The organism is Massilia eurypsychrophila (assembly GCF_002760655.1).
Classification (GTDB): domain Bacteria; phylum Pseudomonadota; class Gammaproteobacteria; order Burkholderiales; family Burkholderiaceae_D; genus JAFCUW01.
Window position 1 is genome coordinate 224853 of the sequence record NZ_PDOC01000002.1, and the last position, 366711, is coordinate 591563.

Here is a 366711-nt window from a genome sequence, read left to right on the forward strand (position 1 = left end):
GCGTAGACCACCGCTTCATCGAAATCGATTTTTTCGGCGTGGGTATGGTAAATCAGGTTGCTGTTGATCGCGCTGCGCAGCGGCATGTGCGGTTCGGCGCCGAGCCAGCGGCCGCCGATCAGGCTTTGCAAGGTGGAGATGTCGTTCATGTGGGTGTCCTTCGGGTCTGAATCTGATTACTGTTTTGGCGAGTGCATGTCGGGTCCGAAGTCGATGCGCTTGCGGTCCGTTTCTATCTCATCCCTGGAGTCGACCTCGCGCATCGTCTGCATCGAGCGCACGTTCAGGTCGTGATACTGCTTGGTGCCGAATTTTTTCCAGGCGATTTCCTTGTCGAGCAGCTCGCGCACGACCTTCGCCGGCATCCCCATCACCATGCTGCGCGGCGGGATGATCATGCCGGCCTTGACGAAGCTCATCGCCGCGACGATCGAGTCTTCGCCGACCACCGCCTTGTCCATCACCACCGCGTTCATGCCGACCATGCCATTGCGCTTGACGCGGCAGCCGTGCAGCACCGCGCCGTGGCCGATGTGGCCATCGACTTCGACCACGGTGTCGTCCTCGGGAAAGCCGTGCATCACGCAGGTGTCCTGCAGGTTGGCGCCTTCTTCGAGGATCAGCCGGCCGAAGTCGCCGCGCAGCGATGCCAGCGGGCCGATGTAGCAGCGCGGGCCGACGATGACGTCGCCGATCAGCACCGCGCTCGGATGCACGTACGCCGACGGATGCACCACCGGGGTAACGCCGTTGATTTCATATACCTTGACCATGCGCTTGGCTCCTTACATTCCGAGGTAGGCGCTTTGCACCTGCTCGTTGTCCAGCAATTCGGGGCCGGGACCGGACAGCACGATGCCGCCGGTCTCGATGACGTAACCGATATCGGCGATCGCCAGCGCGGCGTGCGCGTTCTGCTCGACCAGGAAGATGGTGATGCCCTGGTCGCGCAGGCTTTCGACGATGCGGAAGATCTCCTTGATGAGCAAGGGCGCGAGGCCCATGCTCGGCTCGTCGAGCAGCAGCAGCTTCGGGTGGCCCATCAGCGCGCGCGCCATCGCCAGCATCTGCTGCTGGCCGCCGGACAGCATGCCGGCGGTGAGCAGCCGCTTTTCCTTCAGTACCGGGAACAGCGCGAACACGCGATCGAGGTCGCCGGCCAGTTCCGACTTGGGGCGGGTGTAGGCGCCGAGGCGCAGGTTGTCTTCGACCGACATCGGGCCGAATACCTGGCGCCCTTCCGGCACCTGGCAGATGCCGGAGCGTACGCGCTGGTCGGCGCTGGCGCGGGTGATGTCGACGCCGCCGAAGCGGATGGCGCCGGCGCTGACCGGCTGCACGCCGGAGATCGCGCGTAGCAAGGTGGTCTTGCCGGCGCCGTTGGCGCCGACCAGCGCCACCAGCTGGCCTTCGCGCACTTCGATGTCGATGCCGTGCAGCGCCTGGATCGGACCGTAGTGGCTGTGCAGCCCATGGATTTGCAGCACCGGCGGCGCGTTCGAAAAATCTCGCATCTTGATTCCTTTATGCTGCGGCGCCGAGATAGGCGGCGATGACGTCCGGGTTGGCGCGCACTTCGGCGGCGGTGCCTTCGGCCAGCGTCTTGCCGTAGTCGAGAACGAGGATATGGTCCGACAGGTTCATCACCAGCTTCATGTCGTGCTCGACGAGCAGCACCGTCACGCCGGACTGCGCGACCTTGCGGATCAGGTCCTCGATTTCGCCCGTTTCGGTGTGGTTCAGGCCCGCCGCCGGTTCGTCGAGCAGCAGCAGCTTGGGACTGGCGGCCAGCGCGCGGGCGATTTCGAGGCGTTTCAGGGCGCCGTACGGCATCTGGTTGGCGTCGGCGCCTTCGTACTTGCCGACGCCGACAAACTGCATCAGGCGCGCCGCTTCCGCGCGGCACTCCTCGTCGGCGCGGCGCACCGCCGGCAGGCGCAGCATCGAGGCGAACAGGTTCTGGTTCAGCCGCAGGTGCGAGCCGACCATGACGTTGTCGATCGCCGTCATGTTCATGCACACCTGGAGGTTCTGGAAGGTGCGCGACACGCCACGGCGCGCCAGCGCGTCGGGCGACATGCCGGCAACGTCCTCGCCGTTGAACATGATCTTGCCGCTGGTCGGCGTGTAGATGCCGCTGACCAGGTTGAACAGCGTGGTCTTGCCGGCGCCGTTGGGGCCGATCACCGAGTGGATCGCCCCTTCGCGCACGGCGAAGGTGACGTCCTGCACCGCGTGGACGCCGCCGAAGCTCTTGCTGAGGTGTTCGATCACCAGCATCAGTTGTTCCCCTTGCGGCGCGAACGCAGGCGCTGCGCAATGCTCGGCACCAGGCCTTTCGGCATGAAGATCATCGTCGCCATCAGGATCACGCCGAACACCACCACTTCCCAGCCTTCGAAAGTTTGCAGCAGCTGCGGCAGGATGGTCAGCAGCGCGGCGCCGATGATCGAGCCAAATACCGACGCCATGCCGCCCACCACCACCATCGTCACCAGCTCGATGGAGTGGAAGAAGCCGGCCATGCCAGGCGTGATGAAGCCGATGTAGTGGGCCGAGATGGAACCGGCGATACTGGCCACCACCGCCGACAGTACGAACACGCGCACCTTGAATTTGGTGGTGTCGACGCCGGCCACGCGGGCGGCGATCTCGGAGCCGTGGATGGCCTGCAGCGCGCGCCCAACCGGCGAATCGATCAGGTTCAGCGCCAGCCACGTCATCAAGAGCAGCAGCACCGCGGCCACCACGTACCAGCTGGTTTCGCCGGCGATGGTCATGCCGGCCAGCGTGAAGGCCGGCACCGACATGCCATCGGGGCCACCGGTCCATTGCGACTCATTGTTGATGACGATCGAGATGATGATGCCAAGGCCGAGTGTGGCCATCGCCAGCGTATGGCCCTTGAGTTTCAGGATCGGGCGCGCCATCAGCCATGCCAGCAGGCCGGTGGCGGCAGCGCCCGCGGCCAGGGCCGCCAGCGGCGGCCAGTTGAAGTGAGTGGTCAAGGCGGCCGACGCATATGCCCCGAGGCCATAGAAGCCGGCGTGGCCGATGCTGATTTGGCCGGTGTAGCCCATCAACAGGTTGAGCGCAATGACGACGATGGCGTTGAGGGCGATGCGAATCGCCACGTCGACGTAGAACGCGTTCGGCAGCACCAGCGGCAGCACCGCCAGCACCAGCGCGAGCAGCAGCAGGCCGCGGTGGCGCATGTGCAAAAACTTCATACGCGCTCCGAGATCTTGGCGCCGAACAGGCCGCGCGGCATGAAGAACAAGATGAGCAGGATCAGCACGAACGGTACCGCATCCTTGTACGACGACGAGATGTAACCGGCCGTCATGGCTTCGGCGATGCCGAGGATCAGGCCACCTGCCACCGCGCCGACGCCGCCACCAAGGCCACCGAGCACCGCGGCGACGAAGCCTTTCAGGCCCAGCATGATGCCGGCGTCGTACGAGGTATAGGTGATCGGCGCGACCAGGATGCCGCCCAGGGCGCCGAGCAGCGCCGCCAGGCCGAACGACAGCAGCAGCACGCGGCGCGTGTTGATGCCGACCAGCTGCGCGGCGAGCTTGTTGTGCGAAGTCGCCAGCATCGCCTTGCCGAGCAAGGTGCGGCCGAAGAACCACGCCAGCACCGCAACGATGGCAAGCGTGACGCCCAGCACCCACAGGCTTTGCGGCAGCAGGCTGGCGCCCAGCAGCATGATCGGCGTGTCGCCCGAAAACGCCGGCAGCGAATGCGTGCCCTTTCCCAGCCAGATCTGCACCAGCCCGCGCACCGTCAGCGACGCCCCGATCGTGATGATGATCAGGGTGACCACTTCGGCGTTCTGGGCCGGTTCGATGACGGCTTTTTCCATCACCAGGCCGACGATGGCGGTGGCGGCGACGGCGACGATGATCGCCAGCGGCAGCGGCACGCCGGCGCCGGCCATGATGGCCGCCAGCATCCCGCCGAGCATGATGAATTCACCCTGCGCGAAGTTGATCACGCCGCTGGTGTTGTAGATGATCGTGAAGCCCAGCGCCGCAAGCGCATAGGCCGAACCGACCGTCATTCCCGAATACAGGAACTGGAGGAATTGAGCGAGCATCGAATGACCTTATTTCAGCAGCTGCCAGTCGCCGTTCTTGACTTCGACCATGCGGAACGCGGAAAGGTCCAGTCCCATGTGGTCAAGCGGCGACATGTTGAAGACACCAGTGGTGGCGACGAAGCCCTTGGTGGTTTCGAGCGCCGCGCGCACTTTCTCGCGGTCGGTGCCGCCGGCGCGCTTGATGGCATCGATCGACAGGTTCAGCGCGTCGAGCGCGTAGCCGCCGAAGGTGGACGGCTCCATCTTGTAGCGCTCCTTGTACAACTTGTCGTAGCTGGTGACGATCGCTTTCTGCGGGTCGCCGGCCGGCAGCGCGGCGGCAATCAGCAGCGCCGGCGACGGCAGGCGCACGCCTTCGGCGGCCTTGCCGGACAACTTCAGGTATTCGTCCGAGGCGACGCCGTGCGACTGGTACATCGGCAGCGCGGTCATGCCGAGCTGGCCGTAGTTCTTGGTGACGACCGCCGGGCCCTGTCCAAGGCCGAACACGAACACGGCCTGCACGCCCGCCGTGCCCTTGATGCGGGTCAGCTGCGCGGTGATGTCGGTGTCTTTCGGGCCGTAGGTTTCGTCGGCGACCAGCGTGATGCCGTATTTGGCGGCGACGGTCTGGGTCTCCTTGCGACCGGACGCGCCAAAACCACTGGTTTCGGACAGCAGGCCGACCTTGGTGATGCCGCGCTTCTTCATGTCTTCGAACACCTTCTCGGCCGCCATGCGGTCGGTGTGCGGCGTCTTGAAGACCCATTTCTTGACCGGGTCGATGACGACGACGGCGCCGGCGAGCGAGATGAAAGGCAGGCTGGCGGTGGCCACCAGCGGGGCCATCGCCATGGTGGCGCCGGTGGTGGTGCCGCCGATCAGGACGTCGACCTTGTCGGACTCGATCAGGCGCTTGGTGAAGCTGTTGGCCTTGGCCGCATCGCTGCCGTCGTCGTAGTGCACCAGCTCGAGCTTGCGTCCGAGAACGCCGCCTTCGGCGTTGATCTTCTCGACGTACAGCTGCAGCGTTTTCAGTTCAGGGTCGCCGAGGAAGGCGGCCGGACCGGACACCGACAACACCGAACCGATGCGGATCGGATCGGCGGCGGATGCGCTGGCGGCTGCGACGGCCATGGCTGCCAACAGGACGGATTTTTTAAGTATAGTTTTAAACATGGTGTCTCCTGGGGTGGGTGGTACTGGTACTAAACGCGTTCGATAATCATGGCAATGCCCTGGCCGACGCCGATGCACATGGTGCACAGCGCGAAGCGCCCGCCGGTACGGTGCAGCTGGTTGACGGCGGTGGTGACCAGCCGCGCGCCGGAAGCGCCGAGCGGGTGGCCGAGGGCGATGGCGCCGCCGTTGGCGTTGACGTGGGCGGCGTCGTCGGCCAGGCCGAGGTCGCGCGTGACGGCCAGGCCCTGGGCGGCGAAGGCTTCGTTCAGTTCGATGACGTCCATCTGGCCGATCGTCAGGCCGGTAAGCGCGAGTACCTTTTTCGATGCGGGCGACGGGCCGAAGCCCATGATGCGCGGCGCCAGGCCGGCGGTGGCCATGCCGACGATGCGGGCGCGCGGCGTCAGGCCGAAGCGCTGGGCGGCGCTGCCGGATGCGATCAGCACGGCGCAGGCGCCGTCGTTGACGCCGGACGCATTGCCGGCGGTGACGCTGCCGTCCGGCGTGACGACGCCTTTCAGCTTGGCCAGCATCTCGATGGTGGTGTCCGGGCGCGGATGCTCGTCAGTGTCGAACATGCGGGTCTCGCCTTTTTTCAGCGCTACCTGGACCGCCACGATTTCATCCTTGAAGAAGCCGGCCGCATGCGCCGCGGCCCAGCGCTGCTGGCTGCGGATCGCGAATGCATCCTGGTCGGCGCGGCTGACGTTGAACTCGCGGGCGACGTTTTCGGCCGTCTCGGGCATCGAGTCGATGCCGTACATTTTCTTCATCAGTGGATTGACGAAGCGCCAGCCGATGGTGGTGTCTTCGATTTTTGCAGCGCGCGAGAAGGCGCTTTCGGCCTTGGCCATGACAAACGGCGCGCGCGTCATGCTCTCGACGCCGCCGGCGATGATCAGGTGCGCTTCGCCGGCCTTGATGGCGCGCGCGCCGATGCCGACCGCGTCGAGGCTGGAGCCGCACAGGCGGTTGATGGTGCTGCCCGGGACATCGACCGGCAGGCCGGCCAGCAGGCTCGCCATGTGGGCGACGTTACGGTTGTCTTCACCGGCCTGGTTGGCGCAGCCGTAGTAGACATCGTCGACCATCGACCAGTCGACGCCCGGGTTGCGGGCCATGAGTGCTGCGATCGGCAGCGCTGCCAGGTCATCGGCGCGGACGGTGGCGAGGGCGCCGCCGAAACGGGCGAACGGCGTACGGATGGCGTCGCAAATGAATGCGTCGGAAAATTGGCTCACTGCGTGCTCCTTGAAATTAGGTTTTCGGGCGCTGGTCGATCACGCGCCGCGCCTTGCCGGTCATGGTGCGTTCGATGCCGGCGCTTGCCATCAGCGTCACTTTGGTCGACACGCCGACGTGGGTCTTGATCTGGTGTTCGAGGTCGCGGCTTAACAATACCACCGCTTCCTCGGTCATGGTGATGCGCAGTTCGCCGAGCACCTCGAGCTTGTCGAGGTGGCCGTCGCGCGAGACCACCAGCTGGTAGTGGGGCGCGAGCGACGGCATCTTCAGGATCAGCTCTTCGATCTGGGTCGGGAACACGTTGACGCCGCGGATGATCAGCATGTCGTCGGAGCGGCCGGTGATCTTGCCCATGCGGCGCATCGAGCGCGAGGTCGGCGGCAGCAGGCGCGTCAGGTCGCGGGTGCGGTAGCGGATGACCGGCAGCGCTTCCTTGGTGAGCGAGGTGAATACCAGCTCGCCCTCTTCGCCGTCGGGCAGCACTTCGCCGGTTTCCGGATCGATCACCTCGGGATAGAAGTGGTCTTCCCAGATCACCGGGCCGTCCTTGCTCTCGATGCATTCGCTGGCCACGCCTGGTCCCATCACTTCGGACAGGCCGTAGATGTCGACCGCGTCGATGCCGGCGCGCGCTTCGATTTCGGCCCGCATCGCCTCGGTCCACGGCTCGGCGCCGAAGATGCCGACCTTCAGCGACGAGTCGGCCGCGTCCATGCCCTGGCGCGAGAATTCCTCGATGATGTTGAGCATGTACGACGGCGTCACCATGATGATGTCGGGCTTGAAGTCGCAGATCAGCTGGACCTGCTTTTCGGTCTGGCCGCCCGACATCGGGATCACGGTGCAGCCAAGACGCTCGGCGCCGTAGTGCGCGCCAAGGCCGCCGGTGAACAGGCCGTAGCCGTAGGAGACGTGCACCATGTCGCCCGGCCGCCCGCCGGCGGCGCGGATCGAGCGCGCCACCACGCCGGCCCAGGTGTCGATGTCGTTCTGGGTGTAGCCGACCACGGTGGCCTTGCCGGTGGTGCCGCTGGACGCGTGGATGCGCACCACTTTTTCGCGCGGCACGGCGAACAGGCCGAACGGATAGTTATCGCGCAGCGTCTTTTTCTCGGTGAACGGAAACTTGGCCAGGTCGGCGAGCGACTTGAGGTCGTCCGGATGGACGCCGGCGGCGTCGAACGCGGCGCGGTAGTGCGGCACGTTGTCGTAGGCGTGCCTGAGCGTCCACTTCATGCGCTCGAGCTGCAGCGATTGCAGTTCGTCGCGGCTGGCGCGTTCGATCGGCTCCAGGTCGCCTGGTGCGGGGGTGCGTTGGACCATACTTGTCTCCTTCTTTGAATTCGTGTCAGGCGGCGGCGACTTCGGCCACCATGCCGGCGACCCGGTGCGACTTACCGCGGAACAGCGCGATGGTGCGGCCGTCCTGGTTGAGCACCTTGATGTCGTAGACGCCGGTCTTGCCGGCGAGTGCCTGCTCGGTCGCTTCGGCGGTCAAGAGGTCGCCCTCGCGGCCCGGCGCCAGGTAGTCGATGGTGCAGCCGGCGCCCACCGTGTTGTGGTTGTGCGAGTTACAGGCGAAGGCGAAGGCGCTGTCTGCCAGCATGAAGATGTAGCCGCCGTGGCAGGTCTGGTGGCCGTTGAGCATATCGGCGCGCACCGCCATCGTCATGCGCGCGTAGCCGGGCCGGATTTCGGCCAGCAGCATGCCGAGCGCCTGGCTGGCGGGATCGCGGTCGAACATGGTCTTGCCGGCCAGTTCAGCCAACTGTTGAGCTTCGAAGCGGGAATTGCTATGCATGAAAAAGTGCTCCTGCCGGCGCGCCGGCGAGTTTGCGGCGCAGCAGCGGCGAGACGCGGTAGCGGTCCTCGCCGTAACTGGCGGCCAGGTTGGTGAGGACGGTGACCACTTGCGCGACGCCGATGGCGTCGGTCCAGGCCAGCGGGCCGCGCGGGTAGTTGACGCCCTTTTGCATCGCGATGTCGACCGCGGCGGCGCTGCAGACGCCCTGGTTGACGGCGTCGGCCGCCTCGTTGGCGAGCATGGCGACGGTGCGCATGACAACCATGCCGGGCACGTCGTCGATGCGGGTGACGGCAAAGCCGGCCGCCTGGAACAGCCCGACCACAGACAGCCAGGCAGCTTCGCCGCACTGGTCGGCCCTGGCCAGCGCGATGCGGCCGGCGCCGGCGTAGTCGAACGCCAGGTCGAACAGCACCGTGTCCGGATGCTTGTTGGCGGCCGCGCGCTCGGTGGCGCTGCGCCCGTCAGTGAGGAACACGGCCGCGCCGTTGCAGTGGAAAGCCGGCGCCTCGTGCTCGGCGGCCCCGGGCAGCGGCTTGCGATGCGCGACGGTGAAGCCGGCGTCCGCGAAGCGCTGCTCCATCTGGTTGGTGACGACGTTGACGGTACCCGGATCGATGCTGACGCTGAGCGTTTCAGGGCGCGGCTGCGGCGTTTCGGTTTGCGGCGCCGGTTTGGCGTGGTCGTCGCCGTACTGGTAAAAGCCGCGGCCCGATTTGCGGCCGAAGAAACCGGCATTGACCATCTCCTGCTGCAGCACCGAGGGCGCAAAGCGCGGGTCGCCGAAGTAGGCCTGGTGCACCGACTGGGTGACCGAAAAGTTGACGTCGTAGCCGATCAGGTCCATCAGTTCGAAGGGGCCCATGCGGAAGGCGCCGGCTTCGCGCATCACCGCGTCGAGCGTGGCGGCGTCGGCGGCCTGCTCTGACAGCAGGCGCAGCGCTTCGCCGTAGAACGGGCGGGCGACGCGGTTGACGATGAAGCCGGGGGTCGACTTGGCGTGCACCGGGTTCTTGCCCCAGGTGGCGGCGGTGGCGTAGACGGCATCGGCGACGGCCGGATCGGTGGCCAGGCCGCTGATCACTTCGACCAGCGCCATCAGCGGCACCGGGTTAAAGAAGTGCATGCCGACTACTTGCTGCGGGCGGCGCAATTCGGCCGCAATGGCGGTGACGGAAATGGAAGACGTATTGGTGGCGAGGATGCAGTCGTCGGCGACGATGGTTTCGAGGTCGGCGAACAGCGTGCGCTTGGCTTGCAGGTTCTCGACGATCGCCTCGACGACGATGGCGGCGTCGCGCATGTCGGCCAGGCTGGCGGCGACGTGCAGGCGGCCTTTCGCCGCGGCGGCGTCGGCAGCCGTCATGCGGCCTTTTTCCAGCAGCCGGTCATAGACCTTGCCGATGGCGTCGATCGCCTTGGCGGCGGCGTCGATCCGGGTATCGAACAGCAGCACGCGGTGGCCGGCACTGGCGGCTACCTGCGCGATGCCGGAACCCATGGCGCCGCTGCCTACGACCGCGACGACACTGCCTTTTTCGAGAGCTGTCATGTCACTCTCCGCGGAAGTTGGCGGGACGCTTGGCGATGAAGGCGGCGACGCCCTCCTTGTAGTCATGGCTGTAACCGAGTTCGCGCATCATCTCGCCTTCAAGCTTGAGCTGCTCGGGCAGCGTGTTGGCGTAGCTGGCCTGCAGCGCTTTCTTGGTGAACGCGAGGCCCTTGGTCGGCGCCACCGCAAACTGCTCGGCCATCGCCATCGCTTCTTCCATCAGCTTGGCGTCGTCGACGCACTTCCAGATCAGGCCCCACTGCTCGGCTTTTTCGGCGCTCAGCTTTTCGCCCAGCATGGCCAGACCCGTGGCGCGCGCCTGGCCGATCAACCGCGGCAGGTGCCAGGTGCCGCCGGTGTCGGGGATCAGCCCGAGCTTGCAGAACGATTCGATGAAGCTGGCCGACCTGGCGGCGAGCACGATGTCGCAGGCCAGCGCCAGGTTGGCGCCGGCACCGGCGGCGACGCCGTTGACGGCGCAGATCACCGGCATCGGCAGCGCGCGCAGCGACAGCACCAGCGGCGCGTAGTACTGCTCGACCGAGGCGCCGAGGTCGACGCCGTCCTTGCCCGGTTCGACCGCGCGGTCGCCCAGGTCCTGGCCGGCGCAAAAACCACGACCGGCGCCGGTCAGCACCAGCACGCGCACGCTCGGATCGGTGGCGGTCAGCGCCAGCGCATGGCGCACTTCGATGTGCATCGCCTGGGTGAAGCTGTTGAGCTTATCGGGGCGGTTCAGCGTCAGTTTGGCGACGCCATTCTCAATCTGGAACAGGATGCTGGCGTAGTTCATGCGGTCTCCAACTATTGTTGTTGTGGGTTACTCGGCCTGGTCGAAGTCGACCACCACCTTGTCGGTCACGGGGAAGCTCTGGCACGACAGGATGAAGCCGCGCGCGATTTCGTAATCCTCGAGCGCGTAGTTGACGTCCATGTCGACCTTGCCGTCGATTAGCTTGCAGCGGCAGGTCGAGCAGACGCCGCCCTTGCACGAGTAGCGCATGTCGATGCCGGCGCGCAGACCGGCGTCGAGGATCGATTCCTTGTCCTTGTCCATCGCGAACGTGGTGTGGTTGCCGTCCATGATGACGGTGACCTCGGTCTCGTGCGGCACGTCGGCGCTGTGCGCGCGCGGCTTGTGCTGGTGCTTCGGGATGCTGGCGGCGAACAGCTCGATCTTGATGTCGTGCTTGGGCATGCCGGCTTCCTGCAGCGCGGCCGAGACACCCAGCATCATGTCTTCCGGCCCGCAGATGAAGGCGGTGTCGATGTCCTCGACGCGGATCCAGTGGCGCAGCAGCTGCTCGGTTTTTTCCTTGGTGATGCGGCCGTTGAACAGGTCGATGTCCTGCTGTTCGCGGCTCATCACGTAGGCCAGCTGCAGGCGGCCCATGTACATGTCCTTCAGGTCGGTCAGCTCTTCCTTGAAGATGACGGACGACGACGCGCGGTTGCCGTAGAAGAGCGTGAAGCGGCTGTTCGGTTCAGCCAGCAGCGTGGTCTTGATGATCGACAGGATCGGCGTGATGCCGCTGCCGGCGGCGAAGGCGACGTAGTTGCGCGTGCTATCGGCCGACAGCGCTGTGTTGAAGTGGCCCATCGGCGGCATCACTTCGATGACGGTGCCAGGTCTGAGCGTATCGTTGGCCCAGGTCGAGAACAGGCCGCCGGTGGTGCGCTTGATGGCCACGCGCAGCAGGTCGTCCTGCACCGACGAACAGATCGAGTAGGAGCGGCGCACGTCTTCGTCGTTGATCTGGGCGCGCAAGGTCAGGTGCTGGCCCTGCTGGTAGCGGAAGCTGCCGGCCAGTTCGGGCGGCACATTGAAGGTGACGGCGATGGTGTCGCGCGTTTCGTTGCGCACCGCCGCAACCGTCAGGGGATGAAATTTGCTCATGGTGGGCCTTAGTGGCACTTGAAATAATCGAACGGCTCGCGGCAGTCGAGGCACTTGTAGAGCGCCTTGCAGGGCGTCGAGCCGAATTGGCTGGTCAGCTCCGAGTGGGTCGAGCCGCAGTTGGGGCAGGCGACGATCAGCTTGGGCGGCGCCGCGCCGCGCTTGACGCCGGTGTGCAGGCCGCTGATGTCGATGACCTGCTGCGCGGGCGGGGCGATGCCGTAGCCTTTCAGCGCGGCCTTGCCCGCTTCGCTCATCCAGTCGGTAGTCCAGGCGGGAGAGAGCTGGTTCACCAGCCGCACCTTCGGCACGCCGTGGCTGTGCAGCGCTTCGGTGACCGCTTCGGCGATCACCTGCATCGCCGGGCAGCCCGAATAGGTGGGCGTGATGGTGACGACGCATTCGTCGCCATCCCAGTCGACCGCGCGCACGATGCCCAGGTCGACCACCGAGATGACGGGTATCTCGGGATCGGCGACCTGGCCGAGCCAGTCCCAGACTTGTGCGCTTTCGACTGCCTGCTGCGTCATTACCATTGTGCTCCCGGGTAGGCGCGCTGCAGGAACTGCATCTCGGCGAGGATGAAGCCGAGGTGCTCGCTGTGCACGCCCTTCTTGCCGCCGCGCTGCATCCAGGCGTCCGCCGCCGGCATGGCGATGGTCGCTTCGGCGAAGATTTCGGCGACGTGTTCGAGGAAGGCGGCGCGCAGGCCGGCGGCATCTGGCGCCACGCCCTGCTCGGCCATGGCGTTGTCGATGGCGTCGTAGGTGAACATCTCGCCCGTGTACATCCACAGCTGGTCGGCCGCGGCCTGGGTCCTGGCGTGGCTTTCGGCGCTGCCGTCGCCGAGGCGCACGACCAGGTCGCCGCTGCGGCGCAGGTGGTAGGTCACTTCCTTGATCGACTTTTCGGCGATTTCGGCGATGCGCGCATCGGTCGACTTGAGCAGGCCAAGCATCAGGAAGTAGTGCCAGGTGTCGAAGTAGAACTGGCGCACCATGGTGTCGGCGTAGTTACCGTTCGGCTGCTCGACGAGCAGGCAGCAGCGCAGCGCCGGCGCGTCGCGCATGAAGGCGAGGTCGTCTTCGCTGCGGCCCTGGCCTTCGAGTTCGGTGGCGTAGCCGTACCACATGCGGGTCTGGCCGAGCAGGTCGAGCGCGACGTTGGTCAGCGCCATGTCTTCTTCCAGCGCCGGGCCTTTGCCGCACAGCTGCGAGAGCTGCTGCGACAGGATCAGCGCGTTGTCGCCCTGGCGCAGCAAGTAATCAAGCTTGTCGTGCGCGTTCACAGGTTTTTCACTCCTTCGGGCATCGGGAAAAAGGTCGGGTGGCGATACACCTTGCTGTTGGCCGGCTCGAACAGGGCGCCCTTGTCGGACGGGCTGGAGGCGACGATGTCGGTGGCGCGCACGACCCAGATCGAGACGCCCTCGTTGCGGCGGGTGTAGACGTCGCGTGCGTTATTGACCGCCATCTCGGCGTCGGGTGCGTGCAGGCTGCCGACATGCTTGTGCGCCAGGCCATGCTGGCTGCGGATGAAGACTTCCCACAGGGGCCATTCTTTGCTCATGCTGTACTCCGTAGTTTTTATTCAAGCGGCGGCGCGAGCCGATTTCTTGTCGGCGTAGGCGACCAGCGCTTCGCGGAACCAGGCGCCGTCGTCCCAAGCCTTGACGCGGGTCTTGAGGCGCTCCTTGTTGCACGGGCCGTTGCCCTTGAGGACGTTGTGAAACTCGCTCCAGTCGATCTCGCCGAATTCGTAGTGGCCGGTGTCGGCGTTGAACTTGAGGTCCGGGTCCGGCACGGTCAGGCCGAGGAATTCGGCTTGCGGCACGGTCTGGTCGACCATGCGCTGGCGCAGTTCGTCGTTGGAGAACAGCTTGATGCGCCACTGCGCCGACTGCGCGCTGTTGACCGATTCGGCGTCGGACGGGCCGAACATCATCAAGGAAGGCCACCACCAGCGGTTCAGGGCGTCCTGCGCCATGGCTTTCTGTTCGGGGGTGCCGTTGGCGAGGCTGAGCATGATGTCGTAGCCCTGGCGCGCGTGGAACGATTCTTCCTTGCAGACGCGGATCATGGCGCGGGCGTACGGACCGTACGAGCAGCGGCACAGCGGGATCTGGTTGATGATGGCCGAGCCGTCGACCAGCCAGCCAATAGCGCCCATGTCGGCCCACGACAAGGTCGGGTAGTTGAAGATGCTGGAGTACTTGGCCTTGCCCGAATGGAGGGCGGCGAGCAGCTCGTCGCGCGAGACGCCGAGCGTTTCGGCGGCGCTGTACAGGTACAGGCCGTGGCCGGCTTCGTCCTGGATCTTGGCCAGCAAGATGGACTTGCGCTTGAGCGTGGGCGCGCGGGTGACCCAGTTGCCTTCGGGGAGCTGGCCGACGATCTCCGAGTGGGCGTGCTGGGAAATCTGGCGGATCAGCGTCTTGCGGTAGGCGTCCGGCATCCAGTCCTTGGCCTCGATCTTGACGCCGGCGTCGATGCGATCCTGGAACGCGCGCTCTTCTTCGCCCATCTCCGAAATCGACTGGACTTTTTTCAGGCCCGTTTCTACCAGTTGTGCGTACATGCTGATCTCCGTTTGCAAAAGCTGAATTGCATAGTACGATACAAAAAATGATCTGCATACAGAAAAATCGAATCAAATCGGTTTTTCTGTATCTTATTCGCATCGTCATGATGTTGAAAAATTAATCGTGCGCCGATCCGGCGACAAAGTAAACTGCAGTTTTGCTTGCTCGCCGCCCACTACATCGACCTATGAAACAATGGAACAGCACTGAATGGATCGCCCACTTCCTGGCCAGCGATCCGCCCCGTTCGAAGTCGCTGGTGATGACCATTTTCGGCGACGCCATCGCGCCGCACGGCGGCACCGTATGGCTGGGCAGCCTGATCGAGCTGCTGGCGCCGTTCGGCGTTAACGACCGGCTGCTGCGCACCAGCGTGTTCCGGCTGGCGCAGGAGGGCTGGCTGGTGGCCAGCCGCGACCGCCGGCGCAGCGCCTACGCGATCCTGCCGCAGGCGCAGCCGCGCTTCGAGCGCGCCAACCGGCGCATCTACGCGCCGCTGGAGGTGCACTGGGATGGCCACTGGACGCTGCTGCTGGCGTCGGGCGGGCAGCTCGAGGCGCCGCTGCGCGCGGCGCTGCGCAAGGAGCTGCTGTGGGAAGGCTACGCGCTGGTGACGCCGGGCGTGTTCGGCCATCCGGCGGCGGACATCGACGTGTTGCGCGACATCCTCGAGCGACTGGGCGCCGGCGGCAAGCTGTTCGCCTGCCGCGCGACCGAATTGCCGGGCGTGGCGGGGCGGCCGCTGCCGGAACTGGTCGGCGACGGCTGGGACCTGTCGGGCGTGTCCGCGGGCTATCAGCAGTTCATCGACCGGTTCGAGCCGCTATTGGGGTTGCCCGCGCCGATGGCGCCGCAGCAGGCGTTCGTCATCCGCACCCTGCTGATACACGCCTACCGCCGGGTGCAGCTGCACGACCCGATGCTGCCGGTCGAGCTGCTGCCCGATCCGTGGCCGGGCGCGCGGGCGTACGAACTGGCGCGCGCGCTGTACCGGCAGATCTGCGCCGCGGCCGAGGAGCACGTGATGGCGGCGATGCTGCGCGAGGATGACGGGGCGGCGCCGGCGGACGCCGGCTTCTTCGAGCGCTTTGGCGGGCTCCAGTAAATCGACGGGCAGCAGCGGATCCGGCGTCGATCGATCGCGGCGTCAGGCGCCCGGCTGGTACAGCCGTACCGAATTCCTGCCGCCCTGCTTGGCTTGATACATCGCCTTGTCGGCCCATCGCAGGATCTCGTCCTCGCTGGCGTCCTGGCCAACGAACAGCGCCACGCCGACACTGACGGTGCAGTAGTGCTCGACCGTAGCGCCGCCGTCGGCTGCCGCGAGCGTGAGCCGGTAGGGCGCGCCCAGGCTGGCGCGGATCTTGTCGGCCACCGCGCCGGCGTGGGCCGCCGAGGCGGCATGGTCGGCATGCAAATGGCTCAGCATCACGACGAATTCATCGCCGCCGAAGCGCGCCACCGTGTCCATCTGCCGCACGCACCGCTTCAGCCGGGCGGCCGCTTCGGTGAGCAGCATGTCGCCGACCGCGTGCCCCTGGGTGTCATTGAGCGACTTGAAATTGTCCAGGTCGAGGAACATCACGGCGCCATGGCAACCGCTGCGCGCGCTGGCGGCGATCGCCTGACTGAGGCGATCGATCAGCAGGCGGCGATTCGGCAGTCCAGTGAGTGCGTCATAGAAGGCCAGTTGCCGCACCTGGTCCTCGGTGCGCTTGCGCTCGGTGATGTCGAACTGGGCGCCGACGTAATGGGTGACGGCGCCGTCATTGTCCATCACCGCCGTGATGGTCAGCCAGTTTGGATAGACCTCGCCATTGCGGCGCTGGCCCCACAGCTCGCCCTGCCAGCCGCCGGTGCGGTGAATCGTGTCCCACATGGCGCGATAGAAGTCGGCGCCATGGCGGCCCGACCGAAGCATCCGCGGCGTCTGGCCGACCGCCTGGGCGGACGTGTAGCCGGTAATGGTCGTAAAAGCATGGTTGACCCGAAGAATCACGCTGTTGGCGTCGGTGATCATCATGCCCTGCTGGGATTCGAAGGCGGTGGCGGCGATGCGAAGTTCCGCCTCGGCCGCCTTGCGAAAGCTGATGTCGATGACACTGCCGATGAATAATTTGCTGTCGTTTAAGACCGCTTCGTAGACGCCCAGTTCGAGCGGAAACGTCGAGCCATCCTTGCGCTGCCCCATCACTTCGCGCCTTCGGCCGATGATCTTCCGGATGCCGGTGCGCTGGTAGTTGCCAAGGTAGCCATCATGGCCGGCGCGGTACGGCTCCGGCATGAGCATCTTGATATTGTTGCCCACCACTTCGTGCGCGTCGTAGCCGAACATGCGCACGGCGGACTGGTTGAACGATTCGACCAGGCCGCGTTCGGTGATGGTGACGACGCCGCTCTGCACGCCGTCGAGCACCGCGGCGAGGCGCTGCTCGCTGGCCAGCAGGTCCAGTTCGATCCGCTTGCGCTCGGTAATGTCCGAACCGATACCCCGGTAGCCCTTGAACGCGCCGGCGCCGTCGAACAGCGGATCGCCGCTGACGGCGACATGGTGCACGCTGCCATTAGGCCGCAGGCGGGCAATGTCGAAATGGCGGAACGGCAGGTGGGCGTCGAGCATGGCACGGTGCGCCTGCCAGCCGGCTTCGTCCGGCGCAACGGACGGCAGCTCCCAGCGGCGCGCGCCGAGCGACGAGGCCTGGAGGAACACCAGCTCGTCGACCTCGCGCTTGCTTTCGGTGCGCTGGGTAAGCCGGTGCGCGACGTCGCTCTCCCAGTAAAAGTCGGCGGACATGTCGGACAGGCAGCGAAAACGCTCTTCGCTCGCCGTCAGCGCGTCCTGCCGCTGGCGCAGCATGGCGTGCGAACGGTTGACCGCGGCGATCAAGCGGCCGATTTCGTCGTCGCGCCCGACCGGCAGCGGGCGCATCGGCAGGTCGGCGTCCGTATCGGCGGCCAGCATGCCGGCCGCCGCCAGCATCGGCGCGAGCTGGCGACGCAGCACCAGCCAGGTCAGCGCGGCCCCCAGAAGGCTGAGCAAAAGTGCGGCCAGCAGGATGCGCGCGCGGGCGGAATGAAAAGGGCCAAAGGTGGCTTCGGTGGGAAGGGAGAGGACGACCCGCCAGCCGGCCAGCGGAATGCCTTTGGCCGACGCCAGCATGGCCACGCCGGCTGGATCGACCAGCGCCCAGTAACCCTCGGCGCCGTCGATCAGGCGGTCGGCCAGCCGGTCCGCTCCGCGCGCCGGCAGCGTCTCCATGATGCGGTTGCGGTCGGTGGCGTTGAGCACCAGCCGGTGCTGCGGCGCGATCAGCAGATAGCTCCCCGCTTCGCGGTAATTGTTGTCTGCAAGCTGGCCCCAGAAATTCGACTTGCCCAGGTCCAGTACCGCGCCCAGGGCGCCGATCACGCTGCCCTGGGCGTCGCGGATGGGCACCGCGATGCCCACCATTGGCGCCGATGACTTGATGCGCACGAACGGCCGGCCGATCGCCGCGTTGCCCTTGAGGGCGGCGCCGACCAGCGCGGCGTCGGCAAATCCAGGCTCGCCATTGTCGGCGCGCAGCACCGCCGAGGTGGTAACGGCGCCATCGGTGCCGGCGAAAAATGTGCGGCCGTCGAACTGCGCCTGCAGCGCCGGACGCTGTTGCAGCATTGCACCGAGCGCGGCCGGATCGGCCAGAATGGCCGGGGTAATGGTGCGCGCGATGCCGCCCAGGGCCTGCAGCCGGTCGTCGAGCTCGTGGCTGATACTTGAGGCAATGAACGAGGCGGTGGAGAACTGTTGGGTTCCGAGCGAACGCTGCATCGTCTGGCGCAAAACTTCTCGGCTGTATAGCGCCAGCAGCGACATGCAGATCAAGAAGATCGCCAGGGTGAAAAGGGTCACCCTTGTCTTGAGCGAGCGCCCTGTAAACGTTTTCAATTTCATCTGCATGGTACCGTGGTGAATTCTTCAATTGGGAGCGCAGGCCGGCTGCCTGCCTGGTGCGCCATGCGCCGCCGGTGCAGTCGCTAGCGCCGGTTGTAGCGGGCGACAAACGACGCCACTTGCTCGGCGGGCATGGGCCGGGCAATGTGGTATCCCTGCAGCTCGTCACATCCATCGGCGCGCAGAAACTCGTATTGGCCGGGCGTCTCGACCCCTTCGGCGATGACGATCAGGCGCAATGCCCTGGCCATGGCGATCACCGCCCTGACGAGGCTGGCATCACTGACGTCGGTCAGGAGGTCGTGCACGAACGACTGGTCAATCTTCAGTTTGTCGATCGGGAAACGCTTCAAGTAGCTCAATGACGAGTATCCGGTGCCGAAATCGTCGAGCGAGATCAGGATCCCGGCACGCTTGAAGTCGTGCAAGACGGCGTTGACCGAGTCCAGCCCGTCCATCAGGGTGCTTTCCGTAATCTCCAGTTCGAGAAACTGGCCATCGAGTCCGGTTTCGCGCAAAATTTCCAGCACGCGCCGGGCAAATTGCGGATCCTTGAACTGGCGCGCCGACAAATTGACGGCGGTGCGCATCGGCGCAAGGCCTTGCCGCTGCCACGCTATCGCCTGCAGACAGGCCGTGCGCAGCACCCATTCGCCGATCGGCACGATCAAGCCGGTTTCTTCGGCCACCGGAATGAACTGGGCGGGCGAAATCATGCCTTCGTCCGGATGGCGCCAGCGCAGCAGCGCTTCGACACCGACGATGCGGCCAGTGCGGCAGTCGACCTGCGGCTGGTAGTGCAGCAGCAGCTCGCCATTGTCGAGCGCGGCGCGCAGGCCGGTCTGCAGGGCCAACTGGCGGGTTGCCCGTTCCGTCATCGCAGCGCTGTAGAACTGGTAGTTGTTGCGGCCGACCCCCTTGGCTGAATACATGGCGGAATTGGCATTGCGCAAGATGGTGTCGACGTCGGCGGCGTCGACCGGGTACAGCGCGATGCCCATGCCGAAGGTCACAAACAATCCGCGTCCACGAATGACGATCGCTTCCTTGAACTTGTCGACGATGTGCTGCGCCACCCGGGTGACATCGTCGACGTGGGCCACCTCGGCGAGGATGACGGCGAACTCGTCGGCGCCGAAGCGCGCCACCGTGTCGGTCGAGCGGAAGCAGCCCTGCAGGCGCCTGGCCGTCGCTTGCAGCAACAGGTTTCCCGCCTCGTGGCCGAGCGTCTCGTTGATGTCCTGGAATCGATCGATATTGAGAAACAGCACGGCCGCCTGTTGCGCCTTGCGGTCCGCCTCCAGGAACGCCTGCGACAGGCGATCCTTGAACAGGGTCCGGTTCGGCAATCCGGTCAGGTCGTCGAAGCAGGCCAGATAACTGAGGCGCTCGGCAGCGATCTTTTGCTCGGTGGCGTCTTGTGCAAGCGAGGTCACGCCGATGACGCGGCCGTCCGAATCGACCAGCTGGGTGTTGTACCAGGCGCAGTAAATGACCCTGCCATCGCGAGTCAGATTTTCGTGCGTGGTGCGGGCGCCATCGCGCCCCGACAGCAGGCTGGCCCAGGCTGGCGCCGCATGCTGCTTTGCGCTCTTGGGCATCAGGTCGGTGGCGTGAAGCGCCAATGCCTCGCTCTTGGCGTAACCGAAAATGCGTTCGGCCGCCGGGTTCCAGTCGAGCACGTAACCGTTGGTGTCCCATTCGATCACCGCGAGCGGCGTCAGCTGGAAATGCAGGGCCAGCCGCTGGGTGGAATCGCGAATTTCCTTGAGCGCCATCTGGCGCTCGCTCAAGTCGCGGATATAGGCGATCGCGTGGCGCGCGCCGTCGTCTTCCCAATGTCCCAGCGAGATGTCGACCGGCAGCAAGCGGCCATCGCGGCGCAGCAGCGTCAGTTCGACCGCGTCCATGGCGCGCACACGCGGCGCCGCAAAATAGCCGCGCATCGACCGCGCATGGGTGTCGCGCAAGTGCGCGGGCAAGAACATGTCGACGTTGCGCCCGACCAGCTCGTCCGCGCGATAGCCGGTCAATGTTGCCATCGCCGGGTTGGCCATCAGGATGGTTCCGCCTTCATCGACCCATATCACGCCATCGGGGGCGGAACTGAGCACCAGCTTCTCGCGCAGATGCTGGATCTCCATACGCGCGAGCGGCCGGCGCAGCGCCTCGTTGAAAGTAGCATGGAACAGATACAGATAGGCAGCCACTTTATACAAATGCCCGATCGCATTGGCGGCGTCCGTGTCGACTACCCCCAGCATGGTGAAAAACATGCCGGAGCACGCCGACAGGGCGGCGGCAAAACCGAGCGCGACGACGCATTCATCCCGCAATTGCATGCGCCGCAGCCACAGCACCACCAGCGATGCCAGGTTGACCAGCACGATCAGCCATTCGAGGCCGATCTTCATTGGCGTCAAGCCGTGACCGTCGACAAACAGCGCCGGCACGCGTTCGGGCCAGCGCAGCCCGACCAGCGCGACCGCGCCGACCAGCGCCAGCATCAGCATCAGCGCCAGACGTTTGGCGCGCACGGTGACGCGCGGCACCGGCGGCAGCGCGACATACGCCAGCGACGCGACGGCGGCGAGCATGCGCGCGGCCAGCCAGAAGAAAATCGATTTGTGCGGCGTGTTCGGCGTGATGGCGTCGGGCATGCCGGAATAACTCATGACGTGCAGAAAATCGAGCAGGCCGACACCGCAAAAGGCAATGCCGAGCAACACGACGGCGCCCTTGCGCGTCGACAGCATGGCGCGAAATCCGGTGACAAACACGAGGAAGGCCACCACCACGGCGAACAATTCCACTACGCTATGCCAGAACACGAAAGTCATCGGCTCGATAGCGATACGACGGGCCGGGTTCCAGACCCACCACAGCAGGGGAACGAACAGCGCCAACCAGATCCAGCCGGCGCCACTTTGATACGGGTGCTTCTGTCTGGTGTCCATTGATGAAACCTGGTTCCTGATTGCGATACGATGGGCGCCGCCGGACGATGGGGCCGTCGACTTGGCCCGGAGGCGACCGGCACGCGATGCGATGGATGCGCTGCACTGTCTGACCTGGTGCGGCGAGGGACGGCGACGAGGCGGCAAGACCGGCGCGGCGAGCTGGCGCGGCGGCCGCATGGGCGGCGCTGCTAGCGCATGGTGAACTGACGAGGCCGCCTCGACCATCGGGCATTGCCTGTTCTGCCTTCAGGAAAAGATGATGCCGGGTAGGGCATGCCCTACCCCAGGCGCGCGGCAGGGCGCGCGCGTCAGCCCGTGACGTTGTATTCGATGGCGTAACGCAGCAGATCGGCCATGTTCGACAGGTTCATTTTTTCCATCAGGCGCACCTTGTGGGTGCTGACCGTCTTGTTGCTGATGGCTAGCTGGGCGGCGATCTGATTGACGCTCTTGCCGCTGCTGAGCAGGCCAAACACTTCGAATTCGCGGTTCGACAACAAGCTGTGCGGGGGCCGCGGCGCCGTCGAGATGACATCGAACACCATCTGCTCGGCCAGCTCGGGCGCGATGAAGCGACCGTTGGCGGCGACCTTGCGGATCGCCGCCAGCAAAATGTCCGGCTCGCAGTCCTTGGTAATGTAGCCATTTGCGCCGGCGCGCAGCATGCGCGCGGCGACCGGGGGTTCGTTGTGCATGCTCAGCACGAGCAGCGGCAAGTCGCTGCGGTGGGCCTTGACACGCCGGATCAGATCGGCGCCGCTGATGCCGGGCATGTTCAGGTCCAGCAGCAGCAGGTCGAACTGTTGAAGACGGACGCAATCGAGCACTTCGCTGCCGTTGACCGCCTCGCCGACTACGTCCAGATCGGCTACCAGCGCAAAAATCTGCTTCAAGCCACCGCGCACGATGGCGTGATCGTCGGCAATTACAAGGCGAATCACAGGCGTTCCTTTCGGGTTTCGCAGTCGATCGGAATCGCTACCCCGATCACGGTTCCGATGCCGGGCGCGCTGGCAATGTCGACCTGGCCGCCGAGGGCCAGCGCCCGTTCGCGCATGCCGAGCAGGCCAAACGTCTTGCGCCTGGCCGCAACAGCCTGGTCGAACCCGCAGCCGTTGTCTCTGACTTCCAGGCGCAGCAGCGAGGCCTCTTGAGCGAGGATGATCCCGACCTTGCTGGCGCGCGCATAGCGCATGACGTTGGTCAGCGACTCTTGCACGATGCGAAATATCACCACGGCGCGCTTTTCGTCGAGGTCGATGTGTTCGGCGCCGGCATCGAGCACGCAGGCGATCCGCGTTTGCCGGGTGAAGTCGGCGCACAGCCATTCGATTGCCGGCACCAGCCCCATGTCGAGCGCCGGCGGGCGCAGATTGACGGCGACGTTGCGCACCCCGAGGATGGCACGGTCGACCAGGCCTTTCATCTCCAGCACTTTGTCATTGACGGCCGGATCGAGCGCGCCGAAACGCATCGCCAGCACCGACAGGTCCATGCGCAACGCGGTCAGAACCTGGCCCAGTTCGTCGTGCACTTCGCGGGCGATGTGCTTTCTCTCGCCTTCGAGCCGGGTCTCGTTTTGGGCGGCAAGTGCGCGCACGCGCTGGCGCGACTCGCTCAGGTCGCGGTTCAGTTCCAGCATCGCCGTTTCTGCATTCTTTCGTTCGGTGATGTCCGCGTGCGTACCGACATAATGGCTGACGGCGCCGGTGTCGTCCTTTACCGCCGAGATGGTGAGCCAGACCGGACACAGTTCGCCGTTCTTGTGGCGGTCCCAGATTTCCCCCTGCCAGCCGCCGGTATCGAGAATCGATTGCCACATCCGTTGATAGAAGAGCGTGTCGTGAAGACCGGACTGGAGCAGACGCGGTGTCTGGCCGACCACTTCCTCGGCGCTGTAGCCGGTAATGTCGGTGAACACCCGGTTCACGCGCAGGATCACGCCGTTGCGGTCGGTCACCATCATTCCTTCTCTCGACTGGAACGCGGTCGCGGCGATGCGCAGCTCGGTCTCGGCGTGCTTGCGTTCGGTGACGTCGAACATCGTCGTGACGACCGAATCGGCCACTGTCTTGTCTTGTCCAAAGATGGGATTCGAGTTAATGCTCATCCAGCGCAATCCGCGGCCAGGCGCAACAATTCCCAGCACCTGATTTCGCACCGACTGGCCCGTCCGCAACGCCACCATGGCCGGATGCTGGTCATCGCCCAGCGCGGTGTGGTCTTCGCCGATGGTCTGCCAGCCCTGTTGCGTGCACGTTCCGCCCAACAGCTGCTCCCGGCTGAGGCCGAGCAGTTGTTCCGCGGCCGGGTTGGCCTCGACGATGACACCGTCCTTGTCCTGGAAAATCAAGCCTTTCGAAATAGCGCGGAATATGTTCGCCAGGCGCGCTTCGTTGCTGCGGTGCGCCAGCGCGCTCCTGTCGCGCTGCGACTCGGCGCGTGCGAGCCGGGTAAACATCGCCGCCAAGACGGCAAGAAACAGCGTCGCAGCGAGCAGCGTGGTGCCCGCATTGCGGCGCCACTCGGCCAGGTAGGCGCGCTTTGAAATGCCGACGGCGACAAAAAAAGGAAAACTGCCGACGGTCCGGTAGCCGTACACCCGGCGCACGCCATCGATGGGCGATGCGAATTCGATGACGCCCTGCGTTCCATCCTTAAGAATGGCGTGGCGTAGCGGAATATCCGGATAGGGCGCGTTGTCGGCGCGCACCGGGCCGGGAAAGTTGACGACCAGCGCCCCGTTTTCAATGCGGCGCAGCACCACGGTGCCTTCCGCACCGAGCTCAATGTGGCTGAAATCGTCATGCAGTGCGTGCAGGTCGATCGCGGTGGTCGCGGTACCGAGGAAGGTGCCGTCCTTGTCGCGGATTGCCTCGGCCATCACTATCGACGCACGGTTGTCGTCCGGGCCGGCGATCACGTCGGAAAAAATCACCGGGTGAGCCGGGATGTCTCGCGACTGGCGGAAATAGCTTCGATCGGCGATGCTAAAAAACGGATCGTTATCGACACTGGAATAGAGCAGGTCGCCTTCGGCATCGAAAAAGCGCAATGCCGACACCGACCGGATACTTCGTAGTTGCGATTTCAGCGCTCGGGTGATGCGGCCCGGATCGGCGCTTGCCATGGCCTGGCGCATCGGATCGCCGTCAATTTCGGCCACCATCGCGGAGATGGCATGATGCGCAGCGGCGAAGTCGCCGGCGAGCTTCGATTCAAGTATCCGCACCAGATTGCCGGCACTGGTTGTCGCACGGTTGCGCGCATCCAGATACGACCCGTACAGCTGCCAGGTGATGAGGGCGAGAAACAGCACGGACAGTGCCGCGAAGGCAAATCCGAACTTGTTGACGTACTGAGAGGAAAGCGGTTGGCCCGGCATCTGCTATCGTATGAATTCGTCCACGGCCAGGAAATAACGGGTAATCAGCGCCTGGCAAACCGCCACGCGACCTGTTTTCCCGTCGGCGACGTTCTTGCGAACATTCCGCCCTGAGGTTGCCGAGGTAACAAAGTGTAATAAAATATCACTTATTCCTGTGAGCAACTTGTGGTCCATCGTAACATACCGACCAACAGTGTCGTCATTGGCGGTGCTGGCTCCTCCTCGACGGCGGCCGAATCGACTTGCGGCACCTCTTGCACGGACGGCGCAACGCCTCCCATTCCTGCTGATTTACCGCGTCCGCAGGAGGCTGACCCCTGCTGCTAGCAGCCGTAGCTGGCGCGGTGGTAGTCGCGGGCGAGCGGATTGCGGATCGTGTCGAGCGCCAGGTCGAGATCGAGCTCGGGCCAGTAGACGCGGCTCGAGCTGACGCTGACGACGTGGGTGATCTGGCTGATGGTGACGTGCTCGAACATGGGGAACTCGACGAACGACAGGTAGAGCTCTTCGGCGCCGAACTGCAGCCAGAAGCCGAGCTTACCGATACTGGTGACCTCGGCGTACGAAAAACGGATGGCGCTCATTGCTCTCTCCACGTGGCTGCGGGCGCGCTGGGTGCGCGGCCAACTTCGAACGGTAGCAAGACGGCGTATTAAGTTTTTGACAGCGCACAGGAGATGCGGAGGTTCAGTTCTAGTATCATCGCGGGTTCACGCCCCTTTCCAATACAGGACTTACCATGTCTATCAAAATCAGCAGCCAGTTCGACGCTGGTGCCATCGACGTCGTCAGCGCCACAAGCGCCGGCAGCATCGATCTGAACATCCGCAAGGATTCACACGCCGACATCACCCAGTGGTTCTACTTCCGCCTGCAGGGCGCGCAGGGCGAGGCGTGCACGATCCGCTTCCTCAACGCCGGCCAGAGCGCCTATCCGGACGGCTGGAACGACTACCAGGCGATGGCCAGCTACGACCGCGTCAACTGGTTTCGCGTGCCGACCAGCTTCGACGGCCAGGTCATGACGATCAGCCACACGCCGGGCATGGACAGCGTCTACTACGCCTACTTCGAGCCGTATTCGTGGGAGCGCCACCTCGAACTGCTGGACCGCGCGCAGATGTCCGAGCAGGTGCGCATGCAGGACCTGGGCAGCACCATCGAGGGCCGCGACATGAATGTGCTGGTCATCGGCGATCCTGCGGCGCCGAAAAAAGTGTGGGTGATCGCGCGCCAGCATCCGGGCGAGACGATGGCCGAGTGGCTGGTCGAAGGCATGCTCGATGCGCTGCTCGATCCGTCCGACGCGTTCGGCCGCCAGCTGCTCAAGGAAGCGGTGTTCTACGTGGTGCCGAACATGAATCCGGATGGCTCGGTGCACGGCAACCTGCGCACCAACGCGGCCGGCGCGAACCTGAACCGCGAATGGAATACGCCGACGATGGAGCGCAGTCCTGAAGTTTTGCTGGTCAAGCAGAAGATGAAGGAAACCGGCTGCGACCTGTTCCTCGACGTGCATGGCGACGAAGGCCTGCCTTACGTGTTCGTGGCAGGCAGCAGCGCGCTGCCGACCTTTACGCCCGAGCAGGCGGCAGCCGAGAAGCAGTTCGCCGACGACTTCAAGGTCGCCAGTCCGGACTTCCAGACCGAACACGGTTATGGCGACTCGCCGTACACGCCCGAGGTGCTGACGATGGGATCGCCGCATATCACGCACGCGTTCGGGTGCCTGGCGCTGACGCTGGAGCTGCCGTTCAAGGACAACGCCAACGATCCGGATGCGGAGACGGGCTGGGATGGGGCGCGCAGCGCGCGACTGGGCGCGGCGGTGCTGCAGCCGATTCTGCGGGCGATTCGCCGCTGACTCCATGAATCAAAAAAGCCCCGGACTTCGGGGCTTTTTTTATGTGCTGGCGGCAGGTGAAAGGGTCAGACCCGGAATCACCGCATCAGAGCTTGATTTCGAGCATGGCGCGCACCACCACCGTGGTCGGCGTGATCACGGTGCTGCTGGAGCGGCCGCGCTCGTCGATGTAGCTCGACTGCACGATGTTGTCCTGCGCCAGGACATTGGCGACCGACACGCGCAGCTGGTTCTTCGGGTTGAATTTCCACAGGCCGTACATGTCCAGCGAACGCTTCGGCACCGTGTAGGCGTACTGGTTGAACGAGATGCGCACCGGGCCGCCATTCTGGAAGCTGTAGCTGGCGCCCAAGGTCATCGGCAGCTTGTCGAGCTTCCAGTCGGCGCCGACCGTGCCGCTGAACGGTGTCTGCTGATCGAGGCGGTTGCTCGGGCCCGGCACGCTGTCGAGGTCGGACCAGTTGCGCGAAAAATTGGCGCGCATGTCGACGTTCGGCCCGGCCTTGTAAACCGAACGCAGCGGCAGCTTCGCTTCGAGTTCGATGCCGCGGGTGTTGGCCACGCCGGCGTTGACCGGCATCGACAGCCACAGGCCGTCGACCAGCGACGTCTGCTGGCGCGTGATGTCTTCGATGCGGCGCACGTAGGTGCTGGCCGTCAGCAGGCCACCAGCTTCGAGGTAATGTTCGTACGCCAGGTCGAGGCCCCACGCCAGTTCAGGACGCAGGTTCGGATTGCCCTGCTGATCGGGGCTGACCTCGCTGTTGTTGTTGGAGGCGAAGCGGCGCGGGATCAGGCTGTTGACGCCCGGCGCCTTGTAGGTGCGCGTCACGCCCAGGCGCACCTGGTCGGCCTTGCTGCCGGGGATTTTCCACAGGGTCTGGAACAGCGGGCTCCACACGCTCGACTTGTTGTCGACGGCGGCGTAGCTGTTGCCCTCGCTGCGGGTACGGATGCCTTCCCAGCGCAGGCCGAAGTACACCGACCAGCGCGGCGTGACGGTCCATTCGTCCTGGGCGAACATCGCCAGGCGCGAGACATTGGCCTCGAATACCTGATCGAGGTTGCTCGGGGTCAGGCAGTCGCCGCTCGGGGTGCGCACCAGGCAGGCGGCGGTTGGCGAACTTTCGCGCTGGATGCGGTCTTCGTTGCGCTTGCTGTAGGCGGCGTCCCAGCCGGCCGCGAGCGCGTGGCCTTCGAAGATCGGCGTCGAATACTTGCCGCTGGCGGTGACGCCCTTGTCGCTCGAGTCGGATGTGACCAGGCGGTTCAGGATCAGGCGGTCGGAAGCGTCGTAGTTGAGCGACGGCGCGCGCGATTCGCGCTTGTTCCAGTTGGCGCCGGCCTTCATGTCGAGCTTGGCGCCTTCGGCAAGCTTGCGCGTCCAGCTCAGATCGCTGCGCAGCTGCGCGACGTCCGATTCGATATCGACGCGGGTGCCGCTGTACAGCGGGGCCGGGCCGAGCAAGGTGGCGACGCGTTCGGTGCTGTCACCGCGGAAACGGTTGACGTTGATGAAGCTTTGCGAGGTGATGACGTCGCCCGGACCGAGCGTCCAGTTGATGCGCGGCGACAGGCCGATTGCCTCGAAGTGGCCGCTGTTGCCTTGTTCGGCGCGGCGCAGCACGGTCGGCGTGCCGGCGGCGTTGCTGCCTTCGGTGACGGTCTCCTGCGGGCGCTCGAAACGGGCCCAGGTGACGTTGCCGCCGATGGCGTACGACAGCGCGCCTTTTTTGTCGGCGACCTGGAAGTTGGTGTTGGTGCCGATGTTGCCGTTGTCGAGTTGCAAGCCTGCCTTGATCTCGCGCTGGGCCGTGACGATGGCGCGCTTGAGGACGATGTTGATGGCGCCGGCGACCGCCTGGGTGCTGTATTCGGCGGTGGCGGCACGCATGATTTCGATGCGCTCGATCATGTCGGGCGAAATCGAATCGAGCGAGAAGCCCGGCGGGCTAGGCTCGCCGTTGAGCAGGACCTGGGTGTAGCCGCTGCCGAGGCCGCGCATGCGCACGTCGCCGCCGCGGCCTTGCACGCCGCCGACCGTCACGCCGGGCAGGCGCTTGAGCACTTCGCCGATGGTGGTGTCGCCGTTGCGCAGGATTTCTTCCTGGCCGATGACAATCTTGGTGGCGGTGTCGTTGCGGCGCGCATCGTACGACGCGGCGGCGCCCTTGATCTCGACCTTCTGCAGCGGCTGCCCGGTGGTGACCGGCGCCGGCGCCGGCGGGACGGCGCCGTCCTGGCCGGCGGCCTGGGCGGCGATCATGCCGAACACGGCGGGCGCGGCGAGCAACAGGCGCAGATGAGGGGAGTGCGGCGACTTGGATTTCGTATGCATGAGTATAAAAAGCTTAGTGAAGGATGAGGTGCGCCATCATTGCATGGCGGACTCGACAATAAATGGCTTGTGCGACAGAACGCAAAAATCGGGGCCCGACTTGCAACAGGGACCGATGTACTCGTTTCGGGAGGGTGCGCGGCGCGTGTAGAACGAAAAAATGCTGCGTGGCAGAGCACGCAGCATTCAGTCAACATTTCAACTCTTTACTTATTTGCCGGCGCGGTTGGCGGCAATCAGGTAGTTCTGCATGCTCGCTTCGGCCACCGATGCCCAGGTGTTCTGCTCGCGGCGGAACAGTTTCCACGGCTCGTAGATCTTCTTGAACTTCGGATTCTTGGCCGACTCTTCTTCCATCATTTCGTTGGCCGCCTTGTAGCCGGCGTCCATGATGTCTTTCGAGAAGAAACGCACCTTGGCGCCGTTCTTGGCCAGGCGCGCCAGGGCGGCCGGGTTCTTGGCGTCGTAGGCTGCCTGCATGTAGACGTGCGCTTCGAAGGTTGCCGCTTCTACGGCCGACTGGTATTCCTTCGGCAGCTTGGCCCACTCGGCCATGTTGATGTAGAACGACAGCTGCGGGCCTGGCTCCCACCAGCCCGGTGCGTAGTAGAACGGCGCCACTTTATAGATGCCGATCTTTTCGTCGTCGTACGGTCCAACCCATTCGGCCGCGTCGATCGTGCCTTTTTCCAGCGACGGGTAGATGTCGGCGGCAGGCAGCTGCTGCGTGACAACGCCCAGCTTGGCCATCGTCTTGCCGGCCAGGCCGCTGATGCGCATCTTCAGGCCCTTCAGGTCGGCGACGGTTTTGATTTCCTTGCGGAACCAACCGCCCATCTGGGTGCCGGTGTTGCCGCCCATGAAGTTGATGATGTTGTAGCCTTTGTAGAACTCGCGCATCAGTTCCATGCCGCCGCCAACTTGCATCCACGCCGATTGCTGGCGCGAGGTCAGGCCGAAAGGAACGCAGCAGTCGAAGGCGAACGCAGGATCTTTGCCGACATAGTAATAAGAAGCGGTGTGGCCCATCTCGACGGTGCCGGCGCGCACGGCGTCCATCACTTCGAGCGGCGGCACGATTTCGCCCGCGGCAAAGGCGCGGATGCTGAATTTGCCGCCCGTCAGCTCGGAGACGCGCTTGCAGAACAGTTCGGAGGCGCCGAAGATGGTGTCCAGGTTTTTCGGGAAGCTGCTGGCAAGGCGCCATTTGATGGTGGGCAGATCGGCCGCCTGTGCGGCGATCGGTGCTGCAACGGCGGCGCCAACGGCCGCCTTTTTAAGGAATGAACGGCGTTCCATGTGTGTTGTCTCCTGAAGGTGTCATCGCGGGGGAAGTCCGCGCCATTTTTTTGCTTGGGCTAGTGTATTAGCGCAGTTGAAACCTTGCAATGAAAATGTGAAATTTGAGCGGAGACCGATCCGCCACCTCGTCGTCCTGGCGAACGCGAGGGCGACGGGCGACGGGCGACGGGCGACGGACTAGCTGCCGGCGACGACCATGTTCTCGATCAGGATCGAGCCGGTCGACTTGTTGCCGCGCGTGAGCGTATCGTTGCCGATGGCGACGATCTGCTGGAACATGTCTTTCATGTTGCCGGCAATGGTGATTTCCTCGACCGGGTACTGGATCTCGCCGTTCTCGACCCAGAAGCCGGAGGCGCCGCGCGAATAGTCGCCGGTGACGTAGTTGGTGCCCTGCCCCATCAGCTCGGTCACCAGCAGGCCGCGGCCCATCTTGCGGATCATGCCGGCAAAATCGTCGGTGCGGCCGGTAGCGGTGGACGTCATCGACAGGTTATGCGAGCCGCCGGCGTTGCCGGTCGTTTGCATGCCCAGCTTGCGCGCCGAGTAGGTCGACAGGAAGTAGCCCTGCACGACGCCGTTCTTGACGACGTGGCGGCGCACGGTGCGCACGCCCTCTTCGTCGAACGGGGCCGAGCCGACGCCGCCGATCAGGTGCGGGTCTTCGAGGATCTGGATATGCGCCGGGAAGGCCGACTGGCCGAGCGAATCGAGCAGGAAGGTCGACTTGCGGTACAGCGCACCGCCCGACGTGGCCTGGACGAAGGCGCCGAGCAGGCCGGCCGCCAGCGGCGCCTCGAACAGCACCGGGCAGGTGCGGGTATCCATCTTGCGCGCGTTCAGGCGCGCCAGCGCGCGCTCGGCGGCGTAGCGGCCGACCGCTTCCGGGGACGCCATCTTGGACGCGTCGCGCACCGAGGTGTACCAGTCGTCGCGCTGCATCTTGGCGCCTTTGCCGGCGATCGGCGCGACCGACAAGGTGTGGCGCGAAAACGGGTAGCCACCGGAGAAGCCGCGCGAATTGGCGGCGACGAAATGCGACTGCTGCACGTGCACGCTGCCGCCTTCGCTGTTGGTGATGCGCGGGTCGACTTCGAACGCGGCGCCTTCGGCGCGCTGCGCCAGGGCCACCGCTTCTTCGGTCGTTATGCGCCACGGGTAGCACAGGCGCAGGTCGCGCGGCGCCATTTCGAGCAGTTCTGCCTCCGGCAGGCCGGCGCAGTCGTCTTCGCCGGTGAAGCGGGCGATGTTGTAGGCCGCGTCGACCGTGGCGCGCAGGGCGGCGGCCGAAAAGTCGGAGGTGCTGGCGTTGCCGCGCTTCTGGCCGATATACACCGTCACGCCCATGCCCTTGTCCTTGTTTTGCTCGATCGTCTCGATCTTGCCGCGCCGGACCGACACCGCCAGCCCGCTGCCCTCGCTGATCTCGACCGCGGCATCGGTGCCGCCCTTCTCGCGCGCGAACGCCAAAACGTCGGCTGCAAGCTGTTTGAGCTGGTCCTGGGTATGGATAAAGACGGAGTCGTTCATATCGTGTTTTCTTGGCTGGCCGGTAAAACGGTTATCATAGCAGTCGTTTACTGTTTTTACTGGCTGGCCTTGCGCCACCCGGATCCATATCATGCCTAATCCAAACCGCGGTGCCTGCGGGTTCCAATCCTCCGAGTTCGAGCAAGAATACGAGCGTCCTTCCAAGTCCGAGGCCAAGCGCCAGAGCCTTGAAGTCCAGAAGCTGGGAGAGGAACTCGTCAACGAAGCGCGCGACCGCGTCAAGCGGGTACCGATGCCGGAAGACGTGCGCGACGCCATCTTGATGTGCCAGACCATCACCAATCACGAAGGCCGGCGCCGCCAGATGCAGTTCGTCGGCAAGAAGATGCGCACCCTCGACGAAGAGGAAATCGCCGTCATCCAGCGCACCATCGACAGCTGGAAAGGCATGTCGAAGGCCGATACGGCCGCGCTGCACGCGCTCGAGCGGCGCCGCGAGAAGCTGCTGGCCGACGACAAGGCGCTGACGGTGCTGTCGACCGAGTATCCGGAACTGGACGTGCAGCACCTGCGCACCTTGATCCGCAACGCCCGCAAGGAACAGGCCGAGAACAAGCCGCCGAAGGCGTACCGCGAGATCTTCCAGATCCTCAAGGACCTGAACAAAAAAGGCAAGGCTGCCAAAGCCGACGGCGACGACGAAGAGCTCGACCTGGAACCGGCCGACGATGAGTCCAACGACGAATAACGACGTGCTGGTCATCGGCCTGGTGTCGGTGTCCGACCGCGCCAGCGGCGGCGTGTACGAGGACAAGGGCATTCCGGCGCTGTCGGAATGGCTGGCCTCGGCCTTGACCACGCCCTACCGCGTCGAGACGCGCCTGATCGCCGACGAGCGCGCGCAGATCGAAGCGACGCTGGTCGAGCTGGTGGACCGGCATCGTTGCCACCTGGTGCTCACCACCGGCGGCACCGGACCGGCGCGGCGCGACGTCACGCCCGAGGCGACGCTGGCGGTGGCCACCAAGGAGATGCCGGGCTTTGGCGAGCAGATGCGCCAGATCAGCCTGCACTTCGTGCCGACCGCGATCCTGTCGCGCCAGCTGGCGGTGATCCGCGAGACGCCTGACCACGCGGCGCTGATCATGAACCTGCCCGGCCAGCCGAAGGCCATCAAGGAAACGCTGGAGGGCCTGAAGGATGCCGACGGCAAGCAGCTCGTCGGCGGCATCTTCGCCGCGGTGCCGTATTGCGTGGACCTGATCGGCGGGCCGTACATGGAAACCGATCCTGCCGTCTGCAAGGCGTTCCGGCCGAAATCGGCGCTGCGCCCACAACCCTGATTGGAAACCGCATGACCCAACTTCTTGAAAATATCGAAATCGAAACCGCGCCCAATCCGGAAGTGGCGATCATCTGGATGCACGGCCTGGGCGCCGACGGCAACGACTTCGTGCCGCTGGTGCGCGAGCTTGACCTGACCGGCCTGCCGGGCATCCGTTTCGTCTTTCCGCACGCGGACCAGATTCCGGTGACCGTCAACGGCGGCTACGTGATGCGCGCCTGGTACGACATCAGCAACGCCGACCTGGTGCGGCGCGAAGACGACGCCGGCCTGCGCCGCTCGCAGCAGCAGATCGAGGCGCTGATCGCGCGCGAAAAAGCGCGCGGCATCAAGGCTGGCCGCATCATCCTGGCCGGCTTCTCACAAGGCTGTGCGATGACGTTGCAGACCGGCGTGCGCCATCCTGAAAAGCTGGCCGGCCTGCTATGCCTGTCGGGCTACCTGCCGGTGGCCGCCACCGTCGCCGCCGAGCGCACCGAAGAAAGCCTGGACACGCCGATCTTCATGGCGCACGGCCGCAGCGACGGCGTGGTCCCAATCGTGCGCGCCGAACAGTCGCGCGACGCCCTCAAGGCGATGGGCTACCAGATCGAATGGCACGAATATCCGATGCAGCACTCGCTGTGCCAGGAAGAAGTCGACGATATCGGCGCCTGGCTGAAAAAAGTGCTGGCCTAAGCTTTAACACCTGACCGCAAAGACCGTCATTTCCGCGCAGGCGGGAATGACGGTTTTTAGTTTAGCCATTGTAAGAAGCGCCGCCATTTCGAGAGCGGCGTAAAATCCTCCAACTACATCCACTGAAAGCACCACATGAAAAAAACCGGCATGGCAAAGAGCGACGCCAAGAAATTGATGGGCCAGATGGTCGCCCCTGGCGCCGGCAGTTTCGGCAGCAGCGCCGCCGTGACCATCGACCGCCGCGAGCAGCGTAAGCTCGATCAGGCGGCCGGCCTGGTGCCGTTCGCCGTCAAGCTCAATAGCGACCTGGTGCTGCAGCTGCAAACACAGGCAAAGGAACGCAACGTCGACCTGAACCAGCTAGTCGCCGACCTGCTGACCAAAAGCCTCGCGGCCTGAATTACGATAGCAGGAGAATGACGATGACAAAGAAAGAAGAACTCGACGAAGAGACGATGGCACTGATTAACTGGTGCATCGAAGTCGAAAAATTCCTGGTTGCCGGCGGCGCGACCCAGGCCCAGGCGCAGGAACACATCGAGGACGAAGTCGAGTGGTTCACCGACCAGTTTTACGACGGCCTGACGCCGGAAGAAGCAGCAAAAGAGGCGCTCGCCTGAGCGCCTGATCGGCTAACGACTTAAAACTCTTCCCATTCATCCTGGGTCGCCGCGGCCTTCCGGGTCGCGATGCGGGCCTGGGCCGGCGCCGGCTGGCGCGCCGGCGGCGCGCTGACCGCGCGTACCGCTGCAGGCTTAGCTGCGCGATGCGTCACCGGCACTGCCGGCGTATCGAGCTTGAACACGCTGACAGCCTGTGCCAGGTTGCCGGCCTGCTCGCGCAGCGATCCGGCCGCTGCCGCCGCTTCTTCCACCAGCGCCGCGTTCTGCTGCGTCACCGCATCCATCTCGCCGATGGCCTGGTTGATCTGCTCGATGCCGGCTTCCTGCTCGTGGCTGGCCGCGGTAATCTCGCTCATGATGTCGGTCACCCGCGCGACGCTGGCGACGATGTCGTCCATCGTGGCGCCGGCCTGGTTGACCAGTTTGGAGCCGGTATCGACGGCGGCGACCGAGTCGCCGATCAGCACCTTGATTTCTTTCGCCGCCGCGGCCGAGCGCTGCGCCAGGTTGCGCACTTCGCTAGCCACCACGGCGAAGCCGCGTCCCTGTTCGCCGGCGCGCGCAGCTTCGACCGCCGCGTTCAGCGCCAGGATGTTGGTCTGGAAGGCGATGCCGTCGATGACGCCGATGATGTCGACGATCTTGCGCGCCGATTCATTGATCTTGCCCATCGTGCTGACCACTTGCGATACCACCTGGCCGCCCTTGACGGCGACCTCGGACGCCGAGCCGGCCAGCACGTTGGCCTGGCGCGCGTTGTCGGCATTCTGCTTGACGGTGGAGGTCAGCTCTTCCATCGAGGACGCCGTCTCTTCCAGCGCGCTGGCCTGCTGCTCGGTGCGCGACGACAGGTCGAGATTGCCGCTGGCGATCTCGCCCGACGCGGTGGCGATGGCGTCGGTACCGCTGCGCACTTCGCCGACGATGGTGTTGAGGCTATCGTTCATCGCCTTCAGTGCCGTCATCAGCTGGCCGGTTTCGTCGCCTCTGTTGACGACCACGACGCTGCTCAGGTCACCGCCGGCAACCCGTTCGGCCAGCGCCACCGCGGTGCGGATCGGGCCTGTGATCGAGCGGCTGATGAACCATGCGACGGCGGCGCCGGTCAGCATCGCCAGGGCGCCGATGACCAGCATGATGGTGTGGGCGGTGGCGTATTCGGCTTCGGCCTCGGCGGCGGCGGCGGCGGCGAGCTTTTTCTCGAACATCACGATCTCGTCGATGACGGCAATGGCGGCGGCGGTGGCCGGGCCGGACTGGTTCAACATGTTCTCGGTCGCTTCTTCGCGCGAGCCGGCCATGCCAAGTTCGACCGTCTTGTCGACCTTCGGCTTGGCGAACAGGATCGACTGGTCCAGCTTTGCCAGCAGCTGCTTCTCGGCGTCGCTGAGCTTTGTCGCCAGCAGTACCTTCTTGGCGGCGCCGTAACGCGCGCGCGCCTCACCGAGCTTGGTCACCTGGTCCTTGACGTCGCCCGGGTCGGTCACCAGCACGATGCTGGCCACGGCCAGCGAGATGTCGCGGAAGTTCTCGCCCATCGTGCCGGCGGCGAAAATCTTGACGTCGTGGTCGTGGACGATCTTCGTCATGTTGGCATCGATGCGGCCCATCGAGACGATCGACAGCGCCACAACGGCGGCCAGCAGCATCAGCACCAGCGCGAAGCCAGCACCGAGGCGAGCGCCGATTTTAAGGTTTGATAACGACATGGCGGCTCCTTGAATGGATGAAGAAAAAATGGACGCAAGTCCGCGTTCCGCTCCGGGTCGAGGAGGGGCTTGCACACACCCGTGGGAACTGTGATTCGGTTGGGGGGCCGCTGACGACTGCTTTACTTACGCACCAATATACGTTGCTGTATTGCTTAATGGCAAGAGGTAAGCGGATGCGGCCGACAATCGGGTGGCTGCCGTGGCGAGGGCGCAACGCTCCGGCATGGCCGGCGGCGTTGCGAAAAAAGCTTGTTTACCGTACTGCCACTTTTGCGCGCGCCGCGTTTGGCGCGCGCTTGGTGGTCACGGGAGTTGCAACGACCTGCTGTTGTTGTTCGCCGAGGCCGGCGATGCCGAGACGCAGCGTGTCGCCCGGCTTCAGGAAGCGCGGCGGCGTGCGGCCGATGCCAACCCCAGGCGGCGTGCCGGTGGCGATGATGTCGCCCGGTTCGAGCGTCATGAAGCGCGACAGGTAGCTCACCAGCTGCGCCACGGTAAACACCATCGTCTCGGTGCAGCCGGTCTGCATCCGCTTGCCGTTCAGTTCAAGGTACAGGTCGAGGCGCTGCGGGTCCATTACTTCGTCGCGCGTGACCAGCCATGGGCCGACCGGGCCGAAGGTGTCGCAGCCCTTGCCCTTGTCCCACTGCGAACTCTGGAATTGGAAGGCGCGTTCGGAGACGTCGTTGACGACGCAAAAACCGGCCACGTAATCGAGCGCGTCGGCTTCGTCGACGTACTGCGCGCGGGTGCCGATCACCACGCCGAGCTCGACTTCCCAGTCGGTTTTTTTCGAGCCAGGCGGCAGGCGCAGCGGGTCGTCGGGTCCCGACAGGCACGACAACGCCTTCATGAAGACGATCGGTTCAAGCGGAATCGGCATGTTCGTTTCGGCGGCGTGGTCGGCGTAATTGAGGCCGATGCCGATGAATTTGCCGATGCCTGCCAGCGGCACGCCGAAGCGTGGCGTGCCGCGCACCAGTGGCAGGCTGGCCGGATCGATCCTGGCGAGCTTGCGCAGCGCCTTGTCCGACAGCGTCTCGGGACCGATGTCGTCAAGTTCGCCGGCCAGGCTGCGCAGCCTGCCCTCGTCGTCGATCAGGCCAGGTTTTTCCTTGCCGGGACGGCCGTATCGGACCAGTTTCATATTCTGCTTTCGGGAGTAGATGCCAAGGCGGCATTCTAACCGGTCGCGCCGCCGGCGCGCACCGGTCCTCCGTTCAGGCCCGCAGCATTTGCCGCGCGTCGCGCTGGCGCAGCAGCGCAATGGTGCCGATGCCCAGCGCGGAGATGGCCAGTGCGCTGCTGCTGATGACGAACAGCAGCGCGTACGACTGGCGAGCGCCCATGATCCACACCATCGCGCTGGCGGCGCCGGCCTGCGTCAGCGAGAAGCCGAAGTTCATCGCCGTCCAATAGCGCCGGTGATGCTCGGCGCCGCCGATTTCGAGCGCGTAGCCCGATGCGGCGCCGACGATACCGGGCGAGAAGAAGCCGACCAGCACCGACGACACCAACAGCGCCGCGGCGCCGTCGGCAAACAGCGGCAGCGCTACCCCGGCCGCCTTCAGCGAGAACGCGATGAACAGCGTGGCGGTCAGGCCAATGCGGTCGGCGATGGCGCCGGTCAGGTACGGCCCGCAGGCCGCGCCGGCGCCGAAGCAGGCCCAGAAAAAGCCCGCTTCGGCCAACGGGCGATGCAATTCGCCGGTGATGTAGTCGGCCCAGAACAGCGTGTGCGGCAGATAGCCGACGGCGTTTAACGCATACGCGGCCAGCAGCAGCGCGACCGGCGCCGGGAAGCGCGGCCAGGCCAGGCGCCACGGCCCGCCCGCGGCGCCCTGCTGCGCCGGCGCCTGCTGCCAGTAGCGCCAGGTGAGGATGGTGAGCAGCAGGCAGATGCCGCCGAGCGTGAGCCAGGTCGCCGCCAGGCCATGCTGCACCAGCGACGGCACCACGGTGGCGGCGGCGACGATGCCAAGGCCGACGCCGGAGAAGATCACGCCGCCGACGCGCCCGCGCCGCGCCGCGTCGGTGCGCGGCAGGATCAGCACCGGCGCCTGCACCATCAGGATGGCGCCGCAGGCGCCGGCGACGGTGCGCCAGCACAGGAACCAGGCCAGCCCGCCGCCTTGCCAGGCGCAGCCGAAAAAGCTCAGCGCGCACAGCAGCATCGACGCCTGCACCATGCGCCCGGCGCTGCACCTGCGCGACAGCCACGCGGCGATGCCGATACCGAGGAAGTAGCCGGCCAGGTTGGCAGCACCAAGGTAGCCGGCGGCGGTGCGGCTGCACCAGGCCTGCTGCACCAGCAGCGGCAGGATCGCCACGTACGCGAAGCGGCCGATGCCCACGCCGGTCAGCGTGGCCGCCATGCCGCACAGGCCGGGCCACGCCTGGCGCAGGTGCGCTGCGCCGCCGGCCATCAGGACTGCACGTCGTCGAAGGCCTGCGCCTGATCGGCTAGCTGCCGGCGCGGCTCGTCGAGCGGCAAGTGAAACGGCAGGTGATCGGCCGCGCCGTGCGCCATCCGCGATGCTTCGAAGCGCATGCCGTCTTCATACTCGCTGTCGCGCCGGGCGTGCAGGCCGGCTGCCTTGCGCGCGGCGATGGTGTCCATCATGTGGCCGACCGCGCGGCCGGCGTCGACCATGGTGGTGGAGTTGGCGCCGGGGCGCGGCAGCACGAACGTGTAGAACTTGCAGCCTTCGACCAGCGTGCCCAGCGCCCACAGGGTGGTCTGCGCGGCGCCGTCATGCGCCACCACGTTCATGTTGCGGTCGACCGTGATGCCGCCCGGGTGGAACTGGCCGTTCATGAACGGGCGCACGATCCCGCGCTGCACCAGCTTGCGCATCAGCGGCGACTTGTCTTCCAGCGGCCCTGGCAGCGAGGCGCGCCCGCGCACCAGCACGTTGGCGCTGGCCATTTCGCCCGGCCAGTGGCTCTGCACCACGAACGACGCACGGCTTTCGTCAAGCTCGCACCTGGCGCCCGGTCCGAAATCGGCGCGCACGGTGCCGGCGTCCATCAGCGCCAGCAGCTGAGCAATGCGCTCCTTCGGCGGGCCGACCGCCAGCCGGTTCATGATGGGCAAAAATTCGGACAGCACCCAGCGGTGCGAATGCTCGTACAGGCCGCCGAAGTCGATCGCGCTGCGCACCACGTCGCGCACGTCGCGCAGGACGTCGCAGGCAGACTTCAGCGGGCCGTCGAGGTTGCCCAGGCAGGCGTGCTCGTAGTCGCGCCACATGTGGCCGCGCAGCCAGTCGTCGTACTGGCGCCGGCTCTTGCGCGCCAGCACCGGGATCGGGTCGACCAGCTTTTCCCACGACAGCTGTTCGCGCTTGTCGATATGGCGGTCGATCAGCGCCTGGCGCGCGCCGATGCCGTCGCAGGCCATGAACTCGTTGCTGAACATGAGGGCGGCGATCTTGTCGCGCCGCTTGTGCAGGTAGGCGAAGTAATAGGCGAACTGCATGTCGCACCACAGCAGCGGGATGATCTGCTTTTCGAAATCGAGCTGGCCGCCGTCGGCCTCCAGGCGCAGCGCCTCGACCTTGGCGAAGGTGAGAAATTTCGGCTTGTACTGGCCGAACACGCCTTTCTGGTTGACCGCGCGCGCCGTCAGCGGCAGGCCCGAGCGCGAGTACAGCAGGATCTGCGGCTCGTTGCCGGACGGCCGGTAGCGCAGCCGGCCGGCCGCCTCCATTTTTCCGCACGCCTCGAATTTGCCGCCGCGGCCCTGGGTCAGCTGCGCGATCAGGTCGAAGCTGGTCAGGCCCATGCCCTCGATGGCGATGGTGTCGGTGGCGGTCACGCTCGATACGGCGTTGCGGATCGGGTAAGGCTCGAGCACCAGCTGCAGGCGCGGATTGCGGCTGCGCGCGGCGTCGACCTTCTGCGTCAGCGTGCGTTCCGATTCGGTCAGCACCTTGCGCGCGTGACCGGTGGTCAGGTAGACGAAATCGGCCAGGAAGGCGCAGCCGTCGTACGACACGTGCCACTGGTCGTCCTGCCACGACAGGTCGTCGACGCCGGCATAGTTGTGCAGGAAGATCGTCATGTGCGGCGGCGCCAGCTTCTTGAGGTACTCGAAGCCCCAGCGCAGGTAGTCGCCGAACAGGGCGCGCGAATAGTAGCCGTTGCGGTCGATCTCGGCGCGCGCGCCGCTGGCGTCGCGGTTGCTGCTGAGCCAGTCGGCGAACGATGGCCCGTACAGCAGCGGGCCGGCGCCGCGCACGGTGTCGTCGGAAAACTGGGTCATCTGGCAGGCGACGGTATTGACCAGCAGATGGTCGGCCTGGTCGGTGGTGTGACAGCCCGGGCCGAACTCCTTGCTATCGAACAGGTACAAATCAAGCGGCGTGGCGGACGAGTCGTTGCGGGCATACGCGATGATGCGGTCGAATACCGATAGGCCGCGCGGCCCCAGGCCGATGATTGCAATCTTGTACATGTGCGCCTCGTGTGGTGGGAGTTGGGTGTCAGGCAAACGGATCGGGAATAGGACACTTTCTGTTACAAATTATTTCCGATGGGGAATCATACGAGCAGATATCGCGGCACAAATTGCGGGACCTCAATGGGACAAACGCGCGCACCTGTTCCATTCGCAGTGCCGGTGGCAGCAGCGGTGTGGCGTGCACTTGCGCGTGCGCAAATGCCGGCCGATTCCGCGGCGGTAGAGTAGATACCGTTAATCAATTTCCCGGAGGAAATAATGAAACTTGCCAGTGCCATCCTGCTAGCCGCCATCAGCTGCGCCCCATTCGCCATGGCCGCCGAACCGACCGAAAAGGACGCCATCTCGATGGTGGAAAAAGGCGCCGCCTTCATGAAGGCCAACAGCCAGGCCGAGATGATCAAGCGCATCAACGCCAAGGATGCCGACTACGTCCAGGGCCCGCTGTACCTGACGATGCGCGACAGCAAGGGCGTGATCCTGGCCAATCCGGTCAACGCGGCCATGATCGGCAAGGACCTGGTCGACGTGCCCGATGCCGACGGCAAGCTGTTCCGCCGCGCGATTCTCGAGCTGGCCAAGGCAAAAGGCAAAGGCTGGGTCGACTACAAGTTCAAGAATCCCACCAGCGGCAAGGTCGAAGACAAGACCACCTATATCTACAAGGTCGGCGAGGTCACGCTCGAGGCCGGCATTTACAAGAAATAAACTGCGGCGGCGCCTGGCGCCGCCGTTTTCCTTTTGTCACAGGCGGGAGTTGGCATGCTGAAAAAATTGCGCATTGGCCCTAAATTGTTGCTGGCGCCAGGGCTGGTGCTGATCCTGCTGCTGTTTACGGCCGGCAGCGCCTATTACGGCATGGTGCGGCAGAACGCCTCGCTGGAAAACCTGGTGCAGGTGCGCGCGGCGCGCCTGAAGGCCGCCGCCGACGTGTCGGGCGACGCCAAGTACGTGCACGGCAGCGTCTACCAGCTGCTGGCCTGGATCAACGGCAGCTTCGCCCAGGCGCGGCTCGACGGCCTGACCGCCGACATCGGCAAGAAGCAGGCCGCCATCGCGGCGCAGCTGGCGGCGCTGGCGGCGGTGGCCGATCCGGCCGAACGCAAGATCATCGACGCCTGCAGCGCCGCGCTGGTGGCCTACCGCAAGAGCGTGCAGCAGACGATCGAACTGGCCCAGGTCGACCAGTCGACCGCGACCGCCTCGATGAGCAAGGCGGAAAAGGAGTTCGGCCTGCTCAACAACCAGCTGGGCGCATTGTCCGCGCTCGAGCGCACCCTCAGCGAAAGCGCCTTCAGCGCCGCCAAGGCCGATTTCCGCGTGCAGGTGGCGACCATGGCCGGCCTGGTCATGCTGTCGATCGCGCTGTCGCTGCTGGCCACCGTGATGGTGCGGCGCGCGATGCTGGGCGATATCCGCGCCATGGCCGACGTCATGGGCGAACTGGCCGAAGGCCGGCTGGCGGTCGGCGCCGGCAACGATGGGCGCGACGAGATCGCCGCCACCTCGCGCGCGCTCGATCACACCATCGCCAAGCTGACGACGACCTTGCGCCGCATCCTGGCGTCGGTGCGTTCGATCGACACCGCGTCGCAGGAAATCGCCACCGGCAACCTGGACCTGTCGACCCGCACCGAGATGCAGGCCGGTTCGCTCGAGCAGACCGCCAGCGCGATGGAGACGCTGACGGTGGCGGTCAAGGAAAACGCCAACAACGCGCGGCTCGCCACCGAGCTTGCCGCCAGCGCGGCGACCTTGGCGGCCAACGGCGGCAAGGCGGTCGACCGAGCGGTCAACACGATGGAGTCGATCAAGGCCAGTTCGCGCAAGATCGTCGAGATCATCGGCGTCATCGACGGCATCTCGTTCCAGACCAATATCCTGGCGCTCAACGCCGCGGTCGAAGCGGCGCGCGCCGGCGAGCAGGGTCGCGGCTTTGCGGTGGTGGCGTCGGAAGTGCGCACGCTGGCGCAGCGTTCGGCGGCGGCGGCGAAGGAGATCAAGTCGCTGATCGCCGCCTCGGTCGCCATCATCGACGGCGGCAGCGCGTCGGTCAACGAGGCCGGCAGCAGCATGGGCAATATCGTCGCCTCGGTCCAGCAGGTCAACGACATCATCGCGCGCATCAGCGTGGCCAGCTCCGAGCAGGCCGACGGCATCGCCGAAGTCAATCACGCGGTCGGCCAGATGGACGACATGACGCAGCAGAACGCGGCGCTGGTGGAACAGGCGGCGGCGGCGGCGGCCAGCCTGCACGAGCAGACCATTAACCTGGCCGAAGCGGTGTCGATCTTCAAGATCGAAGGCGAGGATACGGCGGCGGCCGAAGCGCCCGCCGGCGCCGAGCCGGACGCCGGCTTCCACGATCGGTCCGAGCGCCGTTCAGCGCACAGCGGCATGCGCGGCGCCGCACGCGCACTGACGGGACGCGCCGCGCAGGCCGCGCGCAAGAAAGTCTAGAACGGCCGGCTGACGAAGCGCGATCCGGCCAGCCCGAAGCGCCACGGCACATCCATCGCCTTCGAGATGCCGATGCGCGGGCCGGCCACCACCTGCACCGGCTGCGGCGCCGCCCACAGCGCGAACGGCGGCAGCGCCAGCGCCATCGCGTTGTGATCGCGCGACACGCCCAGCGCCTGGCACAATTTGCCGGGCCCGGAACACAGCAGCAGTTCCGCCTCCAGTGCACGCCGTTCGCGCATGCGCTCGAGCCCTTCGAGCGGCTCGATGGCGCGGATCAGCACCCCGGCGCCATGCCCGCTTTCGCGGCAGACGAAATTGAGGCACCAGTGGATCCCATACGAGCGATACACATAGGCGTGGGCAGGGTCGCCGAACATGGCGCCATTGCGCTCGGTCGGCCCGGAAAAGGCGTGCGATGCCGGATCCTCCCGATCGTACGCTTCGGTTTCGACGATGCGCCCGCCGACGCCGTCGACCAGCAGCACGGTGCCGATCAGCTGGCGCGCCACCAGGTCCGACGGCGCATGGAAGTCGATACCGGCCAGTATGAAATTCTTTGTCATGCAGGAATTCTAGCGCGGCTGCGGCGATGGGCCGCGCCCGATTCGGCGCCCAGCATCCGTTTCCTGGCCGCCACAGATTGCGCAGAACGAGTGCGACCCGGCCTGCAGTGGTTTATAGTGTGGGGTATTGCCTAAATGCATCATTCGACAGAAATAACAGATGAATAACCTTGCAGTTCCCCGCGACGCCGACCCGGTCGACGCTTTGATCAGGTCGATCCGGATCCCGCCGCGTCCCAGTTTGCTGGCCGACCTGCAGCGCGAGCTCTCAGCCGCCGATCCGTCGCCTGCGGCGATCGGGCGCATCATCGCCAGCGACGTCGGCATGTCCGGCGCGCTGCTCAAGCTGGCCAATTCGCCGTTCTATGGCAGCACCCGCAAGGCCAAGTCGATCGACCAGGCGATCCTCTTCCTCGGCATTAATCAGGTGGCAGCCCTGATGACCGGCCTGCTGGCGCGCCAGGCGATACCGTCCGACAGCGCCGCGCTGGCCGCGTTCTGGGACCTGTCGACCCGGCGCGCGCAGGCGATGGTATTTCTGTCGCGCCGCCTGCGTATCGGCGCGCCTGATGTCGCCCACACCTTCGGCCTGTTTTGCGACACCGGCGTGGCGCTGCTGCTGAACCGCTTTCCGGGCTACGCCGCCACGTTTGAAGCTGCCTGCCTCGAGCCGCAGTGCCGCGTCACCGACATCGAGGACGAGCGTCACAGCACCAACCACGCAGCGGTTGGCTGCCTGCTGGCGCGTAACTGGGGCTTGTCGAGCGACGTATCGGTGGCGATCCTGCACCACCACGATTACAGCGTGATCGACGACGCCGCTACCGACGACGCGGTCCGTTCACTGGTGGCTCTGGCACTGCTGGCCGAGCGCTCGCTGCAGGCGTACCAGGGCCACGCCGTCTCGCTCGAATGGGAAAAGGGCGGCGAGCGCGCCTGCGCCTACCTCGGCCTGTCCGACGACGAGATCACCGACCTGCTCGACAACCTGCACGACTGCTTCAGCCACTAGCGCAGCCGGCGGCCGCCGGCGCTGATATACAATCGGCGCATGCCCCGCCTCCCTCTTCTGGATACGATTTTCTGGTCCGCGCTGACCGGCCCGCACGCGCAGTATGCCAGCGGCGCCGGCGGCGCGCGCCGCTACGCCCGCGGCTTCTCGCCGATCCTCGGCTTCGCCGATCCGCAGCAGCCCGACTTCGCCGCGCTGGCGCCGTTTTGCGACGTGGGCGAACACTTCTACTGCGACAGCTGGACGGGCGCCGCGCCCGACGGCTGGCAGATCGAGGCCGAATCGACCATGTTCCGCATGCTGTGGAACGCGCCGGCGCCGTCGGCCGACGCGGCGCCCGACGCCATTGCCCTCGGCCCCGAGCACGCCGCGCAGGCGCTGGAGCTGGCGACGCTGTGCAAACCCGGTCCGTTCGGTCCGCGCACCATCGAGCTGGGTGACTACTTCGGCTACTTCGATGGCGGGAAGCTCGTGGCGATGGCCGGCGAGCGGGCGCACGTGGTCGGCCTGCGCGAAATCAGCGGCGTGTGCACGCATCCCGATTACCAGGGCCGCGGCTACGCACGCAAGCTGATGATGAAGCTGGTGTACCTGCAGATGGCGCGTGGCGAGTCGCCGTTCTTGCACGTCATGCGCGCCAACGATGGCGCGCATCAGCTCTACCTGCGCATGGGGTTTGGCAATTACCTCGAGTCGGTGGTTCGGGTGGTGTCGCAAACCCGCTAACGCGGAGCGCAAGTCGGATTGGGGCGGCCTTCGAGACGAGCTGTCACCTATGCAGAATCAATCAATACGCGCTGGCCAGCGTGTGTGATTCTGGACGCTTTCTGCAACTGATGGGCCCAACATCGGCGCCTTGCAGATATTCGCTTATAAGCTAATATGTACAGCATAGTTCATTACTTGGACACAAAAAGGCAAAGACTTCTATCAGGAATGGCTCGATTCCCTACGAGACCGGCAGGCGAAGATTGCAATCGTTCGTAGGGTCGCGCGCTTGGAAATTGGGTTGCCCGGCGACAGCAAATCCGTACGCGGAGGCATCCAGGAACTACGAATCGATATCGGCGCCGGCTACCGAGTCTATTTCGGATTCGTTGCAAATACCGTCATTCTGCTGACGTGCGGCGGAAACAAGCAGTCACAGCACCGCGATGTCGAATTGGCGATCAAACTGTTAAAAGACTGGAAGGCCAGACATGGATCGAACGCACCGTTCGCATGAAGACGCGACCACCGAAATGTTTCTGGCGGATCCTGCATTGGCGGCCGAATACCTGTCGGAAGTGCTGGCAAATGGCGACGAAGCAGATGTAATGCTGGCGCTGCGCGCTCTCAGCGCCGCGTTCGGTGGCGTGCAGGACATCGCCCGTCGCGCCGAAGCGAATCCCAATACGATGTATCGCACTCTCTCGAAGCAAGGAAATCCATCTCTCAAATCCTTGCGCGCGATACTTGGCGCGATGGGATTGCGATTGGCCGTTCATCCGATCAATTGAGTGCAGGGCATCAGCGCTGCTTGAGCCGTGGTGCACTCAAACATACTCTCCATTGCTCCAGCTTTTGCACCAAGGTGAGCGAGGCATGCGCCGGAGACGTCGACGGAAGCACTAGTGTTCGGTAGCCGGCAGCGGCGAACTCGGGCGCGAACTTTCCCGACGTCTGCCCATTGAAGCCGACCGTCTGCAGCGCCGGGCACAATTCGCGCAGGCGCGCAAAATCATTGGCGGCCGGATTGCGGATCGCCGAGTCGAGGCTGCCCCTGCGCTCGCACGCGCCGAGCACGTCCCACAGCCCGAACCCATGCGCCAGCAGGCGCGGCAGCCGATCGGCATATGGCAACGCGGCCAGGTCCTCGCCCGTCAGCAACGACAAGATCGGCCACAGCTGGTTGCGTGGATGCGCGTAATACTGCTGCGCGGCGAGCGAGGCGGCGCCGGGAAAGCTGCCGAGGATGAGGATGCGCGTGTTGGCGGCGATCACCGGCGCCAACCCGGTCAGGCCGTCGCCCGCGATGGGAGTCGAATGAGGCATGCCGCGATTCTATCCGATGGCCCGGCGGCGCCGGTGTAGAATCGAACGGCATTTCCACGACAACAAAAACCATTCGGAGACAATCCATGCGACAGACCGGACAAGCGCGCACCATCGACGTCCTGCTGCCGAAATACAGCGAGAGCCACCTCAACCACACCAACGAGCTGATCCATTTCGTCTGCGTGCCGGTCATCGTGTTCACGCTGCTGGGAATCTTCTGGTGGATCCATCCGCTGGCAGCGGTGGCCGTCAGCGCGGCGGCGCTGTGGTACTACTTTCAGCTGTCGCGTCCGTTTGCGATCGGCATGCTGGTGATGACGGTGCTGATGCTCGGCCTGCTGCGCCTGATGCCGCCGCAAACCGTGCTGCCGCTGTCGATCGCCATTTTCGTGCTGGCCTGGATCGGCCAGTTCGTCGGCCACAAGATCGAGGGCAAGAAGCCGTCGTTCCTGGAAGACCTGCGCTTCCTGCTGATCGGCCCGCTGTTCGTGCTCAGCTTCCTGTACCGCCGCCTCAACGTGCGCTACTGAACCGAACTGTCGTAACCGGTCTGGACATGCGGAGTGACCGGTTCGGCCGGCTGCTCGCCCTGCATCAGCAATGACGTGCACAGCACGACGTAGCCAATCAGAATCAGTATCTTGACGCGCAGCGATGGTTTCATGGTCCGTCCTCTCGAAGTAAAAATGATACCGTCACCATAGGGCGGCCACGGACCAATGCCGGCTTCCTTGCGGCGACTCAAGCAAGAGCGAGCCAACCGTCGTTTTGTGGCCATGGCTGACGGAAAACGGCGAAAGCTCGTATACTTTCCTAATGTCATCACCTCTCCTCTTCATCATCGCCTCGCTCATCTGGGGCTCCACCTTCTGGGCCATCACCTTGCAACTGGGCGAAGTGCCGCCGGCCGTGTCGGTGGCGTATCGCTTCGGCATCGCCGCGGCGACCCTGTTCGCCTGGTGCCTGCTGCGCGGCGATAAGCTGTGCCTGCCGTGGCGCACCCAGCGCTGGCTGATGCTGCAAGGCTTGCTGACGTTCTGCCTGTCCTACATCTGCACCTATAACGCCGAGCAATACCTGGTCTCGGCCCTGGTGGCGGTGCTGTTCGCGCTGATGGTGTTCTGGACGCCGATCTGCAGCCGCATCGCCTTCGGCACGGCGATCGGCTGGCGCACCTGGGCTGCCGGCGCGGTGGCGATGGCCGGCGTCGGCCTGCTGTTCTACCGCTCGATCGGCCTGGCCTGGCGCGATATCATGCAAGGCGGCAGCGGCCACTTCCTGCTCGGCCTGGGCCTGGCGCTGATCGCCACCATCGCCAGCTCGGCCGGCAGCGTGATCGTCACCAAGATCCGCGACCGTTCGTCGAACCTGCTGCTGACGATGGCCTGGTCGATGTTCTGGGGCACCGCGATGGTGCTGGCCTGGGTCGCTGCCAGCGGCCAGCAACTGGTGTTGCCGTCCGCCCCGCGCTACTGGATGGGCCTGTTCTACCTGTCGATCTTCGGCTCGGTGATCGCTTTCATGGCCTACTTCACGCTGATCAACCGGATCGGCTCGCAGAAAGCGGTGTACATCGGCGTCGTCACCCCGGTCATCTCGGTGCTGCTGTCGATCCGCCTCGAACACTACCGGCCCGGCCCGCTCGAATGGTGCGGCATGATATTGTGCCTCGCCAGCGTGGCGTGGGCCGTGCGCACGCCGTCGTCGCAGCCACTGGTCAAGACCCTCGGCCCGCTCCCATCAACCCCTGCCCTAGAGATTCCATGACTTCTTCCACCGTATTCGCAGTGCGTCCCGCCCAGCCGTCCGACGTCGCCCACATCCACGCCATGATCGTCGAACTGGCCGTGTTCGAAAAACTCGAACACCTGGTGGTGGCGACCGAAGCACAGCTGCACGACGGCCTGTTCGGCCAGCGCCCGTCGTGCGAAGCGATCGTCGGCGAGGAAAACGGCGAGGTGGTCACCTTCGCGCTGTTCTTCCATAACTTCTCCACCTTCCTCACGCGCAAGGGCCTGTACCTGGAAGACCTGTACGTCAAGCAGGCACACCGCGGCAAGGGCTTCGGCCGGCAGATGCTGGCCAGGCTGGCGCAGATCGCCGTCGAGCGCGACTGCGGCCGCTTCGAATGGTCGGTGCTCGACTGGAACGAGCCGGCGATTCAGTTCTACAAAGGCGTCGGCGCCGATGTGATGCCCGAATGGCGCATCTGCCGCGTCGCCGGCGACGCCCTGACGCAGCTGGCCGGCGGCGCGCGCACCTGATTTTTCTTCCGCACAGAAAAAACCCACGGGATAGAAACTTCACCGTGGGTTAACCCATTTTTTGACGATGGGGAGGGGAGACTGGTATCGCGCCGTGCAGCGTATTGTTGTGCAACCGTTAGAGCAATCATTACTCAGATGGAAGATTGCAGGTTGATTTAAGTCAAATGATGCACTTCGCTAGCGCCCGATTGAGTTAGCACAAATGCAATAAGCATGGCAACCGCAGAATGGGTCTCTTTTCGCAGGCGGCCCCATGAAATCCACATTCAAATCCCTTATTCTGCGGCTCCAGAAAGCCTGGCTGCGCTCACAAATCAACATGCATGCGCGCAGCCTGCAGACCATCGCCGAGCAGCGTGAAAACGACTTCCAGGCCGAATGCATCTTGCACCGCGAGGTCACCGCGATGCGCTCGAAACTGCAGTCGCTATAGCTTTCTGCGCCCGGCCAGCAGCCACTCGAGCGCCTCGAATGCGCCCTGGGTCAGCAGCGCCAGCACCGCCGCCGGAATCGCGCCGGCCAGCAGCATGTCGTTGTCGTTGAGCGCCAGCCCGATCGTGATCCGTTCGCCGTAGCCGCCGGCGCCGATGAAGGCGGCGATGGTGGCGGTGCCCACGCTCATGACCGCCGCCGTTTTCACGCCCGCCAGCATCACCGGCAGCGCCAGCGGCAGGTCGACATGCAGCAGGCGGTCGCGCCGCCCCAGGCCCAGCGCCAGCGCCGCCATGCGCAGGCCGTGCGGCACCTGCAGGATGCCGGTGCAGGTGTTGCGCACGATCGGCAGCAGCGCATAGACGAACAGCGCTACCAGCGCCGGCACCGTGCCGATGGTGCCGAGCAGCGGGATCAGCATCGCCAGCAGCGCCAGCGAGGGAACCGTCTGCAGCACGCCGGTCAGCGCCAGCACGGCGTGGCGCAGGCGCGGCACGTAGGCAGCGAGCACGCCGAGCGGAATGCCGGCCAGGCAGGCCAGCGCCACCGACAGCAGCACCAGCGTCACGTGTTCGCGCGTGAGCTTCCACAGGCTGCGGTCGAACAACTTGGCCATCAGGGCACTGCGCTCGCCTGGCGTGCCGGCCTTGGCGCCGCCGGCAAGCCAGTCGGCGGCGACCACCGCGAAGCTTTTCCCTTGCAGTTCGACCGCGCCGTTCATGGCGATCATCGCCTCGGGCGTGATGCGCCCTTCGAGTTGTTCGATGGCGCGCCAGGCTGCCGGGAAGCGCGCCGGCGCATCGAGCCGGTACAGCAGCACGGCGTCGTAGCGCGGGAAGTAGCCCAGGTCGTCGGTGAGCAGGCGCAGGCCGAACTGGCCAATCTTGGCGTCGGTCGAGTAGATGTCGATCAGGTCGACCTGGCGCTGCGCCAGCGCCTCGTAGGCGATGCCGTGATCGAGTCCGCGCGGCTGCTGCGGCAGGCCGTAACGCTGCGCCAGGCCCGGCCAGCCGTCGGCGCGGCCGAGGAATTCGTGCGACAGCCCGAGCTTGAATTCCGGATGGGCCGCCAGTTCGGACAGCTTGCTGACGCCGCGGTTGTCGCCGCGCATCGCCAGCGCATAGGTATTGTTAAAGCCGAGCGGCACGGCCACGCCGAGGCCGATGCGCGCCAGCGCCGTGCGCATCTCGGCCAGCGTGGTCGGCCTGGCGTTCTTGAGGATCTCGAGGTCGATGGTGCCGAGGTATTCGGGATAGACGTCGATGCTGCCGGCCTGCAGCGCGGCGAGCACGATGGCGGTGTTGCCGAGGCCCTGGCGGTGTTCGGCCTTGGCGTGCTTCGCTGCGATCTGGGTCAGCACCTCGCCGAGAATATACGATTCGGTGAAGCGTTTCGAGCCGACGCGCAGTACAGCGTCGGCGGCCATCGAGGTAGAAGCAAAAATGAATACTGCGAACCAGAGAATGGCCGCGACAAGTCTGGTGCGCACGCACTCTCCAGGAAGAATCAGTCGCGCCAGCTTACCACCGGCGCGCGCAGCACGCCTGCATTGACCACCCCGCGGCAGGGATTGAGGCCCATTGCGTACGACAGGTCGGCGGGCCGGGCGATGTCCCACAGCGCGAAATCGGCGCGCTTGCCCACTTCGATGGTGCCGATGTCGACCTGGCGTCCCAGCGCGCGCGCCGCGTTGACGGTGCAGCCGGCCAGCACCTCCTGCGGCGTCAGGCGCCACAAGGTGCAGGCCATGTTCATCGCCAGCAGGATCGACGTCAGTGGCGACGTGCCGGGATTGCAGTCGGTCGCCACAGCCATCGCCACGCCGGCCTCGCGCAGCAGCGCCACCGGCGGCGGCGTGGTGTCGCGCAAGAAGTAGTAGGCGCCAGGCAGCAGCACAGCGACCGTGCCGGCGGCGGCCATGGCGGCGACGCCCTCCGCGCCCAGGTGCTCCAGGTGGTCGGCCGACAGGCCGTTGTAGCGCGCCACCAGCTCGGCGCCGCGCTGGTCGGACAGCTGTTCGGCGTGCAGCTTGACCGGCAGCGCGAGCTGGCGCGCGGCGTCGAACACGCGTTCGGTCTGCGCATTGGTAAAGCCGATCCGCTCGCAGAATGCGTCGACCGCGTCGACCAGGCCTTCGGCCGCCAGCTGCGGCAACATCGCGCAGACGGCGCCGATGTAGTCGTCGGGCCGGCCGCTAAACTCCGGCGGCAGCGCATGGGCGCCGAGGAAGGTGGTGGCAACACTGACCGGCAGCTCGCTTGCAACCCGGCGCGCCACGCGCAGCATCCTGGCCTCCGATTCCAGGTCGAGGCCATAGCCGGACTTGATCTCGATGGTGGTGACGCCCTCGGCCAGCAGGCTGGCCACGCGCGGCACGCTTTGGCGCAGCAGTTCGTCTTCGGTGGCGGCGCGGGTGGCGCGCACGGTCGACATGATGCCGCCGCCGGCGCGGGCGATGTCCTCGTAGCTGGCGCCGTTCAGGCGCGCTTCGAATTCGTCGCTGCGGTTGCCGGCGTGGACGATGTGCGTGTGGCAGTCGATCAGGCCGGGCGTAAGCCAGCAGCCGCCGCCGTCGACCAGCCGGGCGCCGTCCACCGGCGCATCCGCGCGCGGCCCGACCCAGGCGATGCGGCCGTCGTGTACCCGTACCGCGCCGTCGCGCTGCTCTCCGTAACCGTCGGCCATCGTCGCCAGGTGCAGGTTGATGAAGACGGTGTCGCCAGGCTCCATCATGGAGTCTCGGCGCCGAGGAAGATGTCGACAATGAATACCGTCGCTTCGCTGGACTCCAGCGTCCAGAGGGTGTCGGTGTCGAACATGACGGCGTCGAAACGCACCATGCCGATGCGCTCGTCGTCGCTGCTGATCGACAGGCTCTCGCCTTCAGCCAGGAACAGCAGCGAGCGGTCGCCGCGCGGCGCGAACACCGAACTGCCCGTCAGGCGCCGGATGCCGAACTTGTGATGGCAGACCGTGCGCCGCGTCATGACGTTGAAGTCGATGGTGGGCGCGCCGGCGAGCGTGGCCTGGATCACCGATTCGCCGGCGAACTCGATGATGACGTCGTCCTCGCCGAGCACGAAGCGCCCGCTGTTGTCGACATCGAGCACCATGCCGGGACCTTCCACCAGCACCAACGTGCGGTCGACCCCGGGAAACAGCGAGAACGGTCCGTTCTGCGAAATCGTCGCCAGGCTGACGCGCCAGTCGAAGTCGGACAACAGCGCGCCGGGCGGCTCGATGGCGATCTCGGTGGTGCTGCCGCCGCCGTTTTTCCACGGCACCGGCGCCAGGCTGGCGAACGCAATCAGCATGGTCATGAGCGAACCTCCCGCAGTTGAGCGATAGCCTGTTTGTAGCGGCCGGCGATGGCGTCCTGATCGGCGTGGCGCCCTGCTTGCACCACCCAGCGCCCGCCCGCCAGCACGTCGCGCACCAGGTTGTCGTTGCCGGCAAAAACGAAGATGCCGAGCACGTCGTCGGACGAGGCGCCGGCCAGGTTGGGATGTTCGCTGTCGAGCACCAGCAGGTCGGCGCGCATGCCGGCCGCCAGCGCGCCGACCTTGCGCCCGCTCGCCTGCGCCCCGCCCTGCAAGGCGCCCTGCCACAAAAATTCGCCGACCTTGCGCTGCGCCGGCGACACCGCGACGTTGCGGCGCTGGTGCTGCAGGCGCTGGCCGTATTCGAGCCAGCGCAGTTCTTCGACCGGGCTTTGCGAGACGTGGCTGTCGCTGCCGATGCCGAAGCGCCCGCCGGCAGCGCTGAACTGCGCCAGCGGGAACAGGCCGTCGCCCAGGTTCGCCTCGGTGGTCGGGCACAGGCCGGCGACCGCGCCGCTGGCGGCGATGCGCTCGACTTCATCGGCGTCGATGTGGGTCGCGTGCACCAGGCACCAGCGCGCATCGAGCGCGACGTGCTCGGACAAGTAGCGCAGCGGGCGCATGCCGGTGGCAGCTTGGCACTGCAGCACCTCGCCCTGCTGCTCGGCGATGTGGATGTGCAGCGGGCGGCCAGCCGGCATAGCCCGCGCCAGCTGCTGTATCTGCGTGATGGACGCGGCGCGCAGCGAATGCGGCGCCGCGCCAACCTCGAGCTGGCCGCCGCGCATCGGTTCGAGCGCCTCGACCATCTGCAGCACCTGCTCCGGGTAGGTGCGAAAGCGCTGCTGGTCGGCGCCGAGCGGCAGCTCGCCAAAGCCGGCGTAGCTGTACAGGACCGGCAGCATGGTCAGGCCGATACCGGCGGCGCGCGAAGCGGCGACCACCCGCTCGGCCGTTTCGGCCGGCCGCGGGTACAGCGCGCCGCCGGGCGCGCGCTGCACGTAATGGAATTCGCACACCGCCGTGTAGCCGTGGCGCAGGCACTCGACGAACAGCTGGGCGGCGATGGCTTCGATCTGCTCGGGCGTGATTTGGCGCGCGAAGCGGTACATCAGCTCGCGCCAGGTCCAGAAGCTGTCCGGATTGTCGCCGGCCGTTTCGGTCAGGCCGGCCAGCGCGCGCTGGAATGCGTGCGAATGCAGGTTCACCATGCCGGGCACCACCAGCTGCGCAATCTCGATCCCTCCGACTGGAATCGCACCGGGAGTGACCGCCACCAGCGTGCCGCCGGCGTCCCACTCGATCAGCACGTCCGCCGCCCAGCCATGCGGCAGCAAGGCGTGGCGGGCGAACAGCCGCGCGTTCACTGGCGTGCCCAATCGGCGGCGGCGGCCACCATCTGGCGCAGCGCCGGCTGGATCCGGCGCGCCACGTCAGGCCGGTAGGCAAACGGCGCGCTTTCGTCCATGTACAGGCACTGGCACATTTCGAGCTGGATCGCATGCACGTTGGCGGCGGGCCGGCCGTACTGGCGGGTGATGTAGCCACCCTTGAAGCGGCCGTTGACGGCGATGCTGAACTGACTCGCTTCGCGCGCCGTGGCCACCACGGCGTCGGCCAGCGCCTGGTCGCACGAGGCGCCGTCGGCGGTGCCGAAGTTCAGGTCGGGCAGGCGGCCGTCGAAAAAGCGCGGCACCATCGAGGCAATCGAATGGGCATCCCACAGCACCACCTTGCCGTGCAGCGCCAGAAGGCGATCGAGCTCGGCGCGCAGCTGCTGGTGGTACGGGCGCCAGTAGCGCTCCAGCCGCTGCCGCACGTCCGCTTCGGTCGGCTCCTGGCCGGCGCGGTACAAGCGCTCGCGGCCGAAGGTGTCGACCGGGCAAAGGCCGGTGGTGTCCATGCCGGGATACAGGTTGGTGTCCTCCGGCGGGCGGTTCAGGTCGATGACGTAGCGCGACCAGCGCGCGGCAATGGTCGAGGCGCCCATCTCGCCGAGGAAATCGTACAGCTGCGGCAGGTGCCAGTCGGTGTCGGCCTTGGAAAGCGCGCACGGCGCCATGCGCGCGGCGATGTCGTCCGGGATGTCGGCGCCGGCATGCGGCATCGACACCAGGATCGGGATACTGCCGGCGTTGAACTCGAAATCCATCGTCACTCCTGGCTTTACTTATTGGTACAGCGCGGCGAATACTTCCTTGCACGAGGCGCTCAGCGTTCCGTCAATGACCATCTGCTTGGCCGCCTCGATGTCGGGCGCAAAAAAGCGGTCGGCATCAAAAAACGGCACCTGGCGCCTGAGCTGCTCGTGCACGTGCTCGAGGTGGGCGGAGCTCGTCAGCGGCCGGTGGAAGTCGATGCCCTGCGCGGCCGCCAGCAGCTCGATGCCGACGATGACAGCTGTATTGTGCGCCATATCGTCGAGCCGGCGCGCCGCGAAGGTGGCCATGCTGACATGGTCTTCCTGGTTGGCCGACGTCGGCAGGCTGTCGACGCTGGCCGGATGGGCCAGCGACTTGTTCTCGGACGCCAGCGCGGCGGCGGTGACGTGGGCGATCATGAAGCCGGAATTGACGCCGGGATCCTTGACGAGGAATGGCGGCAGGCCGGACAAGGTGGCGTCGATCAGCAGCGCGATGCGGCGCTCGGCCAGCGCGCCGATTTCGGCGATCGCCAGCGCCAGCGTGTCGGCGGCGAAGGCGACCGGCTCGGCGTGGAAATTCCCGCCCGAGATGATCGTGCCATCGAATATCAGCGGATTGTCGGTCACCGCGTTGGCTTCGATGAGCAAGGTGCGGGCGGCGTTGATGATGATGTCCATGACTGCTCCCATGACCTGCGGCTGGCAGCGCAGGCTGTACGGATCCTGTACCCGCTCGTCGCCGACCAGGTGCGAGGCGCGAATGGCGCTGCCGGCCATCAGCTCGCGGTAGATGGCGGCGGTGGCGATCTGGCCAGGCTGGCCGCGCACCGCGTGCACGCGCGCGTCGAACGGCGCGTCGCTGCCCTTGGCGGCATCCAACGACAGCGAGCCGGCGACGATGGCCGCCTCCAGCAGCCGCTCGGCCATGAACAGGCCGTGCAGCGCCAGCGCGGTCGACACCTGGGTGCCGTTGATCAGCGCCAGCCCTTCCTTGGCGGCCAGCACCACCGGGGCGATGCCGGCTGCGGCCAGCGCCGCGGTGGCATCAAGGAGCTCGCCGTTGACGCGCACCTGGCCGACGCCGAGCATCGCCAAGGTCATGTGCGCCAGCGGCGCCAGGTCGCCCGAGGCGCCGACCGACCCCTTGGCCGGAATGGCCGGCATGATGCCGGCGTTGTACAGCGCGACAAGGGTTTCGACGATGACCGGGCGCACGCCCGAATAGCCGCGCGCCAGACTGCCGATCTTCATCAGCATCACCAGCCGCACCACGGCGTCGGACAGCAGCGCGCCGGTGCCGACCGAATGCGACAAAATGAGGTTGCGCTGCAGCTGCTCGAGCTGCTGGTCGGGGATGCGCTGCTTGGCCAGGATGCCGAAGCCGGTGTTGATGCCATAGGCGGCGTCGCCCTTGGCGACGATGGCGCGCACCGCGGCGGCCGACGCTTCGATGGCCGGCCAAGCGCGGTCGGCCAGCATCACCGGCGCGGTCGACGTCCACACCGCGCGCAGGTCGGCCAGGGTCATGGCGCCGGGGGTCAGGGTCCAGCTGCTGGTTGAATTAGTCATCATTATTTGATCATCGGGAGGTCAAGGTGGTTCCGTTCGGCGCAGGCAATTGCGGTCTCGTAGCCGGCGTCGGCGTGGCGCATTACGCCTGAGCCGCTGTCATTTACGAGCACCCGGGCCAGCCGTTTGGCGGCGGCCTCGCTGCCGTCGGCGACGATGACCATGCCGGCGTGCTGCGAATAGCCCATGCCGACGCCGCCGCCGTGGTGCAGCGAAACCCAGGTGGCGCCGCCGGCTGTGTTGAGCAAGGCGTTGAGCAGCGGCCAGTCCGACACCGCGTCGGTACCGTCGCGCATGCTCTCGGTTTCACGGTTCGGGCTGGCGACCGAGCCAGTGTCGAGGTGGTCGCGCCCGATCACGATCGGCGCCTTCAGTTCGCCGGTGCGCACCATCTCGTTGAAGGCGAGGCCGGCGATGTGACGCTCGCCCAGGCCCAGCCAGCAGATTCGCGCCGGCAGGCCCTGGAAGGCGATCCGCTCGCGCGCCATGTCGAGCCAGTGGTGCACCTGTTTATGGTGCGGGAACAGCTCCTTGATCTTGGCGTCGGTCTTGTAGATGTCTTCCGGGTCGCCCGACAGCGCGACCCAACGGAACGGCCCGCGCCCTTCGCAAAACTGCGGCCTGATATACGCCGGCACAAAGCCGGGGAAGGAGAAGGCGTCGGCCACGCCCTGGTCGAACGCGACCTGACGGATGTTGTTGCCGTAGTCGACGGCGCGCACGCCCATCGCGTGGAAGTCGAGGATCGCTTGCACATGGACGGCGCACGATTCGGATGCCGCCGCTTTCAGGCGCGCGTGCTGGGCCGGGTTCTTCTGCGCGGCCTTCCATTCGGCGACGCTCCAGCGGAGCGGCAGGTAGCCGTTGATCAGGTCATGCGCCGAGGTCTGGTCGGTGACCAGGTCGGGGATGATGCCGCCGGCTTTGGCGCGTCGCACCAGTTCGGGCAGCACCTCGGCGGCGTTGCCGAGCAGGCCAATCGATACCGCTTCGCGCGCGGCGGTGTGCTGCTGGATCAGCGCAATGGCGTCGTCGATGCTGGCGGCCTGCTTGTCGAGGTAGCCGGTGCGCAGGCGGAAGTCGATGCTGCTCTGCTGGCACTCGATGTTGAGCGAGACGGCGCCGGCGAAGCTGGCCGCCAGCGGCTGCGCGCCGCCCATGCCGCCAAGGCCGGCGGTGAGGATCCAGCGCCCGCCCCAGTCGCCGCCGAAGTGCTGGCGGCCCGCTTCGGCGAACGTTTCATACGTGCCCTGGACGATGCCCTGGGTGCCGATGTAGATCCAGCTGCCGGCCGTCATCTGGCCGTACATGAACAGGCCCTTGCGGTCGAGTTCATTGAAGTGCTCCCAGGTGGACCACTTCGGCACCAGGTTCGAATTGGCGATCAACACGCGCGGCGCGTCGGTGTGGGTCTGGAAGACACCCACCGGTTTGCCGGACTGGATCAGCAAGGTCTGGTCGTCTTCGAGCGTGCGCAGGGACGCCAGGATCTGGTCGAAGCAGGCCCAGTTGCGCGCCGCGCGGCCGATGCCGCCATACACCACCAGGTGCTGCGGGTTCTCCGCCACTTCGGGGTCGAGGTTATTTTGCAGCATGCGGTAGGCAGCTTCGGTCAGCCAGCTCTTGCAGGCCAGCTCGGTGCCGCGCGGGGCGCGGACGACGCGGCTCGAATCGAAGCGCGGGTCGGCGTCGTGACTTGGATCGGTGCTCATGGCAGCTCCTGGAATTGGGTAGGCGCTTAAAGTCTAGGTTGTCTATACAAGTTCGTCAACACTTTTCGGCGGCCTGCCCCGCCCCATTCACTTGCGCTGGTAAACCTTGCGGCCGGCGACCCAGGTTTCCAGCACGCCGGTCTTGTGAATGGCGCTGGCCGGCATGGTGAACAAGTCCTGGTCGATGACGATGAAGTCGGCCCACTTGCCCGGCTCGAGCGAGCCGAGTGTGTCTTCCTGGTGGCCGGCGTAGGCGGCGTCGAGCGTGAAGCAGCGGAACGCCTCCTTCAGCGTCATCGCCTGGCCGGCATACCAGCCGGCGGCCGGCTTGCCTTGCGCATCCTGGCGCGTGACGGCGGCATGGATGCCGAAGAAGGGGTTGGGCGACTCGACCGGGAAGTCGGAGCCGCAGGCGATGCGCGAACCCTGCTTGAGGAAGGTGCGCCAGGCGTAGGCGCCCTTGATGCGCTCGGCGCCGACGCGCTGCTCGGCCATGTTCATGTCGGACGTGGCGTGGGTCGGCTGCATCGACGGGATGATGCCGATGCTCTTGAAGCGGGCGATGTCGCCGAGGGCGACGACCTGCGCGTGCTCGATGCGGTGGCGCTGGCCGGCGCTGGCGGTGCTGGTCACCAGCGCCTTGTAGCCGTCGAGGATCTGGCGGTTGCCGGCGTCGCCGATGGCATGGACGTTGACCTGATAGCCCTTCTTCATCGCCTTTTCCATCGTCGCGCGCATCGCCGCGGCGCTACTGAACAGCAGGCCGCGCGAGGACGGCTCGTCGCTGTAGGGCGCGATCAGCGCCGCGCCGCGGCTGCCGAGGGCGCCGTCGGAATACAGCTTGACAGCGCGCAGCGCATACATGTCGCTGGCGTAGTTCTTCAGCGGTCCATTGGCGGCGAGGCGGTCGAAGTCCTGTTCGACGCCGCCGATCATGCCGTACACGCGCACGGTCAGCTTGCCGCTGTCGGCGTAGTCGCGGTAGAGGCGGTCGTTGCCCGAGTCGACACCGGCGTCGTGCACGCTGGTGATGCCGACGCGGGCGATTTCGGCCAGCGCGCGGTCGAGCACCACGCGGGCCTGCGCCTCGGTCTGGTCCGGCATGACCTTCTGCACCAGGGACTGGGCGGCGTCGATCAAGATGCCGGTGGCGTTGCCGGCAGCGTCGCGCATGATCTTGCCGCCGGCCGGATCGGGCGTGGTGCTGGTGATGCCGGCCAGCTGCAGGGCGCGGCTGTTGGCCCAGCCGGCGTGGCCGTCGACCCGCTCGAGCAAGATCGGGCGGTCCGCCACAGCGCCGTCGAGTTCCGCGGCGGTGGGGAAGCGGCCCAGCTTCCAGATCTCCTGGTTCCAGCCGCGCCCGCGCAGCCAGAGCTGCTTCGGATTAGCGCCGGCGTAGGCGCTGACGGCCTTGAGCGCGTCGGCCAGCGTGGCCGTCGTCGACAGGTCGAGCTGGGTGAGCATCTCGCCGAGGCCGAACACGTGGCCGTGGGCGTCGATCAGCCCCGGCAGAACGGTGCGGCCCTGCATGTCGATGTGGCGCGCCTTCGGCGCCTTGGCCGCTACCGCGGCGGCGCTGCCGACGGCGATCACCTTGCCCTTGTCGTCGAACGCCAGCGAGGCGAATCGCACCAGCTCGTTCTTGCTGTTGAGGGTGTAGCCGTTGGCGCGATCGAGCACCGTATCGGCGTGGGCGGCGCCCAGCGCCCCCATGGAAGCGAGGACAAACAGGGAACTGTGCAGCAGGGCCAGGCGCATGGATTTCTCTCCGTTGGGTTGAACTGGAGAGTGTATAGACATTTGTGAAATGGTCAATCCGGCATGCATGCCGCCGCTCAGAGGGCGTCGTGGAAGATGATGCCGAGGGTGTGGCGCAGGCCCGCGCGCAGGCGGCTGACGCCGTGCCGCATGTTGACGCGGTGCGGCCCGCGCGCGCCGTTCACCGGACGCAGGCTGACCGGGAAGATGACGGCGTCACCCTGCAAGAGCGGCACCACCTCGACGCGCGACTGCATGCGCGGGCGCTGCTCGGTGAGCACGAATTCGCCGCCGGCGAAGTCCTCGCCGGGGCGCGACAGAAGCACCGCCACCTGCAGCGGGAACACGTGTTCACCGTACAGGTCCTGGTGCAGGCAGTTGTAGTCGCCTTCGCCGTAACGCAGCACCAGCGGCGTGGGCCGCAGCTGGCCGGCGGCGTGGCAGCGCGCGATGAATTCGGCGTGATCGGGCGGGAAGCGGGTGTCGATGCCGAGCGCGCCGTACCAGCGATTGGCGATGGCGGCCAGCTGCGGATACAGCGCGGCGCGCAGTTCGGCCAGCGCCGGCGGCAAGGGATAAGCGAAGTATTGGTATTCGCCGCGGCCGAAACCGTGGCGCTCCATCACGACACGGCTGCGATACAGCTGCGCGGAGTCGTAAGAAGCCGCATAGGAGGCGCATTCGGCCGCCGTCAGCAAGCCTGGCACGACGGCGCAGCCATGTTCATCGAGGTCGGCGGCGATGCGCTGCCACTGATCGGCCGTCATGCCTTGCCCTCGCGTTCGAGCAGCGCCGCCTTGCGCGCGACGCCCCAGCGGTAGCCGGACAGGGTGCCGTCCTGCCTGACCACGCGGTGACACGGAATGGCGACGGCGACCGGATTGGCGGCGCAGGCGCCGGCGATGGCGCGCGCGCCGGAAGGCAGGCCGACCCGCTCGGCCAGTTCGGCGTAGCTGACGGTGGCGCCGGACGGTATGGCGCGCAGCGCCTGCCAGACGCGCTGCTGGAACGCGGTGCCGCGCACATCGAGCGGCAGGTCAAGGCCGATGGCGGGCGACTCGACCAGGCCGACGACCTTGGCGACGGTCGCCTCGAAGTCGGGTTCGGCGCCGCGCAGCTCGGCGCGCGGAAAGCGGTCCTGCAGGTCGCGCGCCAGCAGCTCGGGGTCGTCGCCCATCAGGATGGCGCAGATGCCCTTGTCGGTGGCCGCCACCAGGATGGCGCCGAGCGAGCAGGCGCCGATGGCAAAGCGGATCGAGGCGCCGCTGCCGCCGGCGCGGTACGTTGTGGCGCTCATGCCGAGCACCTGGCTTGAGGCAGCGTAGAAGCGCCCGCTGGAGTTGAAGCCGGCGGCGTAGATCGCATCGGTCACGGTGGGCGCGCCGGCCAGGCCTTCTTGCAGGCGGCGCGCGCGGCCGGCGGCGCTGTAGGCTTTCGGCGTGATGCCGGTGTGGGCCTTGAAGACGCGGTGAAAGTGGAAGCGGCTCATGCCGGACGCCCGCGCCAGGCTGTCCAGGTCGGGCGCCTCTGCGGCGGCGTCGATCAGGCGGCAGGCCTGAGCCACCGCCGCGGCATGGCGCTCGGCCAGCGGCGGCTGGTTTGGTTTACAGCGCAGGCATGCGCGAAAGCCGGCCAGCTCGGCCTCGGCGCAGCTGTCGTGGAAGCGCACATTGCGGCGCAGCGCCGGGCGCGCGCCGCACGAGGGCCGGCAGTACACGCCGGTGCTGCTGACCGAATAGTAGAACTGGCCGTCGGCGTGGGCGTCGCGGTTCTGCACCGCTTGCCAGCGCTCGGCGTCGCCGCGGTAGCCGGCCGATTGGATTGCTGCGTTCATGATTTGCCTCTGTGGATGGGAGCCGAACCAGCATCGTGCGCCCTGCGGCGGCGAAAGAAACCCCGGGTCTTGCTTTTGAATTGAAGTGCTAGAATCGGATTATCGCCCGCCCCTCGGAGAGTAGTTTGGAAGAACAGATCGCGCAAGACAGCACGCCTATTTTCCAGCGCATCAAGGACTACCTGGTCAGCGAAATCGCGGCCGGCCGCTGGAAAGAAGGAGAAGTGGTGCCGTCCGAGCAGGCGCTGGTGCGCCAGTTCGGCGTCTCGCGCATGACCGTCAACCGCGCCGTGCGCGAACTGACGGCCGAACAGGTGCTCACGCGCCGGCAAGGCTCGGGCACGTTCGTGGCGCCGAAAAAATACCAGGCGACGCTGGTCGAGATCAAGAGCATCGCCGACGAGATCCGAGCGCGCGGCCACGTCCACCGCAGCAGCCTGCGCAAGCTCGAGGCGGGCCGCGCCAGCGACGTCCTGGCGCAGCAGTTCGCGCTGGCCGCCGGCAGCGCGCTGTTCCATTCGGTGATCGTCCACTTCGAAAACGACGCGCCGATCCAGGTCGAGGACCGCTGGGTCAACCCGGCCTGCGCGCCGCGCTACCTGGAGCAGGACTTCACGGTGGTCACGCCGAACGAGCACCTGATGGTGGCAGCGCCGCTGCAGGGCGCCACCTACAGCATTGAAGCGCTGCAGGCGCCGCGCGAAGTGGCCGAGATGCTGGCGATCGATGTGCGCGAAAGCTGCCTGGTGCTGCGGCGGCGCACGACGTCGTCGGGGCAGGTGGCGTCGGTGGTGACGATGTGGCATCCGGGCGCGCTGTACCAGTTCACCGGCAGCGTCGGATAGTTCCGTCGAACCGGCGCCGGCAAGGACGGAAAGGCACGAGCTTGCGCATTGCTCAACATTTCGTACGAACCTACGCCCCTTTTTTGGAAAATAGGTTATTATTTCGTCTAATCCCCCGCCTGACGCCCCCTTTGACGCCCCTCCACTTATTGAATTTGCGGACTCCGTCGCCACCATAAGTGTTGCAACAAAAGGAAGCTGGCCGGCGTGCCGTCGCAGGATCCGACGAACGCCTGATCGGCAGTTGGCGGCGTAATTTGATCCCTACCCTCAATTGAGGAAAAAAACATGAGCGAAAATATTAAACACATCACCGACGCATCTTTCGAAGCCGACGTCCTCAAGTCGGAGCGTCCGGTGCTGGTCGATTTCTGGGCTGAATGGTGCGGTCCCTGCAAGGCCATCGGCCCGATCCTCGAAGAGGTGGCGAAGGAATACGACGGCAAGATCCTGATCGCCAAGATGGACGTCGACGCCAACCAGGCGGTGCCGGCCAAGTTCGGCATCCGCGGCATCCCGACCCTGATCCTGTTCAAAAACGGCGTTGCCGCCGCCCAGAAAGTTGGCGCAATGGCCAAGGGCCAGTTGACTTCATTCATCGACAGTAACATCTGATATGATGCGACGGCAGCGCGCCCGCGCTGTCGTCAAAATCCGGCCGGGAAGCGAAGCAGCCTCGTCTGAATCCTCCCCAATGATTAACCCACGCAATCCCCTCCCCTACCTTTACTTTCCCGTCACGGGACTCAACTCATGCACTTATCTGAACTGAAGGCAATGCACGTCTCGGCACTCCTCGAGATGGCAATTGGCCTCGATATCGACAATGCGGCCCGCCTGCGCAAACAAGAACTGATGTTCGCGATCCTGAAAAAGCGCGCGAAGTCAGGCGAACAAATTTTTGGCGACGGCGCCCTCGAAGTGCTGCCGGACGGCTTCGGCTTTCTGCGCTCGCCGGACGCCTCGTACATGGCCTCGACCGACGACATCTACATCTCGCCGTCGCAGATCCGCCGCTTCAACCTGCACACCGGCGACTCGATCGAAGGCGAAGTGCGCACCCCGAAAGACGGCGAGCGCTACTTCGCGCTGGTCAAGGTCGACAAGGTCAACGGCGAATCGCCGGAAGCGTCGAAGCACCGCATCCTGTTCGAGAACCTGACCCCGCTGCACCCGAACGAGCCACTGCGCCTCGAGCGCGAGATGATGGGCCAGGAAAACATCACCGGCCGCATCATCGACCTGATCGCGCCGATCGGCAAAGGCCAGCGCGGCCTGCTGGTGGCGTCGCCGAAGTCGGGCAAATCGGTCATCCTGCAGCACATGGCGCACGCGATCACCGCGAACCATCCTGACTGCACCCTGATCGTGCTGCTGATCGACGAGCGCCCGGAAGAAGTGACCGAGATGCAGCGTTCGGTCCGCGGCGAAGTGGTCGCATCGACCTTCGACGAGCCAGCCACGCGCCACGTCCAGGTCGCCGAGATGGTGCTGGAAAAAGCCAAGCGCCTGGTCGAAATGAAAAAAGACGTGGTAATTTTGCTCGACTCGATCACCCGCCTGGCGCGCGCCTACAACACCGTCATCCCTGCCTCGGGCAAGGTACTGACCGGTGGTGTCGACGCCAACGCGCTGCAGCGCCCGAAGCGTTTCTTCGGCGCCGCGCGTAACATCGAAGAAGGCGGCTCGCTGACCATCATCGCCACCGCGCTGATCGAAACTGGCTCGCGCATGGACGACGTGATTTTCGAGGAGTTCAAGGGTACCGGCAACATGGAAGTGCACCTCGAGCGCCGCCTGGCCGAGAAGCGCGTCTACCCGGCGATCAACCTGAACAAGTCGGGCACCCGCCGCGAAGAGCTCTTGATCAAGCCGGACCAGCTGCAGAAAATCTGGATCCTGCGCAAGCTGCTGTACTCGATGGACGAGATCGAAGCGATGGAGTTCATCCTCGACAAGATGAAGGCCACGAAGAACAATAATGAGTTCTTCGACCTGATGAGGCGAGGCGGCTAACGCCCTGCAGCATCACAAAAGGGGACGCTACGGCGTTCCCTTTTTTCGTTTACGGACGATAGAGGCAGGTCAATCGGACGGCATGCCGGCGCGGGACAATGAAGGACTGACACGGGAAACCATCATGGCGCCCAATTCCGGAACCGACGAAGCTGACCTTGCCAACGGGGATCTTGGCGCCTATATTCGGAAGATGGACAGGCGACTGATCGTACTGGAAACGAGATTCGACACAATTCTGCCAACGCTAGCCACGAAAGCAGATCTCATCGAGTTGCGCGCCGAACTCAAGGCAGACATGAGCAAGCTTGGTTCGGATCTTCGCACTGAAATGCGAGACTCGACTGGTTCGTTGCGCAACGACATCCTGACATTTAAGGCCGACATCTTCAAATGGATGGTAGCAACGCTGCTCACCACTTTCCTTGGCTTCAGCGGCATGATCATCACCCTGTTCACGCTGTTGCGCCCCGGCTGAGCCGTTTATTGCCTTCCACCCCGGAACCCCTGTATAATCGCCGGTTGCAGTATTTAAACCCTGGCAAGTGATCAGCAACCGGGTCAAGAGGCAAGCAGACCGACGAAGTGCAGATTGGCTACCAAAATTAACCGAGGCAAGACCATGCGTAAAGATATTCACCCAGATTACCGCGATGTCGTTTTCCACGACGTGTCGTGCGACTTCAAATTCGTTTCCCGTTCGACCATCCAGACCCGTGACAAAATCACCCACGAAGGTCAAGAGTACCCACTGGTCAAGATCGAGGTTTCGGCTGAATCGCACCCGTTCTACACCGGCAAGCACAAGATCGTCGACACCGCTGGCCGCGTTGAGAAATTCCGCCAGAAATTCGGCGCAGTCGGTTCGAAGACCGCCGTCGCAAACGGCTAAGTTTCCGGCCGCTATTGAAAAAAGCAGCTACGGCTGCTTTTTTTTCGCGGATACTACGCACTATTTCCGACTTTCAGGGCTGCGCCCGTGACCAAACAGTTATCGATGAAGCCTGTCCGCCTAGCCGCCGCCGCCACCCTCGCCTTGCCACGCTGGGCCATCTTCGGGCTCGGCCTGTTATATATCCTGCCCGGCCTGATCGGACGGGACCTGTGGAAGGACGACGCGGCCAGCTTCGGAATCATGTGGACGATGGCGCACGGCAGTGTCAGCGACTGGCTGCTGCCGAACGTCGCCGGTCTGCCGCTCGCCGACGAAGGGCCGCTGGCGTTCTGGCTTGGTGCCATCTGCATCAAGCTGTTCGGCTGGTTGCTGGGCGACGTCATGGCCGCGCGCGTGTCGACCATCGGCATTTTCGTGCTCGGCGCTCTGTCGGTCTGGTACACCGCCTTCCACCTGGGCCGGCGCCCCGACGCCCAGCCGCTGCGGCTGGCCTTCGGCGGCCAGCCCGAGCCGGACGATTACGGCCGCACGCTGGCCGACACCGCCCTGCTGATCTACCTCGGCTGCCTTGGCCTGCTGCTCAACAGCCACGAAACGCTGGCAGTGACGCTGCAAGGATCGCTGCTGGCCTTCTTCCTGTACCGCTCGGTGCGCTACGTCGAGGCCCCAAGCCTTGGCAATGCCGGGCTGATCGGCCTGGCGCTGGGCGCGCTGACCCTCACGCGTGGCTGGCTGCCGCCATGCACCTTGGCGCTGGCGCTGTTCCTGTGCACCCGTTTCCTCGACTTGCCGGCCGCGCGCACGCTGCGCGACCTGGGCTGCGCCGCGCTGGTGGCATTGCTGATCGCGCTGCTGTGGATCGTGCCGGCGGCGACTCTGCGGCCCTACGGGCTGTCGCCGGTCGACAGCTGGATGGCCTGGAACGTGAGCCAGATCGGCCTGCCGAGCCTGCATTCGCTGAAAGCGTTCTTCAAGGTCGGCATCTGGTTCTTCTGGCCGGCCTGGCCGTTTGCGATCTGGGCAATCTATGCCTGGCGGCGCCAGCGTCGGCTGCTGCACATCGTGCTGCCGCTCAGCTTTGCCGGCGCACTGACCCTGCTGATCCTGTGCGATCCGGCGCCGGAAAGCGGCGACCTGCTCAAGCTGCTGCCGCCGCTGGCGATCATGGCCGCGTTCGGGCTGCCGGCGATGAAACGCGGCACCATCAACGCGATCGACTGGTTCTCGGTGATGGTGCTGACCATGATTGCCTGCGGCCTCTGGCTGTGGTGGTGGGCCACGCTGACCGGCTGGCCGGCGCAACTGGCCAAGAACGCGGCGCGGCAGTCGCCCGGCTTCGACGCCGAGTTCGGCGTCATCGCGTTCCTGGTGGCCGCCGCAGCCACCATCGGCTGGTTCGTGCTGGTGCACTGGCGCATCTCGCGCCAGCCGGCGGTGCTGTGGCGCGCCGTGGTGCTGTCGTCGGGCGGGCTGATCCTGTTCTGGATTCTGTTGATGACGCTGCTGCTGCCGCAATTTAATTACAGCAAGAGCTACAACCACGTGGCGCAGCAAATCGCCGCCAAGCTGCCCGAAGGCGGCGCCTGCATCCTGACCAATGTCGGACCGGCCCAGCGCGCATCGTTTGCCTTCTACGGCGGACTGACTTTCGCCGGCTTCGGCGCCGAGCAATGCAACTTGCTGCTGCTGCAGGACAGCATGGACCTGCGAGACGACGGCGAAATCGCGCAAGCCTTCCGCGGCAAGCAGTGGGCGCTGCTATGGGAAGGACGGCGCCCGTCCGACCCTGACGAACGGTTCCGGCTGTACCGCCGCGTCAAGTAAAGCCAAGTAGCAGATTCGCCGCTGGCGGCAGCGGCGCGCACCTCGATTTGGCTTGAGAAATCTCAATTCGCTACGGAAATTGACGCCGAGAATATAGGACTGGTCAACGGTTCCATCTCGGGGAGCTCATCATGAAAAGCGTATCGATGTCTCAAGTGGTCAGGGCGCACGATGCATTCCGTTTCCTGTGGCCGATCCAGTCGTGGGGCCAGCTGACGTCGCTTGGAGTCGCGCTGGCGGTCGGCCTGACCTTCATCGCGCTGCTGTGCGCGGCGATCGATCCGACCGCGCCGATGGCCTACATCGTGATTCCCGTCTTGCTGGGCGGCCTGGCGCCAGTGTTCGCTGCGCTGCCTGGCCGCTTCCAGGTACACACCCGCTTCCATGCCCAGCACTTCGTCAAGACGCTCGATGAAGCGATCCGGGCGATGGGCTACAACCGCGCCGAGTCGATCGACGGCCACACCTGCTACCAGCCGCAGGCCCGGATGGTCCGCTGGAAGGAAAATACGATCACCGTCAAGGTCAGCGATCACGCCATCGTCGTCGTCGGCCCGGTGTTCGTTCTGCGCATGCTGCAGCAGCGGCTGGCGGGCTAAGGCGCGGCGGCGAGCGCTCCCGGCCAAAACAGTTGCCGCATCCTGCTAAATCAGCCATAATGCGGCTCGCGTTGCCGGGAGTGTAGCTTCCGCCAGAATGCGTCGCGATATGATCGCACGGTATAATGTTGAAATCGTCGCCCGAGTGATGGAATTGGTAGACGTAGCGGACTCAAAATCCGCCGCCGCAAGGCGTGCCGGTTCAAGTCCGGCCTCGGGCACCAAAATTAAAGCAAAAAAGCACCAACTTCGGTCGGTGCTTTTTTCATTTCCGCTCTACTGTTTCGCTGGATTTTCTGCTGCGCCCAAATTTCCGCTACCCAAGGTCTTGCCTGGTGCGGTAGATCAATGGGCACCGTGCTATTGCGCCAGCGCCGCCGCGCGGCCATTTTTCGTACTTCTCGTCGATGCGTTTGACGGTGCCGTCGCCACCATCGCTTCCATTGCCGCGTTGATCTTGTCGACCAGCGCGGCTGGCACGGCAAGGTTGCACGCAAGGTAGACCTCGACCCGGTTAAAGGTCAGCACCGGGACGATCTTCGTCTGCCAACCGCTTTGGCCATTACCGATCGCGGCGCGCCTGCCGCTGATCCTCAACGAACTGCGCCTCCCAACGATCAAGCGCCTGCGGGCCGGCTTGGCAGAGCCAGAACATCGCATCTAGACCATGTGTGCATCGGCGGAGCAGAGTGGCGAGATGCTCGCTGAAATAGATCGGCTCAATGGCACCATCGAAACCCTGCACGCAGCAAGAGGCGGGGCGCTAATGGATGAGGCTGCAGTTATCGCGGCGCGCAGCCCGCCATCGCGGGCTAACACGGTACCGCAAGCGGCCGACGCGATCGCAGCAGCATTGCCGACCTCTCGGCGAACTACTGCTGGCGGCTACGTTCAATGCGTCAACAAAGTGCCGTGCAAAGTGCAGCAAGTCGCCAAACCTACTGCTAGCAGCACAGGCGATCTGTCAGCCGTCGACCAGGCCGCCGTCGACATTCACTTGAGCGCACTACTGCTCGCTTCCGGTTCGGCTCTGCGCCACTACAGCCTGCCGAACACGCTGGCCAATATGCGCGCCGCCATGCTGAACGCGATGAAAGGCGGTGCGTGATGGGCGATGCAGCATCGATCGAACAACTTGCGGCCGCCGTCGCCCAGCTGGTGCGACCCGATCCCTCGACATCGACCTTTGGGACATCGCAATGATCCCACGTACCTCAAGCGTGACGCCCAGGTAGTGCGCGAGCGGATGGCCTGCCTGCCGGGATTCCCAAAAGCGATCCGGTTGCCTACGATGACCGCAGGCAAGGCGCGGCGTAGCCAGCCACTCTATCAGGCGAAGGAGGTGATAGCCCGGGCGCGCAGCTTTCAGGAGAAACACTAATGGCGTCAGCGTATGGCAAGATGTGCTTTCAAAGATTCCCGTTCATGCAATTCGAAAACCGCCTTTTTGGCGGTTTATTTTTACGTAGTATATTGATTCCGCTTTGGGGCCACCTTTCAGACAGATGCCTCATTTGAAAAGCACACTTCTCCTGAGAAGGCGGGAACTAAGATGACATATATATTTCAAGGTCCAGTTCGTAGAATTCAAGACATTGGAACGCTGTATAGTATTGCTGAAACTTTGCGTGGCGCCTGCCTCCGCTCGATAGACAGCCAAAATCTGTTTCAAAGGATGGAGAGCTTTCTGATCGGGTACCACGCAATTCTGGCCGCGATTGGGCCCGAGATGATATGGGTGCGCGCACGGCTCTGCGATGCCTATAACGCTCCGATATTCAACAATGTAAATGACTTGTTGTATATTCAAGACTGGACAAAAGTACAGTTTGGCCGGGCGAACCTTGCACGGAATGCTGCTCCGTATGCAAGCTCCACTGAATCCGTCGCCGCTGAAGAGATAGGCATTGAGACGGGACAGCGTGTTCAGTTCGTTTACGTCCGACCTCGCCAGGGCGTTGTTGTCCCATGTGGGGTGATCGGCTTGTACGAATCGCACTTTGCCTCAGGAAAGTCGTACATGGGTAGTGAACAGCACATAGAATTGTTGAACCATCAGAGCCGCAACGACAAACACCACTACGGCTCATCCGTTTTTATCGATTCCTTTATGACAAAAGAGTTTCGGAAAATTTGCGGAACTCACCACGACTATAAGCTTACAGCGATCTACACGAACTCAATGTATGGAGGCGGCGCTAACGGCTTTATTTACCCAAGTGTGCAGAGCCCTTGGAGCTTAAACTTAGCAGTTGCTGCCCAACTCTTCGATCGCTTTTTCGAAGTAACGCATACTACAGTAATGAGGGTAAGAGCGAGTGCGGGTTTCGGCCTCTTCAAACTCCAACTCGAAGCGCAGGCGCATGACTTCTTAGAAGACGGCACAATCCAGTGGGACTCGCTGCGGCGAAGGAGGCTTGAGATCAGGGAGCATCGCCTGACAGAACCGAACTACGCGCCAGGTTGGCGGAAAACTATGGCAACTGGCGACGATCCCACTACTTAGGATCACATTTGCGTACGGATATTTTATCAATATTGATCGTAACCGGTTGATTTACAAGGTAACCGATTCCGGCTCCCGGCACCACGCACCACGAACACGAAGCACCACTAAAGGACATATCCCCTTGCGTATCAAGGGCTTATGTCCTTTTTTATGCCCGGCCAGTCCGCGCAATATACGGAATTCGATCCTGTGGCGTCTGTTTCCGCTATTGAACGCCAGCGCCGCCGCGCGGCCATTTTTCGTACTTCTCGTCGATGCGCTTGACCGTGCCGTCGCGCACCATCGCTTCCATCGCCGCGTTCATCTTGTCGATCAGGGCGGCGGGCACGGCGCGGTTGCAGGCCAGGTACACCTCGACCCGCTTAAACGCCAGCACCGGCACGATCTTTGATTGCCAGCCATTCCTGACGATCACGGCCGACCCGCGTTTGAAGCTGGCCGCCCACAGGTCGATCCGGTTGAGCATCAGCTTGCGCGGATTGAGCATGTCGTGGGGCGCCGAATCGACCTGGAAGCCGCGCGCGCGCAGGTATTCCTCGCGCGCGTCGCCGTTGTAGGTGCCGATGCGCAGCCTGCGCGCGTCTTCCAGCGTCTCGAGCTTGTAGTCGCGGTCGGCGCGCCCGAGTAGTACCCAGTTGGCGTAGTCGGTCGGTCCAATCCATTGAAACAGGTGCTCGCGCTCGGGGGTGCGGGTGGTGGAGAACAGGCAGGCGTCGTCGTATTGCTGGGTGAAAATGTAGGCGCGCCGCCAGGGCAGCAACTCGATGGTGTAGCTGGTACCGGTGCGCGCCATGATTTCGCGCACTTTTTCCGTGCCGCTGCCGATGACTCGCTCGCCTTCTTTCATGCTGGTCGGCAGCGACGCTTCGGTGTAGACCCGCAAGTGAGCAGGCGCAGCCAGGGTGGGGGCCGACGCTGCCAGCAACAGAACCGCAACAACCGTTTGAGTGAACTTCATACGACAACCTCTTGATGCCGCCGGCAATATTGCCCGGCTACTTAGCCGGCATAACATGGCTGGCCGCTGATGCGACAAGCATTAATACAACGACGCCAGGCCTAGGCGCCGGCGCGGCGCGCCACCAGCTCCTGGTATAGCGCGAGGTAACTCGACGCCATCCGTTCGGCGGTAAACAGCTGCTGGTAGCGTTCCTCGGCGCGCTTGCCCATCGCCTCGGCCAGCGCCGGGTTGTCCCACAAGGTGCGCATCGCCGCGCCGAATGCCTGCGGGTCGCTCGGCGGCACCACCAGCCCGGTTTCGTCGTGGATGTTGATGTACGAGGTGCCGGTGCCGATTTCGCTCGAAATCATCGGCTTGCCGTACATCGCCCCTTCCAGCAGAGAAATGCCGAACGCTTCCGAGCGCAGGTGCGACGGGAAAGCGACCGCATAGCACAAGGTCAGCAGGGCAACCTTGTCGGCATCGTCGAGCTTGCCGACGAACATGACGTGCTTCAGGCCAAGCCGGGCCGCGTGCGCCTTGAGCTCTTCCTCGATTGGCCCGGCGCCGACGATGACGACCGGATAGTCGCTGCCGGCAACGGCGTCAAGCAGGATGTGCAGGCCCTTGTAGTAGCGCAGCACGCCGACGAACAGGAAGAATTTCTCGCCCACGGCGGCGCGCCACTTGTCGAGCCGCGCCGGCTCGGCGGGCGGATAGATGCTCTTGTCGAGGCCGTACGTGATGGTGCGGGTCTTGTCGCGGTAGCGGTCCAGCACCGCCGACGACGCCAGGTAATTGGGCGACGTGGCGACGATGGTGTCGACGCTGCGCAGGAACTTGTGCTTGAGCGGCTGGTACAGGCGCAGCAGCGCCTTCTGGCGCACGATGTCGGAGTGGTAGGTCACCAGGGTCGGCTTGTCGATGCCGGCGACGAAATGGGCCAGGTCCATGAACGGCCACGGAAAGTGGTAGTGCACCACGTCGCATTCGGCGGCGCGGCGGCGCAGTTCGCCGAAGGCGGCAAACGAAATGCCGTTCGAGGCAATATTCAGGTCGAGCGGCACCCGGCGCACCGTGTGGCCTTCGAATTCGAACGGGCGCAAGTCCTTGCTGCGCGTGAGCGTCAGCACTTCGTTGCGCACGCCGAGGCGGCCGGTGCCGACGCACATCTGGCGGATCACCTGCTCGACGCCGCCCATGGTGTCGGGAAAATAATCTTTGTAAAAATGGAGGACGCGCATAAATCTCAGTTCAAGTAATACAAAGACAAGGGATTCAGCGGCTTAACACCGCATGGTACACGGCTGCAGTCTGCCGCGCCGTTTCGCGCCAGGTCAGCACTGCGGCGCGGCGCCGGCCGGCGTCGGTGCAGCGCGCGCGCAGTGCGTCGTCGCGCAGCAACGCCAGCATCGCTGCGCCGATCGCGCCGGCGTCGAGCGGGTCGACCTCGAGCGCGGCGCCCTGGCTCACTTCCGGCAGCGACGTCGTGTTCGACGCCACCACCGGCACGCCGGCAGCGAAAGCCTCGACGACGGGAATGCCGAACCCCTCGTACAGGGAAGGAAAGACGAACACGCCGGCGCCGGCGTACACATGGCGCAGCGCCGCGCCGTCGGTCAGCGCGTCGAGCCAGACGACATGCTCGCCGTTCTGGCGCGCCGCCACCAGTTCGCTGACCAGCTGTTCGCAGCGCCAGCCGGCAGCGCCGACGATGACGAGCTGGCGTTCGGCGCGCACCGCGGCCGGCAGTTGCAGATACGCTTGCAGCAGGCGGCCGACGTTCTTGCGCGGCTGCAACGTGCCGACAAACAGGAAATAGCCGGGACGCAATCCATTGGCCTGCAGCGTGGCCGCTACCGCCGCCGCGTCCGGCGCCTGCAGCCATTCGTCGTCGACGCCGCACGGTACCACGCTGACGCGCTGCGGGTCGATGCCGAAGCACGACACCAGCTCGTCGATGGCGAAGTGCGACAGCGCGATCACGTGGTCGGCCTTGCGCGTGGCCTTTTGTTGCAGCCAGTTCTTGACGCCGCGCAGGCGCGTGCTGCACCACTCCGGATGGCTGACCGGCAACGCGTCGTGCAAGGTGGCCACCAGCGGGCAGTCCATCCGCACGATGCGGTAATCGGTGACATGGAAGATATCGGCCGGCATGTGCACGCGGTGCACGCCAGGGGTGGCCAGGTCGCGCAGCGAGGCCGCTTCGAACGACTGCGGCATCGGCAGGCCAACGCTGATGGCGGCGGCGCCGGCGCCGACCGGCGGATACGAATAGCCGGTGACGTCGCAGCCGGCGCCGGGCAGGTGGCGCAGCAAGGCGTCGGTGTAGACGCCGATGCCGTCGAGCCGACCGCCGGTCAGCCCGGGTTCGATCATGGTCGTCCCGAGGCCGACGCGCAGCCGGTTCACTGCTGGTACATCCAGCGCAGCGTTTCGACCAGCGGAATCGGTTCGAGGGCGCCGACCACGCTGGTCAGCTTGTCATTGTTGCCGGCCAGGCTCAGCACGTCGTTCGAGCGCACAAAGGCCGGATTGACTTCGACGTCGATGCGGTAGCCGGCAATGCTGGCGACGGTGTCGATCACGGTGCCGAGCGAATATGACTGGCCCGAGCAGATATTGAAGGCCTGGCCGCTCGGCGCTGCCGCCAGCAGCCGGCGGTAAGCGATGGCGACGGTGCGCACGTCGGAAAAATCGCGCGCGATGGCCAGGTTGCCCAGTTCGATCTTGCGCTCGCCGCGGCGGAAGTGGCTGACGATTTTCGGCAGCAGGAAGTTTTCCGCCTGGCCGCGCCCGCTGTAATTGAACGGCCGCGCGATGATGATCGGCAGCCGGTCCATCCACAGCCGGGCCATGTATTCCATCGCCAGCTTCGATACCGCGTAGTCGTTGGCCGGCGCCGGCGGCACGTTCTCGTCGATCAGCTTGACGTCGGCGTTGCCATAGATATTTGCCGACGACGCCAGCAGCACCGCCGAACTCTGGTGACGCGCGGCGGCCAGCGCCTCGAGCAGGTTGCGGCTGCCGGCGACGTTGACCCGGTACATCAGTTCAGCGTCGGAGTGCGCGACGAACGCGATCGCCGCCAGGTGCACGACAACGTCCGGCTGCACCTGCTCGACCATCGCGGCGACCGCCTTGCGGTCGCACAGGTCGACTTCGAAGATGTCGGGACCGGTCTGTTCGCCCGGCAGCACCGTGCCGAACACGCGGTAGCCGGCCGCGGTCAGCTCGGCGGCAACGTAATAGCCCGTGAAACCGCGCAGGCCGGTGATCAGGGCGCGCTTGCCCTCGCCTTCGCCGTGCTGCACGTGGGCCGGATAGGCGTCGGTGGCAAGGCGATTCATGTCAGAACGATACGCCGAGTTTGTTGCGGCGCAGGTCAGCCTCGACCATCATGGCGCACAGCTGCTCGAGCGTGGTGGTCGCCGTCCAGCCCAGCACCCGCTGCGCCTTCGACGCGTCGCCGATCAGCAGCTCGACTTCGGCCGGGCGGTAGAATTTCGGGCTGATGCGCACCAGCAGCTTGCCGCTGCGGCTGCAGTGGCCGGTTTCCTGTTCACCGGCGCCGCTCCACTCGACGCCAACGCCGGCCGCCTTGAAGGCCATCGTGACGAAGTCGCGCACCGTTTCGGTGCGGTTGGTGGCGAGGATGAAGGTGTCGGGCTCATCGGCCTGGAGGATGCGCCACATGCCTTCGACATAGTCCTTGGCGTAGCCCCAGTCGCGCTTGGCGTCGAGATTGCCCAGTTCGAGCACGTCGAGCTTGCCCAGTTCGATCTTGGCGACCGAGTCGGTAATCTTGCGGGTGACGAACTCACGCCCGCGCAGCGGCGACTCGTGGTTGAACAGGATACCGCTGGAGCCGAAGATGTTGTACGACTCGCGGTAGTTGACCGTCATCCAGTGGGCGTACAGTTTTGCCACGCCGTACGGGCTGCGCGGGTAGAACGGGGTATCTTCCACCTGCGGAATGGCCTGCACCTTGCCGAACATCTCGGACGTCGAGGCCTGGTAAAAGCGCGCCGACGGCTTGACGATGCGGATTGCCTCGAGCATGTTGACGGCGCCCAGGCCGGTGATCGACGCGGTAGCCACCGGTTGCTCGAACGAGACGCCGACGAAACTCTGGGCCGCCAGGTTGTAGACCTCGTCCGGATCGGACGACTCGATCAGCCGGATGCCCGACGACAGGTCGGTCAGGTCGTATTCCACCAGGGTCAGATTCGGATGGTTCTCGATGCCAAGTTCTTCGATCCGCCAAAAATTGACGGAACTGGAACGGCGATAGGTACCGGTAACGGCATAGCCCTTATCGAGCAACAGTTGTGCGAGGTAGGCGCCATCCTGGCCGGTGATCCCGGTTATGAGGGCCTTTTTTCTTGTTTGCATGTTCATGGTGTGTTCGGTGGAGACGGGCTGCGCAAAAATCAAACGGCATTTTCAGGCAGAGGCAATTGTAACAGAGACACCAGTCCCAATCAGTTGCAATCGGGAAACTTGTGCCATATACATAAGGTGCGTGATTATCGCTTGAAAGCTCAACTGGGAGGCGCAGCATTACTTTGTTTTACTATTTATTACAAAGTTATGACGGAACTTACCCGCCCCGCCGTTGCCACCTTGGCACTGCTACCGCTGCGAAACGGCGTCCACCACGCACAACGCAGTCATGTTAACGATCCGGCGCACCGTTGCGGACGGCGTCAGGATATGCACCGGTTTGGCGCAGCCGAGCAGCACCGGGCCGATCGCGATGCCGCTGCCGGCCGCCGTTTTCAGCAAGTTATAGGCAATGTTGGCGGCGTCGATGTTCGGCATCACCAGCAAGTTGGCGTCGCCCTTGAGCGTCGAGTTCGGCATATTCTTGTCGCGCAGCGCCGAGTCGAGCGCGGCGTCGCCGTGCATTTCGCCGTCGACCTCCAGCTCCGGCGCGCGCTGCTGGATCAGCGCCAGCGCCGCGCGCATCTTGCGCGCCGACTCGGTGTTGGCCGAGCCGAAGTTCGAGTGCGACAGCAGGGCCGCGCGCGGCAGGATGCCGAAGCGATTCATTTCCTCGGCCGCCATCAGCGTGATCTCGGCGATCTGCTCGGCGTCGGGATTTTCGTTGACGTGGGTGTCGACGATGGCCAGCTGGCGCTCCGGCAGAATCAGGATGTTCATCGCCGCATAGACGTTGGCGCCGGCGCGCTTGCCGAGCACCTGGTCAATGTAGTGCAAGTGCAGCCAGGTGGTGCCGAAGGTGCCGCAGATCATGCCGTCGGCGTGGCCCTTGTGGATCATCATCGCGCCGATCAGGCTGTGGCGACGGCGCATTTCCAGCTTGGCCCAGTCCTGCGTCACGCCCTTGCGCACCGCCATCTGGTAATACGTCTGCCAGTAGTCGCGATAGCGCTCTTCATGGTCCGGGTTGATGATGTCGAAATGCTCGCCGACCTTCAGGCGCAGGCCGAACTTCAAGATGCGCTGCTCGAGCACGGCCGGACGGCCGATCAGGATCGGGCGCGCCAGGTTTTCGTCGACCACCACCTGCACCGCGCGCAGCACGCGCTCTTCTTCGCCTTCGGCGTAGACGATGCGCTTGAGCTCGATGGGGGTGCTCTTGGCAGTCTGGAACAGCGGCTTCATGAAGGTGCCGCTGCGGTAGACGAACTGCTGCAGGCTTTGGGCGTATGCCTGCAGGTCGGCGATCGGCCGGGTGGCGACGCCCGATTCGGCCGCCGCGCGCGCCACCGCCGGCGCGATGTGGGTCAGCAGGCGCGGATCGAACGGCATCGGAATCAGGTATTCCGGCCCGAACGACAGATTGTTGATGCCGTAGGTGGAGGCGACGATGTCGGACTGCTCGGCGTGCGCCAGGTCGGCAATCGCATACACGACAGCAATTTCCATCTCGCGCGTGATGGTCGTGGCGCCGCAGTCGAGCGCGCCGCGGAAGATGTACGGAAAGCACAGCACGTTGTTGACCTGGTTCGGATAGTCCGACCGGCCAGTCGCCATGACGGCGTCGTCGCGCACGGCCTTGACTTCTTCCGGCAGGATTTCCGGCGTCGGGTTGGCCAGCGCGAGGATCAGCGGCCTGGCCGCCATCTGGCGCACCATGTCCGGCTTGAGCACGCGGCCGGCCGACAGGCCGAGGAAGATGTCGGCGCCGGCGATGACTTCAGCGAGCGTGCGCGCCGAAGTCTCCTGGGCAAAGCGCGCCTTGTCCGGGTCCATCAGCTCGGTGCGGCCCTTGTAGACCACGCCGGCCAGGTCGGTGACGGTGATGTTCTCGATTGGGAAGCCGAGGTCGACCAGCAGCTCGAGGCAGGCCAGCGCCGCCGCGCCGGCGCCCGACACCACCAGCTTGCATTCCTTCAGGTCCTTGCCGCAGACCTTGACGCCGTTGATGATGGCGGCGCAGACGATGATCGCGGTGCCATGCTGGTCGTCGTGGAACACCGGGATGTTCATCCGCTCGCGCAGTTGGCGCTCGATGTAGAAACACTCGGGCGCCTTGATGTCTTCGAGGTTGATGCCGCCGAAGGTCGGCTCGAGCGAGGCGATGATGTCGACCAGCTTGTCAGGATCGTTTTCGTTGATCTCGATGTCGAACACGTCGATGCCGGCAAATTTCTTGAACAGCACGCCCTTGCCTTCCATCACCGGCTTCGACGCCAGCGGGCCGATATTGCCCAGGCCAAGCACGGCGGTGCCGTTGGTGATGACCGCAACCAGGTTGCCGCGCGCCGTATACTTATAGGCATTCGCAGGGTCGGCGACGATTTCTTCGCACGGCGCCGCTACCCCCGGCGTATAGGCCAGCGCGAGGTCGCGCTGGTTGAGCAGTTGCTTGGTCGGCGCGATGCTGATCTTTCCCGGCCGTGGCGTCTCGTGGTACTCGAGTGCGGCAATCCGAAGTTGTTGACGCAGTTCTTCTTTTTTCTCAGATGACGAATCCATGCTTGCTGCCTTCCTGTTGGTACGCGGGGACTAACGATTTTATCAGAATGACTGTTTCAACAAGCCATCGCCCTTTTATATATCCCCGAAATGGCAAAAACTATCGCTGCGATGGTAACGATCAATTTCACGCATGATCGGTTTAACGCTATCATTTATTACATACCGATTGAATTAATCAATGATCACCCAGGAGAGCTACATGTCCAACCAGCCAAAATCCGTCACCATCGAAAATCTCGAAGCCGCCTTTGCCGGCGAATCGATGGCGCACATCAAGTACCGCTACTTCGCCAAGCTGGCGCGCGCCGCCGGCGCGATCGAAGTCGCTGAAGCGTTCGAAGCGACTGCCGACCAGGAAGTTCAGCATGCCTTCGGCCACCTCGATTTGCTGTACCCGAAGGACAAGATGACGCCGGCGCGCTCGCTGGAAATTGCCATCGAGGGCGAAACGTACGAGTACACCGAGATGTACCCGAAGTTCCGCCATCTGGCGATCGAAGAAGGCAACAGCGCCGCCGTGGCCGAATACGACGAGCAGATCGAGGAGTCCAAAGTGCACGCCGCGCAATTCAAGCGCACGCTCGAAATTGCCGCCAAGCGCTTCGCCGCGCTGGCCAATGTCGAAGAACGCCATGCGAACCATTACAAGGCCGCCCTCGACAAGCTCAACGCCGCTGCCGAACCAGCCACTACAATTTAATCCATTACGACAACAAGGACTACCCATGAAAACCTACCAGTGCATCGTTTGCGGCTTCATCTACGACGAAAGCGTCGGCATGCCGGCCGAAGGCATTGCCGCCGGCACCCGCTGGAGCGACATTCCGGACGACTGGGCCTGCCCGGATTGCGGCGTGGCCAAGTCCGACTTCGAGATGGTGGAACTGTAAGATGACGGCGCCGCTTCCTGTTGTGATCGTCGGCGCCGGCATGGCCGCCTATGCCGTCGCGCGCGAGTTCCGCAAGCTCGACAAGGCTACCCCGCTGCTGATCGTCGCCGGCGACGGCGGCGGCTCCTACGCCAAGCCGATGCTGTCGAACGCCTTCGCCCTCGGCAAGGCGGCCGCGCAGCTGCTGTCGCACAGCGCCGAACAGATGGCCGCCACGCTCGACGCCCGCATTCTCACGCGCACCGCCGTCACCGCGATCGACAGCGCGGCGGCCGTGATCGAGACGGCGCAGGGCGAGCGCATCGGCTACCGCCAGCTGGTGCTGGCGCTCGGCGCGCAGCCGATCCGGCTGGCGATCGACGGCGACGCCGCCGCCGACATCCTGTCGGTCAACCACCTGGACGACTACGCCCTGATGCGCGAGCGCCTGGCGGCGCTGGGCCGGCCGGCGCGGGTCGCCATCCTTGGCGCCGGCCTGATCGGCTGCGAATTTGCCGACGACCTGGTTGCCGGCGGCCACCAGGTCACCTTGATCGATCCGAACGCGCGTCCACTGGCGATGCTGGCCGCACCGGCGCTGTCGGCGGCGCTGGAACAGGCATGGGCGGCGCTGCCGATCGCGCTCAGGCTGGGCACCACCGCCACCGGCGTGCGGCGCGGCGCTGAAGGCCTGGTCGTCAGCCTGGCCGATGGATCGAGCGTCGACGCCGACCTGGTGCTGTCGGCGGTCGGATTGCGGCCGTCGATCGCGCTGGCGCAGGCGGCAGGCCTGGCGACGGCGCGCGGCATCGTCATCGACAGTTTCGGCGCCACCAGCGCCCCGGGCGTCTATGCGCTGGGCGACTGCGCCGAATACAACACCGCCAGTGGCGGCGCGGTGATGCCGTACATTGCGCCGATGCTGGCGGCGGCGCGCGCGATCGGCGCCACGCTGGCCGGCACGCCGACACCGATCGACCTGAAGGCCGACGCGGTGCTGGTCAAGACGCCAAGCTGCAAGCTGGCGCTGGCGCCGCCGCCGCACGGCAGCCGCGGCGAATGGGTCAGCGCGCTGGACGGCGAGCGCACGATCGCCCGCTTTGTCGACGAGCATGGTCTGGTGCGCGGGTTCGGCCTGTCGCTGCATACGCCGGCGCTGCGCCAGTCGCTGCTGGCCGAGGTAGGGGCCAGACCCGGGGGCAGACCGGGGGGCAGCCCCTGAGGCACGGGCTTCGCGGTGCAAGGTACAATTGCCCATGCTCTCCGAATTTGACCTGATCAAGCAGTACTTCGCGCGCGCGCGGCCATCGCGCGCCACCCTCGGCATCGGCGACGACTGCGCACTGCTCACGCCCGGCGTCGGCGCCCAGATGGCAATTTCGTCCGACATGCTGGTCGAGGGCCGCCACTTTTTCGCCGGCGCCGACGCGTGCATGCTGGGCCACAAATGCCTGGCGGTGAACCTGTCGGACCTGGCGGCAATGGGCGCCAGGCCGGTGGCCTTCACGCTGGCGCTGGCGCTGCCTGAAGCCAACCCTGCCTGGTTGGAAGGTTTTTCGCGCGGGCTGTTCGCGCTGGCCGACGCCTTCGACTGCGAACTGATCGGCGGCGACACCACCAAGGGCCCGCTGACCATCTGCATCACCATCTTCGGCGAACTGATGCCCGGGCAGGCCTTGCGGCGCGACGCCGCCAAAGTGGGCGACGATGTCTGGATCTCCGGCACGCTGGGCGACGCCCGGCTGGCGCTGGCCGGCTACCGCGGCGAATGCGCGCTCGATCCCGCCAGCTTGCAGCTTGCCAGCGCGCGCATGCACGCGCCGACGCCGCGTGTGGCGCTCGGCCGCGCGCTGGCCAGCGGCGCGCTGGCGCACGCCGCGCTCGACATCTCGGACGGGCTGGTGGGCGACCTCGGACACATCCTGGCCGCATCGAATGTCGGCGCCACGCTCGACGCCGATGCGCTGCCGGCCGGCCCGGTGCTGGCGGGCCAGGACCGGGCGCTGCGGCGCCGCTTCAGCGCCGCCGGCGGCGACGACTACGAACTGTGCTTCACGGCGGCGCCCGAACAGCGCGCCGCCATCGCGGCCGCGGCGGCCCGATGCGGCACCGCCGTCACCCGCGTCGGCATCATCGACGCTGGCCGCGGCCTGCGCTTCGTCGATGCCGCCGGCGCACCACTGAACCTGCAACTGGCCGGTTTCGACCATTTCGCCAGCGACTAGAAAAGGACACGCCGTGACGAACGACATCATCGATCTTGCCGCGCGCGTCGGCCGGGCCCTGCAGGCGAAGCAGCTGACGCTGTGCACGGCCGAATCGTGCACCGGCGGCGGCGTGGCGCAGGCCATCACCGAAGTGGCCGGCTCCAGCGCCTGGTTCGACCGCGGCTTCGTTACCTACTCGAACGCGGCGAAGGAGCAGATGCTGGGTGTGGCGCCGGCGCTGCTGGAGCAACATGGCGCCGTCAGCGAGGAAGTGGCGGCGGCGATGGCCAGCGGCGCACTGGCCAACAGCGGCGTGCAGGTGGCGCTGTCGACCACCGGCATTGCCGGCCCCGGCGGCGCGGTGCCCGGCAAGCCGGTCGGCACCGTCTGTTTCGGCTGGGCCATCGGCAACAACGTGCACACCGAACGCCTGGTGTTTGGCGGCGACCGCGGCGCGGTGCGCGCGCAGACCGTCGTGCATTCGCTGCAGCGTCTGCTTGAGTTGCTTGAATAAGGTGCGCGTCCTCGCCCGCTTCGCCGCGGCCTGGCTGCTGCTGCCGGCCGCCGTTGCGGCAGAGCCGGCGTCTAGCGTCACCGTCTACGCCGCCGGCGACATCGCCCGTTGCGCCGAGGGCGACCCGGCGCGCTCGGGCGCGGCCGCCACCGCCGACCTGATCGTCAGCGGCCTGATCGCCGATCCGAAGGCGGCCGTGCTGATGCTGGGCGACGCCACCTACCCGGTCGGCGCGCCGGCCGAATTTACCGACTGCTACGCGCCAACCTGGGGCCGCTTCAAGAGCCGCACCTGGCCCACGCCCGGCAACCACGAGTACGCCACCAAGGGCGCGGCCGGCTATTTCGGCTACTTCGGCGCTGCCGCCGGGCCAGGCTACTACAGTTTTCAGCTCGGCCACTGGCGCGTGTATTCACTCAACAGCAACCTCGGCAAGACCGAACACGCGGCCCAGCTGGCGTGGTTGCGCGGCGAGCTGGCGCGTCGGCCGACACGCTGCACCCTCGCGTACTGGCACCACCCGCTGTATAGTTCCGGGATGCATGGCAGTTTTGCGCGCATGAAGGACGCCTGGCAGGTGCTGTATCAGGCCGGCGCCGAGCTGGTGCTGGGCGGCCACGACCACACCTACGAACGCTTCGCGTCACAGGACGCCGATGGCCGGCGCAAAGACGCAAGCGGCATCCGCCAGTTCGTGGTCGGTACCGGCGGCGCGTTTGCCACGCCGCTGAAGTGGCCGCTCCCCAACAGCCAGGCGAGCGACGCCAACCGTTACGGCGTGCTGAAGCTGGTGCTGGGCGCCGACAGCTACGCGTGGGAATTTCTCGACGCGGCGGCGGATGGTCCGCGGCTCGACCGCGGCACGGCGCGCTGCCACTGAAGCAAACAGACTACTCATTGGAGCATTGATGCAAAACACGGTTCACTTCATCCTGCAGGGCAAGGGCGGCATCGGCAAGACGCTGGTGTCGACAATCCTCGCGCAGTGGCTTGCCGGCCAGGACGAGCTGCCGCTGCGCTGCTACGACACCGACCAGGAAAACGCCACCTTCTCGCGCTACAAGGCGATGAACGTGAAGCACGTGCCGGTGATGACCGATACCCGCAACATCGACCCGAAGCGCTTCGACGCGCTGATGATCGACTTGTTAGAGACTGACGGCAACTGCGTCGTCGACAACGGCGCCAACACCTTTTCGCCGCTGATGGGCTACCTGCTGGAGAACGACTGCTTCGCGATGCTGCAGGAATCGGGCCGCAAGGTCTACATCCACACCATCGTCGGCGGCGGCGACACCCTGCACGACACGGCGATGGGCTTCGTGTCGACCGCGAAGTCGACCAACGTGCCGCTGGTGCTGTGGGAGAACGAGCACTTCGGCCTGCTGCAGTCGGCCAGCGGCAAGATCTTCACCGAGTCGCACACCTATGAAGACAATGCCGCGCGCGTCGTCGGGCGCGTGGTGCTGTCGCAGCGCAATGCCGATACCTTCGGCGCCGACATCAAGAAGATGAACATCGCCCGCATGACGGTCGAGGAAGTGCGCGCCAGCGACAAGTTCAACGTGATGGAAAAGCAGCGCATCAAGGTCGTGTTCCGCGACCTGTTCGAGCAGCTCGACAAGGTCACCTGGTAAGCGGCCATGGACCAGCAAAAACTGCGCACCCTGGTGTTTGAAAAGACCGGCGTCAAGATCGATGTCGACGACCCGGTGTTCGCGCTGGTGGCGCTCAACGAGGCGGTGCTGGCCGAAGCGGTCGAGCGTCACGTCGCGCTGCTCGACGACGCCACCGCCGAACTGGCCGGGCGGCTGCGCGACAGCGGCATCAGCGTATCATCGGCATCATCGGCATCACTATCAACACCGGCGGCGGCGGCTGCCGCGCCCGTCACCGCCGAAAAGCGCACGATCGCGATCGCCGGCGCCGCGGCCTTGCTGGGCGCCGTGCTGGTGCTGCTGGGCCAGGCGCTCTTGTTCCGGCCGGCGCCGGCGCCGATCGTGCAGACGAAGGAACTGAGCGACGAGCAAGCAAGCGCGCTGCGCAACGGCGAAAAGCTGGCCAGGATCGTCCAGAAGCTCGACGCCAAGACGCGCGACAAGATCCAGGCCGAACTGCAAAAGCCCTGAACACTGAACGGAACAAAGCACGCATGAGCAACAACCACGATCACGACCACGATCACGATCACGATCATCATGACCACGGCCAGGCCACCAAGAGCGCGCCGAAGCATGATCACGATCACGACCACGGCCATGGCGGCCACGGCCACCACCACCAGATCGATCCGGACGGCAACCAGCGTGCATTCGCGCTGGCCATCAGCCTGAACATCGTGTTCGTCGCCGTCGAATTCAGCTACGGCTTCATCGCCAATTCGACCGCGCTGATGGCTGACGCCGGCCACAACCTGTCCGACGTGCTCGGCCTGGCGCTGGCGTGGGGCGCGGCGATCCTGGCCAAGCGCGCGCCGAACCGCAACTTCACCTACGGCCTGCGCAGCTCGTCGATCCTGGCCGCGCTCGGCAACTCGCTGCTGTTGATGCTGGCGTGCGGCGCGATCGGCTGGGAAGCAGTGCAGCGCTTCAGCGCGCCGGCGCCGGTGGCCGGCTGGACGGTGACGATCGTCGCGCTGGTCGGGGTGGTGATCAATGGTGTCTCGGCCTGGCTGTTCATGGCCGGCAGCAAGCACGACCTGAACATTCGCGCCGCCTACCAGCACATGGCGGCCGATGCCGCCATCTCGCTCGGCGTGGCGGTGGCCGGCGTGGCCATCATGTACAGCGGCTGGAGCTGGATCGATCCGGCCGTCAGTATCGCCATCGTCGTGCTGATCGCGTTGTCGACCTGGTCGCTGCTGCGCGAATCGCTGCGCATGGTGCTGGCCGGCGTGCCGGCCAATGTCGATCCGCACAAGGTGAGGGAATTTTTGCAGCAGCAGCCGGGCGTGTCGGAAACGCACGACCTGCACATCTGGGCGATGAGCACCACCGAAACGGCGCTAACGGCGCACCTGGTCATGCCCGACGGCTATCCGGGTGACCAGCACATCGACGACATCGTCGCCCACCTGAAAGCAGAGTTCAAGATTCATCACTGCACCTTGCAGATCGAACAGGGAACCACCACCCACGGCTGTTCCCTGCACGGCCAGGCGGCGCACTAGCCAGCCAGATTGGCGAACAGTGCCGTGCTGAGGTAGCGCTCGCCGAACGACGGGATGATCGTGACGATCAGCTTGCCGGCATTTTCCGGCCGGCGCGCCACTTCGATTGCCGCCCACAAGGCCGCGCCGGAGGAAATTCCCACCAGCAAGCCCTCGTCGCGCGCCGCCGCCCGCGCGGTGGCGAAGGCGTCGTCGTTCTTGACGGTGACGATCTCGTCGTAGATTTTCGTGTTGAGCACGTCGGGCACGAAGCCGGCGCCGATGCCCTGGATCGGGTGCGGGCCCTTGGTGCCTTTGCTGAGGATCGGCGACGCTTCCGGCTCCACGCCGATGACCTGGAAGCCAGGTTTGCGCGCCTTGAACACTTCGCCCACGCCGGTGATGGTGCCGCCGGTGCCGATGCCGGCCACCAGGATGTCGGCGGCGCCATCGGTGTCGCGCCAGATTTCCTCGGCGGTCGTGCGGCGGTGCACTTCCGGGTTGGCCGGATTGTTAAATTGCTGCGGCATCAACCAGCCCGGGTTGGCCTGCACCAGTTCCTCGGCCTTGCGGATGGCGCCGAGCATGCCTTCGGAGCCGGGCGTGAGCACCAGCTCGGCGCCGTAGGCGCGCAGCAAGGTGCGCCGCTCGGTGCTCATGGTATCGGGCATGACCAGCATGCATTTGTAGCCGCGCGCGGCGCACACCATCGCCAGCGCGATGCCGGTGTTGCCGCTGGTGGGCTCGACGATGACGGTATCGGGACCGATCCGTCCGGCGGCCTCGGCCGCTTCGACCATCGCCAGGCCGATGCGGTCCTTGACGCTGTGCGCCGGATTGTAAAATTCGAGCTTGGCGACGATCTCGGCGCCGGCGCCCTGAGCCAGGCGCCGGATCCGTACCAACGGGGTGTTGCCGATCAACTCAGTGACATCGTTTGCAATTCTCATGCTGTGCCTCCCGCTGGTTTAGTTGTCGAGCTTACTTAACGTCGAGCAGTTCCACATCGAAAATCAAATCGGAATCGGCCGGAATCGAACCGCCGCCGGCGCCCTTCTTGCCGTACGCCAGTTCGCTCGGGATGATCAGGGTGCGCTTGCCGCCCACCTTCATGCCGGCCACGCCCTGGTCCCAGCCCTTGATGACGCGTCCTGCGCCGAGCTGGAACACCAGCGGGTCGCCGCGGTCGAGCGAGGAATCGAACTTGCGGCCGCGCTGCTTCGGCGCCAGCGGCTTGTAGAACCAGCCGGTGTAGTGGACCACCACGTTGGCGCCGGCGGACGCTTCCTTGCCGGTGCCGACGACGTTGTCGATCTTGACCAGCGGATTGGCTTCCGCTGCGGGCGCGGCGGCGGCACTGGTAGCGGCGCCAGCCTGGCCGGCGGCGTGCGACATCGAAGCTGCGGCTGCGCACAGCATGGCGAGGATGAGGGAACGACGAATCATGGTGGTTTCTTTCTTCATTAAGGGAAGGTCAAACTGGGTAATTCTGCAACCTTATCATAGCAAGGGCGCAGTCGGCTGCCCAGCCCCACTCTCGACGGCGATGTCACAGGTTATTCGGCGAGCTTGGTCAGCAGGTGCGCCGCGGCCACCATGCCGAAGCTGGCGGTCACCACCACGCTCGAGCCGAAGCCGGCGCAGTTGATGCCGGTCACGCCGCGCTGGTCGGCGTCGAGCGAGCAATTGGCCTCGTCGGCCGGAAAGCGCAGCGGCTCCATCGAGAACACGGCGTCGACGTTGAACTTGTTTTTCTCGCCGCGCGGAAAGCCATGGTTGGTGCGCATCAGCTTGCGCACTTTCTTGAGCAAGGGCTCCTGCTCGGTCTTCGACAAGTCGCGCACCGCGATCCTGGTCGGATCGGTCTGGCCGCCGGCGCCGCCGATGGTGATCACCGGCATGTCGTGGGCGCGGCACCAGGCCAGCAGCGCAGCCTTCGACTTGGCGCTGTCGATGGCGTCGACCACGTAGTCGTAATGGCCGGCGCCGATCATCTGCTCGATATTGTCGGGCGTGATGAAGTCTTCCACCAAGGTCACCTTGCAGTACGGATTGATCTGGGCGATGCGTTCGGCCAGCGCGTCGATCTTGGCCTGGCCGACGGTGCCCGACAGCGCCTGGATCTGGCGGTTGATGTTCGATTCGGCCACGTTGTCGAGGTCGATCAGGGTCAGCGCGCCGATCGCGCTGCGCGCCAGCGCCTCGACGATCCACGAGCCGACGCCGCCAACACCGATCACGCAGACGTGCGCCGCCTGAAAGCGTTCCAGCGCAGGCTGGCCATACAGCCGCGCGATGCCGCCGAAACGGCGCGCGAAATCGATGTCGTGCGCGACTTGTCCGGCCACGTCCGGGACTACAGAATTGTTGAGGGATTTCATCCGTGCATTTTAACGGACGTTGCCGCGTGGACTGCTCTAAAATGTTCCTTAGTCAACGAAAAAACCATGAAAGACCCATGACCATGAACCCCCTGCCAGACACCGCGCCCGGATTCGACCAGCCGGTCGCCGTTCTCAAACACTGCCACGACCGCATCCGCAAGCAACTGGCGACCTTGCAAAAGCTGCTCGATCACTTGCCGCGGCACGGCGCCGACGAGCAGGCGCGCGACGCCGCCCGCGCCGTGATGAAGTATTTCGACCAGGCCGCGCCGCTGCACCACGCCGACGAGGAGGAAAACCTGGTGCCGATGCTGCAGGCGGTGGCGCAGGGCGAGGACGCGGCAACGCTGGCGGTGCTGGTGCCGAGCATCCTGCAGGATCACGACGCCATGGATGCGATGTGGCAAACCTTGCATGAGGAGCTGGCCCTGATCGCCGCCGGCAGCGCCGCGACCTTGTCGGCGCCGGTGGTGCTGGCCTTTGCCGAGCGCTACCTCGGCCACATGGAGCGCGAAGAAGTCCATATCGCGCCGATGGCCAAGCGGCTGTTCAGCGCCGCGCAGATGGCGCAACTGGGCGCGGCGATGCAGGCACGGCGCGGGATTGCGGCGGCGCCGGCCGCGGAAGCGTCGGGCGAGGCGGTGTCCGCGCTGCGCAAGGATTATGGCCAGGCAACCCTGAACGAGGCCGATGTCGCGGCCGACCCGATCGACCAGTTCACCGCCTGGTTCGACCAGGCGCTGGCGGCCGAAGTGCACGAACCGAACGCGATGAGCGTGTCGACCGTCGGCGCCGGCGGCCAGCCGAGCTCGCGCATCGTGCTGATCAAGCAGTTCGACCGCCGCGGCTTTACCTGGTACACCAACTACGACAGCCAGAAGGGCCAGGAACTGGCCGCCAATCCACACGCCGCAATACTCTTCTTTTGGAGCGAACTTGAACGCCAGATTCGCATCCAAGGAAGAGTAGAACGCACTTCAGCGGAAGAAAGCGACAAGTATTTCCACAGCCGGCCATTGAAAAGCCGGCTGGCGGCGATCGCATCGGTGCAAAGCGCGCCGATCGACAACCGCGCGGCGCTGGAAGAGAACTACGAAGCGGTGGCGCGCCAATACGGCGAGGCGCCACCGCGGCCTGACAACTGGGGCGGCTTCCGACTGGTGCCGGAGCGAATCGAATTCTGGCAGGGCCGGCGTTCGCGTTTTCATGACCGCATTGTGTACACGCTGCAGCCGGATGGCAGCTGGGCGCGGCAACGACTGCAGCCGTAGACGGCAGTCGCAGCGCGCCGGCCGTCCGGCGCGCCGACCATCTGGCGCCGGGAGTGGGAGGTGAAGCATGTTCAACCAGATTCGACTGAGCCACTGGAACGAAGCCATGCGCAGCCAGCTCGCGCTGCCCTTGCGCATCGTACTGTGGAATGGCCAGCAGCTCGACTTTTCGCAGGAAGTGCCGCGCGTGACGATCCGGGTACCGTCGCCGTCGGCGCTGCGCTACCTGCTGTCGCCGTCGCTGTATAACCTTGGCAGCGCCTACGTCGAGGGGGCGATCGAAGTGAGCGGGCGCGCCAACGACATGATTGCCGTGGTCAACGCGCTGGCGCGCGCCGGCATGCACCGCCAGCGCGGCCTTGCCGCCCGCATCATCAGGCTGCTCGGCAGCCGCCACACGCGCAAGCAGGATGCCGAGGCCATCCAGTACCACTACGACGTGTCGAACGACTTCTACCGCGCCTGGCTCGATCCGTCGATGGTGTATTCGTGCGCCTACTTCGAAACCGGCGCCGAAGACCTGGCCACGGCGCAGCGTAAAAAAATCGACCACATCCTCGCCAAGATCGACCTGCGGCCCGGCCAGACGCTGCTCGACATCGGCTGCGGCTGGGGCGCGCTCGTCATCCGCGCCGCCGAGCGCTTCGGCGCCCGCTGCGTCGGCGTCACGCTGTCCGAAAACCAGGCGCTGCTGGCGCGCGAGCGGGTCGAGCGCGCCGGCCTGTCGCACCTGGTGGAAATCCGCCTGCAGGATTACCGCGACGTGGCCGGCCACTTCGACCGCATCACCAGCGTCGGCATGTTCGAGCATGTCGGCGTGGCCCAGCTGCCGGCGTATTTCAGGCGCATCAACGAGTTGCTGGCGCCAAACGGCGTGGCGATGAACCACGGCCTGACCAGCACCGACGTGCAGCACCGCGGCACGCCCTACGGCGGCGGCCGCTTCATCCACCGCTACGTGTTCCCGCACGGCGAGCTGGCGCACCTGGGCACGGTGATCCGTTGCATGCAGGAAGGCGGGCTGGAGGTGCGCGACGTCGAAAACCTGCGCCGCCACTACGCGCGCACCTGCGCCATCTGGACCGAAAATTTCGAGGCCAACGCCGAGCGCATCCGCCAGCTGACCGATCCGAAGCGCTTCCGCATCTGGCACGTCTACCTGGCCGGCTGCACCTATGCGTTCGAGCACGACTGGATCAGCGTGTACCAGGTCGTGTGCGGCAAGGCCGGTCTGGATCCGGCGACAATTCCGTGGTCGCGCCGCTACATGTACGCCGCGCCGGCGGGCCGGCTCACTTCAGCCGATTTGCAAACGTCTTCCTGAATTTGCTCACTTTGGGCGCCACCACGAAGGCGCAGTAACCCTGCAGCGGATGCTGGCGAAAGTAATCCTGGTGATACGCTTCGGCCTTGTACCAGGTCGTCGCCGGCGTGACTTCAGTGACGATCGGCGCGTCCCAGACGTTGGCCATTGCGGCCACCACCTGGCGTGCCACCGCCTCCTGCTGCGGCGACGTAAAGAAAATGGCCGAGCGGTACTGGGTGCCGACGTCGTTGCCCTGGCGGTTCAAGGTGGTCGGATCGTGGATGGTAAAGAACACTTCGAGGATGTCGCGGTAGCTGATCTGCGCCGGGTCGAATTCGAGCCGCACCACTTCGGCGTGGCCGGTGCTGCCGGCGCAGACCTGCTCGTAGGTCGGATCGGCCTGGTGCCCGCCCATGTAGCCCGATTCGACGCCGGTGACGCCGCGCACCTCGAGATACACCGCCTCCAGGCACCAGAAACACCCGCCGCCGAGAATTGCCACTTCCGCTTGGTTCGTCATCTCACACCCCAGGTATAAGCTGTTTCACAAGGTTAACTGTAACGCAAAGCGCGCAGCCGCGCAGCCTGCGCTTGCGCGAATAACATCTCGGCCGGCAAATTTGGCATAATGGCTTAAATACACAGGGCACCAATGAACACAAGCTCCCCCCGCGATGGCTCGCGCGAAGTCGATCCGGTCCAGTTCCGCCTGGCGCTGTCGCAATTTGCGACTGGCGTCACCGTCATCACGACGCGGCTGGCCGACGGCAGCTTCCGCGGCCTGACCGCCAGTTCCTTCAATTCAGTGTCGCTCAAGCCGCCGCTGGTGTTGTGGAGCCTGGGCGAAGGCGCCAACAGCATGCCGGTTTTCAGCGGCAACTCGCACTACGTCATCAACGTGCTCGCCGCCGGCCAGGCCGAGCTGGCCGAGCGCTTTTCGCGGCGCAGCGCCAACCCGTTCGCAGATACCGACTACGAGCTCTCGCGCACCGGCCAGCCGATCCTGAAAGGGGTCGCCGCGTGGTTCGAGTGCCACAACCGCAGCCGCTACCCGGAAGGCGACCATGTCATCTTCGTCGGCGAAGTCGAAGAGTGCGCCGTGCATCCGCAGCCGGCGCTGATTTTCCACCACGGCCGTTTCGGCAGCACGCAAGAGTGCTAGCCGGCCGGCCATCCAGACCAGGACTCCCATGAACCGACCAGAAGCAATCCCCAAAGCCCAGTTCCATTGGGATGACCCGCTGTTGCTGAACAACCAGCTCAGCGACGACGAGCGGATGGTACGCGACGCCGCCCACGCGTACAGCCAGGACAAGCTGCGCCCGCGCGTGCTCGAGGCGTTTCGCCACGAACGGATGGACACCTCGATCTTCCGCGAGATGGGCGAACTGGGCCTGCTGGGGCCGACGATCCCGACCGAATACGGCGGCTCCGGCCTCAACTACGTCAGCTACGGCCTGATCGCGCGCGAAGTCGAGCGGGTCGACTCCGGCTACCGCTCGATGATGAGCGTGCAGTCCTCGCTGGTGATGGTGCCGATCTTCGAATTCGGCACCGAAGCGCAGCGCCAGAAATACCTGCCCAAGCTGGCCTCCGGCGAATGGATCGGCTGCTTCGGCCTGACCGAACCGAACCACGGCTCCGATCCCGGCTCGATGATCACCCGCGCCAAGAAAGTCGACGGCGGCTACGCGCTGACCGGCGCCAAGATGTGGATCACCAATTCGCCGGTGGCCGACGTGTTTGTCGTGTGGGCCAAGGACGACGAAGGCGCGATCCGCGGCTTCGTGCTGGAAAAAGGCATGGCCGGCCTGTCGGCGCCGGCAATCCACGGCAAGTTCGGCCTGCGCGCCTCCGTCACCGGCGAGATCGTGATGGACAACGTGTTCTGCCCGGAAGAAAACGCCTTTCCCGACGTGCGCGGCCTGAAGGGTCCTTTCACCTGCCTCAATTCGGCCCGTTACGGCATTGCCTGGGGCGCGCTCGGCGCGGCGGAAGACTGCTGGCACATTGCGCGCCAGTATACGATGGACCGCCACCAGTTCGGCCGGCCGCTGGCGGCCAACCAGCTGGTGCAGAAAAAGCTGGCCGACATGCAGACCGAAATCACGCTCGGCCTGCAGGGCTGCCTGCAGCTGGGCCGCATGAAGGACGCCGGCACCGCCGCCGTCGAGATCACATCGATGATGAAGCGCAACTCGTGCGGCAAGTCGCTCGACATTGCCCGCGTCGCGCGCGACATGTTGGGCGGCAACGGCATCTCCGACGAATTCGGCGTGATCCGCCACATGGTCAACCTCGAGGTGGTCAACACCTACGAAGGCACGCACGACATCCATGCGCTGATCCTCGGGCGCGCGCAGACCGGCATCCAGGCGTTTTGCTGATGCCCGCATGGCAGGCGCCTGCAGGCGTGCAGCAATAAGCCAGAAGCCTGGAGTTTCAGGCAAGCCGCAGCGACGGCGCACTTTTACCATGCTCTCCACCTGTTCACACCTTCGAACAACTTGATGGAGATGACAATGAGTAAAGTCTGGTTTATTACCGGTGCCGCCCGAGGCATCGGCGCCCGCGTCGCACAAGCGGCGATCGATGCCGGCGAGCGCGTGGTCGCCACCGGCCGCGACATGGCGCAGCTGCGCAATACCTTCGGCAACGCCGATGCCGAACGTATCGCCCTGGTCCATCTCGACGTGGCCGATGCCGGCAGCGCCGTCGACGCGGTCAAGCGTGCGCTCGAGCGCTTCGGCCGGATCGATGTCCTCGTCAACAACGCCGCCTACGGCTTGCTCGGCAATTTCGAAGAGCTGGCGCCAGCACAGATCGAGCAGCAGTTTGCCGTCAATGTGTATGGCGTCATGCATGTCATGCGCGCCGTGCTGCCGACCATGCGGGCGCAGCGCGCGGGCCACATCATCAACATTTCCTCGATCGCGGGCGTCACCGGATTCGACGGCGCCTCGGTCTACTGCGCGTCCAAATATGCGATCGAAGGACTGTCGGCCTCGCTGTCGCTAGAGCTCGACAAATTCGGCATCCAGGTCAGCGTCGTCGAGCCGGGCTTTTTCCGCACCGATTTTCTCGACGCCTCGTCGGTTCGCTATGGCGCCGCGTCGATCGACGCGTATGCCGCTCACGGCAAAGTGGAAGACGCCTACGGCGCTTACCACGGCAAGCAGCTGGGCGATCCGGTCAAGCTTGGACGCGCAATCGTCCAGCTCGCATCGCTGCCGGCGCCGCCGCGCCAGCTGCTGGCCGGCAGCGACGCGCTGGCCATGGCGACCGCCACCGTCGACGCGCGGCGCGCCACGATGCTGGCCGATGCGGCGCTGTCGGCCTCGACCGACCACGTCGATTGATCGGCAGCGGCCCGCCCGTGTATGCTGCGTCAATGAAAGCCGATACGACGATCAACGCAGGCCTGCAGCGGCTTGCCGGCCTGCTGCTGCGGGCGGCGCCCCACGACGGCAGTTTTGCGGTGGGGGTCGGCGGCGCGCACGCGGTGCGCACGTCGACGACCAGCGCCGAGCTGGTGCACGGACTGCATCGCCCTGCCCTGTGCATCGTGGCCCAGGGCGCAAAAACGGTCATGCTGGGCGACGAGTCCTACGATTACGATCCTGCCCGCATGCTGATTTTTTCGCTGGACCTGCCAATTGCGGCAATGATTCGCCAGGCGACAATGGCAGCGCCATACCTGTCGCTGCGGCTCGATTTCGACCTGGCCCGCCTGGCCGAGTTGATCGTGCAGGTGTACCCGGACGGCGTGCCGCTGCTGCCGGCCAGGCGCGCAATCTGCGTCGCCGATGCCACCGAGGCGATCCTCGATGCGGCGGCGCGCCTGGTGGCCTTGGCGCACCAGCCGGACGATGCGCAATTGCTGGCGCCGCTGATCGTCGACGAGATGCTGATCCGCCTGCTGCGCGGCCCTTTCGGCGCGCGCCTGGCGCAACTGGGGCATGCCGAATCGCATCGCGTGACCAGGGTCGTCGCGTGGCTGCGCAACCATTTCGATGAGCCGATGCGGATCGACGACCTGGCCGACATGGCGCACATGAGCGCCTCGTCGCTGCACCAGCATTTCAAGAATCTGACGTCGATGAGTCCACTGCAGTTTCAAAAGACATTGCGTCTGCAGCAAGCCCGGCGGCTGATGCTGTCAAACGGCATGACCGCCAGCAGCGCCGGGCAACAAGTCGGCTACCTGAGCGCGTCGCAGTTCAGCCGCGAATATGCGCGCCATTTCGGCAGCTCGCCGAGCGGGGATATGGTGCGGCTGCGCGACCATCGGCTGGCCGACGTGGCGTGCTCCCAATCGGCGCCTGGCTGTTCTATGCACCGGCCTGGCTGACGGCGCGCTGGTAGAAACGATAGCGGTTGCGTCCGTCCGCCTTCGACGCATACATCGCCTTGTCGGCATTGCGCAGCAGCTCGTCCGGCGTGACCGCATCGTTGGGAAACAGCGTAATGCCGATGCTGCACGAGATGGACCGCACGTCGTCGAACAGCTGAAACGGCCTGGCAAGCTCATCGACAATTTCCTGCGCCAGGATTTCGACGTGCGTCACGTCGTTGACCTCGGTGAGGATGACGGTAAATTCATCGCCGCTGAGGCGCGCCACCGTGTCGGTGCGCCGCACGCACGACGCGATGCGCTGCGCCGCCTGCTCCAGCAGCCTGTCGCCGGCAACGTGACCGAGCTGATCGTTGACTGACTTGAAGCGGTCGAGGTCGACAAACATCAGCGCCACCGGAATGCCGGTGCGCTCCGCATGGCGCAGGTCCTGCTCGAGCCGGTCGCAAAACAGGCGCCGGTTCGGCAAGCCGGTCAGCACGTCGAAATTGGCCCATCGCCAGCTCTTTTCTTCCGCCGCCTTGCGCTCGGTGATGTTGCGCGCCGTGCCGGCGATGGCGACGATCTTGCCGCCGTTGTCGATCGCCGGGGCAAGAATGTATTCGTATTGCTGCACGCAGTCGCTGCCGCACGCGTACGAAAGCTCGCCGCGGCAGCTCTGCCTGCTGGCAATGACGTGCACCAGCTGCTGCTGCAGCTCGAGCGCATGCGGCTGGCCAAGGTCGACGAAGGTCTTGCCGACAATGTCGTCCGGCGCGATCCGGTAGAGCTTGCACAGCGCCTGGTTCGCATACATGAAGCGGCCGTCGGTACCGAGCACGAAGACATGATCGGGCGAGGCCGTCATCACCGTCTGGAACAATCGCTCGTGCTTTTCTTTCTCGGCCGTGTAGCCGGCCAGCGATGCGCTCAGCGATTCGTCGATGGCCTCGTTGAACCTGAGCAGGTCGTCGAAATCGGTCGGCTGGATGGTGGTGTCGGCCTTGGTCCAGAAGGCGATCACGCTGGCGCGCAGGGCGCGGTACTCGGAGACCGTCTCGTTGATGTCGAAGCCGGCCGTCCAGCGGCCGATGCCGTGCGCCTCGGCGGCGTCTTCCTCACTGCGCGCGACCAGCGGCTGGCCGCGGTTCGCACGATCGAGCTCGGCAGCAATGGTCAGCAGCATCTCGCGGGCATGATCGCGGATCGCCGCCTTTCCCATCCCGCGCGCCGAGCGGATGACCGTTTCGGCGAACTCGTCCCACTTCTGCAAGATGGGCTCAATGTTTGCCCGAATGAAGTCCGCCAGCCGCATCGCCAAGTTGTCTCTGGTTGAAATTTTCTGTTAGACCGCGCTTGCCGGCGGCAGTTCCGCCGGACTGAGCGGGCATAAGCAGGCGGAAAAAAACCCGCCGCAGCGGGTTGCGTGGTCCGCTTCAGTCCGCTCAGAACTTGTAGCCGACCGCCACCACGACGGCCAGCGGATCGAGCTTGATCTGCTGCGTCTGCCCGGTCGAAAACTTGGTATCGATTTCCAGGAATGTTTTTACCACGCACACGTCGACAAACCATTTCGGATTGATGTTGAACGCCAGCCCTGCCTGCAGCGATGGCGCCACTTTCGACTTGATCTCGAACGTGGTTGCCGGTCCGCCCGTGTTGAGCAACGCGGTCAGCTGCCCCGAACCGGTTTCCTTTTGGAAGTACGCGTACGTCACGCCAACGCCGACGAACGGGCGCAGCATCGCCTCCGGGCGGAACATGCGGTACTGGATGAACGCGCTCGGCGGCAATGCCTCGACCGTGCCGATCTGGCCGGTGCCGGCGATGGCGCCGGCGCCGTACAGCTTGTGCTTGTACGGCACACCGAGCGCCAGCTCGGCCGAGATATTGTCGGTCAGGCCGTAGGCGAAGATGAACAACGGCTGCGTATCGGCGCCGACGTCGACCTTGCTGCCCGGCAGCGCCGGCGCGGAGACGTCGCCGCTGTCGACTTTTGGCGTGATCTTGCCGGCGCCAATCTTGGCGGTGAACTGGCCAGCGCTTTGCGCCGAGGCGCCACCAGCGACGGCCAGGGCGCAGGCCGCGGCCAGAAGTGTTACCGCGTTTTTCAAACTTGCGTTCATTTGAACTCCCGATTCTTATTGTAGGTTGGAGGCCCGCCCCGACCGGGGCGGGCACGCGGCGTGGCTTACAGCCAGCCTTTGATGATCATCTGCGCCGACACGTAGCGCGCCAGCAGCATGTGGCCGAACGGCGTCGGGTGCACGCCGTCGGCATACAGGTAGTGGCTGATGTCGCCGGCGATCAGGGTCTTGCCGGTGCACGTCAGTGCCGACGTGCCGGTCACCGCGTTGGCGCCGCAGGCAGCGGTGGTGACGTTGGTCAGGCCGTAGGGTCCGGGGTTCTTGACCTGGTCCTGGCCGACGGCGTAGACATCGACATACAGGATCTTCGCTTCGCCGGCCACGCCGGTGCGCAGCGCGTCGTTGAAGGCATTGACCATCGCCTTCACCAGCGCCTGGTTGCTGGCCGACTGCGACAGCGACGACGGCGTCAGCGACACATCCGGCAAGTTGGCGACGACCACGTAGTTGGCGCCCTTGCCGACCACCTGGGTCTTGGTCAAAGCCGCCAGTTCGGTGCCGGCAACGGCCATCGCTGCCACCTGCTTCGGTCCGTTGGCGGCGGCGAACTCGGCGCCGGCCTTGGCGCCGGCGGCGTTGCCGGCCACCAGCGCGTCGGCCTGGGCCTTGGCCACCATCGGCAGGTGCACCGCCGGATTGATCGCGGCGACATTGCCCAACTGCGCGGCGGCGGTGACGCCGGCGCCGATCAAGGTGCTGCTGGTGCTGCCGGGACGCGCCGCTTCGGTCTGCATGGCCAGGCCGATCTGCGGCGCGGCGGTGGCCGGGTTGGTGGCGCCGGCGGCCAGTTGCATCGTCAGGCTGGTGACGAAGGCGGTGTTGCCCGCGGCGGCGCCGGCAGCGGCGCCGGCGGCGGTGGCGTCGGCGGTCAGCGTGTCGAGCAGGCCGAGCACGTCATTGCCGCCGGCCATGACGAGCACCAGCTCGTCGCCCTTGAACTTGCCGCCGCTGACGGCCAGGTGGTTGGTGATCTGGCGCGTTACCGGATAGGTCAGCGCGCCGAAATGCGGCTCGATCGACTTGTGGTGCGGACCGACCGGATTGGTCACGCGCGAGCCGCCCTGGGCGTAGCTGAAGCAGCCGGCGTTGGCCACCACCGGCACCGAGAAGCCGGCAATGTCGCCTTCGAGGCCCGTGACCGCCGGGCAAGGGGCCGGCGCGCCGATCTGGCGCGCAATCAGTTCGGTCCAGCCGAGGCCGGTCAAGGTCGGGTTGATCGCGACGTTGTCGCCGTTGATCGTGAAGCGGCCGCCGCCGGCGGCCTTGATGGCGCCGACATTGTAGGTGCCGACGTCGGACAGGCTGTCGCCGAACGACACCTGGCCGCTGAACTTGTTCTTGAGGCTCTGGTCGCCGCCGGTACTTTCGTTACCGCCGCAAGCTGCCAGCGCTGCCGCCGTCAGTAGCGCGAGCGCGAGATGGGAATGACGCATTGTGTCTCCTAATTTTTTTTTGACAGGTCTTATCGCACGAACGTGCTATTCGCCTGCTGATAATATGCCAGAGCCCGTTTCTCTTGTGTTGAAAACATTGTTATTTGTTAGATCAATGCGACAACGACGCAGCACGCCGCGCCGCTTGAAAAGCGGCGCGGCAAAGACTGCGGGTTATTAAACGAGGTCGTGGTTCAGCAGGCCGTGGACGATGCCGCTCGAGCCGTGCGCGGCGCGGCGCAGGCGGTCGTTGACGCCGAGCCAGGCGCCGCCGACCGGTGGCGCTTCCACCAGGATCAGCTCGGCGCCGGTGGCGTCCATCGCCCGTAGCGACGCGTACAGCGCGTACGCAAAGCCATCGGGACTGTCGGGCAGCCTGGCCTGCGCATGGACGGCCGGCAAATCGGAATAGTGGATCAGCGCGACCTTGCGGCCACTGCGCTGCAACTGGTGCAAGGTGCGTTGCAAGGTGGCGGTGTCTTGCATCGCCACCGGCGTGTGCGGCGCGTAATGCGATTCGAGCGTGCCGGAAGCGCGCGGCGCGGCAACGTCGGGCGCGGCCGGCAGCCGGTCGATCACGGCGGCGATCGCTTCCGCGCTGACCTGGCCGGGGCGCAGCAGCACCGGGCCGTGGCTGGCCAGCCGCGACAGGTCGACGATGGTCGACTCGATGCCGACCTGGCTGGCGCCGCCGTCGAGCACGGCAGCGAGCGGCCCGGCGGCGCCGAATTCGTCGCGCACGTGCTGCGCGGTGGTCGGGCTGACGTTGCCGAACTTGTTGGCCGACGGCGCCGCGATGCCGCCGCGCCCGCCCTTGAACTGCTGCAGCAGCGCAATCGCCACCGGATGCGCCGGGCAGCGCAGCCCGACCGTATCCTGGCCGCCGGAGACGGCCGGCGGAATGTGGGCGGCGCGCTTGAGGATCATCGTCAGCGGGCCCGGCCAGAAGGCGGCGGCCAGCTGGCGCGCTTCGTCGGGGATGTCGGCCGCCCAGTAATCGAGGTCGGCGCCGGGCGCCAGGTGGACGATGACGGGATGGTCCTGCGGGCGGCCCTTGGCGGCGTAGATCGCCGCCACCGCGGCCGGGTTCTCGGCGTCGGCGCCGAGGCCGTACACGGTCTCGGTCGGGAACGCCACCAGCGAACCGCTTTCAAGCGCGCGCGCGGCGGCGGCGATCTGCGCCGGGTCGACAGGCACGCTCATTACAGGGCGATGCCCAGGATGGCGCAGGCGGCGCGCAGCTGCTGTTGCGCTTCGGCCAAGGTCGGCGCGACAAACGTCGCGTGGCCCATCTTGCGGCCCGCGCGCGCTTCTTCCTTGCCGTACAGGTGCAGAAAGGCGCCAGGCAGCGCCAGCAGCTGGTCCCAGGCCGGTTCGCGCAGCGTACCGCCGTCGAACCACAGGTCGCCGAGGATGTTGAGCATGACGGCCGGCGAATGCTGGCGGCAGTCGCCCAGCGGCAGGCGCGCCATCGCCCGCACCTGCTGGGCGAACTGGCTGGTGACGCAGGCGTCGATCGTGTAGTGGCCGCTGTTGTGCGGGCGCGGCGCCATTTCGTTGACCACCAGGCTGCCGTCGTCGAGCACGAAAAACTCGATGCACAGCACGCCGACATAGCCGAGCCTGGCGACGATGGCGCGGGCGGCGTCCTGCGCGCGCTGCGCGCAGGCGGGGTCGACGTTCGGGCCCGGTACGGTGGTGGTAAACAGGATGCCGTCGCGATGGACGTTTTCGGCGATCGGGTAGACCACCGAGGCGCCATCGTCGCCACGCGCGGTCAGCACCGACACTTCGTAGGCGAGCGGCAGCATTTTTTCCAGCAGGCAGGTCACGCCCTTCATCGCGGCAAATGCGGCCTCGACGTCGGCGCGGCTGTCGACGCGCACCTGGCCCTTGCCGTCGTAGCCCATGCGCACGGTCTTGAGGATGCCGGGCAGCAGCGCGTCCGGAATGGCGGCGATGTCTTGCAGCGACGCGATGACCTGGTGCGGCGCCGGCAGCACGCCGGACGCGGCGGCGCAGTCGACGAAGAAGCGCTTCTCGGCGATGCGATCCTGGGCGATCGAGACGCAGTCGGCGGACGGCGCCACGAAGCTGTGCTGCGCCAGCAGCGCCATGCTGTCGGCCGGCACGTTCTCAAATTCGGTGGTGACCGCCGCGCACAGCGCCGACAGTTCGGCCAGCGCCGCCGCGTCGCTGTAGCCGGCCGTGATCAGGCGCTCGGCCACCTGGCCGGCGGGACAGTCGGTGGCAGGCTCGAGCACGGCAACCTTGTAGCCCATGGCCTGGGCGGCGTGGGCGAACATGCGGCCGAGCTGGCCGCCGCCCATGACGCCGAGCCAGGTCGACGGCGACGCTTGCGGCAGGAAAGGTGAATTCTGTTTCATACCACTGGTTCCAAAAAATATTGCTAACTCGTCGTCCCTGCCATTGGCAGGACCGACTCCTCGCGACAGCGAGGACGACGTGACTTCGCCGCCTTCATACCGGCGGCAGAGTCATCGACTTGGCGGCGGCGGTCTGGGTGCGGCGAAACTCTTCGAGCTTGGCGGCCAGTGCGTCGTCGGTCGCGGCCAGCATCGCCACCGCGGTCAGTGCCGCGTTGGCGGCGCCGGCTTCACCGATGGCGAAGGTGGCCACCGGCACGCCTTTGGGCATTTGCACGATCGACAGCAGCGAGTCTTCGCCGCGCAAGTAGCGCGACGGCACCGGCACGCCGAGCACCGGCACGATGGTCTTGGCCGCCAGCATGCCCGGCAGGTGGGCGGCGCCGCCGGCGCCGGCGATGATCGCGCGCAGGCCGCGCGCGCGCGCGCTGCTGGCATAGGCGAACATCTCGTCGGGCATGCGGTGCGCCGAAATGACCTGCGCTTCATGGGCGATGCCGAACTGCTCGAGCATCGCGACGGCGTGCTGCATCACTTCCCAGTCGGACGAGGACCCCATCACGACCCCGACGAGCACCTTGCTGGTTTGCTCCATGTCAGGCCTTCAGCTTTTCGCCGGTGAGGCGTTCGATCGCCTCGAAGTACTTGGCCTGGGTGCGCGAGATGACATCCATCGGCAGGTTCGGCGCCGGCGCGCTCTTGTTCCACTCGGTCAGCGTTTCGAGGTAGTCGCGCACGAACTGCTTGTCGAACGACGGCGGCGAACTGCCCGGCTGGTACGAGTCGGCCGGCCAGAAGCGCGACGAATCGGCCGTCAGCACTTCGTCCATCAGGTGCAGCACGCCGTGCTCATCGAGACCGAATTCGAACTTGGTGTCGGCGATGATGATGCCGCGCGTGGCGGCGTAGTCGGCGGCGGCGCCGTACAGCTCGATGCTGATGTCGCGGATCGTGGCGGCCAGTTCGCTGCCGATGCGGCGCTCCATGTCGTCGAAGCTGATGTTCTCGTCGTGCTCGCCCAGGTCGGCCTTGGCCGCCGGCGTGAAGATCGGCTCGGGCAGCTTGTCGGCCTGCACCAGTCCGGCCGGCAAGGTGATGCCGCACACGGCGCCCGTGGCCTGGTAATCCTTCCAGCCGGAACCGATGAGGTAGCCGCGCACCACCGCCTCGACCATGATCGGCTCGAGCCGCTTGGCGACGACGGCGCGTCCGCGCACCTGCTCGGCTTCTTCCGGCGCGACCACGCTTTCCGGATCGATGCCGGTCAGGTGGTTCGGCACGATGCCTTCGAGTTTGTCGAACCAGAAATCGGTCATCTGGTTCAGCACCAGGCCCTTGCCGGGGATCGGTTCGTTCATGACGACGTCGAACGCCGACAGGCGGTCGGTGGTGACGATGAGGATCTTGTCGTCGCCGACGGCGTAGTTGTCGCGGACCTTGCCGCGGCCGAGCAGCGGCAGCGAGGCGATGGTGGATTGATAGAGGCTGTTCATAGGATGGGATACCGGAGAAGCTGGGCCGGCGCGAAGGCCGGCGGAAGAAGTCAGGCCGCGCAACGCGGCCTGTTCGAAACGAATTTTACTCCAACAACGTTACTTGACGATCTGCGACAGTTCGCCCTTGGCATAGCGCTCGGCCATTTTCTCGAGCGGGATCGGGCGGATCTTGGCAGCCTGTCCTTCGCAGCCGAACGAGACGAAGCGCGATTTGCAGATCAGGGTGGCCGCTTCGCGTGCCGGCTTGAGCCAGTCGCGGGCGTCGAACTTGGACGGGTTCTCGAACATGTACTTGCGCACCGCCGCCGTCATCGCCAGGCGGATGTCGGTGTCGATGTTGATCTTGCGAACGCCGTGGCGGATGCCTTCCTGGATCTCTTCGACCGGCACGCCGTAGGTCTCCTTCATGTCGCCGCCGAATTCGCGGATGATCGCCAGCAATTCCTGCGGCACCGACGACGAGCCGTGCATGACCAGGTGGGTGTTCGGAATGCGCGCGTGGATTTCCTTGATGCGGTCGATGGCCAGGATGTCGCCGGTCGGCTTGCGCGAGAACTTGTAGGCGCCGTGCGAGGTGCCGATGGCAATGGCCAGCGCGTCGCATTGCGTGCGGGCGACGAAGTCGGCCGCTTGCGAGGCGTCGGTGAGCAGCTGCTCGCGCGTCATGGCGCCGTCGGCGCCGTGGCCGTCTTCCTTGTCGCCCATCATCGTCTCGAGCGAACCGAGCACGCCCAGTTCGGCTTCGACCGATACGCCGATCGCGTGCGAGAACTTGACCACTTCGCGCGACACTTCGCAGTTGTATTCGTAGCTGGCAACGCTCTTGCCGTCGGCCTCGAGCGAGCCGTCCATCATCACCGAGGTGAAGCCGGAACGGATCGCGGTCATGCACACCGCCGGCGACTGGCCGTGATCCTGGTGCATGACGACCGGGATGTGCGGATACGCTTCGACGGCGGCGTCGATCAGGTGGCGCAGGAACGCTTCGCCGGCATACTTGCGCGCGCCGGCCGAGGCCTGCATGATCACCGGGCTGCCGGTGGCGTCGGCGGCGGCCATGATGGCCTGCACCTGTTCGAGGTTGTTGACGTTAAACGCCGGCAGGCCATAACCGTTTTCGGCGGCATGGTCGAGAAGTTGACGCAGGGATACGAGTGCCATGGTAATACTCCAAACAATAGTAGAAATCGGGGCCTGTGCGCAGCGCCAGGCGGGTTGTTCCGTTAGTCGAACTCGCCGACGCGCACGATTTTCAGTGCGTTGGTGCCGCCGACCTGTCCCATCGGCTCGCCCCAGGTGCAAACGATCATGTCACCTTTCTTGACGATTCCTTTGGCGACCATCAAATCCTCGGCCTGCCTCAGCACCGCGCTGCTGTCGCCTTGCTGCGTCAGGTGGTAGGCGTGCACGTTGCGGTACAGCGAGACCTTGCGCTGGGTGCTGACGATCGGCGTGAGCGCGAAGATCGGCGTGTCGACCCGGTGCCGGCTCATCCACAGCGCGGTCGAGCCGGACTCGGTCAGCGCGGCGATCGCCTTCACGCCCAGGTGGTGCGCGGTAAACAGCGTGCCGTAGGCGATCGACTGGTCGATGCGGGTAAATTTGACGTTGAGGAAATCGGCGTCGAGCGTGTTGTACTCGGACAGCTCGGCTTCGACGCAGATCGCCGCCATCATCTCGACCGTCTCGATCGGGTACTTGCCCGACGCCGTCTCGGCCGACGTCATCACCGCGTCGGTGCCGTCGAGCACCGCGTTGGCCACGTCCGACACCTCGGCGCGGGTCGGCACGGCGTTGAAGATCATCGACTCCATCATCTGGGTCGCGGTGATGGCCAGCTTGTTCGACGCGCGCGCCATCTTGATCATCCGCTTCTGCAGCGCCGGCACGGCGGCATTGCCCACTTCGACGGCCAGGTCGCCGCGCGCGACCATGATGCCGTCGGAGGCGTCGAGGATTTCCTGCAGCACCGGAATGGCTTCGGCGCGCTCGATCTTGGCGATCATCATCGGCTTGTGGTGGTACTGCTCGCCGGCGATGTTGGCCAGCTGGCGCGCCATTTCCATGTCGGTCGCGCTTTTCGGGAACGAGATGGCCAGGTAGTCGGCCTGGAAGCTCATCGCCGTCTTGATGTCTTCCATGTCCTTGGCAGTCAGCGCCGGCGCGGTCAGGCCGCCGCCCTGGCGGTTGATGCCCTTGTTGTTCGACAGCTCGCCGCCGACCTTGACGGTGGTGCAGATTTCGTGGCCGACGACCTTGTCGACCACCAGCACGATCAGGCCGTCGTTGAGCAAAAGCTTGTCGCCCGGCTTGACGTCGCGCGGCAGTGCCTTGTAGTCCAGGCCCACGCGTTCCTGGTTGCCCTTCTCGCCGTTCTCGCCCCACTTGGCGTCAAGAATGAACTTGTCGCCTTGCTCGAGCATGATCTTGCCCTCTTCGAACTTGCCGACCCGGATCTTCGGCCCCTGCATGTCGGCCATGATCGCCACTTCGCGGCCGCACTCGGCGGCGGCGGCGCGCACCGCGTTGGCGCGCGCGATGTGGTCGGCCGCGGTGCCGTGCGAGAAGTTCAGGCGCACGACATCGACCCCTGCGCGAATCATGCGTACCAGCATATCGGGTTCGGACGATGCCGGGCCGATGGTTGCAACGATCTTAGTGCCACGGAACATAGAGTGCCTTCAGGGTAAGAGCAGCCGGTCTGCGCTGCAAGGGACGACGTACTTCAGGTCGCGCTGCGCTGTAACAGGATCTCCACGGCCGGCAAGGTTTTACCTTCAAGAAACTCCAGGAAGGCGCCGCCGCCGGTCGAGATATAACCGATTCTATCGGTAATGTTGTATTTTGCAATGGCCGCCAGCGTGTCGCCGCCGCCGGCGATTGAAAACGCCGCCGAATCGGCGATCGCCAGCGCCAGCGTCTTGGTGCCTTCGCCGAACTGGTCGAACTCGAACACGCCGACCGGGCCGTTCCACACGATAGTGCCGGCCTGGGCGATCTGCGCGGCCAGCGTGGCCGCCGTGACCGGGCCGATGTCGAGGATCATGTCGTCGTCCTGCACGTCGGCGACGTTCTTGACGGTGGCGGCGGCGGTCGGCAAAAACTCCTTGGCGCAGACGACGTCAACCGGAATCGGCACCTGCGCGCCGCGCGCGGCCATCATGTCGATGATGGTCTTGGCTTCGGCCACCAGGTCCGCTTCGACCAGCGACTTGCCGATGTTCAGGCCGACGGCCTTCATGAAGGTATTGGCGATGCCGCCGCCGACGATCAGCGCGTCGACCTTGTCGGCCAGCGCTTTGAGGATCGACAGCTTGGACGACACCTTCGAGCCGGCGACGATCGCCAGCAGCGGGCGCTTCGGCGCGCCGAGCGCCTTGCCGAGCGCATCGAGTTCGGCCGCCAGCAGCGGGCCGGCGCACACTACCGGCGCAAACTTGGCGATGCCGTGGGTGGTCGCTTCGGCGCGGTGCGCGGTGCCGAACGCGTCGTTGACGTAGATGTCGCACAGCTTGGCCATCTTCTGGGCCAGCGCGTCGTCGTTCTTCTTTTCGCCCTGGTTGACGCGGCAATTCTCCAGCAGCACGACCTGGCCCGGTGCGACGTCGACGCCGTCGACCCAGTTTTGCTTGAGCTCGACCGATTGTCCCAGCAGCTCGGCCAGGCGCGCGGCGACCGGCGCCAGGCTGTCTTCCGGCTTGAAGGCGCCCTCGGTCGGGCGGCCCAGGTGCGACGTCACCATCACGGCGGCGCCGGCGTCGAGGGCGGCGCGAATCGCCGGCACGGAGGCGCGGATGCGGGTGTCTTCGGTAATGTTGCCGGCGTCATCCTGCGGCACGTTGAGGTCGGCGCGGATAAAGACGCGCTTGGCGCGCAGTGCGCCCTGGTCGATCAAGTCTTGCAGGCGGGTGAAATTGAGGACGGCGTGCATGGCTTCCCGGGAGTAAAAGTAGAAAGATCGCTATTTTACCTGATGAACATGTGCTTAGGACCACTCGCCGGCGCGCCCGCGCGCCCGCCGGCGTGCGACCACCTAAGCGGCTGTCCCGAACACCGGAAACAAGCGCAGCGCCGTAAACATCAGCATGCCAAACACGATCGTATGCAGCATATTGCGCCGCACCGCATAAAACAGCACCGCCGCCGCGCCAGCCAGCAGCTTCGGGTTGGTCACCGCCAGCTGCAGCTCCCCCTGGCTGCCCAGCAGCACATCCGGCGCGATAATCGCCGCCAGCGCGCAGGCCGGCGCATAGCGCAGCACTTCCTGCACCCGCTTCGGAATCGTGATGTGATGGCCAACCAGCCAGAACGAACTGCGCGTGGCAGCGGTGGCGACGGCCAGCGCGCCGATGACAGCCCAGATTTCAAGGTCGCTCATGGCCGTCCTTTCAGTTTTTCCAGCGTTTCCTCGACCACCATGGCGGTGATCATGCCGATCACGACCGCCGCCAGCAGGCCCAGCTTGTAAGGCAGGCCGGCCGCCAGCACCGCCACCGTGCCGGCCACCAGCACGCCGCACAGCGCCGCCTTGTTGACGATCAGCGGCACCGTGATGCAGATGATCGCCAGGGTGCCGGCAAAGCCGAGCCCCCACTGCGGCGGCACCGCGCTGCCGAGGAAAATGCCGGCGATCGAGCCGACCTGCCAGGCCACCCAGTTCGGATACATCAGCCCTTTCAGGTACGACAGCTTGCCGGGCGCCGGCCGCTCGTCCGGAAAACGCTGCAGGAACAAGGCCACCGTCATGTCGCCCGACACGTAGCCGAGGGCGAAACGCTGGCGCCACGGCAGGTGGGCAAAATGCGGCGCCAGCAGGGCCGAAAAGATGACGAAGCGCAGGTTGACGACCAGCGCGGTGGCGAAGATCACCCACACCGGTGCACTGGCGACGATCAGCGGCAATGACGCCAATTGGGCAGAACCGGCGAACACCAGCAAGGTCATACCTAATGCCTGGGGTATCGAGAGGCCCGCCTTGACCATGGCGATGCCGACCACCAGGCCCCAGGCAGCGATGCCAAACAGGGTCGGCAAGCCGGTCTTGAATCCTTCGCGCCAGGCGACATCGTCGTGGTCGTCGGGCCGCGTAGCCTGGTCCGCTGGCGCAGGCTGGGTGCTCATGTGGTTTTCCCACCACAGCGGCAGCGCGCGGGAGGAACGGGAAAGGGGGAACAAGGGGGCATGAAACGCACGAAGAAGTGTGGCGCGCAGCCCGGATTTGAATCGAGCAGGAGCGTATCGCCATTTTTTGTCAGAGCGCTATTTTACCGATCATTCCGGCCAAGCGCGTGAATCGTCTAAAATCGTGGTTTTGCCTCGGCCCAATTGGCCCGCCTCACGGAGAAATCATGAACGACACCAAAATGCCCGCCGCGGTCACCCTCGACGCCAAGGACCTGCCCGCCTATTGCCCGAATCCGGCAATGCCGCTGTGGTCCTCCCATCCGCGGGTATTCCTCGATTTCGGCCATGACGGCCTGGCCAAGTGCCCGTATTGCGGCACCGAATACCGCCTCAAGCCGGGCACGGTGTTGTCGCATCACTGATCGGTCGCCGTGAAAACCGCCAAGCAACAGGCCGGCAGCGCGGCCGAGATCGAGGCAGCGTTCTACGAGGCGCTCAACCGCGCCGATGTCGAGGCGCTGATGGCGCTGTGGGCCGACGACGAGGAGATTATTTGCATCCACCCGGGCGGCCCGCGGCTGCACGGCCACGCCGCCATCCAGGCGTCATGGGAAGCGATCCTGGCGCAGGGCGGCCTGCAGATCCGGCCGTCGCAGTTGCACGAGACGCATAACCTGATGAGCGCGGTGCACACCGTGATCGAAGGCGTCACCTCCTCCGCCACCAGCGAGCCGGCCCACCTGGTCGCCACCAACGCCTACATGAAGACGCCGCGCGGCTGGCGCATGGTGCTGCACCATGTGTCGGTGGCGCCGGGGCCGGTTCCGGCCGCCCAGCACGCGCCGTCGACCAGTTTGCATTGACGAGCGCCATGGTCTACCCCGCCCCAGCCTGGCTGCCCGGCGGCCACCTGCAGACGATCTACCCGGCCGTGGCGATCGCTGCGCCGGCGGTGACGTACCGGCGCGAACGGTGGGACGCGCACGACGGCGACTTCGTCGATGTCGACTTCGTCGACGGCCAGCCCGGCAAGCCGCTGGTGGTGCTGTTCCACGGGCTGGAAGGCTCGTCGAACAGCCACTACGCGCGCGCCATGATGGCTGAGGTGGCCGCGCGCGGCTGGTCCGGCGCGGTGCCGCATTTTCGCGGCTGCTCGGGCGAAGCGAACCGCGCGCCGCGCTTTTACCACTCGGGCGACGCCGGCGAGATTGACTGGATCTTGCGGCGCCTGCGCGTGCGTCACGCAGGCCCGCTGTACGCCACCGGCGTCTCGCTCGGCGGCAACGCCTTGCTGCGCTGGCTTGGCGAATCGCAGCACCAGGCCGACATCGTCGATGCCGCCTGCGCCGTCTCGGCGCCGCTCGACCTGACGCGTGGCGGCGCGGCGCTGTCGTCCGGTTTCAACCGCATCTACACGCGCATGTTCCTGCGCACCCTGAAGCCCAAGTGCCTGGCCAAGCTGGCCCATTTTCCCGGCCTGTTCGACCGCGACGCGCTGCTCGCGGCGCGCGACCTGTACGCGTTCGACAACGTCGTGACAGCGCCGCTGCACGGCTACCGCGACACCGACGACTACTGGGACCGCGCCAGCGCCAAGCACGTGCTGGGCGACATCACGGTGCCGACCCTGGTGCTGAACGCCCGCAATGATCCTTTTTTGCCCGGCATCTACCTGCCGACCAGCGCGGCGCCGAGCGTCACGCTCGAGTTCCCCGAGCGCGGCGGCCACGTCGGCTTTGCCGCCGGCGCCATGCCTGGCCGGCTCGACTGGCTGCCGCGCCGCCTGCTCCATTTCCTCGAAGGCGCGCCATCCGTCGGCAAAATATGCGAAGCTGACGGCCATGGATGACATCGTCAAGCAGGCAATGGCCAAGTGGCCGAACGTACCCGATTGCTACGGCTGGCTCGGACTCGACGCGCGCGGCGCCTGGCGCATGCGCGACGAGCGCGCCCAGCACCTGAACCTGGCCGGCGACAAGGTCAAGCAGGCCGCGCTGCTCGGCTTCATCAACCGCAACTATGGCGCCGACGAACGGGGCCGCTGGTATTTCCAGAACGGCCCGCAGCGGGTCTACCTGAACCTGGAAGCGACGCCGTACATTGCCCGCACCGACCCGCAATTGGGACTGGTGGTGCAGACCGGCGAAGCGTTCGGCGTGCCGGAGCGCGCGTTCATGACCGAGGCGGGGGAATTGATTCTGGACGGCGGCGGCAAAGTGGCCCAGGTGGACGACCGCGACGTGGCGCAGTTGCTCGAGCGGCTAGAGTTGGACGGCGAGGCGGCATCCGACGAAGCGCTGATGGCGTGGCTGGAAGGTGGCACCGGCGGCCTGACGCTGCGCATCGACGGCATGCTGGCGCCGGTAGAACGGATCGCCGCAGCGGAGGTGCCGTCGCGCTTCGGCTTTGAGCGCACGCCCGGCCCGAACGTTGGCTAGCTGGGGTCAGGTCTGACATTCGGACATTTGCGTTCTTGCAATGTCCGAATGTCAGACCTGACCCCAGCGTTTGCTACCGCTCCTTATTTTCCTTCTTCTCTTCCTTGACGCGCTCTTGCAGTTCACGCTCGCGCGCGTCGATCGTCGCCAGGTCGTAGAACGACGCGTCGGGCGCCTTGCGCGCGATGGTCAGCTGGTCGACCGCCGCCGGCACCGCTCCGCTGAGCACGTACGATTCGGCCAGCGCGATATGCTGCAAGCTCAGCTTGCCCTGCGCCGCGTAGGTCTGCGCCAGCAACTCGTACAGCTTCGGTTCTTCGCGGTAAAGCCGCACCTGCTCGCGCAGGAATACCGCCGCCTTGTCGAGCTGGCCACTGGCGATCAACGCCTTGGCGTACTGCCGCGCGATGCCGCGCGACAGCGGAAACTGCTGGTAGGCCTGCTCGGCTTCCTTGACCGTCAGCGGCGCCATCGACGCCGGCTGGCCTGGCGCCAGCTTGATCTCGAGCGACATGCTGGCGAACATCGATGCCGCATCCGAGGTGCTCTGCCCGGTCGAGAACACCGCCCCGGCCGCTGGCTTCATCGTCGCGCGCGCTTTGGCCAGCAAGTCGCCCGCCTTCGTCAGCTCGCCGCGTTTAAGCGCCACCAGCGCCAGGCCGTACTGCGCCGCCGCCTGCTGCTGGCGGCTCTGATTGGTCAACTGGAACTCGAACACCTTGGTCGCATCGATCAGGCCTTGCGTGCTGACATCCTGCAACACCCGCGCCCGCGCCCGCACCAGGTGAAATTCCAGGCCGTCGACGCGCTGACGGAACGGCGTCTCGCGGATGCGCGCCTGGATGTCGGCGATCCGCTCGGACGTCAGCGGGTGACTCATCAGCCACGGCGGGGTCAGGTCCGAATACACCTTGGTCGCCGTCTGCAGGCGCTGGAAGAACCCCACCATGCCGGACGTGTCGTAGCCGCCCGAGCCCATGATCTGAAAGCCGACGCGGTCGGCCTCGCGTTCGGCATCGCGGCTGAAATTGAGCTGGCGCTGGATCTGCAGGCCCTGGCCGCCCATCATCACGCCGACCGCCGCGTCCGGTCCTGCCTTCGACGCCAGCGCCGCGAGAATCAGCGCCGCCAGCGGCATCAGCGCATCCTGCTTTTGCTGGCCGATCATGCGGGCGATGTGGCGCTGGGTGACGTGGCCGATTTCGTGCGACATCACCGACGCCAGTTCCGACTCGTTCTGCGCCGCCAGCAACAGCCCGGTATGGGCCGCGATGAACCCGCCCGGCAGCGCAAACGCGTTGAGCATCGGATCGCGCATGGCGAAGAAATAGAAGTCGGCGCCGGTTTCGCCGCGCGCGCCGGGATAGGCGGCCACCAGAGCGCTGCCGAAATTGTTCAGGTATTCGAGGATCGGGTCGTCGTCGAGAAAGGCGGGGTCGCGCCGCACGTCGCGCATGATCTCCTCGCCAAGCTTGCGCTCGATCAACGGCGACAGGTCGCCGCGGGCGCTGTCGCCCAGGGTCGGCAGGACGGTATTGTTCGGCCTGAGCTGGGCCAGGCCGCTTGGCGGTGCGCTGGCCAACGCCGCGAACGCCGACAGGCAAACGGCCGCCAGCAGGCGGCGCGTGCGGGGCGCAGGGAGCCCGACGGGAGGATCGTTTTTCGATTTCACGGTGCTATCATACCTGCAACCGCCGCGCGGGCACCGCAGGCACGCGCGCCGAAACAGTTTGTTACCTCAACCGACCCAGCCTCCATGACCATTGACACCACCCTGACCCATTTCGACAGCGCCGGCCAGGCCCACATGGTCGACGTCGGCGCCAAGGCCGACACGCAGCGCGTCGCCGTCGCCGCCGGCACCATCCGCATGAAGGCGGCAACGCTGGCGCTGATCGTCTCTGGCAGCGCCAAGAAAGGCGACGTGCTCGGCATCGCGCGCATCGCCGCGATCATGGGCGCCAAGCGCACCAGCGACCTGGTGCCGCTGTGCCACCCGCTGGCGCTGACCCGCGTGACGGTCGATTTCGAAATTGACCAGCCTGCCAACAGCGTGCACTGCCGCGCGCAAGTGGAGACCTTCGGCAAGACCGGCGTCGAGATGGAAGCGCTGACCGCGGTGCAGATTGGCTTGCTGACCATTTACGACATGTGCAAGGCGGTCGACCGCGGCATGGTGATGACCGATGTGCGCGTGCTGGAAAAGCACGGCGGCAAGAGCGGGGATTGGCACGCCGAGGTATAGGCCACACTGCGCGTGAGGTGGCGACGATGAACTTCTCGCGCTGGCACTGATCTGATCACTGACTGACTCAACTTTCCCACCGCGCGTTCAAAAACGCGAAGGGAAAATTCGTTCGCACCATTCTTTCACGAGTGAGGTCATGATGAAATCCACTGCCTGGCTGCTTGCAGCCGCACTCTCCGCCGCCGGCGCCGCGCTGGCGCAAACCGAACCGCAAAGCACCGTCAGGGAGACCACCGATCCGGCCAGGATCGCCGACATCGAGCGGCGCGCGCAAGAGCTGGTGTCGCGCGGCCAGTCGTCTTCGAGAACGGCGACGAACGGCGAGCAAGCCGGGGGCGACAAGCAACGAGCGCGCTCCCACAAATACAAAGGCAAGCACAAGCGGGCGATGAAAGACAAAGCCGCGTCCGATCAGGCAGGGTCGACCGAAGGCAAGTAACGCCTGCACTGAGCAGACATCACCTTCCCGGCAGCAATTCAATGCACCAGGCTGCGCGCGGCCATGCGAGTGAGGGTCGGCATACCGACGCGTACCACCGATTCACTGCCGAATGCGGCGCCAGTCAACAGTTTGCTGGTGAACCTTAGTGTTCACCTACGGCGTGCAGTCCGTCAATCTCGATTCGTCGCATCATATGCTGCTGCAGAACATGACGTACGAAGCGCTGATCGCCGACCGCCAAAAAATCGTCTGATCGACGGTCATAGAAAAATCCCTGCTGGCGTTGCCGCAAGCAGGGATTTTTTTGCGCCGGCGCCGTAGCGCCGGTCATGCTGCATTAGCCTGGTGTTGCTGGTGGCGTCGCTGGAGCCGCTGCAGTGGCGCAGACGCTTGCTGGGCCGACCAGTTTCTGCTCAACCGTGGTAGCGCAGCTCCACTTGCCGTCCGTTGCATTGCGGGACAGGGTGATGGTCTTGTCCTTGACTTGCGACGAACCGCCCACGATGGTCGCAGTGACAACGCCAGCCGTGGTAGCGGTGGTGATGGCGATCGTCGTATTGGCGTTTGCTGCCTGTACGCCGACTGCTGCTTCGGTAGCTGCTGGCGCGGTGCCGGCGGTTGGGATGACCGGAGTCAGGCCGTCGTTCAGCGCGACTTCGAAACCGGTCTTCGCAGGAGCTACTTCCGCCAGTGCAGCGGCGAACTTCGACTTGGCGACGTAGTCCTGGTATGCAGGAATTGCGACAGCTGCCAGGATACCGATAATTGCGACAACGATCATCAGTTCGATCAGGGTGAAACCAGCTTGTGCCTTCTTAACCATTTTCATCGATTTCATTATGTTGCTCCTTGTGGGGTTGTATGTTTAGTGCTGCTACTTTACATAGAGCAATAGCCGTGCCAGCGGGGAAACATGGTGTTTCGTTAGCGCGGAGGTAGCAATCTGCCCGTCCACTGGCACTTTGCGTCATACCCGTTGACAAACTTCGTCAGCTATCTGGCACGAAGTGTCAGTCGGACAGCGCGGCTGTACAGCAACTTCGCGCGTCAGAATAAAAAATCCCTGCTGGCGTTGCCGCGAGCAGGGTTTTTTTGTTACGCCGGCGCCGTAGCGCCGGTCATGCTGCATTAACCTGGTGTTGCTGGTGGCGTCGCTGGAGCTGCTGCAGTGGCGCAGACGCTTGCTGGGCCAACCAGTTTCTGCTCAACCGTGGTAGCGCAGCTCCACTTGCCGTCCGTTGCATTGCGGGACAGGGTGATGGTCTTGTCCTTGACCTGCGACGAACCGCCGACGATGGTCGCGGTAACAACGCCAGCCGTGGTAGCGGTGGTGATCGCGATCGTGGTGTTGGCGTTTGCTGCCTGTACGCCGACTGCTGCTTCGGTTGCTGCTGGCGCGGTGCCGGCGGTTGGGATGACCGGAGTCAGGCCGTCGTTCAGGGCGACTTCGAAACCGGTCTTCGCAGGAGCTACTTCAGCCAGCGCAGCGGCGAACTTCGACTTGGCGACGTAGTCTTGGTATGCAGGAATTGCAACAGCTGCCAGGATACCGATAATCGCAACGACGATCATCAGTTCGATCAGGGTGAAACCCGCTTGTGCCTTCTTAACCATTTTCATCGATTTCATTTTGTTGCTCCTGTGGGGTTGTATGTTTGGTGCTGCTACTTAACGTAGAGCAATAGCCGTGCCAGCCAGGAAATATGCGGTTCGGTTGTAATTAGATTATTAAATGCGGGTTGGTTCGACGATTTTTGTCCGCTTGCTGACAAATATTGTCAGTCCAAGCGCCTCAAATTGTCATTTCGCTTGTCATTTGCGTCGCTCAGCCACTTCTGGCCGTAAAGCGCATGCGCGTGCCGGTCAGCTCGAGTTCGTCGCCGTGGCGCAGTTGCCGCGGCGCTTTGCCTACCTGCTCGCCATTGACCATCGCGTCGACGACGCCTTGCATCTGCGCTATATAGTAGCCGTCCGCCTGACGGGTGACCACCACCACCAGCACGCCGGGACTGCCCAGCGTCGTCAGCGGTTTCGTCAGCGACAAGGTTTTGCCGGCGCTGGCGCCGTTGAGCACTTCGATGCCGCCAATGGCCGCCGCCGCCACAACCGCCGCCGCACAATACTCGAGCTGGTAATTAGCGATCGCCACGCGGTCGCCGTCAGCGAGCACAGCCCGTTCTATGCGCTGGCCATTGAGGAAGGTGCCGTTGCTGCTGTCGAGGTCTTCCAGCATGATGACGCCGTCAATGCGCGTCACCGCGGCATGCCGAGCGCTGACCGCCTGGTGGCCGATGACGATGTCGTTGTGCGGATGGCGGCCGATGGTGGTCCTGCCGGCGCCCAGTTCAGCCTCCTGCACTACGATCGCATCGCGCGATATGATCAATCTCGCCACTGCACGCCTCCACGCTGGTAAACGCTAACGGGGAGCTTGCGCTCCCCGTCAATTGTACCTCTGCTGCCCAGTATTGTTTAGCTGGGCATCGGCCGCCTTACAGCATGGCTTTCAGCAAACGCGCCATTTCCGACGGGTTCTTGGTGGCCTTGATACCGCAGGCTTCCATGATGTCGAGCTTGGCTTGCGCGGTATCGGCGCCGCCCGAGATCAGCGCGCCGGCATGGCCCATGCGCTTGCCCGGTGGCGCGGTGACGCCGGCGATGAAGCAGACCACTGGCTTCTTCATGTTGTCCTTGATCCAGTAGGCAGCGTTCGCCTCATCCGGTCCGCCGATCTCGCCGATCATGATGACCGCGTCGGTCTCAGGATCGTCATTGAACATCTGCATGATGTCGATGTGCTTCAGACCGTTGATCGGGTCGCCGCCGATGCCCACGGCCGACGACTGGCCCAGGCCCAGCGCGGTCAACTGGCCGACCGCTTCGTACGTCAAGGTGCCCGAACGCGACACGACGCCGATGCGGCCCTTCTTGTGGATGTGACCCGGCATGATGCCGATCTTGATTTCGTCAGGCGTGATCAGGCCAGGGCAGTTTGGACCGAGCAGCAGGGTCTTCGAGCCGGCTTTCGCCATGCGGTCTTTCAGCGCCATCATGTCGCGCACTGGAATGCCTTCGGTGATGCAGATGGCCAGGTCGAGTTCGGCTTCGACGGCTTCCCAGATCGCGGCGGCAGCGCCCGCTGGCGGCACGTAGATGACCGACACGTTGGCGCCGGTTTCTTTTTTCGCTTCGGCGACGCTGGCGAAAATCGGAATGCCTTCGAAATCTTCGCCGGCTTTCTTCGGGTTCACGCCGGCGACGAACGCCTCTTTGCCATTCGCGTAGTCGCGGCACATGCGGGTGTGGAACTGACCGGTCTTGCCGGTAATTCCCTGGGTGACTACTTTGGTATCTTTATTGATCAGAATCGACATGTTGTTTCCTTCGGATTAGGCTTTACCAGCAGCGGCGGCAACGACGGCCTTGGCTGCGTCTTCCATCGTATCGGCGGCGATGATCGGCAGGCCGGAGTCGGCCAGCATCTTCTTGCCGATCTCTTCGTTGGTGCCCTTCATGCGCACGACCAGCGGCACTTGCAGCGAGACTGCCTTCGATGCGGTGATCACGCCTTCGGCGATGACGTCGCAGCGCATGATGCCACCGAAGATGTTGACCAGGATCGCCTTCAGGCCCGGGTTCTTCAGCATGATCTTGAACGCTTCGGTGACCTTTTCAGCAGTAGCGCCGCCGCCGACGTCGAGGAAGTTGGCCGGCTCGCCGCCGAACAGCTTGATCGTGTCCATGGTCGCCATCGCCAGGCCGGCGCCGTTGACCAGGCAGCCGATGTTGCCGTCGAGCGAAATGTAGGCGAGGTCGAACTTCGATGCTTCAACTTCGGCCGGATCTTCTTCGTCCAGGTCGCGGAAGGCGACGATCTCAGGGTGGCGGTACAGCGCGTTCGAATCGAAATTGAATTTCGCGTCGAGCGCAATGACGCGGCCGGCGCCGTCGACGATCAGCGGATTGATTTCGGCCAGCGATGCGTCGGTATCCCAGTACGCCTTGTACAGGCCCATCAGCTGGGTGCGCGCGTCGGCGATCGAAGCGGCAGGCACGCCGATCTTGGTCGAGATGTCATCGGCTTCGGCGGCGGTCAGGCCGACCGACGGGTCGATGGCGATGGTGTGGATTTTTTCCGGGTTCGAGTGTGCAACTTCCTCGATGTCCATGCCGCCTTCGGACGAGGCCATCAGCACGACGCGCTGGCTGACGCGGTCGGTGACCATCGACACGTACAGTTCCTGCTTGATGTCGGCGCCTTCTTCGATCAGCAGACGGCGTACCTTCTGGCCGGCTTCGCCGGTCTGGTGGGTGACGAGCTGCATGCCCATGATCTGGTCGGCATATTCCTTGACCTGCTCGAGCGACTTGGCGACCTTGACGCCGCCGCCTTTACCGCGGCCGCCGGCGTGAATTTGCGCCTTGACGACCCATACCTTGCCGCCCAGCGTCTCGGCTGCCTTGACAGCCTCTTCCACGGACATGCACGGGATACCGCGCGGTACCGTCACTCCGAACTGCCGGAGGATTTCTTTGCCTTGATACTCATGGATTTTCATGCTGGCTTTCCCTTCTTATGATACTGAATGTAGAAATACGGTTGAAATACGGATGATTGGAATTGCGGCACTGCGACTGCTAACCGGTCACGCTCCTGGCGTACCAGCGCGGGTAATACTTCGCCACCGCCGCGCCGTCGACGCGCAAGGCGTGGCAACGGTCGAGCTGGAACGGCTGCTCGGTCGAGGCGTCGTCGCCATCGCCGTCGCGCGTCTTGATGACGTCGTTGGCGAACGCCTGGATCGCCGCGGTCGGCAGCACCAGCGACAATTCGGTCAGGTGGGTGCAGCCGAGGACGCCGGCGAGCCGGTCCTTCAGGCGCAGCCGAAAATGGTTCGTCAGCGACAGGCCTATCAGGCTCTTGTAGGCCGGCGCGATGGTGTCGCAGTAACCGGGATACGGCACGGCATCGGACGACGCTTCGGCGTCGACAATGATCAGGTCGATGTTGATGGTAATCCGCAGCCACAGGTCGTGCACCGGAGCGCCGCCAGCGCGCAGACCGGAAGCGAGGAGGATGTCGCGCATCTTGACGTCGCTGATGCGCGCGTCGAGGTCCCACAGGCCATCATCGCGCGCGAACGCGTCGACCTGGATGGCACGGGTGTGCCGCAAAGCGCGGGGGACAGGAGAAGACAGGGGCATAGACACCAATGCCGAAAATGCGGCGGTAAAAAGTATGCAGCCATGTGCTGATGCACGCCACCGCAGCTTCTACGGCGACAACCGCTCATGCGGCGCTGCTTAAACCACAAAAGTTTAGCACATGCGCAGGGTCAGTTGCACTGCAACATAAATTTAGCAGTTCAATCTGCCCCACCCATTGCAACCGCGACAATCTTTCCGAACTGAGCATGCGCCGGAGGAATCTGGCATGAATTTGCTCCAGAGTAGCCGTCGTCGCCATTTCAGACATGGATGAGCGGCTTGGTGATACTGACTAGCTTAAGTATGTCGTCGGACAACTGGGAAATTACGTGCAGTTCACCGTGAAGAAAATGCAAGCGCAGCACCACGTAAGCACCATCGAACGCGGCTTCAAAGATTTGAGGACGAGTTATGTCTGTAAAGTCGTTCCACGGCATTCCAGCGCAGTCTTCCAACGCGTTGGAAAATTCGTCAAATAACCTGGGGGAAATGGATTCTAGCTGCGCGAGTTGCAACAAGAACTGAGCGTCACTCAGGTCGAACTCAACCTTGGCAGGACGATCGATCAAGAACGATCCCGGATCTTTTTAAAAACCTCCGCAATCTCACGCTTGGAAAAAGCGCGAGCCGGCACTACCTTGAGTCTCTCAGCCGAGTGCTTTAACGCGGCAATTGTTTCTTTGCTAAACCCCGCGGACTCTATTGGTGCAGGTCGCTCATCTTCAGTGTTTGCACCTGACTTTAGTTTCTTGAGAGGCATGGCAGACTCCGCGAAGTGAACACGACGTTATTCGTGTATCTTACTCCGAAAGCGAACGGCAATTTCAATGCGCAGCAGTTTTGCGGCAATCAGGGGGAAAAGCGCGGCACCTCCCGCCGGTGAGGAGTATGCGTCCGCAGCACGGGGCTGCTACGCACACGGCGGAAGGCGCCTTGCTTAATCGTTCAAACGGTCAAAAATCATCGTCATCAGGACACGTGCCGCGCATCGCCGCGCGCACCGCGCGCTGCGAAAAACCGCGCTGCATCAAAAACCGCATCTGCTTGCCCCGCCCTTCGGCGTCGGTCGCAACCGCGCCGAACTTGCGGCTCCATACTTCGCACGCGCGCGCCACTTCGCTGTCCGCCAGCGAAGTCTTCAGTTCCTGCAGCGCCTCGCCATTGATGCCATGGCTTTGCAGTTCGGCGACGATGCGGCTGTTGCCGTAGCGCGCCTCGCGGCGGTGAATCAGCGACTCGGAGAAGCGCTCCTGCGACAGCCAGTTGTTCTTCTCGAGGAAATCGAGCAGGGCGTCGACGTCGTCGCCCTCCTCGGCATACTTCGACAGCTTGCGCCGCAGCTCGAGCCGGCTGTGCTCGCGCATCGACAGGAAGCGCAAGGCACGGCCTTTCAGGCTCAGTTGCGGCCTGGGCACGGACCGCCTTTACTCGGCCACGGCCTTCAGCTTGGCAACCGGCTTGACCGGCTCCTCGCCGACGACCGGCGGCAGCTCGCGCACGCCGAGGGCCGCGCGAACCTTGTTTTCGATCTCGCGCGCCAGCGCCGGACGCTCGACCAGGAAGGTACGGGCATTGTCCTTGCCCTGGCCGATACGCTCGCCGTTATAGCTGTACCACGAACCGGACTTCTCGACGATCTTGTTGTCGGAACCCAGGTCGAGGATTTCGCCCTCGCGCGAGGTGCCGGAGCCGTACAGGATGTCGAAGTGGGCTTCCTTGAACGGCGGCGCGATCTTGTTCTTGACGACCTTGACCTTCGTTTCGTTGCCGATCACTTCGTCGCCCGACTTGATCGAGCCGGTGCGGCGAATGTCCAGGCGGACCGACGCGTAAAACTTCAGCGCATTGCCGCCGGTGGTCGTTTCAGGGCTGCCGAACATGACGCCGATCTTCATGCGGATCTGGTTGATGAAGATGACCAGCGTGTTGGTGCGGTTGATCGAGCCGGTCAGCTTGCGCAGCGCCTGCGACATCAGGCGCGCCTGCAGACCAGGCAGCGAGTCGCCCATGTCGCCTTCGATCTCGGCGCGCGGCGTGAGCGCGGCCACCGAGTCGATGACGATCAGGTCGACGCTGCCCGAACGCACCAGCGCGTCGCAGATTTCGAGCGCCTGTTCACCCGTGTCAGGCTGCGAAATGAGCAGCTCGGACAGGTTGATGCCCAGCTTTTGCGCATAGCCGACGTCGAGCGCGTGCTCGGCGTCGATAAAGGCGCAGGTGCCGCCCAGCTTTTGCATTTGCGCGATGGTCTGCAAGGTCAGCGTCGTTTTACCCGACGATTCAGGACCGTAGATTTCGACCACGCGCCCGCGCGGCAGGCCGCCGACGCCGAGCGCGATGTCCAGACCGAGCGAACCGGTCGAGACGACCTGCACTTCTTCGACCGGGGCGTTGCCGTCCATGCGCATGACCGAGCCCTTGCCGAACTGCTTTTCGATTTGCGCCAGCGCGGCGGCGAGCGCCTTGCCTTTTTCAGCTGCGTTTAAATTCGTTTTCTTGTCGTCCATAATTTTCTTTCAATCTGGGAAAAGGCCGGGTTCGGAGGGTCCAGCATGCAGCTCAGCCAATACTGTACAAGCATACAGTAGTCTTTGCAAGCGCTACGTGCTTCCTGTGCGAATAAGTTTAAAAAGGGTCAATCCGTGCCAAACGCTCGCCATGCGCCATTAAATGCCACACAATGGCCGTTTCGATATCACGGGTTTGTGCCATGCGTATTTTACTTGCCGAAGACGATAGCGTGCTGGCGGACGGCTTGACGCGCTCGCTGCGCCAGTCCGGCTACGCCATCGACTGCGTCAAGAACGGCCAGGAAGCCGACACCGCGTTGTCGACCCAGGAATTCGACCTCCTGATCCTCGACCTTGGCCTGCCGAAGATGTCGGGCCTGGAAGTGCTGCGCCGCCTGCGCGCGCGCTCCTCCTTGCTGCCGGTGCTGATCCTGACCGCCGCCGACTCGATCGAGCAGCGCGTCAATGGCCTCGACCTCGGCGCCGACGACTACATGGCCAAGCCGTTTGCGCTGTCGGAACTGGAGGCGCGGGTGCGCGCGCTGACGCGCCGCGGCGCCGGCGGCGGCCCCACCGTGATCCGCCACGGCCCGCTGGCGTACGACCAGGTCGGGCGCAGCGCCTACATCAACGACCAGATGCTCGAGCTGTCGGCGCGCGAACTGGGCCTGCTCGAGATCCTGCTGGCGCGCACCGGCCGGCTGGTGTCAAAGGAGCAGCTGGTCGACCATCTGTGCGAATGGGGCGAGGAAGTGTCGAACAACGCCATCGAAGTCTACGTGCACCGGCTGCGCAAGAAGCTTGAAGTGGGCGGCATCCGCATCGCCACCGTGCGCGGGCTGGGCTACTGCCTCGAGCGCGCCACCGGCGCCGCCGCGGCCACGCCAGGGGCCGTCGACCCGGGCGCCGGATCGAAGTGAAACTGCGCGACACTGTCCAGGGCGCGCATGGCCCAACCGGCCAGCACGGCCCGGAGCTGCCGGCGCTGTACGAGCCGGCCAACCCGGAGCCGGACGAAAACATCCAGCACTCGCTGTTCGGCGAGATCCTCGACTGGATGCTGGCGCCACTGCTGCTGCTGTGGCCAATGAGCATCGCCATCACCTACCTGGTCGCCAAGTCGATCGCCAACCAGCCGTTCGACCATGCGCTCGAAGACAGCGTCACCGTGCTGGCGCAGCAGATCCGCGAAGTCGACGGCAAGACCGTGTCGCTGCTGCCGGGCAGCGCGCGCGACATCGTGCGCGCCGACGACATCGACAACGTCTACTTCCAGATCAGCGGGCCGGGCGCCGAATTCGTCGACGGCGACCGCGACCTGCCGCCGCCCGGCGACGACGCCAGCGCGCCCAACAGCGCCAGCGTACGCTTTCGCAACGACGTCATGCGCGGCGCCCAGGTGCGCGTGGCCTACTCGTACGTCAACCTGCGGCCGATGGCCTCGCGCGGCGAGGAACCGCGCGCCGCGCTGGTGCAGGTGGCCGAGACGCTCGACAAGCGCGCCCAGCTGGCCAACGAGATCATCAAGGGAGTGATCCTGCCGCAGTTCATCATCCTGCCGATCGTGCTGGCGCTGGTGTGGTTCGCGCTGGCGCGCGGGCTGTCGCCGCTGGCCCAGCTGCAGGAGCGCATCCGCGCGCGCCGCCCGGACGACCTGTCGCCGATCGATTCGCGCCAGGTGCCGGAAGAGATTTCGCCGCTGGTCGGCTCGCTCAACGACATGCTGGCGCGCTTGTCGCAGACGATCGACATGCAAAAGCGCTTCATCGCCGACGCCGCCCACCAGATGAAAACGCCGCTGGCCGGCATGCGCATGCAGTCCGAACTGGCGCTGCGCCAGCTCGACCCGGACGAGATCCACCGCTCGCTCGAACAGCTGGCCAAGAGCTCGGAGTCGGCCACCCGGCTGGTTAATCAGCTGCTGGCGCTGGCGCGCGCCGAGAACCAGCTGCAGGCCGGCGTCGCTTTCGAGGTGGTCGACCTGGCGGTGCTGGCGCGCGCCGCGGTGCAGGACTGGGTGCAGGCCTCGTTCATCAGCCACATCGACCTCGGCTTCGAGCAGCCCGAGCACGCCGTCGACATCGTCGGCAACCCCTTGATGCTGCGCGAGCTGCTGTCGAACCTGATCGATAACGCCCTGAGCTACACGCCGGCCGGCGGCAGCGTCACCGTGCGGGTGCGCCGCCAGGGCGACCAGGCCATCGTCGAAGTCGAGGACACCGGCCCCGGCATCGCCCCGGCCGAACGCACGCGCGTGTTCGAGCGCTTCTACCGCATCCTCGGCAACGGCGCGCCCGGCAGTGGCCTGGGCCTGGCGATCGTGCGCGAGATCGCCCACCAGCACGGCGCCGAAGTGGACGTCTTCAACAATCCGCGCGCCACCCTCAAGAAGTCGCCCGGCTGCCTGTTCCGCCTCACCTTCCCGCCTCCCGCCGCCGCCCATGACGATGGCGACTGACCTGCCCACGCCGCCCCTTGGCGACCCCGATGCCGGCGCCGCCGCCCAGCGCCAGCTGTCGCTGCTGGCCGCGCGCAGCCTGCACTGGCAGCGCACCCGCCGCCTCACCGCCGTGCTGCTGGCGCTGTGGCTCGTCACCACGTTCTGCACCGTGTTCTTCGCCCGCGAGCTGGCCACCTTGTCGGTGTTCGGCTGGCCGCTGTCGTTCTACCTGGCCGCGCAGGGCGCCTCGCTGATCTACCTGGCCATCCTCGGCGTCTACGCGTTCGGCATGGGCCGCTTCGACCAGCGCTTCAGGCGCCGCCTGGGCGAGACGGCCGGCGCTGCGGGAGAGGCGCCTTGAGCGGCGGCCGGCGTTTTCGCCGCCTGTCGCGCTACTACCTGTACTTTTCCGCCTGCTTCGCCGTCTTCCTGATCGCGCTGACGATGCTGGAAAGGGAAGGCATGCCGCGCATCTGGATCGGCTACCTGTTCATGTTCGCCACCATCGTGCTGTACGCCGGCATCGGCGTGTTCAGCCGCACCTCGAACGTCACCGAATACTACGTCGCCGGGCGCCGCGTGCCGGCCATGTTTAACGGCATGGCCACCGCCGCCGACTGGATATCGGCGGCCAGCTTCATCAGCCTGGCCGGCGGGCTGTACCTGCACGGCTTCGACGGCCTGGCCTACATCCTGGGCTGGACCGGCGGCTACTGCCTGGTGGCGCTTCTCATCGCGCCCTACCTTCGCAAGTTCGCCCAGTACACCATCCCCGACTTCCTGGCGGCGCGCTACGGCGGCGGCGGCGCGCGCGGCAACCCGGTGCGCCTGATGGCCGTCGGCGCCACCATCATCGTCTCGTTTACCTACGTGGTGGCGCAGATCTACGCGGTCGGGCTGATCGCCTCGCGCTTTACCGGCGTCGATTTCTCGGTCGGCATTTTCCTCGGGCTGGCGTCGATCCTGGTGTGCTCCTTCCTCGGCGGCATGCGCGCCATCACCTGGACCCAGGTGGCGCAGTACATCATCATCCTGGTGGCGTTTCTGATTCCGACCATGTGGCTGTCGGTCAAGCACGCCGACAACCCGCTGCCGCAGGTGGCCTACGGCGCGGTGCTGCCCAAGCTGGCCGCGCGCGAAGCGCAGCTCGCGTTCGATCCGAAGGAGCTGCAGGTGCGCGCCATCTTCCGCCAGCGCGCCGACGATTACGCCGCCCGCATCAAGGCGCTGCCGGCGTCGTGGGAAGAAGGCAAGCTCGATGCCCAGCGCCGGCTCGACGCGGTGCGCCTGCGCAAAGGCTCGCTGATCGACATCCGCGCCACCGAGCGCGAACTGATGGCGTATCCGAAATCGGCCGACGAGGCGGCGCGCCGCTGGGCCGAGATGCAGGCGGCCAACGAAGCGCGCGCCCAGCCGCCCGAGCCGCACGCGACGCCCTTCCCCGGCGCGGACGCCGGCCAGTCCGACATCCGCCGCAACAACTTCCTGGCGCTGGTGTTCTGCCTGATGCTCGGCACCGCCGCGCTGCCGCACATCCTGATGCGCTCCTACACCACGCCGTCGGTGCGTGAGACGCGCGTGTCGGTGTTCTGGACGCTGTTCTTCATCCTGCTGGTGTACCTGACCATTCCGGCGCTGGCGGTGCTGGTCAAGTACGACATCTACAGCCACCTGGTGGGCAGCAATTTCGCCAACCTGCCGACCTGGATTTCGTACTGGGCCAACGTCGACAAGCTCAATCCGCTGATCGCCATTGCCGACATCAACCGCGACGGCATCGTGCAGCTGGCCGAAATCGCCATCGACGGCGACGTGCTGGTGCTGGCCACGCCCGAAATCGGCGGCCTGCCGTACGTCATCTCCGGCCTGGTGGCGGCCGGCGGCCTGGCCGCGGCGCTGTCGACCGCCGACGGCCTGCTGCTGGCCATTTCCAACGCGCTGTCGCACGACGTCTATTACAAGGTGGTCGACCCGGCCGCCTCGACCCAGAAGCGGGTCACCATTTCCAAGCTGCTGCTGCTGGCGGTGGCCTTCATCGCCGCCTACGCCGCCTCGCAAAAGCCGGGCGACATCCTGTCGCTGGTCGGCGCGGCCTTCTCGCTGGCCGGCTCGGCGCTGTTCCCGGCGCTGGTGCTGGGCGTGTTCTGGAAGCGCGCCAACCGCGCCGGCGCGCTGGCCGGCATTGTGTCGGGCTTTGCCGTCTGCGTCTACTACATGCTGCACACCAACCCGATCCTTGGCGGCGCCGTGGCCGGCCAGTGGTTCCACATCGCGCCCATCTCGGCCGGCGTGTTCGGCGTGCCGGCCGGCATGGCGGTGCTGGTGCTGGTCAGCCTGCTGACGCGCGCGCCCGATCCGCTCAACACCAGTTTCATCGACCACATCCGGGCGCCGGAATAGCTTGTGGGCAACGCAGCATTGCTGCTAATCCTGGCGTGATGATCTTTGTGCCATATTTATTGAAAGTACATACGATGCTGCTGCGCCGCTCCCGCCTTGCTTGTTCGATGCTCACCCTGCTCGTGTCGAGCCTGCCCGTGGCCGGCCTTGTCCACGCCGCCGACAATGGCGGCGCCGGCGCGCCGCCGATCGAGCGCTTCTTTGCCAATGCGGCGTTCGCCGGCGCCACCCTGTCGCCCAACGCTAGGTACCTGGCCGCGCGCGTGGCCCGGCCTGGCAAGGGCGCCGCCCTGGCGGTGGTCGACATTGCCGACAACTCGGTCAAGGTGGTGGCCGGCCTGGCCGACTCCGACGTCGGCAAGTTCTACTGGATCAGCAACGACCGGCTGGTGTTCGACGCCGCCGACCCCGACGTTGCAGACGGCGACCGCACCATGGGCGCCGGCCTGTTCGCGGTCAACCGCGACGGCGGCGAGATGCGCGAACTGATCGAACGCAGCGCGCGGCCGACCGGGCGCGCGCTGCCGTCGAGCACCTTCCTGCTGCCGCAGCTGGGCGCCCAGGATTCCGAATACATCTACGTCACCAGCTCCAAACTGAACAGGAATGGCGACTTCGACTACAGCAACCTGTTGCGCTTGAACACCCTGACCGGTCGTGCCAGCGTGATGGCGCGTCCCGGCAACGTGACCCGCTGGATGCTCGACCACAAGGGCGAGCCTCGGCTGGCGATAACCCGCGACCAGAAGGTGTCGGCGCTGCTCTACGCCGACCCGGCGCTGGGCAAGTGGCGCAAGCTGAGCGAATACGACACCTACCTCGGCGGCAAGGGCGCGGTCACGCCGGTGGCGTTCGCGCCCGACGGCACGCTGTATGTCAGTTCCTACGACGGACGTGACAAGGCGGCCCTGTTCCGCTACGACCTGGCCAGCGGCCGGCGCGACGCGGCGCCGACGGTCGAGCTGGAGGATTACGACTTTACCGGCAGCCTCGTCACCGCCAACGGCAAGCTGCTTGGCGTGCAGGTGCTGACCGACGCCCGCGCCGTGGTCTGGATCGACGCCGGCATGAAAGCGCTGCAGCAGCGTGTCGATGCGCTGCTGCCGGGCACCATAAACCTGCTGTCGGTGGCGGCGCGCGCGGAGACGCCGTGGATACTGGTGGAATCGTTTTCCGACATCCAGCCGCGCCGCTGGAAGCTGTTCAATACCGAAACGGGCAAACTCAACAACGTGGGCGACGCCTTCCCGGCCATCCAGCCTGCGCAGATGGGCCGGCAGGAAGCGGTGCGCTACAAGTCGCGCGACGGCCTGGTCATTCCGGCCTACCTGACCCTGCCGCCCGGCGGCCAGCGCAAGAACCTGCCGCTGGTGGTGCTGGTGCACGGCGGGCCTTACGTGCGCGGCGCCGAATGGGGCTGGCGTCCCGATGTCCAGTTCCTCGCCTCCCGCGGCTATGCGGTGCTGCAGCCGGAGTTTCGCGGCAGCCGCGGCTTCGGCATCCGCCACTACATTGCCGGCTGGAAGCAATGGGGCCTGGCCATGCAGCACGACATCGCCGACGGCGCCAAGTGGGCCATCGCCGAGGGCATTGTCGATCCGCAGCGCATCTGCATCGCCGGCGGCAGTTATGGCGGCTATGCCGCCCTGATGGGTCTGATCAACGATCCTGCGCTGTTCAAGTGCGGCATCAATGCCTACGGCGTGACCGACATCGGCTTGCTGGCCACCGGCGACTGGAGCAAGCGCTCCGACATCACCGAGGTCTACCGGGAGCACGGCATGCCGGTGCTGGTTGGCGACATCGTCAAGGACGCCGAGCAGTTGAAGGCGACATCGCCGCTGCAGCAGGCGGCGCGCCTGAAGCAGCCGCTGCTGATGGCTTACGGCGGCGCCGACGTCCGCGTGCCCGTCTACCACGGCAGAAAGCTGTACGACGCCATCAAAGTAAGCAATCCGTACGTCGAGCTGGTGGTGTACGAAGAAGAAGGCCACGGCTGGGTATTACCGAAGAACCGCATCGACTACTGGAGCCGGGTCGAAAAGTTCCTCGACCAGCACATTGGCAAGCGCCAGACGAATTAGCCAGCCGCGCTATTCCAAAACCGCGGTCAGACCCTAATGGCGTTAAGTTAAGGCGTTGACGTCGAATTCTTCCTTGTAAACAAGTGTCCGAAGTGTTAACTTTCGGGCACGATGCTTTCCGATGCCCTTTCACTTGTTACCGACTTACCAGGGTCACCGCCAGACTGGCGGCGACTTGGTGAGCACTTGCCGTACGATTGGATCGAAGCTGCCTTGGAATACAAGGGCAAGGCCAGTATTCGAGTGCGCCGTTTGCCGGCCCAGCAGGTGGTCTGGCTAGTCATCGGTTTGGCGCTGTATCGGCATCTGTCTATCAAGGAAGTGCTCGACGACCTCGATCTTGCCCTTCCCGAACTCGAAGGCCGGTGCGTGACGGCCAGCGCTGCTTGCCAAGCTCGCCAACGGGTAGGCGCTGAACCGCTCCGCTGGCTGTTCCAGACCTCGGCCAAAGCATGGCATGACGAGAACCGCGCTGCGCATCAGTTTCACGGTATGGACCTGCTGGCAATGGACGGCACCACGCTAAGGCTGGCCGACACTGGCGCCAATCGTGAACACTTCGGTGCGCAGGCCTACGCCAAATCGAAGGTGGCCAATTTTCCGCAATCGCGAGGCGTTACGTTGATGACGGTGGCAACCCATCGTTCTGGACGCGCGCTTCGGCGCTTACAAACCTAGCGAAATGACGTATGCGAGGGAGCTTCTTCCGGGCATACCGGACAATTCGCTCACCATCTTCGACCGAGGTTTCCTATCGGCAGAATTGCTCTGCAATTTGGTCGCCCGAGGTACTCAGCGCAATTTCCTAATCCCCGCCAAGAGCAACACTACATGGCGGCTGATTGATGGGACTGACGAGGATGGGACGGTTGAAATGGAAGTGTCCGACGCGGCGATGCGTCTCGATGAGACCCTGCCCGCAACTTGGCGAGCCCGCGCCGTTCGCCTTGTGGACGGCAAGGGCGGCATCGAGTATCTGCTGACCTCGCTGATAGATAGAAAGCTTTTCAAGCCCAAGCAACTCGTCGAGTGCTACTGGCGGCGGTGGGAAATCGAGACTAGCTATCGCGAGTTGAAGCACTCGATGCTGGGATCGGCGCACACATTGCGCAGCATGACCGTTGAAGGCGTTAAACAAGAAATATGGGGCGCGCTGATTGCCTGCAACTTGGTGCGGGTCGAAATCGCCAAAGCAGCATTGGAAGCGAAATGTCAGCCGACCGACATCAGCTTCATGTTGGCATTTCGCACGATTCAATACGAACTGTTCATCGCTGCAGCCACGCAGGCTCAGGGAAAACTTCCAGCTGGACTGAAACGACTACGGGAAAGGCTGGTGCTTGATCTGAAGGAGTACCGACCCGATCGGAAATTTGATCGGGTCGTAAAAGGAAAAGCGCAGCGCTACCCCCTCAAGAAACTAAAAACAAGGGCTTAACTTAACGCCATTAGGGTCTGACCCCGGTTTTGCAACGGAACACCGAATCTTGAGCGTGCCGCGTCGCATTTGATCGGCCACAGGCCGGCGCCGGATCGCCATTCGTGCCGCCGGCGGCGCTGCTATCCTCGCTCTTTTCCAATCGTCGAGAAGCGAGAGAACATGCGCCGGCTGTTGCGGTTGATACTGTGGATGATGGCGGCAGCCGGTCCCTGCCACGCCGCCGAGGCGGCGCGCGCGCCGCCGCCGCCGATCGAACATTTCTTCGAGAACGCGGCGTTCTCCGGCGCCATGCTGTCGCCCGACGCGCGCTCGCTGGCGGCCAAGATCGGCCGCGCCGGCCGGCGCGACGCGCTGGCGGTGATCGACCTGGCCACCCGCCGCGCCCGCGTGGTCGCCGAATTCAGCGATGCCGACATCGGCGACTTTCAATGGGTCAACGACGAGCGCTTGCTGTATGCCGTCGGCGAAAAACATCTCGCCCGCGCCGACCTCGAGCACGGCGGCGGCCTGTACGCGGTGAACCGCGACGGCGAAGGCTTTCGCCAGCTGGCCAAGCGCTCCCTGAGCCGCGTCAGCGAGCGCACGGTCGGCAACCTGCTCGACTGGACCACCGAGATGCTCGACCAGCCTGGCGCGCAGGATTCGCAGTTCGTCTACGTTACCAGCGCCAAATACGAGCGCGGACAGTTCCGCCACGTCGACCTGCTGCGCCTCGACACCGTCAGCGGGCGCGCCACCACGGTGCAGCGCCCGGCCGGCGCGGCCGACTGGCTGCTCGACCAGCACGGCGAGCCGCGCATCGTCACCGCCCTCGAACGCGAGCAGGCGGTGCTGTACCACCGCGACGCCGACCAGTGGCGCAAGCTGGCCGCCGCGAATGCCTACACCGGCGCCGGCGACGACATCGACCCGCGCGGCTTCGCGCCCGACGGCACGCTGTACGTGGCCTCGCGCGCCGGCGGCGACAAGGCGGCGCTGTACCGCTTCGACCTGGCCACCGCCAAACGCGACGCGGAACCGCTCGTCGAACTGAAGGATTACGACTTCCAGGGCGGCCTCGTGATTGGCAACAACAAGTTGCTCGGCGTGCACGTGCTCACCGATGCGCGCGCCACCGTGTGGTTCGACGGCGCCATGAAAGCGCTGCAGCAGCACATCGACGCGCTGCTGCCGGCCACCGTCAATCTGGTGACGCCGGCCCCGCGCGCGCAGAAGCCGTGGGTGCTGGTGGAATCGTATTCGGACCTGCAGCCGCGCACCCGGAACCTGTTCAATACCGAGACCGGCGTGCTCGACAAGGTCGGCACCGCGTTCGCCAGCATCCGGCCGTCGCAGATGGGCATCCAGGAAGCGCTGCGCTACAAGGTGCTGGTGCATGGCGGACCGTGGGTGCGCGGCACCGAATGGGGCTGGCATCCGGAATCGCAGTTCCTCGCCTCGCGCGGCTACGCCGTACTGGAGCCGGAGTATCGCGGCAGCACCGGCTTCGGCGACAAGCATTTTCGCGCCGGCCTCAAGCAGTGGGGCCTGAAAATGCAGGACGACATCGCCGACGGCGCCAAGTGGGCCATTGCCGAAGGCATCGCCGACCCGAAACGCATCTGCATCGCCGGCGCCAGCTATGGCGGTTACGCCGCGCTGATGGGACTGGTCAACGATCCGGCGCTATATAAATTCGGCATCAACTGGGTCGGCGTCACCGACATCGGCCTGATGTACACCGGCGCCTGGGGCGCGCGCTCGGATTTTCCCGACGCATACAAGCAGTACGGCATTCCGGAACTGATCGGCGACCTGACCAAGGACGCGGCGCAACTGACGGCCACCTCGCCGCTGGCGCAAGCCGGCCGCATCCGCCAGCCGCTGCTGATGGCGTACGGCGGCGCCGACCAGCGCGTGCCGTTCTACCACGGCTCAAAGTTCCACGCCGCCGTCAAGGCCACCAATGCGCATGCCGAGATGGTGGTCTACGACGCCGAAGGCCACGGCTGGGCACTGCCGAAGAACCGCGTCGATTTCTGGAGCCGGGTCGAAAAATTTTTCGACAGGCATATCGGCGGCCAGCGTCCGGCCGGGCAATAGGCATTGCGCGGCATTGTCTTGACGGAAATACTGCTGGTGGCCTAATATTGTTTTTTGATATCGCACGAGGAACCATATGCCGTCTCGCCGCCGCCGCGTCTCCTGGGCCATGGCGCTGCTGCTGGCGGTCATCGGCGCCGCCCACGGCGCGCACGCCGCCGAGCCGGCCGCGCCCTTGCCGGCGATCGAAAGCTTCTTCGAAAACCCGGCCTTCACGGCCGCCCTGCTGGCGCCTGACGCCCGCCACCTGGCAGTGCGGATTGGCGGCGCCGGCAAGCGCGACCTGCTCGCCGTGGTCGACCTGGAAACGCGCGCCGTCAAGGCCGTCGCCAGTTTCGACGACGTCGACGTCGGCGACTTCGAGTGGGTCAACAACGACCGGCTGATCCTCAACACGATCGATAAACGGCTCGGTGTCGGCGAGCGCCAGTTCGCGCCAGGGCTGTATGCGGTCAATCGCGACGGCGCGCAATTCAGGCAGCTGGCCAGCCGCAGCGGCGAGCCGTCCGCGCGCGGTTCGCTCGTCAGGGCGCTGCTGCCATGGCACACCTACCTGGTGCGCCAGAAAGGCGCGCAGGATTCCGAGTTCGTGTATGTCACCAGCCAGTTGCCGCAAGAGCGCGGCCAGGTCGCGCGCGTCGACCTGCTGCGCCTGAACACCCTTAACGGCCGCACCACGGCGGTGCAGGGACCGGCCAACACGCGCCGCTGGATGCTCGACCACACGGGCGAGCCGCGCCTGGCCGCCACGCTCGACGCGCGCACCGAATCGATCTGGTACCGCGATCCGGCCACCGACCAGTGGCGCAAGCTGGCCCAGTTCGATCTCTACCAGCGCGGGCCGGACGCGTTCGCGCCGCTCGCCTTCGGGCCGGACGGCAGCTTGTACGTCACCACCGAAGGCGCCACCGACAAGCGCGCCGTGCACCGCTTCGATTTTGCCGCCAACCGCGTTGCCCCGCAGCCGCTGGTGACGGTGCGCGACTTCGACTTCAGCGGCAGCCTGGTGACCACGCGCGACAAGCTGCTCGGCGTGCGCGTGCTGACCGATGCCGACGGCGTCGAGTGGTTCGACGCCGAAATGAAGGCAGTCCAGCAGCGCGTCGATGCGCTGCTGCCGGGCACCGTGAACCTGTTGTCGGTGGCCGCCCGCGCTGCAACGCCATGGGTGCTGGTGCAGTCGTATGCGGATATCCAGCCGCGCTTCAGCACCCTGTTCAACACCGCCACCGGCAAACTCGTCCAGGTAGGCGGCACGTACACGAAAATCGATCCGGCCGCGATGGGCAGGCAGGAGCTGGTGCGCTACAAGGCGCGCGACGGCCTCGAGATCCCGGCCTGGCTGACGCTGCCCAATGGCAGCAGCGGCAAGAACCTGCCGCTGGTGGTGCTGGTGCATGGCGGCCCGTACGTGCGCGGCGGCCAATGGGGCTGGCACCCTCAGGCGCAGTTCCTCGCCTCGCGCGGCTACGCGGTGCTCGAGCCGGAGTATCGCGGCAGCACCGGCTACGGTTTCAGACACTACCGCGCCGGCTGGAAGCAATGGGGGCGGGCGATGCAGGACGACATCGCCGACGGCGCCACATGGGCCATCGCCGAAGGCATCGTCGATCCGCGCCGCATCTGCATCGCCGGCGCCAGCTACGGCGGCTATGCGGCACTGATGGGACTGATCAACGATCCGGCCCTGTACAAATGCGGCATCAACTGGGTCGGCGTGACCGACATCAAGCTGCTGGCCACCGGCCACTGGAGCTTCACCTCGGACATGTCGGACACCTACAAGCAATATGGCATGCCGGAACTGGTCGGCGACCTGGTCGCCGATGCGGCGCAACTGACGGCGACGTCGCCGCTGGCGCAGGCGGCGCGCATCAAGCAGCCGCTGCTGCTGGCCTACGGCGCCGCCGACCGGCGCGTGCCGCTGTATCACGGCACCCAGTTCTACGAGGCGGTCAAGCGCACCAACGCCGACGTCGAGTGGGTGGTCTACGCCGATGAAGGCCACGGCTGGACCGTGCCGAAAAACCGCATCGATTTCTGGTCGCGGGTGGAAAAATTCCTCGACAAGAATATCGGCAGCGGCCGCCAGGTGGAGTAATCTAGAGCCTGTTCACCACGCCAAGGAGCTGCGCATGCCGTCGGGAAAAATTCTGGTCGCCCAGGGAGGCGGGCCGACCGCCGTCATCAACCAGTCGCTGGTCGGCGTCACCCTCGAAGCGCGCCGCTTTTCGCAGGTCACGCGCGTGTACGGCGCGCTGCACGGCGTGCGCGGCATCGTCGACGAGCAGTTCGTCGACCTCACGCAAGAGACCGTCGCCAACCTCGAACTGGTCGCCGCCACGCCGTCGTCGGCGCTCGGCTCGACCCGCGACAAGCCGGACATCGCCTACTGCCAGAAGATCTTCGAGGTGCTGCGCGCCCACGAGATCGAACACTTCTTCTACATCGGCGGCAATGACTCGTCCGACACGGTGCGCATCGTCAGCCTCGAAGCCCAAAAGGCCGGCTATCCGCTGCGCTGCATCCACATCCCGAAAACCATCGACAACGACCTGGTCGGCAATGACCACACCCCCGGCTTCCCGTCGGCGGCGCGCTTCGTCGCCCAGGCCTTCGCCGGCGCCAACCTCGACAACGCCGCGCTGCCGGGCGTGTATGTCGGCGTCGTCATGGGCCGCCACGCCGGCTTTCTCACCGCCGCCGCCGCGCTGGCCAAGAAATTCCCCGACGACGGCCCGCACCTGATCTACCTGCCCGAGCGCACCTTTGTGCTGGAGAACTTCCTCACCGACGTCAAGGCCACCTACGCCCGGTATGGCCGCTGCGTCATCGCCGTGTCCGAAGGTATCCACGACGCCTCCGGCGAAGCGATCGCCAGCCTGCTGTCGAAGGAAGTCGAGCGCGACGCCCACGGCAACGTGCAGCTGTCGGGCACCGGCGCGCTGGCCGACCTGCTGTGCGACGAGATCAAGGCCAAGCTCGGCATCAAGCGGGTGCGCGGCGACACCTTCGGTTACCTGCAGCGCTCCTTCATCGGCTGCGTCTCCGACGTCGACCAGCGCGAGGCGCGCGAAGTGGGCGAAAAAGCGGTGCAGTTCGCGATGTGGGGCGAGCAGGACGGCTCGGTGGCAATCCGCCGTTGCGGCGACTACTCGGTCGAGTACGCGCTGGTGCCACTCGAATCGGTGGCCGGCAAGACGCGCGTGATGGAAGATGAATTCATCAGCGCCAGCGGCACCGACGTGACCGACGCATTTCGCCAGTACCTGCGCCCACTGCTCGGCGCCGGCATGCCCGACGCGCACCGGCTGCGCGCCGCGCCGGTGGCGAAAATTCTCAACAAGTAAGCCGGCACCGGCTCGAGGATCGGCAACAAAAAGCGCACGGCACAGCGGCTGCACAAACGCAAACGGCGACTCTCGGGTCGCCGCATTTTTGTCACTCGCTCTCAAAATGACTATGTCATTTTGACCTCGCGCGGGCCGATATGGTTCGGCTTCAACGCCCATTTCAGCCTAATCCTAGGCAGGACCGTCCGCATCGCCGTCGTCGTCGCCATCCGCGCCGGCCATCCATTCCATGATGTCGCCGGGCTGGCAGTCGAGCCGTTCGCAGATCTTGCCCAGCGTGGCAAAGCGGATCCCCTTGACCTTGCCGGATTTGAGCAGCGACAGGTTCTGCTCGGTGATGCCGACATAGGCCGCCAGGTCCTTCGACTTGACTTTGCGCCTGGCCAGCATCACGTCCAGGTGAATGATGATCGGCATCTAGACGAAGCCCTCGTTCTCTTCGGCCAGGCGGCGTCCTTCGTGCATCAGGTTGGTGATCAGGAAGAACAGCGCGCACACCAGCACCAGCAGCAATTCCTCGGAACTGACGCCGACCGAGAACGTCGGCGCCGGCGCACCAAAGCCGAAGCGCAGCACGACGGCGCGCAGCGGCGGCTCGGCGATCGACAGCAAGGTCGACAGCAAGGTGGCGCCGGCGAAGGCGCGCAGGTGGCCGATGGTGGCGCGGTCAAAGGTCGCGCCGCGGCCCACGTTGGCCAGCAGGCGCGCCAGCCGCGCCATGCCGTAGCACAACGCCAGCAGCGCCGGCAATCCCAGCGCGATGGCGGCCGCGCGCTGCGGCAGGTCGAGCGTGCGCATCTGGGCCGTGCTCATTCCTTTGGCGCTGATTTGCACGACGCCGTCGGCCGGCAGGGAGCCGCTCCAGGACAGCACGAAGAACGCCACCTGTACGCTGACGCACAGCGCCAGCAGGGCCCGGATGAGAGTGCATTGTATATTCATGTTATTATCGTTAAACAGTAATTAATTACTGTATTACAGTAATTTATGATTGCGTTACATCTATTCTAACAGTCTACGAAGAGGCACCGACATGCGTGTGATACCGATCCTGCTGGCAGCGCTGTATCTATCCGGCTGCACTACAATGGAAATAGGCGAAAGAAATTTCATCCGGCCCAACAAGGACGCCGTGGCGCGGCTCGACGCTCAGGCGCTACTGCCCGGGCTGCGCGTCAGCGATGAAGAAATCGTCACTGAAGACGGCGCCGCGTTGCGCGGTGTGATGGCACAACGCGAAGGCGCCGGCGTCACCGTGCTCTACTTCGGCGGCAACGCGTTCCAGCTCGACCGGCATGGCGCGGCGTTGCTGCCGCTGCTGGCGTCGTGCGGCGCCGGCGTCGCCGTGTTCGACTATCGTGGATACGGGCGCAGCAGCGGCGCGCCGACGGTGGCGACGATGGCCGCCGACGCGGTGCGCGCCTACGATCACGTCAGCGCGCGCAGTGCCGGCCGGGTGATCGTGCATGGGCAGTCGCTGGGCAGCTTCATGGCGGCGCACGTGGTCAGGCAGCGCCCGCAGGCGAGTGGCCTGGTGCTGGAAGCGACCAGTACAAATGTGCAGGATTGGGCCGAGGCCAACGTGCCGTGGTACGCACGGCCGTTTTTGCGCATCGAGATCGAGAAGTCGCTGCGCGATGCCGACAACGTCGTCGCAGTATCGGGCTACCGCGGCCCCAGCCTGGTGCTGGCAGGCGAGCACGACCGGATCACACCGCCTGCGCTCGGCCAGCAGGTGTATGCGGCGCTGCCCGGCCCGGCCAAGCAGTGGCTGGTCGCGCCAGGCGCCGGCCACAACACCATCTTCGGGCACAAGGATGTGATGCCCGCGTACTGCAAGCTCACCGGGGTTTTGATGCGAGCTTAAACGACGATGGTCTGATGCTCTTCGCCGGCGCGCGCGCGGATGGCGCCGACCCGGAAAACAGTTTCGCCGGCCGCCTGCAGCTGCGCCATTGCGGCATCGGCATTGTCTTGCGAGACGATGACGACCATGCCGATGCCGCAGTTGAACACGCGGTGCATCTCGTCGTCGGCGACGCCGCCGTGCTGCTGCAGCCACTGGAACAGCGGCGGCATGGTCCATGCCTTCGAGTCGAGCTCGGCCGTCAGGTGCGGCTGCAGCACGCGCGGGATGTTTTCCACCAGGCCGCCGCCGGTGATGTGCACCATGCCCTTGACGTCGAGGCTGTCCATCAGCGCCAGCAGCGGCTTGACGTAGATGCGGGTCGGCTCCATCAGCACGTCAGCGAGCTTGCGGCCGTGGAAGTCGCCGTCCAGGTCCGGCTTGGCCACTTCGATGATCTTGCGCACCAGCGAGTAGCCGTTCGAATGCACGCCGGACGAGGCCAGACCGAGGATGACGTCGCCGGCGGCGATCGTGGTGCCGTCGATGATCTTCGATTTTTCGACCGCGCCGACGGCAAAGCCGGCCAGGTCGTATTCGCCGGCCGGATACATGCTCGGCATTTCCGCCGTCTCGCCGCCGATCAGCGCGCAGCCGGCCTGTTCGCAGCCGCGGGCGATGCCGCCGACCACCGCGGTGGCGGTCGGCACGTCGAGCTTGCCGCAGGCGAAGTAGTCGAGGAAGAACAGCGGCTCGGCGCCTTGCACCAGGATGTCGTTGACGCTCATGGCGACCAGGTCGATGCCGACCGTGTCGTGGCGGTTCAGCTCGAACGCGAGCTTGAGCTTGGTGCCGACGCCGTCGGTGCCGGACACCAGCACCGGCTCCTTGTACTTCTTGCTGATCTCGAACAGGGCGCCGAAACCGCCGATACCCTTGAGCACGCCTTCGCGCATGGTGCGCTTGGCAAGCGGCTTGATCGCCTCGACCAGGGCGTCGCCGGCATCGATATCGACACCGGCATCGCGGTAGGAAAGTGAAACATTTGAAGGTTGGCTCATGGTGTATTTGGCAGCGGAGGCGGTAAAATAGAAAGGCGACGGAACAATTGCAAGTAGATAACGCCAGCAAGTGCTCAATCCACCATTTTATCAAACCGGCCCGCTTTCAGCCCGATTTCGGCCCACTTACCATTCCAGCGGCCATCCCGATGCCATTTTCGTTCACCCCGGATCAGAAGCAGTCGGCCTTTTGGCTCGGACTCGGGGTCGCGTTCGTGCTGCTGCTGTACGCGCTCGGACCGGTGCTGACGCCCTTCATCGCCGCCGCCATTTTGGCCTATGCGCTCAATGGCGGCGTCGACTACCTCGATGCTCGCCGTGTCGGCCGCTGGCCGCTGCCGCGCGCGCTGGCGGTGGTGGTGGTGATGCTGCTGTTCCTGTCGGCCGTCACCGCGCTGGTGCTGATCGTGATCCCGGTGCTGCAGGTCGAAATCCCGCTGCTGATGGCGCAGATTCCGGCGTTCTTGGTGCGCATCGACGCCGTGCTGGCGCCGCGGCTGCACGAGATGGGCATCAAGTTCCGCCTCGACGGCAGCGGCATCCGCGCCATCCTCAGCCAGCAGTTCGAAAGCGGCGGCGACGAGATCTGGACCACCGTGCTGTCATCGGCGCGCATCGGCGGCACCCGTGTACTCGGCTGGCTGGTGACCCTGGTGCTCATACCGGTGGCGCTGTTCTACCTGCTGCTCGACTGGCACAAGATCCTCGGCCGCATCAGCGGCGCGGTGCCGCGCCGCTGGGTGGTGCAGACGGTCGGCATGGCGCACGAAGTGAACGTGCTGCTGGCGCAGTACCTGCGCGGGCAGCTGCTGGTGATGCTGGTGCTGGCGGCGTATTACTCGATGGCGCTGACGATCGCCGGCTTCGAAGTGGCGCTGCCGGTCGGCATCCTCACGGGCCTGCTGGTATTCATCCCCTATCTCGGATTCGGGCTCGGCCTGATCCTGGCCTTCATCGCCGCGGTGCTGCAGTTTGCCGACTGGAGCGGCGTGATCGCGGTGGCCATCATCTACGGCGCCGGCCAGGTGGTGGAAGGCTTTTTCCTGACCCCGCGGCTGGTCGGCGAACGGATTGGCCTCAATCCGCTGGCGGTGATCTTCGCCCTGCTCGCCTTCGGCCAGCTGTTCGGTTTCGTCGGCGTGCTGCTGGCGCTGCCCGCTTCGGCCGTGCTGATGGTGGCATTTCGCCACTTGCGCCACCACTATCTGCGCAGCAGCTTCTATAATGCGTGATGCACACGCCGAGCCTATCCACCATCCTCGTATGAGACGAACGCCATGAAACAGCTGGTGCTCGACCTGGGCGCCGACCAGGCGCAGAGCCTCGACACGTTCGAGGTGGGGCAGAATGCCGAGCTGGCGCATCTGATGCACCAGTTCGCGTCGCGCACCTCGCGCGAGCATTTCGCCTACCTGTGGGGCGAGACGGCCGCCGGCAAGACCCACCTGCTGCACGCCCTGGGCGCCACGCCCGGCTCGCGCTACATCGGCGCGGGCGCCGCCGAATCGGACTTCGTCTATGCGGGCGACGTTAGCCTGTACCTGCTCGACGACTGCAATTTGCTGTCGGCCGACGCCCAGATCGACGCCTTTGCGCTGTTCAACCAGATCCGCGAACACGGCGCCTACATGGTCTCGACCGGGCCGGTGCCGCCGGCGGTGCTGCCGGTGCGCGAGGACCTGCGCACGCGCATGGGCTGGGGACTGGTGTACCAGATCCATGGCTTGACCGACGACGAGAAGATCGCCGCGCTGACCCATGCGGCCGACGCCCGCGGTTTGACGCTGTCGGCCAGCGTGTTACCCTACCTGCTGTCCCACTTTCGGCGCGACATGCGCTCCCTGTCGACGATGCTAGACGCACTCGATCAGTATTCACTCGAAACCCAGCGCCCGGTAACCTTGCCGCTGCTGCGCGACCTGCTTTCGCAGGCCAATCAAGAAGGCGACCCCAAAGCATGAACAAGCTCGCCCTGTTCGACCTCGATCACACCTTGCTGCCGCTCGACTCCGACTATGAGTGGGGCCAGTTTTTGGTGCGCACCGGCGCCGTCGACGCAGAAGCGTTCAAGCGCGCCAACGACGACTTCTTCGCCCAGTACCAGGCCGGCACGCTCGACCCGGTCGAATACCTCGAATTCTCGCTCGGCACGCTGGCGCAATTTACCCGCCCGCAGCTGGACGCCATGCACCGCCAGTTCATGGCGGAGGTGATCGAGCCGGCGATTATGCCGGCCGCGCGCGCGCTGCTGCGAAAGCACCTGGACGGCGGCGACCTGGTGGCGATCGTCACCGCCACCAACCGCTTCGTCACCGCGCCGATCGCCGCCGCGCTCGGCGTCGAGCACCTGATCGCCGCGATCCCCGAAGAAGACGAGCATGGCAACCTGACCGGCAAGCTGGTGGGCGTGCCCACCTCCGGCGCCGGCAAGGTGACGCATACGCACGCCTGGCTGGAAACGATCGGCAAGCCGCTCGGCGCGTTCGAGAGCAGCCACTTCTACAGCGATTCGCACAACGATATTCCCCTTCTGTCCGTCGTCACCCACCCTGTTGCGACCAATCCCAACGCCGCGCTGGCAACGCACGCAACGGGCCTTGGCTGGCCCTCACTTTATCTATTCAATGATTAAAAAATTCATCCGCAAGATCCTCGGCGTCAAAGACAAGCCAGCGCGCGACCTGACCGAACCCATCGTCCTCGGCCCGGAAGAACACGGCATCGATCCCAAGCTGGTGTCGTCGAACGCGATCCGGGTGACGTCGTCGCTGCAGGAGGCCGGCTTCAAGGCGTTCGTCGTCGGCGGCGCGGTGCGCGACCTGCTGCTGGGGGTGAAACCGAAAGACTTCGACATCGCCACCGACGCCACGCCCGAGCAGGTCAAGCGGCTGTTCCGGCGTGCCTTCATCATCGGCAAGCGCTTCCAGATCGTCCACGTGATGTTCGGCCAGGACCTGCTGGAGGTGACCACTTTCCGCGGCGCCGGCGAAGTGAACGCGCCGAAGGATGAACATGGCCGCGTCCTGCGCGACAACAGCTTCGGCCCGCAGCACGAGGACGCGATGCGGCGCGACTTCACCATCAACGCCATGTACTACGATCCGGCGACGCAGCAGGTGCTCGACTACCACGGCGGCATCCAAGATATCCGCGACAAGACGCTGCGCATCATCGGCGTGCCGGAAGCGCGCTACCGCGAAGACCCGGTGCGCATGCTGCGCGTGGTGCGCTTCGCGGCGCGCCTGGGCTTTGGCATCGAGCATTCGACGCAGGCGCCGATCGCCGTGATGGCGCCGTTGATCAACAACGTGCCGGCCGCGCGCGTGTTCGACGAAATGCTCAAGCTTCTGATGAGCGGGCACGCGCTGGCCTGCCTGCAGCAGCTGCGCAAGGAAGGCCTGCACCATGGCCTGTTGCCGCTGCTCGACGTCGTGCTCGAGCAGCCGATCGGCATGAAGTTCGTCACCCTGGCGCTCGAGTCGACCGACAACCGGGTCAAGGCCGGCAAGGGCGTCTCGCCCGGCTTCCTGTTTGCCTCGTTGCTGTGGCACCAGGTGGTGGAGAAGTGGACCGCGTACCGCGCCGCCGGCGAGTCGCCGATTCCGGCGCTGCACCTGGCCGCCGACGACGTGCTCGACTCGCAGACCGAACAGCTGGCGCTGCAACGCAAGATCGCCTCCGACATGCGCGACATCTGGTCGATGCAGCCGCGCTTCGAGCGGCGCAGCGGCAAGTCGCCCTACAAGCTGCTCGAGCACGTGCGCTTTCGCGCCGGCTACGACTTCCTGCTGCTACGCTGCGAGTCGGGTGAAATCGACATGGAACTGGGCGAATGGTGGACCGCGTTCTACGAAGGCGACGCCAGCGAGCGCGAAAGCCTGCTTACCAGCGAACGCGCCGCCCCTGCCGGCGCCAAGCGCAAGCGCGCGCCGCGGCGCGGTCCGCGCAAGGGCGCCGGCGCCGAAGCGACGGCTGGCGGCAACAGCGAAGAATGATCGCCTACATCGGCGTCGGCGCCAACCTGGGCGACGCCCGCGCCAATGTCGAGGATGCGCTGGCGCGCCTCGGCGTACTGCCGGCCACCGCGCTGCTGCGCCGCTCGTCGGCCTGGCGCAGCGCGCCGATCGACTCGTCCGGCGACGACTACGTCAACGCGGTCGCCTGCATCGACACCACCTTGCCGGCGGCCGACCTGCTGGCCGCGCTGCAGGCAATCGAGCTGGCGCATGGCCGCGAGCGGCCCTACCGCAATGCACCGCGCACGCTCGACCTCGACCTGCTGCTGTACGGCGACGAGGTCATCGACACGCCGACGCTGCATGTGCCGCATCCACGCATGCACCAGCGCGCGTTCGTGCTGGCGCCGCTGCTGGAGATTGCGCCGGCCGTGGCGATACCCGTGTACGGACCGGCCGGGCCCTTGCTCGCCGCCGTGGCAGACCAGGTCATCAGCAAGATCGACTGACTTCCGGCAGCTTTGGCAGCATGGCATTACACTACTGAAAAACCGGTGCGCGTCGCCGGCTGAAAAGCTGGGGTCAGGTCTGACATTCGGACATTTGAAGATGCCCAAATGTCCGAATGTCAGACCTGACCCCTACCAAACCTCGAGGACAAACAATGAGCTCATATTTGCAGGGTAAAGAGATGACGGGGGGCGATGCTCCAGTTGCGGCGCCGACCAAGGCGGTGGCCAACAAGGCCGTGACGATTCCATCGCTGAACGCGATGCGCGCGTCGCGCACGCCGATCGTCATGCTGACCTGCTACGACGCCAGCTTCGCTGCGCTGATGGACCGCTGCGGCGTGCATGTGCTGCTGATCGGCGACTCGCTCGGCATGGTCTGCAACGGCCACAACTCGACCTTGCCGGTGACGGTGGCCGAGGTGGCGTACCACACCGCGGCGGTGGCGCGCGGCAGCAAGAGCGCGACGATCGTCGCCGACCTGCCGTTCGGCGCCTACGCCACAAAAGAGGCAGCGTTCGACAACGCGGTCAAGCTGATCCAGGCCGGCGCCCACATGGTCAAGCTCGAAGGCGGCGCGTGGCTGGCCGACACCGTCAAGTTCCTCACCGAACGCGCGGTGCCGGTGTGCGCCCACCTGGGCCTGACGCCGCAGTCGGTGCACCAACTGGGCGGCTACAAGGTGCAGGGCAAGACGATCGAAAGCGCCGACCAGCTCAAGTCCGACGCGCTGCTGCTGCAGCAGGCCGGCGCCTCGCTGCTGGTGCTCGAAGCGATTCCCACGGGCCTCGGCAAGGAAGTGACAGAGATGCTGGCGATGCCGACCATCGGCATCGGCGCCGGGCCCGATTGCTCCGGCCAGGTGCTGGTGATGCACGACATGCTGGGCGTTTTCCCGGGCCGCAAAGCGCGCTTCGTGAAGAACTTCATGGACGGCCAGGGCAGCGTCGAAGGCGCGGTCACGGCCTACGTCAACGCGGTGACGGACCGTAGCTTCCCTGGCCCGGAGCACTGCTTCTGACTTTTTTCCAGCGCAAGACCCGATCGTGGACCAGATGAAAAATCCAGTCTGTTTGCTGTTGCTATTGTTGTGGAGTCAGACGATCGCGGCGCAACCGATCCCGGTCGACGTCGCCAACCTCGGTTTCGATCAGTGGAAAAACGGCGCGCCGTCCGGCTGGGTCGGCACGGCCGCCGGCTTCAAGGCCAGCCGGGACTGCGCGGCCGACCAGGACGGCCGCTGCGTGCTGCGGATCGACAGCACCGATGGGTACACCGCCGGCAGCTTCCTTCCGCTTGCCCAGCGCATCGGGCTCGGCGCCGCCGCCGGCCGCCGGCTCACCCTGTCGGGCTTGATCCGCACTGAAAACGTCGCCGGCGGGGCCGCCGCGCTGTGGTTGCGCGCCGACGCGCCGTACGGCACCACCGGCTGGTCGCCCTTCAGCGTTACCATTCCGGTGCCGCGCAACGCGTCCGGCATCGTGCTCGGCGTGATGCTGACCGGGAAAGGCACCGCCTGGTTCGACCAGTTGAAGCTGTCGGCCGACCCATCCGCCGATGTCGCCGACGCCGTCCTGCCGGCGGTGAAAGCAATTGAGCGCCCGACGCCATCGCAGGAACTGCTGTCCGACGCGGCGCTGCGCCTGGCGCCAGCCGACATCGCGCCGGCCAGCGCGGCCTGGCGCGCCGATGTCGCCAGCCGCGTCCATCCCATCCGCTCGCTCTACAGCGATGACTTCAGCGACCTGCAGTTCCTCAAGCCGGTGTTGGCGGCCAAGCGCGTCGTGCAACTCGGCGAAAGCGGCCATGGCGTCGCCGAATTCAACCTCGTCAAAGTCAGGCTGATCCAGTTCCTGCACCAGCAGATGGGTTACGACGTCATCGCCTTTGAAAGCTCGCTGCCGCAGTGCTACCTGGCCGACCAGGCGATCGGCTCGGCGATGCCGATCGAGGTGATGAAGCGGTGCCTGTTCCCGATCTGGCACAGCAATGAGACGCTGCCGCTGTTCGACTACCTCGACGCCAGTCGCAAGAGCGGCAAGCGGCTCACCCTGGCCGGCTTCGATACCCAGGACAGTTCGGGCGGCGCCGGCGCGCCCGCACTGCTGGCACCCATGCTCGGCCTGAGCGCCTGGGCACGCGCGCCGGAACTTGACTCGAGCGAGAGCGCGCTGCACAAGGGTGCTTCGAACGAACGGTTGGCGCCCGATGCGGTGATGAGCAACGCCGGCGCCCGCTATGCCTTCGTCGATTTTTCGACCGCCAAACCAGCGCCGGCAACGAGCTGGATGTTTGCCCCCATCGTGATGCGCGACTGGGGCGTCCGGCCCGTCACGCTGATCCCTGCCAGCGGCTACGACGGCGTCCTGTACATCGACACCGTCACGCCGCCCGACTATCGCTAGCGCCATGAGCGACGACGCCGCCCGCATGTTCATCGCCTTGTGGCCTGACGACGCCGTGCGCGCGGCGCTGAGCCAGTGGCGCGACGGCGTGGCGTGGCGCGCGGCAGCCGCGCCGGTGCGCAGCGAGCAGCTGCACGTCACGCTGCACTTCCTCGGCAGCGTGGCGCGCGCGCGGATGGCGGAACTGGCGCACGGAATCGATGTGCCATTCGAGCCATTTGAACTGGAGTTTGGCCATCGCGAGCTGTGGCACGGCAGCGTCGCCGTGCTGGCGCCCGAGCTGGTGCCGGCGCCGCTGCTGGCGCTGCACGCGTCGCTCGCCGAAGCGCTCGAGCGGCTGGGGATGACGCCGGAGGCGCGGCCGTATCGGCCGCACGTCACGCTGGCGCGACGTGCCAGCCCACTGACAGAAACCACTCAGGGGCCGCCGATTCGCTGGCGGGTCGAAGGCTACGCGCTCATGCAATCAAAGGCCGGCGCCGGCTCGGGATATAGCATCGTGCAGGCTTACGGCAGCTAGAACATTGCGGCGCCGATGCGGATCAAGAAGCTTTGCCGGCGCGGCGGCGCGCGAAGGCACCTGCCGCAACGGCCAGGCCGAACAGCGCCAGCGACGACGGCTCAGGCACGCTGGCGGCATTGACGACGAAGTTGTCCATGGCGAAATGTCCGATGTAATTGTGCGTGATCGTCACGGAGCTCAGGTTATCGAAACCGACCAGCGAGTAGTTGGTGAAGTCATTGCCGGTGAGGTTGCTGAAGTTCGCCAGAGGGTTCAGGTCAACCGTCTGCGTCACAAAGCCGCCGCCTACCTTGGCACCGGTGAGGGTTGCGGTCCGACCGGCGCCGTAGTTACCCCACATAGCCACGTCGATGCTGTTTAATTTGAAGGCAGATGCGGTCGCGCTGGCAAGCGTCGTCGCAGCATACGTCAAGTAAAAATCGGTGCCATTGTAGGGGCTGAAGCCTCGGTCGTTGTTGCCGTTGTAGTCGGAGCCGATCACGTAGGACGAGGACGTACCTTTGAAAGTAAACCCGTCCGTTGTCAGTGTCTGCGTCCCGTAAGCTCGGATAGTATCGGGGCCGGTCATATCGTTGAAGTTGATAACGGATGCTTGCGCAGCCGGCGCCAGCGAAGCGGCAGCGAGCAACAGAGAAGCGACGAGGGACTTGGCTGCGTTCATGTAAGACTCCTGAAATTGATTTTATGAAAGATATAATTACAGTAAGCAATAAGTATGCCTACAGGAAATTAATGTTTCAAATCAGGAAGTTATCGTTTTTGCCTCCAAGCGCCCCTATCGATGTGTCAGATTTATCGACAGATTATTAGCCAATCTGGATCCAGGTCGTCTTCAGCTCGGTGTACTTGTCGATCGCGTGCAGCGACTTGTCGCGGCCGTTGCCGGACTGCTTGACGCCACCGAACGGCACCGTGATGTCATCGTTGTCGTACTGGTTGACGTGCACGGTGCCGGCGCGCAGAGCGCGGGCGGTCTGGATCGCCTTCGTCATGTCGCGCGTCCACACCGCCGCCTGCAGGCCGTACGGCGTTGAATTGGCCTGGCGGATTGCCTCCTTGATGTCGGTGAAACCGAGCACCGACAGCACCGGCCCGAAGATCTCTTCGCGCGCGATGCGCATGGTGCTGTCGACCTGGTCGAACAAGGTTGGCGTGATGTAGAAGCCGCCGGTGTCCAGGCGCGCCGCCTCGCCGCCCGACAGCAGTTTGGCGCCCTCCGCCTTGCCCGCCTCGATGTAGCCCATCACCGTCTTCATCTGGGCGGCATCGACGATGGCGCCCATCACCGTGTCTTCGTCGAGGGGATCGCCCGGCTGAAAGCGCGGCATCATCGCCATCGCCTTTTCCAGGAAGGCTTCCTTGATCGATTCTTCGACGAACAGGCGCGACGGCGCATTGCAGCTCTCGCCCTGGTTGAAGTAGATCGAGCCGATCGCCGCTTTCACCGCTGCGTCCAGGTCCGGACAATCGGCGCAGACGATGTTGGCCGACTTGCCGCCCAGTTCAGTCCACGCGCGCTTCAGGTTCGACTCGCCGGCCATCTGCATGATCTTCTTGCCGACCGGGGTCGAGCCGGTAAAGGCGATGCAGTCGACGTCCATGTGCAGCGCCAGCGCGGCGCCGGCTTCGTGGCCATAGCCCGGCACGACGTTGAACACGCCGGCCGGGATGCCCGCTTCGAGCGCGATCTCGGCCAGCTTGAGCGCTGACAGCGGCGACTTTTCGGACGGTTTCAGCACGACGCTGTTGCCGGCGGCGAGTGCCGGCGCGATCTTCCAGGCGGTCATGATCAGCGGGTAGTTCCACGGTACGATGGCGCCAACGACGCCGACCGGTTCGCGCGTGATCAGCGCCAGGCTGCTGTCGTTGGTCGGCGCGATCTCGTCGTAGATCTTGTCGATCGCTTCGCCGTACCAGCGGATGCAGTTGGCGCACGACGGCACGTCGACGCTCTGGCTGTACTTGATCGGTTTGCCCATGTCGAGCGTTTCGAGCAGCGCCAGCTCGGCGGTGTTCTTCAGCACCAGGTCGGCGAACTTGATCAAGGTGCGCTTGCGCTGCGCCGGCGACTTGCCGGCCCAGCGGCGGTCGTCGAAGGCGGCGCGCGCGGCCACGACGGCGGCGTCGATGTCGGCGGCGTCGCCGCGCGCCACCTTGGTCAGCAGCCGGCCGTCGATCGGCGAATGGTTGTCGAAGGTCTGCTCGGATACGGCCCAGACGCGCTGGCCGTTGATGAAAGCGCGGCCGTCGATGTCGAGCGCTGCAGCGCGTTCATGCCAATTATTAGCTTGCATTGTCCATCTCCTAAAATTTTTGTGATTACATATGGAAGAGGACTATCGCCATTCAGCGCGTACCTCACGCTGGTACGCTACCCCATCCTGTGGCTTGTCCGGATCGCCTTTCCAAATTCCCTGCATGGGCATGAGCGCTTCGAGGCGCCTGGCGCGGGCTGGCATCTTCGTTTCTTGCGTATCTGGCGGCGCCGCCTCTGCGTTCGCTTTTCGCTTCCCAGAAGCATTGCCCAACAATTGCAGAAGCTGCGTCTTGGTCCTGCGAGCTGGATCGATCCCGCAGGCTCGCGCATCCGCCTCGAGCTGCGCCGCTTCCTCGTCGTCGAATTCAATCGTCAGTTGTCGCACGGCGGCTCCCTGGTGGGTTGTCTCAATAGCTAGTGTAGAACATTTGGACAGTGCCTCCCCGCGCGTTCACCTGCGGTGATGGGGATTTACCGCAGGCCGGGATAGGAAATAGCTCCTCCAAAATTCGCGCTAGAGCGATGCATGGCGCTATAATCGCCCAAATTTTCCTGACTGAAAAACCAATAAAATTGGGCAGAAATCGATGAATACCACCCTGATTACTTCCGTCGTGCTGTACCTGCTCGGCACGCTGGCGCTGGGGGTATGGGCCGGCTCGCGCATCAAGAACACCAGCGACTTCGCGGTGGCCGGGCGCAGCCTGCCGCTGATCATGGTGGTGACCACGACGTTTGCCACCTGGTTCGGCGCCGAGACGGTGATGGGCATTCCCGCCCGCTTCGTCCAGGGCGGCCTGAACGCGGTGGTGGAAGATCCGTTCGGCGCCGGCACCTGCCTGATCCTCGTCGGCGTGTTCTTCGCCGCCAAACTGTACAAGCTGAACCTGCTGACGATCGGCGACTACTACCGGGTGCGCTACGGCAAAGGCGTCGAAATATTCTGTTCGACGGCCATCATCCTCAGCTATCTCGGCTGGGTCGCCGCGCAGATCACCGCGCTCGGGCTGGTGTTCTCGGTGCTGACCGGCGGCGCCATGTCGGAGACGGCCGGCATGATCGTCGGCACGCTGTCGGTGCTGATCTACGTCGTCGTCGGCGGCTTCCTCGCCGTCGCGCTCACCGATTTCATCCAGATGATCGTGCTGGTGATTGGCATGTCGATCATTGCCTACTTTGCCGCCGACCTGGCCGGCGGTGCGGCGCCGGTGATGGCGCTGGCGTCGAATGGCGACCTGTGGCGATTCTGGCCGGCGCCGACTTTTACCGATATCGCCTTCTTCATTGCCGCCGCCGTGACCATGATGTTCGGCTCGATTCCGCAGCAGGACGTGTACCAGCGCGTGATGTCGGCCAAGAACGCGCCGACCGCGCGCACCGGCGCCATCATCGGCGGCGCCAGCTACATCCTGTTTGCGTTCGTGCCGATGTTTATCGTTGCCTGCGCCGTCATCGTCCTAGGCGACAGCGGCATGGAGATGGCCAAGAACGACTACCAGCGCCTGCTGCCGACCTTCGTGCTGACCAAGATGCCGCTGCTGATGCAGATTATCTTCTTCGGCGCACTGCTGTCGGCCATCAAGAGCACCTCGTCGGCGACCCTGCTGGCGCCGTCGACCAGTTTTGTCGAGAACATCCTCAAGCACCTGCGCCCGGGGATGACCGACCGCCAGCAGCTGTTCGCGATGCGCTGCTCGATCGTCGTGTTCGCCGCGCTGGTGCTGAGCTACGCAATCGCCATGAAGGGCACCTCGATCTACGAGCTGGTGTCGTCGGCGTACCAGGTCACGCTGGTCGGCGCGTTCGTGCCGCTGGTGATGGGGCTGTACTGGAAGCGCGCGACGACCCAGGGCGCGGTGCTGTCGATTGCGGCGGGTATCATCACCTGGCTGCTGTTCTTCCCGCAGTTGAGCGGCTTGGGCGCGGTGTTTCCGGGCCAGCTGGCGGGCCTGCTGGCGGCGTTCGCCGGCATGTTCATCGGTTCGCTGATGCCGCAGCTGCTGACGAACCGGCACGATCGGGTCAGGACCCAGACTGCATGATCGCTGTCCGTGACGCGTTTGAGCACATCACGCGCGTTCGCACGAGCTGCCCAAGACTTCGGCCTTTGCGAAAGGTAGTTGTGTCGAATCAAGTGCCAATATAACTGTTCTGCCAGTCTACGGTTTCCCTTAGGAATCATTGATAGGAGATCCGATGACGAAGCTTAAGCGACTCAAGCAGCTAACAATCCTTGCCGTCCTGGCCAGTGCAGCGACTCTGGCAAATGCAGAATCAACCAGTAATAAAGCCCAAAAAATCGCAGGCGTTTACAGTTTGCAGGGCCAACGGGAGATGGCTGCGACGCTCGTGCTCCATCCAGACAAGCGCTTCGAATTCGGCGCCATTTACGGCGGCGCAGACCCGAGGGCGAATGGCAAGTGGTCGGTGGAAGACGATATCGTGCATCTGGTCGCCGATCACAGCCCAGCAAAATACGTCAAGGTCGAACAGAGCATGGCGCCGCTTCCGGATATCCGTGATTCCAGCGGAATTTTGCCGGTTCTAGCTGTAGAAATAGGATCGCCCTCCTTGCGGATGACCTGGAGCGGATTAAATGTCACGTTTAAATTCGCTAACGGCCGCGAACGCACTGGCACCACCAGCCGAAGCGGCATGGTGTACGCAGGGGCGCGACAAGATCCCGAGTGGAAGGACGTGCCGGTCATCGAGGTTGGCCTTCCCGCGCTTGAAGAAGGCGGTGAAGTTACGTGGATAAAGCTGAAGGATCCTACCATTACCAAGATTGCAGTGGAACTCGATCCGGGCGGGACGACGCAAGCATTCCGCGAAGGTTTTCTCGAGATCGAGAAAGGCAAGCCGAGGCGCCTCGTTGCGGGGAGATTAATGGGCGAACTGCGTGGAACTTACGTGTGGAATCGTCCTGTGAAATCCCAGTGAACCCGGTAGGTGCTCAATGCCGAGCGACCGCGAATATCAAGGCGCAGTAAGGAAACCGTAAGCATGGAACATGCTAAAACGTCATCCTCGCGAAGCGGGGATGACGTTATTTTTTTACCGATGCAATCGCGTCGTGCGGTTTCTGCTCATTAGAGCATCCCGCGGCGCTTCAGCTCCGCCAGCGTGTCGTCCAGGGCGGCGCGGATGCGGCCAACCATCTCGTCGATCTCATCGCGCGTCATCACCAGCGGCGGCGCGATGATCATGCGGTCGCCCACAGCGCGCATGATGATCCCGTTGGCGAACATGTAGCCGCGGCAGATCATGCCGACGCCATCGTCGCCGTCGAACACGATGTTGTCGAACACCGTCGCGCCCTTCGTGTGCACCAGGTTCAGGCCGGCGACAAAGCCGCAGCTGTCGGCGTGTCCCACCAGCGCATGCTCGCGCAGCGCGCCAAACTTCTCCTTCAGGTACGGCCCCGTATCGCGCGCCACCTTGCCAACCAGGTCCTCGTCGATGAGGATGCGGATATTTTCCAGCGCCGCGGCGCACGCCACCGGGTGGCCCGAGTAGGTGAAGCCGTGATTGAAGTCGCCGCCCTTTTCGGTCAGCACGGTAGCCACACGGTCGCCCACCAGCACGCCGCCGAGCGGGATGTAGCCGGAGGTGACGCCCTTGGCAAACGCGATCAGGTCCGGCTTGATGCCCATCAGCTCCGAGCCGAACCAGCTGCCCAGGCGCCCGAAGCCGCAAATGACTTCATCGGCCACCAGCAGGATGCCGTACTTGTCGCAGATGCGCTGGATCTCCGGCCAGTAGGTCTTCGGCGGGATGATCACGCCGCCGGCGCCTTGCACTGGCTCGCCGATGAAGGCGGCGACGTTGTCGGGACCGAGTTCGCGGATGCGCTCATCGAGCCAGCCGGCGGCGGCGATGCCGAATTCGTCCTCGCTCATGCCGGCGCCGCCTTCGAGATAGCTTGGCTGGCCGATGTGGACGATGCCTGGCACGCCAGGTCCGCCCTGCGCGTGCATGCCGGCCATGCCGCCGAGCGAGGCGCCGGCGATGGTGCTGCCGTGGTAGGCGTTCTTGCGGCTGATGATGATGTGGCGCTCGGGCTGCGCCTGCAGCTCCCAGTAGCGGCGCACCATGCGCACGATGGTGTCGTTCGCTTCCGAGCCCGAACCGGTGAAGAACACGTGGTTGAACTGCGGCGGCGACACCTGCACCAGCAGCGCGGCCAGCTGCACGGCCGGCACGTTGGTGGTATTGAAGAAGCTGTTATAGAACGGCAGCTGCTGCATCTGGCGGTACACCGCGTCGGACATGCTGGTGCGCCCGTAGCCGATGTTCACGCACCACAGGCCCGACATGCCGTCGAGGATCTTGTTGCCCTCCGAATCCCACAGGTAGATGCCCTCGCCCTTGACCATCACGCGCGCGCCATGTTCGGCAAGCGCCTTGTGGTCGGTGAACGGATGCAGGAAGTGCGCCGAATCGAGCCGCTGGATGGTGCGGGTGTCTGTCATTGACTGGTCCATGTTCGCAGCCTTAAACGTGCAGCAGCAGGTGCTCGCGCTCCCACGGACTGATGACGGTCATGAATTCCTGGTGCTCGAGGTCCTTGATGGCGGCGTAGACGTCGATGAAGCGGTCGCCCAGCACGGTGCGCAGCTTGTCCTCGGCGCGCAGCAGGTGCAGCGCTTCCGGCAGGCTGTGGGGCAGTTCGAACGGCATGTCGTAGGCGCTGCCCGACATCATCGGCGTCGGCTCGAGCTGCTCGGTCATGCCGAGGTAGCCGCACGCCAGCGTCACCGCCAGCGCCAGGTAAGGGTTGGCGTCGGCGCCGATGATGCGGTTCTCCACGCGCCGATCCTGCACGCCCGACTCGGGCACGCGAAAGCCCACCGTGCGGTTGTCGATGCCCCATTGGATGTTGATCGGCGCGGCGGTGTGGCGCACGATGCGGCGGTACGAATTGACGTACGGCGCGACGATCGCCATCGCCGACGGCATGTAGCGCTGCAGCCCGCCGATGTAGTGCTTGAAGATCGGCGCGGCCGAGCCGTCGTCCGAGCTGAAGATGTTCATGCCGGTCTTGATGTCGACCACGCTCTGGTGAACGTGCATCGCCGAACCGGGTTCGCCGGCCATCGGCTTGGCCATGAAAGTGGCGTACATGTCGTGCTTGAGCGCCGCTTCGCGCAAGGTGCGCTTGAAGAAGAACACCTTGTCGGCCAGTCCCATCGGATCGCCGTGCAGGAAGTTGATCTCCATCTGACCGGCGCCGATCTCGTGGATCAGGGTGTCGACGTCGAGGTTCATCATCTCGCAGTAGTCGTAGATGTCTTCGAACAGCGGGTCGAACTCGTTGACGGCGTCGATGCTGTAGACCTGGCGGCTGGTTTCGGCGCGCCCGCTGCGCCCGACCGGCGCGCGCAGCGGCAGGTCGGGGTCGATGTTCTTGGCCGTCAGGTAGAACTCGAGTTCGGGGGCGACGACCGGCTTCCAGCCCTTGTCGGCGTACAGCTTGAGCACGCGCCGCAGCACCGTGCGCGGCGCGAAGTCGACCAGCGCGCCGTCGGAAAAGTAGCAGTCGTGGATGACCTGCGCGGTCGGGTCGACCGCCCAAGGCACCATCGTGATGGTGGTCGGGTCGGCCTTCAGGATCATGTCGCGGTCGGTGGTGGAAATGGCGCGGTCATACGGCGCGTCGCCGACCGGGTAGTTGCCGGTGACCGTCATGCCGAGCACCGCTTCGGGGATGCGCATGCCGCGCTCCTGGGTGAATTTCGCGCGCGGCATGATCTTGCCGCGGGCGACACCGGTCAGGTCGGGAATCAGGCATTCAATTTCGGTGACTCGTTTTTCGTTGAGCCACAAGTCCATGTCGGTATAGGTAAAATTTTCGCGGATTGCCATCGTTTTCTCTCTGTTGTCTAATTCGGCCCGCGGCGCCTGGCGCCTGCGGGTGGGGTGCGGATCGATGGCGGCGCTACGGCACGCCGGAGGCGGCCCATTGGTTGCAGAACATGCGGCAGAACATGCGGCAAATCATGCGCCTCTCCCGCGCGCGGCGAGGTAGTCGCGGCAGGCCTGGCCGAAGGCGCCGAACAGCTTCATCGACACCGGGTTTTCGGCCAGGCGCCATTCGGGGTGCCACTGCAGCGCGAGCGTGAAGCCGGGCGCGCCGGCCACCGAGAACGCTTCGACCACCCCATCGGCGGCGCGCGCTTCGATCGCCAGGCCCTCGGCCAGTTGGTTGACGCCCTGGCCATGCAGCGAGTTGACCTCGATGTCGCCGGGGCCGAGGATGCTGGCCATGGTGCCGAGCGGCGTGAGCGCCACCGTGTGGGCCGGGCCGTACTGCTGCTCGAGCGGCAGGTCGGGATTTTCGCGGTGGTCCATCAGGCCGTCGACGCCGTGCAGCGCCTGGTGCAGGCTGCCGCCGAGGGCGACGTTCATCTCCTGGAAGCCGCGGCAGATGGCCAGGATCGGGATGCCGCGCCGGATCGCCGCGCGAATCAGCGGCAAGGTGGTCTGGTCGCGCGCCTGGTCTTGCGGCAGGCTCGGGTCGAGCACGTCCTCGGAATAGTAGCTGGGGTGGACGTTCGAGGCCGAGCCGGTCAGCATGATGCCGTCGCAGGCCGACAGCATGGTTTCGAGTTCGAGCGCGTCGCCAAGCGCCGGCAGGATCAGCGGCGCGCAGGCGGCGCCAGCGACGACGGCGTCGACATACTTGAGTTGCACTGCATGGTACGGATGAGAACCGATGTCGCAGGTGCAGGCGGGAACGAGAACGATGGGACGGCGCATGCGGGTAACCCTGTGTGTGCTCTTACGCTCGGTCCATCATAAAGGCAAATTGGCCCGAGTGCGAGGGGCGGTTGATTCGGATCAAAGTTTTACTTGCCAAAATCATACTGTCAAACGGCGCTTCATGGCAACACGCTAGGTCTGAGCTTAGGTCTGACCTCGAAGCGACGTCGAGCGATCCGAGGAAAAAGCGGCTAACATGGTGCGGTTGCCAAAATTGATAGCGAGAACACCATGCTGAACCTGAAAGACCCTTCCCTGCTGCGCCAGCAAGCTTTCCTCGACGGCGAATGGTGCGATGCCGACGACGGCACCACCATCACGGTGACCAACCCGGCCACCGGCGAGACGGTCGGCACGGCGCCGCACATGGGCGCGGCCGAAACGAAGCGGGCGATCGACGCGGCCAACGCCGCGTGGCCGGCCTGGCGCAAGAAGCCGGCCAAGGAGCGCGCCGCGGTGCTGCGCAAATGGAACGACCTGATGCTGGAAAACGCGGACGACCTGGCGCTGATCATGACTGCCGAACAGGGCAAACCGCTGCCGGAAGCGAAGGGCGAAGTGGTCTACGCGGCCTCGTTCCTCGAGTGGTTCGGCGAGGAAGCCAAGCGCATCGAGGGCGACACGCTGCAGTCGCCGTGGGCGGACCGCCGCCTGGTGGTCACGCGCGAGCCGATCGGTGTGTGCGCGGCGATCACGCCGTGGAATTTCCCGGCGGCGATGATCACCCGCAAAGTCGGCCCGGCGCTAGCGGCCGGCTGCCCGATCGTCGTCAAGCCGGCCGAGCTGACGCCGTTCTCGGCGTTTGCGATGGCCGTGCTGGCCGAGCGCGCCGGCGTGCCGAAGGGCGTGTTCTCCGTCATCACCGGCGACTCGAAATCGATCGGCCTGGAAATGACGAGCAACCCGATCGTGCGCAAGGTCAGCTTTACCGGCTCGACCCAGGTTGGCCGCATCTTGATGGCACAATCGGCGCCGACCATCAAGAAGCTGTCGCTGGAACTGGGCGGCAACGCGCCGTTCATCGTGTTCGACGACGCCGACATCGATGCCGCCGTCGAGGGCGCCATCGCGTCGAAATACCGCAATGCCGGCCAGACCTGCGTCTGCGCCAACCGGCTGTATGTGCAGGACGGCATCTATGACAAGTTTGCGGCCAAGCTGGTCGAAGCGGTCGGCAAGCTGAAGGTCGGCAACGGCCAGGAAAACGGCGTCACGCAAGGCCCGCTGATCGAGGAAAAGGCGGTGCTGAAGGTGGAGCAGCATATCGCCGATGCGCTGTCGAAAGGCGCGCGCCTGATGGTCGGCGGCAAGCGCCATGAACTGGGCCACAGTTTCTTCCAGCCGACCGTGCTGGCCGACGTGACGACCAACATGCAGGTGGCGACCGAGGAGACGTTTGGGCCGCTGGCGCCGCTGTTCCGCTTCAAGACCGAGGATGAAGTCATCGCGATGGCCAACGATACCGAATTCGGTTTGGCCGCCTATTTCTACTCGCGCGATATTGGCCGGGTGTGGCGTGTGGCCGAGGCGCTGGAGTCGGGCATGGTTGGCGTCAACACCGGCTTGATCTCGAACGAGATCGCGCCATTTGGCGGCGTCAAGCAATCGGGCCTGGGCCGTGAAGGCTCGAAGTACGGCATGGATGATTACCTGGTCATCAAGTACATCTGCATGGGCGGGATTTGAACCTGCCACCAACCGCAAGAGCGTCGCCCTCTCGAAGGCGGGTACCCATGCTGAGCATCCCTCTCCGCCAGAGCACGCTCAGTATGGATCCCCGCTTTCGCGAGGATGACGCCTCTTGATTTGGCGACTAAATAGCGATTAGTCTTGCGGGTATTCGTCGTACTTGCGGGCGTCGCCGCGGACCTTGTCGGCCGGGTACTTGGCGCGGTTGAGCACCATCTTCTCCAGCACCGCCGCGTGCAGGTCGACATCGAGCTTGTCGGCCAGCCGGATCAGGTAGACCAGCACATCGGCCATTTCGTGGCGCACCTGTTCCAGCTTGGCGTCGCCCAGCTCGGCAGCGTCGCCGCGGGCGAGCCACTGGAAATGCTCCAGCAGCTCGGCCGCCTCGACCATCAGCGCGGCCGACAGATTCTTTGGCGTGTGAAACTGGTCCCAGTCGCGCTCCTCGACGAACTGGCGCACGGTGTCGCGCAGGCTGGTCAGTTCGCCCATCGGGTCAGGCCTCGTAGCTCGCCAGGCGCGCTTCGAGCTTCGGCGCCAGGTGCTCGACCTTCGACACCGTCATCCCCAGGTCGCGCAACAAGCCGTCATGCAAGCCATACACCCAGCCGTGCACGCTGAGGTCCTGGCCGCGCTCCCAGGCGTCGCGCACGATCGTCGTCTGCGCCACGTTGACCACCTGCTCGGTCACGTTCAGTTCGCACAGCCGGTTGGCACGGTCGCGCTCGGGCAGCACTTCGCCGAGATACTTCTCGTGTTTCTGGTGTACGTCCTGCACATGGCGCAGCCAGTTGTCGGCCAGGCCGACCCGGCGTTTTGTCATCGCTGCGTGCACGCCGGAGCAGCCGTAGTGGCCGCACACGATGATGTGCTTGACCTTCAGCACGTCGATGGCGAACTGCAGCACCGTCAGGCAGTTCAGGTCGGAATGCACGACCACGTTGGCGATGTTGCGGTGGACGAACAGCTCGCCCGGCGCCAGGCCGAGCAGCTCGTTGGCCGGCACCCGGCTGTCGGAGCAGCCGATCCACAAGTACTCGGGCGACTGCTGCGACGCCAGCGACTTGAAGTAGGTCGGATCTTCGGCGACGCGCGCCGCGGCCCAGTCTTTGTTGCGCTGGAACAGCTCGTCGGTGGTGAGGCCACTGCCTGTAACTAATGTCATCAAATTTCCTTCGCAAAAAAAACGCTGAGGGGCGGATGCCATCTCAGCGGTTCATGGGGTCTTTATTCGAAAAAATCCTTGACCTTGTCCATCCAGCCCTTGCTCTGCGGGCTATGCTTGGCGCCGCCTTCGACCGTCAGGCGCTCGAATTCCTTCAGCAATTCCTTCTGCTTGTCGGTCAGCTTGACCGGCGTTTCCACCGCAACGTGGCAGAACAGGTCGCCGGCGTAGCCGGAACGCACGCCCTTGATGCCCTTCGCCTTCAGGCGGAACGTCTTGCCGGACTGGGTGCCTTCGGGAATCGTGAACGACACCTTGCCCGACAGCGTAGGCACTTCGATCTCGCCACCGAGGGTCGCCTTGACGAACGAGATCGGCATTTCGCAATGCAGGTCGTCGCCTTCGCGCTGGAATACCGCGTGCGGCTTGATGTGAATTTCCACGTACAGGTCGCCCGGCGGCCCGCCGTTGGTGCCCGGCTCGCCGTTGCCCGACGAGCGGATCCGCATGCCGTTGTCGATGCCGACCGGGATCTTCACTTCCAGCGTCTTGTTGCGCTTGATGCGCCCCTGCCCGCCGCACGGTGCGCACGGGTCGGTGATGACCTTGCCGCTGCCATGGCATTTCGGGCACGTTTGCTGGATGCTGAAGAAACCTTGCTGCATGCGCACCTGGCCGTGGCCGGCGCAGGTGGTGCAGGTGGTCGGCGACGTGCCCGGCTTGGCGCCGCTGCCGTGGCAGGTGTCGCACTTGTCCCAGCTCGGCACGCGAATCGTCGTGTCGAAGCCGTGCGCAGCTTGCTCGAGGGTGATTTCGAGGTTGTAGCGCAGGTCGGCGCCGCGGTAGACCTGCGGGCCTGAACCGCGACCGCGACCGGCGCCGCCGCCAAAGATATCGCCGAAGATGTCGCCGAAACTGTCGGCAAAGCCGCCCTGGCCGCCGCCGAAGCCGCCGCCTCCCATGTTCGGATCGACGCCGGCGTGACCATAGCGGTCATACGCCTCGCGCTTTTCCGGATTGGTCAGCATCTCGTACGCTTCTTTGACTTCCTTGAACTTCTCCTCGGATTCCTTACTGTCCGGATTGCGGTCCGGATGGTATTTCATCGCGAGCTTGCGGTAAGCCTTCTTGATTTCTTCTTCCGAAGAATTTTTGGCGACCCCGAGGATCTCGTAAAAATCACGCTTTGCCATAATTAGGGCACCTTGCTGTCTGTCTGACTACTTGAACTCAATATGCAAAAAAACCGAGCCGGGTAAGCGGCTCGGCATTATATGCTACAACGTTGCTGCGGTTTTGCTGAGCGCTTACTTGGCGTCTTTGACTTCCTTGAAGTCGGCGTCGACGACGTCGTCCTGCTTGGCGTTCGATTCGCCGCCGCCGGCTTGCTGGCCGCCTTCGCCGCCGCCTGCCTGCTGCTGCGCCTGCTGGTCGGCGTACATCTTCTCGCCCAGGGTCTGCGCAGCGGTCGACAGCGCCGCCATCTTGCTGTCGATTTCCGACTTGTCGGACGATTTCAAGGCGCCTTCCAGGTCGGTGATCGCGCTTTCGATCTTTTCTTTCTCGGCAGCGTCAAGCTTGGAACCGAATTCGGTCAGCGACTTCTTGGTCGAGTGCACCAATGCGTCAGCCTGGTTGCGCGATTCGGCCAGTTCCTTCAGCTTGTGGTCTTCTTCGGCGTTGAGTTCGGCGTCCTTCACCATCTTCTGGATTTCCGCCTCGGTCAGGCCGGAGTTCGCCTTGATCGTGATCTTGTTCTCCTTGCCGGTGGCCTTGTCCTTGGCGCCGACGTGCAGAATGCCGTTGGCGTCAATGTCGAAGGTCACTTCAATCTGCGGCGTGCCGCGCGATGCCGGCGGGATGCCTTCGAGGTTGAATTCGCCCAGGCCCTTGTTGCCGGCCGCGATTTCGCGCTCGCCCTGATAAACCTTGATCGTCACTGCCGGCTGGTTGTCGTCGGCGGTGGAGAACACTTGCGAGAACTTGGTAGGAATCGTCGTGTTCTTGTGGATCATCTTGGTCATCACGCCGCCCAGCGTTTCGATACCGAGCGACAGCGGGGTGACGTCGAGCAGCAGCAAGTCCTTGCGCTCGCCCGACAGCACCGAGCCCTGGATCGCCGCGCCGACCGCAACCGCTTCATCCGGGTTGACGTCCTTGCGTGGATCCTTGCCAAAGAATTCCTTCACTTTTTCCTGCACCTTCGGCATACGGGTCATGCCGCCGACCAGGATGATGTCGTCGATGTCGGAGACCTTGACGCCGGCATCCTTGATGGCCATCTTGCACGGCTCGATGGTGGCGTTGATCAGTTCTTCGACCAGCGACTCGAGCTTCGAGCGCGTCATCTTGAGCGTCAGGTGGACCGGCGCGCCGTTCGCCATGGCGATGTACGGCTCGTTGATTTCGGTCTGCGCGGCCGACGACAGTTCGATCTTGGCGCGCTCGGCCGATGCCTTGATGCGCTGCAGCGCGATCGGGTCCTTCTTCAGGTCCAGGCCGTTGATCTTCTTGAACTCGTCGATGATGTAATCGATGATGCGCTGGTCGAAGTCTTCGCCGCCGAGGAAGGTGTCGCCGTTGGTCGACAGCACTTCGAACTGCTTTTCGCCGTCGACGTTGGCGATCTCGATGATCGAGATATCGAACGTACCGCCGCCGAGGTCATACACGGCGATCTTGCGGTCGCCCTTGTCGGTGCGGTCCAGGCCGAACGCCAGCGCGGCCGCGGTCGGCTCGTTGATGATGCGCTTGACGTCGAGGCCGGCGATACGGCCGGCATCCTTGGTGGCCTGGCGCTGCGAGTCGTTGAAGTAAGCCGGCACGGTGATGACCGCTTCGGTGACTTCTTCGCCGAGGTAGTCTTCAGCGGTCTTCTTCATTTTGCGCAGGATTTCCGCCGACACTTGCTGGGCTGCCAGCTTTTTGCCGCGCACGCCAATCCACGCATCGCCGTTTTCGGCTTTGACGATCTCGTACGGCATCAGGCCGATGTCCTTCTGGACTTCTTTTTCATCGAACTTACGGCCGATCAGGCGCTTGACCGCGAACAGCGTGTTCTTCGGGTTGGTGACCGCCTGGCGTTTTGCCGGCGCGCCAACCAGGATCTCGCCGTCTTCCTGATACGCAATGATCGACGGCGTCGTTCGCGCGCCTTCGGCGTTCTCGATGACCTTCGGCGTACCGTTTTCCATGATCGCGACGCAGGAGTTGGTGGTTCCCAGGTCAATACCGATAATTCTGCCCATGATTGTTGTCCTTTTAGTTACTAAGTTTCAGATATATCAAATATGCGGAAGAACTGCGCGCTTTCAAGAGCTTGCGCCGCAGCACCGCTGTCTTTATTTTGCTTGCGCTGCCGTGACGATCGCCGGGCGCAACAGCCGGTCGGCGATCATGTAGCCCTTTTGCAGCACGCTGACGACCGTATTGGCTTCCTGGTCGGCCGGCACGACTGCCACTGCCTGGTGTTTCATCGGGTCGAGCTTGTCGCCCTGCGCCGGCATCACTTCGACCAGGCGGTTCTTCTCGAATGCCGAGGTCATCTGCTTGAGCGTCATCTCGACGCCTTCCTTGAGCGACTCGACCGACGGCGTATCGACCTTCAGCGCCATTTCCAGGCTGTCGCGCACCGGCAGCATTGCTTCTGCGAAACTTTCGACGGCAAACTTATGTGCCTTGCTGACGTCTTCCTGGGCGCGGCGGCGGATGTTTTCGGTTTCTGCCTTGGCGCGCATGAATGCATCGTGCATTTCGGCGAGCTTCGCTTCGGTCGCACTCAGCTGCTGCTCGAGGTCGTTTTCTGCCGGCATGGCCGACACCTGTACAGTTTCGCCATCGTTCAAAGGCTGGGGCACTTCTTGCTTTTCTTGGTCTTGCATCGAAAACACTCCTAAAAACAATAACTTAGCGATTGGCCAATGTGTCTGTATCACCACACTGCGCCCCAGATGGGGCTATACCCGACATTTTCAAGGGGAATAGCGCGCGGCCTCGACAGTTCTGCCAATGTAACTGTTGTTACAACTTTTACCGGTTGAGGGATTCAAAAAAACGCCGGGCGCACTACTATGAATTCGCAAGGCAATGCCCGCGATTGCGCGCCGGCCCCCTTTGCCCGGGAGTTCCTCATGAAGCTGCGATTGATTTCGGCAACGGTAGTCGCTTATGCGATCGGCACCATCGCGTTGATCTGCTACGCCGAGCTGGCGCTGCCCTAACGCGTCTTTTAGCGTCAGTTTGCGCCGAGCGCCACTGCGTGCTCGCGGCCAACCTCAGCATCCTTTTTTTCGGCGTCGCGCTGGGCGGCCGTCATCATGGTCGGCCAGCCGATCAGGTGCTGCTCGGCGATCTCGGCCAGGCCGGCGATCCACGCCGGATCTTCGTTCAGGCACGGGATGTAGTGGAATTGCTTGCCGCCGGCGGCGAGGAAATCGTGCTTCGCTTCCATCGCGATCTCTTCCAGCGTCTCGAGGCAGTCGCTGGTGAAGCCCGGGCAAATCACATCGACCCGCTCGAGGCCGTCGCGCGCGAGCTGCTGCAAGGTCGGCGCCGTGTACGGCTGCAGCCACTCGGCCTTGCCAAAGCGCGACTGGAACGTCACCAAATATTGATCGGGCTGCAGGCGCAACTTGGCCGCCAGCAGGCGCGCCGTCTTGTAGCACTCGCAGTGGTACGGGTCGCCCAGCAACAGGGTGCGCTTGGGCACGCCGTGAAAACTCATCACCAGCTTCTGGCCGCGGCCGTTCGTTTCCCAGAACGCCAGCACGCTGTCGTGGAGCGCCTCGATGTAGCTGTCGTGGTCGTGGTAATGCTTGACCATGCGCAGCTCGGGAATGTTGCGCGCCTTGCCGAAGTAGGCGAACACGGCGTCGAAGATGGACGCTGTGGTGGTTCCGGAATATTGCGGGTAGGCAGGCAGGATGACGATGCGCTCGCAATGTTCGGCCTTGAGCTTGTCGAGCACTTCAGGCAGCGACGGCGAGCCGTAGCGCATCGCCATCACCACGCGCAGCGCGTCGTGGCCGCGTTCGCCGAGGGCGCCGCGCAGCAGCATCGCCTGCTTTTGCGTGTGCACCTTCAGCGGCGAGCCGTCGCGCGTCCAGATGCTGCGGTATTTCGCGGCCGACTTTCCCGACCGAAACGGCAGGATGATCAGGTTGAGGATGAACCACCAGACCGCGCGCGGGATTTCCACCACGCGCGGATCCGACAGGAACTCCTTCAGGTAGCGTCGAACGGCGCCGCGGGTAGGCTCATCCGGCGTGCCAAGATTGACGAGCACGACTGCGCTGCGCGCCACGGTGCCGTGGGTGAAGGGAGGTTCTTTACGGAAAGACATGAGTGAAATTCTGAATTAGCGGCAAGGCCGCTATTATAGTTTTTCCACCCGATGCAAAATACATATTTTTTCCACCCCCGGGGTCAGTGCCGGCAATCGCACACGAGCTCGACCGAATTCATACCTCCGGGGTCAATGCCGGCAATCGAACACAAACTCGACCGAACTAGCACTGAAGAGCCCGTGTACGATTGCCGGCACTGACCCCGCGGGAGTGAAGAGCCTATCCAGCGCGCTTGAGCGCTGGCGGTCAGACGCCGGCGAGCAGCTCGCGGGCGTGCTTGCGGGTCGTCGCGGTGATCTCGAGTCCGCCAAGCATGCGCGCCACTTCTTCCACGCGCGCCTTGTTGTCGAGAACGTCGATGTGGGAGACGGTCTTGCCGGCGTCGGTCGTGCCTTTGGCGACCTGGAAATGCTGGTTGGCCTGGCTGGCCACCTGCGGCAAGTGGGTCACGCACAGCACCTGGCGCTCTTGCCCCAGCCGCTTGAGCAGCCGGCCGACCACTTCGGCCACCGCGCCGCCAATGCCGCTGTCGACCTCGTCGAAGATCAAGGTCGGCGTGGTCGTGGCGTTCGACGTGATGACGGAAATGGCCAGCGCGATGCGCGCCAGCTCGCCACCCGACGCGACCTTGGCCAGCGGCCGCGGCGCCACGCCGGCGTGGCCGGCGACCAGGAACTCGACCTGCTCGAGACCGTTTGAACTCGGCTCGCTCGAGTTCAGGCCGACCGCGAAGCTGCCGCCCGTCATGTTCAGTTCCTGCATGGCCGCCGTCACCTGGATGCCCAGCTGCCTGGCCGCCGCCGCCCGAATCTTCGACAGCCTGGCCGCCGCGGCCATGTAACGCGTCTCGACCAGCTGCTCCTGCTTGCGCAAGCCGTCCATGTCGCTGGCGTCGGCCAGCTGCCGCAGCTTTTCCGCCAGCGCGGCGTGTTCGGCCGGCAAATCTTCCGGCGCCACGCGGTAGTTGCGCGCCGCGCCGTGCAGCGCTTCGAGGCGCGCGTCGACCTGGCGCAGCCGCTCCGGATCGAGCTCGACCTTGTCAAGGTAATCGTTGAGCGCGTACACCGCTTCCTGCAACTGGATGCGGGCCGGCTCCATGCAATCGAGCACGCCTTGCAGGCCGGCATCGACATCGACCAGCTTGCCCAGCTTGGCGTTCAGCGACGACAGCTGCGACAGGATCGGGTGGTCCGATTCGGAAATGGCGGCGAGCGCTTCCTGCGCCCCTTCGAGCAGGCTGGCGGCGTGCGACAGGCGGCTGTGTTCGTTGCTGACCTCGGTCCACTCGCCCGGCTTGACCGCCAGCTTGTCGAGTTCGCCCACCTGCCATTCAAGGCGCTCGCGCTCGATCAGCACGTTCTTGGCGTCATGCTCGAATTCCTCGCGCTGGCGCACCAGCGCGCGCCACTGCTTGTGGGCGGCGGCAACTTCCTGCGCGATCGAGGCAGCGCCAGCATCTTTGAAGCCGGCCTGGTTGTCGAGCAACGCGCGCTGGGCGTCGCCCTTGAGCAGCGACTGGTGCGCGTGCTGGCCGTGGATGTCGACCAGCATGTCGCCGAGGTCGCGCAGCTGGGTGGCGGTGGCGGCGATGCCGTTGATGTAGGCCTTCGAGCGGCCGGCGTTGTCGATCACCCGGCGCAGCAGCGCGCCGCCGTCGTCGATGGCAAATTCGTTGTGCGCCAGCCAGGCGGCGGCCGCTTCGCTGACGGTGAAATCGGCCGTGATGTCGGCCTTGGCGGCGCCCTCGCGCACCACCGACGCATCGCCGCGCCCGCCGAGCGCGAGCTGCAGCGCGTCGATCAGGATCGACTTGCCGGCGCCGGTCTCGCCGGTGAAAACTGAAAAGCCGCTGGCGAACTCGAGTTCGATGGCGTCGACGATCACGAAATCGCGAATGGTAAGTGTACGCAGCATGTATGAGGTAATGTGTGTTGGTCGGGCGGCGCGCTACTTGAGCTTGCCCTCGCCCGACGGATATTCGTTCCAGTGCAGCTTTTCGCGCAGCGTGTCGTAGTAGCTCCAGCCTTCCGGATGCAGGAAGGTGATGCAGTTCGGCGAGCGCGAAATGATGATCTGGTCGCCGTGCACCAGGCTGGCGAACGTTTGCATGTCGAAATTGACGCTGACGTCGCGCCCGCTGACGATCTCGATGACGATCTCGCTCGAATCGGGCACCACGATCGGCCGGTTCGACAATGCGTGCGGCGCGATCGGCACCAGCACGGTGCCCGACAAGCTGGGATGAAGCAGTGGCCCGCCGGCCGACAGCGCGTACGCGGTCGAGCCGGTCGGCGTCGAGATGATCAGGCCGTCCGAGCGCTGGTTGTACATGAAGCGGCCGTCGACGGTGACTTTGAGCTCGACCATGCCGGCGCCGGCGCCGCGCGCCACCACCACGTCGTTGACCGCCAGGCCGCAGGTGATCATGGCGCCGCCGCGCATCACGCGCCCTTCGAGCAAGGTGCGCCGTTCGGCGTCGGACTTGCCGTTGAGGATGTCGTCGAGCACCGGGATCATGCGCTCGCTCGGGATGTCGGTCATGAAGCCAAGCCGGCCCAGGTTGATGCCGATCAGCGGCACCGTGTACGGCGCCAGCTGGCGCGCGATGCCAAGCATGGTGCCGTCGCCGCCCATGACGATCGCCGCGCTGGCCGTCTCGCCAATCTGCGCCACGCTCATCGCCTCGATGCCGGGCATGCGCAGGTGCGCCGCGGTCTCGGCCTCGAACACGACACGGTAGCCGGCGCCTTGCAAGTGGTCGATCACGCCGCCGACCGGCTTTTCGATGCCGGCCGTGTTGGGCCGGACCACGAGCGCGATGGTTTTTTGCGGTGCTGGCGTAACGGGCATGAAGGTCTCGGCAGTTGTAAGGGCGACACGCAGCAGATTAACCCAAAAGGGCGACTCTGGTATACGCGGCATGGCGCACTCGTGCGCCGCGGGCACTGTATGCATCCACAGTATAGAGGCCGGCGCCGCTTTTCGGCAAGGCGGCGCGGCGGATCGTCAGAAAACCACGGATGCGGCAAACAGCGTGCCGGTAATCACCGCCGCGGCAGTGATCACATAGATAGACATCAGTACTGCCCAGCGCACGCCGGTGGCGAGCTTGCGGCCGCCATACACGCGCTGCATCGCCACCGGCAGGTAGGCCAGCAGCCACAGCATCAGCGCAGTGTTCAGCCACGTCCATGGCACCGACTGGATCAGCCCCAGCATCAGGAAAGCGAATGCGTTGCTGTGCAGCGCGAACAGCATGTGTTCGCCGTAATGGCGTCCCGAGCCAAGGTACAGCAGCTTCAGGTACAGCGCGAACACCGGCATCAGCAGGAACATTACATACGGCACGTAGGAGAAGAAGATCGACTTGAACAGCCCGATCGACTGTGACTTCGGCATGGCGGCAATCTGATGCACTCTCGCTTCCCATGCCGGGTTGATGGTGCCGAGGTTGGTCGTCACGCGTACCTTGCCCGGCTCGCTCGCGGTCGTCGTCTGGCTGGCGAGCGCGTCTTTTTCGATCAGCTGGTGCGGGCCAAACTTGAGCAAGGCGAAAAACAGGATGCTGAAGGTCAGATAGATGCGCAGCGGCTGCACGTAGCGGGCGCGGCGGCCGGCAATGTACTCGGTTGTCAGCCTGCCCGGGCGAAACAGCAGCAGCGCGAGCGACTGCCACAGCTTGCCCTCGAGCGCGATGTAGTGGCCGATGAATTCGTGCAGGAATTCGCGCGCGCTGGCCACGTGCAACGTTGTCCCCTGCCCGCAGGCAGCGCAGAAGTTGCCGCTGACGATAGCGCCGCAATTGTGGCAATTAGCGCCTTCGGAAAGATGTGGTTTCAAAACGCCGGTTCCTTAAAAATCACGCACCGCAACATAGTAAATCATTCCATTGCAAAAATGCATTATTGCCCACTTTCAAGGGCGCGACTTCATTTCCGGCCAGGCGTTAGGATTGCAGCAACAGATGACAGGAGAAGCACATGGACAGCAAATTACGCGAGAAGCACGTCGACACGACCAAGAAAATTGAGAACGACGGCGGCAAGCGCATGCCGCACGAACGCGACGAGTCGCCCGATGGACAAGACGCGGAGCCACGCGGCGTGATAAAGCAGGCCGCGTCCGACCTGGCGCAAGGCCTGGTCGACACCGACCTGCGCGGCACGCCAGGCATCGACCAGGTGGTACCGAAAAGCGGCGCTTCCGGCCAGGCCAAGCCGCAGCCGGACGCCGCCGACGGCATGCGCCTGACCACGCCGGTGCGCGGCAAAGACAACGAACAATAGTTTTAATGACCAACCAGGAGTCCACAACATGACCATCAAGAAAAGCGGTAGTGCAATCTGGAGCGGCGGCATCAAGGACGGTATCGGCAGCGTGTCGACCGAAAGCGGCGTGCTCGACAAGGCACCGTACGGCTTCAACGCGCGCTTCGAAGGCGGCAAGGGCAGCAATCCCGAGGAACTGATCGCCGCCGCCCACGCCAGTTGCTTCACGATGGCGGTGTCCGGCACCTTGGGCGAAGCGGGCATGACGGCCAAGCAGATGAACACGACGGCGACCGTGTCGCTGGAAAAGGTCGAAGGCGGCTTTGCGATCACTGCGGTCCACCTGAACCTGGTGGCGCAGATTCCTGGCGCCAACGAAGAAGCATTCCAGGCTGCCGCGCTGAAGGCAAAGCAGAACTGCCCGGTGTCGAAACTGTTCAACGCCACCATCACGCTCGACGCCAAGCTCGAAGGCTAGGCGCGATTAAGCACAAACGTGGCGGAGCGCATAAAATCATGCCTTCCAGATTACAACTGAAGGGCTATTTCGATGCGCATCCTCCACACCATGTTACGGGTCGGCGACCTGCAGCGCTCGATCGATTTCTACACCAAGGTGCTTGGCATGAAACTGCTGCGCACCAGCGACAATCCTGAGTATAAGTACACGCTGGCGTTCGTCGGCTACGGCAACAATCCCGAGCACGCGGAGCTGGAGCTGACGTACAACTACGGTGTCGACAAGTATGAGATGGGGACGGCGTACGGCCACATCGCCATTTCGGCCGACGATATTGTCGCCGCCTGCGAATCGGCGCGCGCGAATGGCGGCAATGTCACGCGCGAGCCGGGCCCGGTCAAGGGCGGCAGCACGGTGATCGCATTCGTGACCGATCCCGATGGCTACAAGGTCGAGCTCATCGAGCGCAAGAACGGCGAGCGCGGCGCAGGGCTGGACGCCGGCTAGACCGCACACAACCGTCGTCCTCGCGAACGCGGGATGACGGTCGGCTTGTGCTTCGGCTTCGGCTTCGGCGACGAGATTGCATCGTCACCCAGCCGAGCCGATTACTTCACCAGCAGATTATTTACCGGCACCAGATCTTCTTCGCGCAGCGAACCCGACGCTGCCTTCAGGCGCAGGCCATTCATGATCGTGTCATAACGCGCGCGCGACAAATCGCGGCGGGTCGAATACAACTGGCGCTGTGCATTGAGCACGTCGATATTGATCCGCACGCCCACCTGATAGCCGAGCTTGTTCGAATCGAGCGCAGACTGGCTCGACACTTCCGCCGCTTCCAGCGCCCGCACCTGGGCCAGGCCGCTGTTTACGCCCAGATACGATTGGCGCGCGAGCTGAGCCGCATTGCGGCGCGTCGATTCCAGGTCGTTACGGGCCTTGTCTTCCAGTGCGATCGATTCGCGTACCCGGCTCGTCACGGCGAAGCCGTTGAAGATAGGAATTGCCCACTGCACGCCGATGGCATTGTCGCTGCGCGTACCCGATCCGCCCGTCACCTGCCCGCTGGTCTTGACGCGGCTTGAACTGGCCACCAGGTCGAGCGTCGGCAAGTGTCCCGCACGGTTGCGCTGAATGTCGCGCTTGGCCAGCTCGAGCGACAGTTGCGACACCTGCACGCCATAGTTCTGGTTCTCGGCCGATGTCACCCACGGGTCGATCAGTGCCGGCTGCGGCGATGCCAGCGCAACGCCCGGCTTCAACGGCGCCAGCGCGGCCGGCGCAGTGCCGATGATCGCCTGCAGCGCGCTCTTCTTGTTTTCCAGGTCGTTCAGTGCCGCAAATTCCTGCGCCACGACCAGGTCATACGCCGCCTGTGCTTCGTGCGTATCGGTAATGGTCTGCGTGCCGACCTCGAAATTGCGCTTGGCCGACGCCAGCTGCTCGGTGGTCGCGCTCTTTTGCGCCCGTGTCGACTCCAGCGTATCTTGCGCAGCCAGCACGTCGAAGTACGCTTGAGAAACGCGCGTGATCAAGTCCTGTTGCGCCTGCGCGAACTGCGCTTCGGTAACGGCTTGCTGCAGCTTGCTCTGCTCGTAAGTCTGCCAGCGGTCCCAGCGAAACAGCGGCTGCGACAGCGCCAAGGTCATCTGGTTGCTGTTGACCGGCACACCGGTGCGGCCGACCACCGTGGTCACGCCGGTAGGCGACGTGATGGTGTTGCCTTCGTTGAACGGAGAGAACGTGTTGTCGTTGCGCGCGAAGCTGCCGGTCAGGCCGACCGACGGCAGCAGCGCTGCTCGCCCTTGCGGAACCCGTTCGCGACCTGCCGCCAGCGATGCACGCGCGCTGGCGTACACGGCATCGTTCGCCAGCGCCTGCTGGTAGACCTGGATCAGGTCGGCCGCCTGGGCGTTCAGCGAAACAAAAGCGCTGGCAATCAGCGCGGCGATCAGGGGTTTCTGCATTGCTTTCTCCGTTGGAGTCATCGAAAAGTTAATAAAAAAGTCGCTCAGTACTTCGGCATCGCACTGTCGACCTGCGCAGCCCAGGCGTGGACACCGCCCGTCAAATTGGTAATTTTCTCAAACCCGTTGCGCTCGAGGAAGGCCGCGACCGACATGCTGCGCGCGCCGTGATGGCAGATGCAGACGATCTCGGCATCCTCATCGAGCTCCTCGATGCGCGCCGGAATCGTGTTCATCGGAATATGCGTCGAGCCGTCGATATGGCCCAGCGCGTATTCCCAGTTCTCGCGCACGTCCAGCAGCAGCGGGCGCGGCCGTGCGGGATCGGCCAGCCAGGCAGCCAGTTCGGGGGCGGTCATCTGTTGCATCGCGCGCTCCGCTTAAAACGTGAAGTTCGAAGACGCCACCGCCCCCGACAGGTACTTGACGTTGGTCTCGAACACTTTGGTCGTTTCGAACGCCGTTTCCGACACGCGCGTAACGATATTGCACGACATTACCGGCGCGCGGCCGACCAGCGCGGCGATCCGTCCGCCAACCTTGACTTGCTTGAGGAACGCGTCCGGCAGCACTTCCAGGCCGCCCGAGATGACGATGACGTCGAACGGCGCGCCCTGCGTCCAGCCCTGCGCGCCATTGCCCAGCGCAACGGTGACGTTGGTGATGCCGGCCTTGGCCAGGTTTGTTTCCGCCATCGTCTTCAGTTCCGGCAGGATTTCCACGGTCGTCACGTGGCGCGCCTTGTGCGCCAGCAGTGCCGCCATGTAGCCCGAGCCGGCGCCGATTTCCAGCACCGTCTCGTGTTTTTTCAGTTGCAGTTCCTGCAGCAGGCGCGCTTCGAGCTTCGGCGTAAACATCGATTCACCTGCGCCGAGCGGGATTTCGGTGTCGACGAAGGCCAGGCTCTTGTAGTCGGCCGGGACGAAATCTTCGCGCTTGACGATCAGCAGCAGATCAAGCACGTCCTGGTCCAGCACGTTCCACGGGCGGATCTGCTGTTCAATCATGTTAAAACGGGCTTGTTCAATATTCATGTAAGACTCGGTGAGTAAAAATAATAATCCGATATTTTATCGTTGAACGGCCTCAATCAGGACATCTTAACGACATGGCTGCTCAGATCGCGTGAAATTGCGACAGTCTGCAGTTTGGAGGGGTTGAACGAACATTAACGCCGACATGGCGGATTTGCCACGTCGGCCGAGCTTCACGCCGGCGGCGCCGGCGGCAGCAGCAGGCCGTGCAGCGCCATGTCGAGGAAGGCATCGAGGAAGGCGATCGGGTCGAGCTGGCTCTTCTCGCACGGGCCAACGGAATGCTTCCAGGTCATCAGCATCATCATCGGGGCGATCAATACCTGCGTCACGGTGGTGACGTCCATCGGGCGGAACTCGCCGCGCGCGACGGCGCGGTTGAGCATGCTGGCGATCATGTTGGTGCCGCGCGTGATCACTTCGTCCTGGTAAAAGCACGCAATGTCGGGGAAGTTTCCTGCTTCGGCCATGATCAGCTTCGAGATGCCGGACGCCTCGCTCTCGCCCATCATCTGCCACCACTCGATGATTACCTTGCGCAGCAGGTCGGCGCTGTGGCCGTCGAAACCGGCGATGATTTCCTCGGCGGCGCCGATGACGGGCACGATGTTGTCCCGCACCACCGCCTTGAAGAGCTCTTCCTTGTTGGTGAAATACAGGTACAAGGTGCCCTTCGACACACCGGCGCGCTTGGCGACATCCTCAAGCCGGGTGGAGGCAAAACCTCGTTCGACGAACAGGTCGAGCGCAGCGGCAAGCAACTCCTGGGGGCGTGCATCCTTGCGGCGCTCCCAGCGGGGCTTGATATCATCGAGGGGGTGCATGCTTCTGTCCGGTAACTTACTTCTGAGTCATTAATATAGACCCGTGTTGTTTGCCAGTCAAGGGCGGCTGGTGTTTCCCTCCTCTAACGGGCAGGTGGGCAAGGGCTGCATAAAAGCTCGTCATTGGGCGCGGACTATCCTTGTCGTCGTGATGCATGCGGTTGATTAGTCCATAACGCATCTCGCCCTTATAGCCAACACGTTCGGGAATACCGGCAAGCCAGGGAATCAAGGCGAACTTGAGTGTGTTGGGCAGTACGTAAGCTGTTTGGTAGGCGCGGTGCTTTAGTAGCTTCGAAAATTTTCGGCGCTACGCCTTTGCAAGGCACCGTGCTTGAACGGTGTTTCGATGAAGGTGTCGACCTCGGCGATGGCGCGCCAGACCGGCGCCACCCAGGTGGGTGCTAGGACATCGATCGGTCGTTGCGGATCCTGCTGCTTTAGTGCGCTCAGCAAGGGCTGCCCCATGACCGCATCACCGATCCAGTTCGGAGAAATTACCAAAGTGCGCAGTTCAGAACTGTTAGTTCGCGTCATTGTTTTTCGCTTGATGCTTGCGCTCGTCCGAAGTGGAAAGGATGGCGTACATGTTGTCGCTCAGTGGATTTCGATCAAGCATGGTCATGCGTGAGACGAAGAGCGCCGCCTTGTTAGCCATCGCAGAAAGCGTGACCGGCGTGAAGTAATTGACGTGGTCTGGCCACCGGAATCCACACCAGCGCGGCCCGCGCAGCATGCGATTGAAACAGTCATAGTTGGGGACCTTGACGACAACGCTGCCACCATGCTTCAGGCGTAAGCGGCATTGTTCAAGTACCTGCAGCGGATTGGTTTCGTGCTCCAGGTAGGAAGCCATCACGATAAGGTCGAAGTAGCCCCGTTCAAACTGGGTGATACCCTCCAGGGAAGGAGCATGGATGCATCGCCCCCCCCGGGCCATGAGTTTAGTATCGGAGATGCGCGACAGCTCCTGTGAAATTTCAATGCCATGAGGGACGCAACGTTCTTTAAGTGCCTGCGGCATCGAATCGAACATCTCGTCCAGCAGCGAGCCCCAGCCGCACCCTACATCGAGTACATTGATGCGTTTCGACGAGGACTGGGCAACCAAGCTTTGGACGATGGCAAGTATCTTGTTTCGCTTCAGCACCTGGCTACGAAAGCGCTTCAAGCCTGCACTGAAGGCATACCTCAGCGGCTCAGCTGCCCTTCTTGCTTCTGTTTCCTTTTCAAACGTAAGCTCATAGGCGAACTCTTGATTCAATTCCGCATACGCCGGCGGATTGGCAAGAAAGACGATGCCAGTTTGTTGGCATTGTTTCAGTCGCCAAGGGGCCGGCGCAAATGGCAAGTCGATTTCCTCCCCTTGCTGCGTTAAGAGCGGGGAATGCCTGGTAGGTTTCATTTACATCTCCTGCGGCTGGGCTGTGCCGTCAACCACAGTTCGGGATCATGGGTTAGCGCAGCAGGAGTACTGGAATCGGTGACGTACGGATGACAGCCGTAGTGGTACTGCCCACCAGCAGTTGACGAATCCGCGAATGGCCATACGCACCCATCACAATAAGATCAACCTTCTGGGCCACGGCATAGCCAGGCAAAATTTTGTCGGCGTCTCCTTCAATTAGAGCCGTGCTTGTCATCAGGCCCTCTTTCTCGAGAATAGCCCGGGCCCATCGAAGTTGAGCGACGGCCGCTGGGCTATCGGCGCCAGCCATGACGACATGAATTTCGAGGCTCGTGAACAGGGCGCTGCCTGCCAGCCACTCGACGCCTTTTCTTGTAGTCATGCTGCCATCGAACGCAAGCATGACTCGCGCGGGGACCGTAAACGTGGTGGGAACTACCAGTAGAGGCTTGTGCAATGCCCGGACAGCACGTTCCAGGTTAGTGCCAAGGTGGGCCGGCGCTCGCTCCCCCTCCTCACCGCGCTTTCCTACGACGAATAGACTAGTTTCGTTCTGCAGCTCTGTCAGATTCTCGATCAGTTCGCCATGTCGCTGGCGCAGCAGCGGTTCTGCAATGCCGCTCTCACGAGCGCGCTGTTTGGCCGCGGCTAACAGCAAGCGCCCCCGTTCCAGGTCGATTGTGGCACGTCGTTCGTCAAGCGCCGCAAGGTCGTTGAGCAAGTTCTCCTGAGCGCCCAGCCCAATACTGCCGCTAAGATCGAGCCGTTGCGCTGCCTCGGGATGGTGATCGAGCACATGGAGAAATTCTAGTTGCAGTTTGAGCCGGATTGCGACCCACGAGGCGTAGTCGCACACGCTGCTGCTGAAACGTGAATGGTCCAGGCACGCCAATATCTTTTCGGTCATTGTCATCTTCCTCAATGCTTCATTAGTTGTTCGAGCGCGTCTGGCTTATCGTGGACGCCAAACCGATCGACGAGTGTTGTGCTGGCCTCGTTTAAGCCGAGAATGTCCACTCGCGTGCCTTCACGCTTGAATTTGAGTACGACCTTGTCGAGTGCGCTCACGGCGGTTATATCCCAGAAGTGGGACTGGGAAACGTCGATTTCCACATGCTCGATTGCCTCGCGGAAGTCGAAGGCCGCATTGAACTGGTCGGCTGATGCAAAGAAGACCTGGCCGATGACCGTGTAGCGCCGGCTACGCCCATCGTTGGCTGACGTCGAATTGATTGCAAGCAGCCGGCCAACCTTGGTCGCGAAGAACAAGGCGCTCAGGAGCACACCAACAAACACGCCCTTGGCAAGATCATGAGTAGCCACTACCACGAAAACGGTGGCAAGCATGACGACACTGGAACTCTTGGGGTGGGTACGCAAGTTGCGTAGTGACTCCCAACTGAAAATGCCAATAGAAACCATGATCATCACGGCGACGAGCGCCGCCATCGGAATAATCTTTACCCACGGCGACAGGAAGACAACCATGATCAGCAAAACGACGCCTGAAGTAAGAGTCGATAGCCTGCCCCGCCCGCCTGACTTCACGTTGATGACCGACTGGCCGATCATTGCGCACCCGGCCATACCACCGAGAAAACCGGATGCGATATTGGCTACACCCTGGCCGATACTTTCTTTGTTCTTGTCGCTGCTCGTGTCTGTCAGTTCGTCGACGATCGTTGCTGTCATCATCGACTCGAGCAGACCGACGATGGCTAACGTCACCGCATAGGGGAAGATAATGCGCAGTGTTTCGACATTCAACGGAACGTCTGGAAAGAGGAAAATGGGAAGGCTGTCAGGCAGCTGCCCCATATCGCCGACCGTTCGAATATTCAAGCCGAACACGGTAGCCAGTGCGGTCAATACAACGATACAAACCAAGGGTGACGGAATGGTCCTGTTCACATATGGGAACAGGTAGATGATGGCGAGCCCGCCGGCGACCATCGCATACACAGTCCAGGGCATGTTCGTCAGTTCAGGTAGCTGTGCGAGGAGAATCAAAATGGCGAGGGCGTTGACGAAACCTGTGACGACGGAACGGGACACGAACCGCATCAACGAGGCCAGCTTGACGAATCCGGCCAGAATCTGCAGCACGCCGGTCAGTAGGGTTGCTGCCAAAAGATACTGAAGGCCATGTTCCTTGACGAGCGTAACCATGAGGAGTGCCATTGCACCCGTAGCCGCAGAAATCATCCCCGGCCGCCCGCCCGCAAATGCGATGACGACGGCGATGCAGAATGAAGCGTACAGTCCGACTTTGGGATCGACGCCCGCAATGATGGAAAATGCGATCGCCTCAGGAATGAGCGCGAGTGCGACGACGATGCCGGCGAGGATATCGCCGCGGATGTTCGAGAACCAGGCGTGACGTATTGTTGTTAACTTCATAGAACCCTGACGTATATAGATGTAGTCAAAAGCTGGGCGACAAGGCACAGCCGAGGATCGGAAAAGGCAAGCGTGAAACGACACAGGCGAGGGGAATTGCACATTGAATGCAACCGCACGCACAAAGTCGTTAGATGAACTTAGTCCGAAGCAAAGGTAAAGAGCAAGATGTGTCGCAGCGATACCGTCATCGATACCTCAGCTGGGAGGTATTGGATCGGTGACCAGTATGCGGAAGGCTCCGCGTGCGATTAGATGACTACATCGGTAGATGGTTTGGGGGTGCAGGGACTGACTGTTGATTTCGTTCGGAGTATAGCAGCGTTAATGGGCAGCGTCAAAAAGGCGCGTTAGCAAGCGGCGCGACTGTGACGTTTGGACCGAGCGGCCGCCCCATAAGTTCCCGCGCAATGTAATGCAGCAGCCAGGTTTCGCGTTCAACCGAAAGGCCCATCGTCGCGGGTCTGTTGAAGAGTATCTGCTCATTGTGTTGAATGGCGGTGGCGATGTCGATCCACACGGGCACCATGCCGTTGGCGACCTCGTAGTTCTCGGGCGCAGTTTTACCGAGCGCCGTAGCCGCGTCACACAAGTAGCAATGCGAACGCATGAAGAGCACATCGTAGCCTGCCTTTCTTGGAGGCCTGTGCTCGTCGATGTACCCGACAAATCGCCCTATCGACACATCGTGGGCGCCGGTCTCTTCGCCCAGTTCGCGCCGCAGCGCTTCCTCGATTGATTCGTTCGCATCCACGCCGCCACCCGGCAGGCTGTAGTCGTCATACCGACGAGTGTAGAGAAGCAGGACCTCGCGGCCCGACAGAACGATAGCCCGAGCGGCTTGCCGTTCAAGTACTTGGCCCTGACCTGGAACTACTTCAGGGTGTATGAAAGTTTGTAACAGCGGCATCTTATAACTTGGACCGAAATCGAGTGAGAGTTGAGTTGAGGTTTTGGGGTTATCCGGTGAGAAAGCTATCCAGCTCCACTGTACGACAATTGAGTTCGGTAAGTGCTACAAAATTGCTACGGCGGCGTCAGCCGAACACCGCGCCAGATTGCGCACTTCGGAGGCAACTATGCCAAACCGCGTCCTTGCTCGCTCGCGAGAACCGCCTCCAGCGGCGCGTTCAGCGCCAGCATATTGGCCTGGGCGGCGTCGAGGGCGCCCCGCCTTCGATCAAGCCTCGACAGAAATCAAAGGCATCCTTACGATTTCAAAGGAGAAGTTTGAGCCCTCGCGCGAGTGTAAGCCGCCCCGCCTATAGCGTTTTCGAAGCCAACGATCGAAGTTCGGCGTATCTGGGCAGCAAGTCCTGATCCACTATGCGGATTCGATTTCATTGGCGATCTTCACATGCTCAGGATTCTCAAAAGAGCCCATCCGTGACGCTAACGACGATCGGCGAAACTTGAGGAAGTCAGCTAGCCAAGGTAAGGCATACGCTGGCGGCCGCAGCCTCGATCCCGCCCTCGGTCGGAATCGCCATTTCAGATTATATTATTACCGGACGTCTGAAATGGCGCGTATTGCAGTCTGTTTCAGAATTTAGCCCTAACCAAAACGCGACGTCCCGCAGCTAAGTTCTTGTTTTCTGAAGGCGTACGTTTCAGATTATATTAAGACGTAACATGGGCCGAAGCCGCTTTCTCTCCGCGCACAAGTGCTTGGGTTCCCGCCTCTCCCCCATGGATCATTGCGCTGCAAATCAGAAGTAGTAGCGCACCAGCACCTGCAACGAACGCCGCTGCGGATACGCCCCAAACTCGCTGGCCGGCGTGCCCTGCTGCTGCTGCCACTGCACCGCCAGGTCAGTACGCTTCCAGTGATAGCGCGCCTCGATCCAGCCAAGCCGGCTGCTGTCGTCGATGTTTTGCCGCAGCATCGCGTTGAAGTCGAGGTTGCTCATCAGCCCGTCCTGCCAGCTGGCATACGCAAACACCGACTTTTTGCTGACCATTTCCAGGCGGTTCTGCACCCACAGCCGGTAGGCAAGCCGATCCATCGGCAGCAGCGCATCCCAGCTGTCCTTGGCGAGCGCGTCGCCGTTGTAGTGGTATTCCAGGGTCAGCGACAATTTGTTCGGCGCGTTGTACGTACCGCCAGCGGCCATGCGCGAGCGGAACGACGAATCCTGCGGCCGGCGCGTCGCCTGCCCCAGCTGCGAGTCCGACTTCCCGCCCGAATATTCGAAGTAGACGACCCCAGCCTGCCCGACGACCGACGTCAGGTTCACCCCAAGCTGGGGCGATTGCGCGCCTTCCTTGAACAGCAATACTTGCGGCGTGAAATTGCCGCCGATGCGCTGGCTGTAGGCGACCAGCCAGCGGTCGTCGAAGTTGGTGGCGCCAAAGTCGAGGTTGAACGGGCCATCTTTCGCCTCGCTTTCGATCTTGGGAGCAAACAGCGCCGTCAGCGATCCGTCTTCCCACACGCGCTGGCCGCGCAGCATGACGCTGCCTTGCCGGCGCGTCTTCAGGCTGGCCGGGTCGATCGCGACGATCGATCGATTGGCGCCGGTGCGGAAATAATCGGTCGGGTTGTAGCCGAGGGCAACGCCGTAGCGCGCGTTGACGCGGCCCATGTCGACGGCCAGGCCGTCGTCCGGCTGCCAGCTGAGGTACGCTTCCTTGACGGTGTTGAGCGAGGTGCTCTCGCCCGGCTGCGGCTGGCGCCGCAAGTCGAGCTGGTCGGCAAACAGCACGCGCCAACCCTTGCCCAGGGTTTTGTCGACCGTCAGATCGAGCGACAAGCGCTGCCCATTGACGCGCTCGCCGTTGCGCAGCACCGAGTTGGTGGTGGCGATCTCGCTCGACAGGTGCCAGTCGCGCGTGGCCACCGTCTCGGCCGGCGCCTTGTCGGCCAGCGTCAGCGCCGACAAGTCATCCGGCTCAGCCGGCTTTTGCTGCGCCGCCGCGGGATTATTGACCAGCGCCAGGGCGGCAGCCAGCGTCGCGGCGAGGCGATGGGAGTTCGATATTTTCATTCTGGTTTGAACCGAGGTAAGTAGTCACGCTGCAACCAGGCCTCTGGAACTTCGCGCCAGGCCCAGTCCGAATAGCGCATCACAGTGACCCACTTCGGGTCCAGGCCGTCGATGATGACGGTCTCAGTGGGGCGTTCCGTCCCCAGCTGTTTTTCATACTTGCGGTAATACGCCGTCTTCAGCAGTCGCCCGCTTTCGGCGTAGAACTTGCCCTTGATCGGACGCTTGTTGGCGGTGTCGACCCACAGCTCGATCTTGTGATACGTCACGTCCGGCGTCGAGGCAGCCAGCGCCAGCTTGTAGCTCTTGCGCGTCTGCCGGTCGCCGTCCTGCACATCCTCTTGCGCGTCGAGCTTGGCGCGGTAATCCTTGGCCAGGTTGACGGTGACGACGTCGCCGTTGGCCGCCTGCCCGAGCAATCGCTGCTGCGGCGACATGCGGATGCTGGCCTTGCTCGACGGATCGAAAAACCACAGGTCGTTGCCGGTCTTGAGCATCAGCTTGTTGACGTCGCGCGCCGGCGCAATGAAGCGCACCAGGTTGCGGTACTGGCCGCCGCTCGGTTCGGACTTGGCATAAATCGACAGGCTCATCTCGCCGACCTGCTTGCCGTCGCGGAATTCGGTTAGGTTCGTCACCAGGCTGAATGGCTTGTCCGGATTGCGCACGGCGTCGCTGGCGGCCAGGATCTCCTGTGGATCGGGCGTCCCTTGCGCCATGCACGCGGCGCTCGCCAGCAACAGGCCCGACATCATCATTTTCGTTTTCAGCATAAGTTTCCTATACGTGACGCAGCGCATCGACGATGGCCAGCCTGGCGGCGCGGTTGGCCGGCCACCAAGCCGAAATCACGGCCACCACCATCAAACCGATCGAGCTGCCGATGACCAGGTGCGGGCTGCCCCACACCCGCACCATCAGCGGATATTCGTAGACGTAACCGGGCGGGGTCCAGGTGATGCCGCTGTGATTGATCAGGTAAGCGATCAGCAATGCCACCAGCACGCCCATCAGGGCGCCGATCGAGCCGAGCAGCACGCCTTCGCAGACGAACAGGCGCCGGATGCCGCTGCGGCGCAGGCCGATGGCGCGCAAGGTGCCGATCTCGGACGTGCGCTCGACGACCGCCATGCTCATCGTGTTACCGACGGTGAACAGCACGATCACGCCAATCAGCACGGAAATAAAGCCGAACACCGAATCGAAGAACTGCACCGTCTGCCCGTAGATCGGGCTCAGCGTCTCGTAATCCTGGATTTCAAGCGGCGCGCCCTTGAGCGACGACAGCAGCTGTTCGAGCCGCGCGCGCGCCGCCGGCATTTGCGCCGTGTGCTTGAGCTGCACCTGGATGGCCGTCACCTTCGGTGCAGTGTCGCCAAAGATCAAGCGCTGCGCCTGCGCCAAGTGCATGACCATGAAGATGTCGTCGAATTCCTTCAGCCCCTGGTTCTCGGCCTTGACGACATTGAGCGCCGTCACGTTCGGCACGCCATGGTCGCTGGCGGCCAGCATCTCGATGCGTGTTTCGCTGGCGGCCGGGGCGCTGGTGGCTTCCAGCGCCGACAGGGCCTGGATATCGTCCGGCGCCGACTTTGCGCCGGCCACGGTTTTGGGAGCGAACTCGCGGCAATTCGGCACCTTCAGCGGGCCGCACAGTTGCAGCGTGCGGGCCACCCCGGTGCCGATCACTGCCGCATCGGGACGGCTGCCGGTCAGCGCCAGCGGGTTCGAGTAGCTCACGCCGTAGTCGTCCCACAGCAGCATGGTGTTCTGCTCGTCGACGACGACACCGCCGGCGATAACGGTTTTTGACACGCCCGCGGCGAAATTGCCGGCGATGCCCCCCAGGCTCAGCTTCGGTGTCACCACTGCCAGCATGGGCTTGAGCACCGCATCATTCCTGACCACGTCGACAATGCGCTGGTAATCGGCGATGCCGTAGGCGGCCGGGTCGCCGCTACCGTAGAGAAAATAATCCTTGGCCTGGATCTGGAAGTGGCCGCTGCGCTGCACGTAGGCAGTCTGCATCGCAAAGATGACGTTGCCGCTGAATCCGCCGAACAGCAGGATCGCGTTCATGCCGATGATCATCGCGAGCAAGGTCGCCAGCGAGCGGCGCCGGTTTCGCAACAGGTTGCGCAGCGCGATCGAGAATGTCCTCATCGCTTCTCGGTCCCCGGCTCGTCGCGCCGCTGGATCGACGTGATGCGGCCGTCGCGCAGAAAGACGGCGTCGTCGGCCTCGGCGTGCACCTGCGGATCGTGCGAGGAGAAAACGAAGGACACATCATGGTCATGCTGCATCTTGCGCATCAGCGCGATGATGGCGGCGCCGGTGTGGCTGTCGAGGTTGGCGGTGGGCTCGTCGGCCAGCACCAGCATCGGCGCCGGCGCCAGGGCGCGCGCGATCGCCACGCGCTGGCGCTGTCCGCCGGACAACTGGCCGGGCCGGTTGTTGCCCTTGTCGGCCAGGCCAACCGCATCGAGCAACCCAAGCACCCGCTCGCGCCGCTGCTTGGCCGGCACGCCGGTGAGCAGCAGCGGATATTCGACATTCTCGTACGCGCTCAGCACCGGCAGCAAATTGAAGTTCTGGAAAATGAAGCCCAGATGGCGCGCGCGGAAGTCCGACAAGGCGTCGTCACTCAGCAGATGCACCGGCTGGTTGTCGACTATCACTTCGCCCTGGTCGGGGCGGTCGATGCAACCCATCAGGTTCAGCAAGGTGGTCTTGCCGCTGCCGGACGGGCCGGAGATGACGGTGAATCGCCGCGGCAAAATTTCAAGGTTGATATCGACGAGCGCAGGCACCTCGACCGAATCGAGGTGGTACACCTTGCCGACGTGCTTCAGAATGATCGAATGCATTGCTATTTCTTTGGCCTGCGAGTTGGAAAGATAAGCTTTTATTAATGCTTTTCAGCGAGAAAGCATTATAGCAATGCAACATCTGCCACACGGTTCAGGTAAGGAAAGAAAAGCGAACTGTTACCAATTAGCCCTCGGCGGGCGCGGGAAGATGCGGCAAGCCGGGTAAAATGTCGGTCTGTCCGGGGCTTTCCCGGCCGTGCACCCTACCGCCTGATGAACACTCCAGAAACTGCGCTCGCTTGCCGCACCGGTTGTGGCGCCTGCTGCATAGCACCTTCGATTACCAGTCCGATTCCCGGGATGCCCCATGGGAAGCCGGCCGGCGTGCGGTGCATTCAGCTTGGCGACGACAATCTGTGCCTCATCTTCGGCAAGCCGGAACGCCCTGCATTCTGTGGCGGGCTGCAACCATCGCAAGAGATGTGCGGACCGAGCCGCGAGCATGCGATGTTGTGGCTCGATACCCTGGAGCGGGCGACCGCGCCCATGCTGCGAGTCTGAATTAGATCCTGGAAGTCGTTCAATCCTCAGCGTCGTCGGGTGTGCCGGGCACGATGCCTGGGAACCTGGTGCGCTTGCGGCGTTTCTTCACCGTTTCGGATTGCTCCTGAGTGGCCTTGATGGCGGGCGGCGGCGCAATCGGCAGAGGAAAGCCGAGGAAGACCATGATCAGAAAAATGGGCAATAGCAAATAGAAAAGCGGCCTCTTCCAATTCAGCTTTTGTTTCATCATTGCTAACATGTGGGGAACTTGCGATTGTTTTCAAGTAGGCTGTTTTGCCGTTCGAGCTCCGCGGCGCCAAAACAACGCCATCATTGAGGCCGCCCCGCCGTCGCCAGCCGTGCTCGTGGTAAGCTTCGACCCCGCGTGGTGTGCCTGCCGAACTCCTGCATCCTTCAACCTATCAAACAACAATTCATGGACATATTTCTCGCCCTCAAAGCCATCATCATGGGCCTGGTGGAAGGTTTCACCGAGTTTCTGCCGATTTCGTCGACTGGACACCTGATTCTGGCGGCAAGCCTGCTCAATTTCACCGGCGAGAAAGTCAAGGTGTTCGAGATCGCCATCCAGGCCGGCGCCATGTTGTCCGTGATCTGGGAATTCCGCGTGCGAATCGGCGCCGTCTTTGCCGGCATCACCAGCGACCCGAAGCAGCAGAAATTCGTCGTCAACCTGATCGTCGCCTTCCTGCCGGCCGCCTTCCTCGGTCTTCTGTTCAGCAAAATGATCAAGCAGTATCTGTTCGCGCCGGTGCCGGTCGCGATGGCCTTCATCGTCGGCGGCCTGATCATTCTGTGGGTCGAGAACCGCAACCGCAATCGCCCGGAAAAGCCGCGCGTCGATTCGGTCGACGACATGACCCTGCTCGACGCCTTCAAGGTCGGCTGCGCGCAGGCGTTCGCGCTGATCCCCGGCACCAGCCGTTCGGGCGCCACCATCATCGGCGGCATGCTGTTTGGCCTGTCGCGCAAGGCGTCCACCGAATTCTCGTTCTTCCTCGCCATCCCCACGCTGCTGGGGGCCACCGTCTACTCGGTGTACAAGGAGCGCGCGCTGCTGTCGATCGCCGACCTGCCGCTGTTTGGCCTCGGCGGCCTGTCCGCCTTTATCTCCGCTTTCCTGTGCGTGCGCTGGCTGCTGCGCTATATCAGCACGCACGACTTCACCATCTTCGCCTGGTACCGCATTGTGTTCGGCATCGTCATCCTGGCGACCGCCCACTACGAGTGGGTGAAGTGGATCGACTGACATCATGAGTACCGACCTCGGCGCGCGCGCCCTCGAACAACTGGAGACCGTGTTCGGCTACCCGGCCTTCCGCGGACAGCAGGGCGACATCGTCGAACACGTCGCTGGCGGCGGCGACGCGCTGGTGCTGATGCCGACCGGCGGCGGCAAGTCGCTGTGCTACCAGATCCCTGCGCTGCTGCGCGACGGCGTCGGCGTGGTGGTCTCGCCGCTGATCGCGCTGATGCAGGACCAGGTCGACGCGCTGGCCGAAGTCGGCGTGCGCGCCGCCTTCCTCAACTCGACCCAGACGTATGAAGAGTCGATGCGCATCGAGCGCCTTGTGCGCACCGGCGAAATCGACCTGGTGTACGTCGCACCCGAGCGCCTGATGACGCCGCGTTGCCTGGAGCTGCTCGAAGCGTCGAAGATTGCGCTGTTCGCCATCGACGAGGCGCACTGCGTGTCGCAATGGGGCCACGACTTCCGGCCCGAATACATCAAGCTGTCGATCCTGCACGAGCGCTTCCCGTCGGTGCCGCGCATCGCGCTGACGGCCACCGCCGACCACCAGACGCGTGCCGAGATCGCGCTGCGCCTGCAGCTCGACGACGCGCGCCAGTTCGTCTCGTCGTTCGACCGTCCCAACATCCGCTACCAGATCGTCGAGAAGGCCAACGGCCGCAACCAGCTGCTCGAGTTCATCACCACCGAACATGGCGGCGACGCCGGCATCGTCTACTGCCTGTCGCGCAAGAAGGTCGAAGAGACCGCCGAATTCCTGAACCAGAACGGCATTCGCGCGCTGCCCTACCACGCCGGCATGGAGTACGAAAAGCGCAGTGCCAACCAGTCGCGCTTCCTGCGCGAGGAAAGCATCGTCATGGTCGCCACGATCGCCTTCGGCATGGGCATCGACAAGCCGGACGTGCGCTTCGTCTGCCACCTCGATCTGCCGAAAAGTATCGAAGGCTACTACCAGGAGACCGGCCGCGCCGGCCGCGATGGCCTGCCGGCCAGTGCCTGGATGGCGTACGGCTTGCAGGACGTGGTGCAGCAGCGCCGCATGATCGACGAGTCGCAGGCCGACGAAACCTTCAAGCGGGTGCTCGGCGTAAAACTCGACGCCATGCTGGGACTGTGCGAGACCCTCAGCTGCCGCCGCACGCGCCTGCTCGAATACTTCGGCGAGCGTTCGACGCCATGCGGCAATTGCGATACCTGCCTGATTCCGCCGGTGTCGTTCGACGGCACGGTGCCGGTGCAAAAGCTGCTGTCGGCGATCTACCGGGTCGACCAGCGCTTCGCTGCCGGCCACGTCATCGACGTGCTGCGCGGTGTGTCGTCCGAGCGCATCACCCAGTGGCATCACGATTCGCTGTCGGTGTATGGCATCGGCAGCGAGCGCACCGAAGCGGAGTGGCGCGCGATCCTGCGCCAGGCCATCGCCATCGGCCTGGTGACGGTCGACCACGAGGTCTACAGCTCGCTGAAACTTACCGACGCCGCGCGGCCGGTGCTCAAGGGCGGCCAGAAGGTGCAGCTGCGCCAGTACCAGAAGCCGGTCAAGCCGAAGCGCGCCACGTCGAGCTCCAAGAGTCACGTGGAACTGGACCTGTCGAAGTCGGAGCAGGAGATTTTCGAGAAGCTGCGCTGGTGGCGCGTCGAGACCGCGCGCGCGCACGGCGTGCCGGCGTACGTGATTTTTGTCGACGCCACGCTGCGCGAGATCGCCAAGGTCAAGCCGACGTCGCTGAACGATCTGCGCGGCGTGTCGGGTGTCGGCGAGAAGAAGCTGGTGTCGTACGGCGACGAGATTGTCGCGCTGATCAGCGAGATGCTGTAACGCGACGCACCCTCAGCATGGATAGACAACTCGCGTTAGCCTTCAATCCCTGAACAGATGCGCAAACGTGCGGCTCACCGGCAGCTTCTCGTCGCTACCGCGCAGCAGCACCTCGAGCCGCTCCGCGTCCACCCGTTCCGCCGCCACGATCGCATTCACGTTGACCATCGTGCCGCGGTGGATCTGCCAGAATCGCGCCGGATCGAGCCCGGACAGCAGATCCTTCAGCGGAATGCGCACCAGCGCTTCCGAATCAGCCAGCACCACCCGCGTGTACTTCGTATCGGACTGGAAGAACAGCACCTGGTCGACGTCGATGAGCCGTATCTGCTTGCCCACGCTCGCCTTGATCCACTTCATGTGCTCACGCGGCGCGCCCGGCAGCGCAGCCTTCAGGTGCCGCACAATGTCCGACAGGTCGGCCGGCCGCGCGCTGAGCTTTTCGCGTATGCGCCCCACGGCCTTGGCCAGCCGGTCCGCTTCCACCGGTTTAAGCAGATAGTCGACCGCACCGGCATCGAACGCATCGACCGCGTACTGGTCGTAAGCGGTGACGAAGACGATGTGCGCCAGCTTGCCGATCCGCTCGGCCACCTCGAGCCCGGACAGCCCCGGCATGCGGATATCGAGGAACACGATTTCTGGCTCATGTTCGAGAAAGCCATCCCACGCGTCGTTGCCGTTTTCCGCCACGAGCACCACCTGCGCTTCGGGCCACGACGTCTGAAGCATCGCCAGCAGGCGCTCGCGCATCAACGGCTCGTCTTCCGCTACCAGTACTCGCGTCATTTTGGTTCTCCGATCGGTACGATGATGTCGGCGATGGCGCCCTGCTCCGCTTCGCGCAACGTCAGGCTGGCGGCGGCGCCATAGGCCAGCTGCAGCCGGCGCCGCACATTCTCCAGGCCCATGCCGTCGCCCGGCTGCACACTGATGCCAACGCCGCTATCCTCGACCCGGATCCGCGCCACGCCGTTTTCCATCAGCGCGCTCACCGCCACCACGCCGCCACGCAGCGACGGCTCGATGCCATGCTTGATCGCGTTTTCCACCAGCGTCAGCACCAGCATGCCCGGCATCTTCAGCTGCGCCAGCGCGTCGGACAGCTCGAGCGTGAAGCGCAGCCGTTCACCGAGCCGCGCCTTCATAACCTTCAGGTAAGCCTCGACCAGCGCGAACTCCTGCCGCAGCGTGACTTGTTCACTGCGCATTTCGGCCAAGCTGGCGCGCAGGAAGGTGATCAGGTTGGCCGTCAGCTCGGCGGCGCGCGGCGCACCCTGCTGGGCCAGCTGCTGCACGGCGCCCAGGGTGTTGAAGAGGAAGTGCGGTTCGATCTGCGCCCGCAGCAGCAACAGCTGCGACTCGGACAGTTCGCGCGCCAGGCGCTCGCGCTCCGCCTCGTGCTGCAGCTGCGCCGTCAGCGTCGCGTACTGGCGGTTGCGCAGCGTGCCGACGATCACCAGCGGCAGCAGCACGATGAGTATGCCCAGTCCAAACCCATAGGCGTACGCGCCGGCGGGGATACCGCGCAAGATCTCGTCGACCGACCGTCCTGTAGCAAGGCCAAACACGACGACGACGACCAACCCGGTCACGATGCCAGTGGCGAGTCGAAGCATGGCCTTGCGCTTCTTGTCGACCAGCCAGCGGTAGTTGAACCAGGCCGCCATCGTCGCCCAAACGAGCGCGAATCCCAGCACGTTGGCCGTCACGACCCCTCTGACCCACCCGTAATCGGACAGCAGAAAATGCGCTGCGGTGCCGATCAGGGTAAACAGCAGCAGCAATTTGGCGATGGGCACCAGCAGGCGCGCACCGCGGTATTTGATCGAGAATTCACGCAGCTGATGGCGCTCGATCGGCGACAGCTCAGTCAGCTTTTTGTAGACCGCCTTGCGCCAGCCAGCCGGCAGCTGCTCGACCAGACTCGGGTCCTGCAGTACGTTAATCTGCTCGTCCTCCCACTGGCGGTACCAATTCAACACGCTGCGAAACATGGCAATCCTCCTCAGACCCGTAATGTAAAGCACACACGCAGTCTAAGGAAGCTGCCCGGTTTCAGGTAGCGGGAAGTGACGAACGACGGCGCTTGAGGGACGAACGACGATTCAGGCAGGCTTCTTCGTAAACACCAGGTCCCACACGCCGTGACCGAGCTTGATGCCGCGGTTTTCGAATTTGGTGAGCGGGCGGTAAGCCGGCTGCGGCGCATAGTCTTCGGCGCTATTTTGCAGCAGCGGCTCGGTGCCCAGCACTTCAAGCATCTGCACCGCGTAGTCTTCCCAGTCGGTGGCGCAGTGCAGGTAGCCGCCTGGCGCCAGCTTCTCGGCCAGCAGCTTGACGAACGGCGTTTGCAGCAGGCGGCGCTTGTTATGGCGCGCCTTGTGCCACGGGTCCGGGAAGAACACGTGCACGCCGGCCAGCGTCGCATCCGGGATCATCTGGTTCAGCACTTCGACCGCATCGTGCTGGATCAGGCGCAGGTTGGCGATGTCCTGTTCGCCGATCTGCTTGAGCAGGCTGCCCACGCCGGGCGTGTGCACCTCGACGCCGATGAAGTCCTTCTCCGGCATGCCCTTGGCGATGTGCGCGGTGGTGTCGCCCATGCCGAAGCCGATCTCCAGGATCACCGGCGCCTTGCGGCCGAACGCCTGTTCGAAGTCGAGCGGCGCCTTGGCGTACTCGATCAGGAACTTCGGCCCCAGTTCTTCCAGCGCCCGCGCCTGCGCGATCGACAGCCGGCCGGCACGGGTGACGAAGCTGCGGATGCGGTGCTCGCTGGGGTCGTACAGCATCGGGCGGCCGCTGCCGCTTGGAGGGGTATCTGAAGACATGGGAGGCGATGAGGAGAATTAGGGTCGGGCGACATTATATCGCACAGATTTTGGACCGAACGGGAACGATCGCTGCCCGGCTCAGTCTAATTGTTATGGAAGATGCGCGTATCGATCGGTTGGAAGTGCGGTTCGACGAACTCGCCGCAGAAATGCGCCGTAGCTTGGCGGGCATTGATACACGACTGTGCAAAATTGAAGCTCGTGTTGAACAATGCGCGACGAAAGTCGAAGTCGGCGAGCTGCGCTCGGAGATGTACAAGATGAGCTCAGAATTAAAGACCTGGATGCTGGCTACGATGGTGACGATCATCGCCACTTCCCTCGCCGCCACGTTTGGTCTGCATCACTGGGGCTCGTAGATTACGCCGCAACACTCAGCGCGGCGCGCAACTGGTCCAACGTGAACGGTTTAGGCAGTACGCGCGCGGCGAAGCCGGGCGGATCGATGCTGCGGCCGGACGCAAACACCACCCGCAGTCCCGTGAACTGACCCATCGCCTGGCGCGCCAGGTCGATGCCGGACATGCCCGGCAGTGTCACATCGGTAAGGAGGATGTCGTCATCATGCAGCGCAGCGAGCACGCCATCGGCCGAGCCGAAGCAGACCGGGTCGTAATCGAGGATCAGCAGCAGTTCGCGCAGCATGTCGCGCGCATCGTCGTTGTCTTCGACGACCACGATGCGCTGGCGCCGCGGTTCTGTGGCGCGACGCTCGGCGCCGGCTGCGTCGAACACCTGGCGCACCTTGGCGGCGAGTTCACTGCGCCGGTACGGCTTGCTGAGCAGCTCCACGCCTTCATCGAGCCGGCCCGCATGGACGATGGCGTTCTGCGTATAGCCCGACGTGAACAGCACCGCGATCCCCGGCAGCAGGCGCCGCGCATGACGCGCCAGTTCCGGACTGCGCAGCGTGCCCGGCATGACCACGTCGGTAAACAGCATATCGGGCGCGGCGCCGCTTTCGATCATCGCCAGCGCGCGCTGGGCGTCGGGCGCCTTCAGCACCGTGTAGCCAAGGCCGGCGAGCATGTCGCCAACCGCCGTGCGCACGGCGTCGTCGTCCTCCACCAGCAGCACGGTCTCGGTGCCGAGAGGGATGGCGCCGCCTGCGCGCGGCGTCAGTTCATGCTCCGCCTCATGGGTACGCGGCAGGAAGATGCGCACCGTGGTGCCTTCGCCTGGCTCGCTGTAGATGCCGATGTGTCCTCCGCTCTGCTTGACGAAGCCGTACGCCATCGACAGGCCCAGCCCCGTGCCTTCGCCTTCCGGCTTGGTGGTGAAGAACGGCTCGAACGCGCGCTCGATCACGTCGCGGCTCATGCCGGCGCCGTTGTCCGACACCGCCAGCACCACGTACTCGCCAGCCGGCAGGTCGGGCCGGCGCGCGACGTATCCGTGGTCGAGCACCGCGTTGCCAAGCTCGATCGTCAGCTTGCCGGCGCCGTCCATTGCGTCGCGCGCATTGATCGCCAGGTTGAGGATGACATTTTCCAGCTGGTTGCGGTCGACCATCGTGTTCCATGCACCGTCGCCGACCGCCAGCTCGATGTCGACCGCCTCGCCCAGCGCGCGCCGCATCAGTTCCTCCATGTCCCGCAGAATGTGGCCGACGCTGGTCGGCACCGGCTGCAGCGGCTGGCGCCGCGCATAGGCCAGCAGCTGCGACGACAACTTGGCGCCGCGCTCGACCGCGCCCATGCTGCCGGCCAGCCGCCGCCGCAGGGTGTCGGACAGATCCGGCTCGAGCCCCATCAGCTCGAGGTTACTGCCGACCACCTGCAGGATGTTGTTGAAGTCGTGCGCCACGCCGCCGGTCAGCTTGCCGATCGCTTCGAGCTTCTGCGCCTGGTGCAGCGCCAGGTGCGCCTGCTCCAGGTCGTGCGTGCGCAGCGCCACCAGCGCTTCGAGCTCGGCCTGGTTCATCAGCAGGCCGTCCTGCATCTGCTTTTGCTCGGTCGCGTCGTGGCCCTGGCAGAAGATGCCGCTGACGTTGCCGGCGCTGTCGCGCAGCGGCTGGTAGATGAAGTCGAGGTAGCGCTGGTGCGTGCGGCCATCGGCATCGCGCAGCGACACCGGCACCGCCTTGCCGACATACGGTTCGCCGGTGGCGTACACCTGGTCGCGCAAGGCGACGAAGCGCTGGCCGACCAGTTCGGGGAACGTCGCCGCCACCGACCCGTGCGTGCGCGCACGCCGGCCGAACAGCGCGAGGTAGGCGCGGTTGGTCATCTCCAACACGTGCGAGGGTCCGCGCGTGACCGACATGAAGCCGGGCGCCAGGTCGAACATTTCCGACAACTGGCGGCGTTTCTCTTCCAGCGACCTGGCCAGTTCGGCGCCGAGCGCGCGTTCCTGTTCGAGCCGCGCGTGGCGGTCGCTGACGTCGCGGATCACCAGCGAGACGCCGATCAGGTGGCCGCCATCGTCGCGCACCGCCGACACCGCGATGTCCATGTGGGCACGCTGCTGGCCGAAGGCGTAGACCTGCTCGGTGGTGATGGCGGCGGCGCCGTCGAGCACGCGCGCGACCGTGCCGGCGATGTCAGGATTCCAGAACGGCAGCGCCGGCCCGTCCAGCGCCAGCGCCGCGGCGCCGGCAAGGCGCCACTGCCGCGCGGCGCTGTCGTTCCACTGGATCACCCGCAGGTTCGTGTCGAGACCGACGATGCCGTCCTTGGTCTGCGCCAGCACGTTGACCATGTAGTGGCCGGCGATCCGCAGGTGGCGGTAGGCCGCTTCGTCGACCGGCCTGGGCGCGGCGATGCGCTCGTTGGCGCGCTCGAGCGTGGTGCGCAGCCTGGCGCGCCGCGCCGCCGTCTTCGCCCCTTCCGCCACCACCTGGCCGAGCGCCGGGTCGCCTTCGCGCAGCACGCTCCAGTGCTGGCCGATCATCGGCGCGCGCGCCAGCTGGCGGCGCAACTCGTCGTAGTGGCTGGCACCGGCGACGAACACCAGCTCGCACAGCTGCCACTTTGCGCGCAGCGCGCGCGCCAGTTGCAGCGGCTGCGCCAGGTCCGGCGCCAGGATCACCACCGCCGGCTCGGCGCCGGCCAGCCGCGCCGGCAGCGCATCCTGGGCGAGCGCGGCGTAGCCTTCGCGCCAGCCCGCGCCAGGCGCTGCGTGCTGCGCCGCCGTCGCGGCGACGAACAGGATCGCGTCGTCCATGGCGGCCTACAGCAGCGGCAGGCCGAGCAGGCTGCGGCCGGTCCACAGCTTGAGCAGGTCGGTGGTGGGCGACATCACGTGGCTGGCGCGGGCGTCGCGCAGCATCTGCGCCACGCGGCTGTTGTCGCGGTAGGCGGCGCCGCCGCAGATCGTCATCGCATCGTTGGCCAGCTGCACCGCAGTGTCGCCGGCATCTGCCTTGCAGGCCAGGATGAACGGCAGCGCGTGCGGATCGGCGGCGTCGCCGCGCGCGGCCGCTTCATAGATCAGCGCGCGGGTTTTCTCGACCGCCGTCCACATGCCGGCGTAGCGCGTCTGCAGCACTTCGACGTCGCGCAGCGCGGCGCCCGAGTGCGCATAGCGGCGGTTGCGCAGGTGCTCGCCGGCGGCATCGAGCGCGCTCTGCGCCACGCCCAGATAGGTGCCGGCCATCGCCATCAGGAAGTAAGGCGCGACCACTTCGAAAACGTACCAGACCTGGTCGCCGTCTTCGCCGAGCAGGTGGGTGATCGGCACCGGCGCATCGTCGAGGCGCAGCCCGCGCGACGAATTGCCGCGCATGCCGAAGCCGTCCCACTGCGCCAGCCATTCGGTGCGCGGGGTGTCGGCGTCGACGATCAGGCAGCTGAAGTCGCCCGCCTCGGCATCGGGCGAACTGGCGCGCGTCGACAACACGTACGAGTCGGCGTGGCTGCCGTTGGTGATGAACTGCTTGGTGCCGTTGACGAGGTAGCGGTCGCCGGCGGCGGTGAGGTTCGTCTCCGGCAGATAGAAGTGGGCGCCGGTGCCCGACTCCGACAGCGCCAGCGTAGTGAGGTGGCGCCCCTGCGCGATCGGGCGCAGGTAGCGCTCCTCCTGCAGCGGCGTCGCCTTGGCGGCGATGACGGCGGTGCCGACGCAGTGCATGCCGAAGCACAGCGCGGACGAGGGGCAGACGCGGGCGATCGCCTCGGTCAGGGTCGCCAGCGCCAGCAAGCCCTGGCCGTGGCCGCCGAGGCGCTGCGGCACCTGCAGGCCGGTCAGCCCGGCGCGCGCGAAGGCCTGCATCGAATGCGCCGGCCAGCGCGCTTCGCGGTCGACCTCGCCGGCCATCGGCGCGACGACGGCGTCGACCAGCTCGGTCGTTTTGGCCAGCAAGGCCTGCAAGGCCGGCGACGGATTGCGCTTCATGTCACTCCCGAAATTCATTCTTTGTGACAATAATTATAGGGGAAATTATCGGCGCGACGGCGCCCGCTTGGCGCCGCTCCGCCCCTTGCGGGCGATCAAGGCCTGGGGTCAGTGCCGGCAAACGGACACGGCCTCATCGTTGCACGCGCTTGCGACGTTGCCGGACGGTCGGGTTCGTGTCCGAATGTCGGCACTGACCCCGCAGGAGGCACTGACCCCGCAGGAGAAGGTGGCGCTAGCGCGTGGTCAGCAGGTACGCCGCCATGTCGCGTGCATCGGTTTCGCTGACACCGAGCACCGGCATCGCCGTCATCGGATCGACCGCTTTCGGGTTGCGGATCCACTTCACCAGGTTCTCCTGGGTATTCGGCAGCGAGCCGGCGATGAAGGAACGCCTGGCGAGGCCGCCGAGCGGCCGGCCGACGTACACCTCCGACCCTGTCACGCCGGGGATCATGTGACACGCCCGGCACGCATACTGGGTCAGCGCGACCCGGCCGCGTTCCGGATTGCCCTGCACGCCGGCCGGCAGCGGGCGCTCGCCGCAGCCGGCCAGAGCCAGCATCAACAGCAGCATTGAGGCGCGCGTCATCGCGCCACCTCGCCGGCGGTGATGTCGGCGTAGGCCTTTGGCGTGAGCGCCGGCAGCTGCTGCAAGAACGCGACGACGGCCCACAGCTCGGCGTCGGCCATGCGGTATTCCCATGCCGGCATGCCGCTCATCTTGATACCGTGCTTGGTGATCCAGTACAGCTCACCGGCATTCCAGTGGCGCGAGGCGTCGACCAGCGGTCCGGGCAGCGGCTGCATGCTCTTGCCCCAGTCGGATTGCGCAGACCCGGGCCCGCCGTGGCACTGGGCGCAGTTGTCGCGGTATAGCACCGCGCCGCGCCTGACCTGCTGCGCCGACGTCAGGTCGGGCGCCAGCACCTTGCGCGCGTGGTGGCGCACCGAGTCGCGCATGCCCTGTTCGAGCACCGTGTGGACGACCTGGAAATGCTGCTGCGTGGCGCCGATGTTGTACCAGCCGCCGCGCAGCACCAGAGCGCCGACCAGGCCGGCGCCGACCGCGCCGAGCAGCACGGTGGCGGCGGCGGTTTTGAGCATCAGGCGGGTGCGGTTGGCCAGCATTCAGAGCTTTCGATAGGCGTGTTCTATTGAAAAAAAGCCAGTATTATTTTCTTGTATTATATCTATCCAATCAGTCTTGGCAGGATCCTAACGTGCGCGTGTTTTCAATTCTGGCCGCCGGCCCGGGCGCCATCGCGGCGACCTTGTGCGCCCTGACGCTGGCCGCCTGCGGCAAGCCGCACGCACCAATGCGGGTCGACGGCGGCGACGCCAAACTGGGCAAGCGCCTGATGGAGCAGTACCAGTGCGGCGCCTGCCACGCGATCCCCGAAGTGGCGGCCGCGCGCGGCACGCTCGGCCCGCCGCTCGAACACTTTGGCCGGCGCAGCTACATCGCCGGCGCCATCCCCAACCTGCCGGAACCGCTCACGCAGTGGCTGGTCAACCCGCCCGCCATGAAGCCCGGCACGACGATGCCGAACCTGGGCGTGTCGCCGGCCGAAGCGCGCCACATGGCGGCCTACTTGTACCAGCTGCGATGAGCGGCCCGCTGCAGTCGGTGCTGCATCCGGCCGGTCCCGACGCGGTCATCATCGGCCAGTTCGCGTGGGTGATGTTCGTCGCCGGCGCGGTGATCCTGGTTGCGGTGATGGCGCTGCTGGCGCTTGGCCTGCGCGGCGAAGCTCGCCCAGTGCGGCCGATGCGCTGGATCGCCGGCCTTGGCGTGGCTTTTCCGGTGCTGGTGCTGACGGCGCTGCTGGGCTGGAGCACCTGGCAAAGCGCGAAGCTGACGGCGCAGTCGTCGCAGCAGTCGCTGGCCATCGCCGTCACCGCCAAGATGTGGTGGTGGGAGGTGCGCTACACCGACAAGGCGAGCGGTCGCGAGATCGTCACCGCCAACGAAATTCACATCCCCACCGGCCGCCCGGTGTACCTGGGCCTGACCACCAGCGACGTGATCCACAGCTTCTGGGTGCCGGCGCTGGGCGGCAAGAAGGACATGGTGCCTGGCCACGTCACCGGCCTGACGCTGCACGCCGACAAACCCGGCATCTACCGCGGCCAGTGCGCCGAATACTGCGGCGAACAGCACGCGCGCATGGCGCTGCACGTGGTGGCCGAAACGCCGGCGCAGTTCGAGGCCTGGCTGGCGCGCCAGCTGCCGCCGGCCGCGGCGCCGACCGGCGCGGTGCTCGCGCGCGGCCGCCAGGCCTTCCTCGACCAGCGCTGCAGCGCGTGCCACACGATCCGCGGCGTCAGCGGCAGCGACGGCGTCAACGCGCTCGGCCCCGACCTCACCCACGTCGGCAGCCGCATGCACATCGCCGCCGGCACGCTGCGCAATCATCGCGCCAGCCTGGCCGACTGGATCGCCGACCCGCAGCGCATCAAGCCGGGGGCGCGCATGCCGGCCGCCGCCGACATCGACGCCGAAACGCTGCGCGCCCTCGCCACTTATCTCGAGCACCTGAAATGATTGAAGCCGATCCCGTATTTTTACCCAGTTCCCTGCCGCGTCCCGCCGGCGAACTGGCCGGCCTGGCAGCGCCGTGGAAGACGCCGACCGGCTGGCGCTTCTTCAAGAGCGTGAACAACACCAGCATCGGCCTCTTGTACATCGGCACCGCGCTGCTGTTCTTCATCCTGGCCGGCATCCTTGGCCTGCTGATGCGCGCGCAGCTGGCCGTGCCGGACAACACGCTGCTCAGCGCCGCCACCTACAACCAGGTGTTCACCATGCACGGCACGGTGATGATGTTCCTGTTCGCCATTCCGGTCGTCGAAGCGATCGCCGTCTACCTGCTGCCGAACATGCTGGGCGCGCGCGACCTGCCGTTTCCGCGCCTGTCGGCTTACGCCTTCTGGGCCTATGCGATCGGCGGCCTGGCGTTTTTCTGCACGCTGTTCGCCGGGCTGGCGCCGGACGGCGGCTGGTTCATGTATCCGCCGCTGACGGGCAAGGAGTACTCGCCAGGGCTGAACGCCGACTTCTGGCTGCTGGGGATCGGCTTCATCGAGATTTCGGCGATTGCCGGCGCCATCGAGCTGATCGTCGGCATCCTGTTTACCCGCGCGCCCGGCATGACGCTTGGCCGCATGCCGGTGTACGCCTGGGCCATGCTGGTGGTGGCGGTGATGATCGTGTTCGCCTTCCCGGCCATCATCGCCGGCACCGCGCTGCTGGAACTGGAGCGCGCCTACGACTGGCCGTTCTTCATCGCCGAGCGCGGCGGCGACCCGCTGCTGTGGCAGCACCTGTTCTGGTTCTTCGGCCATCCGGAGGTGTACATCATCTTCCTGCCGGCGGCCGGCATGGTGTCGACCATGATCCCGACGATTGCCGGCACGCCGTTGATCGGGCGCCGGCCGATCATCGTCGCGCTGGTGGCGGTCGGCTTTTTCAGTTTTGCGCTGTGGGCGCACCACATGTTCACCGCCGGCTTGGGCGTGCTGGAAATGAGCTTCGTGTCGGCCGCCAGCATGGCCGTCGCGGTGCCGACCGCGATCCAGGTATTCGCCTGGATCGCCACGCTCTGGCGCGGCAAGGTGACGATCACCGGACCGACGCTGTTCCTGCTCGGCTTCATGTTCATCTTCGTGCTCGGCGGGCTGACCGGCGTGATGGTGGCGGTGCTGCCGTTCGACTGGCAGGTGCACGACACCTACTTCATTGTCGCCCACCTGCATTACGTCCTCATCGGCGGCATGGTGTTCCCGGTGTTCGCGGCGATGTACTACTGGATCCCGCTCATCAACGGCAACCGGCTGTCCGAATCGCTGGCGCGCTGGGTGTTCGGCCTGATGTTCGGCGGCTTCAACCTGGCGTTCTTCCCGATGCATATCACGGGCCTGCTCGGCATGCCGCGCCGCGTCTACACCTACGCGCCCGACCTGGGGTGGAATGCGCTGAACATGCTGTCGACGGTGGGCGCCTTCATCTTTGCCGCCGGTGTGCTGCTGTTTATCGTCGACGCGGTGCGCGCCTTCCGCAAGCCTGAAAAAGAAGTCGGCAATCCATGGAATGCGGCCACGCTCGAATGGCTGCCGTCGGAAGACTACGGCAACCGCAGCATCCCGCACATCGTGTCGATGGAACCGCTGTGGGACCAGCCGGCGCTGGCCGAGGAAGTCGAAGCGGGCCGCCACTACCTGCCGGGCAGCGCCACCGGCAAGCGCGAGACAATCGTCACCAGCCCGGTCAGCGGCGAGCCGCGCTACCTGCTGATCCTGCCGACCGACAGCTGGTGGCCGCTGATCGCCGCGGCGGGCACCGCCGGCTTCTTCCTGCTGCTGACGGTGAAGATGACGTTGACAGCGTGGGCCTGCGCGATCATGGCGGTAGTCGGCATCATCGCCTGGCTGTGGCAGTCGGACCGTCCGCCGCCTGCGGCCACCGCGAAGGTGTCGGACACATTGACGCTGCCGATCGGCGCCAGCGGCACCGCCTCGATGTCGTGGTGGGCGACGATCATCATGCTGGTGGTCGATGCCACCATCTTCACCTCGTTCGTGTTCGCCTACATCCACATCTCGATGCGGCTGACGGTGTGCCCGCCGCCGAACGCCGCGCTGGCCGATCCGCTGTGGCCCCTGCTGTCGGGCGGCCTGCTGCTGGCCGGGTCGGCCCTGATCGTGCTGTCGAAGCGCGCGCTCGGCAAGCCGATGCTGCCATGGCTGGTGCTCGCCGCGATGGCGTGCATGGTGGCCGCGTTTGCGTGCGACTTCAACGGCCAGCGCCTGGCCGGGCTGGAGCCGACGCGCCAGGCCTGGAGCGCGACGGTCGCCGCGATGCTGGCCTACCAGGGACTGCACGTGATCGGCATGGTGATCACGGGGCTGTATTTGTGCGCGCGCGCCTGGAACGGCCATGTACGCCAGAGCAGCCGCGCCACGCTCGACAACACTGCGCTGATGTGGCACTACACGACGCTGCAGGGGATCGCCGCGTCGGTGGCGATCCATCTCGTGCCGAAGCTGATGGGATGACAATGCGCGACCATTTCTGGAGTCGGCTGCTGCGCGGCACTTTGCCGCTGATCGTGTGGGCGGCGCACTGGTTCGCCGCGTACGCGCTGGTGGCGGCGCAATGCAGCCCGGCGGCGATTTCGCCGGAGTCGCCGCGGCGCTGGATGCTGTGGGTGCTGTCTGCGCTGGCGCTGGGTGCGTGCGCGCTGATGCTGTGGCGCGCCAGGAAGACGCTGGCCCACGCCGGCGGCGACATCAGCTTGCTCGACTGGGCAGCGGCCGGCAGCGCGGTGCTGGCGACGATGGGCATCGTGTGGACGACGCTGCCGATGCTGATGATCGACGGCTGCAGGTGACAGCCGCCTGCCATGCTGGTAGTGCGCCAGCGTTACAGCGTCACTGCGCCGGCTTGACGCGCCAGATCACGTTGCCCACATCGTCGGCGACCAGCAGAGCGCCGGCCTTGTCGACCGCGACACCGACCGGGCGGCCGTACGCGTCGCCGTCCTTGTTGACGAAACCGGTCAGCACTTCGATCGGCTTGCCATTCGGTTTGCCGTTCGCGAACGGGACGAAGACGACGTTGTAGCCGCTGAGCGGCTTGCGGTTCCACGAACCGTGCTGGCCAATAAAGGCGCCGCCGGCGTACGTCGCCGGGAACAGGCTGGCTTCGTAGAACACCATGCCGAGCGGCGCGACATGGCTGCCAAGCGCGTAATCCGGCTTGATGGCCTTGGCCACCAGGTCAGGCCGCGGCGGCTCGACACGCTTGTCGACGTGGCTGCCGTAGTAGCTGTACGGCCAGCCGTAGAAGCCGCCGTCCTTGACCGACGTCAGGTAGTCGGGCACCAGGTCGCTGCCCAGCTCGTCGCGCTCGTTCACGACGGTCCACAACTCCCCGCTTTGCGGCTGCCAGCCCATGCCGTTCGGGTTGCGCAGGCCCGACGCGAACAGCCGCGTGGCCGAGGTCTTCAGGTCGATCTCGAGGATCGCCGCGCGGTTCACTTCTTTATCCATGCCGTTTTCGGCGACATTGCTGTTGGAGCCGACCGTCGCGTACAACTTGCTGCCGTCCTTGCTGGCGATGATGTTCTTGGTCCAGTGGTGGTTCAGCGGACCGCCGGGAAGCGCCGCAACCGTGACCGGCGCCGCGGTGATCGCCGTGTCGCCGGCCTTGTACGGGAAGCGCACCACCGCGTCGGTGTTGGCAACGTACAGCATGTCGCCGATCAGCGCGATGCCGAACGGCGAATTGAGATTTTTAAGAAATTCGGTGCGCGTCTCGGCCACGCCATCGCCGTCGGCGTCGCGCAGCAGGGTGATCCGGTTCGGGCTTGGTACCGCGGCGCCGGCCTTGGCCATCACCTTCTTCATGACGAAGCCCTTGATGCCCTTGCCGGCGTCCGGCCGCGCCGGCGCGTTGGACTCGACGACCAGCACGTCGCCGTTGGGCAGCACGTGCAGCCAGCGCGGGTGCACCAGGCCAGTGGCGAGCGCGTTGACCGTCATTCCAGCCGCCGCGCTCGGCATCACGCCGGCCGGCCAGCCTTTCGCCGGCGCGATGTCGACGGTCGGGATCAGGCTCTTGACCGGCTCCGGAATGACCGGTGCCGGGCCGACGCCCGCGGTCGATGGCAGCAGGGCTTTTTCGCTGCAGGCTGCAAGGCTCAGCATTAGGCTGGCAGCAATCAGGCGCACAGGGACGGCGTCACGCATGGGTTTCTCCTTGGATGGTAGGGCAATTGTCGAACTCGTCCGATTTTATACAATTTGGACAACATTGCTCGCCCAATAGGACGCAGTGCGCCCTATCCCCACGAACCACCAGAAGATGCTCGTGCGGCCGGCCTGACGCAGGCTATAGATTGATCGGCGTGATTTTCGTGCCTTCCAGACTCAGGTTAGCCATCAGCCCCGCGTTGGTCATCACGATCACCTGCACCGGCTGGGTCGCGGTGGTGGTGTCGATCTGACCGTTGGCGCCAACTCGCACCAGCGCCACCGACGCGTCGGCGCCGAGGTTCCAGCCGCCGCGGCTGCCCGCCTGGAATTTGTCCAGCGAGTCGCGCGTCATGAACAGAATCACCATGGCTTTCGACTGGGCGCCGGCCTGGAATCCGACCGACAGCGATGCCAGGTTGTAGTAGCCGCTGTGTCTGGATCTGACGCGCAGTTCGCCTCTGCCATATTCGCCGCCGACGACGAAACCGGCCGCGAGCACGCGGGGGAACACCAGCACACCCTCGGCCTTCGACACCAGTTCACGCGAACCGGCCGCCTGGGCGTAAAGGCGCGTAAGCGTCGTGTCGACGCCGTTGCGGATTTCGGTACGAATGGCGGCATTGTCGGCCTGGCCCGTGGTGGCGGACGTATCCCTCGTCGTGCTGCAACCACTGAGGGCCAAGGCTGAGAAGGCGAGCACCGCCGTGGTGTTGCGCAGGAAGGTACGCTTTTGCATGAGATCCTCCGGTCGTTGATACATCAAATTCCGAGATCGAACACCCGCTGACGCATACCTGATTTTACGCTTTGGGCCTGCACGCGCAGCACGCACGCGCACTTTCCAGCGGCCGCGTTGCGTCAACGTCACGACGGACAGGACCGGTCAACTGGTAGCAAGAATATATTGTTGCCAGACGTTCGCGAAATGATCTTTCCGCCGATTTTTCAGGCAACATGGGGCTTCAATTCTTGATGGAATTCCCGATGAAAAGTGCAGCGATCCTGGTCGCCACCGTCGCCACCCTCGCCGTTTCGCTCAGCGCTTTCGCGGCGCCCCGCTCGGAAGCCGACATCCGGCGCGGCGTCGCCAGTGCCGTCGAGCGTTACGCGAATGCCGTCTCCTGCGGCGGCGTGTCCGTAAAGCCCGAGGATGTGCTGACGCTGAGCGCCTACAGGGACGGCGAAGCGGCACTGCCAAAATACGCGGTGTTGTGGACTGGCGACCTGGGTTGTTTTGGCGGCTCCGGAACGGAAATGACGCGCCTGTCGATCGCCACCATTAATACGGGCCAGTACGTCGTCCAGCCGGAGCTGTCTTCGCCGGTGGCCGCCTTTGAAAGTCCGGTCCGATTCGTCAGCCGGGTTGTCAGCAGCGGCCCCGATACGCTGGTCATGGAGGGCATGGAATATACGCCGCATGACCCACGCAGCAAGCCGTCGAAAGCGGTGCGATTTACATTGCGGTTGGATGCGAAAGGCGGCTGGCGGCAGGTCGACAAGATCGGGATAGCCGCGGTCAGGCCTTGAAACGAGCCCGTCATAATCGCGGCGTATCCTGCAAGGAACGGCGGCGGAAAAATTTCCTGGTCAGCCGTTGCAATCAAGGGAGAACGTTATGATCCAAACTCAATTGCCCGAGCCGACGCCTGTCGACGAATTCCGCACCGCCCACAAGATCTGGAAGGAAGCGAACGACAGCTTCCATGACCGGTTTCAGGAGATTGTCACGCGGGGCAAGGGGCAGGATCTTGATGCCCTGGCCGAGGATTTGGCCGGCAAATTCGATCACTTCATGCGCTGTTCGAAGGTTCTGGTCAATCGCCAGGGGCATGTATAACCAATAGAAAAGGAGAGTCGGTGCTGTCACATGTGTTCTTGGGGGTGAATGACTTCGACCGGGCGTTTGCGTTCTATGCCGGTGTGATGAAGGAACTCGGCCTGGTAATGAAATTTACCGATGCCAAACGACCGTGGGCAGCCTGGCACGCGGCCGAATCCGCGCGGCCGCTGTTTATCATCGGCCGGCCATTCGATCATCAGCCGGCTGCAACCGGCAATGGACAGATGGTGGCGCTGCTGGCAGCGTCGGCGGAAATGGTCGACCGCAGCCATTCGACGGCGCTGTCGTTGGGCGCCCGATGCGAAGGCCGGCCGGGATTGCGGCCCGAGTATCACGCGAACTATTACGGCGCGTATTTCCGCGACCCGGACGGCAACAAGATCTGCATTTGCTTCCACGGCTAATGCCGAGAACCCATTCTCCATGCAGACCCTGCCTGGAAAAGTTCATCTTCACCAACGATTTACGGGATAAATTTTTCAATTCAGATAAATACTCAACACCGTGCTTTGGCGGTGTTTTTTATGAGTAGAATGGACAATCTTTAGCCTGGGAGTGGACTGTGACCAATTTTCTTTCGGAAATGTTTGGCCAGAAGCGCACATGGCGCATCGTCTGCAACTCCGTCCTGGCGTTGTCGCTGACGACGACGATTGGCGCCGCTCACGCAGGCAAACCACCGCCGTACACCTATACCTCAGTTGGCACCCCCGCTACCGCACCCGCCGTCGGCGCCGTGCAACCGTATCCATCGTACGTGTTGATGGGCGGCGGCCCCGATGTGGACGAAGCGTTTCGCTGGATGATCAAGCAGGCGGGCGTGCGGCCTGGCACGGGCGGGCGCCTGGTAGTAATTCGCGTCACCGGCGATGGCGCCTATAACCCGTATATCTATTACAGCAGCCCTGCTTCGTCGACCGCTTCGGCCGACATCGTCGATGGCTGGGTCGGTGGCGCGTCGCTGGGGCTGACCTCGGTCGAAACGCTTGTCATCCCGAGCATCGCCGCGGCGAACGACGCGTTCGTCAATGCAACCGTCGGTCGCGCCAACGCGGTGTGGATCGCCGGCGGCGACCAGAGCGATTACATCAAGCTGTGGAAAGGCCAGGCGCTCGAGCGCACCTTGAACACGCTGATGAGGAACAACATCCCGGTCGGCGGTACCAGCGCGGGACTGGCTGTGCTGGGTCAGTTCGACTACGCCGCGTTAAGCGGCACGGTCACTTCAGCGCAGGCCATGAGCAACCCGTACAACAAGTACATGACGCTCGATCCGGCGCCGCTGAGTACGTCCGGTGGCTTCCTTGCGCCGCCGGCTTTGGCCAACACCATCTTCGACTCGCACCTCGATGCGCGCGACCGCATGGGGCGCCTGGTGACGTTCGTATCGCGCCTGGTGGCCAGTTATCCGGGGTCGGGCTCCCAACAGTTCGGCTGCACCGGCGGCGTGCTCGCCAATAACGCCGCCAGGGGAATTGGCGTGAGCGTGGAATCGGCGTTGCTGGTGAATTGGGATCCGGTGAATGGCCACTACGCCGGCCGCCGCGTGACCAACACCCCGGCTCCGACCACCGAAGCTGCCGTGTATTTCGTCAACGTGACGCAGGGCCCGACCTTGTGCGCGTCCGGCAAGCCGCTGACGATAGGCGCATCGGCGGTACAGATTCGCAAATTGGCTGACTCAAACACGGTGATTAATATGTCGGACTGGTCAAGCTTTCCGATTCACCGGTCCGTCGGCGTGACCGCTGGTGTGCTGTCGCCAGATCCGTATTGAGGTGCACGCGAGGAATTGAACTGTTGCTTAGCTGAGTCCGCTTTCGCTGCCAAGTCTTGCTCGACCGCTTCGGTCAACGCTCGCGTCTGCGCGTGCCAGCCGGTCGGGTGTGACGATGCGGGGCCATGGCGAAGTTTGACGAACCGGTGCACTCTTCGGGGTGCGAACATGATCTGTTGGACCGCATGGGAGGCGCTAAGACCTGGCGGCGGCGATGCGGCAGTTGAAGGCAATCGAAGCGGCGCATCGCCGGCGCTGATGGTACGGCGAGCTGCGCCGCATTATTGATCCGATCACTGAAAGCGCCAGGCGTCGGCCAACCCAAAATCTTCATCCTGGGAGACGACGATGACCTCAGACTTCTTGAGCAATTTGGCCCAGATCCGCAAGCTCAACGCGGAGCCGTCAAGCCCGCGTGAATTCGACGGCTTGCTGCGCTCGGCCGTCGAGCGCGCCACCGACGCGCGCCATACCGGCCTGTCGCTGGCGAGCCGCTTCACGCTGGCCTACGACGCCTCCCACGCGCTCGCGCTCGCCGCGCTGCGCGCGCACGGCTATCGCAGCGAGGACCACTACTTAGTGTTGCAGTGTCCGACCCACACGCTGGGCTGGCCGCCCGACCAGTGGCGCCGGACCGCCAACCTCGAATGAGTTGCCCGGCTAGTCAATTCCGTCGAAATCCGCGAGCGCAACGATGAAAACGATTCCCCAATTCGGCACACCCGGCGTGGACGACGCCACCCAGCACGCCGTGTACGCCAACAGTCCGCGATCGACCGATCGACGCCCTAAAGCCGACAAAGGCGTGCCGGCAAGCCACTCCAGCTAGCCGCAGTGCATCCACAGCGCCAGGATATATTTCGATCCGTGGCGCTGAGGCCCGAGTTGAGTCAGGAGGCTACTGCTTTCCTATTTGCAAGAATACGCCACGGCGAGTTGCGCACGCGACTTGGCGATTGCGGATGTTGGAGGCTCATCCACGGTCATCGTGTTGTCGGTAAACTTGCAGCCATACTTTGGGTCCGCTACGGTCGCCGCAGTAACCACGTCGTCTCCCTGCGGCTTCGGGCCGCCACTTTCCCAGCTCACCATGTCCTGGAATGCCTTCACCTGCTCAGTGACCGTGAAATCGCAGTGCGCCACGCCACGGATCGCGCGCTGCACCAGCAGCCCGGATGTACCTTGGGCGTCGGCCCGCTTCTTGAAGATCTGCTCCATGCTGAAGGGCACATACATGTCGCCCAGCGTATGGAGCGTAACGACCGGGATAGTGAAGCGCGCGTTGGTCTTGGGCACCCAGCGCAGTCCATCCCTGCGTAGGCGGTTCGCGTCCGGCGTCGCCTGGACCCGGTAGATCGTATTGTTGAAGGCGGCTTCTTCCGCCGACAGCGCAGGCAAATTGTCCAGTTGATAGACGATATCCTTGGTCGACACCACATCCTCGTTCAGGATGCCCAGCACCTTGCCGTCGCGCCCGAACGTGCCCCAGGCCGTATCGGTGTAAGGGCCGGCAAAGCCAACCTCGAACATCGGGCGCTGGCCGCCGGTGAGGTTCTGCACAATGGTCTTGAGCTTGTTGCCCAGCTGTGTCGTGACGCCGGTGGCCGAGGTGCTGGGGAAAGTTGTGAACATTGCGCTCTTGACCGTGGGCTGCAACGTTTCCCAGTTTGTCACCGGCCAGGTAGTAGCGGGCACGCCGGCAAGCTGCATGGCCGCGGTCTGGTAGGCAGCGAGGAAGTCATACAGCTCGGTGTCGCCCAGCACGCCGCACATGGGCACCGCGCCGTCGTATTTCACCTTGTGATTGGCGTATTCGGCCGCCTCGGCATCAATGGCTGCGGCCGTCACGTGACCGCCCATGGAAACGCCAATAATATAAGTCTTGCTGGGCGCTGACAGTGCGCGGCCATTGGCGGCGGCGATCCGGTTGAACGCGAGCGCCAGTGCATTGGTATCTTCTACGCCGGCGCGGACATCATAGTAGTTCTTGGAATAGCTCGAGGCCGCCCAGGCATAGCCCTGTTCGATCAGGTAGCGACGGATGGCCGGATTACTGACCGAGAGGGTGGAACCGGTACCGGCATAACCGTGGGCGTACATGACCAGCTTGCCATTCCAGTTCTTGGGCACTTCGATACGATAACCTGAGCCTTCCAGAAGGCCCGACCACCGGTCGGTGTCAGGCGCGCCGGCCAGCGCAGTGAATGGCAGGCTGGACGCGACCGCTGCAAAGGTTCGGGTGTCCTGCGGACGCTGGGGTTCTGGTACGACCTCGTTGTTACTGCCGCCACAAGCGGACAGGGCAAGCGTGAGGGCAGCGAGCGTAAGTGTGCAGCGTGCTGGTTGTTTCATTTGAGCTGTCTCCTTATGGATTGGAATATTTTTTAAGGTAACCGGTAAAAGGATCTGTTTCGCACAGCGAAACGTCGTTCCAAATCCCTCAAAGCATGTTAAGCCTCAGCGGAAAGGTTGTAAAGAAACAAATTGAACGCAGCTCGACGCCTGCAATGGCAGCTTCAGCGCCGGACGTGCGCCGTTTCAGGAAATCCCTGACAGGGCGGTATCTTGGCAGTGCGTGACGTGATGCTGGTGCGGAGAGAACTCAGGAAGGGCTGGGTCGGTCAGATTCAACCCGGTTGTCATTAACCACGCGCACGATTTGAGCGTTCGCCGTCCACCGTCTGCGTGCGCACCACGCGCGAGCGGCCCGGCAGCCGGCCCCAGATCGGCAGCACGATGCCGGTCAGCAGGTGGGTCTAGCTCCGGATCAACGAAACCGGCAAGCCGGTGGTGTCCCGCACGGCGATAGAAGGGCGCAAAGAAGCGCCCAAGCCGAAGACTTGGACGATGCCGGATTAGGCTATGGGCCGCAAGAATAACCGCAACCTGAACATGCCGCCTAGCATGATCCCGCGCACCCAGCGCAGCAGGAAGGTCTGCTATTACCTGCGCCTCCCCGGCACTCAACGGCGCGAAATCCCGCTGGATGACGACTTCGTGCTGGCGCTGCGTCAATACGCCGAGCTGGACACCTTCGACGCGCCCAGCCACGGCGCCACGTTCGGCGATGTCGCCAAGAAACACCTGGTCGATGCCCTCCCCCTGCTCAAGCCGAACACCATCAAGATGCACCTCTCCGACCTCAAGCACCTGCTCGCCTCGTTCGCCGACGCGCCGCTCGACCAGGTGAAGCCGATGCACATCAAGAAATTGCTCACCAAGCACAAGGACACGCCCACCACGGCGAACCGCTGCAAGCGCCTGTTCTTTGAAAGGAAAACTCTCCAATACGCTGAACGCGTATCACATTGCCCTTGGCTTCTGCTTGGAAACGCTTTTTGATTTTCTATGCGAGAAAGGGCAAGAGCATCTGCTGACTCACGTAATCGTTGAACGCCGCGGCAGTAAAGAGGACGACGAACTGGAGCTTGAGTTCTGCAGGATGTGTGATAGGGCGAACAAGTTCCGCTCGCCGCTACCATTTGACATCATCTTCGGTGACAAAAAGGTAAACTCGAATGGTCTGCAACTAGCTGATCCGGTTGCCCGGCCCGTCGGGATGAGTCTAGTGAAACGAGGACAGGAAAATCGCGCGTTTGACGCCTTGAAGCGAAAGTTCTACTGCAGCGGAGAAGGGAGAACGTCGGGTCAGGGTTCGAAAACTGGGGGCTTAAAATTTATCCGTCACCAGAAAGCGAAAAGCCCCGATGAAAGAACGCTCTGAAAAATCGCTATTTTACCTATGGAGCGGGTGAAGGGAATCGAACCCTCGTCGTAAGCTTGGGAAGCTTCTGCTCTACCATTGAGCTACACCCGCGTTGAGCGCATTTTACGCGCGTTCTGGCATCTTTGACAAATTTCAGCCAAGTCGCCGCCACCACATTTTGAGATCGGTGGATCAACAGCCCAGCCGCTGGCGCGCCGCGCGATATTCGTCCTGCAGCCGCGCCACCACTTGCGCCGCCGGGATCACCTGCTTGACCGCGCCGATACCCTGCCCCGCGCCCCAGATATCCTTCCACGCCTTTGGCCTTGAGCTGCCGGCGCTGAAGTCCATTTTCGACGGATCGGCGATCGCCATGTTGTCGGGATCGAGGCCGCCGTTGACCAGGCTGTCGCGCAAATAATTGCCGTGCACTCCGGTGATGAAATTTGTCAGCACGATCTGCGACGCGCCGCTATCGACCACCATTTGCTTGTAGGCCGGAGCAGCGTTGGCTTCTTCCGTGGCGATGAACGCCGAGCCGATGTAGGCCAAGTCCGCGCCTGCGGCCTGTGCGGCCAGGATCGCGTTGCCATTCGCGATGGCGCCGGACAGCAGCAGCGGCCCGTCGAACCATTCGCGAATCTCCTGGATCAGCGCAAACGGCGATTGCGCCCCAGTGTGCCCGCCGGCGCCGGCCGCTACCGCGATGAGTCCGTCGGCGCCCTTCTCGATCGCCTTGCGCGCGAACTTGTTGTTGATGACATCGTGCAGGACGATGCCACCGTAAGAATGGATCGCCTGATTGACGTCTTCGCGCGCGCCAAGGGAAGTGATCACGATCGGCACCTTGTGTTCGACGCATACCGCCAGGTCGTGATCGAGCCGCACATTGGAGCGATGCGCAATCAGGTTGACGGCAAAAGGCGCCGACGGCTGATCAGGGTGTAGACGGTCGTGTTCGGCCAATTCAGCCGCAATGCGTGTGAGCCATTCGCCGAATGCGGCTTCGGGCCGCGCATTCAGGGATGGAAACGAACCGACGACACCGGCCTTACACTGCGCAATCACCAGCTCCAGACTGGAGACGATGAACATTGGCGAGCAAACGACCGGCAGTCGGAGGCCCTGAAGAATAGCTGGCACTGGCATGTAAATCCTTTGTTAATTGAAGAAACTACCTTTGTCCGTGGCCCACATCGGCGAGATTGGCGCCGATGATCGCCGCCTCACGTTTCAGCGCGGTCGCCAGTTGCTTCTCGCGCCCGGTCACGCGTTCGGACAGGGCAACGATCGACAACGCGGCGACCGGCCGGCCGTCGCGGTCCTTCACCGCCACCGCGGTTCCGCCGATGCGGTCCACCACCACGTCGATCAGCATCGCGTGGCCGTCCCGTCGCGCCGCGTCGATACGCTCGCTTAATAACTCCGCGCTAATCCGGGGGAAGCCTGCCAGCCGCGGTGGAATCTGCGACAGCGCCGCCTCGCGTTCGGCATCGCTCATCGCCGCAAGCAGCGCGATGCCGCCGGAGCCAACGCCCAGCGTGCGCCGGCTACCCAGTTGCTGGTAATTGGCCTGGATCGGATAACTACCCATCTGCACGTCGACGCAGACAGTTTCAACGCCGCTCAGCACCGACAAGATCACCGTGTCCTCGAATTCGCCAGCGAGGCGCACCATGCTGGCGCGGCCGGCCAGGCGCCAATCGAAGCGCTCCTGTCCGTAGGAGCCAATGCGTGCGATCTCCGGCCCGAAGGTATAGCGCTTGCTCAGCGGATCGCGCACCACCATCTCTTCGCGCATCAGGGCGTCGAGCACGCGCATCGCAGTCGATTTTTCCATGCCGCAGTAGGTAGCGATATCGGTCAAGCGCGCATTGCGCGGATCTGTCATCGCCTTCAGGATGCGGCACGCTTTTTCGATCGAGCCGGCTACGCCATTGCCGCCGCGCTCAGTCACTTGCCCCTTGTCGTCGCTAGTCATGTGGATACCTGTCGCTTCACCGTACACCTGTCGAACGAGAATCATGCCATCCAATTGCGATTGCACCAAGCGCTACGCTAAATTTCTTTGCTAATTGCGTACAGCGCAACCTAGAAATTCAACTGCGCCGGTTTAACTCCAAGGCAACAATACCAAATCCGATGATTCGATTGCAATCAGCGGAATTACTCGCTACTATAAAACCATCAAGTCGATTCACTCGTTTGCGTAGAGCGCAACTCGATAGATCCCGATTGCCAAACCCTAGGTGCCTGCAATGTCGATTTTAGAAACGAAGATTTCCCCGTCCGGCGCCGCGTTCCAGTGCAACAAGGAAGCGATGCTCGCCTTGCTGGCGCGGCTGCACCAGGTCGAATCGGATACCCGCGCGGTATCGGCCGCAGCCAAACCGCGCTTTGACAAGCGCAAGCAGCTGTTGCCGGTCGACCGCATCGCGTTGCTGCTCGATCGCGGCGCACCGTTCCTCGAACTGGCCTCGCTGGCCGGCTACGCGATGAAACCCGCGGGCGCCGACGGCCGGCTCACCGCCGGCGGCGGACTGCTCGCCGGCATTGGTTTCGTCTCGGGCGTACGCTGCATGGTCGTCGTCTCCGACTCCGGCATCGATGCCGGCGCGTTCCAGCCGAAGGGCCTCGAGAAGCTGCTGCGCGCCCAGGAAATCGCACTGCAAAACAAACTGCCGTTCGTGCAGCTGATCGAAAGCGCCGGCGGCAACTTGCTGAACTATCGCGTCGAGAACTTTGTCGATGGCGGCGAAAAATACCGCAACCTCGCCTTGCTGTCGGCAGCCGGCCTGCCGGTGGTGACCGTCACCCACGGTCCGTCCACCGCCGGCGGCGCCTACCAGACCGGCCTGTCCGACTACGTCATCCTGGTGCGCGGCCGCTCGAAAGCGTTCCTGGCCGGACCGTCATTGCTGAAAGCGGCCACCGGCGAAATCGCCACCGAAGAAGAACTCGGCGGCGCCGAAATGCACTCGTCGATATCTGGCCTGGGCGACTATTTGGCCGAGGACGACCGCGACGCGATCCGCATCGCGCGCGAAATCATGGACTCGCTGCAGTGGGACGCCGACCGCGCGCCCGTATCGCGCCCGGCCGTCAAGCCGCCGCGCTTCGCTGGCGAAGACCTGCTCGGCGTGATGCCGCTCGATTACAAGACGCCGGTCGACATGAAAGAGGTCATCGCACGCCTCGTCGACGATTCGGACTTTCGCGAGTTCGGCGCGCAGTACGGATCGGCGACCGTGTGCGGTCACGCCCGCATCGATGGCCACGCAGTCGGCATTATCACCAACAACGGCCCGATCGACCCTGCCGGCGCGTCGAAGACCACGCACTTCATCCAGGCCTGCTGCCAGTCCGGCACGCCCCTGCTCTACCTGAACAACACGACCGGCTTCATGGTCGGTCGTGCGTTCGAGGAAGCCGGCAGCATCAAGCACGGCTCGAAGATGATCCAGGCGATCACCAATGCCAACGTGCCGCAGCTGACGGTGTTTTGCGGTGCATCCTTCGGCGCCGGCCACTACGCCATGTGCGGCCGCGCCTTCAAGCCGCGCCTGTGCTTTTCCTGGCCGAATGCGAAGACCGCGGTGATGGGCCCGGAACAGGCGGCCGAGACGATGGTCACCGTCGCCCGCGCCAAACTCGAACGCGCCGGCAAAGCCGTCGACGAGGCGCGCATGGATGCGCTGCGCAAGCAGATCATCGATAACTTCGAACAGCAGATGGACGTCTTCGCTACCAGCGCGCGCCTGCTCGACGACGGCGTGATCGACCCGCGCGACACGCGCGCCGTACTGGCGCTAGCCTTGGCCGTGTGCGCGGAGGAGCGCCGACGCACGCCGCGCCCGATGCAGTTCTCGGTCGCGCGGCCATAAGCGCCCCATCCTTAAAGCCACAACGGACAAACACTATGCCGACAATCCGCAAAATCCTGGTTGCCAATCGTGGCGAAGTGGCGCTGCGCGTCATGAAGACTGCCCGCGCCCTCGGCATCCAGACCGTCGCCGTGTACTCCAGCGCCGACGCGGCGTCGGCGCACGTGCGCGCCGCCGACCTGGCCGTCCATATCGGCGACGCCGCGCCGTCGGCCTCCTACCTGAATGTCGCCGCTGTGCTGAGCGCGGCAAAAGCGAGCGGCGCCGACGCGGTCCATCCGGGCTACGGCTTCCTCGCTGAAAACGCCGACTTCGCCCAGGCATGCCGCGATGCCGGCCTGACCTTCATCGGGCCGTCGGCGGCAGCGATCAACGCGATGGGCGACAAGGCCAACGCCAAGGTGCTGATGCGCCGCGCCGGCGTGCCGTGCGTGCCGGGCGACGATGGCGCCGACCAGAATCCGGCGGTGCTGCACGCGGCGGCGGCGCGGGTCGGCTACCCGGTGATGATCAAGGCGACCGCCGGCGGCGGCGGACGCGGCATGCGCATCGTGAACGCGGCATCCGAATTCGACGCCGCGCTGGCGTCGGCCAAGTCGGAGGCGGCCAACGCCTTCGGCAGCGATCGCGTCATCCTCGAGCGCGTCATCCACAATCCGCGCCACATCGAGATCCAGGTCGTCGCCGACAGCGCCGGCAATGCCATCCACCTGGGCGAACGTGACTGCTCGGTGCAGCGCCGCCACCAGAAAGTGATCGAGGAAGCGCCTGGCGTGGGCATCAGCGAAGCGCTGCGCGAGCGGATGGGGGCGGCGGCGGTAACGGCCGCCCTGGCCATCGGTTACGAAGGCGTCGGCACGCTCGAATTCCTGCTCGACGAAAGCGGCGAGTTCTACTTCATGGAGATGAACACGCGGCTGCAGGTCGAGCACCCGGTCACCGAAGCGATCACCGGCCTCGATCTGGTCGAGCTGCAGATCACGGTCGCGCAAGGACAGCCGCTGCCGCTGGCGCAGCACGAGGTGCGCCTCACCGGGCACGCCATCGAAGTGCGCCTGTGCGCCGAGGACGAACACAATAACTTCATGCCGCAAAGCGGCTTGTTCACCCGCTGGAGCGCCGCCGATGGCGTGCGCGTCGAAACGGCCGTGTCGTCGGGCAGCGAAATGTCGCCGTACTACGATTCGATGTTCGCCAAGATCATCGCGTATGGCCGCGACCGCGAAGAAGCGCGCGCGCAGCTGGTCGCCGCATTGACCAACACGGTGGTGTTCGGCGTCAAGACGAACAAGGAGCTGCTCACGCGCTGCCTGGAGCATCCGCTGTTTGTCCGCGGCGGCATGGGCACCGGCTTCCTGGAAGCGGGCCGCGACCAGATCTTCCGCCAGGCGACCGATGCTGCACCGTCCGTGGTGGCGCTGGCCGCCGCCGCGCTCTGCGCCCACGACGGCAACCATCGGCTCGCGGCGCCGCTCGGTCGCCCATCGGCGATGATCCACTTGCGCGACGCCTTGTCCGGCAGCGTGACGGTGGCGCGCGTGACGCACACCGCAGCCAATAGCTACCAGGTTGCGCTGCCGCTGCAGGTCATCGACATCGCACTTGCGCGCAGCGACGACGACGAGCTGCGCTGCACCGTCGACGGCGTGTCGTCGGTGGTGCCGTATCTGCGCCACGACGGCGGCATCGACCTGCAGATTGCCGGCCAGGTCTACTCGTTCGACGACGTCACCTACGCGCCGGCATCGGCCGCCGTCGACGGCGCCGCCGACGGCCGCGTGCGCGCAGCGATGAACGGGCGCGTCGCCGCGGTGTTCGTCGCGCCTGGCGCCGCCGTCAAGGCTGGCGACCCGCTGCTCACGCTCGAAGCGATGAAGATGGAATACCGGCACTGCGCGCCGGCCGACGGCATCGTCAGCGGCCTGACGGTCGCCGCCGGCGACCAGGTCACCACCGGCAAACTGCTGGTCGAGCTTACGCTGGCGCTGGCCGCCGCGACCTGAGATGCCACACATGAAATCAACAGGAGAACCAATGCCACCCAACCTGACAGGCAGCCTGGCCGGAATCAAGGTGATCGACATATCGCGCGTGCTGGCCGGTCCATCGTGCACGCAGATCCTGGCCGACCACGGCGCCGAAGTGATCAAGGTCGAGCCGCCGGTCGGCGACGACACGCGCAAGTGGGGTCCGCCGTTCGCCGACGGCGCCGCATCGTATTACATGGGCGTGAACCGCAACAAGCGCGCCATCGTGCTGGACCTGTCGGTGCCGGCGGGGCGCGAGGTACTGCTCGACATGCTGGCCGACGCCGATGTCCTGGTCGAGAACTTCAAGACCGGCACGATGGAACGCTGGGGCCTCGATTTCGACGAAGTGCTGTCGCAGCGCTTCCCGCGCCTGGTCCATTGCCGCATCACCGGCTTCGGCGCCGACGGCCCGCTGGGCGGCCTTCCCGGCTACGACGCGGTGGTGCAGGCCATGTCCGGGCTGATGAGCATCAACGGCGCGCCGGAAGGCGGCGCCACCCGCATCGGCGTGCCGATCGTCGACATGGCCACCGGCCTGAATGCCACGCTCGGCATCGCGATGGCGCTGTTCGAGCGCTCGCGCTCCGGGCGCGGGCAATTCATCGAAACGGCGCTGTACGATGTCGCCATCTCGCTGCTGCACCCGCAGGGCGCCAACTGGTTCATGTCGGGCAAGCCGCAACGCCTGCTCGGCAATGGGCATCCAAATATCGTCCCTTACGATAAATTCCCGACGCGTACCGTCGACATCTTCATCGGCGTCGGCAACGACGGCCAGTTCTGCGCGCTGGCCAAGGCGCTTGGCCTCGACGACGTCGCCGCCGATCCGCGCTACGCCACCAATGCCGCGCGCGGCGCCAACCGGCCGGCGCTGCGCGAGACGCTGCTGCAGGCCCTGGCGCTGCATGACGGCGAGGCCTTGTGCGAACAGCTGGCCCGTTCCGGCGTGCCGGCCGGCCCGGTGCGCGACGTCGGCACTGCGCTGTCGCACCCGCACACCCTGCACCGCGAGATGGCGGTCGAGCTGGACGGCTACCGCGGCACCGGCGTGCCGGTCAAGATGTCGCGCACCCCCGGCTCGGTGCGCATGCGGCCGCCCCGCTTTGGCGAGCACAATCGGGAGGTGCTGGGCGAGCTGGGTTATTCGGAGGAGCGCATCGCCGCCCTCATCGATCAACACATCGTGGTGGACAAACAATGACGCTGCCTTACGCAGGATTGCGCGTGCTCGACCTGTCGCAGGGGATTGCCGGCCCGTCGTGCGGCGGCATCCTGGCGCGCCAGGGCGCTGAAGTGATCAAGGTCGAACCGTTTGCCGGCGACTGGGCGCGCCTGATGGGCGGCGGCAGCGACGGCATCACGCCGATGTCGGTCACGCCCAATTTCGGCAAGCGGGCCGTGTGCATCGACGCCAGCCAAGCCGAGGGCGCGGCGCTGATCCTGCGCCTGGCGCGCGATGTCGACATCGTCATCGAGAGCTTTCGTCCGGGCGTCATGGAAAAGCTCGGCCTCGACTACGCCACCATCCGCGCCATCAACCCGGCCGTGCTGTACCTGTCGGTGACCGGTTTCGGCCAGGATGGACCGGCGCGCGACCTGCCCGGGGCCGACTCGGTCGTACAGGCGATGAGCGGCATGATGGTGATGAACCGCGATGCCGAAGGCAACCCGCGGCGCGTCGGCATGCTGCTGGTCGATGCGGCGGCCGGCGTCTACGCGGCGCAGCGCGTGGGCGCGGCGCTGTTCGCCCGCCAGCGCAGCGGCCAGGGCGAACGCATCGACGTCACCTTGCTGGCGGTGAGCGCCGCGCTGCAGGCGCTGCCGATCATCGACGACCATGCGCATGCCGGCATTCCGAAGACGCCGGTGACGGTGCCGTCCGGGACGTTTCGCACGCGCGACGGCATGATTAACCTGACCGCGCTGCGCGACAAGATGTTTTTCGCGATGGCGCGCGTGCTGGGGCGCCCGGAGTGGACCGACGAACCGGCCTACGCCACCAACCAGCTGCGCCTGGAGCGCGCGGCCGAGATCAACGCCGGCATCCAGGCAGCGCTTCTGCACCAGGACAACGCGTACTGGGTCGAGCGCTTCCAGGACCAGGATGTGCTGTGCGCGCCGGTGTTCGACTACACGCAGTTCCGCGCCCATCCGCAAGTGATCCACCAGCAGTTGTTCCACGAACTTCACCAGCCCGGCATGGGCACGATTCCGGTCGCGGTACTGCCCGGGCTCGACGCGCCACCGCCGCACTGCCTGGCGCCTTACCTCGGCCAGCATACCGTCGAGGTGCTGCGCGGCTGCGGCCTGGTCGACAGCCATATCGCGGCGCTGGAGGCGGCGCGCGTGGTCTACGCGCGCCCGCAGCCAGGTTCCCCGCCAACACCGCCACCATGAATTACCCGCCACCCCCGCACCACCACAGCACTACCAACCAAGAAAGATAGAGGAGACAAGATCATGAGAATCGCTACCACCACCCTGTCCAAAATCGCCGTTGCGACCGCCCTGCTGGCGGCCCCGGTACTGGCGCTTGCGCAAGCGTATCCGACCAAGGCGGTCCGGGTCATCATCCCGTACCCGCCGGGCGGGCCGACCGACATCATGGGCCGCATCGTCGCGCAAGGGCTGGCCGTCAGGTTCGGCCAGCCGTTCGTGGTCGAAAACAAGCCCGGCGCCAGCGGCATGATCGGCGCCGACCAGGTGGCCAAGGCGCCGGCCGACGGCTACACGATCCTGATCAACGCGTCGCTGCACGTGATTAACCCAAGCCTGTATGTCAAGATGACGCATGATCCGATCAAGGATTTTGCCGCCGTGTCGCAGATTGCCGATGTGCCGATGGTGCTGGTGGTGGCCGCGCAAAATCCCGCCAAGACGGTCAAGGAGGTGATCGCGCAGGCCAAGGCCAAGCCGATGACGTTCGCCTCGTCCGGCAACGGCGCCGCGCCGCACCTGGCCGGCGAAGCGTTCAACATGGCCGCCGGACTGAAGCTGCAGCACGTCCCGTACAAGGGCAGTTCGCCGGCACTGACCGACGTCATGGGCGGTCACGTCGACCTGATGTTCGACCCGCTGCCGTCGAGCACTCCGTTCATCAGCAGCGGATCGCTGCGCCCGATCGCGGTGACCACCGCCAAGCGCGTCGCAGCTTTGCCGAATGTGCCGACCGTGGCCGAAGCCGGCCTGCCTGGCTACGAAATCAGTACCTGGTACGGGGTCTGGGCGCCGGCCAACACGCCGGCCGATATCGTGAAAAAGCTCTCCACCGAAATTCACCGCATCGTGCACGATCCGGAAACGGCGAAGCGCATCGCCGGCATGGGCTCGATCCCGGTCGGCAGCACGCCGGCCGAATTCGAAGCGTACAACCGCTCCGAACAGATCAAGTTCAACAAGATCGTCAAGGCGTCCGGCGCGAAGCTCGACTGACCGGTCGGGGCGCCACGCCGTTGGTGGCGCCCTGCCCCATACTATCTGCTGGCGAACTTACATCGGGATCCACCATGACTTGCTTGCTTGTCGAAGACCGTGACGGAGTGCGCATCCTCACGATGAACCGCCCTGAAAAACACAATGCGCTCAACACCGACCTGACCACTCGCCTGCTGCAGGCGCTGCGCGATGCCGACACCGATGGCGCCGTGCGCAGCGTCGTGCTGACCGGCAGCGGCAAGTCGTTTTGCGCCGGCGCCGACACGTCCGAATTCGACGCGCTGGCGCCGGACGACCCGTCGGCGGTCACTCAGCGGGCCGACCTGACCACCGCTTTGCATGCGGCCTTTTCGCGCCTCTCCAAGCCGGTGGTGGCCGCGGTGCGCGGCAATGCGCTCGGCGGCGGCGCCGGGCTGGCACTGGCCTGCGACATGACCGTGATGGCCGACGACGTGCGCTTCGGCTACCCGGAGCTCAAGCACGGCATCCTGCCGGCGATCGTGATGTCGAACCTGGTGCGCCAGCTCGGGCGCAAGGACGCGTTCGAGCTGGTCGCGCTTGGCGAGCCGCTCGACGGCGCCGGCGCACGGGAAATGCGGCTGGCCAACCGCGTCTGCGCCGCCGCCGACGTGCTCGACACCGCGATTGCGCTGGCGGCCAGGATGGCGGCATGGAATCCGCTGGCGATGAGCGCCACCAAACGGCTGTTGCATCGCGTCGCCGACGTGCCGCTGGAAACGGGCCTGGCGATCGGGCGCGATGCGAATGTGATGATGCGCGGCTTTCGCGGCGCTAAATGAACCGCCGGCCGAACACCCCACTTTTTCAGGACCACCAGCACCATGACCAATCTCGAACTTGACACAGTGACCGTCACCCAGCAAGGCGCGGTCGCCACGCTGACACTCAATCGTCCCGACGCGCGCAACGCGTGCAATGCGCAGATGTGCCGCGACCTGCTCACCGCAACCGACCAGCTGGGCCGCGACGACAGCGTGCACGTGGTGCTGGTGCGCGGCGCCGGCAAGGCGTTTTGCGCCGGCATGGATATCAAGGAGAACAAGAGCCTGTCGTCGTCCGACATGCTGGGACGGCGGGCGCTCGGCTTTAGCGCGTATGCGGCGATCGAGCGCTTGCCGCAGGCAGTGATCGCGGTGGTGCACGGCCCGTCGTTCGGCGGCGGCTGCGAGATCGCCGCGGCGTGCGACTTTGTGCTGGCCAGCGCCGAGGCGACGTTCTGCTACCCGGAAGTCGGCTGGGGCACGGTCGGCGCGACCCAGCGGCTGCCGCGGCTGGCCGGCACGCGGATGGCCAAGGAACTGCTGTTTACCGGCCGCGTCTTCGATGCCGCCGAAGCGAAGGAGATCGGCCTGGTCAACCATGTGTACCAGCCGGACATGCTCGACGCCGCCGTCGCCGGGATGGCGCAGAAGATCGCCGCCGCGCAGCCGCTGACGGTGCGGCTGACCAAGCGCTGCCTCGACCAGGGCGTCGAAACGACGCGCGAGGGCGCCATGGCGATCGAATTGCTGGCGATCGACGAGAACCTGCGCCAGACCAATTGGAAGGACGCGCTGGCCGGCTTCGGCAACGCGGGTGCACCCAAGGGTGCGCCAACTACAGGGAGTCAGTCATGAACGATGTCGTCATCTGTGAATGCTTTGCGCGCGACGGCCTGCAGCACGAGCCCGATTTTGTGCCGACCGACGCCAAGGTGGCGCTGATCGACCAGTTCGGCGCCATCGGCTTCGAGCGGGTCGAAGCGACGTCGTATTCGAATCCGGCCGTGGTGCCGCAGTTCGGCGATGCGTCGGACCTGCTGCGCCGCATCGCGCGCCGGCCGGGCGTGTTCTACAAGGCCACCTGCGCCAATGTGCGCGCCGTCGAGCGGGCGCTGGTTGACGAGGCGGCTGGCTTTGGCGCCAATGAAATCAGCCTGCTGGCATCGGCCAGCGACAGCCATTCCGAACGCAACCTGCGCCGCTCGCGCCAGGACCAATGGCAGAACATCGCCGACATGGTGGCCGCTGCCGGCCAGTCGTTCCGCAAGGTCGGCACCCTGTCGGTCGCTTTCGGCTGTCCGTTCGAAGGCGAGGTCTCGACCGCGTCGGTGCTGCAGGACGTCGAACGCTTCGCCGCGCTGGGCGTGCGCCTTGTGACGCTGGGCGACACCACCGGCATGGCGACGCCGAAAACGGTGAAGGCCCTGTTCGGCGACGCGATCGCCGGCTTCCCCGACGTGACCTTCATCTCGCACTTCCACGACACGCGCGGCACCGGACTGGTCAATTGCATGGCCGCGTTCGACGCCGGCGTGCGCTACTTCGACAGCGCCATCGGCGGCGTCGGCGGCCACCCGGCCAAAGTCAAATACGGCGGTGGTCATACCGGCAACGTCAGCACCGAGGACCTGGTCAACCTGCTCGAATCGGAAGGCATCCGTACCGGCGTCGACCTGGCCACCATGCTGGAAGTGGGCCGCGCCTGCGAGCAACTGCTGGGACGCCAACTGCACAGCCGGGTGATCCAGTCCGGCCTGCATCCGGCGCTCGCCGCCGCATAGCGCCCTGGGGCGCGGCCCGCTGCGGCTGCGCCCGACACCATCAACTGGCCCGCTCGGGCCGCCTCCACGGTCCATCCATCGGTCCGGCTACCGCTGCGCGCCGATAGCATTTTCAATCGGAGCGATTGATACAACCAATCAGGCGCACCCCGGAGTTGGGGTATGATGAATGCAATGAGTTCTTCTCATTCGATAGTTTTTATTAACCGGCCAACGAGGATTCCTATGTCACTGATCAATACCCAAGTACCTGCTTTCAAAACGCAAGCTTTCCACAACGGCAAATTCATTGAAGTCACCAATGAAAGCCTCAAAGGCAAGTGGTCCGTCATCATTTTCATGCCGGCAGCGTTCACCTTCAACTGCCCGACCGAAGTTGAAGATGCGGCCGACAACTACGCCGAGTTCCAGAAAGCTGGCGCCGAGGTGTACATCGTCACAACCGACACGCATTTTTCGCACAAGGTGTGGCACGAGACCTCGCCAGCCGTTGGCAAGGCGCAGTTCCCACTGGTCGGCGACCCGACCCATGCGCTGACGCGCGGCTTCGGCGTGCACATCGAAGAAGAAGGCCTGGCACTGCGCGGCACCTTCATCGTCAACCCGGACGGCGTCATCAAGACGCTGGAAATCCATGACAACGCGATCGCACGCGACGTCAAGGAAACGCTGCGCAAGCTCAAAGCTGCCCAGTTCGTCGCCGCCCACCCTGGCCAGGTCTGCCCGGCAAAATGGAACGAAGGCGCCGCAACGCTGACCCCATCGCTGGACCTGGTCGGCAAGATCTAACTAGCAGTGATAAAGAAGGGCGTGCTGCCTTGCCGCCCTTCTTGCCGCGGAGCCAGCTGAACCGGCTCTCGCAGTTTCAAATCAAGGCACTTTTTTTACGGATACTGACATGCTCGACGCCACCTTAAAGACTCAATTGCAGGGCTATTTGCAGAACTTGCGCGCCCCGATCACGCTCATCGCGACGCTCGACGACGGCGCCAAGAGCACGGAACTGCGTGAGCTGTTGGCTGACATCGCCAGCCTGTCCGACAAGGTCACGGTCGACGAATCGGGCAGCGACAGCCGCGCGCCGTCGTTCCTCATCGCCAAGCAAGGCGAAACGCGCGGCGTGCGCTTTGCCGCCATCCCGCTCGGCCACGAATTTACGTCGCTGGTGCTGGCCCTGCTGTGGACCGGCGGCCATCCGCCGAAAGTGAACGCGGAAATACTTGACCAGATCAAGGCGCTCGACGGCGGCAACTTCGAGGTGTACATGTCCCTCTCCTGCCACAACTGCCCTGACGTGGTGCAGGCCGCCGCCCTGATGGCAATCTACAACCCGAATATCAATACCGTCGTCATCGACGGCGGCATGTACCAGGCCGAAGTCGACGAGCGCCAGGTGATGGGCGTGCCGATGGTGTTCAAGGACGCCACCCTGTTCGGCTCCGGCCGCATGACGCTGGAAGAAATCGTCGGCAAGCTCGACGTCACTTCGGCCGACCGCGATGCGACCAGGCTGAACGAAAAAGCGCCGTTCGACGTGCTGATCGTCGGCGGCGGCCCGGCCGGCGCCGCAGCTGCCGTGTACGCCGCACGCAAAGGCATCCGCGTCGGCGTCGCGGCCGAGCGCTTCGGCGGCCAGACCAACGACACCATGGCGATTGAAAACTACATCTCCGTGCTGGAGACGGACGGCCCGAAGTTTGCCCTCGCGCTCGAAGCGCAAGTGCGCCACTACGATGTCGACATCATGAACCTGCAGCGCGCCGACCGCATCGTGCCGGCCGCCACCCCGGGCGGGCTGGTCGCCGTGCACATGGAAAACGGCGCCGTGCTGCATTCGCGCAGCGTGATCGTGTCGACCGGCGCGCGCTGGCGCAATGTGAACGTGCCAGGCGAACAGGAATACAAGAACAAGGGCGTGGCGTATTGCCCGCACTGCGACGGCCCGCTGTTCAAGGGCAAGCGCGTCGCCGTGATTGGCGGCGGCAACTCCGGCATCGAAGCGGCGATCGACCTGGCCGGCCTGGTGCAGCACGTGACGGTGATCGAATTTGCCGATGCGCTGAAAGCCGACGCGGTGCTGGTGAACAAGCTGAAAAGCCTGAACAACGTCACCATCCACGTCAACGCCCAGACCACGGAAATCACCGGCGACGGCCAGAAGGTCAACGGCATCAGCTACAAGGACCGGGTCAGCAACGAGATCCACCATGTCGAACTGGCCGGCGTGTTCGTGCAGATTGGCCTGGTGCCGAATACCGAGTTCCTGAAAGGGACGCTGGAGCTGAGCAAATTTGGCGAAATCGTCGTCGATGCCAAGTGCCATACCAGCCTGCCCGGCGTGTTCGCCGCCGGCGACGTGACGACGGTGCCGTACAAGCAGATCGTCATCGCCGCCGGCGAAGGCTCGAAGGCCGCGCTGAGCGCCTTCGATTTCCTGATCCGCCAGCCGGTCGACGTGCCGGCCGAGTCGGAAGCGGAAGCCGTCCCGGCCTGACCGTTTTTCGCTTCGTTTCAATCGCCGCCCCTGTCCCCAGGGTCGGCGCATTTCACAGTCTCCCCCAGTTGTGGCAAAATACAGACGCTCTGTCGCAACTGACGCCCTGCCGTGTCTGGCATCTCCCGACGGCCCAGTTTCCCGGAGTTAATTTCACTTACCTTTCGCGACGTCCGAGGGTATGATCTGCAAGCATCCGCTGGCACCGCGCCAAGCGACGCATTCTGCAGGACCTTGCGCTGGCGGGCCGCGACAGGTTGGCGAAAGATACTCGAAATGTCACAAGAAAACTCCAAGCCAAAGCTCGTCGCGCCCTTGCCGGCAGCCGGCAGCCCTTCGGACACACAGTGCGACGACGTTGACGCGGGCCTGTGGTCGCGCGTGTGCGAAACGGCTGCGACGCGCGTCGTCCTGAAATCGCCCGTGTTGGCCAATGTGGTGGTGCTGGCGCTGTGGGTGCTGGTGTGGCAGCTGGGCCGGCTGGTCGAATATACCGAGCACGCCAGCGTATGGTTCCCGGTGGCCGGACTGACTTTTGCGGTGTTGCTGCTGGAAGGCGCCTACCTGTTGCCGGGATTGTTCGGCGGCTGCGTGCTGATGACGATCTGGGTCGGACGCAAGTACGGCGTGGCGCTGACCGACCTGCAGCTGGCGTACGCCGGCATGCTGTTCGCGCTGGCGCACATCGGCTCGTATGCGCTCGGCGCGCGCGCGCTGCGCTTGCTGGTCATGCGCGGCACGCGTGAACTGCCGTTGCTGGTGATCGGTTTTCTGCTGATCGCCGCCGCCGGCTCGCTGCTGGCCACGGCAACGGGCGTGGCCGCGCTGGTGTTTGGCGGCATGATGCCGGCTGCCGATGCCGCTACCGTCTGGCTGCCCTACTGGATCGGCGACATGGCCGGCGTGATCGTCCTCGCGCCGTTCTTCGGCGCCGCGCTGGTGACGTTAAATCCGCATAAAACAGCTTCGCTGCGGGCATCGTTCAACCTGAACCATCAGCGCGCCACCTCGCAATTCAAGTACAAGCTGCTGTTGACCTTGACCTTGCTGGCCGCATCGATGTGGCTGGCGCATGCAACCCGCTCGCCCAACAGCGCGTTTGCCGTCTTCTTCCTGGTCATCCCCTACATGTGGATCGCCAGCACTGAATCGGCCTTCTGCAACGTTGTCAGCGTGGCGCTGGGCAGCGTCGCCATCGCGCTGCTGGTGCACGTGTTCGAGCTGAAGGAATTTTCCATGGTGTATCAGTTCGCCATCAACGTGATCGCCGCCAATTCGCTGTTTGCCCTGGCGCTGCCGACGCTGTTGGCCGACAACATCGCGCTGCGCCGGATCGCCGACACCGATTCGCTGACCCAGGCCGCCTCGCGCGCTCACCTCGAGCAGCGCGTGCGGCTCGACATGCTGCGCTGCCGCATGCAGGGTGAGGCGCTGACGATGATCCTGTTCGATATCGACAACTTCAAGCGCATCAACGATGGCTTCGGCCACGCCGTGGGCGACCGCGCGCTCAAGCACGCTTGCAACATTGCCCAGCACGCGCTGCGGCCGACCGATCTGCTCGGGCGCCTCGGCGGCGACGAATTCGTCGCCGTGTTGCCTGGCATCGATCGCGTTGCCGCCCGCGCCATTGCCGAACGGATCCGGATCCAGCTGGCCACCAGCACGCTCGAGGGCGGCCCGGCGCTGACGGCCAGTTTCGGCATCGCCGAGATGGGCGTTGGCGATACCTGCGAGTCGCTGATGGAAAGCGCCGACAAGGCGCTGTACAAGGCGAAGCAGGACGGACGCAACCGCGTCGCCTGACGAGGCAAGCGCCCGGCAGCACGCCGCGGCGTTGCCAGCATCGCGACAAGTTTATCTATGGAAACCACCATGGTAATATCGGTTTTTCATTGCGAAAACGATCACATGGCATCTTGCACATTTCTTCGCCTGGCAATGGTCGCCGCGCTTGCCTTGCCGGCAGCCGCTACCGCCGGCGGCGTGACCGTCCAGATCAGCCTGGCTGGCGCGGATGCGCTCGATGTCAGTTACGAGCTGCCCGAGCATTGCCCCACGCTGGCATTCAAGAAGACCGACGGCGCCAGCCGGGCTTTCCGCGCCGGCTGGCGCAGTGAGGATGCGTGCGGAAAACTTGACGGCGATGCGATCAGCGCCAGCTGCCGCACCCCGCGTTTCCGGGTGCAGGCCAGCAGCACCAACCACGGCGGTTTCCCCGGCGCCTTCCCGATGGGGGAAGGGGTCTACGTCCACACGTCCAAATACGCGCCGGCGGAAACGTGCGGCAAGGTGAGCTACCGGTTCGTCGCGCCTGGCAGCATCGCGCTGGCCGGTAAGGTTCAGCCGGCACCGGTGACGACCGCCGATCCGTCCGCGGCCGACACGTCCGTGCTGCTGCTGTCGAAGCAGCTTTCTGCCGGCGGCGAACCGGCCATGTATTTCAGTCCGTCGGTCGGCGCCGACCTGGCGGCGCGCATCGCGGACGTGGCGCGCGGCACGTTCGAGTTTTACAGCGCGGCATTGCCCAACGCGCGCTTTCGTCCGATTGTGCTGGCGGCCAATGCGATGGCCGCGCCAGGCGGATTTGGCTATGAGGGCGACGCCGACCACGTATTGCGGCTCGCTTTCTTCAACTGGCCGAGCGTGATGGACCGGCGCGGCGAGCAGATTGTGACCAGCTTCGTGTCGCACGAGATGAGCCACCGCTTCCAGTTGCGCGACGAGATCGACGGCTATGCGCACGCGCGCCTGATCCACGAAGGGGGTGCCGAGTTCCTGCGCTGGTGGCTGGCGGTGCGCAAGGGCTGGGTAACCAAGGCCGAGGCCGCCGCGCAGCTCGACGATGCGCTGGCCGACTGCATGCTCGGCGCAGGGACCAGCAGCTGGGCAGGCCTGACGCCACAACAGATCGGCTCGCGCCGGCTGGAATACCGCTGCGGCCTGCCTGCGTACGTGTTCAGCCTTGCGGCGCGCCAGGGCAAGGGCACGGCGCTGGCGCGAATCGACCTGTTCTACCAGCAGGTGCGATCAGGAAAGTCGCCCGATTTTGCCCAGGTGCTCGAATGCGCCGGCAACCCCGGATGCCAGCCGCACTGGTTGCCTGCCCTGCTCGGCGGAACCGCGCCACTGCGCGATGAATGGGCCCGCCTGCTCGCCGATAGCGCTCTGGCGCAACCGGTCGCGCCAAGCACAGCGCAACGTGATGCCATGATGCTGCAGGCGATTGGCCAGTTGATGAAGCACGACCGTGGCTCAAGCAGCCTGTTCCCGACGCGCGAGGGCGTGATTGTCGATGACGTCACGACGTGCAAGACCTTGCGCGCGAAGATGCATATCGTGCAGGTCGAAGCGCACCCGATGCTGGGCAATGCCGACGCGCTGCCGGCGCTGGTCACCGCATGCGCGGCGCGCGGCGAACTCAGGCTCGGCACCAAGGATGGCCAGGCGTTCTCGATCGGTTGCAGCCAGCCGGCGTACCGGCCGGCGCAAAGCTTCCACGCGGCCGACATCGAGCGGGTGCTCGCGAACCTGGCCGAGGACAAGTAAGCAAGGCGACGTAGCGCGCCGTGCGGCGGCGCGCGGCGCCACCTTGGATGCGGGTGCTACAGGCCCAGCAGCGTGACGGTTACCCCAGCGCCGCCTGCCTGGCCCATCGTCTGCCGCGGCAACGCCATCAGCAGTTCGCCTTTTACCAGCCCATCGACGTTCCTGTTGAGCGTCATTTTCAGTTGCTCATCGACCGAGACAAATTCGTTGCGCGCGGCAGGAACGATCTCGGTGCGCGGACCGTCGCCAATTTCGGCGAACAGTTTGCGGCCGTATTGGCGTAGCACCATCGTGTCGCCGTTCGACATGTCGTAGGCGCCTTTGAAGTCGTTGAAGTCGCCCGGCATCAGGCGGTAGGGTTGCTCCGGCAGCTGGATCTGGTAGCCGGGAATGCGCACCGATGTGTCGTCCGGCGCAGTTTGCGCTGTTCCCGCGAGCGCAAGTGTGGTGAGGAATGTGGCAAGCAAAATCGTTTCATATGAACCTCCATCGCGATTGATTAGACTTAACAATTGAGTCCACTGTGCGGCTCAGAAGCGGGACGCCGGTATGGGGTCCCACTCCCTCAATATAGTCACAATCACGGGGAGCGCGGAAGTTTCTGTTGCTGCGTTTAGCGGGCGGAAAGCCCGCGGCGCCCGGGCTCGCTGGCCCGGGAATTGTCAAATCCGTGCCACTTTTTCGACGCCCGTGGACGAGCTTGCCAGCTTGGCTGCGGCGCCTGGCGCCGCCAGCGATCACGGCGCGGGGGGCGCCGGTCCCTGTCCGGCGGCCAATTGCTGGGCCAGCTTCAAGCCGTCGACCATTACCGCCATCGCGTTCTTCTTTGCCGCATCGTCCGGCACGCGCAGGATGAACGACGGGTGGTACACCGTCACGACCCAGCGGCCGTTATGGCGGATCGGCTGGCCGAGCGTATCCTTCAGCACCGCGTGGCTGGTGCCGAGCACCGCCTTGAGCGCCGTGCTGCCGAGCGCCACGATGACATCGGGCCGCACCTGCGCCAGCTCCTGGTCGAGCCAGTAAGCGCAGGCCTCGACCTCGCGCTGCGCCGGCGTCTTGTGCAGACGCCGCTTGCCGCGCGGCTCCCACTTGAAATGCTTGACGGCGTTGGTCAGGTAGACCGTGCGCCGGTCGAGCCCGGCGTCGGCCAGCGCGGCGTCGAGCAGCTGGCCGGCCGGGCCGACGAACGGCTGGCCGGCGAGGTCTTCCTGGTCGCCCGGCTGCTCGCCGACGAGCATGATGCGGGCCTGCTTCGGGCCTTCGCCGCCGACCGCCTGCGTGGCGTGCTGCCACAGCTCGCAGCGGCGGCACTGGTCGAGCGTGGACGGCGCTTCGCGCTGCGGCTGGGCCTGCGCCGGCGTGATGGCAATCGTGGTGCCGCGCCGCTGCCCCACCGCCTCGGCCTGGCCGGTGCGGCGCGCGCCGTTGGCGGCCTGCGAAATCATTTCAGGCACCACCGCGCCTTCGGGCAGGTTCTTCCAGAAGCGCGACGGGATGTGGCTTTGCAGCAGTTGCGCATTCAGGCGGGCCGGGTTGAAGATGCTGCGGTAGTAGGTCAGCCACAGCGCTTCGCCCGGGTCGTCGAGGTCGGCCGAGCTGCTCATCAACGGGCCGGTATTGTGCAAGGTGGCGCCGTCCCACAGCACGCTGGCGTCCGGCGTGGCGATCATCCAGCTGATGCGGCCCATGCGGCTGACGAAGTGCTGGGCCACCTGCGGCAGCACGTCGTGGGACGGCTCGAACCAGGCAACAAAGCGCGGCGCGCCGGCTTCTTCGGGACGCTCGCGAAAACGGATGTAGGCGTGCATGTCGTGCTCCTCGCGATGCACCGCCTTGACCATCGCGTGCAATCGGCTGCCGTCCTCGTCGGCGGCCGACATCACCACCTGGTCGCCGTGTTGCCAGCGCCACACCACGCGGTACAGGAAAGCCCAGCGATCGGCCACGCGGCAGCAGGCGGCGCTTTGTAGCATGTCCATCAGCTTGCGCGGCAGGTGCAGTGTGGGATTGGCCTTGCGTGGGTTGAGGACGGGAATGGCGTCGGCGGTACCAATTGCAGGCGCAGTGGCGGACGCAACAGCGGGCGCAGGCTGCGGCTGAGGCGCCGCCGAAAACAGGTCGCCACCGCCCTCGTGCGTGATCCACTTGACCGTGTGCGGCGCGATCTCGAACGCCAGCAGTTCGCGCGCCGCCTCGCGCCATTCGGCGAAGCTTTGCACCAGCAGCGGCTGGCCGGCAGCGGCCGCCACCGCCGCGTTTATGCGACCTGCAGTTCCGTCCATAGATTCATTTGCTGCGGCGAGTCGGCCAGCGAACGCCGCAACAACTCCGAAGTGGCCGCCCCGTTGACCGGCGAATAATCGGCGGTGACGATGAAGGGCGCAATTTTTTTCATGCTGCAGCGCAGCCGAGTCAGGTCGACATAGCGAATCCGCCGCAGCCGCCGCAGTTCGACCAGCCGCTTGGCGTTGCGCAGGCCGATGCCGGGCACCCGCGCGATCATGCTGGCGTCGGCCAGGTTCAGGTCCATCGGGAAATGCTCGCGGTGCGCCAGCGCCCACGACAGCTTGGGATCGATGTCGAGCGCCAGGTTGCCGCCGGACGCAGGCAGCAGTTCGCTGGCGGCAAAGCCGTAGCTGCGCAGCAGGAAATCGGCCTGGTACAGCCGGTGCTCGCGCAGCATCGGCGGCGGCGCCAGCGGCACGCTGTCCGGACTTTGCGGAATCGGGCTGAAGGCCGAATAGTAGACGCGCTTGAGCTTGTAGCTGTTGTACAGCGTTTCAGCCGTGTTGAGGATGGTCTGGTCGTCGCTGCTGTCGGCGCCGACGATCATCTGGGTGCTCTGCCCGGCCGGCGCGAACCGGGGCGACTTCGGCTCTTCCGCCTTTTCGTCGAGCTTGCGGCGGATCGAGCCCATCGCCAGCTTGATGGTGTGGATGCTCTTTTCGGGCGCCAGCCGGTCGACGCTGGCCTCGGTCGGCAGCTCGATGTTGACGCTGAGGCGGTCGGCGTATTTGCCGGCCAGCGCGATCAGCGCCGGATCGGCGTCCGGTATGGTCTTGAGGTGGATGTAGCCGCGGAACTGGTGCACTTCGCGCAGCTGGCGCGCCACCTCGACCAGCTGCTCCATCGTGTAGTCGGCCGAACGGATGATGCCGGAACTGAGGAACAGGCCGTCGATGTAATTGCGCAGGTAAAAGTCGACCGTCAGCTTGACCACTTCGGCCACCGAAAAGCGCGCGCGCGGCACGTTGGACGTGCGCCGGTTGACGCAGTACTGGCAGTCGTAGATGCAGAAGTTGGTCAGCAAGATCTTGAGCAGCGAGACGCAGCGCCCGTCCGGCGTATAGCTGTGGCAGATGCCCATGCCGCTGGTGGCGCCGATGCCGTCCTTGCCTTCGGATGAACGCTTCGGCGCGCCGCTGCTGGCGCAGGACGCGTCGTATTTGGCGGCGTCGGCCAGGATTTCGAGCTTGTCGGTCAGTTCCATCGTCACGTCTTTACTGTATGCTTATACAGTATATTACACCAACGACGACGGGGCGGCGCCCGCCTGGAAGGCGGCGCGGCCCCTGAACAACAAGATTAGCGGGTCAACGGATTGCCTTCCGGGTCAAGCACGACGACGTCGCCCCAGCCGAGCGAACGCACGCCTTTTTCGATCTTGCGCAGGTCGCCGATCACCAGCCAGGTGACGTCGTCAGGACGGATGAACTTGCGCGACGCCGCCGCCAGCTGCGGCTCGGACAGGCCGCGGATGTTGGCGGCGTAGTCGGGCCAGTAATTGTCGGGCAGCTTGAAGTTGAGCGAGGTGAGCGCGGCCGCTTCGAGCGCGGCAATGGTTTCGAACCGGCCGGCCAGCCGCGACGTCATGTTGCGCATGATGCTGGCGTATTCCTCGCCGACCAGCGGCCGCTCGCCGGCGACGCCGCGAATTTCCTTGGCCACTTCCAGCATCGATTCGCGCGTCTTGTCGGTCTGCACCGGCGCCATCACCATCAGGGCGCGCTCGCCGCGCTGGCTGGTCAGGCTGGCGGAAGTGCCGTAGCTCCAGTGCTTGTCCAGGCGCAGGTTGCGGTTCATGCGCGAAGTGGCCATGCCGCCGAAGTTCTGCATCACCGGCTCCATCGCCAAGTCCTCGGGCTGGCCCTGCGGCTGCGAGATGTGGGCGGCGACGATGACCGATTGCGGCGCGTCCGGCTTGTCGACCAGGTAGACCTTGGCGCCCGTGGTGCGCGCGGCGAGCGCACTGTTTTTCGTCGGCGCGCTTCCGGCGCGCCAGGCGCCGAAGCTAGCCTCGAGCGCCGGCATCACTTTCTCGAGCGTGGTGTCGCCGGTGACGATGATGGTGGCGCTGCCCGGCCGGAACCACGCGGCATGCCAGGCGGCCAGGTCGTCGCGGCGAATGGCGCCGACGCTCTTCTCGGTGCCGATGGCCGAACGGCCGTAGGCGTGCTCCGCGCCGTACAGCAAGGTCGGCATCATGCGTGTGGCCAGGCCGGTCGGGCTGGCGCGCTCCTGCGCGATCTGCGCCAGGCGGCGCTGCTTTTGCAAGGTGAACTGGTCGGCGCTAAAGGCCGGGTTGAGGGCGGCATCGGCCATCACCGCCAGCGATGGGGCCAAATTGGCAGTGGTGGCCTGCAGGCGCACCAGCGACAGGTCGGTGTTGGTGCCGGTCGACAGGCGCGCGCCGAGCGACTCGAGCGCGTCCGACATCTGGAAGGCGTTGCGCGTCTTGCTGCCCTTGTCGAGCAGGTCGAGCGCCAGCGAGGCGGTGCCGGCCTTGGCCTGGGCGTCGGAGGCGGCGCCGGCGTCGAGCGCCAGCGCGACGTTGACGATCGGCGCCGAGTGGCGTTCCATCAGCATCACCTTGACGCCGTTCTTCAGCTGCGCGCGGGCGATGGCCGGGAACTTGACGTCGGGCGCGGCGCCCAGCGCCGGCAGCACCTTGCGGTCGATGACCGGCTTGGCTGCGGCCAGCCTGGCGAACGGCTTGACCGTCATCGTGTAGTGGTTTGCGCGCAGCCACTTGTTGGCGGCGGCCTTTACGTCGGCCGGCGTGGCACTGTTCATCTGCTCGAGCTGGGTCAGGTAGGCGTCCGGCGTGCCGCCATAGGTCATGCTTTCGGCGAGGACGTCGGAGCGCCCGCCAAAGCCGCCGAGGCGTTCGATACGGCGCGAGAAGTCGGCCAGGTTGCTCGTCTTGATGCGCGCCAGTTCAGCGGCGGTGGGGCCCTTGTCGAGCAGTTCGGCGAGCACCAGGTCGATCTCGCGTTCGACGGCGAGCGGATCGACGCCCGGCTTGACCATCACGCTGATGGTAAACATGCCGGCCAGCTCGCCGTCGTTGACCGACGCGCTGACCGAGGTCGCCATGCCTTTTTCGTACACCAGGCGGCGATCGAGCCGCGCGCTCTTGGAGCCGGCCAGCGCGTTGGCGAACAGGTCGAGGCGGCGGATCTCGACGTCCTTCCACGACGGTGCATGGTAGCTGCGCGAGATGCGCACCTGCGGCACCTGGTCTTCCATCTCGTCGCGGATGCTGCGCTCGAGCGCAGGGATCCAGGTCTGGGTGCGCGGCAGCGGCGGACCCGGCGGAATCGCGCCGAAGTATTTGTTCACCAGTTCGAGCGCGCGTTCCGGCGCGATGTCGCCGGCCAGCGAAATGACGGCGTTATTCGGGCCGTAGTAGGTGCGGTACCATTCCTTGATGTCGTCGAGCGAAGCGGCGTTGAGGTCGTCCATGCTGCCGATGACGGACCACGAGTACGGGTGCGAATACGGATACATCTTGGCGCTCACTTCGTTGCGCACGCGCCCGTAAGGCTGGTTCTCGCCCTGGCGTTTCTCGTTCTGTACCACGCCGCGCTCGCGTTCGAGCATGTCCTTCGAAATGTAGTTGGCCAAAAAGCCCATGCGGTCCGACTCGAGGAACAAGGTGCGCTCGAGCGCCGACACCGGCACGTCTTCGAAGAAGTTGGTGCGGTCGGTGCTGGTGGTGCCGTTGCGGTTGTTGGCGCCGAGGTCGTCCATCGCTTCGCGAAAGCCATGCGGATAATTTTCCGAGCCGTTGAAGAAGAAGTGCTCGAACAGGTGGGCGAAGCCGGTCTTGCCGCGCTTCTCGTTGCGCGAACCGACGTGGTACCACATGTTCACGCCCACCACCGGCACGCTGTGGTCCTCGTGCACCAGCAAGGTCAGGCCGTTCGGCAGCACGAACTGCTTGTGGGCGATGGTATAGGCGGCGCGGTCGAACGGCGCCAGGGTGCTGTGTACCGGGGCGGCGGCATGCGCGGCCACCGAGAAGCCAAAGGCGAGGCAGACCAGGAGCTTGATTTTCATGTTTTGTGTAATTGGTGGGAATCGAAAACGAGTGGGCGCAGGGCGCGCCATGCTAGACCGCGCGCTGCTCTTCGGCCAGGCGCTCGAACTGGGCGCGCTGCGCCGCATCCATGCGCGCGGCGGCCTGCCTGGCGTAGCGGCCGGCCGCTTCGACGCCGGCCTGCGCGGCGCGCTGCAGCCACAGCGCCGCCGTCAGCGCGTCGGGCGCGGCGCCCTGTCCGCTCAGGTACATCAGACCGAGGTTGAACTGGGCGCGCGCGTGGCCCTGGCGGGCGGCGCTCTCGTACCAGAACAGCGCCGCCTGGTAGTCGCGCGGCACGCCCTGGCCGCAATCGTGGCGCAGCGCCAGCGCGAACTGGGCCTGGGCGTGGCCGCGGTCGGCCGCCTTCAGGTACCAGCCGTACGCCTGGCCGGCATCGGCCACCAGGTCGCCCTCGTCGAACATGACGCCCACCTTGTACTGGGCGGCGACGTAGTCCTGTTCGGCCGCGCGCAGGTACCAGGCCATCGCGGCGGTGTAATCCTGCGCCACGCCGATGCCGCTTTCAAAGCGCAGCGCCAGGTCGAACTGCGCGCGCAGGTGGCCCTGCTCGGCCGCCTTGCGATACCACTCCACTGCCTGCTGCGGGTCCGCTTCGACGCCGTAGCCGCCGTCGACCAGCTGCGCGAGGTGATACTGGGCGCTGGCAAAGCCCTGCAGCGCGGCCTTGCGGTACCACTCGGCGGCCAGCGCGTAATCCTGGTCGACGCCCTGGCCGAATTCGTGGCGCAGGCCGATGTTGTCCTGGGCGCCGGCGTGACCCTGGCCGGCCGCCTTGCGAAACCAGCCAAGCGCCTGCGCCTCGTCGCGCACCACGCCCTGGCCGTTGTCGTAGATGAGGCCGAGGTTGAACTGCGAACTGGCGTGGCCCTGTTCGGCGGCGCGGCGGTACCAGCCGACCGCCTTCTGGCTGTCGGCGGCGACATCCTGGCCGTTTTCGTAGCGCAGCGCCAGGTTGAACTGGGCCGGTGCGTGGCCCTGCTCGGCGGCCTTGCGGAACCACGACAGCGCCTGCACCGGATCGTGCTGCACGCCCTGGCCATTATCGTAGCGCAGCCCGAGATTGAACTGGGCGCGCGGGTAGCCCTGGTCGGCGGCGCGGCGGTACCAGGCGATCGCCTGGCGGAAGTCCTGCGGCACGCCCTTGCCGCTTTCGTACATCATGCCCAGGTTGTTCTGCGCGCCGGGATCGCCCTGTTCGGCGGCCTGGCTGAACCAGTGCATGGCGCGCTGCGCGTCCTGCGCCACGCCCTGGCCCTTGGCGTACAGCCAGCCCAGGTTGTACTGGGCGGCGGCGTAGCCCTGTTCGGCGGCGCGCTGGTACCAGTAGACCGCCTGCTGGTAGTCCTGGCCGACGCCCTGGCCCTTCTGGTACATCACGCCGAGGTTGTACTGCGCCTGTTCCAGGCCGGAGGTGGCCGCCATGCGGTACCAGGCCACCGCCATCTCGTAATTTTGCGGCACGCCCTGGCCGTTGACGTACATGAAGCCCAGGCTGTGCTGGGCGTTGGCGACGCCGCGCTCGGCCAGTGCCTTGACGCGCAAGAATTCAGCCGTGTGGGCCGCTGGTGCGCGCGCGGAGACCGGTTGCGGATGCATGCCTGGCGATCAGCCGTGCAGCGCGCGCACGCCCGGCGCGCCATCGGCGGCGTCCTGCTCGCGCAGCAGCGCGATGAAGGTCGACAGCGCGATCGGGCGGTGGTACAGGTAGCCCTGCATGGTCAGGCAGCCGTTCGACTTCAGGTAGCGCGCCTGGACGTCGGTCTCGACCCCTTCGGCGATCAGGTGCAGGCCGAGGCCGCGCGCGATCGAGATGATCGCCAGGATCACCGGATAGTGGCCATGCTCGTCGTGGATCTCCTTGACGAACGACTGGTCGATCTTGATGGTGTGGATCGGGAAGCGGTGCAGGTACGACAGCGACGAGTAGCCGGTGCCGAAGTCGTCGATCGCCACCGACACGCCGAGCTGGCACAGCTTGTTGAGCTGTTCGATCGCGTACTGCGGATTGCGGATGCAGATGTTCTCGGTGATCTCGACTTCGATCTGGGCCGGCGAAATCCCGTAGCGCACCAGCGCGCCGCGCATTTTTTCGAAAAAGTCGCCGCGGTCGAGGTATTGCGGCGACAGGTTCAGCGACAGGCGGATCGATTCGCTGCCCAGCGCGTTCCACTGCAGCATGTCGCGGCACAGCGCGCCGATCATCCAGTCGGAGATCGGCAGCATCAGGCCGTTGTCTTCGGCGAACGGCAGGAATTCGCCGGCGGTGAGCAGGCCGCGCTGCGGATGGTTCCAGCGCATCAGGCCTTCGGCGCCGATGATGCGGCCGGTGATGACGTCCATCTGCGGCTGGTAGTACATCTCCAGCTCGTTCTGCTCGAGCGCCTTGCGCAAGCTCTGCTCGAGCGCGATCTTCTGGTGCGACACGTCGAGCATCGAGTTGTGATAGAAGCTGTGGCCGTTCTTGCCGAGCGCCTTGACCTGGTACATGGCGATGTCGGCGTGGCGCAGCAATTCATCGATCGACTCGCCATCGCCCGGGTAGATGGCGATGCCGATCGAGGCCGAGATGTGCACTTCGTGGCCATCGAGGTCGAACGGCTTGTGCAGGCATTCGAGAAATTTGTCGGCGATCAGCTTGGCGTCTTCGCGGTCGCGCAGCTCCGGCAGCACGATGGTGAACTCGTCGCCGCCCTGGCGCGCCAAGGTATCGCCGCGGCGCAGGCAGTCCTTCAGGCGCACCGCCACCTGCTGCAGCAGCTCGTCGCCCTTGACGTGGCCGAGCGTGTCGTTGACCAGCTTGAAGCGGTCCAGGTCGATGAACATCACGGCCAGTTCGGTCAGCTTGCGCTTGGCCTGGATCACGGCCAGGCCCAGGCGGTCCTTGAACAGCATCCGGTTCGGCAGGTCGGTCAGGATGTCGTGGTAGGCCTGGTACGAGATGACTTCCTCGGCGCGCTTGCGGTCGGTGATGTCGCGCGCGACGCCGTAGGTGCCGAAGAACTCGAGCTTTTTCACTTCGTAGTCGGGCACGTGCATGCCGATCGAATTGAGCGAGATCGTCATCAAGGTGTTGTTGAAGGTGCGGTCCTGGCTGCCGCCGGCGTGGCACTTCAGGCGCAGTTCGACATTGCGCGAGGCGCGTTCGTCGACGCGGCGCTCGTTGAACACGTAGCGCGCGCGCTCGAGGTCTTCTTCGTGCACCAGGATCGAGTAGTGCTTGCCGATCAGGTCGTCGCGGGCGAAGCCGAGCAACTGGTAGGCGCGGTCATTGACGAACGTGAAGCGGCCCTCGTGATTGAGGGTGTAGATGATGTCGGGCGAGCTGTCGACCAGGTAACGGTACAGCTTTTCGGAGTTTTCCAGCTGCGAGGCGATGCGCAGGTTGGCCGACTCGAGGCGGCGCTGCTGCAGCGCGTTGGCCACCGTCTTGAGCAGCTCTTCGCGGCTGTAGGGCTTGCGCAGGTAATCGTAGGCGCCGCGCTTGAGGGCGCCGATGGCGGCATCGATACCCACTTCGCCGCTCATGACGATGACATCGGCTTCGATGCCCTTGTCGTTGATGAAGTCCATGATCTGGTGCCCGCTCATGTCGGGCAGGCGCAGATCGAGCAGCACCAGGTCGAAGCGCACGCGCGACAGGTGCGCCAGCGCTTCGCTGCCGCACGAGGCGGTCACCAGGTGATAGTCGCGGTCGCGCAGCAGTTCGTACAGCGACGACAGCAGGCGCGGTTCGTCGTCGACCAGCAGGATGCGCGGCAGGTTTTCGGGATCTGACTGAAGCGCCTGGATAGGGGCCGGGTTGGATACATGCACCGGCGCGTCGACATCGGCAATGTCCTCGGCCAGGTTGATTGCCAGGGCAGCGCCGGCAGCTGTCGGGTTCATTGTCACCTTAAACTGAGTCCATTGCGCGCGGCTGGACGCCGGCGACCATGCTGGCGCCACTACGGGCCGGCAGCAGGATTTCGAATGTGGTGCCGGCGCGGCCGCTGCGGCAGGCGATCATGCCGCCCATCTTCTTGACCAGGCCGTGCACGATCGACAGGCCGAGGCCATGGTGGGCGCCGTCCTTGGTGCTGCGCACGGCCGAGAACAGATTGGCCAGCACGTCGGCCGACAGGCCCGGGCCGTTGTCGCTGACCACCAGCTCGACGTACAGCGTGCGGTCGCGGTTGACGTGGCCGCGGTTGGCGATCTCGATGCGGCCGCTGGTGCCGAGCGCCTCGACGGCGTTCTTGACCAGGTTGACCAAAATCTGTTTGAGGATGTCGGCATCGCCGTCGATCTCGCCGGCGTCGGCCGGCATGTTGACGGCGATCTGCACGCCGGCCGGCACGAACTCGGAGGCGCGGAACAAGCGCAGCACGTCGTCGACGACGCGCGCGACGTTGGTGGCGCGGCTCGATTCGGTCGGCTGCAGGTCGGCCAGGCCGTTGATCAACTGGCCGACGCGGTCGATCTCTTCGTTCAGGATCGACATCTCGCCGACCACCGGCTCGCGCTTGGCCAGCTTGCCGTCAAGGACGGACAGGTAGTTCTTGATGATCGACAGCGGGTTGTTCACTTCGTGCACCACGCGGCGCGACGCTTCGCGGTATTCCTCGGCGACGTGGGCCAGCTGGCGGTGCGCCTGGCCGCGCTCGGACAGCGCCGCTTCCAGCGCGCCGGCCGCCTGCGCGCCGAACGCCTGCATGAAGCGCTCGCGCTTCTGGCAGTGCGGCACCTGCCACGAGGCCAGGCCGCCGATCATCACGCCGAGGCAGCGCCCGCCCGACACCAGCGGCAGGCACACCAGGCTGTCGGTGCCGAGCATGCGGAACAGCTGTTCTTCGGCCAGGCCAAGCGATTCGGCGTCGCGCTTGACGAAGGCGAGTTTGCGCGCAAGCGCCGCTTCGGCGACGACGCCGCCGCGCTGCAGCGGAATCGAAAACTCGGCGATGCGCTGCTGCTCGCCGGTGGGCATGCCGACCAGCGCGTGGCCGGTCGGGTTTTCCAGCAAGATGACGGTATTGTCGAAGTCGAACAGGATGCGCGCCGAGCGCGTCATCGATTCGAGCAGGCCGTCCTCGCCCTGCTGGCGGGCGAAGGTCTGGCCCACTTCCGACACCAGCACCAGGTTGCGCACTTCGTCGGACAGGCGCTGGCGCACCGGGTCGAGCATGGCCGGCGCGTACGCCGGCGGGGCCGCGATATCGTCGGCGCCGGACAGGTCGATGCCGAGCTGGGTGGCCGATTTGGCGACCTGGCGCACGGCGGCGGCGCCGATTGCGTCGACCACGTCCGGATCGAGGCCGCACAGGTGCGCGGCGCCGGCGATCGCCTCGTCGTCCGGCTGGTGGGTCGACATCAGATGCGCCAGGCGGACGATGCGGATCAAGGGATGGGCCGACTGCAATCGCTCGCTCGGCTCGTGGTGGTACAGCACCGAGTCGGCCAGGAAGGAATCGAGATGCCAGCGTTCGATCAGCCAGGCGCCCGCTTCGGCGTGGGTGATCTGCAAGGTGCGCTGCTCGACGGCGCAGAGGTCTTCGTCGTCGCGGGCGGTGAAATTGAAGGCGTATTCTTTCGGCGCGGTGGCCAGCAGCGCCAGGCGTCCGACGTTGTGCAGCAGGCCGGCCAGGTAGGCTTCTTCCGGGTGGCCGTACTCCATGCGCTGCGCCACTTCGCGCGCGATCACCGCGGCGCTGAGCGAATTTTTCCAGAAGCCGCGCAAGTCGGTGCTGCCGGAATGGGGGAAGTTGTTAAAGGTCTGGAATACCGATTCGCTGATCACGATCGTCTTGATCATGTCGGTGCCAAGCGCCATCAACGACGGCTCGAGGGCGACCGCGCGGGTGGAGCGATGGTAGGCCGAGCTGTTGGCGACGGCGAGGATCTTGCTGGTCATGCCGGCGTCGCTGGAAATCAGCGCCGCCAGTTCGGCCATGCCAAGGTCGTCGGCCTGCAAGTGCTCGATCAACTTGATGAGTATCTGCGGCATTGCCGGCAGACGGGCAATCAGCAGTCGATTGCGAATATCATGGTCTGATTGATGCATTGTCTCAGGCACAGCCGCCAAATGTCGAAGGTTTGCAAGTGGCGCTCAACGGCGAAGCAGCCACGACGATTTTTGTTTTAAGCCATGGACAAGGCAGTGATCTAGGCCTTGTTCAAGCATTTAATACAATGATCTTAGCATATATACACGAACTTTCTCGCTGGGAATAATAATTTCCAGAAAAATGTTCACAATTTCCACGGTCACGTGGAAATGCCCTACTCCACTGCTTGGCTGGAGAGCATGCGCCGGTAGTGCCTTGACGTCAACCATAATGCAAGGGCAACAAGGACGAAACCGAGTTGGCCGAGGGCCAGCCACAGGACCGAATGCGACAGGAACGGCGCGATGACGCCGGCCACCACGGCGCCGAGCAAGGTCATGGCGAACGACTGGCACGAGGCGACCGTGCCGCGGATGTGCGGGAACAGGTCGAGCGTGAGCAAGGTGGCCACCGGCGCCACCACCGACATGCCAAAGGTGTAGAAGAACATCGGCAGCACCGACCACGGCACGCTGGGCGCAAACGCCAGGTGATAGCCGACGTTGCAGATCGCCGCCGCCAGCATGAAGCAGAAGCCAACGCCGATCTGGCGTCCGAACGAGATGCGCCCGGCGAGCCGGTTGGCCGCCAGCGCGCCCAGGAAGATGCCCGACACCGCGGGCACGAACAGCCACGCGAATTCGTCGGGGCCGAGGTGCAGGTGCACCGGCAGCATGACCGGCGCGGCGGTAATGAACAGGAACAGGCCGGCGAAATTGCAGGCGACGATGCCGGCCTTCATGTGAAACAGCGGCGAGCGGAAGATGGCCCCGTAGTTGGTGGCCAGGTAGCCCGGATTGAACGGCTGGCGGTGTTCGCGCGCCAGCGTCTCGGGCAGGTAGCGCCAGCACACGACGAACAGCACAACCGTGTACACGAGCAGGAACAGGAAGATGGTGCGCCAGTCGAACAGCTTGACGATCCAGCCGCCCAGCACCGGCGCGATGGCCGGCGCGATCGAGAAGATCATCGTCACCATCGACAGCAGGCGCGCCGCCGGCGCCCCCGCATACAAGTCGCGGATAATGGCGCGCCCGACCACGGTGCCGACGCCGGCCGAGACGCCCTGCATGATGCGGAAGATCCACAGGTAGTGCACCGAATGCGAGGCCGCGCAGCCGAAGGTGCCGATGGCGAACACCACCAGCGACACAAGCACGATGTTACGGCGCCCGAAGGCATCCGACAGCGCACCGTGCCACAGCACCATGCCGGCAAAGGCGAGCATGTAGGCCGTCAGCGTTTGCTGCACTTCGATCGCGCTGGCGCCCAGGTCGGCCTGGATGTTGGGAAAAGCCGGCAGGTAGGCGTCGATCGAAAAAGGCCCCAGCATCGACAGCGAGGCAAGCAGCGCCGCCAGCGCCCCGGCGCCGAGCAGCGCGATGCGGTGCACCGGCGGCAGCGGCAGCGGCACCACCGGATCGGGCGGCACGTTTGGCGGCGGCGGCTGCGGGAACATCGCTATGCCTGTTTCGGCTTGGCTTCTTCGCGGCGGTTGTAGCCGGCGACCATGTCGAAGCGGAACAGGCGGCATTCGAGGGCGCCGTTGAAGAACGGCGTCTTGCGCGCTTCTTTCAGGCGCAGCAGCTTGGGCAGCGACAGGTCGGCGGTAAACAGGAACACGGTCCAGCCGGCGAAGCGCTGCTTGAGCGTGGTGCCGAGCGCGGCGTAGAACGACACGCTCATCTCGTCGGCCGGCATGGTGCTGTCGCCGCGCACGCCGATCCGCTCGCCGTACGGCGGGTTGGTCAGCAGGATACCGGGCTGCTCGGTCGGCGGTTTGACTTCCTGCGCCTCGATCTGCTTGAGCGGGACGTCGAACATGATGCCGGCGATTTTCAGGTTATGGCGCGTCATTTCGATCATGTCGCCGGAGATGTCGCTGCCGAAAATGGTGGGTTCCGCCGGCAGCGCGTTCGGCTTGATCGCCGCCTTCATCGCCTGCCACGGGGCGGCGACGAAGTTGTTGAATTTTTCGAACGCGAAGCTGCGCCGCGCGCCAGGGGGAATCCCCTGCAGCATCTGGGCCGCTTCGATCAGGATGGTACCCGAGCCGCACATCGGGTCGAACAGCACGGTGCCCGGCTTCCAGCCCGACACGCGCAGCATGCCGGCGGCGAGGTTCTCGCGCAGCGGCGCATCGCCCGTTTCCTCGCGCCAGCCGCGCTTGAACAGCGCCTCGCCCGAGGTATCGAGATAGATGGTGAAGTTGCGGTTGTCGAGAAAGCCGACGATGCGCACGTCCGGCTCGGCCGTGTTGACCGACGGGCGCTTGCCGACCAGGTCGCGGAAGCGGTCGCAGACGGCGTCCTTGATCTTGAGGGTGGTGAATTCGAGGCTGCGCAGCGGCGATTTGATGGCGGTGACGTCGACGCGGATCGTGTGGTCGACGCCGAACCAGTCTTCCCACGGCTGCGCCAGTACCAGGTCGTAGATGTCGTTCTCGTTGGCATAGCTGGAGTGAGCCATGCGCATCAGCACGCGCGAGGCGATGCGCGAGTGCAGGTTGATCAGGTACGAGTCGAGCAGGTGGCCGGAGCAATGCACGCCGCCGGGAACCTGGTTGTGCACCTTCATGGTGGTGCTTTGCAGCGCGATTTCGCCGAGTTCTTCGGCCAGCGCCGCTTCCATGCCGCGCGGGCAAGGACAGAAAAATGAAGCCATGGGAGTACCCTTTATCCGTTAAAAAATGAATGAATGGATGGGCGCCTCCGCCCATCCTGGTTTGCTGCAACTACGGCGCTACTATGCTTTTGCGAGCGCGCGTTCGACGAAGTCGAGGCGGTCCTGGCCCCAGAAGCTTTCGCCATCGACGACATACCACGGCGCGCCGAATACGCTGGCGGCCATCGCCTCGTCGGTGTTGCGCTCGTATTGCTCCTGCACGCCGGCCGTCTGCGACGACTTGACCAGCATGCGCCCGTCGAAGCCGCACATGGTGGCGATCTGCGCCAGCGCGTCCTCGTCGGAGATGTTCTTGTCTTCGGCCCACAGCGCGCGCATGACGGCGCCGGCTACTTGCAGCGCGGCGTCGCCGCCCAGGCTGGTGCGGGCGGCGATGATCAGCTTGGCCGCCGCATCGGCCGGCACCGGAAAGAAGGCCGGCTGCGGCTTGAGCGGCACCTGCAGCAGCTCGGACCAGCGCGCCAGTTCGGCCAGGCGGTACGCCTGGCGCTGCGGCGCGCGCTTGGCCAGCGGCAGGCCGCCGGACACGCCGAACACCTTGGCCAGGTCGAATGGCTTGAGCTCGACGTGGGCGCCGGCCGCCTTGGCCATGTCGACGAAGCGCTGGTGGCCGAGGTAGGTCCAGGGAGAGTTCGGGGCCAGGTAATACTGGATGGTCTTGCTCATCGAAGCTCCGTCAGAAAGGTTTGACGACGACGAGGATCGTGATCGCCACCAGCAGCAGTACCGGCACCTCGTTGAACCAGCGGTACCAGGTGTGCGCACGGCGGTTGGCGCCGTTTTCGAACTTCCGAAGCAGCGAGCCGCATGCATGATGATAGCCGATCGCCAGCATCACCAGCGCCAGCTTGGCATGCAGCCAGCCGCCCTTGAAGCCGTAGCCGAGCCACAGCCAGACGCCCAGCACGACGGCCGGAATCATCAGCATCGAAGTGAAGCGGTACAGCTTGCGCGCCATCAGCAGCAGGCGCGCGGTGGCGACCGTTTCGGTCTCCTGCGCGAGGTTGACGAAGATGCGCGGCAGGTAGAACAGGCCGGCAAACCACGAGGCGACGAAGACGATGTGAAACGCTTTAATCCAGAGCATAGGGTTCCAGGTTGATTAACTACGTACTTCGCCGTGGCCGAAGACGATGTACTTGAGCGACGTGAGGCCTTCGAGGCCGACCGGGCCGCGCGCGTGCAGCTTGTCGTTGGAGATGCCGATCTCGGCGCCGAGGCCGTATTCGAAGCCGTCGGCAAAGCGCGTCGACGCGTTCACCATCACCGACGCCGAATCGACTTCGCGCAGGAAGCGCAGCGCGTCGCTGTAGTCCTCGGTGATGATCGCGTCGGTGTGGTGCGACGACCAGGTGTTGATATGCTCGATCGCCTCGTCGATGCCGGCCATCACCTTCACCGCCAGGATCGGCGCCAGGTATTCGGCGCTCCAGTCCTCCTCAAGCGCGGCGGCCAGGTGCGGATAGTCGGCCGCGGCCAGGATCGCGAACGCTTCCGGGTCGGCGCGCAGCTCGACCTGTTTTTCCAGGTACAGCGCGGCCAGCCGCGGCAGCACGGCGGCGGCGATGGCGCGGTCGACCAGCAAGGTCTCCATCGTGTTGCAGGTGCCGTAGCGGTGGCACTTGGCGTTGAACGCGATCGGCAGCGCCTTGGCGATATCGGCCTTGGCGTCGATGTAGACGTGGCAGATGCCGTCGAGGTGCTTGATCATCGGCACCGTGCTTTCCTTCATCAGGCGCGCGATCAGGCCCTTGCCGCCGCGCGGCACGATGACGTCGACATACTGCGGCATGGTGATCATTGCGCCGACCGCGGCGCGGTCGATGGTGTCGACGATCTGCACGCCATGGGCCGGCAGGCCGGCGCCGGCCAGGCCCTCGGCGACGATGGCCGCCAGCGCGCGGTTGCAGTTGATCGCTTCGGAGCCGCCGCGCAGGATGGTGGCGTTGCCGCTCTTGATGCACAGGCCGGCGGCATCGACGGTCACGTTCGGGCGCGCTTCGTAGATGATGCCGATGACGCCGAGCGGCACGCGCATCTGGCCGACCTGGATGCCGCTGGGGCGGAATTTCATGTTGGAAATTTCGCCGATCGGATCGGGCAGCGCGACCATCTGGCGCAGGCCTTCGACCATGGTGGCGATGGCCGCTTCGGACAGCTCGAGGCGATCGACCATGGCCGGCGCCAGGCCGGCGACGCGCGCGGCTTTCAGGTCGAGCTGGTTGGCCGCGCGCAGCAGCGCGCTGTCGCGATTGACCGCATCGGCGATCAACAGCAGCGCGCGGTTGCGGGTGGCGCTGTCGGCGCGCGCCATCGCGCGCGATGCGGCGCGAGCCTGGCGGCCTACCTGTTCCATGTATTCGGGGATGTTCATCGTTGTGCTCTTAAAGTAAATTCTGGCCTAGCGCGCCACCTTCAGCGCCAGCTGCAGCATCGCGTCCCACGCGTCGCCGGCAAATGCCTTGGCGCGCAAGCCCTTGATCATCTTGTCGACCTGCGCGGCGTCCTGCAGCGCCTGTTCCAGCACGGCCAGCGACAGACGCCGCAGCGCCGGCTCCATCATGCGCTCCTTCGGGCCCCAGATGCGCAATTCCTTGAGCAGCACGCCGAGCGGGCGGCCCTGCGCCATCGCCGCCTTCAGCTTGAGCAGCGTGCGAATTTCGTCGGCCACCGCCCACAGCACCAGCGGCAGCGCCTCGCCCTCGCCCTTCAAGCCCTCGAGCATGCGCACCAGGCGCGCCGCGTCGCCCGCCAGCATCGCCTCGGACAGCTTGAACACGTCGTAGCGGGCGACGTTGAGAACGGCGTCGTGGACCTGCTCGAACGTCAGCTTGCCGGGCTCGTGCAACAGGCCCAGTTTCTGGATCTCCTGGTGCGCCGCCAGCAGATTGCCTTCGACCCGGTCGGCGATGAAGTCGAGGCCCTGGCGGTCGACGCTCTGGCCCTGGCCGGCCAGGCGGGTGCCGATCCAGCCCGGCAGCGCGGCGCGCTCGACGATCGGGATCTCGATGTACACCGCGGCCTGCTGCAAGGCGCCGACCCAGGCCGCCTTGGCGGTCTGCCAGTCCAGCTTGGGCAAGGTGATCAGGGTCAGGTTGTCGGGACTGAGGCTCTTGGCGTAGCTTTGCAGCGCGGCGCCGCCATCCTTGCCGGGCTTGCCGGTGGGGATGCGCAGCTCGATCAGCTTCTTGTCGCCGAACAGCGACATCTCGTTGTTGGCGGCAAGCAGTTCGCCCCACTTGAAGGTGCGCTCGACGGTGAGCACATCGCGTTCCGAATAGCCGTTGGCGCGCGCGGCGCGGCGGATCTTGTCGGCCGCTTCCAGCGCCAGCAGGTGCTCGTCGCTGCTGATCACGTACAGCGGCGCGATCGCCCTGGCGAGGTGTGCTTCGAGTCCGTCAACGCGCAGCTGCATCGGCAATCCTTACGCGCGCTTGATGGCCGCGAGGCGGCGCAGGATCTGCTGCACCAGGTCGGTCTGCATGTCGCGGTACAGCAGCGCTTCTTCCGATTCCTTGGCCAGCACCTGCGATTCGTTAAAGGCGATGCTGCGCTTGAGGGTGATCTCGGTCGGGCCGAGCAGCTCGGCGTCCTTGGTGTCGCGCACGCGAAACACCAGCGTGTAGGTCAGCAGGTATTCGCGCACGCGGCCCTGGCTGTTGAGCGACAGGATCGATTTGCCGCGCGTCTCGGACAGCACGTCGAGCTTCGCTTCGGCCTTGGCGGCATCATCGACGACGATGACGGCGTCGCCGCCGCGCAGGTTGCGGCGCAGCTCGATGCCGAGCGGCGAGGTTTCGGCGAAGCCGAGGTAGATGCTGTTGAACGGCATCTGGTACTGGCCGTTGGAGCCGCGCAGCTGGAAGCCGCAGCTTGATAACGCCACCGCCAGCAGCAGCACGGCGCCGGCGCGCAGGGAGATCGATCGCAGGGCATTCATCGCTTACACCACGATGCTGATCAACTTGCCGGGGACGACGATCACCTTTTTCGGCGGCGTCTCGATGTACTTCTGCACCGCTTCGCAAGCGAGCGCCTGCGCTTCGATCGACGCCTTGTCGGCGTCCTTGGCCACCATGATGGAGCCGCGCAGCTTGCCGTTCACCTGGATCATCATCTCGATTTCAGCCTGTTCGAGCGCTTGCGGGTCGACCTGCGGCCATGGCGCGTTGAGGATGTCGCCATGGACTTTCGCGTAGCCCAGCTCTTCCCACAGCACGTGGGTGATGTGCGGCGCGACCGGATTGAGCACGCGCAGGAAGATCGACAGGCCTTCGGCGACGACCGCGTCGGACGCGGCGCCATCGGCCAGCTTGGCCGACTCCATCGTGTTGAGCATCTTCATGCAGGCCGAGACGACGGTGTTGTACTGGATGCGCTTGAGGTCATAGTCGGCCTGCTGCAAGATCTTGTGCAGCTCGCGGCGCAGCGTTTTTTGCGCGTTGTCGTAGCCATCCTTGGACGGCTTTGCGAGTTCGGCGGCGATGCGCGGCGACTGCGCGTAAGCGAACGCCCACACGCGGCGCAGGAAGCGGCTGGCGCCTTCGACGCCGCTGTCGGACCACTCGAGCGTCTGCTCGGGCGGCGAAGCGAACATGGTGAACAGGCGCGCGGTGTCGGCGCCGTACTGGCCGATCTGCGCCTGCGGGTCGATGCCGTTGTTCTTCGACTTCGACATCTTTTCGGTGCCGCCGATTTCGACTTTCTGGCCATCGGACTTGAGCAGCGCGCCTTGCGGGCGGCCCTTGTCGTCCAGATCGAGGTCGATGTCGGCCGGGTTGAACCAGGTCTTCTTGCCGGCGCCGTCTTCGCGGTAGTAGGTCTCATTGAGGACCATGCCTTGCGTGAGCAGGTTGACGAACGGCTCGTCGAACTTGACCAGGTCCATGTCGCGCATCACCTTGGTCCAGAAGCGCGCGTACAGCAGGTGCATGACGGCGTGCTCGATGCCGCCGATGTACTGGTCCATCGGCATCCAGTAGTCGTTGCGCGCGTCGACCATGCCGGCCGCGCCAGGCGAGGTGTAACGCATGTAGTACCACGACGAGTCGACGAAGGTGTCCATCGTGTCGGTCTCGCGGCGCGCCGGCTTGCCGCACTGCGGACAGTCGCACTTGAGGAAGGCTTCGTCCTTGTTCAGCGGGTTGCCGCTGCCGTCCGGCACCAGGTGTTCGGGCAGCACCACCGGCAGGTCTTTTTCAGGCACCGGCACGACGCCGCAATCGGCGCAGTGGATCATCGGGATCGGCGTGCCCCAGTAGCGCTGGCGCGAGATGCCCCAATCGCGCAGGCGGAAGGTGGTCTTCTTTTCGCCCAGGCCTTGCAGCGCGAGGTCGCCGGCGATGGCGTTGACCGCGGCAATGTAGTCGAGGCCATCGTACTTGCCGGAGTTGACCAGCACGCCGTGCTCCTTGTCGCCGTACCATTCCTGCCAGCCGGCCAGCGAGTACTGCTTGCCTTCGACGGCGACCACCTGGGTGATCGGCAGCTGGTACTTGGTGGCGAACAGGAAGTCGCGTTCGTCGTGCGCCGGCACGCCCATCACGGCGCCGTCGCCGTAGGTGATCAGGACGTAGTTGCCGACCCAGACCTCGACCTGGTCGCCGGTCAGCGGATGGGTGACGAACAGGCCGGTCGGCATGCCCTTCTTTTCCATCGTCGCCATGTCCGCCTCGATCACGCTGCCCAGTTTGCACTCGGCGATGAAGGCGGCCAGCTGCGGGTTCGATTGCGCCGCGTGCGCGGCCAGCGCGTGCTCCGGCGCGACGGCGCAGAAGGTGACGCCCATGATGGTGTCGGCGCGGGTGGTGAAGACGTGCATCTTGCCGCCGCCGATCAGTTCACCGCCGGCATCCTTGATCGTGTGCGGGAAGGCGAAGCGCACGCCGGTCGACTTGCCGATCCAGTTGGCCTGCATCACGCGCACGCGCTCGGGCCAGCCCGGCAGCTTGTTGTCGACGTAGTCGAGCAGCTCTTCGGCGTAGTCGGTGATGCGCGCGTAGTACATCGGGATCTCGCGCTTTTCGATCAGCGCGCCGGAGCGCCAGCCGCGGCCGTCGACGACCTGCTCGTTGGCCAGCACGGTCTGGTCGATCGGGTCCCAGTTGACGGTGCCGGTCTTCTTGTAGATGATGCCCTTTTCGAGCATCTTGAGGAACATCCACTGGTTCCACTTGTAGTATTCCGGCTTGCAGGCGGTCATCTCGCGCGACCAGTCGATTGCCAGGCCCATCGACTCCATCTGCTCGCGCATGTGGGCGATGTTCGAATAGGTCCACTCGGCCGGCGGCACCTGGTTGGCCATCGCGGCGTTTTCGGCCGGCATGCCGAACGCGTCCCAGCCCATCGGCATCAGCACGTTGTAGCCGTTCATTCGCAGGTAGCGGTACATCACGTCATTGATCGTATAGTTGCGCACGTGTCCCATGTGCAGCTTGCCCGACGGGTAAGGCAGCATCGAGCAAGCGTAGTACTTGCCCTTTGGGAAACGCGGGTCGTTTTCGACCGCCTTGTAGGCATCGATGGCCTTCCAGTGCGATTGGGCGGCTTGCTCGACGTCGGCGGGACTATATTTATCTTGCATGATGATCAAAAGGCCAGGAAAGTGGAGTTGAACCGAACATTATACTGGTTCATGTTATTTCCGGGCGGCGCCGGGGTGGCGGGAGGGGCAAAACTGCCGCCCGGCAGGTGAACGATATCGTCGTTATTTGGTCCAACATGCATGAACAGCCAATTTAACGCCATCGATCATTCGCAGCAGCTTCAAGCTGTCGGGGTTACACAAACCCAGGCTGAAATGCATGCCAAATTGCTGTCGCAAGCATTGACCAATTGTGCTGCATCGCGTGCCGATCTGAATCAACTCGGCGAGACTCTCACTGCGCGGATGTCTGCTTTCGAAGAGCGGGTCACTGCCAGGCTGAATACTTTCGAAGCAAGGATGGATGCCTCCGCGACAAGGATGACAGCGCGCGTGGACGCGTTGGAAGCTCATATGGTGATGGAGCTAACAGAGGTGCGCGGTGAGCAGAAACTGCTGCGGTGGATGTGTGCAACAAATACGGCAATGCTCATTGCCGTCATTGTCAAGGTCTACTTCCCGTAGGTCAGCGCAGCACCAACGCCAGCGCAGGCTTTTCGCCATAGTCGTCATAACGCTCGTTGATGCCAGCGACGCAAAAGGTCAACTCCTCAAGCAGGTCGGGCGCCTTCTCGCGCATGGCCGCGGCGTCCTTGATGACGATTTCCAGCACCTCGTTCGGCTTCAGGCGGAACTTGCTCATGCCGTCGGCGTCGCGCAGGTAGCTCATGCAATCGACCCAGGCGTCCATCGTATTGCTATAGGAATCGGGAAAGCCGAACGCCTGCTTGCATTCGGCGTGAAACGCGGCGGCGCCGTCGATTGCGGCGCCGTTCAGTTCTGCAGTAGCCATTGTTTTCTCCTTAGCGCCCCAGCGCCAGCACGTCCTGCATGTCGTACAGGCCGGTCTGCTTGTCGGCCAGGAAGCGCGCCGCGCGCAAGGCGCCGTGGGCGTAGGTGACGCGGCTGCTCGACTTGTGGCTGATCTCGATGCGCTCGCCGTCGCCGGCAAACAGCACCGTATGGTCGCCGACGATGTCGCCGCCGCGGATGGTGGCAAAGCCGATGGTGGACGGGTCGCGCTCGCCGGTGACGCCTTCGCGGCCGTACACGGCGCATTCCTTGAGGTCGCGGCCGAGCGCGTCGGCGATGACTTCGCCCATCTTCAGCGCGGTGCCGGACGGCGCATCGACCTTATGGCGGTGGTGCGCCTCGATGATTTCGATGTCGTAACCTTCGGCCAGAGCTTTTGCGGCCATTTCCAGCAGCTTCAACGTCAGGTTGACGCCGACGCTCATGTTCGGCGCGAACACGATGGCGATCTTGTCGGCGGCAGCGCGGATGGCGGCCTTGCCGGCATCATCGAAGCCGGTGGTGCCGATGACCATCGCGATGCCGTGCTCGGCGCAATAGGCCAGGTGCTTGAGCGTGCCTTCCGGGCGGGTGAAGTCGATCAGGCAGCGCGCGCCGGCCAGGCCGGTGGCCAGGTCGGCGACGATGGCCACCGAGCCGGACTGGCCGAGAAAGGCGGCCGCCTCGGTACCGATTTTCGGCGAACCGGCCACGCCGAGCGCGCCGGTCAGTTCGGCGTCAGGCGCCTTGGCGATCGCCTCGATCAGCATCTTGCCCATGCGCCCGCCGGCGCCGGCCACCGCAATCTTCATTGAAGTCATGGTCGTGCGCCGCTTATTGCTTGATCTTGATCTGGACCGCGCCGGCCTCTTCCTTCTTCGGCGCTTCTTTCGCGGCGGCCTTGGTCGGGCCGGCGATGCGGGCGATGTACTCGCGCTCGGTCGGCAGATTGCCGCCGTCGAAACGCTCGACCTTGTCGTCCTTGAAAAAGACGGTCACGCGCGCCTTGGTCAGCTCGCCGTTGCCGCGCGCCAAGTAGAACGGATAATCCCAGCGGTCGATGTGGAAAGCGTCGGTCAGCAGCGGCGTGCCGAGGATGAACTTGACCTGCTCGCGGGTCTGGCCCACTTTCAGCTGGGCCAGCATTTCCTGCGAGACGAAGTTGCCTTGCTGAATGTCGGGCCGGTACGGCTTGAACACCCACAGGAATTTTTGCAGCGACGTCGCGCTGGTGGTCTGGGCGCCGGCGTTGGCCGCTGCGGCGGACTGGTCGGCGTCGGCGGCAGCTTGCGCCGGCGTGGCCGGCTGCGACACCGAAGGCGACAGCGCATTGCGCCACGAAGCGCAGCCGGACAAGGTCAACGCGGCGCAGACGGCAGCTGCCAGCAGTGGTGTCCGGGAGTAAAAACGGTGCAAAACAGCATTCTTGACGCGCATAAGTGACCTCAAAACGTTTGAGCGCTAGCTCGGAGGGTAGGAAGGGCCTGTTACCAGAACCCCTCCCCCCTAAGAACCGTGCTTGCGACTTTCGCCGCACACGGCTCAAGCACAACAAAAGTTCCTATACAGGAACCGGCTTAACAACTTGCAAATTTTGGCCATGCACTCGCGCATGGCAATTCGGGTGCAATAATACGCGATTTCCAAGGGCATCGGAGCCTCCCGCCACACGATACTCGATGTGGTGGTCATGCCATCCGGTCTCCATGTCCATCTCATATCCACACAATGCGCACAAGCCGCGTTGATCGCCGTACAGCCTGGCCCACTCCTTCCGGTAACGCATGTGCTTCAACATGCGCTCCTGACGTAGGGTTTCGCCGTACGCTTCCCATTGCGGATCGTAGGGGTTGAATCCCCCTTTGATCTTCTTGTGTCGCTCGATGGACGTACCCGCAAGCGAGTACAGCTCCATTACACCTTTGTTGCCATCCTTTGGTACGAAGTCCACCGCAAACACCCAATTCCGGTTACCAACTGACCGCCAATATTTCCGACGAATCCATTTGGCACTTTTCTTCGGATGCCTGCGCTTGGCCCACCGCATGAGGCGCCAGAACAGCAGCGACTCCATGCGCGAGAACGCTTGCTTGGCTACTACGGGGCTGTGATACTGCGCCCAGCCTCGTAGCATCGGGTTCAGCAGTCGGATCAAGTCCTCCTGTCTAACCATCATATGTTCGCCAATGATTTTCCTAAGCTTTTCATAGAACGTTTTTACGTTTTTCTTACTCGGCTTAATGAGCAGTTTTCCCTTGTACTTACGAAAATTCCACCCGAGAAAATCGAAGCCTTGGTCGATGTGAACGATCTTGGTCTTGGCTGTGGACAGCCGCAGTCCCCGCTTTGCAAGGAATGCTTCAATCCATGGCCGGATTTCTGTTTCCAGCAGCTCTTTTGAAGCGCCGGTCACCACAAAATCATCCGCATATCGTACGACCCCAACTTTCAGCTTCTCGATTTTTGACTTGCCGAACCTCGCACCGAGATGCTTGGTCAGCTCCGCTTCCAATCCGTTTAGCGTCCAATTTGCCAATGCAGGGCTGATGATGCCGCCCTGTGGCGTTCCCGCTGTGGTTTTCAGCAACTGCGCCCGGTCGACTACCCCGGATTTCAGCCACTTCCGAAGGATCGTCTTGTCCATACGGACGTGCTCGATCAGCCAGTCATGGTTGATGTTGTCGAAGAATCCCTCAATGTCCGCATCCAACACCCATTGTGCCGAAACCTTTCGGCATGTCTGGAGAAAGATTTGGGACATAGCGTCCGCCGTTGAGCGATTTTTCCGAAACCCGTAGGAGTTCCGGTCGCTCACCGTTTCCAGTACCGGATCGAGTGCCAGCAGATGCAGCGCTTGCATGGCTCGATCCTTCATGGTCGGAATACCCAGAGGGCGTTCTTTTCCATTGGCCTTGGGAATATAGACCCTCCGTAGTGGCAGGGGCCGATACCGACGTTTCACCAACTGCGCAATCGCCGCAAACTTCCGTAGCGGCGTGTTCCATAATTGCTGGTCCACACCGGCGGTACGCTTGCCTTGATTTTCAGTCACTCGTTTAACTGCCAGCGCTTTCGCGCTGAACGAGCGGGTCAGCCATCGTTGCAGGGATTTCACCCTGCGCCAATCGCCTTCCAGTGTTGCCTTCGTTAGACGAATCTGCATGACTCTCACGTTCTTCTGGACACGCCGCCAGTTGATGGCAGCCCATTCTGTGGGAACGTGCGAGGACGCAGAATCGAAGTTGCTTTCGATTACTTTCATTGCTGAACCTCGACGTAGTGATGATGCCCGTCGAGGACGCAACTCTCCCCCGAAGGGAAGAACTGCATCCCTTCGGGGCCATTGATAGTAAAACTACTTTGTCTATGTGGTCGCTGAACGACTATTGCACCAGATGGAAGTCTGCACGCTTTCACGTCGGGACAAATTTTGAATCCCTATCCAACCGATTACAGGCTGGCATTCGCTTTTTCCATCGTCCCATACCCGCCCCGCCAAGGGCGCCCCTTCAGGTTTTCCCCTTCGAGTTGCTTGCCTGTCTTGGCATTCCGAGACAGGCGGCGAATCGGGCTTGCCACGTTCCCTGCGATACCCGCACGACATTCCTGCGTCGTACATGACTGTTTAGGGTCCGACTATCCCCCGGTGGTTTGATGACGACGTGTCTCCCGTTTCAACGGAGAAAACCAACCACCTACCTTTTGGTTCAGGCCAGCAGCAGCTTAGGCCTGTTGATATTTACGAGGGTTCAATCATCGGTTCACATTACGTTACCCATGCAGCCTCACCTAGCCCCTCAACCGCCTCGCTGCTGGCAGTCTCCGCCCCCCCATTCACATGAAGACGCGCCGCTCGCGCGGTGAACGTTCTCCTCAGAGCTCCATACCCCTCCGTTACCGGAGACGCATGTCCGAGTAGGTGACAAGTGGTCGCACACCTGGTCCCAGCCGCACTCGCCCAAGACGGGTAAATGAGGTGTGACAAGGCATCGCAGAACTTGCACGATCTTTGTTATCCATCCCGTGTTGGTATGACCAGCTACGGCCAACCTTGCTTATCCCTGGGGATAGGGAATCCTTTGCGTTGAATTCGTTTAGAATTTTGCCTTGGATTTTGTCGCCGAAGAGCAACACACTATCCGATATTTTCTATCGGGAAATTCAGAGAAGCGGTGCGGACCTCGCAAATTGCTTGCGATTTGGACGTGCTTACCCGATTTTGCTACAGTGTGATCGTCTGATTTTTCACCATAGAATGCGGACGCAGCTATGGAGCCCACGGCTTTTAGGTGTCAGTCAAAAGAGATTTAACTAGTTAAATCAATGACTTGCCGCGTGACTTGCAGGATGGATACAGCTTAAAATAAGTGCCGCAAAGGCGGCGATCGCGACAACGTGTCGCACCAAAACGCTATATCATAAAGCACTATGCCAATATACGAGCAACAAACATGAGTAACAATCCAAGCGATCTCAAGGCCAGCGGCCTGAAAGCGACCCTTCCGCGCCTGAAAATTCTCGAGATTTTTCAAAACAGCGAAGTGCGCCATCTGACAGCGGAAGACGTCTACAAGATCCTGCTGACCGAAAACATGGACGTCGGCCTGGCCACCGTCTACCGGGTGCTGACCCAGTTCGAACAGGCCGGCCTGCTCAACCGCAACCATTTCGAGACGGGCAAGGCGATTTTCGAGCTGAATGCCGGTTCGCACCACGACCACCTGGTGTGTCTCGACTGCGGACGCGTGGAAGAGTTCTTCGACGAGGAAATCGAGTCGCGCCAGCACAAGGTTGCCGCCGAGCGCGGATTCAACATTGCCGAGCATGCGCTGGCGATTTACGGCAACTGCATCAAGCCGGCCTGCCCGCACCGGCATTAAGCGCTCAGATAGCGCGGACGCCTGTGAATTCGGCGATCTGACCCCAACGACGGAGTTGTTGGCAGCGCCTAGTTGTGGCTCAGCGCGTTCGACAGCAGCTTGGCGGTGATGTCGACGATCGGGATCACGCGCTCGTAGGCCATGCGGGTCGGGCCGATCACGCCTAGGGTGCCGACAATCTTGCCATTGACTTCGTAGGGCGCCGTCACCACGCTCATTTCGTCCATCGGCACCAGGTTCGATTCGCCGCCAATGAAGATCTGCACGCCGGTCGCCTTGCTCGACACGTCGAGCAGCTGCATCAGCCCGGTCTTTTGCTCGAACATGTCGAACATCTGACGCAGCGACGTCATGTTCGACGACAGGTCCGATACGCTCAGCAGGTTGCGCTCGCCGGAAATGACCATGTCAGCGGAATGGTCGGCCATCGCTTCGCTGCCGGCTTCGACGGCGGCCTGCATCAGCCGGCTCATGTCGTCGCTCAGTTTCTTGAGTTCGTCCGTCACGCGCTGGCGCACCTGGTCGAACGAGAGCCCGCCGTAATTCTGGTTGATGTAGTTGGCCGACTGGATCAGCTGGCTCGGGGTGTAGTCGGCGTCGGTCAGCAGCAGGCGGTTCTGGACGTCGCCGCGCGGGTCGACAATGACGAGCAGGATGCGTTTTTCGGACAGGCGCAAGAATTCGATCTGCTGGAACACCGACTCGCGCCGCGGGCTGAGCACCACGCCGGCGAACTGCGACAGCGACGACAGCATCTGCGCGGCGTTGGAGATGATCTTTTGCGGCTGCTGGTTGGGCATGCGCATGCGTGACTCGACGGCGTGCTCGTCGATGTGCTGCACGGTGAGCAAGGTGTCGACGAAGATGCGGTAGCCGCGCGGCGTGGGGATGCGGCCGGCCGACGTGTGCGGACTGGCGACGTAGCCCATTTCCTCGAGGTCGGCCATGATGTTGCGAATCGTTGCCGGCGACAGGTCGAGCCCGGAGATCTTCGACAGCGCGCGCGAGCCGACCGGCTGACCGTCGGCGATGTAGCGCTCGACGAGAGCCTTGAGCAAAGTTTGTGCGCGGGTATCGAGTTGCATGATTGTATGGGGGCGCAAAGACGGACACCCTTATTATGCACGTTCGCAGCGCCGCTGTGCAGTTCCCGGCACTAGCCGTGGCTGCGCTCGAGCCAGTCGAGCAGCTCGGTGAAATCGGTGCAGATGGCGTCCGGCACCACGCCGTGCTCGAGGTGGCGGCTGCTGCCGGTGCGGTTCAGCCACACCGCGCGCAGGCCTGCCTGCTGGGCGCCGCGCACGTCGAGCAGCATGTCGTCGCCGACATATACGGCCTCATGCGGGGCGACGCCGAGCTGTTCGCAGGCGGCCAGGAAAATGGCGGCGTCCGGTTTGGCGCAGCCGAGCTGGTGCGCCGCGACCGACACCTTGAAATGGTGCGACATGCCGATCGCGCGCAGGTCGGCGTTGCCGTTCGAGATCGAGCCGACCAGCACCATCTGGCTGAGCTTCTCGAGGCCGGGCAGCACGTCGTCGTACAGCGCGACGGCGTTGCGGGCGGCGAAGAAATGCTCCATCGCGTGCTCGACCTTGGCGCTGTCCTCGCCGGCATGGGCGAACGCCGCGAGCAGGCCGGCGCGGCGCAGCGCGCCGAGGTCGAGGTGGAACTCGGGCTGGCGTTCGAGCAGGCCGAGCCGCGCCTGGCGCAGCGCATCGATCGAAAAGCCTGCCGCCACGCGCGGCGCGTGCTGCTGCAGCCAGGCGTACAGCGACAACTCGGCCTGGGCGATGACGGGCGCGATCGGCCACAAGGTATCGTCGAGATCGAACAGGACGGCCTTCGGCCAGGCGGGGCGATGGGTGCTCATGATAGCGGTCATTGCGGCAAACGGTCGTGGAGGCGGCTCCAGCATAGCGAGTCGGGCGGTGAAGTGCAAATCGGCGCCCTACGGCCGAACTCGTGTGCGATTGCCGGCACTGACCCCGCCGGGCTGGACGGTGGTTACACCGCGATACAAGAGGAAAGACGCTCCAGCTTGCCAAATGCTCTAAAATGACGGCCAAACCGTCTGTCCCGCGGCGCGGCGTCAGCCCTCCCCCGCCCCACCCTGTTTGTTTTTGGAGAACACATGAAAAGATTGACCCTGCGTTCGAGCGTGGCGCTCGCGTGCGCACTGAGCCTTGCCGCCTGCGGCGGCAACGACGGCAACCTGCAGCTGGCCGGCGCGGTATATGGCGTGACCAAGACCGGTCTGGTGCTGATCAACAAGAACAATGGCGAGAAATTGCCGGTCGAACCGGGACAGTCCATCTTCGCGTTTACCAAGCTGCTGAGCAATGACGAGAATTTCGAAGTCGACATTTTCTCCTCGCCCGACAACGCCGTCTGCTCGGTGGCCAACGGCAAGGGCGCGACCGGCTCGTTCAGCATCAACTCGGTCGTGGTGAACTGCATCATCAATACCCATGCGCTGGGCGGCACCGTCAGCGGTCTCGATACCAACGGCCTGGTGCTGGTCAACGGCGCCGACAAGATCGAAGTCAAGGCCGGCGCAACGAGCTTCAGCCTGACCAAGGTCGCCGAGGGCTCGCCGTACGGCGTGACGATCCTGACCCAGCCGGCTTCGCGCACCTGCCGCATCGTCGACGGCGTCGGCACGGTCGGCAAGACCGATATCACGAACATCCAGGTCATCTGCAGCTGACCCGCGCCATCTACTTTCTGGAGAACACATGACCAAATCTTTCCTGCGCCCGGCCATCGCGCTGGCGCTCGCGCTCAGCCTGGCCGCTTGCGGCGGCGGCAAAGCGACCTTCCCGATCACCGGCACCATCAGCGGCCTGGTCTACGACGACCTGGTGCTGAGCACCAACGGGATGGACCTGAAGGTTCCCGCCAAGGCGACCACCTTCACGTTCCCGAACACGCTCGACTATGGCGAAGTCTACGCCGTGGTCCAGACAAAGCCGCCGGCGCACCAGAACTGCGAGGTAGTGCGCGGCACCGAGACGGCCGGGCGGCTGGCAACGATCAGTATCGAGGTGTACTGCACCATTAACACGGCGATTGTCGGCGGTACCATTACCGGACTGAAGTCGGCCGGCTTGCAGCTGACCAATGGCAGCGACCCAGCCGTTTTGACGGCGCTCGCCGCCGACACCGCCTTCCTCATGCCGAACAAGGTGCCGTATGGCAGCACGTACGGCATCACGGTGCTGACCCAGCCTGCGACCGAAACGTGCAGCGTTGCAAATGGCACCGGCGTGACGGGCGACGTGGCGGTGACGAATATCGTCGTCACCTGCGTGCCGAAATAAGCAGATATTACCCGCAAGAATATCTGATATTCGAAAGATAAATTGGAGTTATATGCTGTAACGCAGCATAATTCACTTGTCTCCTCCAACTCCTTAAAAAGAATTGGATTTCAAGCCCGCTCAACAGCGGGCTTTTTTTTCGCCTGCGCCCGACTCGCACGCGCCACCCAGCGCCGCGCCGCCTCGCGGCCAATACTGGCATGATCGACATCTACCTAACTGCCGGGGACGCGCCGTGCCAACAGAACAACTGGGAGATTACGAGATCGATTACTCCGGTGTCCGGATGACGGACGTCGACGGCTGGGCCGCGTTCGTGACCGTCTACGGCCCGTCCGCCAACCCGATGCACCGCAACAGCATCGTGCCGGCGCAGCGGGTGGCGGTCGAGCGCGTGTTCGCCACCGAGGCAGAAGCCGAAGCCGAAGCGCGCAAGGCCGCGGTGGCGATGGTGAAAGAAAAAACGATTACGCCGCTGCCGATCACGCCGGCGGCGTGAGCGCCGGCTTCAACAGGTTGGCCAGCGCGACGTACTGGACCAGGCCGACCGTTTCCGGGCGCACCGTCGGATCGATGCCGGCCTCGACGATCTGCGCCTCGGTAAACATGCCGGCCAGGCAGTTGCGAATGACCTTGCGGCGCTGCGAGAATGCCTTCAGCACCACCGCCTCAAGGGTCGGGCCGTCGCACGCAAGGCGCTCGGCCACCGGCACCATCCGCACAATGGCCGACTCGACCTGCGGCGGTGGCTCGAACGCGGTCGGCGGCACGATGAACATCAGCTTCATGTCGTAGCGCCACTGCAGCATCACCGACAGCCGGCCATAGACCTTGCTGCCCGGCTCGGCCACCATCCGCTCGACCACTTCCTTTTGCAGCATGAAATGCTGGTCTTCGATCAGCGGGGCAAAGTCGGCCAGGTGGAACAGCAGCGGGCTGGAAATGTTGTACGGCAGGTTGCCGACCACGCGCAGCTTCTGCCCCGGCGGCACCGAGATCTGGCCGAAGTCAAACTTCAGGGCATCGCCGGAATGAATCGTCAGCTTGTCGCGCGGGAACGATTTTTCCAGGCGCGCGACCAGGTCGCGGTCAAGTTCGACGACATGCATGTGGTTCAGGTGCTTGAGCAGCAACGCCGTCATCGCGGCCAGGCCGGGCCCGATCTCGACCATCGTCTGGTCCGGCTGCGGACCGATCGCGTCGATGATGTCGGCAAGGACGAATTTGTCGGTCAAGAAATTCTGGCCGAAGCGTTTGCGGGCTACGTGTTTCATATTTTTTACTTTATGTGGAGATGTCAGGTGCGGTCAGATGCGCAGGCGCGGCGCTGGGCGGCAACCATCTGCAGCGCGCTGCGGATGGCCTGCTGCATGCTGGCGCCGTCGGCGTGCCCCAGTCCGCGCGCCGCCAGGTCGAGCGCGGTGCCGTGGTCGACCGAGGTGCGAATCAGCGGCAGCCCGAGCGTGATGTTGACGCCGCGCCCGAAGGTGGCGTGCTTGAGCACCGGCAGCCCCTGGTCGTGGTACATCGCCAGCACGCAGTCGGCGTCGCGCAGGTATTTCGGCTGGAACAGCGTGTCGGCCGGATACGGCCCGCGCGCGTCGATGCCGCGCGCGCGCGCCGCCTCTATGGCCGGCGCGATGGTGTCGATTTCTTCCCGGCCGAGGTAGCCGTTTTCGCCCGCATGCGGATTAACGCCGGCCACCAGGATGCGCGGCGCGGCGATGCCGAACTTGCCCTTCAGGTCGGCGTCGATGATGTCGAGCACGCGCGCCAGGCCATCGCGGGTGATGGCGTCCGGCACGGCGCGCAGCGGCAGATGGGTGGTGGCCAGCGCGACGCGCAGCGGGGCGTCGCCAGACTGCGCCGCAGCGGCCGTGTCGCCGGCCAGCATCATCACCACCAGTGGCGTGCCAGTCTTGTCGGCCAGGTATTCGGTGTGGCCGGAAAATGCCACGCCGGCGTCGTTGATGGTGCTTTTCTGCAGCGGCGCGGTGACCATCGCGGCGAACCAGCCGGCCGCGATGCCCTCGACCGCCAGGTCGAGCGTGGCGAGCACGGCGCGGCCGTTGGCGGGGTCGAGCGTGCCGGGAACAACGTGCGCGTCGAGCGGCACGTCGATGATGGCAATGCGGCCAGGGCCGAACTGCGGCAGGCCGCCGTTGCGCAGCGCCTGCACCGACAGGGCGGCCACCTGGATGTCAGGATCGAGTTCGCTGGCGGTCAGCGCCAGGAAGGCGGCGTCGCCCAGCAGCACGCAGTTGACCTCGTGCCGCATGGCCCAGGCCGCGCGCAGCGATATTTCCGGCCCGATACCGGCCGGCTCGCCGGTGGTGATGGCGATCGCCGGACGGGGGGCACTCATCGCTTACTTCTCGTCGCGGAACTCGACGTAGGCGCGGTCGCGCACCTGGCGCGCCCAGTCTTCGGACGCTTCCTGCATCTTGCGCTCGCGGATCACCTGGCGCGCCGCATTGCGCTTGCGCTCTTTCGAGGCGTCATCGGTCTTGCGCGCCAGCACCTGGATCAGGTGGAAACCGAACGGCGTTTCGACCACGTCGCTGACTTCGCCCGGCTTCAGCGTATTGATGACCGCTTCCATTTCCGGCAAGGTGTCGCCCGGATACAGCCAGCCGAGGTCGCCGCCCTTGGAGGCCGAACCGTCGTTCGAGAACAGGCGCGCCAGTTCCTCGAACTTGGCGGCGTTGTTGTCGAGCCGCTCCTTGAGCTCGGCCAGCTTGCGCTTGGCGTCGGCCGCGCTCATCGTCGGCGTGACCTTCAGCAGGATGTGGCGCACCTGCGTCTGCTGCTGCTCGGCGCTCTTGTCCTTGGTCGATTCGGCGACGCTGCGCTTGCCCACCAGCTTGAGCAGGTGAAAGCCGGTGTTGCTGCGGATGACAGGCGTGACCTGGCCCGGGGTCAACTTTCCGAGCGCCTCGGCAAACACCGGCGGCAGGCGGTTGGCGTCGCGCCAGCCCACTTCGCCGCCCTTGAGCGCGTCCGGCGCGTCCGAGTAGGTGGCGGCGATCTTGGCGAAATCGGCGCCGGTACGCAGCTGGCGCGCCACTTCGTCGGCGCGCGCCTTGCGTGCGGCGATCTGCTCGGGCGAGGCGTTTTGCGGAATGCTGACGAGAATCTGCGAGACGTTCACTTCGAACTGCTCGGCGGCGGCGGCCTGCTCGGCGGCCAGGTAGGTGTCGACTTCGGCGTCGGAAATCTGGATCTTGTTGTCGACTTCATGCTCGCGCAGGCGCTGCAGCATGATTTCGTTGCGGATCTCTTCGCGGAAGGCTGGGTACGTCATGCCTTCCTTTTCCATCTGGTTGCGCATTTCCTGCAGGCTCATCTTCTGGCCTTCGGCGATGCGGCCGATGGCGCGGTCGAGTTCCTGGTCGGATACCCGAACGCCCATTTCCTTGGCCAGCTGGTTCTGCGCGCGTTCGACGATCATCGCTTCGACCACCTGGCGCTGCAGATCGGCCGCGTCCGGCATCGGCGCGCCGCTTGCCTTCATGCGCGTGACGATGGCGCGTACCCGCGCGGCGATTTCATTGCGCGTGATGACGTCGTCGTTGACCACCACCGCGATCGAGTCGATCACATTGGCCGAGCTCGACGCCGGCGGCAGGAAGCCGCCCGTCTTGGCGGCGGGCGCGGCGGGCGCAGCCGGCGCGACCGGTCCCTGCGCGGCGGCCTGGCCGGCCAGCGCGCACAGCAGGACAGCTGCGAGTTTCAGTTGGTGCATACGGATATTACGCATAATCTGGGGGCACTCATATTCAGGTAAATGAAAAAAACGTTTCCAACTTGCCACTTGGTTGCCGATCAGCGGCCGAGCCGGGAATAGCCGGGAATGCTCTTGTAAAACGTGTCCAGCGGGTTGCTGCCAAGGCCAAGTTTGGACAGACCGTTCAGCTCGAGCTGGAACAACAGCGACGACGAGGTGGTCTGGGCGGCGGTGACGAAACGCTGCGCACCCATCCGCAACACCCAGCAGTCGGCCTGGTACTCGAGTCCGATGAGGCTCTCGAGCACCTTCTTGTCGCGCAACGAATAGCTGACCCGGCCGACGCCGAACCAGCGCAAGGATAGCGGCCACTGGCTCGACAGGTCGACGTTCTTGAAACTGTCGCGTTGATAACGGTATTCCGCATTCACCACTTTTTTCGCGCCGGCCAGCCACTGCACGCCGTAGTTCGAACTGAACACGCTGCGTGCACTGGCATTGTATTGTATCGCGCTGTCGAAGCTCCAGTTATCGGCGACGCGCCCGGAGGCGGCCAGCAGCACGTCCGAGCGGCTCACGTTGAGCTGGGTGCTCGGGTCGAGCCGCACGCGCTGCTGGCTGAAGTAGAAGCGCTGCCCCAGCGCCAGGCGCAGCCGTTCGGCGCCGTTGCTTTCGATGTAGCGCGACACCAGCGCCGCGGTGACCTGGTTGGCGTCGGAAATGCGGTCGGCGCCGATGAAACGGTTTTCGGTGAAGATCTGGGCGAAGTTAAAGCCTGCCTCGGCGGTGTCGAAATTGGGGAACTGGCTCTGGTCCTTGTAGGGCGTGCGCACATAGAACAGGCGCGGTTCGAGCGTCTGGGTGACGGCGCGGCCGAACAGCTTGCTTTCGCGCTCGAACACCAGCCCGCTGTCGAGCGAGAACGTGGGCAGCACGCGCGTCAGGCTGGCGCCGGGCATGGCGACCAGGTTGCTGCCGTCGCGGTCGAGCTGGTATTTGCTGGCATGCACCATCACCTTCGGGGTGATGAAGTAGCCCGGCCGGATGATCGGATACGACAGCTGCGGCACGGCCACCGCGCGGCTGCCGTGGATCAGGTCGGGATGCCAGAAGCGGGTCACCTCGGCGTCGAGCGCCCAGTCGAAGCCGGCAACGTCGTAGCGGCCGGCGTGGAAATTGATCTGCGGCAGGCGATCGTACGGGCGCGGCACCGCCAGGCTCGGGTTGGCCGCCGCGGCCGGATCCTGCAGCACCTGGTAGTTTTGCGCGCGCGCCGTCAGGCTCCAGTATTTGCTCTGGTAATCGGTGCGCAGTTCGCGCAACAGCTGGCGTTCGGCGCTGTTGGCCACCGACTTCGAAAAGTCGCTCGGGTATTCGTTGTCGGACGCCGCCCGCAGCACCCAGCCGTACGACCAGCCCGGCGCGATCGCCTGCGAGTGCAGCGAGTTGATCAGCCAGCGGTTGGTGTCGGTGACCTGGTCGTTAATCAGCAATTCGGCGTGCGTTTCGCCCGAATACGAGCCGGAGTCGGTGTGGCCGATGTAGCGGCCGGTAGCGCCCATCTGCAGGCCGCGCGTCAGGATCACGCGCGGAAACACGGTCAGGTCGCGGTTCGGCGCGAGGTTGAAGTAATACGGCATCATCACTTCGGTCGAGCCCTTCGAGCCGGGGCTGAAGGTCGGCGGCAGCCAGCCCGAGCGGCGCGCGCCGGACAGCGAAAACGACATCGCCGGGGTACCGATGATCGGCACGCCCTTGAAGTAGACCACCGTCTTGCCGGCGGTGCCGACGTCGCGCCCGCTGTCGAGGCGCAAGGTATCGGCCTTCAGGTACCAGTCTGGACTCGGACCTTCGCAGGTGCTGTAGGTGCCGTCGGTAATGACGGCGACGTCTTCGTTGACGAAGTCGATGCGGTTGGCCTTGCCCTGCGCGTTGTTGAGCTGCATGCGGTATTCGGGATGCAGCACCCAGCCCTGCCCGGAATCGAGATTGAGTTCGAGCTCATCGCCCTTGTAGCGGTTGCCAAAGCGCCACATGTTGATGTCGCCCTTGGCCTTGACGACGTCGTCGACCACCTTGTAGCAGGCCGACCTGGCCGTCATGCGCGTGGCGCCCTTGATCAGCTCGACATCGCGCTCGAGATTGATCTCGCGGTCGGGCCGTCCGGTGATTTCCTCGGCGCGCAGGATGACCGGCGCGTCGGGGTCGTCGACCTCGGCCCCTATCTGCGCACTCTGCGCATTCTGGGCATGCAGCGGCCCCGAGGTGACGGTGACGATCGCGGTCAGGGCATACGCCCAGCGCGGCGAAGAGGGAGGGGAGGAGAACCAACTCATGAAACGGGCGCAAACACCATTGAAGGGCGATTTTTTGGGGCTAATCCCTTATTATATGGGAATCTACACATTCTTCCGGATTCTCTACAGGTCGCTTCATGTCTCTATTGTCACACCCTCCCGCAACACCGACCTCGGCCGACGCGCGCCTGGCCCAACTTACCACCTGGCTGGGCACGCTCGGCCTGGTCGACGTCGCCAGCGGCCGCCCCGCCTCGTCCGACGCCAGCTTTCGCCGCTATTTCCGGCTCGACGTGCTGCCGGCGCTGCAGGACAAGCTCGGCCCGAGCCTGATCGCGATGGACGCCCCGCCCGAGCGCGAGAACGTGCCGGCCTTTATCCACGTCGCCGGCCTGCTGCAAGAGGCCGGCGTGAACGTGCCGGCAATCGTCGCGCGCGACGTGCCGAACGGCTTTTTGCTGCTGTCCGACCTCGGCACCACGACCTACCTGGCGCGGCTCGACGCCGACAACGCTGGCTTCATGTACTCGGACGCGGTCGATGCGCTGATCAAGTTCCAGCTCAGCAGCGTGCCCGGCGTGCTGGTCGAGTTCGACCGCGCGTTCGCGCTGCGAGAGATGAATTTGTTCCCCGAATGGTTCGTCGGCAAGCATCTCGGCGTGACGATGAGCGATACCCAGCAGGCCCAGCTCGACAAGGTGTTCGAGGCGATCACCGCCAACGTGCTGGCCCAGCAGCAGGTGTTCATGCACCGCGATTTCCACTCGCGCAACCTGATGTTCATGGACCAGAACAATCCCGGCGTGCTCGACTTCCAGGACGCCGTGTTCGGCCCGGTCACCTACGACCTCGCCTCGCTGCTGCGCGACGCCTACATCCAGTGGGATGAAGAGATCGTGCTCGACTGGGTGATCCGCTACTGGCAGGCGGCCAAGAAGGTCGGCCTGCCGGTCAACCCGGACATCGACGCGTTTTACCGCGACTTCGAATTCATGGCCCTGCAGCGCCACCTGAAGATCCTCGGCATCTTCTGCCGGCTGCACTACCGCGACGGCAAGAGCATCTACATGGGCGACCTGCCGACCGTGCTCGACTACGTGCGCAAGACCGCGAACCGCTACATCGAGCTCAAGCCGCTGGCGCGATTGCTCGACGCGTTCGAGGACAAGGCGCCGGTTGTCGGCTACACCTTCTGATGGCGGAGTCTTGATGAAAGCGATGATTTTTGCCGCCGGCCGCGGCGAGCGCATGCGCCCGCTGACCGATGTCTGCCCGAAGCCGCTGCTGAAAGTGCGCGGCCGCCCCCTGATCACCTGGCACGTGCTGAACCTGGTGCGCGCCGGCCTGACCGAGATCGTCATCAACACGGCCCACCTGGGCCACATGATCGAAGAGGAACTGGGCGACGGCAGCAAGTACGGCGCCAGCATCCGGTACTCGCACGAAAAGGTCGCGCTCGAAACGTTCGGCGGCATCGCCAACGCGCTGCACCTGCTCGGCGCCGAACCGTTCGTGGCCGTGTCGGGCGACATCTACTGCCCGTATTTCGACTTCGCCCAGGTCAAGGACGTCTTGCACGACAAGGATATCTGGGGCAACCCGCACGCCGCGGACAAGCGCGACGTCGCGTGGCTGTACCTGACGCCAAATCCCTTTCACAACCTCAAGGGCGACTTCGCGCTCGACATGTATACCTTGTCGAACACGGGCTCGCCGAAATGGAACTTCGCCGGCATCGGCGTCTACCGTCCCGAGATGTTCGCCGAGCTGACGCCCGGCCAGCACGCCAAGTTCAGCCCGCTGATGCGCAAGTACATCGACCTCGGCCTGGTGGGCGGCGAAATCTATACCGGCGAGTGGGTCAACGTCGGCACCGTCGCCCAGCTCGACGAGCTCAACGCGCCGCTGGCAAACAAGGCCGCTTCATGACGTCACTGGCGGCGTCGGCCCACGCCGAACGGCGCGCGCGGCTGTGCGCGCAGATGGCTCCTGGCGCGGTGGCGGTTCTGCCGACGGCGCCCGAAGCGATGCGCAACAGCGACACCGAATACCCGTACCGCCACGACAGCTACTTTTACTACCTGACCGGCTTCACCGAGCCCGACAGCGTGCTGGTGCTGGTCGCCGCCAACGGCGCCAGGCCGGCGCAGGCGATCCTGTTCTGCCGCCAGAAAAACCTCGAGCGCGAAATCTGGGACGGCTTTCGCCACGGCCCCGACGGCGCGCGCGCCGCCTTCGGCTTTGACGCGGCGTTTCCGATCGAAGACCTGGACGGCGAGATGGTGAAGCTGCTGGCCAACGCGCCGGCAGCCTACTACGCGCTCGGCCACAGCGCCGCGCTCGACCTGCAGATGAAGACGTGGCTGCAGGCGGTGCGGCGCCAGGCCCGCAGCGGCGTCACCGCGCCGGCCGTCGCGCACGACCTGCTGGCCATGCTCGACGAAATGCGCCTGTTCAAGGACGACGGCGAAGTGGCGCTGATGCAGCGCGCCGCCCGCATCTCCGGGCGCGCCCACGAACGCGCGATGCGCGCCTCGCGCCCCGGCATGTTCGAGTACGAGATCGAGGCCGAACTGCTGCACGAGTTCCGCAAGAGCGGCGCGCAGTACCCGGCTTACACGCCGATCGTCGCCGCCGGCGCGAATGCCTGCGTGCTGCACTACAACGCCAACAGCGCGCAAAGCCGCGACGGCGACCTGGTCCTGATCGACGCCGGCTGCGAGCTTGACAGCTACGCCGCCGACATCACCCGCACCTATCCGGTCAACGGCCGCTTCAGCGCGCCGCAAAAACTGCTGTACGAACTGGTACTGGCGGCGCACAGCGCGGCGCTGGCGGCGGTGCGGCCCGGGCGGCGCTACAGCGACATCCACGACAGCGCGGTGGGTGTGCTGGCGCAGGGGATGCTCGACGCCGGCCTGCTCGACAAGGCGGTGTACGGCAATGCCGAAAACGCCATCGCCGAGCGCGCCCACCTGCAGTTCTACATGCACGGCACCGGCCACTGGCTGGGCCTGGACGTGCACGACGTCGGCGCCTACCGCGACGTGCGCGCCGACGACAAACCGTCGCGCCGGCTCGAGCCGGGCATGGTGCTGACGGTTGAACCGGGCATCTACGTGCGCCCGGCTGCCGGCGTGCCCGAGCAGTTCTGGAATATCGGCATCCGCATCGAGGACGACGTCGTCGTCACGACCGACAGCCACGCGATCCTGTCGGACAATGCGCCAAGGCTGGCGGCGGAGATCGAAGAAGTGATGGGCCAGCGATGAGCGAGATCGCCGTCACCACCTCGTTCGACGTCGCCATCTGCGGCGCCGGGCCGGCCGGCATGGCATTGGCGGCGATGCTGGCGCGGCGCGGCATGGCACCGCGGCGCATCGCGCTCGTCGACGGCAAGTCGCTCGGCCAGGCGATCACCGATCCGCGTTCGATCGCGCTGTCGCACGGCAGCCGACTGCTGCTCGAGGAAGTCGGCGCCTGGCCGCTGCCGTCGACGCCGATCCACCAGATCCACGTATCGCGGCGCGGCCGTTTCGGGCGCAGCCTGATGGACCGCGACGACCACGACCTGCCGGCGCTTGGCTACGTCACCCGCTACGGCGAACTGGTGTCGGCGCTGGCAGCCGCGTGTGAACGCGCCGGCGTGGCCATCATCCGGCCGGCGCGCGTCGCCGGCATCGACGAGACCGACGTTGGCGTGACGCTGCAGCTTGACGACGGCCGCGTGCTGGCCGCCGCGGTCGCGGTGCAGGCCGAGGGCGGCGTGTTCGGCCAGCAGCAACAGCGCGCACGGCAACGCGATTACCGCCAAAGCGCGGTGATCGCGCGCGTGGCCGCCAGCGCGCCGATCGCGCACCGCGCCTATGAACGCTTCACCGACGAAGGTCCGCTGGCGCTGCTGCCGCAGGAAGGCGCCGACGGCCTGCAGTATGCGCTGGTGTGGTGCGTGCGGCAGGCGAGCGCCGCCGCCCTGCTGGAGCTGGGCGACGATGCGTTCCTGGCGCACCTTGGCGACGCCTTCGGCACCAGGCTGGGACGCTTCACCCGCACATCGAGCCGCACCGCCTATCCGCTTGGACTGAACGCCGAGCCGCGCGCCACTGCCCGCACGGTGGCGATCGGCAACGCCGCGCAAACGCTGCATCCGGTCGCGGGCCAGGGCCTCAATCTCGGGCTGCGCGACGCCGCCGTGCTGGCGCGCCTGCTCGGCCGCGGCGCCGCGCCGGAACAGCTGCTCGCGTTCGGCGCCGGCCGCCAGGCCGACCGCAAGGTCACCATCGGCCTGACCGATGCGATGGCGCGCGTGTTCGCCAACACCGGCCCGGCGCAGGCCCTGCTTGGGCTGTCGCTCGGCGCGCTCGATGCGGTGGCGCCGGCGCGCATGCTGCTGGCCGAGCTGATGATGTTCGGACGCCGCTGACCGCGTCAAGCGTCGCCATGAAAAACGCCCGCTCGCGGCGGGCGTCAAGGGTGCTGCAGGCAGCTTATTTCGCTGCTTGCTTGCGGCGGCTCAGACCCACGCCGAGCAGGCCCATGCCGAGCAACGCGAGCGAGGCTGGCTCGGGTACGGCTGCGGCGGTGTTCGGCAGCGAGATGCTGCCCATGTGCTGCGCGTTGGTGGCATCGAGCACTGCGCTGTAGAGCAGCGTGCCGGTTACGCCGTAGAAGCTGACGTTGTAACGATCGCGAAACCCGCAGCAGTCCGAGCGGCCAAACATCGTCACGCTGTCGAGTTCCATGACGCTGCTGAACGCGATATTGAGCCAATCGTTGGCGTTGCCACCGCTATGGAACATGTTTGGAAAGTCTTTGTTCAGGTACTGGCCGTCGATGGCCTTGCCAGGATTAGGGTTGTTCGCATAATAGACCGACGAGGCAGTCGCCACCGTACCGAGCGACGACAGGGCGACGTTGTTTCCCGTGAGGCTCTGGAAGGCCTGCAGCTCGACGACCTGAAGGTTGTAGTCGCCCGACGCCTGCGTCACGCGAATGTCCTTGACGCCGACCAGGCCAGCGTTGGCAGCACCGGCGAATGTGGCGCTGGCGAGGATGAGGGCAGAAATAACCGATTGCTTGAACATTTTGTTCTCCAGAGATAGATGTTTTATCTATAAGCAATAAATGGGCCAGGGAAATATTGTTGTTTATATTCAATAGGTTGCGCAATCTACAACTGGCGCCGGTAATCGCCATGTAAGATTTTCCGACGCCTCGCGCACGATATGGCATTCGACATTTGCCCTGAGGGTCGGCCGCCGAGTCCCCACCAGGTTCACGCCTTACTTCAGATTTGCATCCAGCGTTGCCGCCACATCAACCAGCAGATTCGCCACGCTCGTGAAGAAGGCCGGCTCGATGCGCGCGAAGGTGTCGCCCGGGCCGTGGTAATCGGCGTGGTCTTCGACGCCGAAATACAGGAATGGCACGCCGGCCTGGTGGAACGGACCGTGGTCGGAGCTGTGGGTCCAGTCGTCGGTGGTGCCCTTTTGCTGCGGCAGGTCGTGTCCGAGCTTGACGCCGACCGTGCTGCGCGCGGCGGCCTCGGCCACCAGCGGGATCAACGACGGATTGTAGCGGGTGCCGGCGACGAAAATCTCGTTGCGCTCGTTGCGGCTGACCATGTCGAGATTGAGATTGAGCGCCAGCTGCGCTTTCGGAAACGGCAGCGCGGCGAGGAAGGCGCGCGCGCCTTGCAGGCCCTGCTCCTCGCCGTCGAAGGCGGCGAACACGATGGTGTGGCGCGGCGGATGGGCCTTGAACCACTGGGCGATCGCCAGCATCGCCGCCACGCCGGATGCGTTGTCGTCGGCGCCCGGATGCAGCTTGCCGCCCTTGTCGCCGAGGTGGTCGTAGTGCGCCGAGACGACGATGAAGCGCTGCGGCAGGGCGCTGCCGGCGATGTAGCCGACATAGTTGACGGCCGACGGATACGCCGTCTTGTTGGCGGTGAACGCGAACGGCTGGGCGTGGGCGGCGCCGAACGGCTTCAGACCGAGCGCTTCGAAGCGGCGCTGCAGGAAGGCCTGCGCCTTCTGGCTGCCGGCCGTGCCGGTGCGGCGGCCGCCGAATTCGTCGGCGGCGAGCGTGCGCACGTCGTCGAGCAGGCGGGCGCCATCGACAACCGACGCTGCCGCCACGGTGGCCGCCTGCAGTGGCGTTGCCAGATCCGATTTCTCGGCCGTGCCGCCGGTAACGACGTAGCCGGCGACTGCGCCAAGCAGCACGCCAAGGACCAGCAGGCGGGGAAATTTCATCGGTATGTCCAGTAAGTGAAGATCGCAGAATGGTAAAACAATTGTGGCCGTGCCACAATGGCAACTACAGATTCACCAGCCCAAGCCACCATGACCACAGAATTACCCGCGGAGTTGTTCCAACGGCTGCTCGACGAGTCGTCCGACACGGCCATCATCATCGACCAGCAAGGAACGATTCGTTACCTGAACGCCGCCTCGCAAGCGTTGACGGGATTTCCGCCGGCCGAGGCAATCGGCAAGCCGATCGACGGCCTGCTGCCCGAAGGGCTGGCCGAAAGGCACAACGGTTACCTGCTCAATTACGTCAGCGGTGGGCTCGGGTCGAGCGTGCTCGGCCATGTACGCGACTTCGCCATCCGCCACCGCACCGGCGACATGATTCCGATCCAGTTGAAAGCGGTCGACCTCGGCGTTGTCGATGGCGTGCGCTATTTTGGCGCCTTCACGGTGGACATGCGCGAACGGCGCGCCGAAGAAGCGCGCAACGCCGCACTGCTGGCGCAGCTCGAACAGCAGGCCATGACCGACGCGCTGACGGCGCTGCCGAACCGCCGTGCGTTCGACGCCGAACTGGCGCGCATCGCCGCGCGCGCCCGCCGCAACCAGTCGCCCATCTCGGCCGGCATGGCCGACATCGACCACTTCAAGCAGGTCAACGACCGCTACGGCCATCCGGTCGGCGACCTGGTGTTGTGCGAAGTGGCCAAGGCGATCGAGCGTGCCGCGCGCGGCACCGATTTTGTCGCGCGCATGGGCGGCGAGGAATTCGGCATGCTGTTCCCCGACACCTCGACCGAGATGGCGCGCCTGGTGGCCGAACGGATGCGCAAGGCGGTGGCCGCGGCTAGCGTGACGACGCCGGACGGCGACATCATCCGCGTGACCATCAGCATCGGGTTGGCGGCGCTGGCGCCGGGCAGTGCGCCCGAGCCGGCACTGGCCAGCGCCGACGCGGCGCTGTACCAGGCCAAGGAACAAGGCCGCGACCGGGTGATCACGGCGGACTGACTACTCGACCGCCTTGACCATCGCCTCGATCACCTTCTTGGCGTCGCCGAACACCATCATCGTGTTCGGCTGGTAGAACAGGTCGTTGTCCAGGCCCGCATAGCCGGACGCCATCGAGCGCTTGTTGACGATGATGCTCTTGGCCTTGTAGGCCTCGAGGATCGGCATGCCGGCGATCGGCGACTTCGGATCCTTGGCAGCCGGGTTGACGACGTCGTTGGCGCCCAATACCAGCACCACGTCGGTCTGGCCGAATTCGCCGTTGATGTCCTCCATCTCGAACACCTGGTCGTACGGCACCTCGGCTTCGGCCAGCAGCACGTTCATGTGGCCCGGCATGCGCCCCGCCACCGGGTGGATCGCGTACTTGACGATGACGCCCTTGTGGGTCAGCTTCTCGACCAGTTCCTTGAGCGCGTGCTGCGCGCGCGCCACCGCCAGGCCGTAGCCCGGCACGATGATGACGGTCTCGGCGTTGCTCATGATGAAGGCGGCATCCTCGGCCGAACCGGCCTTGTGCGGACGCTGCTCCTGCGCGCCGGCGGCGGCTTCCGCCGGTGCGCCGCCGAAGCCGCCGAGGATCACGTTGAAAAACGAGCGGTTCATCGCCTTGCACATGATGTACGACAGGATCGCGCCTGACGAACCAACCAACGAGCCGGCGATGATGAGCATAGAGTTATTCAGCGAAAAACCGATGCCTGCCGCCGCCCAGCCCGAGTACGAGTTCAGCATCGACACCACTACCGGCATGTCGGCGCCGCCGATTGGAATGATGATCAAAACGCCCAGCACGAACGCCAGCACCGTCATGATGATGAACGGCGTCCACGCCGGTTCGGCGCCGTCGGCGAAGCAGAACACCAGTCCCAGCGCGATGATGGCGATCGCCACCGCCAGGTTGATCATGTGCTGGCCGGGGAAGCTGACCGGCGCGCCCTGGAACAGGCGGAACTTGTATTTGCCGGCCAGTTTGCCGAACGCGATCACCGAACCGGAGAACGTCACCGCGCCGACAAAGGTGCCGATGAACAGTTCGAGGCGGTTACCGAATGGCAGCGGCAGGCCGCGGTCGGTGATGCCGAACGCCCACGGCTCCGACACCGCGGCAATCGCGATGCACACAGCGGCCAGGCCGATCAGCGAGTGCATCGCCGCCACCAGTTCCGGCATCTTGGTCATCTCGACTTTTTTCGCCGCATAGGCGCCGATGGCGCCGCCGACGACCACGCCGAGCAGCACCAGCGGAAAGCCCATGCCGCCGGTCGGCGCCATCGACTTCAGCTTGAAGATCAGGGCGATGGTGGTGACGACCGCGATCGCCATGCCGATCATGCCGAACGCATTGCCGGTGCGCGCAGTCGACGGCGACGACAGGCCCTTGAGCGCCTGGATGAAGCACACCGAGGCGATCAGGTACATCATCGTGACGAGGTTCATGCTGACATAGGCCATCATGCCTGCTCTCCCGCCGCCGGCGCTGGCTTGGCCTTCGGTTCCTTTTTCCTGAACATTTCGAGCATGCGCTGGGTGACCAGGAAGCCGCCGAACACGTTGACGGCCGCCAGCGCCACCGCCAGCGTGCCGGCCACCTGGCCGACCATGCCTTCGGTCAGGCCCGCCGCCAGCATGGCGCCGACGATGATGATGGCCGAAATCGCATTGGTGACGGCCATCAGCGGCGTGTGCAGCGCGGGCGTGACGGTCCACACGACGTGGTAGCCGACGTAAATGGCCAGCACGAAGATGATCAGGTTGATGACGGTATGACTGATTTCCATTTTGTCTCCCTAGTTCGAATTATTTGCGCAGCACTTCGCCGGACATGCACACCAGCGACGCCTTCAGGATTTCGTCTTCGCGGTCGATCGCCAGCGCGTCGTCCTTGTCGATCATCAGCTTGAGGAAGTCGAGCACGTTGCGCGCGTACAGCGCCGAGGCGTCGGCCGCCACCAGGGTGGCCAAGTCCGGCTCGCCGACGATCCAGACGCCGTGCTTGAGCACTGTCTTGTTCATTTCCGACAGCGGGCAGTTGCCGCCTTGCGACACGGCCAGGTCGACGATCACCGAGCCGGGCTTCATGGCCTTGACGGTTTCCTCGGAAATGAGCACCGGCGCCGGGCGGCCCGGGATCAGCGCGGTGGTGATGATGATGTCGGCCAGCTTGGCCCGCTCGTGCACCAGTTCGGCCTGGCGGCGCATCCAGTCGGCCGGCATGGCGCGCGCGTAGCCGCCGGAACCCTTGGCGATTTCCTTTTCTTCGTCCGTCAGGTAAGGCACGTCGAGGAACTTGGCGCCGAGCGACTCGACCTGTTCCTTGACGGGCGGGCGCACGTCGGACGCCTCGATCACGGCGCCGAGCCGCTTGGCGGTGGCGATCGCCTGCAGGCCGGCCACGCCGACGCCCATGATCAGCACGCGCGCGGCCTTGACGGTGCCGGCCGCGGTCATCAGCATCGGCATGAAGCGCTGGTAGGTATTGGCCGCCACCATCACCGCCTTGTAGCCGGCGATGTTGGCCTGCGACGACAGCACGTCCATCGACTGCGCGCGGGTGATGCGCGGCACCGCTTCGAGCGCGAACGCGGTCAGGCCGGCGCCGGCCATCGCGGCGATGTTGTCGGCATCAAAAGGATTGAGCATGCCGATCAGCACGGCGCCCTGCTTCATCATGGAACGTTCGGTGGCATCCGGCGCGCGCACCTTGAGCACCATGTCGGCGCCGAAAGCGTCGGCGGCGCTGCCGATGGTGGCGCCGGCGGCGGCGTAGGCGTCGTCAAGGACGGCGGCATGCAAGCCGGCGCCTGACTGCACGATGACCTGGTGCTTCGCGGCCAGCTTCTTGACCGTCTCTGGCGTGGCAGCGACGCGGGTTTCCCCCGGCCGCGTTTCGGCCGGTATGCCTATTCTCATGGATGCCTCCTAATTGATAAACTGTCTAGAATCTTACACGGAAAAGCCGACCGCATCGCCACTGCGGCTTTGTATTCCGCCGAATAGTCCGGCTGGCCGATCCATTCGAGCAGGCATTTCTACTCGCGCACAATGTGCGCTTGAGGTATTAGTTGGTGTTATGCGGTTTTGCAGATGTTCTCCGGGCGATAAAATCTCACGATAGATTCCGCAGCACTTGCAGGCGTTGGACGAACTCCACTACCAAAAACGCCTGCCTGCGTGCTACTGCCTAAATCAGCGCCGCCCACAAGAATTTTCTTTCGCCAAGGCTAGGCCGTTCTTGCCCGCCCACACCAAATTTCCGATGCGATTTGAGACTGCAAAAAGACAACGTTAGTTATTTATTCACCAAGTACACTTCTTCCAGTTCGTGCATATCCCCTCGAATACCAACCGGAGCAGTCCATGGTGAATCGCCGTACTCCTGTCTTACGATTGCTAATCTCCCTGCTGGCGGTCGCGATGATCGTCGCAACCCAGGGCGTGCGCGCCGAGCCGATGCCTGAAGGCATGGTGGGCTGGTGGTATTACACAGGCGTGAATACCCCCGATCAATTCGCCGCGGACCCCATTACTGCGTGCAGGCTTTCAGCGCAGAACCATTTCAGCACACCTTTGCTTGAAATGCGCGCCATGCCGCGAACCAGCGCTCCCATCATGGAATGCAAATACAGCAGCCGCATTACAGGCGCCAAGTGGTATGCCCCGGTGAGTTTATTTTGCAAGCCGGGATATTCACCGCGCTGGCCGGGGGTGTGCGTCAAGCGTAGTGAAGCGCCCGCGCCGGCATCTTGTTCGAAAGGATCCCCCGGCTCCGTGGAGGCAAACCCCGTGCAACTGGCAAGCGGATCCAAGGTGCAGACTGAAACCGACCTGGTGGCAGGGCGCTCCGGATTTTTAAGGGTCGAGCGTACATACCGCAGCTTGGCGGCAGCGGGGGCGCGCAGTCGGCCGGATTCGGCTGGTCGTTCTCGTTCGATCGGGATTTTAATGTCAATCGGGGTTTCTTCAACAGCGAACTACCGCGCGTTTCGGGTAGTCTTGGCGACGGCAGTGCGTTCGGATTCTATCCGCGCACCGCCGGCGTGTATGAATCTCGCTATGACAAGCTGTCGACGTTGAAAGCGCTGAGCGCCGCATACGATGACTGGTTGCTGACCAATATCGACGGACAGGTCGAGCGCTACAAGAAAATCAAGGGCGCTTTTAAGTTAGTAAGTTCTCATAACGCAGCAGGAGGATCAGCTGCCTATACTTACGATGTAAACAACCAGCTCATCGTCATTGTAGATTCTGATGGCCGCAGCGTGAAAATCAACTGGAGTGGCGGCGTGGTCGCCTCGATCGAAGGATCTGAGGGCGAGGTGCGTTATGAATACCAACAGGCAGCGGTGACTGGCCAGGCCGACATCGCCGGGATGGCGCGCCTGGAGGCGGCTCACTTTCACGACCGGGATGGCGCGTTGGTGTCGTCGCGGCGCTACCATTACGAGGACGACTCGCAGCGGTATCTGCTGACCGGGATCAGCGACGAAAATAATGTGCGCTTTGCGACCTATGCGTACAACCAGGCCGGTTAGGCAGTGTTGTCCGAGCATGCCGGCGGCGTGGGGCGCCATACATTCGCCTATCCGAGCGACCTTACACGGCGCGTTACCGATCCGCTCGGCACGGAACGCGTCCTGGGACTGACCTACCCGAGCGATACCAGAGGGCGCATTGTCAGTGGAAGCCAGCCAGCAGGCGCAGGGTGCGAAGCCGGCGCCAATGCGTACGAGTACAGCAGCAGCGGCGATCTGGCGAGCCGCACCGACTTCAACGGCCAGAAAACCTGCTTCACCAATGATGTCGCGCGCGGACTGGAAACGCGCCGAATAACAGGCTTGCCAGCAAGCGCGAGCTGCCCCGTCGGCGCCACTGCTGTCGGCGGCAACGCGGTGCGCACGATCAGCACGCAATGGCATACGGATTGGCCGCTCAAGAGCATGGTGGCAGAACCAAGTCGGCTCACAAGTTACGGATACAACGGCGAGCGCGGGGCCGACGGCCAAGTTGCGCATTGCTCCGATGCGACCCTGCCGAACGGTAAGCCGGTGGCCGTGCTTTGCAGCCAAACAGTCCAGGCCAGCACGGACAGCAACGGTACGCTCGGCTTCTCTGCCGCGAAAACGGGCGCAGCGCGTGTGTGGCAATACACCTACAACAGCGCCGGCAAACTGCTGACCCGCACCGGACCCGCCGACGCGCTCGGCAACCGCGACGCGCTGCGGCTCACTTATTACGCCGACACCACGGGCGACCACACTACTGGCGACCTCGCCACGGCAACCAACGGCGCCGGCGAAGTCACGCAGCTTCGCGAATACAGCAAAGACGGCCTGGCGACCAACATCAAGCTGCCAAACGGGCAAATTATCAAGCTCGAATACGGCGCGCGCCAGCGGCTGGCGTCACGAACGGTCGAGGACGGCAGCGGCGCGGCCGAAACCGCGCGCTATCAATATGACGATGCCGGCCAGCTCACCCGCGTTATCGCCGCCGATGGCACGTCGATGGAGTACGTCTACGATGCGGCGCACCGCCTTACCGACCTGCGCGACGGCGCCGGCCACACCGTCCACTTCACGCTCGACAACATCGGCAACGTGGTCAAACAGGATGTGCGCGATGCGAGGGGCGAGTTGGTAGCTACTTCAAAGCGCACGTACGATGCGCTTAACCGGCTGCAGAAAGAGCAGCGCGACGATCAGGATCCAGGCGTGAGCTACGCCTACGACCGTGGCGGCAACCTGACCAAGGTGATCGATCCGCTCGGCCGCGCGACGACCCAGGTTTTCGATAGATACAATCGGGTGATGACGCAGATTCTCCCACCCCCAGCGCCAGGCGCCGCCGCACCAGTGATCGGTTTCGGCTACTCGCATCAGGACGATCTGCTTTCCGTGACCGATCCACGGAAACTGACGACACGCTACACCGTGGACGGACTCGGCCAGCAAACCAGCATCGTCACCCGGACACGGGAACAACGACCATCAAGTTTGATGGCGCCGGCAATCCCGACTTCAGCACCGCCGCCGCCGCCCGCAAGACAATTTATCGATTCGATGCAGCGCACCGTCTGACTCAACTTGGCAGCAGTACTTTCGAATACGGCAAAGACGGCAGCGGCGCGACCGGGCGGCTGACGAAAGTGACCGACGCATCCGGACAGACCAGCTACACCTACGACGGCTTCGGCCGTCTGTTGAGCAAAGCGCAGTCGGTAGGGGCCGGTGCTTCAGCGAAAATATTCGCTACTGCCTACACCTACGGCACTACCGGAAGCAGCGTCGGCAACGTAACGTCGATGACCTACCCCAGCGGGAACCGCATTGACTACACATATGGCGCAGACGGTCGCGTGCAGAGCCTGGTTTTGACAGCGCCGGGCGCGAGTCCGGTAAAAATTCTCGGCGACATCCGCTATCTCCCGTTCGGTACAGTGCGTGGTTGGACGTGGGGAAACAGCAGCACCGCTAGCCCGAACATTTACGAGCGCGAATACGATTTGGACGGCAGGGTCATCAGCTATCCGTTGGGCCATCCCGCCAGCGGTGGCACAGTGCGCTCGCTGAGCTACGACTCTGCAGGGCGAATCAGAGCGACCAAACACACCGGCGCTGCGGGTGCCGCACTGCTTGACCAGCGCTACGACTACGAGGGCCTCGATCGGCTGATCGCGTTCGACAGCGCCAACACCATGCAGCGTTTCCAGTACGATGCCAACGGCAACCGGACCCGGGCGACGTTCGGCGCGACTACTTACCTCAACACGATCAACGGCGCCAGCAACCGACTTACCAGTACTACCGGACCGGCGCCAGCAAAGCAGAACTCTTACGATGCAACGGGAAATCTGGTGAACGACGGGACGATTCTGTATAAATACGGGATTGACGGCCGGTTAAGTGGGGTCGTTCGCGGCGGGATCACGACGGGGTATCGGTACAACGGCGTGGGACAGCGGGTGGCGAAGACAGTAACTGCTGGTGTCGCAGTGCACTATGCGTACGAGGAATCCGGCCGACTGTTGGGCGAGTACGATGCCGCAGGGAAGACCACACAGGAGACTGTGTATCTGGGCGACTTGCCCGTTGCCGTGTTGAAGCCAAGTGATGCCAATGCCGGCACCACCAGGCTTGCAACGGTTGGGATTCACTACGCCTACGCCGATCACTTATCCGCACCTAGAGTGCTGACGCGTGCGGTCGACAACAAGATGGTTTGGCGCTGGGATAGTGCAGATCCATTCGGGCTCAATCAGCCTGACGAAAACCCGGCCCGCCTCAGCGCTTTCAACTACAACCCGCGATTTCCCGGACAAGTATTCGATAAGGAAGCGAACAATCACTATAACTACTTCAGGGATTATGATCCACAGACTGGGCGGTACGTGCAGTCTGATCCGATCGGGCTAGGAGGCGGTTTGAATACGTATGGGTATGTTGGTGGTAACCCGGTAAACTGGGCAGATCCATTCGGACTGGCGCCAGGTGATCGCTACAAAACTGCAGACGCTGCGGGGATTCAAGCGATCCGGGACATCAATCCCACGTCAATAGCGCGGAATCAAGAGTTCGCCGGACGTGTGTACAGGAGTAAAGATGGGTCCTTTAGCTACACGCCGCCGATTCCCGGCAAACGCGCTAGCGCCGATTTTGGTTCATGCCCACCGGGAACCGAGAACGCTGGCCAATACCATACTCATGGAGCTGACTCAAATGGCAGGAATCACGACTATGTGTTTTCAAATCCTGATATGGAGTGGTCCGAAAAAGAGAATGTTCCTTCTTACTTGGGCGTGCCAAATGGTGTAATCGGAAAATACACTCCCGTCAAAGGCGGCGCCCATCGTTCAGGTTCAGCTTTCCCTATCGGCTCAGGTGCAAAATGAAATTTTTTAAATATCTACTGATTGCGCTTCAGCTCTTCCTTGTGACCGCGACGTGGGTCAGTGCTCAAGAATCACTGAAGCAAAGCGATTCCACGCCAGGCTACGTTCCTAAGGAAGGGTTTATCCCGGACCGCAGGACCGCTATTGCCGTTGCTATTGCGGTCTTGATTCCCATCTACGGCGAAGAAGAAGTCCGCGAAAACCGTCCATTTGTCGCTACGTTAAAAGGTGGGAAGTGGACCGTAACCGGATCGCTCCCAAAAAACATGGTCGGTGGCGTGCCTGAGGTCCAACTCTCAAAGTCCAACGGGAAGATTTTGAAAATCAGCGCTGGCAAGTAGGCTCGCACTGCCGGGGAGCGATGTCCGGAATATCGAGAAAATTCTGGCGCGGGCCATTTGGAGGCGCACCTCTGGCGGCCCTTACGTCGCCCCATAAGTTCATGACGATTGTCTATATATGAAAACTACCTTTCGCAGAGCCGTCATCCTCGTCGGCGGAGTTCTTGGGATCGCCATTTTTGCAAGCATGTTGAGAACGTATGCTACCGATTAATGCTGGCCGCGATGAGCGTGTATTTGAAACCGCCCACCCATGGCGCGTACAAGGAAAACTACAGGAATGAGGCGTTATCCGGGAACGACCAAACTTTTAGTGATGGGGAAGGAGTGCCATCGTAGCTCGGTACTCCAACCGGCAACATCTGGAAGTACACCTCGAATGGGTCACCGTACGGTGGAAAAGCGAAAAAAATTGGACAGTGTGCGAAATGAAATCGATTAAATCTGCGGCATGCATCGTGATTACGGTGTGCTTCAGCATCGCAAATTCCTATGCCGATAGCAACTTGAAACAACAGTTTGTACAGAAGGATGGCGTAATCCCCAAGGACGGATACGTCCCAAAAGAGGGATTCGTCCCTGACGCTGCGACAGCCACCGCGGTCGGGCTGGCCGTGCTAACGCCGATTTATGGCCGTGACGTTATTGAGCCCCAGAAGCCACTCAAAGCTGTCTTGGTGGGAAACGTCTGGGTAGTGATGGGTACCCTCAAGAGCAATTCAGTCGGAGGCGTTGCCGAACTAAATATTTCGAGGAAAAATGGGGCAATACTGCGAGTAATTCATGGAAAATATGGCCCTAACTCGGTTGGATTGCTGTGCGCCCCACCGCCGCTCGCAGCCAACTGTCAAATTCCACTCTTAGCCGGACCGTGCGCGCACGCGGCGGCGCCAAGGTAGAATGTCGGCTCATTTCGAAAGAGTGCCCATGCCGAATACCTGGAAACCGTCCGTCACCGTCGCCGCCGTCATCGAACGCGATGGCCGCTTTCTGCTGATCGAAGAAGAGACCAGCGAAGGCGTGAAGCTGAACCAGCCGGCCGGCCACCTCGATCCGCACGAGTCGCTCGAACAGGCGGTGGTGCGCGAGGTGCTCGAAGAGACGGCGCACGACTTCACGCCGACGGCGCTGGTGGGCATGTACATGTCGCGCTACACCTCCAAGCGGCGCGGCACCGACGTGACGTACCTGCGCTTCACCTTTTGCGGCACGCCCGGCATGGAGCACGACGTGCCGCTCGATCACGGCATCATCCGCACGCTGTGGATGACGCGCGACGAAATCGCCGCCTGCGAAGAGCGCCACCGCAGCCCGATCGTGCTGCGCTGCGTCGACGACTACCTGGCCGGCCTGCGCGCCCCTTTGGCCCTGCTGCACACCCACGCCTCGATCTTCGAGGGCGGGCTTACATTAAAGACGGACGTGACATGAGCAAGAAAAAAGTCGTGATCGGGATGTCGGGCGGTGTCGACTCCTCGGTGGCGGCGTGGATGCTGAAGGAACAAGGCTACGAAGTGATCGGCCTGTTCATGAAGAACTGGGAAGACGACGACGATTCCGAATTCTGCTCCTCGCGCCAGGACTGGATCGACGCGGCCAGCGTGGCCGACGTTGTCGGAGTCGACATCGAGGCAGTCAATTTCGCCGCCGAGTACAAGGACCGCGTGTTCGCCGAATTCCTGCGCGAGTACCAGGCCGGCCGCACGCCGAACCCGGACGTGCTGTGCAACGCCGAGATCAAGTTCAAGGCTTTTCTCGACCATGCGATGCACCTCGGCGCCGACCTGATCGCCACCGGCCACTACGCGCGCGTGCGCGAAAACGCCGGCAAGTTCGAGCTGCTAAAGGCGGTCGACGCCACCAAGGACCAGAGCTACTTCCTGCACCGGCTGAACCAGGCGCAGTTATCCAAGACCTTGTTCCCGCTTGGCGAAATCCCGAAGACCGAAGTGCGCAAGCTGGCCGAAAAACTGGCTCTGCCGAACGCGGCGAAGAAGGATTCGACCGGCATCTGCTTCATCGGCGAGCGGCCGTTCCGCGATTTCCTGAACCGCTACCTGTCGTACAAGCCGGGGCCGATGAAGCTCGATGACGGCACCACCGTCGGCGAGCATGTCGGGCTGTCGTTCTACACGCTCGGCCAGAGGAAGGGCATCGGCATCGGCGGCCTGAAGACGCACCGCAACGCCGACGGCACCAGCGAGCCTTGGTTCGTCGCGCGCAAGGACATCGAGAACAACACCTTGTACATCGTGCAGGGACACGACCATCCGTGGCTGCTGTCGTCATCGCTGGTGGCGGCGCAGGCGAGCTGGGTGGCCGGCGTGGCGCCCGAGGCGCGCCTGATGGCGGCCAAGACGCGCTACCGCCAGGCCGACGTGGCCTGCGGCATCGTGCCAAGCGGCGACGACCGCTTCGAGCTGCGCTTCGACGATCCGCAATGGGCGGCCACGCCCGGCCAGTCGGCGGTGCTGTACGACGGCGACGTGTGCCTCGGCGGCGGCATCATCGACAGCGTCACCGCGGTGTAGCGCCATGCTGCCGGGTTTGACTGTCGGTTTACTTTACATCCTGGGCGCCTTATTGCCGCTAGGAATGTAAGTTCTTGACATTAATATCAATTTCCTGTTGGCACGATTACTGCTCTACTGTCTGAGCAGTCTACAACTCACCTGGAAAAATATAATGAACAAGAAATTCCTGTCAGCATCCGTCGTTGCCGCCGTCGTACTCTTGAGCGCGATGCTTCCCGCGCAGGCTGCGCCAATCAACTACGCCTTGCGAAACGTAACTTTCACCGACGGCACCTCTGCCACCGGCAGCTTTGTATTCGACGCGGCGACCCACAAGTCGTCCGGTTACAGCATCGCCACCTCCCAGGGAACGTTGACGTCGTTTAACTGGGACCAAACGAATAGCGGCCTGTACTTCGGCGGCGGGGCCGGCCCGAACAATTTCACGATCATCACGACCAACGGCCGTCGCGCTTTCAACTTTTCCTTCCTGGATCCGTTCACGGATGCCGGTGGAACGAACCTCATCAATATCGCCAGCACCTACGAATGCTATAACTGCAGCCCGTTTCGCCGGGTGAACGGTGGCTCCGTCACCTCGATCGATGCGGTCGATGTACCGGAGCCGGGTACACTGCCGCTGGCGTTTGCGGCCATTGGCGTGCTTGGCTTCCTGCACCGCCGCCGGAATCAGGCCGCCTGATTTGGCGAGGCGGTAGCGCCGGTCACCGCGCCGGGTCAGTGACCATGTCGGTGATGGATATCCGGCGTATGCGCGTGCCCGTGCCTCAGTTCAGTGTGCGCATGCGCGTGGGTATGCGGCTCGGCGCCGTCCCACCCGTCTTCATGCTCGTGCTGGTGATGCCGGTCGTGGCGATGCGCATGCCCGTGCTCCATTGGCTCGTGCGTGTGGGCGTGCTCATGACGCTCGGTCAGGTGCAGCCAGATACCGGCCGCCATCAGAACAGCAGCCAGCCAAAACGCCGCGCCAGGCGTTTCGCCAAGCAGCACCAGCGACAGCGCCACGCCGATGAACGGCCCGACCGCGAAATACGCACCGGTGCGCGCCGTGCCGAGATGGCGCAAAGCGAGCACAAACAGCACCAGCGACAGCCCATAGCTGCAAAAGCCCAGCAAGGCGGCGACCAGCGTGGTGGCGACCGGCGGCAGCGCCTGGCCCAGTGTGAACGCCAGCACCAGGTTGACGCTGCCGGCGACCAGTCCCTTGACGGCGGCAATCTGCACCGCATCGCTGGCCGAAATCTTGCGCGTCAGGTTGTTGTCGATGCCCCAGCACAGGCAGGCGCCCAGGATAGCCAGGCCTGACCACGGTACGCCGCCCAGCGGCCCGCTCGGCCAGTTCAGCACGACGCTGCCGGCGACAATGAGCAGCATGCCGATGAATATGCGGCGATCGAAATTCTCCTTGAAGACGAACCACGCCAGTGCGGCGGTGAACACGCCCTCTGTGTTAAGCAGCAGCGAAGCGGTCGACGCCGCGGTGCTGGCCAATCCCGCCATCAGCATGATCGGTCCCATAATGCCGCCGAAAAGGGTCGCGCCCATCAGCCAGGGCCAATCGCGCGCCGTCAGGCGATCCGCGCGGGCACCCGCCGATTTGCCGGCAAGCGCGCGGGCGCCGTACCACGCGATCAGGCCGATCCCGCTGCCAAGATAAAGCAGCGCGGCCAGCATGATCGGCGGCGTTGCGCCGAGGAGGTTTTTTGCAAACGGCGCGCTGGCGCCGAACAAGATGGCTGCCATCAGCGCGTAAAGAACCCCTTGCTGCATTTACTTCACCGAAAAACGCACGCTGACCACGTCCTTGTTGGCGAACGTGACCGCCGCGACGGCCTTGTTGCCGCGTGCCAAACTGACGCCCTTGGCGACCAGCGTATTGCTGCCGGATGCTGCGAGCGGCAGCACCGATTTGCTGGCGCCCTGCAGCACCGTCAGCGAGCCGCTCATGCCGGCGGTCGGCAAATCCTTGCCATGATCGTCGACGTAAATGGTGGCGACGCCATCCTTGCTGACCAGTTCAAACGACAGGTCCCCCGCGCTTTGCACAATGCCGCCGTGTTTCGCTTTGCTGCCATGCGCCTGCGCGCCGCCGGCAAGGGCCAGGCTGAATGCCAACGTTGTCAGTCCAATTGCTTTCTTCATGCTGTTCTCCAAAATGGGGCGGCTCGAAATCGGGCGCCGCCGCTAGGCCCGGATGATTGTTAATAAGCGTCGGTGTCCGACGACGCCACCAGCGCTTCCAGTGGCCGGCGGCCGACCAGGAAAAAGATCAATGGCGTCAGCAGCGAGTCGAGGATCGTCGAACTGATCAAGCCACCGAAAATGACGACCGCCACCGGGTGCAGGATCTCCTTGCCGGGAGTGTCCGCCGCCAGCAGCAGCGGCAGCAGCGCGCACGCCGCCACCAGCGCCGTCATCACCACCGGCGTCAGGCGTTCGAGCGAGCCGCGCACGATCATCGGCCAGCCGAACGTCTCGCCTTCGAACTTGCACAGGTTGACGTAGTGGCTGACCTTCAGGATGCCATTGCGGGTGGCAATGCCGGCCAGCGTGATGAAGCCGACCATCGACGCCACCGACAGCGCGACGCCGGCGATCCACATCGCGATCACACTGCCGACCAGCGCGAACGGTATGTTCCCCATGATGACGAGCGCCAGCGTGGACGAGCGGTAGCGTGAATACAGCACCAGGAAGACCAAGGTCAGCGAACCAAGCGCCAGCCCGACCATCAGTAACTGCGCCTGCTCCTGAGCCTGGAACTGGCCCTCGACGCTGATGAAGTAACCGCCCGGCAGCGCAGTCGCCGCCACGTTCTTGCGCACGTCGCCGATGATGCGCGACATATTCGAGCCGTCGGTATTGGCGTACACCACGATGCGGCGGCGGCCGTTCTCGCGGCCGATCTGGTTCGGGCCGTCGCCCTCCTCGACCGTCGCGATCGACGACAGCGGGACCGGGCCGGCCGGGCTGTCGATCATCACGCGCGCCAGGTCCTGCGGCGAGCGGCGCGCGTCGGCCAGGCGCACCACCAGGTCGAAGCGGCGCGCGCCGTCGATGATCTGGGTCACGCGGGTGCCTTCGGCCAGCGACTCGAGCGCGCTCAGGACCTGGCCGGGAGCCAGGCCATGCTGGGCCGCCTTGCGATAGTCGATGCGCACCTTGATCTGCGGGATCAGCACCTGGCGTTCAACCGACAGGTCGACCAGGCCTTCAACGCTCGACAGGCGCTCGCGCAGGCCGTCGGCCAGCGCGCGCAAGGTGTCGATATCGTCGCCGTAGATCTTCAGCGCCACCTGCGCGCGCACGCCGGAGAGCAGATGGTCGAGCCGGTGCGAAATCGGCTGGCCGATCGCCACCGACGCCGGGATCGCGGCCAGCTGCGCGCGGATGCTCGCCATGATCTCCTCGCGGCTGCGTTGCGACGGCTTCAGGTCGACATCGAGTTCGGACGAGTGGACGCCTTCGGCGTGTTCGTCCAGCTCGGCGCGGCCGGTGCGGCGCCCGACACGGGTCACCTCCGGCACCTGGCCGATCAGCGTTTCGGCGAGCGCGCCCATACGGTTCGCTTCGGCCAGCGAGGTGCCGGGCGTGAAGGTCATCCCCATCACCAACGAGCCCTCGTTAAAGGCCGGCAGGAAGGCGCGCGGGAAGAACGGCACCGACGCCGCGGCGGCCAGCACCACGATCAGCGCCGCAGCCAGGATCGGCCGCACGCGCGCAAACGACCATTGCAAGGCGACGCTGTCCCACGCCTTCAGGCGCCGGATCAGCGGCGTGTCGCCCCGGTGCAGCCGCTTCATGCGCGGCAGCAGGTAGTAGGCCAGCACCGGCGTGACCGTCATCGATACCAGCATCGACGCCAGGATAGAGGCGATGTAGGCGATCCCCAGCGGGGCGAACAGCCGGCCTTCGATGCCGGGCAGCGCAAACAGCGGCACGAACACCAGCACGACGATGATGGTCGCGTAGACGATGCCGGATCGGACCTCGACCGACGCGTGCCAGATCACTTCGATCACCGACATGCCGGTTTCCGAGCGCTGCTTCAGGCGCCGCAGGATGTTCTCGACGTCGACGACGGCGTCGTCGACCAGTTCGCCGATGGCGATCGCCAGGCCGCCGAGCGTCATCACGTTGATCGACTGGCCGAGCAGGTGGAACACCAGCGCGGTAAGCGCCAGCGACAGCGGAATGGCGACCAGCGAAATGAGCGTCGTGCGCACGCTGAGGAGGAAAGCAAACAGCACCACCGCGACCATCAGCGCGCCATCGCGCAAGGCTTCGACGACGTTGCCGATCGACGCTTCGATGAAGTTAGCCTGCCGGAACAGCACCACCGGCGCGGCCAGCCCGGCCGGCAGCCCGGGCTTGAGTTCAGCGAGCGCCGTTTCGATGTCGCGCGTCAGGCGCACGGTGTCGGCGGCGGGCTGCTTTTGCACGCTGACGATGACGGCCGGTTTGCCGTTCATGCCGGCGTCGCCGCGCTTGAAGGCCGGCGCGTAGCGCACGCCGGCGACCTGTTCGAGCAGCACCGGCGCGCCGTTGCGGTAAGCGACCGCTAGGCCCTTCAGGTCGTCGAGCCGGTTGGTGCGGCCGAGGTTGCGGATCAGGTATTCGCGGCTGTTGAGGTCAATGAAGCCGCCGCTGGTATTGGCGGCGAAGCCGCGCAGCGACGCGCTGACCTGCTCGAGCGTGACGCCAAACTGCGCCATGCGCGCCGTATCGGGTTCGACCCGCAGCTGGCGCACCTCGCCGCCGATCGGCACCACCTGCGACACGCCGGCGATCGACAGCAGGCGCGGTCGCAGCACGAAGTCGGCGTACTCGCGCGCCTTCATCGGGTCGGTCGCGGTGACGTCGATCGGCAGCGCGATGAGCATGACTTCGCCCATGATCGACGACACCGGCCCCATCATCGGCGCGATCTTGCCCGGCAGTTGTTCCTTGACCAGCGCGATCCGTTCGGCGACCAGCTGGCGGTTGCGGTACGGGTCGGTGCCCCAGTCAAACTCGGCGTAGACGATCGACAGGCCGACGCCCGATACCGACCGCACGCGCGTCACGCCCGGCATGCCATTGAGCGTGGTCTCGATCGGGAACGAGACGAGCTGCTCGACCTCTTCCGGGGCCATGCCGCCGGCCTCGGTGAGCACCGTCACCACCGGCTTGTTCAGGTCGGGGAAGACGTCGACCGGCGTGTGCCAGGCGGTGAAGGCGCCGTACAGCATCAACAGCAGTGCGGCGGCCAGCACCAGCAGGCGGTTCCTCAGGCTGAAGCGAACGATGTAGTTGAACATGGGCCGCCTACCTGATCTGGTTGATCAGCGCGGCGCCGGAGACGACCACCCGGTTGTCGGCGGTCAGCCCTTTCGTCACCACCACTGTGCGACCATCGAGCGCGCTCGCCTCCACCGGCAGGGCGATGAAGCGCTGGGCGCCGGACTTGATCCAGACTACCGTCTCATTGGCCGGGTTGCGGGCCAGTGCTTCGGCCGGCAGGGCGATGCCCTTCACCGTGGTGTTGAGCTTGACGAGGACGGTGACCGGCTGGCCGACCGCCAGCGCGAGGTCCTTGCCGGTGGCGCGAAAGTTCAGCGGCAAGGCGCCGTCGCGCAAGGCGATGGCCCCGCCCAGCAAGGTCAGCGCCACGTCCGGCGCCTGCACCAGGCTCGCGCTGCCGATGCGGCCTGCCAGGGTCACGTCGGTCGATGTCGCCTCGACCAGCAGCCGGCGCGGATCGACGATCTCGAACAACACGTCGCGCGATTCGACGATCTGGCCGTTGCGCACACTCGCGCTGGCGATGACGCCGGTGGCCGGCGCGACGATCGGCTCGGCGCCGCCAATCGACGCGGCGACCGCGCGCTGGCGGCCGATGGTGCCGGCCAGCTCCGCCCTGGCCGCATCGACTTCCTTGGCCGGCACCACGCCTTCGAGCGACTCGAGGCGGCGCACCCGCCGTTCGAGCAAGCCGCGATTCGCGTTCAGTTCAGCCAGTTGGGCGGCCTGGTTGCCCCGTTCAATCGCACTGGCCACAGGACGCAGGCGCGCCAGCACCTGGCCCTTGCGCACCTGCTGGCCGGCCACCGGCAGGCCATTCGGGCCGGGCTCGATGCTGCCCGAAAAAGGCGCCTGCACGCGGCCGCCGGAATTCGGATCCATGCCGGCGCGGCCATTCAATTCGACCGTGTGCGGGTATTCGCCCTGCTGCGCCATCAGCGTGCGGATCGCCATGCGGCGCTGCGCCAGCTTGGGTACATTGACGCTGCCGTCGGGCAGCCGCGCCAGCGCGCCGGCGCTGCCGGATGCCTGGGCGTCGAGGTGTTCGCCGTTGGGGCCATGCGCGCCGGGCGAGGCGATCGCGGCGACGGTGACGGCGGCCAGCAGGCAGGCCGCGAGGTAATTGGTAGGCTTGTTCATGTCATTGATCCTTGCGTTGCGCGCGGGCGCGGAAAATCACGGCCGTCAGCAGTAGGGTTGCCAGCAGCGCGCCGCCGAGCCACCAGGCCCAGGCAGGGGCGCCGTGATCGTCGTGCGGCGCCGGGGCGGCCACAACGAGCGTGCCTTCCAGCAGATCGCTCTCTTCGCCGGCGACCAGCGTAAACAGCAGCGCGTGCTTGCCGGGAGCCGACAGCGCCTTGAGCAGCCGGGCGTCGTCGAAGGCGTAATCGCCCATGTCGGGATGGAAGGTCGCTTTGGCCTTCAGGTTCTTGTACTGCACCTCGAGCTGGCCTTTGAGCACTGGCTCGTTGGTCTCGTAGCGGTCGATCAGCACCGACAGTTCGCCGCCCGACAGCTGGCCGACCAGTTCGAACGCCTCGGTAAACGTTTCAACGCGCGGCGCGGCGCCGCCGTTCGCCGCGGCGGCCGGGCCGTCGAGGTGCTCGCCGTTCGGCCCGTGGGCGCCGGGCGAAGCATGGACGGGCGCGATCGCCAGCATGGCGACCAACATCAGGGACAGCAGTTTCATGGCAGGATTCCTCGGACTTGATTGAGTTGGGCGTGCGCCAGGCCAAGCGCGACACGCTGCTGGCGCACCGTCATGCCGGCTTCGTGCGACAGGATGCGGGCACGCAGCATTTCGGCCAGGCCGCGCTCGCCGACGCGGAACGCCTTGTCGATCAGGGCGGCGTGTTCGCGCAGCGCCGCGGCGCGCGCGACGGCCGCTTCGAGTCCCTCGCGCACGTTCGACAGCTGTTCCAGCGCGTGGGCGACGTCGGCGTCGATGCCGGCCTGCGCCTGCGCTGCCTCGGCCGCGGCGGTGGCGATCTGGGTCTGCGCCAGCGCCTCGACGGGGCGGTTGCGCGCCGCGCTGCCGAGCGGGATCTGCAGGGCGACGCCGACGCTGCGCTCGGGCGCCGGCAGGGCACCCTTCTGCTCATGGCGGTACGACAGACCGATGGTCGGCGGCGCACTGCGGGTGGCCTCGGCAACCCGCAGTGCGGCCTCCGCCCGACGTTCGGACGCGCGCGCCGCGCCCAGGCGCGCATTGAACGGCTCAGCCACCTCCGCAATTGTCTCCGGTTCGAGCCGCGGCAGCTCGCGCAGGCCGGTCAGCACGCGAAAGCGGGCCAGCGCTTCGCTCGCCTTGGTCGCCGCCTGCGTCATGTCGATGCGCGCGCCGAGCGCTTCCTGTTGCGCCAGCAGGCCGTCGCTGCGCGCCAGGTCGCCGGCCTTGACGCGGCGCTGCACTTCCTCGGCCAGCTCTTGCAGGTGCTGCAGGTGGTCGCGCTTTTCGATCAGGACCTCCTCGGCGGCGGCCGTTTCCCATGCGCGTTGGCGCACTTCGCCGGCGACGGCCAGCCTGGCCTGGCGAAGCTGCGCGGCCAGTTCCTCGGTGCTGCGCACGGCCAGCGTCTCGCGCGCCGCCCGCTGGCCGGGCAGCCAGACTGACGCCGACAGCGACACTTCCGATTCGCGCTGGTCGCGCTGATCGGTCCAGCGGTCCGAGCGCTGCGCCAGCCCCAGCGTGGGCGACGCGGCAATCCAGGAGCGGGCCGTGGCGCCGGCCGCCTCGACTTCGCCCTGGCGCGCTTCGAGCGTGCGCGCGGGGACAGAGCGCAGCCAGGCGCTGTCGACGGCGCTGGCCAGGGTGGCGCCTTCGGGCGCCGCGGCGGCCGCCCCCGGCAAGACGAGAACGGCCACGGTAAACAACAGGTGCAGGCGAAATGCGCGCATGGTTACTCCATCAGGTGACGAACAGGATCACCGAGGGCGAGCGCACCGGCGCGGCAAAACGTCGCGCGCCGATCAATTCAATGGTGAGTGCAGTACTCCCTCGGCAGCTTAACCGAGGGCGTGGGCAGGGGGACGCAGGGGACTGTCGAGGAAGGGATCAGGGATAAAGCGGGCGACGGCGTCCTCGGTCGCGCGGCTGGCCGGTTGCGGCGCGAGCGCGGCCAACGGTGCTGTCAGGAACGCCAGCTGCGGCGACGACGAGTGGTCGTGGATATGCCGGGCCGACTCGTCGGAATGGTCGTAGTGCACCGACCCGTCGGCATCGTGATGATGCTCGGTGCCGTCTTCGTGCGCTGACTCGTGGGCGACGCTGAACTCCATTGCGCTCGTGTATGGCGAGCCAAATTGCATAGCAAAGCTTTGCAATGGCAGGCATACAAGCAGCAGTAAGCAGATGAGTAGACGCACGAGAAGTCCTTGAAGATCAGCTAAATTATAGCAGGCGCGGACAGGCACGACCCCGGCCCGCCTAACCCTGCTGCTTCCTGATCATCGCCAGCACGGTGCTGCGGATCGTCTTGAGCACCGCGTCTGCCTTGAACGGCTTGACGATGAAGCCGTGCACGCCGCGCGCCAGCGCCGCCTGCAAGGTGGGCGCGTCGAGCGCGCCGGACAGCATGAAGATGATGGTCTTGGGCAGGTTGGCGCGGATCTGTTCGACGATCTGCTCGCCGTCCTCCATCTGCTCGCGGGCGATGCAGATCAGCTGCGGCCGGAACTTGAGCGCCAGCGCGTAGCCCTGGCTGCTGGTGTGGGTCTGCCCGACCACGCCGTAGCCGCCGTCGGTGAGCACGCTGTTGAGCAGGTCGCGCGACAGCGCGCTGGTGTCGACGATGACGGCTTTCAGCATGGGCAGCCTCCCGCGGTATCAGTGTTCATTCGGATTTACCTTTTGCGTCCTGGCGCGCCTGCCAGCGTTTCAGTGACACCTGGTACAGCGCCAGCTCTTCTTCGTACAGGTCAAATATGCACGGCACGCAGCCGCTGCGGCAGCACTCGTCGCTGTGCGGGCGCACCGGCGGCTGCGGCTTCGGGTCGTCGCTAGAACGATTCATACGCCAGCATCTTCCACGTCACGCCGAGCGGCACGTCGATCTTGAGTTGCACCAGCTTGCGCGACAGCGCCAGTATCTCACGCTCGGCGCGCAGCCTCTCGCCGATCGGCGTCTTCAGGATGCCGGCGCCGGCCATCACCGCGTCGACGTCGCCGTACGCGTTGAGCAGCTTGGCGGCGGTCTTCATGCCGACCTTCGAGACGCCTGGCACGCCGTCGGTGACGTCGCCCATCAGCGCCAGCAGGTCGACCAGCAGTTCCGGCGCGACGCCGAACTTGTTGCGCACCCAGGCGTCGTCGTGCCACTCGCCCTTGAAATGGTCCCATACCAGCGCGCCGTGCGCGATCAGGCCGTGCAGGTCCTTGTCGGTGGAGGCGATGATCGCTTCGCCGCGCCCTTCCGACAGCCAGCGCATCACGCCGGTGCCGATGACGTCGTCGGCCTCGACGCCGGGCAGCATCAGCACATGCAGGCCTTCGCCGGCCAGGCTGGCGTGAAAACCGGGCAGCGCCTCGCGCAGGAACGACGGCATCGGCGCGCGCTGCTCGCGGTAGCGCGGATACAGTTCATGGCGCCAGGTCGGTCCGCCGAAATCGAACGCCGCCAGCACGTGGCTCGGTTCGTGCGCGGCGAGCAGCTTGCGAAACGACGACAGCGCGTGGCGCAGCGCGACCGCAGCCTTGTCGGCCGAATCGGGCTCTGGAGACGCTTCGTACACGCGCCGCACGATATTGAGTCCGTCGATGGCGAGCAGCTTGCCCATCTGGCCGTTCCTATTTGACGAAATCGTACTTCCCGCCGCGCTCGAGCGCGCGCACGTAGGCGGGGCGCGCGTGGATGCGGTCGAGGAAAGCCATCAGCTTCGGATGTTTTTCGCCGAGGCCGCCGCGCGAGGCGGCCGCTTCCAGCATAAAGCTGAGCTGCACGTCGGCGGCGGTGAAGACGTCGCCGGCGAACCACTTCGCCTTGGCCAGTTCGGCTTCAAGGTAGGCCAGGTGCTGGGCGATCTGCGGCATGATGTAGGTACCCTTGACCTTCTGCGCGATGCCGCGCGCGATCGGCTTGACGAAGAACGGCATCGGACTCGATTCGACGCGGTCGAACACCAGCTTCATCAGCAGCGGCGACATCGCCGAGCCTTCGGCGTAATGCAGGAAGTAGGTGAAGCGCAGCTTGTCGGGCGTGCCGGCGGCGGGGATGAGGCGCCCGTTGCCGTAGCGCTCGAGCAGGTACTCGATGATGGCGCCAGATTCGGCCACGGTGGAGTCGCCGTCGGTGATCACGGGCGACTTGCCGAGCGGATGAATGGCGCGCAGTTCGGGCGGCGCCAGCATCGTCTTCGGATCGCGCTGGTACTTCCTGATCTCGTATTCGAGCCCGAGCTCCTCGAGCAACCAGAGGATGCGCTGCGAGCGCGAATTGTTGAGGTGGTGGACTACGATCATCGTGTGCTTTCGCCATGGGGAATGGGCGCAAGCTTAGCATTGTTGGCCGCAGTTGGCGCGGCCGGTATGGCCGTGCTGGAAACGGAGTACACTCGTTGCGCCTTGATCCCAGGAGTATGCGCATGCCGTCCTTCCCTGCCCGCTACCTCGCTTTGCTGAGCGCCGCCTTCGTGTTCGTCCTGTCGCTGGCGATCGCCGCGCTGCACGCGGGGCACAGCTGGTGGCTGGCGGTGCCGAGCGGCGCGCTGACCTTGGTGGGCATCGTCGACCTGCTGCAAACGCGCCAGGCGCTGCGCCGCAATTATCCGATCCTGGCGCACTTCCGCTACTTCTTCGAATCGATCCGGCCGGAGATCCGCCAGTACTTCCTCGAAGACGATACCGACGCCAGGCCGTTCTCGCGCAACCAGCGCAGCATCGTCTACCAGCGCGCCAAGGTGGAAACCGACAAGCGCCCGTTCGGCACCCAGCTCGACCTGTACCAGGCCGGCTACGAGTGGATCAATCATTCGATCCGGCCGGCCGACATCGCCGGCCACAACTTCCGCATCGAGATCGGCAACCATCCGGACTGCCCGCGCGCGCAGCCTTATCAGGCCAGCGTCTTCAACATCTCGGCGATGAGCTTCGGTTCGCTGTCGGCCAACGCTATCCTGGCGCTCAACGCCGGCGCCAAGATCGGCGGCTTCATGCACGACACCGGCGAAGGCAGCATCAGCCAGTACCACCGCGTCAACGGCGGCGACCTGGTATGGGAGATCGGTTCCGGCTACTTCGGCTGCCGCAACGACGACGGCAGCTTTTCGGAAGAGCGCTTCGTCGCCAACGCGGCCAACGCGCAAGTGAAGATGATCGAAGTGAAGCTGTCGCAGGGCGCCAAGCCGGGACAAGGCGGCATTCTGCCTGGCGCCAAGGTGACGATCGAAATCGCCGCAGCGCGCGGCGTGCCGCCGGGACGCGACTGCCTGTCGCCGTCCAGCCACTCGGCGTTTTCGACGCCGGTCGGCCTGCTCAATTTCGTCGAGCGGCTGCGCGTTCTGTCGGGCGGCAAGCCGACCGGCTTCAAGCTGGCGATCGGCCATCCGTGGGAGTTCTTCGCCATCGTCAAGGCGATGCTGGCAACCGGCATCACGCCCGACTTCATCGTCGTCGACGGCGGCGAAGGCGGCACGGGCGCCGCGCCCGTGGAGTTCTCGGACCACGTCGGCACGCCGCTGCAGGAGGCGCTGCTGCTGGTGCATAACACGCTGGTCGGCGCCGGCCTGCGCGAGCGCATCAAGATCGGCGCGTCCGGAAAAATCGTCACCGCGTTCGACGTCGCCCGCACCATCGCGCTGGGCGCCGACTGGTGCAACTCGGCGCGCGGCTTCATGTTCGCCCTCGGCTGCGTGCAGTCGCAGACCTGCCACACCGACCGCTGCCCTACCGGCGTGGCGACCCAGGACGCGCAGCGCCAGAAGGCGCTCGACGTGCCGGACAAGACCGCGCGCGTGGCCCACTTCCACCAGAACACGATGAAGGCGCTGTCCGAACTGATCGCCGCGGCCGGCCTGACCCACCCGTCGCAGCTGAAACCCCACCACATCGTGCGGCGCGTCTCGCCCAACCAGGTCAAGCTGGCGTCGGCGCTGCTGCCCTACCTGACGGCGGGCGAACTGCTCGACCCGGATCAGCTGCGGCGCCTGCCGCCGGTGTTCGGCCTGTACTGGCCGATCGCGCAGGCCGAGTCGTTCCAGCCGCTGGCATGACAGGCGACAATGCCATGGAAAGTTGACTGGCGCTAGAGCCAGCCAATGCAGCTTTTTCTGCGGTGCTGGCGCAAAAGTTTTATTGTCACAGCCTCAAGCACCCGTTACTAACAAATCGTTCATGCGAGCAATGTGGTGCAAAATTTGCCGCTCCTTGTTCTTCCCTAATCCCGGAAAGTGACCAATTAGGTGGTCATCGAAATACGCCGCCAGTGCCTTGTTTTTTCCAAACTCTTGTTCACGTCCACTATGCTCGGCAGCTAACTTAGCGACGGCCTCTAAGAATTTGCTTTCAGGGCTTCCCGCCAATACATCGACCTCGTCGGATACGAAATGTTCGATCCAAATATCTCCATTCGACGAATTCTTGTATGTCACATGGATTGCAACGGCGCCTGGCGGCCCGCCACCCAACTGCACTTCGCTTCCGGTGATAGTGTAGTCGCCGAACCCCGTCCCGAACTGCGAGAACGTCTTGTGACTGTCGGTGAAGTGTTCGCGGCCTGCGTAGTCGGCATTCCGGATTTTCTTGTTGAATTGATCTACGATGTGCACGATTTTCGAGGTAGGCAAGGCGCCTAGCTGAGCCCCTGTGATCTTTCCTTGAAGTACGACATGAAACTTTACGTTTGGAGCTGAAGACAGAATTTGCATATCCGCATCGTTTAAACCGCTGTTTGCATAGAGAAGCGCAATATTGCGGTCACCGTACCTCGTCAGAAAAGCCTGGATGTGCCCCATCGCGACCCCGGGCCGGCATTGAAAACCTGGGATCACAGTCGGATAGGCAGCGATCGCCGCATCAACCTGCTTCATCCATTCCGAACCAGCCCCGCCTTGTAATTCACCTTGGCAGGGATTTATAACTACTATCATTTGTTGTCCATTCTTACCAAGCGTCTCCATGCATTTGACAAAACCGCTAGGTTTTTGAACGATAGGCTCCACGATGGGGACGACGGCCCCGGCTTCCAAGCAACTACTGCTGGAACTTCGCAAGGCAAGTAGTTCTGACTGGCGGCCATAAACGTAAGGAAAGTACATAAACTGCTCCGATCACGGTGGCGGCGATTATCGCCATTAGCCTGCCGTTTAAGAGCAATTTCAGGGTTGGCTAAGCGGCTGCGACAGAAGCGCCAAGACCGTAGCACGCTGTCGACCAGACAAAGGAGTAGCGTAACCTAGTGCTCGCAAGGAAGATGGCAGTTGAGAAACGAAGTCTACCGTATTCTGGTCAGTTGATCGCCTTCTCAATGCGTTTACAAAAATTGTATGCGCTAAAAGGGGCGATACCGTCTTAAATAGATGTTCGCAGTATGTCGAAATATGCCCGTTGGGTAGATCCGGCATTTTTCCGAATATCTCTTGAACAGCGGGCAGATATTCCGATCGCCTTAAACACCTAAATATGACGCCCGGATCTACGTTCTGTGCATTCGGCCGAGCTTCTCTATACGGAGTCAGTGGCGTCTGCTTGCCAAAACTATAAGGCCAACGCGTGAATCCAACTCTTTTTCGTATCGCGCCACGTGGGATGGATGTGTGACGACATAAACTTTATCAAACACGTTTAAATAGTCTGAAGTTTGACTAGCAAGGCGACGCGCGCTATCAAACTCCGTTTTTATTTCGTAGGCTGTGCTCGTGCCATTGGCAACGGCAACATCGACGATAGAACGTCCAACACCCAGCTCGACCTGAAATCCCGCCGTTCTAGGACTGTGGCGCTTAAAAATAAGCCGGGTCGCTAACTCGTTCTTGTACACGTATTCATTACGGTAAGAATCGGACAAGCTTTCCCAGGCAAGTTCGAACATTTCAGCCAAAGTTTGATTGCGCTCGCGCGCCGCCCGCGCAAGAACATCTTTTTTCAACATACCTATGGCTGAATTCGGCTCACCGGTCCTAGCCATGGCTGCGAACACAGGTCGAGTAAAAACTCGAGCAAGAAGACGCAAGGACGAAGGATCAATCGTCGTGTCCGTACGAATAGTTCTGCCAGCTGATATTAGTGACACTAGGTTTTCCAGTTTATATGTTCTGCGCCCAAAGGCCGCACCATTCTAGCAATAAATTACTTGGCCAAGTTTCCTCAAATCGCCTCTGTATCCATTTTCCTACTCTTCCAACCTTTAGGCGACAATTGCTGGCAATTGCGTTGAAGCAGCCCCTTCGATATGATGCAATGCGCAACTTTATAAATCGCTAGTGGAGAAATTCAATGCCTTGCCCAGTCACACTGAAGTTGTCGTCGCTCTCCCTGATGCTGCTGGCGCTGCATGCGCCGGCGTTTGCCCAGACCGCCGCCATGGCGCCCGACATCGCCAGCACCAAGTACCAGGCATTGGTTCCCGGCGCCGACTATGTCAAGCAGGTCGTCATGATCCCGATGCGCGACGGCGTCAAGCTCTACACGGTGATCGTGGTGCCGACGAACGCCGCGCGCGCGCCGATGATGCTGACCCGCACGCCGTACAACGCGGCCAAGCGCGCCGCGCGCAACAAGAGTCCGAACATGGCGTCGATGCTGCCGGAAGGCGACGACAACTTCGTCGCCAACGGCTACATCCGCGTGTTCCAGGACGTGCGCGGCAAGCATGGTTCGGAAGGCGACTACGTGATGACGCGGCCGATCCGCGGCCCGCTCAACGACACAAAGGTCGACCACGCGACCGACGCCTACGACACCATCGACTGGCTGGTGAAGAACGTCCCGCAAAGTAACGGCAAGGTCGGTATGGTCGGCTCTTCGTACGAAGGCTTCACGGTGTTGATGGCGCTGGCTGACCCGCATCCGGCGCTGAAGGCAGCGGTGCCAATGAGCCCGATGGTCGACGGCTGGCGCGGCGACGACTGGTTCCAGAACGGCGCCTTCCGCACCAACAATCTCGATTACATCAGCGGCCAGACTGCCGCGCGCGGCGAAGGCGTGCAGCTGTCGACCGGCGTCCACGACGATTACGACATGGTGCTGCGGGCCGGTTCGACCGCGGACCTTGCCAAGCGGTTCGGCGTCGACCAGCTCAACTTCACGAAGAAGATCTTCGAGCATCCGGCCTACGACAGCTACTGGCAGGAGCAGGCCGTCGACCGCGTATTGGCCGGCCGGCCGCTGAAGGTGCCCACCATGACGGTGGTGGGGCGCTGGGACCAGGAAGACATCTACGGCGCCTACGCCACCTACGCGGCGACCGAGCCGCGCGACAAGCAGAACGACATGAATCACCTGGTGGTCGGGCCATGGCGCCACAGCGGCGTCAATTACAACGGATCGACCCTGGGCGCGCTGAAGTTCAACGGCGACACCGCGGCCGAGTTCCGGCGCGATGTCATGCAGCCGTTCTTCGACCAGTACCTGAAGGACGGCGCGCCGAAGGCCGACACGCCGCCGGTGTTTTCGTACCTGACCGGCGCCAACAAGTGGCAGCGACTGGATCGCTGGCCGCTGGCCGCCGCCACCACGCCGATCTACCTGAAGGACGGCTTCCGGCTCGGCTTCGACCGTGCCGCCGGCACCGAGCAGTTCGACGAGTACGTCGCCGACCCGGCCAAGCCGGTGCCGTTCGTGCCGCGCCCGGTGCGCATGGGCGACGCCAACGTCTGGAAGCCGTGGCTGGTCACCGACCAGCGCAGCTTCTCCGACCGCACCGACGTGCTGACCTATGTGAGCGAGCCACTGCGCGCGCCGCTGCAGATCTCCGGCCAGCCGATGGTCAACCTGTTCGCTTCCACCAGCGGCACCGATTCGGACTGGGTCGTCAAGCTGATCGACGTCTACCCGGACGAAGTGTCGACGCAGCCGGAGATGGGCGGCTACCAGCTCGGCATCGCGATGTCGATCTTCCGCGGCCGCTACCGCGACGGGCTCGACAAGGCGGTGCCGATCACCGCCGGCAAGGTCGAGAACTACCGCTTCGCGCTGCCCAACGCGGACCACGTGTTCCTGCCGGGGCATCGGGTGATGGTGCAGATCCAGTCGAGCTGGTTCCCGTTGTACGACCGCAATCCGCAAACCTTCGTGCCGAACATTTTCTATGCCAAGGCGGGCGACTACCGCAAGGCGACCCAGCGCGTGTATCACGCGCCGGGGATGGAGAGCACGATCGAACTGCCGGTAGTCGGTCCAGCCGGCTTGTAGAGCGGCGTTCCGTATCCTACAGTGGACGAATGGGCACCATACGCATCGGTATTTCCGGCTGGCGCTACCCGCCGTGGCGCGGCGTGTTCTATCCGGCCAAGCTGGCGCAGCACCGCGAATTGTCGTTCGCCTCGCGGGCGCTGCCGACGATTGAGCTGAACGGCTCCTTCTATTCGCTGCAGCGGCCGGAAAGTTTTCAGGCGTGGCACGACGACACGCCGGACGACTTCGTCTTCAGCGTCAAGGGCAACCGCTACCTGACGCACACGCGGCGGCTGCGCGACATCGACGGCCCGCTGGCGAACATGCTGGCGTCGGGGGTGTTCAACCTGGGCGACAAGCTCGGTCCTTTCCTGTGGCAGTTCCCGCCGAATTTCCAGTTCGATGCCGAGCGCATGGAGCATTTCCTCAGCCTGCTGCCGCACGACACCGACGCCGGCGTGGCGCTGGCGCGCAAGTACGAGCCGCGCATGGAAGGGCGCACCGCGCTCGAGGCGGGCAAGAAGCGCAAGATGCGGCACGCAATCGAAGTTCGCCACGAGAGCTTCCTCGATCCGGCGTTTGTCGCAATGCTGCGCAAGTACAAGGTGGCGGTGGTGGTGGCCGACACGGCCGGCAAGTGGCCGCACATCGAAGACGTGACGGCCGACTTCATGTATTTGCGCCTGCATGGCGAAAAGGAGCTGTACGCCGGCGGCTACACCGAGGAGGCGCTGGATCGCTGGGCCGATCGCATTCGCGCCTGGTCGGCCGGCGCGCAGCCGGACGACGCGCGCCGGGTGTCGCCGAAAGCGCCGCCAAAGCGCGCCAGCCGCGACGTGTACTGCTACTTCGATAATGACATCAAGGTCGGAGCGCCGTTCGATGCGCGCAAGCTGATACAGCGACTAGGCCTGGACCCGGATGGCAAGCTGACCGCGTTGGCCAAGTCGCCGAACGACATCTAGGCCAGCGGCTTGTTCACTCGTCCTCGCGAACGCGCCGGACCCGTCCACGCAATATCAGCGGCGAGCGTGGATCTTGATGACGCGCCCTGATGGCGCCTCGGCCTGCGGCTCGGCGCACGACTTGCAGGTATCGCAGCCGCTGCCGCAGCTCGATTGGGTATTGAGCCACTGCGCCATCTTCGACTGGCTGGCGCCGCGCGCGCTCAGGCGGTACACCAGCTTCTGGCGCAGGCCGGCCGGCAGGTACTTGCGGACAATGTAGAGCAGCGCGACGACGACGATTGCGGCCACGATCAGGTTCTGCACCATGTCAGCTCCCCAGCGCCAGCGCGGCGCGGTAAGTGATGAATGAAGCGATGTACGCCAGCGCGAACATGTAGCCAGCCATGATCAGCGGCCAGCGCATGCCGCCGGTCTCGCGCTTGACCACCGCCAGCGTCGACAGGCACTGCGGCGCGAACACATACCAGGCCAGCAGCGACAGCGCGGTGGCCAGGGTCCACGATTGCGCGATGATCGGCGTGAGCGAACTGGCCAGCGCGTCGCCGCTTTGCGACAGCGCATACACGGTGCCAAGCGCGCCGACGGCCACTTCGCGCGCCGCCATGCCGGGCACCAGCGCGATGCAGATCTGCCAGCCGAAGCCGATCGGCTCGAAGATGACGGCCAGTGCGCGGCCGATCATGCCGGCGATGCTGAAATAGATCGGCGGCTGGGTGGCGCCTTCCGGCGCGCCGGGAAAACTCGACAGGAACCAGATCAGCACCATCAAGGTCAGGATCACGGTGCCGACGCGCGACAGAAAAATCACCGCGCGCTCCCACAGGCCGAGCGCCAGGTTGCGCAGGTGCGGCCAGTGATAGCTCGGCAGCTCCATCATCAAAGGCTGCTGGGCATTGCCGCCCATGGCGCGCTTGAAGAACCAGGCCACCGCCATCGCGCTGGCGATGCCGGCGAAGTACAGCGCGAACAGCACCAGGCCCTGCAGGTTCATGAAGCCGCCGACTTCGCGGTCGGGAATGAAGGCGGCGATGATCAGCGCGTACACCGGCAGGCGCGCCGAGCATGTCATCAAAGGCGCGATCATGATGGTGACGAGCCGGTCGCGCGGATTCTGGATGGTGCGCGCGGCCATGATGCCGGGGATGGCGCAGGCGAAGCTGGAGAGCAGCGGGATGAAGGCGCGCCCGGACAGGCCGACGCCACCCATCAGGCGGTCGAGCAGGAAGGCCGCGCGCGGCAGGTAGCCGCAGTCTTCCAGCGCAAGGATGAACAAGAACAGAATCAGAATCTGCGGCAGGAACACCAGCACGCTGCCGACGCCGCCCATGATGCCTTCCACCAGCAGGCTGCGCAGCGGGCCGTCGGCCATGTTCGCGTTGATCATCTGGCCCAGGCTGTCGACGCCGCCGGTGATCATTTCCATCGGCAGGGCTGCCCAGCTGAATACTGCCTGGAACACCAGGAACATCAGCGCGGCCAGCAGGATCGGGCCGAGCACCGGATGCAGCACCACCTGGTCGATCTTCTCGGTCAGGTTGCCGGTGTCGTTGGCATGGCTGGTGCAGGCGTCGAGGATGCGGCGCACTTCGCGCTGGGTGTCTTCGACCGACACGGCGTCGATCGCCGACAGCGCGTTCGACGCCACCGGCGCCATCGCCGGCATCAGGTCGAGCGCGCGCAGCAGCGATTTTTCGCCGCCGCTTTGCACCGCCACCGTTTCCACCACCGGCATCTTCAGTTCGGCGGCCAGCTTGTCGGCGTCGATGACGATGCCGCGCCTGGCGGCCACATCGACCATGTTCAGCGCCAGCACCATCGGCAGGCCGAGGCGCTGCACTTCGAGCACCAGGCGCAGGTTCAGGCGCAGGTTGGTGGCGTTGACGACGCAGACGATGGCGTCGGGCGCCTGTTCGCCGGCGCGCAGGCCGGCCACGACGTCGCGCGTGATCGCTTCGTCGGGAGTCTGGGCGGTGAGGCTGTAGGCGCCCGGCAGGTCGAGCACGCGGAAGCTGCGCCCGGCGGGCGAGGTGAAACTGCCTTCCTTGCGCTCGATGGTGACGCCGGCGTAGTTGGCGACCTTCTGGCGCGCGCCGGTGAGGCGGTTAAACAGTGCGGTCTTGCCGCAGTTCGGATTACCGAGCAAGGCAATCAGCGGCGTGACTGGCGTGCGCGCGTCGGCTTCGACGCGCCGTTCTGCTGCACCCATGGTTATTCCGGCTTGATCGATACCAGCGCCGCTTCGAAGCGGCGCAGCGCGAAGGTCGACTCGCCGACCTTGATCGCCAGCGGGCCGCCCTGGATACCACGGCGCAGCACGCGGATCCGTTCGCCCGGCACGAAACCGAGTTCCATCAGGCGCCGCCCGACGTCCACGCCCGCGCCGCCATCGAGGCCGGCCGGCGCCAGGTGAATCACCGTGCCGCTCTGCCCTGCCGCGAGGGTGTCAAGTGTGGTCAATGTCGAAGCAAGAGTCATGATGAACTTTGGTTGGTGTGCCGCCGGCGACAACCGGCTGGCGGCATGGAGGAGATACTAGCATCTTAAACGGTAATGCGAATTATTTCCATTTACGATTCTAACACCGGCCGGCGCTGCCGGTGCTTCTGCAACAAATTTTGGCAGCCCCCGAGAGCGATATCCCTACAGCGTATGAGGTTACGCAAACAAAGCGCTTGCAATCGCTGCGGAATTCCAAGAGAATACAAATCTTAATGAGAATGATTCTCGTTCTGGACGAAACGGCAACCCGGCGAATTGTCCCTCTTTCTTACAAGGCTGACCAAATGATCGTTTGTGTTTGCAACAACATCTCCGACCGGGAGATCCGCCAGGCGGTCGACCTGGGGCTGTCGTCGATGGACGAACTGCGCAGCGACCTCGGCGTTGCCACCTGCTGCGGCAAGTGCGCCACCTATGCTGAGGAAGTGCTCACTCTCCACGTTGAGCGCACCGCTGCCGACACACGCGTCACCGAACTGTCCTTCCGCTCCCGCCAGGCAGCCTGAGCGCCAACGCGACGCGCCACGGGAGCGTCGCGTTGGCGCGCGTCCTTGCTTGACGCTGCAGCGCCCGCCGCCGCCCGCTCGCGCCATGCCGCCTTTCCTACAATGGCTGCGCAAGCGCGGCTCAATCACCACTCCTTGCTACAGACTGTCATCGTGCGCATAGCCGCCGGGCGTGGCCGGCGCGTCGACAGGTCATAAAGTTGGCAATGCCGGCCTCCACTTTGTTATGATGATCTCCATCTCATTACACGAAAGCATTCCATGAAGGGCGATCCAAACATCATCCGTCTGCTCAACGCGCAGCTGACGAACGAGCTCACTGCAGTGAACCAATATTTCCTGCACGCGCGCATGTACCGTCACTGGGGCATGGAGAAGCTGGGCAAGAAGGAATACGAGGAATCGATCGGCGAAATGAAGCACGCCGACAAGCTGATCGACCGCATCCTGATGCTCGACGGCCTGCCGAACCTGCAGGCGCTGCACAAGCTGCTGATCGGCGAGCACACCCAGGAAATGCTGGAGCTGGACCTGCAGTTGGAAAAAGCGGCGCAGGTGACGGTCAAGGAAGGCATCCTCGCCTCCGAGCAAGCGGCCGACTACGTCTCGCGCGAGCTGTTCGTCGTGATCCTGGAAGACACCGAGGAACACATCGAGTGGCTCGAAACGCAACTCGACCTGATCACCAAGATCGGCATCCAGAACTACATTCAAAGCCAGCTGGGCGAGTAAGCCTAACTTGCGCAGTCCGCCAGGCCGCTGCCTTTTCAGGGGCTTTTTTGTTTCTGGAAAAAGCTGGTGTCAGGTCTGACATTCGGACAAATGTCCGAATGTCAGACCTGACACCAGCTTTTAGGAGTATCCGTGGAAACTACCGAACATGGGAAGGTTGGGCGCTTTGTATATGGCGCGGTACGGCTGGACTTCGCGCTGTCCAGCCTGACAGCGTGGATGGGCGAAGGCATCGATGGGCAGCATGCGACGGGCGGCGCAGAAATTTCGGCAACGTATTTTCGCAAGCATCAGACGCCCGCGGGTGTGCAACAGAAATTTCATCGTTGCTCGGACGTGATCGCGCGTCTGCTGAAACAGAGCACGACCCTGGAAGGCAGGCCAGGCGGGGACTGGCTGAGCGAGGTCACCGCAACAGTGTCCGACACACACGGCATGCTTGCCGATATTTTCGAAGACTTGCAGTATCCGGGTATCCCGGCGCAATTTTTGCGAGCTCGGCAGACCTAACGCGGCGGCATCAGCCGGCGCGCCAGCGGGTCACCCACTTGTCGTAGAAGCCGATGTCGCGCGGCACCGCGCCGCTGACGGCGCAGATGGCGCCGGCAAATTCGTTGGCGCGCGCCAGCGTCTGCTTGAGCGGCCAGCCGCGCGCGCGTCCGAGCAGAAAAATGGCGGAGAAGGCGTCGCCGGCGCCGACGGTGTCGATGACGAACGGCGGCGCCGGATTGTCGCGGTTGACGATCAGGGCGCCGTCGGCGCCGAAATACACCGAGCCGCGGTGGCCCAGCGTGACGATCAGTGCCTCGAGCGCAAACATGTCGAGCAGCGCCCGGCAGGCCGCGTGCACTTCGTCGCTGTCCAGCGTGGTCTTCGGGTCGATCTGGAAAAACCAGCTGAACAGCGCCTGCAACTCTTCCTCGTTGACCTTGACGATGTTGGCCGCCTTCAGCGACTCGGACACGCAGCCGCGGTCGGACTGGCCTTCGCGCAGGTTCAGGTCGAGAAAGCGCGTGGCGCTGCTCGCGCCCAGCAGCTTGTACAAGCTGTCGTGCGAACGCGCGCCGCGCTGGGCCAGGGTGCCGAAATAAATCGTGGCCGGCGTCACCTTGGCCATCGCCTCGAGCGCGGCCGCCGGGTCGATGAAGTCGTAGGCCTGCTTGGGCAGGATCACGAAACGGTGGCCGCCGGGACGGCGCTCGACCAGCACGCGGCCGGTCTCTTCCATGCGATCGAGCTGCAGGCCGCTTTCCGACATGGCAAACCGCTCGAACTCGGCGCGCACGACGGCGCCGTTGCGGTCGTCGCCGATGCGCGTGACCATCAATTGCGGCGACATGAAGGCGGCCAGGTTGCGGGCGACATTGAACGGGGCGCCGCCGACCAGCTGCTCGGTGACGAAATCGTCAACCAGCGCTTCGCCGAAGACGACGGTGGTCAAGGGGCGCTCGCCCGCGCTGGCCGGGATCACTGCGGCACGGATTCTTTGAACGACGGCCGCTCGGACAACTTGTCGAACAGGCGGGCCAGGTTGGCGTAGTCGCCGCGCCAGTCGATTTCGGGAAAGCGGAACAGCAGCCAGCCGAGGGTGCAGCCGACGGCGACGTCGGCCAGCGTGTAATGATTACCCTTGCAGAAAGGCGATTCGCCCAGGTTGGCCGACATCACGGCCAGGCCGGCGTGGACCTTGCCCATCTGGCGCTCGATCCAGGCGACGCTTTGCTGCTCGGCCGGGCGCAGCGTTTTTTCCAGCCGCACCAGCACGGCCGCGTCGGCCACGCCGTCCGACAGCGCTTCCCACACCTTGACGTCGGCGCGGTCGCGCCCGTTCGGCGGCAACAGCTTGCACACTGGCGTGAGGGTATCGAGATACTCGGCGATGACGCGCGAGTCGTACATGGAACTGCCGTCTTCCATCACCAGGCAGGGCACCTGGCCCAGCGGGTTGGCCAGATGGATGGCGGTCTCGGCGCTCCAGACATCCTCCAGCTCGAACTCGCAGTCGAGCTTTTTTTCCGCCAGGACGACACGGACCTTGCGGACAAATGGGCTGGCAGTTGAACCGATAAGTTTCATAGATGCTTTGGATAGATGATTGGCAACCAGTATAGCATTGGGCAGCAGGCCAATGGACGGCCGACGGCGCAACTGCGGTCTGGCTGCAACATCGGGCCGCCGGCGCCGCGAATGGTAAAATCGCTGTTTTGCACACCCCCGCTCCCCATGACCTCTACCGCCCCCTACTCCACCCTTTCCGCCCTGTCGCCGCTCGATGGCCGCTACGCCGCCAAGACCGACAAGCTGCGCCCGATCCTGTCGGAAGCGGGCTTCATGCACCACCGCGTGAAGGTCGAGATCTCCTGGCTGCAGGCCTTGTCGCAGGCCGGCTTTGCCGAGATCAAGCCGTTCTCGAAGCACGCCACCGCGCTGCTCGACAAGATGGCGGCCGACTTCACCGAAACCGACGCCGCCCGCATCAAGGCGATCGAAGCGGTCACCAACCACGACGTCAAGGCGGTCGAGTACTGGCTCAAGGAACAGGTCAAGGACGTGCCGGAACTGGTCGCCGCGACCGAGTTCATCCACTTTGCCTGCACCTCGGAAGACATCAACAACACCTCGCACGGCATGATGCTCAAGGCCGCGCGCGACGGCGTGATCGTGCCGGCGCTAAATGACCTGGTGGCCAAGCTGCGCGCGATCGCGCACGATAACGCCAGCCTGCCGATGCTCTCGCGCACCCACGGCCAGACCGCCAGCCCGACCACCCTGGGCAAGGAAATCGCCAACGTCGTCGCGCGGCTGCAGCGCGCCGTCAAGCGCATCGCCGACGTCGAGATCCTCGGCAAGATGAACGGCGCGGTCGGCAACTACAACGCCCACCTGTCGGCGTATCCCGATTTCGACTGGGCGGCGTTTTCGAAAAACGTCATCGAGCAGCGCCTCGGCCTGACCTTCAACCCGTACACGATCCAGATCGAGCCGCACGACTACATGGCTGAGATGTTCGATGCGATCGCGCGCGCCAACACCATCCTGCTCGACCTGAACCGCGACATCTGGACGTACGTGTCGCTGGGCTACTTCAAGCAGCGCCTGAAGGCCGGCGAGATCGGCTCGTCGACGATGCCGCACAAGGTCAATCCGATCGACTTCGAAAATTCGGAAGGCAACCTCGGCATGGCCAACGCCGTGCTCAAGCACATGGCCGAAAAGCTGCCGGTGTCGCGCATGCAGCGCGACCTGACCGATTCGACCGTGCTGCGCAACATCGGCGTCGGCTTCGGCTACTCGCTGCTGGCCTACGACAGCTGCCTGCGCGGCCTGAACAAGCTGGAAGTGAACGCTGCCCGGCTCGAGCAGGACCTCGACGCCAACTGGGAAGTGCTGGCCGAGCCGGTGCAGACGGTGATGCGCCGCTACGGCATCGCCAACCCGTACGAGCAGCTGAAGGAACTGACGCGCGGCAAGGGCATCTCGAAAGATGCGCTGCGCGAATTCATCCTGACCCTGGCGGTGCCGCAGGAAGCGAAGGATCAGCTGCTGGCGATGACGCCGGCGAACTATATTGGTATCGCTGCCAAGCTGGCGGCCGAAATCTAGGTCTGCCGCCGGGCACACGAATGGGGTCCCCGCGCTCGCGAGGACCCCATTTTGTTGCGTGCTCGAAGGCGCTTTTCACACCTGCGGTAATTTTGCGGTATTATTAGTCCTAACACGTACTAATAAACCCGGGGAATTCCATTGATGCTGCGCTACACCCGCCCTGCCGTCCTGCTCCACTGGCTGATCGCCCTGCTGATCATCGGCGCCTTCACGATGGGCCTGGTCATGACGGACATCCCCGGCATCACCCCGACCAAACTCAAATATTATTCCTGGCACAAATGGGCCGGCGTGACGATCCTGGCGCTGGCCGCGCTGCGCCTGCTGTGGCGCCTGACCCATCGCGCGCCGCCGTACCCGACGTCGATGCCGCAATGGCAGCAGTCGAGCGCCCACCACCTGCATTCGCTGCTGTACGTGCTGATGTTCGCGGTGCCGCTGTCGGGCTACTTCTACACCTTGTCGGCCGGCGTGCCGGTGGTGTACTTCGGCCTGTTCCAGCTGCCGCTCTTGATCGAGCCGAACGCCGAACTCAAACCCGTGCTCAAGCAACTGCACTACTGGCTCAACATGGGCCTGGCCGGCGCCGTCTGCCTGCACATCGCCGCCGCGTTGAAGCACGTCTTCATCGACCGCGACGGCCTGTTCAAACGCATGCTTCCCTAATCCCCACCCCGGAGACTCCATGAAAAAATCACGCCTGCTGCTACCAGCAGCGCTTGCCTGCGTCGCACTTGCCGCCAGCGCCGTCCCGCTCAAGACCGATGTCGCGCGCAGCAGCGTGGCCGCCGTGTTCAAGCAGATGAATGTGCCGGTCGAAGCAAAATTTAAGAAATTCAACGCCCAAATCGATTACGATCCAGTCAAGCCGGACGCGTCCAAGGCAACCGTCGATATCGATACGGCCAGCCTCGACGTCGGCGAAGCGGAAATGAACAAGGAAGTGGCAAAGAAGGAATGGTTCGATTCGGCCAAGTATCCGAAAGCGAGCTTCGTGTCGTCGTCGATCAAGCCTGCCGGCGCCGGCAAACTGACCGTCGCCGGCAAGCTGCTGATCAAGGGCAAAAGCATGGACGTGACATTTCCACTGACGGTCAAGGCCGACGGCGGCAAACAGGTATTCGAAGGCGCCTTGCCAATTCGCCGGCTCGCTTTCAATATTGGCGAAGGTGAATGGAAAGACACCAGCATGGTCGCCGATGAAGTCGTCATCAAATTCCGCGTCACCGCGGCGCAGTAACTCACCTCTCTACTAAAGGATTACCATGAACTTCAAGCATCTGATCGTTACCGTTCTCGCAGCGACCGCCACGTCCGCTTTCGCAGCCGACACCTATGCCATCGACCCAAGCCACACGTTCCCGAGCTTTGAGGCCGATCACATGGGCGGCCTGTCGACTTTCCGCGGCAAGTTCACCAAGACGAGCGGCACCATCGTGCTCGACCGCGCTGCCAAGACCGGCTCGCTCGACATCACGATCGATGCCACCACGCTCGACTTCGGCCATGAAAAGATGAACAACCACGCCAAGAACAAGGACATGTTCGACGTCACCCAATTCCCGACCGTGACGTACAAGTCGAAGTCGATCACGTTTAACGGCGACACCCCGGTTGCCGTCAACGGCGAAATGACCCTGCACGGCGTCACCAAGCCGCTGACCTTGACGATCAACAAGTTCAAGTGCATCCAGCACCCGATGCTCAAGCGTGAAGTGTGCGGCGCCGACGCGTCGGCCGAATTCAACCGCGGCGACTACGGCATTGGCTATGGCCTGCAGATGGGCTTCCTGCCAACCGTCAAGCTGGCAATCCAGGTCGAAGCCGTCAAGCAGTAATTGGTCGAGTACCAGGCGTAAAAAAGCCCCGCTTTCTTCCGGAAGCGGGGCTTTTCACTTAACGGCGAGGATTACTTGCCGTCGCGGTCGAAGTCGCCTGGAATGGCGCGCTCAACCTTGTCCCATGCTGCCCGGGAAGCCGACTTGGCTTGCTGCCAGCTCAGGCGCGACGAGCCCTTCACCGAATTCCACTCGTTCGACAGGTCGTTTTCGGCGCTGTCGAAGCTCTGGCCGACATAACGGCCGCGGTTGTTGTAACCGAGCGCGTACGCAGGAGCGTAGTCGTCATAGCTGTACTCTGGCGAGTAGTAAGGCGCTGTCGAGTGCGAGCTCTTCCAGTAAGCATCTTCCGCTTCAGGATTGACCAGGCTGCCTGCTGCGTGGCCGGCGGTGCCGCCGGCGAGGGCGCCGATTGCCGCGCCAGCTGCCATGCCGACCGGGCCACCGACTGCGCCTATGGCCGCACCAGCCATCGCGCCGCCGCCGGCGCCGACGCCGGTTGCCAGGTTGTGCTCGCCGAGCTCATCGTCGCCCTTCGGGTTGGCAACTTCTGCCGCGCCACGGCCGGCCATGCCACCGGCGATGCCGCCGATTGCCGCGCCCGCCGCCATGCCGATCGGACCGGCGACAGCACCTGCGGCCGCGCCCATTGCAGCGCCGCTACCTGCACCGACGCCCTTGGCGAAATGGTGCTCGGCGAGGTCGTCACCTGGCTTAGGATTGACCACTTCGGCCGCGCCCTTGCCAGCCAGGCCGCCGGCGATACCGCCAATTGCCGCGCCGGCGACGGTGCCGATCGGACCGGCAACCGAGCCGATTGCCGCGCCGGTGACTGCACCGCCGGTGGCGCCCAGGCCGGTTCCGATGATGTGCTCGCCGGCGCTTTCGGTCCAGCTGCGCTCGATGTGTGCGGCGTCATCTTGCGAACGTGGGGTCACGCCCATCAGGATGCCGCCGTTCTTGATGCCTTCTTCATAGTGCACGACGCGCTCTTCCGGAATACCGGCGCCGATCAGCGCGCCAACCAGGCCGCCTGCCAGGCCACCGGCGCCAGCGCCAGCCAATGCTGCGGCGATCGGACCGGCAACAACCAGGCCAATGCCGGGCAGTACCAGGGTGGTGCCGACTGCGGCGATGCCGGCCAGCACGGCGCCGATGGTGCCGCCGATGCCGGCGCCAACGCCTGCGCCTTCAGCGGCTTTGCTGCCGAGCTCAGTGTCGGTATCGGCGAAATGGGTTTTGCGGGTGTCGTCCGACATCATCAGGGTGACGTCGTCGCGGGTGTAGCCGCGGTCGGACAGGGAACCATATGCGCGTTCTGCGCTGTCGCGGTCACGGAACAGGCCAGTAACCATGCGGGAATCGTTCTTGGTGGTGTCGTAATTGCTCATTGTAATTTCCTTTCGAGTTATCAGCCTGCGGGGCCCGCAGACTTCCTGGAAATCGTTGCCAGTGACGCAACAATAAGGCCTCTACAGTAGAGCTTCTGTACGTTGCCGCACCATCCTCTCGACATTCCAATTGGCATCAAATTCCCATAGGAAACTTGCGTTGGCGACATTGTTGCCCCGGTGTTTTTTAATAGCGGCCAAAGCGCGTCCGATGTCTTTTTGCAATCGTTCGTCTAACGTTCGTTGCCGCACCGACCAAGGGATCTTCCATGACTAGACTTTTTCACAAGGCCAGCGATATTCATTGGTCTAGAGGAATGTCTTTCAACTTAAGGAGAATCAACATGTTATTCATCATCTGGATCGTCGTAGGCGGTATCTTGGGTTGGCTGGCTAGCCTGGTCATGAAAACGGATGCAGAGCAAGGCATGATCCTCAACGTGGTCGTCGGTATCGTCGGCGCGTTCCTTGGTGGCTGGTTGCTGTCGCCGCTGTTTGGCACCGGAACCATCAACTCCGACGACTTCAGCGTCACTTCGCTGCTGGTCTCGTTCCTTGGTGCAGTCATTCTGCTGGCAATCGTTAACCTGTTCCGCCGCGGCCGGACTCGTTAAGATGGGTTTTCCCCTAAATAACCAACGCTTAGGCGTTGGTTTTTTTTATCCACTGGATTGACTGATGAGAAAAAAGCCTGTGGTCGTAGCCATTATTAGCAGCGTCGTGACGCTGATTGCGGGTTTCCTGCTGCTCAATTTCATGCCCGGCGAAAAGAAGATCGAGCAGCAGCTCGAGCGCAAATACTACGTCGCCGATCCCCAGTTCCGCCGCTCGATGGGCGTGCTGCTCGGACCGCCTATCGTCGAAGGCAACAAGGTCGAGGTCTTGCTGAACGGCGACCAGATCTTCCCGTCGATGCTGGCGGCCATCCGCAGCGCCGAGCGCACCATCACGTTCGAAACCTATATCTACTGGTCGGAAACGATCGGCAAAGAATTTTCCGACGCGCTGATCGAGCGGGCCCGCGCCGGCGTCAAGGTGCATGTCATGCTCGACTTCATCGGCAGCATGAAGATGGACCTGGCGTCGCTCGACGCCATGAAGGCGGCCGGCATCGAGCTGCAGCGTTACCACAAGCCGGTCTGGTGGAAGCTGACGCGACTGAACAACCGCACCCACCGCAAGCTACTGGTCATCGACGGCAAGGTCGGCTTCACCGGCGGCGTCGGCATTGCCGACCAGTGGCGCGGCAACGCTCAGACCAAGGAACAGTGGCGCGATACCCATTTTCGCGTCGAGGGCCCGGTGGTCGGCCAGATCCAGGCCGTGTTTACCGATAACTGGACCAAGTCGACCGGGGCCGTGCTCGACGGCGACGCCTATTTCCCGGCACTCACGCCGAAGGGCGACCACGCCGCCCAGATGTTCGCCAGCTCGCCCACCGGCGGCAGCGAAAGCATGCACCTGATGTACCTGATGGCAATTACTGCGGCGAAACACACGATTCACTTGTCGAGTGCCTACTTCGTGCCCGACGAACTGACCGTCAAGGCGCTGGCCGATGCCGCCAGGCGCGGCGTGAAAGTGCGGATCATCACGCCGGGCACCGACATCGATTCGGAAGTGGTGCGCTCGGCCTCGCGCGAGCTGTGGGGCGACCTGCTGCGCGCCGGCGTCCAGCTTGCCGAGTACCAGCCGACCATGTTCCACGTCAAGGCGCTGGTGGTCGACGACCTGATGGTGTCGGTCGGCTCCACCAACTTCGACAACCGCTCGTTCAGCCTGAACGACGAGGCGAACCTGAATATCATCGACCCAGTCTTTGCCAAGCAGCAAGTCGCCGTGTTCAACGACGACTGGGCCAAGACCAGGAAGATCACGCTGGCGGCATGGGAGGCGCGGCCCTGGCACACCCGGATGATGGGCAGACTGGCGTCGCTGATCGGCTCGCAGCTGTAGCAACGTGGTAAATAGTTAACCGGCTGTGTTTACGGGCACAGATTCCGGTTGACTATTGAGGAAGCGGTACGGATACTCTAGGGCGCTCCGCGGAGCCGACCTGTTCCGATTGACCCATTCCTGAGACCGATACGAATGAAAAAGACTCTCCTCACGCTCGCCATCCTGAGCACCTCCGCCGCCTACGCCGACGAAGGTATGTGGATGCCGCAGCAGCTGCCACAAGTAGCGAAGCAACTGAAAGCCGCCGGCCTCAAGCTGGATCCGGCAACCCTCACCAAGCTGACCGAATTCCCGATGGGCGCGATCGTCAGCCTGGGCGGCTGCTCGGCATCGTTCGTATCGCCGCAGGGCCTGGTCGCGACCAACCACCACTGCGTCTACAACAGCATCGCCGTCAATTCGACGCCGGAGCGCGACCTGCTGGCCAATGGTTTCCTGGCCAAGAATCTCGCTGAAGAATTGCCGGCCTCGCCTGGCAGCCGCGTGTTCGTCACCAAGGACGTCAGCAACGTCAGCACCAAGGTCGTCACCGCGGACGTCGCCAAGCTGAACGGCAAGGCGCGCGTCGATGCGATGGAAAAAAATGAGAAGAGCATCGTTGCCGAGTGCGAAAAAGATCCTGGGCACCGCTGCACCGTGGCCAGCTACTACGGCGGCCTCGAGTTCTACCTGATCAAGCAGCTCGAGATCCGCGACGTGCGCCTGGTGCACGCGCCACCGTCCGGCGTCGGCAAGTTCGGCGGCGATACCGACAACTGGATGTGGCCGCGCCACACCGGCGACTACGGTTTCTACCGCGCCTACGTCAGCCGCGACGGCAAGGCAGCCGACTTCTCCAAGGACAACGTGCCGTACGCACCGAAGCATTTCCTGAAGATCGCCAAGGAAGGCGTCAAGGAAGGCGACTTCATCATGGCGCTGGGCTACCCTGGCCGCACCAACCGTCACCGCCTGCCGTCGGAAGTGGCGTCGACGTTCGACTGGAACTACCCTGCGTTCATCAAGTCGTCCGGCGAAACCTTGGCGATCATCGAGCGCGAGACCAAGAACGATCCGGGCGTCAAGCTCAAGTACGCCGGCCAGGTTGCCAGCGTCAACAACTACTACAAGAACCGCAAGGGCATGCTGACCAGCTACGAAGGCAGCGATTTCCTGGCACGCAAGACGCGCGAACACGCCGACATGAAGGCGTGGGTCAATAGCAATCCGGCGCGCCAGAAAGAGTACGCCGCCGACATCGAGCTGGTCGAAAAACTTATCGCCGAGCGCGACGGCCTGGCCAAGCGTGACTACTACCTGATGTCGTCGTCGCCGCGCCTGCTCAATACGGCCCGTTCGCTGTACCGCCTGGCCAACGAAAGCGCCAAGCCGAACGTCGAGCGCAAAGGTGGCTACCAGGAACGCGACCTGCCGCGCTTCGCCTCCGGCGTGGCCGCCATCGACCGCACCTACGACCCGAAAGTCGACAAGGCGCTGGTGATGAACAGCCTGACCAAGTACGCCGCCCAGCCGGCAGCGATGCGCAACGCCAACTTCGACGCCGCGATGGGCATCAAGGACGGCATGTCGCAAGTTGACCTGTCCGCCATGCTCGACCGTATGTACTCGGCCACGACCTTGAACGACGCCGCCCAGCGCAGCGCCTGGCTGAAGAAGACCCCGGCCGACTTCAAGGCCAGCAACGACCCGTTCATCAAGGCCGCGGTGGCCATGTACGACGGCGGCCTGAAGCGTGAAGCGGAAGACGAAGAGCTGGGCGGCAAGCTGCAGCAAGCTTACGCCAGCTACATGAAAGCGAAGATTGCCTACATGAACAGCAAAGGCCAGGCGGTCTACCCGGACGCCAACGGCACCTTGCGCGTCACCTTCGGCAAAGTTGCCGGCCGCGCCCATGGCGCCGACGGCACTGGCGCCTGGACCGCATTCACGACCGTCAAGGGCGTGGCGGCGAAGGCAACCGGCGAAGGCGAGTTCAACGCACCGGCCAACCAGCTGGCGGCGATCAAGGCCAAGGACTTCGGCAAGTATGTCGATCCGACGCTCAAGTCGGTACCGGTCAACTATCTGGCCACGCTCGACATCACTGGCGGCAATTCCGGTTCGGCAGCGCTCAACAGCAAGGGCGAGTTCATTGGCCTGGCGTTTGACGGCACGCTCGACTCGATCATTTCCGACTGGGACTTCAACAAGGCCAACACGCGCGACATCCAGGTCGACGTGCGCTACATGCTGTGGAACATGAAGCACGTCGACAAGGCCGACAACCTGCTGAAAGAAATGAACGCAGAGTAATCGCCGCCGCGGCGCCAGTCGGCGTCGCCGAACGACAAAAGCCACGTGACCGCAACGTCCCGTGGCTTTTTTCGTGCCGGAAAACCAGGGTCAGACCCGTTTGTTCTTCGGATACCGCGGCCTTTTGGCGAACAACAATGGGGTCTGACCCTGTTTTCCAAGTAACGCCGATGCCTAGAAAACAGGGTCAGACCCGTTTGTTGTTCGGCCGGGGACGACTTTCGACGAGTAACATTTTGGTCTGACCCTGGTTTTGAGGAAACGCCGGACAGAAGCTGGGGTCTAACCTCGGCACGCTAACCTGTACCGCACAACAAAAAGCCACGCGACCGGGCGGTGGCGTGGCTGAATGATGACAACAGATATATCGCTACCCTGTCGTTCCCGCGCAGGCGGGAACCGCTGCCGAGAATGCGCTTATGCGGCCGCCTTGTTCAACCGCGAATTGCGAATGCCGTAGATGAAATACGTCAGCACCGCCACCGTCATCCACACCGCGAACACGCGGTAGGTGGTCATCGACAGCCCGTACATCAGGTACAGGCAGGCGGCGATGCTCATGCCCGGCACCAGGTAAGGCCCGAACGGCACGCGGAAGCCCTTGGTCAGCGACACTCCTTCCTTGGCGCGCAGCACCGGCACCGCGATCGACACCACGATGAACGCCGTCAGCGTGCCCATGCTGACCATGTCCCACAGGAAGGTCGAATCGACCAGCCCGGCGACAATACCGACCGCGATGCAGACGATGACGGTGTTGCCGACCGGCGCCAAGGTGCGCGGGTGCACTTTCTGGAACGCCTTCGGAATCAGCCCGTCCCGGCTGATCGCGTACAGGATGCGGGTCTGGCCGTAGATCGTCACCAGGGTCACGCTGAACACCGAGATCACCGCGCCGGCCGACAACACCAGCGCCGGCCACGACTTGCCGGTGACGTTCTGCAGGATCACCGACAGTCCGGCCTGCTGGCCCTCGAACATGTGCGCCGGCTGCGCACCGACCGCGGCCACCGCCACCAGCATGTAGAACACCGTCACGATCACCAGCGCCGACAAAATCGCCACCGGCACGTTGCGGGTCGGATCGCGCACTTCTTCGCCGGCGGTCGCCACGGTATCGAGGCCGATGAACGAAAAGAACACCGTCGCCGCGGCCGCCGTCACGCCGACCATGCCGCCCGCCCCGTGGCTGGTGGCGCCGTTGAAGAACGGATGAAAATTGTCGATGTCGAAGCCGGAGAACGCGATGACGACAAAAAACACCAGGATCGCCAGCTTGATCAGCACCATCACCGCATTCGTGGCGGCCGATTCGCGCGTGCCGCGGATCAGCAAGGCGCCGCACAGCAGCACCAGCAGGATCGGCGGCAGGTTGACGTGACCGGGATTGAACTGCACGCCGTTCGGCGTCGACACCACCATCGGCGTGCGCAACGCTTCGGGTATCTGCCAGCCGACCGCGTTGGTCAGGAAGTTGTTCAGGTAGTCGGACCAGCCGATCGCCGTGGCGCTGGCCGCCAGCCCGTATTCGAGCAGCAGGCAAAAGGCCATGATGAAGGCGGCAAACTCACCCACGGTGGCGTAAGCGAACGAGTACGACGAACCGGCCGCCGGGATGCGGAACGACAGTTCGGCGTAGCACAGCGCGGTCAGGCCGGCGGTGATCGCCGCCAGCATGAACGACAAAATCACCGACGGGCCGGCCTTCGGCACTGCTTCGACCATGGTGAAGAAAATGCCGGTGCCGATGGTGGCGCCAACGCCGATCATGGTCAGCGGGAACAGGCCCATGCTGCGGCCCAGCCGGCCGGCCGCCGGAGCATGGCCTTGCTCGGCGACGCGTTCGGTGGGTTTGGTACGAGTCAGCTTTTGGCCGAGTGTCAGGTTCACGGAGTTGTCCTCGAGTGGCATTCGATAAAAGCGGCCAACGATGGGCCAACCGCCAAAAACCTAGCGATTATATGACCATATGCTTTTACTTATGCACATCTTTTTCAGACGATTCCCACACCTGCCGGCGCCTGGCGGGCGTCAGTTCAGCATCAGCACGCGCTTGCCGCTGACGTCGCGCTGGGCCGGGTTGCCGTAGACCGTGATCGTGCCCGAGCCGTTGCTCTGGGCGACCAGGGTGCGCTTGACGCGCGCCGAAATGTCGCCCGAGCCATTGCTGACCAGGTCGGCCTGGTCGCTGGTCAGCGCCGCCAGGTTGACGCCGCCCGAACCGGTCACCCGCGCCGTCAGCGACGCCACCGCGCCGCTGGCTTGCAGCGAACCGGAACCGTGCACGTTGACGCTCAAGGCGCTGCCCTGCACCTGGCCAAGGCTCATCCGGCCAGAGCCGCTCAGATTGACGTTTGCATCGCCGGTCTGCAGCGCGCTGGCGTTGACGTGACCGCTGCCGCTATGCTGGAAGTCGAGCCGGCTGACGCGGCCCGACAGATTGGCCACGCCCGAACCGCTCTTGATGAAGGCCAGCGGCGCGCCATTCAGTTCGCTGATCGTCATTCGCCCCGATCCGGACGTCGTCACCTGCGACAGCGCCGGCATCGACGCCGTCACGCGCAGGCTGCTGTTGCTGCGGACGTTCCCTTCGACCCAGATGCGCAAGGTGCCGCCAACGACTTCGGTGCGGATCATCGGCAGCAGGTTGCTGTCCGCTTCCACCATCAGCGATGGCGCCGCGCCGACGCGCAGGTTCACTTCCAGCGGGCCGCGCACGTCGATCGCCGAAGCGGCGCTGATGGCGCGCACGTCCTGCGCCTGGACGCCGTTGCCGGCGATGGCATTGCTGCTGAAGACCGATTTGACCTGGATGTCGTCGTTGCCGGTGACGATGATGGCGCAGCCCGACAGGGCGAGGAGGCAGCCGACGGTAAGCAGTGAACGCATGATGGACCCTTGTTTGTTGTGGAGAGGAGTGGTGTCATTGCGCCACTGCCTGCACATTATCAAAAGCCTATCTTGGCCGATGGTTCGTTGCGACGAACTGCAAAAAACGGGGTACAGGCCGCACAGCGCTTGCGTCGAATCTGCATACGTTGGCTAAAAAGCCGTCGGGTGGCTGTGTGTCTACCGCTGGCCAAGGCGCGTAGCGCCGAACAAGTCCTTGTACTCGCGCGGCTGCGAGCGCCAGTACTGCGGCGGCGCCTGCACCTGCGCCCCCAGCTCGGCGGCGGCATGCCATGGCCAGCGCGGATCGAACAGCATCGCGCGCGCCAGCGCCACCATGTCCGCCTGCCCCTGTTCGAGGATCGCCTCGGCCTGCCCCGCCTCGGTGATCATGCCCACGCCGATGGTCGGCATGCCGGTCTCGCGCTTGATCCGTTCGGCGAACTCGATCTGGTAGCCGGGACCGACCGGGATCTTCTGCAGCGGCGAGACGCCGCCGCTGGAGACATGCATGAAGTGGCAGCCGGCCCGTTCGAGCGCCTGTGCGTAAATCACGCTCTGCTCGACGTCCCAGCCACCAATGACCCAGTCGGTCGCAGAGATGCGCACGCCAACCGTCATCTCCGCCGGCACCGCCGCGCGCACCGCCTTGAATACCTCGAGCGGAAAGCGCATGCGGTTTTCCAGCGAGCCGCCGTATTCGTCGGTGCGTACGTTCGACAGCGGCGACAGGAACTGGTGCAGCAGGTAGCCGTGCGCCGAATGCAGCTCGATCGCATCGAAGCCGAGCGCATGGCTGCGGCGCGCGCAATCGACGAAGCCGTCAAGGATGCGCCCCATGCCGGCCGCGTCGAGTTCATGCGGCGCGCTCTCGCCGGCCGCATGCGGCAGCGCCGAAGGCGCCACCGTCTGCCAGCCGCCGTCGCCGGGCGCGATGTTGGCGCCGCCTTCCCATGGCACCGCGCTGGACGCCTTGCGGCCGGCGTGGCCGAGCTGGATCGCCAACTTGATCGGCGAGTGCCGGCGGATCGCCTTGAGCACCGGCGCCAGTGCGGCGGCATGGTCGTCCGACCACAGCCCCAGGTCGCGCGCCGAGATGCGGCCCTCCGGCGTCACCGCGGTCGCTTCGAGGAACAGGATTGCCGCACCCGACAGCGCCAGGTGGCCGAGGTGGATCATGTGCCAGTCGGTGGCCAGGCCTTCGTCGGCGGAGTATTGGCACATCGGCGCAATGGCGATGCGGTTTTCAAGCTGCAGGGGGCCGAGCGAAATGGGGGAGAAAAGCAGGCTCACGGGAACTCCGGTTCTGGGTCGAACCGGTAGTCTACCGCGCAGGCGCCAATTATGCTGAGCGCACCACCATCAGGCCGGCGCGCAGGCCGACCCGCACGTCGGGATTGGGGAACACCACCAGCTCTTGCGCGTGCTGCACCCGGTACGTGGTGTCGCCGTCGGTGGCGATCACCGCACCTGCCGCCAGCGCCGTGAAATTGCGCGTCTCGCGTCCGAACGCCATCTTGAAGTCGTCGCTCAGCTTGATGATTTCCTGCGCCACCTTGAACACATGCGGCGCCGCTGCTGCCGCCGGCAGGTCGGCGCCACGCAGCAGGCCGGCCAGCGCGCGGTCGACATCGGCAAACTGGCTCAGGTCATTCTGGCCCAGCGTGCCAACCCGCCCCAGCTCCACCGTGCTGGCGGCAGCGCCATGGTGTTCGGCCGAGTAGTAGCTGTAGGTGCCGGCCGATTGCGGATTGAGGATGATGGCGCCGATCGCCGCCTGGCCAAGCCACTCGATCAGCGCGGCCTTCGGCCCGTCGGCGATCAGCTCGGGCACCACGGCGAAGGTCGGGTATTCCGACGGACGGATCGCGGTGTGCAGGTCGAGGTGCCAGCGCACCGGCCCTGCGCCGGCGAAGAAATCGGCCGTGGCCTGCACCATGACGTCGGCGCGCGCCGCTTCGGCGGCGCCGGCCAGGCTGCCGCGCTGGGCGCGGAACATGCGGTTCAGGTCAGCGTCGATGAAGCGCTTGCCGGCGGCGATGGCGTCGATATTGCCGACGCAGACCATCAGGTCGACCGCCAGCGCCGCCGGCTGGCGCGACAGCGCGTCGAGCACATGGGCCAGCACCTCAATCGGCCCGGTCTCGTCGCCGTGCACGCCGACCGACACCAGCACGCTGGTGCGCATGCCGCCAGGCGGCGCCTTGAGCGTGACGATGCCGGCGGCCGGCATCGTCACCGCAAAACCGGCTTGCTCGAAGCGCCGCGCCAGCTCGCTGAAATCGGCAGACGCCAATTGGCGCACTGCCGGCGGCACGGTCTCCATCACGCTGCGGCGGCGCTGGTCGCTTCCGACAGCGCCCAGACGTCGAGCATTGCCTGCTCGAGGTCAGCCGGCTCGGCGTAACCGGCCAGGCCCATCGCGTGCGTCACCGCGCCGACGGCCTCGAGCGGCTCTCTGCCGCCGTTCGACCTGGTCAGAACCTGCATCAGCAGGCGTTGCTGGGTGCGGCGCAGTGCCTGCATCGCGTAGTTGCGCAGCTGCTCCTGGGATTTGCTGTGCGGCGCCAGCTTCAGGCCGCGCTCGAGCGTGTCGATGCCGGCCTGGCCGCGCAGCGCCATCCCCACTTGCAGGAACTGCGACAGCGACATGCCGGCCGGACGCTGCACCGACATCGCCGCAAACACGAAGCTGGCCACCGAGTCGATCGCATCGACCGACTTCCACGCCTGGCTGAATGGAACCGGCAGGTCCGGCAGCGAGTCGGCGTCGGCGTGGCTTGGCGCCATCTGCTGCAGCATGGCCGGATCGGCGAACAGGCGCGACAACTCTTCCATGCCGCCGCCCTGGCCGACGGCCACCGATAGCACGCCTTCGAGCACCGCCTTGAACAGCACGCGGGTGCGCTGATCGACCTTGATCGAGACCGCGCGCGGCACGTTCATGGCGTCGGCGTCGAGCGCGCCGAAGATCGGCGCCAGGTTCAATGCCGACCAGGCCTGGCCCCAGGCCTTGACGACCTCGGTCTCGTCGACGCCGACTTCGATCGCCAGGTTGCGGATCATCAACGGACCGCAGCGGTTGACCGCTTCGTTGGCCAGCACGGTGGCCAGGATCGCATTGGCCAGCGGGTGCGCCAGCGCCTTGCGGGTGGCTACCAGCTGGGCCGGGAAATACGGCTTGAGCACCGGCTCAGCCCACGCTTCGCCGGTCAGCGGCAAGGCCGCCAGCAGGCGCTTGAAGCGGTTCTTGACGTTGGCGATCACCACCGCCAGTTCAGGCGCGGTGAGGCCGATGCCGTTGGCCTTGCGGCGCGCCAGCTCGGTGTCGGTCGGCAGCTGCTCGAGTTCACGCGACAGCGCGCCTTCGGCCTCCAGGCTGGTGATCAGTGCGGCGTACGCGTCGACCACCGCAGGGTCAAGCTGCGCCTGCACTTCGCGCACCAGCAGGTGGGTTTGCAGCGTATTGTCGCGCAGGACCAGGCGCTCGATATCGCCGGTCATCTCGCCGAGGATGCGGTTGCGGTCCGCTGCCGTCAGTTCGCCCGCGTTGACTTCGGTGTCGAGCCAGATCTTGACGTTGACCTCGTGGTCGGAGCAATCCACGCCGGCCGAGTTGTCGATCGCATCGGTGAAGATGCGCCCGCCCGCCAGCGCGAACTCGATGCGCCCGTTCTGGGTTGCGCCCAGGTTGCCGCCTTCGGCCACCACCATGCAGCGCAGCTGGTTGCCGTCGACGCGGATGTTGTCGTTGGCGCGGTCCTTGACCTGGGCATCGGTCTCGGTCGACGCCTTGATATAGGTGCCGATGCCGCCGTTGTAGAACAAGTCGACGGGCGCGAGCAGTATGCGGTGCATCAGTTCTTCCGGCGCCAGCGCGGTCTCGGCGATGTCGAGCGCGGCGCGCACTTGCGGCGACAGCTCAATCGAGCGGGCGCTGCGCGGGAACACGCCGCCGCCTGGCGAGATCAAGGCCTTGTTGTAGTCTTCCCACGACGAGCGCGGCAACGCGAACATGCGCTCACGCTCGGCGAACGACACGGTGACGTCCGGCGCCGGGTCGAGGAAAATGTGGCGGTGGTCGAACGCGGCCAGCACCTTCAGCTGGCGCGACAGCAGCACGCCGTTGCCGAACACGTCGCCCGACATGTCGCCCACGCCGACCATCGTGATCGGGGTGGTGTTCATGTCGTGGTCCATCTCGTAGAAGTGGCGCTTGACCGCTTCGAACGCGCCCTTGGCGGTGATGCCCATCTTCTTGTGGTCGTAGCCGTTCGAGCCGCCCGACGCAAAGGCGTCGCCCAGCCAGAAGCCGCGCTGCACGGCGATGCCGTTGGCGATGTCGGAGAACGTCGCGGTGCCCTTGTCGGCGGCGACAACCAGGTACGGATCGTCCTGGTCGTAGCGCACCGTGTCGTTAGGCGGCACGATGGCGCCGCGCACGCGGTTGTCGGTCACTTCGAGCAGGCTGGAGATGAACAGGCGGTAGACGGCTTCTCCTTCGGCGGCGATGGTCTCGCGCACCGCGTCCGGCGGCATCTGCTTGCAGACAAAACCGCCCTTCGAGCCGGCCGGCACGATGACGGCGTTCTTGACCATCTGCGCCTTGACCAGGCCAAGCACTTCGGTGCGGTAGTCTTCCATCCGGTCCGACCAGCGCAGGCCGCCGCGGGCAACCGGGCCGCCGCGCAGGTGCACGCCTTCGAAGCGGCGCGAGAACACGAAGATCTCGCGGTATGGACGCGGCTCCGGCACCAAGGCCAGGCTGCTGGTGTCGAACTTGAAGATGATCTTGTCGCCCGCCTGCGCGTTCTGGAAGTAGTTGGTGCGCACGGTGGCGAGCATCAGGTCGACCAGCGCGGCGAGGATTTCCTCGGTATCGGCGTGGTTGACCGACGCCAGCTGCTTCTTGACACCGGCGATCTGTTCGGCGCCGACCTGGTGCTGGGCGTCGCCGAGCGACGGATCGAAGCGCAGCAGGAAGCCGTCGACCAGCTCCTTGACCAGCATCGGCTGGCGGCGCAAGGTGTCGGCGATGTAGCGCACCGAGAACTTGGCGCCGGTCTGGCGCCAGTAGCTGATGTAGGCGCGTACCAGCTGCACTTCGCGCATGCGCAGGCCGCCTTCGATGGCCAGCCCGTTCAGGCGGCCGTCTTCGGCTTCGTCGTTGAACAGCGACGCGAACAGCTCTTCGGCGACGGCGACCACGTTCGGCCTGGCCAGTTTCACGGCGCTGGCGGCATCGACCGACAGGCTGGTGACGTAATGGCGGCTGCCGTCGGCCAGGTTGATGGCGAAGGTCTGCTCGCGGTCGATCGCCACGCCTGCGTTGTGCAGCGCCGGCAAAATGCGCGACAGCGACGGCACGCTGGCCGCCGAATACAGGCGGATCGAAGCGCCGCCGCCTTCGTCGGCGTTGTTCGCTTCGACACGCACCGAGACGTGGCCCGGCTGGCCGTTCGACAGCAGCGCGCCGAGGTCGCGGAAGGCGACTGCCGGCGCGGTGGCGGAGACGTAATTGACCGGCAGCGTGGCGCACAGCTTGCGCAGGCTGCCGCGCGCGGCGACGTCGGTGACGCTGTCGGTCAACGCGGCGAAGGTGTCGTGCCAGCCGTCCAGCACCGACAGTAGCGGGCGCTGGATGTCGGACTCGAGGTCGAGCGGATTGCGGGCGGCGTGGGCGATCAGGTAGACGCGCGCCAGCGGGCCGTCGGCGACCAGGGTTTGCGAGCGCACTTCGCGCGCGCCCGAGCTTTCTTTCAGTGCGTTGGCCAGGCTGGCGGCGACGCTGGCGCTGTAGCGCTCGCGCGGCAGGTAGACCAGCACGTTCAGGTGGCGCGCATAGACGTCGCGGCGGGCGAATACGCGCGCGCGCGGCTGCTTGTACAGCGACACGACCGAGCTGCATACCTGCGCCAGCCATTCCGGATCGGCTTCCAGCGCTTCGGTGCGCGGCAGCGATTCGAGGATCTCGAGGAACTTCTCGGCGCGGAAGCCTTCCTGGCGCACGCCGGCCAAATTCAGCACCTTGGCGACGCGGCCGCGCGCATACGGCAGGCGTGCCAGCGGGGTGGCCGTGGCGGCGCGGGTGAAGAGGCCGACGAAGCAGTGCTCGCCGAGGATATTGCCCTGGGTGTCGGTGTTGCGCACGCCGATGAAGTCGAGCGGCTGGTCGCGGTGCAGCGTGCCTTCGACGTCGGCCTTGACGATCGACAGCGTGTCGGCGCGGCGCGACAGCGTATCGAAGTCGCCCGGGATGTTGGCCAGGCAGGTTCCGTACACCGGATGCGTCGTATCCTGCAGCACGCCGATGCGGCTCGGGATGTCGCGTTCGAGTTCGCGCTCGCCCGGCTTGACGACGTAGTAGGCGTAGCCGAACGGTTCGAACCCTTCGTTCTTGGCCCATTCGAGAAAAGCGGCCACTTCCAGGCCGGTGCCGCCGTGCGCGGCGGCCTGCGCGGCGACGGCGGTCAGGCGGTCGGCCATCGCGACCGAATCGCGGCGCACCACGGCGGCGTCGCGCGCCACCATCTGCAGGCGCTCGACCAGCGCGGCCAGTTCGTCGGCGGCCAGGTCTTCGGACAGCAGGCACAAGACGTACGACTCGAGCGGAGCACCCTCTTCGCCAACCGCGACGGCGACGCCGGCGGCATCGCGCCGCACCGGCAGCACGGCGTTCATCACGCCGGCCACGGCCACGCGCTGTTTGCGCATCGCCATCACGATCGAGTCGACCAGGTAGGGCATGTCGTCGTTGAGGATCAACAGTGCGGTGGCCATGCCGCCGCGCCCGTCGGAGTAGCGCAGCTGGACGATCTCGCAGCCGGGCGCTTCGCGCCGCGCCGCTTCGGTGAAACCTGCCCACAAGACCGGCGCCAGGCTGTCGGGCGACGTGCCGGCGAGGTCCTCTTCGTCGAGCGATCCGAGCCAGGCCTGGACCAGCGCGGATACCTGGCTGGCCGGTCCGGCGCCCTGGTTGGCATTTACCAGGTCGAGAGTCTGCGTACGCAAGTCTTGTGGCATCTGTTTCATCTTTACTTCTCCAATCGAGAGTGTTGTTGCTTCGCTTACGCGCCGGCTTGTGGCCACGCGCTGGGCGATCTACAGGCAGACCGGGGTGGCCGGTCCAAAAATATAAGTCGAAAAATCGACGCTGCCGATATTAGAACAGCTAACGTCAGCGTAATCAAACGGCGCGTGCCGGCGTTACGACAAATCGTACAGTCCGGGCAAACCCAGGATGCGCTGCAGGTCCTCCAGCGCCTGCGCGCATTCGATCGCCAGCTGCGGGTCGGCCAGGTCCTTCGGCTCGAGGCGGTCGCGATAATGCGCTTCGACCCAGGTCACCAGGCGCGCGTACAGCGCCTCGGTCATCACCACGCCCTGGTGCATCGCTTGCGCCTCGGCGTCGGTCAGCGCCACGCGCAGGCGCAGGCAGGCAGGCCCGCCGCCGTTGCGCATGCTCTGGCGCAGGTCGAAGTCGATCAGTTCATCGATCGGGCCGTCGCCGGCCACAAGCTGTTCAAGATAACGCGACACCGCCTGGTTTTCCTGGCACTCGTGCGGCACCACCAGCGCCATCGCGCCATCGGGCTTGGTCAGCAACTGGCTGTTGAACAGGTAGCTGGTCACCGCATCGGCCACCGGCACCGCGCGCGTATCGACCCGCACCGCATCGAGTTCAGCGCCGACCCCAATCATCGCCGCGCGCAGCCGGTTCAGTACCGCCGATTCGTCGGCGAACGCCTGCTCGTGATAGAACAGCACATTGCCGTTGCCGACCGCGATGACGTCATTATGGAAAACGCCCTGGTCGATGACGTCGGGATTTTGGGAGGCGAACACGGTGCGCGCCGCATCGAGGCCATGCAGGCGCGCGATCGCCTGCGACGCCTCCAGCGTCTGGCGCGCCGGATAGCGCTTTGGCGCCGGCGCCGACGGGTCGAATTCGACGCGCCCATAGACGAACAGCTGCACGCCCCTGGCGCCATGGCTGGCCGCCAGGCGGGTGTGGTTGGCGGCGCCCTCGTCGCCGAAGGCTGGCGTGGACGGCAGCGCGTCGTGCACGGCGAAGTGGCGTTCGTCGCCAAACAGCGCACGCAAGGTGCGGGTCGACTGGATGTGTTCTTCGGCGCGGTGCAGCTTGTTGTTCAGGTTCGCGCTGGTGAAGTGGGTGCGGCCGTCGAAACTGTCGGCCGACGGGCTGACGGTGGCGGCGTTGGCAGTCCACATCGGCGAGGCCGAATAGGCGCAGGCGAGGATCGCCGGCGCCTCGCGCCAGGCACGCGCCAGCACGTCGGCGTCGGTGCCGGTGAAGCCGATGCGGCGCAGCAGGCGAAAGTTGGGACGCGCGTGCGGCGGCAGCAGCGCCTGGGCGAAGCCGCGCGCGGCCAGCGCGCGCATCTTGGCAAGGCCCTGCAAGGCAGCCTGCTTCGGATTGGAAGCGCTCTTGACGTTGCTGAACGAGGCCACGTTGCCGAACGAGAGTCCGGCGTAGTTGTGCGAGGGGCCGACCAGGCCGTCGAAGTTGTATTCGCGTGCAGTTTGCATCCGATTTTTCCGTGTCAGAAGGTCAGGCCCGGCGACAGCTTGGCGGGCATCGCCAGGTCGCTCGTTTCGATCGACGCCACGGGGTAGGCGCAATAGTCGGCCGCGTAGTAGGCGCTCGGGCGGTGGTTGCCGGACTTGCCGATGCCGCCGAACGGCGCCGAACTGGCCGCCCCGGTGGTCGGGCGGTTCCAGTTGACGATGCCGGCGCGCGCCTGCTCGCTAAAGCGCTGCCACAGCGCCGCGTCGTTCGACAGCAACGCGGCGGCGAGGCCGAACTCGGTGGCGTTGGCAGCGCGCACCGCGGCATCGAAGTCGGCCACGCGGATCACCTGCAGCAGCGGCCCGAACCACTCCTCGTCGGGGATACCCGTGGCGTCGGTGACGTCGACGATGCCGGCGGTGACGAAGCCGGCGTTCGCATCCGGCTGGCGCATCTGCAGCAGCGTGACGCCGCCTTTGGCGACCATGGCTGCCTGCGCCTGCACCAGCATCGTGGCGACCGCGTTCGACACCACCGGGCCCATGAAAGGTTGCGGATCGGCGTTCGACGGGCCGACCGTCAGCGTGGCGGCCACTTCGACCAGGCGCGCAATGAAGGCGGCGCCGGCCGGCGTGTCCTGCACGATCAGGCGGCGCGCGCAGGTGCAGCGCTGGCCGGCCGAGATAAACGCCGACATCACGGCGTGGTGGACCGCCGCGTCGACGTCAAGCACATCCCACACCACCAGCGGATTGTTACCGCCCATTTCCAGCGCCAGCATCTTGCCGGGCTGGCCGCCGAACTGCTTGTGCAGTGCGACGCCGGTCTGGCAGCTGCCGGTAAACAGCACGCCGTCGAGCAGCGGCTGCTGGCCGAGCGCGATGCCGGTATTGCGCCCTCCGTTGACCAGGTTGATGACGCCGGCCGGCACGCCCGCCTGCTGCCACAGTTCGACCGTTTTGATGGCGGTGCGCGGCGCGTATTCGCTCGGCTTGAACACCACCGTGTTGCCGGCGATGAGCGCCGGCACGATGTGCCCGTTCGGCAGGTGGCCGGGGAAGTTATACGGGCCGAATACGCCGAACACGCCATGCGGACGGTGGCGCAGCACGGCGGTGCCGTCGGCCACGCTGGCCGAGCTGGCGCCGGTGCGCGCGGCGTAGGCCTGCACCGAGATGTCGACCTTGTTGGCCATGGTGGCCACTTCGGTGCGCGCTTCCCACAACGGCTTGCCGACTTCCTCGGCGATGATCTGCGCCAGCTGCTCGGCGTCCTGCTTGAGCAGGTCGCGAAAGCGGGTGCAGACGGCGATGCGCTGTTCCAACGACGTCGCCGCCCACTGCGCGAAGCTGGCGCTGGCCGCCTGCGCGGCGCGGCGCACGTCGTCGGCGGTCGACTCGTTGCTCGACCAGGTCTGGCGGCCGGTGGACGGATCGATCGTCACCAGTTCAATGCCGCCGCCGGGCAGCCACTCGCCGCCGATGTAATTGGAGAGATTAGACATGGGTGTTTTTCCTTACATTGAGTGGCAGGGTGCGCAGCGGGTCGCCGTGGCTGCAATGGAGCAGCGCGAGCTGGGCGGCGCTGAGCGAGACGCTGCCGCCTGTCGGGGTCGACTGCGCGACGATCATGCGGAAGTCCTGCAGCACGGTGTTGGAGATCAGGGTCTGTTCGGCGTCGGCCGTGGCCACGCCTTCGCTGGCGGCCACCAGCATGCTGTCGCGCACCGCGCGCAGCTCGGACACGCGCCCCTGCAGCACCGGGCCGGCATCGAAGATGTCGATGTAGCCCTCGAAATGCATGCCTTCCTGCTCGAGCAGTTTGCGCGCCGGTGCGGTGCTGCGGTGGACCATGCCGATGACCGACTGTGCGTCGTCCGGCAGGTAGGCCACGTACAGCGGCTGGCGCGGCATCAGTTCGGCGATGAACGACTTCTTGCCCAGCGCGGTGAGATCGTCGACGTGGTCGAAGTCCATCTTGAAGAAATGGCGGCCGAGTCCTTCGTAGAAGGGCGAACTGCCATCTTCGGCCTGGAAGCCGCGCATCTCGGCGATCAGCTTTTCGGTAAACAGGTGCGGGAACTGGGCGATGAACAGGAAGCGGCTTTTCGACAGCCACTTGCCGTTATTGCCGATGCGGTAGTCCGGATGCAAGAACAACGAGCACAGTTCGGTCGAGCCGGTCAGGTCGTTCGACAGGTACAGCGTATCCATGCGGGTGAAGATATCGAGTTCGCGGCTCGAGTGCACCAGCGTGCCGATGCGGTAGTTATAAAACGGCTCGGTGAGGCCGACCGCGCCCTTGATGGCGCACACGCCGGCCATGCGGCCGCTCGAGGTGTCCTCCATGACGAACATGTAGTCGCGTTTTTCGGGGGCGATGGTCTGCGCGAACGAGGCCACCGCCACGGCGATGCGGTCGCCCAACATGGTGCGGTCGGGCTTTAGGGTGGTCATGCCGGTGCCGACCTGGCTGGCCATCTCTAACAGTGCATCGAGGTCCGACGTGGTGATGGCGCGTACGACTAGCATATGGTTCTCTTTCAGATTCTAACGCAGATAACGCTGTCGCCGGGCGCCACCATCAGCGCGTCGATGGCGGCCTGCGGCAGGTGCACGCAGTCGCTGGCGTCGACCGAAGGGCACACCGCGGTGATGGCGCGGAAGTTCTGCTCGCTGCTGGCGGCGATGGCGTAGGTGACGGCCGCATCGCGCCCGCCGCCGCGCTCATCGAGCGTCACGCTGCGCACCACGGCGCCGGAAAACGAGCGCAGCGAATTCTTGTGCGCCTGCAGGATCGGGCCGCCGTCGAAGATGTCGATGTAGTCGTCTGCCTCGAAGCCTTCTTCGGTGAGCAGGTTGAAGGCCAGTTCGCCGTCCGGGTGAATCTGCCCCATCGCGGCCTGGGCGTCGCCCGGCAGCAGCGGCACGTACACCGGATAGTGCGGCATCAGTTCGACGATCAGGGTGCGGTTGCGGGCGCCGCCGATGACTTTTTCGGCGTCGAGAAAATCCATCTTGAAGAATTTGCGGCCGAGCGCGTCCCAGAACGGCGACGACCCTTTGGCGTCGGTGACGCCGGCCAGCGGGACGAAGAAGCGGTCGCCGAAGCGGTGCGGCGCGAGCACGGCGAACAGCAGGCGCGCGCGCGACAGCAGGGCTGCCTCGACGCCCGCCGCTTCGCGGCCCTGCACGTAAAAGCCCGACAGTTGCGAGTACGCGGTCAGTTCGGAGCACAAGGTCAGCGCGTGCACGCTGTGGCTGATATTGAGGTCGCGCGAGACCTGCTGGATGACGTCGTTGCGAAACGAGAAGTAGGTGCCGTTCGAACCGGCCGACGCGTAGATCGCGGCGGTGCCGACGATCTCGCCGGTGGCCTGGTTCTCGAGCACGAACAAATAGGATTCTTCGCTGGGGATGTCCACGTGCGCGGCGAACGAGGCGATCGAGCGCTCCACCGAAGCGGCGATTTTCTCGCGCGTCTTCGGCAGCGTATGGACCCCCGGCATCGTCACCGCGGCCAGCTTTTCGAGGGCCGCGATGTCGGACAGCTCCGCCGGACGGACAACATGCATGGTGACTTCCTTAAGTGAAGACGGTGCGTGCCGCGCTGCCGGGATCAGGCTGCGGCCAGGATGGCGTCGGCGGCGGCGCGCATGATGCGGTCGGCTTCGGCGATCTGCTGGTCCGACACGATCAGCGCCGGCGCCAGGCGGATCACGTCCGGGCCGGCGATCAGCAGCATCAGGCCGAGCGCTTCGGCAGCCTTGGTGTAGTCCTTGGCGCGGCCGGCGAATGCCTCGGCAACCGGCAGGCCAATCAGCAGGCCCGAGCCGCGCACCTGACCGAACAGTTGCGGATAGTCGGCCGCCAGCTTGGTCAGGTTGGCAAACAGCTTGACGCTCGCGTCCTTCACGCGCGCCAGGAAGGCCGGCGTGTTGATGGTGTCGATCACGTTCAGGGCGACCGTCGCGGCGAGCGGGTTGCCGCCGTAGGTGGTGCCATGGGTGCCGACGCCGAAGTGCTCGGCGATGGCGTTGGTGGTCAGCATGGCGCCGATCGGGTAGCCGTTGCCGAGTGCCTTGGCCGAGGTCAGGATATCGGGCGTGACGCCGCATTCCATGTAGGCGTACAGCGCGCCGGTGCGGCCGACGCCGGACTGCACTTCGTCAAATACCAGCAGCGCGCCGGTTGCGTCGCAGCGTTCGCGCAGCGCCTTCAGGAATGCCGGATCGCCGGGAATGACGCCGCCCTCGCCCTGGATCGGCTCGACGATCACGGCGGCGACATCGTCGGTGATGGCGGCGAGCGCGGCGGCCACGTCGTTGTACGGGATGTGGTTGATCTCTTGCGGCAGCGGCTCGAAGCCTTCGGTGTATTTTGGCTGGCCGCCGACCGACACGGTAAACAGCGTGCGGCCGTGGAACGACGACAGGCACGACACGATGCGCGATTTGTGCGGGCCGAACTTGGTGTGGGCGTACTTGCGCGCCAGCTTCAGGGCCGCTTCGTTCGCTTCGGCGCCGGAATTGCAGAAGAAGGCGCGGTCGGCGAAGGTGGCTTCGGTCAGCGCCAGCGCCAGGCGCAGGACTGGCTCGTTGGTGTAGCCATTACCGAGGTGCCACAGTGTATTGATCTGCTTGGTGAGGGCGTCGACCAGCACCGGGTGGGCATGGCCGAGGCTGGTGACGGCGATGCCGGCGGTGAAATCGAGGTAATGCTTGCCGGCCTGGTCCCACAAGTCGAGTCCGCTGGCGCGCACCGGCACCATGGCCGCTGGCGCATAGGTCGGCACCAGTACTTCGTCGAAAGTCTGGCGTGTGACGGGCCGCGTGGTGACAGCCGAATCAAGCTTTGCGTTCATGGCATTCCTCATCCAATGTTAGGGGTTTGCCCGAGCTGGAACAGCTGGGCGGTTGCCCCATTATAGGAAAGCATGCAACAAAGTTCTTTTCAAACTGCGACAACCATTTTCATTTTTGGTCTCTGGGCAATTTCCTCAAAAACAGGGTCAGACCCGGTTTCTGTGGCAATTTCCTCTAAAACAGGGTCAGACCCGTTTTTTGTTCGGCTGCTCAGCCTTTGCGCGGCCGGCCGACCGGGTTGGGCGCTGCCAATCGCCCCATTAGCAGCGAATACGGTTGTTCTGAACCAAACGCGCCGAGCGCCGTGTTCCCCCTCGTCGCCTTGCGCACCCGGCGGAAGATTTCCGGATCGATAAGCTCATCGAACAGCGCGCGGTAGGCGGATTGCCGGGACGCCGTGTCCTGTCCCAGGCGTCCGTAGAGCTCGTGCTGGACCACCAGTTTGCTGGACGGGCCATGGGCGTTGTGATGATAGCTGGACCATGCGTAAAGAGCAGGGGCCGCGACCAGGCCGGCGCGTACCGGGTTGAGTTCAATGTAGCGCTGGCACACCATCAAGTAGGTTTCCGAATGCACCAGGCAAGAGTGGTATCGGCCTTCCCATAGCGTGCCGGTGCGCGCGTACCGCCGGTTAACATATTGCACGTAGCGCTGGCCTAGCGACTTCATCATCAGAGCTGGGCCTAGCTCATCCTTGGGCGAGACCAGCAGGTGAACGTGATTACTCATCAGCACATAGGCATGGATTCGACACTCAGCTTGAAGGGAGGCGGCACGCAGCAGGTAGAGGTAGACGCGGTAGTCATCGTCCTCAAAGAAACAGCGCAACCGGTTATTTCCGCGCTGGGTGATATGCAGAGGGACATCGGCAGCGACCGGACGGGGTTGACGTGGCATGGGAGCTCGCAGAATGGCAGAGTAAGAAGAAGTCACCCTAGACGGATCTTAAATAGCAACATTCGATCCGCATCAATCGTTCGCACGCCCACTCCACGCGGCCTGAGCTTTAAAACAATTGAAAACAATTGGGGTCAGACCCGTTTGATAATCGGCGTGCGCGTGACTTGGGCATCAATCAAACGGGTCTGACCCCAATTATTTTCCAGTCCATTTGGAGCGCCTGCGTGAGGGGGATGTAACTTCCCGGCCACGTCTAAAGAATTGGGGTCAGACCCGTTTTATAGATGGCGTTTCGCGGATTTTCGATCGATTAAACGGGTCTGACCCCGATTGTTTTAGGCGGTGAGGCGGCGCTGGCGCTCTTCGCGCGGGGTGTGGCCGAACAGGGCGCCAAACGCGGTCGAGAAGTGCGAGCCGGACGAGAATCCACACATCAGCCCGACCTGGACGATCGAGTAGTTGGTGTCGAGTAGCAGTTGGCGCGCGCGCTGCAGCCGCAACTCGAGGTAGTAGCGCGAAGGCAGGCTGCCCAGGTATTGCTTGAACAGGCGCTCGAGCTGGCGCCGCGATAGCCCGACGAGCCCGGCGATGTCGTCGGTCGACAGCGGCTCTTCGATGTTCGCTTCCATCAACGTCACCGCTTCGCTCAGCTTCGGTTGCAAGGCGCCGAAGCGCGCCTGCAACGCTACCCGCTGGCGCTCCTCGGCACCACGCACGCGGTCGATGCACAGCGCTTCCTTGATCTGCGCCTGCAGCGCCGCGCCGAACACGTGCTCGACCAGCGTCAGCGCGAAGTCGATGCTGGCCGCGCCGCCGCAACAGGTGAGCCGGGCGCCATCGAACTCGTACAGGTTGGGCGTGAAGACGGCGTGATCAGCCTTGATGTCGACGTCGGCATACAGCGCCCACGGCAAGGCGGCGCGCACGCCGTTGAGCACGCCCGCGTCGGCCAGCCACAGCACGCCGGCGCCGACGCCACCCCAGAACGGCGCCACCCGCGCACGCTCGATCACGGTGCGCATGGCGGCAGGCTTGAGCGCCGCCTCGGACTCGTCGGCCACCAGCAGCACCAGGTGCCAGTGGCGCAAGGCGTCGGCGCCGAACTTGTCGGGGCTGCGCACATCGACGTGCAGCCGCTCGGGACCGAGCAGCTTGGCCGCCAGCCGCAGCGGCTGGTACAGGCCGGACCAGGTCAGCGCGTCGGGCTGGCCGGCATTGACCAGCAAGACGCGCAGCGGCGCTTCCTGCGCCAGGCGGGCGAGGTCAGGGTGCGCCATCGGACTGGGAAAATGCTGTCATTTATTCGGGCGCGAGCGAGGCGGCCGGCCGCGGCGCCGCATTCCATTGGCTGACGATCATGCCGGCGATGAGCAGCACGGCGCCCATCCAGCCGCGCGCGGTGAGCGTTTCGCCTAGCCAGAAAAAGGCGAAAAACGCCGCCGCCGCCGGTTCGAACGCATAGATTACCGCCGCCTCGTTGGCCGTGCTGCGCGCCTGGCCCCAGCCCTGCAGCGAGATGATGGCGGCGGTCGCCACCACGCCCAGGTAGGCCAGGTTGATGCCGTGCTGGCCGATGCCTTGCGCGATATAGGTCCAGTAGTTGGCGAAGTCGTTGCCGGCGTCGATGGTGGAGCGCGGCACCTCGCGCGCCAGCAGCCACAGCGCCGCGCACAGCGCCACCGTCACGATCTGCGCCGCCGTCAAGGTCATCAGGCGCGACGCGCGGCGGGTGCGAAATTCCATCATCTTGATGTACACGCCGAACGCGAACGCGCCCACCAGCGCCAGCGTGTCGCCGCGCCCCCACGCGCCGCCGTCCCAGCACAGCGCAGTGAGGCCGGCAATGGCCAGCAGCAGCGCGTAGGCGATGCGCTTTTCCGGCATCTTGCCGGCGACCACGCCAAGCAGCGGCACCACCAGCACGTTCAGGCCGCAAATGAAGGCGTTGCGGTTGGAGGTGGTCAGCGCCAGCCCTTCCACCTGGAACACGTAGCAGAAAAACAGCAGCACGCCGAGCAGCCCGCCGGACACCAGGTCGTCGCGGCCGGCCTTGTACAGGAACGGCGCCAGCAGCACCGCCGCCAGGGCGAAGCGCAGGAAGATGATCCACACCGGCGAAAAATACACGGTCAGGTCCTTCATCGCCGGAAAGGTGGTGCCCCACACGAGAGTGACGAGCAGCAAGGCGAGGATGCCGCGGAACTGATGGGTCATAGGGTCTTTGCGAGGCGACGATCGGCCGAAATAGTCATATGGTAACTGTCTCGGGCCCAAAAGGCGAACCGGCGCCGCCGGCAAAGGGCGCCGCCAGCTATAATCACGGTCTATGGGGGAACGATACTTACGCAGTGTCCGCTTGCTGGCGGAGTGCATGCAGGGCTTCGAGCGCTTTTCGGGCGACTCGGTGCGCCAGTGCGGGCTCACGCACGCCCAGTTCGATATCATCGCTACCCTCGGCAATACGGCCGGCATGACGTACAAGCAACTTGGCGAGCGCACCTTGATTACCAAAGGCACGCTGACCGGCGTCATCGACCGACTCGAACAGAAGGGCCTGGTCGTGCGCGAGCGCAGCGGCGACGACAAGCGCTCCTTTTTCGTCAGCCTCACCGCCAGCGGCGAAGCCTTGTTCGAGCGGGTATTCCCCGCCGTCGTAGCGCACGGCAAGCAGCTGTTCGCCTCGTGCAGCGACGCCGAATTCGACGCGATCGACTCGGCCCTGTCGCGCCTGAAGCAGATGATCACCGATGCCAGCGCCGCTCCCTCCCCGCCCACACCAAAGGAAAAACAATGAAAACCGCCCTGCTCGACGGCATCACGCCGGCCAAGATTGACAAACAGATCATCGGAAACCTGTTGCTCAACGTCGCCTCCGCCGACGAAGTGCGCCAGGAAAAGATGCTCGTCGGCGTGCGCAACGAGGCCGGCGAAATCTACCGCCTGATCGGTGCGACCAAGGTCAACAGCTACATGAACGCGATCGAGGAACTCGAAGACCTGGGCCTGGTCGATGAACTGAAAGACACCGAAGCGCCGCAGGACGGCTGTGACGCGATCTTCAGCGCGCATTGATGCAAGCCAGGCGGCATAACAAAAAGATGCTTTTGAGAACGCTTTGGCGTGTTTCTGCCCAACTATTGGGAGTATAATTTTTCCCATGGACAGAATCGAAGCCTTCAAAAGCATTGCCGCCCAGGCTGGACGCGGCGATCTCACCTTCCCGACCAACGTCGACGCCACCCTCAAGCTGCAGCGGGCGCTGGGCGATCCGGACCTGCACATCGACGAGGCGGCGCGGCTGGTCCAGGCCGAACCGCTGCTGGCGGCGCGCACTGTCGCCATCGCCAACTCGGTGGCCTACAACCGCTTCGGCAACGACGTCACCAATGTCGGCGCCGCTGTCAAGCGGGTCGGCTTTCGCACGCTCAATGCGCTGGCCGCCGCCGTCATCGTGCGCCAGCTCGACAGCAAGATCACCCGTCCCGACCTGCGCGCCAAGGCCGACCAGCTGTGGCAGCATTCGGCCCACGTGGCTGCGCTGTCGCAGGTGATCGCCCGGCGCGTGACCAACATCGATCCGGATACGGCGCTGTTTGCCGGCATCGTCCATGAAGTCGGCGGCTTTTACCTGCTGTCGCGCGCCGAAGAGTTTCCGGGCCTGCTGGACGGCGAGCCAGAGGACTGGATCGAACATGGCGAAATGGCCATCGGTCGCGGCGTGCTGACCAAGCTCGGCGTGCCAGGCACGGTAATGGAAGCGATCGAAGCGATGTGGCGCGGCCTGCGCGCGCTGCCGCCGGAAACGCTGGGCGACACGCTGATGCTGGCCAATGACCTGGCCCCGCTCGACTCGCCACTGCACTCGCGCGCCGGCGCCACCACGCGCCAGTCGGCCGCCACCATCGACTTCGTCACCGGCGAAGGCACGCTCGCCTCGATTCTCGAGGAATCGGCCGAAGAAGTGCGCAGCCTCACCGCCGCCCTGTTCTAACACGCGGCGCGCCAGGCGCGTCGCCCATTGCCCGCATCCCCTAACCCCGCCAGCAACAAACCGTCCGGACAAAAAAAATGCCCGCTCTATTTGAGCGGGCCGAAGTCCAAAACTAGGGATGTCCTGAAAGAGACAGCTCCACTATAGTTCGCCATCTTTTTGCCATCTGTGCGATAGCCCACACAAGCGCATAAATTTCTGCTTACCCTCCGCGGCACAAAAAAGGGCAGCTTGCGCTGCCCTTTCACTTGATCCGGTCGGCTTGCGCTTATACGACGGCGCCGTCCGTCTCGTCCTTTTCCTTGACCGGTTTGACCAGGTCTTCACGCTTGACGCCCAGCCACATCGCGATCGCCGCGGCGACAAATACCGACGAGTAGATACCGAAACAGATGCCGATTGTCAGCGCGATGGCAAAGTAATGCAGCGACGGGCCGCCAAAAAACAGCATCGACAGCACCATCATCTGGGTCGAGCCGTGCGTGATGATGGTGCGCGAAATGGTGCTCGTAATGGCGCTGTCGATCACTTCCGTCACCGTCGATTTGCGCTGCTTGCGGAAGTTCTCGCGAATCCGGTCGAAAACGACAACCGATTCGTTGACCGAATACCCGAGCACCGCCAGCACTGCCGCCAGCACCGTCAGCGAGAATTCCCACTGAAAGTAAGCGAAGAAGCCAAGAATAATGACGACGTCGTGCAAGTTGGCGATGATCGCCGATGCCGCGAATTTCCATTCGAAACGGATGGCCAGGTAGATCATCACGCCGATGATCACCATCACCAGCGCGTTCAAGCCACTCTGCATCAGCTCATCGCCGACCTGCGGGCCGACGAACTCGACCCGCTTGAGGATGACCGCTTCTTCGCCCTTGGCGTTGAGACAGGCAGTCCTGGCCACATGATCGCCCTGCGGCGTGATGGTGTCGACTTGTTTGCCCGCGCCGCCCTCCGCCGCGCAAAGCGCGTTGAACACGGCGGCCGAACCGCTGGCGCCGGCGGACGTCTTCGGCAAGCGCAGCATGACGCTCTGCGCGGTGCCGAAGCTGGTCACTTCAGGATGCTCGTAACCGAGCGTGCGCAGCGAACCACGGATTTTCTCCTGGTCGGCCGCGTGCGGGTATTGCAGTTCCATCACCGTGCCGCCGGTAAACTCAACCGACAGATTCAGGCCTTTGTGCAACAGGAAGAATACTGCCGCGATAAACGTCACCGCCGAGATCACGTTGAAAATCAACGCGTGGCGCATGAAGGGAATATCCTTCTTGATCTTGAAAAATTCCATCTTGAATCCTCTTTCTAATTACTTCTTGATGGAGACCACACCGGGCGTCCACACAGTGCCGATGGAAATTTTGCCCAGTTTTTTCTGACGCCCATACCAGAAGTTGACCACGCCGCGCGACACGAATACGGCCGAGAACATCGACGTCAGGATGCCCAGGCAATGCACCACGGCGAAGCCGCGCACCGGACCGGAACCGAACAACAGCAGCGCCACACCGACAATCAACGTGGTGACGTTGGAGTCGAGAATCGTGGCCCAGGCGCGATCGAAGCCGGCCGCAATGGCCGCCTGCGGGGTGGCGCCGCCGCGCAACTCCTCGCGGATACGCTCGTTGATCAGCACGTTGGCGTCGATCGCCATACCGAGCGCCAGCGCAATGGCGGCGATACCAGGCAAGGTCAAGGTCGCCTGCAGCATCGACAGCAGCGACACCAGGAACAGCACATTGAAGGCCAGCGCCAGCACGCTGAAAAAGCCAAACAAGTGATAGTAGACAATCATGAAGACGGCAATCGCGATAAAGCCGTAAACCGTCGAGTACAGGCCCTTGGCGATGTTTTCGACGCCGAGCTGCGGGCCGATGACGCGCTCTTCGACAAATTCCATCGGCGCCGACAGCGCGCCGGAGCGCAGCAGCAGGGCCAGTTCATTGGCGCGTTCGGCGCTGCCCATGTTCGAGATCTGGAACGTGCTGCCCAGCTCGCTCTGGATGGTCGCCACCGACGCCACCGAATACTTGTTCTTTTCTTTGAGCAGGATCGCCATGCGCTTGCCGATGCGCTCGCGCGTCGCTTCACGCATCTTGCGCCCGCCGTCGCCATTCAGGTCCAGGCTCACGGCCGGCTGCTGGTTCTGGTCCATCGTCGCCGTCGCGCTCGAAATGTATTCGCCCGTCAGGATCACTTCCTTGTACAGCACCACCGGCGCGCCGGTGCCGACCGTAAACAGTTCCGAGCCGAGCGGAATCGTGGCCGACATTTCGGTGCCCGGCGTGATCGACTCGTCGACCATGCGCATTTCCAAGGTCGCGGTGCGGCCGATGATGTCCTTCGCGCGGGCAACGTCCTGCACGCCCGGCAATTGGATGACGATGCGCTCGAGGCCTTGCTGCTGGACGATCGGCTCGCTTACGCCGAGTTCGTTGATCCGCTTCGACAAGGTGGCGATGTTCTGCTTGACGCCCTCTTCCACCGTGGTCTTCAGCGCGTCCGGCTTGAGCGTGACGACCAGCTTCAGGTCGGTGCCGTCGGCGGCGTCGGCAAACGCGAGGTCGCGCATCTGGCTGCCGAGCGCGTCTTTGGCCTTGGCGCGCGTCTCGTTGTCGCGGAACTTGATCTCGAGGCTGTTGCCGACGCGCTCGATGCCGGCGTGGCGCACGTTCTTGTCGCGCAGGATGCTGCGCGCGCTCGACTGCATGCCCTTGATCTTGTTTTCCAGCACTGCCTTGGCGTCGACCTGCAGCAGGAAGTGCACGCCGCCGCGCAGGTCCAGGCCCAGGTTCATCGGCAGCGCGCGGATGCTTTGCATCCATTGCGGGGTGTTCTTGACCAGGTTGACCGTGACGATATAGTCGGGATCGGTCTGGTCGCGGTTGAGGTCGCGCTCGAGCGCCAGCTTGGCCTTGAACTGCGCATCGGTGGTCGGGAAACGCACCCGCACCGAGGTGCTGTTGCCTTCACCCTCCAGGGCGACGCGGTCCGGCGTGATGCCTTCCTGCTTCAGCGCCGCCGCCACCTGCTCGGTGGTGGCGCTGTTCACCTTGACGGTTGTCTTGCCTGTCGTCACCTGCAACGCAGGCGACTCGCCGAAGTAGTTCGGCACCGTGTACAGCGCACCGAGCACCAGTGTGACGGCGATCAGGATATATTTCCAGAGGGGATAGCGATTCATAATGTTCCAGCGTTCGAGGTGAGCAGGCGTAGGCGGCGCGGCGGCCGCCCGGCAGGCTTACAGGGACTTCAGGGTGCCCTTCGGCAACAGCGTCGTGATCGAGTTCTTTTGCACGACAATTTCCGTGTTGGCGGCGATTTCGACCGTCACGTAGGTGTCGTTGACTTTGGAAACCTTGCCGAGAATGCCACCGGCGGTCACCACTTCGTCGCCCTTGGCGAGCGCGTCCATCATGGAGCGCTGTTCTTTCGCGCGTTTCTGCTGCGGGCGAATCATCAGGAAATACATGACCACGAACATCAGTACCAGAGGCAAGAAGGTCGTCAGGTTGCCCATCATTCCCGGGTCTGCGGCGGTGCCGGCGGTTTGTGCATAAGCGTTAGAAATGAACACGGTTACTCCATTATTGATTTTGACTTGGTTAAAAAAGCAGCGCTGTATTCTAGCACTGGCCGGACGGCGCTAGCCACTTCGGGGTATGTGATGGCTGTAAATTCTTTTGCAAGCGATGCCTGGCACCAGTGTTAGACAAATAAATCGCGCGGGAGGTCGGTACGCAGCCAGCCGCGGCGGCGTATTTACACGCCGCGCGCGCGCTGTTCGTTAAATGTCAGCCTGAACGCGTGGAAGCCATCGGCGTCGATGGCGTCGCGCATCTCCTGCATCAGCTTCAGATAGTAATGCAGGTTGTGGATGGTATTGAGGCGCGCGCCGAGGATTTCCTTCGAGCGGTGCAGGTGGTGCAGGTAGGCGCGCGAGAAATTCTTGCAGCAGTAGCAATCGCAGCTCTCGTCGAGCGGGCCCATGTCTTCCTTGTAGCGCGCGTTCTTGATCTTGACATCGCCAAAGCGAGTAAACAGCCAGCCATTGCGGGCGTTGCGCGTCGGCATCACGCAGTCGAACATGTCGATGCCGTTGGCCACGCCGGCGACCAAGTCTTCCGGCGTGCCCACGCCCATCAGGTAGTGCGGCTTGTTGGCCGGCAGACGCGGGCCGACGTGCGCCAGCATGCGCATCATGTCTTCCTTCGGTTCGCCCACCGACAGCCCGCCGATGGCGATGCCGGGGAAGTTGATCTCTTCCAGGCCGGCGAGCGACTCGTCGCGCAGGTTCTCGAACATGCCGCCCTGGACGATGCCGAACAGCGCGTTCGGATTCTCGCCGCCGCTGAACTCGTTCATCGAGCGCTGCGCCCAGCGCAGCGACATGCGCATCGACTTGGCCGCTTCCTCGGACGTGGCCGGCCGGCCGTCGATCTCGTACGGCGTGCATTCGTCGAACTGCATGACGATGTCGGAATTGAGCGCGCGCTGGATCTGCATCGAGATTTCCGGCGACAGGAACAGCTTGCTGCCGTCGATCGGCGACGCGAACTTGACGCCCTCCTCGGTGATCTTGCGCATCGCGCCGAGCGAAAACACCTGGAAGCCGCCGGAGTCGGTCAGGATCGGGCCATTCCAGCCCATGAAGCCGTGCAGGCCGCCGAACTTGTTGAGCACCTCGGTGCCCGGGCGCAGCCACAGGTGGAAGGTGTTGCCGAGGATGATCTGCGAGCCGACCGCAACCAGCTCGTCCGGGTCCATTGCCTTGACCGAGCCGTAGGTGCCGACCGGCATGAAGATCGGCGTTTCGATGGTGCCGTGATTGAGCTTGAGGCGGCCGCGGCGCGCGTGCGACAGGCCGCTGGTGTCGGTCTTGAGAAGGGTAAATTCGAGCATTTAGAGTGACTTTGTGGTGAGCAGCATGGCGTCGCCATAGCTGAAGAAGCGGTATTCGCTGGCGATGGCGTGGGCGTAGGCGCGGCGGATCGGCTCGTAGCCGGCAAAGGCCGACACCAGCATCAGCAGGGTCGACTTCGGCAGGTGGAAATTGGTGATCAGGCGGCTGACTGTCTTGAAGGTGTAGCCAGGCGTGATGAACAGCGCCGTGTCGGCGCTGCCGGCAACCAGTGCACCGCTCTGCGACGCCGATTCGAGCGCGCGCAGGCTGGTGGTGCCGACGGCGACGACATCCTTGCCGGCGGCCCTGGCGGCGCCTACTGCGTCGACGGTTGCCTGCGGCACGGTGTACCACTCGGTGTGCATGTTGTGCTCGGCCAGCACCTCGACCCGCACTGGCTGGAACGTGCCGGCGCCGACGTGCAGGGTGACGTAGGCGAAGCGGACGCCCCTGGCGGCGAGTCTGGCCAGCAGCGCATCGTCGAAATGCAGGCCGGCGGTCGGCGCGGCGACGGCGCCCGGCTCCTTCGAATACACGGTCTGGTAGCGCTGCTCGTCGAATTCGTCGGCGGCGTGGTCGATGTACGGCGGCAGCGGCAGGCGGCCGTGCGCTTCGATCAGTTCGAACACGTCGGCGTCGAAGTGGAGCGTGAAAAATTCGCCCGCGCGCTCGCCGGCGACGACGTCGAAGGCGTCGGCCAGGCGGATGCGGTTGCCAGGCTTGGGCGACTTCGACGCGCGCACCTGCGCCAGCACCGTGCGGCTGTCGAGCACGCGCTCGACCAGTACCTCGACGCTGCCGCCGGTTTCCTTGACGCCGAAAAAGCGCGCCTTCAGCACGCGCGTGTCGTTCATCACCAGCAGGTCGCCTGGCGAGAGCAGGTCGACGATGTCGGCGAACTGGCGGTCGGCGATGGCGTCGCCGTCGAGCAGCAGCAGGCGCGAAGCGCTGCGGTCCGGCAGCGGCACCTGGGCGATGCGTTCAGGGGGCAGGTTGAAATCGAAGTCGGAAAGCGAATACATTCTGGTAATTCTGCGAAAATAGGGTTCACGCGCCGTACAATACGGCTCACTTGCGCAAGGCAACCCTCTATTTTACGCCACTTGCCCTGCAAAAACCGCGACATGCCCCCATCCAAACCGAAACCCGCGCCAAAAACCAACGAAAGCAAGCTCGCCAAGCTGGGCCTGCATTCCGACATGGACCTGGTGCTGCACCTGCCGATGCGCTACGAGGACGAGACCCAGGTGATCGCGATCCGCGAGGCGTGCCTGCGCGGCGGCCACGTGTCGCAGGTCGAGGGCGTGGTGACCAAGAGCGAGATCGCCTTCAAGCCGCGCCGCCAGCTGCTGGTGACGATCGCCGACGCCAGCGGCGACCTGCTGCTGCGCTTCATGAACTTCTACGGCAGCCAGGTCAAGCAGCTGGCCGAAGGCACGCGGGTGCGCGCCCGCGCGGAACTCAAGCACGGCTTTTTCGGCGCCGAGATGGTGCACCCGGCCTACAAGGTGATCAACGAAGGCGCGCCGCTGCCGACGGTGCTCACGCCCGTCTACCCGTCCGGGGAGGGCCTGTCGCAGGCGATCCTGCGGCGCGAAATCGGCGCGGCGATGGCGCGCATCGACTGGCAGGACACGCTGCCGCCGTCGCTGCTGTCGGCGATGAACCTGTCGAACTTCGAGCCGTCGGTGCGGCTGCTGCATTACCCGCCGCAGGAAATCGACGAGCACGCGCTGATGGACCGCTCGCACCCTGCCTGGGTGCGGATGAAATTCGACGAGCTGCTGGCGCAGCAGCTGTCGCTCAAACGCGCCCAGCGTGCGCGCCGCGCGAAGGGCGCGCCGGTGATCAAGACAATCGGCACGCTGACCGAGGCGTTCACCGCCATCCTGCCGTTCAAGCTGACCGGCGCCCAGGCGCGCGTGCTGAAAGAGATCCGCGCCGACCTGCGCCACGGTTACCCGATGCAGCGGCTGCTGCAGGGCGACGTCGGCAGCGGCAAGACGGTGGTCGCCGCGCTGGCCGCGGCGCAGGCGATCGACAGCGGCTACCAGGCGGCGCTGATGGCGCCGACCGAGATCCTCGCCGACCAGCACTTCCGCAAGATCGCAGGCTGGATGGAGCCGCTCGGCGTGAAGGTCGTCTGGCTGACCGGCAGCCTGAAGAAAAAAGACAAGCTGGCCGCCACCGCGCTGGTCGAATCGGGCGAAGCGCAGCTGGTGATCGGCACCCACGCGCTGATCCAGGACACGGTGCAGTTCGCCAAGCTGGGCCTGGTGATCGTCGACGAGCAGCACCGCTTCGGCGTTGGCCAGCGCCTCACCTTGCGCAACAAGGGCAGCAACGGCAAGACGCCGCACCAACTGATGATGTCGGCCACGCCGATCCCGCGCACCTTGGCGATGACCTATTACGCCGACCTGGAAGTCTCGGTCATCGACGAGCTGCCGCCGGGCCGCAGCCCAATCGTCACGCGGGCGATCGACCAGAACCGGCGCGACGAAGTGATCGAGCGGGTGCACGCCGCCGCGCTGGAAGGGCGCCAGGTCTACTGGGTCTGCCCGCTTATCGAAGAGTCCGAAGCGCTGCAGCTGCAGACCGCCACCGACACCCACGCGATGCTGGCCGAGGCGCTGCCGGACCTGCAGGTGGGGCTGGTGCACGGGCGCCTGAAGCCGGCCGAAAAACAGCAGGTGATGGATGCGTTCACCGCCAACGCGGTGCAGGTGCTGGTGGCCACCACCGTCATCGAGGTCGGGGTCGACGTGCCGAATGCGTCGCTGATGGTGATCGAGCACGCCGAGCGTTTCGGCCTGTCGCAGCTGCACCAGCTGCGCGGGCGGGTCGGCCGCGGCACGGCGGCCAGCGTCTGCCTGCTGCTGTACCAAAGCCCGCTCGGCGGCGTGGCCAAGCAGCGCCTGATGACGATGCGCGAAACGACCGACGGCTTCGAAATCGCGCGGCGCGACCTGGAGATCCGCGGCCCCGGCGAATTTCTGGGCGCGCGCCAGTCGGGCCAGGCGATGCTGCGCTTCGCCGATCTCGAGACCGATCAGTGGCTGGTCGAACAAGCGCGCGATGTTGCCCACGATTTGCTGCACGAAGGCGGCGGCGACAAGGCCGCCACGGTGGAGGCGCACCTGGCGCGCTGGCTGGGCGGGAAAGAAGAATTCCTGAAGGTATGAGCAAGGCGAGCTTGCCATTAGGGAAGCTTCGAAGATAAACATGCTGACGTGACAATTGTTGAATATTGACGTTAAATTAACGCGTATTCTTGGCGACCAAACCTACCCGCCCCTTTGAACACGGACCTGCCATGCCAATTTTCGGACTCGGACTACACCTGATCGTCGCGATCTTCTTTGCCATCCATGTTGTGCGCACCGGGCGCCAGCTGTACTGGCTCGCCATCCTATTCATGTTCCCGCTGCTGGGCAGCATTGTCTATTTCGGGGCGGTGTTCCTGCCGCATTCGCGCATCGAGCGCGGCCTGCGCAAAACCAGCGCGGCGATCCAGCAAAAGCTCGACCCGGGGCGCGAGATGCGCGAGGCGAGGGCAGCGTTCGACCTGACGCCGACCGCCCACAACCAGATGCGCCTGGCCGCGGCGCTGTTCGACGCCGGCGAATACGCGCTCGCTGCCGAACAGTACGACGCCTGCCTGAAAGGCCCGTTCGCCGGCGACGCCGAAATCGGCCTGGGCGCGGCGCGTGCCAAGCTGGCCAACAGGCAGCCGCAGGCAGCGATCACCACCCTGCTGGCGTTGCGCGCGAAGCACCCCGGCTTCCGCCCGGAGCAGGTCAGCCTGGTACTGGGCGACGCGCTGGACGCGGCCGGCCGCACTGATGATGCGGGCGCCGAATACGAGGTGGCCGCGCAGCGGTTTTCCAGCGTCGAGACGCGCGCCGCGCTGGCCTTGTGGGCGATTGCGCAAGGCCGCCGCGCGCTGGCCGAACGGGAGTTGAAGGCGCTTGACCACGCGCGCAAGCACATGCCCGGTCACACCCGCGATCTGCACCGCGACCTGTTCATCCGCCTCGACGCGGCGCGCGCAAGCATCAGCTGACGGCAGCAGCGACCCCGCACCGCACGCCTTGGCGCCAGGCGGGGATCGCGTATTTACCGTTGTCGGCCTGCAACGACCGCGATTGTCTCCGATTGTCACGGATGGAGCAACGGCCCCCTACTCCGGTCATTGTTGGCTCATCTCTACTGGCGCCTTATGCAGATCAAATAAAGCGCGGTGACAGTTTCACTGCGCACAAATATTGTTAAAGCGTGAAATCGACGCGTGATACTTTGTCGTCAGAACAATGCGAAAGGGCGATCCCCTCCTCGCTGCCGACCATCACATGCTCGAGGCGCCATCCATGTCGAATACCACCAGCAGCGTTACCGTCACCGAAATCCTGTCACATCCATCTGTCCCGGCCAAAACCGCGTGGGGCGGCGTGCTCGCCGACCAGCCCTACTTCGCAACCGTCATGGGCAGCGCCGCCGCCGAAACGTTCGATGTCGCCGACCTGAGCGCGCGGACGCAGGCCCTGATGGGCGCCCACAAGCGCGGCGTCACGGTGGACATGGGCGGCGGTAACGACAGGATCACCGGCTCTGCTTACGGCGACTACATCATCGCCGGCCCCGGCATCAACCACATCGACGGCGGCGCCAACGGCGGCAGCACGCCGTCGGGCGGCGAACCGCAAGACGTACTGCAAATTACCGTCGCCAGCAGCGCCGCGGCGAACGCTGTGCAGGTGCTGGCGCTGCCCGGTTCGGCCGACGCGGCCGACATCAGTGCGGCGCTGGCAGGCTACCGCTACAAAGTCGTCGCGCCCGGCGAGACCGATTACATCAAGGGCATCGAGCGCGTCGCCATCGTCAACACAGAAAGCGGCAGCCCTTCAATCGTCCGTGAGATTTTCCTGACAGCGCGGGTGCAGGAAATTGACGCCCCCTATCATGGTGCATATCGCCAGATTGCCTGGGTCAACGGCACCGAGGGCGCCGACGGCATCGACCTTGCCAGCGGCAGCACGCTGCTGCCGGCTTCTCTGGCAGACCGTATGGCATCCGGCAAGCAGGGTGCGTTGATCTTTGGCGGCAGCGGCGACGACATCATTACCGGCACCGCTTACGCCGACCACATCCGCAACGGAGAAGGCAACGCCAGGATTGATGGCGGCGCCCACAATGCTGCGCCTGGGCTCTTCGTCGGCAAGGACATATTCGAAATCACCGTGCCGACCCAGGCCGATCTCGATGCCATCGTGGTGAGCGCATCGGACGACCCGCTCTACACCTGGATGGTGACCTATGGCGCCGGCAGCACACAGAAAGACTACCTGCGAAACGTCGAGGGGATCAACGCGTTTGCCGCCACCGGCGGTAACGGCAGGTGGATTGCACTGGCCATGGACGTGCATGAAGTATCGGGACCGGACCTTGGCAACTTTACGCATCTGGTATGGGCGCCAGGCACGACGCAAGACGACAGCTTCGACGCCGCCGTCGACATATCGGCGGCCACCCAGGCGCTGATGGCCACCTATGGCCGCGGCGCGCACGTGCGCACCTACGCCGGCAACGACACCATCACAGGCTCGGCGTATGGCGACGAGATCGATGCCGGCGAGGGCATCAATCATGTCGACGGCGGCGCCAACGGCGGCCTGCGTCCGTCCGGCGAAAAAGCAGAAGACGTGCTGCGCATACGCGTGGCAGACCGGGCTGCCATCGACGCGGTGCAGGTCGTGGTGCTGAATCCGAACGCCGGCTCAGCGCAGGACCGCGCCGAGTTCAATAGCGGCTACACGCACAAGGTCGTCAGCGGCGGCGCCACCGACTACATCCGCAACATCGAGCGCATCATCATTCAGGATGATCACGCCAGCTCGCGGGACGTCTGGCTGGCGGTCACCGTACATGAAGCTGACCTGGCGGCGCCCGACTTCGCCAACTACCCTTACATCGCCTGGATCGACGGCACAGATGGCGCCGACGCCATCAACCTGGCTAGTGGTTCGCTGTTGTCGGCAGAACTTGCGGCCCAGATGGCCACGGACAACGCGGGCATCGCGGTGGAAGGCGGCGCTGGCGACGACGTCGTTACCGGCTCCGCCTTCAGCGACCGCATCGACGGCGGCGCCGGCACCAACTACGTCGACGGCGGCGCCAATGGCGCCCCGCTGCCAGATGTGCTGGCCGCGCACGCAGCCTCGAAGGCCGACTTCGACGCCGCCACCGTGATCGAGCTAAGCAGCGCGTCGGCCGGCGCCGACCTGGCGGCGTTCAATAGCGGCTACCTGTTCAAGCTGGTCAACGGTACCACCCAGGTCGACTATTTCAAGAACATCGAAGAGGTTCGAATCGATTACTGGACTGATGCCAACGCCAACGGCCAGTTCGACACTGGCGAGCATGGCATCCGGTCGATCACCATGACCGTCGCGATTTCCGGATCGCGCATCACCGGCACTTCGTTTGGCGACACGTTCGTCGCTGCCACCGACCTGTCGGCGGACACACTCGCGCTGATGGCGAGTACCGATAGCGGCATCAGCGCCAACATGGGGGCCGGCGACGACACGATCGTCGGCTCGGCCTACCAGGACAACATCAACGCCGGCACTGGCACCAACCATGTCGACGGCGGCGACCAGGGGGTTTGGAACGGGGGCACCCCGCGCGACAACCTGGCCGTGACGCCGCTGTCGCAGGCTGACTTCGATGCCCTCGCGGTGACCGAGTTGAGCAGCGCATCGACCGCTGCCGACCTGGCTGCGTTCAACAGCGGCTACACCTTCAAAGTGACCAGCGGCGCAGCCGAAACCGACTACCTTAAGAACGTCGAAAGCGTTACCGCCCAGTTCTGGAATGACGTCAACGGCAACGGCCGGCGGGACAGCGGCGAAACCCGCTCCAAGCTCGTCAGTCTCACCGTGGGCATCTTCGAGGAGCGCGCCGATCCGGCCAACCCCGGCTACCTGATCGATGGGGGCCCGATCGCGGAGGTGTCGAAGCTTGCCCACGTCACCGGCACCCCGTTTGCCGATACCTTCGATGCCGGCGCCGACCTGACGGCGACCGGGCGCGCGTTGATGGACTCCGCCCTTATCGGCATGTACATCGATACCGGCGCCGGTAACGACATCATCAAGACCTCCGCTTACGCCGACCAGATCATCGCCGGCACGGGCGTCAACCACATCGACGGCGGCGCGGGCGTCGATACGCTCGACGTCTACGTGACAAGCCAGGCGGCGGCGCTTGCGGTGCAGACGCTGAGCGCGGCATCAACCGGCGCCGATGCGGCGGCGTTCGCGGCGGGCTACCTGTACAAGCTCGATGCCGGCGCCGAGGCCGACTATCTGATCAACATCGAACAGGTGCGCGTCTACCTTTGGAACGACAAGAACGGCGACGGCAGGGTAACCCACGCGGCGGCAGGCAGCGCGACCAACGAAGCCACGCTGGTGGTGACACTGATCGGCAACCCCGATCCCCTCTTCGGCTGATCGGCAAAAGGGTTCGCTTCACGCAGAATCCTGCTGGTCGGCCGCGTAGCGCAGCCCGATCTGGCCGCGGATCGTATCGAGCACGCCCATCAGCGCCAGCGTTTCGCCATGCGGCATGATGTCGCTTTCGGTCAGGCCGGCGCGCCAGCAGCGCTGTGCCTCGATCGCTTCGTGCGCATAGCCATTGCCGATGAACGGCGTCGACACCGTGCGCAGCAAGCCGTCGGCCAGCGCAACCGTGACTGTTTTAGCGCGGTGGAACATGGTGTCGATCCGGATGTGACCGAGTTCGCCCGATACCGTCAGCTCCACCGGCGTACGTGCGCGCAGCGAACAGCTGCAGGCCGAGATGCCGCCGCCGGCGTGCTTGAGCGTGAAGGCGGTCTGCAGGTCGACGCCGGTAGCGCCGATCTGGGCCTGCGCCTGCACCGACTCGATCGGGCCCAGCAGCGCCGACGCGATCGACAGCGGATAGATGCCGAGATCGAGCAGCGCGCCGCCGCCTAGCGCATGATTGAGCACGCGGTGCTCGGGACGCACGCCGGCGGCAAAACCAAAATCGGCCGACAGGTGGCTGACAGCGCCGATTTCGCCGGACGCGATGATGCGCCGCACCTCGGCCAGCGCCGGCATGAAGCGCGTCCACATCGCCTCCATCAAGAACAGCTTCTTGGCGCGCGCCAGCGCCACGACCTGCTCGGCCTCGCGCCGATTGATGGTGAACGGTTTTTCGCACAGCACGCCCTTGCCGGCTTCGAGCGCCATGCGCGCGTTCTCGGCATGCAGCGTGTGCGGCGTGGCGATGTAGACCAGGTCGACGTCGCCGGCGTCGGCCAGCTCCTGGTAGGAGCCGTAGCTGGCGCCGGCGCCGAATTCGGCGCCGAACGCCTCGGCGGTGGCGAAGCTGCGCGAGCCGACGGCCGCCAGCACCGCGCCCGGCGTGTCTTGCAGGCCGGCGGCGAATGCCCGCGCGATCTTGCCTGTTCCCAGAATCCCCCAACGAACCATGTCGCTCATGATGTCTCCTCAGGCCCGGCGGGGCCGAAATACGCTCGTGTCGGCGTAGAACGCCGCGTCCTGACCATCGCACCATCCCGGTACCCCCAGCACCTGCAGCGGCGTGAAGCGGGCGGTGTGCATCTCGCCGGCCGCCAGGTCGGCCGCCACCTGCTCGTCGATCCAGCCACGCTGCGCATCGGCCGGCAGCGCGAAAAAGTCGTCGCCGGCCCACACCACCCACGTATGCGCGGTAATCGCCTTGCGCGGCACGACCAGCTTTTCCATCAGCGCGTGGCCAAACAGCCAGACCTGGGCGTCGCGTCCGAATGCGGCGCGCTGGTCGAACAGCGCCGCGTGCCAGTGGTGGGCGCGCAGCGCCTCGACCAGCGCGCGTCCCACGCTTGAATCGCGCACCACCAGCAAGGCGCAGTTCTCGTCAAAGATGGTGGCGCCGTCGCGCGCCGGCCCGCGCGACTTGCCCACGCCGGCCTGCGCGATCTGCGCCGCCTGCAAGGCGTTCAGCTGGCGCTTGATGCGCGGGAAGGTGAGCCACACCAGGCCATTGAAGAAATCGTGCAGGTTCTCGCGCGTGGGCACGCAGCCGGTGGCGCCGATGAATTCCTCGTAGGCGCTCGCTTCCGGCAGCCTGTCCTGGGCGACAAAGCGCATCGGCCGCCCGCTGGCGTTGTGCAGCCCGAGCGCACTAGCGCCAGCATTGAACGCTGCCAGCAAATCGCCATCGAAGCTGAGCCGCTCGAACGCGGGTCGCACCGAGTCGTACCAGGGGCGGGTCCAGTCGATCTCGGGCAGCATGCGCGTTGTTACAGCATTTTCCAGTTGATCTGCTCGCCGGCGTTGAGCGGCACCAGCGCACCCTCCGCCAGCGCGACGGTGGCCGGCAGCGTCCATGTCTCGCGCGCCAGCGTGACGGTGCCTTCGTTGCGCGGCAGTTCGTAGAAATCCGGGCCGTGGAAGCTGGCGAACGCTTCCAGCTTGTCGAGCGCGCCGGCTCGCTCGAACGCTTCAGCGTACATCTCCATCGCGTGCAGCGCGGTGTAGCAGCCGGCGCAGCCGCAGGCCGCTTCCTTGGCGCCGATGGCGTGCGGCGCCGAGTCGGTGCCGAGGAAGAAGCGCTCGTCGCCGCTGGTGGCGGCCGTCATCAGGGCCAGGCGGTGTTCTTCACGCTTGAGCACCGGCAGGCAGTAAAAGTGCGGCCGGATGCCGCCCTTGAAGATCTCGTTGCGGTTGTAGAGCAGGTGGTGGGCGGTGATGGTGGCGGCGATCGGCCCTTCCGCTTCGGCCACGTACTGGGCCGCGTCCTTGGTGGTGATGTGCTCGAACACGATCTTCAGCGCCGGCATGTCGCGCCGCAGCGGGCGCATGACGCGCTCGATGAAGACCGCTTCACGGTCGAACAGGTCGATGTCCTGGTCGGTCACTTCGCCGTGCACGAGGAACGGCATGCCAACTTCCTGCATCACCTCGAGCGTCTTGTAGCAGCGCGTCAGGTCCGTCACGCCGGCGTCGGAGTTGGTGGTCGCGCCGGCCGGGTACAGCTTGACCGCGTGCACAAAGCCGCTGTCCTGCGCGCGGCGGATCTCGTCCGGGTCGGTATTGTCGGTCAGGTACAGCGTCATCAACGGCTCGAAACTCATGCCGGCCGGCAGCGCCGCCAGGATGCGCTCGCGGTAGGCCGCGGCCATCGCGGTGGTGGTGACCGGCGGCTTCAGGTTCGGCATCACGATGGCGCGGGCGAACTGGCGCGCGCTGTGCGGCAGCACGCTGGCCATCGCAGCGCCGTCGCGCAGGTGCAGGTGCCAGTCGTCCGGGCGGGTGATGGTCAGGGTGTGGGGGGTATCGATGAGGGACATGGCGGCTTTCGGGGAACGATTGGCGTTATTTTACCCGTTGCCACGGGTGCTAGGCACTTGTGCGCGGCGTTTGACAGCCCGATAGTGGAACCGTAGGTTAAAACCTGGACACGGAGGGCGAAATGATGCGAATTGCCGCCGGCGAAGCAGTTAGCAAGCTCGACGATTTGATAGATCAAACACAGATCGAAAGCCATAAATCGCAACCAGAGTCTATCGCGCGTGGCCTGGCGTCCCGCAACGCGGCGAGGATCACCGGAGAGTATTTCGATTCTGACGAACTGCTCGCTGAACTGATGTAATGCTAGCTGGTGCTGAAACCAGGACAAGCAAGTGACATCCTGTGTCCGCTACAACAAGGGGCGCGGGAGTACCTTCGGCGCCTGTGGCGCGAAGACGACTACCAGCAACGCCTCCGTCAGTGAATGATCCGCGCGAGGAATTCGCGCGCGCGCTCCGAGCGCGGCGCCACGAAGAACTCTTCTTTCGGGCTGTCTTCGACGATCTTGCCGTGATCCATGAAGACGATGCGGTCGGCCACCTTGCGCGCAAAGCCCATCTCGTGCGTCACCACCATCATCGTCATGCCGTCCTGCGCCAGGCCGACCATCACGTCGAGCACTTCGTTGATCATCTCCGGGTCGAGCGCGGAGGTCGGCTCGTCGAACAGCATGGCGATCGGATCCATCGCCAGCGCCCGCGCGATCGCCACCCGCTGCTGCTGGCCGCCCGACAGCTGGTTGGGGAACTTGTCCTGCTGCGCCAGCAGGCCCACGCGGTCGAGGTATTTCAGGCCCTTTTCGGTCGCCTCCTCGTCACTGCGCTTGAGCACCTTGACCTGGCCGAGCGTCAGGTTCTGGCGCACCGTCAGGTGCGGGAACAGCTCGAAGTTCTGGAACACCATGCCGATGCGCGCGCGCAGCGCCGACAGCTTGGTGCGCGGGTCGCCCACCGCTATGCCGTCGACGGTGATGTCGCCCTGCTGGAACGGTTCGAGCCCGTTGACGGTCTTGATCAGGGTCGACTTGCCGGAGCCGGACGGACCGCAAATGACGACCACGTCGCCCTTGTCGACACGGGTGCTGCAGCTATCGAGCACCTGGAAAGTCCCATACCACTTGCTGACGTTATTTAGTTCAATCATGTTGTCCGTTGTAGGATGGCCTAAGCGAGCTTGACAGTAGCCGGAATGCTTAGGATACTGCGGAACTTGCCAATACCATCAGCAAGTACGGCCGACTCGCTCAAAAATTACCTCCATTTTGCCCGAGAACGCAAAGCGACAGCATTTAATCTCCAGTCACTTCGCCAGCACGGATCGACTCTCTCACAGGACCAGCCGCATATGAACAATCGAAATCGCCTGACCGCCTACATTCTTGCCGGCCTGGTGCTGGGAATCGTGGTGGGCTACATCGCCAACGGCAGCCTGGCCAATCCGACCGGTTTTTCAGACGCCATGTCGCTCATCACCACGCTGTTCCTGCGCCTGATTAAGATGATCATCGCGCCGCTGGTGTTCTCCACCCTGGTGGTTGGCATCGCGCGCATGGGCGATACGCGCGAAGTGGGCCGCATCGGCATCAAGGCGCTTGGCTGGTTCGTCATCGCGTCGGTCATCTCGCTGTCGCTCGGCCTGATCCTGGTAAACCTGTTCCGTCCCGGCGACGCGCTGGCGATGTCGAACCTGGTGCCGGCCGCCGGCACCGCATCGGGCATCGCCACCAGCAGCCTGACGCTCAAGGAGTTCATCACCCACCTGGTGCCGGCGTCGATCGTCGACGGCATGGCCAAGAACGAGATCCTGCAGATCGTGATCTTCTCGCTGTTCTTCGGCACCGCGGCCGCCGCCGTCGGCGAGCGCGCCAAGCCGCTGGTCGACGCCATCGACGGCATCGCCCACATCATGCTGAAGGTGACCGGCTACGTCATGAACCTGGCGCCGATCGCCGTGTTCGCGGCCGTCTCCGGCATCATCGCCAAGAGCGGCCTCGGTGTCCTCAAGACCTACGGCGTGTTCATGGGCGAGTTCTACATCGGCATCGTCCTGCTGTGGATCATCCTGACCGCGATCGGTTTCCTGTTCCTCGGCCCGCGCATCATCCGCCTGCTGGTCGAACTGCGCGAGCCGACCTTGCTGGCGTTTTCCACCGCGTCGTCGGAAGCGGCGTTCCCGAAAACGCTCGAAGGCCTCGAGCGCTTCGGCGTGCGCAACCGGATTGCCGCCTTCGTGCTGCCGATCGGTTACTCGTTCAACCTCGACGGCTCGATGATGTACTGCACCTTCGCCGTCGTCTTCATCGCCCAGGCCTACGGCATTGAAATGTCGCTCGGCACCCAGATCACGATGATGCTGGTGCTGATGCTGACGTCGAAAGGCATGGCCGGCGTGCCGCGCGCCTCGCTGGTGGTGATTGCCGCCACGCTCGCCCAATTCAATATCCCCGAAGCGGGCCTGCTGCTCCTGCTCGGCATCGACCACTTCCTCGACATGGCGCGTTCGGCCACCAACGTCATCGGCAACGGCATCGCCACCGCGGTCGTCGCCAAGTGGGAAGGCGAACTGGCGCCGCCGGTCACGAAGGAGCTGGCCACCACCGAACTGCCGTAGCGGCAGGCGGGCGCCAACACAAGAAGGCTTTCCAGCAACGGAAGGCCTTTTTTTGCTTCATACCTGCGGGGTCAGTGCCGGCAATCGCACACGGCCCCTACCGTTTCACCTCAATTTTCTGCTGAAAGACGTCGATGAAAACACTAACTTCGCTTGGGTTGTTGCTGGCATTCGGAGGCGCCCAGGCGGCGCCGCAAACGGTCGACTGCGGCCGCCTGCTCGACGTCAAGGCCGGCGTCTGGCGCGAGCGCGTCAGCATCACGGTCGACAACGGCGTGGTCAAGTCGATCGCGCCGATGTCCGCGGCAGCCGGCAATATCGACCTGTCCGCCTACTCCTGCCTGCCCGGCTTCATCGACATGCACGTCCACCTGACGGGCGAAACGCGCAAGGAAGCCGAAGCGCTGCGCGCCGCCCTGACCCATAATCCGGCCGACACGGCGTACCGCTCGGTGCCCTACGCCGAGCGCACCCTGAAGGCCGGCTTTACCACCGTGCGCGACCTCGGCGCCGGCGACATGCTCAACGTCGCGCTCAAGCAGGCCATCGCCAGCGGCGCCATTCCTGGTCCGCGCATGTTCACTTCCGGGAAGACGATCGCCACCACCGGCGGCCATGGCGACGGCAGCAACGGCCTGTCGACGACGTTCGGCCGCGCGGTGGGCGCCGAGGGTCCCGATCGCGGCGTGATCAACAGCGCCGAGCAGGGACGCCAGGCAGTACGGGCGCGCTACAAGGAAGGCGCGGACCTGATCAAGGTCACCGCCACCGGCGGCGTGCTTAGCCAGGCGCGCAACGGCCAGGACGCGCAGTTCACCGACGACGAGCTGCGCGCCATTGTCAGCACCGCCAAGGATTATGGCTTTCGCGTCGCCGCGCACGCGCACGGCGCCGAAGGCGTCAAGCGCGCGCTGCGCGCCGGCGTCGACTCGATCGAACACGGCACCCTGATGGACGATGAAGCCATCGCGCTGTTCAAGAAGCACGGCGCCTGGTACGTGCCGACCATCTCGGCGGGCCGCTATGTGGCCGACAAGGCGAAGGAAGACGGCTACTACTCGGCGCTGGTGCGGCCGAAGGCGGCCGCCATCGGACCGCTGATCCAGGCTACCCTCGGGCGCGCCCACAAGGCCGGCGTGAAGATCGCCTTCGGCACCGATGCCGGGGTTTTCCCGCATGGCGACAACGCCAGGGAGTTCGCCTACATGGTCGAAGCGGGCATGCCGCCGCTCGAAGCGATCCGCTCGGCCACGCTGTCCGCGGCCGCCCTGCTCGACCAGTCGTCCAATCTCGGCTCGGTGGAACCGGGCTTCGCCGCCGACATCGTTGCCGTCAGCGGCGATCCGCTGCGCGACATCAGCGTGCTGCAGCAGGTGAAGTTCGTCATGAAGGCCGGCGTCGTCTACAAACAACCGTAATTAGTACTCAACCAGGAGGTTTCTCATGATGCACCAATCAAAACGCCGCTCGATGTTGGCGATTGCCGGATTTATGTTCGCCGCCGCCACGGCGGCCCAGGCGCAGGTCGCCGCGCCGCGGCTGGCCAACGTCACCATCCTCGCCACCGGCGGCACCATCGCCGGCACCGGCGCCACCAGCACCACCACGGTCGGCTACACCGCCGCCACCGTCGGCGTGCAGAACCTGATCAAGGCGGTGCCGGAGCTGGCCAAAGTGGCCAACGTCACCGGCGAACAGGTATTCCAGATCGCCAGCGAGAACATGAGCAACGAGCACTGGCTGGCACTGGCCAAGCGCGTCAACGCGCTGCTGGCGCAGCAGAATGTCGACGGCATCGTCATCACGCACGGCACCGACACGCTGGAAGAAACCGCCTACTTCCTGAACCTGGTGGTCAAGAGCAGGAAGCCCGTGGTGCTGGTGGGCGCGATGCGGCCGTCGACGGCGCTGTCGGCGGACGGTCCGATCAACCTGTTCAACTCGGTGCTGCTGGCAGCGAGCCCTGACGCCGTCGGCAAGGGCGTGCTGGTGGCGATGAACGACCAGATCCAGACCGCGCGCGAAGTCACCAAGACCAACACGTCGACGCTCGATTCGTTCCGCTCGCCGGAGCTGGGCATGATCGGCTACATCCAGGGCGGCAAGCCGTTCTTCTATCGCCAGTCGACGCGCAAGCACACGGTCGACAGCGAGTTCGATGTGAGCGCGCTGCAGTCGCTGCCGCAAGTAGACATCGTCTACGGCTACGCCAATGTCAGCCCGGTTGCGCTGGACGCGGTCGTGGCGGCAGGCGCCAAGGGCATCATTCACGCAGGCGTCGGCAACGGCAGCCTGGCTGCCAAAGTGCTTCCTTCGCTGAAGTCGGCGCGCCAGAAAGGCGTGCTGGTGGTGCGTGCAAGCCGGGTCGGCCAGGGAATCCTCGCGCGCAACGGCGAGGCCAATGACGATGAACTCGACTTTGTCGTGGCCGATACGCTCAATGCGCAGAAGGCGCGCATCCTGCTGATGCTGGCGCTGACCAAGACCAGCAATAGCAAAGACATCCAGCGGATGTTCTACACCTACTAAGCCACACTCGTCGACCTCGCGCACACGCGGACGACGGCACTTTTATTCTTCTTCCAGCTCCAGCGGCGGCGAGGCGAGCGCCTCGTCCTGGCGCGCCTGCTGGCGCTCCCACATCTGTGCGTACAGCCCGCGCTCGGCCAGCAGCGACTGGTGCGTGCCGCGCTCGACGATGCGGCCGTGATCGAGCACCAGGATCTGCTGCGCATCGGCCACCGTCGACAGGCGGTGCGCGATCACCAGGGTCGTGCGGTTCTTCGCAATTTCCTTCAGCTGCGCCTGGATCGCCTGCTCGGCCTTCGAGTCGAGCGCCGATGTCGCCTCATCGAACACCAGGATCGCCGGGTCCTTGAGCAGGGTGCGCGCAATCGCCACGCGCTGCTTCTCGCCGCCGGACAGCTTCAGTCCGCGCTCGCCGACCATCGTCGCGTACCCGTCCGGCAGGCTTTCGATGAATTCGTGGATCGACGCCGCGCGCGCCGCGCTGACGATGTCGGCCTTGCTCGCTCCCGGCTTGCCATAGGCGATGTTGTACTCGATGGTGTCGTTGAACAGCACCGTATCTTGCGGGACGATGCCGATCGCCGCGCGCAGCGACTCCTGCGTGACCTCGCGCACGTCCTGGCCGTCGATGGTGATGGCGCCGGCATTGACGTCGTAGAAGCGAAACAGCAGCCGCGACATGGTCGACTTGCCCGAGCCGCTGTGGCCGACGACGGCGGTGGTGGTGCCGGCGGCGATGGTGAAGTCGACGTCGAACAGGATCTGGCGCTTCGACTCGTAGCTGAAGTCGACGTGGTTGAACGCCAGCGTGGCGCCTTGCGTCACCAGCGCGGTGGCGCCTTTGCTGTCGGCCACTTCGCGGTTCTGGTCGAGCAGCGCGAACAGGCGCTCCATGTCGGCCAGGCTCTGCTTGATCTCGCGGTAGATCACGCCGAGGAAGTTGAGCGGAATGTACAGCTGGATCATGAACGAATTGACCAGCACCAGGTCGCCCAGGGTCATGCTGCCGTCGATAACGCCGACCGTGGCGCGCCACAGGATCAATGTGACCGCGGTGGCGATGATCACCGATTGTCCGGTGTTGAGCACCGACAGCGAGGTCTGCGACTTCACGGCCGCGTTCTCGTAGTTCTTCAGCCCTTCGTCGTAACGCTTGGCCTCGTAGTCCTCGTTGCCGAAGTACTTGACCGTCTCGTAATTGATCAGCGAATCGATGGCCTTGGTGTTGGCCTTCGAATCGAGGTCGTTCATGGTGCGGCGAAAGTGCGTGCGCCAGTTGGTGACGATGACGGTGAACGCGATGTAGAGCACCAGCGCGGCGGCGGTGATGATGCTGAACCAGGCGTCGTAGTTGAGCACCAGGTAGCCCAGCACCAGCGTGATCTCGACCAGCGTCGGCAGGATGTTAAACAGGGTGTACGAGATGAGCGAGCTGACGCCGCGCGAGCCGCGCTCGATGTCGCGCGTCATGCCGCCGGTCTGGCGGTTCAGGTGGAAGCGCAGCGACAGCGCGTGCAGGTGGCGGAACACCTGCAGCGTGATGGTGCGCACCGCGCGCTGCGTCACGCGGGCGAACAAAAATTCGCGCAGTTCGGTAAAGACCGTCGTCGACAGCCGCAGCGCGCCATACGCCACCAGCGCGCCGAGCGGCAGCACCAAGAGCGCCTGCGGATTGGTCGGGCTGATGCTGAGCGCGTCGATGAGCCGCTTGAGCACCAGCGGCACGCCGACGTTGGCCATCTTGGCGCCGATCAGGCAGGCCAGAGCGGCCATCACGCGCCACTTGTAGACCCACAGGTAGGGGATCAGGGTTTGCAGGGTCGCCCAGTCGCCGCGCGAGGCGTTTTTTGCGTCGGCCGGCGGCGGTGGCGGAGGAGAGGAATTTTGGCGCATGACAGAGCTCGGCGATTTATGGTTCAATTCCGGACGATTGTAGCCTCTCACGGGAATTCACGATGACCACGCCAGAAAACGTAGCAAGCAACACCATCGCCAATGCGGGCCTGCCGCCGGGGAAAATGCCCCAGCTGCGGGTGATGCCCGCCCCTTCCGACGCCAACGTGTACGGCGACGTATTTGGCGGCTGGATCATGGCGCAGGTCGACGTCGCCGGTTCGCTGCCGGCCACGCGCCGCGCCAACGGCCGGGTTGCCACCATCTCGGTCAACTCGTTCCTGTTCAAGCATCCGGTGTTCGTCGGCGACCTGCTGTCGTTCTACGCCGATATCGTAAAGGTGGGCAATACCTCGATCACCGTCTACGTCGAGGTGTACGCGGAGCGCAACCGGCTGCAGGCCGATACGGTAAAGGTGACGGAAGCGACGCTGACCTACGTGGCCACCGGCGACGACCGCAAGCCGCGCCAGCTGCCGCCGCTCGAATCGCTGATTTCGAGGCCGGCGGCCTGATGGACCAGCAGCGCCGGATCTTCCTGTTCAATGCGGCGCAGCTGGCGACGCTGGCCGCCGCCGCTCCGCTGGCCGGCGCCGCGCCCAACGATGCCGCCTATCCGTTCAGCCTTGGGGTCGCATCCGGTTCGCCGTTGCCGCATGCGGTGATTCTCTGGACGCGCATCCTGGCCGACCCGCTGAACGCGGCGGCCACCGCGCCCGTCGCGCTCAGCGTGCGCTGGGAAGTGGCGGAGGACGAGCTCTTTCGCAAGATCGCAGCGAAGGGCGTCACCAGCGCCGTGCCCGCGCTGGCGCACAGCGTACACGTCGATGCCACGGGCCTGGCGCCCGGCCGCTGGTACTGGTACCGCTTCATGCTGGGCGGCGCCGTCAGCCCGGTCGGGCGCACCCGCACCGCACCGGCGCCGGATGCGCAGCCGGCCAGGCTGAAGCTGGCGGTCGCGTCGTGCCAGCACTGGGAATTCGGCAGCTTCGGTGCGCATCGCCAGATCGCCGCGGCGGCGCCCGACCTGGTGGCCTTCCTCGGCGACTACATCTACGAATGGGGGCCGTACCACCTGAGCCACCCGGCCAAGGCCACCCGCACCAACGAGCACGCCACGCTGGCCGGCTACCGCGCCCGCTATGCGCAGTACAAGAGCGACCCGGACCTGCAGGCGGCGCACCATGCGGCGCCGTGGATCGTGACGTGGGACGACCATGAGGTCGTCAACGATTACACGGGCGAACGCGATGCGCGTTCGTCGGCCGATTTTCTGGCCAGGCGCGCCGCCGCCTACCAGGCCTTCTACGAGCACATGCCGCTGCGCCTGGCGGCGCCGGGGCAGACCGACTTTGCGCGCTTTCGCATCTACCAGCGCCACGACTGGGGCAGGCTGGCGCGCTTTCATGTGCTGGACGACCGCCAGCATCGCGCGGCGCACGCGTGCCAGGCGAAAGGCCGCTCAGGCTCGGTGCTGCGGCGCGACTGCGCCGACCTGCGCGACCCGGCCCGCAGCATGCTGGGCGGCGAGCAGGAAGCGTGGCTGGCGCAGGGGCTGGCGTCGTCAGGCGCGCGCTGGAACATCATCGCCCAGCAAACGCTGATGGCGCAGTCGTCGCAGACGAAGATCATCGGGCTGGACGACGGGCGCTTCTGGAACGACGGCTGGGATGGTTATCCGCTGGCGCGCCAGCGCCTGTTCGACGCGCTGGGCGAATCGCGCGCAGCCAATCCGCTGGTGCTGTCGGGCGACGTGCATACCTTCTATGCGGCGGAGCTGCGCAGCGACTTTTACCGGCCGATGTCGAAGGCGAACCCGATCATCGCAACCGAGTTTTGCGGTACGTCGGTGACGTCGTCGTCGCGGCCGCAGGCGCGCACGCTGGAGTATGTCGACATGAACCCGCACATCAAGTACGGGCGCAGCGACAAGCGCGGTTTCATGCTGATGGAGGTGACGCCGACCAAAACGGTGACCAGTTTCGTCGGTCTCGATGATGTGCGCGATGCGGCCACCGGCGCGTCACCGGTGGCCACGTTCGTGGTGAATGCCGGCCGGCCAGGACTAAATCGCTCCTAGTACCACTCAACGCAAAACCGTCATGCTCGCCACTGGCGAACCTGACGGTTTTGAAGTTAGTGGTTACGCGGGCGTTGTATCGCGCAGTTCGCGGCGCAGGATCTTGCCGACATTGGTCTTCGGCAGATCGTCCCTGAACTCGATGTACTTCGGCTTCTTGTACGCCGTCAGCTGCTCCTTGCAGAACTCGAGCAGCTGCTCCTTGGTCAGGTCCGGATCCCTGCGCACCACGAACAGCTTGACCGCCTCGCCGGTATTGGCATCCGGTACGCCCACGCACGCGCATTCGAGCACGCCAGGGTGGCCGGAGATCACCGCTTCGATTTCGTTCGGGTAGACGTTAAAGCCCGACACCAGGATCATGTCCTTCTTGCGGTCGACAATGCGGGTGTTGCCGGCAGCGTCCATCACGCCGATGTCGCCGCTCTTGAAGAAGCCGTCGGGCGTCATCGACTTGAGCGTCTCGTCAGGCCGGTTCCAGTAGCCGGCCATGACCTGCGGCCCGCGGATCGACACCTCGCCGCGCTCGCCGAGCGCCACTTCCTTGCCATCGTCGTCGAGAATCTTGATCTCGGTCGACGGCAACGGCAGCCCGATGGTGCCGGAAAACTCGTGGATGTCGCAGCGGTTGGCGGTCGCCACCGGCGACGTCTCCGACAAGCCGTAGCCTTCGACGATCGGCGTGCCGGTCACCTTCAGCCACTTGTCGGCCACCACCTGCTGCACCGCCATGCCGCCGCCATTGCACACGCGGTAGCTGGAGAAATCGAGCTTGGCGAAGTCCGGATTGTTGAGCAGGCCGTTGTACAGCGTGTTCACGGCCGGGAAGATGTTGATGCGGTACTTGCCGAGCTCCTTGACGAAACCGGCCATGTCGCGGGGGTTCGGAATGAGCACGCTCATGCCGCCGACGCGAATGCCCATCAGCGCGCACACCGTCAGCGCGTAGATGTGATACAGCGGCAGAGCGCACATGAACTGCAGCTGCTGGCCTTTCGGCAGCGTGTCGATGGTCGGGCGGATCCAGGCCTCGTTCTGCAGCACGTTGGCGATCACGTTCCGGTGCAGCAGCACGGCGCCTTTCGACACGCCGGTGGTGCCGCCGGTGTACTGCAGGAAGGCGATGTCGTCGTGCCCGATGACGACCGGCGTCATCGTCATGCGCGCGCCCTCGGCCATCATGCGGTTGAACGGGATGGCGCCAGGCAGGGAATACGCCGGCACCAGCTTCTTCACCTTGCGCACCACCAGGTTGACGATCGTGCCCTTCAGAGCGCCGAGCATGTCGCCCATGCTGGCGACGATGACGTGCTTGACCATGGTCTTGGCGATCACGTGTTCGAGCGTGGTGGCGAAGTTTTCCAGCACCAGGATCGCTTCGGCGCCGGAGTCGATCAGCTGGTGCTGCAATTCGCGCGGGGTGTACAGCGGATTGACGTTGACGATAACGTAGCCGGCGCGCAGCGCGGCGGCCATCGCAACCGGATACTGCAGCACATTGGGCAGCATGATGGCCACGCGCGCGCCGGGCTTGAGGCCCTTCGACTGCAGCCAGGCGCCCATCTGCTGCGACATGCGGTCAAGCTGGCCGTAGGTGATCGACTTGTCCATGCAGACGAATGCGCGGCGCGCGGCGTAGGTGCGGAACGATTCTTCCATCAGGTGCGTCAGCGAGCGGTACTGCGTCCAGTCGATTTCCGCCGGCACGCCCGGTTGATACGACTTGAGCCAAAACTTGTCCATCACTTACCTCATCTGTGCAAATACTCTGTAAAAAATGAAAAACGCCCGGCGGCCGGGCGTCTTTGCTGGCAAACCGCCGATCCTTCCGCTACGCCGCCTGCTTCTCGTCGCGCAGCATGCGCCGCAAGATCTTGCCGACGTTCGTCTTCGGCAGCTCGGTGCGGAACTCGATGTACTTCGGCTTCTTGTAAGCGGTGAAGTGCTGCTTGCAGTAGTCCATCAACTGTTCCGCGGTCAGGGTCGGGTCCTTGCGCACGACGAAGACCTTGACCGCTTCGCCCGAGTTCTCGTCCGGTACGCCGATCACGGCGCATTCGAGCACGCCGGGATGGGCCGCGATCACGCCTTCGAGTTCGTTCGGATAGACGTTAAAGCCGGAGACCAGGATCATATCCTTCTTGCGGTCGACGATTTTAACGTATCCGTCGGCGTCCATGACGCCGACGTCGCCCGATTTGAAGAAACCGTCAGGTGTCATCACGTTGGCCGTTTCGTCCGGGCGGTTCCAGTAGCCAACCATCACTTGCGGGCCGCGGATGGCGATCTCGCCGCGTTCGCCGAGCGCCACCGGCACGCCGTCGTCATCGAGGATGGCGATGTCGGTCGACGGCACCGGCAGGCCGATATGGCCGGTGAACTCGGTCAGGTCGGCGCGGTTGCAGGTGGCCACCGGCGACGTCTCCGACAGGCCGTAGCCTTCGATGATGGACACGCCGGTCGCCGCGCGCCACTTGTCGTTGACGGTCTGCTGCACCGCCATGCCGCCGCCGTTGGCCATCTTCAGGGCCGAGAAATCGATGGTGCCGAAATCGGCGTGATTGAGCATCGCGTTGTACAGCGTGTTCACCGCCGGCAGCGAGTTGATCTTGTACTTGGTCAGCTCCTTGATGAAGCCGCCGATGTCGCGCGGGTTCGGGATCAGGATGTTGAGCGCGCCGATGCGCATGCCCCACATGGCGCACGCCGTCAGCGCGAAGATGTGATACAGCGGCAGCGCGCAGACGATGTTGAGCTGCTCGACGACCGGCGGCTTGGCCAGTGCCGGCTGCGACCAGGCTTCCGTTTGCAGCACGTTGGCGATGATGTTGCGGTGGGTAAGCGTGGCGCCCTTCGACACGCCGGTGGTGCCGCCCGTGTACTGCAAAAAGGCGATGTCGGACGACTGCGCCTCGACCGGTGTGAACGTCATGCGGCCGCCCTGCGCCAGCATGTCCTTGAAGCGCACCGCGTTCGGCAGCGAGTAGGCCGGCACCATCTTCTTGACGTTGCGGACGACGAAGTTGACGATCATGCCCTTGGCGCCGCCGAGCATCTCGCCCATGCTGGCGACGATGATGTGCTTGACCGGCGTTTTCGGCAGCACCTGTTCGAGCGTGGTGGCGAAGTTTTCCAGCACGATGATCGCTTCGCTGCCGGAGTCGGCCAGCTGGTGTTCCAGCTCGCGCGGGGTGTACAGCGGATTGACGTTGACGACCGTGTAGCCGGCGCGCAGGATCGCGGCGATGGCGATCGGATACTGCAGCACGTTGGGCATCATGACGGCGACGCGCGCGCCTTTTTTCATGCCGCGGCTTTGCAGCCAGGCGGCGGCCTTGCGCGAGTAGGAATCGAGTTCGCCATAGGTGAGGAACTTGTCCATGCAGACATAGGCGTTACGGTCGGCGAACTTGACAAACGATTCCTCCAGCAGCTGAACCAGCGAACGATACTGGTCCGGGTTGATTTCCGCCGGCACGCCGGCGGGGTAGGATTTCAGCCAAAATTTATCCATCTGGGTGCCTTCTGTCTCTATAGTTATCGTTATGGGCGCCGGTATCCGGAACCTGCATGGGTGTCTCCCCAACGATGCTATCGGGGCGGACGCTTCGACGCAAGGGTTTTGCTGCAATTGGAGCAACTATTCTAGATGGATATTATCGTGCGCTGCAGCATTGCCGCGACCAAAGGCCCCTACAGTCCCGCCATGGTGGCGCCGAGCGTCTTCAGGCGCCGGTGCCGTTCGCCGCGATCGAGGTCGGCGATGCGGCGCACCGCCTGGTAAAAGCCGCCGAAGCTGCGCTCGCGCGCCAGCAGCGCACGAAAGGCCGGCACGAAGTCGTTGTAGGTCGCGATCGACGCCAGATGGGCGTTCGACAGCGGCTCGGCGAAGAAGCGGTCATAGCCGGCGTAGCCGCCCCAGCTTTCCTTGAGCACCAGGTAGTCGTCCTGCAGCTGGCGGAACAGGCGCGCCTTGCCGGCGCGCTTGTCGGCGTCGCTGATGCTGGACGCATAATTGCGATCGAGCGCGCGGCGGCAATCGAGCAGCAGCTGCAGGAACTGCTGCTTGCGCGCCGTGTACCTGGCGTAGTTCTCGCGCATCGCCGCATTGCCGAATTTTTCCATCCAGTGTTCGACGCCGGCTTCTTCGACCGCGCTGGCAAACGACTCGTTGAACTGCGAGTCGCCGGCCACGTACACCACCTGGTGCGCCAGTTCGTGGAAGATCAGGCGCGCCAGTTCGGCGTCAGGATAGTTGATGAAGGTGGAGATCAACGGGTCGTTGAACCAGCCAAGCGTCGAATATGCCGACACGCCGCCGACCTGGACGTCGTGGCCCTGGGCGCGCAGCTGGCTGGCGTAGTCCTGGGCGTCGTCCTTGCCGTAATAGCCGCGATAGTTGACGCAGCCGGCCACCGGGAAGCACCACTGCAGCGGCGCCAGCGACAGCTCCGGCGTGGCGACGACGTTCCACACCACGTAGGGGCGCTTGAGCGCGGTGTAGTTCTTGTAGCTCTCGTTGTCGGGCAGGCCGAGGTGCTCGACCGCGTACTGGCGGATCTGGCGCGCGGAGGCCAGCCGCGTGCGCAGCTTCGGATTGGTGGCCGGGTCGGACAGCCAGTCGTCCACCGGGCGCGAGTCGGACAGCAGCGACAGCTGGCCGTGCGCAGCCTGCGAGTAGTAGTTGATGGTCGAGCAGCCGGCCAGCAGGCCGGCGGCCAGACCGGCCATCAGCACGCACTTGGTTCCCCGCGACAGTGCCAGGCGCTTCATGGTTGCACCGCCGTCGCTTTTTCGACCTGCACCAGGGTGTCGTAGAAGGTCGGTCCGCGTCCCATGTCGGTCAGGCGCTGGCCGGTGACTTCATTGGCGTTCTTGCCGTCGCTGGCGAGCTTTTTCCACCACACCGACAGGCCGACCACGAGGCCGGCGCGCGCCTTGGACGTGACGCGCGCCTTGGCCACGAAGGAACCGCGGTCGTTAAAGATGCGCACCATGTCGCCGTCGAGGATGCCGCGGTGGGCGCCGTCGGCGGGATGGATGTCGAGGTGCGGCTCGCCTTCGGCGCCGCGCAGGCTCTTGACGTTGACGAAGGTGGAGTTGAGGAAGTTGCGCGCCGGCGGCGAGATCATCGCCAGCGGATAGCGGCTGGCCAGCTCGGGGTTCGACGCGGCCGACTCATACGGCGGCGTATAGGTCGGCAGCGGATCGTGGCCGTCGGCCAGCATCGACGCCGAATAGAACTCGCACTTGCCCGACGGCGTGGCGAAGCCGCCGTCGGCGAACGGCGCATCGGGCATGTTCAGTTTTTGCCAGCCGCGCTGCTTGAGCGCTTCCCAGTCGAAGTGGATCGCGCGCGGGTGGCTCTTGTCGAACGCCTGGGCGGCCAGCTCGTCGTCGCTTTGCAGGAAGCACGGGTCGTCGTAGCCCATGCGCGCGGCCAGCAGGCGGAAGATCTCGGTGTTCGGCTTGGCCTCGCCCATCGGCGCGATCGCCGCGTTATTGGCCATCATGTACAGGTGGCCGTAGGCCAGGTGGGCGTCGACGTGTTCGAGCTGGGTGGTGGCCGGCAGCAGGATGTCGGCGTAGTCGGCGCTGTCGGTCTGGAAGTGCTCGAGCACGACGGTGAACAGGTCCTCGCGCAGGAAGCCGCGCATGACCCTGTCGGAATCGGGCGCGATCGCCAGCGGGTTGGCGTTGTAGACGATGACCGCTTCGATCTTCGGGCCGAACTCGGGCGAGGTGCCCTTCAGCAGGTCGTCGCCGATGGTGGTCATGTTGATGGTGCGCGAAGGCTGCTTTTGCAGGTCGGGGCGCTGCAGCGCGGTGCGGTTGGCCGGGAACGAACCGGAGGTCGACAGCTGGATGCCGCCGGCGGCGTGGCGCCAGGCGCCCACCAGCGCCGGCAGGCAGGCGATGGTGCGCACCGACATGCCGCCGCCGCGCACGCGCTGCACGCCGTAGTTGACGCGGATCGCCACCGGCTCGCCGCGGTGCGCGGCCTGGCCATATTCGCGCGCAAGGTTTATCACTTCGTCGACGCTGATGCCGCACGTTTCGGCCGCGCGCTCGGGCGGCCATTCGGCGGCGCGTTGCTTGAGCTGGTCGAAGCCGAGCGTGTGGCGCGCGATGTAGTCGGCATCGACCAGGTCCTCGGCGATCAGCACGTGCATCATGCCGAGGGCGAGCGCGGCGTCGGTGCCGGGCAGCAGGGCGATATGCTGATGGCATTTTTCGGCCGTCAGCGAGCGATACGGATCGATCGCGATCAGGCGCGCGCCGCGCCGCTTGGCTTCCTGCGCGCGGGTCCAGAAATGCAGGTTCGAGGCGATCGGATTGCCGCCCCAGATGATGATCAGCTTCGAGTCCTGGAACTGTTCGAGGTCGGTGCCGATCGAGGCGCCGATGGTGTAGCGGTAGCCGGTGGCGCCGGCCATCGCGCAGATGGTGCGGTCCAGTTGCGAGGCGCCGAGCTGGTTGAAAAAGCGCGCCGACATCGACTCGCCCTGCACCAGTCCCATGGTGCCGCAATAACTGTAAGGCAGCACCGCCTGCGGCGCGCGCGCGGCGATTTCGCCGAGGCGCTTCGCGATGGTGTCGATCGCCTCGTCCCAGCTGATGCGCTCGAACTTGCCCTCGCCTTTTTTGCCGACGCGGCGCATCGGGTGCAGCAGGCGTTCGGGGTGATAGGTGCGCTCGGCGTAGCGCGCGACCTTGGTGCACAGCACGCCGGCGGTAGTCGGGTGATCGGGATCGCCCTTCACTTCCGTGGCGACGCCGTCTTCCACGGTGATGAGCAAGGCGCAGGTGTCGGGGCAGTCGTGCGGGCAGGTGGCGCGCACTTGTTTGGTCGTCATCGAAGGGGCCAGAAACGAAGGAATGAAACCCCTACTTTAAACGATTTCCAGCGCAAAAGAGTGCCCGGCGTCACAAGCTGCTCGTCCAATGACGAGTAGGGCTACAATAGTTCTACAATGGCATTAGCAGTCATGCATTCCAGGAGATTAAGATGAACCTCGTTGAACCAATTATTGCGTTTCAATCGGAGCTGGAACAGATCCGGCGCGACCTGCACGCGCACCCGGAACTTTGTTATGAAGAGGAGCGCACCGCCGACGTGGTGGCGGCGCGCCTGACCGAATGGGGCATCCCGGTGGTGCGCGGCCTTGGCGTGACCGGCGTGGTCGGCATCATCAAGCACGGCACCTCGCCGCGCGCGATCGGGCTGCGCGCCGACATGGACGCGCTGCCGATGCATGAAGTAAACAGCTTCGCGCATGCGTCGCGCCACGCCGGCAAGATGCACGCCTGCGGCCACGACGGCCACACGGCGATGCTGCTCGGCGCCGCCCACCACCTGGCGACCAACCGCCACTTCGACGGCACCGTCTACCTGATCTTCCAGCCGGCCGAGGAAGGCGGCGCCGGCGCGCGCAAGATGATCGAGGATGGCCTGTTCGAGCAGTTTCCGATGGACGCGGTGTACGGCATGCACAACTGGCCGGGCATGGAGGCGGGCAGCTTTGGCGTGGTCGCCGGGCCGATGATGGCGTCGAGTAATGAGTTTCGCGTCGTCGTCAAGGGCAAGGGCGCGCACGCGGCCCAGCCGCACAGGGGCGTCGACCCGGTGATGGTGGCGGTGCAGATCGCGCAGAGTTGGCAGACGATTATCTCGCGCGAAAAAAGTCCGCTCGATACCGCGGTGCTGTCGATCACGCAGATCCATGCCGGCAGCGCCACCAACGTCATTCCCGACGAAGCGGTGATGATCGGCACGGTGCGCACGTTTACCACCGGAGTGCTGGACCTGATCGAACGCCGCATGGAGGAAATCGCCTCCCACACGGCGGCGGGATTTCGCGCCAGCGTCGAGTTCGGCTTCAAGCGCAACTATCCGCCGCTGGTGAACCACCCGGCGCAGACCGCGTTCGCCATCGAGGCGATGAAGGCGGTGGCCGGCGCGGGCAAGGTCGACACGAATGTCGAACCGACCATGGGCGCGGAGGATTTCGCCTTCATGCTGCAGGCCAAGCCGGGCTGCTACGTGTTCATCGGCAATGGCGAGGGCGCGCACCGCGAAGGCGGGCACGGCCTCGGGCCATGTCAGCTGCATAACGCCAGCTACGACTTCAACGACACACTGTTGCCGATCGGCGCCAGTTACTGGGTGCGCCTGGCAGAGATGAGCCTGCCCGTCGGCTAGGGTAGCTGGTCCGGCGCATCGCCCAGCCGGTGGCCCGGATTGACTTTTTCCAGCGCAAGCAGTGTGGCGCACTGGTCAGCCGCGGGATAGTCGTCGGCGATGGCGCTGTAGTGCTCGGTGACGAGGGCGGCTACCGGCAGCACCACGCCGGCGTCAGCGGCGGCCACCAGGACATTGCGCAAGTCCTTGAGTTGGCTTTTGACTTGCCCGCCTGGCATGAAGTTGCGGTCCAGCATACGCTGACCGTGCACCTCGAGGATGCGGCTCTCGGCAAAACCGCCGCGCAGCGCCGCGCGCACCGCGGCCGGATCGGCGCCGGCGGCCTGCGCCAGCAGCAGCGCCTCGGCGACGATGTCGAGCGTGCCGCCGACGATCAGTTGATTGCACAGCTTGGCGACCTGGCCGCTGCCGACCGGGCCGACCAGGGTCGGATTGCCCATCGCCTGCAAGACCGGCTCGGCGCGCGCAAAATCGTGCACGCTGGCGCCGGCCATGATAGCCAGCGAGCCGGCCTCGGCGCCGACGACGCCGCCGGACACGGGCGCGTCGACGAAGCTGACGCCGCGCGCTTGCAGGCGCTGATCGAAGTCAAGCGCTTCGCCCTGCTGGGTCGAACTCATGTCGATCCACAAGGCGCCGGCTGTCAGGGACGGCAGCGCGGCGTCGATGACGGCGGCGACGGCGGCGCCCGATTCGAGCATCGAGATGACGATGTCGACGCCTGCCACGGCAATGGCCAGTTCCGGCTGCGGCGCGGCGCCCACGGCGCGCAGCGCTTCGGCCCTGGCGGCGGTGCGGTTCCACGCGCGCACCGAAAAGCCGGCGCGGGCCAGGCGCGACGCCATCGGTTTGCCCATCAGGCCGATGCCGAGAAAGGCGATGGTCGGTGGTGTCATGGCGAGCTCCTTTGATCGATTCGTTTTGTGCTCCGATTGTAACGTGGCGGCGACAGCGCCGATTTTCGAACCCGGTACAATGCCTTGTGCTTGATGAAATTACACTTTTTGATGAAAGCGGAATATGTTCTTGAATATGAAATTTTTGAAGCCGGTCGTGGCCCTTGGCGCCCTGCTGGCGTTGCCGGTCGCATTCGCGGCGGCGCCGTCGTTCGACTCGGCCGCGGTGGAAGTGGGCTCCGGCGCCAAGGTGCAGATGGTGCGTATCAGCGCGCAGTCGAACTGGGATCGCAAGTGGTTCGTGTCGAACAACTACCATCTTTCGGGCTACTGGGATGCCAACCTGGCGCAATGGCGCGGCAGCCAGTATCAGAACCGCAGCGGCGAGCACCAGAACATCACGGTGATCGGCCTGACCCCGGTGTTTCGCTACGAGCGCGCCGACAAGTTGGGCTGGTTCGGTGAAGCCGGCATTGGCGTCAGCCTGTTTTCTCACCTGTATGACAACGACGACAACCGGCTGTCGACGGCCTTCCAGTTCGCCGACCACATTGGCGCGGGCTATGTGCTTCCCAACAAGTGGGAGCTGAGCGCACGCATTCAGCATTACTCGAATGGCGGCTTCAAGAAGCCTAACAGCGGCGTTAACTTTTTGGTGCTGAAAGCGGCTTACCGCTTCTGACCGGGGGTGTCCGGTTGACTTCGCCGTCATCTGATTTATGTGACAATCGGATTCGGCGCACCTGTTGCGCGCTGTGACGCAAGAGGACCGATGACCGATACCGCCATCAAGAAGTACCTGCCGTGGGTGGTGGCCACCGCGCTGTTCATGGAACAGCTCGATGCCACCATCGTCAACACCGCCATTCCCAGCATCGCGGCCAGCCTGCATGTGACGCCGCTGAGCCTGAAGTCGGTCGTTACCAGTTACATCCTCAGCCTGGCCGTCGGCATTCCCATCAGCGGCTGGATGGCCGACCGCTACGGCACCCGCCGCGTGTTCGGCATCGCCATCGCCATCTTCACCTTCGCTTCCGTGCTGTGCGGCCTCGCGCAAAGCGTGCCGATGATGACGGCTGCGCGCTTGCTGCAGGGGATTGGCGGCGCAATGATGATGCCGGTCGGCCGGCTCGCCATCATCCGCACTTTCCCCAAGGCAGAGTTGCTCGGCGCGATGAACTTCGTCATCATCCCGGCGCTGATTGGACCGCTGCTGGGGCCGACTGTCGGCGGGCTGATCGTGCACTGGGTGTCGTGGCGCGCCATCTTCTTTGTCAACGTGCCGGTCGGACTGGTTGCCATGTACCTGGTGTTCCGTTACATGCCGGACTATCGCGGCACCGAGCGGCGCCCGCTCGACGTCGTCGGCTTCATCCTGTTTAGCTGCGGCACGGCGCTGCTTTCCTGGCTGCTGGAAATTTTCGGCGAGCATACCCTCGAGCCCAGTACCGCCGCCTTCATGCTGGTGGTGTCGATCGCGTTGCTGGTCGCATACGGCTGGCACGCGAGCGGGATCGAGTTTCCCTTGCTGCGCCTGGCGCTGCTGCGCATCCGTACTTTCCGGGTCGCCGTGCTGGGCGGCTTCGTCACGCGCCTCGGCGTCGGCGGGCTGCCGTTCCTGCTGCCCTTGCTGTATCAGATCGGACTGGGGCTGCCGGCGTGGAAGTCGGGCCTGCTGATGATGCCGACGGCGCTGGCGGCGATGGGCATGAAGCTTGTCTCTCAGCGCTTGCTGGCGCGCTTTGGTTATCGCCAGATCCTGACCGTCAACACGGTGTTTATCGGCATCACGATCGGCCTGTTTGCGCTGGTCAAGCCGGGCTCGTCGCTGACGCTGATCGTCATGCTTGGGCTGATGCAGGGATTTTTCAATTCGCTGCAGTTTTCCAGCATGAACACGCTCGCGTTTGCGGACGTGTCGCCGGGGGACTCGAGCATGGCGAGCACCATCTCGAGTTCGTTCCAGCAGTTGTCGATGAGTTTTGGCCTGGCGGCCGGCACCCTGGTGGCGGGCTGGTTCCTCGGCGATATTCCGCAGACCAACCGCGGTATGGTGACGACCGCGCTGCACAGCGCCTTCGTCGCGCTGTCGGTAGTGACGATCCTGTCGTCGCTGGCGTTCTGGGGCTTGCGGCGCGAGGACGGCGAGAGCATCAGCAAAGGCACCAAGGTGGCGCCGCCGGAGGAAGCGCCGGTGGCGACCTAAGTCGGCGCTGACGCCGTTTTAGCGATTCGGCATACGACTTGGTGCGGTCCTTCAGCATCGGATCCTGCACTTCGATGCCGTCCGGCAGATCATCGGGGAAGAACGGCAAGCTTTGATCAGGTGCCCAGTTCGATGAGCCGGCGGTGCTCGGGCCAGGCCACGCTCGGATCGCATACGGCGCGGCGCCAGGATCGGCATCGGCGACGTGCGGATTGCCGCCGAAATTGGAAAAGCGCACCGTTGCTTTTACCGGCGCCTGGGCCGGCTGAGAGTGCACCGCCTTCGTCACCTGCGCGGCATCACGGTCGGGGCGAAAGCTACCAGGCCGTTGGCGTGATTCGCACGTGCATGATGCTGCTGCCCGAAAACGCGGTTCAGCGCATCCACCAATTCAGTGGCGGAGGCCGACTGAGCACGCACATCTCCAATGCCGAGGAATACGGCAAACATCAGCAGAGATCCGTGCACTATCTTTAACGCCATTTGCGCTTTTCTCCGGACGAAAAAAAACCCAGCATCTCTGCTAGGTTTTTCTCTTATAACTAGCCTGACGATAACCTACTTTCACACTGGTTGCAGCACTATCATCGGCGTAATATCGTTTCACGGTCCTGTTCGGGATGGGAAGGGGTGGTACCGATTTACTATGGTCATCAGGCATAA

At 64.6% G+C, this 366711-nt stretch carries 343 protein-coding genes, 2 tRNA genes, 1 rRNA gene and 1 pseudogene (1 of these 347 cut by a window edge); 148 read left to right on the top strand and 199 right to left on the bottom strand.

Features of this window, described 5'->3' with window-relative positions; genetic code table 11:
• The 17 genes in view from paaZ to paaA are tightly spaced (at most 29 nt apart) and all read right to left on the bottom strand, a layout consistent with a single transcriptional unit that may run on beyond the window.
• A protein-coding gene (gene paaZ / locus CR105_RS03860; protein WP_099787120.1) for a phenylacetic acid degradation bifunctional protein PaaZ crosses the window boundary here: on the bottom strand, positions 1-149 show its beginning. It extends 1903 nt beyond the left edge of the window; 149 of the gene's 2052 nt are visible here — the first part of the coding sequence; its start codon is at positions 147-149; the stop codon falls past the left edge of the window.
• Positions 150-176: 27 nt separating this feature from the next.
• Positions 177-773 carry a phenylacetic acid degradation protein PaaY gene (paaY, locus tag CR105_RS03865; protein ID WP_099787121.1) on the bottom strand — a complete coding sequence of 199 codons (597 nt, stop codon included), beginning with the start codon at positions 771-773 and terminating at the stop codon, positions 177-179.
• Positions 774-785: 12 nt separating this feature from the next.
• Positions 786-1514, bottom strand: a complete 729-nt coding sequence (locus CR105_RS03870; RefSeq protein ID WP_099787122.1) for an ABC transporter ATP-binding protein — start codon at positions 1512-1514, stop codon at positions 786-788.
• A 10-nt stretch (positions 1515-1524) separates the two neighbouring features.
• Positions 1525-2280, bottom strand: coding sequence for an ABC transporter ATP-binding protein (locus CR105_RS03875; RefSeq protein ID WP_099787123.1), 756 nt, complete (start codon positions 2278-2280; stop codon positions 1525-1527).
• On the bottom strand, positions 2280-3230 hold the full coding sequence (locus CR105_RS03880; protein ID WP_099787124.1) for a branched-chain amino acid ABC transporter permease: 951 nt from the start codon (positions 3228-3230) through the stop codon (positions 2280-2282). Before CR105_RS03880 ends, CR105_RS03875 begins: the two co-directional genes overlap by 1 nt.
• The gene (locus CR105_RS03885; RefSeq protein WP_099787125.1) at positions 3227-4102 is read right to left on the bottom strand and encodes a branched-chain amino acid ABC transporter permease; all 876 of its coding nucleotides are present in this window, start codon (positions 4100-4102) and stop codon (positions 3227-3229) included. Before CR105_RS03885 ends, CR105_RS03880 begins: the two co-directional genes overlap by 4 nt.
• Before the next feature lie 9 nt (positions 4103-4111).
• Positions 4112-5263, bottom strand: a complete 1152-nt coding sequence (locus tag CR105_RS03890) for an ABC transporter substrate-binding protein (RefSeq protein WP_099787126.1) — start codon at positions 5261-5263, stop codon at positions 4112-4114.
• A gap of 29 nt (positions 5264-5292) precedes the next feature.
• On the bottom strand, positions 5293-6507 hold the full coding sequence (gene pcaF / locus CR105_RS03895; RefSeq protein ID WP_099787127.1) for a 3-oxoadipyl-CoA thiolase: 1215 nt from the start codon (positions 6505-6507) through the stop codon (positions 5293-5295).
• A gap of 16 nt (positions 6508-6523) precedes the next feature.
• Positions 6524-7834, bottom strand: a complete 1311-nt coding sequence (paaK, locus tag CR105_RS03900; protein ID WP_099787128.1) for a phenylacetate--CoA ligase PaaK — start codon at positions 7832-7834, stop codon at positions 6524-6526.
• 25 nt (positions 7835-7859) lie between these two features.
• Positions 7860-8312 (bottom strand): hydroxyphenylacetyl-CoA thioesterase PaaI, encoded by a 453-nt coding sequence (gene paaI, locus CR105_RS03905; RefSeq protein ID WP_099787129.1) that lies wholly within the window; start codon positions 8310-8312, stop codon positions 7860-7862.
• Positions 8305-9867: a 3-hydroxyacyl-CoA dehydrogenase PaaH gene (paaH, locus tag CR105_RS03910; protein WP_099787130.1), complete on the bottom strand. Its 1563-nt coding sequence runs from the start codon at positions 9865-9867 to the stop codon at positions 8305-8307. The genes paaI and paaH overlap by 8 nt, the downstream gene beginning before the upstream one ends.
• A gap of 1 nt (position 9868) precedes the next feature.
• Positions 9869-10660 carry a 2-(1,2-epoxy-1,2-dihydrophenyl)acetyl-CoA isomerase PaaG gene (gene paaG / locus CR105_RS03915; protein ID WP_099787131.1) on the bottom strand — a complete coding sequence of 264 codons (792 nt, stop codon included), beginning with the start codon at positions 10658-10660 and terminating at the stop codon, positions 9869-9871.
• Positions 10661-10687: 27 nt separating this feature from the next.
• Positions 10688-11764 carry a 1,2-phenylacetyl-CoA epoxidase subunit PaaE gene (gene paaE / locus CR105_RS03920; RefSeq protein ID WP_099787132.1) on the bottom strand — a complete coding sequence of 359 codons (1077 nt, stop codon included), beginning with the start codon at positions 11762-11764 and terminating at the stop codon, positions 10688-10690.
• An 8-nt stretch (positions 11765-11772) separates the two neighbouring features.
• Entirely contained in the window at positions 11773-12294 is a 522-nt protein-coding gene (gene paaD, locus CR105_RS03925) for a 1,2-phenylacetyl-CoA epoxidase subunit PaaD (RefSeq protein WP_099787133.1), read from the bottom strand.
• A complete protein-coding gene (paaC, locus tag CR105_RS03930; protein WP_099787134.1) occupies positions 12294-13052 on the bottom strand; it encodes a 1,2-phenylacetyl-CoA epoxidase subunit PaaC in 759 nt (252 codons plus the stop codon). The genes paaD and paaC overlap by 1 nt, the downstream gene beginning before the upstream one ends.
• Positions 13049-13333 (bottom strand): 1,2-phenylacetyl-CoA epoxidase subunit PaaB, encoded by a 285-nt coding sequence (paaB, locus tag CR105_RS03935; protein ID WP_099787135.1) that lies wholly within the window; start codon positions 13331-13333, stop codon positions 13049-13051. Before paaB ends, paaC begins: the two co-directional genes overlap by 4 nt.
• A 21-nt stretch (positions 13334-13354) precedes the next feature.
• Positions 13355-14341: a 1,2-phenylacetyl-CoA epoxidase subunit PaaA gene (gene paaA / locus CR105_RS03940; RefSeq protein WP_099787136.1), complete on the bottom strand. Its 987-nt coding sequence runs from the start codon at positions 14339-14341 to the stop codon at positions 13355-13357.
• A gap of 191 nt (positions 14342-14532) precedes the next feature.
• Between paaA and CR105_RS03945 the strand changes: the two genes are divergently transcribed.
• Positions 14533-15450 carry a PaaX family transcriptional regulator gene (locus CR105_RS03945; RefSeq protein WP_099787137.1) on the top strand — a complete coding sequence of 306 codons (918 nt, stop codon included), beginning with the start codon at positions 14533-14535 and terminating at the stop codon, positions 15448-15450.
• A 42-nt stretch (positions 15451-15492) separates the two neighbouring features.
• On the opposite strand, the gene CR105_RS03950 is transcribed toward CR105_RS03945, so the two are convergent.
• From CR105_RS03950 to CR105_RS03970, 5 genes are all read right to left on the bottom strand, one after another.
• Entirely contained in the window at positions 15493-18234 is a 2742-nt protein-coding gene (locus CR105_RS03950; protein ID WP_180288079.1) for a sensor domain-containing diguanylate cyclase, read from the bottom strand.
• A 125-nt stretch (positions 18235-18359) separates the two neighbouring features.
• Positions 18360-21233 carry a bifunctional diguanylate cyclase/phosphodiesterase gene (locus CR105_RS03955; protein WP_180288080.1) on the bottom strand — a complete coding sequence of 958 codons (2874 nt, stop codon included), beginning with the start codon at positions 21231-21233 and terminating at the stop codon, positions 18360-18362.
• Between the two features lie 311 nt (positions 21234-21544).
• On the bottom strand, positions 21545-22177 hold the full coding sequence (locus CR105_RS03960; RefSeq protein WP_099787140.1) for a response regulator: 633 nt from the start codon (positions 22175-22177) through the stop codon (positions 21545-21547).
• Positions 22174-24621, bottom strand: a complete 2448-nt coding sequence (locus tag CR105_RS03965; RefSeq protein WP_099787141.1) for a PAS domain S-box protein — start codon at positions 24619-24621, stop codon at positions 22174-22176. Before CR105_RS03965 ends, CR105_RS03960 begins: the two co-directional genes overlap by 4 nt.
• Positions 24622-24947: 326 nt before the next feature.
• Entirely contained in the window at positions 24948-25208 is a 261-nt protein-coding gene (locus CR105_RS03970; RefSeq protein WP_099787142.1) for a DUF2442 domain-containing protein, read from the bottom strand.
• Between the two features lie 155 nt (positions 25209-25363).
• Here CR105_RS03970 and CR105_RS03975 point away from each other — a divergent pair, with 155 nt between their 5' ends.
• Entirely contained in the window at positions 25364-26488 is a 1125-nt protein-coding gene (locus CR105_RS03975; RefSeq protein WP_099787143.1) for a M14 family metallopeptidase, read from the top strand.
• An 85-nt stretch (positions 26489-26573) separates the two neighbouring features.
• On the opposite strand, the gene CR105_RS03980 is transcribed toward CR105_RS03975, so the two are convergent.
• From CR105_RS03980 to pmbA, 3 genes are all read right to left on the bottom strand, one after another.
• Positions 26574-28826 carry a TonB-dependent receptor plug domain-containing protein gene (locus tag CR105_RS03980; protein ID WP_099787144.1) on the bottom strand — a complete coding sequence of 751 codons (2253 nt, stop codon included), beginning with the start codon at positions 28824-28826 and terminating at the stop codon, positions 26574-26576.
• Between the two features lie 210 nt (positions 28827-29036).
• On the bottom strand, positions 29037-30125 hold the full coding sequence (locus tag CR105_RS03985; RefSeq protein WP_099787145.1) for a TRAP transporter substrate-binding protein: 1089 nt from the start codon (positions 30123-30125) through the stop codon (positions 29037-29039).
• Positions 30126-30305: 180 nt separating this feature from the next.
• Positions 30306-31658: a metalloprotease PmbA gene (pmbA, locus tag CR105_RS03990; protein WP_099787146.1), complete on the bottom strand. Its 1353-nt coding sequence runs from the start codon at positions 31656-31658 to the stop codon at positions 30306-30308.
• A gap of 91 nt (positions 31659-31749) precedes the next feature.
• Here pmbA and yjgA point away from each other — a divergent pair, with 91 nt between their 5' ends.
• From yjgA to CR105_RS04015, 5 genes are all read left to right on the top strand, one after another.
• Positions 31750-32367 (top strand): ribosome biogenesis factor YjgA, encoded by a 618-nt coding sequence (gene yjgA, locus CR105_RS03995; protein ID WP_099787147.1) that lies wholly within the window; start codon positions 31750-31752, stop codon positions 32365-32367.
• Entirely contained in the window at positions 32348-32962 is a 615-nt protein-coding gene (gene mog, locus CR105_RS04000; RefSeq protein ID WP_099787148.1) for a molybdopterin adenylyltransferase, read from the top strand. Before yjgA ends, mog begins: the two co-directional genes overlap by 20 nt.
• Positions 32963-32973: 11 nt before the next feature.
• Positions 32974-33642: an alpha/beta hydrolase gene (locus CR105_RS04005; protein WP_099787149.1), complete on the top strand. Its 669-nt coding sequence runs from the start codon at positions 32974-32976 to the stop codon at positions 33640-33642.
• 135 nt (positions 33643-33777) lie between these two features.
• The gene (locus CR105_RS04010) at positions 33778-34044 is read left to right on the top strand and encodes a hypothetical protein (RefSeq protein ID WP_099787150.1); all 267 of its coding nucleotides are present in this window, start codon (positions 33778-33780) and stop codon (positions 34042-34044) included.
• Positions 34045-34067: 23 nt separating this feature from the next.
• Positions 34068-34265, top strand: a complete 198-nt coding sequence (locus tag CR105_RS04015) for a hypothetical protein (protein WP_099787151.1) — start codon at positions 34068-34070, stop codon at positions 34263-34265.
• A gap of 20 nt (positions 34266-34285) precedes the next feature.
• Here the strand turns inward: CR105_RS04015 and CR105_RS04020 are convergent, their stop codons facing one another.
• From CR105_RS04020 to CR105_RS04035, 4 genes are all read right to left on the bottom strand, one after another.
• A complete protein-coding gene (locus CR105_RS04020) occupies positions 34286-35977 on the bottom strand; it encodes a methyl-accepting chemotaxis protein (RefSeq protein WP_099787152.1) in 1692 nt (563 codons plus the stop codon).
• A gap of 256 nt (positions 35978-36233) precedes the next feature.
• On the bottom strand, positions 36234-37127 hold the full coding sequence (locus tag CR105_RS04025; protein ID WP_099787153.1) for a fumarylacetoacetate hydrolase family protein: 894 nt from the start codon (positions 37125-37127) through the stop codon (positions 36234-36236).
• Between the two features lie 73 nt (positions 37128-37200).
• Positions 37201-38406 carry a YbfB/YjiJ family MFS transporter gene (locus CR105_RS04030; RefSeq protein ID WP_099787154.1) on the bottom strand — a complete coding sequence of 402 codons (1206 nt, stop codon included), beginning with the start codon at positions 38404-38406 and terminating at the stop codon, positions 37201-37203.
• Positions 38406-40439 carry an FAD/NAD(P)-binding protein gene (locus tag CR105_RS04035; protein WP_099787155.1) on the bottom strand — a complete coding sequence of 678 codons (2034 nt, stop codon included), beginning with the start codon at positions 40437-40439 and terminating at the stop codon, positions 38406-38408. The genes CR105_RS04030 and CR105_RS04035 overlap by 1 nt, the downstream gene beginning before the upstream one ends.
• Positions 40440-40703: 264 nt before the next feature.
• Here CR105_RS04035 and CR105_RS04040 point away from each other — a divergent pair, with 264 nt between their 5' ends.
• Together CR105_RS04040 and CR105_RS04045 are read left to right on the top strand one after the other, a co-directional pair.
• On the top strand, positions 40704-41153 hold the full coding sequence (locus CR105_RS04040) for a cache domain-containing protein (RefSeq protein ID WP_099787156.1): 450 nt from the start codon (positions 40704-40706) through the stop codon (positions 41151-41153).
• A gap of 54 nt (positions 41154-41207) precedes the next feature.
• Positions 41208-42905 carry a methyl-accepting chemotaxis protein gene (locus tag CR105_RS04045; RefSeq protein WP_099787157.1) on the top strand — a complete coding sequence of 566 codons (1698 nt, stop codon included), beginning with the start codon at positions 41208-41210 and terminating at the stop codon, positions 42903-42905.
• Here CR105_RS04045 and CR105_RS04050 read toward each other — a convergent pair.
• On the bottom strand, positions 42902-43471 hold the full coding sequence (locus CR105_RS04050; RefSeq protein ID WP_099787158.1) for a DNA-3-methyladenine glycosylase: 570 nt from the start codon (positions 43469-43471) through the stop codon (positions 42902-42904). The two genes, CR105_RS04045 and CR105_RS04050, sit on opposite strands and share 4 nt — an antisense overlap.
• A 160-nt stretch (positions 43472-43631) precedes the next feature.
• On the opposite strand from CR105_RS04050, the gene CR105_RS04055 reads away from it, so the two are divergent.
• The 4 genes from CR105_RS04055 (at position 43632) to CR105_RS04070 (ending at position 45982) form a co-directional block, all read left to right on the top strand.
• Positions 43632-44483, top strand: a complete 852-nt coding sequence (locus CR105_RS04055; RefSeq protein WP_099787159.1) for an HDOD domain-containing protein — start codon at positions 43632-43634, stop codon at positions 44481-44483.
• 39 nt (positions 44484-44522) lie between these two features.
• Positions 44523-45209, top strand: a complete 687-nt coding sequence (locus CR105_RS04060; protein ID WP_099787160.1) for a GNAT family N-acetyltransferase — start codon at positions 44523-44525, stop codon at positions 45207-45209.
• A gap of 244 nt (positions 45210-45453) precedes the next feature.
• Complete coding sequence (locus CR105_RS04065; RefSeq protein ID WP_229413646.1) at positions 45454-45708, top strand: type II toxin-antitoxin system RelE/ParE family toxin; 255 nt, start codon at positions 45454-45456, stop codon at positions 45706-45708.
• Positions 45683-45982, top strand: a complete 300-nt coding sequence (locus CR105_RS04070; RefSeq protein WP_099787161.1) for a helix-turn-helix domain-containing transcriptional regulator — start codon at positions 45683-45685, stop codon at positions 45980-45982. Before CR105_RS04065 ends, CR105_RS04070 begins: the two co-directional genes overlap by 26 nt.
• Positions 45983-45992: 10 nt before the next feature.
• Here the strand turns inward: CR105_RS04070 and CR105_RS04075 are convergent, their stop codons facing one another.
• Positions 45993-46517, bottom strand: coding sequence for a DNA-deoxyinosine glycosylase (locus tag CR105_RS04075; protein ID WP_099787162.1), 525 nt, complete (start codon positions 46515-46517; stop codon positions 45993-45995).
• Between the two features lie 86 nt (positions 46518-46603).
• Between CR105_RS04075 and CR105_RS04080 the strand changes: the two genes are divergently transcribed.
• Entirely contained in the window at positions 46604-47050 is a 447-nt protein-coding gene (locus tag CR105_RS04080; RefSeq protein WP_099787163.1) for an Mpo1 family 2-hydroxy fatty acid dioxygenase, read from the top strand.
• On the opposite strand, the gene CR105_RS28200 is transcribed toward CR105_RS04080, so the two are convergent.
• Complete coding sequence (locus CR105_RS28200) at positions 47044-47184, bottom strand: hypothetical protein (protein ID WP_180288081.1); 141 nt, start codon at positions 47182-47184, stop codon at positions 47044-47046. The two genes, CR105_RS04080 and CR105_RS28200, sit on opposite strands and share 7 nt — an antisense overlap.
• 152 nt (positions 47185-47336) lie before the next feature.
• Between CR105_RS28200 and CR105_RS04085 the strand changes: the two genes are divergently transcribed.
• The 3 genes from CR105_RS04085 (at position 47337) to CR105_RS04095 (ending at position 49220) form a co-directional block, all read left to right on the top strand.
• Positions 47337-48287: a DMT family transporter gene (locus CR105_RS04085; protein ID WP_099787164.1), complete on the top strand. Its 951-nt coding sequence runs from the start codon at positions 47337-47339 to the stop codon at positions 48285-48287.
• Positions 48284-48784: a GNAT family N-acetyltransferase gene (locus CR105_RS04090; protein WP_099787165.1), complete on the top strand. Its 501-nt coding sequence runs from the start codon at positions 48284-48286 to the stop codon at positions 48782-48784. The genes CR105_RS04085 and CR105_RS04090 overlap by 4 nt, the downstream gene beginning before the upstream one ends.
• Positions 48785-49040: 256 nt before the next feature.
• Complete coding sequence (locus tag CR105_RS04095) at positions 49041-49220, top strand: hypothetical protein (protein ID WP_099787166.1); 180 nt, start codon at positions 49041-49043, stop codon at positions 49218-49220.
• Here the strand turns inward: CR105_RS04095 and CR105_RS04100 are convergent.
• The 10 genes from CR105_RS04100 to ada all read right to left on the bottom strand — a co-directional run bounded on the left by CR105_RS04100 (position 49215) and on the right by ada (position 61555).
• Complete coding sequence (locus CR105_RS04100; protein WP_099787167.1) at positions 49215-50645, bottom strand: glycine betaine ABC transporter substrate-binding protein; 1431 nt, start codon at positions 50643-50645, stop codon at positions 49215-49217. The two genes, CR105_RS04095 and CR105_RS04100, sit on opposite strands and share 6 nt — an antisense overlap.
• 80 nt (positions 50646-50725) lie before the next feature.
• Positions 50726-51952: an imidazolonepropionase gene (hutI, locus tag CR105_RS04105; RefSeq protein ID WP_370660667.1), complete on the bottom strand. Its 1227-nt coding sequence runs from the start codon at positions 51950-51952 to the stop codon at positions 50726-50728.
• The gene (locus CR105_RS04110; RefSeq protein WP_099787169.1) at positions 51949-52539 is read right to left on the bottom strand and encodes a HutD/Ves family protein; all 591 of its coding nucleotides are present in this window, start codon (positions 52537-52539) and stop codon (positions 51949-51951) included. The genes hutI and CR105_RS04110 overlap by 4 nt, the downstream gene beginning before the upstream one ends.
• A complete protein-coding gene (locus CR105_RS04115; RefSeq protein ID WP_229413618.1) occupies positions 52536-53906 on the bottom strand; it encodes a formimidoylglutamate deiminase in 1371 nt (456 codons plus the stop codon). The genes CR105_RS04110 and CR105_RS04115 overlap by 4 nt, the downstream gene beginning before the upstream one ends.
• Positions 53903-54691 (bottom strand): N-formylglutamate deformylase, encoded by a 789-nt coding sequence (gene hutG / locus CR105_RS04120; protein WP_099787171.1) that lies wholly within the window; start codon positions 54689-54691, stop codon positions 53903-53905. Before hutG ends, CR105_RS04115 begins: the two co-directional genes overlap by 4 nt.
• An 18-nt stretch (positions 54692-54709) precedes the next feature.
• A complete protein-coding gene (hutH, locus tag CR105_RS04125; protein ID WP_099787438.1) occupies positions 54710-56251 on the bottom strand; it encodes a histidine ammonia-lyase in 1542 nt (513 codons plus the stop codon).
• Positions 56252-56253: 2 nt separating this feature from the next.
• Positions 56254-57963: a urocanate hydratase gene (gene hutU / locus CR105_RS04130; protein ID WP_099787172.1), complete on the bottom strand. Its 1710-nt coding sequence runs from the start codon at positions 57961-57963 to the stop codon at positions 56254-56256.
• An 87-nt stretch (positions 57964-58050) separates the two neighbouring features.
• Entirely contained in the window at positions 58051-59721 is a 1671-nt protein-coding gene (locus tag CR105_RS04135) for an amidohydrolase (protein WP_099787173.1), read from the bottom strand.
• 77 nt (positions 59722-59798) lie between these two features.
• Entirely contained in the window at positions 59799-60488 is a 690-nt protein-coding gene (locus tag CR105_RS04140; protein ID WP_099787174.1) for a 2OG-Fe(II) oxygenase, read from the bottom strand.
• The gene (gene ada, locus CR105_RS04145) at positions 60485-61555 is read right to left on the bottom strand and encodes a bifunctional DNA-binding transcriptional regulator/O6-methylguanine-DNA methyltransferase Ada (RefSeq protein ID WP_099787175.1); all 1071 of its coding nucleotides are present in this window, start codon (positions 61553-61555) and stop codon (positions 60485-60487) included. The genes CR105_RS04140 and ada overlap by 4 nt, the downstream gene beginning before the upstream one ends.
• Positions 61556-61680: 125 nt before the next feature.
• On the opposite strand from ada, the gene hutC reads away from it, so the two are divergent.
• From hutC to CR105_RS04185, 8 genes are all read left to right on the top strand, one after another.
• Complete coding sequence (gene hutC, locus CR105_RS04150) at positions 61681-62400, top strand: histidine utilization transcriptional repressor HutC (protein ID WP_099787176.1); 720 nt, start codon at positions 61681-61683, stop codon at positions 62398-62400.
• A gap of 288 nt (positions 62401-62688) precedes the next feature.
• Entirely contained in the window at positions 62689-63015 is a 327-nt protein-coding gene (trxA, locus tag CR105_RS04155; RefSeq protein ID WP_099787177.1) for a thioredoxin TrxA, read from the top strand.
• Between the two features lie 138 nt (positions 63016-63153).
• Entirely contained in the window at positions 63154-64416 is a 1263-nt protein-coding gene (gene rho, locus CR105_RS04160; RefSeq protein ID WP_099787178.1) for a transcription termination factor Rho, read from the top strand.
• A 124-nt stretch (positions 64417-64540) separates the two neighbouring features.
• Positions 64541-64894 (top strand): hypothetical protein, encoded by a 354-nt coding sequence (locus CR105_RS04165; RefSeq protein WP_099787179.1) that lies wholly within the window; start codon positions 64541-64543, stop codon positions 64892-64894.
• A gap of 144 nt (positions 64895-65038) precedes the next feature.
• Entirely contained in the window at positions 65039-65308 is a 270-nt protein-coding gene (locus CR105_RS04170; RefSeq protein ID WP_099787180.1) for a type B 50S ribosomal protein L31, read from the top strand.
• Positions 65309-65413: 105 nt separating this feature from the next.
• Positions 65414-67135, top strand: a complete 1722-nt coding sequence (locus CR105_RS04175) for an ArnT family glycosyltransferase (protein WP_099787181.1) — start codon at positions 65414-65416, stop codon at positions 67133-67135.
• A 131-nt stretch (positions 67136-67266) separates the two neighbouring features.
• On the top strand, positions 67267-67734 hold the full coding sequence (locus CR105_RS04180) for a hypothetical protein (protein WP_099787182.1): 468 nt from the start codon (positions 67267-67269) through the stop codon (positions 67732-67734).
• Positions 67735-67873: 139 nt separating this feature from the next.
• A tRNA-Leu gene (locus CR105_RS04185) sits at positions 67874-67958 on the top strand.
• A 136-nt stretch (positions 67959-68094) separates the two neighbouring features.
• Here CR105_RS04185 and CR105_RS04190 read toward each other — a convergent pair.
• The gene (locus tag CR105_RS04190; protein ID WP_099787183.1) at positions 68095-68331 is read right to left on the bottom strand and encodes a hypothetical protein; all 237 of its coding nucleotides are present in this window, start codon (positions 68329-68331) and stop codon (positions 68095-68097) included.
• A 100-nt stretch (positions 68332-68431) separates the two neighbouring features.
• Between CR105_RS04190 and CR105_RS27715 the strand changes: the two genes are divergently transcribed.
• Both CR105_RS27715 and CR105_RS04205 read left to right on the top strand, forming a co-directional pair.
• The gene (locus CR105_RS27715) at positions 68432-68842 is read left to right on the top strand and encodes a hypothetical protein (RefSeq protein WP_131021603.1); all 411 of its coding nucleotides are present in this window, start codon (positions 68432-68434) and stop codon (positions 68840-68842) included.
• Between the two features lie 444 nt (positions 68843-69286).
• Positions 69287-70240: a hypothetical protein gene (locus tag CR105_RS04205; protein WP_131021602.1), complete on the top strand. Its 954-nt coding sequence runs from the start codon at positions 69287-69289 to the stop codon at positions 70238-70240.
• Positions 70241-70448: 208 nt separating this feature from the next.
• Here the strand turns inward: CR105_RS04205 and CR105_RS04210 are convergent, their stop codons facing one another.
• The 6 genes from CR105_RS04210 to CR105_RS04235 all read right to left on the bottom strand — a co-directional run bounded on the left by CR105_RS04210 (position 70449) and on the right by CR105_RS04235 (position 78131).
• Entirely contained in the window at positions 70449-71201 is a 753-nt protein-coding gene (locus CR105_RS04210; RefSeq protein WP_099787187.1) for a substrate-binding periplasmic protein, read from the bottom strand.
• A gap of 101 nt (positions 71202-71302) precedes the next feature.
• On the bottom strand, positions 71303-72427 hold the full coding sequence (locus tag CR105_RS04215) for a glycosyltransferase family 4 protein (protein WP_099787188.1): 1125 nt from the start codon (positions 72425-72427) through the stop codon (positions 71303-71305).
• A gap of 34 nt (positions 72428-72461) precedes the next feature.
• Positions 72462-73562 carry a glycosyltransferase family 4 protein gene (locus CR105_RS04220; RefSeq protein ID WP_099787439.1) on the bottom strand — a complete coding sequence of 367 codons (1101 nt, stop codon included), beginning with the start codon at positions 73560-73562 and terminating at the stop codon, positions 72462-72464.
• A 29-nt stretch (positions 73563-73591) separates the two neighbouring features.
• On the bottom strand, positions 73592-74533 hold the full coding sequence (locus tag CR105_RS04225; protein WP_099787189.1) for a GDP-mannose 4,6-dehydratase: 942 nt from the start codon (positions 74531-74533) through the stop codon (positions 73592-73594).
• Between the two features lies 1 nt (position 74534).
• Positions 74535-75578, bottom strand: coding sequence for a GDP-mannose 4,6-dehydratase (gene gmd / locus CR105_RS04230; protein ID WP_099787440.1), 1044 nt, complete (start codon positions 75576-75578; stop codon positions 74535-74537).
• 240 nt (positions 75579-75818) lie between these two features.
• Complete coding sequence (locus tag CR105_RS04235; protein ID WP_099787190.1) at positions 75819-78131, bottom strand: NADP-dependent malic enzyme; 2313 nt, start codon at positions 78129-78131, stop codon at positions 75819-75821.
• A 202-nt stretch (positions 78132-78333) separates the two neighbouring features.
• On the opposite strand from CR105_RS04235, the gene CR105_RS04240 reads away from it, so the two are divergent.
• The 9 genes from CR105_RS04240 to CR105_RS04280 are packed head-to-tail and all read left to right on the top strand — an operon-like array spanning position 78334 to position 84893.
• The gene (locus tag CR105_RS04240) at positions 78334-78834 is read left to right on the top strand and encodes a rubrerythrin family protein (protein WP_099787441.1); all 501 of its coding nucleotides are present in this window, start codon (positions 78334-78336) and stop codon (positions 78832-78834) included.
• A gap of 25 nt (positions 78835-78859) precedes the next feature.
• Complete coding sequence (locus CR105_RS04245) at positions 78860-79024, top strand: rubredoxin (RefSeq protein WP_099787191.1); 165 nt, start codon at positions 78860-78862, stop codon at positions 79022-79024.
• 1 nt (position 79025) lies between these two features.
• On the top strand, positions 79026-80225 hold the full coding sequence (locus CR105_RS04250; RefSeq protein ID WP_099787192.1) for an NAD(P)/FAD-dependent oxidoreductase: 1200 nt from the start codon (positions 79026-79028) through the stop codon (positions 80223-80225).
• A 34-nt stretch (positions 80226-80259) separates the two neighbouring features.
• The gene (gene thiL, locus CR105_RS04255; protein ID WP_099787193.1) at positions 80260-81228 is read left to right on the top strand and encodes a thiamine-phosphate kinase; all 969 of its coding nucleotides are present in this window, start codon (positions 80260-80262) and stop codon (positions 81226-81228) included.
• A 13-nt stretch (positions 81229-81241) separates the two neighbouring features.
• A complete protein-coding gene (locus CR105_RS04260) occupies positions 81242-81724 on the top strand; it encodes a CinA family protein (RefSeq protein WP_099787442.1) in 483 nt (160 codons plus the stop codon).
• The gene (locus tag CR105_RS04265; RefSeq protein WP_229413620.1) at positions 81708-82604 is read left to right on the top strand and encodes a metallophosphoesterase family protein; all 897 of its coding nucleotides are present in this window, start codon (positions 81708-81710) and stop codon (positions 82602-82604) included. The genes CR105_RS04260 and CR105_RS04265 overlap by 17 nt, the downstream gene beginning before the upstream one ends.
• 28 nt (positions 82605-82632) lie before the next feature.
• Positions 82633-83361 (top strand): P-loop NTPase family protein, encoded by a 729-nt coding sequence (locus tag CR105_RS04270; RefSeq protein WP_099787194.1) that lies wholly within the window; start codon positions 82633-82635, stop codon positions 83359-83361.
• Between the two features lie 6 nt (positions 83362-83367).
• Positions 83368-83853: a conjugal transfer transcriptional regulator TraM gene (gene traM, locus CR105_RS04275; protein WP_099787195.1), complete on the top strand. Its 486-nt coding sequence runs from the start codon at positions 83368-83370 to the stop codon at positions 83851-83853.
• A gap of 23 nt (positions 83854-83876) precedes the next feature.
• Entirely contained in the window at positions 83877-84893 is a 1017-nt protein-coding gene (locus CR105_RS04280) for a cation diffusion facilitator family transporter (RefSeq protein ID WP_099787196.1), read from the top strand.
• Here the strand turns inward: CR105_RS04280 and cysK are convergent.
• The 3 genes from cysK to tcdA form a co-directional block, all read right to left on the bottom strand.
• Positions 84890-85822 (bottom strand): cysteine synthase A, encoded by a 933-nt coding sequence (gene cysK / locus CR105_RS04285; protein ID WP_099787197.1) that lies wholly within the window; start codon positions 85820-85822, stop codon positions 84890-84892. The genes CR105_RS04280 and cysK overlap by 4 nt on opposite strands.
• Before the next feature lie 31 nt (positions 85823-85853).
• Positions 85854-86318, bottom strand: a complete 465-nt coding sequence (locus tag CR105_RS04290) for an FKBP-type peptidyl-prolyl cis-trans isomerase (protein WP_099787444.1) — start codon at positions 86316-86318, stop codon at positions 85854-85856.
• Positions 86319-86428: 110 nt separating this feature from the next.
• Positions 86429-87253: a tRNA cyclic N6-threonylcarbamoyladenosine(37) synthase TcdA gene (gene tcdA / locus CR105_RS04295; RefSeq protein ID WP_099787198.1), complete on the bottom strand. Its 825-nt coding sequence runs from the start codon at positions 87251-87253 to the stop codon at positions 86429-86431.
• Positions 87254-87330: 77 nt separating this feature from the next.
• On the opposite strand from tcdA, the gene pdxH reads away from it, so the two are divergent.
• Both pdxH and CR105_RS04305 read left to right on the top strand, forming a co-directional pair.
• The gene (gene pdxH / locus CR105_RS04300) at positions 87331-88527 is read left to right on the top strand and encodes a pyridoxamine 5'-phosphate oxidase (protein ID WP_099787199.1); all 1197 of its coding nucleotides are present in this window, start codon (positions 87331-87333) and stop codon (positions 88525-88527) included.
• 67 nt (positions 88528-88594) lie between these two features.
• A complete protein-coding gene (locus CR105_RS04305; RefSeq protein ID WP_099787200.1) occupies positions 88595-89851 on the top strand; it encodes a class I SAM-dependent methyltransferase in 1257 nt (418 codons plus the stop codon).
• Here CR105_RS04305 and msrA read toward each other — a convergent pair.
• The gene (msrA, locus tag CR105_RS04310) at positions 89820-90353 is read right to left on the bottom strand and encodes a peptide-methionine (S)-S-oxide reductase MsrA (protein ID WP_099787201.1); all 534 of its coding nucleotides are present in this window, start codon (positions 90351-90353) and stop codon (positions 89820-89822) included. The two genes, CR105_RS04305 and msrA, sit on opposite strands and share 32 nt — an antisense overlap.
• 132 nt (positions 90354-90485) lie before the next feature.
• Between msrA and CR105_RS04315 the strand changes: the two genes are divergently transcribed.
• The 4 genes from CR105_RS04315 (at position 90486) to CR105_RS04330 (ending at position 94184) form a co-directional block, all read left to right on the top strand.
• Entirely contained in the window at positions 90486-90995 is a 510-nt protein-coding gene (locus CR105_RS04315; RefSeq protein ID WP_099787202.1) for a flavin reductase family protein, read from the top strand.
• A gap of 28 nt (positions 90996-91023) precedes the next feature.
• Positions 91024-92220, top strand: coding sequence for an acyl-CoA dehydrogenase (locus CR105_RS04320; protein WP_099787203.1), 1197 nt, complete (start codon positions 91024-91026; stop codon positions 92218-92220).
• Positions 92221-92355: 135 nt separating this feature from the next.
• Positions 92356-93192, top strand: coding sequence for an SDR family NAD(P)-dependent oxidoreductase (locus CR105_RS04325; RefSeq protein ID WP_099787204.1), 837 nt, complete (start codon positions 92356-92358; stop codon positions 93190-93192).
• A 32-nt stretch (positions 93193-93224) separates the two neighbouring features.
• Entirely contained in the window at positions 93225-94184 is a 960-nt protein-coding gene (locus CR105_RS04330) for an AraC family transcriptional regulator (protein WP_099787445.1), read from the top strand.
• Here the strand turns inward: CR105_RS04330 and CR105_RS04335 are convergent.
• The 12 genes from CR105_RS04335 to CR105_RS04390 all read right to left on the bottom strand — a co-directional run bounded on the left by CR105_RS04335 (position 94165) and on the right by CR105_RS04390 (position 106750).
• A complete protein-coding gene (locus tag CR105_RS04335; RefSeq protein WP_180288082.1) occupies positions 94165-95439 on the bottom strand; it encodes a diguanylate cyclase domain-containing protein in 1275 nt (424 codons plus the stop codon). The two genes, CR105_RS04330 and CR105_RS04335, sit on opposite strands and share 20 nt — an antisense overlap.
• A 172-nt stretch (positions 95440-95611) precedes the next feature.
• The gene (locus tag CR105_RS04340; RefSeq protein ID WP_180288083.1) at positions 95612-96292 is read right to left on the bottom strand and encodes an OmpW/AlkL family protein; all 681 of its coding nucleotides are present in this window, start codon (positions 96290-96292) and stop codon (positions 95612-95614) included.
• A gap of 65 nt (positions 96293-96357) precedes the next feature.
• A complete protein-coding gene (locus CR105_RS04345; protein ID WP_099787206.1) occupies positions 96358-97746 on the bottom strand; it encodes an SGNH/GDSL hydrolase family protein in 1389 nt (462 codons plus the stop codon).
• 177 nt (positions 97747-97923) lie between these two features.
• Positions 97924-98949: an L-threonylcarbamoyladenylate synthase gene (locus CR105_RS04350; protein WP_099787207.1), complete on the bottom strand. Its 1026-nt coding sequence runs from the start codon at positions 98947-98949 to the stop codon at positions 97924-97926.
• Positions 98949-100133 (bottom strand): 5-(carboxyamino)imidazole ribonucleotide synthase, encoded by a 1185-nt coding sequence (locus tag CR105_RS04355; protein WP_099787208.1) that lies wholly within the window; start codon positions 100131-100133, stop codon positions 98949-98951. The genes CR105_RS04350 and CR105_RS04355 overlap by 1 nt, the downstream gene beginning before the upstream one ends.
• A 94-nt stretch (positions 100134-100227) precedes the next feature.
• A complete protein-coding gene (gene purE / locus CR105_RS04360) occupies positions 100228-100728 on the bottom strand; it encodes a 5-(carboxyamino)imidazole ribonucleotide mutase (RefSeq protein WP_099787209.1) in 501 nt (166 codons plus the stop codon).
• 1 nt (position 100729) lies between these two features.
• Positions 100730-101626, bottom strand: coding sequence for a phosphoribosylaminoimidazolesuccinocarboxamide synthase (locus tag CR105_RS04365; RefSeq protein WP_099787210.1), 897 nt, complete (start codon positions 101624-101626; stop codon positions 100730-100732).
• A gap of 99 nt (positions 101627-101725) precedes the next feature.
• Positions 101726-102790 (bottom strand): class II fructose-bisphosphate aldolase, encoded by a 1065-nt coding sequence (gene fba / locus CR105_RS04370; RefSeq protein WP_099787211.1) that lies wholly within the window; start codon positions 102788-102790, stop codon positions 101726-101728.
• 62 nt (positions 102791-102852) lie between these two features.
• Positions 102853-104301: a pyruvate kinase gene (gene pyk / locus CR105_RS04375; RefSeq protein ID WP_099787212.1), complete on the bottom strand. Its 1449-nt coding sequence runs from the start codon at positions 104299-104301 to the stop codon at positions 102853-102855.
• A gap of 53 nt (positions 104302-104354) precedes the next feature.
• A complete protein-coding gene (locus CR105_RS04380; protein ID WP_099787213.1) occupies positions 104355-105560 on the bottom strand; it encodes a phosphoglycerate kinase in 1206 nt (401 codons plus the stop codon).
• Between the two features lie 102 nt (positions 105561-105662).
• The gene (locus tag CR105_RS04385) at positions 105663-106007 is read right to left on the bottom strand and encodes an AzlD domain-containing protein (protein ID WP_099787214.1); all 345 of its coding nucleotides are present in this window, start codon (positions 106005-106007) and stop codon (positions 105663-105665) included.
• Positions 106004-106750, bottom strand: coding sequence for an AzlC family ABC transporter permease (locus tag CR105_RS04390; protein ID WP_099787215.1), 747 nt, complete (start codon positions 106748-106750; stop codon positions 106004-106006). The genes CR105_RS04385 and CR105_RS04390 overlap by 4 nt, the downstream gene beginning before the upstream one ends.
• A 227-nt stretch (positions 106751-106977) precedes the next feature.
• Between CR105_RS04390 and CR105_RS04395 the strand changes: the two genes are divergently transcribed.
• Genes CR105_RS04395 through CR105_RS04410 form a run of 4 tightly spaced genes read left to right on the top strand, consistent with a single transcriptional unit; the run spans position 106978 to position 109191 of the window.
• The gene (locus CR105_RS04395; RefSeq protein WP_180288084.1) at positions 106978-107175 is read left to right on the top strand and encodes a zinc-finger domain-containing protein; all 198 of its coding nucleotides are present in this window, start codon (positions 106978-106980) and stop codon (positions 107173-107175) included.
• Positions 107176-107184: 9 nt separating this feature from the next.
• A complete protein-coding gene (locus CR105_RS04400; RefSeq protein ID WP_099787216.1) occupies positions 107185-107616 on the top strand; it encodes a YybH family protein in 432 nt (143 codons plus the stop codon).
• Positions 107617-107624: 8 nt separating this feature from the next.
• On the top strand, positions 107625-108602 hold the full coding sequence (locus CR105_RS04405) for a YheT family hydrolase (RefSeq protein ID WP_099787217.1): 978 nt from the start codon (positions 107625-107627) through the stop codon (positions 108600-108602).
• Positions 108595-109191 (top strand): DUF2946 family protein, encoded by a 597-nt coding sequence (locus CR105_RS04410; protein ID WP_099787218.1) that lies wholly within the window; start codon positions 108595-108597, stop codon positions 109189-109191. Before CR105_RS04405 ends, CR105_RS04410 begins: the two co-directional genes overlap by 8 nt.
• 73 nt (positions 109192-109264) lie before the next feature.
• Here the strand turns inward: CR105_RS04410 and CR105_RS04415 are convergent, their stop codons facing one another.
• Positions 109265-110863: a beta-barrel assembly-enhancing protease gene (locus tag CR105_RS04415; RefSeq protein ID WP_229413623.1), complete on the bottom strand. Its 1599-nt coding sequence runs from the start codon at positions 110861-110863 to the stop codon at positions 109265-109267.
• 84 nt (positions 110864-110947) lie between these two features.
• Here CR105_RS04415 and moaC point away from each other — a divergent pair, with 84 nt between their 5' ends.
• Both moaC and CR105_RS04425 read left to right on the top strand, forming a co-directional pair.
• A complete protein-coding gene (gene moaC / locus CR105_RS04420; RefSeq protein ID WP_099787219.1) occupies positions 110948-111436 on the top strand; it encodes a cyclic pyranopterin monophosphate synthase MoaC in 489 nt (162 codons plus the stop codon).
• Positions 111437-111575: 139 nt separating this feature from the next.
• Complete coding sequence (locus CR105_RS04425) at positions 111576-111878, top strand: hypothetical protein (protein WP_099787220.1); 303 nt, start codon at positions 111576-111578, stop codon at positions 111876-111878.
• A gap of 340 nt (positions 111879-112218) precedes the next feature.
• Here the strand turns inward: CR105_RS04425 and CR105_RS04435 are convergent, their stop codons facing one another.
• From CR105_RS04435 to recA, 9 genes are all read right to left on the bottom strand, one after another.
• Entirely contained in the window at positions 112219-112719 is a 501-nt protein-coding gene (locus CR105_RS04435) for a pilin (RefSeq protein ID WP_218968651.1), read from the bottom strand.
• 290 nt (positions 112720-113009) lie between these two features.
• Complete coding sequence (locus CR105_RS04440; RefSeq protein ID WP_218968651.1) at positions 113010-113510, bottom strand: pilin; 501 nt, start codon at positions 113508-113510, stop codon at positions 113010-113012.
• A gap of 196 nt (positions 113511-113706) precedes the next feature.
• Positions 113707-114276, bottom strand: coding sequence for an FHA domain-containing protein (locus CR105_RS04445; RefSeq protein WP_099787221.1), 570 nt, complete (start codon positions 114274-114276; stop codon positions 113707-113709).
• 97 nt (positions 114277-114373) lie between these two features.
• Positions 114374-115255 (bottom strand): succinate--CoA ligase subunit alpha, encoded by an 882-nt coding sequence (sucD, locus tag CR105_RS04450; RefSeq protein ID WP_099787222.1) that lies wholly within the window; start codon positions 115253-115255, stop codon positions 114374-114376.
• 15 nt (positions 115256-115270) lie between these two features.
• On the bottom strand, positions 115271-116440 hold the full coding sequence (gene sucC / locus CR105_RS04455) for an ADP-forming succinate--CoA ligase subunit beta (RefSeq protein WP_099787223.1): 1170 nt from the start codon (positions 116438-116440) through the stop codon (positions 115271-115273).
• 79 nt (positions 116441-116519) lie between these two features.
• On the bottom strand, positions 116520-117086 hold the full coding sequence (locus CR105_RS04460) for a DUF2889 domain-containing protein (RefSeq protein ID WP_099787224.1): 567 nt from the start codon (positions 117084-117086) through the stop codon (positions 116520-116522).
• A gap of 263 nt (positions 117087-117349) precedes the next feature.
• Complete coding sequence (locus CR105_RS04465) at positions 117350-117658, bottom strand: hypothetical protein (protein ID WP_099787225.1); 309 nt, start codon at positions 117656-117658, stop codon at positions 117350-117352.
• Positions 117659-118042: 384 nt separating this feature from the next.
• Positions 118043-118504: a recombination regulator RecX gene (gene recX, locus CR105_RS04470; RefSeq protein WP_099787226.1), complete on the bottom strand. Its 462-nt coding sequence runs from the start codon at positions 118502-118504 to the stop codon at positions 118043-118045.
• 9 nt (positions 118505-118513) lie between these two features.
• Positions 118514-119596 carry a recombinase RecA gene (gene recA / locus CR105_RS04475; RefSeq protein WP_099787227.1) on the bottom strand — a complete coding sequence of 361 codons (1083 nt, stop codon included), beginning with the start codon at positions 119594-119596 and terminating at the stop codon, positions 118514-118516.
• A 203-nt stretch (positions 119597-119799) separates the two neighbouring features.
• Here recA and CR105_RS04480 point away from each other — a divergent pair, with 203 nt between their 5' ends.
• The 9 genes and pseudogenes from CR105_RS04480 to CR105_RS04520 all read left to right on the top strand — a co-directional run bounded on the left by CR105_RS04480 (position 119800) and on the right by CR105_RS04520 (position 133396).
• The gene (locus CR105_RS04480; protein WP_099787228.1) at positions 119800-120519 is read left to right on the top strand and encodes a response regulator; all 720 of its coding nucleotides are present in this window, start codon (positions 119800-119802) and stop codon (positions 120517-120519) included.
• A 56-nt stretch (positions 120520-120575) separates the two neighbouring features.
• The gene (locus CR105_RS04485; protein ID WP_229413651.1) at positions 120576-122057 is read left to right on the top strand and encodes a sensor histidine kinase; all 1482 of its coding nucleotides are present in this window, start codon (positions 120576-120578) and stop codon (positions 122055-122057) included.
• Positions 122041-122400, top strand: coding sequence for a DUF4212 domain-containing protein (locus tag CR105_RS04490; RefSeq protein WP_307189607.1), 360 nt, complete (start codon positions 122041-122043; stop codon positions 122398-122400). The genes CR105_RS04485 and CR105_RS04490 overlap by 17 nt, the downstream gene beginning before the upstream one ends.
• Positions 122397-124439, top strand: coding sequence for a sodium:solute symporter family protein (locus CR105_RS04495; RefSeq protein WP_099787229.1), 2043 nt, complete (start codon positions 122397-122399; stop codon positions 124437-124439). Before CR105_RS04490 ends, CR105_RS04495 begins: the two co-directional genes overlap by 4 nt.
• Before the next feature lie 107 nt (positions 124440-124546).
• Complete coding sequence (locus CR105_RS04500) at positions 124547-126523, top strand: alpha/beta hydrolase family protein (RefSeq protein WP_229413625.1); 1977 nt, start codon at positions 124547-124549, stop codon at positions 126521-126523.
• A gap of 111 nt (positions 126524-126634) precedes the next feature.
• Positions 126635-127961: pseudogene (locus tag CR105_RS04505) on the top strand (IS4 family transposase).
• Between the two features lie 162 nt (positions 127962-128123).
• A complete protein-coding gene (locus tag CR105_RS04510) occupies positions 128124-130046 on the top strand; it encodes an alpha/beta hydrolase family protein (RefSeq protein ID WP_229413627.1) in 1923 nt (640 codons plus the stop codon).
• Positions 130047-130122: 76 nt separating this feature from the next.
• Positions 130123-132147 carry an alpha/beta hydrolase family protein gene (locus CR105_RS04515; protein ID WP_099787231.1) on the top strand — a complete coding sequence of 675 codons (2025 nt, stop codon included), beginning with the start codon at positions 130123-130125 and terminating at the stop codon, positions 132145-132147.
• 34 nt (positions 132148-132181) lie between these two features.
• Positions 132182-133396 carry a 6-phosphofructokinase gene (locus tag CR105_RS04520; RefSeq protein ID WP_099787232.1) on the top strand — a complete coding sequence of 405 codons (1215 nt, stop codon included), beginning with the start codon at positions 132182-132184 and terminating at the stop codon, positions 133394-133396.
• A 174-nt stretch (positions 133397-133570) separates the two neighbouring features.
• On the opposite strand, the gene CR105_RS04525 is transcribed toward CR105_RS04520, so the two are convergent.
• Together CR105_RS04525 and CR105_RS04530 are read right to left on the bottom strand one after the other, a co-directional pair.
• On the bottom strand, positions 133571-133816 hold the full coding sequence (locus tag CR105_RS04525) for a helix-turn-helix domain-containing protein (protein WP_099787233.1): 246 nt from the start codon (positions 133814-133816) through the stop codon (positions 133571-133573).
• Positions 133817-134341 (bottom strand): DUF2975 domain-containing protein, encoded by a 525-nt coding sequence (locus tag CR105_RS04530; RefSeq protein ID WP_229413629.1) that lies wholly within the window; start codon positions 134339-134341, stop codon positions 133817-133819.
• Between the two features lie 91 nt (positions 134342-134432).
• On the opposite strand from CR105_RS04530, the gene CR105_RS04535 reads away from it, so the two are divergent.
• Positions 134433-135266, top strand: coding sequence for an alpha/beta hydrolase (locus tag CR105_RS04535; RefSeq protein ID WP_099787234.1), 834 nt, complete (start codon positions 134433-134435; stop codon positions 135264-135266).
• Here CR105_RS04535 and purM read toward each other — a convergent pair.
• The gene (purM, locus tag CR105_RS04540; RefSeq protein WP_099787235.1) at positions 135263-136306 is read right to left on the bottom strand and encodes a phosphoribosylformylglycinamidine cyclo-ligase; all 1044 of its coding nucleotides are present in this window, start codon (positions 136304-136306) and stop codon (positions 135263-135265) included. The genes CR105_RS04535 and purM overlap by 4 nt on opposite strands.
• Before the next feature lie 149 nt (positions 136307-136455).
• On the opposite strand from purM, the gene CR105_RS04545 reads away from it, so the two are divergent.
• The 8 genes from CR105_RS04545 (at position 136456) to thpR (ending at position 143697) form a co-directional block, all read left to right on the top strand.
• Complete coding sequence (locus CR105_RS04545) at positions 136456-137538, top strand: AI-2E family transporter (protein ID WP_099787236.1); 1083 nt, start codon at positions 136456-136458, stop codon at positions 137536-137538.
• Between the two features lie 45 nt (positions 137539-137583).
• Positions 137584-138267, top strand: coding sequence for a DnaA regulatory inactivator Hda (gene hda, locus CR105_RS04550; protein ID WP_099787237.1), 684 nt, complete (start codon positions 137584-137586; stop codon positions 138265-138267).
• A complete protein-coding gene (locus CR105_RS04555) occupies positions 138264-138938 on the top strand; it encodes a histidinol-phosphatase (protein ID WP_099787238.1) in 675 nt (224 codons plus the stop codon). Before hda ends, CR105_RS04555 begins: the two co-directional genes overlap by 4 nt.
• A complete protein-coding gene (gene pcnB / locus CR105_RS04560) occupies positions 138931-140301 on the top strand; it encodes a polynucleotide adenylyltransferase PcnB (RefSeq protein ID WP_099787239.1) in 1371 nt (456 codons plus the stop codon). The genes CR105_RS04555 and pcnB overlap by 8 nt, the downstream gene beginning before the upstream one ends.
• The gene (gene folK / locus CR105_RS04565) at positions 140298-140771 is read left to right on the top strand and encodes a 2-amino-4-hydroxy-6-hydroxymethyldihydropteridine diphosphokinase (RefSeq protein ID WP_099787240.1); all 474 of its coding nucleotides are present in this window, start codon (positions 140298-140300) and stop codon (positions 140769-140771) included. Before pcnB ends, folK begins: the two co-directional genes overlap by 4 nt.
• A 155-nt stretch (positions 140772-140926) precedes the next feature.
• Positions 140927-141793: a 3-methyl-2-oxobutanoate hydroxymethyltransferase gene (panB, locus tag CR105_RS04570; protein ID WP_180288085.1), complete on the top strand. Its 867-nt coding sequence runs from the start codon at positions 140927-140929 to the stop codon at positions 141791-141793.
• A 34-nt stretch (positions 141794-141827) separates the two neighbouring features.
• The gene (locus tag CR105_RS04575; RefSeq protein ID WP_180288086.1) at positions 141828-143177 is read left to right on the top strand and encodes an erythromycin esterase family protein; all 1350 of its coding nucleotides are present in this window, start codon (positions 141828-141830) and stop codon (positions 143175-143177) included.
• 4 nt (positions 143178-143181) lie between these two features.
• Positions 143182-143697 carry an RNA 2',3'-cyclic phosphodiesterase gene (gene thpR / locus CR105_RS04580; RefSeq protein WP_099787243.1) on the top strand — a complete coding sequence of 172 codons (516 nt, stop codon included), beginning with the start codon at positions 143182-143184 and terminating at the stop codon, positions 143695-143697.
• Between the two features lie 22 nt (positions 143698-143719).
• On the opposite strand, the gene CR105_RS04585 is transcribed toward thpR, so the two are convergent.
• Positions 143720-144361: a PEP-CTERM sorting domain-containing protein gene (locus CR105_RS04585; protein ID WP_099787244.1), complete on the bottom strand. Its 642-nt coding sequence runs from the start codon at positions 144359-144361 to the stop codon at positions 143720-143722.
• Between the two features lie 145 nt (positions 144362-144506).
• The gene (locus CR105_RS04590) at positions 144507-145994 is read right to left on the bottom strand and encodes an aldehyde dehydrogenase (RefSeq protein WP_099787245.1); all 1488 of its coding nucleotides are present in this window, start codon (positions 145992-145994) and stop codon (positions 144507-144509) included.
• Here CR105_RS04590 and CR105_RS27720 point away from each other — a divergent pair.
• The 3 genes from CR105_RS27720 to CR105_RS04605 all read left to right on the top strand — a co-directional run bounded on the left by CR105_RS27720 (position 145974) and on the right by CR105_RS04605 (position 148897).
• Positions 145974-146375, top strand: a complete 402-nt coding sequence (locus tag CR105_RS27720; RefSeq protein WP_131021601.1) for a hypothetical protein — start codon at positions 145974-145976, stop codon at positions 146373-146375. The two genes, CR105_RS04590 and CR105_RS27720, sit on opposite strands and share 21 nt — an antisense overlap.
• A 169-nt stretch (positions 146376-146544) precedes the next feature.
• Positions 146545-147999: a high affinity choline transporter 1 gene (locus CR105_RS04600; RefSeq protein WP_099787247.1), complete on the top strand. Its 1455-nt coding sequence runs from the start codon at positions 146545-146547 to the stop codon at positions 147997-147999.
• Between the two features lie 154 nt (positions 148000-148153).
• Positions 148154-148897 (top strand): hypothetical protein, encoded by a 744-nt coding sequence (locus CR105_RS04605; protein ID WP_099787248.1) that lies wholly within the window; start codon positions 148154-148156, stop codon positions 148895-148897.
• Between the two features lie 149 nt (positions 148898-149046).
• On the opposite strand, the gene CR105_RS04610 is transcribed toward CR105_RS04605, so the two are convergent.
• The 3 genes from CR105_RS04610 to CR105_RS04620 all read right to left on the bottom strand — a co-directional run bounded on the left by CR105_RS04610 (position 149047) and on the right by CR105_RS04620 (position 152716).
• Positions 149047-150429, bottom strand: coding sequence for an aspartate aminotransferase family protein (locus CR105_RS04610; RefSeq protein WP_099787454.1), 1383 nt, complete (start codon positions 150427-150429; stop codon positions 149047-149049).
• 22 nt (positions 150430-150451) lie between these two features.
• Positions 150452-151822 (bottom strand): glutamine synthetase family protein, encoded by a 1371-nt coding sequence (locus CR105_RS04615; protein ID WP_099787249.1) that lies wholly within the window; start codon positions 151820-151822, stop codon positions 150452-150454.
• Positions 151823-151954: 132 nt separating this feature from the next.
• Positions 151955-152716, bottom strand: coding sequence for a gamma-glutamyl-gamma-aminobutyrate hydrolase family protein (locus tag CR105_RS04620; RefSeq protein WP_099787250.1), 762 nt, complete (start codon positions 152714-152716; stop codon positions 151955-151957).
• A gap of 234 nt (positions 152717-152950) precedes the next feature.
• On the opposite strand from CR105_RS04620, the gene gabD reads away from it, so the two are divergent.
• Positions 152951-154405 (top strand): NADP-dependent succinate-semialdehyde dehydrogenase, encoded by a 1455-nt coding sequence (gabD, locus tag CR105_RS04625; RefSeq protein ID WP_099787251.1) that lies wholly within the window; start codon positions 152951-152953, stop codon positions 154403-154405.
• Between the two features lie 138 nt (positions 154406-154543).
• Here gabD and CR105_RS04630 read toward each other — a convergent pair whose 3' ends face one another.
• The 9 genes from CR105_RS04630 to CR105_RS04670 form a co-directional block, all read right to left on the bottom strand.
• Positions 154544-154900 (bottom strand): nucleotide pyrophosphohydrolase, encoded by a 357-nt coding sequence (locus CR105_RS04630; protein WP_099787252.1) that lies wholly within the window; start codon positions 154898-154900, stop codon positions 154544-154546.
• A gap of 4 nt (positions 154901-154904) precedes the next feature.
• Complete coding sequence (gene can, locus CR105_RS04635; RefSeq protein WP_099787253.1) at positions 154905-155573, bottom strand: carbonate dehydratase; 669 nt, start codon at positions 155571-155573, stop codon at positions 154905-154907.
• A gap of 62 nt (positions 155574-155635) precedes the next feature.
• Positions 155636-156766, bottom strand: coding sequence for a molecular chaperone DnaJ (gene dnaJ / locus CR105_RS04640; protein ID WP_099787254.1), 1131 nt, complete (start codon positions 156764-156766; stop codon positions 155636-155638).
• A gap of 114 nt (positions 156767-156880) precedes the next feature.
• The gene (gene dnaK, locus CR105_RS04645) at positions 156881-158821 is read right to left on the bottom strand and encodes a molecular chaperone DnaK (RefSeq protein ID WP_099787255.1); all 1941 of its coding nucleotides are present in this window, start codon (positions 158819-158821) and stop codon (positions 156881-156883) included.
• A gap of 93 nt (positions 158822-158914) precedes the next feature.
• The gene (gene grpE, locus CR105_RS04650) at positions 158915-159454 is read right to left on the bottom strand and encodes a nucleotide exchange factor GrpE (RefSeq protein ID WP_099787455.1); all 540 of its coding nucleotides are present in this window, start codon (positions 159452-159454) and stop codon (positions 158915-158917) included.
• A gap of 353 nt (positions 159455-159807) precedes the next feature.
• Positions 159808-160914, bottom strand: coding sequence for a ferrochelatase (hemH, locus tag CR105_RS04655; RefSeq protein ID WP_099787256.1), 1107 nt, complete (start codon positions 160912-160914; stop codon positions 159808-159810).
• 250 nt (positions 160915-161164) lie between these two features.
• Entirely contained in the window at positions 161165-162832 is a 1668-nt protein-coding gene (gene recN, locus CR105_RS04660) for a DNA repair protein RecN (protein WP_099787257.1), read from the bottom strand.
• Between the two features lie 33 nt (positions 162833-162865).
• Complete coding sequence (locus tag CR105_RS04665) at positions 162866-163768, bottom strand: NAD kinase (RefSeq protein WP_099787258.1); 903 nt, start codon at positions 163766-163768, stop codon at positions 162866-162868.
• A 156-nt stretch (positions 163769-163924) separates the two neighbouring features.
• The gene (locus CR105_RS04670) at positions 163925-164659 is read right to left on the bottom strand and encodes a DUF3667 domain-containing protein (RefSeq protein ID WP_229413653.1); all 735 of its coding nucleotides are present in this window, start codon (positions 164657-164659) and stop codon (positions 163925-163927) included.
• 239 nt (positions 164660-164898) lie between these two features.
• Between CR105_RS04670 and CR105_RS04675 the strand changes: the two genes are divergently transcribed.
• From CR105_RS04675 to gloA, 3 genes are all read left to right on the top strand, one after another.
• Entirely contained in the window at positions 164899-165204 is a 306-nt protein-coding gene (locus CR105_RS04675; protein ID WP_099787260.1) for a hypothetical protein, read from the top strand.
• A gap of 28 nt (positions 165205-165232) precedes the next feature.
• On the top strand, positions 165233-165664 hold the full coding sequence (locus CR105_RS04680) for an OsmC family protein (protein ID WP_099787261.1): 432 nt from the start codon (positions 165233-165235) through the stop codon (positions 165662-165664).
• A 72-nt stretch (positions 165665-165736) separates the two neighbouring features.
• Positions 165737-166153, top strand: a complete 417-nt coding sequence (gloA, locus tag CR105_RS04685) for a lactoylglutathione lyase (protein WP_099787262.1) — start codon at positions 165737-165739, stop codon at positions 166151-166153.
• A 101-nt stretch (positions 166154-166254) separates the two neighbouring features.
• Here gloA and CR105_RS04690 read toward each other — a convergent pair whose 3' ends face one another.
• The 14 genes from CR105_RS04690 to CR105_RS04755 all read right to left on the bottom strand — a co-directional run bounded on the left by CR105_RS04690 (position 166255) and on the right by CR105_RS04755 (position 179136).
• Positions 166255-167616, bottom strand: coding sequence for a TolC family outer membrane protein (locus tag CR105_RS04690; RefSeq protein WP_099787263.1), 1362 nt, complete (start codon positions 167614-167616; stop codon positions 166255-166257).
• Between the two features lie 44 nt (positions 167617-167660).
• On the bottom strand, positions 167661-167984 hold the full coding sequence (locus CR105_RS04695; protein ID WP_099787264.1) for a rhodanese-like domain-containing protein: 324 nt from the start codon (positions 167982-167984) through the stop codon (positions 167661-167663).
• A gap of 12 nt (positions 167985-167996) precedes the next feature.
• The gene (locus CR105_RS04700) at positions 167997-168650 is read right to left on the bottom strand and encodes a protein-L-isoaspartate O-methyltransferase family protein (RefSeq protein ID WP_099787265.1); all 654 of its coding nucleotides are present in this window, start codon (positions 168648-168650) and stop codon (positions 167997-167999) included.
• Between the two features lie 173 nt (positions 168651-168823).
• Positions 168824-169474, bottom strand: a complete 651-nt coding sequence (locus CR105_RS04705) for a TetR/AcrR family transcriptional regulator (protein WP_099787266.1) — start codon at positions 169472-169474, stop codon at positions 168824-168826.
• 16 nt (positions 169475-169490) lie between these two features.
• Complete coding sequence (locus tag CR105_RS29445; protein ID WP_370660671.1) at positions 169491-169730, bottom strand: hypothetical protein; 240 nt, start codon at positions 169728-169730, stop codon at positions 169491-169493.
• Between the two features lie 29 nt (positions 169731-169759).
• Entirely contained in the window at positions 169760-170011 is a 252-nt protein-coding gene (locus CR105_RS29450; RefSeq protein WP_370660668.1) for a hypothetical protein, read from the bottom strand.
• Positions 169998-170879 (bottom strand): class I SAM-dependent methyltransferase, encoded by an 882-nt coding sequence (locus CR105_RS04715; protein ID WP_099787267.1) that lies wholly within the window; start codon positions 170877-170879, stop codon positions 169998-170000. Before CR105_RS04715 ends, CR105_RS29450 begins: the two co-directional genes overlap by 14 nt.
• 52 nt (positions 170880-170931) lie before the next feature.
• Positions 170932-171789, bottom strand: coding sequence for a universal stress protein (locus CR105_RS04720; protein ID WP_099787268.1), 858 nt, complete (start codon positions 171787-171789; stop codon positions 170932-170934).
• Positions 171790-171800: 11 nt separating this feature from the next.
• On the bottom strand, positions 171801-173282 hold the full coding sequence (locus tag CR105_RS04725; RefSeq protein WP_099787269.1) for a SulP family inorganic anion transporter: 1482 nt from the start codon (positions 173280-173282) through the stop codon (positions 171801-171803).
• A 337-nt stretch (positions 173283-173619) separates the two neighbouring features.
• Entirely contained in the window at positions 173620-174192 is a 573-nt protein-coding gene (locus tag CR105_RS04730; RefSeq protein ID WP_099787270.1) for an NUDIX hydrolase, read from the bottom strand.
• A gap of 799 nt (positions 174193-174991) precedes the next feature.
• Positions 174992-176269, bottom strand: coding sequence for a hypothetical protein (locus CR105_RS04740; RefSeq protein ID WP_099787271.1), 1278 nt, complete (start codon positions 176267-176269; stop codon positions 174992-174994).
• On the bottom strand, positions 176266-177042 hold the full coding sequence (locus CR105_RS04745) for an outer membrane lipoprotein-sorting protein (RefSeq protein ID WP_370660669.1): 777 nt from the start codon (positions 177040-177042) through the stop codon (positions 176266-176268). The genes CR105_RS04740 and CR105_RS04745 overlap by 4 nt, the downstream gene beginning before the upstream one ends.
• A 7-nt stretch (positions 177043-177049) precedes the next feature.
• On the bottom strand, positions 177050-178432 hold the full coding sequence (locus CR105_RS04750) for an ABC transporter permease (protein WP_099787272.1): 1383 nt from the start codon (positions 178430-178432) through the stop codon (positions 177050-177052).
• Positions 178429-179136, bottom strand: coding sequence for an ABC transporter ATP-binding protein (locus tag CR105_RS04755; RefSeq protein ID WP_099787273.1), 708 nt, complete (start codon positions 179134-179136; stop codon positions 178429-178431). The genes CR105_RS04750 and CR105_RS04755 overlap by 4 nt, the downstream gene beginning before the upstream one ends.
• 216 nt (positions 179137-179352) lie before the next feature.
• Between CR105_RS04755 and CR105_RS04760 the strand changes: the two genes are divergently transcribed.
• On the top strand, positions 179353-179640 hold the full coding sequence (locus CR105_RS04760; protein ID WP_099787274.1) for a YkgJ family cysteine cluster protein: 288 nt from the start codon (positions 179353-179355) through the stop codon (positions 179638-179640).
• 19 nt (positions 179641-179659) lie between these two features.
• Here the strand turns inward: CR105_RS04760 and CR105_RS04765 are convergent, their stop codons facing one another.
• The gene (locus tag CR105_RS04765; RefSeq protein ID WP_229413630.1) at positions 179660-179881 is read right to left on the bottom strand and encodes a hypothetical protein; all 222 of its coding nucleotides are present in this window, start codon (positions 179879-179881) and stop codon (positions 179660-179662) included.
• Positions 179882-180058: 177 nt separating this feature from the next.
• Here CR105_RS04765 and CR105_RS04770 point away from each other — a divergent pair, with 177 nt between their 5' ends.
• Both CR105_RS04770 and recQ read left to right on the top strand, forming a co-directional pair.
• Complete coding sequence (locus tag CR105_RS04770; RefSeq protein ID WP_099787275.1) at positions 180059-180892, top strand: undecaprenyl-diphosphate phosphatase; 834 nt, start codon at positions 180059-180061, stop codon at positions 180890-180892.
• 4 nt (positions 180893-180896) lie between these two features.
• Positions 180897-182717: a DNA helicase RecQ gene (gene recQ, locus CR105_RS04775; protein WP_099787276.1), complete on the top strand. Its 1821-nt coding sequence runs from the start codon at positions 180897-180899 to the stop codon at positions 182715-182717.
• A 42-nt stretch (positions 182718-182759) separates the two neighbouring features.
• On the opposite strand, the gene CR105_RS04780 is transcribed toward recQ, so the two are convergent.
• The 3 genes from CR105_RS04780 to trmB form a co-directional block, all read right to left on the bottom strand.
• The gene (locus tag CR105_RS04780; RefSeq protein WP_099787277.1) at positions 182760-183506 is read right to left on the bottom strand and encodes a LytR/AlgR family response regulator transcription factor; all 747 of its coding nucleotides are present in this window, start codon (positions 183504-183506) and stop codon (positions 182760-182762) included.
• Positions 183503-184714, bottom strand: a complete 1212-nt coding sequence (locus CR105_RS04785) for a sensor histidine kinase (protein ID WP_099787278.1) — start codon at positions 184712-184714, stop codon at positions 183503-183505. The genes CR105_RS04780 and CR105_RS04785 overlap by 4 nt, the downstream gene beginning before the upstream one ends.
• Positions 184715-184825: 111 nt before the next feature.
• Positions 184826-185512: a tRNA (guanosine(46)-N7)-methyltransferase TrmB gene (gene trmB / locus CR105_RS04790; protein ID WP_099787279.1), complete on the bottom strand. Its 687-nt coding sequence runs from the start codon at positions 185510-185512 to the stop codon at positions 184826-184828.
• 134 nt (positions 185513-185646) lie between these two features.
• Between trmB and CR105_RS04795 the strand changes: the two genes are divergently transcribed.
• Entirely contained in the window at positions 185647-185913 is a 267-nt protein-coding gene (locus tag CR105_RS04795; protein ID WP_131021600.1) for a hypothetical protein, read from the top strand.
• A gap of 1 nt (position 185914) precedes the next feature.
• Here CR105_RS04795 and CR105_RS04800 read toward each other — a convergent pair whose 3' ends face one another.
• The 4 genes from CR105_RS04800 to CR105_RS28210 form a co-directional block, all read right to left on the bottom strand.
• Positions 185915-188719, bottom strand: coding sequence for a response regulator (locus CR105_RS04800; RefSeq protein ID WP_099787281.1), 2805 nt, complete (start codon positions 188717-188719; stop codon positions 185915-185917).
• Between the two features lie 6 nt (positions 188720-188725).
• Positions 188726-189889, bottom strand: a complete 1164-nt coding sequence (locus CR105_RS04805) for an acyl-CoA dehydrogenase family protein (RefSeq protein ID WP_099787282.1) — start codon at positions 189887-189889, stop codon at positions 188726-188728.
• A 235-nt stretch (positions 189890-190124) separates the two neighbouring features.
• Positions 190125-190481: a c-type cytochrome gene (locus CR105_RS28205; protein ID WP_229413631.1), complete on the bottom strand. Its 357-nt coding sequence runs from the start codon at positions 190479-190481 to the stop codon at positions 190125-190127.
• Positions 190478-191020, bottom strand: coding sequence for a c-type cytochrome (locus CR105_RS28210; RefSeq protein ID WP_180288089.1), 543 nt, complete (start codon positions 191018-191020; stop codon positions 190478-190480). Before CR105_RS28210 ends, CR105_RS28205 begins: the two co-directional genes overlap by 4 nt.
• Before the next feature lie 92 nt (positions 191021-191112).
• Between CR105_RS28210 and CR105_RS04815 the strand changes: the two genes are divergently transcribed.
• From CR105_RS04815 to CR105_RS04830, 4 genes are read left to right on the top strand one after another with little or no spacing between them, the layout of a single operon-like run.
• The gene (locus tag CR105_RS04815) at positions 191113-191502 is read left to right on the top strand and encodes a c-type cytochrome (protein ID WP_229413632.1); all 390 of its coding nucleotides are present in this window, start codon (positions 191113-191115) and stop codon (positions 191500-191502) included.
• Positions 191499-192437, top strand: a complete 939-nt coding sequence (gene coxB / locus CR105_RS04820; RefSeq protein WP_099787283.1) for a cytochrome c oxidase subunit II — start codon at positions 191499-191501, stop codon at positions 192435-192437. Before CR105_RS04815 ends, coxB begins: the two co-directional genes overlap by 4 nt.
• Positions 192434-194947, top strand: a complete 2514-nt coding sequence (gene ctaD / locus CR105_RS04825; RefSeq protein WP_099787284.1) for a cytochrome c oxidase subunit I — start codon at positions 192434-192436, stop codon at positions 194945-194947. The genes coxB and ctaD overlap by 4 nt, the downstream gene beginning before the upstream one ends.
• Complete coding sequence (locus CR105_RS04830; RefSeq protein WP_131021599.1) at positions 194944-195282, top strand: hypothetical protein; 339 nt, start codon at positions 194944-194946, stop codon at positions 195280-195282. The genes ctaD and CR105_RS04830 overlap by 4 nt, the downstream gene beginning before the upstream one ends.
• 40 nt (positions 195283-195322) lie before the next feature.
• Here CR105_RS04830 and CR105_RS04835 read toward each other — a convergent pair whose 3' ends face one another.
• Both CR105_RS04835 and CR105_RS04840 read right to left on the bottom strand, forming a co-directional pair.
• Positions 195323-196642, bottom strand: a complete 1320-nt coding sequence (locus tag CR105_RS04835) for a PQQ-dependent sugar dehydrogenase (RefSeq protein WP_099787286.1) — start codon at positions 196640-196642, stop codon at positions 195323-195325.
• Positions 196643-196784: 142 nt separating this feature from the next.
• Positions 196785-197384, bottom strand: a complete 600-nt coding sequence (locus tag CR105_RS04840) for a BPSL1445 family SYLF domain-containing lipoprotein (RefSeq protein WP_099787287.1) — start codon at positions 197382-197384, stop codon at positions 196785-196787.
• Positions 197385-197632: 248 nt separating this feature from the next.
• Between CR105_RS04840 and CR105_RS04845 the strand changes: the two genes are divergently transcribed.
• From CR105_RS04845 to CR105_RS29225, 6 genes are all read left to right on the top strand, one after another.
• Entirely contained in the window at positions 197633-198175 is a 543-nt protein-coding gene (locus CR105_RS04845; RefSeq protein WP_131021598.1) for a hypothetical protein, read from the top strand.
• 88 nt (positions 198176-198263) lie between these two features.
• Positions 198264-198485 (top strand): hypothetical protein, encoded by a 222-nt coding sequence (locus tag CR105_RS04850; RefSeq protein WP_099787289.1) that lies wholly within the window; start codon positions 198264-198266, stop codon positions 198483-198485.
• Between the two features lie 20 nt (positions 198486-198505).
• On the top strand, positions 198506-198892 hold the full coding sequence (locus CR105_RS04855) for a VOC family protein (RefSeq protein ID WP_099787290.1): 387 nt from the start codon (positions 198506-198508) through the stop codon (positions 198890-198892).
• A 158-nt stretch (positions 198893-199050) separates the two neighbouring features.
• Positions 199051-200265, top strand: a complete 1215-nt coding sequence (locus CR105_RS04860) for a cyanophycinase (RefSeq protein ID WP_131021597.1) — start codon at positions 199051-199053, stop codon at positions 200263-200265.
• Positions 200266-200613: 348 nt separating this feature from the next.
• Entirely contained in the window at positions 200614-200916 is a 303-nt protein-coding gene (locus CR105_RS04865; RefSeq protein ID WP_099787292.1) for a hypothetical protein, read from the top strand.
• 43 nt (positions 200917-200959) lie between these two features.
• A complete protein-coding gene (locus CR105_RS29225) occupies positions 200960-201094 on the top strand; it encodes a hypothetical protein (RefSeq protein WP_267873881.1) in 135 nt (44 codons plus the stop codon).
• 80 nt (positions 201095-201174) lie between these two features.
• On the opposite strand, the gene CR105_RS04870 is transcribed toward CR105_RS29225, so the two are convergent.
• On the bottom strand, positions 201175-202617 hold the full coding sequence (locus tag CR105_RS04870) for an alpha/beta hydrolase family protein (RefSeq protein ID WP_099787293.1): 1443 nt from the start codon (positions 202615-202617) through the stop codon (positions 201175-201177).
• 510 nt (positions 202618-203127) lie between these two features.
• On the opposite strand from CR105_RS04870, the gene CR105_RS04875 reads away from it, so the two are divergent.
• Together CR105_RS04875 and CR105_RS04880 are read left to right on the top strand one after the other, a co-directional pair.
• Positions 203128-203607 (top strand): hypothetical protein, encoded by a 480-nt coding sequence (locus CR105_RS04875; protein WP_099787294.1) that lies wholly within the window; start codon positions 203128-203130, stop codon positions 203605-203607.
• Positions 203591-203989, top strand: a complete 399-nt coding sequence (locus CR105_RS04880) for a DUF3800 domain-containing protein (RefSeq protein WP_218968653.1) — start codon at positions 203591-203593, stop codon at positions 203987-203989. The genes CR105_RS04875 and CR105_RS04880 overlap by 17 nt, the downstream gene beginning before the upstream one ends.
• 19 nt (positions 203990-204008) lie before the next feature.
• Here CR105_RS04880 and CR105_RS04885 read toward each other — a convergent pair.
• The 3 genes from CR105_RS04885 to CR105_RS04895 all read right to left on the bottom strand — a co-directional run bounded on the left by CR105_RS04885 (position 204009) and on the right by CR105_RS04895 (position 205952).
• A tRNA-Gly gene (locus CR105_RS04885) sits at positions 204009-204082 on the bottom strand.
• Between the two features lie 81 nt (positions 204083-204163).
• Positions 204164-205120: an NAD(P)H-dependent flavin oxidoreductase gene (locus CR105_RS04890; RefSeq protein ID WP_099787295.1), complete on the bottom strand. Its 957-nt coding sequence runs from the start codon at positions 205118-205120 to the stop codon at positions 204164-204166.
• Positions 205121-205145: 25 nt separating this feature from the next.
• Complete coding sequence (locus tag CR105_RS04895) at positions 205146-205952, bottom strand: IclR family transcriptional regulator (RefSeq protein WP_180288090.1); 807 nt, start codon at positions 205950-205952, stop codon at positions 205146-205148.
• A gap of 277 nt (positions 205953-206229) precedes the next feature.
• Between CR105_RS04895 and CR105_RS04900 the strand changes: the two genes are divergently transcribed.
• The 12 genes from CR105_RS04900 to CR105_RS04955 all read left to right on the top strand — a co-directional run bounded on the left by CR105_RS04900 (position 206230) and on the right by CR105_RS04955 (position 221926).
• Positions 206230-207855 carry an acyl-CoA carboxylase subunit beta gene (locus CR105_RS04900; RefSeq protein ID WP_099787297.1) on the top strand — a complete coding sequence of 542 codons (1626 nt, stop codon included), beginning with the start codon at positions 206230-206232 and terminating at the stop codon, positions 207853-207855.
• Positions 207856-207890: 35 nt separating this feature from the next.
• Positions 207891-209858, top strand: a complete 1968-nt coding sequence (locus CR105_RS04905; RefSeq protein ID WP_099787298.1) for an acetyl/propionyl/methylcrotonyl-CoA carboxylase subunit alpha — start codon at positions 207891-207893, stop codon at positions 209856-209858.
• A 31-nt stretch (positions 209859-209889) separates the two neighbouring features.
• A complete protein-coding gene (locus CR105_RS04910; RefSeq protein ID WP_180288091.1) occupies positions 209890-211086 on the top strand; it encodes a CaiB/BaiF CoA transferase family protein in 1197 nt (398 codons plus the stop codon).
• A complete protein-coding gene (locus tag CR105_RS04915; RefSeq protein ID WP_099787299.1) occupies positions 211083-212282 on the top strand; it encodes a CaiB/BaiF CoA transferase family protein in 1200 nt (399 codons plus the stop codon). The genes CR105_RS04910 and CR105_RS04915 overlap by 4 nt, the downstream gene beginning before the upstream one ends.
• A gap of 63 nt (positions 212283-212345) precedes the next feature.
• Entirely contained in the window at positions 212346-213317 is a 972-nt protein-coding gene (locus CR105_RS04920) for a tripartite tricarboxylate transporter substrate binding protein (protein WP_099787300.1), read from the top strand.
• Positions 213318-213391: 74 nt separating this feature from the next.
• A complete protein-coding gene (locus CR105_RS04925) occupies positions 213392-214120 on the top strand; it encodes an enoyl-CoA hydratase/isomerase family protein (RefSeq protein WP_099787301.1) in 729 nt (242 codons plus the stop codon).
• Between the two features lie 42 nt (positions 214121-214162).
• Positions 214163-214957: an enoyl-CoA hydratase/isomerase family protein gene (locus tag CR105_RS04930; protein ID WP_099787302.1), complete on the top strand. Its 795-nt coding sequence runs from the start codon at positions 214163-214165 to the stop codon at positions 214955-214957.
• Positions 214954-215883, top strand: coding sequence for a hydroxymethylglutaryl-CoA lyase (locus CR105_RS04935; protein WP_099787303.1), 930 nt, complete (start codon positions 214954-214956; stop codon positions 215881-215883). The genes CR105_RS04930 and CR105_RS04935 overlap by 4 nt, the downstream gene beginning before the upstream one ends.
• A gap of 225 nt (positions 215884-216108) precedes the next feature.
• Positions 216109-216672, top strand: a complete 564-nt coding sequence (ahpC, locus tag CR105_RS04940) for an alkyl hydroperoxide reductase subunit C (protein WP_099787304.1) — start codon at positions 216109-216111, stop codon at positions 216670-216672.
• 109 nt (positions 216673-216781) lie between these two features.
• Positions 216782-218377, top strand: coding sequence for an alkyl hydroperoxide reductase subunit F (gene ahpF, locus CR105_RS04945; RefSeq protein ID WP_099787305.1), 1596 nt, complete (start codon positions 216782-216784; stop codon positions 218375-218377).
• A 276-nt stretch (positions 218378-218653) separates the two neighbouring features.
• Positions 218654-220183 carry a GGDEF domain-containing protein gene (locus tag CR105_RS04950; protein WP_099787306.1) on the top strand — a complete coding sequence of 510 codons (1530 nt, stop codon included), beginning with the start codon at positions 218654-218656 and terminating at the stop codon, positions 220181-220183.
• Between the two features lie 105 nt (positions 220184-220288).
• On the top strand, positions 220289-221926 hold the full coding sequence (locus tag CR105_RS04955; RefSeq protein WP_131021595.1) for a hypothetical protein: 1638 nt from the start codon (positions 220289-220291) through the stop codon (positions 221924-221926).
• A gap of 56 nt (positions 221927-221982) precedes the next feature.
• On the opposite strand, the gene CR105_RS04960 is transcribed toward CR105_RS04955, so the two are convergent.
• The 15 genes from CR105_RS04960 to leuS form a co-directional block, all read right to left on the bottom strand.
• Positions 221983-222393, bottom strand: a complete 411-nt coding sequence (locus tag CR105_RS04960; RefSeq protein ID WP_131021594.1) for a hypothetical protein — start codon at positions 222391-222393, stop codon at positions 221983-221985.
• A gap of 270 nt (positions 222394-222663) precedes the next feature.
• Positions 222664-224211 carry a UdgX family uracil-DNA binding protein gene (locus tag CR105_RS04965; protein ID WP_099787309.1) on the bottom strand — a complete coding sequence of 516 codons (1548 nt, stop codon included), beginning with the start codon at positions 224209-224211 and terminating at the stop codon, positions 222664-222666.
• The gene (locus tag CR105_RS04970; protein WP_099787310.1) at positions 224187-225419 is read right to left on the bottom strand and encodes a putative DNA modification/repair radical SAM protein; all 1233 of its coding nucleotides are present in this window, start codon (positions 225417-225419) and stop codon (positions 224187-224189) included. The genes CR105_RS04965 and CR105_RS04970 overlap by 25 nt, the downstream gene beginning before the upstream one ends.
• A 95-nt stretch (positions 225420-225514) precedes the next feature.
• Entirely contained in the window at positions 225515-228271 is a 2757-nt protein-coding gene (locus CR105_RS04975) for a M16 family metallopeptidase (RefSeq protein WP_180288092.1), read from the bottom strand.
• 52 nt (positions 228272-228323) lie between these two features.
• Positions 228324-229910, bottom strand: a complete 1587-nt coding sequence (locus CR105_RS04980) for a tetratricopeptide repeat protein (protein ID WP_099787312.1) — start codon at positions 229908-229910, stop codon at positions 228324-228326.
• 9 nt (positions 229911-229919) lie between these two features.
• The gene (locus tag CR105_RS04985) at positions 229920-232199 is read right to left on the bottom strand and encodes a putative bifunctional diguanylate cyclase/phosphodiesterase (protein WP_099787313.1); all 2280 of its coding nucleotides are present in this window, start codon (positions 232197-232199) and stop codon (positions 229920-229922) included.
• A gap of 7 nt (positions 232200-232206) precedes the next feature.
• A complete protein-coding gene (locus tag CR105_RS04990; protein WP_099787314.1) occupies positions 232207-234294 on the bottom strand; it encodes an HDOD domain-containing protein in 2088 nt (695 codons plus the stop codon).
• 275 nt (positions 234295-234569) lie between these two features.
• On the bottom strand, positions 234570-235853 hold the full coding sequence (locus CR105_RS04995) for a multidrug effflux MFS transporter (protein ID WP_180288093.1): 1284 nt from the start codon (positions 235851-235853) through the stop codon (positions 234570-234572).
• 2 nt (positions 235854-235855) lie between these two features.
• Complete coding sequence (locus CR105_RS05000; RefSeq protein WP_379675385.1) at positions 235856-237058, bottom strand: THUMP domain-containing class I SAM-dependent RNA methyltransferase; 1203 nt, start codon at positions 237056-237058, stop codon at positions 235856-235858.
• 81 nt (positions 237059-237139) lie between these two features.
• A complete protein-coding gene (locus tag CR105_RS05005) occupies positions 237140-237745 on the bottom strand; it encodes a 2-hydroxychromene-2-carboxylate isomerase (RefSeq protein WP_099787316.1) in 606 nt (201 codons plus the stop codon).
• Positions 237746-237755: 10 nt separating this feature from the next.
• Positions 237756-238166: a CopD family protein gene (locus CR105_RS05010; RefSeq protein WP_099787317.1), complete on the bottom strand. Its 411-nt coding sequence runs from the start codon at positions 238164-238166 to the stop codon at positions 237756-237758.
• Between the two features lie 15 nt (positions 238167-238181).
• Positions 238182-239453 (bottom strand): glutamate-5-semialdehyde dehydrogenase, encoded by a 1272-nt coding sequence (locus CR105_RS05015; protein ID WP_099787318.1) that lies wholly within the window; start codon positions 239451-239453, stop codon positions 238182-238184.
• A 27-nt stretch (positions 239454-239480) separates the two neighbouring features.
• Positions 239481-240494 carry a DNA polymerase III subunit delta gene (gene holA / locus CR105_RS05020; protein ID WP_099787319.1) on the bottom strand — a complete coding sequence of 338 codons (1014 nt, stop codon included), beginning with the start codon at positions 240492-240494 and terminating at the stop codon, positions 239481-239483.
• 9 nt (positions 240495-240503) lie between these two features.
• Positions 240504-241019 (bottom strand): LPS-assembly lipoprotein LptE, encoded by a 516-nt coding sequence (locus CR105_RS05025; RefSeq protein ID WP_099787320.1) that lies wholly within the window; start codon positions 241017-241019, stop codon positions 240504-240506.
• Positions 241020-241022: 3 nt separating this feature from the next.
• Entirely contained in the window at positions 241023-243662 is a 2640-nt protein-coding gene (gene leuS, locus CR105_RS05030) for a leucine--tRNA ligase (RefSeq protein ID WP_099787461.1), read from the bottom strand.
• Positions 243663-243803: 141 nt separating this feature from the next.
• Between leuS and CR105_RS05035 the strand changes: the two genes are divergently transcribed.
• Positions 243804-244187, top strand: coding sequence for a hypothetical protein (locus CR105_RS05035; protein WP_099787321.1), 384 nt, complete (start codon positions 243804-243806; stop codon positions 244185-244187).
• 1 nt (position 244188) lies between these two features.
• Here CR105_RS05035 and CR105_RS05040 read toward each other — a convergent pair whose 3' ends face one another.
• The 4 genes from CR105_RS05040 to ltrA form a co-directional block, all read right to left on the bottom strand.
• Positions 244189-244515 carry a barstar family protein gene (locus CR105_RS05040; RefSeq protein WP_099787322.1) on the bottom strand — a complete coding sequence of 109 codons (327 nt, stop codon included), beginning with the start codon at positions 244513-244515 and terminating at the stop codon, positions 244189-244191.
• A gap of 10 nt (positions 244516-244525) precedes the next feature.
• On the bottom strand, positions 244526-245335 hold the full coding sequence (dapB, locus tag CR105_RS05045) for a 4-hydroxy-tetrahydrodipicolinate reductase (RefSeq protein WP_099787323.1): 810 nt from the start codon (positions 245333-245335) through the stop codon (positions 244526-244528).
• 13 nt (positions 245336-245348) lie between these two features.
• Entirely contained in the window at positions 245349-245930 is a 582-nt protein-coding gene (locus CR105_RS05050) for an outer membrane protein assembly factor BamE (RefSeq protein WP_370660670.1), read from the bottom strand.
• A gap of 145 nt (positions 245931-246075) precedes the next feature.
• A complete protein-coding gene (gene ltrA / locus CR105_RS05055; protein WP_099787325.1) occupies positions 246076-247776 on the bottom strand; it encodes a group II intron reverse transcriptase/maturase in 1701 nt (566 codons plus the stop codon).
• A 1189-nt stretch (positions 247777-248965) separates the two neighbouring features.
• On the opposite strand from ltrA, the gene fur reads away from it, so the two are divergent.
• Positions 248966-249394 carry a ferric iron uptake transcriptional regulator gene (gene fur, locus CR105_RS05060; protein ID WP_099787326.1) on the top strand — a complete coding sequence of 143 codons (429 nt, stop codon included), beginning with the start codon at positions 248966-248968 and terminating at the stop codon, positions 249392-249394.
• A gap of 68 nt (positions 249395-249462) precedes the next feature.
• Here the strand turns inward: fur and hrcA are convergent, their stop codons facing one another.
• Both hrcA and CR105_RS05070 read right to left on the bottom strand, forming a co-directional pair.
• Positions 249463-250479, bottom strand: a complete 1017-nt coding sequence (hrcA, locus tag CR105_RS05065; protein WP_099787327.1) for a heat-inducible transcriptional repressor HrcA — start codon at positions 250477-250479, stop codon at positions 249463-249465.
• 71 nt (positions 250480-250550) lie between these two features.
• On the bottom strand, positions 250551-251264 hold the full coding sequence (locus CR105_RS05070) for an HAD family hydrolase (RefSeq protein WP_099787462.1): 714 nt from the start codon (positions 251262-251264) through the stop codon (positions 250551-250553).
• Positions 251265-251525: 261 nt separating this feature from the next.
• Here CR105_RS05070 and CR105_RS05075 point away from each other — a divergent pair, with 261 nt between their 5' ends.
• From CR105_RS05075 to CR105_RS05085, 3 genes are all read left to right on the top strand, one after another.
• A complete protein-coding gene (locus tag CR105_RS05075) occupies positions 251526-252101 on the top strand; it encodes a hypothetical protein (protein ID WP_099787328.1) in 576 nt (191 codons plus the stop codon).
• Between the two features lie 28 nt (positions 252102-252129).
• Positions 252130-252714 carry a hypothetical protein gene (locus CR105_RS05080; protein ID WP_099787329.1) on the top strand — a complete coding sequence of 195 codons (585 nt, stop codon included), beginning with the start codon at positions 252130-252132 and terminating at the stop codon, positions 252712-252714.
• Positions 252715-252949: 235 nt separating this feature from the next.
• Entirely contained in the window at positions 252950-253213 is a 264-nt protein-coding gene (locus tag CR105_RS05085; RefSeq protein ID WP_099787330.1) for a hypothetical protein, read from the top strand.
• Here CR105_RS05085 and rsmA read toward each other — a convergent pair.
• The 4 genes from rsmA to CR105_RS05105 form a co-directional block, all read right to left on the bottom strand.
• Positions 253197-253988 (bottom strand): 16S rRNA (adenine(1518)-N(6)/adenine(1519)-N(6))-dimethyltransferase RsmA, encoded by a 792-nt coding sequence (gene rsmA, locus CR105_RS05090; RefSeq protein WP_099787331.1) that lies wholly within the window; start codon positions 253986-253988, stop codon positions 253197-253199. The genes CR105_RS05085 and rsmA overlap by 17 nt on opposite strands.
• 23 nt (positions 253989-254011) lie before the next feature.
• A complete protein-coding gene (gene pdxA / locus CR105_RS05095) occupies positions 254012-255079 on the bottom strand; it encodes a 4-hydroxythreonine-4-phosphate dehydrogenase PdxA (protein ID WP_099787332.1) in 1068 nt (355 codons plus the stop codon).
• 3 nt (positions 255080-255082) lie between these two features.
• Positions 255083-256459, bottom strand: a complete 1377-nt coding sequence (locus CR105_RS05100; protein ID WP_099787333.1) for a peptidylprolyl isomerase — start codon at positions 256457-256459, stop codon at positions 255083-255085.
• A gap of 80 nt (positions 256460-256539) precedes the next feature.
• Positions 256540-258777: an LPS-assembly protein LptD gene (locus CR105_RS05105; protein WP_099787334.1), complete on the bottom strand. Its 2238-nt coding sequence runs from the start codon at positions 258775-258777 to the stop codon at positions 256540-256542.
• A 98-nt stretch (positions 258778-258875) separates the two neighbouring features.
• On the opposite strand from CR105_RS05105, the gene CR105_RS05110 reads away from it, so the two are divergent.
• Genes CR105_RS05110 through CR105_RS05125 form a run of 4 tightly spaced genes read left to right on the top strand, consistent with a single transcriptional unit; the run spans position 258876 to position 263161 of the window.
• Complete coding sequence (locus CR105_RS05110; RefSeq protein WP_099787335.1) at positions 258876-259934, top strand: aminoglycoside phosphotransferase family protein; 1059 nt, start codon at positions 258876-258878, stop codon at positions 259932-259934.
• 13 nt (positions 259935-259947) lie between these two features.
• On the top strand, positions 259948-260667 hold the full coding sequence (gene murU, locus CR105_RS05115) for an N-acetylmuramate alpha-1-phosphate uridylyltransferase MurU (RefSeq protein WP_099787336.1): 720 nt from the start codon (positions 259948-259950) through the stop codon (positions 260665-260667).
• Entirely contained in the window at positions 260664-262010 is a 1347-nt protein-coding gene (gene pepP / locus CR105_RS05120; protein ID WP_099787337.1) for a Xaa-Pro aminopeptidase, read from the top strand. Before murU ends, pepP begins: the two co-directional genes overlap by 4 nt.
• Positions 262007-263161, top strand: a complete 1155-nt coding sequence (locus tag CR105_RS05125; RefSeq protein WP_099787338.1) for a UbiH/UbiF/VisC/COQ6 family ubiquinone biosynthesis hydroxylase — start codon at positions 262007-262009, stop codon at positions 263159-263161. Before pepP ends, CR105_RS05125 begins: the two co-directional genes overlap by 4 nt.
• Before the next feature lie 64 nt (positions 263162-263225).
• Here the strand turns inward: CR105_RS05125 and CR105_RS05130 are convergent, their stop codons facing one another.
• Together CR105_RS05130 and CR105_RS05135 are read right to left on the bottom strand one after the other, a co-directional pair.
• Positions 263226-263822: a PEP-CTERM sorting domain-containing protein gene (locus CR105_RS05130; protein ID WP_099787339.1), complete on the bottom strand. Its 597-nt coding sequence runs from the start codon at positions 263820-263822 to the stop codon at positions 263226-263228.
• A gap of 198 nt (positions 263823-264020) precedes the next feature.
• Positions 264021-264995 (bottom strand): M20/M25/M40 family metallo-hydrolase, encoded by a 975-nt coding sequence (locus CR105_RS05135; RefSeq protein WP_099787340.1) that lies wholly within the window; start codon positions 264993-264995, stop codon positions 264021-264023.
• Between the two features lie 90 nt (positions 264996-265085).
• Between CR105_RS05135 and CR105_RS05140 the strand changes: the two genes are divergently transcribed.
• Positions 265086-266006 (top strand): sensor domain-containing diguanylate cyclase, encoded by a 921-nt coding sequence (locus tag CR105_RS05140; protein WP_180288094.1) that lies wholly within the window; start codon positions 265086-265088, stop codon positions 266004-266006.
• On the opposite strand, the gene CR105_RS05145 is transcribed toward CR105_RS05140, so the two are convergent.
• From CR105_RS05145 to CR105_RS05155, 3 genes are read right to left on the bottom strand one after another with little or no spacing between them, the layout of a single operon-like run.
• Entirely contained in the window at positions 266007-267461 is a 1455-nt protein-coding gene (locus tag CR105_RS05145; protein ID WP_099787463.1) for an NAD(P)(+) transhydrogenase (Re/Si-specific) subunit beta, read from the bottom strand. It lies immediately after the preceding gene.
• Positions 267461-267787, bottom strand: a complete 327-nt coding sequence (locus CR105_RS05150) for an NAD(P) transhydrogenase subunit alpha part 2 (RefSeq protein ID WP_099787342.1) — start codon at positions 267785-267787, stop codon at positions 267461-267463. The genes CR105_RS05145 and CR105_RS05150 overlap by 1 nt, the downstream gene beginning before the upstream one ends.
• A 19-nt stretch (positions 267788-267806) precedes the next feature.
• Entirely contained in the window at positions 267807-268919 is a 1113-nt protein-coding gene (locus CR105_RS05155) for a Re/Si-specific NAD(P)(+) transhydrogenase subunit alpha (protein WP_099787343.1), read from the bottom strand.
• Between the two features lie 447 nt (positions 268920-269366).
• Here CR105_RS05155 and CR105_RS28215 point away from each other — a divergent pair, with 447 nt between their 5' ends.
• From CR105_RS28215 to CR105_RS05195, 9 genes are all read left to right on the top strand, one after another.
• Positions 269367-270083: a DUF6531 domain-containing protein gene (locus CR105_RS28215; protein WP_180288095.1), complete on the top strand. Its 717-nt coding sequence runs from the start codon at positions 269367-269369 to the stop codon at positions 270081-270083.
• A complete protein-coding gene (locus tag CR105_RS05160) occupies positions 270080-270541 on the top strand; it encodes a hypothetical protein (RefSeq protein WP_180288096.1) in 462 nt (153 codons plus the stop codon). Before CR105_RS28215 ends, CR105_RS05160 begins: the two co-directional genes overlap by 4 nt.
• Before the next feature lie 6 nt (positions 270542-270547).
• The gene (locus CR105_RS05165; RefSeq protein WP_099787345.1) at positions 270548-272086 is read left to right on the top strand and encodes an RHS repeat domain-containing protein; all 1539 of its coding nucleotides are present in this window, start codon (positions 270548-270550) and stop codon (positions 272084-272086) included.
• 68 nt (positions 272087-272154) lie between these two features.
• Positions 272155-273897 carry an RHS repeat-associated core domain-containing protein gene (locus CR105_RS05170; RefSeq protein ID WP_099787346.1) on the top strand — a complete coding sequence of 581 codons (1743 nt, stop codon included), beginning with the start codon at positions 272155-272157 and terminating at the stop codon, positions 273895-273897.
• The gene (locus tag CR105_RS05175) at positions 273894-274238 is read left to right on the top strand and encodes an NTF2 fold immunity protein (protein ID WP_099787347.1); all 345 of its coding nucleotides are present in this window, start codon (positions 273894-273896) and stop codon (positions 274236-274238) included. The genes CR105_RS05170 and CR105_RS05175 overlap by 4 nt, the downstream gene beginning before the upstream one ends.
• Before the next feature lie 428 nt (positions 274239-274666).
• The gene (locus CR105_RS29455; protein WP_099787348.1) at positions 274667-275137 is read left to right on the top strand and encodes an NTF2 fold immunity protein; all 471 of its coding nucleotides are present in this window, start codon (positions 274667-274669) and stop codon (positions 275135-275137) included.
• Between the two features lie 28 nt (positions 275138-275165).
• Positions 275166-275669, top strand: a complete 504-nt coding sequence (locus tag CR105_RS05185) for an NUDIX hydrolase (RefSeq protein WP_099787349.1) — start codon at positions 275166-275168, stop codon at positions 275667-275669.
• Entirely contained in the window at positions 275666-276769 is a 1104-nt protein-coding gene (gene mnmA, locus CR105_RS05190; protein WP_099787350.1) for a tRNA 2-thiouridine(34) synthase MnmA, read from the top strand. The genes CR105_RS05185 and mnmA overlap by 4 nt, the downstream gene beginning before the upstream one ends.
• Before the next feature lie 154 nt (positions 276770-276923).
• On the top strand, positions 276924-277454 hold the full coding sequence (locus CR105_RS05195) for a PEP-CTERM sorting domain-containing protein (RefSeq protein ID WP_099787351.1): 531 nt from the start codon (positions 276924-276926) through the stop codon (positions 277452-277454).
• Between the two features lie 35 nt (positions 277455-277489).
• Here CR105_RS05195 and CR105_RS05200 read toward each other — a convergent pair whose 3' ends face one another.
• The 11 genes from CR105_RS05200 to CR105_RS05250 form a co-directional block, all read right to left on the bottom strand.
• Entirely contained in the window at positions 277490-278542 is a 1053-nt protein-coding gene (locus CR105_RS05200; protein ID WP_099787352.1) for a DMT family transporter, read from the bottom strand.
• Positions 278543-278914: a hypothetical protein gene (locus CR105_RS05205; protein WP_099787353.1), complete on the bottom strand. Its 372-nt coding sequence runs from the start codon at positions 278912-278914 to the stop codon at positions 278543-278545. It lies immediately after the preceding gene.
• 59 nt (positions 278915-278973) lie between these two features.
• On the bottom strand, positions 278974-282072 hold the full coding sequence (locus tag CR105_RS05210; RefSeq protein WP_099787354.1) for an efflux RND transporter permease subunit: 3099 nt from the start codon (positions 282070-282072) through the stop codon (positions 278974-278976).
• 7 nt (positions 282073-282079) lie between these two features.
• Positions 282080-283195: an efflux RND transporter periplasmic adaptor subunit gene (locus tag CR105_RS05215; protein ID WP_099787355.1), complete on the bottom strand. Its 1116-nt coding sequence runs from the start codon at positions 283193-283195 to the stop codon at positions 282080-282082.
• A 1-nt stretch (position 283196) separates the two neighbouring features.
• On the bottom strand, positions 283197-283745 hold the full coding sequence (locus tag CR105_RS05220) for a hypothetical protein (RefSeq protein ID WP_099787356.1): 549 nt from the start codon (positions 283743-283745) through the stop codon (positions 283197-283199).
• Positions 283742-284953 carry a TolC family protein gene (locus CR105_RS05225; protein WP_099787357.1) on the bottom strand — a complete coding sequence of 404 codons (1212 nt, stop codon included), beginning with the start codon at positions 284951-284953 and terminating at the stop codon, positions 283742-283744. The genes CR105_RS05220 and CR105_RS05225 overlap by 4 nt, the downstream gene beginning before the upstream one ends.
• A gap of 108 nt (positions 284954-285061) precedes the next feature.
• Positions 285062-285334, bottom strand: coding sequence for a hypothetical protein (locus CR105_RS05230; RefSeq protein WP_131021592.1), 273 nt, complete (start codon positions 285332-285334; stop codon positions 285062-285064).
• 148 nt (positions 285335-285482) lie between these two features.
• Complete coding sequence (locus CR105_RS05235; protein WP_099787359.1) at positions 285483-285863, bottom strand: response regulator; 381 nt, start codon at positions 285861-285863, stop codon at positions 285483-285485.
• A 25-nt stretch (positions 285864-285888) separates the two neighbouring features.
• Positions 285889-286068: an oxidoreductase-like domain-containing protein gene (locus tag CR105_RS05240; protein WP_099787360.1), complete on the bottom strand. Its 180-nt coding sequence runs from the start codon at positions 286066-286068 to the stop codon at positions 285889-285891.
• Positions 286055-286831: a 5'-3' exonuclease gene (locus tag CR105_RS05245; protein WP_099787361.1), complete on the bottom strand. Its 777-nt coding sequence runs from the start codon at positions 286829-286831 to the stop codon at positions 286055-286057. The genes CR105_RS05240 and CR105_RS05245 overlap by 14 nt, the downstream gene beginning before the upstream one ends.
• 10 nt (positions 286832-286841) lie before the next feature.
• The gene (locus CR105_RS05250; protein ID WP_099787362.1) at positions 286842-287513 is read right to left on the bottom strand and encodes a glutathione S-transferase; all 672 of its coding nucleotides are present in this window, start codon (positions 287511-287513) and stop codon (positions 286842-286844) included.
• 122 nt (positions 287514-287635) lie between these two features.
• On the opposite strand from CR105_RS05250, the gene CR105_RS05255 reads away from it, so the two are divergent.
• The gene (locus tag CR105_RS05255; RefSeq protein ID WP_099787464.1) at positions 287636-289261 is read left to right on the top strand and encodes an FMN-binding glutamate synthase family protein; all 1626 of its coding nucleotides are present in this window, start codon (positions 287636-287638) and stop codon (positions 289259-289261) included.
• A 93-nt stretch (positions 289262-289354) separates the two neighbouring features.
• Here the strand turns inward: CR105_RS05255 and CR105_RS05260 are convergent, their stop codons facing one another.
• Positions 289355-290305, bottom strand: a complete 951-nt coding sequence (locus CR105_RS05260) for a sce7725 family protein (protein WP_099787363.1) — start codon at positions 290303-290305, stop codon at positions 289355-289357.
• A 416-nt stretch (positions 290306-290721) separates the two neighbouring features.
• Positions 290722-291138 carry a sce7726 family protein gene (locus CR105_RS28805; protein ID WP_229413633.1) on the bottom strand — a complete coding sequence of 139 codons (417 nt, stop codon included), beginning with the start codon at positions 291136-291138 and terminating at the stop codon, positions 290722-290724.
• 344 nt (positions 291139-291482) lie between these two features.
• Here CR105_RS28805 and CR105_RS05270 point away from each other — a divergent pair, with 344 nt between their 5' ends.
• A complete protein-coding gene (locus CR105_RS05270) occupies positions 291483-293399 on the top strand; it encodes a CocE/NonD family hydrolase (RefSeq protein WP_218968654.1) in 1917 nt (638 codons plus the stop codon).
• 29 nt (positions 293400-293428) lie between these two features.
• Complete coding sequence (locus CR105_RS05275) at positions 293429-294346, top strand: DUF72 domain-containing protein (RefSeq protein ID WP_099787364.1); 918 nt, start codon at positions 293429-293431, stop codon at positions 294344-294346.
• A gap of 54 nt (positions 294347-294400) precedes the next feature.
• Here CR105_RS05275 and CR105_RS05280 read toward each other — a convergent pair whose 3' ends face one another.
• Genes CR105_RS05280 through CR105_RS05290 form a run of 3 tightly spaced genes read right to left on the bottom strand, consistent with a single transcriptional unit; the run spans position 294401 to position 296824 of the window.
• Positions 294401-294655, bottom strand: coding sequence for a DUF6587 family protein (locus tag CR105_RS05280; protein ID WP_099787365.1), 255 nt, complete (start codon positions 294653-294655; stop codon positions 294401-294403).
• Position 294656: 1 nt separating this feature from the next.
• Positions 294657-296555: a ferrous iron transporter B gene (gene feoB / locus CR105_RS05285; RefSeq protein WP_099787366.1), complete on the bottom strand. Its 1899-nt coding sequence runs from the start codon at positions 296553-296555 to the stop codon at positions 294657-294659.
• Positions 296556-296557: 2 nt separating this feature from the next.
• A complete protein-coding gene (locus tag CR105_RS05290) occupies positions 296558-296824 on the bottom strand; it encodes a FeoA family protein (protein WP_099787367.1) in 267 nt (88 codons plus the stop codon).
• A 308-nt stretch (positions 296825-297132) separates the two neighbouring features.
• Here CR105_RS05290 and CR105_RS05295 point away from each other — a divergent pair, with 308 nt between their 5' ends.
• The 3 genes from CR105_RS05295 (at position 297133) to CR105_RS05305 (ending at position 298596) form a co-directional block, all read left to right on the top strand.
• A complete protein-coding gene (locus CR105_RS05295) occupies positions 297133-297354 on the top strand; it encodes a (2Fe-2S)-binding protein (RefSeq protein ID WP_099787466.1) in 222 nt (73 codons plus the stop codon).
• Between the two features lie 261 nt (positions 297355-297615).
• Positions 297616-298086 carry a bacterioferritin gene (gene bfr, locus CR105_RS05300; protein ID WP_099787368.1) on the top strand — a complete coding sequence of 157 codons (471 nt, stop codon included), beginning with the start codon at positions 297616-297618 and terminating at the stop codon, positions 298084-298086.
• A 132-nt stretch (positions 298087-298218) separates the two neighbouring features.
• The gene (locus CR105_RS05305) at positions 298219-298596 is read left to right on the top strand and encodes a hypothetical protein (protein WP_099787369.1); all 378 of its coding nucleotides are present in this window, start codon (positions 298219-298221) and stop codon (positions 298594-298596) included.
• A gap of 10 nt (positions 298597-298606) precedes the next feature.
• On the opposite strand, the gene CR105_RS05310 is transcribed toward CR105_RS05305, so the two are convergent.
• Positions 298607-299527, bottom strand: coding sequence for a PfkB family carbohydrate kinase (locus CR105_RS05310; protein ID WP_099787467.1), 921 nt, complete (start codon positions 299525-299527; stop codon positions 298607-298609).
• Positions 299528-299553: 26 nt separating this feature from the next.
• Positions 299554-300162 carry a glutathione S-transferase family protein gene (locus CR105_RS05315; protein ID WP_099787370.1) on the bottom strand — a complete coding sequence of 203 codons (609 nt, stop codon included), beginning with the start codon at positions 300160-300162 and terminating at the stop codon, positions 299554-299556.
• 147 nt (positions 300163-300309) lie between these two features.
• Here CR105_RS05315 and purB point away from each other — a divergent pair, with 147 nt between their 5' ends.
• From purB to CR105_RS05335, 4 genes are all read left to right on the top strand, one after another.
• Entirely contained in the window at positions 300310-301689 is a 1380-nt protein-coding gene (purB, locus tag CR105_RS05320; RefSeq protein WP_099787371.1) for an adenylosuccinate lyase, read from the top strand.
• A 144-nt stretch (positions 301690-301833) separates the two neighbouring features.
• Positions 301834-302358 (top strand): cytochrome b, encoded by a 525-nt coding sequence (locus CR105_RS05325; protein ID WP_099787468.1) that lies wholly within the window; start codon positions 301834-301836, stop codon positions 302356-302358.
• Between the two features lie 19 nt (positions 302359-302377).
• Positions 302378-302932: a YceI family protein gene (locus tag CR105_RS05330; protein ID WP_099787372.1), complete on the top strand. Its 555-nt coding sequence runs from the start codon at positions 302378-302380 to the stop codon at positions 302930-302932.
• Positions 302933-302957: 25 nt separating this feature from the next.
• The gene (locus tag CR105_RS05335) at positions 302958-303530 is read left to right on the top strand and encodes a YceI family protein (RefSeq protein WP_099787373.1); all 573 of its coding nucleotides are present in this window, start codon (positions 302958-302960) and stop codon (positions 303528-303530) included.
• 71 nt (positions 303531-303601) lie between these two features.
• Here the strand turns inward: CR105_RS05335 and CR105_RS05340 are convergent, their stop codons facing one another.
• On the bottom strand, positions 303602-304921 hold the full coding sequence (locus CR105_RS05340) for a hypothetical protein (protein WP_099787374.1): 1320 nt from the start codon (positions 304919-304921) through the stop codon (positions 303602-303604).
• A gap of 344 nt (positions 304922-305265) precedes the next feature.
• Between CR105_RS05340 and CR105_RS05345 the strand changes: the two genes are divergently transcribed.
• From CR105_RS05345 to CR105_RS05355, 3 genes are all read left to right on the top strand, one after another.
• A complete protein-coding gene (locus CR105_RS05345; protein ID WP_099787375.1) occupies positions 305266-305535 on the top strand; it encodes a GlsB/YeaQ/YmgE family stress response membrane protein in 270 nt (89 codons plus the stop codon).
• Between the two features lie 64 nt (positions 305536-305599).
• A complete protein-coding gene (gene cls, locus CR105_RS05350) occupies positions 305600-306877 on the top strand; it encodes a cardiolipin synthase (protein WP_229413634.1) in 1278 nt (425 codons plus the stop codon).
• A gap of 135 nt (positions 306878-307012) precedes the next feature.
• Positions 307013-309172: a S46 family peptidase gene (locus CR105_RS05355; RefSeq protein ID WP_099787376.1), complete on the top strand. Its 2160-nt coding sequence runs from the start codon at positions 307013-307015 to the stop codon at positions 309170-309172.
• A 417-nt stretch (positions 309173-309589) separates the two neighbouring features.
• Here the strand turns inward: CR105_RS05355 and CR105_RS05360 are convergent, their stop codons facing one another.
• The 13 genes from CR105_RS05360 to CR105_RS05420 all read right to left on the bottom strand — a co-directional run bounded on the left by CR105_RS05360 (position 309590) and on the right by CR105_RS05420 (position 328569).
• Positions 309590-311062, bottom strand: coding sequence for an amino acid permease (locus tag CR105_RS05360; RefSeq protein ID WP_099787470.1), 1473 nt, complete (start codon positions 311060-311062; stop codon positions 309590-309592).
• A gap of 141 nt (positions 311063-311203) precedes the next feature.
• Positions 311204-312061, bottom strand: a complete 858-nt coding sequence (locus CR105_RS05365) for a head GIN domain-containing protein (protein ID WP_099787377.1) — start codon at positions 312059-312061, stop codon at positions 311204-311206.
• A gap of 180 nt (positions 312062-312241) precedes the next feature.
• Positions 312242-313354 (bottom strand): NADH:flavin oxidoreductase/NADH oxidase, encoded by a 1113-nt coding sequence (locus tag CR105_RS05370; RefSeq protein WP_099787378.1) that lies wholly within the window; start codon positions 313352-313354, stop codon positions 312242-312244.
• A 49-nt stretch (positions 313355-313403) separates the two neighbouring features.
• The gene (locus CR105_RS05375; RefSeq protein ID WP_099787379.1) at positions 313404-314387 is read right to left on the bottom strand and encodes a succinylglutamate desuccinylase; all 984 of its coding nucleotides are present in this window, start codon (positions 314385-314387) and stop codon (positions 313404-313406) included.
• Positions 314387-319093 carry an NAD-glutamate dehydrogenase domain-containing protein gene (locus tag CR105_RS05380; protein ID WP_099787380.1) on the bottom strand — a complete coding sequence of 1569 codons (4707 nt, stop codon included), beginning with the start codon at positions 319091-319093 and terminating at the stop codon, positions 314387-314389. Before CR105_RS05380 ends, CR105_RS05375 begins: the two co-directional genes overlap by 1 nt.
• Positions 319094-319267: 174 nt before the next feature.
• Complete coding sequence (gene astB / locus CR105_RS05385) at positions 319268-320611, bottom strand: N-succinylarginine dihydrolase (protein WP_099787381.1); 1344 nt, start codon at positions 320609-320611, stop codon at positions 319268-319270.
• 14 nt (positions 320612-320625) lie between these two features.
• A complete protein-coding gene (astD, locus tag CR105_RS05390) occupies positions 320626-322095 on the bottom strand; it encodes a succinylglutamate-semialdehyde dehydrogenase (protein WP_099787382.1) in 1470 nt (489 codons plus the stop codon).
• Positions 322088-323122, bottom strand: a complete 1035-nt coding sequence (astA, locus tag CR105_RS05395) for an arginine N-succinyltransferase (RefSeq protein WP_099787383.1) — start codon at positions 323120-323122, stop codon at positions 322088-322090. Before astA ends, astD begins: the two co-directional genes overlap by 8 nt.
• A gap of 11 nt (positions 323123-323133) precedes the next feature.
• Positions 323134-324165: an arginine N-succinyltransferase gene (locus tag CR105_RS05400; RefSeq protein ID WP_099787384.1), complete on the bottom strand. Its 1032-nt coding sequence runs from the start codon at positions 324163-324165 to the stop codon at positions 323134-323136.
• 44 nt (positions 324166-324209) lie between these two features.
• On the bottom strand, positions 324210-325454 hold the full coding sequence (gene astC, locus CR105_RS05405; protein WP_099787385.1) for an acetylornithine/succinylornithine family transaminase: 1245 nt from the start codon (positions 325452-325454) through the stop codon (positions 324210-324212).
• A gap of 211 nt (positions 325455-325665) precedes the next feature.
• Positions 325666-326352, bottom strand: a complete 687-nt coding sequence (locus tag CR105_RS05410; protein WP_099787386.1) for a transposase — start codon at positions 326350-326352, stop codon at positions 325666-325668.
• A gap of 338 nt (positions 326353-326690) precedes the next feature.
• Entirely contained in the window at positions 326691-327632 is a 942-nt protein-coding gene (locus tag CR105_RS05415; RefSeq protein WP_099787387.1) for a GlxA family transcriptional regulator, read from the bottom strand.
• Positions 327633-327654: 22 nt separating this feature from the next.
• Complete coding sequence (locus CR105_RS05420; protein ID WP_099787388.1) at positions 327655-328569, bottom strand: DMT family transporter; 915 nt, start codon at positions 328567-328569, stop codon at positions 327655-327657.
• A gap of 157 nt (positions 328570-328726) precedes the next feature.
• On the opposite strand from CR105_RS05420, the gene CR105_RS05425 reads away from it, so the two are divergent.
• The 3 genes from CR105_RS05425 (at position 328727) to CR105_RS05435 (ending at position 330346) form a co-directional block, all read left to right on the top strand.
• A complete protein-coding gene (locus CR105_RS05425; protein ID WP_229413635.1) occupies positions 328727-329149 on the top strand; it encodes a MarR family winged helix-turn-helix transcriptional regulator in 423 nt (140 codons plus the stop codon).
• Positions 329146-329427, top strand: coding sequence for a hypothetical protein (locus CR105_RS05430; RefSeq protein WP_099787390.1), 282 nt, complete (start codon positions 329146-329148; stop codon positions 329425-329427). The genes CR105_RS05425 and CR105_RS05430 overlap by 4 nt, the downstream gene beginning before the upstream one ends.
• Positions 329428-329512: 85 nt before the next feature.
• On the top strand, positions 329513-330346 hold the full coding sequence (locus CR105_RS05435) for an HDOD domain-containing protein (protein WP_099787391.1): 834 nt from the start codon (positions 329513-329515) through the stop codon (positions 330344-330346).
• A 268-nt stretch (positions 330347-330614) separates the two neighbouring features.
• On the opposite strand, the gene secF is transcribed toward CR105_RS05435, so the two are convergent.
• From secF to queA, 5 genes are all read right to left on the bottom strand, one after another.
• Positions 330615-331631 (bottom strand): protein translocase subunit SecF, encoded by a 1017-nt coding sequence (secF, locus tag CR105_RS05440; RefSeq protein WP_099787392.1) that lies wholly within the window; start codon positions 331629-331631, stop codon positions 330615-330617.
• 18 nt (positions 331632-331649) lie between these two features.
• A complete protein-coding gene (gene secD / locus CR105_RS05445) occupies positions 331650-333524 on the bottom strand; it encodes a protein translocase subunit SecD (RefSeq protein ID WP_099787393.1) in 1875 nt (624 codons plus the stop codon).
• Between the two features lie 57 nt (positions 333525-333581).
• Positions 333582-333863: a preprotein translocase subunit YajC gene (gene yajC, locus CR105_RS05450; RefSeq protein WP_229413636.1), complete on the bottom strand. Its 282-nt coding sequence runs from the start codon at positions 333861-333863 to the stop codon at positions 333582-333584.
• Positions 333864-334102: 239 nt separating this feature from the next.
• Positions 334103-335242, bottom strand: a complete 1140-nt coding sequence (gene tgt / locus CR105_RS05455) for a tRNA guanosine(34) transglycosylase Tgt (protein WP_099787395.1) — start codon at positions 335240-335242, stop codon at positions 334103-334105.
• Positions 335243-336265 carry a tRNA preQ1(34) S-adenosylmethionine ribosyltransferase-isomerase QueA gene (gene queA, locus CR105_RS05460; protein WP_099787396.1) on the bottom strand — a complete coding sequence of 341 codons (1023 nt, stop codon included), beginning with the start codon at positions 336263-336265 and terminating at the stop codon, positions 335243-335245.
• Between the two features lie 102 nt (positions 336266-336367).
• Here queA and recG point away from each other — a divergent pair, with 102 nt between their 5' ends.
• The 3 genes from recG (at position 336368) to CR105_RS05475 (ending at position 342760) form a co-directional block, all read left to right on the top strand.
• The gene (gene recG, locus CR105_RS05465) at positions 336368-338428 is read left to right on the top strand and encodes an ATP-dependent DNA helicase RecG (protein ID WP_099787471.1); all 2061 of its coding nucleotides are present in this window, start codon (positions 336368-336370) and stop codon (positions 338426-338428) included.
• 131 nt (positions 338429-338559) lie between these two features.
• Positions 338560-339309 (top strand): hypothetical protein, encoded by a 750-nt coding sequence (locus CR105_RS05470; protein ID WP_099787397.1) that lies wholly within the window; start codon positions 338560-338562, stop codon positions 339307-339309.
• A gap of 304 nt (positions 339310-339613) precedes the next feature.
• Positions 339614-342760 (top strand): hypothetical protein, encoded by a 3147-nt coding sequence (locus tag CR105_RS05475; protein WP_131021591.1) that lies wholly within the window; start codon positions 339614-339616, stop codon positions 342758-342760.
• Positions 342761-342778: 18 nt separating this feature from the next.
• Here the strand turns inward: CR105_RS05475 and CR105_RS05480 are convergent, their stop codons facing one another.
• The 3 genes from CR105_RS05480 to pyrC are packed head-to-tail and all read right to left on the bottom strand — an operon-like array spanning position 342779 to position 345630.
• Positions 342779-343777, bottom strand: coding sequence for a Gfo/Idh/MocA family protein (locus tag CR105_RS05480; RefSeq protein ID WP_099787399.1), 999 nt, complete (start codon positions 343775-343777; stop codon positions 342779-342781).
• Positions 343778-343786: 9 nt separating this feature from the next.
• Positions 343787-344572 (bottom strand): DUF3025 domain-containing protein, encoded by a 786-nt coding sequence (locus CR105_RS05485; protein ID WP_099787400.1) that lies wholly within the window; start codon positions 344570-344572, stop codon positions 343787-343789.
• Between the two features lie 8 nt (positions 344573-344580).
• Entirely contained in the window at positions 344581-345630 is a 1050-nt protein-coding gene (gene pyrC / locus CR105_RS05490) for a dihydroorotase (RefSeq protein WP_099787401.1), read from the bottom strand.
• Positions 345631-345752: 122 nt separating this feature from the next.
• Between pyrC and CR105_RS05495 the strand changes: the two genes are divergently transcribed.
• On the top strand, positions 345753-345932 hold the full coding sequence (locus tag CR105_RS05495; protein ID WP_099787402.1) for a hypothetical protein: 180 nt from the start codon (positions 345753-345755) through the stop codon (positions 345930-345932).
• A gap of 116 nt (positions 345933-346048) precedes the next feature.
• On the opposite strand, the gene CR105_RS05500 is transcribed toward CR105_RS05495, so the two are convergent.
• Positions 346049-346774, bottom strand: coding sequence for an amino acid ABC transporter ATP-binding protein (locus tag CR105_RS05500; RefSeq protein ID WP_099787403.1), 726 nt, complete (start codon positions 346772-346774; stop codon positions 346049-346051).
• Positions 346775-346975: 201 nt separating this feature from the next.
• Between CR105_RS05500 and CR105_RS05505 the strand changes: the two genes are divergently transcribed.
• The 3 genes from CR105_RS05505 to CR105_RS05515 all read left to right on the top strand — a co-directional run bounded on the left by CR105_RS05505 (position 346976) and on the right by CR105_RS05515 (position 350770).
• Positions 346976-348241 carry a dicarboxylate/amino acid:cation symporter gene (locus CR105_RS05505; RefSeq protein WP_099787404.1) on the top strand — a complete coding sequence of 422 codons (1266 nt, stop codon included), beginning with the start codon at positions 346976-346978 and terminating at the stop codon, positions 348239-348241.
• Between the two features lie 134 nt (positions 348242-348375).
• A complete protein-coding gene (locus CR105_RS05510; protein WP_099787405.1) occupies positions 348376-349659 on the top strand; it encodes a metal-dependent hydrolase family protein in 1284 nt (427 codons plus the stop codon).
• A gap of 73 nt (positions 349660-349732) precedes the next feature.
• The gene (locus tag CR105_RS05515; RefSeq protein WP_229413655.1) at positions 349733-350770 is read left to right on the top strand and encodes a type II asparaginase; all 1038 of its coding nucleotides are present in this window, start codon (positions 349733-349735) and stop codon (positions 350768-350770) included.
• A gap of 42 nt (positions 350771-350812) precedes the next feature.
• Here the strand turns inward: CR105_RS05515 and CR105_RS05520 are convergent, their stop codons facing one another.
• Entirely contained in the window at positions 350813-352663 is a 1851-nt protein-coding gene (locus tag CR105_RS05520; RefSeq protein WP_099787407.1) for an ABCB family ABC transporter ATP-binding protein/permease, read from the bottom strand.
• Between the two features lie 62 nt (positions 352664-352725).
• On the opposite strand from CR105_RS05520, the gene CR105_RS05525 reads away from it, so the two are divergent.
• Together CR105_RS05525 and CR105_RS05530 are read left to right on the top strand one after the other, a co-directional pair.
• Complete coding sequence (locus tag CR105_RS05525; protein WP_099787408.1) at positions 352726-353178, top strand: acyl-CoA thioesterase; 453 nt, start codon at positions 352726-352728, stop codon at positions 353176-353178.
• Positions 353178-354743 carry an alkaline phosphatase D family protein gene (locus CR105_RS05530; RefSeq protein WP_099787409.1) on the top strand — a complete coding sequence of 522 codons (1566 nt, stop codon included), beginning with the start codon at positions 353178-353180 and terminating at the stop codon, positions 354741-354743. The genes CR105_RS05525 and CR105_RS05530 overlap by 1 nt, the downstream gene beginning before the upstream one ends.
• 63 nt (positions 354744-354806) lie before the next feature.
• Here the strand turns inward: CR105_RS05530 and CR105_RS05535 are convergent, their stop codons facing one another.
• The 4 genes from CR105_RS05535 to CR105_RS05550 all read right to left on the bottom strand — a co-directional run bounded on the left by CR105_RS05535 (position 354807) and on the right by CR105_RS05550 (position 361600).
• Positions 354807-356486: a long-chain-fatty-acid--CoA ligase gene (locus CR105_RS05535; protein WP_099787410.1), complete on the bottom strand. Its 1680-nt coding sequence runs from the start codon at positions 356484-356486 to the stop codon at positions 354807-354809.
• An 88-nt stretch (positions 356487-356574) separates the two neighbouring features.
• Positions 356575-358257, bottom strand: a complete 1683-nt coding sequence (locus CR105_RS05540) for a long-chain-fatty-acid--CoA ligase (protein ID WP_099787411.1) — start codon at positions 358255-358257, stop codon at positions 356575-356577.
• A gap of 179 nt (positions 358258-358436) precedes the next feature.
• Entirely contained in the window at positions 358437-359516 is a 1080-nt protein-coding gene (locus CR105_RS05545; RefSeq protein WP_099787412.1) for an aminopeptidase, read from the bottom strand.
• Positions 359513-361600 carry a molybdopterin-containing oxidoreductase family protein gene (locus tag CR105_RS05550; RefSeq protein WP_099787413.1) on the bottom strand — a complete coding sequence of 696 codons (2088 nt, stop codon included), beginning with the start codon at positions 361598-361600 and terminating at the stop codon, positions 359513-359515. The genes CR105_RS05545 and CR105_RS05550 overlap by 4 nt, the downstream gene beginning before the upstream one ends.
• Positions 361601-361752: 152 nt before the next feature.
• On the opposite strand from CR105_RS05550, the gene CR105_RS05555 reads away from it, so the two are divergent.
• A complete protein-coding gene (locus CR105_RS05555) occupies positions 361753-362946 on the top strand; it encodes a M20 aminoacylase family protein (protein ID WP_099787414.1) in 1194 nt (397 codons plus the stop codon).
• Here CR105_RS05555 and CR105_RS05560 read toward each other — a convergent pair.
• Positions 362943-363842, bottom strand: a complete 900-nt coding sequence (locus tag CR105_RS05560; protein ID WP_099787415.1) for an NAD(P)-dependent oxidoreductase — start codon at positions 363840-363842, stop codon at positions 362943-362945. The two genes, CR105_RS05555 and CR105_RS05560, sit on opposite strands and share 4 nt — an antisense overlap.
• A gap of 136 nt (positions 363843-363978) precedes the next feature.
• Here CR105_RS05560 and CR105_RS05565 point away from each other — a divergent pair, with 136 nt between their 5' ends.
• Positions 363979-364524: an acyloxyacyl hydrolase gene (locus CR105_RS05565; RefSeq protein ID WP_099787472.1), complete on the top strand. Its 546-nt coding sequence runs from the start codon at positions 363979-363981 to the stop codon at positions 364522-364524.
• A gap of 90 nt (positions 364525-364614) precedes the next feature.
• On the top strand, positions 364615-366048 hold the full coding sequence (locus CR105_RS05570) for a DHA2 family efflux MFS transporter permease subunit (protein ID WP_099787416.1): 1434 nt from the start codon (positions 364615-364617) through the stop codon (positions 366046-366048).
• Positions 366049-366333: 285 nt separating this feature from the next.
• On the opposite strand, the gene CR105_RS28220 is transcribed toward CR105_RS05570, so the two are convergent.
• Positions 366334-366498: a hypothetical protein gene (locus CR105_RS28220; RefSeq protein WP_180288097.1), complete on the bottom strand. Its 165-nt coding sequence runs from the start codon at positions 366496-366498 to the stop codon at positions 366334-366336.
• Between the two features lie 95 nt (positions 366499-366593).
• Positions 366594-366706, bottom strand: a 5S ribosomal RNA gene (gene rrf / locus CR105_RS05580).
• Between the last annotated feature and the right edge of the window lie 5 nt (positions 366707-366711).

Excerpts from the sequence above, each read along its gene's own strand:
- CR105_RS04835 (WP_099787286.1), bottom strand. The coding sequence starts at position 196,642 with ATGCGTGACGCCGTCCCTGTGCGCCTGATTGCTGCCAGCCTAATGCTG.
- CR105_RS04050 (WP_099787158.1), bottom strand. The coding sequence starts at position 43,471 with ATGACAAAGAATTTCATACTGGCCGGTATCGACTTCCATGCGCCGTCG.
- CR105_RS04085 (WP_099787164.1), top strand. The coding sequence starts at position 47,337 with ATGTCATCACCTCTCCTCTTCATCATCGCCTCGCTCATCTGGGGCTCC.
- CR105_RS04510 (WP_229413627.1), top strand. The coding sequence starts at position 128,124 with ATGCGCCGGCTGTTGCGGTTGATACTGTGGATGATGGCGGCAGCCGGT.
- CR105_RS05235 (WP_099787359.1), bottom strand. The coding sequence starts at position 285,863 with ATGCTGAAAGCCGTCATCGTCGACACCAGCGCGCTGTCGCGCGACCTG.
- fur (WP_099787326.1), top strand. The coding sequence starts at position 248,966 with ATGAGTAACAATCCAAGCGATCTCAAGGCCAGCGGCCTGAAAGCGACC.
- CR105_RS03870 (WP_099787122.1), bottom strand. The coding sequence starts at position 1,514 with ATGCGAGATTTTTCGAACGCGCCGCCGGTGCTGCAAATCCATGGGCTG.
- CR105_RS05355 (WP_099787376.1), top strand. The coding sequence starts at position 307,013 with ATGAAAAAGACTCTCCTCACGCTCGCCATCCTGAGCACCTCCGCCGCC.
- CR105_RS05015 (WP_099787318.1), bottom strand. The coding sequence starts at position 239,453 with ATGAACATCCCCGAATACATGGAACAGGTAGGCCGCCAGGCTCGCGCC.
- CR105_RS04760 (WP_099787274.1), top strand. The coding sequence starts at position 179,353 with ATGAACACTCCAGAAACTGCGCTCGCTTGCCGCACCGGTTGTGGCGCC.
- astD (WP_099787382.1), bottom strand. The coding sequence starts at position 322,095 with ATGTCTAATCTCTCCAATTACATCGGCGGCGAGTGGCTGCCCGGCGGC.
- CR105_RS05075 (WP_099787328.1), top strand. The coding sequence starts at position 251,526 with ATGAAAAGATTGACCCTGCGTTCGAGCGTGGCGCTCGCGTGCGCACTG.
- CR105_RS03945 (WP_099787137.1), top strand. The coding sequence starts at position 14,533 with ATGAAACAATGGAACAGCACTGAATGGATCGCCCACTTCCTGGCCAGC.
- CR105_RS04225 (WP_099787189.1), bottom strand. The coding sequence starts at position 74,533 with ATGAATCGCCTTGCCACCGACGCCTATCCGGCCCACGTGCAGCACGGC.
- CR105_RS04515 (WP_099787231.1), top strand. The coding sequence starts at position 130,123 with ATGCCGTCTCGCCGCCGCCGCGTCTCCTGGGCCATGGCGCTGCTGCTG.
- CR105_RS04795 (WP_131021600.1), top strand. The coding sequence starts at position 185,647 with ATGGAAGATGCGCGTATCGATCGGTTGGAAGTGCGGTTCGACGAACTC.
- hemH (WP_099787256.1), bottom strand. The coding sequence starts at position 160,914 with ATGTCTTTCCGTAAAGAACCTCCCTTCACCCACGGCACCGTGGCGCGC.
- CR105_RS04440 (WP_218968651.1), bottom strand. The coding sequence starts at position 113,510 with ATGAAATCGATGAAAATGGTTAAGAAGGCACAAGCGGGTTTCACCCTG.
- CR105_RS05035 (WP_099787321.1), top strand. The coding sequence starts at position 243,804 with ATGAACAGCCAATTTAACGCCATCGATCATTCGCAGCAGCTTCAAGCT.
- hutH (WP_099787438.1), bottom strand. The coding sequence starts at position 56,251 with ATGACTAATTCAACCAGCAGCTGGACCCTGACCCCCGGCGCCATGACC.
- CR105_RS05245 (WP_099787361.1), bottom strand. The coding sequence starts at position 286,831 with ATGGGCAAGCTGCTCGCCATCGACGGACTCAATATCGTGCGGCGCGTG.
- CR105_RS05325 (WP_099787468.1), top strand. The coding sequence starts at position 301,834 with ATGCTGCGCTACACCCGCCCTGCCGTCCTGCTCCACTGGCTGATCGCC.
- paaH (WP_099787130.1), bottom strand. The coding sequence starts at position 9,867 with ATGACAGCTCTCGAAAAAGGCAGTGTCGTCGCGGTCGTAGGCAGCGGC.
- hutI (WP_370660667.1), bottom strand. The coding sequence starts at position 51,952 with ATGATGGAGCCTGGCGACACCGTCTTCATCAACCTGCACCTGGCGACG.
- CR105_RS05410 (WP_099787386.1), bottom strand. The coding sequence starts at position 326,352 with ATGCCACGTCAACCCCGTCCGGTCGCTGCCGATGTCCCTCTGCATATC.
- CR105_RS04890 (WP_099787295.1), bottom strand. The coding sequence starts at position 205,120 with ATGCCAGTGCCAGCTATTCTTCAGGGCCTCCGACTGCCGGTCGTTTGC.
- purE (WP_099787209.1), bottom strand. The coding sequence starts at position 100,728 with ATGGAGCAAACCAGCAAGGTGCTCGTCGGGGTCGTGATGGGGTCCTCG.
- CR105_RS04605 (WP_099787248.1), top strand. The coding sequence starts at position 148,154 with ATGACGAAGCTTAAGCGACTCAAGCAGCTAACAATCCTTGCCGTCCTG.
- CR105_RS04545 (WP_099787236.1), top strand. The coding sequence starts at position 136,456 with ATGCCATTTTCGTTCACCCCGGATCAGAAGCAGTCGGCCTTTTGGCTC.
- CR105_RS04080 (WP_099787163.1), top strand. The coding sequence starts at position 46,604 with ATGCGACAGACCGGACAAGCGCGCACCATCGACGTCCTGCTGCCGAAA.
- CR105_RS04665 (WP_099787258.1), bottom strand. The coding sequence starts at position 163,768 with ATGCCCGTTACGCCAGCACCGCAAAAAACCATCGCGCTCGTGGTCCGG.
- murU (WP_099787336.1), top strand. The coding sequence starts at position 259,948 with ATGAAAGCGATGATTTTTGCCGCCGGCCGCGGCGAGCGCATGCGCCCG.
- CR105_RS05475 (WP_131021591.1), top strand. The coding sequence starts at position 339,614 with ATGTCGAATACCACCAGCAGCGTTACCGTCACCGAAATCCTGTCACAT.
- bfr (WP_099787368.1), top strand. The coding sequence starts at position 297,616 with ATGAAGGGCGATCCAAACATCATCCGTCTGCTCAACGCGCAGCTGACG.
- CR105_RS04380 (WP_099787213.1), bottom strand. The coding sequence starts at position 105,560 with ATGCACGCCGTCCTCAATTTCACCCGCCTGCAAGACTTGATCGACCAG.
- paaA (WP_099787136.1), bottom strand. The coding sequence starts at position 14,341 with ATGTACGCACAACTGGTAGAAACGGGCCTGAAAAAAGTCCAGTCGATT.
- CR105_RS05525 (WP_099787408.1), top strand. The coding sequence starts at position 352,726 with ATGACCACGCCAGAAAACGTAGCAAGCAACACCATCGCCAATGCGGGC.
- CR105_RS04240 (WP_099787441.1), top strand. The coding sequence starts at position 78,334 with ATGTCCAACCAGCCAAAATCCGTCACCATCGAAAATCTCGAAGCCGCC.
- CR105_RS04585 (WP_099787244.1), bottom strand. The coding sequence starts at position 144,361 with ATGAACGCAGCCAAGTCCCTCGTCGCTTCTCTGTTGCTCGCTGCCGCT.
- CR105_RS05540 (WP_099787411.1), bottom strand. The coding sequence starts at position 358,257 with ATGGATAAATTTTGGCTGAAATCCTACCCCGCCGGCGTGCCGGCGGAA.
- CR105_RS05005 (WP_099787316.1), bottom strand. The coding sequence starts at position 237,745 with ATGAGCAAGACCATCCAGTATTACCTGGCCCCGAACTCTCCCTGGACC.
- CR105_RS05275 (WP_099787364.1), top strand. The coding sequence starts at position 293,429 with ATGGGCACCATACGCATCGGTATTTCCGGCTGGCGCTACCCGCCGTGG.
- CR105_RS04305 (WP_099787200.1), top strand. The coding sequence starts at position 88,595 with ATGTTCAACCAGATTCGACTGAGCCACTGGAACGAAGCCATGCGCAGC.
- CR105_RS04005 (WP_099787149.1), top strand. The coding sequence starts at position 32,974 with ATGACCCAACTTCTTGAAAATATCGAAATCGAAACCGCGCCCAATCCG.
- CR105_RS05100 (WP_099787333.1), bottom strand. The coding sequence starts at position 256,459 with ATGCACCAACTGAAACTCGCAGCTGTCCTGCTGTGCGCGCTGGCCGGC.
- CR105_RS04935 (WP_099787303.1), top strand. The coding sequence starts at position 214,954 with ATGAACGATGTCGTCATCTGTGAATGCTTTGCGCGCGACGGCCTGCAG.
- CR105_RS05155 (WP_099787343.1), bottom strand. The coding sequence starts at position 268,919 with ATGAGAATAGGCATACCGGCCGAAACGCGGCCGGGGGAAACCCGCGTC.
- tgt (WP_099787395.1), bottom strand. The coding sequence starts at position 335,242 with ATGCTCGAATTTACCCTTCTCAAGACCGACACCAGCGGCCTGTCGCAC.
- CR105_RS04355 (WP_099787208.1), bottom strand. The coding sequence starts at position 100,133 with ATGAAACAGAATTCACCTTTCCTGCCGCAAGCGTCGCCGTCGACCTGG.
- CR105_RS05555 (WP_099787414.1), top strand. The coding sequence starts at position 361,753 with ATGAACCTCGTTGAACCAATTATTGCGTTTCAATCGGAGCTGGAACAG.
- CR105_RS04520 (WP_099787232.1), top strand. The coding sequence starts at position 132,182 with ATGCCGTCGGGAAAAATTCTGGTCGCCCAGGGAGGCGGGCCGACCGCC.
- CR105_RS05000 (WP_379675385.1), bottom strand. The coding sequence starts at position 237,058 with ATGGCTTCATTTTTCTGTCCTTGCCCGCGCGGCATGGAAGCGGCGCTG.
- CR105_RS05520 (WP_099787407.1), bottom strand. The coding sequence starts at position 352,663 with ATGCGCCAAAATTCCTCTCCTCCGCCACCGCCGCCGGCCGACGCAAAA.
- cls (WP_229413634.1), top strand. The coding sequence starts at position 305,600 with ATGAGAAAAAAGCCTGTGGTCGTAGCCATTATTAGCAGCGTCGTGACG.
- gmd (WP_099787440.1), bottom strand. The coding sequence starts at position 75,578 with ATGCAAACAAGAAAAAAGGCCCTCATAACCGGGATCACCGGCCAGGAT.
- CR105_RS05070 (WP_099787462.1), bottom strand. The coding sequence starts at position 251,264 with ATGAGCACCCATCGCCCCGCCTGGCCGAAGGCCGTCCTGTTCGATCTC.
- CR105_RS05125 (WP_099787338.1), top strand. The coding sequence starts at position 262,007 with ATGAGCGAGATCGCCGTCACCACCTCGTTCGACGTCGCCATCTGCGGC.
- CR105_RS04725 (WP_099787269.1), bottom strand. The coding sequence starts at position 173,282 with ATGAAGTTAACAACAATACGTCACGCCTGGTTCTCGAACATCCGCGGC.
- CR105_RS04845 (WP_131021598.1), top strand. The coding sequence starts at position 197,633 with ATGAAAAGTGCAGCGATCCTGGTCGCCACCGTCGCCACCCTCGCCGTT.
- CR105_RS04170 (WP_099787180.1), top strand. The coding sequence starts at position 65,039 with ATGCGTAAAGATATTCACCCAGATTACCGCGATGTCGTTTTCCACGAC.
- CR105_RS05335 (WP_099787373.1), top strand. The coding sequence starts at position 302,958 with ATGAACTTCAAGCATCTGATCGTTACCGTTCTCGCAGCGACCGCCACG.
- CR105_RS05130 (WP_099787339.1), bottom strand. The coding sequence starts at position 263,822 with ATGTTCAAGCAATCGGTTATTTCTGCCCTCATCCTCGCCAGCGCCACA.
- CR105_RS04090 (WP_099787165.1), top strand. The coding sequence starts at position 48,284 with ATGACTTCTTCCACCGTATTCGCAGTGCGTCCCGCCCAGCCGTCCGAC.
- CR105_RS04290 (WP_099787444.1), bottom strand. The coding sequence starts at position 86,318 with ATGATTCGTCGTTCCCTCATCCTCGCCATGCTGTGCGCAGCCGCAGCT.
- CR105_RS04985 (WP_099787313.1), bottom strand. The coding sequence starts at position 232,199 with ATGAACCCGACAGCTGCCGGCGCTGCCCTGGCAATCAACCTGGCCGAG.
- CR105_RS29455 (WP_099787348.1), top strand. The coding sequence starts at position 274,667 with ATGAAATCGATTAAATCTGCGGCATGCATCGTGATTACGGTGTGCTTC.
- hda (WP_099787237.1), top strand. The coding sequence starts at position 137,584 with ATGAAACAGCTGGTGCTCGACCTGGGCGCCGACCAGGCGCAGAGCCTC.
- pdxH (WP_099787199.1), top strand. The coding sequence starts at position 87,331 with ATGACCATGAACCCCCTGCCAGACACCGCGCCCGGATTCGACCAGCCG.
- CR105_RS04990 (WP_099787314.1), bottom strand. The coding sequence starts at position 234,294 with ATGCCGCAGATACTCATCAAGTTGATCGAGCACTTGCAGGCCGACGAC.
- thiL (WP_099787193.1), top strand. The coding sequence starts at position 80,260 with ATGCTCTCCGAATTTGACCTGATCAAGCAGTACTTCGCGCGCGCGCGG.
- secD (WP_099787393.1), bottom strand. The coding sequence starts at position 333,524 with ATGAATCGCTATCCCCTCTGGAAATATATCCTGATCGCCGTCACACTG.
- CR105_RS04970 (WP_099787310.1), bottom strand. The coding sequence starts at position 225,419 with ATGGAACTGACCGACAAGCTCGAAATCCTGGCCGACGCCGCCAAATAC.
- CR105_RS05185 (WP_099787349.1), top strand. The coding sequence starts at position 275,166 with ATGCCGAATACCTGGAAACCGTCCGTCACCGTCGCCGCCGTCATCGAA.
- CR105_RS27720 (WP_131021601.1), top strand. The coding sequence starts at position 145,974 with ATGCCAATTATTAGCTTGCATTGTCCATCTCCTAAAATTTTTGTGATT.
- CR105_RS05500 (WP_099787403.1), bottom strand. The coding sequence starts at position 346,774 with ATGATTGAACTAAATAACGTCAGCAAGTGGTATGGGACTTTCCAGGTG.
- tcdA (WP_099787198.1), bottom strand. The coding sequence starts at position 87,253 with ATGAAATCCCTCAACAATTCTGTAGTCCCGGACGTGGCCGGACAAGTC.
- CR105_RS05435 (WP_099787391.1), top strand. The coding sequence starts at position 329,513 with ATGGACAGAATCGAAGCCTTCAAAAGCATTGCCGCCCAGGCTGGACGC.
- CR105_RS05550 (WP_099787413.1), bottom strand. The coding sequence starts at position 361,600 with ATGACGACCAAACAAGTGCGCGCCACCTGCCCGCACGACTGCCCCGAC.
- CR105_RS04435 (WP_218968651.1), bottom strand. The coding sequence starts at position 112,719 with ATGAAATCGATGAAAATGGTTAAGAAGGCACAAGCTGGTTTCACCCTG.
- hrcA (WP_099787327.1), bottom strand. The coding sequence starts at position 250,479 with ATGCAACTCGATACCCGCGCACAAACTTTGCTCAAGGCTCTCGTCGAG.
- CR105_RS05220 (WP_099787356.1), bottom strand. The coding sequence starts at position 283,745 with ATGAAACTGCTGTCCCTGATGTTGGTCGCCATGCTGGCGATCGCGCCC.
- CR105_RS04340 (WP_180288083.1), bottom strand. The coding sequence starts at position 96,292 with ATGAACGCAAGTTTGAAAAACGCGGTAACACTTCTGGCCGCGGCCTGC.
- CR105_RS04745 (WP_370660669.1), bottom strand. The coding sequence starts at position 177,042 with ATGCTGAAAACGAAAATGATGATGTCGGGCCTGTTGCTGGCGAGCGCC.
- CR105_RS04955 (WP_131021595.1), top strand. The coding sequence starts at position 220,289 with ATGGCATCTTGCACATTTCTTCGCCTGGCAATGGTCGCCGCGCTTGCC.
- CR105_RS28210 (WP_180288089.1), bottom strand. The coding sequence starts at position 191,020 with ATGCTGGCCAACCGCACCCGCCTGATGCTCAAAACCGCCGCCGCCACC.
- CR105_RS04590 (WP_099787245.1), bottom strand. The coding sequence starts at position 145,994 with ATGCAAGCTAATAATTGGCATGAACGCGCTGCAGCGCTCGACATCGAC.
- CR105_RS04025 (WP_099787153.1), bottom strand. The coding sequence starts at position 37,127 with ATGAAACTGGTCCGATACGGCCGTCCCGGCAAGGAAAAACCTGGCCTG.
- CR105_RS04140 (WP_099787174.1), bottom strand. The coding sequence starts at position 60,488 with ATGACGGCCGATCAGTGGCAGCGCATCGCCGCCGACCTCGATGAACAT.
- CR105_RS05230 (WP_131021592.1), bottom strand. The coding sequence starts at position 285,334 with ATGGAGTTCAGCGTCGCCCACGAGTCAGCGCACGAAGACGGCACCGAG.
- CR105_RS05570 (WP_099787416.1), top strand. The coding sequence starts at position 364,615 with ATGACCGATACCGCCATCAAGAAGTACCTGCCGTGGGTGGTGGCCACC.
- CR105_RS03970 (WP_099787142.1), bottom strand. The coding sequence starts at position 25,208 with ATGAGCGCCATCCGTTTTTCGTACGCCGAGGTCACCAGTATCGGTAAG.
- CR105_RS05010 (WP_099787317.1), bottom strand. The coding sequence starts at position 238,166 with ATGCTCTGGATTAAAGCGTTTCACATCGTCTTCGTCGCCTCGTGGTTT.
- CR105_RS04695 (WP_099787264.1), bottom strand. The coding sequence starts at position 167,984 with ATGCAACAGATGACCGCCCCCGAACTGGCTGCCTGGCTGGCCGATCCC.
- pdxA (WP_099787332.1), bottom strand. The coding sequence starts at position 255,079 with ATGAGTGCCCCCCGTCCGGCGATCGCCATCACCACCGGCGAGCCGGCC.
- ada (WP_099787175.1), bottom strand. The coding sequence starts at position 61,555 with ATGAACGCAGCAATCCAATCGGCCGGCTACCGCGGCGACGCCGAGCGC.
- CR105_RS28805 (WP_229413633.1), bottom strand. The coding sequence starts at position 291,138 with ATGTTGAAAAAAGATGTTCTTGCGCGGGCGGCGCGCGAGCGCAATCAA.
- CR105_RS05145 (WP_099787463.1), bottom strand. The coding sequence starts at position 267,461 with ATGGCCTATGTCAGCATGAACCTCGTCACGATGATGTACCTGATCGCC.
- pcnB (WP_099787239.1), top strand. The coding sequence starts at position 138,931 with ATGATTAAAAAATTCATCCGCAAGATCCTCGGCGTCAAAGACAAGCCA.
- CR105_RS04075 (WP_099787162.1), bottom strand. The coding sequence starts at position 46,517 with ATGCCTCATTCGACTCCCATCGCGGGCGACGGCCTGACCGGGTTGGCG.
- CR105_RS05345 (WP_099787375.1), top strand. The coding sequence starts at position 305,266 with ATGTTATTCATCATCTGGATCGTCGTAGGCGGTATCTTGGGTTGGCTG.
- CR105_RS05040 (WP_099787322.1), bottom strand. The coding sequence starts at position 244,515 with ATGGCTACTGCAGAACTGAACGGCGCCGCAATCGACGGCGCCGCCGCG.
- CR105_RS05150 (WP_099787342.1), bottom strand. The coding sequence starts at position 267,787 with ATGGAAATCAGTCATACCGTCATCAACCTGATCATCTTCGTGCTGGCC.
- CR105_RS04055 (WP_099787159.1), top strand. The coding sequence starts at position 43,632 with ATGAATAACCTTGCAGTTCCCCGCGACGCCGACCCGGTCGACGCTTTG.
- CR105_RS04900 (WP_099787297.1), top strand. The coding sequence starts at position 206,230 with ATGTCGATTTTAGAAACGAAGATTTCCCCGTCCGGCGCCGCGTTCCAG.
- yajC (WP_229413636.1), bottom strand. The coding sequence starts at position 333,863 with ATGATGGGCAACCTGACGACCTTCTTGCCTCTGGTACTGATGTTCGTG.
- grpE (WP_099787455.1), bottom strand. The coding sequence starts at position 159,454 with ATGCAAGACCAAGAAAAGCAAGAAGTGCCCCAGCCTTTGAACGATGGC.
- CR105_RS04210 (WP_099787187.1), bottom strand. The coding sequence starts at position 71,201 with ATGAAGTTCACTCAAACGGTTGTTGCGGTTCTGTTGCTGGCAGCGTCG.
- CR105_RS05545 (WP_099787412.1), bottom strand. The coding sequence starts at position 359,516 with ATGAAGCGCCTGGCACTGTCGCGGGGAACCAAGTGCGTGCTGATGGCC.
- gabD (WP_099787251.1), top strand. The coding sequence starts at position 152,951 with ATGCTGAACCTGAAAGACCCTTCCCTGCTGCGCCAGCAAGCTTTCCTC.
- CR105_RS27715 (WP_131021603.1), top strand. The coding sequence starts at position 68,432 with ATGCTCGCTGAAATAGATCGGCTCAATGGCACCATCGAAACCCTGCAC.
- yjgA (WP_099787147.1), top strand. The coding sequence starts at position 31,750 with ATGCCTAATCCAAACCGCGGTGCCTGCGGGTTCCAATCCTCCGAGTTC.
- CR105_RS04385 (WP_099787214.1), bottom strand. The coding sequence starts at position 106,007 with ATGAGCGACCTTGAAATCTGGGCTGTCATCGGCGCGCTGGCCGTCGCC.
- CR105_RS04675 (WP_099787260.1), top strand. The coding sequence starts at position 164,899 with ATGGACAGCAAATTACGCGAGAAGCACGTCGACACGACCAAGAAAATT.
- CR105_RS03875 (WP_099787123.1), bottom strand. The coding sequence starts at position 2,280 with ATGCTGGTGATCGAACACCTCAGCAAGAGCTTCGGCGGCGTCCACGCG.
- CR105_RS04575 (WP_180288086.1), top strand. The coding sequence starts at position 141,828 with ATGAAAAATCCAGTCTGTTTGCTGTTGCTATTGTTGTGGAGTCAGACG.
- CR105_RS05105 (WP_099787334.1), bottom strand. The coding sequence starts at position 258,777 with ATGAGTTGGTTCTCCTCCCCTCCCTCTTCGCCGCGCTGGGCGTATGCC.
- paaB (WP_099787135.1), bottom strand. The coding sequence starts at position 13,333 with ATGAGCAAAGAATGGCCCCTGTGGGAAGTCTTCATCCGCAGCCAGCAT.
- CR105_RS05250 (WP_099787362.1), bottom strand. The coding sequence starts at position 287,513 with ATGATCGTAGTCCACCACCTCAACAATTCGCGCTCGCAGCGCATCCTC.
- CR105_RS05340 (WP_099787374.1), bottom strand. The coding sequence starts at position 304,921 with ATGAGCAATTACGACACCACCAAGAACGATTCCCGCATGGTTACTGGC.
- CR105_RS04850 (WP_099787289.1), top strand. The coding sequence starts at position 198,264 with ATGATCCAAACTCAATTGCCCGAGCCGACGCCTGTCGACGAATTCCGC.
- CR105_RS04620 (WP_099787250.1), bottom strand. The coding sequence starts at position 152,716 with ATGCGCCGTCCCATCGTTCTCGTTCCCGCCTGCACCTGCGACATCGGT.
- CR105_RS05175 (WP_099787347.1), top strand. The coding sequence starts at position 273,894 with ATGAAATTTTTTAAATATCTACTGATTGCGCTTCAGCTCTTCCTTGTG.
- dnaK (WP_099787255.1), bottom strand. The coding sequence starts at position 158,821 with ATGGGCAGAATTATCGGTATTGACCTGGGAACCACCAACTCCTGCGTC.
- CR105_RS04785 (WP_099787278.1), bottom strand. The coding sequence starts at position 184,714 with ATGTTTCGCAGCGTGTTGAATTGGTACCGCCAGTGGGAGGACGAGCAG.
- CR105_RS04980 (WP_099787312.1), bottom strand. The coding sequence starts at position 229,910 with ATGCATCCGCAACCGGTCTCCGCGCGCGCACCAGCGGCCCACACGGCT.
- CR105_RS04315 (WP_099787202.1), top strand. The coding sequence starts at position 90,486 with ATGAACACAAGCTCCCCCCGCGATGGCTCGCGCGAAGTCGATCCGGTC.
- CR105_RS04840 (WP_099787287.1), bottom strand. The coding sequence starts at position 197,384 with ATGCAAAAGCGTACCTTCCTGCGCAACACCACGGCGGTGCTCGCCTTC.
- ltrA (WP_099787325.1), bottom strand. The coding sequence starts at position 247,776 with ATGAAAGTAATCGAAAGCAACTTCGATTCTGCGTCCTCGCACGTTCCC.
- CR105_RS04035 (WP_099787155.1), bottom strand. The coding sequence starts at position 40,439 with ATGTACAAGATTGCAATCATCGGCCTGGGGCCGCGCGGCCTATCGGTA.
- CR105_RS04180 (WP_099787182.1), top strand. The coding sequence starts at position 67,267 with ATGAAAAGCGTATCGATGTCTCAAGTGGTCAGGGCGCACGATGCATTC.
- dnaJ (WP_099787254.1), bottom strand. The coding sequence starts at position 156,766 with ATGGCAAAGCGTGATTTTTACGAGATCCTCGGGGTCGCCAAAAATTCT.
- CR105_RS05535 (WP_099787410.1), bottom strand. The coding sequence starts at position 356,486 with ATGGACAAGTTTTGGCTCAAGTCGTATCAACCGGGCGTGCCGGCGGAA.
- CR105_RS05560 (WP_099787415.1), bottom strand. The coding sequence starts at position 363,842 with ATGACACCACCGACCATCGCCTTTCTCGGCATCGGCCTGATGGGCAAA.
- CR105_RS05280 (WP_099787365.1), bottom strand. The coding sequence starts at position 294,655 with ATGGTGCAGAACCTGATCGTGGCCGCAATCGTCGTCGTCGCGCTGCTC.
- ahpC (WP_099787304.1), top strand. The coding sequence starts at position 216,109 with ATGTCACTGATCAATACCCAAGTACCTGCTTTCAAAACGCAAGCTTTC.
- CR105_RS04325 (WP_099787204.1), top strand. The coding sequence starts at position 92,356 with ATGAGTAAAGTCTGGTTTATTACCGGTGCCGCCCGAGGCATCGGCGCC.
- CR105_RS05240 (WP_099787360.1), bottom strand. The coding sequence starts at position 286,068 with ATGAATCGTTCTAGCGACGACCCGAAGCCGCAGCCGCCGGTGCGCCCG.
- CR105_RS05565 (WP_099787472.1), top strand. The coding sequence starts at position 363,979 with ATGAAATTTTTGAAGCCGGTCGTGGCCCTTGGCGCCCTGCTGGCGTTG.
- CR105_RS05430 (WP_099787390.1), top strand. The coding sequence starts at position 329,146 with ATGAAAACCGCCCTGCTCGACGGCATCACGCCGGCCAAGATTGACAAA.
- astA (WP_099787383.1), bottom strand. The coding sequence starts at position 323,122 with ATGCTAGTCGTACGCGCCATCACCACGTCGGACCTCGATGCACTGTTA.
- CR105_RS04750 (WP_099787272.1), bottom strand. The coding sequence starts at position 178,432 with ATGAGGACATTCTCGATCGCGCTGCGCAACCTGTTGCGAAACCGGCGC.
- CR105_RS04365 (WP_099787210.1), bottom strand. The coding sequence starts at position 101,626 with ATGAACAGCCTCTATCAATCCACCATCGCCTCGCTGCCGCTGCTCGGC.
- CR105_RS03880 (WP_099787124.1), bottom strand. The coding sequence starts at position 3,230 with ATGAAGTTTTTGCACATGCGCCACCGCGGCCTGCTGCTGCTCGCGCTG.
- paaY (WP_099787121.1), bottom strand. The coding sequence starts at position 773 with ATGGTCAAGGTATATGAAATCAACGGCGTTACCCCGGTGGTGCATCCG.
- CR105_RS04330 (WP_099787445.1), top strand. The coding sequence starts at position 93,225 with ATGAAAGCCGATACGACGATCAACGCAGGCCTGCAGCGGCTTGCCGGC.
- paaD (WP_099787133.1), bottom strand. The coding sequence starts at position 12,294 with ATGACGCAGCAGGCAGTCGAAAGCGCACAAGTCTGGGACTGGCTCGGC.
- msrA (WP_099787201.1), bottom strand. The coding sequence starts at position 90,353 with ATGACGAACCAAGCGGAAGTGGCAATTCTCGGCGGCGGGTGTTTCTGG.
- CR105_RS03965 (WP_099787141.1), bottom strand. The coding sequence starts at position 24,621 with ATGCCGGGCCAACCGCTTTCCTCTCAGTACGTCAACAAGTTCGGATTT.
- CR105_RS04410 (WP_099787218.1), top strand. The coding sequence starts at position 108,595 with ATGGATGACATCGTCAAGCAGGCAATGGCCAAGTGGCCGAACGTACCC.
- CR105_RS04800 (WP_099787281.1), bottom strand. The coding sequence starts at position 188,719 with ATGGACGACGCGATCCTGTTCGTCGCCGCGACGGCGGCGCAGCACGCA.
- pyrC (WP_099787401.1), bottom strand. The coding sequence starts at position 345,630 with ATGTCCCTCATCGATACCCCCCACACCCTGACCATCACCCGCCCGGAC.
- CR105_RS04110 (WP_099787169.1), bottom strand. The coding sequence starts at position 52,539 with ATGACCATGCTGATTGCGTTCGCCAGCCTGGCGCCGGTGCCGTGGAAA.
- CR105_RS04100 (WP_099787167.1), bottom strand. The coding sequence starts at position 50,645 with ATGGCCGCCGACGCTGTACTGCGCGTCGGCTCGAAACGCTTCACCGAA.
- CR105_RS05025 (WP_099787320.1), bottom strand. The coding sequence starts at position 241,019 with ATGAATGCCCTGCGATCGATCTCCCTGCGCGCCGGCGCCGTGCTGCTG.
- CR105_RS05210 (WP_099787354.1), bottom strand. The coding sequence starts at position 282,072 with ATGTTCAACTACATCGTTCGCTTCAGCCTGAGGAACCGCCTGCTGGTG.
- CR105_RS05215 (WP_099787355.1), bottom strand. The coding sequence starts at position 283,195 with ATGAACAAGCCTACCAATTACCTCGCGGCCTGCCTGCTGGCCGCCGTC.
- CR105_RS04680 (WP_099787261.1), top strand. The coding sequence starts at position 165,233 with ATGACCATCAAGAAAAGCGGTAGTGCAATCTGGAGCGGCGGCATCAAG.
- CR105_RS04865 (WP_099787292.1), top strand. The coding sequence starts at position 200,614 with ATGACCTCAGACTTCTTGAGCAATTTGGCCCAGATCCGCAAGCTCAAC.
- ctaD (WP_099787284.1), top strand. The coding sequence starts at position 192,434 with ATGATTGAAGCCGATCCCGTATTTTTACCCAGTTCCCTGCCGCGTCCC.
- recN (WP_099787257.1), bottom strand. The coding sequence starts at position 162,832 with ATGCTGCGTACACTTACCATTCGCGATTTCGTGATCGTCGACGCCATC.
- CR105_RS04280 (WP_099787196.1), top strand. The coding sequence starts at position 83,877 with ATGAGCAACAACCACGATCACGACCACGATCACGATCACGATCATCAT.
- CR105_RS04020 (WP_099787152.1), bottom strand. The coding sequence starts at position 35,977 with ATGTCGTTATCAAACCTTAAAATCGGCGCTCGCCTCGGTGCTGGCTTC.
- paaE (WP_099787132.1), bottom strand. The coding sequence starts at position 11,764 with ATGAGCAAATTTCATCCCCTGACGGTTGCGGCGGTGCGCAACGAAACG.
- moaC (WP_099787219.1), top strand. The coding sequence starts at position 110,948 with ATGACCATTGACACCACCCTGACCCATTTCGACAGCGCCGGCCAGGCC.
- CR105_RS04615 (WP_099787249.1), bottom strand. The coding sequence starts at position 151,822 with ATGGCAATCCGCGAAAATTTTACCTATACCGACATGGACTTGTGGCTC.
- CR105_RS04870 (WP_099787293.1), bottom strand. The coding sequence starts at position 202,617 with ATGAAACAACCAGCACGCTGCACACTTACGCTCGCTGCCCTCACGCTT.
- recA (WP_099787227.1), bottom strand. The coding sequence starts at position 119,596 with ATGGACGACAAGAAAACGAATTTAAACGCAGCTGAAAAAGGCAAGGCG.
- CR105_RS04780 (WP_099787277.1), bottom strand. The coding sequence starts at position 183,506 with ATGACGCGAGTACTGGTAGCGGAAGACGAGCCGTTGATGCGCGAGCGC.
- CR105_RS04205 (WP_131021602.1), top strand. The coding sequence starts at position 69,287 with ATGACATATATATTTCAAGGTCCAGTTCGTAGAATTCAAGACATTGGA.
- CR105_RS04030 (WP_099787154.1), bottom strand. The coding sequence starts at position 38,406 with ATGGCCGGCGGCGCAGCGCACCTGCGCCAGGCGTGGCCCGGCCTGTGC.
- paaI (WP_099787129.1), bottom strand. The coding sequence starts at position 8,312 with ATGCATAGCAATTCCCGCTTCGAAGCTCAACAGTTGGCTGAACTGGCC.
- CR105_RS04405 (WP_099787217.1), top strand. The coding sequence starts at position 107,625 with ATGGTCTACCCCGCCCCAGCCTGGCTGCCCGGCGGCCACCTGCAGACG.
- rsmA (WP_099787331.1), bottom strand. The coding sequence starts at position 253,988 with ATGAAACACGTAGCCCGCAAACGCTTCGGCCAGAATTTCTTGACCGAC.
- CR105_RS03985 (WP_099787145.1), bottom strand. The coding sequence starts at position 30,125 with ATGGAACGCCGTTCATTCCTTAAAAAGGCGGCCGTTGGCGCCGCCGTT.
- pepP (WP_099787337.1), top strand. The coding sequence starts at position 260,664 with ATGACGTCACTGGCGGCGTCGGCCCACGCCGAACGGCGCGCGCGGCTG.
- sucD (WP_099787222.1), bottom strand. The coding sequence starts at position 115,255 with ATGTCGATTCTGATCAATAAAGATACCAAAGTAGTCACCCAGGGAATT.
- CR105_RS04700 (WP_099787265.1), bottom strand. The coding sequence starts at position 168,650 with ATGAATATTGAACAAGCCCGTTTTAACATGATTGAACAGCAGATCCGC.
- gloA (WP_099787262.1), top strand. The coding sequence starts at position 165,737 with ATGCGCATCCTCCACACCATGTTACGGGTCGGCGACCTGCAGCGCTCG.
- recG (WP_099787471.1), top strand. The coding sequence starts at position 336,368 with ATGCCCCCATCCAAACCGAAACCCGCGCCAAAAACCAACGAAAGCAAG.
- CR105_RS04235 (WP_099787190.1), bottom strand. The coding sequence starts at position 78,131 with ATGGATTCGTCATCTGAGAAAAAAGAAGAACTGCGTCAACAACTTCGG.
- CR105_RS03890 (WP_099787126.1), bottom strand. The coding sequence starts at position 5,263 with ATGTTTAAAACTATACTTAAAAAATCCGTCCTGTTGGCAGCCATGGCC.
- CR105_RS29450 (WP_370660668.1), bottom strand. The coding sequence starts at position 170,011 with ATGACGCGAACTAACAGTTCTGAACTGCGCACTTTGGTAATTTCTCCG.
- CR105_RS04500 (WP_229413625.1), top strand. The coding sequence starts at position 124,547 with ATGCTCACCCTGCTCGTGTCGAGCCTGCCCGTGGCCGGCCTTGTCCAC.
- CR105_RS04805 (WP_099787282.1), bottom strand. The coding sequence starts at position 189,889 with ATGAAGCGCAATCCGTCGCCGGCCTTGCAGGCCTTGCTGGCCAAAACG.
- holA (WP_099787319.1), bottom strand. The coding sequence starts at position 240,494 with ATGCAGCTGCGCGTTGACGGACTCGAAGCACACCTCGCCAGGGCGATC.
- rho (WP_099787178.1), top strand. The coding sequence starts at position 63,154 with ATGCACTTATCTGAACTGAAGGCAATGCACGTCTCGGCACTCCTCGAG.
- CR105_RS04425 (WP_099787220.1), top strand. The coding sequence starts at position 111,576 with ATGATGAAATCCACTGCCTGGCTGCTTGCAGCCGCACTCTCCGCCGCC.
- trmB (WP_099787279.1), bottom strand. The coding sequence starts at position 185,512 with ATGCTGTACGACCCCAGCGAGCACCGCATCCGCAGCTTCGTCACCCGT.
- CR105_RS04950 (WP_099787306.1), top strand. The coding sequence starts at position 218,654 with ATGTCACAAGAAAACTCCAAGCCAAAGCTCGTCGCGCCCTTGCCGGCA.
- CR105_RS04070 (WP_099787161.1), top strand. The coding sequence starts at position 45,683 with ATGGATCGAACGCACCGTTCGCATGAAGACGCGACCACCGAAATGTTT.
- CR105_RS04045 (WP_099787157.1), top strand. The coding sequence starts at position 41,208 with ATGCTGAAAAAATTGCGCATTGGCCCTAAATTGTTGCTGGCGCCAGGG.
- CR105_RS05375 (WP_099787379.1), bottom strand. The coding sequence starts at position 314,387 with ATGGAGACCGTGCCGCCGGCAGTGCGCCAATTGGCGTCTGCCGATTTC.
- CR105_RS04490 (WP_307189607.1), top strand. The coding sequence starts at position 122,041 with ATGACGATGGCGACTGACCTGCCCACGCCGCCCCTTGGCGACCCCGAT.
- CR105_RS05510 (WP_099787405.1), top strand. The coding sequence starts at position 348,376 with ATGAAAACACTAACTTCGCTTGGGTTGTTGCTGGCATTCGGAGGCGCC.
- CR105_RS05315 (WP_099787370.1), bottom strand. The coding sequence starts at position 300,162 with ATGAAACTTATCGGTTCAACTGCCAGCCCATTTGTCCGCAAGGTCCGT.
- dapB (WP_099787323.1), bottom strand. The coding sequence starts at position 245,335 with ATGACTTCAATGAAGATTGCGGTGGCCGGCGCCGGCGGGCGCATGGGC.
- CR105_RS04920 (WP_099787300.1), top strand. The coding sequence starts at position 212,346 with ATGAGAATCGCTACCACCACCCTGTCCAAAATCGCCGTTGCGACCGCC.
- CR105_RS29225 (WP_267873881.1), top strand. The coding sequence starts at position 200,960 with ATGAAAACGATTCCCCAATTCGGCACACCCGGCGTGGACGACGCCACC.
- purM (WP_099787235.1), bottom strand. The coding sequence starts at position 136,306 with ATGAGCCAACCTTCAAATGTTTCACTTTCCTACCGCGATGCCGGTGTC.
- CR105_RS04690 (WP_099787263.1), bottom strand. The coding sequence starts at position 167,616 with ATGCAGAAACCCCTGATCGCCGCGCTGATTGCCAGCGCTTTTGTTTCG.
- CR105_RS05195 (WP_099787351.1), top strand. The coding sequence starts at position 276,924 with ATGAACAAGAAATTCCTGTCAGCATCCGTCGTTGCCGCCGTCGTACTC.
- CR105_RS04390 (WP_099787215.1), bottom strand. The coding sequence starts at position 106,750 with ATGAGCACCCAGCCTGCGCCAGCGGACCAGGCTACGCGGCCCGACGAC.
- CR105_RS04060 (WP_099787160.1), top strand. The coding sequence starts at position 44,523 with ATGCCCCGCCTCCCTCTTCTGGATACGATTTTCTGGTCCGCGCTGACC.
- CR105_RS04730 (WP_099787270.1), bottom strand. The coding sequence starts at position 174,192 with ATGCCGCTGTTACAAACTTTCATACACCCTGAAGTAGTTCCAGGTCAG.
- can (WP_099787253.1), bottom strand. The coding sequence starts at position 155,573 with ATGACATTAGTTACAGGCAGTGGCCTCACCACCGACGAGCTGTTCCAG.
- CR105_RS05110 (WP_099787335.1), top strand. The coding sequence starts at position 258,876 with ATGTCTCTATTGTCACACCCTCCCGCAACACCGACCTCGGCCGACGCG.
- CR105_RS04705 (WP_099787266.1), bottom strand. The coding sequence starts at position 169,474 with ATGCACCCCCTCGATGATATCAAGCCCCGCTGGGAGCGCCGCAAGGAT.
- CR105_RS05260 (WP_099787363.1), bottom strand. The coding sequence starts at position 290,305 with ATGTACTTTCCTTACGTTTATGGCCGCCAGTCAGAACTACTTGCCTTG.
- recQ (WP_099787276.1), top strand. The coding sequence starts at position 180,897 with ATGAGTACCGACCTCGGCGCGCGCGCCCTCGAACAACTGGAGACCGTG.
- CR105_RS05495 (WP_099787402.1), top strand. The coding sequence starts at position 345,753 with ATGATGCGAATTGCCGCCGGCGAAGCAGTTAGCAAGCTCGACGATTTG.
- sucC (WP_099787223.1), bottom strand. The coding sequence starts at position 116,440 with ATGAAAATCCATGAGTATCAAGGCAAAGAAATCCTCCGGCAGTTCGGA.
- CR105_RS04830 (WP_131021599.1), top strand. The coding sequence starts at position 194,944 with ATGACAATGCGCGACCATTTCTGGAGTCGGCTGCTGCGCGGCACTTTG.
- CR105_RS04530 (WP_229413629.1), bottom strand. The coding sequence starts at position 134,341 with ATGAATATACAATGCACTCTCATCCGGGCCCTGCTGGCGCTGTGCGTC.
- CR105_RS05505 (WP_099787404.1), top strand. The coding sequence starts at position 346,976 with ATGAACAATCGAAATCGCCTGACCGCCTACATTCTTGCCGGCCTGGTG.
- CR105_RS04535 (WP_099787234.1), top strand. The coding sequence starts at position 134,433 with ATGCGTGTGATACCGATCCTGCTGGCAGCGCTGTATCTATCCGGCTGC.
- CR105_RS05255 (WP_099787464.1), top strand. The coding sequence starts at position 287,636 with ATGCCGTCCTTCCCTGCCCGCTACCTCGCTTTGCTGAGCGCCGCCTTC.
- thpR (WP_099787243.1), top strand. The coding sequence starts at position 143,182 with ATGAGCGACGACGCCGCCCGCATGTTCATCGCCTTGTGGCCTGACGAC.
- trxA (WP_099787177.1), top strand. The coding sequence starts at position 62,689 with ATGAGCGAAAATATTAAACACATCACCGACGCATCTTTCGAAGCCGAC.
- CR105_RS04245 (WP_099787191.1), top strand. The coding sequence starts at position 78,860 with ATGAAAACCTACCAGTGCATCGTTTGCGGCTTCATCTACGACGAAAGC.
- CR105_RS04720 (WP_099787268.1), bottom strand. The coding sequence starts at position 171,789 with ATGACCGAAAAGATATTGGCGTGCCTGGACCATTCACGTTTCAGCAGC.
- CR105_RS04930 (WP_099787302.1), top strand. The coding sequence starts at position 214,163 with ATGACCAATCTCGAACTTGACACAGTGACCGTCACCCAGCAAGGCGCG.
- CR105_RS04395 (WP_180288084.1), top strand. The coding sequence starts at position 106,978 with ATGAACGACACCAAAATGCCCGCCGCGGTCACCCTCGACGCCAAGGAC.
- CR105_RS04015 (WP_099787151.1), top strand. The coding sequence starts at position 34,068 with ATGACAAAGAAAGAAGAACTCGACGAAGAGACGATGGCACTGATTAAC.
- CR105_RS04270 (WP_099787194.1), top strand. The coding sequence starts at position 82,633 with ATGCAAAACACGGTTCACTTCATCCTGCAGGGCAAGGGCGGCATCGGC.
- CR105_RS04175 (WP_099787181.1), top strand. The coding sequence starts at position 65,414 with ATGAAGCCTGTCCGCCTAGCCGCCGCCGCCACCCTCGCCTTGCCACGC.
- pmbA (WP_099787146.1), bottom strand. The coding sequence starts at position 31,658 with ATGAACGACTCCGTCTTTATCCATACCCAGGACCAGCTCAAACAGCTT.
- CR105_RS05200 (WP_099787352.1), bottom strand. The coding sequence starts at position 278,542 with ATGCAGCAAGGGGTTCTTTACGCGCTGATGGCAGCCATCTTGTTCGGC.
- CR105_RS05420 (WP_099787388.1), bottom strand. The coding sequence starts at position 328,569 with ATGACCCATCAGTTCCGCGGCATCCTCGCCTTGCTGCTCGTCACTCTC.
- CR105_RS04220 (WP_099787439.1), bottom strand. The coding sequence starts at position 73,562 with ATGATCGAACCCGGGCTGACCGGCGGTCGGCTCGACGGCATCGGCGTC.
- CR105_RS04460 (WP_099787224.1), bottom strand. The coding sequence starts at position 117,086 with ATGCCCCTGTCTTCTCCTGTCCCCCGCGCTTTGCGGCACACCCGTGCC.
- CR105_RS05205 (WP_099787353.1), bottom strand. The coding sequence starts at position 278,914 with ATGAAGAAAGCAATTGGACTGACAACGTTGGCATTCAGCCTGGCCCTT.
- leuS (WP_099787461.1), bottom strand. The coding sequence starts at position 243,662 with ATGCAAGATAAATATAGTCCCGCCGACGTCGAGCAAGCCGCCCAATCG.
- ahpF (WP_099787305.1), top strand. The coding sequence starts at position 216,782 with ATGCTCGACGCCACCTTAAAGACTCAATTGCAGGGCTATTTGCAGAAC.
- CR105_RS04095 (WP_099787166.1), top strand. The coding sequence starts at position 49,041 with ATGAAATCCACATTCAAATCCCTTATTCTGCGGCTCCAGAAAGCCTGG.
- CR105_RS04905 (WP_099787298.1), top strand. The coding sequence starts at position 207,891 with ATGCCGACAATCCGCAAAATCCTGGTTGCCAATCGTGGCGAAGTGGCG.
- CR105_RS04525 (WP_099787233.1), bottom strand. The coding sequence starts at position 133,816 with ATGCCGATCATCATTCACCTGGACGTGATGCTGGCCAGGCGCAAAGTC.
- traM (WP_099787195.1), top strand. The coding sequence starts at position 83,368 with ATGGACCAGCAAAAACTGCGCACCCTGGTGTTTGAAAAGACCGGCGTC.
- CR105_RS05480 (WP_099787399.1), bottom strand. The coding sequence starts at position 343,777 with ATGAGCGACATGGTTCGTTGGGGGATTCTGGGAACAGGCAAGATCGCG.
- CR105_RS05295 (WP_099787466.1), top strand. The coding sequence starts at position 297,133 with ATGATCGTTTGTGTTTGCAACAACATCTCCGACCGGGAGATCCGCCAG.
- CR105_RS04715 (WP_099787267.1), bottom strand. The coding sequence starts at position 170,879 with ATGAAACCTACCAGGCATTCCCCGCTCTTAACGCAGCAAGGGGAGGAA.
- CR105_RS04345 (WP_099787206.1), bottom strand. The coding sequence starts at position 97,746 with ATGCGTCATTCCCATCTCGCGCTCGCGCTACTGACGGCGGCAGCGCTG.
- CR105_RS04765 (WP_229413630.1), bottom strand. The coding sequence starts at position 179,881 with ATGTTAGCAATGATGAAACAAAAGCTGAATTGGAAGAGGCCGCTTTTC.
- paaK (WP_099787128.1), bottom strand. The coding sequence starts at position 7,834 with ATGGTCCAACGCACCCCCGCACCAGGCGACCTGGAGCCGATCGAACGC.
- CR105_RS05530 (WP_099787409.1), top strand. The coding sequence starts at position 353,178 with ATGGACCAGCAGCGCCGGATCTTCCTGTTCAATGCGGCGCAGCTGGCG.
- CR105_RS05485 (WP_099787400.1), bottom strand. The coding sequence starts at position 344,572 with ATGCTGCCCGAGATCGACTGGACCCGCCCCTGGTACGACTCGGTGCGA.
- CR105_RS05270 (WP_218968654.1), top strand. The coding sequence starts at position 291,483 with ATGCCTTGCCCAGTCACACTGAAGTTGTCGTCGCTCTCCCTGATGCTG.
- CR105_RS04975 (WP_180288092.1), bottom strand. The coding sequence starts at position 228,271 with ATGAAAATCAAGCTCCTGGTCTGCCTCGCCTTTGGCTTCTCGGTGGCC.
- astB (WP_099787381.1), bottom strand. The coding sequence starts at position 320,611 with ATGCAAACTGCACGCGAATACAACTTCGACGGCCTGGTCGGCCCCTCG.
- astC (WP_099787385.1), bottom strand. The coding sequence starts at position 325,454 with ATGAACGCAAAGCTTGATTCGGCTGTCACCACGCGGCCCGTCACACGC.
- CR105_RS04040 (WP_099787156.1), top strand. The coding sequence starts at position 40,704 with ATGAAACTTGCCAGTGCCATCCTGCTAGCCGCCATCAGCTGCGCCCCA.
- cysK (WP_099787197.1), bottom strand. The coding sequence starts at position 85,822 with ATGAGAATTGCAAACGATGTCACTGAGTTGATCGGCAACACCCCGTTG.
- CR105_RS28215 (WP_180288095.1), top strand. The coding sequence starts at position 269,367 with ATGGTGAATCGCCGTACTCCTGTCTTACGATTGCTAATCTCCCTGCTG.
- CR105_RS05330 (WP_099787372.1), top strand. The coding sequence starts at position 302,378 with ATGAAAAAATCACGCCTGCTGCTACCAGCAGCGCTTGCCTGCGTCGCA.
- CR105_RS05400 (WP_099787384.1), bottom strand. The coding sequence starts at position 324,165 with ATGCATGTTGTCCGTCCGGCGGAGCTGTCCGACATCGCGGCCCTCGAA.
- hutG (WP_099787171.1), bottom strand. The coding sequence starts at position 54,691 with ATGGATTTCGAGTTCAACGCCGGCAGTATCCCGATCCTGGTGTCGATG.
- CR105_RS28205 (WP_229413631.1), bottom strand. The coding sequence starts at position 190,481 with ATGACGCGCGCCTCAATGCTGCTGTTGATGCTGGCTCTGGCCGGCTGC.
- CR105_RS04320 (WP_099787203.1), top strand. The coding sequence starts at position 91,024 with ATGAACCGACCAGAAGCAATCCCCAAAGCCCAGTTCCATTGGGATGAC.
- CR105_RS04910 (WP_180288091.1), top strand. The coding sequence starts at position 209,890 with ATGCCACCCAACCTGACAGGCAGCCTGGCCGGAATCAAGGTGATCGAC.
- CR105_RS03885 (WP_099787125.1), bottom strand. The coding sequence starts at position 4,102 with ATGCTCGCTCAATTCCTCCAGTTCCTGTATTCGGGAATGACGGTCGGT.
- CR105_RS04915 (WP_099787299.1), top strand. The coding sequence starts at position 211,083 with ATGACGCTGCCTTACGCAGGATTGCGCGTGCTCGACCTGTCGCAGGGG.
- CR105_RS05290 (WP_099787367.1), bottom strand. The coding sequence starts at position 296,824 with ATGACTCTTGCTTCGACATTGACCACACTTGACACCCTCGCGGCAGGG.
- CR105_RS04600 (WP_099787247.1), top strand. The coding sequence starts at position 146,545 with ATGAATACCACCCTGATTACTTCCGTCGTGCTGTACCTGCTCGGCACG.
- CR105_RS05415 (WP_099787387.1), bottom strand. The coding sequence starts at position 327,632 with ATGGCGCACCCTGACCTCGCCCGCCTGGCGCAGGAAGCGCCGCTGCGC.
- queA (WP_099787396.1), bottom strand. The coding sequence starts at position 336,265 with ATGTATTCGCTTTCCGACTTCGATTTCAACCTGCCCCCTGAACGCATC.
- coxB (WP_099787283.1), top strand. The coding sequence starts at position 191,499 with ATGAGCGGCCCGCTGCAGTCGGTGCTGCATCCGGCCGGTCCCGACGCG.
- CR105_RS04215 (WP_099787188.1), bottom strand. The coding sequence starts at position 72,427 with ATGCGCGTCCTCCATTTTTACAAAGATTATTTTCCCGACACCATGGGC.
- CR105_RS05225 (WP_099787357.1), bottom strand. The coding sequence starts at position 284,953 with ATGCGCGCATTTCGCCTGCACCTGTTGTTTACCGTGGCCGTTCTCGTC.
- CR105_RS04350 (WP_099787207.1), bottom strand. The coding sequence starts at position 98,949 with ATGAGCGTGCCTGTCGACCCGGCGCAGATCGCCGCCGCCGCGCGCGCG.
- folK (WP_099787240.1), top strand. The coding sequence starts at position 140,298 with ATGATCGCCTACATCGGCGTCGGCGCCAACCTGGGCGACGCCCGCGCC.
- CR105_RS05425 (WP_229413635.1), top strand. The coding sequence starts at position 328,727 with ATGCAGGGCTTCGAGCGCTTTTCGGGCGACTCGGTGCGCCAGTGCGGG.
- CR105_RS04165 (WP_099787179.1), top strand. The coding sequence starts at position 64,541 with ATGGCGCCCAATTCCGGAACCGACGAAGCTGACCTTGCCAACGGGGAT.
- CR105_RS28200 (WP_180288081.1), bottom strand. The coding sequence starts at position 47,184 with ATGAAACCATCGCTGCGCGTCAAGATACTGATTCTGATTGGCTACGTC.
- CR105_RS03975 (WP_099787143.1), top strand. The coding sequence starts at position 25,364 with ATGTCTATCAAAATCAGCAGCCAGTTCGACGCTGGTGCCATCGACGTC.
- CR105_RS05140 (WP_180288094.1), top strand. The coding sequence starts at position 265,086 with ATGACCACAGAATTACCCGCGGAGTTGTTCCAACGGCTGCTCGACGAG.
- panB (WP_180288085.1), top strand. The coding sequence starts at position 140,927 with ATGAGCTCATATTTGCAGGGTAAAGAGATGACGGGGGGCGATGCTCCA.
- CR105_RS04755 (WP_099787273.1), bottom strand. The coding sequence starts at position 179,136 with ATGCATTCGATCATTCTGAAGCACGTCGGCAAGGTGTACCACCTCGAT.
- feoB (WP_099787366.1), bottom strand. The coding sequence starts at position 296,555 with ATGGGTGCAGCAGAACGGCGCGTCGAAGCCGACGCGCGCACGCCAGTC.
- CR105_RS04925 (WP_099787301.1), top strand. The coding sequence starts at position 213,392 with ATGACTTGCTTGCTTGTCGAAGACCGTGACGGAGTGCGCATCCTCACG.
- hutU (WP_099787172.1), bottom strand. The coding sequence starts at position 57,963 with ATGAGCACCGATCCAAGTCACGACGCCGACCCGCGCTTCGATTCGAGC.
- fba (WP_099787211.1), bottom strand. The coding sequence starts at position 102,790 with ATGGCACTCGTATCCCTGCGTCAACTTCTCGACCATGCCGCCGAAAAC.
- CR105_RS04630 (WP_099787252.1), bottom strand. The coding sequence starts at position 154,900 with ATGGGCGAACTGACCAGCCTGCGCGACACCGTGCGCCAGTTCGTCGAG.
- CR105_RS05515 (WP_229413655.1), top strand. The coding sequence starts at position 349,733 with ATGTTCGCCGCCGCCACGGCGGCCCAGGCGCAGGTCGCCGCGCCGCGG.
- CR105_RS04770 (WP_099787275.1), top strand. The coding sequence starts at position 180,059 with ATGGACATATTTCTCGCCCTCAAAGCCATCATCATGGGCCTGGTGGAA.
- mnmA (WP_099787350.1), top strand. The coding sequence starts at position 275,666 with ATGAGCAAGAAAAAAGTCGTGATCGGGATGTCGGGCGGTGTCGACTCC.
- CR105_RS05135 (WP_099787340.1), bottom strand. The coding sequence starts at position 264,995 with ATGAAATTTCCCCGCCTGCTGGTCCTTGGCGTGCTGCTTGGCGCAGTC.
- CR105_RS03955 (WP_180288080.1), bottom strand. The coding sequence starts at position 21,233 with ATGGACACCAGACAGAAGCACCCGTATCAAAGTGGCGCCGGCTGGATC.
- CR105_RS04875 (WP_099787294.1), top strand. The coding sequence starts at position 203,128 with ATGGGCCGCAAGAATAACCGCAACCTGAACATGCCGCCTAGCATGATC.
- CR105_RS04995 (WP_180288093.1), bottom strand. The coding sequence starts at position 235,853 with ATGTTCCCGCAGCCGCCGCCGCCAAACGTGCCGCCCGATCCGGTGGTG.
- CR105_RS05080 (WP_099787329.1), top strand. The coding sequence starts at position 252,130 with ATGACCAAATCTTTCCTGCGCCCGGCCATCGCGCTGGCGCTCGCGCTC.
- CR105_RS04010 (WP_099787150.1), top strand. The coding sequence starts at position 33,778 with ATGAAAAAAACCGGCATGGCAAAGAGCGACGCCAAGAAATTGATGGGC.
- CR105_RS04135 (WP_099787173.1), bottom strand. The coding sequence starts at position 59,721 with ATGCGCCTGGCCCTGCTGCACAGTTCCCTGTTTGTCCTCGCTTCCATG.
- CR105_RS04965 (WP_099787309.1), bottom strand. The coding sequence starts at position 224,211 with ATGGACGGAACTGCAGGTCGCATAAACGCGGCGGTGGCGGCCGCTGCC.
- CR105_RS05380 (WP_099787380.1), bottom strand. The coding sequence starts at position 319,093 with ATGAAACAGATGCCACAAGACTTGCGTACGCAGACTCTCGACCTGGTA.
- CR105_RS04250 (WP_099787192.1), top strand. The coding sequence starts at position 79,026 with ATGACGGCGCCGCTTCCTGTTGTGATCGTCGGCGCCGGCATGGCCGCC.
- CR105_RS04895 (WP_180288090.1), bottom strand. The coding sequence starts at position 205,952 with ATGACTAGCGACGACAAGGGGCAAGTGACTGAGCGCGGCGGCAATGGC.
- purB (WP_099787371.1), top strand. The coding sequence starts at position 300,310 with ATGACCTCTACCGCCCCCTACTCCACCCTTTCCGCCCTGTCGCCGCTC.
- CR105_RS04610 (WP_099787454.1), bottom strand. The coding sequence starts at position 150,429 with ATGACAGACACCCGCACCATCCAGCGGCTCGATTCGGCGCACTTCCTG.
- secF (WP_099787392.1), bottom strand. The coding sequence starts at position 331,631 with ATGGAATTTTTCAAGATCAAGAAGGATATTCCCTTCATGCGCCACGCG.
- CR105_RS03980 (WP_099787144.1), bottom strand. The coding sequence starts at position 28,826 with ATGCATACGAAATCCAAGTCGCCGCACTCCCCTCATCTGCGCCTGTTG.
- CR105_RS04740 (WP_099787271.1), bottom strand. The coding sequence starts at position 176,269 with ATGAAAATATCGAACTCCCATCGCCTCGCCGCGACGCTGGCTGCCGCC.
- CR105_RS05365 (WP_099787377.1), bottom strand. The coding sequence starts at position 312,061 with ATGCGTTCACTGCTTACCGTCGGCTGCCTCCTCGCCCTGTCGGGCTGC.
- paaG (WP_099787131.1), bottom strand. The coding sequence starts at position 10,660 with ATGAACTACGCCAGCATCCTGTTCCAGATTGAGAATGGCGTCGCCAAA.
- pyk (WP_099787212.1), bottom strand. The coding sequence starts at position 104,301 with ATGTTCCGTGGCACTAAGATCGTTGCAACCATCGGCCCGGCATCGTCC.
- CR105_RS04555 (WP_099787238.1), top strand. The coding sequence starts at position 138,264 with ATGAACAAGCTCGCCCTGTTCGACCTCGATCACACCTTGCTGCCGCTC.
- CR105_RS05470 (WP_099787397.1), top strand. The coding sequence starts at position 338,560 with ATGCCAATTTTCGGACTCGGACTACACCTGATCGTCGCGATCTTCTTT.
- mog (WP_099787148.1), top strand. The coding sequence starts at position 32,348 with ATGAGTCCAACGACGAATAACGACGTGCTGGTCATCGGCCTGGTGTCG.
- CR105_RS04480 (WP_099787228.1), top strand. The coding sequence starts at position 119,800 with ATGCGTATTTTACTTGCCGAAGACGATAGCGTGCTGGCGGACGGCTTG.
- CR105_RS28220 (WP_180288097.1), bottom strand. The coding sequence starts at position 366,498 with ATGTTTGCCGTATTCCTCGGCATTGGAGATGTGCGTGCTCAGTCGGCC.